Origin of the sequence: Qipengyuania pacifica (assembly GCF_019711555.1) — a bacterium.
Taxonomy (GTDB): domain Bacteria; phylum Pseudomonadota; class Alphaproteobacteria; order Sphingomonadales; family Sphingomonadaceae; genus Qipengyuania; species Qipengyuania pacifica.
In genome coordinates this window covers 563,633-1,019,587 of the sequence record NZ_JAIGNQ010000001.1, presented here as the reverse complement: position 1 = coordinate 1,019,587, position 455,955 = coordinate 563,633, and the positions used below count along the sequence as shown (strand labels likewise).

Below are 455,955 nucleotides of genomic sequence, written 5' to 3'. Positions count from 1 at the left end.
CGGCAGAGCCCGAGCAGGAAGTGAAGGTCGGCTACGAAATCCTCAAGAGCCTGGGCCTGCGCACCCGCGGCGTGCGGGTCGTTTCCTGCCCCAGTTGTTCCCGCCAGGGCTTCGATGTGATCCGTACGGTCGAAACGCTGGAGAAGCGGCTCGAGCATATCAAGACGCCGATGAGCCTGTCGGTGCTCGGCTGTGTCGTGAACGGCCCGGGCGAGGCTCGGGAAACGGATATCGGCATCACCGGCGGCGGTAATGGCAAGCACATGGTCTATCTGTCGGGCGTCACCGATCATCATGTGAAAAGCGACGACATGCTCGACCACATCGTCCGCCTCGTCGAAACCAAAGCCGCCCAGATCGAGGCAGGCGAAGCCGTAGCCTTCGATCCGCATGCCAAGGAAGCGGCGGAGTAACCCGCTTTACCCGAAATTAAGCTTGATCGGCCATCCTTGCGTTTATGCGTGAGGCCGCCCTTCTTGCCGTTGCAGTACTGGCTTTCGTCGGCAGTGCCTTCGTTCCCGGAGGTGCGTTCGATGCGGCGACGCACAGCGCGAACCCCGAACCCGCTGACAAAACCGCGACCGGGAATTTCGCGGGTGAGCAGCCGATGCCCGAAACGCTCGACTACGCATCATGGGTGGCTGGCACGACGGAACTCGCCCGCGCAGGCGATGGACATTTCTATGCCGATGCCATGGTCAACAATTCGCGGATCCATTTCCTGATCGATACTGGGGCCAGTGTCGTGGCACTGACTGGCGCCGATGCGCGCGCGGCAGGATTGCACTGGTCGGCTGCCGATGTCCGGCCCATCGCACGCGGCGCATCCGGTCCGGTTTTCGGGGTCGCACTCACGCTCGATCATATTTCGCTGAACGGGCACGAGGCGAATAATGTCAGTGCGATCATTGTGCCCGAAGGCCTGGACACATCGCTCTTGGGTCAAAGTTACCTTTCCACCATTCAGCCGGTTCGGATAGAACACGACAAAATGGTGCTTGGCGAATAGGTCTTTCGTTCCGGCGCAATGTTCATGGCGCGGCCAGAACCGTGCTGATAGGGTGACCGACATGAAACGACGGGACCTTCTCAAAGGATCGCTGGCCGCCGGCGCAGCCGTAGCCCTGCCGAGCCGACTGTTTGCACAGTGGAATCCCACTGCCACGCGCGATGCCAAGCTCATGGACATCGCCCGCGAAGAACTGGCCAGGGTCGGCGGAAATATCTGGCGCAAGGATATCGTCGCCATCGCAGATTTCGGACTGCATTCGGCCCGGCGACGCTTCCATTTCGTAGACCTCGAGAACGAACGGGTGGCAAGCTATCACGTCAGCCATGGCACGGGTTCGGATAGCGAACACGACGGCTGGCTGAAACGGTATTCCAACATAGAAGGCAGCGAAGCATCGAGCCGCGGCGCGTTCATGACACGCAGCTGGTATGTCGGCCGGTATGGCACTTCGATACGGCTGGACGGCCTCGACCCGACCAACTCCAACGCCCTCCCCCGTGCGATCGTCATGCACAAGGCGAATTATGCGACGCCTGAGCATGTCGAACGATACGGCCGCCTCGGGCGGTCCAACGGATGCTTTGCCATGGGGCCGGACCAGTTCGACCGCGCGTTGATCGATCTTGCCGGGGGCCGCCTGCTGGTATGCGGCAGTTACGGTCTGGCGGAAGACGGCACCACCGTTACGCCGCCGATCGCACAATACGATCTGCTGCGTAACGAATATGGCGGAACCTACGAACGGACCAATCCCGGCGCGTTCTAGGCGGCGTCAGCTGGTCTGCAGGTCGTCGACGATTTCGACCACTTCTTCACTTGTCTGACGTGCACGATCGCTCTGGCGCGGAGCGTCCAGTGCCGCGAGAACCGGCGCGTCACGATCATATATGTCGGCAAACTTGGTCAGGTTTCCGTTCACGTCCACCCCGTAGGTGAAATAGGTGATGTAGACTGGCCACTGCTTCGCCATCGGATAGCGCGTGTATTCCCTGCCGGCGGTGATTTCAGACACTTCCTGCTGGATGGCCGGCAATTCGTCACGGTTGGCGGCATTGCCGAGCATCGACATGGTCATCGCCAGTTCGCGAGCGCCCTGCACCCGGATACAGCCGTGACTGAGGGCGCGGCTGTCCTGATTGAACAACGCCTTGGCCGGTGTATCATGCAGGAAGATCGCGTGTTCGTTGGGCATATCGAGCTTCATCAGACCGAGCGAATTGCCCGGCCCCGGCTGCTGAACGACGGTTACCCAGCCGTTGGCGCCCTTGGTCGCTTTGTATCCGTTGGCGCGCGCCCATCCGGGATTGTTGAGCACCTTCGCACCCAGACCTTCACCCTTCACGATGGACTGCGGAACCGTCCAGGTGGGATTGAAGATCACGGCCTCGACCATTTCGGCCAGCTGAGGCGTCGAGGTACGTCCGGGCTTGCCCACTACCACGCGGTAGTTCTTGATGATCTTGTTATTTACCGTGAGGCGAAGCTGATATTCGGGCACGTTGGTCAGCAGATATTGCTTGCCAAGATCGCGCCCCAGCCAGCGCCAGCGATCCATGTTGGCGCGGATCAGCTTGCGCTTCGCCGGATCGGTCGTTCTGGCGAGTTCTTCCTTCAGCCGCGCATAGTCGGGCGATACCGGGTTGAGTGCGGTCAGCGTCCCGGCAATGTCCCCCGTCTCAACAGCCGTCAGGAGCAAGCGATCCGAAGGCAGGACGTCGGGATCGGGATCCACGACAAACCACTGGCGGCGAGCGTCCATAGGTGTGCGTCCGTCGCGCAGGTCTTCCACGAGCCATACGAAAATCTCGCTGGCTGTTTCATCGAGCGTGGTGCCGGGACCGTTTGCAATCGCTGCGGAAAGCTCGTCGGCACGATAATCGGCGGGCGACAGGCCTTCGGCCTCCACCGTGGGGATGAACGCGAGCAGTTTTTTCGCCTGTGGAACGGACCATTCGCGAACATAGACAGGAAGCTGCTGGACGATTTCGCGCGACGATGTGCGGATATCGTCGAAGCTTTCATCGACGCTTGGCGTAGCAGGCTGCTGCGGGGCTTTATTGCGGTAATCGGGAAGCTTTTCCGTCACCTTGGCCGGTTCGGGAGGGACGAGGTTTTCCGGCGCGTTGTCCTGAGCCAGGACAGAAGTCGCGCAAAGGGCCGCCCCCATTGCAGTGCCGAAAATCAAACGAAAACGTGTCATAAGTCCTACCAGATGCGCCCCGCGCCGTTCAGCGCGTGTGGCCGGATAATAGCCCAATGCACAGGGCTAATCCAATATCCCTTCTTTCGCAGGCCTGAATTGTCGGTGACTATAGCAGAAAGGGCGCATAGGGCGTGGCGATGAACCGGGACCATGCCTTGCTGCCAGTCTTTGCGGCTGCGTTCGCGGTTGCCTGTCTGTCCCTGATGGACGCCTTCATGAAAAGCGCCGCTCTGGCGGTGGGTGCGCTGACGGCGGCATGGCTGCGTTCGGTCATTGCAACCGGCATTGCGCTTCCGCTGTGGCTTGTGCGCGGCCGCGCCCGCTGGCCGCGTCCCGAGGTGCTCAAACTTCATCTGCAGCGCTCGATCATAGCGACGTTCATGGCGCTGACGTTCTTCTACGCGATTACCAACCTGCCGCTGGCCGAAGCGATTGCGATCAGTTTCGTGGCGCCGCTGCTTGCGCTCTATCTTGCGCGCGTAATGCTGGGCGAGGCGATCCGGCGAGAGGCAATCTATGCCTCTATCCTTGGCTTTATCGGCACACTGATCATTATCGGCGGCAAGATCGGCCAGGCGGATTTCGATGCCGACACGGCGCTGGGGCTCACGTCGATCTTGGCGTCCGCTTTGCTCTACGCCTACAGTTTCATACTGATCCGGCGGCAATCGCAGGTTGCCGGGCCCGCCGAAATCGCGACCTTCCATTCCGGGGTATCGGTGATCATCCTGGGGCTGGCGGCGCCGTTCCTGTTCGAAATGCCAAACCTGAAAATACTCGGCGATCTGGCCGCGGCTGCCTTCCTGACCGTGGCCGGGGCGATGGGTCTTGCCTGGGCTTATGCGCGCGCCGAAGCGCAGGTACTGGTGCCGCTGGAATATTCGGGCTTCTTGTGGGCATCGCTGTTCGGCTGGCTGTTCTTCGCCGAACCGCTGACCATGCCGACGACCATCGGCACCGCAATCATCATCACATCATGTTGGGTAGCGACCCGGAAACGTCGCGTCGCGATCGTGCCGGAGGTTCCCTAACGGCCTGATCGCTGTTCGGTAGATCGCTCGGTCTCGCCAGCCTGGGCGGGCCCGTCTGCAAAAGTGAAAGCAGCTGCAAAGCAACCGACAATGCCAAGCGCGGCAGCGATTACTGCAAAACGAAGCGGACCACGTGAGCGTTCGCCCGCATCCGATAGCGGAGACATGTGAAACTCCCTCATTCAGCCTTTTGGCCAATACGGCCTTATTGCCATGATTTAGCCTTAATAACCAGAGAAAGCTGCGCGAAGTTCCGTCAAAGCCGCACGCCACCCTGCCGCGCACTTGATTTTTGCGCAGGTTCAGCGCAGGTGCGCGGCACATTCTGCCGCTCTGTCCATTGGTCAGATGACGGCTCTCAACTGAAAGGACAGACGCGCGCATGACTCAGGTCGGCAAGGACACGCTCGGAACCCGCTCAACCCTCACCGTGAACGGCAAGGATTACGCCTATTACTCCTTCGCCAAGGCGGAGAAGACAATCGGCGACGTGTCGAAGCTGCCCTTCAGCCTGAAGGTCCTGCTCGAAAACATGCTCCGCTTCGAGGATGGCGGCTTCACCGTATCCACCGACGATGCACAAGCGATCGCGGACTGGCAGAAGAACCCGGCCACCGGCAAGGAAATCCAGTATCGCCCGGCACGCGTGCTGCTGCAGGATTTCACCGGCGTGCCCTGCGTGGTGGACCTTGCCGCAATGCGTGACGCCATCAGCAAGCTGGGCGGCGAAACGTCCAAGATCAATCCGCAGGTTCCGGTCAATCTCGTGATCGACCACTCGGTCATGGTCGACGAATTCGGCCACCCCAAGGCGTTCGAAAAGAACGTCGAACTCGAATACGCCCGTAACGCGGAACGCTACGACTTCCTCAAATGGGGTTCGAAGAGCTTCCGGAACTTTACCGCGGTGCCCCCGGGTACCGGCATCTGCCACCAGGTGAACCTGGAATATCTGGGCAAGGGCGTGTGGTCGTCCGAAGGCGATGATGGCAAGCTGGTCGCCTATCCCGACACCTGTGTCGGCACCGACAGCCACACCACCATGATCAACGGTCTCGGTGTGCTCGGCTGGGGCGTCGGCGGTATCGAAGCCGAAGCCGGCATGCTCGGCCAGCCGGTATCCATGCTCATCCCCGAAGTCGTCGGCTTCAAGCTGACCGGCGCCATGGCGGAAGGCGTGACCGCCACCGACCTGGTGCTGACCTGTGTTCAGATGCTGCGCGAAGTCGGCGTGGTCGGCCGGTTCGTGGAATTCTACGGCGAAGGCGTCGCCAACCTCACGCTCGCCGATCGCGCGACGATCGCCAACATGGCGCCCGAATACGGCGCAACCTGCGGCTTCTTCGGCATCGACGAGAAGACCCTCGAATACATGCGCCTGACCGGCCGCGACGAAGAAACGATCGCGCTGGTCGAAGCCTATTCGAAAGAACAGGGCATGTGGTTCACCCCCGAGAACGAGCCGGTCTTCACCAAGACGCTCGAACTCGACATCGCGAAGGTCGTGCCCAGCCTTGCCGGGCCCAAGCGCCCGCAGGACCGCGTGGCGCTGCCGCAGGTGGACGAGCTGTTCAACAGCGATCTCGCCACGGTGTACAAGAAGGACAAGCCTGCGCGTGTCGAGGTCGACGGCAAGGACCATGACATCGGCGACGGCGACGTCGTGATTGCCGCCATCACCAGCTGCACCAACACGTCGAACCCCGATGTGCTGATCGCAGCCGGCCTCGTGGCCAAGAAGGCTAATGAAAAGGGCCTGAAGCCGAAGCCCTGGGTCAAGACGTCGCTGGCACCCGGGTCGCAGGTCGTCACCGACTATCTCGAGAAGAGCGGCCTGCAGACCGATCTCGACGCGCTCGGGTTCGATCTCGTCGGTTATGGCTGCACCACCTGCATCGGCAATTCGGGCCCGCTCGCTCCGCCGATCTCCAAGGCGATCAACGGCAACGACATCGTCGCGGCGTCGGTCCTTTCGGGCAACCGCAATTTCGAAGGCCGCGTATCGCCCGACGTGCGCGCGAACTTCCTTGCCAGCCCGCCGCTCGTCGTCGCTTACGCCCTCAAGGGAACGGTGACGGAAGACATCACCGACACGCCGATCGGCCAGGATCAGAACGGCAATGACGTGATGCTGGCCGACATCTGGCCGACCAACGAAGAGGTGCGCGAGCATCGCGCGGCCAATATCGACCGCGAAATGTTCGTCACCCGCTATGCCGACGTCTACAAGGGCGACGAACACTGGCAGGCGATCAATGTCGAGGCGTCGGATACCTACAGCTGGAACCCGACCAGCACCTATGTAGCGAGCCCGCCGTACTTCGAAGGCATGGGCATGGAGCCTGCGCCGGTCACGGATATCGCCGGTGCGAAGCCGCTGGCGATCCTCGGGGATTCGGTAACGACCGATCACATCTCGCCTGCTGGTTCGATCAAGGAAGACAGCCCGGCCGGCGAATATCTGAAGAGCCATCAGGTCTCGAAGCAGGACTTCAACTCCTACGGTTCGCGTCGCGGCAATCACGACGTGATGATGCGCGGCACCTTTGCCAACATCCGTATCAAAAACGAAATGGTTCCAGGCGTCGAAGGTGGTTACACCACCTACAATGGCGAGCAGATGGCGATCTACGACGCCGCCATGAAGCACAAGGCCGATGGAACGCCTCTCGTGGTCATCGCCGGCAAGGAATACGGCACTGGCTCAAGCCGCGACTGGGCGGCCAAGGGCACCATCCTGCTGGGCGTTCGCGCGGTTATCGTCGAAAGTTTCGAGCGCATCCACCGTTCGAACCTCGTCGGCATGGGCGTGCTTCCGGTGCAGTTCAAGGATGGCGAAACCCGCGCTTCGCTCGGCCTGACTGCGACGGACAGCTTCTCGATCAAGGGGCTGGCCGATCTGAAGCCGGGCCAGGATATCGAGGTCGATGTGACCCGTGAAGACGGATCGACATTCACCTTCACCGCGCTGTGCCGCATCGATACGGCGAACGAGATGGAATATTACCGCAACGGCGGTATCCTCCAGTACGTCCTGCGCAACCTGGCAGCGGCTTGATCACACGGTCGCTCCTCGCAGTAACGGCGGCGGGCTTGCTCGCCGCCTGCTCTGCGGGCGCACCAACCGATGCGGACGCCGGATCGAGCCAAGATCAGGCCGGCGTTCTCCTTATCGAGCCCAAGGCGCTTGCCCTGCGGCTTGATGCCGGCGACGCCATCCAGCTTATCGACGTGCGCACGCCGGAAGAGTTTGCGGATGGCCACATCGAAGGTGCGATCAATATTCCGGTCGATCAATTCGATCCAGCCACCCTGCCCGATCCGCGAGGTGCCGAGCGCATCCTCTACTGCCAGTCCGACCGTCGTTCCGGTATCGCGGCAGAGAAGCTGGCGGCAAATGGCGATTCGGCCGTGCACATGAAGGGTGGCATCCGGGCCTGGGAAGGCAACCACCTGCCGGTAACGCGTGACTGAGCGGCCAAGTATCTGACATGGCGATCCTTGGCCGCCTGTCCCGGCTATTGAGGCGCGAGCCTGTTGATGAAAGGGCCGATCCGACGATCCTTGCTGCGATCGGAACCGAGGTTCGCGAGAGGGTACAGGCCCATCCGAAAATCCAAGCCATAGGCGGCGACAAGGCCGATCTGTTCCTGCTTCCGGAGCTGTTGTCTCCCAGGCAATGCCGCAAACTCATCGCAATCATCGACAGTCGCATCCAGCCGTCGGTTCTCTTTTCGGAAACATTCGCGCCGAGGGGACGCACCAGTTCCACGCATTTCTTCTCGCAGGATCTGCCGGAAACGAGGGCACTTGCCACCAAAATCAGTGAAATAACGGGTATCGGTTCGCACCATGCCGAGCCGCTGCAGGGGCAGCGATATCGCGTGGGCGAGGAGTATCGCCATCATCGCGATCACTTCCGGATCGATAAGCCGCATTGGCAGATCGAGCGGCGGCGCGGTGGGCAGCGCACATGGACCGCCATGATCTACCTCAACGCAGTCGAGGAAGGTGGCGAAACCGACTTTTCCGAACTGGATTTGAAGATCGTACCCGAGCCCGGCTTACTGGTGTTATGGGACAATATGGACCGTCAGGGCATGCCCAATCCTGCAACGCGGCATGCCGCCCTGCCCGTTCTGGCGGGACGCAAGCATGTGGTGACGCAGTGGTATCGTCAGGGCGAATGGAGCATGCAACAGCGCGGATGACACTGCCGCTGGGCGAGCTCAGACCCCGCGCTTGATGCGAAATCTGCGACGGCCGAGAACGGCAACTGCAGCCATACCGAAAAGAGCCATCATCGGCGGTGCCGGAACATCGGTGCCGCTCGAACTTGGCGGTGGCGGTGGCGGAGGCGGCGGTGGCGGAGGCGGTGGAGGCGGTGGCGGTGGCGGTGGCGGCTGGTCGCCTCCACTCGTTGAGGTCGAAGAGCTAGTCGAAGACGACGTGCTGGAAGAACTCGAACTTGAGCTGCTGGTCGAGCTTGAGGAGCTGGTGCTCGAGGTCACGTTTCCTGAACTAGACGTGCTAGTTGAAACATCACCCGAACTACTGCTGCTCGTTGTCGTGCTTACTTCGCCGGTAGACGATGAAGTGGAACTGCCCCCAGTGGATGTGGAAGTCGATGTCCCGCCACTGGAAGTGGTGGAGGTAATCGTAATTGGTGGCAACTCGCCGCCAGTAGTAGTGGTCGAGTTCACGACGACGCTGCCGCCGCCGCTGGAGCCGCTGAAGAAGCCGCCGAAGAACCCGCCGCCAAAACCGCCGCCGAATCCGCCACCACCATAGCCACCGCCTGGGATGGAGCGCGCGGAGCCGCCGCCGCCGATCGGTGCCGCTGCAGGCAACGGCGGTACCGGTACAGGTACCATCGCCTGACGATAGACGGGCGGACAGATGTTATTGGGATCGTAGGCCGCCTGCGGAGAATCTGCGGGCACGCATTCAGCCTGCCGCGGAGGAATGGTGCGAGCGCGCGGCACGGTCGGCCGGGGGACGGCGCGCGGCTTCTGCTTCACATATTTGGCCTGCTTGACCGACTTGGTCTTGTATTGCGGACTGTCGGAAATCGGCTTCTCGGCAACGTGGACCGCGCCGCCTGCAAGCAGGGCGCCGCCCGCTGCAGTGGCCGATAGTTTGGCAAGAGCTGACTTGACCGACATCGCTTCGAATTCCTTTTACGACCGGGCCAGGATGTTTGGGAAGCCCCCATCCCCGCCGCGATCCTATAATGTTTTCGCGAATCCCCCCGGGTCTTCACGCATAATTACTGATCGCTATTGCGCCCAGAAAGTGAATTTTCTCGACAAATGCGAGGCTTGAAGACGACCCGTCCCGTTTCGGGACCAAATCCACCCCTTGGTTAAAATCGCCGATGTGCTCACTTGTCGAACATGTCGGACTGCGGTTTCGATGGTGCTGAGAGGCCCAGATGCAACCATCCTCCATCGTTGAGGCAGCGCCCCCGCGCGGTGCGAGCAATGAGGCCGAGCTGAATGAGATAGGGTTCGATCACCTCCTCTACCGTATCGCGCGGTTCGGAGAGGCCCGCCGCCAGCGTTTCGACGCCGACCGGCCCGCCCTTGTAGGTCGTTGCGATCATGGTGAGATAGCGCCGGTCCATCGCGTCGAGGCCGAGACTGTCTACCTCGAGCCTGGTCAGTGCCTCGTCGGCCACTCTGGTGGTTACGACCGGCTCTTTAAGAACCGAAGCGAAGTCACGCACGCGCCGCATCAGGCGGCCTGCCACGCGCGGCGTGCCGCGCGATCGGCGGGCGATTTCCCGGGCGCCGCCTTCGTCGATAGCCATGCCCAGCAATCCTGCCCCGCGGCTGACGACCTTGAGCAGTTCGTCTTCAGTATAAAAATTGAGCCTGACGGGAATGCCGAACCGGTCGCGCAAGGGAGTGGTCAGCAAGCCCTGACGCGTGGTCGCCCCCACGAGCGTGAACGGGGGCAAGTCGATCCGCACGCTGCGCGCGCTCGGCCCTTCGCCGATGATGATATCGAGCGCGCGGTCTTCCATCGCCGGATAGAGCACCTCCTCGACCACCGGATTGAGCCGGTGAATTTCGTCGATGAACAACACATCGTTGGGTTCGAGATTGGTCAGCAGAGCCGCAAGATCACCCGCCTTGGCAATCACCGGGCCGCTGGTGGCGCGAAAGCCCACGCCGAGTTCCTTGGAGACGATCTGCGCCAGCGTGGTTTTGCCCAGTCCCGGCGGCCCGAAGAAGAGCACATGGTCCATCGCCTCGCCGCGCCCGCGGGCGGCCTCGATGAACACCCGAAGGTTTTCGCGCGCCGCTTTCTGACCGACGAACTCGCTGAGCGACTTGGGCCGCAGCGCCGCGTCCGGATCTTCCGGCTGCCGCTCGGGCGAATGCAGGGGGACGGGTTCAGTCAAAATGTTCGGTACCCTCGCTGGTGATCGTTACCCAGCCGTGCTTGCGTTCTTCGTAAACGGAATATTCCGGCGGCGGAAATGAAGGATCGGCAAAGCGCCCGATCGGAATCGCCATCATGTCGGTAAAGGGCTGCGCGATATACCAAAGTTCCGACCCGCAGACCGGGCAGAAATGATGTTCGCTGGTTTGGCCGCTTTCGGCTTTCCGGGTGAATATCTGAGCCTTGCCGGACGTCGTCACCCTGTCCGCCGGAAACCGGGCCTGAGCGGCAAAGGACGATCCGCTTCGCTTCTGGCAATCGAGGCAATGGCATACGGAAATGCGGAACGGCTCACCATCGCAGGTCGCGGTAAGCTGACCACACATGCAAGTGGCGGTGCGGACGCTCATCCGGCTGCCTTTTTCAAAGCGACGCGGATCAATTCGCCCTCGCCAGCGCCCTCGCCCAGCTCGCCCTGAGCTGCGGCGACTGCACGGGCAGCTACGGCCGGTTTGAAGCCGAGGTTTTCCAGCGCGCTCACCGCGTCGGCGCTGGCGCCGCCAGCAGGGGTTGGCGCCAGGGCGGCGCTTCCCATGCCGCCGCCGGGCAAGGCCCCCGCTTTGTCCTTGAGTTCGTTCACGATGCGGCCCGCCAGCTTGGGCCCAACCCCCTGGGCCCTTGCGACCATGGCAGCATCGCCATTGGCGCAGGCCTGCTGCACCTCGCCCGTGGAGAGTGCGGAAAGGATCGCCAGTGCGACCTTGCTGCCGACCCCCTGCACCTGCGTGAGAAGGCGGAACCAGTCCCGCTCTGCCGCCTCGGCAAAGCCGAGCAAGCGCATGTCGTTTTCCGACACCTGAAGATCGGTATAGACCGTGCACGCTTCGCCCACATTGCCGAGTGCGTTCAGGGTCCTGGCCGAGCAATGGACAAGATAGCCGACGCCGGAGACGTCGATCACCGCCCAGTCGACACCGGTTTCGTCCAGCAGGCCCTTCAGCTTAGCAATCATGTTTTGTTCCTGCCGAATCGCCACCAATTTGGCTAGCCCTGCCGCGCATTTGTACGCGGCATAGTGTCTGGCGATTTTTCAGATATCTGCACGTGGAGCCGAGACATGGACCACGTGTTACACTGTACAAGACGAAAAAACTCCGCTGGCGTGAAGGCTCCTTCTCGCGGTGATACCGAAGGACGAATGATGCGACGAAGAAGGCATGGCGGCATCATGCCAGGTTGACGGGATGTAGGAAAATCTTCGCTGCTCCACCGCTCGACAGCGGCCACACTTGCGCTAAGACAACCGCATGAGCTGGAACACCTTCGGACGCGTGCTGCGCTTCACCACCTGGGGCGAAAGTCACGGCCCCGCCATCGGAGCGGTGGTCGACGGGTGCCCCCCCGGCATCGCGCTGGCCGAAAGCGACATCCAGCCCTTCCTCGATGCGCGCAAACCCGGGCAGAACAAGTTTACGACCCAGCGTCAGGAACCCGATGCGGTCAGAATCCTGTCGGGCGTCTTCGAAGGCCAGACGACGGGCACACCGATCAGCCTGATGATCGAGAACACCGATCAGCGGTCGAAAGACTATTCGGAGATCGCCAACACCTATCGCCCGGGCCATGCCGATTATGCCTATGACGCGAAATACGGTTTTCGCGACTATCGCGGCGGCGGACGCAGCAGCGCGCGCGAAACCGCAATGCGCGTGGCGGCGGGCGCGGTGGCGCGCAAAGTCATCGGCGAAGTTTCGATCATTGCCTATGTCGCGGAGATCGGCGGCGACGCGATCGATCCGGCCAATTTCGATGCGCAGGAAATCCAGCGCAATCCCTTCTGGTGCCCTGATGCGGACGCCGCCAAGCGCTGGGAAGCGCTGGTGGCCAATGCGCGCAAGGCCGGGTCATCGCTTGGCGCGGTAGTGGAATGCGTGGCAACGGGTGTCCCGGCAGGATGGGGCGCGCCGATCTATGCCAAGCTCGATGCCGATCTTGCTGCTGGCATGATGAGCATCAACGCCGTCAAGGGCGTGGAGATCGGCGACGGCTTCACCGCTGCGCGCCTGACCGGCGAACAGAATGCCGATCCCATGCGGCCCGGTAACGACGGGCCGCGGTTTGAAGCCAATCACGCCGGCGGCATTGCAGGAGGCATCTCCACCGGACAGCCCGTGACCTGCCGCGTAGCATTCAAGCCAACCAGTTCCATATTGACGCCCTTGGAAAGCGTGACACGCGAGGGCGAGGCGACCGAGGTTCGAACCAAGGGCCGTCACGATCCCTGCGTCGGCATCCGCGGCACGCCCGTAGTGGAAGCCATGATGGCGCTGGTACTGGCGGATCACAAAATCCTGCATCGCGCGCAATGCGGGTGACCAACGCCTAAGCCATGAAGCGAGAGAGACGGTAAAAAGCGCGATAAAAGACCGCAGAAACCGCACGGTTGATTGCGCTAGGCGCAACTGAATATCGGAAAGCTTGCGCTTTATGAAAGTTCCATCGGATTGATCGATTATTCCGATGCTCGCAATCGCAACATATCGCTTTTGTGCATCGCAACACACCCTATCTGTGGTTCGAGAGTTTCAACCCGAACACACGGAGAATCAGATACTATGGGTATTATCGGAAGCCAGATTAAACCGTTCACCGCCACCGCGTTCAAGGCCGGCGAAGACTTCTACGACGTCACCGACGAAGACGTGAAGGGCAAGTGGGCGGTATTCTTCTTCTATCCCGCCGACTTCACCTTCGTCTGCCCGACCGAACTTGAAAATCTTGGCGAGCAGTACAGCATGCTCCAGAAGATGGACGTCGAGGTCTATGCCGTGTCGACCGACACGCATTTCAGCCACAAGGCATGGCACGATACGTCGGAAAAGATCGGCAAGCTCAACTTCCCGTTCCTGGGCGACCAGAACCACGTTCTTGCCCGCAACTTCGACGTGCTGCGTGAAGGCGTGGGCCTTGCCGACCGTGCGACCTTCGTGGTCGATCCCGATGGCGTGATCCAGATCATGGAGCAGACCTGCGAAGGCGTTGGCCGTAATGCCAATGAACTGGCCCGCAAGATCAAGGCTGCACAGTATGTCCGCGCCAACCCTGGCCAGGTCTGCCCGGCAGCGTGGGAAGAAGGCAGCGACACGCTTGCTCCTTCGCTCGACCTCGTCGGCAAGATCTAAGCGTTAATTCGCCAGACAGATCGGAAGGCCTAGCGGCCTTCCGTACAAAAACCCGAGCCTGACTCGGGTCGCTGGAAGGCCCGGGGCATCCCCCTCCCCCCCCGCCCCGGGCCTTTTCACTCTCCCCAATTTTCAAATCCATTGTCCATCCGACACCCGGAGTCCGCCCATGCTCGATGCAACCATGACCCAGCAGCTCAAGACCTATCTGGCCAATTTGCGCGAGCCGGTCGAACTGGTCGCCTCGCTCGGCGAAGACGCCAAGAGCGTTCAGACGCGCGAACTGCTCGAGGAAATTGCGGAACTGCACGACCTCGTCAGTGCCAGCTTCGACGGGACCGATGCACGCAAGCCCAGTTTCGTGATCCGCCGCGCAAGCGATGCGGAAAAATGGGTGCGCTTTGCCGGTCTGCCGATGGGCCATGAATTCACCAGCCTGGTGCTTGCACTGCTGTGGGCCGGCGGACATCCGCCGAAAGTCGATGCCGATCTGCTCGAACAGGTCCGCGGGCTGGAAGGCGATTTCAATTTCGAGATGTATTTCTCGCTCAGCTGCCACAACTGCCCGGACGTGGTGCAGGCCCTGACGCTGATGGCGCTGGAAAATCCGCGCATAACGGCGACGCTGATCGAAGGCGGCACGTTCCAGGAAGAGGTCGACGAGCGCGAGGTGATGGCCGTGCCTGCCACGTTCCTGAATGGCGAGCCCTTTTACAACGGCAAGATGGAACTGGCCGAGATCCTCGCCAAGATCGACACCGGAAGCGAAGAGAAAGCGGCAGAGAAGCTTTCGGCCAAGGCGCCGTTCGAAGTTCTCGTCGTCGGCGGCGGCCCTGCGGGCGCAGCGACGGCTATCTACACCGCGCGCAAGGGCTTCAGCACGGGTATCGCGGCGGAACGGTTCGGCGGGCAGCTGCACGACACGCTCGGCATCGAAAACCTTCCGGGTACTCCTTACACCGAAGGCCCGAAGCTTGCGGGCGAATTGAAGCGTCATGTCGGCGAATACGACATCGATCTGATGGATCTCGCCAAGGCGGTGAAGCTCGTTCCTGCGAAGGAAGAAGGCGGGCTGCACACGGTCGAATTCGGCAATGGTGCCAGCCTGAAAGCCCGCAGCCTGATCCTTGCGACCGGTGCGCGGTGGCGCAATCTGGGTGTTCCGGGCGAAGCGGAATACCGCAACAAGGGGGTTGCCTATTGCCCTCACTGCGACGGACCATTGTTCAAGGGCAAGCGCATCGCAGTGGTTGGCGGCGGTAACTCCGGGGTTGAAGCGGCGATCGACCTGGCGAAGATCGTCGGCCACGTCACGCTGATCGAATATGACGAGAAGCTGCGTGCCGACGAAGTGCTGCAGAAAAAGCTTCGCAGCATGAGCAATGTCGATATCGTCACCAGCGGGCAGACCACGGAAATCACTGGCAAGGACGGCAAGGTGAACGGCCTTGTCCTGAAGGACCGCAAGAGCGGCGAAGAACGCCGGGTCGAGCTGGAAGGCGTGTTCATCCAGATCGGACTGGTCCCGAACACCGAATGGCTGAAGGATTCCGGCCTCGAGCTGACCAAATTCGGCGAGATCGCAACGGACGAGGAAGGGCGCACCAGCCTGCCGGGCGTATTCGGCGCCGGCGATGTGACCGATGTGCCTTACAAGCAGATCGTCGTCGCCATGGGCGAAGGGTCGAAAGCGGGCCTGTCGGCGTTCGACTATCTCATCCGCACCGAACCGGTCGAGGATATCGCGCAAGCCGCGTGACCCGTCATCCAACGGCCATGAAAGCGTCGCCAATCCATGTGGATGGCGGCGCTTTTCGCATGTGGAGCACTACTGGCCGCTTCATCGCTTAAGGCTATCAATTCGACGCATTTAATCGATTGGACGCATTAGCACCGAGGGCGCATCCTTTCTCCACAATATCACCCTGAGTCTTGTAGAGTGGAGAGACGAACGATGGATGCGAAGACAGGCGAAATGAGCGGTTGCCCGATGCATGGCGACGGCGGGATGCGGGCGCTTCTGGGACGTACCAACAAGGATTGGTGGCCCGAGATGCTGGCAACCGAAATCCTCAACCCCAATGGTCCGTCGAACCCGATGGGCGACGACTTCGATTATGCCGAGGCCTTCAATGCACTCGATTACAAGGCGCTGAAAGAGGATCTCCACGCGCTGATGACCGACAGCCAGCCATGGTGGCCGGCAGATTACGGCCATTACGGCCCGTTCTTCATTCGCATGGCGTGGCATGCGGCAGGCACCTATCGCACGGCCGACGGACGCGGCGGCGCCAATAGCGGGCAGCAGCGCTTCGCGCCGCTCGACAGCTGGCCGGATAATGGCAATCTCGACAAGGCGCGCCGCCTGTTGTGGCCGGTGAAGCAGAAGTACGGCCAGCACATCAGTTGGGCCGACCTGTTCATCATGGCAGGCAATGTCGCGATCGAAAGCATGGGCGGACCGATCTTCGGCTTTGGCGGTGGCCGTGCCGACGTGTTCGAACCGGAACGCGACATCTACTGGGGAAGCGAAGACAAATGGGTCAACGAAGGCGTGCAGACCCGCATTGCCCCTGAACACGGATACGAACAGATAGAAGGGCCGCTCGCCGCGATCCAGATGGGTCTCATCTATGTCAATCCCGAAGGCCCCGGCGGCAACCCGCATGACGATGAAGGCGCTGCGCGCGACCTGCGCGAAACCTTCAAGCGCATGGCCATGAACGACGAGGAAATTGTCGCCCTGACTGCTGGCGGACACACATTCGGTAAGGCCCACGGCAATGGCGATGCATCGACGCTGGGTGCGGCACCAGCGGGCGGAGATCTTGCAGCGCAGGGCTTCGGCTGGGTTTCGGGCGAAAAACACGGCGGTATTGGCGAGCATACGGTGACCAGCGGTATCGAGGGCGCCTGGACGAACACTCCCGACAAGTGGAGCGAGAATTACTTCCGCCTGCTGCTCGACTACGATTACGAGCTGGTGCAATCGCCTGCCGGCGCGAACCAGTGGCAGCCGATCGACCAGAAGGAAGAGGACATGGCCCCCGCGGCCTGGGATTCTTCCAAGAAGGTCCCCACCATGATGACCACTGCCGACATGCAGATGAAGCGCGATCCGGGCTTCCGCAAGATCAGCGAGAAGTTCCGCAACGATCACGAAGCATTCCGGGACGCCTTTGCCCGCGCGTGGTTCAAGCTGACCCACCGCGATATGGGCCCCAAGATCCGCTATCTCGGCCCGGAAGTGCCGCAGGAAGACCTGATCTGGCAGGATCCCGTGCCCGAGGGCACCATGCCATCGGACAGCCTCATCTCCGAAGTGAAGGCCAAGATCGCCGATAGCGGCCTGACCGTGAGCCAGTTGATCAAGACGGCCTGGGCGTCTGCAAGCACATACCGCAAGTCCGATCATCGCGGCGGCGCCAATGGCGCGCGGATCGCTCTCAGCCCGCAGAAGGACTGGGACGTGAACGAGCCTGCGAACCTGCAAAAGGTTCTCAGTACGCTCGATAGACTGCGCGGCGACATGAGCCTTGCCGATGCGATCGTTCTGGGCGGTGTGGTTGCGCTGGAAAAGGCTGGCGCCACGGATGTGCCTTTCACCGGCGGGCGCGGCGATGCAACGCAGGAACAGACCGACGTCGAAAGCTTCGACTGGATGGAGCCGGAAGCCGATGCCTTCCGCAATTACCGTCCGAAGAAGATGGGCGTGAAGACCGAGGAAATGATGCTCGATCGCGCCAGCCTGCTGGGTCTTTCAGTACCTGAGATGACGGTATTGATCGGCGGCCTTCGCGTGCTTGGTGCCAACCACGGCGAACGCGGCCATGGGCACCTCACCGAACGTTCCGGTCAACTTACCAACGACTTCTTCGTCCATCTCTACGACATGACGAATGTCTGGAAATCGACCGACGACAGCGACGAGGAATATGTCGCAACCGACCGGGCTGAAGGCCGCGAAAAGTGGCACGCGACCCGTGCCGATCTGGTCTTCGGTTCGAACGCCGAACTCCGTGCGGTGGGCGAAGTATATGCCCAGAAGGGCGGCGAAGAGAAATTCAAGAAGGATTTCGTCAAAGCCTGGACCAAGGTGATGGATGCCGACCGTTTTGACATTTCCTACCGGAAATATCATAGTTAATTCCTAGACGGCCTGATTGGTCGACCACCGAGGGGCCCCCGACACCGCGTCGGGGGCTTTTCTGTTTCAGGAAGCACTCGTAAGCCGATCCGACCCGGGTCAGCGTTCGCGTTTGAGGACGATGTAAAGGGCCCCGTCACCGCCATGGCGCTGATGCGCGCGCCGGACTGCCGCGATCGCGGAATGATGACTGGAGGCGGCCAGCCAGTCCAAGACCTTGGCACGAATTGCGCCGCGCTTCGCCCCCCTATCGGCAGCTTCGACAGGGCGCGGCTTGCCCGTCACCACCAGGATGGTTCGCGCCCCGATCGCGCGTGCCTGCGCGACGCCGCTCATCAGGCGGTCGTATGCTGCATCGAGATTGTGGCCATGAAGATCAAGCGTGACCTCCGGCTGCAACTGGCCTGCCTTGAGGCGGCGATCCCAATGCGAGTCCAGCCCACGATCCTGCACGGGGACGGCCTTGGGAGGTGATGGCTTCGCGGCACGCGGCACGCGCGGTGGTGTGGCGATTTTCGCTGGTGAAGAACGGACCGGCGGTTGGGGTCGATGATCGGGTTTCGGCTGGATAGGCTTGAGCGGGTGCAGGCGCTTCACCGTTGCGGCGAGCTTGTCCCATGCCTCGACTTCATCGGCAGACAGGCCCCGCGGCGCGTTCACCTGCCCGTTTCATGACGCTGGACGGTGCCCTTGGGGACGAGAATGAGAGCCGACCCGCGCGAACTCATGCCTCCAGCGATCCGGCGTGCATCCTCACCATTGCCCCAGAAGGTGTCGAACCGATTGGCCCCCTTGATTGCCCCGCCAGTATCCTGCGCGATCCACAGGCCATCTGCCACATCATGTTCGAGATCCAGATAGACAGGCGCACCGTAGGGTACATAATTGGGATCGACCGCGACCGAGGATTCCCGGCGAACCGGTACACCGAGCGACCCGAGCGGACCGTCGGTGTCCAGGGGGCGGAAGAAAATCCAGCTCTTGTTGAGGCGCATCACTTCCTGTCCCTGGACGGGATTATCGCGAATATACGCCATGATGCCCTGCATCGAAGTGGCGTAGGGGGTGCCGGGACCGATCATTCCGCGTTCCCGCATGACGCTCCCGATCCCGACATATTCACGCCCGTTCTGCCCGGCATAACCGATCCGCATCAGCGAATTGTCTGGTAGCCGGAGCAAGCCGGACCCCTGAATCTGCAGGAAGAAGAATTCCACCGGATCCGCCGCCCAGGCGATTTCCAGTCCGCGATTGGCGAGCGCCCCCTGTTCGATCTCCGCCCGCTCGTAAAACATTACGAATTTGCCGCTCGCGTCACGACGCCCGAGCGGAGGACGGCCCGTGCGTTCACTCTGGGCCATGTCGTCCGGCCAGTCGCGCACGAGTTCGGGAGGCATTGCATAAACGGGAACGTCGTAACCCGGTGCGCGCGTGCGGCTGCCACGGATTTCCGGCTCGAAGTAGCCAGTAGCGAAGGCCGCTCCATCGCCGACCCGCGCCGTTTCGAAATAGCTCGTGAAAAAGCGCCGCGCGTCTGAAACGGGCCAGGAAGTCACGGCCTGACATGCTGGGCGCCAATCATCGGTGCGGGTCAGACCGCTCTGATCTTCGCGCTTCAGGATGGCAGGGCAGGATTCGCGAAACGATGCAAGCGCCGTGGTGGCATCATTGGCGCCGATCCCGAGCGAGCCGATTTCCGGCCCGCGCGAAAGCCGCGCCAACGAGGCGCTCGGCACGGTCGTCGTGGGGGGAGGAACGGGAACCGTGCTTTGTGGTGGGCGGGCATCGGGCACGACCCGGCCACATGCGGCAAGAGCGATCGTTGCCGCAACCACGAGCAGATAACGCATATTCCCTCCCGGAATGCGAAAGGCGTCAGCCTTCGTCGGTTTCGTCGAGTATCCAGTTGGGATCGGAAGAACCGACATTACGGGTGAATGTCCACACGTCGCGGCTTTCGATCGCATCGTCGAGCGATCCGGCAATGACATTGCCTTCCGCATCGCGAGTAACCGCTGCGATATCGGCGACAAACAGCACTGCGATGCGCGCGGTCCGTCCATCGAGTTCCGCCGAACGAACGGTCGCATCTTCGATCCGGATCAAACGATTTTCAAGCGTTTCGCCCGCTTTGTCGCGTGCGTCGATCGCCCCTGCAAAGCTCTGATACACATCGTCATCGGCCAATTCGCGCAGCGTTTCCCGGTCGCCTTTCCAGAAAGCTTCGAGAACCATGGCATACGCGCCCTTGGCCCCTTCGAGGAAGCCAAGCAGATCGAAGCCCTGGTCCGCCGCAGCGATGGCGCGAATACCGGTTTCGTTAGCGGGCGCGCGATCGTCACCCGAACGCAGGACCACCGGCTGCCGTACAGCCTGCGGTGCATTGTCCGACTGCGGCGGTGTCTCGCTACGTTCGAAACGGCGCGGCACGATTTCTTCCTCGTGCTCCGAACGACGCCCGAGCACAGAATAGAGGCGCAGCCCCAGAAAGGCTGCGATCATGGCAAGGATGACGATCTCGGTGATCACTTAAATAACCTGCTTCCCGACTTGATTTGCAGAGGGGCAATCCGCCCCGACAGTCCAATCTGCGTCCTGCCCTAGATAGGGAAGAATTACAAACCGACAATGTTCCTGCGATGAACGATGTCGATGACGCGGGCGCGATGCACGGCGCATTGATACGCGTGCCCGACAGTGCTAGGCGCGCGCCGCACTGGTCCCGCGCTTCATCAATAACGCGCAGGCCCATCGAATTCGGAAATTTGGAAAGCGACTGCACATGGCCGACGAAGGCGACGTTCTCACCGACATCAACCCCGATCCCGCAGCCGGAGCCAATGGCGCCGACAATCTGCCGAGCGCCGGTGTGATTTCGCAATACATCAAGGATCTCTCGGTCGAGAATCCCAACGCACCGCAGTGCTTCCAGTGGAACGAGCAGCCGCAGCTCGATGTGCAGGTCAATATCGCTTCGGAAAAGGTTTCGGACGAAGTGCATGAAGTGACCCTGAAGGTCACCTGCGCCGCCAAGACCAGCCAGGGCAGCCTTTATCTCATCGATCTGGACTATTGCGGCCTGATGGGTATGCGCAACCTGCCCGACGAGCACGCACACGCGTTTCTGTTCGCCGAAGCGCCGCGCATCCTCTTTCCTTTCGCGCGCCGCGTAATCGCCGATGCCAGCCGCGATGCAGGCTTCCCCCCGCTTATGCTCGACCCGATGGATTTCGGCGCTCTCTACCAGCAACAGCTGGCCGCCCGCGCTCAGGAACGGCAGCAAGGCGAGGGTTCGCCCCCCGCTGGCGAAGCCTGAGTTAACGACATGCAGCAAAGGCTCTGACAGATGAGCCTGGTCAAGAATGTCGGCACCATCGGCGGACTGACTGCAGTCAGCCGCGTGTTCGGCTTCGTTCGCGACATGCTGCTGGCCCGCGTCCTCGGCGCAGGTCTGGCGGCCGACGCCTGGCAATTGGCCTTTACCCTGCCGAACACGTTTCGCCGCCTGTTCGCAGAAGGCGCATTCAGCGTTGCCTTCGTGCCGATGTACACGCGGAGGCTGCATGCCGAGGAAGATGGCGGCGACGAAGCCGCCGACCGGTTTGCCAGCGATGTACTCTCGGTATTCGTATGGGTCCTGCTGGGCTTTTCGGCGCTGTGCATGATCGCCATGCCCGGAATCGTCTGGCTCCTTGCGCGCGAGTACCAGGATGTCCCGGGCAAGTTCGAATTGTCGGTCATGCTCAGCAGGGTGACTTTCCCCTATCTTGCACTGGTAAGCCTGGTGGCCATGCTGTCGGGCGTGCTCAACGCCCGCTCGAAGTTTGCTCCGGGCGCAGTGGTGCCGGTGCTGCTCAACATCGTAATGATCGGCGGCATCCTGACCGGATGGTATTTGCGCGGAGATAGCGCAGACGACCTGCCTGTGGCCTGGGCGCTGGCGATATCGCTGGCGTTCGCTGGCGTGGCTCAATTGATCTACATGTGGTGGGCGACCCGGCGCGCAGGCGTAAAGCTGCAGATCAAGATGCCGAAGATCACGCCCGACGTAAAACGCTTGATGATGCTGATGCTGCCGGCGACCTTCGGAGCCGGAATTTACCAGATCAGCCAGCTGGTCGACACCTTCTTCGCCACGAGTCTGCCGCAAGGATCGCTCACGCTGCTGAAGCTTGCCGACCGCCTGAACCAGATGCCGCTCGGTATCTTCGGCATTGCACTGGGCACCGCGATCCTGCCCATGCTGGCGCGTCATATCCAGTCGGACAACCACCGCGAAGCGCAGCGCCTGCAGGGCAATGCGGTTGAGATAGCCATGCTGCTTTGCCTCCCCTGTGCCGTGGCACTTTCGATCTGCGCAGAAGCATTCACCGCCGGCATATTCCAGGGGGGACGCATGGCGCCCGAAGACACCGCGATCATGGGCAATATCGTAATTGCGCTGGTTTGCGGCCTGCCTGCCTATGTGCTTGTCAAAGTGTTCCAGCCGGCATTTTTCAGCCGTGAAGATACTCGCACTCCGGTGTTCGTTGCGGCCGGCGCACTGGCGATCAACATCGCGCTGAATTTCTATGTCGTGCCTCGTTATGGCATCGTGGGCCTGGCGGCAGCGACAGCGATCACAGCAACGCTCAACGTGCTGACCCTTTACGCTATTCTACAAATCCGCGGCTGGTTTCATGTGACCGGCAAGCTGGCGGGAAGGATCGTGCGCCAGATAATCGCAACGGCGGTGATGGGCGCTCTGCTGTGGTGGATGACGCCAGCGTTGGAACCATACTGGCGGGGCAGCACATTCGACCGTATCTGGTCGCTTGCAGCCCTCGTTATTGCCGGTGCGGCGGTATTCTTCGCCACGGCGTATCTGGTTGGCGCCCTCGACAAGGACCTCATTGCGCAGCTACGGCGCAAACGCGCGGTGCCGGCGAGCGACGGACCGCCAAATCTTTCGGAATAAGTGAGTAAACATGCGCGTAGTGTCCGGCATTCAGCCCACCGGCAACCTTCACCTCGGTAATTATCTCGGTGCAATCCGAAACTGGGTGCGCATGCAGGATGAGATGGCCGAGGGGCAGGAATGCCTGTTCTTCCTTGCCGATCTCCATGCGATTTCCATGCCGCACGATCCGGCCGAACTAAAGCGGGCAACGCTGGAAATGACCGCGGCGCTGGTCGCTTGCGGAATCGATGCGCAGAAAAGCGTGCTGTTCAATCAGGCACAGGTTCCCCACCACGCAGAGCTGCAATGGCTGCTGAACGGCACGGCGCGGATGGGCTGGCTGAACCGCATGACGCAGTTCAAGGACAAGAGCGGTAAAAACCGCGAGGGCGCCAGCGTGGGACTGTTTACCTACCCGGTTCTTCAGGCTGCCGACGTGCTGCTGTATCAGACCACGCATGTGCCAGTGGGTGAAGACCAGAAGCAGCATCTAGAGCTTGCCCGCGATATCGCTCAGAAGTTCAATAACGACTTCGCATCCGATGACGCTCCCGTCTTTACCCTGCCCGAACCGATCAGCCCGCCGCAGGCGGCGCGCATCATGAGCCTGCGCGACGGATCGAAGAAGATGAGCAAATCGGATCCGTCCGAAATGAGCCGGATCGAGCTGGTAGATGATGCCGACACGGTAATGAGGAAGGTCAAGAAGGCGAAGACCGACCCCGAACCTCTCCCCAGCGAGAGTGCTGGACTGGTTGGCCGACCCGAAGCCCTGAACCTCGTCACCATCTACGCCGCCGTTTCCAATATCACCGTCGAGGACGTGCTACGCGAATATGGCGGCGAAGGATTCGGCAAATTCAAACCGGCGCTGGCCGAATTGCTCGCGGAAACGCTTCGACCGATATCATCCCGTTTCAATGAGTTGCTGACCGATCGCGAAGCACTCGACGCAATCCTTGCCCGCGGTGCTTCGCGGGCGCGCGAACTCGGCCGACCTACTCTCGACGCCACCTACGCGGCGCTCGGGTTTGTCAGATAACCCTTTCCGAACTTGCAACAAATGTGAATCGGGATATTCAATCCGGGTTCATCCCCGTTCGTCTAGAAAAGCGCACAGTAACTGGCAGTGTGCCTCAGGGGGGCGGTAGGCTGCATGATTCGGTGTAAGCATGATATGCACGCCGATGTTCGGAAAAGGACTGAGCATGACCGACCGCAAAAAAGGTTGGGGGCGCAAACTTAAGCTCGCCTCCGTACCGATAGTACTAGCTAGCCTCGCTGCCTGCGCGACACCTTTCAACGCTGATGTGTCGCGTTTCCAGACGCAGCTTCCGGCACCGCAGGGCGAAAGCTATTTCGTCGTCGCAGACGATCCAGCCTTGGCTGGTGGGCTCGAATTCGCGCAATATGCGGATCTTGTGGAAGCACAAATGTCGCGTCTCGGCTATGCGCAAGCTGCATCAGCTGATAGCGCATCGCTGCTGGTCCGTTTCGATTACGGCGTCAGCACTGGGCGCGAACGGGTACGGACCACCGGTTTCCGCGATCCTTTCTACGATCCTTGGTTCGGATCGCGCTGGGGACGGTCGCGCTTCGGCTATGGACGCCCTTTCTACGGTAGTCGCTGGGGCTTCGGTTTCTACGATCCATGGTTCGGCGGTCCGGACGTTCGCAGCTATACGGTTTATACCAGTGGGATCGACATGAAAATAGATCGCGCGGCAACCGGAGAGCGACTGTTCGAAGGCAAGGCACAGGCCATTTCCACCTCGAACCGTCTGCAATATCTGGTGCCCAATCTCGTCGAGGCGATGTTTACCGATTTCCCTGGTAATTCGGGTGAAACGCTTCGCATTTCGATCGCACCAGAAAAGACGACGGTACGCCGCGTCGATTAATCGACGCGCTTTCGAGCGGTATGATGTTGAAGGGCGGCTCCGGATCGGGCCGCCCTTTTCATGTCTAGCAGAGTCCAATCCCGGTTAAAACCAGTCCCTGCTGATGCGCTGCCTTTGCATCGCGTCTTTAGCTGTCCGTGCCGGAAACGCCGGTAGAGCCGAAACCGCCCTCGCCGCGTTCGGTATCCGCTGAAAACTCGGAGACGACATCAAATGTCGGTCGCAGGATCGGCACGAAGACCAGTTGCGCGATCCGGTCTCCCGGGTTGATCGTCAAGCTGTCACTTCCCGGCGGGGTTCTGAGCCACGCGCTGATGAAAATTTCGTTTGTATAATCGGCATCGATCGTGCCCACCGATTGCCCGAGAACCAAGCCCTTCTTATGACCCAGCCCCGACCGTGCGAGTAAGAAACCGACCATGTGAGGGTCGTTCATCAACAGCGCAATACCGGATCGCACCAGCACGGCCGGCGCCTGCGGTTCGAGAACCAGTGGTTCGTCCAGGCAAGCGTAGAGATCGATGCCGGCGGACATTTCCGTCTGATAACGAGGCAGCCCCCAGTCATGCAGTCGCTCATCGAGTATTTTAAGTTCGATTTTGTCGGTGGGCAAACGATGGGTCCTTCTTAAGCTTGATATAAAATTTTAACAGCGTTGTTTAGTAAAATCTAACAGCGAACAAACCGTTTCCAAGCCCGAGTTGCGATAGCTAACGATCGACCTGATCAGAAAGCCTCGCGATTACTCCGTAATCCGCGCGAACCAGTTATCAGACGAATTACTTCGCAAAAATAAGCAAGATACTCAATGAACTTTAATAGCTGCTGGCGGTATAGGGACATGCAGTAAGTCCGGATTCGATTCAAATTTAACTTAAGAGCGTCGAATTGTCTTCGGTTTGTCGATAAGAGAATTTCCGGGCTGCCACGTCCGACCGGCCTTCACGCCTTCACAAAGTTCGCTGAGAGTTTCCACGCGAACAGATGAAAGACCGCCCACTAGGTGGACCGGTGCATTGCCCGGAGAGTGCGTTCACTCGAACGACGTGCAGCGCCGCCTTAAAGTAAATGGGCAAGCGGACATCGAAGGGCGCGCTTGGATTTTCACTTGCCAATTATGTTATATACAGTTTCGGGCGCCACCTCGCACTATCAGGAGAAAGCGGCGAGGATTCTGCACTGCACGCAGACGCGCGAAGTCGTGGAGTACCAGTATGAATAAAGCGCAGTCGTTTGAGTGTGAGCGCGTCAAGTGCTATCGACGAAAGCTGTAGTTTGCATTGCCCCACTAAACGCACGCCAACATTCGTTGGAACTGAGCGCCGAGATGCGCCACGTCCACTTCAAGTGTAATTGGCTCGTGCCGCTATTCTTATCCATCATGCTACAAATGGTAATTGGAGACGACGGCTAAGTCGGTGACCGTATGTCAAGAAATTGAACAGTATTCACCTATCGAACAGACCAACGCTCAATGTCTGAAGAAGTTTTAGAGGTTTGTCCTGACAGCGGCCGAACCGATCACACATCCGCAAGGTGCCAAGCGCAGTCCAGACCTTTCTGCCAATTTTAACAAGTTTTTTCGATCCGCAACTTCTGCCCTGGCCGTTCCCGCGCTGAAATTGATATTATGAGAATCGAGAACCTGCGTGATCAAAGCTTTGCTTCGCATAAAGATGGGGCCATATCGTTCTGCCGAATGAACGCAGTTGAATTAGTGCAAAGATCTGCTTTCACGTCAACATCTATCACTCAAATTATCGGCTCGTTTGTTATGGAAATTATTTAGCAAAGGATCGCCAAAGATCCGGAAATCCCACCTAATTGGCATTGGTTAGCAATCAAAAACGATTAGATTTAAACGTCGCTCAGTACCCCGCGCAGATACATGCCGTAGTCAGACTTACCCAACTTGGCAATGGCCTGCTCTAACCCCTCTACATCGACGAAACCTTGGCGAAAGGCGACCTCCTCTGGACTGGCGATCTTGAAGCCCTGCCTCTTTTCCAGAACGCGAACGAATTCTGCCGCATCTAGCAGGCTGTCGGGGGTGCCGGTGTCGAGCCAAGCGTACCCGCGCCCCATGATCTCCACTGACAGTTCACCACGTTCCAGATAAACTCGATTTACGTCGGTAATCTCTAGCTCTCCGCGTGGGGACGGCTGTAGATTTGCAGCGATGTCCACCACTTGCGCATCGTAGAAGTACAGACCGGTGACCGCCCAGTTGGACAGCGGGTTTTCCGGCTTCTCCTCGATCGAGACGGCTTTCATCGCTTGATCGAAGTCAACCACTCCATAGCGTTCAGGGTCGTGGACATGGTATGCGAATACGCTGGCGCCGGTCTTGCGAGACGAGGCGTTTGCCAGCAGTTCGGGCAGCCCGTGACCGTGGTAAATATTGTCGCCCAAGATCAGCGCCGAAGGCTCTCGCCCAATGAAGTCCGCGCCGATGATGTAAGCCTGCGCCAGCCCGTCGGGGCTCGGCTGCTCGGCATACTCAAACGTCATGCCCCATTGCGAGCCATCGCCTAGCAGGTCACGAAACGCTGGAAGGTCGCGAGGAGTGGAGACGATCAGCACTTCGCGAATGCCCGCCAGCATAAGCGTCGTAAGCGGGTAATAGATCATCGGCTTGTCATACACCGGCATAAGCTGCTTTGAAGTCGACAGCGTCATCGGATAAAGCCGCGTGCCGCTCCCGCCGGCCAGAATAATGCCCTTCATAATTTTTATGATCCTTCTTGGATTAGACGAGCTACGACGGCGCCGTACGAGGTTCGCCAGTCAGGCAGCGTCACATCGTGAACTTTCGCAATGTGCGCGCAATTGAGCCGCGAGTTCGCGGGCCGGGTGGCAAGGGTGGGGTACTCAGCGGTCGAGATCGGCCTCACGTTCGCGCCCGGACCCCCTCTGGCGGCGGATTCGGCCAAGATAGCTTTGGCAAAGTTCGCCCAACTGGCCTCCCCGCTCGCGGTCATGTGAAACACGCCGCGCAGATCCGGATCGTCACTGGAAAGGAGGTTTTCAGCTACCAGAAGGATACCATCGGCGATGTCGAGTGCGTTGGTGGGGTTGCCCACCTGGTCGGCTACGATCGATACTTTATCCTGGCCCCCAGCGAGGCGAAGCATGGTCTTGACGAAGTTGGCGCCGAAGGGGCTGTAAACCCACGCAACGCGCAAAATCGCGACATTGTCCCCATGCTCGGACAGTACCGCCTCCTCACCCGCCAGCTTGGATGCGCCATAGACACCGGTAGGGCTGGTAGGATCTGCTTCAACGTACGGCCGGTCCAGCATGCCGTCGAATACGTAATCGGTAGAGACGTGAATCATCGGCACGCCCAAAGCCTTCGCTGCGCGCGCCACTGCACCCGCACCCGCGCCGTTGACGACATAAGCCATGTCGGGCTCGCTCTCGGCCTTGTCGACCGCAGTATAGGCAGCGGCAGAAACCACGACGTCCGGTGTTGCCAACTCGAAAGCGCGGGCGACCGATGCTGGGTCGGACAAGTCCATCTCAGGTCTACCTAGCGCGACGACATCGTGCCCGGCAGCGCCACCGCGTTCGATCAATGCGGTAACCACTTGGCCTGACTTGCCAGTGACGGCAACCCTCATGCAGACTCCTTCACTGTGGAAAGACCCAGCCTCTCACCGTCGTAACGGTCGCGCAAAGCACGCCACCACCATTCGTTGTCCAGATACCAGCGCACCGTCTTCTCAATGCCCGTGTCGAAATTCTCAGTAGCTCGCCAGCCAAGCTCGTTCTCAAGCTTGGTGGCGTCAATTGCATAGCGCGCATCGTGCCCCGGCCGGTCCGTGACGAATTCGATAAGGTTCTCCCGTGGGGCATCTGTCGGCACGAGTTCGTCGAGCACGGCGCAGATACGACGTACCACGTCGATGTTTCGGCGTTCGTTGCGACCACCCACGTTGTAGGTTTCGCCAACCCGACCATTCTCAATTATGATGTCAAGCGCGCGGGCATGATCATCCACAAACAACCAGTCACGCACGTTGTCGCCCGTGCCATAGACGGGCAGCGTCTTTCCAGCGAGCGCATTGAGGATCGTTAGTGGGATAAGCTTTTCAGGAAAGTGGTAAGGTCCATAGTTGTTCGAACAATTCGACACCACAATCGGTAGCCCGTAAGTGCGCTCCCAAGCCTTTGCCAAATGGTCCGACGCTGCCTTTGACGCCGAATAGGGCGAACTGGGATCGTAGGGAGTGGTTTCCTCGAACAGCCCTTCATCGCCAAGCGATCCATACACCTCGTCCGTGGAAACGTGAAGGAAGCGAAAGGCCGCCTTTGCGTCGGCATCAAGCCCGTTCCAGTAGCCGCGCGTCACCTCAAGCAAGGTGAAGGTGCCAACCACGTTGGTGTAGATGAAGTCAGCAGCGCCAGTGATTGAACGGTCGACATGACTTTCGGCGGCCAGATGCATGATGCGGTCGGGCTGAAAATCCGCAATTGCCGCATTCATCGCAACGCGATCGCAGATGTTGGCTTTTAGAAAGCGATGGTTGTCGCAATTCCCCACAGCCTTTAGTGAATCCTCACAACCGGCATAGGTCAGGGCGTCGATGGTCAGGACCTCATAGCCCTTATCAAGCACCAGATATCTGACGAGGGCCGATCCGATGAAGCCGGCCCCGCCTGTTACGATGACGCGCATTACTATTCGCTCCAGCTGAAATAGGCAGGGAGATCTGCCAGCCGCGGCTGCGCGCAGTCTTTGGCGGAAAGCGTGTCGGGATCGGCGACATCAGGCCATTCAATCCCGATCGCCGGATCATTCCAGGCAAGACCTTTGTCGCATCCGGCATTGTAATAGTCGGTGACTTTATAGCAAATCACCGTATGAGGCTCGAGCGAACAGAAACCGTGGGCAAAACCCGGCGGAACCCACAGTTGCTTGCCGTTGGCAGGTGTCAGTGTTGCGCCAACCCACTGCCCGTAAGTGGACGAACCGAAGCGGATGTCCACCGCCACATCGAACAGCGCGCCCGCAGTGCAACGCACCAGCTTGCCTTGTGCGTGCGGTGCGCTCTGGAAATGAAGACCGCGGATGGTTCCGGCTTGGACACTCAGGGACTCGTTGTCCTGTACGAAGGTCCAGTCACCTGCAACGTTTGTGAACCGGTCTTCACGGAAAGTTTCAGAGAAATAACCGCGCTCGTCCCCTAACCGCCGGGGGACTATTAGGTTCAATCCAAAAAGGCTCAGAGATTGGATCTGCATGATTCTACTCTAACGACTGGGAAAAGCGATAACCCGCTGCACGACCGTCATGACGGAAACCATACGAGTTGAAATAGCAGCAGCACCTTGAGAGCTGACACCCATTTCACCAAGCGCTTTCCTGAGCGGCGGTCGCAGGAAGACAGGGCCATCAGAATAGATAGACCACTCGAAGGACCTGCAAATAAAAACACTGCTGCACTTTCCCCGTTGCTTGTACACCGAAATCGCTCCATCCGATTGGGCCCCTAGCATCGCGTGTTATCGATGCACAACCGCGACTGTTGCTTAAGCGCTAATGATTTCAACATTTCTTCTCGACACGAACAGACCTGCACAGCTACGAGCGGCTTAGATGAAGCAACTCTTCTAGATTGTCACGGACGGCCGACCGACATTTCGTGCTGGACTTGCGCGCTTAGGCCTGTTCGCCTAGCGAAGCGCGAAATGATCGCACCGCCCCGGACGATCCCACATTTTGTATCACGAAAGTATTATGAACGCCGAACAATCATTTCCGATTGAAACAAAGAAAATAGCCGTTCGATCCGCCATCTCAGTTTGGCTGAGGAAGCGGCGTTGGTTTGTGCTAATCGTCGTCGTTCCTACACTGTTTGTAGCGGTCTATTATGGGCTATTCGCCTCAGACATTTATGTGTCTGAGGCCCGCTTCGTCATAAAAAGTCCTGACGAGAAACGGCCACAGATCTCTTCGCTAGCCAATCTCGTCCAGACCACTGGTTTGTCGAGTGGCCAAGAGCAAGCAAAAGAAATTCTCGAATTTGTGCGCTCTCGCGATGCCCTGCGCGATTTGCAGAAGGAGGCTGGAATTCGCGAGAAATACGCCGAGAAAGGCGACTTTCTCTCTCGCTTCCCGGGGCCATTCAACAACAAATCCTTTGAAGATTTATATAAATATTACAGTAAGATGGTCGACGCGCATCTGGACACTGAGAACGGAACGGCTGTTCTTACGGTGAAGGCATTCACTCCGGAAGATGCCTTTGTAATCAATCGCACTCTTCTGGACCTCAGCGAAGCCTTGGTCAACAAATTGAACGAGCGTGCGCAGAATAAGGTGGTGTCCGAAGCGGAAAGACAAGTTCTCTTAGCCGTTGAACGTGCTAGGCGTGCCCGGGTTGCGCTGGCAACGTATCGCAACACGCAGGAACTGATCGATCCAGAACAGCAGGCAGTGGGGGTGCTGGAAATTTCCAATAGCATGGTAGCTAGACGCGCTACACTTCAGGCACAACTCGACGAGATGCAACGTGTGGCGCCTGCTAACCCGTCCATCTCCGCTTTGCGCAATCAAATTGCCGCCATGTCGGTCCAGATTGCTGCTCAAGATACCCGCGTTGTCGGATCACAAGGGGGCATCGCCTCAAAAATGGGTGGCTATGAGGACCTTTTTGTCGAACAAGAATTCGCAACTGAAAACCTTACTGCTGCCAATGCAGCGCTCGCACAGGCCCGCAACGAAGCGCAGCGTCAGCAATTCTACCTAGTAAGGATCGTCGAAGCCAACAAGCCCGACACCCCATTGCTGCCGCGCAGGCTTTTGAACATCATTGTGTGCGCTGCGGTTCTTACGTGTTTGTATTTCATCGGATGGATGCTCGTCGTTGGCATTCTCGAGCACGCACCGGAAGATTGACGATGCCCAGCAGTGTTTTGCGCAGGCTGCACAAAGGATGGCGCATCCAAACCCGAGTGATATACGCTCTAATGATCCGCGAACTGCACACCCGGTTCGGGCGAGAAAACATAGGCTTTCTTTGGATCATGGTCGAACCGCTGGTATTTGCCGGTCTAGTAGCTATCATCTGGCGGTTTTTAAAAGGGCCGGAGGAGCATGGAATTGGCATCATTGCGTTTGTCGTAACCGGCTACATTCCTATCACGTTGTTCCGTCACGGCGTTTCGCGCAGCGTGAGCATATTTGTTGCAAACAGTAGCCTTATGTACCATCGCCAAGTCAAGATTGTAGACTTTGTGCTAGCGCGCTTCGTCATTGAACTGCTCGGCAGCATGATGGCCTACGTCTTTATCGCCAGCATTCTCATGCTATTCAGCGAGTTTCCCATACCCTCCCAACCCGGCATGCTCGTAGCTGGGTGGGCACTTTACTCACTCTTTGTATTATCACTGTGCCTCATGATAGCGCCGCTTTCCGAAATGTCGGAAGTGCTGGAAAAGTTCATGCCGGTGGTGACGTACATAATGATCCCTTTTTCTGGGCTCTTCACAATGGCGAGTTGGCTTACCCCGTCATTGCGTGAATATCTTCTCTGGTCGCCATTCGTAAACGCCATGGAGATGATGCGAAAAGGCATATGGGGGGATCAGGTTACAGCATACTACAACATTTGGAATCCGCTTGCTTGCTCGCTGGTAGCAGGAGCATTGGGCCTTGCCCTATGCCGCCATGTACGCCGGATACTGACTGTAGAATGATCGTTTGCGAAAACATTTTTAAGTCGTACAAGCATGGGGCTGCTCGAAAGCAGGTGCTGAGCAACGTGAATCTTGTCATCGAGCGAGGCGACCGCATCGCTCTTCTTGGGCGGAACGGCGCGGGAAAAAGTACGCTGATCAAACTAATTGGCGGTGTCGAAATGCCAACATCTGGTCGCATCAACCGCAGGATGTCCCTATCTTGGCCGTTGGGCTTTGCTGGTGGTTTCCAAGGGAGCTTAACCGGGTATGACAACGCTCGCTTCATCTCTCGTATCTATGAGCGAGACTATAAAGATGTAAAAGCCTTTGTAGAGGATTTCACCGAGCTGGGCCGGCAACTTGCGATGCCTGTCAAGACGTATTCGTCGGGCATGCGGGCGCGTTTGGCCTTCGCGCTGTCATTGGCGATCGAATTCGAATGTTATCTGATTGATGAGATCATTCTCGTGGGCGACCAGAATTTCCAACGCAAATGTCATTATGAGCTATTCGAAAAACGAAGAGACCGTACGATGATATTAGCTTCACATAGTAACGAGGTGGTGCGCGATTATTGCAGCAGAGCAGTTATTATAAATGATGGCCACGCAACTATGCACCATGATGTTAATGCAGCGCTCGAAATTTACAATGCCCTTTAGAATTCCAATCGCGAATCGCACGATTATACAGTGCAAACTGATTTCGCACTGTACGCGCCCTATTTTTATCTCACCTTCATCTAGGCTGTGATCTCATAAGCGGTGGTGACCAACATCATCACGTGAGTCAGCAGATGTTCATACGACGTAGCAATCCTCGTCGATAAAAGCGACGAGGGTTCTGTCAATATTCCGCTTGAAACCAACTTTTGCGGCGTTGCCTGGGCCACATAGGCAAGGTCATCAGCAAAGTTACCGCGCTCGGATGCATCGACCGGCCCATCATTCTCCGCAGGAGCTATCGCGTGCGGTTGCGACAATCTCCTACAGTCGGTTAGTAGGGGAATTCGGCTAGCAAGCCGATGCGACCAAAGCATTCGCTATAAGACTGCAGACGCGCTTCATGGCCCTACGATGCAGCATGCAATCGCTGCACGCAATCTCTACTACCTTTGTTAAAAGCTGCCTATTCCATTGGCACTGGGGTTTCATTCAGCCTTGTCATGAGCCGCTATGTCCTGACCGACTTCGAATGGCGAGCGATCGAGTCGCTTCTGCGCAACAATCCCAGAGGCATGCCCCGAGTCGATGATCGCCGCGTGTGGGCCAGTATCTTCTGAGTGCTGCGATCAGGTGTGTTGTGGCGTGGCTTATCTGAACGATATGGCCCGCGAACCACATGCTACAATCACTTCGTGCGATGCCGAAAGGCGGAGTGTTTGGGACCGGATGGACGCCATCACCGCCGCTCGTGAAGGCGGTATCCAGATGGTAAATAGCACTTCCGTTCGGACCTCTCGCAGGCCGCGACGGCAAAAAAAGAAAAAGATCGTTGTCTCGGTCATTCCCGAGGCGGACCCACGACAAAAGTCCATACGCTTGTCGACGGGCAAGGCCATAACGGCCAAGGTGCTGACGATCTGCTTGACCAAGTTAGTGCGGGAACAAACGTGTCGGCTGATAAGGCTCATGACGCCGATCATCACGTAGCAAGAGGTGTGCGTTCGTCAATATCCCGCAACTTCAGCACGTGGCTCAACGCGAGCGGAACCTGATCGAGCGCTTCTTTTCCGAACTGAAGCTTCCGCCGGGTCGCTATCCGCTACGAAAGCTAGACGCAAACTTCTTCGCCATGATCCAACTCGCCTCAACACGGCTCAGGCTCCGCACTCATGAGCCTATAGCTCATTCATGAGTCTATAGCCTAGTGACAATGCGCCCGTAATTTTTAGGGAAAGATTATGCCTTTTCCCTCATGCTGGAAGAGTGGGGTCAAGTCGGCGTCGGCTGTAATTGGTTAGCAGGATGATTGACCTCAGCATTGCGACAGCGACCGACGACCCGCGGCAATTTCATTGATTTTGTTCGGCTATCTCTGAGCCATAAATCGATATCGCAGCGACACACCACCAGTACTGGTCTGGATAATATCAGCGCTGACTTTCTTTGTCGCGTCCAAGACCAAAATGTTACCAACGCCGTACAAGCAGAATTGTCATCGCGCGAGCCAGCTAGCCTTCATCCACGCCACTGCATTTAATCACGTCGGGAGCCTACTTTACTGTATGGTCGGAACCAACGTAGTAGTTTATGAGCTGACGCATTTTTTAGAGATTTCTTTCACATACGTATTGCAAGTCGAGTACGTCGTTCGAACTCCGCGTAGCAGCAGCGGAAATTAGCGAGACAAGCTGTTCGCTTCTAACTCCCGTCGCGCCGTTTCTCTAGCAACAAGATAGATAGCAAGCGTGATCTGTCAGGTCGCTCCACGTTCGCCGACGGGCGCGGAGGTAAAGGTACGCTTGAAAGGCCTCCCGGCCAGCCCTTCACGTGGGCTTCACAGACACCAATGAGAGGTAGGCCACAGAAGTTTCGCAATCCCAATGTGTTAATTATTAACGCACCCCCCTGCCGAGCCCTCCTGATGCCCAAAATTAGATTGGATTTCGGGTCTTCCGGTCTCAATTGACTACGATCCCACGGCCACAATAGAGATCGTCCAGAGCCAAGTTAGAGAAAATGTCTTTTTCGACTGGCGAAAGGCCCGTTACAAAGCGAGAGAACAAGGCCTCACACTGCGCGCGGTCAAAGCGCAAACTAACGCCCATTTCGTCACGGAACCGCGCGGCATCCGCGACGAAGTCCATCGCTCCCTCCTGCATCTCGCGACGGGTAGATTGTCCAGCCTCCAAATAATCACCACGCTCACGGAATTCTGCAGTGCCAGACGATAAGTAACGCAGCACCTGCTCGTCGTCCGCACTCAGCATCTTTTCGAGAATGAAGCTGTTCACAAACATAGGCGAGGACGAAGCCTTTTGTTCAGCTCCCTGAACGAAACAGCCTTTAGCGGTTACATCAGCACTTTCCTCAAGAGCACTGCCACGACGATCCGTCATCATATACAGACCATGTATCTTGAGACCCAGTAGCTTGATCAGATGCCTTTGGATCGTGCCACCGTAACCAACATCGACCACCGCGCCGCCCTCATCCTTGCACAAGTCCATTGCCTTGTAATATTGTAACGCATTTCCCCGCTCGATAGCCGCTTGTTTAAAAATGTATGGAGCGACAAAGCGCAGGAACTGCTCAATATGGGCAATTCCGCCGTCCAAAATGATTAATGGCGCTTCTCGCGACCACAGCCCATCACGCTTTGCTTGGGCCCAGATGGCATCGTCTAACGTCGTGCCGAAACGCTCATTTAGAAACATCGTCATCGATGCACCATGAAAATCGTTAGCCGCGGCAATGTAAAAGATGTCGTCCAGTGTCTGAATACATGGAACAGTAACAGCACGACGGGAGATAAGAAGGTACTCGCTACGCACTAGATTGCGCTGCCCCGCTTGCCAACGGTCGAACACCGCTTTTAGAAACTTACCTTCACGCGCCAGAAAATAGTATCTATCGACCCCATTCTCGCCTGCTTGTTCCAACAGCCACTGAGAGAACGCCACTGTAATCGGGCCGAGCAAGCCATACCCGATGGATTTAGGCGTAGAACCAAACATATTATTGGGCGAGAAACTCGGGTAAGTGATTGCCGAAAAATTTTTCGATGCAATTGCACCGAACAGAAACTGATCCTCAACGGACGCCGCCCCTACGTCGGGCACAAGGCCTGCAAACCGCGGTATGGCGCGAAGAATGTTAGTTGCTTTCACCAGATGGATCGTACGGAAACCCATGTCGGAAGGAATTTGAAAGTCGGACCGCTCATTATCGCCTATCATTAAAATTTGATTGGGACTGACCTGCTCTTCAGCCAAGATATGCTCGTACAATTCGCCGCTGTCCTTGCGCACTCCGACCTCGCAGGAAAGATAAAGCGTGTCCCACCCTCTAATGCCGCAACCATCGAGCATTGCTTCAATGGCAGACCGAGGTAAGAACATATCACTAGCCAACACTACCTTCTTGCCACTTTCGACTGCAAACTGAAGTAGATCCACTACTTGGCTACGCGGGCGAACCGATTTCACCTCAAGCTCTATCTCGCGGTCAGGCGTCAACGCGTCGTCCTTGACTCCCATCGATTTGACAAGGTGATGATAAATTTCATAAATATCGACATCACGCCCTTTATTCTCGCGCGCAGCGCCTTCGCTTCGCATCCGCCTTTCGTCGAAACCCTGCACCCCAGCTTTTTCGTGTTCGGCGTTGAGTAGCCGTTTGACATAGTCGGCATCGAGGAGTGGCCGTGTTAAGAGAGTGTCAAAAATGTCGAATGCAACAACTTTAATTTCCGGGTCAGTAATCGTAGCGTGGAGATGTTCCAACGGCCGATCAATGAACTGGTTTAGCCGCCAGCGAGACCAGCTTGGCGTACGGACATCACGGATAACCCCGTGTTGAAAATGACGGGATGTCGGCACCACGCCTAGCATGCGCTCAATGCAATGCGCGAGCGTACCGTCGGTCTGCCCTTGTTCTGGCGGAAAATTTTCCCAATCAAGATCAGCCTCAAGCAACGGCCGCAATGCCTCCACATTAGCCCAGAACATTGAGCCCGCAGGAAAGTCGAAATAGCCATCAGGCAATGCTTCGACACCAAAGCGAGAGGCCCAAGCTCGGGCTATGCCAGAGTTCGCTAGCCACGTATTCGCCATATACGGCAAATTATGAAAACATTGCGGGTAAATGATGCCGTACCGTCCCGATTGCAACGTTTTTAAATACAGCGCGATCCGCGCAGGATCTTCGAACAGAGACTGGAGAATATATTCGCGCCAACCATCCGTCGTACCATTGTTATAAAGCGATTTTTTGGTTTGAACGTGGGATATGACATCGTAATTTAACAGTTCCTTGCCAAATTCGACCACGAATGGCGCAATATCCCTACCAATATTCGGTACAACGCGTACGTCAACTCGGCGAACATTTGGGATACTCGAAAAAGCCGATACTACTTTCCGGCGGGCTTCATCGTTTGCCGTGGATGCGTAAAGATCAAACGCGCATGGGATGCAACTCAGGTGTCTAACGAACTCCTCGGCAAGATCCGCATAGTACATATGAGCATGCACAGCCACGCGGATGCCTTGTATCGCTGCGGCATCCATGCCGCCGGGGCCAACAAACTCGGCAGGTTGGCTGTACAAGTGAGATCCTTGGAATACTTCCTCGAAAACCGTTTGCCCGTGGGCGTCACCACGCTCAATCTCGCGAACAATGTCATTCACGTTGAGGGATCGACTTGGAAATCGATTGAATCCCGCCGAAGGTTTGCGCCCGATTTGTGCTCCAATCCATAAGTAGTGATAGGCTGGGTCAAGGCCGAGCATGCCAACGTCGGAATATTCGTTCAAATACCAATTGGCATCAAAATGCTTCCATTTGCGAACAGCAGAGATATGGCTGTCGGTGATAATCTCAGCCATGGTTATGTCCTTGGCCCTGTAAGGCGGCCTTCTTGCATACCATGATTGATGTAATGCCGGAGAGGATGAATTTTACTCTTCGTCACGTCCGGGTAAATGGTTGTGTATTCCTCGATATCGAACAATCCCTCTCGGCGCAGCCAGGCTTCCTGACGCTTATGACTGAAGTATGTTGGTAACATTCTAGCCAAACGTCCCCGTAGAGCGCGCGAATAGCCTTTGGTTAACACTGAAACTACGTCGCGCAGCCATTCAGCACGGGTTTGTTCGGCAGCGATCACATGGTCGCGTTCTTGAATAAGCCGTGTAAGGCCGGCAATTTCGCGGAAGCGCTCCTGCAAGCGGTGCTCGGCGTTCGCCTTTTGCCCAGCAAGCCGGTCGACCTCCTCCTTCAGAGTCTTAGCTTCATCGGCCAGCTGGCGAATATTTTTCTCCCGGTTTTCGATTTCCAGCTTATGAGTGCCGCTCTGCCGCTCCGCCTTCGCCGTACTCGTCTCAAGTAATTCACGAAGCGATAGCATTTCGATACGCAACGCAGCGGCATCTTCTTCCGCCTTACGAACCGCCACATGTAAAGCCGCGCCCTCATCGCGTAGTGTGTCCGCCTCAACACGTAACCTGTCAGCCTCCCGATGCGCGGAATGCACCTCTTCCCTCAGAGCATCGGCTTCCTCGCGCGCGGCGCGCAGAAGACGCGTGTCCTGCGTGTCGTCTAAAGGGTTCATTGTCAACGAAGACCGCCAACTCAGCGCGTTGGTCGATGCAACCTTATTGTACACAAAGTCTCGATTTAATTCATCGTTGCATGGATTGAGCCGGAAGACCGCACAGAAATCATTCCAATTGTCGGCCGCCTTTTCCGCAACGAAGCTCTCTATCATCGTTAGATCAAAGCCTTGACTGCATGCCCAATCCTCAAGCGCCAACCCAGCATCAGGATAGAAGCGCCAACAATCTCTAGGATAACGGTGAACGGTGCCATTCGACGGTGCGTTAACATAGATATGACCGCCCGGCTTCGCCTTCCGGCACATTTCGAGAAATGTCTGCCAGAAAGCACTATCGTGCTCGAATACAGATGAGGCTATCACAAGATCGAAATAACCGTCCGGAACGCTCCAATCACTATTTCCCTTGACGACTAAATCAACGCTCGCACCAGCTTCAAAATCCAATCCCACGTATTCGGCATTGCGCGGAGAATGATCGCGCAGCGAACCGTTGACGTTCATTGATCCAACTTCAAGGATCTTAGCAGCAGACGAAGGGAGATAAGTTTCTAGGACCAAGCCGCCGATGTGATAAGCCGTATCATGCATGGCTGGCGCTCCTCGCCGAAAAATGGAAAATCTCAGCTGTCAAAACAAGGAAGCCTGTGCGAATGGGCTTTCGGTCGCGCATTAGGTTTACAGTCATGCTTTGAGTTTAAACTTTCCATTTTAAGTAGCTTTAATGTGCTTTATACGGCACCCAGGTTGGAAAAGTCTACGCCCAATGCCGAAACTGTGCCTCCGCCCGGGCCACATATCCGGTCGCCAGAACACTACTAGCTCCTGCACCTTAACCTGCGCACAAACCACGTAGTTCACTTCGCCTGCTCGCGCTTAAATGAGGGGCTCAAAAGCATATTAGCTAATTTAATGTCAGACTAGGCTGCGCGTCATTGACTGCTTAAATTATCGTTGGCCGAGGCTTTACCGCTCGCGCAAAGGTCTGCGCGCCAATAGTAAATCAATCTTTTGGATCAAGAGTGTGAAGGACGGCCTATTCTCCCTCGATAAGTTGGTGGTATTCAGATACAATCCTTATCTTCCAACAGGTGCATCGGGCCGCATTATGCGGCGCACAAGAAAATCGATCTAGCTGATCTAGCGGACACGAGCCGTCACGGTGGAGACATCGATTTCTTGCATGCAATGCGAGTTAGTAAGGCCCTATCCTCAGTATCTGTCGCCGATCATCCGAGCCGCACGTAACATGCCGCGCGGACCGCGCAGGACATCTCCCAACAAACTGGCGAAGTCCCGCTTCAGTGCTTCGCGTTCATCCAGTTGGCGATATATCTGCCAAAATGCGCCAACCCCTATTGCTCGGGGCATATTCCACACGCCGTGATAGCCGAAGGTCTGCAGTGGATCGCCGATTCGCTCGGCCGCAAATGCATCCGCCATGTCGCTAGGCGCGAAGCGCATACCCCGCCTTTCCAGCCAATCTCGGTTTGTGCGACCTATCGCGACATCTTCAGGGTGATGCCTAACGAAAGCGGGATTTCGACACAGTTCCATCAACCTAAGCGTCCGAAGCGAAAATCCACCATTGCCGACGTTGTGCCCGTCGTCGAACTGCGGCCAGCTCGCGCCAATGTAGTCGTAGTCGAGGAACTCCGGTTGCCAGCGTCCGGCGTTAAGCAAATGCCCATCCCATTGCACGACAAGGCAGTGCGTGGTTGAAATATGATCAGAAAGGCTCGTCAGGAGGAAGTCAGAATAGGCAATTGCAGTACGTAGCGGCTCGATCGGCACGACTTCTACTTCTGGTGGCGCAGAACGGACCTCGGCATCGGTCAGTAGCTTGCATGCCCCGAAGCGGATCTGGTCCAACGAAAATTCCAAGGCGTGCAAGGTCGCCGCGATATTGACCGAGGTCACCGCGCACAACGTGACTTGTGGGAGGTAAAGGCGTCCTTCGTCGAGCGAGATAGGTTTGTTCGTAGTCATTGCCTTATCCGATTAGGCGGATCGCAAAGCGCTCGCTATATCGGCTGAGCTGTGGGTGATGAAATGGATCTACTTGCCTATCCATGTCCCCTGTTCCCCACCGCGCCTTGAGTGCCTCCAGTTCGCCAGCGAGTCGTGCCGCGCCTACCGGATCGCGATCAAAGCCGCGCGATACGGATTCGTGATGGATAAGTGTTGCGCGTGGTTCATAGAGCGACTGCCAACCCCGCCGGTTCATTTGCATACACAAATCGACGTCATTAAAAGAAACAGCGAAGTTCTCCTCATCAAGTCCGCCAACCGCCTCGAATTTTTCGCGGCGCACAACAAGGCAGGCTGCGGTGACGGCCGAAACGAACTGCGGCAGGGCATGGCGACAGAAATAACCCGCCTCTTCCGGCCGCAGGAGTTTGTGCGCATGCGCAGCTCCGCCGCAAATACCCAGAACCACGCCAGCGTGCTGGATGCGTCCGTCCGGATAAAGCAGGCGTGCGCCAACCGCCCCCACTTCGGGCCTCATAGCTTGGCGCGCCATGATGTCGAGCCAATCGGGAGAAATCACTTCGATGTCATTATTGAGCAGGCACAGAAGCTCTCCGGTCGCAATTTGAGCGGCGCGGTTGTTCAAACGCGAGAAATTGAACGGCCCATCGTCGCGCACGACCTGAAACCGATTTGGATCGAGCGTAGCAAGGTATTCCAACGCGGCCGGGTCGTCACTGCCGTTATCGACGACTATCACTTCCATGGATGGGCAATGAGTACGGTTAAGGCCATCGATGCAGGTCCGTAGGAGATCCAGTCGGTTGCGCGTTGGCACGATGACACTGATCCGGGGCATCTCACCTTTCATCATTTGACTGCCCAAGGAGTTAGGGGAAGCAGGAACCCGAGGTTCGGGGCGTGTCCTACGGTGATGAAAAACGTGGGGCAACCGTATCACTTCGTCCGGAACGGTGTCGACAACTGCCTTCGCCGCAAGGTCTGCGACAGTGCCGTGCGCTAGCGCCGCCCAAAGCTCAACCCGATCGACCTGTACAATGGCTGCACCCGTCACGTAATCGTGATAGCGCAGCAGTTCGGCATTCCATTCGGGTTTAAAATGTGGCCGATTACGGCGCCCCCTTGCGTTCATGATATCGTCGTCGGCATAGATAACGCGCGCGTGCGCAACACCGAGCGCGGCGCGATAGGCTGCCCCTGCTCCCGTTGCCAGCGTGTCCCCGGCCTCTAGCCACATGAGCCACAACGGTGCATCGCCCCCTAGTTCCAGGTAACAGGCCCCTAGCTCTGTTCCGACGACTGGGATCCCTTCAACCTCTGCGCTTCGAACTGTCTCATCCCGCCCTTCCCCTTGCCCAACCACAGCTACAATCGCCCTTTCGTGCTCGAAATCGGCACTCACCGGCGCAGGTTCGTCGCGCAACCACAACCGATAGGCGTACGAAGATGCACCAAGCAAAGGGGCAAACTGCGCGCGAGAACGCACTCGCTTGCCTAACAACCGCCACCATAGCGCGATCAGCCAAGCACGTGGAGAAAGCCGCGCAGCGTCCAAGTGAACAGCTAGCCTGAGCAACTCCTCTTTCACGGCCCGGCCCACTGGGCGCACGTATGGCCCGAACTCCCCGATTCATTAGCTCGCATCACGCCACAAGCGATAGCGGATTATTGGGCTGCAACAAAGGGGGGAAACGACATTAAGCCCCATTCCCCCTCCACACACACCCCCCCGGACACGGCAGCGCTGGAAGCGCCTCTTCCGAGCGATTGCGTGCGCAGCATGATTGAGCGCGACTTCCATGAACCAATCTCAACCTACCGGTCACGCTGATGAATAAGCAAAAGCATCAAACCCAGACTATACCTTACACCCGCTTTTTTCGCCCCGCTCAACTAGTTTCTCTAAGGTCGATCGCAACAGGCTATGCCTGACCCTGCTTATTGGTTAGGGGGTGGGCCTCATACTCAAATCTCATACGAACTCACTATGAAACTGAAACCGTTTTTATCGATTTTTGTGCTTGTTTTGCTGGGCGCTTGCTCCACATTGCCATCCAGCGGGCCTACCGGCAGCCAGATCACTGACACCGCGTTGCAAGCGCAGGTCGACGGGGCGACGATTGAAATCGTTCCTGTCGAGTCGGTTGTCGATGTGCCACCGGCCGCAGCTCCAGCGGCGTGGGAATTACCCGATTACGATCCCCCACCCTCCGATATGATCGGACCGGGTGACGTGCTTTCCGTCACAATATTTGAAGCTGGCGTCGCGCTGTTTGGTGGCAGCGGCCAGTTGGCAGCCAATGGAGCCGGAGGGTTTGATCCTTCAGTACGTGCTCAAACGCTTCCTCCACGTCGGGTTGATGATAATGGAATGATCGACATCCCTTATGTCGGTGCGATCCAAGTAGTGGGCAACACTGTGGCCGATGTCCAAACGAAGATACGAGATGGGCTTCGAAGCCTTTCGCAAGATCCCCAAGTTTTAGTGGGCCGCGAGGAAGTGATCGGTAATTCTATTATAATTGCTGGTGAAGTGGCTCGGCCGGGACGTCTGGTTTTGCAAACCAACCGAGAAACTATGTCTGATGTTATCGCTCTTGCTGGTGGGTATAGGGGAGAGGCAAAAGACCTCACCCTTCTCATTGAACGGGGAGACGACCTCGCTCGATTGCGACTTTCCGATGTCTTGGCGGGCTCTTACGAACGCGTGCGCGCCTATCCTGGAGATCGCATCACTATTCTTGACGAACCGATGCTCTATTCGGTGCTGGGAGCATCCGGCCGCGTTCAACAAATGCCCTTTGTACGCGAGCGGATGAATATCATTGAAGCAATTGCTGCCGCAGGCGGACCGAATGGCGATACTGGGGATCCAAAAGCGGTCTTCCTTTTCCGCTATACCGGGCCCAATCAAACCCAGCCGACAGTCTATCATTTCAATCTGATGCAAGCGCCGACCATTTTTCTAGCGCAGAGGTTTGCGTTGCGTGATGACGATATCCTCTACTTCGGTAATTCCGAAAGCAATCAACCCCGTAAGCTTATCCAGACGATCGGTCAGCTGTTCTCGCCGATTGTCACTGCGACCGCGGTCGCGAATAACGTGAATAATTAAGGAATAATTAGGGACCACAGGGAGGCTTGCGCATCGAATTCGCCGAACACACATTGGTAGCGCTCGCGATACAAATCATCGTCGGGCTCTTGACCCGGAACTGGTGGGCCGGAGCGTTGCTTGCGTGTGGATATTTCATCGGGCGGGAATTGGCGCAGGCGGAATACCGATGGATCGAGCAATTCGGGCATGGCCTCCGGGCCAACGCCCCTTGGTGGGCCGCTTTCGATCTGAAGGTTTGGACTAAAGCCGACCAGTTCGCCGATGTTATAGGCCCGATCATTGCAACGTCGGCGCTGACCTGGGTCATGCTGAGACGTGATAGACGCCCGCGCACCTAGTGCGAATTCATTCAGCCGGTAGCACTATCGTCCATAGGTCTACGCCTGCCGACGTCCTGCCACGGCTGTCCGATGGTCTTTTCGAAGCGGTCGCGGAAGGACCAGAGCCAACCTACGCGCTTCTCGGCGATTCCGGGAATGCTCAGGGGATCCCCGCCCAGCCAAGGCAAGAACGGGTTGCGACGCGCATAAGACCAGATCTCAACCCGCTCCCTTGCCTTCTCTGCTGCGCCGCGAGCGTGGAAACCGCTGGTATCTGCTACGACGAGCGTGTTCTCCGGCAGTGCCAGAGCCTCTGCCGGGGGCAATCCCATTTGCGTCAGGCCTGACGCATCGACGCGTGGCGAACCGCGGGCAGACAAGCGATCAATTGACCGAGGATCAACGAGGCTCCTTTCGTGCTCCCACTCCATGCGTTTCGGCGTAAAGCGGTGCGAACCACGGACGTAGGTGAAGGGTCCGTCTTCTTTCGCGACCGGATTGAGGAATAGCCAAGCCTTCATGGACGCGTGAAAGCTGTCGGCATGAAGAACCTGCTGCGGATCGGTGCCCCCGCCGACGAGGTTGGAAACGATCGTTTGAACATAATGGAGCGGCGTAATGCGAAAGCTCGCCACGTAGTGGAATAGCGCATTGATATCTTTTCGTGCCAAGAACCGCCTAAGGTCCGGGGTTACCTGGAGCATTTCGGTATCGATTGCGATGCGACGCGTGATGGCATCGCCCTGGCGCATCTCCCGGGCGGGCCACTCGGAGTGCAGGATGGCCTCGCGGAGCTTTCTGAATTCCGCCGCTGGAACCACGTTTTCGATAACGACGAAACCGTCACGATCGAATGCTTCGCGCCAGTCGCTACGCACATGTTTTGCAAGACGGCGCCTGCGCCACCTGCACATTGCATCCGCAAAGCGTACGCGAGCGCGGTGAAGGCCCATCTGATTGAGGCGCTGCGACCCGATCAGGGGATGGTCGAGAAAGCTCTTCGCCGAGGTCCCCAATTGAAGAACGTGGATCGGCGCCAGCGCGATGGCCTTGGCTTTGTTGATCAAACTCATGCGGAGAAGGCCCTTACACCTCGGCCCGCAGCGAATCCTTGGCGATCTCGTCGATGGCCATGAGTTGAGACACGAGGGATTCGAATCGATCGAGCGGCAGCGCATTCGGGCCGTCCGAGAGCGCCGAAGCCGGATCAGGGTGCGTCTCCATGAATACACCGGCGACGCCGGCCGCAACGGCAGCGCGGGCCAGGAGGGGCACATACTGGCTTTGCCCCCCAGAGCGCGAACCCAGCCCACCCGGCTGCTGAACCGAATGGGTCGCATCGAAAATCACCGGGCAGCCTGTTTCCGCCATGATCGAGAGGCCGCGCATGTCGGATACAAGCGTGTTGTATCCGAACGACGTGCCTCGGTCGCAAAGCATGAAATTGTCGGTTTCTTTCCCCGCTGCAGCCGCCGCCTGGCGGGCTTTTGTTACGACATTCTGCATGTCGCCTGGCGCCATGAACTGTGCCTTCTTGATGTTGACCGGCTTTCCGCTGGCGGCAACGGCGACGATGAAGTCGGTCTGTCTAGCGAGAAAGGCAGGAGTCTGCAGAACATCAACGACTTCGGCCACGGGGTTGGTCTGATTCGCTTCATGTACATCGGTGAGGACCGGCAGCCCCGTTTCAGCACGAACTTTTTCGAGAATGCGAAGCCCCTCGTCCAAGCCAGGCCCGCGAAACGAGTCGCCCGACGTACGGTTGGCCTTGTCGAAGGAACTTTTAAAAATCAGCTGCACATCAAGGCGCCGGGCAATGGCGGCCAAGGTATCCGCAACATGAAGAGAATGTTGTTCGCTTTCGATCACGCACGGCCCGGCAATCACGAATAGCGGGGTTTCTGCCGTTATCTTGCGACCACACAGTATCATTTGTTCAAATCCATTCTCATCGACCGCTCTTTGAGGTGTTTTTACAACGCCCTACCGTAAATCTTGTAGAGTCCGCCCCAAAAATACATTCTGCTAGAAGTGACCGCTTGACATCACCAGCACCAAGAGGTGAACGAGCCGTTACGGGCGCCAAAGCGATTTCAAGATACGCGCCCCCTACATCGTTTTCCAGAGTTGCGCAGAAATTCCTTTCTATGATCAACGATACAATAGCCTCCGACCACATGGTCTCCGCCCTCAAAACGCTCGAGATCGAAATCGGTGGCCTGGAAGATCTGAAAAGTGCTTTCAAGCAGACCGGCCTTGGCGATGCTTTCGAACAGGCAGTGAACGCTTTCGCATCTGCCAAAGGGCGGATCATTGTCACCGGGATCGGGAAAAGCGGCCACATCGCCCGCAAGATTGCGGCAACTTTCTGTTCGACCGGTACCTCCGCGCTCTACCTGCATCCGGGAGAAGCCAGCCACGGCGATCTCGGCGCGATTTCGCGCGATGACGTAGTCTTCGCGATTACTTGGTCGGGCACGACACGCGAACTTGGCGACATCGTCAATTATTGCAGCATGCATCGACTGCCGTTGATCGTGGCGACCGCGAACGGGTCGAGCTGGGTCGGTGAAGCGGCCGATATCTGTCTGACCCTACCCGTCGTGCGGGAAGCGTGTCCGAACGAGCTTGCGCCGACATCATCGACGACCATGCAACTGGTTCTTGGCGATGCGCTTGCTGTCGCCCTGATCGAAGCTCGTGGTTTTTCGTCACACAGTTTCGGCCTGTTTCATCCCGGCGGTCGCCTGGGTGCGCAGTTGACGACGCTCGAGAAGGTCATGGGTGCGGACGAGGCTTTGCCGCGAGTCACTCTCGATGCCACTCTGCGCAGCGCAACGATCGAGATGAGCCGCAAACGCTATGGCTGCACTGCCGTGATCGATGCCGACGAGAAGCTTGTGGGCGCATTTACCGATGGCGATCTGCGCCGCTGTATCGCAATCCACGATCTCGACGATCCCATCGGAAGCCATATGTCGCCGCGTCCGGTGACCGCCGAGCCGTCCATGCCGGCAGCACAGGCTCTGACCTTGATGAACGATAACGCCGTTTCGGTCCTGTTCGTAACGGACAGCGAAAAGCTGGTCGGCATCGTTCACATGCACGATCTGGTTCGACTGGGAATCGGTTGAATTTTCCGCCAGCCGGAGCCGCGGTGCTGGCTGAAAGGATGAGGATGGAAAGCCGCGATCTCATAGTCATACCGGCGCGGTACGGATCAACCCGGCTGCCCGGTAAGCCGTTGTTGGCATTGGCCGGGCGCACTCTGCTAGAGCGAGTGATTGCCAATGCCCGCGAAGCCGCCGACCTTTGCGGCAATTGCGATTTTGTCGTGGCGACCGACGATGAACGAATTGCAGAACACGCCAATGCGCTGGACGCGAGATCCGTCCTGACCGATGGAGCGCTGGATTCCGGAACGGCCCGGGCACACGCCGCGGCGCTGAAATCGGGTAAGCCGGAACGCGTGATTTGCCTGCAGGGTGATGCTCCTTTCATTGCGCCGCAGACGATTGCATCGTTGGTAAAGATATTACGCGAAGGCAACGCGTCGGTTGCGACGCCGGTATATCAACTGGACTGGGCTAGGCTCGATCGGCTGAGGGCACATAAGCAGACCGCTCCCTTCAGCGGTACTACCTGTGTGAGGGATTCAGAGGGTCATGCTCTCTGGTTTTCCAAATCCATTCTGCCAGCAATGCGCAACGAGGCAGATCTCCGCAAGATGGATACATCGCCCGTCTGGCAGCACATGGGTCTATATGCGTACACGATCGAGGCGCTGGACTGGTTTGTCGGAAATTCGCCCGGAACTTACGAGATCCTGGAAGGGCTCGAACAATTGCGATTTCTCGAACATGGTTGGGAAATTGCGACTGTGCCCGTTGCACCGCCCGAGCACGCGCTGTCGGGTATCGACACTGCAGCGGACCTTGCCCTCGCGGAAGAAGCGATTGCAAAACTGGGCGACCCTTTCCCCGCGTAAGCGGGATGGTTGCGGCACCGGCGGCAAGCGCTAGAAGCCAGCAACATGTTCGTCATCGTTCGCCACGGCAACACATTTGAAACCGGCGATCAGCCGCGCAGGATCGGGGCCCCCACCGATCTGCCCCTAACAGGGCAGGGCATCGAGCAGGCCCGGGCGCTGGGCAGTCATTTCGCCGACATGGGATGGCAGTTTTCGCGCGTACTCGTTTCTCCGCTCAAGCGGACCCGGCAGACGGCTGGCGAAATCCTCTCGACGCAGGCGAATGCGCCCGAGCAAGAGTCAGCCGCATTCCTGCGTGAAATCGATCATGGTCCGGACGAGGACCAGCCCGAAGAGGTAGTCCTTGCCAGAATTGGAGAGGACGCACTCAGAGCATGGGAAACTGGCGCGGTGCCGCCCACGGGATGGAGCGTTGATCGCGAAGGGCGAATTGCCGCTTGGCGCGACCTTTTCGAAGACGCCGATCCCGGCGAGGCGACATTGCTCGTGACCAGCAATGGTGCGGCGCGGTTTGCATTGATGGCGGCGCAAGGTCTTAGCGATGCAGCCAGCACACGACCTTCCCTCAAACTTCCGACGGGCGGCTATGGCGTCATTGGCTACAGCGATTTGGGGCAATTACAGCTCGTAGCCTGGGGAGTGCGCCCATGACGCCCCTTCCCACCCCTGCCGCGTCCAGGTTGCTGCGTGCCCCCCCCTTCCCCGGCCTGGCGAATGCCATGTACATGTTTTCACCACCGCCCGAGGTGGATGCTCCGACCGGCGACACGCGGACGGCCTTGTTCAGATCCGTCAGCAACGCGCGTGTCGGGGGATCTTACTGGAGTGAGCCAATCGCTCCACTTGCTATCGACATGGCCATCCGGCCTCGTTCCGCGTCCGAGGCAGCGGAACTGCGCGCGCGTTTCGGGGCAGAGAAGACGATCTGCATCGGACACCCGCATGCATCCCCGCTGAGAACCGCCGCGCTCGATTACGGCGCAGATATCGATCCCTGGGCTGTCCTGTCGCAGACGGGGAAATTGGTTGCTCATGGTGATGATGAATGGGTCGCACTGGCCACCATCGCCGGTATTCACGTTCAAGTCTTATCGCCAGGCCGTTACGGCGAGCCGGGCGACGATGAGGAGACTCTGAAGAATAGGGCTGCGATGGCGTTGGCAGAGCCGATGCGCGATCCGTTTTCAGATGGCTGGCTCGAACCGGCAAAGGCTATCGAACTGCTGGCAGACTGGCGCAGAGTGATCGATGCCAATCGCGGCACCGCGGGGCAGACCATAGTCGCGGCATGCGGGATCAGCTGGTGGAAGCGCGAAGAAATCCGCCGGTTCCTTTGGGTGCCAGGCGAACCTTTGAAAATAGCGCGCACTTCAGCGGGCGCCCTGGCCGTTGCCGAGGCGCGTGGCGGCGCATTGGCTGTCTGGCCATCGCGCATCTCAAAATCCCTCCTCGCAAATGCAGAAAAACGAGGGGTACCGATCGTGCGCGTCGAGGATGGCTTCGTGCGATCGGTTGGCCTTGGCAGCAATCTGGTGCCTCCATCGTCCGTGATTGTGGACCGGCGTGGTATCCATTTCGATCCCGGCCATCCGAGCGATCTCGAGACGATTTTGCAGAATGAGGAATTCTCGCACGACCTGATCGAGCGTGCGCGCCTGCTGCGGAAGACGATCGTGGACACGGGCATCAGCAAATATGCGCGAGCAGCGAAGCGAATGGCCGCGCAGGTCATCGGGACGCGCGAAGGAAGGATCGTTCTGGTACCCGGACAGGTGGAAGACGACATGTCGGTGCTGGCCGGCGGCGGCGGGCTGACATCCAACCTCGAACTGCTGCGCCGCGTCCGCGCCGAAGAACCCGAAGCACAGATCTGGTGGCGCCCTCACCCCGATGTCGATGCAGGCCACCGCAATGGCGAGGTCGTGGATGCGGATGCCCTGCAATATGCCGACCGCATCGTGCGTGAAGAAGCGATGGTTGACCTACTCGATGCGGTAGACGCGGTTCATGTACTTACCTCGCTTTCCGGTTTCGAAGCGCTGCTGCGTGGCAGGGAAGTCATCTGCCATGGCATCCCGTTTTATGCGGGTTGGGGGCTCACACGAGATATGGCGACCACGCCGCCGCGCAGGTCGCGCATGCTCTCCCTGGACGAGCTCGTTGCTGGTGTGCTGCTGCTCTATCCCCGTTATCTCGACCCGGTGACAGGCATACCGTGCCCGCCCGAAGTGCTCGTGAAACGCATGGGTCAACAACAGATGCCCAACCGTCTTGGATGGATCGAACCGGTTCGCCGGTTCCAAGGACGCGTCATGGCGCGCCACCGCTCACGCGGGCAGAAGAAGGTTCACCGATGACCCGTGTTGTTCTGGATATATCGCGGCTGATTTCGCGTGTGCGGCATTCCGGCCCTTCCGGCGTTGACCGCGTAGAGATGTCCTATGCGCGTGGACTGCTTCGCCTGTACGGGCCCAAGCTTGCTTTTGCCGCCGTCCATCCGACCGGCCTTTATGGGAGGATTCCTCGCGAAACGGCCATCGCTTATCTGGACGAACTCGACAGGCGCTGGACAGCGACCGATCGATCTTCAGGGCAGCGAACTATCGCATCGGTCCTCCCATGGATGGCACAGCTGCTTCCGCGGCGTGCGGGAATCGGGTCCGCCGGCGTTCTGGTGCAAGTTTCGCCGCACCACCTCACGCACGCCGCCAAGATGCGGCGCATCCTGCAACGCGAAGAAGCCAGGTTCGTCTGCATGGTGCATGACCTGATACCGATCGAGTATCCGGAATATGCCCGGCCCGGTGGATCGGCGCTTCACGAAAAGCGGATGAGCACGGTGGCAGAGCTGGCTGATGCGGTGATCGTCAATTCGGCCGCTACGGGTGCTTCCTTAACGAGATGGGTCGAAAGCAAAGGCGGGATCCCGCCGCCGATCCACGTGGCGCTTCTTGGCACAGAGCCAATCGCGAAAGCGGCACCGCGCGTTTATGCCGATGGGAAGCCCTATTTCGTGTGTCTCGGCACCATCGAACCACGCAAGAACCATCTACTGCTGCTTCACCTGTGGCGCAAAATGGCTGAAACGCTGCCTTTGAACGATGTGCCGCGGTTGCTAGTGATCGGGCGCCGCGGGTGGGAGAATGAGCAGATCGTCGACATGCTCGAACGCTGCCCATCGCTCGGCCCGGTGCTGGAGGAGGTGAATGGTTGCGGCGACAGCGACCTGGCTGCGGCCGTCCGCGGTGCCCGCGCGCTGCTGATGCCGTCTTTTACCGAAGGGTTCGGCATGCCGATTGCCGAGGCCCTGTCGGTCAACACGCCGGTCATCGCGAGCGATATCGAAGCCCATCGCGAAATCGGCGGAAATGCTCCCGACTATCTGGATCCTCTCGACGGGCCGGGTTGGAAGCGGACGGTACTGGACCATACCCAGAATGGCCCGATGCGACGTGCGCAACTAACGCGCGTTGCCGCCTGGCAAGAGCCGGACTGGGATTCGCATATGGAGATCGCCGCGAAGGTGATCGAGGACGCCGCGCTTCTACCGAAGAATCATTCTGCGGAATGAACGGGCAACTCGCGCATGGCTTTGGCCGAAACTCGACCGGCGGAGCTAATTCGCGTGTCGAGCACATGGTCCCACAGCGGTGTCGTAACACCGAAGTTGCCGTCTTCACCCATGAAGTGATGACGCATGTGATGCTTCTTGATGACTTTCCCGATGCGCCCGCGCATGGACCATTGATGGCAGGCGTAATGGGTCAGATCGTACAGGACGTAGCCGACCAGGAATCCGAAGACGAACCAGGTGCCGGCATTCCCCGCCAGAGCGTAGCTGAGCGCCCATATGACCCCGGCGACGGGAAGGCTGACGATCGGCGGCATGAGATTGCGCAGATGATCGGTCGGCTGGGCATGGTGGTTGCCGTGGATCGCGAAGACCAACTGGCGCGCGGGAAGCCATTGCGGCTCCCAATGAAACAGATGTCGATGGGCGATATATTCGAACAGGCTCCACACGAGCAGACCGCCAAGGCTCAGGCCAACGGCCGTCGAAACGGATACCGTGCCCCAGCCGACGAAGGCGATAAGCGGCAGGACGACGATCCAGACTGCTGCAAACAGCCAAATGGACGCGAGCGTCAGCATCTCGAGAAACGGATTCTCGAAAAGAACGAGGCGCTTTTCTTTGGTAGTCGGACCCTTCATCACACGAATATCCCGATAGAAAAGGCACCCGATTGTCAACAAACAAGCGGTGAAACGCAGCTAATTGAGGATTTGAGGATACTCCAATGTGGCACAAGGGTCACGAAATGACGAAAGATGCATCCGTGACCAGAATTTTGTGCACCGGCGCCTCGGGAGCGCTCGGTGGAGCGCTCGCATCACTGCATGCAGCGCCGGGGGTACACCTTAGCCTTTGGGGACGTGACCGGACGAGACTCGGCCTGATAGCCGAAAAGGTCCGCAACGCAGGGGCAGAAGCGCAGGCGTTCTGCCTGGATCTCACGGATGGACAGGCGGCCATCGATTCCGTGCTGAGCCAAGACAAGGACGCACCATTCGATCTGGCCTATCTTGTCGCTGGCATCGGCGATACGCGCGCCAAGGGCGATCTGGTCGAAAATCCCGAGCTGGTCCTTCGCGCAGCCCAGATTAATTTTGCCACGCCAGCTGCAATGGCGGCAGCCATCGCGGGAAGGATGGCCGAGCGCGGTCATGGCCGGATAGTGGTGATCGGCTCCGCGGCGGGTCATCACTCTCTGCCATTTGCTGCGGGCTATTCCGGATCGAAGGCGGGATTGGCACGCTTTACGGACGCGTTGCGCATTGCCGTCGAGCCGTACGGCGTGAGCGTGACCCTAGCAGCCCCCGGGTTCATCGACACCCCCTCCACCCGCAATGCCTCATCAAGCCGGCCGATTGAATTAAGCGTGGAAGAGGCCGCGCGGCGCATCATCGAAGCGGGCAGACAGGGTAAGCGCCATTACGTGACGCCTTGGCAATTCTCGGCTCTGCGGATGGTGGACGCATTGTTGCCCGCCCGCCTTCGCGATCGGCTTTTATCCAAGCTCAAACCCTGAGTTGGCCTAACCCTTTTTCCGCCATTGGTTGCTCAGTGACAGGACCGCATGATGCAATTGCGCAGGCGTGAGGTCTTTGCGTTGGTTGCCACCAGAAATGACCCTTCCAGCGGCATCGAAGCGCAGAACCGCATATGGGGTATGTCGATCGCCGCCCGGCATGCTTGCCTCCGGAATGCTCGGACGGTGATCTCCAAAAAAGGCCAGCAGCGCTGGCTTTCCCAGCGCAGCGATGCCGTCGCGCAATTGGCCGAGCATGGAATCCCCGGCTTGAACCAGCCGATTATAGTGGGCGACGAGTGGCTCTCCCTCGCTGGACCATGGACCATGGTTTTCGATCGTCACCGCGTAAATGAAAGTCCGCTTGGTCGCGATCCGAGCAACCTCCAGTATTTTTGCCGCGAGCGCTGCATCCGAAATGTAGCGACCGTCGCCAGATGAAGGCCGATCGAACTCGCTGTCATCGATCAATTGGGAAAACCCAGCCTCGGGCAGTATCCGGTGGCGGCTGTAGAAACGCATGTCATGAGGGTGCACGAACACGCTCCGCCACCGATCGCCCCCCAATCTGTTTGGAAGCGCCAGCGCGCCATCCTTCAATGCCGTCAAATACGGATCGTAGCGGCGAAAGCCTAATTCATCTTCCTCGCGCCCGAATAGAACCCCATATTCGGTTCGCATGGTATAAGCTCCGAACCCGCTAACCAACAGGTTCCCCCAAAGGACCGCATCCTTCTTTGCAGCTTTGAGGTTTGACAGTTCGACACCCCGTTTTCCAAACAGTTCGACCGGATCGGCGAAGGATTCGCACTGGATCACGATGATGATCTCGGGTTCGGCGTTGGATGAGTATCCCGAGGCATCTGCCGAGTCCGGATCGTATGGGTCCGTTGCCGACGAGGTGCCCTTTTCGGCATCGCCTCGCCACCGAATCCAATACAACAACAAGGTACTCGCAAGCCCAAGTTTGGCAACATCTGCCTCCGCATCGGGCTCTGATGCCAGCGATTTAAAGGTCTTCGTCTCCAAAGAGATGCGCATGAGAATGAAGGTAATCAGACTGATACCCAAGCCAATCAGTCGAGTGACCAGATTTGCTTCGAACAGCCAACCGAACGCCGCAACGAGCACGGCCAGAGCGACAAGGCCGAGTAGTTTTTGAGATCGCTCCAAAGCAGAAAGATAGAACTGCGGATGCCTGAACACCGCACCGATCAAGGCCAGATCGGAAAATAACAATGGCTCGCCCAGCATGTCGTTCTTTGCGTTGGAAGCGACAACGAACAGAAGATTTAGTGCCAGAACGAGGACTGCAGCTAAAACAGCATTACCGCTTAAAAAAAGCAGAACGCCGAAGATGAACAAAGCAATTTGGACGAGCAGCAAGGAGCCTTGAACAGAACGAAGGGATGTTACGCTTCTTGGACGCGCAAAAATATCGACCAGCAGTGCAACAGGTGCGATTACTAACAGAGAAACCACGAGATGCATCATGTCAAACTCATGCCTTCCGGCTAGGGCGAAGAAACGCAAGTCGCAATTCATGAGATGTCAGTTTCAAGACTCTAGCCTCTTCATGTTCATAACAAGTCCGATAAGCGTCGCGTTTCACGCCAAGTGTCCTATGAAGGGGCGCAAGGATTGACGGTAGTGGTTGTTCAGAATTTCAAACATTTCAATGGTGATGCCCACCATGCAAGCGGCTCAGGCAATGAGCCCGAACCAATGACGGCGCGCGAACCGGATGAGGACCGAAAGCCGGATTCTCCGCGAACGGTGCTTTTGCTGCAAGGCTTGATGGGCCGGGTATTTCGCCGCCTCGGTCAAGAACTCATCAAATCCGGCCACAAAGTCTTCAAGGTCAATTTCAACGGTGGCGACCGGCTATTCTGGCGCCTTCCCGGTGGTATCGAATATCGCAAGTCGCTTGACGAATGGCCAGATACGCTACGGACCATCATCGCTGAGAAAGGGGTCACCGACGTTGTCCTGTTCGGCGATTGCCGCCCCCACCATCTGGTTGCCACCGCGGTATGCCGGGAACTGGACGTTCCGGTTCACGTGTTTGAAGAAGGTTACATCCGTCCGGACTGGGTCACTCTAGAACTTGGTGGTGTGAACGGGCATTCATCCCTGCCGCGCGATCCGGCTTGGTACCGGCAGTTTGCTGCAGAGTTGCCTCTTGTCCCCGAACATCGCCAGGTACCGTCTTCCTTTCGCCGTCGCGCCACGGAAGGACTTCTATTCAACGTCGCGGACATTTTCAGCCGCTGGTATTACCCGCATTGGGCCAATCATCGCCCCTGGCACCCCGTTATCGAAGGTATGGGATGGGCTCGCAAGCTCACTCGCGGGAAAGATCGCCGCAAAGAGGCTGTAGCGCTGACGGAAAGATTGCTGACTTCCGAGGAGCCGTACTTCCTGTTTCCGTTGCAGCTTGCTTCCGATGCCCAGATTCGTCTGCATTCACCGTTTGCGAGCATGACCGATGCACTGATGTTGGTCATCAGATCCTTTGCCGAGCATGCACCCGAGGACGCGCGCCTCGTAGTCAAGGAACATCCGCTGGATAACGGGGTGTATGACTGGCTTGAAGAGACCAGTTCGATCGCTGACTTGCTCGGCGTGTCCGACCGCGTGGATTATATGGCTTGGGGCGACATCGTGCCGGTGGCCGAGCGAGCGAAGGGGATGGTCACCATCAACAGCACGAGCGGTACGCTGGCGCTGGCCAAGGGAGTCCCGGTCATTGCCCTGGGACATGCCGTTTACGACATTCCCGATATCACGTTTCAGGATGGGATCGACCGGTTCTGGAGCGAAGCGAGCGCGCCCGACATGGAAACATTTGGTGCCTTTCGCCGTGTCCTGATCGAGCGGTGCCTGATTCCGGGCGGCTTCTTCTCCGAAGAGGCGTTGGACAAGGTCGTACGCCATGCCGTTGCCCGGTTCGAGGGCAAGGGATTGCTGCCCGAATAGCAGGCCAACGGCCTGAGAATCTTTGGGTCAGTCAGCGTCGTCCTCTACGGGGAAAAGTGCGGCTGCCGCGCGGCGCACAAGCTCCCGCGCCACATCCTCCTTCGGCATCTCCGGCAAGCTTTCGACCCCGTTAGACGTGACTATGTGCACCTGATTAAGGTCACCGCCCATCACGCTATCGCCTTCTGCACCTGAAACATTGTTTGCGATAATCCAGTCGGCGCCCTTGCGTTTGCGCTTGGACTTGGCGTTTTCGACTACATTTTCTGTTTCGGCGGCGAACCCAATCAAAAGTGCGGGTCGTTTACGACCGGCCGCTGTGCTGGCCAGAATATCCGGGTTTTCTGCTAGGATCAGCGCAGGCGGGGCAGAGCCGCGCTTTTTCATTTTTTCTCCTGCCACATGCCGACTTTTCCAGTCGGCAACTGCGGCCACCATGAAAGCCACATCTACCGGAAGTGCGCGGCGCACTTCTTCTGCCATGTCGTCCGCAGTTTCCACGTCGATGCGATCGACCCCGACCGGCGTGGGCAAATGTACCGGGCCGGCGACCAACGTGACACGCGCACCGGCCGCGGCAGCCATTGCAGCGATGGCAAATCCCTGTTTACCGCTGGACCGATTGGCAATGTAACGGACCGGATCGATAGGTTCGCGCGTGGGACCGGCAGTCACCAGAACGTGCTTACCAAACAGAGGTCGGTGGTCGGGATCGGGGTCGAACTCTGCCTGACCAGCAAGCGGCGAATCTTCGAAAGCAATACCCGACGTCTGTGCTTCCTCAACGCCCGGTTGCGGCATGGCACGCATGTCCTGCCGTGCCATTTCGTGATTGAGCGCAGCAGGATCAGTCGGTGGTGCGGAAGATGCCTTCCCTTTGCTCGCCAGAAGCGGGCCGCCATCCGCGATCGGCTCTTTAACTTCACCAAGACTTTCAGCTCCGAGCATGTCGGGCTCGGGCAGATCGTCCAATTCCGCTTCGATCTGGTCATGGCTGCGCTGCATAGTCGAACGGGGAATTATCATAGACAAGAGGCCCCCAAGGCCACCGCCACTTTTTACGACTTCCTCTTCGTCCTCTGGCTCGAGCGGTTCGTCCAGATCGTATTCGGTTTCTTCCCTGACCGCGGGAGCTGAAAGCTGTGCTTGCTTGAATACAGCCAGTTCGGGCACCTCTATATCGAGGTCGAGTTCCTGACCGATGCGCGCAAGGATCGCGGGCGGCTCGGGCATGCGCCCGGGGCCGAATTCGCCGCAAGCCATTGGCCCCTCGTCCGGATCCATAACTGCAACGCCGGCCTGGCGTAACCAATCTGCGTTTCGCTGCGTTGCCGAATGCTCCCACATCTTCACGTTCATGGCCGGAACGGCAAGCACCGGTTTATCGGTGGCGAGGATGAGTGTGGTCGCAAGATCATCGGCAATGCCGGCCGCCATCTTGGCAAGCAGGTCCGCTGTGGCCGGGCAAACGACCACGAGATCGGCTTCGCGACTGAGTTGGATATGACCCATTTCAACCTCGTCTTTGAGGTCGAAAAGCGATGTATAAACCTTGCTCTCACTAAGAGCGGCCAGCGCCATGGGCGTAACGAACTGCTGGCCGCCTTGCGTCAATACACAGGTGACGGAGCCGCCAGCCTTGCGAATCAGGCGGACGAGCTCGCAGGCTTTGTAAGCTGCAATGCCGCCACCGATGACGAGCAGGATTCGCGGCCCGCTCATACGAGGCGTTCCTGCGCTTGCATCATGTCCGTGCGTTGCCACTCGAACCGGCGAATGCATTCCCATAAAGCCATTGATGCGCTTGCTAGCGCCCCCCGTACATCAATGCCAGCGTTCAGCACTGGCGTTTTTCAATATTCACCCTAACGTCACATGGTGAAAAAAGAGGAAACGGGGAGGTCTTCATGCATGTCATCCTGAGCGCGATCCTGCTTGCACTGGCAATACTCGATCTGGTGATTGGTACCGGGTTTCTGATCGACCCTGGCAGTTCGGGCGCCGATTTCGGCCTTGCCATCGTCTCGATGCATGGAGAATCCACCCTCAGGGGCGATATGACCGCATTCTTCTACGTGACGGCACTGTCACTTGCATGGGGTGGCTGGAAGCGGCGGGGCGATGTCCTATTACCTGCTCTCGGACTGTTCGGCATCGCTCTGATTGGGCGCATAATCAATCTGGTCGTTGAGGGACCCTACCAAGGTTGGATGGTCCCGATGAGCGTCGAGGCGCTTCACTGCATTGTCATCATAATCGCTATGCGTGCGTGGGGGTGGCCGCGACGCGGACCTGATGGCAAGAAATAGATCGGTCACTGCACGCGGCGCGAAGGCCAGGCCTACCCCGTATGCGGGGACGAAAAGTCCCATCCAGTAAAAGTTTTCCTGCCGCGCAAAGATGGCAATGGCAGCGATGAAACCGGCAAACCAGGCGCTGGCGAAAACCCCCAGCCTTCCGCCTACGGCCAACCAGCCCAGCAGCGGCAGCACACCGAGCGGACCTGCCAGCCAGACTGGTAATGTTTGCAGCAATGTTGTGACATGTATGCCGTACAAAGCGAGCGCCGGCCCGACCATTCCGCTCCATCCCGGAGAGGTCAGGTCCCCGGGTTCACGTACACCGGCAACAGCGAACGCATGAAGCGCAAGGCCCAAGGCAATTATCATCAGCGTTCCGCAGATAGAGAGGACTTTCGCGCGTTCGCCAGCCAGGAATCCAGCGCTGCCCCACGCAAGGAGAAACGGCAACGCCAGTTCGCGCAGCGCAATGGCGCATGCTGCCAGGATTAGACTGCCGGTCCACAAACGGCCCACCGATAGGGCAAGTGCGAGCGATAACATCAGGCCAGCAAGGAGTTCGTGACTGAAAGGGATGTCCGGGATGAATGCGACCATTCCGAACAATGCTGCCAATCCGGCGCCGACAGCTGCTTCCACGCGGCCCCTGCCGCGCAAAGCCGCATACCAGGCAAGAACGTTGGCACCCCACATAAATGCTGCGATTGCACGCCACCCGTCGCTACCCCACAGCGCACTTGTCCAAGCCAAGACAGGAGTTCTTATCGTAACGAAAGGGCTGGTCGGCATGCCGAACTCACGGTGTTCTTTAGCCGCCGCTTCGTAATAATTCTCCCCCGCCGCGACCCGAGCATCGATAGCGCGATAGAGGTCCATATCGACCCGCTCTCCAAGCGCGAGCCTATGCTCTATATCTGCCTCATGCACAGAATTGCGCGCTTCCAGCGCGCGCACGTTCCATACGCACGCAAGGACCGTCGCAATCAGAAGCGCTGCTGCGCCCCAGCGTGGTAAAGCCGCGAGGGGACGGTCGGGCAAATTCATGCCTTCCCTCGCGCCGCACGGACCAGTGAGGGTAGCGCCATAGGCAGGAAAGCCAGGCCGATGAACATCGCCGGTGCGACGACTGCGCCCCAGTAGAAGTTGTTTGCCCTGCCCGCGAGCATGAATGCGAGACCATAGCCCAGATACAAAAAGGTACCCGTCGTGCCAGCGGACGATTTCCATCCGGCCCAACCCAACGCCATCAGTATCACTACAGGACTGGCCAGTTCATGTGGAAGCAAACGCAGGTTTGAACTCAGAACGATATTCCCGAGCCATCCGGAAAGGCCGCGCAGGACAAGCCAGTCCGGCCCTACTGGATCGGAAGGCACCTCCTGCACAGCTATCAACGACAGATGCCAAGCCATGATCGCTGCGAATACAGCAACCATCATGATCCAAGCCGTTGCTTCGCGCCAATCCTTGCGCCACGCCGCCATCGCCGCCATCAACAATACGAAGGGCAAAACCAGTTCGCGCAATGCCAGCGCCAGCGCAGCGACAAAGAGCGCCGCCCCCCAACGCCCCGGTCGATGAAGACCGAACGCCAAGGCGATCAGCATCCCCGCCCAAAGCTCATGCAGCACGAAGAAAGACCGATTGAGGCCGAGCGAACCGCCCATTGCCATCAGCGCCGTGCCGAGCAGGCGGAAGCGCGCACCGCCAGGCTCCTCGCCCAACCGTTTCCACCACGCCCAGATGCATGCGAAGAGTAGAGCGACCGCAAGGGCGATCATTGCAGGCTCGCCCAGCGAGGCATGAATCCAGGCGAGCGTCGGCAGACGCACGGCGAGACCCGGTCGCACCGGGTAATCGCGCGCGCGTTGCTCTTCCACGATGAAGTCGTAATAGTTTTCGCCGTGGCCGATCCGCTCGATCACACGGTCGTAGAACGCAAGATCCTCGTCCCGCTCGGATTCAGTCTGCCCGTTCGGCGCCCCATCGCCAATGAGCGATGGAACTTCCGATGGCTTTCCATCCAAAGTCGCGCTGAGAGGTGCGATAGCGGCAAGAACAAGAAGCGCTGCCACGACCAACAGCAGTATACGTGCGGGCCACCTGTCCCAGCCGGCGAAGCGATCCCACGGTGCCGCTTTTAGTTGATCCAGCCCTGCATTATCGCTGCCCATACTGCGAGACCCCCTGCCACCGCTGCTATCGTATAGCCCATCCAGCCGCGACCTGGTTCGGTGCGGCGCCGTCTTTCCCACATCAATTCGACATCGGGCAGGGGCGGTAGCTCCGGCGCGCCGCCCTTGGGCGGGAATCTATCCTCGATCCTGCGCACGAGTTCGGGGATGCGCAGCAAAGTCTGGGTGTCTTCGCGGATGCGATCGGCAATGGCTGCTTCCGGACCCAGTTCATCGCGAATCCAACTGCGAACGTATGGCGCGCTGACATCCCACATGTTGATTTTGGGATTGAGTTGCGTGGCGATGCCTTCGACCATCACCATGGTCTTTTGCAAGAGCAGAAGATGTGGCTGCGTCTGCATGTCGAAATCGCGCGTAATCGCGAACAGCCCGTCGAGCATCTGGCCAACGGAAAGCTCACTAACCGGTTTACCGCGCATCGGCTCGCCAACAGCCCTCAACGCGGTCGCGAACTCGTCCACGTTGTGATAGCTTGGGACATACTGCGCCTCGAAGTGAATCTCCGCAACGCGGCGATAGTTGCCCGTGGTCAGCCCATAGAGAATTTCCGCGAGCCACATGCGCGCGCGTCGATCGATCCGGCCCATGATGCCGAAATCAATGGCAGCGATGGTCCCATCCGCTTTCACGAACAGATTCCCTTGGTGCATGTCGGCATGAAAGAACCCGGCGGCAATGGCCTGCTTCAGGAAAGCGAGGACAAGCCTGCTGGCTATTTCGTCGGTATCGTGGCCCGCGGCCTTCAGCGCCTCGGTATTGCTGATTTTAATGCCATCGATCCAGTCGACGGTCATCACACGCCCATTGGTACGATCCCAGTCGATACCCGGAATTTCGTATCCTTCGGTCCCGACCATATGCTCGGCGAGTTCAGAAGCGCTGGCTGCTTCGCGCCGCAAATCGAGTTCCCGATTGGTCCAGCGCTTGAAGTTGGCAATGACGAGCCTGGGGCGAAGGCGGGCAGCTTCCACACCGAAACTCTCCAGATGAGCTGCCGCCCATTCATAGGTATCTATGTCACGCGCGAACCGTTCGCGAACGCCGGGCCGCAGGACCTTTACGGCAACCTGCCTGCCGTCGGTGGTCGTTGCGCGGTGGACCTGGGCGATGGAGGCCGCTCCGATCGGCACCGGATCGAATTCCGACCAGAGAGCTTCGAGCGGTTGCTCGAAACTGGCTTCGATGCTTGCCCTGATCTTTTCGAAGGGAACTGGCGGCAGATCGTCCTGCAATTTCAGCAAATTGCGCGCCGGCTCTTCGCCAACAAGATCTGGCCGCGTGGCAAGGGTCTGGCCCAGCTTGATGGCGGCAGGCCCGATGTCCCGGAAAGCCCCCGCGTAATCGCGCTCCCCACTGGTGCCTGTGAAAGCTACCCAACGGGCGAGCTTCGCCATGCGGCGCACGGGACCCGGTGCGTTGGGATCGTGTTCGATCCCTACCAACGCACGGTGTCGCGCAAGGGTGATGCCCCACTTGAAGAGCCGCCAGATATGCGTTGCTGGTCGCGTCACCAGGTCAGACTTTCCATCCCGAATGGATGGCGACCAAGCCGCCCATGATCGGTTCCACGCGAGTGTTTTCGAAACCTGCAGAGCGAATCATACGTTCGAAATCGGCCATGTTCGGAAAGCGCCGGATAGATTCGATCAGATAACGATAGCTATCCTCGTCGCCAGCAATGGCCTTGCCGATCTGTGGCACCAGCCTGTGCGAATAAAGATCGTAGGCTTCTTTGAAGCCCGGCCATTCAACGCTGGAAAATTCGAGACAGTAGAACCGCCCGCCATATTTCAGCACACGATGCGCCTCGCTCAGAGCCTTTTCGATATGCGTCACGTTCCGGATACCGAACGCGATAGTGTAGGCATCGAAGATGCGATTGGAAAAGCTCAGCTCTTCGGCATTCTGGCGGCTCCACACCAGACCGTCGATCCCGCGCTCCACGGCACGTTCAAGGCCGACATCGAGCATATCCTGGTTGATGTCCGACACCGTGACGCTGGCGCCATGGTCCGCCATGCGGAAAGCGATGTCGCCAGTCCCCCCAGCCATGTCGAGTATCGTTTCGCCATGCTGAGGCTTCACACGAGCAACGAAGCGGTTCTTCCATAGACGGTGCATGCCGCCTGACATTGCATCGTTCATGATGTCGTATTTTGAGGCGACGTTCGAAAAGACTTCGCCTACGCGGCCGGTTTTTTCGGACGCATCGATGTCTTCGTAGCCGAAGGAAACGGTATCATTCATGGCTGGGTGCCTTAGGGGTAATTGTGTGCCGGGCAAAGAGTGTTAGAGCGCACGACATGCCGGAGCTACCCGAAGTCGAAACCACAGTGCGTGGGCTCGCCCGTTTTCTAGATGGCGAACAGATCGTCAGTGTCCGGGTGAACCGGCCCGATATGCGCCGCCCCTTCCCTCCCGGACTCGTTCAGGCGATGACAGGAGCGACGATTTCTGGCCTCTCGCGGCGGGCCAAATACGGCTTGCTCCACACCGATCGCGACCAAACGCTGGTGTTTCACCTCGGCATGAGCGGTCGCTGGCGGATCGATCCCGAAGAAGCCGACAAGCATGACCACCTCGTTCTGGCGACGCGCGATCACGTGTTTGCCCTCAACGACCCCCGCCGGTTCGGTTCGGTTGACCTCCTGCTGGCGCCAGAGCTCGACCTGTGGCCACCTTTTGCCGCGCTCGGACCTGAACCGCTGGGTGAAATGCTTACACCCGAGCATCTGCGGGAAGCCACGCGCGGACGCAAACAGGCCATTAAGCTGCTTCTACTCGACCAGCGTGTCGTCGCAGGACTCGGTAATATCTATGTTTGCGAAGCTTTATGGCAGGCAGGGATCAACCCCCGCAAAGCGGGGGACAAGGTCACCATGCCGCAATTGCGCCGTCTTGTGCCGGCGATCAAGGATGTGCTGGAACGCTCAATCCGCGACGGCGGCTCGACCTTACGCGATTTTGCGCAACCCGATGGCAATCTAGGCTATTTTGCCACGCGCTTTCATGTTTACGGGCGAGAGAGGCAAGTCTGCCATCATGAAGATGGGGGCACGATCCGGCGTATCGTACAGGGTGGGCGAAGTACGTGGTTCTGCCCGGTCTGCCAAAAGTAGCCGCTCTGCTCGGCGTCAGCCCCGACGGCCGAGTCGCCCCCGTCCTATAAATCCAGCGAAGCGTATTCGCGAGGCGGCGGTATGCCTTCCATCTTTTCACTTAGCAGCGGCCTGAAGCTGGGACGGCTTTTCACGACCATATACCAGCCCTGGGTCTGCTCGTGTCCTTTCCAGTCGATCGCGCCCAGATATTCGACGACCGAAAGATGCGCGGCGCATGTCAGATCGGCCAGACTTAGCTGAGGCCCTGCAAGCCACTGCCGCGTGTCGACCAGCCAATCTATGTAATCAAGATGCCCGTGTAGCATTCGGCCGAGCTGGCGCAAAACCTGCGCATCTGGGGATTGGCGCAAGACTATGCGTTTCTTCATCTTTTCGTGAAGAGCGGGTTCGGTCACATCGGCGTAAAAATTATCATCGAACAACGCGACCAGCCTGCGAATTTCCGCACGCTGCAGAGCCGACCCGTTGATCATCGGATTACGATCTACCGTTTCTTCCAGATATTCGCAGATGGCCTGACTATCCGATAGCGCGGTACCCCGCCCCGCATCATGCAGAACAGGTGTGCGCCCGGCAGGGTTGAGGTGCCAGAATTCGTCTCGCCCTTCCCATGGGTTTTCCCGAACCAGTTCGTATGCAACGTTCTTTTCGCCCATCAGCAAGCGCAGTTTGCGGCTGAAGGGACAAAGAGGAAATTGGTATAGCTGCCACATGGGTTATTTGCCTTGGCACAAGCTTAGGGGGCGCGTCTACTAGCGCAGGAATGCTCGGGTAACTTTTATCAAAGGAAGATCGTGCCGTTCAATTGCCGCAAAATCCCCGACGGATCACGATAATTGACTTAGAATTAAAAAAAGGCCCCCGTTGATTTCAACGGGGGCCTTTCGGGATCGTATCACCAGCCGCTTGGACGGGAGGGGGGGTCTCGGCGGTGACATAGGGAATACGCGCCTTCTCAAGTAGAGTTCCCGGTCGCAACGAATTTTTTTAGCTACCGAAAATGCCAGTCATAAGAACGGCCTGCTCTTTTCACGAGAGCGATCGAACTGTGCGAAATCAGCCGCCTTCGCTAAATCAGGCACATGGATTTTTCGGGATTTCCATTCCACCAGCCCTTCGCGCTGCAACTGGCGCAGTGTTCGGTTGGTATGAACAAGAGATAGACCAAGCATATCCGCAATTTGCGACTGCGTAATCGACAACGCGAGAACGTTGCTTTCATCTGCCAGGCACGTGGATTGCGCCCGATCGATAAGCCAAACCGCAAGGTAAGTGACGCGTTCGCGTGCGTTGCGTTGCCCAAGCGACAGAATATGCCCCTCAAGAGCGGTTTCCTCCTTCGCGGCCAGCCACGTGATGTCGTATGCCAGACCAGGATTCTTCGAAACGAAACCTGCGAAGTCGCCACGCTTGAACCGACACAGGCGGGCGTCGATCAGCGCTTCGATGGTGTGGCTCGACGGCTCGTCGAATGCTCCTTGAAGACCGATCAGATCCCCTGGAAACATGAAGTTCAGTATCTGACGCCGCCCGTCCTCGAGCGATTGCGATCGGATCAGCACCCCTTCGAGAAGCGTGTACAGGCGATCGTAAGAAGCCCCTTCGTCGATCAGCACGTCGCCCCGATCGAGCCTAATCTCGCCGGCCTTGAATTCCTGCATGTAGGAAAGCTGCGTTTCGTCCAGCGGCCGCAGCCCCGGACAGGACTGCAATGGGCATGCAGCACACGGAATGGGATCGGTTACTTCGTGCAAGACAATCGTTTCCCCGTTTAACGATATTTCGGCGTGCGCATGCGCTGGGAAAAGCGCGCTTGTCAAACCGCGGGTTGCGACCCCGCAGCTCGGAACCTAAGCGGTTTCGGGACGTTAGAAGCGCGCACCTTAAGGAAGGGGTCTAAATGTCACTAGGTGATCAGATTGCTCGTAACTTGCCGTATCTGCGCCGCTATGCGCGCGCATTGACCGGCTCACAGGCCACGGGAGACGCGTTCGTCCGTGCCACACTCGAAGCCGCATTGGCCGACAGTGAACTCAAACAATCGCTCGAAGGTGGCCGCGTGCCCCTCTATCGCGCATTCAACAAGGTCTGGTCGAGCGCCTACCTTGATGTGCCTGAAACCGTTGGTGGCGAAGGGCACGAAGATGCGGCCCAGCACCGGCTCAAGTCGGTCACGCCGCTCAATCGCCAGGCGTTGCTTCTGACGACACTCGAAGATTTCTCGTCCGACCAGGCCGGTGAAATCATGGACATGTCGCCCGAGGATATCGAGCAGCTGGCGCAGGAAGCCATCTCGGAGATCGACAAGGAATCTGCGACCAGCGTTCTGATCATCGAAGACGAACCCCTGATCTCGATGCAATTGGAAGATCTCGTGACCTCACTTGGCCACGAAGTCTGTGGCACTGCCGCAACGCGTACGCAGGCGCAGGAAGTTGTAGCGGAAAAGACACCAGGTCTCGTCCTTGCCGACATTCAGTTGGCGGACGGCTCGTCGGGTCTCGACGCAGTCGACGATATCCTTGCGATCAGCAGCGTTCCCGTGATCTTCATCACAGCCTATCCCGAACGCCTCCTGACCGGAGACCGTCCGGAACCGACGTATCTCGTGACCAAGCCGTTCCAGGAACAGACCGTACGGGCTGCCATAAGCCAAGCACTGTTCTTCGGATCGAGCCGCCCGCTCGGCTGACCCGATCGGGAACATTATGAAATGAGAAACCCGGGCTTCGGCCCGGGTTTTTTAATATCTTTTTTTAGTGACCGCGGCCGCGACCGCTAGGACCCTTCTTCCGCAATTCGAACTCACTCGGCTTGCGCACTGGCACCAGCAAGGTGCAGCGTACGCCTTCCGGAGCGAAATCGAGCTCAACCGGATGCCTCAGTTCGTGCGCCACGATCTTCTCGATAAGGTCGGTCCCAAAGCCGCGGCGCATGGGTTTCAACACGGAAGGGCCGCCACTTTCCACCCATTCAATCTTGGCCAGCGTTTCGTTCATCTGGCTCCAGCGCACGGTCACGCAGCCGCCCGGTACGCTAAGCGACCCATACTTTGCCGCATTGGTCGCCAACTCGTGAATAGCCAACCCGAGAGAAAGAGCATCGTTTGGAGCAAGCTCGGTGTGCGGGCCCACCAGTTCCAGCTTCTGCTCTTCGTCGCGGGCATAGGGCGCAAGTTCCACATCGACGACAGAACGGATCGGGGTAGTGCCCCACTCCGATTGCGTCAGAAGATCATGAGTGGCCGACAGAGCCCTGATCCGGCCATCGAGACCTTCGGCAAACTCATCGAGACTTCCCGAACGACGCCTCGTCAAAGAGACGATCGAAAGGACGTTGGCGAGTGTGTTCTTGACCCTGTGGTTGAGTTCGCGGGTCAGCGAGTTCCGAATGGAGTTCTGCTCTTCGAACCAGATGATCGCCCGGCGGTCTTCCAGGGTCTGCTGTGTCAGAAGGCGGGATACCAGCATTAACAGGCTGGCAACGGCAAGACCGAACAGCAAGGTGATCATCGACATCGAAGAAAGGCCTTCAACGCGTGTCGACTGCACCTCGAGCAACATGCGCCGGTTGGCCAGGCTGACTTCGCGCGTCACAGCGGAGCGGCCATCGATCCACCCATCGCTCTGCGCAAGTATCGGCTCACCTTGGGCCTCCCCATCCCTCAACCGGGCACCGACAGATTCGTAGCTGACCAGATTTGCGGCCGATCCCAGGAATTGCGATGCATTGAATGGGCTGAAAATAAAGCCCTTGAGGTTACGCGCCATGCTCAGACCTTCGAAGACCGGCATGTAGATAAGAAAGCCGGCTGCATCGCCCCCGCCTTCCTGCACCAGCACGACGGGTCCGCTGGCCGTGGGACGATCATTGGCAGCTGCCAGATCCATCGCAGTACGGCGTACGGGTTGCGAATACATGTCGTATCCCAACGCCCTGCGATTACGCGCCGTATCGGGCTGCATATAGAGGATCGGCGTGAGGATTTCGCGAGGCTGCTCTTGCAGGGTCGGCCTGACCATCTTGTCGCTGATACGCTCGGCGTTCAGCCGTCCTTCGAAAGACCGCAACTGATTGGCTGCGACTACGGGGGCCCATCCGATGCCTTCCGCACCCCGGTAATTGGAATCCAGCCTGAGTTCGGAAACAAACCGGCGGAATACCGCGGGGGTCACGTCAGCCTGTGTGGAAAACAACGCCGCTCCTGCGCGTAAATATGCAGAGCTGGTGTAGGCACGGCGCTCGATTGCCGACGTCATCGCCTGCGCCTTGCGCGATACGTCAGCCGCATCGCGTTCGACCTCACCGCGTTCAATAGAGAACACGCTTAGGACTGTTATCGCCGTCACGAGAACGAATATCAGCACCGGAATACCGCGCGGATAATCGATCAGCCAACGCCTGCGGCGACCCTTGCGTTGGAGTTCTTCCGTGACCAGCTTCCTGCCCCTGACGATTTACCCGGCGATATAGTATGCTGCGCACGCCATTTGGTTCCGAAATGAAATGGGTGGGAACACTGTGCCGCCATGTGCGTTGTGCGAAGCACGTTCGGGATCGAATTTTTCCGCTGCTGCGTCTGTTCAGAGGCCCTGGCGGGAATTCTAAGAGGGCAATATCTTTTAAGCCATGACATCACACACGCCGAGAAATCCGCAGCGGCAACCCGCCAGCGGTTCACCTGCCGCTTCCAGCGGGTCCGGAAAAGAAAAAGACCCTGACTGGGCCAACGGCCTCAAGCAGCTCTACGACTCCGTAGTCGAAGAGCCGCTGCCTGACAGCTTTCAGGATCTGATCGACAAGCTGGATTCCAACAGCTGATGCCGCCCGAAGAACGGACGGCCTCCGAAAAAGCCGATTTCAAGCGTGAACTGACCGATGTCGTGCCCCACCTTCGTGCGTTTGCACGCGGTCTTTGCGGGCGTGCCGACATGGCGGACGACCTGGTGCAGGAGACGCTACTGAAGGCGTGGGCCGCACAGGAGCGTTTTCAGCCGGGTACAAGCATGCGGGCCTGGACCTTCGTCATTCTGCGCAATGCCTATCTGACCGATATGCGCCGCAACCGTTTTCGCGGGGAGTATGACGAAACCGTTGCAGAGCGCGTGCTGACGGCGCCTGCCGGACAGGAAGAACCCATCCATTTGTCGGATATGCACAGGGCGTTGCTTACCCTTCCACCGGAACGGCGCGAGGCACTGCTGTTGGTTGGCGCCGGCGGTTTTTCCTACGAAGAAGCAGCAACTATCTGCGACTGCGCGGTCGGCACGATCAAGAGCCGCGTCGGACGTGCGCGCGCTGCACTCAACGCCATGCTGGCGGATGGAAACATTCCCAAGCGCTCAATCGGTGACGATGCCGCCCACCGCGCAATTCTCGAAGAATTGGACGATGTGGCCGCAGGGCAGGGTTCCAGCCGCAGCTAGATTATCTTTGCCTTCGGGCCGCTTGTCACATCTTGCAGCGCGAGGCAGATAGTCTGTTATGAACGAGACGGAGTCACCTCAGCAAGGCGATGCGCCGGCGATACCACGCCGGTCGCGTCGTCGTGCTTTTGCCGAGCAGGAACTGCGCCTTATTTCCTCGCTCGTCTTGCTAATCGGGTTAGGTCTTTTCTTTGCCTTGCCATTCGTGCTGTCGATCGGCTCCGTGGTTTTTCTGCCGGTGGTAACCGCGCTGGTCCTCACGGTTATTCTTTCGCCACTGGCGGACAAACTCAACGGCTGGGGCCTTCCCAACGCCCTTGCCTCATTTGCCGCTCTCATCATCTTTTTCGCAATTCTGGTGCTGGCACTGGCAACGATCCTGCAGCCGGCAATCGCGCTGTTCGACGATGTTCCGGCCATGGCCCAGCAGGTAATGGCCCGCTTCGGCGAAGTTCGCGAGCAATTTGCCTGGGTAGCCTCGCTGAATAAACAGCTGGCAACCTTCATGAACACCGACAGCACGCGCGAAGTGGTACTGGCGGCACCCAGCCTGCTGGAGCAGGTGGCGTTCGCCACCCCGAGTGTGGTTCTCGAAGTGGTGCTGACGCTCCTGATGGCGTATTTCATGATAGAGGCGCGGGTGAGACTTCGTCAGCGACTACTGTTCGGTCGTGCGAGTTTCGGTACCAGCATCAAGGCAGCGCGCGTCATTCGCGAAGTGCAGGACCGCGTCGCCGCGTACATCCTGACGGTCGGCTGGATCAACGCTGTGGTCGGAATCATAGTAGCCTTGGGCGCCTGGGCCCTGGGCATAGACGCGCCGATCATGTGGGGCGGCCTTGCGGCGCTCCTTAATTTCCTCCCCTATGTCGGCCCCATTGTGATGATTGCATTGCTGGGGCTCTTCGGGATCGGGACTTCAGATACAATCTTGCTGGGCCTTGTGCCGGCTCTTGCTTACCTTGCGCTACACACCGTTGAAGCAAATCTGGTAACTCCTTCCATACTTGGTGCTCGCTTCACGATGAATCCGGTCATGATCCTCATTGCGCTATCCTACTTCACATGGATCTGGGGCGTATTCGGGGCGCTGCTGTCCGTTCCGATCCTGTTGATGCTGACCGCGTTATTCGACCATATCGGCAGGCCCAATCTGGTTGGCTTCATTTTTGGCGAACCGTTGTTCACTGCCAATCTTTTCGACGAAGAAGACACCGCGGAACAGGGCGCCGAATAGAAAACCCGCCGCCATTTCTGGCGACGGGCTTTGGAAACTTCACATGAAGCCTTGATCAGCCGGGATATTTCCAGGTTGTTCCGCGCGCAAGGTTTTCACTTGCGAACTTCCAGTTCAGCTTGCCGTTAACCGCATCAAGATAGGCCGGACGCGCATTTTGGTGGTCCAGATAATATGCGTGTTCCCACAGGTCGATCACAAGAAGCGGATTGAATTCACCCTGATCTGCGAGCGTATCGCCATCATGGGTTTCTTCGATGCTCAGCTTGCCGCCCTTCACGGCGAGCCACACCCAGCCACTAGCGAAATGTCCGGCTCCGCGCTCGGCAAGCTTTTCCTTCAAACCGTCCGTCGACCCGAAGGCATCATCGATCATGCTCTTCAGCTCGTCGGAAGCGCCGGTTTCGTCGGCTGCCATCGAATGCCAGTAGAAACCGTGGTTCCAGCTTTGTGCCGAGTTGTTGAAGAGGCCTGCATTGCTGCCACGAGCGGCAGCAATGACGTCTTCCAGGCTCTTGTCTGCCAGATCGCCGCCTTCGATCGCCGCGTTAGTCTTGTCGATATACGCCTTGTGATGCTTACCATGATGGAACGACAGGGTCTTTGCCGATACGGCAGGCTCCAGCGCGGTGTCTTCGTAAGGCAGGTCGATCAGCTCAAAAGCCATTGATTTTCCCCTCTTGGGTTGGTGTGAAAGAATTTCGTACTCGCGTCCCTAACGTATTGGCGCGCGCGTGGTTGCACATAGCCACGATATTACGCGCGAAAAGGGGGACGGTCGGTCTTTTATTCATGCTCCAATCGGGCCATGGGTCAATCGGCAAAAGGGGATCGCGGATAGATGGCACGCAAATTTTTCGGTACCGACGGCATTCGCGGTCGCACGAACGAAGGCGCAATGACGGCCGCTACTGTCATGCGCGTCGGGCAGGCTGCCGGCACCCATTTCCTACGCGGCGAACATCGCCACCGTGTGGTCATTGGCAAGGACACACGCTTGTCGGGTTACATGATGGAAAGCGCCCTGGTCGCAGGTTTCACCAGCGTGGGAATGGACGTCATCATGACAGGACCATTACCCACACCTGCGATCGCGCTGCTGACGCGCGAAATGCGCGCCGACCTGGGCGTGATGATTTCCGCCAGCCACAATCCCTTCGAGGATAATGGCATCAAGTTGTTCGGACCAGACGGATACAAACTCTCGGACGACGCCGAAGCAGCAATCGAACTCCTGTTGGAACAGCAACCGCTGCTGGTTCAACCTGACCGCATCGGTCGTGCCCGCCGGATCGACGACGCAAGCGGGCGGTATATTCATGCCGTAAAGCAATCCATATCCTCGGAGATACGTTTCGATGGGCTCAAGGTCGTCGTCGATTGCGCTCACGGCGCGGCATACGAAGTAGCCCCTAGCGCCATATGGGAACTGGGCGCGAACGTGATCGCAATCGGCGTTTCCCCTAATGGCACCAACATCAACGATGGGGTCGGCTCGACCTCCCTCGCCGCCATGCGTGAGCGCGTTGTCGAAGAAGGTGCCGATATCGGCATCGCACTGGATGGGGACGCGGACAGGCTGATAGTTATCGACGAGAAAGGCAACACCGTCGATGGCGATCAGATTATGGGTCTGATCGCTACCCGCCTTCACGAGCAAGGCGCACTAAGGGGTGGCGGTGTCGTCGCCACCGTCATGTCGAACCTTGGTCTCGAACGATATTTGCAAAGCATGGGCCTGACGCTTGAGCGCACCAAGGTAGGCGATCGTTACGTACTTGAACGCATGCGTGCTGGAGGTTTCAACCTTGGCGGCGAGCAATCGGGACATATGATCCTGACCGACCATGCCACGACTGGCGATGGGACCATGGCCGCGCTCAGCGTACTGGCAAGTTTGGTGCGCACGGGCAAACCAGCCAGCGAATTGCTTCATGTCTTCGATCCGGTACCACAGCTTCTCAAGAACGTCCGCTACTCTGGCAGCACACCTCTGGAGAATGCAGTGGTCAAACAGACGATGTCCGATGCCGAGAACGAACTGGCGGGCAAGGGCCGCCTTGTCATTCGTGCGTCCGGTACCGAGCCGGTCATCCGTGTCATGGCCGAAGGTGACGATGCGGCTCAGGTCGAGGCGGTAGTCGACCGGATTTGCGAAGCCGTAAAGGCTGCCGCCTGATGCTGGAGATGCGACCCGAATGCGACCGGTGTGGCGCCGGACTGCCTGCCGAAGCCGCCGGAGCCTTCATCTGCAGTTTAGAATGCACCTTTTGCGCGACATGTGCTGACGAACTCGATGACATCTGCCCCAATTGCAAGGGCGAGCTGATGGACCGCCCGACACGCCCCAAAAGGCTTCACGAGAAATACCCCCCAACAAGCCTGCGCGCTCAGGGCACTTCGACAGGCGCCGGATGAGCGAGAACGCTCCCCCTCCCCCCCGCATATTGTCCATAGCCGGCTCGGACAGCTCAGGCGGCGCCGGCATTCAGGCAGACATCAAGACGATCACGATGCTGGGCGGTTATGCCATGACCGCCATTACCGCCGTAACGTCGCAAAACACTTGCGGTGTCGTTGGGGTGGAAGCGCTGTCGCCCCAGTTTGTTCTCGATCAGGTCGAAAGCTGCCTGTCCGACATCGGTGCGGATGCAATCAAGATCGGTATGCTTGGTTCGCCCGAGACAGCAACCTTGCTTGCTGAGCGGCTCGACACCTTTGCGGGGCCTATCGTGTTCGATCCGGTCATGGTTGCTACAAGCGGGTCGATCCTGGCCGATGAAGACACGATCGCCAGCTTCGCGGCGCTGATGGACATCGCCACTGTCGTCACCCCCAACCTGCCCGAACTGGGCGTGTTGGCCGGGCGGGAAGCGATCGCCGATGACGAGGTGTTCGATGCGGCAGCAGCGCTCGCCAGCCGTTTCGGGGTACAAGTGCTGGCCAAGGGCGGCCATGCGGGCGACGAAACGCAGGTCATCGACCGGATCGTGTCGCCCACCGGCAAGTTAGCCAGCTTCGCCCATGCGCGGATCCAGACGCGGCATACGCATGGGACGGGGTGTACGCTGTCTTCGGCGCTGGCGACCATGCTTGGATATCGCCAGCCGCTGGTCAACGCCGTGCGCATTGCGCGTGCCTTCACCTATGCCGCGATAGAGAATGCGCCCGGCTTCGGAGAGGGATCGGGCCCGATGGGACATCAGGCGGTTCGCAAGTTGGAACCGCCCGAAGAAATCCCTCGCTAGAGTTCGTAGAAAGCGCTGATGTGATCCCAGGCTTCCTGGGCATCTTCGCACCAGCGGAACAGATCGAGATCTTTCCTGGATATCGTTCCTTCGTCGGCCAGCGCCTCGAAATCGATGACGCGCGTCCAGAAATCCTTGCCGAACAGGAGGATCGGCATCGGCTTCATCTTGCCGGTCTGGATAAGCGTGAGAAGTTCGAAGAATTCATCGAACGTGCCGAAGCCGCCGGGGAAGACCGCAACCGCCTTGGCGCGCAGGAGGAAATGCATCTTGCGCAGCGCAAAGTAGTGGAAGTTCAGCGATAGATACGGCGTCACATACTGGTTCGGCGCCTGTTCGTGCGGCAGGATGATGTTGAGCCCGACGCTTTCGGCACCCGCATCGCTGGCGCCCTTGTTGGCCGCTTCCATGATCGACGGACCGCCGCCAGAGCACACTACGAACTGGCGCTTCCCATTTTCGATGATCGAGCGTTCGGAAGCGATCCGCGCCAGCTTGTACGCTTCGGTGTAATATTTGCTCTTCTTCACGAGGTTTTCGACGACCCGCCGTTCGTCTTCGGGCAGATCCTTGGCCCCTTCGAGCGCCGCTTCGCAGGCATCTTCGGGAGGAATGCGCGCGCTGCCGTACATCACCAGCGTGGAGCCCACGCCCGCTTCGTCGAGCAGCATTTCCGGCTTCAGCAGTTCGAGTTGGAACCGCACCGGGCGCAATTCGTCGCGCAGGAGAAAGTCCGTATCCTGAAATGCCAGTTTATAGGCAGGATGGGCTGTCTGCGGCGTTTGCAGCTGCGTTTTTTCGAATTCGGCTTCTTTGTCGGCCGGATAGAACTTGCGATCAGACAGATCGCGTTCGCTTTTCTTGTCGGTCATGGGCAGCGCGATAGGGCGCAGGCAAGCCGCGCACAAGCGCTGAAGGACAAGGAAATGGCAGGGGTGACAGGATTCGAACCCGTGGCCCTCGGTTTTGGAGACCGATGCTCTACCAGCTGAGCTACACCCCTGCAGGAAGGGCGCGCATTAGTATGGCCACCGACACTTGGCAAGGCGCATATCGCTTGTTGAGATGAAGTGCTATTATTCCAGCCTATGCATGCTCCCGTTTCGCCCCCAATTCCGATCGAACTTCTGCTGCGCGCCTATCGTGGCGGCGTTTTCCCCATGGCCGACCACCGTAGCGATCCCGAAGTCTACTGGGTGGAGCCGCGCGAGCGAGCGATCATTCCGCTCGACGGGTTTCGTCTTTCGAAAAGCCTGAAGAAAGTGCTGCGGCAAGATCGTTTTCACGTCACTTGCGACACCCGTTTCGCCGATGTGATTGGCGAATGCGCCGCCCCGCGCGAGGAACATGCCGAAAGCTGGATCAGCCACAGGATCGAGGCGAGCTACCGCGCGCTGCATGCGGCCGGACACGCCCATTCCATCGAATGCTGGCAGGACGGCGAGCTAGTCGGCGGGCTCTACGGCGTCAGCTTCGAGCGGGTATTTTGCGGCGAAAGCATGTTCAGCCGCACCGCCGATGCCAGCAAAGTCGCGCTGGCATGGCTTGTCGCGGCGATGCGTCAGGCAGGTTTTGCCCTGCTCGACTGCCAGTTCATGACTGATCATCTGGCCACCATGGGGGCCGTCGCCGTACCGCAATCGCGGTATATGGACATGCTGATCGCCGCAGACGGCTATCCCGCAGCGTCGCTACCCGACGCCGTCGCGCGATTCGCAGCATCTTCTTCGCCCGGGAAATCCATCGCACAGTCCTTGACCCAGACGTCGTAGATCGGGTGTTCCACGACATTCAGGCTGGGCGAGTTCTTGAACAGCCAGCCCGAAAAGACTTTCGCGAACTGGTCTTCGGTGCCGCGTTGCCGGACGAGCAGCTGCACGAATGCGCCCGTTTCCTTCGGCATTTCCCAGGGAGCCGTACGCTCGCACGCTTGAAGGCGGACTATGACGTCGCCGATACGCTGTTCTTCGCCGGGACGCATTTCGAGATCCTGGCTGACATTGTTGCGTTTGTTGAGGAGGCCGAGCGTCGCGACCCGTTCCGCCATGGGTGTGCCGATATTCGCTTCGTCGGCAGGCTGCACAGGCGTTTCCGCCTGCTGCACGCTTTCCGGGATCGTCGTCCGGATGGCATCTTCGGGTTCGGCAGTTTCCTGCCCGCAGGCCGCAACAGCCGCCGTCGCAGCGACAAGGGCGAATGCCCTGCGCATGGTCACGCCTCTGGCGACCAGGCTTCGTAGTCGCCTGTAGCCTTGGCCCGCTTGCCACCCATTTCCAGCGCACCGGCAGGGCGGTAGGCGCCTACCGTGCCAGTGGCATTCGGTGTATAATCGGCTTCCCAGATACGAGCAGGCGGAAGATTGCTTTCCGGTATGTCATCGAACGCCCCGTGGAGCCAGCCGTGCCATTCACTCGGAACGCGGCTCGCGTCATTGGTGCCTTCGTAAATGACCCAGCGACGTTCCCGGCCGTCACCGGTCTTCTTCTTCGAACGATAATAGCGGTTGCCCTGCACATCTGTGCCGACATGCTCCCCATTGCGTGAGGACCACAGGAGAGTGCCGATCGTGGCGCCGTCCCACCAGGTGAAAATCTTGCCGAGGAAGTTCATGGTCGCGCGGTTAGCGGATTCGCGCGCAGTGGCCAAGCCATTCGATGATCACCATTCCACCAAATCGCCCGGCTCTATGCCAAGTTCCTGTGCCCGACCGCCACGCAATTCGAGCACACCGAGCACCGGACCGACGGAATAGACCGATTCGAGCGAATAAGGCTCTGCCATCGCGGCGATGTTGGAAATCCGCCGATCCGGACCGATGAAGATGATATCGAGCGGCAGCGGCGTGTTCTTCATCCAGAAACTCTGCGCCGTCACCCCGCCATAGGGGAAGATCATGCCTTCGAAATCACCGAGTTCGGTGCGAAACATCAGTCCTCGCGCCTGAGATTCGGGCGTGTCGGCGACTTCGACCTTGAAGCCGATTCGTTCGTCCCCACTCGTCACGGTCAGCGGCACCACCCGCAAACCGGATATCGGATGATTGGCAGCCGCCGCGGTGCCAGCGGCAGTCGGCCCCTTGTCCGCCGACGCTTCGGCCTGGGTCTGGGGCGAGCAGGCGGCCAGCGCCGCCAGCATGGCGAGAGCGCAGCCCGATCCCCTCAGCCGAGTTCGTCCGAAGCTTCCGTGACCCATTCTTCCAGTTCCTCGACCGTGGACGCTTCTATGACGCGCCGTGCCATGTCGAAATCATGGCCCGCCCTGACCACTGCGGCAAGCTGCTTTTCACGAAGTTTGCGGGCGTCTTCGGCGCCCGCTTCGCCTAATCGCCCGAACGGCCCGAACCGGCGTTTGCGGGCGAGAACCACAACCGCCTGTCGCATGTGGGCTTCATCCGGTTGCAGGACTTCGCGAAGATCCTCCGCGATGCCGGCGGACCGCAAGGTCTGTTCGACACGCCGCCCGCCATAGCCGCGGGCGACCAGATCGTTGGCCTTGGCGCGGCCATAGGCTTCGTCGTCGACATAACCCTTGTCCACGAAGCTGGAGATCAGCGTTTCGATGTCGGGTTCTTCGCCATCGACAAATCCGCGCTCGTGCAATTTACGCCTGAGGTAGGTCCGCAGCTTGCCCGCGCTCGTCGCAAATCGCGCCACATAGGCGAGCGCCAATTCTTCCAGTCGATTGCGATCAAGCGGTTTTGCGCGGCGGCGAGTGTGACCAGATGTTGCGCGTTCATCATTCATCGGCCATATTCCTGCCACAGTCCTTTAAGAATGGGAAACGTGGGAGAGTGCGCAGCCGCCGGTTTGCGCATTAACAGCGCAATGAGGTAAGCCGTAAGGCACCAGCTATTCACGGGTATCGCCGAAAATTATGACCGACGCCGAAATTTCGCCGACGCCGAACGATTGCGACCTGCCGCGTCGCCGTTCGGATTTCGCGACCTTCAACGAAGCCATCGACTACGCTGCGCGGAGTGCGAAGGGTCTCAACTTCCATGACATGCGTGGCACGCTGGAATGCAGTTACCCCTATGTGCAGATGCGCGAGGATGCGATCCAGGGTGCATACCGCCTGGTTGCGATGGGCATCGAAAAGGAAGACCGCGTCGCAATCGTCGCGGAGACCAGCCCGGAATTCGCGGCGCTTTTCTGCGCCTGTACCCTGATGGGGGCATGGCCGGTTCCGCTGCCGCTGCCGACCACCTTCGGCGGCAAGGAAAGCTATATCGACCAGCTTTCCGTTCAGTTGCAGAGTTCCGATCCCAAAATCCTGATCTATCCGGGTGAGATCTCGGACATGGCCAAGGCCGCGGCCGATCGCCAGGGCTGCGCGGGCGAAAGCTGGGAAGATTTCAACCAGCGCCCTGCGCCCGAGGCCGAGCTTCCCGAAGCGAAGCCGGAAGACATCTGCTATCTGCAATATTCATCCGGATCGACCCGCTTTCCCACAGGCGTTGCGGTAACCCACGAAGCGCTGCTGCACAATCTGCGCGGCCATGCGGAATCGATGGAAATCGGCACGAACGACCGCGTGGTCAGCTGGCTGCCGTGGTATCACGACATGGGCCTGGTGGGCTGTTTCCTGTCGCTGATCGCCAACCAGGTTTCGGTCGATTATCTCAAGACCGAACATTTTGCGCGCCGCCCGCTTGCTTGGCTCGATCTGATCAGCCGCAACAAGGGCACCACGCTGAGTTATTCGCCGACATTCGGTTACGACATCTGCGCACGCCGCATTTCGAGCCAGACGCATGTCGAGGATCGGTTCGACCTGTCGCGCTGGCGGGTCGCAGGCAACGGGGCCGACATGATCCGCCCCGACGTGATGCAGAACTTCGTCAACGCCTTTGCCGATGCAGGCTTTCAGGCGAGCAGTTTCAATCCCAGCTATGGCCTGGCCGAGGCGACGCTTGCCGTTACCGTCATGCCCCCGGGCGAAGGCATCCGGGTCGAACTGGTCGAGGAAGAGCGCCTGTCGGGGCGCCCGCGCGACCTGTCCAAGCCCGCACGGTATCGCGCCATCGTGAACTGCGGCAAGCCGATCCCGGGCATGGAAGTCGAAATTCGCGGGGAGAACGACCAGATCCGCGGCGATCACCAGATCGGCAAGGTCTGGTGCCGCGGCAAAAGCGTCATGCATTCCTATTTCCGTAACGAGGAAGCCACCAACGACTGCCTGGTCGATGGCTGGCTGGACACGGGCGACATGGGATACATGGCCGACAATTACCTGTTCATCGTGGGCCGTGCGAAGGACATGATCATCATTAACGGCAAGAACCTGTGGCCGCAGGACATCGAATGGGCGGTCGAGCAATTGCCGGGCTTCAACCACGGCGACATCGCGGCCTTTTCCATCGATACCGAAGGCGGTGAAGAAGCGCCTGCCGTGCTGGTCCACTGCCGGGTGTCCGACCCCGAGGAACGGATCAAGCTGCGCGACCAGATCGCGGACAAGGTGCGCGGCGTGACCGGCATGAGCTGCGTCGTCGAACTGGTCCCCCCGCGCACCCTGCCCCGCACCAGTTCCGGCAAGCTGAGCCGGGCGAAAGCGAAGAAGCAGTACCTGTCGGGAGAGATCACCCCGCTCGACCTGGCTGCCTGAGGATTTTCCGGCAGCAGAATTGCCTTGCGCTTGCCCGCCAGGGCGCGGCACTATCGCCGCGCCGGGTGACAGTGCGCTTGAAGATCGTGTATTGCCACCCTAATACAGGATCATAGCCGCTTGGAGAGACCTGCGCCCATGAGCGATACGAAAACGCAGACTGCCACCGAAACCGCGTTCGACCTGACGCCCCCCGATCCGGTGCCCGAGGTCAAGCCGGAGAAGGCTGCCGGGCTGGTACCGGTTTCGGACGAGGTGAAGAGCAAGCTGGAAACCAAGGTCGACGGGTTTGTCGAAGACCTGATTTCGCAGGATGCGAATTCGCCGGAGTTCGGCAAGAAGGTCGACCAGCTCACCAATATGGGCCGCAAGGAAATCATGGCCGCGGCCGGCATGTCCAACCGTTTCCTGGACCGCCCGGTGCGGGCCATGGACAAGGACGAAGGCGTCGGCGCCAATCTGGCCGAATTGCGGCGTGTCGTCGAAGAGCTCGATCCGGGCAAGCGCGGCAAGCTGGCCGGCCCGCGCAAGATCCTGGGCATCATTCCGTTCGGCAACAAGCTGACCAATTATTTCCGCAGCTACCAGAGCGCGCAGACGCATATCCAGTCGATCCTCAACAACCTTGCCAGCGGCAAGGACGAGCTGATCATGGACAATGCCGCGATCGACGTGGAGCGGCAGAAGCTGTGGGAGGCGATGGGCAATCTGGAACAGATGATCCACATTTCCAACACGCTGGACCAGAAGCTGGAAGACAAGGCCGCCGAACTCGACGCGACCGATCCGGCCAAAGCCAAGGCGGTTCGCGAAACCGCGCTGTTCTATGTCCGCCAGCGTACGCAGGACCTGCTCACGCAGATGGCGGTCAGCGTGCAGGGCTACCTCGCGCTCGACCTGGTGAAGAAGAACAATGTCGAGCTGGTCAAAGGGGTGGACCGTGCCAGCACCACGACCGTGGGTGCGCTGCGCACCGCGGTAACCGTGGCCGAAGCGATGACGAACCAGCGCCTGGTGCTGGGACAGATCACGGCCCTGAACGAAACGACTGCGGGCATCATCGATTCCACCAGCACTCTGCTGCGCGACCAGACCGGCAAGATCCACGAACAGGCCGCCGCGAGCACGATCCCGCTGGAAACGCTGCAGCGCGCGTTCCAGAACATCTACGACACGATGGACGAGGTCGATAGCTTCAAGCTGCGCGCGCTCGACAGCATGAAGCAGACGGTTACGCTGCTGACCGACGAGGTCGAGAAGTCGAAGGGCTATATCGCACGCGCCGAAGGCCAGGCGCAGGCCCAGAAGCAGGTTGCCGAAAGCGGCCTGCTGAGCATCGAGGGCTGAGGGCGGCATCGTGAACGACCTCACCCGCGACAGCGACCGGATATTGTCCGAAAGCAAGGCGCTGGTGCGCGACAACCGCGAAGGCGGCCGCCACCGGCGCGCGCCCTCGATCGGGCAGGGCTCGGCCAAGGCGAAGCGCGATCATCTGCTGAAGAAGGTCCGCAACGTCGTGATCGCGGTATTTGCAATCTGGCTGGCAAGCGGTGTCGCCGGAGCGATCTTCAGCGGCATCGGTTTCTGGGGCGTGATGGGTGTGCTGGTGGCCAGCATCATCGCGATTGCGGTGTTTTCCAGCTATCCGAAAATGGGCACGCCCAAGCGGGCGGACATCAACAAGGGCAACGTCCGGCAGATGGTCGGCCGCACCGAATTGTGGCTCGAAGCGCAGCGCCCCGCCCTCCCTGCGCCAGCCGCGCGGATAATCGACGATATGGGCGTGCAGCTCGATGCGCTGGGCCTGCAGCTCGAAGGGCTCGACCAGAACCACCCCAAGGCACGCGAAGTGCGCAGTCTGGTGGGAGAACAGCTGCCCGAGATGATCGACAGCTACCGCCGCATCCCTGCCCATCTGCGCAACGAACAGCGCGCCGGTTCTACGCCGGACGAGCAATTGACCGACAGCCTCGGCAAGATCAGCGGCGAAATCGATTCCATCACCCGGCAGCTTGCGGAAGGCTCGCTCGACGATCTCGCGATCAAGCACCGCTATCTGGATTACAAATTCGGCGAAGGGGCCCAGACGAGCCCGCAATTGGAGAACAAGAGCTGATGCGCGTTCCTATTCCCCACGACATCGGCAAGGAAGAGGTGCGGCGACGCCTTCACGCACGCAGCCATGAAATCGGCCAGTTCGTTCCCGGGGGCGTGGCGGATGTGCAGACGGCTTGGCCGAACGAGGACCGGATGGACTTGTCGGTCAAGGCCATGGGTCAGGGCATCGACGGCAGCGTCATCATCGAGGATGCGCAGGTTATCTTCGAAGTAAACCTGCCCCCTGCGCTTTCGTTCGTCGAACCCATGGTGGCGAGTGCTATCCGCCAGCAAGGACAAAAGCTGATCGCGCCGAAGTAACCAGGCGCGCTGCACAGTCCAAATTTCGCTTCTCAGGAACCATTTGCAATCCCGTTCGCTTTGCGTCGAGGAAGGGCGTGCATTCGGCCATCGATTGTTTATGCATCCGCTTCCGTGGGCGCAGCGGTAGGGAAAGCGAGGCCGAGCGAATGCCGATATCTAAGGCAGTGGGTCGCACCACTAGGGATTATCTCAGGGAAGCCACCGCGGACAGCCATGAACGGCTGGATCTGCTAATGGGCGAGCTCGTCGTCGATGACGAGGCAGCTTATGCAAAGTTTCTTCAAATCCAATGGCATGCCCGGGTCGGTGTCGAGAACTGGCTTCAGGAAAGCCATGTCGAGGCAATGCCTCCGCACCAGACGGACCTGATCGCGCGCGATCTGGCGGCGCTGCGCTGCGCGCTGCCGGACAACCCGCCTGCCTTCGTTCCGTCGGCAGACGCCGATCCCATGGGCACGGTCTGGGTGCTGGCCGGTTCTTCGCTAGGTAATCGTGCGCTTTTGAAGCGGTTGAAGAAGACAGGCACTGCGCTTCCGACCTCGTTCCTCTCCGATCCCCGGATGGTGCAGTTCTGGCAAGATCTGCGACCCGCACTAGAGAGGCCACATAGTTTGACGGACGACCAGGCGGTCCTAATGGCAGCGCAAGCGACATTCGCCCATTTTCAGCAAGTAGCCATGAATACTCGGGTAATTGAGCCAGCATGACGAACCCATCCAATGTCACGCTGTCCAATTGCGATCGTGAACCAATCCATCAGCTGGGCCAGATTCAGGCTTTCGGCGCATTGATCGCCGTCAACTCGGATTGGTTTGTCGCGCATCGATCAACCAATCTGGAAGACATCTTCGGGCGTGGACGCACGGTCGAGATAGGGGCCAGCCTGACGCGATTGATGACGCCAGGCGCGATGGACCTGCTGCGCAGCGCGGCGGCGAACCTGGCCATTCCCGATCAGGTCGAACGACTTTTCGGGGTAGCCTTGTTCGGTACGGACGATCTGTTCGACTGTGCGCTGCATTCGTCAGGTGCGAACACGATAATCGAAATCGAGCCTCACGCGGCGGGCGATCTCAACCGCCAGCTTGCCGTCCTGCGGCCAATCATGAGCCGCCTCGAGAAGCACGCGGACTTGCTGCCACTCGTCGAGGAAGCTGCCCGGCAGCTTCGTCACACGCTGCAAATCGACCGGGTCATGGTCTATCGCTTCCGCGACGATCTTTCAGGAGAGGTCATCGCCGAAGCAGCCCGGGAAGATCTCGAGAAATTCCGCGGTCTGCGCTATCCCAAATCGGATATTCCGACGCAGGCCCGCGCCCTTTATGTGCGTAATCGCTTTCGGATCATCGCCGATGTCGAAGCTGAACCCGTGCCGATCGAGCCCGGCATTTCGCTCGAAGGGGAACCGCTCGATCTCAGCATGAGCGCACTACGTGCGGTCTCACCGATCCATATCGAATATCTGCACAATATGGGCGTGGGAGCCTCGCTCTCCATCTCGATCATAGTCGGTGGCAAGCTTTGGGGGCTCTTCGCCTGTCATCATTATGGCCCCAAACTGCTGCCTTACACGCAGCGAACGGCGGCGGAGCTTTTCTCCGAACTGTTCTCACTGGTACTGGACCGCACCTTATCGCGCCAGATCGCCAACCGGCGCGATCTGGGGCGCGATATCCACACGCGTCTGATGCGTGACGTGGCAGCAGGGACGCCCCTGTCTTCCAGTCTTCCCATGATCGAACCGGTCATCCAGCAGGTCATTCCCCATGACGGCGTGAGTATCTTCGTCGAGGATATTTACGATTCACGTGGGTCTGCCCCGAACGAGGAAGAATTCCGCGCCATCGTACCCGGTCTCAATGCCGCTGCGACGAGCCGGCTGCTGGCAAGCGAACAGATCGCGGAAAGAATGCCGCGGGCGACGCGGTTTGCCGATCGCGCGGCGGGGGCATTGATTATTCCCGTATCGCGCACCCCGCGCGATTATCTGGTCCTCTGGCGCAAGCCGCTTACGCAAACGGTCGTATGGGCGGGCAATCCGGAAAAACCGGTCGAAACAGGTCCGAATGGCGATCGCCTCACGCCACGAAAGAGCTTCGAAGCATGGCAGGAAACCGTAGAGGGCCGTGCGGAGAAATGGTCGGAAGCAGAACTGGACATCGCTGAAGGCCTGCGCGTCACCCTGCTCGAAATCATTCTGCGTTTAACCGACGAGGCAGTCGCAGAGCGGGCCAAGGCTCAGCAACAGCAGGAACTGCTCATTGCGGAGCTGAACCACCGAGTTCGCAATATCCTCAATCTTATCCGTGGCCTGATCAACCAATCGAAACACGATGCGCCCGATATCGACACCTTCGCTCAGATCGTTGGAGGCCGGATCAGTTCACTCGCATCGGCCCATGACAATATCACCAAGGGCAACTGGTCTCACGCCCCGTTTTCGGAACTCATCGAAACCGAAGCCAATGCCTATCTGACCGGCAAGAAGGACCGCCTGGATGTGCAGGGGCCCGAGGCCATGATCGCGCCGGAAGCCTATACGGTGATGGCGCTCGTCATTCACGAGATGATGACAAACTCCGCCAAATACGGCTCACTCAGCGATCAGTCCGGTCAGCTGGAAGTGATCGTCAGCCGCGACGACGACGACAATTTCTGTGCAACCTGGCGCGAGAGCGCGGGACCACCGGTAAAGCCGCCCAAGCGGCGCGGGTTTGGCAGCACCATCATCGAGCGCTCCATCCCTTATGAACTCAAGGGCACTGCAGAAATCGATTACCGGCTGGAAGGGGTAGAAGCGCGCTTCTGCATCCCTGCCCGCTTCGTCGAATGGCGTGCGCGCGAAACCGCCGGCGCGGCTGCCCAGGCAAAGCAACGAAAGGCAACAGCGTTGGATAATCTTCCAGAAAGCGTCCTGCTGGTTGAAGACAGCATGATTATCGCTCTCGATGCGGAAGACTGTCTGAAGGAGATGGGCATCACGAAGGTCCGTATAGAAAGCTCCGTCGCCGGCGCTCTGGATGCGCTGGCGAAGTCTCCTCCCGCCATGGCCATTCTCGACTATAATCTCGGTCGGGAGAACAGCGAGCCGGTGGCCCGCAAGCTACAGGAACTGGGTATACCTTTCTGGCTAGCAACCGGGTACGGCGAAATGCAGGACCGTGTGGAAGAGCTTGGAGCCTCGGGCCTCCTTACCAAACCCTACGGCAAGGATGAGCTTGTCGAAATGGTCGGCAGTCTGTCCTGATCCAAAGGTCTAGCTTCTTAATTGAAGAAGCGTTGCTGGTAGAAGAAAGTCGCACTGACCGCATTCCCGGCAAAATCTCTCGCTGGTTCGAACCGGAGCTGATCCAATGCCAACCGGCATACGGTTGCGTCGGTTTCCGGAAAGGGGCTTGGACGGTAGATGCTACACTGCGTCGCGCGCCCTTCCGCCGAGACGGTCAGGCGGACAATGACCGATTGACCAATGCGGGCTTGCCTCCCCCCGGGAGGGACTGGAAAGGCACTGGCGTTGGTAATCGCCCGGGTTAGCACTGGCTTGGTTGCGATCCCGCCGCCCTGACCGTTACCGCCCGTATCGCTCCCCGTGCCGTCTCCTTCACCCGCGCGACCAGTGCCTGCCCCGTCGTCTGTAGCTCCCGATGTTTCCGCTGTGCCGGTCGACGACGCGCGGGGTGCAGGCAGGGCATCAGGTCTGCGAATGGGCGGTTCGGGTGCAGTAACGGGTTGCGGCACCGCTTCGCGACCCGGGTCACCCTGCGCGCCCGCAGGTTCGGGCTCATCGGGTTCTGGCTCCGGCTCGGGAGTCGTGACCGTCACGGTAAACGCAGATACGACCTTCTGTTCGACCTGCGAGACCGCGGACGGCGCAAAGCTGCGTATCAGGAGATAGAAAATGGCGACATGAAGGAGCACGATCAGCGCGATCACCCATGGGTTGGGTTTTCGCCGGATCTGGGAGTAGCGAGTGATTTGCTCGTTCATTTCTGAACAACCGCATAGCTCCAGTGCCCGTTCCGGTCACCATCGATGATCCACACGAAAAAGGGCGGCCCTCCAAGCAGGAGAGCCGCCCTACATACTTTATGCGAACTGGAAGCTTAGAAGCCCCAGATCAACGATGCCGTGAACGCACGTGGGCTGCCGATATTCACGAATTCGCCTGAGGTCGTCAGACCGGTCGGAGCCGAGCCGATATAGACTTCGTCGAGGAGATTGACGACGTTGATCTGGATGAACGCCTTGTCGAAGTCCTCGTTGAAGTAGCCAAGCGACAGGCGGGCATCGAGATCGGCCACCGTATATCCCGGTAGTTCGATGGTGTTGATGTCGTTTAAGAAGCGCGAACCGGTGCGCTTGACCTGCACGCCCAGTTCGAGCGGTCCAAGATCAGCCTGTGCGCGAGCGCCCAGCGTGTAACGCGGAGCACCTGCTTCACGCTTCCCAGCAGTCGGAGCAAAGGTAGTCTCGCCCGTCTGCACGTCTTCATCTATTTCGGATTTCAGATAGGAACCGAATACATACAGCAGGAACGGATCGGACGGCTTCCAGGCAATGCTGCCATCGACGCCGTACTTTTCGACCTTCCCAAGGTTACGCGTGATCGAACGGTCCAAGATCGGATCGTATGCAGTTGCAAGACGGTTGTTGTACTGGTTGTACCAGCCCGTGATCTGCGCCTGAATGTTACCAGTCTGATAGCGAACACCAAGATCGAAAGAGTCCGACGTTTCCGGAACTGGCGATACGCCGACAAACAGCGATCCATAGAGCGGGTCCGTGCTTGGTACCGAGAGGTTCTTGGCGTAACTTGCGAAAATACTGGCCGACGGAGTGATGTCGTAGTTCAGCCCGATGTTCGGCAGCAGCTTGTCATATTTATAGGTAGCCGACGTAGGCGCCACGAACGTGGGGTTCGCTGCAAGATAGTCAGCAATCGCTTCAGCGCCATTGATGCAGTTGACGTTGCCCGAGGCGTCGGTCGTCACGCAGTACTGGTTGAGCTCACGTTCGAAGAACGGTGCGCGCACACCCAGCGTAGCAGTCAGATCGCCGAACTGTCCGCGATATTCGCCAGAAATCTGGTTGAGGATCGCAAACGATTTCCGGTTGCGCTTCTGCGGAGCGATGCCGTCCGCATCGAGAAGCGGATCGTTGGCAGGGAAGACGTCGAACGGCTCTGCATTCTGACGCAGCAGTCCAGCTGTACCCGTCTGGCGGTGACGCGCGTGGTCGAGCGTATAAGCGAGACGTACCCGGTGATCCGGATTGATATCGTAGATGAGGTTGGCGATCACACCGTAACGGTTGGTACGAGTGTGGCTCGGCGAAAGTATCGTGACATAGTCGAGAGTGTCACCATCGCCGTTGAGATCGACTCCGCCGAAGTAATAGTACTGCGTGGAGCGAGTAGGGCGAGCAGCGTTTCGTGCATCGGTTGTAAACAGGCCGCCTGTAAAGCCATCTACGGAAGCCCCCTCAAAACCCACCGAGGTACCACCGCCGTTCGCCTTGACGTATTGGAAGCTAGGATCCACGGTCAGCGTTAGCTTGTCGCTCAGCGTGAAGAGCGAATTGATGCGAACATTGCCTGTATTCGAAGGATTGTAACGACGCTCAAACGGCGTACCGCAGGTATTATACGTATCCGGCGCGCCTGTTACGCCGGTCACAACCGTGCAAGGCGTACCGTCAGAAAGGTCGTAAAAGCGATCCTCAGGCTCTGCGATCGGATTAGAAGTGCCGTCGAAACGGAAGGGCGAACCGTTGAAGTTGTTGCGGTTCACATTGTAGTGGGCAGCGATCGAGATGAAGTCGCCGTTGTCGCCCAGCGGTTGGAAGATCTTGCCGTTATACTGCTGCTTGTTGACGCCGCCATAGTTCGAGAAGGTGGATTCATTCTCGGTGGTCGAAGCGCTGAAGAAGGCTTTGAGGCCGCCCGTGGTAAGCTCGCCGGTTTCGACCTTGCCGAAGAAGCGGTACATCATGCGATCGCCCGGATTACCGCGCGAAATGATGTTGCCGTAGGTGGTGGCAGTGTAAACGCCGAACTCATCGTCCGGAACCTTCGTACGAATATTGATCGTGCCACCGGCGGCCGCAGCGGTCGGGCTGTCAACATCGGTCGAGCCGAGCGTAACAGTGGCCGCTTCGATGATTTCAGGATCAACCATCTGGTTGGTGTAAAGAGCGTAGTTGCCCGAATCGTTCAGCGGAATGCCGTCGAACGTCTGCGAAATACGATCCGAGTTAAAGCCGCGGATGGTGAAGCTGCCACCGAGCGAACCGAAGGGATCGTTGTTGGTGAAGCTGACGCCGGGGACGAGGTTCAACGTGTCGTTGATCGTCTGGCCGGGTGCCTGGCGCAGGATCAGTTCGGAATCGAGCTGAACCTTGGCCTTCGGCGAATCGGGTATATCGACCCCGCCAACATCGGTGCTGCGCGCACCCGACACGACGATGACATCGTCGTCGAAGTTGAGCGAGCCGGTCGACTGCGCGGCGGCAGGAACGGCGACCATGGCGCTGGCGGTGCTGACCACCGATGCGGCCAGGAGAAACTTGAATTTCATCAGAGTAGACCCCTTCAGTCTCTTGATGCGGGATTGCAATGCGAGAGGTGAGCCCCCGCTAGGCGGGACACGTTTCCGCAAAGCGATGGAAATATGACAGAGTCAAGACAACCGTGATACTTCTGCCGAGGGTTCAGGTGTCCGATCAAAATTGCACTTACAGAACAACACGTTGATGGTGTTGCAATCAGGCAACGAGTCCGGAATTTTCCTGATTATGGTTTTCTTGCAACGCACAAATTGGTGCGCCGCACCAGATCACGCGAGATTGATCTCGCGCAGGCGTTGCATGAGGAATTCGTGACTGGAGATTGCATCGGGTCGATTCTCCGGATGCTCCGGATCGATGCACGAAGGCAGCGTCTCGATAACATAATCAGGGCGGAAATGCAGGAAAAACGGCATCGAATACCGCGCGCGATAAGCCGCTTCGCCTCGCGGATTGACCACCCGATGCTTGGTCGAGCGCAATCGGCCATTGGTCAATCTTTCCAGCATATCGCCGATATTGACCACCAGCGCACCCTCCGGCGGGGCGACGGCTTTCCATTCGCCTTGCGCGGTGAGGAGTTCCAGACCGGCCTCTTCAGCACCGAGCAGCAATGTGATCGTGTTGATATCGCCATGCGCGGCTCCGCGGATCGCACCTTCCGCTTCTGCGCCTTCGAGGGGAGGATACCGCAAAAGGCGCATGACGGAATTGCCGTCCTCTACCGTAGGAGCAAAGAACTGGCGCGGTAGCCCCAGATGAAGCGCGATGCCCTCCAGCACCCTGCCGCCGGCCTCTTCGAATGCTGCGTAAAGTTCGAGGAAGGTTTCGCGAAATCCGTCGATCTCGGCCGGCCAGATATTGGCTGGCATATATTCCGCCAGATCATGGCCCTCCGGCAGCTGGCGACCGACGTGCCAGAATTCCTTCAGGTCATGGACCTTGGCATCCTTGGCTTTTTCGGTCCCGAACGGCGTATACCCGCGAGCCCCGCCGCCACCAGGCGTGTGATACGCCTTCTTTATATCATCGGGGAGCGCAAAGAATTCTTTGGACAGAGCCTCGGCGCGATCGATCAGGTCCTGCGGGATGCCGTGATCGCGGATGACGGCGAAACCGTATTGCTCGAAGCTACGGCCCAGCTCATCGGCTATGCTGTCCAGCGGCTGTGCCAGCGACACTACCGCGATATCGATGTTCGAATCGGTCATGGCGAAGCCCTTTAATACGGTAGGAAAAGACCCGCCAGCGCGGCGCTCATAAGGTTGGCGAGAGAACCGGCGGCAAGCGCTCGCAAACCAAGCCTGGCGATGACCGGCCGCTGGTTGGGAGCGAGCCCGCCGGTCACTGCCATCTGAATGGCTATCGAACTGAAATTGGCGAAACCGCACAAGGCGAACGTAATAATAGCGCGACTGCGTTCCGTCAGGACCTCGGGGCCGATCGTCCCGAGCTCGATGAATGCGACAAACTCGTTCAGCACGATCTTCGTCCCGAACAGTCCGCCCGCAGCGCCAGCCTGATCCCACGGAATGCCGATCAGATACATCATGGGAGCGAAGACGAAGCCGAGCAGCTTCTGGAAGCTGAGGTCCGAATAGCCAAACCATCCGCCGACGCCCGCCAGAAGACCATTGGCCAGGGCTACCAGCGCGACGAATGCCAGGACCATCGCGCCAACGGCGACCGCAAGTTTAACCCCGGTTTGCGCGCCCTGTGCGGCCGCTTCGATGACATTGGCGGGACGCTCGCCCTCCTCGAAGGCCTCTGCGATCTCCACTTCCCTCTCGCTCTCGGTGAGCGCGGCAGGTCCCTCGCCGCTGATCCGGCCACGCGGCAACGGCAACTCGCCCTCCGCTTCGGGAGACGGCTCGCCGTCATCGGGCATGATTATCTTCGCCATCAATATGCCGCCAGGGGCCGACATGAATGCGGCAGCCAGGAGAAAGGGCAGATAGGCATTGCCGAGCAGCCCGGCATAAGCGGCAAGGATCGTGCCGGCAACGCCGGCCATCCCCACCGCCATGAGCGTAAACAGCCGAGAGGGCGCAAGTGCAGCGAGGTACGGGCGTACGACAAGCGGGCTTTCGGATTGGCCGACAAAAATGTTCGCCGCGGCCCCTAGCGATTCGACCTTCGATATCCCCGTCACCCAGCCGATTGCACCGCCGACCCAACGCACGACACGCTGCATGATGCCGAGATAATAGAGGATCGAGACCAAGGCTGCGAAAAAGATGATCACCGGCAACGCGCCCAGTGCAAAGGTGTTCGCCAACGGGTTCGTCTCGTTCGGGCCGAAAAGAAACTGCGTTCCCTGGTCCGCATAGGAAAGGAGGGCGGCCACCCCATTAGCCATGCCTTGGATCACGGCACGCCCGCCGCTCGTGGCCAGTACAAGAAAAGCCATCAGAGTCTGCAGCGCGAAGGCTGCACCGACGACCCTGAGTTTGATCCTCCGTTTGCCGGTCGACAGCAAGAATGCGACCAGCAAAATCGCCAGAATGCCGATAATATTGATAAGGATGGGCGACATCGGCTTCCCTTCGGACGCTACAAGTTGCGGATGAAATTAGCCGCTGTCTTGCTTGCACCGTCCCATTAGTCAATTTTCACTGCTCACCGATGGCCAAGCCGTCCCCGAATTCCACGAGATCCATCCATGACAGAACCCGCCAACGAAATCCGGCCTGCCGCTGCCGCCATGCCGCTCGGCCTGTTCGTTTACACTCTAATCTACGGGGGAATGACAGTCTTGGCAGGCGTTCTCGCGTATAAGCAGGTTCAGCTATGGCCGACCGAACTGGCCGTGGAATCCGGCATCTTCGCCTTTCTGCTTCTGGTCGTGATATCGAGCACCATCGCACAGCTGTACGGCGAAAAGCTTGCCAATAGGATCGTTTGGTGGGGTTTCATTCCGCTGCTCATCGCTTCGCTACTGATGCAACTTGTACTGAATCTTCCTGCTTCAGTAGAGATGGTCGAGTTTCGCGGTGAGGACCTCGCAGCTTTCGAGCGCGTCCATGCTACACTGTGGCGCGTGTGGATGGCCGGGCCCGCGGCTTACATCGTATCGCTGCTACTCAATGTCTGGATTTTTTCGCGTCTACGCGGCTCATCGCAGAGTACCTCAGCCGTCTCGCTAATGATGCGCGGCGCAATTGCTTCCGCACTCAGCCAAGCTATCGATTCGGTCATCTTCATCACGCTCGCCTTTTACGGGCAATTCGAGATAACCAATCTGCTCATCGGGCAAGTCATCGCCAAGGTGGCACTCAGCTTCGTGCTGGTTCCGTTTCTGATTACGGGCGGCGTGGCTTTCGCACGCTGGCTGGACAGGCGCTAAAGACGCCGGACATCCCCGATCAGGGTTTCATCCAGAGCGTCACCGTGCAGTACGGAAACGTCGCCCGTGGTTTCCAGAACCACGGCCCGTACGCACGAGAGGTCGCGCGCGTTCGCCTCGCGCAGTTTTGCGATCAGATCGCTTTTCGACACCCGGGTTTTGCGTAACGCGTCCTCCAGGAATTTGCCGTTGCGCATCAGAAAGACCGGCTCGTTCTGCATGATCGCTTCTGCGACATCCGACGTCTTGCGGATATAAGCAGCGATAAACTGGACTACAAACAGGCCGAGCATCCCGGCCGATGCTTGAGCGAACCCGCTCCAGCTGCTGGCTTGTGCCGCCCCAGCCACCAAGCTGCCCAAGGCCACGGTCATGACGAAATCGAAATTCGTCATCTTGGACAAGGATCGCAAACCGTTGATGCGGATCAGGATGACGACCCAAACAATGGCTCCCGCAGACAGAATGATGCCGCGCGCAGCGATATCCAGCACCGTGTCTTCCAGTATCATGCCCGTTCAACGCCTGAAGCGGGATAGGTAAGCTGGGCCGCACTGAAGTCGACATCGAGGGGGTCGACGACCAGAGAGGGCAAATCGGTTGCGGTGCTGTAAGCCGGGATATCTTCGCCAGCCTCTTGTGCACGAGACGGCGACGCACAGGCGAACAGTGCCAGGGCAGCCGCGCCGCCAAACGTTCCGATGATGCCTCCCACAGATCCTATCGCGCCATGTCTAGCAGGGAAATCCCGCAAAGCCACAGTCATCGGGCGCGGCAGAGTTTTTACGCCGTGGGGAGTGCTACTCGACGCCGATCTGTTTCAGATGTCGCGCATGCCAGGCCACGTGTTCGGCCATGAATGTCGAAATGAAGTAGTACGAATGGTCGTATCCATCCTGGAACCGGATGTTTGCGGGCATGTCGGCTTTGTCGCAGATTTCAATCAGCAGTTCGGTCTTGAGCTGCTCTTCGAGAAAGCCATCGGCCGTGCCCTGATCCACCAGTAGCGCAGGCAATCTTGCACCGTCTTCTATCAGTGCGCAGGCGTCATATTCCCGCCAAGTCTGGCGATCCGCCCCAAGATATCCGCCGAGCGCCTTTTCTCCCCACGGACATGCAAGCGGACTTGCGATAGGAGAAAATGCACTGACCGAACGAAAGCGGTCCGCGTTACGGAGTGCGACAGTCAGCGCGCCGTGACCACCCATCGAATGGCCGGTAATGCTCTGACGTTCCATATCGATGGGGAAGTGCTCGCCAAGCAGCTCCGGCAATTCCTGTTCGATATAGCTGCGCATGCGGAAATGCTCTGCCCAGGGGTCCTGCGTAGCGTCGACATAAAATCCAGCGCCTTGGCCGAAATCGTATGCTTCATCATCGGGCACGTTCTCGCCGCGCGGTGACGTGTCAGGCGCAATAAAAACGATCCCATGTTCGGCGCATGCAGCACGAAACTCGCCCTTGTCGGTGACGTTGGCGTGGGTGCACGTAAGTCCGGAAAGGAACCACAGGACCGGCAGCTTCGTGCCTTCTTCGTGTTCGGGTACAAACACGGAGAACGTCATATCGGTGCCGGTACTAGAAGAGGCGTGGCGATAGACGCCTTGAATGCCGCCGTGGCTACGTTGCTCCTCGACTGTTTCCAATGCGGTAGCCATCCCTAGAGAGCGACTTCGTACTGCGCGGTCGTTTTTTCGGCTACTTCTTCGGCGGTCACGCCCGGCGCCAGTTCGATCAAACGAAATGCGCTGTCATGGTCGGGCCGCTGGAATACGGCGAGATCCGTCACGATCATGTCGACCACGTTCTGCCCTGTCAGAGGCAGCGTGCATTCGGAGATGAACTTCGGGCTTCCGTCCTTGGCGGTGTGCTCCATAACAACGATGATCTTCTTGACGCCGGCCACAAGATCCATCGCGCCGCCCATGCCCTTGATCATCTTGCCGGGGATCATCCAGTTCGCGATATCGCCATTTTGAGCGACTTCCATCGCACCGAGCACAGTCAGATCGATGTGCCCGCCGCGGATCATGGCAAAACTGGCAGCACTATCGAAATAGGCACTATGTGGAAGTTCGCTGATGGTCTGCTTACCAGCATTGATCAGATCGGCATCTTCCTCACCGGCGTAAGGGAATGGTCCGATGCCGAGCATGCCGTTCTCGCTCTGCAGCGTTACATGCATGCCGTCAGGAATGTGGTTGGCCACCAGCGTCGGGATACCGATGCCGAGGTTGACGTAATATCCGTCTTCCAGTTCCTTGGCCGCGCGGGCGGCCATCTGGTTGCGATCCCAGCCCATTATGCGGCCTCCCTTTCGCGGGTCGTCACAAATTCGATCTTCTTGTCATAAGGTGACCCAACGATCATGCGCTGGACGTAGACCCCGGGCAAATGAATACAGTCGGGATCGAGGCTACCGGTCTGCACGATTTCCTCGACTTCGACGACACAGACCTTGCCGCACGTTGCGGCGGGGAGATTGAAGTTACGAGCGGTCTTTCGGAAAACGAGATTGCCCGTCTCGTCGGCCTTCCACGCCTTTACGATTGCGAGGTCGGCGAAAATCCCATGTTCGAGGATATAGGTTTCGCCGTCGAAATCCTTGTGTTCCTTGCCTTCGGCGACCTGCGTGCCGACGCCGGTCTTGGTGTAGAAGCCGGGAATGCCCGCTCCACCTGCCCGCATGCGTTCGGCCAGCGTGCCCTGCGGGCAGAACTCGACCTCCAGCTCGCCGGAAAGGAATTGCCGCTCGAATTCCTTGTTCTCGCCAACATAGGAAGAAATCATCTTCTTCACCTGCTGGGTGCGCAAAAGCATGCCGATGCCTTCATTATCGATGCCGGCGTTGTTGCTGCAGAAAGTGAGTCCCTTGACCCCGCTGTCACGAATAGCGGTGAGCAGGCGCTCCGGAATTCCGCAGAGGCCAAAGCCGCCGCTTGCGATAAGCATGTCGTCGCGCAGCACCCCGTCGAGCGCCGCGGCGGCGTCAGAATAGATCTTGCCGGCCATCAGAACACCACCACGCTGCGGATGCTTTCACCTGCATGCATAAGGTCAAACCCCTTGTTGATGTCCTCTAGGCTGAGAACGTGAGTGATCATCGGGTCGATCTCGATCTTCCCGTCCATGTACCAATCGACGATTTTCGGAACATCGGTGCGCCCCTTGGCTCCGCCGAACGCCGTGCCGCGCCAGTTGCGACCGGTCACCAGTTGGAAGGGCCTGGTGGAGATTTCCTTGCCCGCTTCGGCAACGCCAATGACGATGGATGTACCCCAGCCGCGATGGCAAGCCTCCAGGGCCGTGCGCATCACCTCCGTATTACCCGTACAGTCGAAGGTGTAATCGGCTCCTCCGTCCGTCATCTCGACGACCTTGGCCACCACTTCGTCCCGGCTCATACCCTTGGTATTGAGGAAATGGGTCATTCCGAACTTGCGGCCCCATTCTTCGCGATCAGAGTTGATGTCGATGCCGACGATCATGCCGGCGCCGGCGAGCCGTGCACCCTGAATGACATTGAGACCGATCCCGCCCAGGCCGAAGACCACGACATTGTCACCAACCTGGACCTTGGCGGTATTGGTGACTGCGCCAACGCCCGTTGTGACACCGCAGCCGATATAGCAGCTCGTCTTGAAGGGGGCGTCCTCACGAATCTTGGCGACCGCGATTTCGGGCAGGACAGTGAAGTTCGAGAAGGTCGAGCAGCCCATATAATGGAAAATCGGCTCGCCCTTGTAGGAAAAGCGCGTCGTACCATCGGGCATCAGGCCCTTACCCTGAGTGGCCCTGATCGCGGTGCAAAGGTTCGTCTTCCCGCTCAGGCACGATTTGCACTGGCGGCATTCGGGGGTGTAAAGCGGAATGACGTGGTCGCCGGGCGAGACGCTCGTGACGCCGGCGCCGACTTCACGCACGATTCCTGCGCCCTCATGACCCAGGACACTGGGAAAGATCCCCTCGCTGTCCAATCCATCGAGCGTATACGCATCCGTGTGGCAGAGACCGGTAGCCATGATCTCGACCAGCACTTCGCCCGCCTTTGGTCCCTCCAGGTCTAACTCGACGATTTCGAGTGGTTGCTTGGGGGCGAAAGCGACGGCGGCGCGGGTTTTCATGGGAATGTCGGCTCCGGTAGTTAGTGCCGGCACTCCGGCCTCGGTGCGGATAGTGGTGGTGAGCCGTGCTGGGTTCGAACCAGCGACCTACTGATTAAAAGTCAGTTGCTCTACCGACTGAGCTAACGGCCCGACCACGGCGTGCCACCTAGGGGCGCCTTTGCGGGCGGTCAAGCGGGTCATGCGAGATTTGGCGCAGGTCAGCGGAAACTTCGTCTGGCGAGCTGACGCAGGGTGTGGCCCGAGACAGGGTCTCGCCAATCCGCTGCAATTTCGGCCGCCGGGCGCAACACAAATTCACGTTCTCGAAACAGGGGATGCGGGATCGAAAGAGTTGTCGAATGCCAAGCCCCGCCACTCCAAAGAACGATGTCGAGATCGAGTGTGCGCGCTCGCCACCTCTGCCCGCGCCGCTCGCGTCCGAACTTTTCCTCGATTGATTGAAGGTGTTCCAGCGTCTCGGTGGGATCGAGATCGCCACTGATCACGACAGCGCCATTGGCATATTGCCGCTGCGAAGGGCCGATGGGCGCGCTGTCCACCCAAGACGAGACGGCTTCGACCTCCCAGCCTTCCTCGGCCAGTTCTGCCACCGCCGCATCAAGCACAGCGCGAGGGGCACCGATCTGGGGTGCGCGCCGGTTCGACCCCAGTGCAATCAGGTAGCGATGCTTGCTTGCCTCCATGAAGGCTCCGTCCTAGCGTCCCGTCGCGTGATAGCCAACTGGAGGGGCAGGCGATGAGGGTAAAGGCATTTCTTCTGGCGGGCGCGCTGGCTTCGGCGGGCCCAATTGCGGCTCAGGATACCGAAACGCGTCAACTGACCGATCACCAGCAGATGGTCCATGACATCTATCGCGACATAATAGGCTTTCGTACGGCGCGCGGTCATCAGCAGGTGGATGACATGGTCGCGTACCTCACGAAGCGTCTGTCCGATGCTGGCTTCGCGCAGGAAGACCTGATGGTCACTGACTACGACAGCGACGGCGAGCCGACGCAGGGGCTTATCGTGCGATATCGAGGCGACGGTTCCTCCGGCGACAAGCCCATCGTGATGCTGGCTCACATGGACGTGGTGGATGCTCTGCCGGAGGATTGGGATCGCGATCCCTTCACTCTGACCGAAGAAGACGGTTATTTCTTCGGACGCGGAACGATGGACAATAAGTACGGCGTCGCCAATCTCGTAGGCACTTTCATACGGCTGAAAGATGAAGGCTGGACGCCCAACCGGGATCTCTATCTGGCTTTCTCTGGTGATGAGGAAACCGGCATGGTTTCCACCCGCGCACAGGCGAAGTGGATCGCAGAGAACGTCGACCCTGCTTTCGTGCTGAATTCCGATGCCGGCGGAACGGCGCTGGACGACGAGTTCAAGCCGCTGGCCATGCGTGTTCAGGCTGCGGAAAAAACGTTTGCGACGTTCGAGCTTACCGTGAGCAATCCAGGCGGCCACTCTTCGCGGCCGCGATCCGACAATGCCATCTATGAACTGTCGGCAGCGCTTCTGAAATTGGCCGATCACAAATTCGCAGTTCAGGCGACACCGCTGACCCGAAGCTATTTTGCAGCCCTTGGCCAGAGCGTGCCGGGCGAACTGGGCGATGCCATGCGTGCCTTTGCGGAAAACCCAGAAGATCCGGCAGCCGTCGCCACGCTTCAGTCGAACCCCGAGACGGTGGGCACGCTCGGCACGACTTGCGTAGCGACGATGCTCCGCGCCGGGCATGCGGAAAACGCCTTGCCGCAGAGCGCGACGGCGACCGTGAACTGCCGCATTTTCCCCGGCATCGGGGTGGAGAAGACCCAGGCCGAACTGGCCCGCGTCATCGGCAACGACAATGTTTCGTTCAAGCTGATGGCAGAGGTGACGGAAAGCCCCGTCTCTGTTCTCCGGGACGATGTCCGGGCAGCGGTGGCGAAAAGCCTCGCCGCACGATACGGCAAGGACATACCCATCATTCCCTATATGGAATCGGGCGGTACCGACGGGATGCATTACCGCACGTTAGGCTACGATACGGTCGCCGTAAGCGGAGGCGCCAGCCGTTCGCAGGACATGTATGCACATGGTCTCAACGAACGGGCGAATGTCGATGCGTTCTATTCGGGCCTCGATCACTGGACGATCATACTCAAGGAATTGGCAGGCGGATAGCGCGGGGGCGTACAGCCCCGCCTTTAGATATCCTCGCAGATGCGCCCGTAGAGTTGGGGACGTCGGTCGCGAAAGAAGCCCATGCCCGCACGATGTTTTCGTGCGCGGTCGAGGTCGAGCGTTGCGACGAGGACGCCCTGTGACGAACCGCCGAATTCCTCGACCAGATCGCCCCATTCATCGCTGATGAAACTGTGGCCGTAGAAGCTCTGCCGACGATCCGCGGGACCTTCGTGTCCGATACGATTGGCCGCACAGACGGGCATGCAATTGGACACCGCATGACCGATCATCGCACGACGCCACATGCGGCTGGTATCGAGATCGGCATCGTAAGGTTCGGAGCCGATGGCAGTCGGGTAAAACAGTACTTCGGCGCCCTTAAGCGCCATGACGCGAGCACATTCGGGATACCATTGATCCCAGCAGATGCCGATGCCGATACGCGCGCCGAACACATCCCATACCTTGAACCCGTCGTTGCCGGGGCGGAAGTAGTATTTCTCTTCGTAGCCCGGTCCATCGGGAATATGGCTTTTGCGGTATGTCCCCATGATTTCGCCATCCGGGCCGATCATGGCGAGCGTGTTGTAGTAATGCTGGCCGTCACGTTCGAAGAAGCTTGTCGGAATGGCCACCTGTAATCTGGCGGCGAGTTCCTGCATGGCGGTAACGCTGGGGCTTTCGCCGGTCGGGTGAGCAAGAGCAAAGAGGTTCTCCTCCTCCTCCCGGCAGAAATATTCCCCCGCGAACAGTTCGGGCGGCAGGATGATCTGAGCGCCCTTGGCCGCCGCGTCTTCCACCAGCTTCGAGACGGCGGCGATATTGTCTGCCGCGTCGGGGCGGGCGAGCGGCAATTGCAGGACGGCGACGGTCAGTTCTCTCATGGGCGCCAGATAAGCAACCGTCGCGCGTCAGGCAATGATCAGTCCCGCTTGCGGAACAGCAGAGTCATGCGATCGCTTTCACCCAGATCGCGGGTTTGCGCGTCCATCGCATCATCGCCCCCGAGGCTTGGCGGCATCATCCATACGCCGTCTTCCCAATTGGCCGGATCGCGCGGATTGGCGTTCACCTCGCTGCTGCCGACGAATTCGAAGCCCAGGGCCTCCACGAAGCCCACGACATCGTCCTGTCGCAGATAGCCTTTCGAGCCGTTGGCATAGTCGGCGCTGGCATCTTCGGGCGCGCGATGCTGGACGATGCCAAGCATCCCGCCCGGCTTGAGCAGGCCGCGCATGGTCTTGATTTCGCTGTCGGCATTGTTCCAGCGCATCATGTTGTGGAGCATGCGAATGACGAGGATGCGATCGAACGTGCCCGCTTCGCCTCCCGGCACGGCATCAAGCGTCATGGCCGAGAAATGTTCGGCCGGAAGCCCGGTGAATTCGGCGGCTTCGGCAGGAAAACCGGCGGCCCCGGCGCGGATGCGCTGCTGCGCTTCGGCGTCGAAGGGACCGCTGGTGGGATCGCAATATAATCCGACGAGCTGCCCCTCACCGCCCAGATAATGCCCGAGCACACGCGTGTACCAGCCGCCGCCGGGCGCATATTCACCGACTTTCATGTCCGGGGCGACGCGGAAGAATGCGAGGGTTTCGGAAGGGTGACGATACTGATCACGCGCGCGATCTTCGGCGCGGCTGGGATGATTGATCGCGCCGGATATGGCTTCGGCATGAGTCGCTGCGAAGGCCGCGGGATCGGGCAATTTCTGATCGTCGGCAACGGCAGGAACGCCGAATGCCAGCGCTGTGGCGGCGAGCAGGTAACGCATCTGATCTCTCCCTCGAATGGATCGGTGATGTCCTGCACGTGCAACTGCACGATGACAAGCGCGGGACGGATTCCTATCTTGGTATCCAACAAGGAGTTTGATGACATGGCAGAACAGCAGGCGATCATTGCCGGCGGGTGCTTCTGGTGCACCGAAGCGGTTATGAAGGACGTGATCGGCGTCAGCGAAGTAGAGAGCGGCTATATCGGCGGGCACCAGGCGAACCCGACTTACAAGGAGGTCTGCACGGGCAATACCGGCCATGCCGAAGGCGTGCGGGTCACATTCGATGACGAGCAGATCACGCTGGCCCAGCTTTACGACGTCTTTCTGGGCACGCATGATCCGACCCAGCTGAACCGGCAGGGCAACGATGTCGGCACCCAGTATCGCAGTGCGATCTTCCCGCTCGAAGGGCAGGAAGAGGAAGCAAGGGCCGCCATTGCGCGTTGGAACGACGAACACGAGGGGCAGGAGGCCGTCACCACCATCGAGAGCGGCGAATGGTACCCGGCGGAAGATTACCATCAGGAATACTGGGATGGCGAAGGCCAGCGGAACCCGTACTGCCTTGCAGTTATCCCGCCCAAGTTGATGAAACTGCGCAAAAGCTTCCAGAAGTATCTGAAGGAAGACGCCTGATTCGAACGCCCGGCTGCTCAGCTTTGCAGCCGTAAAGCTGAGACATGGACCGGGTGTTACACAGTCCAAGAGCAAAAAAACCACCGCCGGATAATCCTCGTCCGGCGGTGGTTTTTTGCGATTCTGGCAGGGCGGGATAGGCATGGAGAATACGCTGACACGCGGGGCAGCGAGTAGGAAAGCCGGTAATGATGCGAGCTCTGTACCGGCCTACCTTGCGCGCCGGATGGGTCGCTGCTAGCCAACCACCGTCATCTGGGGAGTAGCCCGCCGCATTCAGTGCGGTTCCCTCGCGTCAACATACTCGGCCGAGAGGTCGTGGCGCAGGGGTTCGAGCATCCGTTCGGGCAAGACCAATGGCACCTGACTTTCGTCCGGCCGGGCGGAAGGTCCGGTGTCGTTGAAGTCTTGAAGCCCGGCCCGGAGATATCCTGTGGAAGCCATTATCACTTCGACCGCCGTGGTTGCGCTCGCCGAAATCGGCGACAAGACCATGCTCCTTGCCATCGTGCTTGCAACGCGATTTCGCAAACCCCTGCCGATCGTCTTCGGCATCCTGGTCGCCACCCTGGCAAACCATGGCATTGCCGCTTTCGTGGGCCAATCCGTCGCCAGCCTGCTGGAAGGTCCGTGGTTTCGCTATGCCGTCGGAGCAAGCTTCATCGCCATGGCCCTGTGGACGCTTGTGCCAGACAAGCTGGACGACGATGAACAACCCAAGGCCCCGCGGTTCGGGGCCTTCCTGACAACCACCATCGCGTTCTTCATTGTCGAAATCGGAGACAAGACGCAGGTTGCCACCATTGCCCTGGGGGCGCAGTTCCAGAGCGTCCTTCTGGTGACGCTGGGCACGACGCTCGGCATGATGCTGGCCAATGTGCCGGCGGTCTATTTCGGCAATGCCATCGTAGAGCGCGTTTCGCTGAAAGCGGTACGGATTATTGCGGCGCTGCTATTCCTTGCGATAGGCCTGTGGGTCATCGCGGCCGCGGCGCTGCCGGGCATCTCCTGATTGGAGGTTGCGATTGCGGATAATTTTTGGGTGGCAACGCCCAGGAAACACCCGCGCAGCCTTAACCGGTTTCCCGTGCCATCCTATTCGGCGGGCACCAAATCGCCGAGCGCGACCGTCTGGTCGACGTCTTCGGCGATGGTGAAGGCAAAGGTCGTCTGGTCGGCATCGTTCAGTACGATCGTCCAGCGGCCGGGAGCGAGGCCGGTCGCACCAAAACGGCCGGCCGAGTTGGTGAATAGCGCAACGGGTTCCCGTTCGGGATGGGCATCCTCGATCGCGACGCCAGACAGAAGCGAAATCGGTTCGCCATCGCCGTTAAGCAAACGCCCGACCACGCTCGCCATATAGTCCGAGCCGACAGTCAGGCGATATCCCCCGCGATAGGGCGGAAGGAGCCGGAAGGAACCTTCACCCAGATCCGTATTCAGGGGCGCATCGGGAGCAGTTATCAGCAGGTTACGTTCGCTATAGCTGCTCAGGCTGGGCTGCAGGGCGGTACCCAATGCGCCGCTGTTTGCCGCGGCCGAGCGCCCGGTCGGTTCTATCAGTATGTCGGTTCCACGCAGCGAGGCGTGTGGACTGACGATGGCGAAACTGTCCTGGATGGGCCGTCCGACCGAAAATGCACCGTCTGCGACAGCCAGGGCAGTGCCGAACCGAAGGGATGTCCTCTGGCTCGTCGATCCGCCGAGATCGCCTTCGAACGCGCCAAAATGACTGAAGCCAAGCTCGGCCCGGTTGCTGAACAGCGTGCCATTGGCACCAGTCACTATGCCAACGTCACTGTGTTCGATATCGGCGCTGAAATTATAGGCCCCGGTCCCCGTCCCGTGATACGTCTGGTAGGTCAGGCGTTTGCGGTCGCCGCGGCTGTCGTAATCGGCGCGCAGGCTTGAACTGCGATCGAAACGGAAGACGAGCGAGAAGAACGCGCTGAGCCGGTTTTGCCCGCCCACCCGGTCATAACCGAAATCGCCAGTCAGGTTCAGCCGGGGCGAGATCTGCCAACCACCGGTGGCGCGCAGACTGCCGACATCGGGTTCGTCATCCCGGCCGCGCGAATAGCGTGCATCCAAGCCGGCATAGACCGTGTCGCTGATCGTGGCGCTGTAGCTTGCCCCGGCGATGTAGCGATAGGGATTGAACGGCAAGCCGGTCCCGATCGGGGAGAAGTCTCGGCTTCGTGTTTCGATGGAAGCTGACAAAACGTCAGCGCCGCCAGCAGTATTGCGCGCGATAGTCCGCTGAAACGTGAGGATCGATGCCCAACCCGAGCCGACGCCTTCGCTGTGCGAAGCGGAGGCGAACCCGCCGAGAGACCCGATTGGAGTTGCGACAACCGCTTCGACACCGCCCATCCAACCGTCGGGATCTGCCTGCGCATTCGCGCCAAGTGTCAACCGGTCATTGATACCGCGCCGATAGAAGCCGCTGAAGGCGAGGTCGTCGCTATACACGGGACCGCGCCCACCCAATGGTGCGAGCACGCCGGCATAAAGCCCGAATTCGCTAAGACCTTCGGCAAGCTGCGCCTGATCGAGGAAAATGTCGAAATCGACGGTTTCGCTGCGCCCGGTATCATCGGTTATGGTCAGCTCGACGTCATTGGACCCTTGGGCAAAAGGGAAATCGGTCAGGTCGAACGTGCCCGGATCGAGTTCCAGCCGCCGAACGAGCTGTCCGTTGACCCGCACTTCCACCTGTGAACGACGATCCAGACGAAAACTGCGGCTGCCGCGCGGACGGATGATCCGTTGCGGATCGAGGAGGGAGTAAAAGCGCGACACCGAAAGACCGCTGATCTCCGGTGCGGCCTGAAATCCGCGGGCCAATGTGCGCAGGTCCCCGGCCGATGCGCGCAGAAGATTGCGTCGATCATCGTAGACCAGCCGCGTTCCGCGGCGCTGAAAATCCGGCCCTGGCGCGCTGGCCTGCCAATTGGCCTCACTTTCCAGGACTACACCGCCCAGCCTCGCTGCCCCGTCGAGAAAGGTGATGGGCGGCGCCAGCCCTTCGTCGCTACCCTGCTGAACCCAGTCCAGCGAACCGCGTATGTTGAGATAGGCACTGAAATCGGCTGGCGCGACATAGTTGACCACCCCGCGCTCGTCTTCGTTGCCCAACGTCAGCGACCGGCTCGCCCGGCTTGCAGGGGCGATATCAAGGATCAGTTGCAGCGATTGCGGATCATAGCGGATCGCGATGCCGACAGCTTCGAGATCGGATCGCCCTATCTGACCCTGCTGGGCCAACCGGGAGCGCAACCGTTCGACGAGCTGCGGTGCGATGCGCGGCTCCAGCAGCGCCAGCAGGCGTTCTGCCGCGAAGCTTGCCTGCCCGTTCGGCTCGAGCGTTAGGGTCGTGTCGCCAATATAGGTTTCGCCATCGAGCAGGGGTACCGTCAGGACGAACGTTCGCCCGGTAGGATTGACCTGATCGCCATCGGGGCCCGGATCGATCACCACGCGAGCGCGCACCGGGGCAGCGGGCTGCGCATTCCCCACATGGGGAACGAGGCAACCAGCAAGCAGGACAGCAGCGAGTATCTGGCGGTTCATACGAACCTGGGGCCCTTAATTGTCGGGCGTGAACTGCACTTCGACACGTCCATCCGTTTGCGGCAGGACCACAGGCAGCGTCAGGCGCCGCGTCTGGCCCCCGCCAATCAGACCATAGCCCAGCGTCTGCTGCAGCTCCGGGCCTGAAATTTCCTTGCGGAACACCTCGCGGCCGTCGGCGCCGGTCTGGACGACCCGCAGCCGTCCGCGCGACAGATAGCCGTGCGCAGCCGAATCATTGGTTACGGTAATGACAGGGGCTGGCCGCCCCTCGGCATCGGTGCCGATCTGTGCAGAGGCGAGCGACAAGGAAGGTTTCACGCCATCGGGCGAGACGCTGACGAGAATCTGGAAATTGTACAGGAGCTGCACGTTCGACGTCGTATCGCTGGTTTCAACCGGCAGCTGTGCGGCCGTGACGAAATAGTGCTTGCTGCGCGCAAGGTCGGGATCGCCGACATACTGTACGCGGAAGCTCTGCCGCTGGCCGGGAGGGATCAGCGCCTGAGGTGGAAAGGCCACCAGTTCGCCGGGATCGACCCCGGTCGGGGTCACGCCGTCGCTGTTCAGTTCCAGCGCCTCGATCCGCATTTCGACCGGCAGCGGTTTGTCGAAGGTATTCTCGACAGTCACGACATCGCTCATACCGCGGCCGGCTGTCGTCAAGTCGATGACTACGGGCTGGACGATCATCGCATAGGCGGCGACAGAGCCGACCACCCCAAGAACCGTAACCAGCAGCGCGACCGCAATTTTTCTAAGTGACTGCAATGGAAACTCCTTGCGAGACAGTCTTATCGGGCGACCATGGACCGACCCACCCCGGTTCGCCAAGGACGAATTGCCGCGAACCGCCGGATAGGCCCATGGGTGTTTCCCTGCGGCAGCACTTACTTCGGAATGGCAACTCCGCGCCATTCGGGGCGCGCTGCCAGACCGGTTTCCTGCGCCATGCGTTCATATTCAATCGCGAGGTATAGCAGCTCGTTACGCTCGTCGCCCTCGGCATCCTGCGCCCTTAAGCGCAGTTCGGTCGCGAGATCAGCCGGATTATGTGTGACCATGAAGAATTCCAAAAATTTCCGGCAGGCTGCCCCCGCGCCTGCCGGAAACCCCCCTGTCAGGCGGTCGGTGCGATGGTGACTTCCACCTTACCGGCATAGGTGCCGGCATCGAGGATCGCAGCCGGATCCGCAGTAAGCCCGCTGCCGATCGTCAGCGTGATATTGTTGGAGGTGGCGGCCAGACGGTCACCGACCTGGGCCGAGGTGGCGCCTGCGGTCAGAGACTGGTCGGCAACCGGAGTGGTTCCGCCCTTGGCACCGGTGGCAACCAGCGTCGCGGTGTAGTGGACGGTGTTGGTGTAGCCGGCGGGTACGTTCGTTGCGGCGGCATTGATCAGCGGCTTGGCATCGACCGAGATCTTCGGGTTGGAGCCATTGCACTTCACGGTGAAGTTGCGGGTAAGGCCGCCGGTGTTGCCGGCAAAGCTCGGGTCGACGGTGCCGTCGGTCTTAGCAAGTTCGCCAAGGGTGATGTTGCCGCTGATGGGCGAAACGGCGAGGCAGCGTGCTGCAACCGAGCCCGTGACGTCAACCGATCCGGTTGCCTGCGCCAAAGCAGGGGTAGCGCCGAGTGCCGAACCGAGAACCAGGACGGAAAGAACCAGCTTTTTCATTTCGTGTCTCCAATCAGAATTTCAGAGGGGCTCGTCACCCCGATGAGTTGGAAATAGCCGGGAATCGCCGGTCGCCCCATTTAGCGGGTGGCGAAAACGGCGCTAACTTTGAGCGTTATTCGCTATACCCTTGGGTATAGGTTGCGGGCGGTCAGAGCCCGGCGCAATTGCTGGCGGACGCAGCCGTGACCACCGGCGTGAAGGTGATGCTGATCACGTCACTGTAGTTGGGGGCCGGCGTCTTGGCCGCCCCGCCTTCCTTCAATGTGGCGCGCAGCGGCAGAACCCCTGCGCTTCCGTCCATGCCCGCACGTGCACAGGTCCGCGTTCCGAAAGAGGCATTGGAGGTGACCTCCTGCCCCAGAAAGCGCGCACTGTAGCGGATCGCCTGCGACGCGTCGCCGAGGTTGCCGCCCGGATAGGTAAGGCGGAAATCGTTCTGCGAGCGCATCCTTACCTCGAACGGGCCGGAGCTGCGCACGCGCAGCGAATTTCCTGCAGGCGTCGTATAACGTTCGGGCGCGGCCAGTACCGCCGTGGTGCTGGCATCACCGACTTCGCCGAAGTCGAGCGGGGAACCGGCATAATAAGCCTGAAGCGCGCTGACCGTGTTGACGTTGATCCGAATGGTGCCCGGTTCGCGAACGGGAACGGGTAAGCTCGCCAGTCCGCCGATGCCGGAACAGATGTAAAGCAGGTCGAGGACAATAGGTTCGCCGGCCGACAGATCGGTACCAGGCGGCACGGTCACGCGCAGGTTGAGCGGATTGGACAAATCCGAGCTCAGAATGCCGCCGAAATTGTATCGTATTTCACCTGCCGAACCAGCGCCGTTGTCGCGTGAATCCAGCGACCGGGGACGACCCGCCGTCGATCCTTCGGGATAAATCACCCGGAAACCGCGATAGGTCACGTCGAGCGGCGGCGAGCCCGTAGGGGCGACGATGACGAGACTGACCTCATCCGTGCGGCCGAGGAGGATACCGCGATTGCGCCGCAGGATCAGCGGGATGGTCACTTCCGAAAGGCCGCCGGGCGAGAATGGATCATAAGTGATGCTGGCCGGTGCGGTAGCCGTACCGGTAACGCCGCAAACCGACGAAATCTGCGATTGAGCCTGTACCGGCGATGTTATCGCGAAAGCCGCGGCGGCGGCTGCAAAACCTACTGTCCAACGCCTCATACCTGAGGCGATACGACGATCTCCAGTGCAGCGCGAGAAGAGAATTCTGCCGATTGAACCGGTATCGGCCTGAGCGGGCTGCGCGGCTGCCTCTGCAGCTTCGCCATGACGGTCCAGTTTTCCGACACCGATCGAGCGACGGAATGATTGCAGACCGCCCGGCGAGCGTTGGCCGCCGGGGTGGACATCACGACCACAGCCTTCGGATCGGAGACCCAGCAGCGCGGCGCCACATGACCGGTAATGTCCACTTCTGCCGCGCTTTGCGCCGCCGATGGAACTGAACAGAACAGAGCTGCAATACATGTCGACTGCGCGGCAATCGCGCGAATTCTGGCCAGACGGATTATATGCAGTTTCGTCACACCGTCGGAGGTATAGGCGAGTTTCTAACAAAGGGCGAATCTTGTTCGTTACCATGGCGTTAGGGACTCACGCTGACAGTGACCGAAAGCGTGTCGGCGTACCGGCCCGATACGAGCGTGTCGCTTCCGGTATAGGCCGGTGCGCTGACACGAAGATACGATCCGTTTACCTTCGTCGAGGCTCCGGCAAGGCGCAGACCCTGGGCTGCGGTCGCGGTCCCTGCAAAGCTGCACGAGCCACCCGCCGACAGCGTGGCCGCATCGCAGGTGGCCGAAGCATTCGTACCGTTGTCGGCCACCATATAGAGGGCCACTCGGTAAGGTGCCTTGGTCTGATATCCAGAGCCGCCCGCTGCCTGGCTGGCCATCCCGCCATTGAGCGAGGACACGGCAATGCGCGAGGCGCCCGTGCAGTTGAGCTGGATTGCGAAATCGCGGCTGAAGCCGTTCAAATCGAAATCGGCCTGATCGATCGTGCCAGAAGGTGCGCCCGACGTTGCAAAACCGCAGCGGCCGGTGACCGAGGCGCGAACCTCTACGCCCACTTCGATGCTGTTTACCGCACCCTGGCCGGCCGCATAGGCGGTGGTCTGCGCGCGCACGGGCTGGCCGGCGATCGCGAAGATCGCAACCAGCATCGCCATTCCGAGCGCGTGAAGAGTTTTCATTATCCGCCTGTTGCAGCCGGCGACCCCATGTCGCCGATATGCCAGACAGATGCGTCATTGGTTGATTACGAGCCATTCACCCGACGGAGACAAACGCCCTCACCTTCGGCGAAAAGCGCCTATTACTTTCGATATAACCTCAGTCGCCACGCTCTTGCGCGAGGAGGATCAATTCGGTTCGTCCGCGGATGCCGAGCTTGTCGAAAACCTTGTGGAGATGGACCTTCACCGTCCCTTCGGTGAGGCCCAGTTCGCTGGCGACTTCCTTGTTGCGTAGCCCGCGCTGGACCAGCGATGCGACAGCGCGTTCCCGCGCGCTCAGCGCGTCGAAGGGATCGCGCGGCGCATCGGGCGACATGGCCTGTTCCATCACCCGCTGCATGACTTCCTGATCGATCCACCGACGCCCCTGGACGACGCTTTCGAGGCAGACCAGCAGGTCGCGTGGCGCCGTGGACTTGATGACGATGCCGTTGACCGACAATTTCACCGCCTCTCGGGCAAGCTCGTCATTGAGCCGGCTAGTGAGCAGAACCACCGGGCGATCGTCGCCCTTGCTGCGTAAAGTGCGCAGAACATCCAGCCCGCTTCTTTCGGGCATATCGTTGTCGAGGATCAGAAGTTCGGGCCGCGCGCCGGGAAGTGCATCCAGCACCGCGGCGCCTGTGTTTACCGTCGCAACCACGGTGAAATTGGTCTTGTCGAGCAGTGTCGTGATGCCCGCCATTGTCAACGGATCGTCGTCGGCTACGAGTACCTTGGTCATTCTGTTGCACCGGTCAAATCATGGGGGCCGACAGGCCTAACACCCTCATCGAGCGCAGGTCCACCCCACTTCAACTCCGCTGCGTTACGGGTGCGCTCGTGCATGGACCACCCTGAGCTGGGCCGTCAGCCCGTCGATTGCAGCGGACAGGCTTTGTGGCGACTGTCCTGCTTCCAGCGCTTGCTCGATACGGCTAGCAGTTTCGCCCAACGCCGCTTCGCCGAACATGCCCGCGCGCCCCGCCAGACTGTGACACAATTGCTGGAGCCTCTGCACGTCGCCCGTGTTCGACGCATTTTCGATCGCTTCGGCACTGGCGCCGGCCTGCTCCGCGAACAGCCTGGAAAAGGCCGCGAGGCGTTCGTCGATGTCATCCATCGAGAAAGCTCCGCACTTGTTCGGCCAGTGTCATGGGATCGAATGGCTTGGCGATAACGCCCCGCGCACCGAGTTGCTTCAGGTGGGCGATCTCCTGCTCCTGCGTGCGGGCGGTGATGAAAACAACGGGAACGGATGCGGTAACCGGATCCTCTTGCAACAGGCTCAACACGCCTGGTCCATCCAATCCGGGCATCATGACATCAAGCAACATCAGGTCTGGCGGAGACTGCCGGGCCTGCTCGAAACCTTCCTGGCCTGATCCGCAGGTTCGCACGATCAACGATGGGTCCAGGCCAATGGCCATTTCTGCAATCTCGCGGATATCGGCCTCGTCATCGACGTAGAGGATTTCGCTGGTCACGGGCCTATTCCCTTATTTTTGCGCGCCTCGATCAAGTCGATGGTTTGATCGACCAGCGTATCCAGGCTGGCGCGAGATTTTACCAAGACGAGATCGATACCATTACGTGCTGCCGGTTCGACTTCCTGTGCGGTGAACAGCATGATCGGCACGGTGGGTGAACGCTCGCGCAGTGGAGCGACCAGGTCCGTGCCACATCCATCGAGCATGCCGACATCGAGAATTGCTGCATCATATTTACTGCGACGGATAAACGCTCGCGCCTGAGACATGCTCTGCGTGGAATGAAGAAGCGCCTTGCCTTCGAAGGCGCTTTCCACGACGGCGAGCATGTCCGGATCATCGTCGACATGGAGAATCGTCGGCAGCGATGGTTCGGGTTCGCGGCGCTCCAGCGGCCGTGCTTCGATCGCAACCGGCTCATGGAGCTCGGCCGCGGGCAGGTCGACGTGGAACACGGTTCCCCTGCCTTCCACAGTATCGAAGCTGATCGAACCGCCGAGGCGTGTAACGATTTCCTTCACGATGCTGAGCCCAAGCCCGGTACCGCCCTTCTGCCGGGAATCCGATGCATCGGCCTGGGCAAATTTCTGGAAAATGCGCGCGCGAAAGACTTCCGAAATCCCCTCACCGCAATCGGTCACGCTGATCCGATATCGACGATCGAGCGGCCGTACGGTCACGGTAACCGTTTCTCCGCGCCGCGAAAACTTGATCGCGTTCGACAGCAGGTTCGTCATCACCTGCATCAAGCGGTCCTCGTCGGCCAGCACTCCGGCATTGGGCGGGAACGGCTCTATACGGAGCGCTATATCGTATTGACCCGCGAAGCCGGCCGCCTGATGCACAGCCGCATCGAGCAATGGTGCGAGTGCGAGCGGCCGAATATCGAATTGCATCCGCCCCGCCTCGATCTTTTCGATATCGAGAATGTCGTTGATCAGCCTGACAAGCCGGGCTGCGTTACTATGCGCAATTTCGATCAGTCGCCCGACTTTGGGCGACACCTCGCCCGCTGCGCCACCATTTATCAGGCCGAGCGAGCCGGCAATCGACGTAAGCGGTGTACGAAGCTCGTGGCTGACGGTGGCGACAAATTCGCTCTTCATCTGCTCGACTTCGCGGCGTTCGCTGACGTCGCGCAAGACCGCTACAAAGCTGGTCCGGTCGGCGAGATCGACCGGGCTGACCGAGACTTCCAGCGGGAAAATCGTCCCATCGCTGCGTCGGCCGAAAAATTCCTGAATGCGGCCCTTGTTCTCGCTACGCTTGGCCTTGAGCCTGGAGAGGAAAGTCTCGATCTGTCCACGATCTGGCGCGACTTCGAACAGGATGCCGATATCGCGCCGCAGGAGAGAACTCGCGCTAGCGCCGAACATGGATGCCGCAGCGGGATTTATGCTTTCGATACTGCCGCTGGGGTTGAGCACGATCATGCCATCCATCGAGCTGTCGAAGATCGCTTCCTGACGCGCCGCCATATCGCTGGCCCGGCGCAGAGCCGATTGCCTGCTCAACTGGCTGCGCAAGACCAGCAGACCGGCCAGTGTCAGCAGGAGGATCAGCCCGATTTCAAGCCCCAGCGTCCGCCCTTGGAGCTTCTGCCGATCGGTTTCGGCGTTGGCGGTGCTCCGATCCAGCATCAGCCGTTCGACTTCGGATAGTTCTTCGACCAATCCGCGAACGCGGTCCATCAGCACTTTGCCGGCTCCGGTCGCTATCAGTCGCTGGGCTTCCCCGCGCCGACCGTCGGCGACCAGGGCAATCGTGCGTTTGGCAAAATCTCGCTTGTCACGGGACGCCTGCCTGAGCTGCGCAACCAGCTGCGTCGAGCCGATCTTGCTCGTTCGTGCGGCGACTGCATTCAGCTGGCGTTCGACTTGCGCTTCGGCAACCCGATATGGTGCGAGGAACGCGGTATCACCGGTGATGGCATAACCTCGCTGACCTATCTCGATATCCTGATGCAGGGTCATCAACTCCTGCAGCGCCGACCTTGCGTCATATGAGTCGGTTACGAGATGCCGAAGCCGGTCGTTTTCCTCGAAACCACGATTTGTCGAGATCGCCAGAAAGGCGAGAATGATCAGCGTACCGATACATGAGGCGACCAGGACCCACCCGACGAGCCCGATGCGCAATCTTTGCGCTGAAAGTTTCAAGAAAAGGACATTCTAGTAGCTGAGTAGCCGCCGCTTCTTCACGATGCTTCGAGCCCCGTTCGCTAGGAAATCGAGGTTAACAAAACGTAAAGAAAGCAGGCTCCGGCGTGCCTGCTGGAACGGGAACCGAGCAAGACACAGCTTCCGTCAGCGGTACTAAAATGCAGCAGGCACCGGCACCATTTTTCCCACGAGGGGTTAGCGTTGAGGAGTGCATGACAATCGGAGGAAATCTACATGGCTGAAACGCTTGCTCGAACCAGGTCATTCACCAACCCGATACATGCGATCCTGCTTGCTTTTCCCGTTGCGCTGTACCCCGCCGCACTCTTGTCCGACATCACCTATCTCAACACGGCGGTCATCCAGTGGACCAATTTTTCCTCCTGGCTGATTGCCGGTGCCGATGTATTTGCAGGACTTGTTCTTGCGTGGGCCCTTGTCAGCCAGTTTCTTGGCCGCACGAGGCAGCGCGGGTGGGCATATGTGATCGTGGTCGCGCTGATGTTCATTGCCGGCGTCCTCAACGCTTTCCAGCATGCGCGTGACGGCTGGCATTCGGTCGGCACCTTCGGTCTTGTCCTCTCGATCCTCTGTACGATCCTGGCCTTTGTCTCAGCCTTTCTCGCCTTCGGCCAAACCCAGGTTAAGGAGTATCGGGCATGAAACGGATCGTCCTTCTCGCTCTCGCAGCTTCGCTCGCCGCGTGCCAATCGCAAAGCGATCCCGACCTGGATCAGACAGGCGAACGGCCCGATCTTCCTCAGCAAAGCGACACGCTCTTGCCCGCCATGAAAATTCCCACGCCCAAAGGCTGGGGCGGCGAACTTCCGACCGTGCCCGAAGGTTTTACGGTAACTGCGATTGCGAAAGACCTGAAAATCCCGCGGCAGATGCTGCTTCTGCCCAACGGCGACATACTGGTTGCCGAAGGATCGGGTGGACACGCCCCGGCTGTCCGTCCGAAGGATGTCATCGCCGGAATGATCAAGAAGCGCGGCAAAAGCTCGGTCGAAGGCGGCAACCGCATCACCCTGCTGCGCGACCGTGACGGCGATGGGCAGACCGATCTGCAGACCACCTTCATCGACGGGCTCGATGCTCCGTACGGATTGGCTTTCGTCGACGGGAAGATCTACGTCGCCAATCAGGGAAATCTGGTCAGCTTCGATTACACCGAAGGCGCTACGCGTATCGATGGCCCGGGCACCGAGGTGACCAAGCTCCCATCGGTGATCAACCATCACTGGACCAAGGCCATGACCGCCAGCCCGGATGGCTCGAAGCTGTATGTCGGCATAGGCTCGAACAGCAATGTCGGTGAGCGCGGCATGGATGTGGAGGAAGACCGCGCGGTGATCTGGGAAATCGACCGCCAGACCGGTGCCAGCCGCATCTTCGCCTCCGGCATCCGCAACCCGACGGCCCTGTCCATCAATCCCTGGACCGAGCAATTGTGGGCGGTGGTCAATGAGCGGGACGAACTCGGGCCGCAACTGGTCCCCGACTATCTGACATCCGTTCGCCAGGGCGCCTTCTATGGCTGGCCCTATAGCTATTACGGTCAACACGTTGATCCCCGCGTTCGCCCGCAGCGTCCTGATCTGGTGCGCAAGGCGATAGCGCCCGATTATGCTCTTGGTTCGCATGTCGCCGCGTTGGGACTGGACTTCACCACGAACGGGGGCCTTGGGGGCCCCTTCTCCGAAGGCGCATTCGTGGGTGAACACGGCAGTTGGAACCGCAACGATCCGTCGGGTTACAAGGTTACTTTCGTGCCGTTCCGAAACGGGCGCCCCTCGGGCAAGCCTATCGACCTTGCTACCGGCTTCCTGAAGGATGGGCACGCCCGCGGACGCCCTGTCGGTGTCCTTTTCGACGAACAGCGCCGGGCATTGCTGATAGCGGATGACGTTTCCAACACCGTTTGGCGTGTCGCTTTGCAAGGCGGTTCGGCTGTACCGGCTGGCGAAGCGCGCCAGTCGACGCGCTAAGAGCGTACGTCAGTAGCAAGTCGATATTGCCAGGATCGGCAGCCCCGTTATCACGGTAGCGCCGAGGCCGATCCACCCGATCGCTATGCCGATGCGCTCCATCTGCGTATCGCGCCGTCGCATCAGCCAAAGCAGCAGCACCACCTGTGAGGCGATCAGCCCCGCCCAGACCGCAAGCAGAACCGCCTTTGTCTGCGTAAGGCCGAATACGGCCGGTTCGGTCCAGCCTCGTGCACAGCCCAGTCCTTGCAGTGCGTAAAGCACTGCGAAAGCCATGCTCCACAATACAAGGCCGGAGATCATGCGGATCAGCGCCGTCATAGCGATGCACTCGAAAGCGACAGTATCCAGGCGACAGCCAGTGCGACGGCGGCCCCGTAATCACTCCATACCGCAGCGATGCGCAATTCATGGGGGCGGTCGGGGGTCGTATGCCCGTTCGCGATCCGCCGGGTCATGAATACCTGCGCGAGCAGCCCGACAATTGCCGAGAAGACCGCGTAGCTTGTCAGTGTCCAGCCCACGGCGGCGAACGAATGCTCGCCGGGGCCCGGCAAATGGCGAATTGCACCGATGAGAAGACCGGCAATGGCCAATGCGAGACCACAAGCAGATATCATGGCGCCATTTCTCGATCGTGCAAAATCGCGCGCGCCGATGCGCGCTGCGGCCAGAGCAAGGAGTGCACCTGCTGTCACGAGCAAGGGTTCGAGGAAATATGCGCCGAAGTCGCCGGGCGGAGGCCAGTTGGGGGCAACGACCCAAAGGAAGAAATGGCCGAACACCAGCGAGGCGAACAGCGTTGCGCTCGCCGCGATTGCCAGCACACTGCCCCAGTAACCCACGCTGCCGCGCACCGCGAAACTGGTGGGTAATCGATCACCATGTCCGGTATCGACAGGCCCGTCGTCTTCGGTTGTTCCAGTTGTCGCAGTCCAGCGCCAGACCATGACCGCCGTACCGAGAATGAAAACCGGCGCCAGCCAATACAGGCTCAACAGCATCGACAGGAAGAAGCCGCCGATTACCAGAGCGGTCTGGAAAGGAACGATGCTCGGCCCGGGCAGGATGGCGACATGCTCCGGCGCGCCAGTAACCATGTCCACGGCAAGCGTCTCTCGGCGGTGGCCGATCGTACGGCCCAGCAACCCCCTGCCGGCAGCGAGGCCCGCGCCCAGCAGGCGATCGCGGGTAAGCGGTTCGCGGCAGTCGACCGTGGGCAGGCTGGCAAAATTATACTGCGGCGGCGGGGTGGGCATCGCCCACTCCAGGGTTTCGGCATTCCACGGGTCACGCCGCGAACGATTGCCGACCCGGCGCTGCAATGCGATGTCGATTGCGAAGAGGCCGAAACCAAAGGCCTGCATGAAACTGCCGACGGAGGATATCAGGTTGAGCCAGGTCCATCCCGCTTCCGCAGGATAGGTGTACATGCGACGCGGCATGCCCAGCAGACCCGTCAGATGCATGTGCAGAAACGTCAGATTGAAACCGATGAAGATCAGCCAGAAGGCGGCGATGCCCAATCGCATCACGCGCGTCCGCCCTGTGGCGTGCGGCATCCAGTAGTAAGCCGCTGCCAGCATCGGGAATACGAACCCACCGACAAGCACGTAATGCAGGTGAGCGGTTACGAAGGCAGTATCGTGTGCCTGCTGGTCGAAGGGCACGATCGCAAGCATCACGCCCGTCAGGCCGCCCAGCACGAAGACGATGAAAAAACCGACTATGTAATACATCGGCAGCGTGAATTTCGGTCGCCCTGCCCAGATCGTACCGATCCAGGCGAATATCTGGACGGCAGTCGGTATCGCCACCAGCACCGATGCGGCAGAGAAGAAGCCCAGCGCCATGTGCGGAATGCCGGTGGTGAACATGTGGTGGACCCACAAGCCAAAGCTGAGAAAGGCGAGCGCCATGACCGCGGTCACGATCGCGCCGTACCCGATGAGCGGTGTGCGTGCCATGACCGGAATGATGGTGGACAGCGCACCGGCCGCCGGCAGGAAGATGATATAGACTTCCGGATGGCCGAACAGCCAGAACAGGTGCTGCCAGAGCAGCGGCGACCCGCCGAGTTCGGGCTGGAAGAACGGCCAGCCGAACGCGCGTTCGAGTTCCAGCAGGATCGACCCGAGGATCAGCGGCGGAAAGCCGAAGATCATCATTCCTGCCGTCGCCAACAGATACCACGCCATGATCGGCATTCTGGTCAACGACATGTTCGCAGCGCGAAACTTCAGGATAGTCACCACGATTTCGATCGCGGCGCACATCGCCGAAATCTCGACGAAGGTAATGCCCAATAGCCAGACATCCGAATTGACGCCGGGCGTAAACTCCTTGCCTGACAGCGGCGGATAGAGGAACCAGCCCGCATCGGGCGCCACGCCGCCCAGCAGCGCCAGGATCATGATCGAACCGCCGAACAGGTAACACCACCAGCCAAGAGCAGTCAGCCGCGGATAGGCGAGATCGCGCGCGCCAAGAATCTTGGGCAGCAGATAGATGGCCAGCCCTTCCAGCATGGGAATGGCGAACAGGAACATCATGATACTGCCATGCATCGTGAATATCTGTCCGTAGACCTCCGGCCCGGCGAAAGCGCTCTCGGGCGTCGCAAGTTGAGCCCGGATAAGCATGGCGAGCACGCCCCCGATCCCAAAGAAAACAGCTGCTGCAATGATGAAGCGCTTGCCCAGATCGGTGTGGCTGACGCTGGTGAGAACGCCGCGCCAGCCCGGCTCGCCTTCCCAGATGCGCGTCAGATCGCGGTGGAGCTGGATTGCTTTCATCGTGCCGCCTCTAGTCCGTCCGGCCTATCGCCAATGTCGTACGCCTGGACCACAAAACGATGATCGGCGTGGCCTATGCCGCAATATTCTGCGCAGACGGCCTCGTAACGCCCCGGCGCTTCGGCTTCGATCCTGAGGCGGTTAACCTGGCCGGGGATCGCATCCATCTTGCCTGCCAGTCGGGGTATCCAGAGGCTGTGGATCACGTCGGTGGCCGTTATATCGATGTCCACCGGGCGTGCGGCTGGAATGCGCATCACCCCTTCCGAACAGCTTCCGTCTTCGTAACAGAATGTCCAACCGTAATTGTAGGCGGTAGCCTCGACCCGCAGTGCTGCGGTGCCGGTGGGCAGGCTGCGCTCGCCCACCCAAAGGGCGTAGACGAGCAGAACCGAAAGAACGCCGATCGGCATGGCCAGGCCAAGCCAACCGATCCACACACCCTTTCGATCCGGCTTCTGGCGGTCCGCGATACCGCGCCTGAACAGAGCCATGAATAGAAGCGTAAAGACCAGGGCCGACAACAACAGGGACCCGCCAAGCATCCACCACCACAGGTCTGCCACCCGCAAGGCGGACGGTCCGGCAGGATCGATTGTGGACAATGACCCGTTGCAGGCCGCAAGAGGGGCGAGAGCGAACATCGCGCTCGCCGCACGCACCCGATTACGCAGAGGATGAAACCATTGACCGACACGTTGCACGAAGAGGTTGCCGAAAAGGAACTGGTCGAGGGGAACCCCGACGAGCTGGTCGATCCGGTCGAACAGCAGCCCAATTTTCATCGCCTTGAATCGCGCATCGCTCTGGCCGGTCATCCCATTCATGCGATGCTGGTTGCTTTCCCGATTGCGCTGACCGCCTGCGTTCTTGGTGCGGACATATTCTATTGGTGGACCGGCGACATTTTCTGGGCGCGGGCCGGGTTGTGGGCGGCCGGCATGGCGTTTCTGTTCGGCGTTCTCGCCGGGGTGACCGGCACGATCGAGCTGCTCAGTGTGCCCGGTATCCGCCAGCGCGCCGCCAGCTGGACGCATTTCATCATCGCCGTGATGCTGCTGTCCATTCTGGGAATGAACTGGGGTTTCAGACTGCTCGGGTACGAACAGGCCGTGCTGCCATTTGGCATCATGATCTCCGCCTTCGCCGTCGCCTTCACCGGGTTTACCGGATGGCACGGGGGCAAGCTTGTTTTCGAATATCAAATCGGGGTCTCGTCGACCGGGAGTTCATGACCGAGCGGGTGGTCCAGCCAGGCCGGGGCGAAGCTGTCCAGTGTCGGTTTTCCAAGTACCAGAAACAGGATCGCCACCATCGCGACGACGATCGGCAGGAGCGTGGGCAGCGCACTTCGCGGAACGAAGCTGCCCCGCCGCTCGCTCATCAGGATCACCAGATGCCCGATCCAAGCGTGTAGCGAGACCAGAACACCGACGACCAGCAGCTTCACGAACATCCACAGGGTGAAGGCGCCAGCCAGGAAAATCAGTGCGGTGCCTGCGGTAATGGCAATGATGGCGGCGGGGGTGACGAAATAGGAATACGCGCGATGGGTCAGCAGGCGCAGCTGGGCATAGCTGCCCTGACCCTCCCCGATTTCGTGCTTGCTGAGCATGAGCGGCAGACCCACCAGCCCTGCACACCATATGATGAGAGCGGCGATGTGAACCGCCTTGACGAGCGAAAGGATCATCTCAGGCCGGGTTCCGGACAATGCCGGCGACGGGCATGATGTCGTCCTGAAGCAGCCACGCCTTGCGAGCGATCACGGCTGCGCCGATCGCGAAAGGCGCCATCCCGCCGACCCACATGATGAGCCCGGACAATTGCTGGTCGGCCAGCGCCGAAATACCCCACGATGGCGCAGCGACGATATGGACCAGATAAAACGGCCGCGCTGCAAATGTCAGCAGTGCGCCCAGAAAACCCATCTGCACCAGGCCGCCCAGCAGCCCTCCAACTGCCCCCACCGCGCTCGCCCGGCGAACCGCATGCCAGAACGCGAAGGACGTCGCGAGGATCGAAAGCTGCATCACCCAGTACACCAGCATGTTGGAGAGAGCAGCATCGTAGAGCGCCGGCACGTGCCAGCCCCACAACACGGCAGTCATGGCGATCGTTGCAGGGCCGACCGGGAAGTGAAGGCCGGATAGCGTACGCACGATACGGTTCGACGCGCCGCTGTCACGGACCGCCATCACAAAGGCCAGCGAAGCCGCGATCAGAAAAAGATGATGGACCGAGCGGGCCGAAAACAGCGTAACACTCGCAGCACAGAGCGGCGAAACGAAAGCGACCGCAAGCAGCGCGACCCCGGAGGCTGCCAACCGGTTGCGTGCCCGCAACGCCAAGGCTAGCCCGCATGCCAGGACAGCGATCAGTGCCGGGTCGAAATTCCACCGCATGGCGATTTCGTGGAGGCCCGGTGGGCTTCCGCAATAACTGCCGGCAAACATTCGCATCACTCCCGGATAAATGGATCGACCCCGCCGAGGCAGCCTGAAACTGGATAATTCCCTGCGTGTACGAGGGAACATAGCGGTCGGAATTGCGGTTTGGAAACGGTCAATTGCAACAATTTATCCCGGCAAACGGGATGCGGGAGTATCGAATTTGAGCCAGAAACGGATTGCAGTGTTCGGCGCCAGCGGCGCAACCGGTCGCGAAGTTGTCAGACATGACTTGCGCGCCGGGCTCGAGGTCGTGGCTATCGACCGCTCCCAGCCGGATGAGGAGGACCGCCTCGAAGGTGTGACATATCGCCAGGCAGACGTGCTCGAAGACGATCTCGCCGATGCAATGAAAGGCTGCGATGCGGTAATTTCGACGCTGGGTGTCGCCTTCTCGCCAAGCAATGCCATGTCGCCTCCCCCGCTCTACACCAAGGGCACCGGCAATATTCTGGACGGCATGCAGCGTGCTGGCATCGACCGGATTGTGGTAATCTCTGCGGCCTTCGTCGCCGATCAGCCCAGCTTGCCGAAGTGGTTCAAGCTCACGGTCGTCCCGGCGCTGCACAACATTTTGGACCAGATGAAGGAAATGGAGGCGTCTCTGGAAGAGGCGACAAATCTCGAATGGACCGCCGTGCGTCCCGCCTGGCTCATCGAAAAGCCGGCCAACGGCGAATTGCTGGTCGATGAAGAACACCTGCCCCAGGAAGCCTTCCGCTGCCGCATAGGAGATCTCGGCGCCTTCATGGTCGATTGCGTGAAGAACGAGAAACACGTGCGCGCCAAACCGGCCGTCGGCGCCCCCGAGGACGAAAAGTTTGAAAGCCCCCTCGCCCTGGGCGAAGAATTCGTCGGATTGTAGGGAGCCTCGGCGCCCCGCCTACATGTCGGCATAAGACAGGAAAGTGGCGGAGCAGGAGGGATTCGAACCCTCGATACGGGGTTACCGTATACACACTTTCCAGGCGTGCGCCTTCGACCACTCGGCCACTGCTCCGCATTCCCCGCCCGGACATGCCAAGCAAGGAAGGCGCGCCTCTAGCGGCGAGGCGATGATTCCGCAAGCCGGGACGGGATGCGTGTTATTGGCATTTGCATAAATGGGAGTAATATCCGGGCTGCGACGGAGCTGCGCGGATCAGGCATACCCTGCGAACTCCGTCTCGAAGCCCCCTCCTGCCCCTACAATGCGCAGGTGGGGGCTTTTGTTTTCCCGCGCACGGTGGCACGCCATGCGCGATGACGAGACCGCTGATTTCCCTCGCCGCGCTGCTTGCGCTCGCCGCCCCCTCCTTCGCGCAGGAAGCTGCGCCTGCGCCGCCCTCGCCTGCGGAGATCGTCGATCAGGCCCCCGAGGACGAATGGGTCGCCATCCCGCCCGAAGATCTGCTGGTGATGACCCTAGCGCCTGCCGCGGACGGATCGGAACGCAAGGTGGTGATTCAGCTCATGCCGGCGCCTTTCAGCCAGGACTGGGTTGCAAACATTCGTACGTTCGCGCGTGCCGGCTGGTTCGACGACATCACCGTCAACCGCGTGCAGGACAATTATGTCGCCCAGTGGGGCGATGCCAATTACGACAATCCCGAAAGCACGGGCGAGGCCAAGGCTCTGCCCGATGGCCTGATCGCGACCGACGAGCGGAACTACACGGCGCCTGGCGAGGCGATCGGCCTGTCCACCCTCCTGGCGGATTCGACCCGCGACCTTGCGCTGAAAACCGGCCATGTGCTTTCGACGAGCGACGAAACGGCTGGCGTGATCATCGCCAACGGCCTCGTCGATTCCTACGCGCAGCTTTCGCTGTTCGATCGCGGGTGGCCGCTGGCATCCAATATCGGCGCCGACGACGAAAGCGAGCCTGCAGCCGTCTGGCCGATCCATTGCTACGGCATGGTGGGCGTGGGACGGAACATGTCCCCGGATGCGGGGACGGGGGCGGAACTCTACACGGTCATCGGGCACGCGCCGCGTCATCTCGACCGCAATATCGCGCTCGTCGGCAGGGTGGTCGAAGGGATCGAGCATCTGTCCAGCCTGCCGCGCGGCAAAGGCCAGCTCGGCTTCTACGAAGACGAAGCGATGCGCACACCGATCCTCACCGTCCGGGTGGCTGCCGATCTTCCCGCATCCGAGCGCCCCTCGTTCGAATATCTCGCGACAGACGGCGCCAGTTTCGCCCGCTATGCCGAAGCGCGCGCCAATCGCCGCGACCCCTTCTTCATCGTGCCGGCGGGCGGCGCGGATATCTGCAATATTCCGGTGCCGGTCCGGCGCACGGGCAGTCAATGACGCCGCATCGATGGCGGGAGACATGAGCTGATTGGCAAGCACCCGCCGTCCGATCGGATGCGCGGCCTCGTCCCGCGTCAGACCTTCTGCATCAATTCGATGCGATTGCCGAAGGGATCGGCGATATCGCCGCGCCGATAGCCTTCCAGATCCTTGCCCGGCTTGTAGCGGATACCCGCCTTGCCCAGCTTCGCCACCAGGCCAGCCAGATCATCGACCAGCAATGCCGGATGCGCCCGGCGCGACGGGAGGAAACCTTCCTCCACCCCGCAGTGGATCGCAATACTGGCGCCTTCGAACCAGCAGCCGCCGTTGACGGCAAGATGTGCGGGCTTTGCCACCTCGGCAAGTCCCATGACATCGACCCAGAAACGCCGTGCGTGCGGCTCGCCACCATGGGGCATGGCCAGCTGGACGTGGTCGATGCCGATGACGGCGGTCATACCCGCTCCGCCTGAGCGATGGAATCGCTGGCGCGCAGGGCACTGAGAATACGGTTGAGGTGGGGTACGTCCTGTACTTCCAGATCGATTTCGTAGGTGGTGAACGGATGGTCGAGCTGGGTCTGGTCGAGGCTCGTCACATTGACGTGGTTCTGTGCGAAGATACCCGCCATCTCGGCCAGCGTACCCGGCCGGTCGTACAGCGTCACCCGCAGGCGCCCCGTTGCGCCGCGCGACCGCTTGCCCCAGGACAGGTCGAGCCAGTCGCTGTCGATACCGCTGGCGAGGTGATGGCAGTCGATCGTGTGCACTTCGACGCCTTCGTTGGGCTTGCGCAGCCCGACGATCCGATCGCCGGGCACCGGGTGGCAGCATTCCGCCAGCTTAAAGCCGACGCCCGGCGTCAGCCCGCGGATCGACAGGGCCTTGCCGCTCTTCGCCCAGTCGGGCTCGTCCTCCAGTTCTGCCGTGCTTCCCGGAACCAGAGCCTCCATCACCTCGCGATCGGAAATCTTGGCCGATCCGATGGCGTAATAGAGGTCCTCTTCCTCGTCCATTTCCAGTCGCCGCAACGCCTCGCGCTGGGCTTTCTTGCCGATCTTTGCCGGCACCCGCAAAGCGATCTCGTCGAACAGCTTCTTGCCGATTTCGGCCACTTCGGCGCGCTCCTTCAGGCGCACTGCGCGGCGGATGGAAGCACGGGCCTTGCCGGTGACGACAAAGCCCAGCCAGCTCATCTGCGGATCGGCCTGCGCGCTCTTGATGATCTCGACCACGTCGCCATTGTTCAGCTGGGTGCGCAGCGGCATGTGCCGCCCGTTGATCTTGGCGCCCACCGTCTGCGCGCCCAGATCGGTGTGCACGGCGAAAGCGAAATCGACCGGCGTCGCCCCCTTGGGCAGCTGGAACAGCGCGCCCTTGGGCGTGAAAGCGAAGATGCGATCCTGGTAAATCGCCAGCCGCGTGTGCTCCAGCAGCTCTTCGGGATCGTGGCTCGCATCCACGATCTCGATCAGATCGCGCAGCCAGGCAACCTGCCCGTCGGGGCGATTGCCCTGCTTGTAGGCCCAGTGCGCGGCAAAGCCGAATTCGTTGATCCGGTGCATTTCGCGGGTGCGCAGCTGCACCTCGACCCGCATGGATTTGCCATAGATCAGCGAGGTATGGAGCGAACGATACCCGTTGTTCTTCGGGGTCGAGATGTAGTCCTTGAACTTGCCGGGCAGGAACTGCCACGTCGTATGCAGCACACCCAAAGCGCGGTAGCAGTCCGACACTTCCTCGCAGATGATGCGGAAGGCCATGATGTCCGTAACCTGTTCGAAGCTCACATGGCGCTCGGCCATCTTGCGCCAGATCGAATAGGGGTGCTTTTCGCGGCCCGATACTTCGGTGGTTATCCCGGCTTCCGCCAGCGCGTGTTTCATGTCGAGCGCGATGGCATCGACTTGGCCCCCATCCTCGCTGCGGATCTGGTCCAGCCGCTGGGTGATGGTCCGGAAGGCTTCGGGTTCCAGCTGTTCGAAAGCGAGCATCTGCATCTCGCGCATATATTCGTACAGCCCGATCCGCTCTGCCAGCGGGGCATAGATGTCCATCGTCTCGCGCGAGATGCGCTGGCGCTTTTCCGGGTTCTTGATGAAATGCAGCGTGCGCATGTTGTGCAGCCGGTCGCCCAGCTTCACCAGCAGCACGCGGATATCCTCGCTCATGGCCAGCAGGAACTTGCGCAGGTTTTCCGCCGCGCGCTCGTTCTCGGGCATCTGCTCGATCTTGGACAGCTTGGTCACGCCGTCGACCAGCCGCGCGACATCGGTGCCGAAATTCGCCTCGATGTCGTCGATCGTCGCCAGCGTATCTTCCACCGTGTCGTGGAGCAGCGCGGTGGCGATGGTTTCCTGGTCGAGCTTCAGATCGGTCATCAGCCCGGCGACTTCGACCGGATGGCTGAAATAGGGATCGCCGCTGGCCCGGGTCTGCGTGCCGTGCTTTTGCACCGTATAGACATAGGCGCGGTTGAGCATCGCCTCATCGGCGTCGGGGTCGTATTCCTTGACCCGCTCTACGAGTTCGTATTGGCGCAGCATTCTGTTCTGACGATGTGGGCAAACGCTACCGCAATGCAACGCAAAAGTGCCTCGGGTCCGACTAAATACGTTCGCGCAGCGCGGTGAGGAACAGCTCTGGCTCGTCGACCCGGAATGCCACCCGCTCGACCGTCCGTGTTTTACCAAAAAGCCCGCGATGCCGGATTGGCTTCTTCAGCCGCAAGATAATGTTCGGATGCGCCAGAATGGCGGCATGTAGAACGTCGCTGCGTTTGGTGTCTTCCATTGAAATGGCCGCATCGACGCCTGCAATCTCGCAATGGGGCACCGCGAAGTCGGTCAGCGTTCCTGCCCGCACACGCACCAGGTTTTCGTCCATCAGCACGGGATAAATCCGGAACGCCTTCATCAGTGCAATGGTGAAAAGCAAACCCCAGACGCCCAGCGCAAGTAGTATCCATGCTGCCGTGGTGCTCCAGTGGCTGACCAGCAGATGCATCACTCCAATCTCGATCAGCTGAAGTACCAGCAAAGTGGCAATCATCGGATTGACTATCCGGTGACAGCTGAAGCTCTGCGTTTTCCCAGGGACATCGGGCTGCGCGCCCCAGCTGAACAGCGCCAGGCGAAGCATGGCGAATTCATACGCTGCCATGCGTACAAGCAGTTCAGGCAGCACCTGCTGCGCGGCCTGCGCGATAGACCCGGTCCGTTCAAAAACCCGTATGGCCCGCCACAGGCTCCACCCGGCATAAGTGGCCACGGTCAGAGCCATCGCCAGAACTACGGCGTGCATGTCGAGCAGCGCAGCGCGGACCGGATCGGCAGCGCCCGCTGTCGCGACCAGAAAACCCGTCGCGATTGCGCCCAGCACGGCGCGCAGTTGCGGCCGGTTGCGCGGCGCCTTTGCGATGAGCGCCAGCGTTAGGCTGTCGGCGGCAATCCACAGAAAGCACAAGGCGGCAGTGCGCGGATAGCGAGCGGCAATTTCACTGTGAGTTGCCATGCGCGCGCCAAAGATTGCCAAGAGCGGCGCAAGAAGCAGAAGTATCGGGCGAAGCCGGTTCGGGAGTAAATACAGCACAGGCCATCTCCTTCGTTTGCGTCCTAACCTGCCCCCGCGAACACAACAATTGTCCGCGGCGCAACGACATATGCAAGAAATGGAAGGTGGGTCGGCGGCCCACGGGTGGCCAGCGCCATCTTAGCACCCTAATCGGGTCGACGTCTGCGCGAGTATCAGGAGCGACACCATGACCGACACGAGAACCGAAACCGACTCCATAGGACCGATCGATGTGGCGAGCAGCGCCTATTGGGGTGCGCAGACGCAGCGCAGTCTGGAAAACTTCCCTTTCCCCGCTCACCAGCGCATGCCGATCCAGATCGTCCATGCACAGGCTGCGGTGAAACAGGCCGCCGCGCGCATCAATCGCAAGCACGGGCTGGACGGGAAGCTGGCCGACGCCATCGAAGCCGCCGCAACGGCAATCCGCAAGGGCGACTATGACGAAGAGTTCCCGCTGACCATCTTCCAGACCGGCAGCGGCACCCAGACGAACATGAACGTCAACGAGGTGATCGCCGGGATTGCGAACGAGCAGCTCGCCGGTACGCGCGGCGGGAAGGAGCCGGTCCATCCCAACGACCACGTCAACAAATCGCAAAGTTCGAACGACAGCTTCCCGACCGCGCTTCATGTAGCAACGGCGCTCGCCACCCGCGATGCGCTGCTCCCCGCGCTCGACCGGCTGACCTCCTCGCTCAATGCCAAGGTCGAAGCCTTCGCCGATATCGTGAAGATCGGGCGCACGCATACGCAGGATGCCACCCCGCTTACCCTGGGGCAGGAATTCTCCGGCTATGTCGCACAGCTCGTAAGCTGCAAGGCACGTATAGAGGGCGCTCTCAGTGGCAATATCCGCAAGCTGGCCATTGGCGGGACCGCCGTCGGCACCGGGCTGAATGCGCCCGACGGCTGGGCCGAGGACATGAGCGGCGCGATCAGCGAGATCACCGGCTTCGAATTCGAACCCGCGCCGAACAAGTTCGAACAACTGGCGGCAAAGGATGGGCTCGTCTTTTTCTCCGGCGCGCTCAACACGCTGGCGGTGGCGCTCAACAAGATCGCGAACGACATCCGCTTTCTCGGCTCCGGCCCGCGCTCGGGCCTTGGCGAACTGTCGCTGCCCGCCAACGAGCCGGGCAGCTCGATCATGCCGGGCAAGGTCAATCCGACGCAGTGCGAAATGCTGACCATGGTCGCAGCGCAGGTGATCGGCAACAACCAGTCCGTGACCGTCGGCGGCATGCAGGGGCAGTTCGAACTCAATGTCTTCATGCCGCTGATCGGCTCGAACGTGATCCGCTCCATCGAACTGCTGGCGATCGGGATGGAGAGCTTCGCCGAACGCTGCGTGGACGGGATCGAAGCGAACAGGGACCAGATCGCCGCCCTGGTCGACAGGTCGCTCATGCTGGTCACCGCGCTCGCCCCCGAAATCGGTTACGACAACGCCGCGACGATCGCGAAACACGCGCACAAGAACGGCCAGACCCTCAAGGAAGCCGCGCTCGAACTGGAACTGGTCGACGCGGAAACATTCGACCGCCTGGTCCGTCCAGAGGACATGGTCTGAGTTTCTGCGGGCCGGTCACGAACAGACGGAGGGACAGCACAATGGCATCGGGCAGCAAAAAGAGGGCATGGCACTTCGCTGTCGATCGCGGGGGCACCTTTACCGATGTCGTTGCCGTAACGCCCGATGGGGCGCTGGTGACCGACAAGCTGCTCTCGGAAAATCCCGGCCATTATGCGGATGCGGCGAGCGAAGCCGTGCGGCGCCTCATGGAGCGGCATGGGAATGGCGCCATCGCGGAACTGCGGATCGGGACAACGGTCGCGACGAATGCGCTGCTCGAACGCAAGGGCGAGCGGCTTGCGCTCGCCATCACCCGCGGCTTCGGGGATGCGCTCCGTATCGGCAACCAGGCACGGCCGGATATCTTCGCGCGGCATATCGTCCTGCCTGAACAGCTGGCCTCGCAGGTGGTGGAAATCGACGAGCGGGTTTCCGCCGATGGCGAGGTACTGACTGCCCTTGACGAGCAAGAGGCGCGTCGGGCTTTCGAAGGGCTGCGTGCCGACGGCGTCGATGCGCTCGCCATCGTGCTGATGCACGGCTGGAAATATCGCGATCACGAGGAACGGCTGGCCGCCATCGCGCGCGACATGGGCTTTGCGCAGATCAGCGTCAGTCACGAGGTTGCGCCGCTCATTCGTCTGATCCCGCGCGGCGACACGACTGTCGTCGATGCCTATCTCTCGCCGGTCCTGCGACGCTATACCGACACGCTTCAGGCCGGTCTGCCCGAAACCGACAGCCTGCGTTTCATGCAATCGAACGGCGGGCTGGCAGAAGTCGGCGCATTTCGCGGCAAGGATGCCATTCTGTCCGGTCCGGCAGGCGGCGTTGTCGGCATGGTCGCTGCGGGCAAGCCACTGGGCCATGACAAGCTCATCGGCTTCGACATGGGCGGGACCAGCACCGATGTCGCGCATTATGCGGGCGAATACGAACTGACCGGCGATAGCGTGGTGGCCGGCGTGCGCGTCGCCGCCCCGATGATGCAGATCCACACCGTTGCCGCAGGGGGCGGATCGATCTGCCAGTTCGACGGCGGGCGGTTCACGGTCGGTCCGGAAAGCGCGGGCGCGGATCCGGGCCCCGCCTGCTATCGCAAGGGCGGCCCGCTGACAGTGACTGACTGCAACCTGTTTCTTGGCCGAATTGACCCTGCATTCTTCCCGAACGTCTTTGGTTCGGACGGCAATCAAACGCTTGATCCGCATGCATCCCACAACCGTCTGAAGGAAATCGCCGAAGCGCTTCCACACCCCAGATCGCTGGAGGAAATCGCGGAAGGCTTCCTCGATATCGCGGTCGACAACATGGCGAATGCGATCCGCAAGATCAGTGTGGCGCGCGGGCACGATGTGACGACCTATGCCCTCGCCTGCTTCGGCGGAGCGGGCGGACAGCATGCCTGCAGGGTCGCCGAAGCTCTCGGCATGGAAACAGTTCTCGTCCACCCGCTCGCCGGCATTCTCTCCGCCTACGGTATTGGCCTGGCGCCGGTGAAAGCCATCCGCGAAGTCAGTCTCGTCAGAAAGCTCGGCGAGAGTTTCGCCGCAGAACTAGCGGATCTCGAGGCTCAGGCACGCCGGGCCTTGCTGGACCAAGGTATCGAAAACAGCGAGATCGTGCTCGAAAGCCACGCCCGCCTGCGGTTCGAAGGCAGTGACAGCTTGCTGCCGATCGATTGCGGCGATGTCCCTACGATGGACCGGACGTTCCGCACCCTTCACCGCCAGCGGTTCGGCTATTCCGATGACCACGCGCCGATCGTGGTCGAGGCTCTGAGCGTCGAGGCCAGCGGGATGAGTGGCGGCCTCGGCAGTGCAGTGGCCCAGCCGGTTGCCGCCAGCGGCAAGCCCTCGGGCACATGGCAGACCGTAGAACGCGCGGCGATGAGCCGGGGCGACGTCGTGCATGGTCCGGTTCTGGTGATCGATCCGGCATCGACGACAGTCGTCGAAGGCGGATGGCAGGCCCGGCTCGCGGAAGAAGGCAGCCTCGTACTCACACGCAGCGAACCGCTTCAGCGCGACCGTGCGGCGGGGACCGAGGTGGACCCGGTCCGGCTCGAAATTTTCAACAATCTCTTCATGGCGATCGCAGAAGAGATGGGCGTCGTTCTCCAGTCGACGGCGACTTCGGTAAACATCAAGGAACGGCTCGATTTCTCCTGCGCCCTGTTCGACGGATCGGGCGAACTGATCGCCAATGCGCCGCACATTCCCGTCCATTTAGGGTCGATGGGCGACAGTATCGCCCGCGTTATCGAGGCGCGGGGCAACGCTCGCGACGGGCGCGGCTTCAGGCGGGGTGATGCCTATGTGCTCAACGATCCCTATCGCGGCGGGACCCACCTTCCCGACATCACCGTGATCGTGCCCGTCTTCTTCGAAGACAATGCTTCCGAACCCGGCGCGTTCGTGGCCGCGCGCGGGCATCATTCGGATATCGGCGGGATTGCACCGGGATCGATGCCACCCGAAAGCCGGACCATCGAGGAAGAAGGCGTACTTATCGACAATGCCCTGCTGGTCGATGCCGGGCATTTCCGCGAGGCGGAAATGCGCGAGGTCCTCGCTGCGGCAACGCATCCTGCGCGCAATCCGGATCGCAACATCTCCGATCTGCGCGCGCAGCTTGCCGCATGCACCCGCGGGGAGTCACTGCTTCAGTCAGCTGCGCGCGATCAGGGAGCGGATGTGGTGGCCGCCTATATGAACCACGTTCTCGCCAATGCGGAGGAAAGCGTCAGGCGGCTGCTCGACCGGCTGGACGACGGCACATTCGCCTATCCGATGGACAACGGTGCGGTGGTAAAGGTGGCCATCCGGATCAACCGGGATGAGCGATCGGCCGTCTTCGATTTCACCGGCACCGGCGGACAATTGCCCGATAATTTCAACGCGCCCAAATCCATAACGCGCGCAGCGGCACTCTATGTCGTGCGCACGCTGATCGACGATGCCATTCCCATGAACGATGGCTGCCTGCGTCCTGTCGAACTGGTCGTCCCGGAAGGGTCGATGCTCAATCCGCGCCCGGGGGCTGCCGTGGTGGCAGGTAATGTCGAGACAAGTCAGGTCGTGACCGACACGCTCTTCGCAGCGACAGGCAGGCTGGCACCGAGCCAGGGCACGATGAACAATTTTACCTTCGGCGACGGCGCAGATCAATATTACGAAACGATCTCCGGCGGATCGGGCGCCGGCCTCGACCATGATGGGACCAGCGCCGTGCAGACCCATATGACCAATTCGCGGCTGACCGATCCGGAAATCCTGGAAAGTCGGCTTCCGGTCCGTCTCGACACCTTCTCCATTCGGCGGGGGTCTGGCGGGGATGGCGAATATCGCGGCGGAGATGGCGTAGAACGCCGCATTACTTTCCTCCACCCGATGCGCGCCAATATGCTGGCGAACCGGCGGGAGATCGCGCCGCGCGGCATCTGCGGCGGCACTGATGCAGCGCCGGGCCGCAACTGGATCGAGCGTGCAGACGGCTCACGAGAAAATCTCGGCGCCACGGGCTCGGGCGACATGCAGCCCGGCGACACATTCGTCATCCTCACCCCCGGCGGTGGAGGCTTCGGCCCTCCCCGCCAGAAGTGAAGATCGCGATCAGACGGCCGCGTCGCGTTTGACCGTGATGACCTGAGGATAGGTGAATTCCTTCAAGCCATCGACGCCATATTCGGCGCCGAAGCCCGACTGCTTGTGCCCACCGAACGGAGCGAACGGCGAGAGGTGCATGAATTCATTGATCCAGACCGTACCCGTTTCGAGCTGTTCCGCGATTTCGACGCCCTTGTCGGTATCTTTGGTCCAGACTGCGCCGGCGAGGCCGTAATCCGAATTGTTCGCGCGTTCGATGACTTCGTCGATCGTGTCGAATTTCAAAAGCGGCATGACGGGGCCAAACTGTTCTTCGGCCACGATCCGCGCATCTTCCGGTGGGTTGTCGAGTATCGTGATCGGCACGTAATATCCGGTGCCGGACGGGTCCTTGTCGCCTCCGGTCAGGAATTTGTAGCCATTGTCCTTCGCATCCTGGATCAGTTCGAGCACGCGCTCATACTGCTTCTTGTTCTGGATCGGGCCGACGCCGGTACCCTGCTGCGAACCATCTCCGACCACCACGGTGTTTGCATAAGCAGCGATCGCCTTGGACAGGTCGTCGTAAATATCCTTGTGAATGTAGACGCGCTTGGCCGCGATGCAGACTTGCCCAGCATTGGAAAAGCTCGACCAGAATAGCTGCTCTGCGACTTTTTCGACATCGGCATCCGGCAGTACGATCGACGCGTCATTACCGCCAAGCTCGAGCGTGATACGCTTCAGGTCGCCGCTCGCGCCTGCCATGATTTTCTTGCCCGTGGCAGTCGACCCGGTGAAGGTTATCTTGTCGATGTCCGGGTGTTCGGTAATCAGCGGGCCCAAGGTGTCTTCTCCGGTGATGATGTTCACCGTACCGGCCGGCACCACGTCCTTGATCAGTTCCGCAATGCGCAGCGTAGTCAGCGGCGTGAACGGCGACGGCTTGAGCACGATCGTGCAGCCTGCGACCAGCGCTGGCACGATTTTCTGAATGGCCATCATGATCGGGAAGTTCCAGGGCACGATACCGCCGACCACGCCCACAGGCACACGGCGGGTACGCGACAGACGCGTATCGTCGTCCTGGCTTATCACGTCATCCAATGTCAGCGTCGATTGCGCAGCAGCAAGGCCGGCTGCGCCGTAAATTTCCTGTTGCGCCTGCGTATGGGGCTTGCCCTGCTCGCTGGTCAGCAGGCGATAGAGTTCGTCGGCATTTCCCTTGATCGCTGCCGCGATTCCCTGGACCGCTTTTTGACGTTCTTCCTGGGGGGTTTTCTTCCATTCCTTGAACGCGCGTCGCGCGGCAGCGACGGCACGGTCCAGTTCATCCTTGCCGCAGGCTGGTACGCGCCCGACCACCTGCTCGTTGGCAGGGTTCAGAACCTCCAGCCACTCGCCATTGTCGACCATTTCGCCGTCGATCAGGTTCTTATAGTCTGTCATCGCTTTTCTCTCCTTGCCGGAATCCAGGAATTTTCTCTCCGCAATATCCTGTCGGGATTCGTTGCATGATGCAACGGGTCTTGCGGCGCGGCCAGAAATTGGAGACAGAAGCACCGGAGAGGAGAGCGATGCAGACCTTCGCAACCGAAGCGATCGACTGGCCGGACACAGCGACGCGCCTGCGCGACCAGGTCCGTGATCTGGTTGCGCAGCACGGCGAGCGAGATCCTGTTCGCCGGGCAAACAGCTGGACCAAGCCGAACCCCGCCTTCAGCCGCAAATTGGGTGATGCGGGCCTGCTCGGCATGACCTGGCCCAAGGAGTACGGGGGGCACGAGCGCAGCCAGCTTGAACGCTATGTAGTGATCGAAGAACTGCTGGCGGCTGGTGCCCCGGTCGGGGCGCACTGGATCGCGGACCGGCAGAGCGGGCCGCTGCTGCTGCGTCTCGGCAACGACAGGTTGAAACGGCGCTGGGTACCCGCGATTGCCCGCGGCGAGGCATTTGCCTGCATCGGCCTTAGCGAACCGGGCTCGGGTTCGGACCTTGCCTCGGTCCGCACGTCGGCACGCCGTGATGGCGACGAGTGGATCATCAACGGCCAGAAAGTGTGGACCACCGGCGCGCATATCAGCCATTTCATGATTGCCCTTGTCCGCAGCGAAGCAGGCAGCGAGCGACAGGCCGGATTGTCGCAATTCGTCATTCCGATGGATGCGCCGGGCGTCACGGTCAAACCTATCATAGACCTGACGGGTGCGCATGAATTCAACGAGGTGTTTTTCGAGGACGTCCGCTTGCCAGGCGATGCACTTCTGGGGGTCGAAGGCGAAGGCTGGAAGCAGGCCACTGCCGAGCTCTCGCTCGAACGGTCGGGGCCGGAGCGATACCTGTCGTCCATGGCGCTTTTTCTGGAACTGGTGCGATATGCCGGAACGCAGACAGATCCCGCGCTCCAGCAACTGGTCGGCCGCCTTGCCGCAGAGGCGTGGACCTTGCGATTGATGAGCGCATCGGTCGCGGCCAAGCTTGCACGAGGCGAGGACCCGGCGCTGGAAGCGACCATCGTCAAGGATCTTGGCAATTCGTACGAGCAGGCGATCCCACAATTGGTCCAGGCTGTTGTCGATTTCGGCGACGCAGATGCCGAGGTGCTACGAGCCGTCTGCTTCTACCTGCTGCAGGTAAGCCCGAGCTTCTCGCTGCGTGGCGGCACGCGGGAAATCGTCCGGGGAATTATCGCACGCGGATTGGGCCTCAGATGAGTGACACGCGCCGCATGCTGGCTGAAATGGTCGATCCTCTTTTCGCGGGAATGGGTGCGGCAGCCATTGTCGAGCGTGACATTGCGCGCCTTGAAGAGCTCGGACTGCCAAACCTTCTGGTGCCCGAAGCGGAGGGCGGCTTCGGCGGCAGCTGGCTCGATGCGCTGACGGTCTTTCGCCTAGCCGGCTATCACGCCCTTGGCATCGACCTGCCGAAGCTCATCGTTAAGCGAGCAGCAGTGGCAGACACCGAGCTGGCAATGGCCTTTGCCCGCGCCTGTCAGATTGCGGGCGCTCTGGACGCGGCGCTGGCCTTGTCGATCGCCTATGCCAATGAGCGCCAGCAATTCGGCAGGCCGCTCGGAAAATTCCAGGCCGTACAGCAGTCTCTCGCGAGCTTTGCCTGCGAAGCGGCAGCGGCCAATTGCGCTGCGATGGGTGCGGCACAGGCGCTCGATCGCGGTAACGCCGAATTCGAAGTCGCCGCTGCCAAGCTGCGCGCGAACCGGGCAGTCGAAATGGGCACCAGTGTTGCTCATCAGGTTCACGGCGCGATCGGCTTCACGGACGAATACGCATTAGCCCCCCTCACCCGGCGGTTGTGGCAATGGCGTTCCGAATACGGCAACGATGCCTGTTGGAGCGCTCGGCTCGGCAGTAAGGTAATCGCGCAAGGGGCAGACCGGTTCTGGCCGGACCTTTCCGCGCGAACCGACCATTCCTAGCCGCGCTGTGCAATCCCGGCGCAGCAAATCGCCGGCTTTATGCCAGCGCGAGCACTCCCGTAAGAATGTTGCGAACTAGGTCGACCTGCCCTCGAGCGCCCGTCTTCGCATAGATTTTCTTTGAGTAGTACCGGGCGGTTTCAACGGTAAGGGCGTGCGCTTCTGCCGCTTCGACAATCGACAATCCTTGCGCCAGCGACCAGGCAAGGCGCGCTTCCGCAGGCGTCAGATCGAATAGATCGACTAATTGCTCATGGCGGTCGGCGGAGGATGAGCGGTCGCCGCGCAGGTAGACAACCGCGACCGCCTTGTCCTTTCCCGCCAGCAAGTTGATGCGCGTGGGCGCAACAAGAATATCGATCCATGGGTCCTTGCTGATGTTGATCGCCTGAGGGCGATGTCGGCGGTCGGCCGCCATCGCCTTGGCAAGTGCTGTCAGTTCACGATCCACATGGGGCGAAGATGGCACGAGGCGATCATAGGGACCCCGCCTGAGTGCGCCCGATCGGCGCAGGAAGCTGTCTGCCTGACTGTCCAGATCGACTATCCGGCAACGCTCGTCCAATGCAATCCAGCCAAAGTTCATACGCCGGAACGCCTCCTCGCTCACGGATGCACGGCTACGTTCGCGCTCGATCGTTTCGAGGACCCTCAGGGCCACACGTAAATGCGGGACCAGAGCCGTCAGCAGGCTGGCGATCTTTGCCGTTGGCGACGCTTGCGCCAGAACCGCCAGCGTCAGAACGATGCCGGCCCCTTCCACGCGCACTGCGCGCAGGCCAGCATCATCATAGCCGATCTCCTCACCTGAATAGACGCGCCCGTTGCGCATTTCCTCCGCCACGAACCCGATCAATTCGCCGTCATGTAGGGCCACGCCGTCTGTATCGCCCGTACCGGTCAGCCACATGGCCACGCCCTCGGCTTCGCAGACCCGGCGCATCAGTCGCAGGAAGGTTAGCCACATGGGCTGCTCGAATACGCCCGAATGGAGCGGGATGAGCAATTCCGTCTCGCCAAGGTTAGGGATGCGCATGCAAGCATTTCTATCACCTCCCATTTGGGAGGTCCATTGGCTATGCAGCTTCCTATTTCTCACCAGAGAAACGCGGAGCCGATCCATGACCGACGCCAAATCCCTGACCCATCTCCAACGGCTCGAAGCCGAGAGCATCCATATCATGCGCGAAGTCGTCGCAGAGGCGGAAAAGCCCGTGATGCTTTATTCGATCGGCAAGGACAGTGCCGTCATGCTGCACCTTGCGAAGAAAGCATTCTATCCGTCACCCCCGCCCTTCCCGCTCATGCATGTCGACACGACATGGAAGTTCAAGGACATGTATGCGCTGCGGGAAAAGGCCGCCGAAGAAGCGGGGATGGAACTGATCGTCCATCAGAACCCAGACGCCGCGGCGCGAGGGATCAACCCTTTCGATCATGGCCCGCTACACACCGATATGTGGAAGACGGAAGGGTTGAAGCAAGCGCTCGATAAATACGGTTTCGACGCGGCATTCGGCGGCGCCCGACGCGACGAGGAGAAGAGCCGCGCCAAGGAGCGCATTTTCTCGTTCCGCACCGCCACGCATGGTTGGGACCCGAAAAACCAGCGGCCCGAGCTTTGGAACCTCTACAACGCACGCAAGAAAAAGGGCGAGAGCATCCGCATCTTCCCTCTCTCCAACTGGACCGAGCTCGACATCTGGCAATACATCATGGCCGAAAATATCGAGATCGTTCCGCTCTATTTCAGCGCTAAGCGGCCAACCTACGAACATGATGGCGGGCTGTTCATGGCCGACGACATCGAAAGGTTGGAGCGGGTGATCGGACACCGTCCGGAGATAATCGAACGTTCGATCCGCTTCCGCACCCTTGGATGCTTCCCCCTTACCGGGGCCGTGGAAAGCGAAGCTGCGACACTGCAGGAAGTGGTGCAGGAGATGTTACTGACGACCACCAGCGAACGGCAGGGGCGCGTGATCGACAAGGACGCAGGGGATGCGTCAATGGAGAAGAAAAAGCAGGAGGGTTACTTCTGATGACCGATCCGATTTATCAGACCGATGCCCTGATCGCCGAAGATATCGAAGCCTATCTGGAGCAGCATCAGAACAAATCGATGCTGCGCTTCATCACTTGCGGCAGCGTGGATGACGGTAAATCCACCTTGATCGGCCGCCTGCTGTACGATTCCAAGATGATCTTCGAAGACCAGCTCGCCGCTCTGGAAAACGACAGCCGGCGGGTCGGGACCCAGGGTCAGGACATCGACTTCGCACTGCTGGTCGACGGGCTCGCTGCCGAGCGCGAACAAGGCATTACGATCGATGTCGCCTATCGCTTTTTCGCAACGGAGAAACGCAAGTTCATCGTCGCAGATTGCCCGGGTCACGAGCAATACACGCGCAACATGGTCACCGGCGCATCGACAGCCGATTGTGCCGTCATCCTGATCGACGCTCGCAAGGGCGTGCTGGTGCAGACCCGTCGCCACAGCTTCCTGTGCCAACAGCTTGGCATCAGGAACCTCGTGCTGGCAGTGAATAAGATGGATTTGATCGATTACGATGAGACCAAGTTCAACGCCATCGTTTCCGATTACGCAAAGTTTGCAGAAAGTATCGGCATCGAAAGCTTCCACGCCGTTCCGATATCGGGCCTAGCGGGCGACAATATCACCTCGCGGTCGGACAACACGGATTGGTATGGCGGTCCGGTTCTCATCGACCTTCTGGAAACGATGCAGATCAGCAATACTGCCAGCCAGGAGATGCCCTTCCGCATGCCCGTCCAATGGGTAAATCGTCCCAATCTCGACTTTCGCGGCTTCTCGGGACTGATCGCTAGCGGCACCGTGAAGCCGGGCGACGAATTACGCTCTCTCCCTTCGGGCAAGACCAGCACGGTAAAATCGGTGGTCACCATGGACGGGGAACTCGACGAAGCGGTTGCGGGCCAATCCATCACGATCACTCTGGAAGAGGAAATCGATTGTTCCCGCGGCGATGTGCTTGCCACTGCCGACGACCCTCCCGAAGTCGCCGACCAGTTCGAAACCACCATAGTTTGGATGGACGACGAGCCGCTCGTCGTCGGCCGCGGCTACTGGCTCAAACTGGGCACGCAGATGGTCAGCGTAACAATCGCCGAACCAAAATACGAAATCGACGTCAATACGATGGAACATCTCGCATCGCAGACGCTGAATCTGAACCAGATCGGAGTCTGCGAGATTACGACCGACAGGCGCATCGTCTTTGATCCCTATACAGAAAATCGCGCGCTGGGCGGCTTTATCCTGATCGACAAGATCACCAACCACACCGTGGGCGCAGGGATGCTGCATTTCAGCCTGCGCCGTAGCCAGAACGTCCATTGGCAACCTACCGATATTACACGCGACCACCACGCTTCCATGAAAAACCAGACGCCGCGGGTGCTCTGGTTCACCGGGCTGTCGGGTTCGGGGAAATCGACTATCGCGAACGAAGTCGAGAAGAAGCTGGCCCTCATGAACCGGCATACCTTCCTTCTCGATGGCGACAATGTTCGCCACGGGCTTAACAAGGATCTCGGCTTTACCGAAAGCGACCGGATCGAGAATATCCGCCGCATAGGCGAAGTTGCGAAACTCATGACCGATGCCGGCCTGATCGTGCTGACAGCCTTCATCAGCCCATTTCGGGCCGACCGGCAGTTGGTGCGGGACATGATCGATGGAGGCGAATTCATCGAGATCCATGTCGATACGCCGCTGGAAGTTGCCGAGGCGCGCGATGTGAAGGGGCTTTACAAGAAGGCGCGCGAGGGGAAGCTGAAGAACTTCACCGGTATCGACAGCCCCTACGAACCACCGGAAAGTCCGGAAATTCGCGTCAACACGGTGGAGATGACACCCGAAGAGGCGGCGGACCATATCATCGCGAAGATCTTGCCATTGAAGTAGGTGCGTCGACGGATGTAAAGGATGCATGCTCGCACCAGATGGTCGTGGGCTGGCCGTCCGCGCCATTTCGGTAACCTGAGAAATCGATGCAAATCAGCGAACGTACTTACCAGATCGCACTAGTCGAAGATGACGGCGCTCTGCGTACTTTGCTGACCCGCTATCTCCGACAGAGCGGGTTTCCCGTTCGCGGGTACGCGACGGCTGCAGAATTTCGGGCATCTGCCGACCAATTCGATCTGGTCATTCTGGATGTCATGCTCCCTGCCACCAGCGGTCTCGACCTGTGCCGATGGTTGCGCGAGAGGAGTAAGGTTCCGATCATTTTCATCAGTGCACGGTCGAGCCATACCGATCGGATCGTGGGGCTGGAGCTTGGTGCGGACGACTATCTGATCAAGCCGGTCGACCCAGGCGAACTGGTTGCGCGGATCCGATCCGTATTGCGCCGCTCGGAAGAAGCCGGACAACGTGACATGGCAGATTATGCATCAATCGTTCGGTTCGAAGGCTGGCAAATGGACCGTCGCCGGCGTGAGCTGTTTGCCCCGGAAGGTTCACGCGTATCCATTTCGGAAGCTGAATTCGACCTCCTCAACGTGTTCATCGACATGCCACAGCGCGTTATTGGCCGGGACACTCTGCTTGAGCATTCCAGAAGCCGCTTGCCGGGCCGCGACCATAGCGATCGCAGCGTGGACGTTCTTGTCAGCCGCCTGCGCCGCAAGCTCGGGTCTGTCGATGGCGGGCGCGACTTGATCCGCACCGTGCGCGGCGTGGGATACGTCTTTACTTCGTCAGTAGACGCGTGATGACACGACACAGTCTCTGGCCCAAGGGTCTGACCGGAAGGGTAATCCTCGTTCTGGTGCTGGCCGTACTATTCCAGTTCCTAGCTGGCAGCGTGCTAATTCGCACCGGAGAGATGCACATACAGCGTCAGGATCTAGGGCGACGGGTTGCCGAACAGGTACTGATCGCGGAACGTATCATTACTGCCGCCGATCGATCGGACCGCAGTCGCCTGCTCAAAAGCCTGTCTACAATCCATACAAAACTGGAACTCGTCGAAGGCAGCCCAGAAATCGGTCCGGGCATAGATGCGGAAGCCAGGGAAATTGCGAATGCAATTTTCGAGTTCGAGCCTGCCCTGGCCAATTACGAATTACGCCTCTCTCTCGCCTCAGGTTCATTCCTCAACCTTGAGCGACAAGTCATTGGCGCTATCGAGATAGACGAAGACACATGGATTGGCTTCACGACGCAGGAAAGGGTCGCCGACTGGCGGCTCCTGCTGGAAACCTCGATCCGGGTTGGACTGATAGCCGCACTGATCCTTGGATCCGCCGCCGTGCTTGTCCGTACGCTGAGCGCGCCCCTTCGCCGGCTGTCGGAAAATGCGCAGTTGATCGGAACGTCCGGGCGGATCTTTTTCGATGATACCACCGGTCCGGAAGAACTGCGCGAGGTTTCGCGGGCTCTGAACGCAATGCAGGAACGGCTGGAAGGCGTGATCGATCAGCGAACGCAGGCGCTGCTTGCGGTCGGCCATGATCTGCGCACGCCGCTGGCCCGGTTACGTCTGCGAGTGGATGGAATCGAAGATCGGGCGGATCGAAGCGCGGCACGTGAGGACATCGATCAGATGACCCGCATGCTGCAGGAGCTCTTAGAGTTCTTCGAGACTGGCGAGAGCCAATTGGATCGCGAACCGACGGAACTGTCCAGTCTGTGCCAGATGATCGCGGAGGCCTTCGACGACTTGGGAGCAGACGTTCGTTTCGAGGGCCCTGACCGCCTGGTAATCGACGCCGTGCACGATCATCTGGCAAGGGCCATCGAGAATCTGGTCGATAACGCCATCAAATATGGCGGCGACGCGACGATCACGCTCGCCACCGATCCAGACTGGGCCAGTGTGTCGGTAGAAGATAACGGCCCCGGCATCCCTGCATCGCAATTCGCTCGGGTGATGCACCCATTTGAGCGATCCGACGCAGCGCGCTCTGGCAGGCATCCCGGGATGGGCCTTGGGCTGAGCATCGCTCGCAACGTCGCGGAGGCCCATGGCGGCCGTCTCGAACTCGCGAACCGCAGCGGCGGAGGACTTCGGGCGACGCTCACGTTCCCTAAAAAATAGCACCTGCAACACTTTGTTACATTCGGGGCGATGCACAGCAATGTTCGAGCGCCATTGTGCACTGCGAAAGATTTCGTCCCCCCCCCAAAGCAGGAGCCAGAAATGGAACAGCTGATGAAAGGCGTGTCGCGGTTTCGCGATGCGGTCTATCCCGAACACAAGCAACGCCTCGAGACCCTCGGGCGCGACGGGCAAAGCCCCACGACTTTGATGATAAGCTGTTCCGACAGCCGTGTGGTACCTGAACTCATCACCCAGTCCCAACCCGGCGAATTGTTCGTGATCCGCAATGCGGGCAACATCGTACCGCCCTGGCAGCGCGTAAACGGCGGCGTGACCTCCACGATCGAATATGCCGTCATGGGCCTCGGCGTTACAGACATCGTCATTTGCGGCCACGCCGACTGCGGCGCGATGAAGGCGCACTTCGCGCCCGAAGGCGCTCTCGACGCCATGCCGTCGGTCAAGGAATGGATTGGTCATTCCACCGCTGCACACTCGGTGATCGAAGCTTGCTGCGGCTCGGCGGACGACGGCGAAAAGCTTGACCGTCTCGTGGAAGAGAATGTCATCCTACAGCTGACGCATCTGCGCAGCCACCCCTGTGTAGCCGCTGCACTGGCTAAGGGCGAACTCCGCTTGCATGGCTGGGTGTTCGACATCTCCGAAGGCGCAATCCGCGCGCTCGACGGTGAAAGTGGCAAATTCCGCCGCATGGAAGATCCCCAGCACCCGGTCCCGGTTGCCGATTTCGGCGGTAATCGCCAGCAGGCTCGGGAAGCGGCCTGACCTCCCAGTCCCTTCCCAGGGCCGGTGCCCGTTCGCAGGAGTTCGAGCGCACCGGCCCACCCTCCCGTCAGATCTGCTGACCCGAGACTTTTACACTAAGGAGCCGTCGTGGCCGACAAATCGTCGTTATTCTCGTCCTTGGGCAAGGACATTCCCGCTTCAATCGTGGTGGCGCTGGTTGCCCTGCCGTTGTGTCTGGGTATCGCGCTCGCTTCGGGCGCGCCCTTGTTCTCCGGACTGATCGCGGGGATCGTCGGCGGCATCGTCGTCGGTGTCCTCTCCAAATCGCAACTTTCGGTCAGCGGCCCCGCAGCGGGCCTGACCGTGATCGTCCTCGACGCATTGGCGGTCCTGCCTACCTGGGAAATCTTCCTCCTGGCAGTTCTGCTCTCCGGTTTGCTTCAGGTTGGGCTTTACTTCACCCGTTCAGGAACTCTGTCGGAATTCGTGCCCAGTTCGGTCATCACCGGCATGCTGGCGGCGATCGGCCTGATCCTGATCCTCAAGCAAATCCCTTATGCCATGGGCTATGACGGAGATTTCGAAGGCAGCCTCAGCTTCCTCCAGCCTGATGGTCTCAACACGATTTCCGCCTTGTTCTACTCCGTTTGGGATTTCTTCCTGCTGGGGCCGATCATCATCGCAGTGGTTTCGCTTATCTTCCTCTTCTGGTGGGATGCAAACCGGCCCAAAGACGGCCTGCTGAAGCTCCTGCCCGGACCACTGGTTGTCGTTCTGTTTGGCGTGCTTGCAAACGAAGCGTTCAAGCTCTTCGCACCCGGGCTCGTCATCGACCCAAGCCAGCTCGTACAGGTGCCCGTATCGGAATCGCTGGGCGAATTCGTCGGACAGTTCCGTACTCCCGACTTCTCGGCCATCACCATGCCCGACGTATGGATCGTGGCAGTGACACTAGCGATCGTGGCCAGTCTGGAATCGCTGCTGTGCGTTAAAGCCGTCGACGAAATCGACCCACGGCGCCGTACGACCGACAAGAACCACGAACTACTCGCACAGGGCGGTGGTAACTTCGTTTCCGGCCTGATCGGCGGCCTGCCGCTCACGTCCGTTATCGTCCGGTCCTCGGCCAACGTTGCCGCTGGGGGCGAAACCAAGACTTCGGCCATCCTCCACGGCTTCTGGTTGCTCCTGAGCGTTCTGCTGATCCCGGTCGTACTCAACCTCATCCCGCTTGCTGCGCTCGCTGCGATCCTAATTCAGGTCGGCTACAAGCTCAACACGCCTGAACTCTACAAGCGCCGCTGGGCGCAGGGCTGGCATCAGTTTGTGCCCTTCATGGCCACTATCGCAGCAATCCTCTTCACCGATCTGCTTCGCGGCATCATCATCGGACTGGTCATCGGCTTCGTATTCGTCGTCGCCCGCAACTTCCGCACTGCAGTCAGCGTAGCCAATGACGGTGATTTCTGGATGGTACGCGCTCGCCGCAACCTCTACTTCATTCACAAGTACGAGTTGCAGAATTCGCTCAACAAGGTGCCGGAAGGCGCGAGCGTGGTGATTGATCTCGAACGGGCGGAATTTGTCGATCCGGACAACATCGACATCATCAACAGCTTTGCCCGCAACGCCAAGTTCCGCGACGTATCGGTCACCATCCGCGGCGATGTCGACCACCTCGAAGACACTCCGCTGGAAGCCCCTGCCAAGAAGGTAGCTTACACATGAAGACCATTCGAGAACTGAAGCTGTCCAACAAGGCCTGGTCGGACGAGATGCGTGAGCGCAAGAAGGACTATTTTGCGCGGCAGACGGTCGGCCAGAATCCGGAAGTGATGTGGATTGGCGGATCCGACAGTCGGGTATTTCCGCACCAGATCACGCAGACCCGACCGGGCGAATTGTTCATCCATCGCAATCTCGCCAACCTGGTCTACTCGGATGATGACAATCTGATGGCCGACTTGCAGCATGCGGTCGACGATCTGAAGGTCGCGCACATCATCCTGTGCGGCATATACGGGTGCAACGGCATGGGTGCCGTATTGAATGGCGACGCGACGGGCCACATGCATTCCTGGCTACGCGCTTTGCGGGAGGTCTACGAAGAAAACCGTCTGGAAATCGATTCGATTGAAGACCCCTTGGATCGGCAGAACCGCTTGGCCGAACTCAACGTCCGTGAACAGCTTCGCCGACTTTCGCAGCTCGACATTGTGCGCGCTGCCTTGGAACGCGGGCAGGACCTGACCTTGCATGGCTGGATCTACGATTTGAGCAACGGCAGGCTGACCGAACTGTTCGAAGTCGAACCCGTCAGCGAAACGTCGGGCTTTGCTATGCCTCTGCAGGATGTTCCGCAGATGGAAGACCATCTCGCCGTTGCAGAGTAATCGAATGCATGGTGTGGTAGTGAGGAGGCCCCGCGTGCCTCTCGCTACCACACCTAACCTCTCGTTCAGGCAATCGCACCCAGTAGCTTCTGAAGCTCGGACAACCACGGTGCATAGGGCTTCCATGCCCCTTGCCCGGACCGGTTGAGCGGACGTCGAACCTGTTCAGAACTTGCCGTCCGTACCGCCCGCTCGGTTCGGTGGAAATCGAGGCAGGCTTCTTCGAACGGAAGGCCGATATGATCCAGCATGCGCCGGGTCTGGCCTTCCAGATCATCGAGCACATCCTCGTGGTTCACTCGGAGGACCCGGCCGGGAAGCACACTATCCCAATGGTCCATCAGACCGACATAATCGCGGTAGTAGCGACCGATTTCCGTCAGCCCATACGTGAAGTCCTGCCCCTCGGCAAAAAGCTGTTTGAAGCCCGAGAAACAGCAATCCATCGCATCGCGCCGGGCATCGATAATGGTCGCGTTGGGCAGGATTAGGTGGATCAATCCGATGTGGCGGAAATTGTTCGGCATCTTGTCGATGAAGAACGGCGCACCCTGTCGGTGAATGCGAGTATCCTCGATGAAGCGATCACCCATTTCAGCGAATTGATCCGCGTCCAGATCGTGGAGCACCTGAGGATAACGGCTCTTGCCGGCCTTTCGCCCCCGCAATTTGTGCGCGAGCGCGAGGATGTTCGGCAGTTCCAGCGTCCCATCGATCTGTGAGTGACTGGCAAGGATCTGTTCGAGCAGTGTCGATCCGGCGCGCGGCAGACCGAGGATGAAGATCGGGTCCGACACACGGCTACCCACAGTCGCCTTGCTCTCGAATAATTCAGATGTGCAGACTTTCTTCTGCGCGTCCATTTCAGCAGTCATCCGGTCGGCATCATAACCGGTTTGACGGCGCTTCAGATCATTGCCGAGTTCATAAAAGCGGAATGACTGGGCATGTTCGGCGCGGTCTTCGAAGGCCTTGCCGAGCGCGAAAGCAAGGTGAACCCGGTCCATGAAGCCGATGTCCGTGCGCGCTGCCTGCACTTGCATGGCGGAAAGCTCTGCTTCGGTAAAATGATAGGTCTTGAGATTGGCCAGCGCGTAATACGCATCCCCATGTCCGGGCCGCGCAGCGATCGCCGCGCGATAGGACGCCACAGCGCGTTCCTGATCCCCGACCGTCTTCAGCGCATGACCGCGTGACGTCAGCGTCGCCGGATCGCCGGGCAGGCGCGCCAGTACACTATCGAAAAGTTCGAAGGCCCGGTCGTAATTGCCGGTCTGCATGCTTTCGATCGCCAAGTGGGACTGAAACAGCGGGCTGTCAGGATCTCGCTTATACAGCGCCTCTGCTTCTTCGCATGAGTGAGCGAACTTTTGTCGCTTGCGAAGCACGTCGATATAATCGAGCCGAACCTGAATATTATCGGGTTCGAATGCCGCGGCGCTCTCCAGCAGGAATTCCGCATCATCAAGTATGCCCAGCCTGAGGCCGATCTGGGCCAGCAACCGCATCGCTTCGACATTCTTGGGATTGCGGCGAAGAAAGTGTCGGCAGATTTCTTCTGCCCGCAGTGGACGGCCTTCATGGAGATGATGCGTCACCGCAATCAGTTCTTTAGGCAAGGCCAGGAGACGCCGTTCCTGACTGCGCGCAGTTGTCGCTTCGCCCATTCGACCAGCCGCTTCGAGTAATTCCGCCTGTGCACGCCAGCTTGCCGCGAGCGCGGGATTGAACCGGACTGCGCGGCCATAAGCTTCAATTGCTTGCTCCGTGTCGCCCGTCGCACGCGCGAGGTGGCCGGCCTCCTGCCAAGCGCGCCCATATTCGGGGATCTGGGCGTGCAGGCGGTCCAGATAATCCTGCGAATCCTGATGGCGTGCCAGATAACGGTTTGCGACCGCCGCGATATAGAGCGCCTCGGCATCATTCGGGACATCGGCCAGGATGGCCTCGGCAAGTGCCAGCCCCCGCTCGAAGGCGTTGGCCTGCAGCGCTTCCTGCGCGTCCTTCAGCGTTTGGTCACGCCGATCCATCCTGTCTCCTCGTTACTTCTTGTACAAATGGCGGAGGCGAGCCTCAAGCTGCGCCCCCGCCATAAATACGACCGTTGTTCTGGGTCAGTAGCTGAAGGTGGCTTTCGCGCCCACCGTCAGCGGCCGATTGGTTACGATGCGCGCGCGATCGTAATAAAAATCGCCCGCAATTTGAGCCCGCTCGTCGAAGAGGTTCGCCCCGTAAACCTCGAACCGCCACTGATCGTAGGATACGCCCGCCGACAGATCGACCACGGTGTAGCTGTCGAGCTCCAACCGATTGATGGAGATAATGTCGGTGAACTTTGAGGCTGAATGCGAAATGGACGGCTGGATAAACGCGCCTAGTTCGTCGGTCAGATCCCACTCATAGCGCACCCGCAGATTACCCTGAAAGGATGGGGCATAGGCAAGATCGGATCCAACCTGCACGTCGTCCGTCGGGGTCAGGACCTCGGTAATCTCGGTATCGAGCAATGACACCGCACCCGAAAGCGTCAGACCGGGCGCTGCATAAGGCGCGAAGGTGAAATCGGCTTCGAAACCCTTGATCTCTGCATTCGCCGCATTGTCCGAAAAGAACAGATTGGTGATGCTGGGATCGAAGATGGTCGTCTGCAGATTGCTGATGTCGACGTAGAACAGGCTGCCGTTGATACGCAGCTGACGATCAAACAGTTCGGTTTTCGCGCCGATCTCGTAGTTCTTCACCTCGTCCGATTCCAGTTCGAACGGAACCGTGAAGCCGTCGGGTCCCTGCGCACCACCGGGACGATTGAGCAGGCCGGGACGGAAGCCTTCCGAATAGGTCGCATAGAACAGCAGATCTTCCGTCGGGGTGAAATTGACAGTCCCCTTGAAGATCACGCCCTCGGTCTTCGCCTTGTCGGGCGCTCGGATCGCGTTGAACACCTGTTGTGCCTGAGCAGCAGTAAGTCCTGCCGCCTGTATGTCCTCAAGGCTATCATCGCGTCCGAAGGTCTGACGCAGATCGGCATCGCACGACCCGATGAAGGTATATTGCCCATCGCCATCATAGAGATCCGACAGGTTGGTGCCAAAGGCGTTCGCATCCTGCGCAGCGCCCGCATTGCAGAAGGAACTGTTGGCTGTGCCTTCGAAATCGACCTCGACGTTGTAATACCGAGCACCGCCGGTGATCGACAGCAAATCGGGAACAGGGTCGAAGGTTGCTTCCCCGAAAATGCCGAACTGCTGATCGGTCCGCTTCACGTCGTTACGGAAGATGACGCCATACGGAAACGGCCCGGCATCGCTTGCGTAGGCTCCAGGGAAAGGGAAGTTCGGCGCAAACCCGCCGAACGGCTGGGCCAGTTCGCTACCCGGATAGGTATAGTCGTTGCGCTCCTTGAGCACGAGGTCGGAATAGAACCCCCCTGCGGTCACGCGGAAGCGATTTTCCTCCGGCGTGCTGAGCCGCAATTCCTGCGTAAACACCTGAAGATTGCTATCCGAGGTGACATAGAGGTTGGGCGCCTGGCATGTCCCGCTTGGTGCCGCGTCGCCGGGATAGCTGACCGACCCGTCGCAGATGTAATATGGAAGATACTGGCCGGCGAAAAGATAATCCGAGTAGTCGATCCGCTGCTCGGTTTCGCGTTCCGTGTAAGCACCATTGTAAATCACATCGAGCATGCCCAGACGGCCTTCGACGCTCCAGGCGGTGTTGGAGAAATCGTCCTCCAGCCGGTCGTCTTCAAAGCGCTGGATCTCAAGATCATCGAGATCGAGTTCCGGATCGGCGAAGAATACTCCGTCGCTCTCCAGACTTTGGCGGCTGTGCGCTACGGTGATCCGCCAGTCCGGCGATACCTCGTAGAGGGCCGAGACGCGGAAGCCTGAATATTGGGTGTCGTTGAAGTCATTCTCGACCAGCCCGGCATTATTCGCCTCGATGAAGTTAACGCCCGACAGGTCATCGCCCGATTGAAAGCCGGCGCGATTGGGTGCCACAGGCACACCGTTGTCGCGCACCGTTCCGGCCGGGCGGAAGCGCGCGCTTTCGCTTGCGTCGCGGGTGCCTGCGACATTGTCGATGTAGCCGCCCTGATCATCGAGATATACGACGCCGCGCACGGCGAGATTGTCGGTCACCGGCACGTTGAGCATGGCTTCGGCCTTGTAGCTCGCCTCGCCTCCCTTGGTGAAGGACGTGCCGACACTGACCCTGGTGTCAAAGCCCGACAGATCGGGCTTGTTGGTGATGAGCCGCACGACACCAGCCTGCGAACTCGCTCCGAACAAGGTGCCCTGAGGCCCAGAAAGAACTTCGATCCGTTCGAGGTCGGCGGCATAGACGTCGAGATTACGACCCGGCTGTGCCAGCGGTTGCTCGTCTAGATAAAGCGAAACGTTGGGAGCAAGACCCGCGACGCCCGCCGTTGTGAGGTTTGGCGTGGTCGACGCAAGTCCGCGAATATAGATCGTGCTTTGGCCGGGGCTGCCACCGCCAGCGGTCACGGTGGGCAACTGCTGCAGATAATCGTCGAAGGTCGCGATGTTCAGCTGGTCGAGCTGTTCCTGACCCAGGGCCTGAACCGAAACCGGTACGTCCTGCAGATCTTCGCTGCGACGCTGGGCGGTGACAACGATGGTTGTGACGCCGCCTTGGCGCGGCTGCCTCTGAGCGCCGGTCCGGCTCTCGGGCTGCGTGGCGGTTCCCGAAGTAGTGGAACTCTGCGCGTGCGCATGTGTGGGTGAAAGAAGTGCAATCGCGAGCGCACCGAATGATATGCCTTGTGCGGTTTTAAATAGGATAATGGCCCCCTTGAAGATGTCATGCGTGAAGTCGATCAACCGGCGCGACAAGTCGGCCAGGTATCGACGATGATGGATGTTGTGTGGGGGCGACCTACGGAAGTTGGTCCCGTTCGGCCACCGAAGTGCCCCTATTTCCCGGGATTGGCCGATGGCTGTTGCTGCAATGCAACAATTAATCCCGCCACCCGGCAGTGCCGGTCACTTAGTTGTGCTGTTGATCACTTCTTGTCCGCTGCGACCCCGACCGCCGTCGTGGGCACGCCCCGATGTTTACGGATCAAGTCGTAACAGATCGCCTTCACGATCGAAATCGCCATCAAGGCGACGACGAACGAGAATGGGAGTGCGCCAATGATCATCGTGATCCGGATCGCCTCGATTCCCCCAAGAACCAGCATGCTGCCGACTACTGCGGCGAGAGCGCCCCCCCAGAACAGGATGTGCTTTCGATGTTCGCCTTCCGTGTCGCCTGCTCCGTTGATCGTATTTACGATCAGGATCGCGCTGTCGGTGGAGGTCACCAAATACGTCATCAAAAGCACCACGATCATGCCCGAGACGGCAAACGCCGTTCCAGGATCTAGGATGACGGCTAAGGTCGCATAAAGCTGGTCGGCCATCGTGGCATTCACAATGGTGCCACCTGCACTTCCATTGAGTTCAAGGGCGATCGCGGTGCCGCCAAGCAATGTCATCCAGATGAAGCATACCAAAGATGGGACGAGAACCACGCCGAAGATATACTCGCGGATCGTCCGCCCTCTTGAAATGCGGGCGATGAACATGCCGACAAAAGGGGAGAACGCGATCCACCACGCCCAGTAGAACACCGACCAGTCCAGCTGCCACGCTACCAATTGCTCTCCTATGGGGCTCTCATCGGAAAACAGGGTGAGCGACAGGGGAATGAAATGCCCGATATAATCCGCGATTCCCTGGCCCAGAAGTTTCAGGGCGAATAGGCCGGCGCCCATGATCGCAAACAGCAAGAGCAGCAGAAAGGAAAGGCCAAGATTGAGGTTGGAAAGCCACTTGATACCCTTCCCCACGCCCGACAGCGCACTGAGGGTAGAGGCACCGACCAGAATGGCCAGGGCAAGTGCAATGGCAGGCAGGGAAGAGGACCCATCCGGGTTGAGCAGCCAATCACCCAGGCCGACGCGTGAAAGACCGACAACGAATTGTTCAACGCCGAGGCCCATGGTCACTGCAACGCCGAGTATGGTTGCCACGACCGCGACGACATCGACCACGTGGCCGCCAAATCCGGACATGGTCTTTCCGAATAAAGGAACCAGAGCGGACCGGATCGTCAGCGGAAGATCGCGCCTGTACGCTACGTAGCCGATCGCCAGCCCCACCAGGGCATAGGTTCCCCAGGCTGCGAAACCCCAGTGGAGGAAGGTATAGACAAATGCTGGCCGCACCGCGTCCCAGGATTGCGCCTGGACCGCGCCGCGGATGATGTCCGGATTTTCGGAAAAATGGGAGAGGGGCTCACCTGTCGAATAGGTGAGCAGCCCGATACCGATGCCCGCACCGAATAGCATGGCAAACCACGAGAGACGTGAGAACTCAGGCTTTTCTCCGGCATATCCTATCCTGAGGCCGCCGGTTTGCGGAAAAATTGCGAGGATGGCACAGATCGCTATGAGCGCCGCCACAAGATAGACATACCAGCCGGCGAAGGACGATATGATCGTTGAATTGGCCGCCGACAGGGTCTCGTTGGCGCTGACTGGGAAAAAGATCGCCCACAGGATGATGAGCGTGACGATGATCTTCGCTGGGATTGTCACCTGACGGCTGAAGCCATCGTAAAAGCCGCGATCGGCCGTGCTAATCGGCAGTTCGACCAATGGCGGGGCTATCCCCTTGGGGTCATCGGATGACATGGTTCTCTCGCTGACTTGGCTGTCCCAAGGTTCGGCGAACAGTGGGTAAGGATGCTGGCATCATACGGACGATCGTCAAGAGATCAAATGGCACTGCCATCTTAAGCACGGCGCGATTGTCCCAGCGCACATGGGAACAGGCCCCCGATGTCAGGCCGCGGTACGCGGCGTCTATTGCGGCAGGTAAAACATCGACCGCCTTGCCCAGCCCGCACAAAGCACTCAGCATTCTCACCGGCGCGCACTAGGCAAAGGTTGGATTTTTCAAGCTTTTCTCAATCTTTCCATATTAACGCGATGCTCCAGTCCCACTTAACCACGCCTCGAGAAGCCTCGCCCAAGCAATGGTCGCAATCCTGATCACTCTCGCTGTCGCCGGCATGGTGGGCATAGCGCTGGCCGTTTGGCTCAGGCCGCAACTCATCCAGCTACACGGCTCCATGAAGCGCGCTGAAGGACTGATCGGAGTAAAGCATACCGGCGGATTTCTGACCCGGGCGTCACAAATAATCGTGGCAATGGAGCAGGCGCTCCAAAGCTCAGCGCCGCGTGCGCAATCTCACGCGATTTCGGGTTTGCCGACGCGCGAACCCTTGATTGCGCGGATGAAGAGCGATCGAAAGGGTACACTCGGCATCCTGGCGTTGAAAGACTACGATCGCTTGTGCGCCTTCGACCCGGAATCGGCAGAGCGCTTGTTGCTGATCATGGTCGAGCGTTTGACGGCAATGGTGCCAAGAGACCAGCTCGTCGCACAGCTTGATCGCTCCCATTTGGCTATCTGGATTGGCCCGGACATGGAGTTGGCGGCGGCGACTACCGAGGTGGAAGCACTCGCCTACTCATTGGGCGATCGCTGGTGTGACGGCGAAAGAGAAATTTTTCCCGAAATCGCATTCCGCACCGGAGAGTTCAGGTCCGACAGCGGAGCTCCCGAAGCCTTGCTGTCGCAAACCCTGTCATCATTCTCGGTTCCACTGATCACCGACGTGCGGGAAATCGTATCGAGCATCGATCCTGCGATCCAGTCGCGCGAGCGCTTCCAGATAGAACAGGATCTGCGTCAGGCTGTCGGACGGGACGAACTGCGCATGCAGTTTCAACCTCTGATAGACGCGTCGACAGGGCGGGTGTCGGGGGCAGAGGCACTGCTCCGTTGGCACCATCCCACGCGAGGACTGATCCCGCCGACCCGCTTTATTCCGATCATGGAATCTTCCGATCTGTCGCCTGAAATTGGCCTTTGGGCTCTTAACCGGGCGGCGCGAGAGGTACGCCAATGGCGCGACGGTGGACATGATTTGCGTGTTGCGGTCAACGTGTCCGGTAGACAGTTGGATGGCGCAGACCTGCCGCTCCTGATCGAACGGACACTGGCACGACATAATCTCGGTGGGGAAGCTCTGGAGATCGAACTGACAGAAACTGTTGCCCTTGCCGAAGGCGACTGCGCCGCGCGCCTCAGCGACGCTCTGCGGTCCCGGGGCATCCGAATCGCAATCGACGATTTCGGCACCGGTTACTCCAGTTTCGCGGCGCTCAATGCCATCGCCTTCGACAAGATAAAGATCGACCGGGCATTCGTAACTGACGTTCATGCCCGACGCGAAAGCCAGGCGATCTGTTCCAGCATTCTTACGCTTGGCCGGGGCCTTGGCATTAACGTATTGGCCGAAGGCGTCGAAACAGCCGAAGAATTTCTATGGCTGCGCGATCATGGATGTCGTTTCTTCCAGGGTTTCTATTTCGCCCGGCCGCTTTCGGGCGAGGACTTCCTGACTTTTGTCAAAGACGAACAGACGCTCAACAGATTGTTGCAGCCGGACACACAACTTATTTCTGAGAGGATGCGGGCATGACGACCCTTTTGCGGAGCGTGAACATAGGCATGGGCCTGCTTGGTATTCTGGTGCTGAGCGCATGCTCGTCCGGACCAAAGAGCATAGCGCCTGCTTCGGCCATACAACATGTCGATCCTGATGAGGTCGAAGAAATTGCAGCTTTGCTTGACCGGGGAGAGGTTCGATCCGCGGAGAAACGACTCCGGAAAGGTTTGGACCGGAATCCGATGAACCCTTCCCTGCAAGTCCTTCTACAGGGCATCGAAGGTGACGCCCGAACCGATCTGGGACCGAAAAACTTCAGCTACACCGTCCGATCTGGCGAAACGATGACGGAATTGGCTGAACGCTTCCTTGGCAACCGCCTCAAGTCCTATCAACTGGCGAAATATAACGGCATAGATGTGCCGGACGCATTGGAAGTCGGACGCGAACTTCTGATACCCGGACAGTCACCCAATGCAGCGAGTTCCCCTCGATCGACACCAAAGGCGGAAAAAGCCGCACCTGCCCGCCCAAAAACGGAAGTGGCAAAGCCAGCTAAGCCAGCAGCCGCCCCTGCGCCACGCAAGACTGTCGATCATGCTGCTGTCCGTCGTGCGCGCTCCGCGGGGCTTGTTGCCCTCAATCAGGGCAATGTGAAACAAGCGGTCGCGCTGCTCCGCCGCGCAGCTGCGCTCGACCCAGACAACAAAGCGATTGCAGCTGATCTGCGCCGGGCGGAACAGATTGCCGCAACTGTCAGGGCACGACAGTAATTGGTTGATAAGACTTTTACTTTAATGCCGCGTCACCTGCCGATTAGACTATCGAGCTGGAAGGGACGCGCACAGTATGATCGAACGGCTCGACCGTTACAGGATAGAGGGCAAGCTTGGCGAAGGCGCCATGGCGGACGTTTACCGTGCGCACGATCCGGAAATCGGTCGTACGGTTGCCATCAAGGTTCTCAAACCCGAATTCGCCAGCAATGCAGACATTGGTAGTCGTTTCTTGCGCGAAGCGCGGGCCGCAGGTGCCCTGAGCCACGCCAACATCGCGACAATCTATGACGTGGGCGAGGCCGACGGAATTGCCTACATCGCGATGGAGTTGGTGGACGGACGCCCGCTCGACCGCTGGATTGCGGCCAATGGCAGGATTCCGCACGAACGAACGCTCCACCTAGCACTGCAACTCGCCCAGGCCCTCGGCTATGCGCATAGCATGGGGATCGTGCATCGCGACGTGAAGCCATCCAACATTCTGATCTCCGAAGACGGGAAGACCGTGAAACTGCTCGACTTCGGGGTAGCGAGAATGGGCGACGCTGACCCTTCCGCGCTTGAGAGGACGCAGGTGGGCCAGCTTGTCGGCACACCGCGCTACATGAGCCCCGAACAGGCGCTCGGTCTGCCGGTGGACGCCCGTTCCGACCTCTTTTCGCTCGGGGCGGTTTTCTACGAAATGACGACCGGAAAACCAGCTTTCCCCGGCGGAGAACTGGCAGTGCTCGCAATCCAGATCGCTCAGGGCAAAGTCACGCCGATCGGAGAGGTCACCACTGATTGCCCACCTGGATTTCGCGCGATCATAGACAGACTTCTCGCGAAAAAACCCGAGCAACGTTATGCGGACGGCACTGCCCTCGCCCAAGTGCTCGAACGCGAAGTGAACGACGCACGCGAGGGAGGCGCAGTTTCGCGAGGCCTTTCTTTGCGGTTCAAGGTTCCAATCGCGCTTTTTCTGGTCACGGCCCTCGCCTTGGCGGCTTGCGTCAGCGTCATTCTTCACCGCCAGCAGCAAGCACTCGAAACGATGGCGGCAGCGACCGGCAACAGCATTGCAGCCTTCATTACCGGCAATGCGGCCGTCACGATTGCAGAGAACGCCGGAATGCCGTCTGCGCAACAGGACTGGACGGCTCTTCAGGCGTTCGTCACCACTGCCGCGCAAGACAACGCCATGCGCGGGATTGTCGTTGCCGACGCAGATGGCACCATCCGGGCGTCCAGCAACCCGCAACTCCTCGGCAGGCGCTATCAGAGTCATGACGCGGAGGACGCAATCCTGGAACAGCCGGATCGGCGCGTCACAAATGTGTCCGAAGCGGATGGCGGTGGCATGCGCTTTGTTCATCCAGTGAACTATGCGGGGGTCCGGTTCGGAACGGTAGACCTGGTGCTAAAACGCGACGCGCTTAATGCGGCCCTTTCTACATCCAAAGCTCTGTTCGCAGGGCTTTCGGCCACTGTCATGGCCGTAGTCCTGCTTATTGGATATCTAAGCGGCGCGTTTGTGGCGCGTCCATTGCGTCGCCTGCGAAAGGCGCTGGACGAAATGACGGCGGGCGATCTGACCACTCGCATTTCACATCAGCGCCGGGACGAGGTGGGCGAGGCTTTCGATGCCTTCAACCGCGCAGCATCCACCGCTGAGGTGCGCAGTGCCAGCGCCTCGAAACCGTCCGATACCGCGGTTCTTGCTACCCGGATCGCGGCGTAGGAGCATCGCAATGTACATGCTTCAACTGTTCGATGTCGACGACGCAGTCCAACCGATCGACGCACGGCTGTTTGCTACGGGAAGCCTCACGATCGGACGGGATGCTGCTGCCGACTGGAGCATTGCGGACCCCACTTGCGAAGTGTCACGCAATCATTGCGAACTTCGGATCTCGGACAATGGCCTGTCGCTCCATGTCAGCGGAGCGAACGGCGTTTATGACGACTTCAGCGGCGCCCGTTATCCGGACGAGGCCGAATTCGTGCTCTCTCTGCCGGCAACCTTGAGGCTGGGACGGTTCCGCATAGTCATCGCTCCTGCGCCCCTTGCCGCATCGCCTTCCGGCGCAGCAGATCGCACGATGGTTCTTACTCCTCCGCTTGGCACATCGACCGACGTTCCCAGCGAATGGGACGATCCGACAGATCAATCGACACCTGCCAGCGGAACGCTTCTGGAAGCTTTCTGTCAGGGCGCCCAACTCGATGCCTCGCTATTGTCCAGCGAAGACCCCGATGAGATCATGCGCCGCGCGGGCGCACTTTACCGCCAGATGGTCCTTGGAATTGGCGACCTTATGTCCGAACGCAATGCTGCGCGGCAAAGATACAGCCTCAACCGGACAACCATGTCGGGCCAGGACAACAATCCTTTCAAATGGGCACCGTCCCAAAGGCTCGCCGTCGACCTCCTGCTTGCGGAATCAACCGGCTTCATGTCCGGTCCTACAGCGCTCCAGGCTTCGTTTCGCGACGTCAAACGGCATCTCGTCGCTACCTTTGCAGGCATGCGGGGGAGCCTGCGCGCAGCGATCAACCATTTGAATCCGGATCGACTGAACGGGTCGGGTTCTCGGCGCAAGACGTTGCTTCAGACGCGCTCTCAGTCAGCCTTGGAACAACTACGCGAGCGTCATGCCGAACTTTGTTCCGAGATTGCCGACGGTGTGCCGGGCGCGCTCGACCGCGCCTTCGTTGTGGCCTACGACGAAGCGGAAACGGTTGCTGATAAATGCGACTGAGCAGGTTCTTCCGGCATCGGAAAGAGAGCGATCCGCTGGCTTCGTCGGATATTCAATCCGTAAGCCGCAGCCATGTCGGACGGTTCCGCACTCTTAACGAGGACCGCATCCTCGATCGTCCGGATTCCCGGTTATGGGCAATCGCCGACGGCATGGGCGGTCATGTGAACGGCAGTCTCGCTGCAGAGACCGTCATTGCCCATCTTGGAGGTTTGCCGCAGGTACAGGAACCGGCGGCCATTCGCGCTGCCATCGAAGCGGCGAATGGCTCGATCCTTGAAGAGGCTGGCGGAAAAAGCGGGACGACAATCGTCGCACTGAAAATATTTGATGACTGCGCGCGCATCTGGTGGGCCGGCGACAGTCGCGCCTATCGTTTGAGAGACGGGAAAGTGGAGCTTCTGACCCGAGACCATAGCCTTGTACAGGAACTGGTCGAAGTGGGCGAAATCGCCGCCGACGAAGCGGCAGGACACCCTCGGGCCAATGTCATCACCAGAGCGCTCGGCATTGCCAGCAGTATAGATCTGGACGTGCGGGAGATCGAAGTGCGTGCGGGCGATCTGTTGCTTTTGTGCTCTGACGGCCTTTCCCGCTCGTTTGTCAGTGACGATCTTCGCAACGAGGAGCCGATCGATGCCATGGCTGATCGATTGCTCAGGAATGCACTCGAGCGAGACGGGCGCGACAACATCTCCTTCGTGCTCGTAAAAGCGTAAGCGTTCTCGATACCACCGACATTGTGAGATCAACGGGGGAGTGCGTCATAATCCCCGGACAATTCACAACAGGAACCACATACCTCCCAGCAAAACGACCGAACCGGTTCCCATCAGACTGGCGACCAGCCGCAGGTTCATCCGCCTCAGGGGCTGGACAGAATGAGCGTCCAGCCGCTCGAGAACGCTGCAGGAATTACGCTCCGCGAGGTAGAATATCACCATCCCAGACAGGATGAAGCAGGATGCGATTGCCTTGGGCAACCAAGAGGGTTCCATCTTTCCAAACAAGGCATTGAATCCCAAGCCGATGCCAACCGCTGCAAGACCTGTTCGCATCCAGCCCGCAAATGTTCTTTCATTCGCTAGCACGGTGCGGTCCTCAGCCAGATCGGTACGCTCTCCGGCAAGCTCGGCGGTGTCGCTCGATTTCGTCATATGCCTTCAGTGCCACGTCGGCCGCCGCCTTGCGCACAACATAAGTTGCGCCTCCTTTCGAGACGTATGTCTTGGTGTTCTCATGATAATTCCACATGATCTTTGTTGTGTGAAGGAACTCAATGGAGGCGATATTCGCTCAGTCGCTACGATCGACGCAATCCGTATTTTGGACCGATAAGTGCGGCATCATCCGCCAGGTTCGTAAGAGCCCATGTCGTAACAGCAAAGGGTACTGCTTGAATGTTCACGCAATTGCAGACGCCCCTTCCGGTTCATGTGATCGGCAAAGGCGCGGGGCTGGCTTTCGCAGTGATCGATTATGGCGCGGAGCATAATCTGATATGGGTGACTGCGCTGGATGAGGGCGGCGAAATCTGGTGTGCACCCAACCCGAAGGTGCGGGTCGCGGAGAACTGGTCGCTAGGTCGGAGCAAGGACTCGATAGCTGGCGCCGACAGTCTTGCTGCCCCGGAGGGTGATACCCCTTGAACCAGAAACCGATTGCCTTCTTCGCCCATCATCAGGGCCGGGGCCACGCCAACCGGATAATGGCGATCTCCAAACACATTCCTCCCGAAAGACCTATCACCATTTTGACTGCGAAGCCGGAGCAGTTTGAAAGCCTACCTCGCGAGGCTGAGCTCGTCCGGCTCCCGGACATGATCGGCGCGCCATCGCGATCCAAAGCCTTGCACAATCAGGCGACACCATCCGTTCTGCATTGCGTTCCGCTAGGCGTAGACGAGATGCGCGATCATATGGGCATTGTCGCCCAAACCTTACGGGCCATCGATCCGGCCCTTTTCGTCATCGATGTATCCGCGGAAATCGCGCTTCTTTCGCGCATCATGAGCGTACCAGCCGTCACGATCCGCATGCATGGCGATCGGTCAGACATTGGTCATCTCGCGGGATACAAAGCCTGTGTGGGCATGCTCGCGCCGTTCGACGACGCCATTGAACAGGATAGCTACCCTGACTGGGCTCGCTCGCGCACCTTTTACACTGGCGGCCTCTGTACCACGAAAGATCCAATCCTCACGCGAGACGAAGCCCGCAAACGGCTGGACCTGCCGCTCGACAAGCCCATTACGTTGGTGATCGCAGGCGGTGGTGGATCGGGTACTCCATACGCTCCGTTAACCGTGGCTGCCCGGGCAGAACCCGAGGGTCTGTGGCTCGTTGCAGGCCCCGTCCACCGCGAAGGACATGAAACGGATTTCGGCAACTTGCGCGAACTCGGATGGATCGATAATCTGACGGAGTTTCTGTGTGCGGCAGACCGGGTCGTTGCATCGGCCGGCGATAATACGGTCCATGAGATCGCGAGAGCGGCCAAGCCTTTCCTCTGCATTCCAGAGTGGCGATACTTCGATGAACAACAGGCCAAGGCTGCCGAGTTGGCCCGAGTAGGTGCCGCCATCCACCTCAACACCTGGCCAGCTTCGATACCAGACTGGCAACGTGCGCTCGCAAACACGGACGGGCTGGATGTTTCGAGGCTCGCGACCCTTCACGACGAGGAGGCTGCGCAGAAGGCGGCGCAATGGCTGGAAAGCGAAGCGCGCCGTTTATGGGCTAACTGAAACGGACTTCCGGCCCCTGCGTTGTCTTGGCAATCTCTGACGCCGTTGGCTGGCGGATCACGGTCAGCTTATCCGCATCACGCTCTATCAATCCGCGACGTGCGAAATCGTCCAGCCAGTAATCCATGCACCACTGATGCCAGCACTCGTGAAAAAGCGTCGCATTGCGGACAATGCTCTCGAAATGCTGGAGAGGCGGTTTGTTGATTGTGTGATGCTGGTGGTAACATACCGTACCCCCCAGCCAGTAAAGTTCGGCTCCCGCTCTTTCGAGGCGGCGACCGAAATCCGTTTCTTCCGCGCCATAGCCGACGTATCGTTCATCCATGCCTCCTGCGCTGTCCCAGGTCTTTGCTGTAAGGATAAAGGCAAGACCCCAGATTTCACCAAAGTCATGTATGGCCCTGGTTGCGCACATGGAAAGGTCGGGCTTCGCCGGGTGGCGCTTGCCTGCCCATTCGAGTTTGGTGACATCAGGCGCGCGCTGCGTGTGATCCAGCCAGCCGTCCGGATTGCCTGGAAGGTAGCGGACCTCGGGCAGAAAGACGCCATCGGGAAGTTGGTCGACGGCTTCGATCGCGCGTTTCACAAAATTTCGATCAGGGATGCAATCGACATCTAGAAAGGCCAGAATTTCGCCTTCCGCCAGATCGGCCGCGTGGTTTCGCGCTTTGGCCAGCGGGAGGGCATCGCCTTCGATTTGCACCAGACGAATAGGGAAAGGACAGTCTGGAGGAACTCGAGGTGCTACGTCCTGCATGAAAGCGACGACCAGTTCGTCCGGCATTCTCGCCTGCGCGTGCAGACCGGCAATCAGATGATCCAGATGCACTTGGCGACCCCGCACAAGCGTGAGCACAGATACCGAGCGGTACGTCATTGCCAATGCCCGGCCTCGCTGTAGTGGCGGACCCCCTCGAGCACTCCCCCAGCGTGGGTAGCAGATGCCATATAGGCATGGGAAAGCGCGGGATCATCGCCGAGGCCGTCACTCCAGTTGCCGACGATGATGGGATGAGGACATGCGCGGAGCATGGCCCGGTCGTTCCCGCTGTCGCCTGCCACGACTACTTGCGATTGCGTCATGCCCAGCGCATCCGCAACATGCAGAACGGCGGCGTGCTTTCCCACGCCTCTGGCCAGGATATCCAGATATCGGCCATGACTGGCGACGATCTCGATATCCAAACCGGCGTCGTGCATGGTTCGGCGGATTTCTTCCGGATCGTGATCGTCGAGGAAATAACTCGCCTTGCCGACGCGCTGTTCGAGAGGCGCCTGGGGGCGAAGGCCCAGGTCTCTGGCCAAGCATTCTATTGCTTCACCTCGCCAATCCCGCGCCACGTACTTTGCCCATGCGCTGTCTTCCGCATAGCTTCGCGTCGCGGGATCATACCAATGAATTTGGCTGCCCACGCTGCTGATGATGACGTTCGGCGTGGGAACTCCTTCTGCTGCAAGTATGGCCTGAGCGCTGTGGAAGCTGCGCCCGGTAGCAATCCCCAACGCAATCTTGGATGAGTTCTGAATTTGCCAGTCGAGAAATTCGCGCAGCGCCGCCCGATCGCCCAGCAGGGTATTGTCGATGTCGCAGACAAGAAGCCGTCGATGCTCGCTGCGCGGCTTCTGAGGCTCAACCAGCTCGCGGATCAGCTTGTGATAGATGTCCGTGTGAGCTTCCCAGTCGTAGGCGGCGACTGCATCGCCTCCCGCCGATGCGTATCGAATCCATTCGCGTCGATTGGAGATAATCTCGAGACAGGCACCGGCAATCCCCGCTGGATCTTTGGGACAAACCAGAAGACCGTTCTTGCAGCGCTCCACGATATCGTTGGGCCCTCCACTATCGGTAGCAACTACCGGCAGACGCGCAGCAGCCGCTTCGAGCAGGGTCAGACCAAATGGCTCATTCAGTGCTGGGTTTACGAAAACGCCGCCACTCTCCCGGGCAAGAGCATAATAGGCCGGGATGTCTTCGGGCTCGTGCGATTTGGGATAGGCGACCTTCCCGTACAGATCGTGCGAATCGACCGCGCGGATAAGCTCCTCGCAGATCGACCGACATTCAGGCTCGAGATCGGTAATCCTGCTCCGGCAACCGGCAACGATAACCAAGTTCGCACGGTCTTGAAGAGACGGGTTGGACGCATATGCTTCGACAAGCCCAATCAGATTTTTCTTTCGGACCGGACGGGCGATGGCCAGAATTATGGGCTTTTTCGGATCTCGTAAAAAGCGCTCAACCTCTTGCTGCACCTTCGCGTTTGGTGCCGCTCCTTCGAAGCGTTCCAATTCGCAGCCAGGGGGAATGACCCGGATCCGTCCCGCAGGGATCGAACGGTAATGCGCATACTGGGCTTCAGCCTCGTCGCGCGAACTCGCAATCACGGCGTCGGCGGCTTCCAAGGCCCTTTCTTCAATAGCTATTCGCCGTTCCAGCTCGTCATTGGTTCGGCCGTTGGCCTCTCGTTTGACCGCTCCCAGAGAATGTCCTGTGAAAACATAGGGAATGCCGAACACCTCCTTCGCGCGGCGAGCCAGAATGCCAGCGTCGGCGTAGTGCGCGTGGATGAGATCAGGTTTCCTATGGAGACCGCGAAGATAGGCGATGAAGAAATCGCACAGCTCGCCATGGCGATGGCGCAGGTCTTCCTTGGGAAGGTAAGCTTCCTCGCCATCGGCAATCCGGACGAGACGCACCTTGTGATCACGCTCGCTCTCACCGGGTCGAAATTTTTCGCCAAGTCGTGAATCCACAAACCCTCGCGTCACGAGATCGATGCGGTGAACGTGCGGATCTTTTGCGCTCGCGTCAGCAAGCTCCAGCAGATATTTGATATGACCGCCGGTGTCCGCCGTCAGCCCATAGGGAACATCCTGCAAAGTGAGGCACCCTTGGAGCGCAACATGACAAATGAACATGTGAAGACCCTTTCCAAAGGGTAGGATTCACTTATACATGCTAAGTTCCTGAAATAGCAGGCAATCTATGTTAGTTCTATGCGTATAGCTCATGTCGCACCCGTGATTTATCCCGTCCCGCCGAAGACGTATGGCGGGACAGAGCGTGTCGTCGCCGATCTTGCTACGGCGCAGGCCAAAGCGGGGCATGAGGTCACTGTGTTCGCGCCTTGCGACAGTAGGCTAACGGACGTCGAAATAGTCGGGAGCTATCGCTCAGCCTCCGCATCTTCCGACACATATGGAAAATTGACGCCGGGCTTCCCGGCAGAATTGGAGGCGGAACAACTCGCCGATCTCGTAACGCGCGCTGCGCAGTTCGACGTCGTACACCTCCACGGCTCGGCTCATGCGAGCGGAGTATGTGCTGCGCTAGGGGTTCCGACATTTCGCACGGTTCACTGGCGAGCGGACGAACCAGATCACGTGCGACATTTTAAGAGCTTCCCGAAGGAACGGGTCATTGCAATTTCTCGGCGGCAAGCCTTGGACGTGCCTCGCGCCAACTTGGCGGGAGTGGTGCATCACGGCATACCGCTTGACCGGTACGCCTTCGGAGGCAGCGGCACTGAGTACCTCGCCTTCCTCGGGCGAATGACTGACCAGAAACGTCCCGATCGCGCCATCGCGCTCGCCAGGCAGAGCGGTCTGACCCTAAAACTTGCGGGGCCGGTAGACCCCGGCAATCCAACATACTTCGACGACGTCGTTAAACCGCATCTTGATGCCGCTATTCAGCACGTGGGCAATGTCACGGACGATCAGAAGCAAGGTTTTCTGTCGAACGCACTGGCCCTGATGTTCCCGATCGACTGGCCTGAACCGTTCGGCCTCGTCATGATCGAAGCCATGGCATGCGGAACTCCGGTTATCGGATGGGATGAGGGTAGTGTCCGCGAAATCGTCGATGATGGGGTAACGGGCATTATCGTCAATTCGGTTGAGGAGGCGCTCAATCGTCTTCCCGAAGTTCGCGACCTTGACCCCGCCATCATCCGCAAGACGTTCGAGCAACGGTTTTCGGCCGACAGAATGGCCCGCGAAATAACGGACCTCTACCGCCAGTTTGGTGCCTAACGGTCGTCCAGTGTGTCCAGCGCCAAGTCGCCGTCGCCATACAGATAGTCTCCATCGAACTCGCCCAGCTTGTTCAATGCCGCCTCGTCTTGGATGACAATCCTGCCATCGCCCTGCGGATCGAGAATTCCGCGTTCACGAAGGTTTCTGAAGCTGCGATTGGCGTGGACCGAGGTTATACCGCACGCTTCTGCATAATCGCGCTGCAACAGCGGAACCGGCAGATTGGTGCCATCAAACCGCCCGACGAACTTGAGCCGCTCGATTATCTCCGAAACCAGATGCGCGATCCGCCCCTCGGCATTGAGGCGCCCCAAACGGAATATCCATTCCCGATGCATGGCCGCGTCGAGCAAGGTCGAAAACCACATCGCCCGGGCCAGATGCGGGAAACGCTCGACCAGCCGGGCGATCGCCGTGTGCGGCACTTTAGCCAAGGTTACAGTATCGAGCGATGCGACATTGTGATCGAGCCGTTTCATGGGAAAACCGTGCAGGTCGACGAAATCGCCCGTGACGTTCAAACCGACCAGCTGGCGTTCGCCCCGGCGATCATCGATATGCCGGAGCATCGTCCCTTCGATGATATAATAGGAATTCTCTATCCGCTCGCCCCGCTCAACCAATGTCTTGCGCGGATCGAGTTTGACGACATCGACGACAGCATCCTCGAGAGCGCGCTTCTCATCCGCGCTGAGATCGTGTCGAAGCCTGCCTTTGAGGAATAGTTCGGTGCGCACGGATAGTCCCTGTTTGTTCCACGCTTCGCTATCTGCCCGGCAGGCCGGTGTCAAAGCGGGAGCAACTAACTTAAGTCAGGCAAGGTAGAATTGTGCAGAAGGTCAATCAACACTTCGGATAACCAAGCACGATGCGATTAGCTGAAGCTGATTTCACCGCGCCAGCCTGGCGGGACGTGGCACCGGCGACATGCAGCGCCGAACAACGAGCTTGCTGAAGCCTTCTTCAGATGACCCCGGCCTTAGGTGCCTAAGCTCACATCGCTATTTTGCGTTAGTTTCCGAAAGATGGTGCCAGAAGAGGCATCACATTCGGTCTCATTTTTTACCTTTTTTCAGATGTTTAAGTAATTCGGTTTGTGCGAAGAGCCCGCAAAAGGCCCGCAAATGCCGTCTAATGCATTGGTTCGATGCCTTTTTGGGGACTCTAGAATGCATTTTTGCGCCCGGGAAACCAGCCAAGATTGATGTCCGCTAAGCGCCCTCCTTTCCGCCATTCAACGAGCTGTGCTCTCTCTCCGAGAGCCGTCGTTCGTTAGGCTCACTTTTAATGTTCGGAATTCGCTCCAGCGTCTCTTCTCCCAGCCCGATAGTCTGGGAGAGGAGGATCTGATGTCATTCCCCTGACCTCGACATCTTCGATTTTCTCTCTGACAGGCCCGAGGTCGCGACTGAGTCCGCGAAAGACCGCTTCCCCTTCGATCAGAGAATTTTCGATCGCCGGAATGCCGCTCTTTGCCTGGGAAAGCTTATTCTCAGCGTTCTGTACCCCTTCGCGGAATTGGCGAAGACGTCTTCGCGCGCTGGTGGAAGCGCTTCCGTCGGAAATTCGGCGATCTGCGTCTCGAAGATCATTTCCCCATCCACCGACCCGTTGCCGCAAGTCCGACAGTCTTCCTTTTGTTGAGGCCAAATCTTCGTCCCATCCTTCCGCGTCCGATGCCAGATCGGCCGTCGTGACTCGAAGCCGGGCAAGATCCGAGGTGATCGCCCGCTGCTTTTCTGGTTCCAGTCCTTCGTTCAAAGCGCGGACACTGTTTGCCACGCTCTCGACGGTAGCGGTCGCATTCCCCCCAAAAAGTCCGGTTCCGTCCGAGGCCGGGATGATCTTCCTTCCTGAATTGTCGGCGTATATGCCTTGACGGCCCCTTCGACCCTCGAGCACCAGCGCGGCCTCGCCGGTTATCAGGTTGGTACTGATTGTCGCTTCAAGGCCGTCAACTTTCGCTGCATCAGGATCGAGAGTCAGCACAACGAGAACGTTTCCCGGTCCATTTTCCGCCAGGCGGACCGATGTTACCCGACCCACAGGAACACCCGACAATGTTACGGTCGACCCCGGCTGAAGGCCTTCCACGGAGCGATCAAACCTGACGAGATATGTTTCCTGATTGGGCGTGGGATCGAGAAGCCACACCGCAAAAGCGATGGTGGCAAGCATCAGAATGCCAACGATCCACCCCACTAAGGAAAAGTTTGCGTTAGTTTCCATCTTGCACGCAAACAGGGATTTTTCCGTCCGGCAGAGGTGCCGAAACATTGAAAGTTCGCGCCCCGCGTGCTCCTAGGGTGTCCGCCACAGTACCTGACCGAGGTTGGCCTTGTGGCGCAATCATTAGGGTCACAGTTTTACAGGGTGAGTTTCGACCAGGAAACGCTGTACTGCGTCGCCGAACGCATCGTTCTCGTCGCCCGCGACCATATGCGACGCACCAGCGATATCGCTGAATTTTGCATGGGGAACCAGTTTCCGGAATTCAGCGGCGCCTTCGGGAGAAACAAGGTCGCTAGATCCACCGCGCACGAGATGGACCGGGAGCGACAGCGCCGACGCAGCCTGAACAAGCTCGGTCGACCCGGCGGAAACGTCGTCGGTAATGGTGCGTCGGCGCGTAACGTTCTCGACGAATGCCGGATCCCAGTGCCAATAATACCGCCCGTCCCGTGCCTTTCGAAGATAACTCTTCAATCCCGAGGAACTTTGCCGTCTCTCGCGGTGCGGCAGATATGCTGCGATTGAAGCGGAAGCGTGCTCGGGCGATTCGAACCCTTCTCGGGCGTGCTGCGCCATGAAGCCGAGGACCCGCGCGACCCCGTTCGCTTCCATTTGCGGCGTAATGTCTACGAGGGTTAGCGAGGCGAACGTGCCGGGCGCGATCGTGCCCTCGGCCACAAGGCCCGCCAATCCTCCCAGCGACGCACCGATCAGCGCCGGATTGCGCTCGAAACTCTGCGCAACTGCAACGAGATCCCGGCCGAAATCGTGCACATCATAAGCGCCGGTCGGGGACCATGGACTTTCGCCATGCCCTCTGAGATCGAGGGCAATCGCTCGGTATCCGGCCCGGCCCAGGCGAGTGCCGACCTTTCTCCAGGCGCGCCGTGTCTGTCCGCCTCCATGAGCCAGAAGCACAGGGAAACCGTCAGCCGGTCCGAATGTACTTGCGACAAGCGTCAGGCCGTCGGCACCAGGAAGCAACAGGCGATCCTCGTTCACGAGCGCGGCCTCCGGGCAAGAAAAAAGAATGTCAGCGCCGCCAAGGCACAGCCAATGGCTGCAATTATCGATAGGTCTGCCAGGATAGCTGCCGATACGATGAGCGCTGCCGCAATCAGGTCGCTGGAACGCATGGGCGCCGCACCTGACGGCCTTTCCAGTCGCGCAAGATCCTGAGGATCCAACCGGATCGGCAGCTGTCCGCGGCGAGCGATCGACGCCAGGTTCTCGACGATCTCCGGGGTGCCGAGAAGCGCGCGTATCAGCGTCGATGCTGTCCGCCGGGCATTTCCGCGCAGGTTTGCCAGGCTGGCGCGCTCCATCAGCAGTTGTTTGCCGATCGGAGCAAGTTCGGACGTTATGTCGAAGCGCGGGTCAAGACGGCGTACGAACCCCTCGGCGGTGAGCAGCGTGCGCAGCATCAAGGCGAGGTCGCCGGGTAGGGCCAGTTGGTAAGTCCGCAGAAGATCGAATACATCGGCGAAAATGCCAGACAGGTCGATCTGGTCGAGAAGCGTGTTGCGAAACTTGCCGACCAATTGATTAAGCGATGCCTTCAGCGCCTCACGATCGACCGCCGGATTGCCTGCCCACTGAAGGAGAACATCGACCAGATCGTCGATATCTTCTCCGGCGATCGCCAGTGACAGGCGCACCAGTTCGTCCCGCCGCTCTGGCAGCAGAGTGCCTACCGCGCCAAAGTCGATGAACACCAAGGTCCCGTCGGGGCGGATCAGCACATTGCCCGGATGCGGATCGGCGTGGAAGCGACCGTTGAAGATTATCATGCTCAGCACCGCGCGTGAATAGCCGCGCGCGACGGACGTAAAATCCACGCCGGCGTCCCTCAGTGTGGCCAAGTCGGTCGCCGGGATCGCGTCGACCCGCTCCTGGACATTGAGACTGCGCCCGCTCACCTCGTTGTCGAAGTGGGCTGTCTCGATCCCGAACCGTGCAAGATAGCTGCCGATCTCCGCACTCGCGCGTGCTTCAGCGCCCAGATCCATCTCACGATCGAGGCTTTCGGCGAAGAACCGCAACAGCTCATCGGGCCTCTGTCTTTCGACAAGGGGACTGGCGCGTTGTGCCAATCGGGCAATGCGCCGCAGTAAACGCATGTCGGCATCCACGACACTTTCGATTCCCGGTCGCCGGATCTTGACGATGACCGGTACGCCGTCGCTCCGTATTCCTGCGTGCACCTGCGCTATAGAGCCCGCCGCGATCGGCTCCCGATCCAGCTCACGAAAATACTGGCCGGAGTCTTCCCCGAGAGCATGGGTGAGCGGAGCCTCGACACGCTCGAACGGTACACCCGGAACGCGATCGTGCAGCTGCGATAGCGCTGCCGTCCAATCCGGCCCCAAGAGATCGCTTCGCATCGCGAGGATCTGGCCAAGCTTGGTCGCGACTGGTCCCAGTTCGCGCAGTGCCTCGACCAGGGCTTCCGGGCGCGTCGGATGTGCATTGGTTTGAGATCGGCCGGATCCCAACGCGGACACGATGCCGCCCAGCCCGTGACGGCCGAGAATTGCTATGACCTGCGCAAGCCGCTTCCGGTCACTCATGCGCGAAGGCGGCATGTCTGCCATCAGAGAGCATCCCGCCGTACGTTTTCGCTGACCATCTCCAAAAGCGAATGCAAAGTACTCTTCTGTTGCGGCGTCATTCCGCTCCATATTCGCAGGTGGGTCGCGTCTGCGGCCCGTCTGAGGTCAGGGAGTATTTCCTCAACCCGTCTCGTCAGGCCGAGACTCCAAGACCGCCCGTCCGCCGGGTCACGGCGGCGCTCGATAAAGCCTTTCTGGGTCAAGGCGGTGACCGCCAAGCCAATGGTGGCGGATTCGAGTTCGAGACGCCTAGCGATGTCGGTCTGGTTCAGGGCAGGATCTTTGATGAGCTGCGCCAGCACACGCCACTGCGTACGATTGAGGCCAAGCGGCTGTGCCCGGTCATCGAATGCCTTGCGCGCGGCGCGACTGATCTCGTCCATCATGAAGATCGCTCGATCATCGTCGGTGATGACATTGTCGAGTGCGAGAGTGTCCTCGTCTTCCGTCATGAGTGGGTCCTATCGATCAGGAAAAAATAGTAAAGGACTTTCGTATTTTATTTTGACCGCTATATCGCTCGTGCAACGGGCCAAACGATGGCGAGGAGCGAAATTACCATGGCGGACGAGACAGCAGGCGATAGCGATCAAGGCGAACGTCCGAAGGGGTTGTCCAGTCCGCGGGTCCGGCTTGGTCTGCTGATCGCCGTCATTCTGGTCCTGCTCGCCGGGGGCTACTGGTATTACAATCATCAGACGTACGGCCGATTCCAGCAGTCCACCGACAACGCTTATATCGCCGCCGACAGCGTCATCATCTCCCCCAAAATTGCCGGCTATGTCGAGCGCGTACTGGTGACTGAGAATCAAACGGTTGCGTCGGGCGATGCACTTGTGCAGCTGGACGTGCGGGATTATCGCGCCCAGACCAGCCAGGTCGAAGCCCAGATCGCGGCGTCGCTCGCCGGAGCTGATACGGTTCGCGCACAACAGCGAGAGCAGGATGCGGCTATCGAGCAGGCCCGTGCCCAACTTGCCGCGGCATCTGCGCAGGCCGGTCTGGCTGCGGAGCAGGTTGCGCGTTATCGCCCCCTTGCCGCTTCCGGAGCGGAGCCGCGCGAAAGGCTCGACCAGCTGCAGGCCCAGGCCAGAGAAGCGCAAGCCCAGGTCGCGGCGGCGCGCGCCGCGCTCACGGCTGCACAGCGGCGGCAAGGCACGCTGGGCGAACAGATAGACCAAGCCAATTCGCAAGCCAACGCAGCTCGTGCGCAGCTTGAGGCGGCCCGCCTGAACCTGTCGTCGACCACGCTCAGGGCGAGCATTTCCGGGCGGGTGGGTGACCTCACGGTCCGGCCCGGACAATTTGTCCAGCCCGGCCAGCGCCTGATGAGCGTGGTTCCCACCGACCGTCTTTATGTGACGGCGAATTTTAAGGAAACGCAGCTCGGCCTCGTCCGCCCCGGGCAACCCGTCACCCTGGAAATCGACGCGCTGCCCGATCTCGAGTTATCGGGGAGAGTGGAAAGCATCGCCCCCGGGACCGGGGCGGAATTCTCGATCCTGCCTCCGCAAAACGCGACGGGCAATTTCACCAAGATCGTTCAGCGCGTCCCGGTCCGCATATCCATTCAGGCTTCTTCCGAAGTCCTGCGTCTGCTGGTGCCGGGCATGTCCGTTGTCGCCAGCGTTGATACCCGCGGCGCCAGAGACGAACTCGATTCGATCCGCAACGCGGCCAGAGACTGACCGATGGCAGGTGCCTCTGCTGCGGTTGCTCCGCCGGTCGAGAAGGCCGATGCCACGGCCTGGATCGCCGTAGCCGCCGGTGCACTCGGCGCGATGCTGGCAACGCTCGACATCTCGATCGTCAATTCCGCGCTGCCGACGATACAGGGAGAAATCGGCGCGACCGGAACCGAGGGCACGTGGATTGCGACAGCTTTCCTTGTAGCCGAAATCATCATCATCCCTCTGAGTGCATGGCTGGAAAGACTGCTCGGCCTTCGAACTCTGCTCATCGTCGCCGTTTCCGCCTTTACGGCCTTTTCGGTGTTGTGCGGCATTGCCACCGATTTGACGACCATGATCATCGGCCGCACCGGTCAAGGATTCATGGGAGGCGCGCTGATTCCCACCGCCATGACCATCGTGGCGAAGCGGCTGCCTCCATCGCAGCAACCCATCGGAATGGCGCTGTTCGGGATGACGGTGGTCCTTGGTCCGGTCATGGGGCCGCTCGTCGGGGGCTGGCTTACGGAGAACCTGAGCTGGCACTACGCTTTCTTCGTCAACGTGCCCGTCTGCGCCTTGCTCCTGGCTCTGCTCTTCATCGGGCTGCCCCACGAAAAACCTGACTGGGTCTACCTGCGCGAGGCGGATTGGGCAGGCATCGTGGGTATGATCCTTGGCCTTGGCGGGCTGACCGTCGTTCTGGAAGAAGGTCACCGTGAGGAATGGTTCGAATCCACACTGATCGTGCAGCTCACGTTGATGACGATCGTCGGCTTCGCGCTTCTGACTTACGGACAGCTGTATGCACGCAAGCCAGTGCTCAAATTGCGCCTGATGCTCAGCAGGCAGTTTGCCAGCGTCGTGGTCATGGCGCTGGCACTCGGCATGGTCATGTATGGCTCGACCTACGTGATCCCGCAATTTCTTGCGATAATCTCCGACTACAATGCCTTGCAGACTGGGTTCGTAATCTTCTGGATGGGTGTTCCGGCCTTCCTGCTGATGCCTGTGCTGCCCTTCATGATACGAAAGATTCACATCCGGATTGCGGTCGGCGTGGGCATGTTCATCATGGCGCTAAGCTGCTTCGTCAGCATCAATCTGACAGCGGCATCGGGAGGTGGAGTGTTCACCGAAAGCCAATTCCTGCGAGGCATCGGCATGATCCTCACGATGATGTTCCTCAATCAGGCGACGGTAGCTTCGGTTGCCAAGGAGGATGCCGGCGATGCTTCCGGGATTTTCAACGCTGCGCGAAACCTCGGCGGTTCGTTCGCGCTCGCGGGGCTTGCCTCGTTCCAGGATCAGCGCCTGTGGCATCATAGTCGGCGCATGGAAGAAACCCTCAACGCCAACAGCCCCCGGCTACAGGAATACCTGGACGGCATGACGGCGTCGCTGGGCAGCCCACAGGCCGCGCTGGAGATGCTTTCCGGCATCATTCAGCGCGATGCGTTCGTAATGACCTACAACGATGTGTTTTTCGCCATGGGCGCGATTACCCTGGCCACGGTGCCGCTGGTACTGTTCCTCAAGCCTCTCCCGAAGAACGTATCCCTTTCGATGCACTGAGAACTCTATGCGCAAGACCCTAACTCTCCTCGCTCCCATGGCGCTCCTCACGGGTTGCATGTCCGGTCCCGACTATGCCGGTCCCCCGCAACTTGCGACCGCCGCAAGCGACGCGTTCGCACGGGCCGGCCCCGAAATCGATCCGTCAGCGCCGATTGCCGGCGACTGGTGGACGCTGCTCGGCGATCCGGTCCTCAATGATCTGGAAGCACGCGCGCTGGCCGGCAATCCGGGCGTGGCCGCGGCGCGCGCTCGCATCGAACAGGCAAGGGCTTCTGTCCGCCAGGAGCGCGCCAACCGGCTGCCCGCCGTGGCTGCGCAGGCGACTGCGATCCAGGCGAAGATTCCAGGTCTGGATATCGGCAGCGGCCCGCCCGCGGGATCGCCCGGCGCTCCTGCAGACACCGAAGAGCAGGACAGCCTCAGCGTTTACAACGTCGGGCTCAATGCAAACTGGGAGATCGATTTCGCAGGGGGGCAGGCACGGCGTGTCGAAATGGTCAACGCTCAGGCTGCGGCCTCGGTGGCGAACGCCGAGGATTCGAAAGTTCAGCTCGCCGCTGAAGTCGCGCGGGCTTATGTGAGCCTGCGGGAAGCGCAGGGGCGGCTCGAGCTCGTCCAGCGCGAGCGTGAGTTGCAGCAGCAAACTCTCGAATTGACCTATCAGCGCTATACGCAGGGCGCTCTCGCGCTATTCCCGGTCGGCAACGCGAACGCCGAGCTCGAATTGCTCAACTCGCAGATCGCGGAAGCGCAAGCGGACATCGATGTGTTCAAGGACACGCTCGCGGTGCTTACGGGCGAAGCGCCCGGAGCACTCGACGGGCTCCTGACGGCTCAGGCCGAAATTCCGCTTCCCCCCGAACGGGTCGCGGTGGGTGATCCCGCCGCGCTGATAGCGCGGCGGCCGGATGTTCGTGCCGCGGAACGAACGCTCGCGGCGGCGAATGCGCGCATCGGAGTGGCGGAGGCCGCTCGCTTCCCCAAGCTTTCATTCATGGGCATACTCGGTTTGGGCGGATCGCAGCCGGATGACATCTTTGATCTCGGCAATCTGTCAGCGATCGCCTTGCCGAGGCTACAGTGGAACCTGCTTGATTTCGGCCGCACGGCAGCATCGATCGATCAGGCCGAGAGTGCGCGCGACGAGGCCGAAGCACGCTATGTTGAAGTGGTCCTCGGCGCACTGCGCGATGCCGAACAATCGCTTGCCCGGTTCGGGCAGCAACGAGCCAACGTAGCCGCGCTGGCGCAAATCAGTCGACAGGCCGACACGGCTGCGGAGCTTAACGAGCAACGCCGCGCAGCGGGGGTAATCTCGCAGGGCGAGCTCAACACTTCGATCCGCCAGCGCGAACAGGCCAGAGCAAATCTCGATCGGGCGATCGCCGCCATGACAAATGGCTGGATCGCGATCCAGAAGTCCTTGGGACTGGGATGGGCCAATTTGCCTGCAGGCCAGACCACGGTGGTTGAGTCGGCCACAGTCGATCGAGATAGGGCTGGGCGATCGAACTCAAATTGAGTTCGTCGGTTTGCTTTGGTAGATCTCGGGCGCGCGGTTTCCAAGCCTAGCTGCGGCGAATAGTTATGCTGGTGGTGATGGCGCATTCATCCGATCGTAACGACTGCTATCTGTCTACCTCTTGAGTTGGCTCTCGACCCAAGCAATTATGTCTTCCTCCCCCCATGCGACCGCATAGCCACCCAACTGCACCGGCTTTGGAAACTTACCCTCGCTCATCCAGCGATAGATCGTCGAACGGCCGAGGCCGACACGGTGCTGTACTTCGGGCAGACGAATGAGACGGGTGACCCGGCGGGTTTCGGTCGCTCCCTTGTCGATCTCCTCACCCACGATGGCCTCCTTCGACACCGGCAAAGACATCGCCAAGCAGCGCATCCTTGCGTTCGAGCTCATCGATGTGATCGGAAAGCAGGCGGGCGACACGATGCGCGGTGCCCTTGGCCCAACGCGGCTTCACGTCGTGGACCTGGTTACCCAGGACACGCTCGAGAGCCGAGGGCAGCTCACCGGAAAAGTCCTCGAAGAATTGCGCGAGGTCAGATTGCAGCCACGCGATTGCGTGATCGCCGCTACTGACCAGAAACAGGAGCAAGTGCGCGTGCGGCGCGACGCCGCTTGCGGCGAGAATGCGCAAGGTTTCGCCGAGGCTGGCCGAGCGTTCGCCGGCAAGGACGCGGCGCAGGGCATCCTTATGGATCTGCGCGTCACGCGCGATATCGCAGCGGGCACGGCCGCTGGCTTCGACAGCGGCCAGAAGAAGCCGGGCGAGGTCCGCGCGAACCTGTTGTTCGGCAAAGAGCGCCATGTTGGTCATCGACGAATCCTTATCTCTAGAAGTGATCGACTCACCGGCTAACCGCTAAGGAAGCCTGTAGGAAAACGAAAAGAACATTAAGAGAACATAGAAGAAGGAACGAATCACCTTCCTTCGACGATTCGCGCGAATTCCGGCCGCCGGCGCGCGTATCGAGGCTCGCTTCGCGCAGAAGCCGGCACAGTCGGCGCTACTCCGCGATCAGCCTGCGCGGATCCCGTCCATCACACCTTCCGATGTCGCATTTCGCTTGGTCGGTAGCCCCAAAATCCAATTCCCGATTTCCTACAGCCCGGCTCCGGGGAGAGGAAAGAACATACAGCGAACGCATCGCTGGCTGATGTTCAATCCCTCGGAGTTTCCATCCATGACCACCAAGACTGCCCTTCCGGCCCAGCAGCGCACGCCCAATCGGGCCCGTGGCCGCGACTACATTCTTCCTGCCTGCGTGGCGCTGGCCTGCGCCGGTGCCGCCTTCGCCGGCGCCGACACCACCTTTGATCCCGCGCTCACCAAGTTCACCGACTTCCTCGAAGGCTCGGGCGGCAAGATCATCACCGTGCTCAGCCTTGCAGGCGGTCTGATCGGTCTCGCCTCCGGACGCTTCTCGCTCGGCCAGGTCGCCGTGCCGGTCGGCGTCGGGATCGGTGTCGGCACCGGCGTTCCGATCGTCACCTCGGTCGTGACCGCGGTCATCTGATCAGCGGATCCGGTCACGACAGGAGGGCGGCATCATGGCTGACAGGTACCTCGTTCCACGGCGGCTCGACGACCCGGAGCTCATCGGCTTCTGGACCATCGACGAGTTTGCAGGGATTCTCATTCCCTTCGCCTGGGGCATCCTCTCGCAGCATATCTTTATCGGTATCGGCCTGGCCGCCGGGGCCTGGCTTGCCTTGCGGAAGGCAAAGGCACGCGGCGCCGGTTCGGCACTGGTGCATGCTGCGTACTGGTACCTGCCCGGGAGCTTTCTCGGGCTGAAAGCCACGCCGCCCTCCCACTGCCGCCTGTTGGCGGGCTGAGGGAGGCGACCCATGCGAGCAGAATTCGCGCACGAACAGGCGCAGGCCTATCTCCGGCAACGCAACCGCTTTGCCGTGCTGGCAGGTGTCCTGGGCCTCACCACGCTGGTCAGCCTCGGCGCCGCGGTCACTCGCGACGAGCAGGTTGTGCTGGTGCCGATCACCGCCGAGCGCATCACCGTCTCGAGCGGCGGGATCGACGCCCCCTATCTCGAGCTCGTCACCCGCGACACGGCGCTGATGCTCCTCAACCGGGCGCCCGAAAGCCTCGACTACTGGATGGCGAACATTCTGAAGCTCGCCGATCCCGCCGCGCACGGCCGCCTCAAGGCCGAGCTCGTCAGAATTGTCGAGGAACAGCGCGGCTCGGACATCAGCCAGGCCTTCGTGATCGCGGAAATGCATGTCGATCCCAAGGCCCTGACCTCGACCGTCACCGGCACGCTCAAGACCTTCGTCGGCGCGCAGGTGATCGCGAGCCAGCGCCGCTCCTTCCGTTTCCGCTGGTCGAAGCGTGGTCTCAGCGTCGCGCTCGCCGGCTTCGAACAACTTCCCACCGACAAGGAGGAACCCGGCCAATGAGCCTTCTCCCATCTCCCCTCGCTGCTGCGCTTGCCGGAACCGGCCTTGCCTGTTTCGCGATCGGCGCGACAAGGCGCCCCGATCCCGGACTCAAGCTGACCGGCCTCGCCGTGCTTGCCTTCGCGCTCGCGCCGGTCCCGGCGTATGCCGACCAGTTCGTCGAAGCGGCCGACAACGCGACCATCGACTGCGAACTCGCCCGCGGCGAACTCACCCGGATCGCGCTCATCGATGATGGCTTTGCCAATGTCTCGAAGATCGCGAGCGGCTTTCCCTACAACGACTTCCAGGTGACAAACGAGCCGGTACGCGGAGACATCTATATCTCCGTGCCCCCGCTATTTGCCGCTGCCCGGGTCAGTTTCTTTGCGACCAGTAAGGCGGGCTATGTCTACAAGTTCGCCTGCCGCCTCGGCGGTGAGGAAGCGACCCAGCTCTTCATTACCAATCCGGCGCTGGCTAAAGCCGCGGCTACCGAATGGGAAACCGAGACCGGACCCGAGGACGCTGCGATCCGCCTGATCGAGGCGATGGCGAGCGATGCAGTCCTGCCCGGGTTCACCGCTCGTGCTGAACTGTCTGCTCCGCGCCGCACCGGCGGGATCGAGGTCCAGCTGGTCGCCGAATACCAGGGCGATGAACTCACCGGACAGCGCTTCCTCGTACGCAACCTCAGCCAGGAAAGCCTTGCGCTTGGCTCCGAGCGCGAGGGGCCAGCAGGCGCGCTCGCCTTCGCCTATGGCCGCGATGCACTCGCTCCCGGTGAAGCGACCAGTGCCTTCCTTGTCTTTGCTAAGGGAGGGCTCGACTGATGGCCGAGGCAACACAGAAAGACGCCGAAAAGAGGCCTCTGCCGGGCTCGCCGGAAGCGCGCGAAAGCGGACGGCGCAACCTAAATTCGCAAATCGCGCAGCGCCAGAAGATGCTGCTCGCCGGGATCGGGGCCATCGCGCTCATCGGCGGCGGGATGTTCATCTTCGGCGGCGACGGCGACGAGGGCGGCACCGATGCCAATGGTGCTGCAACGATCGACACCGGCGGCCTCGTCAATCGCAACCTCTCGCAGCGCGAGTTCGTCGCGAGTTACGGTAACCGGCTCGATGCACAGGGCCGCGCGATCAAGGATCTGCAGCAGGCCCAGCTACCGCGACCCGAGATCGAGCAGGAACTCGAAGCGCTGCGCAGCGAGAACGCGCAGATGCGCTCCGACGGCCAGGCAGCGATCGACGCGATCTCGGCTGAGAATGCCAATCTGCGTTCACAGCTCAGCGACGCTGCAAAGGCCCCTGCGACCGCACCGCCCCTACCGCCGCCGCCTGCCTATGGTCCCGGCGTCGGAACCGGCGGGGCTGTCCAGCCACCGCAAGGAGCGCCGGAAACGCAGGGCGGACAGCTCAGCCTGATGAGTTTCAGCACGGAGGCGGGCAAGGACGGCAAGCCTCGCGCGACAGAGACTGCGCCGGCCTTGCTGCTCGAAGCGAGCCGCGATTACCTCCCTCCCAACAGCTATGCACCGGCAACGGTCATCGTGGGTGTCGATGCCTCGACCGGCGTTGCCAGCCAGAGCGATCCGCTTCCCGTGGTGCTCCGGATTACCGGACCGGCCCGCTCGGTCATGCGCGGCAACAAGCTGCTCACAACCGACATCACCGGTTGCCTCGTCAACGGCGCGGCGCGCGGCGATCTCTCGGCCGAGAAGGTCTACGTCAAGCTGGTGCGCATGACCTGCGCGCAGCCTGGCGGCCGCTTCGCGGTCAGCGAGGTCAAGGGGTTCATCTCCTTCGCCGGAAAGTCGGGCGTGCGCGGCCGCGTGGTCAGCCGCGAAGGCAGCCTTGTCAGCCAGGCACTGCTGGCCGGGATCGTTGGCGGCTTCGGTCGCGGATTTTCCGCCAACGCCAACGGCATCTTCACCGGCCAGGTCGGCGCCAACGGTCAGCGCGAGGCGCTGTCGCCGACCGACATCCTCGCCGGTGGCTTTGGCCAGGGTGCCGGCGAAGCCGCCGACACCGTCAGCCGATACCTCATCGAACGCGCCGAACAATACCAACCCGTCGTCGAGATGCCGACCGGCATCGAGGTCGAGATCGTCTTTCTCGACGGCGTCCACGTCAGGAGCTCCTCCAAATGAACTACAATGACCACCGGCCGGGCCTGAAGGCCCGCGCCGCCCACCTTGCCCTTGCCCTTTCGAGCGCCGCCGCCGTGCTGACGCTCGGCGTCTCGGCCGTAACTGCGATGCCTGCGAGCGCTGCCGGCATGGCCAGCGATGTCGCGCAGGCACTGAAGCTGCGGCTGCCCAAGACCCCGATCGATGCGATCAGCTGCGACACGCTTGGCCCCTGGTGCGAAGTCGTCTCGGGCGACACGCTGTTCTACATCGACGAGACCGCCCGCTACCTGTTCGTGGGCCGTCTCTACGACATGGAAGAGCGGCGCGACGTCACCGCCGCCCGCCTGCTCGAACTCAATCCCGACCTACTTGCGGCCGGTGCGGCACGCGTAGCGAGCGATACGCCGGCGGGACGCGACGAAGCGCCTGTGCAGACGGCCGCCAGCCATGTCGACCTCTCGTCGCTTCCAGCTGCCGGCGCGATCCATTGGGGCAACCCCAAGGGCGAACGCCTGGTCGTCTTCTCGGATTTCCAGTGCGGCTACTGCCAACGCCTGACCGCTGAACTCGCCAAGGCCAAGGTCCATGTCGAAGAGCGACCGATCTCGATCTTTGGCGCGGCAAGCCGCAAGATTTCCGAAGCGGTGCTGTGTGCCAAGGATCCGGCAAAGGCGCTCCATGCGGCCTACGCCGGCCAGGCTCCGGCGAGTGCCAAGACCTGCAAGGACGCCAAGGCACTCGATGCCAACGAAGCCTTCGCAAAGGCCAACGGGTTTGCCGGAACTCCAGTCATCGTGCGCGCCCGCGATGGGGCGGTGCTTCATGGTTACCGCGATGCCGCGGCTATCCGCCGCTTCGTCGCCGAGGGCAAGGGAGAGGCGCAATGAGCCGGCTCCCGATCCTTCGCGCCGTGGTGCTTGCTGCGCCGCTCTTTTTGGCCAGTGGCTGCGCCAGCCTTGGCGGCAACGTCAAAGGCAGCTTTGCCTGCCGCGCTCCCGAAGGAACCTGCGCGCCGACTTCCGCGATCGATGCCGGGGCGACCGGCATTGAAAAGGCTGACACGACTGACGCGCATCGGACGGTGAGCCCGACCGGCGAAGCGGTTCGCCGCCTGCAGGTCGTGTTGACGCCCTACCGTGACGCGGCAGGCCGCGACCATGAGGCGCGCGTCGTTCACCTGACGCTGCCCGAACAGGTAGGGACAGGCTGGCGCGCGCCGCAGGGCCGCCGCGAAGTCCTGCGCTCGCTGGCATCGACCATTGCCGCGACCCGCGAGGGCAACCCCGCACCCGATTTCCAACCCACAGACACATTGCCGGAACAGCTGTTCATCCCCTCGCAGCCCGTTCCGGCGATGCCCGGCGCTGACGCGCCGGAACCCGGGGGACCTGGCTCGTTTCCCCCTCCCCGCGAGCCGGTCCCCCACCCTGACATGACCGAAGGAGAGAGCCAGTGACGCTATCCCTTGCTGCCGCGCGCGACGCACTCTCGCGGGGCCTGTTTGCCGACACGGCTCGGCCTGAGAAGCCCCAAGCCCATTTCGGGCTCGACATGCTCTCGGACTGGCTGCCTTACCGGGTCTATGACGAGGGGGCGAAGCTCTACCGCAACGCCCGCTCGAAGGGCTTCGTGCTCGAAGTCACCCCGCTGATCGGGGCCGACGAACGGACCGGCGAGATCCTTGGTCAGTTCTTCTCCGAAGGCCTGCCGCAGGGCGCCTGCCTCCAGATCCTGAACTTCGCATCTCCGCGGATTGGCAGCGTGGTCGGCCCCTGGTTCGCTCCGCGCTATGAGCAGGGCGGCATCTACGAGGCCATCGCCAGGGCGCGCACCAGGCGTCTCTACGATCTCGTCTGGAATTCGGGCTCGGCGCATGCGCCCTTCCATGCCCGCAACGTCCGGCTGATCGTCTCGCTCGGCGTGCCAGTGCCCGGCAGCGTCACCGATGCCGAACTCTCCGAATGCCGCGAAGGGTTGTTGGGCATGCTCCATTCGCTCGGCCTGCACGCGCAAGAGCTGCGTCCGGGCGGGCTGCTGGCGCTGATCGACGAGCTCACCTCGCCGACCACGGCGCACGAGACCGATATCCATGCGTGGAACCCGCACGATACGCTCGATGTCCAGGCCATCCGCCGCGACATCGAGCTCGAGGTTAGCGACGATCGCCTGATCCTCAGGACCGAGCGCTTCCGCGAGACAGGCCGAGACGAGGAGGGCAATCCCGAAGTCGGCGAATGCTATCCCGACCATTTCGACGTGCGGCATTATGCCGTGCGCTCTACCCCTGAGCGCTGGGCGCCCTGGGAATGCGCGCGGCTCATCGGCGACATGTTTACCGACAAGCTGCGCTTCCCCTGTCCAACGGCGACCATGCTGTGCCTCGTCTATCCCGACCAGGAAGCCGCCTCGGCGCGCGCTGGCTTCAAGTTCATGCGCACGACCAGCCTCAGCCAGACCAAGAGCGCGCGCTTTCTCCCGAAGCTCGCCGAACAGTCGGCCGAATGGCGCCACGTCCAGGCCGAACTCCAAGCCGGCAAGAAGCTCGTCAAGCTGTTCTACGGGCTCACTAGCATTTCGCCGCTCGGCCAGGGCGACGCGCACGAACGCATCATCAAGGCGATCTACAAGGCAGCGGGATGGGACCTTGCCGACGAGCGCTTCCTCCAGCTGCAGGGCCTCGTCGCTGCCTTTCCCCTGAGCCTTGCCGATGGCCTCGCCGACGACATGGCGCGGTTGAAGCGCCTCAAGACCATGCTCTCGACGACAGCGGCGCATATCGCGCCAATGCAGGGGGAATATCTCGGCGGCGTGATCCCGCACCTCCTGCTCGTTGGCCGCCGCGGCCAGCCCTTTTGGTGGTCGCCGTTCGAAAACACTGCCGGCAATCACAATATCGCGATCTGCGGCAAGTCGGGCTCAGGCAAGTCGGTGCTGCTGCAGGAGCTCTGCGCCGCCTTGCGCGGTGCGGGCGCCAAGGTCGTGGTGATCGACGACGGGCGCAGCTTCGAGCATTCGGTCAAACTGCAGGGTGGGCGCTTCGTCGAGTTCACGCTCGCCTCGGGCTTTTCCCTAAACCCCTTCTCGATGGTCGACGATGCCCGCGCGCACGAAGACGAAGACTACCGCCTCGACTGCTTCGCCATGATCAAGGCGATCGTCGGCCAGATGGCGCGTCCCGGCACCGCGCCGAGCGACACCGAACGCGGACTGATCGACCGGGCCGTGACTGCGACCTGGGAGGCCCTCGGAAACGGCGCATCGGTCGACGATGTCGCGCATGCACTCCATGGATCGGAAAGCGAGGCGGGCCGCGATCTCGCCACCGCGATCGCGCCCTTCTGCCGCGGCGGCAGCTACGGCGGGTTCTTTGCAGGCAAGGCGAGCTTCGCGCTCGACGATGATTTTACCGTCTTCGAGATGAGCGATCTCGCAAGCCGCGAGGAACTGCGCAGCGTCGTCCTTTCGGCGATCATGTTCATGACGAGCCAGGCGATGACCCGCTCGTCGCGAGCAACCAAGAAGCTGCTGCTGATCGACGAGGCCTGGGCCATGCTCAAGGGCGGGTCGATGGGCGAGTTCGTCGAGACCTATGCCCGCACTGCCCGCAAGTACGGCGGCGCGCTCGCCACCGCGACCCAGTCCCTCAATGATTATTACAAGTCCGACGGCGCGCGCGCCGCGCTCGAGAACAGCGACTGGATGCTGGTACTTCAGCAGAAGGCCGAGACGATCGCCGATTTCAGGGCGAACGCGCGGCTCGACATGGACGACCGCACCGAGACGCTGATCCGCAGCCTCAAGCGTTCGGGGACCGAGTACAGCGAGGTCTTCATCAAAGGCCCCGAGACCGAGGCGGTCGGCCGGCTCGTGCTCGATCCCTTCTCGGCGACGATCTACTCCTCCGATCCCGACACCTATGCGGCGATCCAGGACTGCGAGCGGCGCGGGCACAGCCTCGCCGATGCCATCCGCATCGTGGCGGGAGGCGGACAATGATGGTCTCGCATCTTGCCGACCGGGCCCCTCCGGCCAACCTCCGCAGCCTGCTGCCGTTCCTGCAAGGGAGCTGCTTCGTCCTCATCGAGACCGCACGCTTTGCGGCGACTTCGCTGCTGATCGTGCTGGGATTGCCGCTCGGGCTGTTCCTGTTCGTTGCAGGCTGGGACCTTGGCGGCCTCTTCACCCAGCTCGCCAATCTGTCGGACCGCTACCTTGAGGCCGATGGCCTGCGCCGCAGCCTGTTCAGCCAGGACCTCAAGGGCTGCTTTCTCGTGCTCGCTGGCGCGGTGACGCTGTTTCGCATGCCGCGCTTCCTCAAGCGGCTCGCGGCCGATCTCGACAACCATCCTGCCCGGGAGGCAAACCGTGACTGAGACGCGCAGATTACAATCTTTTAATCGCCCGCTCGTGCTCAAAATTCTTGGCGTGCTCGCGCTTGTCGCCGCGCTGCTCTGGGCGGCGTGGGTCAGCCGCGAGCTGTCCGAGCCGCGCCAGCAGATCGTGACCGTCCGGCTTGCCGAGACCATCGCGGGTTTCGTCGATGCCGAAGCGCGTGGGGCACAGGATCCCGAAGCCAGCCAGGCGCGCGTGCTCGCTTTCCTCCAGGCGTCCGAGCGCGCCGTCGCCGAAATGGGGAGCGATGGCCGCGTGGTGCTGGTCGGCGAAGCGGTGCTCGCGGGCGATGCCCCCGATGCCACCGACGAACTGCGCGTACGGATCGCACGCCAGCTTGGGCAGGGAGGCGGTCAGTGACGCAGTTTGCCTCTCGCCTTGTCCGCACGATCAAACGCCCGCTCGTCCTGACCGGCCTGGTGCTGCTGCCGCTCGGATGGGGCGCGGTCGACGCCTTCGCGAAAGACCACGCCTTCCTCATCAACGCCAGCCCGAGCCTGCCCAACTGGGCCTTTTGGCTCGACAAGCATGCGCGGATCGAGCGCGGCAGCCTGATCTTCTTCGAGCCCCCGGCAAACAGGCTTGTCGAAGTGCATTTCGGAAAAGGCGCGCAGCTCTTCGGCAAGCGGGTGCTGGGTGTGCCGGGCGATGTCGTGAGCCACCGCGGTCACGAGGTCTTCATCAATGGCCGCAAGATCGCCGCGCGGCTCGATGAGACCCGTCTCGGCATTGCGCTTCACAAAGGCCCCGAAGGACCGATCCCACACGGCTGCTTCTACACCGGGACCAGCCATCCCCGCGGCCTCGACAGCCGCTACGCCGAGATCGGCTTCGTCTGCCGCGGCCAGATCCTCGGCAGCGGGAGGGCGATCCTGTGAGCAAGCTCATCCTCCCTGCGGCCCTGCTTGCAGTGCTGCTCTGTCCCTCCCATGCGCTGGCGCGCGATTTTGGCCAGCGCGGCACGGTGTTTCCCGTGATCGAACGCGACCTCCTCGAGCAGATCCATTCGCGCCTGACGCAGATGGAACGTTCGGGCGAGACCGCGCGGCTCAATGAAGACCTGAAGCGCCGCACTATCGCGCGCGTGAACCGGCCCGACCCCGTCGCCGGGATCGTCCGGGCCAGCGAAGCCCGGCGCTGGCACTTCGACCCGACGATCACGCTCGCTGCCGATATCCGCGGGGCCAACGGCGAGCTGATCCATGCCGCTGGCACGAGGGTCAATCCACTCGACAGTGTTGGCCTTCGCGCCGAACTCCTGTTCCTCGACGGCGACGATCCAGACCAACTCGCCTGGGCACTCAAGCAGAATGCCAATGCCAAGCTGATCCTGGTGAAGGGCGCGCCGCTCGAGCTGATGAAGGCCGGCCAGCGGCGCTTCTATTTCGACCAGGGCGGCAAGCTCACGGAGAGGTTCGGGATCAGGTCGGTGCCCGCGCGTGTGCGCCAGCAGGGCCGCCTGCTCGAGATCAGCGAGATCGCGCTGCCGCCGAGAAGGATGACGGCCCAATGACCCGCTTACGAAAGCTGGCGCTCGTGCTGGCCGCCATTCTTGGTCTCGCCACCGCAACGCCTGCCGTGGCCGATGCCGGTCCCGGGCGCTGCACCGGTAGCTTCGTCAACCCGATCACCGACATATGCTGGTCGTGCCTGTTCCCGATCTCGATCGGCGGGCTGGACATCTGGCCGTCGAGCCGGCCCGATCCCGACAACCCCGACCTGCCGGTGTGCCTGTGCGGTCTGAGGCCCGGAATAGCGATGGGCTTCTGGGAGCCAGTGCGGCTTGCCGATGTCAGCATGAAGCCGTGGTGCTTCGTGAACCTCGGCGGCATGAAACTCGATCCGGGTTTCGATATCGGCTTCCGCTCGATCTCGGGTCCATCGGCGGTGGGCGGCGCGAGCCAGTATTATTCAAGCTGGCACGTCCATTGGTATGCCTATCCGCTAATCTACTGGATGGAGATCGTCGCCGATTTTCTGTGCCTGGAATCGGGCTCGATCGACATTCTCTACATCTCCGAGATCGATCCGCTGTGGCAGGATTCCGAGCTCACCGCGATCATCAACCCCGAAGCCGTGCTCTTCGCCAACCCGCTGGCGCTCGCTGCCTGTGCGGCCGACTGCGTCGCCTCGACCGCGAAGCTGCCGATCGACGAGATGTTCTGGTGCGCGGGCTGCCAAGGTTCGATGTATCCGATGAACGGCAACGTCTCGGCCTCGATCGGGCACGTCCAGGCCTCGCGGCTCGTGCTCTCGCGCTTTGCCTACAAGCTCCACCGCGAACTCGTCTCGTGGGGAACGATGGGATCCAAGGGCCTGTGCGGCAAATATCTGATGCCGGTGATGCGCAAGCAGCAATACCGCTTCCAGGCCACCAACCCCAACCCGGCGACCTCGGGCCGTTACGCCTGCCCGCCCATCGGCGCCTCCACCACCTTTCAATCGGCCGGACAGGTCATCCCCGCCATCGGCGAAGACATGGGATATCTCGTCTGGCGCAAGCGGAACTGCTGCGCGCTATGAACAAGCACTTCCTCCTTTTGCCCGTCGGCCTTGCCGTCACACTCGGTGGCCTCGCTCTCGCCCAAAGCGCGCCCGAAGGCATCGACCTCGAAGCGATCCGCGAGCGCGCGGCCGAACATGCTGACGATGCGCAGGCGCTCAGCACCAATGTCCGCCAACGCGCCGAGGCGCTGAGCGAGGACGCACAGGCTATCCAGGCGCAGGCGCAGGCCAATCGCGCAGCCTATGCCGACAGCATCAAGGCAGTCGAGACCGACGCCGTCCTCGACTTCGACGCGATGATCGCGGGACAAGCTGCGGCCGAGAGGGCATCGCTCGGGGGAGGCCCGCGCTTCATTGCCTTTGCCAGCCTGTCGATGCCGCCCGAGGCGCTGAAGGCACTGGTCCATGACATGACCAGGGCTGGTGGCGTCACCGTGCTGCGCGGCTTCCCGCAAGGAAACAGCGAGGCGTTCAAGAAGCGCCTGGCTGCCATCTGGAGCAGCCGCGACGCAGCCGGGTCGCTTGGCATCGATCCGCGGCTGTTCCGCGCGCTCAACATCGAGGCCGCGCCGAGCTTCGTCATGCTGAGCACCGAGTTCAGTCCCTGCGACGGGTTCGATTGCACCAGCGAGGTGCCGCCGCACGACCGCATCGCCGGCAACATCAGCGTGGGCGAAGTCCTCGAGACCTTTGCCTCGGGCAATGGTCCGGGCGCGGAGCTTGCACGCCTCCATCTGCGCCAGCTCTCGAGGGAGGAACGGCCATGACCGGCAGAACCCTCGCCAATCTCCTTGCGGCACTCGTCGCCCTCACCGGCGCGGCTTCCATTCACGCTCAGACCCGCGATGCAGCAAGAGCCGACGGCAAGGACTTTGCCACCGAGCTGCTGGGCGAAGCGCGCGATGCCGCCACGACCAATCCCGACGCGGCGCGCGTTCCCAATTTCGATCCGCAAGCGACGCGCGACCTGCAGGAACTTGCCCGCGATCCCGACCAGATCGAGGCCCGCGGACGCAGCGCCGCGACGACCAGCACGCCAATGCGGACGATCCGTGACAGCATGGCCAATCGCGCAAGGTTCGAGCCGAACGAGATCGAGGACGTGATCGCCCGCAGCCTCGCGATCAATGAGACGCCGCTCGACTACACCAGCGGCATGGCAATTTCGGGCAGCCAGGGGGCCTGCGTTCCGCTGCCACCTGGTTCGGGGGCGGCGGGCACATATACCGCGACCTGCAATACGGGCACACGGATCGATCAGTCGGCAGGCCAATGCACGGTCCCGCTCGTCGCCGCGGTCACCCGGCGCCCCCAGTATCATTACCTTTGCAGCCCATTGGGCAGCTTCAACCTGTCAGGCGAGCCGGATTGCGAAGAGTTTTCGGGCGCTCTTTGCCGGGTGACCGGACACCGCGATGGTCCTTGCTTGCAGTGGGGATGGTCCGGCGGCCGCAAGTGGTGCACCGAGCCCGGTGATCCGCTTACCGAGCTGACCTGCGACGAAGAGGTCGCAGGACAAACGACCTACCGCATCGCCACGGCGACCACGGTCACGACGACCCCTGACGAAAGCCAGTGCACAGGTCTTGCGGACAATAGCGATTGCACGCTGGACGCACAGATCTGCACCGATGCCGATCCGCAGACCCGCGTAGTCGATGGCGTCTCTGTCACACGCCCATGCTGGGAATGGCGACGCAATTACACCTGCATCGCCCGCGAAGCGGCGACCGACTGCTCCGACATCAAAAGCCAGGGCACCTGCCGCTTTGTCCGCGAGGAATGCCTCACCGACGAAGACCCCTGCGAGACCTGGGAGCGCATCTACGAGTGCCCGCTTCCCGGGAACGACAGCTCCACCCAGTATGTCTGCGAAGGTGATGTCTATTGCATCGACGGCAGCTGCGAGACGATCGAGCGCACCGCGAACGATGAGTTCAAGGATGCCGTCACCGCCCTCCATGCGATGAACGAGGCCCGCGGCCAGTTCGATCCCGAGACGCTGACACTGTTCCGGGGCACGCGTAACACCTGCTCCTCCAAGGTCTTCGGCGTGCTCACCTGCTGCAAGGGTAAGGGTTTCCCGCTCATCCCCGGGATCAGCCTCTTGGTCGCGCTCGGCTGCAACCGCGAGGAAGTGCTGCTCCACGAACGCGATGCGCAGGGGCTGTGCGCTTATGTGGGGACCTATTGCTCGGACAAGTTCCTCGGCGTCTGCCTGACCAAGAAGAAGGTTTACTGCTGCTTCGAAAGCAAGCTCTCGCGGATCCTGCAGGAACAGGGCCGGCGCCAGCTGCCCAAGCCTTGGGACAAGCCCAAGGAAGAGCAGTGCGAGGGGTTCACACTCTACGAATTCGGCCGGCTCGACCTCAGCCAGATGGATTTCAGCGAGGTCTATGCCGAGTTCACCGAGGCTGCGCGGCTTCCCGACGAGCTCGAGACCAGCATCCTCATCCAGCAGAAAATCGAAGACTATTACGCAAGGAGTGGCCAATGACGCGCCGCCAATCACTGCCGATGCTGGCGCTCCCAGTATTCGCCATGTGTCTCGCTGCACTGCTTCCCGTTCGGGCAGTTGCCCAGCAAGCGCGCCAGGCAGTGCCAACTGCCTCGGCAGACAGCCTTTACTGCGAGCAGCGGAGGCTCGGCTACTGGTTCTATTGCGTCAGGCCGGAGCCGAAAGCTGAGCCGCAGATGGCGCCGCCACCGGCCCCCGTAACCGCCACGCAGGAGCTCGACGCGGTCACGGGGGAACTGCGCGAGCTCAAGGCGCGCGCGATCCTCTATCCGACGCCGGAAAACGTCACCGCCTATATCCGCTTCCAGCGTGCCCAGCTCGACCGGGCTTCGCTGTTCTCCGATGTCTGGCAGCGCGCGATCTGGCAGGATCCCGAGCTCGACTACACGCTCGAAAGACCGGTCGGCGCGCTCGCCAAGAAGCAATGGCAGGACGCGCGCGCTGCCGACCGCGACGCGGTGATGGCAAGGCTCTCCGAACGCTATGGACTGTTCTACTTCTTCGCCCAGACCTGCGGCGCGTGCGAAGTGATGAGCCCTATCGTGCGCTCGGTGGCGGACCGCTGGCATATCACTGTCCGGGCGATCTCGACCGATGGCGGACCGTCCCGGCACTTCCCCGACTACAAGGTCGAAAGCGGCCAGCGGCCGCGCATGGGGCTCGAACCCGGCATTACCCCGGCGCTCGTGCTGTGGGACAGCGTGGCCAGGCGCCCGATCCCGATCGGATACGGCGTGCTGTCGGCCGACGAGCTGCAGGACCGCATCTACCTCCTCACCTCGAAGGAAGCCGGACATGATTACTAGCATCCGCAATGCGGCGCTCAGCATAGCTGCCGCCAGCATGGTCGCGTCCCCCATCGCCGCAAACGTCGGCGACAGCATGGACCGTTTCATGGACGACATGGGCGCTGCGGCCAATGTCACCGGGCCGAGCGCGTTCGAAGGACAGTCGGCGGGCTATTACAGTCTCGGCAATGTCTGGACGCGCTTTCCGCAGAAGACGACCAACATCGCCAATCTCCAGCTGCCGCGTGCCCGCGCTGGTTGCGGCGGTATCGATATCTTCGCAGGGTCCTTCTCCTTCATCAACGCAAGCGAGATGGTCGCGCTCTTGAAGGCCGTCGCCAACAATGCGGTGGGGTTCGCCTTTAGTCTGGCGATCGATACCGTCTGCCCCGAGTGCTCGAAGATCATGCAGGAGTTCAGCCAGAAGGCGCAGCTCATGAACAATCTTTCGATCAACTCCTGCGAGATGGCGCAGGGGCTGGTCGGCGGCGTCTGGCCCAAGGGCGATCTCGCCGACAAGGCGATCTGCGAAGCAATCGGCAATTCCGAAGGCATCTTCACAGACTATGCCGCTGCCAAGCACGGTTGCGGAACGCGCGGCCAGCGCGCCTCGACCAACGAGAGTGGCGGCGCCGACTATGCTGACGTCAATCCCGGTGTGCCGCGCAATTACACCTGGCATGTCCTCAAGCAGAGCGCCTTCTTCAACCCTGGTGGCACCTTCGACCGCGACCTCGCCGAGTATGCGATGACGCTCATTGGCACGGTGATCTACGTGCCGCCTCGCGACGACGAGCCGGGCAAGTTCGTGCCTTTCGCAGGCGATGCCTCCTCGACGCTGGTGACCGCACTGCTCGACGGGACGCAGGGCCAGTCGGTGCGGGTGTTCCAGTGCGACGAGCCCGACCAGTGCCTCAACCCGACCTTCCAGCAGATGAGCCTGTCGAGCGCAAAGGCCATCCGGCCCCGCGTTGCCCGGCTAATCGGCAGCATGGTCGAGGCCATCCGCAGCGACACAGCGATCGGCGACGAGGAGAAGGAGCTGCTTCAGGTGGCATCGGTGCCGCTCTACAAGATCCTCACCGTTCAGGCGGCCTATGGTCGCGGGATGGCAACCGACGACCGCGACACGCTGGCCGAGATCGCCAGCATCGATCTCCTCTATGCCATCCTCGAACGGATCACCGCAGAGGCCGGACGCTCGATGGCGAGCTTCATTGCGGCCGATGAAGCGAAACTCGCGATCTGGCGCGCTCAGGTCGCCGAGGTCCGGTCAAGCCTCGCCCAGCGGCAAGCGACCGGACAGGCGCGGGTCTCGGCGATCATGCAGATCATCGAGAAGACGGCGATGATCGAGAATATGCTCGCCGCCTCAATGTCACCGTCGATGGCCGCCGCGCTCGACTGGTCGCGCGGGATGCAGTCCCGCTCGATCGTTCCATAAGGGTCAGGCAGCATGGTCGAGATTTTCACGGTCGGCGGCGGCGAGTATATCGTCAATGTCCTCAACGCCGTTGCCGCCTGGACCGGTGCGGGCGGCTACAAGAGCCTCATTCAGGTCGCGCTGGTGATGGGCATGGTGCTCGCGGTCATCGTGGTCGCGTTCAACCAGGACTGGCGTGCCTGGCTCAACTGGTTCCTCGGTGCGACGCTCATCTACATGTGCCTGATGGTGCCGCGCATGGACGTCCATGTGACCGACCGGGTCAATCCCAGCCTTGCACCGGCAACGGTGGCCAATGTCCCGCTCGGGCTCGCCCTGATGGCAAGCTTCACCAGTCAGGCGGGGGACTATCTGACCCGCTCTGCCGAGCTCGTATTCGGCCTGCCGGACGACCTCAACTACTCCAAGAACGGCATGATCTATGGCGCGCGGTTGCTCGAATCGACGCGCAGCTTGCGCATTTCGGATCCGGAGTTTGCTGCGAACTTCGACGAGCATGTCCGGCAATGCGTGTTCTACGATCTGCTGCTCGGCCGCTATTCGATGAAGGAGCTGTCCGAGAGCGATGACATCTGGACGACGATCGCGCCGGGCAGCGCGGCGCGCGCGCAGAAATTCCTGACCCGGCAGGCCGACGATAGTGTGACGGCCTCGATCATCACCTGCCGCGAAGCCTACACCGCGCTGTCTGGGCAATGGGCGAGCCTCATTGACGAGATGACGCTTGTCGCAGGGCGTCAGCTTTATCCGCGCCAGACCGAAGCACTCGCCAAGGCCAAGCTCATGGCCGATCTCCCGATTGCCTATCAGTATCTCACCGGCATCTCGCGCAGCGCGAGCGACATTTTCCGCCAAGTGCTGACGATCAATGCCATGAACCAGGCCATGCATGGCTTTGCAGGGGCGAGCGGCACGGGCAGTATCGACGTCTTCGCGCAGACCCGGGCCGATATTCAGACAGAGCGGACCTATTCCTCGATCGCGCACAACGCGATGAAATGGGTGCCGATCCTCAATGTCGTGCTGACGGTAGTGTTCTACGCGCTGTTTCCTGTCCTGTTTCCGCTGTTCCTGATGCCGCGGACCGGACCCATTGCATTGAGAGGTTACGTCACCGGCTTCTTTTACCTTGCGGCGTGGGGACCGCTCTTCGTCATCCTGCACATGATCCTGATGTTCAAAGGCGCGGGCGATGTCGCCGCCGCTGGCGGCAGCACGGGGCTCAGCCTCGCGACCTTTGCCGGCATGAGCGACGTCAACAGCGATATCGGCATCCTGGCGGGCTATCTTGTCGCCTCGATCCCGTTCCTTGCCGGCGGGGTGGCGCGTGGTGCGCTGGCGATCTCGGGCCAGGCAACGAGCTATCTCAACCCGAGTCAAAACGCGGCCGAGGAAGCCTCGCGCGAAGCGAGCACCGGCAATGTCTCGCTCGGCAATTCGAACATCGACAATTCGACGGTGTTTTCCCGCCAGTTTGCCCAGGGCAATCTTGCACCCAACATCGCCTATGGCGCGGCACAGACGCGTGGTTTCAGCGACAGCGGCACGCAGACCACCAGCTTCCCCGATGGAGAGTTCGCTGCTGTCCCGAATTCAAGCTATCCGTTCACGCCGACACTGGGGCAGGACTTCACCGGCCGCCTCGGAACGATGGCAAGCCAGAGCCGGACGCAGAGGGAGACCTATGCCAACCTCGCCCAGCAATCGACGAGCTCTGCGCTCACCCGCTTCAGCGAGATCCGCAACGCCTACAGCCAGGGTCAGAGCTCCGACACGGTCAGCGGCGTCGGTACGAACGACAGCATCGGTACGGCATTCAGCGAAGTCGACAATGCCTCAAGGACGCTCCAGCAGCAGTTTGGCCTGTCCCGGCGCGCGTCTGATGACATCACGGTTTCATGGTTTCTCAATGGCGAAGCAGGAGCCGGAGCAAAGGTCGAGGGCGGTGTATTGAACGCGCAGGCGGGAGTCCGAGGCGGCCGCAACCAGTCATGGACCGACAGCGATATCGGGATCGCCTCGGAAGATCGCGGCAGGATCATGGGTACGCTGCGGCAGCTTTCGGATAGCCGCAACTGGTCGAATACGCGTGAAGGTTTCCTGCGCGAGACGAGCTCAAGCTCGGTATCACAGGTATCGAGCAGCTCGTGGGGTCTCAGCCGATCGCTGACCGAAGCCGAGAGCTACACGCGGGAGGCGCGTCGGGCCGAAGAGATGGCCAGCCGGCTCGAGAATCAGGCCAGCTGGTACGAGGCCAACAGCGCCGCAGGCACGCTGAACTTGAGCCAGGCCTATCGCGAATGGGGCATGGCCGAGATCGAAGCCAATCGCGACTACTACGGGCCAGTGCGCTTCGATGACGTCGAGTTCCAGATGAGCGCACGCGGCCAGCAGCTGCAATCTCGGTTTGTCGAGAGCTATGCTGATCGGCTGCAGGACGACATCGAAGCCGACCTTTCATTGCCGGACTTCGCTCCTGTCAGCCGCCCCGGGATCGGGAGTGCGGGCCAGGTACGCGCAAGGGGAGCCGTAGGTTCTGCGAGCGGTCCTTCAATGCCCAACGCTCCTGATCGGTCTGGCATCACCGATGAGGTCGAGCGGGTTGGCCAGCAGGGTCGTGGAAGGATTGGTACCGTTCGAGGTTACCTGGACGGCCAAACGCAGGGCGCCACAGGCTCAAGCGAGGAGGCTGCAGACGACGTCAAAGAATGGGGCAATAGATAGTTACAGCACGAAATCCTGCAGAATGACGAATACGGCGAATGCGACGATCACCAGCCCGAGAAGCCAAAGGCCTCGTCGCTCCCATGGATCTGCGAGCGCCTTCTTCCAGCGGTATTCCATACGCCTATTCTCGGAGATCGCACGATCGATCTCCTGCAGACCTTCCCAGTGATGTTCCGAATTCTGCGTGGGGTCGTTGCGCCCTGCCATGACTTTCTCCAATCGAGGCGAGTTTAATGTATGAAAATCGCGACACAAAGCCCGTTTTTGGCTTTAATGCATCGATTTTGAAGCATTATCGCAGCGGCAATCACCGAGGTTCTCGGGGCATCTTACTAGTCGATCCGCTGCACGAAATCCCCGTGAGACTTGGCAACGGCCTCGATGACTTTCGCGACTTCGCTTTGGGGGTCTCGAAGCGTGATCACCAGTGTATCGATCGGCCTAGTCAAGGCAATCATGACCCATTGCCACGCGACGCGGCTAGCCCGCTCATTCGGGTCAAGGAAACCATAACTAGAGGTGTCTTGTCGGAGCGAGGCATCGAACTTGCGATGCCAGAATTCGTCGAGCCCATCGAGCACCGTGACCCAACCCTCTAGACCTCGGCAAGATTCGTACTGGACGATCCTCGCCGTTTCGAGCGAGCGCGGGAAGTCTTTCCTGGCAGCCCGGTTGACCGCGTCCCAGGTAGCCAGACCCTCGAGCTCGAATTGGTTGGCGAGGTTCGACCTTGGCCCATTTTGCGAGCCGACCACTTCCGAGGCTGGCACGCAGTGCAAGAAGTCTACCAGGGAATTCCCGGTTGTCTGGGCTTCTACCAGCAAGGCCTGCCTAGTCGGGCCGAGTGACGTGTACGGCTCGTAAGAGACGAGGACCTTCCCACCAGCGGCTTCGTCGCTCGGCTCGATGGACCAGTTAAGGCCTGCATTCTCGGCCATGGCATTGGCAAATACGCCGAGATTTCGTTTCATGCGCAAGCAACGAGCCAAGCTCTTCTCTGATACATTCTCCTTCCCGCCTGCCGCCGAGTGCCAGTTCGTCCTCTCCCCGCGCACGAGCTGATCAAGCCCGTCGGCGACTAGGATCGTCGAAGGGTCATAAAGGCGGGTAAGAAGGTCTGCCTCTGCTTGTGGCCAGTCCTGGCCCTCGTCCACGAGAACGACGTCGAAATCGAGCAGGGATTGCTCGGCGTCTTTCGCTTTCGAGATGTCAGAGGCAGACACGGTACCCATGTCAATCCATTCAAGGGCGGTCGCGCACTTGCCAACGTACGCATCGAAGTCGTCCTCGGCTTCCTCCTCTTCCAATCCGAGCCGGTTCAGCCACGTGTAAACGAAAGACATGACTGTCTTGACTTCGACACCACCGCCGTCCGAGGCCCCTGGAATGCGCAGGAGTGCGAGTAAGCGGGTAATATCGGCAGCCAAGGCCACGTTGTAGGTGAGGACAATGCATCGTCGGCCATGACCAACGAATGCCTCGTGGGCAGCCTGCAAGAGCATGATGGTCTTGCCTGTGCCACCGTGCCCCTTGAGGCGAACCATGTGCTGGCCCAAAAGTTCGGCCAGGTCCTTCGCCTCGGAGCGGCGCGCTGCAATTCGGTCCATCTTCGCCCGGTCGAGCTTCGAAGGGACGATCGCCCTGAAAATCGATGCCTCGAGAACCTTGCGGGCTTTGGTCATCGGGATCGAAGAAAGGACAAAGTCCCGACCGAACTTTCGGACGCCGTTCACACCCGTGACCGCGGTCAAGAAATCGGACCCGCTAAACCCGAAGGCAACCGCGCCCGCTTCGGGCACCGATTTTCCGTTGGAGATCGGCAGCGCGGGAATGCCTTGCAGCGCGACACAACGGTAAACCCAAGTCGAGAGATGTTGGTGCTCGAAGTACTTGGCTAGCGCGTGGACCTGATCGATGTTCTGGCCGGTGGCGCTCTTCCATCCCTCGGGGTAACGAACCGTGACCTCGTCACCGGCGACGTTGATCCCCCCGGCATCGTGCCCCTTGACCTCGACGGCCACCACTAGGTTCTCGACCTTTACCTTGACACTGCCCAACCGCTTGCCGTCCTGGTCGTGCAAGGCCTTGCGCGGGACGAAGTAGCGCGGCTTGGCGAAAACGCCAGCGACGACGATATCGACATCGCTGACCTTGTAGCCTGCCAGTTTCGCGTTCGGCGCGATCTTTACGTGTTCGAGTTCGGAGGGAGACTCCCTCAAACCCGGCCAGAGCTTTGCAAGCGCATCGGAAATGGCGACTGCCGCGTCGTATTCCTCGGTCCCTTCTTCGCCTATGATCTCGATCACGACTTCAGCGCCAACAAGTACTCGGGAAAGCGTATCGCAAGGTGTCGAACGTCAACGAAGCGGATGTCGGATTCGGTACCATGTGCCGCGCGGAAGCTGTCCTGTGCTTCTAGCTGGACCGGCTGGACCAATCCGAGCGCGGAATGCCAAAGCGGGTGGCCGAGCACCAATGCCCGCGCGTCCTTGTGAATGACCGTCAAGCCAGCGTGCTGCTCGACGCCGACTTCCAGCCGGGACTTGGCGCAGAACGCCGCGAAGGCACTGGCAATACGTACCTCTGCGCCGTCAATCCAACGTCCAGTGCCCAGTGGCAGTCCAAGCGTTAGCTCGGCAAGGTCAAGGGCGAGCCTCCAGTCGAGTAGCCCGTGCGAAAAGCGGTTGGAGTAGCTGCGAAGGCAATCAGGGCAAGAACGGTCGCAGTTCTCGGCATGGATGGGACGCGTCCATTGCTCGCTTGTATCAGCGTAGAAGCGCGAAAGTGCACGGCTGAAGTTTGCTGGATCGGAAGCCCAGCGCGCGTAACCCGCGCCGTTTTCCAGTGCGTCGGCGAGGAAAACTTGCTCGGTCTTGCCCTTGTCCGTGATCGCGATCGGTTGCCTGCCTACCCGGAACTCGTCCGGCGAGATATCGAGCTCCGTGGCGATCGCTAACTTCGCGAACTCCGCGAACGAGGCTAGCGCAGGCGTGGTCGACGGCATTCCCGACTCCAGCAGCCCGTGGTTACCCACGCCCTGTGCATTGTCGAAGTAGAAACTCAGGACATCGGTGGTGAAGATCGCCCCGATTGCCCCGTATGGATCTTCCGAGATCGGGTTGCCTGGAAGGTCTCCAGGGATCCGGTCGTCGCGGTACAGCGCAGTGTCGTTCACCACGACCATGTTCGGTTCCTTGGCATGAAACTCGAAAAGGTGGTTGTCGTTGTCGTTCACGACGGTGACCGGGCCAGTCCCGATCGCCATATCGAGGGGACCGCAGCCACGGTCCCCGTAAACCTGGTCAAAGGCCATGACAGGAGGGGGAAGTGCCGGACCGCGGCTGCGCTGGCCGTCGTAGTCCAACGCACGCCAGTGCGCCATGAAGCCCTTCGGCTGGTAAAGCTTGAAGTCCCTCGACGGGTTTCCGCAAACCTTGCAGGTTTCTGCCGATCCGTGCGTGATCGCGCCACACTCGTCATCGACGCAGCGAGAGTATGGAAGCGGGGCCCCGAGCGGATCTTCCTCGTTCCTGACGCCTTGCGGGGAATCGTACTTCGATACGAAACCACACGCGACGTGCAGTTGCTTGTCCTTGGGCACTTCCGAGCCCGGTGAAAAGGCCCAGACCGCGTGGTCGAGCGGACGGTCGCTTAGGGCTACCTTCTCGACCTTCGTTGCCTTCTTGTCCGAGTAAAGCGTTCGTACCTGTGTCGGGAAGCCGAACATGGGCAGCAACCCGGCAACCGCGAGGCGATGGCTAAGCTCGCGCTGGATGAACCGGGAATCTTGAACCACCTCGTCAATCTTCGTGACGAGGTGCTCCTTCAGATGCGCGGCAATTTCTGTCTTCGTGTCGGGACTAAGCGGAGCGAAGGCGCTGAGCCTCGAGACAACCGCGTCGACGTCCGGCGCACGCGCCAGCCAGTCTGCGATGGCTTCTCGGTAGGTGGGCCATTCCTCCACGCGACCGAAGGCGCCGTGGAGGCTCTCGGGATTACGCTCCGGGCCATCCTCGATAGAACGAAAGGCCCGGCGCAAGAGCTCGGCCGTTGCCACGCGAGACAAGATCTCGCCTCGTGACAAGTCGAGCTCAGGCTGCGGGGGTACGTCCCCGGTCATGCGCTCGGGATGGTTGAAGTAGTAGTCGTCGTGGGCCGCGCCCCTTGAAATCGTCAACGCGTAGGAGAAGGGTTGGCCAGCACGGCCCGCACGACCAACCCGCTGCTGGTAGTTGAAGCGTTGCGGCGGCATGTTGGCCATCATCACGAGCTTCAGTGACCCGATGTCGACACCGACTTCCATGGTCGTCGTAACCGAGAGCACGTCGATCCCGTGCGTAACCGGGTGTTCGTGACCGATGTATGCTTGGCCCTTGAATAGGCGCTGTCGCTCGCGCTGCTTTTCCAAGGGCTTGGTTTGACCGGTAAGTTCCCAGGCAACCAGCCGGTGCGCGGGCTCCCGCGACACCCAACCATAGTAGTCTTCACCGGGCTCGGTGATTTCCTGGAACGTGTTCGAAGAGCAGTAGTCGGTCGTACAGACGAGGCCGGGGTTGTTGAGGGTCGCGGTCGCGCAACCTTCGCAGCGCAAGAGCGGTCGAGCGCCGCGCGGGACGAGCTCGATCTTGAGTTCCAAGAAGTTGCGGGTCTTGAGCAACCAGTTCTCGTTCAGGACGCCGATGCCCGTAAGCCGCTCGCCGATTTTCTCCTCGAGCGCTGCGGGATCCTGCCCCAGTTTCCGACCGAGCTTCTCCAAGTAGCCTTGGACCGCCATGGGAGCGTTGGTCGTGTTGCGCGTCGACCCGCCTTCGTAGAGTTTTCGCTGCCCCAGTATCCGAACGACATTTGAAAGCACGCCCTCGGCAACGTCATCGCCTAGGCCCAGCGCGGCACCATGCTGACCCTTGATGGAGATGTACGCGACCCCCATGGACTCGAGGTCACGACCAGCCCGGTCGAACAAGGCATCTGCCACGTGGCTTGAAAGGTGACCAAGGTAGTTCGCCTGGCCGCGTTGCAGCGTCTCCGGGTCAAGGTCGTCCCAGGTTGCTCCCTTCGGCCTGAGAAAAAAGCGCCACCAATCGACGCCGTCCTTTCCCGGGTACTTGGCAAGGCTGACCTTTGGTCCCGCGGGGTTAACGCCCATGGCCACCATTTCGTCGACCAAGGTTGTTACGAGGGTGGGCCAGGCAACGCGGGACGTCGAAGCGCTGGCATCGAGCTCGGCAAGGACTGCCATCTCGGCCTCCTCGGCCATCCCACCGGAAACGAGCCTTGCTGCTTGCCAAGGATTGCCGGGTAACTTCTTCGCCTTCTCGACGATGGCGGCCTCGCTTTCGGATAGGTCCGTGCCCGACCTTGCCTTGGCAACGAGCTCCCCGAGCAGTTCGGATGTAATCGATTCCCGGGGCTGCAACGCCTTGAAAAGAAGCTGGCGGACGAGGTCGCGGAAATGGTGCACCTCGAGGCCAGCAGCAAGGTCTGCCGCGTCGTCGCGGCTGTCGGTAAATGCGATCATTTGCTCCGCTTTCACCGTGTCGCTCGTCGCGATAGCGGACCTGTCCGCAACCAGCTGGGTGGTCGCGTTGAGACCCGTCCTGAGCCCGCGGATCGGAGTGTTAACGGACGCGCGGTAGAATTTCTCGATCTCCTTGGCGTTGCGCCATTTTTGCTCGCTTCCGCACCTTGGACAGCATTCGGGGAGGCCGGCCACGTTGACTCCCTGCGCTGGGGAGAAGATCACTCCCGTTGCATCGTCACCGCCGGGAACGGCAGGACGCAGGAAGCCGGCCAACGGATCGAGATGGCCAAGCGCGAACGAGAATTGCTTCTGGCCCTTCTTTCCGGGGCCTTGGTGAGTCCAGCTCCGGTTTTCGCGCGGAAGCTGTCCCCCTGGCCAATACCAACGGAATTCCTCGTGCGGGCGCTCGTAGACCATCCCCGGGGGGGCCATTGCCATGCCTGGCTTTGTCGACTCCAGGAACGCCGCGTCCGGTCCCGTTGCGAACCCTTCCGGTTCCTTGACCTTGAACCCGCCGAGGTAGGCTTCTCCGCAGTCGTAGCAGTAGAGGAGCTCGAGAACTTGGCCACCGCAAGCGCATTTCATGGCAGGCGCCTGGAAGAGCTTCCCGATTTTGCGACCCGGCGTGCGGTAGTCCTCGTGGACTTGGTCACAGCCTGGATTGCTGCAAGCCCAAATCCCTTGCACCTGCCGCAAGAACATGTGCGAGCGAAAGGTTGGCAGCGGGCTTTCCCATTTCGTCGCCTCGTCGCCTTGCTCGGCCTTTGCCGCGGCGAGGAAGCCTTCAAAAGCCGCGTCCGAAGCCGCGTTCCCGAGCAAGACCTCTTTCAAGCGATTGAGCCTTGTTGGCCTGACATGTCCTGACACATCCTTGCCCGCGACGTTGCACGCGGCGGCCAAGGTTTCTCGCGGCGAGATACCTTCCAAGGCCGCCTGCAGGCCCTCGACAGTGGCTTCGCCTTGCCGGGTAGTTGTCTCGAGCTTGGTGAGCACTTCGCCAGACAACGGCAACTTGGCTTCGTAGGTTGAGGGAGTGCCTTTCAAGATAGTGAAAGTCTGGCGGGGAACGCCGAAGAACTCCTCGAGGTAAGCTTCGCCGGTATCGCCGTCGAGCGAGGCACTCGTCCCGATGCATCGTAGCTGTGGTGAGCCCGGCTCCAAGCCAAGACGGTCAAGCAAGTTCCTGACCACGAGCGCCACCTCGGTCCCCTGCGTTCCGCGATAACCGTGGAGTTCGTCCACGACCAGGGAGAACACGTTAGACGAGTCTGCCTCCAACCATGCCTTGGTCTGGTCGAAGATGGGGTCCTCGACGTCCCTCATGAGCATGATGTTGAGCATGCTCGTGTTCGTGATCAGGATGTCGGGCGGTGTCGCGATCATGTCCCAGCGAGTCAGCAGCTCGCCGCATTCCGGGTCTTGGAACTGGGATACTGCCTCGACGAGATCGTTTCCGCTCTTCCCCCCGTCAGCCACGACCTTGCGCAGGCTCCGTGCCTCGCGGGCGATCTTCTTGATCTCGGCGGCAACCTCGTTGACTTTGTTCTTACCGTTCGCGTTAAGTGACCCTTGCGGGAAGAAAGTGCCTCCCGGCGTCGCGCCCGTGTAACGGCCGAAGTAAAACAAGGGCAGTTCGTGAATCTCGCGCGCGCGGATTGCTGCTTGCCGCAACCGCGAGACCTGGTCCTCGACCAGCGCGTTGGTCGGGTAAAGCACGAGCGCACGGACCGCGGCATGCGGCCCGCCTGACAAGCCGTCGCGCATAGGTTTCCACGTTGGCTGCTTTCCCTCGAGGCCTTTCTCCCACCAGCGGTGCAAAGCGCCGTTGCCCGCTCCTTGCCGTCGTTCCTCTAGCAAACCCGCGAGCAGTGGTAGCAGGAAGCTCTCGGTTTTGCCCGAGCCCGTGCCCGAGGTCACGATGACGTTCCGGTGCCCCTCGGTGGTTCCCTTGTGGGCCATCACGAGCGATCTTGCCTGGTGGTCGCGGAGCTTGATCGACTCGTTGCCGAAAACCACCGGCCCGAGATGCCTAGCAGTGAAATCCGAAAGCCCGGCTTCTCGGCAAGCGTCTTCGATGGCCTTGACCGAGGGATAGACGGGCACCGCTTCCAGCAGCGCTTCCTGCGCCATGACACCTGGTAGCGCGAGGATTTCGTCTCGTTCGCGCATAATGCCCGGATCGCGCATCCAGAACGCGCTATCGTAGTATCGCTTGTACGCATCGCGCACGTAGGCAAGGACATGCGGGGGATTAGCTACTCTCATCGGGAACCTCGGTGGAATACAGGACGTCCAGGACGGCCGCGGCGACATCGATCGGCACCTGGGAATACTTGAGCACGCCCCCTTCTTGGGTCGGCAGCCGCCGGGAACATGCGCACAACGCCCTTGCCAAGAGCCCGGCCGGATCTGCACCAAGGCGCGAGACGAACTCCTCGTTTGCTTGCGAGTAGGCGTGCAAATTGATCCCGGCATCACGCGCGGCGAGCACTTTGACTATCTCGTGGGGGCCTTGGAAGAGATTTCCCCTCCCGTCGCGATAGGCGTAGGCTTGGCCTCGCCATGCGAGGCGGTAAGCGCCCGGCTCCAACACGTCGTGGCAATGGCTCCAGCGGCCATGGTCCAAATCGTAGCGTTCGGATGCAACGTCATCGGCCACGGACAAAGGGACGAGCATGCTCCTTGTCGATCCAAGGATTGCCATCCGGCGAGCAATTGCGCGCGGCGGATCGAGGACCAACGCGATCGATCTTCCGTGGGGATCCTTGATTGATTGCGCGAGCAGCGCAGCAAGATCCGGTTCGACCCCGTCGAAAGCGATGTTCAAGGGGTGACCGTTCAACGCTTCCGATACGTCTCGTGCACCGCGGCTGACGAGCAATTCGCGAACTGCGTTCGTCATGGTGACGTTGCGAAAACCGCGCAGGTGCGCCCGTCCGTCTCCGGACAGGTAAAGCGTTGGAGCGGCGATAGACCATCGCGTGATCCTGCCGGCCCCGGGTTTACGCACTAGGTCGATATGACCGAGAGCCTCGAAGGACCGGGCGATGGCATGGGCCTGCCAGGGTTCCGAGACGTTGGTCGATAGGAGCGCCTCGAACGCAGCCCAGCTACCCTCGCCCAAGAAGGACAAGGCATCGAGCAATAAATCGTGGTCGACCTGCTCGACCGGTTCGGGGGAGCGCGACGCAGAGGGTACCGGCTGGCGCTTCTTCTCTTGAACTTGCTTGGGCGATTTGCCCCTGTTCTCTGTCAAGACGGAGAGGCGACAATCCCTACATTCCATGTTGAGCGGCATGTCTTGCTTGCCACCTTGCGGGACTGTTTCGCAGATCCAGTAATGGCTTCCGCGTTCGCCGCACGACATCGCGAGGATGTCCTTCGTATCCACCGACTTCCCGTACTTCACGGGGTCAAGGCTAGTCGGGAGCGGAATTGCAAAGCCCCGTTCCGCTTCGCCGCCTGCGCCCAAGGTCTCGAAGCCTTGCGGCATCATCAAGGAAAGTGTGCCCGCCGCGTTCGCCCAATTTTCTGCGCGGTCTCCTTCAGCGATGTCGGTCCTCGGCTTTGCAGAGATTGGCGAGACATACTGTAAGCCCAGAAGACTATCGATCTCGAGAGGCCTAGGACGCCGCGCTGTGCGGCAGAGGAAGCCGAGGTAACCCGTTTCTTTCCCTGCCTCGTTCGCGAGAGCCACCATGTCCCCGCTTTCGGGTACATGGCCCGAAACCCCGAGCTCGCAAGCCTCGCCGTCGGCCTCGGCCTTTGCCAAGACGGGCCCATCGGTATCGATACCCTCGAAAAGCTCGATGCGCGTTGGCCCCTTGCTTCCCTCGAAGTGCAAGACCGGGGGAGCTTGCCTGTGCCAAACACTGCGCGAAAGACGCATGCCTCCAAACGATTGAAGTCCAGCCGCCCGCGAAACGGGAACAAGCGAACGCAAATCGTTGTCTGGCAAAACGGCTGGCATGCGCATCAAGCGCACGTTCTCGTACAGCACCCAGCCCGCCGGAAGCCCCGGCAAGTCGGCCGACGTTGCCACCGTGAATCCCGGCGCGGCCAACTCAGTGAGCAAGTCCTCGACCGCAGACCGGGTCCGTTGTCTATTGCGAACGAGTATCACGTGGGGCGAACCGAGGGCAGTCTTGTTCGTCTCTATCCAGAAAGGCCCGGTCTCGGCCCGCACGAACGGGATGACGGCCTTGTATCGCCAACGAAACGTGCGGTTCTGGCTTGGCGCGACGTACTCGGCTCCCTTGAGCAAGATCTCGGAAAGCGGAACCGAGGCTGGAGGCGACAAGGTCGCGAAGGACCCGAAAACGTCGTTATCAAGGGTAAGCTGGTGCCCCTGTCGATCAAACAACACCTGCACGTCACCTTGTTCGCCGTGCAGACCAAGGGAAAGCGCCGCGACGCGATCGGGGAAACCGGGCACCAAGGAGAGGGCAAGGGCAAGCGCGGCAAGTTGCTCGCGATCACCAACGTTCGAAGCGCTCGACGCCTCCGACCAATCCTCCAGTTCCGCGATGACAATCTCGCAGATCCTAGGGCGCAACTTGGGGTCCGCCCAGGCTTGGCGCAGTCGCCTATTGGCCGCGGATGACCGGATCCACGTATCGATGTACCGGCCAATCTCGGCTTCGGTCACGGTGTAGCCGCCGGCGAAACCGTAGCGCTCGAACATGTCGTGGAAACAGGCCCGGTCACCCGCGCGGATGATCGCCTGTGAAATCGCGATGCTGATGTACTTGAACTGGTTTACCGGGCGAGCCGTGGGACGACCATAGCGGTAATCCGTGCTCACCAACCAGCGTGCTAGCCAATGCCAGAACTTTTCGGTGTCGATTCCACGCAAGCTGAGCTGGTCCTTGGGCAAGCCGGTTAGCTCGCTCAGCCGAACGTAGTAGTTGCCCTGCGTGTGCTTGCCGTCCGACGCCATGAGTTCCGCCGCATGCGACAAGCAGAAGAGCAAGGCCGTGAACGGCGGCTTGGTCGCCATCCCTTCCTTGCACCAGAACTTGAGCTGGGTTTCGTGGCGTGCGTAAGGGTTACCCGTCCGTGAAAGGCTCTTGCCTACTTCCTTGCAGATGAAGGCCTCGACCTCCTCCTCGTTTTGGCCAAGCCGCTTCGCCGCGGAAGACAGCGCGACGGGATCGAGAACCATGAAGACGGGGCGAGATTCGAAGCGTCCCGAGAAGATTACTTCGTTCAGGACCTCGTTTACTTCCCCGTACACTCAAATGCCCCCCTGGCTCGCCGCAAAATGCCGAGGGACAGGCTAAGTGTCCAGTTCGAACAACATGTTAATGCGTGGACGAAATGAAAAGTCGAAAACGGGGAGAAACACCTGGACCGCCGCCAGGCCCCGTGCTAGCAAACGCGGCATGACTCTTGACACCAAGACCCTCGACAAGGACGGGACGACCGCGGTCCCACTGACTTCCGCCGAAGAGCCAACGGCGACTCGTTCGATCTATTCCGCGGTCGACTTGTTCGCCGGGTGCGGCGGGCTCGGCACCGGGCTCGAGAACGCCGGCTTCACGACGGTCTTCGTCAACGAGCTCGATAAGGACGCGATGGCAACCTACCTGCGCAATCGCGGGCACGAGCTCGGCAGCATGCGTTTCTCTGACAATGCCGAGCTTCGCTGCCACGACGCGCACGAGCTCAAGGGCAAGCGGCTCGAGAAGCTGGTCAGCGATCTTGGATCGATGAGCGAGGTCGACTTGCGCTTCGAGCAAGCTAGCCTCGGCAAGCTCAGCAACCTCGACCTCGTCGCCGGCGGCCCTCCTTGCCAAGGGTACTCGGGCATCGGGATAAGGCGTTCTTACGCGGTCGACAAGGAAGCCCTGCCTTCCAACCGACTTTACGCGAGGATGACCAAGATCATTGACCGGCTTCGTCCGCGCATGTTCCTGTTCGAGAATGTGCGCGGGCTCTTGACCTCCCGCTGGACGCGCGAGGGTTCAAGGAAAATCTTCCCGGATGTCTTGGAAGAATTTCGCAAGATTCCGGGCTACGAGGTCCGGTGGTCGCTGGTATACGCCAAGGATTACGGCGTTCCGCAGAACCGGCCGCGCGTGCTTCTCGTCGGAATACGCAAGGACGTTCTCGAGGCCTGTAGCTTCCTCGACAAGGGCGCCGACGCGGAAGACGCTGTCGCATGCGGGTTCTTGCCGCCGCCGAACCCGGGAGCGTTTCCCGATCTCGTAGACCTGCTTGGCGACCTCATCGATCCAAAGATCACGAAGATCCTGCGAAGCGGCGACTTCCCATCCGGCTCGTTCGAGACCACAGCCTACCCGCGCAAGCCGATGAACGAGTTGCAGGAGGGTTTTCGCACCACACCGGCCTGGGCCGCCTCTCGGGCAGGCAAGCTGACGGAGCAGGAGTACAGCAAGCACAAGCGCGAGATCGTCGAGAAGTTCGACTACATGCTGGCGAATGGCGGCGAGATTCCCGCCCACGCGCAAACCAAGAAGTTTTCGCAGCGCGTCTTGAAGCCGCGTTGGGGCAATGCCGAACCGAACATGACCGCGACCTCGCTTCCTGACGATTACGTCCATTTTAGCCAGCCGCGCATCCTCACCGTGAGGGAATGGGCAAGGCTCCAGATGTTCCCCGATTGGTACGAGTTCTCGGGCAAGCGGACGACGGGTGGTATCCGCCGGGCCGGGAACCCGCTCGAAGGCAACTTCGACCGCGAGGTTCCCAAGTACACGCAGATCGGCAATGCCGTTCCCGTTGGCCTCGCCGAGGCCGTCGGCAAGCATTTCCGCAAGGTTCTGGACGAGGCCGTGGGAACCCGTGCTTGAGAAGAGTGACACGGACGTCGGCGATGTCCTCGCCGCGTTCACGCGCCACGAGATCGACGTAGCACTCTTGGTCCCCACCGAAACGGGGTTGAAGAAGTCGATCATGGACGCGACCGCCAACGTGCGGGATTACCTCCTGTCGACCGGCATCCACGATTTCGACGACCAGGCGCAAGGCCCGGAGAACAAGGTGGTCCGCAGGGCCTACTTCGTCGAGCCTGATCGCCTCGTGGAATCTTCGGTGTCTCTGTATCGTCCCCAGACGAAGTCCGGTGACCCTCGCATCTGGTTCGCCCTGCTCGGGCGCTATGCCGATCCCTACAACTTGCTTGCCGTCTTCGAGCACGAAGGCGACCTCTACGTGGTCAACGCGAGCCGGACCGAGGTCTTGGCCTCGCTCGACAATGCCGGCAGCCCCCTTGGGCATATCGCGGCAAAGTACCGGCGAGGCGAGGACCCTGTCGTCGGCGAATTGCTCGATGCGCTAAGGGAGATTGCCGCGCAGGGGTTCGTTCGCACGCTGCGTCCGGGCGACACCGGCGTCGGCATGACGCTGGAAACCTTGCTCGGCATCGCGGCCAATGCCGAGAAGACGCCTGACTTCAAGGGGATCGAGCTCAAGGCGAAGCGGATCAAGCGGGCTCCCACAAGGTCCACGCTATTTTCGCAGTCGCCCGATTGGTCGGTCAGCCCTGTCGGCTCGGCGTGGAACCTCCTCAGCACCTTTGGGTACCATCGCAACGGCAAGCTTCGCTTGAATTGCGAGATCAACGCCAAAGCTCCAAACTCCCTCGGGTTCATGCTGAGCGTCGACGCCGAAAAGGACTGGCTGAAGCAGGACCACGTCCGAGCCGAGGAGGAACGGCGCGCGCATGTAGTCACTTGGCCCCTCGAGGTCTTGAGAGGCAGGCTGCGCGAGAAGCATCCCCAAACATTCTGGGTCGGTGCGCGCTGCCGCGGCAAAGGCGCAGACGAGCATTTCCACTACATGCAGGTCGAACACACCCGAGCGCCGAACGTGCGTAATTTCCAAGCGCTCTTGGAAAGCGGCGTGATCTCGGTCGATTACCTCATGAGCCAGAGAGGCGAGAGGCAACTGGTCAGGGACCACGGCTACCTCTTCAAGATCAAGCAGAAAGACTTCCCGGCACTGTTCCCGCCATCCAATGTCCATGTCCTCGCCTGACACGGCCCTCGGGACCGGCGAAAAGCGTAAGCTGACGCTCCTCGCGGCCGATCTCGCGGACTGGTACCGGCAGGGTGGTGGCCGATCCTTCCCATGGCGCGAGCCGGGTACACCACTCTACCAGCTCGTTTGCGTGGAAGTCTTGCTCCAGCGGACCCGGGCCGAGACGGTCGCAAGCTTCTACAACCGGTTTTTCACCCGATTCCCGGGTTGGCAGGACCTCGCGGAAGCCCCCGTCGAAGTGCTCGAGGAGTTTCTCAGGCCGCTCGGCCTATGGAAACGCAGGGCCGCCTCGTTGCGTGCACTCGCGGCGTATGCTGCCGAGCACGACGGCATGTTTCCTAACCGCTACGAGGAGCTCCTGCAGGTACCTGCCGTTGGCCAGTACGTTGCCCACGCGATCTTGATGTTCCAGCATGGAGAGAGGTTTCCGCTCATCGACGTGAACATGGCACGCGTGGTGGAACGCTTCGTGCGTCCGCGCAAACTTGCCGACATCCGGCACGATCCTTGGCTTCAGCAAGCTTGCAAGTGGCTCGTGAGGCGAGGTGATCCGAAAACGGTCAATTGGTCAGTACTCGACCATGCCGCGTTGACCTGTCGCGCGCGGAACCCCGACTGCCAATCGTGTCTCGTTTCCAGCAGGTGTGCCTTCAAGGCTGTCTAGGATCTTCGCGAGGCACGGTCGGCTTCGCATATGACGCCAAGTAGGTTTCAACTTTCTCGATCGTGCGGCGCCTCGGTCGCCTTCCGAGCCGAAGGTCAAGAACGAACCGGGGGTCGCCGACTGCCCGCCTCCCGAAGCGCGTCGCGGACATCCGCGATTCCCGCAGGTGGCACTCGATCCTATCCAGCAGTTTCATGTCGTCCTCGACTCGCTTTGCCCTTGTGTTCTTGTTTTGTTCTTAGTAGGAAGACTCCATTGAGTCTAGGAAATTTCCTTCACCCCGGCATCGACCGGAAGGATGCAAGCGATGGAACAAGTACGGGAAGAACTCGACAGGCTGATCCAGCAAAGGCGGCTCGGTTACTCCTCGATTTCCCGCCTGATCGGGCGCAACTCGTCGTATATCCAGCAGTTTATAAAGCGCGGGTCTCCGCGTCGGCTCGACGATAACGACCGGCGAACGCTGGCGAGCTTCTTCGGTGTCGACGAGCAGGTCCTGGGTGGCCCACCGTTGCCGGTCCGCGACGGCTTGGTCGAGATCCCGGTGCTCGATGTCGATGCATCGGCCGGTTTCGGGGCGATTGCCGAGAGCGAAACGGCGCATACTCGCTTCGGCTTCGACGAGCGGTGGCTCAAGCGACTTACCCCGGCCAAGAGCCCCAGCCTCTCGATCATCCATGTCTTGGGCGACTCCATGGAGCCAACGCTCAGCGACGGCGACGAGGTCATGGTCGATGCGTCCGACCACGGTTCCCGCCTGCGTGACGGGATCTACGTCCTGCGGGCCGACGATGCTCTCGTTGTAAAGCGTGTCACCCTCAAGCCCGGTGGACGCAAGATCACGATCAGCAGCGATAACCCGGCCTACCCGAGCTGGGATGACGTCGACCGGTCGGGCATCCAGGTGGTCGGCCGCGTCATTTGGTTCGGCCGCGCGATCTAGCTGTCTGGCAAGCTGTAGCGTGCCTTCACGTGCTGCGCGGTCTCCTGGATGCTGGGATAGACCGTCGTGGCGTTGATGTTGAGGGCGTCGAGTTGACCGAGGATCCGCTGCTTGTCCTTGACGTTGATGCGCGAAACCTCGAGCCCGTCCTGGCCAGATTCGGGCAAGATCGCCTCGTGGCCAAACAGCAAGAATGCACCCGACTGCGACTTGATACGGGTATTCGTTTGCTTTGCCTTCACGCAGACAATCGAACCAAGATCATCGGGCACGATCCTGGCTTCGAAGAAGCCTTTTTCCGATTTGATGTGATGCAGGAGCTTGCCCGTGACCGGCTCGCCGTTGAACGCTTCGAGCTCCAAGGATAGATCGATATCGTTCTTCTGCTCATAGCTCAGCTTGGATAGGTTGGATATGCAACTAACCGTGTCGGAATCGTAGTATTTGACCTGCTCTTCCGGCACGCGGAAGATGATGACCTCCCCTTCCTCTTCCATCAGTTCGGGCTTGCAATAGCAGGCGAAAAACAGCGCCACCAACGGGTTGCCCGAGATGTCGAGAAGCCGCGTCGGTAACCCGTAGTGCTGCATCCTGACCAGCTGGTCAAAGCAGTACTGGTCGCCATCGAACTCGTCGTAGTGGGCGATGAGCAGTTCCTTGCAGAGGCGATCCTCGTTCGGCATGAACTTCCAACTGCCATTCGGCCACTTTCGAAGCAGCGAAGGCGTTAGTTCGAACGTGACATCCTCGTGGCCCCTGTAGAACGTCTGTTCTCCATCCTTGGGCGGATGCGCCTGCAGAACTTCAAGAAACGCTTCGACGCTATCGACCTCATCTATGATGTTCTTGTGCCTCTCGGGAGGCTCTGCACCGGGAGCATCGGCCACTCCACCGAGCAATTCGGCGACCGCATCGGCAAATGCTGGCTTCCGTTCGGCCAGCCCTGCGAGAATCGGACCGTATGTGCCTTCGCGCACGGCCCAGTGCGTGCGGTAGAGCTGGAACCCGTCGGCACCAAACATCTCTGTTGCCTGGTCAACGCTCTCGAACGCGACCTCGCCGAACTCGATGATCGGTTCGAAGTTGGCCGTCATTTCCCTCTTGCCGGCCTCGAGGTTCGAAACGCGCCCGTACCGGACAACCATCGTGGGATTATCCGTCGACCGGTCAATCTCGCTACAGAGGAAGGTCGGCAGCTTGCCGAGGAATTCGAGGGAAGGCGGCCCGAGGTCCTCCAAGCCCTTGGCCAGCTCGGTAGGAGTATACTCGAACATGCGGCCACGGCTCATGCCGATCTCATCAACACCTACGACGTAATCGGGGTTACCGAATGATATGTAGTTGAAGTTGTCTGCCATGGAGCTACGCGCAAAACCTCGCTTGAGACGGCCCAGAATAGATGCCTCTCACGGGTATGCGTTTCACTTAAAGATTCCAACGCCCAATCAGCCAGCAGCTCCACGGGAGACCATTTCTCGACTCCCGGGACCCGTATCGATAGACAGCAGAACCTTGAGAACACGAAGCTTTAAGCCGTTTCAGTGTAAGTGAGCGCCCTTTTTGACCACTTCTTGAAGGTATCATCATGGCTGTAGGCTATCGGCGGATGAAGCTCACCGTTGAGCTGATCGATGAGGCCATGGAACGTGCCGACAGCCTCCCCATCTTCGAGAATTCGCATAGGCAAGAACAGGCAAATCTCGTCGGCTGCATCGGCGAGATTGTCTTCGAGAGATACCTCGCTCACCACCAGCTCACTTTCAGGAACGACACGATTTCTACCCGCCGTGATTACGTTATCGGGAATTCGCTCGCGCTGGACGTGAAGACGAAAGATCGGACGGTTCGCCCGCAACCCCACTTCGACAACTCGGTCCCGCTATACAACCATCCACACCAGCGCCCCGACTATTATTACTTCATTTCGTTGCTCCGCGAAAAGTCGCTCGGCGCGACAGATCCTAGGCGCTTCAAAGTGGCATACTTGATGGGCGGGATCTCGCTCCAAGACCTCGACCGTGTGGCGAAACGTTGGGACGCCGGGCAGACCGATCCTTCGAATGGCAAGACGTTTTGGACAGCCTGCCTCAATGTCCAGATGGATCAATTGACACCGAACGACCAGCTCCTCGAGACCTTCCGGAACGCGTAGGAGCGGTCGGCTTCTATCCAATCCACCTAGATCCCGATCTCGAAGGGCTTTACGCGTTCCTTCACGAGTTCGGGTTTCTCCTTCTCCGAAGGTACAATCTCCTTCTCGTTGTCCCTCGAAAGGCCCTTGGCAGCCGCCGCTTTAAGCCGCTGCGTAAATTCGAGGGCGGATGTTTTCTCGCCGCTGTTTGACTTGATGGCCCGGCCGAGTTTCTGGGCATTATCTGCAATCAGCGTAAGGCCGTCGCGAAGCCGGGTGACCGTGACCAGGAAGGTCTGCCGATTGGCGAGATTGCGCTCGCGGCTGTCCATGACCGCGATCCCGCGATCAGAGGTCAGTCCCTGCGCCATATGCGCATTGAGGGCATAGGCGAGGTCCATGCGTTTGAGCATGGAGTCGCCGCGGCTCAGGCGGAGCTCCTTGCCCGCTGATGTCTCCACCAAGACGCCCTTTGTGTCGATGGCCAAGATCCTCGCCTGGTCGGCGTTGAACAGCCCGCGCTTGTGGTCATTGTCGGTCCAACGAATCTTGTCACCCTCAATGATGGACAGCGATTTGCGGTCAAAGAGCGACAGCCGGCTATCGGCTGCGCCTGGCCGCAATCGCGCGGGATTGAACTTGCGAACCCGCCCCTTCCTGTCCTCAAGCACGAGCTGCTTGCGCGCATGGTCGATGGTCTTGACGGTGTAGTCGCCCTTGGAGAGCTTCTGGGTGCTGTCGCGCGAGCGAAAGTTGAGGACCATGCCCGGCTGATATGTGCGATGATAGCGCAGCTCCTCGTGTGTCACATTCACTCGCGAATGAACGGTCAGGCTGCCCGATCGTGGGCCGAGCTCGCCATTGGCCTTGAGTCCGCGCTGGACAGCCTCGTTGACCGCAGACCGTAAGGCCCGTCCCGACGCGTAGATCGACGTCCGATCCCGATCCGCCGGGCTGAGCGAAAGCCACTTCTCGGCAGCAACAATCGCACTGTCCCCGCGAGTCTCGATGGTTGAAGGAGCAAGCGCCCGGAGCGCATCGTCGATGCGTCCCTCCTGCGCGGCGGCCTGGGCTCGCCGCAGGATGGGATCGCGGCCGCGCAAATTCACATCCATCTTGGCGCGCTCGATCCCGGCCTGCTGTACGAGGTCGAAGGGCTTTCCGGCATCGACGGCGCCTAGCTGTCGCTTGTCGCCGACGAGGACAAGGCGGTGGACCTCGGCCAGGTTTGCCAACCGTACCAGCTTGGCCTTGTCCTCGTTCGACACCATCGACGCCTCGTCGAGCACCAGGACATGGTCTCCGAGCGCGCTCCGAGCCTCACTCAGCAACGTGGCATTTCCCGGCTCGTGCAGAAGCCTGCCCCATTGCGCGAGAAAGCGGGCAATGGTCATCGAACGGATGCCGGTGTCGCGCTCGAGCATCTGGACAAGCGTGTTCTGCACGGCGAGCCCTAGCACTTGCTTGCCTTCCTCGCGGACTAGTTGGGCGACCGGCTTCATCACGCTGCTCTTGCCCGCCCCGGCAATGCCCTGGATCGCTACAATCCTGTCACGCGATGAGAGCACAAGGCCCGCCGCATCCTCCTGCCCTTCGTTGAGCGAAATTCCGTGGTTGATCGCGGCAACTGCCTGAACCCGTTCTGCGGCGTCCGGTCGATCCAGGATGGGCAACACCGCACCTCGTCCCTGGTCGACATTCGCAATAATGGTGCTTTCAAGGTCAAGCGCCTCCCGGCTCGCCAGCCAGCCTTTGTGCTCGCCTTTGCCGGATTCGAGTGCGCCGCTTCTGACCAATGCGTTCACACGGGTTTCGATGTGGTCCACCGTCGTCGGCAGCCCAAAATCGAGCGCCGCCTTCAGCAATCCCTCACGGGGAAAGGCTGCCTCGCGCTGCGAGAGATGGCGCACCGCGGAAGCAACGGCCTGCGCGGCCGCGATGGTCGGTGCATCTTGCTTGAGGACATGGGCAGGGATCAGTGGATCCGCCGGATCGCCCTTGATCCGCTGCGCGAACTCTCTCAGCTTCGCAATTCCACGCTGAAGGAGGTTCCCTTCTTTCGAGCTGGGGATGTCCTTTGTTGCAGCGCGCATCTGCGACGCATCGATCAAACCGGCAAGGTCAATTCCGACTTCCTGGGCTTTCTGCCGCCATGCATCGAGAAGGCCTTCCCGGTCCCTGACGGGCGCCTTGTTTTTCCTTGTATTGAGCACAGCAATGTCGCGGGTTTTCGGAGTGTTCTCACCCAGCTGGCGTACCGCGTCGAGGACTTCTTCGCGCCGCGTCGAAAAGGCCATGACCTGCTCGCGGGCAATGCCCGCTGCTTCGAAGTTGCCATGCTTTCCAACCGGCCCTGCTTCGTAACCCATCTTCTCGACGGCCAGACGAAAGCGCGCCATGGTCATCGAGTTGAGGAGGGTGTTGAAAGACCAAAGCTTGTCGTTGCGAAGCGCGCGCCACTTCCCGTCGCTGCCTTGCGTGACATTCGCCACGACCGCGTGAAAATGCAGGTTTGGTTCCTGGTTGCGATTGGTGTCGTGCTGGAAAAGACCAATCGTCAGATTATCTGTCGCGACCTTCCCGTAGCCAGCCTGACTGCCCATCCGGGTCTGCGCCGCGTTCTTTTCTGCCCAGCGCAAGGTCTCGATGACGGCCTCGCGGTAGGCATCGATAATCCGCTGGTCACCGCCCACCAGCGCGAGCAGCGACCAGCTTTTCGGGAGTGAGAATGTGAGGTCGGTTCCAGGCCTGTGAGCCTGGCCCGCGTTGCCGACCTGGATACCACCGGGCAGTTCTCCCCGCAGCAAGGCATCGAACTGCTCGGTGCCGACGCGCCCCTCAAGACCAAGTCGCTCCGCTCCCTTCCCAACCCAGGTTCCGGAACGATCGGCATCAGCGCCGGTGTAGTAATTGTCTGCCGCGAAATAGCTCGCTGCAGCCGAAGGGGAGCGCACATTGGCGACGGAAAGCATCCTGTCTGATCCTCGTCACGGCTCCCCTCGCGGCCAGGTAATCCCTCCCCATTTGCCTTTCACATGTCGGGCTCGAACTCGCCGAAATCCTTCTCCGGAGGATCTGCGACCGCGCCTTCACGCAGGTCTTTCTCGACCGGCGTGAGAGGTTGGCGGCCGTTGGCAGCCGAACGGCCTCGTGGCGTCGAACCATCCTTGCCACCTGCGTCATCGCCGGCGGTTCCTGGTTCGGACAGATGCTGTTCCGCGCCCATTGCTGGTGTATCCTCACCGGTTTGCACGGCGGCGAGAGGTAGCGTTGGACCTGCATCCAGATGAGTATCGGACCGGGTTTCGGCACCGAGATCACCAGCATCGCGCCCTGCGTTCAGCTTTTCAAGCGGCACAGCCTCCTGCCGATCCTGCGGTTGATCGACGACACGGCGCTGTCCCTCCAGATCGAGTTTGAGCTGCTTTGTATCGACAGGCTTACCGACACCGTCGTCATTCGAGGCGGGATGTTCGTCATTCGGTTTTGAACCCGGTTTTGCTTGGATCGTCACTGCCGCAGGACCCTGGCCAGGCTTTATGAGCGGTTTCTCGCGGGCGATGAATCCCTCGGCAATACGACCACGCGTGCGCGGAATGAGCGATACCGGCGCAGCGGGGAATCCGTCGGGAAACTTGATGTAGGCCGACAACCGCGGAAGGTTCATGAACTGGTCGGGCAGGAGCAACGGCTCGATCTGCCGCCGGGGGGTCAGGCTGACTGCGTCGCGCGCGTTGTTGTACCCGTAGCTGTAGCCTTCTTCCATGTCCCGCACCTGCCGGTGGCCGATGAAATCGGAGCACCAGGTCGCCGTTTCGCGATCGGCTGTCGCCAGGATGAGCTTGGTGCGCGCAAGCGAGGACAATGTCATGGCCATGTTCTCGCCGTAGACTTCCTTGAGCTTGGCAAACGCATGCACCCCGGTGACGATCGCACCGCCAAAATTGCGCGCCGTTTGCAGCCCCTTTTCAAGCGCCGGTAGTCGGTGAAGGGCGCCGAGCTCGTCGATCAGGAACCACATCCGCAGGTCCTGTGTGCGCTCGAGCGTCATCAGCGTATTCATCGCCGTGTCGAGCCACAGCGTGAGCAACTGCGAGGAGATGCTCATGTCGACATAGCGGGCAGAGAGGAACAGGATCGAGCCCGCCTGGCAGTCGCCTTTGACCCAGTCGCGGACCGAAAAGCGCGGTCCGGATGAGGGCAAGAGCTTCAGCACTTTCGCATTCGCATTGAACACAGCGCGGATCGATTCCGCCATGCGGGCCGCTTCCGGAGCGGTCAGCGGATCGGCCATGGTACCGCGCATCAGCTTATGCACTTCGGACAGGTCAGCGGTCATCAGCCGCCGTGCCAAGGCCTCGTTGGTTGCAGTGCCGGTACGGGCAAGATGAAGACACATCTCGACGAACAGCATGCGCGCCGCGAGCACCCAGAACTGTTCTGAACCACCCCCGTCATGGGGCACGAGCGCTTCGGCAGCGGCATGAAACTCAGCTTCCGTCGTGCAGTCGTTGAAGACGCTCCACAGCGGACACCGCACATCGACAGGATTGAGAATGATGTCGCGCGCGGGATCATAGAAGGCTTCGATAAAGGCCCCTGTCAGGTCGAAAATGACCGCGCGCTGGCCGCGTTCACGCGCTTCGGCAACTAGTTCGGTGAGCGCCACGGTCTTGCCGGTTCCGGTCGTACCGATGAGCATGGCGTGGCTCTGCTCGAGCCGCCACGGCCAGCTTACGCCGGCGAGATGTGCGGGTTGGTAGTGGCCCGCTTCGGCGAGCGCCGACGAGCTCGCAAGCCGCCACTTCCAGCCGAACTTGCGTCCCAATTCCTCGGCCCGGAATGCCTTGTTGTGACGCTCGATTTCTTCTTCGAGTTCGTCGAGCGAAACAAGCATAGCACCACGCTCGTGCTTGCGCTCCTTCGACCGCCCGCCAAAGCGCTCGGCGAACCACCAGAAAAACACGAAGGCCGGGATCAGCAGTACCGCCGAGACCAGCAATCCCTGCTTCACTGCCGTACGAAACGCTTCGACCGCCTCGCGCATCGGCGGGAACTCGCGAACGATGCCGAACGGGAGGCCGACCCTTTCGCCGTCAAGCAGTTCAAGGTTGACCAGCTTGGCCGGATCGAACTCCATGAAGGCATAGAGACTGGCGTAGATATGCATCCAGACCAGGTAGATCTGGTGATCACTCAGAGCCGACCGCACTTCCCAATAGCAGGTGCCGACCGCTACCAGGCCGGTGACAATCAAGGGGCCCTTCAGGCCGGCTGCAAACATGAAACCAAAGTGGCCGAGCAACTGGCTCCCGCGGGTGAAATTCAGGAGATTATGCTTCATGGGATTGGCCTCCCATGTTTGCGTTGACGGGGAGGCCAAGACGCTCGAGGCGTCGCCGGTACGCCTCGTGAGTACGGTCGCGCAAACTCGCGTCAGAATGGCTGGCCAGAAGCGCATCGAGCGCCACCGAAATGAAGATTGCCTGGCGCGCGGGATCGAGCCCTGCGGGGCGGTCCTTCGCCTCGTTATCGCGCTGCCACGCTGCGACAATAAGGTCACGGATAAAGACGCTGACACTGACGCCATGGTCCGCGGCACACTGGCGAACCCAGTTACCAACGGAGAGAGATACGAATGTCTGAAGCCGATCTTGTCGGGTCATGAAACAGGTTCCTTGTCGGGCCGACGGAACCTGGCTCACCTTGCGGAAGGTGCCGATGAGAATAAATCGTGAACAACTCGCAGTCAATCGAAAGATTCAGACGATATTTCAGGGTTTTAGATGCATGAGAGTTGTCAGCGGATCAGCGCAAAGCCGCTCTACTCGCAGACGGGTTGATTTCGCCCAAAACCACATTCTTTAGCAATAACAGAAAGATAAATCCCGAAATCGCGGGGTAGGGTGTGCTCCTTTGTTCCCAAGTGCGCGAGGAGGTCCAGGCAATAAGGGGGATTGATCAAGGACGACCTTTCCCGATCTCCATGTTGGAGCGCGAGCAACCAGGTCTGGCACCTCTTCGGATGCAGATCGAGAGCATTCGACGCCTCCAGCCAAAGACAGCACCTGCGAAAGAGGCAGCGGCCAAGGGCGCGTGGGAAGCAAGGCAAGCGGGGCATGTCGCATGCCCTAGCTTCCCGCCGCCCGACCCGTTGCCGGTTCGCAAGTGCGTGCGGGGCCCAGGAGAAAATCAGGCCGCACCCTCAGGAGCGCATCGCAAGATGCGCGGGACAGAGTGCGTCCACAGCCCCGCTCCATTTATCGGGCGCCGCCACATTGCGGTGGGCGGCCGTCAGAGTAACCGACCGAACCGGTTTCTTGCGCTTCGATGGACTACCCGGCGAACAAGAAAAAAGGGCAGGAACCGTTCCCGGTTCCGGCCCTGTCGATAGTCTCAGAACTCGTCGAGCATGCCGCCGTGGACCGTGTGGACCACCCGCGCTGCGAGATGCGCTGGCAATATGTTGTAGTCACCCTCGTCGAGGGCAAAGTACCCGAGTTCGTCATCCTCGATAACGTGCTGATCGAAGAAGCTGTGCAGCGCTCTCTTCTCGGCTGTTTCCAGAGCCTCGAAATAGCTCCGGGACGGAAGGGCGCAATGCATTGAATAAGCCATGATAATCCTCCTGATTTCTGTCGTGAGACGACAGGAGGCGTTCGCGATGGTCTTGTGCATCCCGGGTCAGGGATCGCCCGAATGGGCGACCGCGATAGCGGCGGTGGGGGTAACGATTTTGTTCGCTGCCGGATGCAATCCGGTGGCGGGCAAAATGGTGGGGCCCCGCCATCCTTGAGGCGGGAGGCGCAAGGCCATCATGCTGGGAGAACCGTGAGCAAGAACCCACAACCTCCGCCCAATATCAAACATCTCCTGCATGCGAATTGCCTTTCCTACACCCCGGTGACGCGGGCATGGAAACAACTGGGGAGCGGATCTGAGGGGGACAAAAGGACAAGTAACATGCCCCGAAACAGGAGCGCGATTGCAGCCCTGCAAAAGCTCGAAGCGGACCGCGAGGCGCTCGACGCCAAACAACGCGAACTTGAAGTGCAAGCAGCCAGGGAACTCGGCGAAATCATCCTGGGAAGCGGCCTCGAAAGCTTCTCGAAGAAGGGCCTGAGGAAGGTTGCCGAAGAACTCGGGAAACTCGGCGAGGATGCCGCGATCGAGAAACTGACGGGGCGCGGTGCCACCCGTGCTTCGAATGCAGCGCCGGGAACCCAGTAACCACAGAAGAAGAGGCCCTGCCGCTTGCGGCAGAGCCTCTTCGTAAGGGGACGATCGGGATCGATGTCAGTCGATCTCGGGAGCGTCGGTGTTGTCGCCTTCTTCACCCGAGCCGTTGCCGCGGGAGAGAAAGTCGACCTTGTCGGCGAGGATCTCGGTGCCGTAGCGCGTGACCCCATCCTTGTCCTCCCACTGGGTGTAGTGGATGCGGCCCTGGACACTGACCAGCTGGCCCTTTGAGCAGTACTGCCCGACGGTCTTGGCAAGGCCATTGAAGCAGGTCACCCGGTGGAACTCGCTTTCCTTGGCGGTGTAGCCGTTATCGTCCTTGTAGGTCTTGCCGTCCTTGTCGCGTGCGGGGCGATCGGTGACGACGGTGATCCCGGTGACGTTGGTGCCGCCCTGGGTCTCGCGGATGTCGGGATCGCGGGCGATGCGGCCGGTGAGGATTGCGATATTGGTCATGATGAAATTCCTTCAGTTCCTCAAACCGGAGACCATCTCCGGCTTGCGAACATCCAGAAGAAGCAGGGCATGGGAGGACTGCACCGCAGGCCTGAAGGGCCGAAGGGAAACCTGTTCATGACGGGGGGTGCGGGCAGGCGGCGAAGCCGCCAACACGGCCGGAAAGGAACGGGTTGCGGCTCCTCAGCTGACCTGGTTCAGGACTGTTCGCGAAGAAAGCCGGATGGGTATCGGGTGCGGGTCTGAAGGTGCCAGGACCCTGCTGCAATCAGCTTACCACATCGCCTTCCGATGCCGCCAGGAGATCCATGAAGTTGCGGGCTGCTTCCCGGTCTTCCTCATTCTCGAAGGCCACGTCGAGGTCAGGGGCAGACCCGAGCAGGTAGAGCATGGCCCACAAGGCAAAGCGCTTGCCCCGGTCCTGCTCGAGACCGAGATCGACCTGGCACCGCTCGATCCCCGATGCCAATGCCTCTGCGCCAACCATTCCGAGATCGGCAGTGCGGAAATAGCGGACGAGGAGCGTATCGAGGTCCATCGCAGTCTCTTCAGGTCAACGATCCAGCCGCAGGCAGGAGAGCTAGGGTTCGAGGGCCGGTCATGCGTCAGTCAATCCGTTGAAGGTTCCTCGCGAAACCGTCGAGCGCGCTCCACAAAGTTCTCCATTTGTGTGGCAGCGTGCAAGGTTAGCGGATGCTGCGTCGCGTCGGCGCGTGGGGAGATGAACTCGGCCAGTTGTTCGATCGCAGTGAGCTGATGATCGCTTGCCGTGGACAATAATCCTAGCACCATGTTTTCGAGCGCGATCACCCTTATGCGTAGCTGGATTATTTCGGCATCCGTGAGCGGAGGGATGTCCCATTTCTCGCAATCGGCCGCGAGGGCTTCTTGCGGCCCGCAAGGGAGCGCACCGCCTTCGTCTTCCCAGCGCGACAGCGCACCGGCCGTTCTTTTTTCGGTCATTGGCAGTTCCTTTCCATGTCCCACCACGCGCTTGGCAGCGCAATGCTTGTATAGCACGAAGCCATGCCGGGAAGCGCCTGGCACGACGACAACGAGGACGAAGAGACGGAACCCCGCGCGTTGGGTTGGTCTTCACGCGGGGTTCCAGAACGGCCCCTTGGGCACCTGCGACCCGCAGGGCTTCGGGGGGAGGCGGAGCCGTCCTTTTCTGATGTCCGGATTTTCGTCACGATTGCTTGCAGACGATTTCTCCTGACTATCCTGACTGATGGGCCATGCGCCGGATTACATGCCTTCCATGTCGTGATCGGCCATCGAGGACATGTCATGGCCGGCATGGGGATCGGCGGGCGGGGTCGCCTCGCTCTCGGGTTGCGCGCGCGGTGCCGGCGCGGCGGATGTGGCAGTTGCACGTGGTACCGGAGAGGCGGCTCGCCGAGACGCGGGCGCGGCAGCATCGCCTGTCGAAAGAGCGTCCTGCCGCGCAGCCACTGACTCACTTTCGGAGGTAGAGGTTGTCGGGTCTGCAAGACCACCCTCGGGTGCCATGCCGGGCATCACCGCTGCTTCGCCCATCGGCGACACCTCTGAGGTCGGTGTGCTCTCCTGCGCTTCGTCGCAAGCGGCGAGAGCGGACATCATCGGCGCAATCGCGAAAAATGCGATCGCTGTTTTTGACCTGGAAGTACGCATGCTGTTCAACTCCTTCAGAGCCAGGAAATTCCGAGATGGTTTGGCCCATGCGCGAGTTCGCCGCCAAGGAAGCCCTGCACCAGAATAAGTGCTGCCATCGAGAAGATAGCCGTACGCAACCATGCGCGGCTCTGGCTCGGCCTGCTCGCGAGGTATGCCATTGCCACACCGAGGACCGCGATCAGCATCCCGTTCCATCGATGGACCTGCATGACGGCATCGCCTCCGAACCAAAGGCCGGTGTGAATCCATCCGAACAGAACTGCGACGACTGCGCCGATTGCTCCGCCGTAGACGAGTACGCCCACCGCACTTTCCAGGCCCGCTCCTTTCCGGCGCATCACGAACAATTCGGTGGCCGCAGCCATGAAAAACAAGGCGATCGGGAAGTGGATCGTTGCCGGATGCAGCTTTTTCAGTACGGCCATGACGCCGGTTTCGCTCTCATCCGCATGGCCACCGGCCTCGTCATGGGCTGCGCCCGCTTCATCGTGCGCGCCGGAGGACTCGCCAGCATCCGCAGTCTCGCCCATCTGCGCCATGGCCGCCTGGTCGTGCACATCGCCATTGGTGGCAGCAGGCGCGGCGCTCGCCTCTTCGCCGTGCTTTTCGTCGCCATGAGCCTGAACGGGTCCGACGAAGAGCAGGCTTGCGGCGAGCAGCGCCAGAAATGAGGGGGCTTTCATGTCTCGTATGTCTCCCGACCCTGCAGTTAAAGTGCGACCTATGTGCCTGATACGCACGGCAGCCGCGTGCCCCTCGCATTAATTTGATAGTTCAGCGCGACTGAAGTGCGCCCGGGTGGTCACGCTTGCTGGCGGCATCATCGCGATCGTCGAACGCATTCGGCTCCTGGCCGCGTTCGGCCTGGCGAACGAGGGTAAGGCGTTCGCCCACGCGAATAAGCCCCATGGGCTCAGGCGAGCTTGCTCTTCTTTGCGCGGCGGCGCAGCCTCGGCATCCGGTTCGCCAGCAGGACGAAACCCGACAGGGCTATGATCGTGCCGCCAATGCCGAACAGCAGCAGCCACCAACTGTTGATGCGGTCGCGCTCGGTCCAGTCCATGATGTGGAGGCCCCAGATGAAATCGAACAGGCGCCATGTATCGCTGCGCGCCGCCCCGAGCGTGCCGCTGGCGGCATCGATGTAGATGCGCGTCGAAGCCTCGTCAGCATAGGTGACCTGCCAGGCCGGAAAAGGGCCGCGAAACTCGGTTCCGATGGGGTCATCGACGATCCGTGCGGCCTCGATGGTCGTGCGCGGCCCGGTCCATGCGCGCAAGGCGATGGATTTTGCCGTTGCCGCCGAGATGGGGGAGAGTTTACGCCCAGTCACCGGATCGTGGAGGCTCACGCTACCGTCAACCTTGCGGACCTCGGTCACGGCATCGCCGTCGAGCGAACGTGTCGTTACCGCTGCAAGAGTACCGTCGTTTGCGACCCAGGCCGGGAGCGGGGCATCGGCGGGCAGCGCCTCTTGTTCACGCGAAACGACATGTTCGGAGCGAACTTCTTCCAGGTCGAGAAACGACATGAGGGCGCCGGTTCCCATCCACAAGAGAACCTGGACACCGACGAAAATCGCCAGCCATTTGTGGATCTTGCTGCCGAGCACATGCAGGCGCAGCTTCAGCGACGGCGTTGCCAACCGGTGCTACCTCTTCGAAAGCCGTAATCAGTTGCGCGGCGCGCGCGACGAGGAATGGTACTGGACGATTCTCCACCCGTCCGCATCGTGAGCAAGCACCGATGTCGCCACGCCGTCGCGCTCGATCACCCGGCCATCGCTAAGTTCGATGCGATAGCCATACGTCTCATAGGCATGGGCCATGTGCCCCATCCGGGTGACGGTCAGCGTGGGGTCGGTAAAGGTGAAGCTCACAATCGCGTCGAGCTCGGGGCCCAAATGGTGCTCCATGTAATTGGCAAAGCTTCCTTCGGCCTTGCCATTCTCGAAGATCGCCGAGTCCTCGGCGAAGAGCGCGCGCATTGCCTGCGCGTCGCGCGCTTCAAGAGCGGTGCGATAGGCCTTGAGGGTTTCTTCAGCGCCCGCGACATCGTCCGCCGAAGCGTCCATCGCGTGCATCTGATGGTTCGCATGGGAAGAGTGGTCCATCTGCTGCGCGAAGGCTGGCAGCGGTATCAGCGTGGCAACAAGCGCAGTCGCCGCGATGCGTGTCAAGGTCTTGGTCATGGAAGTTCTATCCTTTTTGAGATTTCAGAACCAGAATCGCACACCGACGACATAATTGGTGACGCTCGGATCCTCTCCGGCGGCCCGCGCAAAATCCGCGCTGTCGCCGATGCGCCATTCCTGGGAAACGCCGACATAGGGCGCGAATTCGCGTGCGAACTCGTAGCGAAGACGCAGACCTGCCTCGATCCGGTCGAGGCCAGCGCCAATGCCGAGTTCGGGAATATCCTGAGCGGAAAGTGCGATTTCGGCACGCGGTTGAAGGATCAGCCGCTGCGTGATGCGCTGATCAAGTTCGCCCTCAAAACGCGCCGTCACATCGCCCTTGGTGGAGACGAAGGCCGCGGCATCGACCTCGAACTGGTAAGGCGCGATCCCTTGGATACCGATAACCGCGTGCGTGCGTTCCGGACCGGTCAGGTCCTGGCGAACACCCGCCTGGAAATCGAAGAAGGGCGCAATGGCGCGGCTCCAGAGCGCCTGGACCTCGGCGCCTTCTATGGGTTCGCCGAAGCTGCCCTCACCCTCGGACTTGAACCAGAATTTGTCGATGTCGCCGCCATAATATCCCTGGATGTCCCACAGATATCCATCCTTCCCCTCGCGGGCGCGGTACTCGAGCCGGTCGCCCTGAAACCAGAAGCGCATTCCTCCGTCGGTCTCGCGGACAAGCTCGCGGCGCGCTTCGTTCATGGCTTCCTCGCCCCAGATGGCGACCGCCGCGCGCGCTGGGCCGCTCCCTGCTTCTGGAGGAGGCGGCAGCAGCGGGATATCATCGTCCGAGCCCATCTGCATCGCCGAATGGTCCATGCCCTGCCTGTCCTGCGAAGGCGTCTCCCCATGGTTCATCTGGCTGTGATCCATCTGCCCATGGTCCATCGACGAACTGGCCTCCGCCTGACCCATCTCGCCGTGATTCATCTGCGAATGATCCATCGCGCCTTCGGCGGGCTTGCCCTGCGGCATCGAGCCGTGATCCATTCCTTCATGACTTTCGGGCGATGCCTGTGGACGGGCAGCGTCCACAGGCATTGTCATGCCAGAATGGCCATCCTGAGCGGTCATCGCACCATGATCCATGGTTGAGTGATCCATCTGCGAGCGGTCCATGGCGGCTTCAGGCTGGGCAGCCGGTTCGCATGCTCCATCTGCAACCGGATGCCCCATCGCGCGATGGCGCTCGGCTTCTTCCTCGCACTTCGTCTTCGCGTCAGCCTGCGCCTCGGCGCTTTGCTGCGGCTCCGCCGGCGAATGACCGGCATGCTGCGCCGCCGCGGGGGAGGCGAGAACTGAGCCGGCTGCGACCGATGCGAGCAGGCTGGCAATACGAATTTTCATGCTTCGCTCCCGTCGGGATTGGCGACCGTGACGATCTGAAACATCCCGGCATGCATGTGGTAGAGAAGGTGACAGTGGAAGGCCCAGTCGCCCGGCTCGTCCGCCGTCAGGTCGAACTGCGCGCTGCCACCCGGCTGCAGGATTACCGTGTGCTTGAGCGGTTGACGATCGGCCGGCGCGCCATTGACCAGCTCGAAGAAATGACCGTGCAAGTGAATGGGGTGCGCCATCATCGTGTCGTTGACGAGCTTCACGCGCACGCGCTCGTTATAGGCGAAACGGATCGGCTCGTCTGAGACGGCGGAGAACTTCTTGCCGTCGAACGACCACATGTAGCGCTCCATATTGCCGGTCAGATGAATTTCCATTCGCCGGGACGGCGTGCGGCCCTCGCGGTGTGGAGTCAGAGCGCGCAGCTTGCGATAGTCGAGCGTACGATGCGGCACATCGGCGAGACCGATGCCGGGATCGCCCATGCGGTCGACCGGGTTCCTCGAGACCATGTCGAGACCGGGCCCGACCTTCACATCGGGCGGCAGAAGCGACGTGTCGCGCATCTGCATCCCCGACATGCCGGCCATGCCTGCCATCTCGGATTGGCCGGACGAACCATGATCCATCCCCGCCATGTCGCCGCCACTTCCGTGGTCCATGCCCGACATGCCGGCATCGCCAGACGAGCCGTGGTCCATGCCGCTCATGCCCATGTCGGCCATGGTCAGAAGCGGCGGATCGCGCAGCGGCGGAATGGCGGCGCGAGCGCCGGGTGCGCTCGCGAGTGTGGCAATACCCATGCCCGAGCGGTCCATCGACTCCGCGACCAGCGTGTAGGCTTGTTGCGCGCCCGGCGTCACGACGACGTCGTATGTCTCGGCCACACCGATCTGGAACTCGTCGACCTCCACCGGCTCGACGTTCTGCCCGTCCGCCTGAACGATGGTCATCGGCAGGCCGGGAATGCGAATATTGAAGAAGGTCATGGCGCCGGCATTGATGAAGCGCAGCCGCACGCGTTCGCCCGGGCGGAAGAGGTATTCCAGATTGTCGAGCGGGCCATGGCCGTTCAGAAGATAGGTATAAGCCGCGCTCGACACGTCGAGGATGTCCGTCGGCATCATGCGCATTTTCGCCCACATCCGGCGATCCTCGCCCGAAAGCGGGTAATCGTCGGTCCAGGTGTTCTGGTTGTAGTTGAAGTAGCCTTCGCCCTTCTTGAGCTTGTCGAAAATCGTGTGGGGCGACATTTCGCTGAATTCGCTCAGCACCACGATATATTCGCGGTCGGCCTGGACCGGATCGGGTCCGGCGGGGTCGACCACGATCGCGCCGTAATGCCCGGCCTGTTCCTGCAGGCCGCTATGCGAGTGCCACCAGTAGGTACCCGACTGGCGAACCGGGAATTCGGCGGTGAAGGTCTCTCCCGGTTTGACGCCGGGAAAGCTCACGCCAGGCACTCCATCGAGCTGAAACGGCACGAGCAGACCGTGCCAGTGGATCGAGGTATCTTCCTCGAGCTGGTTATGGACATTGAGCCGGACGGTCGTGCCTTCCTGCAATCGCAACAGCGGACCGGGGATCGTGCCATTGACGGCGATCGCGCCGCCGCGCCTGTTGCCGGTCGCGAAGGCCGATCGGGCAACGGTGAGGTCGATATTGGGGCCGGATATCTCGTCCAGCCCCTTGCGGGCGTTACCTGCGAGGATGTCCGCGCCCCGTGCCCAGGCAGGCATCGCCCCGGCAAGGCCGAGCAGACCCATTCCTCCTGCTCCGGCTCCGAGAAACTTGCGTCGATTGACGGCGATCATAAAGGGCTCCTGACTTGGCGTTTACCGTTACTTACGCGCGCGCCCAGCCAACCCCTCAAAGTTTTTCGAAGCGCTCCTTCAGCCTGTTGCGCGCGCGATATACGCGGGTTTCGATCGCCTTTTCGGTCGTTCCGAGAAGATCGGCCGCCTCGGCCTGGCTACGCCCCTCGATGGTCACGAGCACAAGCGCTTCGCGCAGCCTTACAGGCATTCGCGCGATCTCGGCCTGAACGAGATTGAGCTCTTCCCTGGAAACGGCCAACGCTTCAGGACCCGGCAAATCGTCGGCGATGGAATGAAGTTCGTCATCACCCGACAGTCCGAAAAAGCCCGCGACCTTGCGCCTGCGCAAACGGTCCCGGCAGCGGTTGAGGACGACGGTTGTCAGATAGGGTCCGATCGGCTTGTCCGGATCAAGCCGATGGCGCGTCAGCCACACCGAAGCGAGGCTGTCCTGAACAACGTCCTCGGCCTGAGAAGGAGAGGAAAGCATGCGTGTCCCGAGCGCGAGAAGCCGACCAGTTTCATGCTCGACGAGTTGGCTGAAAGCCCGCTTGTTTCCAGCCCTCGCCTGCGAAACAAGGGCCTCATCCGGATTGTCGCCCGCCCCCGACATGGCGCTTCAGTCGCGAGGGTCGCGGGTCAAGGCGTCGGAGACCTTGCGGTCGAACTGGCGTTGCTGCTCGGGTTCGAGAATTTCGCGCATGTCGAAGACATGGCGCACCGTTGCTTTCTGCAGATCGCCCATGCGTGCATGCACCTCGTCGATCGCGGCCGAGACCTCGGGACCGTACTCATGCTCGGTTTCCATCGCCTGGGCGAGCCGGGCATTGGCTGCACGCGCCGATCCTTCGAGCCGTGCCCTTTCGACAGCGAAACGAGCCTCGAGCGCATCGAGACGCTGCTCCTGGTCGGCCGTCAGGGTGAGTTCGTCGTGCACGAAATCGTGGAGGCCGGAGCCAGCCTCGTGATTGGCCCAGCGGTCCGCGGCAATCGCGCCGAGGCATCCTGCAAGTGCTGCGAGAAGCACCGCGAGAACGATATGCGTCGTCTTCAAACCCTATTGCTCCACATGGAGGAGCGCCGATGGGGACAGCTGTTCGCCGAGGATAAGACTCTCGCCAAATGACGCGGAAGACGTGCCATAGCCGCCGGGCCAACCGCTCGTTCCGGCGCCAGCTCCAAGCCCGACGACGAACAGACCGACGAACAGAGCCGTCCGGCGGCGTCGGTCGGCGATTTCGCCAAGCTGTCCGGCGCGCTGCCAAACGCCATCCATGAAGTCGGCGGGGACCTCGCTGGTGCCGGTGGCGGAAAGGGTTCCGAGCACCGCATCAAGAGAGTGATTGTCACGCATCCGAAAAACTCCTGTGGGTTGCACGTGTCCTATACGCGCTCGCCTGCACAATCCCTTAAACTTCTTTTTTTGAGGGAATGTCCACCACCATACGTAATCGAGACGGGTCTGTCAGAATCGGGTCGAACCCGGGATGAATGGAAACCAACTCGTGAGCAATATCACCGCACCTGAAGATCACGGCGAATTTACGCCTCTTCTTGGCAAGAGCTTTCTGACGCCGCTTTACGACCGGGCGATCGGTCTGTTCACCCGCGAACATCTCTGGCGCCAAAGGATTGTCGAAGAGCTGCACCTTGTCCCCGGCGACCGGGTGATCGATGTTGGCAGCGGAACCGGCACTCTTCTCAAGGCCTTGATGACGGATTGTTTGGAAGCGGGTCTGATCGGTGTCGAACCCGACCCGGATGCGCTCGCGCTTGCGCGGCGCAAGTTTGGCGCGGGAGCCGATCTCGTGAAATGGCACAATGGCTTTCTCGAAAGCCTCAAGCTACCCGCAGGGTGGCAGCCGAACAAGATCGTCAGCAGCCTCGTCCTGCACCAGGTCCCCTTGCGCAAGAAGCAGACAATCCTGGAAACCATCGAAAGCTTGCTCGTGCCAGGCGGAACCGTGTTGATCTCCGATTATATGAAGCAGGATAGCCCACTCATGCGGAGCCTCTTCCGGGCGACCGTCCAGTCTCTTGACGGCATAAGCGACACGCAGCCCAGCGCCGACGGCGAAGTCGAAAAACTGTTCGCCGAAATCTTCACCGAGCCATGCCTGCTCCAACGGTTCCCGACGGCAACCGGGACGATCTCGCTATGGCGCGGATACAAGAAAGGAATTGCACAATGAATTTGAAAAAGCCTTCGCTGCTCCGGCGATCGATTAGCGGCGCGGCCTTGCTCGTGCTGGCAGCCTGTTCGAACGTGGCTCAGGCAGCGACCTATACGATGTTCCGGGATCCAGGATGTGGGTGCTGTCTCAACTGGGCAGGCCATGTCGAAGACGGGATGAACACGAAGGTGGCATCGGTCGACAGCAACGACATGGCGGCGATCAAGACCGCGCGGGGCGTACCCCAAGAGTTATGGTCATGCCATACGATGGAGGTCGATGGATACATCATCGAAGGTCACGTGCCTGCAGAAGCCGTCGCCAAGCTTTTGCGCGAACGGCCCGCCGGCGTTGCCGGCCTCGCGGTTCCGGGAATGCCTCTGGGATCGCCCGGCATGGAGGCCGGAAACCGGATCCAGCCTTACGACGTCATCGCCTTTGGCCCAACCGGACAGAGCGTCTTCGCGTCCTTTCCGTAAGGGGGTGAAGCCACTCCATGCGTCGGCATGAAAGGTTGCAGGCGATGAGGACTAATTGCGGGAAGCGACACAGAAGCCTGTCGAACTTCTCGCCGGGTCCGGGCTGGCTGCCCCCACAGTCCCGGACCCTTCCAATTTGTATGATTGCAGCACGCACGAAATAGGAGAAATGCGATAGTCAAAAGCTCGGTCAGAAATGCTGGATCTTTTTAAGGGGTGAACCTCTGCCCAACGTACTGCTTGTCGTGATGCTTCTCGGACGGGATGACATAGACAGGGGAAAGACTTGCAGACAGATGGCGACGATCAACATAGCGAGAATGCGGGCTCGATAACGTTGCTGGGCGGTGTCGCGATGGGGACCGGCGTCATGATTGGCGCAGGTATCTTCGCACTGACCGGCCAGATTGCCGAACTGGCTGGACCGTTATTTCCGCTTTCTTTCATAGTCGGCGCGCTGGTTACCTCGCTTGCCGCCTACAGCTACATCAAGATGTCGAACCGCTGGCCCTCCTCTGGCGGCATCGCGATGATCCTTCAGAAGGCTTACGGACCGGGCGTCGTTGCAGCATCGGCATCGCTCCTGATGGCGCTGTCGATGGTCATCAACGAAAGCCTGGTCGCTCGGACCTTCGCGACCTATGCCTTGCGGCCCTTTGGGCTCGAAAGCAGCGGCATTCTGGTCTCCGTCGCGGCACTGGCCCTCATCGTTTTCGCCTATTTCGTGAATGCTGCTGGCAACAAATCGGTCAGCGGGTTTTCGCTCATTATGTCGGCAATCAAGATCGGCGGCATCGCCCTGTTCGCAATTGCGGCGATCTGGGCCACCGGATTTTCAGGCGGTGCCTTCGCAGAGCCGGTCGCGCTTTCGGGCCTCGACGCGTTGCTCGCTTCGGTCGCTTTCTCGATCCTCGCTTTCAAGGGTTTCACCACCATCACCAACAGCGGCGGCGAAATCATCGATCCGCATCGGAATGTCGGCAGAACCATTATCATTTCGATCGCAGTATGCGTGGTCGTCTACCTTCTCGTCGCGGTGGCGGTCGGCGCCAGCCTCAGCACTTCAGAAATAGCCGAGGCGCGCGATTACTCTCTTGCGGCAGCTGCGCGCCCCGCGCTCGGAGAGCTTGGCTTCTATTTCACAGTCGCAATCGCGATCGCAGCCACGACCTCGGGTGTCATCGCCAGTGTTTTCGCCGTTTCGCGAATGCTGACGATGCTGACCGAGATGAAGATGATCCCGCATAGCCATTTCGGCATGAGCGGACCGATCCGCAGTCACATGCTGGTCTATACCGTAGTGATTGCCGGCACGCTCGCGGTCCTGTTCGATCTGTCGCGGATCGCTTCGCTCGGAGCATTTTTCTATCTCGTAATGGACATGCTTGTGCATTGGGGCGTGCTGCGCGGTTTGCGGGAAGAGATCGGTGCGCGTGCCTGGGTGCTATGGTCGGCACTCGTGGCGGACAGCGTAGTCCTGACAGCTTTTGCCTTCGCCAAGCTCAAAACCGACCCTGCGGTCGTCGCCTATGCGGTCGCAGGCATTGCCGCCGTTTTCATCGCCGAATGGTTCTATTTGTCCAGGCGTTCGCAAGCGATGGACTCCGCTTCAGAAAGACCGGCGGAAGAGAGGCGGTGACCCCGTTAGTAGAACACGAGCGCAAAGGCAGCGACCAAAAGCCGACGAGGATCGAGGCGCCAAGTTCGCGGATCAAAAGAAATTCAAGACGGAGCATATCGTGACGACTATTACTGCCACCGTTTACCGAATGGTCATGCCGGACCACGTTTGTCCGTATGGATTGAAAACGGTCGATTTGCTCAAACGCGAAGGTTTCGAGGTGGACGACCACCATTTGAAAACGCGCGAGGAGACCGATGCGTTCAAAGAGCAGCATGGGGTAGAAACCACCCCCCAAACCTTCATCGGCGGGAAGCGCATCGGAGGTTACGACGATGTCCGTGAGCATGTCGGCAAGAAAAGAACGCAAGCCGGTGATGACGAGACCAGCTACCAGCCCGTCATTGCCATTTTCGGCGTCGCTTTCCTCCTGGGTCTGGCAATTAGCTGGTACGTTTTCGACACGATTTTCACGGTGGAAGCGGTCGAATGGTTTGTCAGCCTATCGATGGCCTTGCTCGCGATCCAGAAGTTGCAGGACGTGCGCAGCTTCTCGACCATGTTCCTCAACTACGATCTGCTGGCGCGACGCTGGGTACGATATGGATTTCTATATCCGTTCGGTGAGGGTTTGGCTGGAATATTAATGGTCGCGCACGCGCTTCCGATCGTCTCGGTTCCGGTATCGCTGTTCATAGGGACGGTCGGCGCGGTCAGCGTGTTCAAGGCGGTCTACATCGACAAGCGCGAGTTGAAATGCGCTTGCGTCGGCGGAAGCAGCAACGTGCCGCTCGGCTTCGTATCGTTGACCGAGAACCTGTTCATGATCGGTATGGGTCTTTGGATGGGTGCCAAGGCCCTGGGTTGGGTCTCGCTATGATTTGGGCACTGCTTCTCGGTTTCGCGCTGTTCGCGATCTCTCTCTACTTCCACATGTTGATGCTGCGCGGGGCGAAAGCCGTTTCTCCGCCAGGCAAGGACCCACGCCATTTCCGGCTGCTTGCAGGCTCCAGCCTCGTTCTTCTCAGCCATCTGGTCATCGCCGGCATATTCGCGGGCGGAATGTATCTCGCTTCCGTCTGGGGCCTTGGCGGGCTCGAGAAGGACGTCATCAACAGCTGGATGGATTATTACTACTTCGCGCTGATCACGATCTCGACGGTCGGTCTCGGCGATATTCTGCCCGCCGGGCACATGCGCGCCATTTCCGGCATCGCCGCCCTTACCGGGTTCCTGATGATCAGTTGCACCGCCCAATATGTCTATCAAACCATGAGCGAAAAGGAGAATTGATATGGCTGAAGCTAGGCACGATGCACACGAAAAAGGTGGAGGGGGCGGCAACTACTGGCGGTTCATGGCAATGGTATCGACCTCGACCGTGATCATGTTCTTCCTGATGTATGCCAACAGCTTCGACATGGACGACGTTTTCTGGAGCGAGACGCGCTTCTGGATGATGTTCGTCATGGGCGCGATGATGATGGTGGTCATGCTTCTCTTCATGTGGGGCATGTACAAGGACCGGACCAAGAACTTCATCATCTTGGGTGTCGGAGCCGTCGTCTTCGCGCTCGCGCTATGGCTCGTACGCAGCCAGACCACGGTGGACGATACCGAATACATGGCCGCGATGATCCCGCACCACTCGATCGCGATCATGACTAGCGAGAGGGCGAGCCTGAAGGATCCGCGGGTTCGCGAACTCGCGCAGGCCATCATCGTCGCGCAGCGGCGCGAGATCGCCGAGATGAAATATCTCATCCAGGACATCGAGGAAAACGGTCCGCGCACCGAAGAACGCCTGCCCGAGGAGATGCAGCAATGAACAAGATCGCAATCCTGACGCTTGCAGCCCTCCCTCTGGCGGCCTGCAACACCAATACCGCGGTCGGCAATGATCGCGAAGCACAGCTCGATCCCCCGGCAACTGCGGCGCCGATAGAGAGTGCTGCGAGCGCTCTTGCCAACCTCAGCCCGGGCCTCATGCTGCCCGAGACCATGAGCGACGCGGACCTCGCCACGCTGGGAGCCGAGAACACGTGTCAGTTTCGCCTGACTGAGGTCGCGTTTCCGTCGTTCGTCTACGACAACAGCGGTGGCGGCGCGATCAAGATCAACGGCAAGCTGATCCCTGTCACAGCAAGCGCCCCGGGTGAGTATGCGAATGGTGAGCTTCGTATCCGCACGCGCCTTCTCGATGACGAAGGAGACGCGGGCCTGCAGATGCAGGAACTCATCGTCGCCGGACCTCGGATGAAGGACGAGTTCGGGTTCTGGGGGTACACGACCTGCGGCAACAGCGAGGCGTGAACACGAGCGAGCGGGCGCCAGCGTGCGTCGGCGCCCGCTCCATGATCACGACGGGCCCGGCACGCGCGGCCAGATTCATAATGAGGTACGACAGTGGCAGCTGAGGCTGTGACCGATGCAGCACCCATTGCGGTCTTCGGTGCCGGAGGAAAGACCGGTACGGAAATACTGCGCCATGCGGTTCGCAAGGGCATCGCGGTTCGAGCGTTCGAGCACACCTTGCCCGAACCATCGGACCGGGTCGATAACGTCGAGTACTTCCAATGCGATGTACTCAATGACGACTTCAGCAGCGAGCTCGAAGGTTGCCGTGCTGTTATTTCCGCACTCGGTATAGGGTTTAGTCCATCGACGGCGATCGATCCGCCTCCGCTTTACACGGAGGGAACCCGCAGGCTGGTGGAAGCGATGTCGGCAACCGGCATTTCCCGGATCGTCGTGATATCGGCAGCGTTCGTAGAGGCGCAGCCCAGCGTTCCTGCATGGTTCGAGCTCACAGCAAGACCAGCCTTGCACAAAATTCTCGCACAGATGCGCGCAATGGAAGATCTTCTGGAGCGCGCGAAAGGCCTGGAATGGACGGCTGCGCGACCGGGCTGGCTCCTGGACGAACCCTATACCGGTGAAGCCGTCATTTCCGACGAGCGCCTTGCCGAAGGTTGCTTTCGCTGCCGGCACGCGGATCTTGCGGCAGCGATGCTCGAATTCGTCTGCGAGAACACCTGGGTCAACGCCAAGCCCGCAATAGCCCGCCCAGAAGAAGACCGCTTCGAAAGCATGACAGCGCTGAAAGCCGAACTGGGAATCGACTGAGGAGGAGGCGGCATGTTCGAGACACGTACGGCGACAATCGGGAGGGGTCACGATAATTTTGAGACTCTCCGCAGGCTGCATGACCTTGTCTTAAAAGCGGCAAAGCTCTAGGTGAGTGTGATGCGAGCCTTGCGTACCCTAGGACTGTTATTGATCGCCTGCGGGCTATTCGTCCAGTCGGCCGCGCATGCTTCTGCTCTTCCTCAGGTCGTCGACGCAGGCGATCCGGCCTGCGCAGAGATGGAAACGATGGCGGGCGCGACTTCCACGGAAGATGACGGCAGCGCACCTTGCAAGAACCTTCGGCTGGATTGTCTGGTGGCGCTCGGGTGCATTGCGCCGCTCGCTCCCGGCGCTGATGCGACCCATTCCGAAGACTTACCGGCGCAGGCTGCTCAATTCAGCGGTTTGATCTCCAATTCGCTCGCCGCCCCAAGGCTGGGGCCAGAACCGCCACCTCCGCAATTTCCGGCATGACCCGCGTGCAGGCTTAAGCCTGCGCGCTCCTGCCTCTGGATGAACGGCCTGCGCTCGACGCGGGCCGGTGATCCGGAACGCGTGCCTGACGCGCTCCTTTTGCGGAATGAACAATCATGAAACGAGTATGCTGGACCGCGCTTCCGGTCCTGCTGGCCATTGCGCCGGCAAGTAATGCCCAGTCGGTGGGCTATGAAGAAGCTTTGCGAGCAGCGGCTAGCGACCAGCCGCAGGTTCGAACAAGCGGACTGCGACTGGACGCCCGGCGCGAGATCGCCGACGCTGCCGATGAACTGCCTGACCCGCGCCTTCGCGCGGGCATCCAGAACCTGCCGGTAAGCGGGCCGGCCGCGTTTGATCTGGGTCGCCAGCTTCCCACGCAGATCCAAGTCGGAATCGAACAGGAGATTCCCAATCTCGCAAAGCGCAGGGCCCGGTCTGGAATGGCGGACGCCGACATCGACTTTGCCGCAGCACAGTTGATTCAAACCCGTTACAGGGTGTGCGTCAGCGCAGGAAAGGCATGGATCTCGTTGGCTTACGCCCAACGGGCTCTGACCGTGGCCGACGATGCGCTTGCTGAAATCGGGGGGCTCGTGCCACTCGCGCGCAGTTCTGTAGCCGCCGGTTCGGCCAGACCCGCCGAAAGTCTCGAAATACGCCGTGCCGTGCTCGAGGTCGAAGATATGCGGACCAAGATTGAAGCCGACCGAGAGGCCGCGCAAGCCATGCTGTCGCGCTATACCGCTCTGACGAACGCTATCGCGACCGGAACCACGCCTTCGCCCGATCTCGATCCCGAAGGTTTGCGGGCAAGTTTGCAAAGCAATCCGGAACTTGTCGTGGCGCTTGCGCAGGTTCGTCAAGCGGAAGCGCGAAGTGATCTTGCCCGATCGGAAAGGCGTCCGGATTTCGGCGTCAATGTGAGCTATGGAAGGCGCGATCCCGACTTTGGCGATGTCGTCTCGGTGATGGGTTCGATCACGCTCCCGATTTTCGCCGACCGGCGCCAAAACCCGCGTGTAGCCGCCGCCGACGCCGAGGCGGCGGCGGCGCAGTCGGCCAGAGCAGACCGGCTCCGTGAACTCGAAGCCCAGTTCGAGACCGATCTCGCCGCATGGCGCAGCGCTTATCGACAATGGCAGCGCGCGACGGACGAACTGCTCCCTCTTGCCGAAAGCCGCGTGGACCTCGAACGCGCGAGCTTTGCCGCAGGCCGCGCGGATCTGCTCGACATCATCGACGCCATCAAAACGCTCGCCATGCTGCGGGTGGAAATTCTGCAACGCGAAGAGGCGTCCGTCGAGGCCGCCGCGAACCTGCGACTGACTTATGGGGAGTATGGCCGATGAGACCCGCAATGGGAGCCGCGTGGGACAGGCTGTCGCCGCGCCAGAAATCCTGGATGATGGCAGGCACGGTCGCGCTCATCAGTCTTGCCGCCGGCTATGGTCTCTCGCAGCTCGGCGAAGGCCAGGGTTGTGCAAGCGACGCGGGCGGCAGTGCGACCGAATGCGAGGAGGTCCTTTACTGGTACGACCCGATGGTGCCGGGGCAGCACTTCGACGAGCCGGGCAAGTCGCCCTTCATGGATATGCAGCTGGTGCCCAAGTGCGCGGGCGAGGAGGCCACTGCAGGCGTCAGGATAGATCCCGGCCTGGTGCAGAATTTCGGCATCCGCACCACTGAAGCCGAGTACGGCGTCCTCGAGCCGGAAATAACCGTCACAGGCGTTCTGGCCTACAATGAACGCGACGTCGCGATCGTCCAGCCACGTGCCGGAGGCTATGTACAAAGAACCTACGGCCGCGCGCCCGACGATGTCGTTGGACGGGGCGCGCCGCTCGCGGATATCCTGGTTCCCGAATGGGGCGGAGCGCAGCAGGAGTATCTGGCCGTCCTGAACAGCGGTGATGAAGAACTTGCGCAGGCCATGCGCGAACGCATGCGCCTTTTGGGCATGCCTCCAGGCCTGATCTCATCGGTAGGGCGCAATGGACGTCCGAAGTCCACGATCACCGTTACCGCGCCGATTGGAGGTGCCATCACATCGCTCGGCGTGCGTCCGGGAATGACAGTCATGGCCGGACAGACGCTCGCCGAGATAACCGGTTTCTCACCGATCTGGCTCGAAGCCGCGGTGCCTGAAAGGCAGGCGGCGACTGTCCGCGTCGGGCAACCTGTCAGCGCGACGCTGACCGCATTCCCCGAGGAACGCTTCTCCGGGCCCATCATCGCTATCCTGCCGAGCGCGCAGGATGCAAGCCGTACGATCACCGTTCGTGCGCAACTGCCCAATGCATCCGGGCGCCTCAAGCCGGGCATGTTCGCACAGGTCTCGCTGACCCCGGACACACGCCGCGCGCTGCTGGTACCGTCCGAAGCGGTTATCAGGACCGGACGTCGAACCATCGTGATGGTGAAGCAGGACGAGGGCGGTTTCATGCCCGCCGAGGTCCGGATCGGCCGCGAAGCGGGTGGAAGGACCGAAGTGCTGGCCGGTCTGTCGGCAGGCGACCAGGTCGTGACATCGGGTCAGTTCCTGCTCGATTCCGAAGCAAGCCTCACCGGACTGGACGTCCGTCCGATAGATCAGGCAGATGACGCTTCCACCGGCGGCGAGGACGCACCAGCGACCTTCGGTGCCACCGGCACGATCCAGTCGATCGCCAATGGTTCGGTGACGCTGCGGCATGGTCCTGTGCCCCGGCTCGATTGGCCCGCGATGACCATGACCTTCCGCACGAAGAGCGCGGCGCAAATGCGCGGGCTCGAGACGGGAGACAGGGTGCGCTTCACCTTCACCCAGCAGGATGCCGGCCCCCGGATCGAGTCTATCACGAGGGCCGGACAATGATTGCTCGGATAATCGATGCCTCGATCGCCAACCGCCTGTTTATCGTTCTCGCCGCCGTCGCGGTAACGCTGGCCGGTTTCTGGGCGGTGCGCACGACGCCGGTCGACGCGTTGCCCGATCTGTCCGATGTGCAGGTTGTGGTCCGGTCAAACTATCCGGGTCAGGCCCCCCGGATCGTCGAGGAACAGGTCACCTATCCCCTGGCAACGACCATGCTCTCGGTGCCGGGGGCGAAAACCGTCCGTGGCTATTCGATGTTCGGTGACAGCTATGTCTATATCATCTTCGAGGACGGTACCGACCTCTACTGGGCACGCTCGCGCGTGCTCGAATATCTCAACCAGGTGCAGAACCGCCTGCCCGATGGCGTCACGAGCACGCTTGGGCCCGATGCAACCGGTGTGGGGTGGATCTACGAATATGCGCTCGTCGACCGGACCGGCGGGCACGACCTTGCCGGACTGCGCAGCCTGCAGGACTGGTTCCTGCGCTACGAGCTCAAGACGATTCCCGGCATTGCCGAGGTCGCCAGCGTCGGCGGAATGGTCAAGCAATACCAGGTCGTGCTGGAACCTTACCGGATGGCATCGCTCGGCGTGACTCACGCCGAGATCGTGAGCGCAATCCAGGCCGCCAACCAGGAAGCGGGCGGCTCGATCGTCGAGATGGGCGAAGCCGAATATATGGTGCGTGCCTCGGGCTATCTCGGCGACCTCGACGATTTCAGGGCGATCCCGCTGCGCGCGGTGAGCGGCGGCGTTCCGGTCACGCTGGGCGACGTAGCGACGATCCAGGTCGGCCCCGAACTGCGCCGAGGCATCGCCGAGCTCAATGGCGAAGGCGAGGTTGCCGGCGGCATCATCGTCCTGCGCCAGGGGGCGGATGCGCGAAGCGCAATACAGGCCGTGGAACTCAAACTCGATGAGTTGCAGGCAAGCCTTCCCGAAGGCGTCGAGATCGTCACGACCTACGACCGATCCCAGCTCATCGATGCGTCGATCGAGAACCTCACCACGAAGCTTATCGAAGAGTTTATTGTCGTGGCGCTCGTATGCGCACTGTTCCTCTGGCACGCGCGTTCGGCACTCGTCGCCATTATCACCCTGCCTTTGGGCGTGCTCGCAGCCTTCATCGTGATGCGCTTCCAGGGCGTCAATGCCAACATCATGTCGCTGGGTGGAATAGCCATCGCGATCGGTGCGATGGTAGATGCCGCCGTTGTGATGATCGAGAACGCGCACAAGCATCTCGAGCGATGGGAACACGAGAATCCCGATACCGTGCTCGCGGTGAAGGAACGCTGGCGGATCATCGCCGATGCATCGAAGGAAGTGGGACCGGCGCTGTTCTTCAGCCTGCTGATCATTACGCTGTCGTTCCTACCGGTCTTTACCCTGCAGGCGCAGGAAGGGCGGTTATTTGCACCGCTTGCTTTCACCAAGACCTATGCGATGGCTGCCGCGGCCATTCTTTCGGTAACGCTGGTGCCGGTGATGATGGGTTGGCTGATCCGTGGGAAGATCCCTTCGGAAGATTCCAATTTTCTAAACCGCTGGCTGACGAAAATCTATCGTCCGGGGCTCGACTGGGTCATGCGGCGCCCCAAGGCAACGCTGGCGATCGCGGCGCTGATCTTTCTGACCACCGCGATCCCCTTCACCCGGCTTGGCGGCGAGTTCCTCCCGCCGCTCGATGAAGGCGATTTGCTTTATATGCCGAGTGCATTGCCCGGCCTTTCCCCCGGCGAGGCGTCGGCGCTGCTGCAGCGCACCGATCGCCTGATCAAGTCGGTCCCGGAAGTGGAAACGGTGTTCGGTAAAGCGGGGCGCGCCGATACGGCGACGGATCCGGCTCCCCTGACGATGTTCGAAACGACGATCCGCTTCAAGCCCCGCGAAGAATGGCGCGAGGGAATGACGCCCGATCTGCTGGTCGAGGAACTCGACCGGGTCGTCCAGGTGCCGGGCCTCGCCAATGTCTGGGTGCCGCCGATCCGCAACCGGATCGACATGCTCGCGACCGGAATCAAGAGCCCGATCGGGGTCAAGGTGTCAGGCGACGATCTCGATCAACTGGAACGCGTTGCACTCGATGTGGAGCGTATCGCCAAGACCGTGCCTGGCGTGAGTTCCGCGCTGGCCGAGCGGCTGTCGGGCGGTCGCTATGTCGATGTCGATATCGACCGGATGGCGGCCGCGCGATACGGACTCAACATTGCCGACATCCAGCAGATCGTCTCTGGTGCAATAGGCGGCGCCAATGTCGCACGGACCGTCGAGGGGCTGGCGCGCTATCCGATCAATGTGCGCTATCCCCGCGAAATCAGGGACAGCGTCGATGAACTCAGGGCCCTGCCGGTTCTGACGCCGTCCGGCCAACAGATTACGCTCGGCACTGTCGCCCGTATCGCCGTCAGCGACGGTCCGCCGATGCTCAAGAGCGAGCAGGGTCGTCTGACCAGCTACATCTATGTCGATGTCCGGGGCCGCGATCTTACTTCGGTGGTCGCCGATCTTCAGGAGGCCGTCGCCGCGGGCGTCGATCTGCCTGCCGGCGTCAGTCTGTCCTATGCGGGCCAATTCGAATATCTGACGCGCGCCTATGAGCGACTAAAGATCGTGGTTCCCGCGACGCTCGCGATCATCTTCCTGTTGCTTTATCTCATTTTCCGACGCTGGGACGAAGCTTTGCTGATCATGGGCACGCTGCCCTTTGCGCTGACGGGCGGATACTGGTTGCTCTATCTGATGGGCTACAACCAGTCGGTGGCGACTGCGGTCGGTTTCATCGCGCTCGCCGGCGTCTCCGCCGAATTCGGCGTCGTGATGCTGATCTACCTGAAAGCCGCACTGGAACGGCGACAAGCTGACCTGAGCGCCGAAGAAGTGGACGAGGCCATCCGGGAGGGCGCGCTCCTGCGCGTGCGGCCCAAGGCGATGACCGTCGCAGTCATCCTTGCCGGTCTCTTTCCGATCCTGATCGGCACCGGCGCGGGCTCGGAAGTCATGAGCCGCATCGCCGCGCCGATGGTCGGCGGCATGATTACCGCGCCGCTCCTGTCCATGTTCCTGCTTCCCGCCGCTTATCTGTTGTTGCGGCGCCCCCGTCCGGAAAAATCGGCCAATTCTCAAGGAGAAGAAGAATGCGTACCCCAACCTACATGATCCTGCTCGCGGCACCGCTGGCGCTTGCAGCCTGCGACGCTGCAGACGACAGCTCAGAGACCATGATGTCTGACGACATGGCGAACTCGGACAGCATGCCCATGTCAGGCGAAATGCCGATGGCGGAAGAGACCGGCGGCGAGCAGAGCGCCAGCGCGGAGGGAACGGTAACAGCCATCGATTCCGAGGCGGGCACGGTGACCATCGAGCATGGTCCGGTCGAAAGTATCGGATGGCCCGCGATGACCATGGCCTTCGAAGCCGACGCGCAAATCCTCGAACAGGTCAGTGTCGGTGAGGGAATAGCCTTTGAATTTCGTACTGGAACCGAAGGCAGCGTCGTTACCTCGGTAACGCCGCGATAGGACGGTGGGTGGGAGGCGCTCGGTTGCGCCGGTGCCTCCCACGCAAAAACAGGTGAATATGCCAGGTATCGACAGGCCCGACTTTAAGGATCGCCGCGACTTCATCAAGAGCGCCGGCCTCGCGGCGACGGGTTTCGCCGCGCTGCCGCTGCTGGGTTGCGGTACGCAAAGCAGGATGTCGCTCGATCAGGGAGGCGAAAGCAATCCTCTTGCCATACCTCGGCTACAGGCAGGAACGATCGAACGGGGCGAGCGTGTCTTTCGCCTGTCCCTGACACCGGGCGAGAAAGAATTCGTGCCCGGCACGGCGTCACCGACGATCGGTATCGACGCATCCTATCTCGGCCCGACCCTCGAAATGCGCCGCGGCGAACAGGTTCGCTTTCACATCGACAACAAGCTTGCCGAAGATGCGACCGTCCACTGGCATGGTTTCGAACTTCCCGCCACAGCGGATGGCGGGCCGCACCAGCTCATACGGTCCGGTGAGCGCTGGAGCCCGTCCTTCGAAATACGCCAGCGCGCTTCGTTATACTGGTATCATTCGCATCTGCATCGCCGGGCCGGACCACAGGTCTATGCCGGACTTGCTGCCCCGATCTACGTGCGCGACGAGGAAGAGGATCGCCTCGATCTGCCGAGCCGGTACGGTGTAGATGACATACCGCTCGTCGTGCAGGATCGCGTGATCGACGGCGCGGGCCGCCTTGTTTACCCGCTCGATATGCACTCGCGGATGATGGGGGTGATGGGTGAGCGCATCTATGTGAACGGAACGGCCAATGCCGTTTTCGAGGCCGCCGCCGGTCCGCTGCGCCTGCGGCTTCTCAATGGATCGAATGCGCGGTTCTACACCTTCTCGCTCGAAGGTGATCGTCCGATGCAACTCATCGCAAGCGATGGCGGCCTGCTTGCCGCGCCAAGCGAGGTTCGCAGTCTTACCCTTGCCCCAGGCGAACGCGCACAAGTGATCGTCGATCTTTCCGAAGGGCGCCCGCTCCGGCTGATTGCCAGCAGCCCTGCTAACGCCATGGGCATGATGGGCGGGCAAGGCGGGGGTATGATGGGCGGCGGAATGATGGGAAACCGGGCCGATCGCGAGAGGCAGGGGCGCACGTTTTCGATCCTCGATATGCGCCCCTCAGGCGCGTCAACTCCAGTAATGCTCCCGCCCACTCTGGCCGCGCTTGCTGCGCCAGACCCCTCACTCGCCGTTCGCAGCCGCCGTTTCGTACTCGATATGGGCATGATGGGTCGGGGCATGGCGATCAACGGCGAGACCATGGACATGGATGTCATCAATCAGCGCGTACCGGTGGGTCAGTGGGAAATATGGGAAATCGCCAACGCATCGATGATGGCCCATCCCTTTCATATTCATAACGTGCAGTTCCGCTTGCTCGACCGGGACGGTCGGCCTCCGCAGGCGGAAGAGGCGGGCTTCAAGGACACCGTTATCGTCAAGCCACGTGAACAGGTCAGGCTGCTGTTGCGGTTCGAAGAGAATACCGATCCCGACAATCCCTACATGTATCACTGTCATATCCTCGAGCACGAGGACGCAGGCATGATGGGGCAGTTCGTGGTGATGGCCAATTAGGGGAGAACGACAGATGAGCGATGGGCACAATGCAATCGAGGGTATGGCGACCGACCCCGTTTGCGGAATGAGCGTGAAGATGGACGGCGCCCGCTTCGTCGATCGACACGAGGGTGGCGACCATTACTTCTGCTCCTCGCGCTGCCTCGACAAGTTCCGCGCGGATCCGGAGATGTATCTTTCGAAGGCGCACCTCGATGCTGTCGAGGATGTCCCGGAAGGTACCATATACACCTGTCCGATGCATCCGGAGATCCGGCAGCCGGGGCCGGGCTCTTGCCCGATATGCGGGATGGCCCTCGAACCCGAAACGGTCACTCTGAACGAGGGCCCCGATCCCGAACTCGTCGACATGCGGCGAAGGTTCTGGTGGAGCGCGCTCTTCACGCTGCCGCTCTTCGCCTATGCGATGGGCGACATGATCCCGTCGCGACCGTTCGATCAGGTCATCGAACCCGCTATCGCGCAGTGGCTGCAGCTCCTGCTGGCAACTCCGGTGGTGCTTTGGGGCGGCTGGCCCTTCTTCACCCGCGCGCTGCAATCGGTCCGGACCATGAACCTCAACATGTTCACCCTGATCGGCTTCGGCGTCGCCATCGCCTATCTGTTCAGCCTTGTGGCAACCCTCGCCCCGGACATCTTTCCCGAGGCATTCCGCGATCATGCGGGCCGGGTCGGCGTCTATTACGAGGCCGCAGCGGTTATCACGACCCTCGTGCTGCTCGGGCAGGTGCTCGAGCTCAAGGCGCGCGGATCGACATCGAGCGCCTTGCGAGCGCTTCTCGAACTCGCACCCCCGACCGCGATGAAGATCTTCGGTCGCGGGGACGAGCGCGAAGTACCGCTCGATGAATTGACGTCGGGGGACCTGCTGCGCGTGCGTCCGGGCGACAAGGTCCCCGTCGATGGCACGCTCGAGGATGGAAGCAGTGCCATCGACGAATCCATGATCAGTGGCGAACCCATTCCCGTCAAGAAAAGCGCGGGCGATCCCGTGATCGGGGGCACCGTAAACCAGACCGGCAGCTTCACCATGCGCGCGACGCAGGTCGGCGCGGACACCATGCTCTCGAAGATCGTGCAGATGGTCGCGGAGGCCCAGCGCAGCCGGGCACCGATCCAGCGGCTCGCCGACCAGGTCACCGGATGGTTCGTACCCATCGTCGTCCTTGTCGCTATCGTGAGTTTTGTCGTCTGGGCCATCTGGGGACCGGCACCGGCCCTTGCCTACGCGCTCGTCAACGCGGTCGCCGTTCTGATCATCGCGTGTCCCTGCGCGCTCGGACTGGCGACGCCGATGTCGATCATGACCGGTACCGGCAAGAGTGCGCAGCACGGGATCCTGATCAAGAACGCCGAAGCGCTCGAAACGCTGGAAAAGATCGATACGCTGGTCGTCGACAAGACCGGAACGCTGACCCGGGGCAAGCCTGATCTTGTCGACGTAAAACCGCAGCCAAATTTCGACGAGCAGGAATTGCTGAGCCTTGTCGCTGCCGTTGAGAGAGGAAGCGAGCATCCGCTCGCCCACGCGATCGTGGAAGGGGCTCAAAACAGGGGCGCTGCCATTCTCGACGCTTCCGATATCGAATCCGTGACCGGCGAAGGTATCCAGGCAAATGTCGACAAGCGCCTGGTCGCGATCGGGAATGAAAAGATGATGGAGCGTATAGGGGCGCTCGAAGAAGGCTGGCGGTCAACGGCGGACGAGGGCCGAAGCCTCGGACAGACGGTGATGTTCGTGGCCGTGGACGGGGCACCGGCAGGCCTTATCGCGGTCGCCGATCCGATCAAGGCAACCAGCCGCACCGCTATTGCCGCGTTGCATGAGCGCGGCATCAAGATCGTGATGCTTACCGGCGACAGCGAAGCCACCGCGCGTGCGGTAGCAAGCCAGGTCGGTATCGACGAAGTCGAAGCGAACGTCTCGCCCGAGGACAAACATCGCAAGATCGAGCAGTTGAAGAGCGAGGGTCGCCGGGTCGCTATGGCCGGCGACGGCATAAACGACGCACCCGCGCTTGCCGCTTCGCATGTCGGCATCGCGATGGGAACGGGTACCGATGTCGCGATCGAAAGCGCGGGCGTGACATTGGTGCGCGGCGACCTCGTCGGCGTTGTTCAGGCGCTCGTCCTGTCTCGGGCCACTATGCGCAACATCAGGCAGAACCTGTTCTTTGCCTTTGCGTATAATGCGCTCGGCATACCGGTCGCAGCAGGTGTCCTCTATCCATGGACCGGGTTGCTTTTGAACCCGATGATCGCGGCCGCAGCGATGAGCCTGTCTTCGGTATCGGTGATCGGCAACGCCCTGCGCCTGCGCGGCCTCGCTCTTCCCAAATTCGATACCTGAGCGATGGGGACGGGACGGAGATCGCAGGAGTGACGAATCAGACGATGCAGGATCAGGACCAAATCTCTGAGGAATCGCGCGAATGGCGCGGTGCTCATCCAGCCCTCTGGATCGCGATATTCGGAATTCTCATCGCTTTCGCCTGGGAGATGCTCCAGCTTCCTTTCTACCAGTCGGGAGGTCTGTCGCCTGCCGAGGCAGCACGTCGCTGCGGCCTGGCCTCGTTCGGCGATGCCGGGATCATGGTGGCCGCTTATCTCGGCGCCTCTGTCGGCAGTGGTAAAACGCCGTGGCTCGTAGACTGGCCGATCTCGCGTTTTGTCGTGTTCCTGGGAATCGGCCTGGCCATTACTGCCATGGTCGAAGTGCTGGCTGTCGGTGCCGACTGGGGGTGGTCCTATAGTGCAATCATGCCGCTTGTGCCCGGGACCAAAATCGGCCTGGTACCGATCGTGATGTGGGTCGCGGTTCCCACGGCCACCTTGTGGCTCGCGCGCCGTCTCGGCACCGGACCCCGCTGATCGCAAACCGGGATCTCCTATCCCTCGACAGCTGCCGGCTGCGGTCCCGATGGTGATCGACTTACCCGAAATCCGGCAATCAGGGCCAGCAGCGTGAGCAATTGCGCGCCGATCGTCTCGACAGTCGGGAAGAAGCCGAGTTCGGCGAGGCGCGGCAAGCCGGCAATGAAAGTGGCGGAAAGAACTCCGGCCTCCTGGAAAGCGCCCACGCCCTTGCCCGCGAGAATGACCGCAAGGATCGCAATCAGGATAGCACTGTAGCGGAAGAACTGGGTGATCGGCAGTTTGCGGCTGTAGCGCAGCATGGCCCATGCAATGAGCGCCAGCAGCGCTACTGCGGACAAGGCACCTGCCAGTATGATGCCGCTGCTCTGCGGGTTCCACAGGGCAGCGTAGAACAGGATAGTCTCGAACGCTTCCCGGTAGACGACCACGAATGCAAGACCAAAGAGAAACCATGCCGATCCGCGCGAAAGCGCCTTGCCCATTTTTTCCTGGATATAGCGCCGCCATTCCTCGGCCTGGGATTTGCCATGCATCCAGATCCCGACCGATACGAGAATGACAGCCGCAAGCAGCGCGCCGATCCCTTCGGTCATCTCGCGGCTCGCACCGCTGATGCTCACAAAGTAGGTTGCCAGGACCCAGGTGGCGACACCTGCAAGAAGAGCAGCGATCCACCCGCCATGGACATAGGGCAGTACCTCGAAGCGGTTCGACTTTTTCACAAAGGCAATCATGGCGATCACAACCAGAAGTGCTTCGATCCCCTCGCGCAGCAGGATGGTGAACGCCCCGAGAAAGGTCGAGATTTCGCTGGCCGCCTCAGGAGCCAACGCTCCCTCGGCTCTGGCCAGCAGACTATCGATGCGAGCCCTTAGTTGCTGTAGTTCGGATGGATTCGCACCGGACTCTATTCCGGCCCGGAATTGCCCGAGCGCCTGTTCTACCTCCCGCATCAAACCGCCATCGCGCGTTGCCAGGAGAGCCTCCAGGGGTTCAAACCCGTCGAGATAGGCAGACAGGGCAAGCTGCCGCGCTTCCTCTCGGTTGCCAGCCCGATAAGCTGACAGGCTGCGATCGAGCGTATCGCGAACGAAGGCGAGCGAACCTGCGTCATTTGCCTGTCCCACCGCATCGGGATTGGCGCGAAGATAGGCCATGACGGCGAGCGCACGGTCCTCGCCGATCTGCTCGGCCAGACTTTCCGGTGTGAGCGCGGCGAGCGTCTCGAGATCGGGGACAAGCTGGCGTATGCCATCATCTTCCCGCCAAATACGCTCGCCCTTGGCCACATCTTCAAAAGCAATGCTGCCGGCATGGAATGCAAGCGCCCAGCGATCCTCGTCGGACAGCGATGCGAAGCTGGCCATGGACGTTCCTTCCAGCCCTTGCGTGATGACCTGGTAAAGCCCGAACGCACTGCGCTGCCGCGCCCGGTCACTATCGGTGAAGTCGATCGGCGGGGGATCAAGTGCCTGCATTGCGGCAGGTGGCGCACTTCCGGCGGCGCCGTGACACGAGGCGCAGTTCTGCGCGAAGAGAGTGCGGGCGCGGTCAAGGTCGGGCGCTTGCGAAGGGGCAAGCGGAACCGGGTAGGCTGTCAGCAACGAGGCTGCCAGCGCGCGCGCTAAGCGCCCAACTCGCTCGGCGGGTTCCTTATTGGCGATCAGAGCTCGCAGCTGGTCCGATCGGCGGATGAGTGCTTGATTGTCTTTAGTATCCGGCAATGCAGCGATCTGCCGCGCCACGACATCGGAAAACTCCACCATTTCGCGATATTCGAATTCGTCGGCAACACTTCCCTCGGAAACGGCGGAGGCGTAGTCGACCGCGATATAATCGAGCAGACGCCAGGTGGTTCGCACGTCGGGTTCTTCCGCGTTCGCGGTGACGGACAGACACAGCGCAAGCGCCAGCAGAATGAGCCGCAGTGCCGGATGGACGGTGGCGGAGACGATGCGATGCATGAGGGGTCTCTATATCTGTTGCAATTAATTCGCAATAGCAGGGTGTAGACGGAAATGTATTTCCTCCAACCCCCGATCGCGGGGATATTCTGGAGTTTAGGTAGAGCGCAGTTCGCCACGGGCCTGTTTGGAGACTTCGGCACTTCCCCACACCGCCAGTCCTGCCATGATGCTCGCCACAACCAGATCGGGCCACGCACGGCCGGTGCCGAAAACGCCAATCGCTGCCGCCAGCACGGCGATATTACCGATCGCGTCGTTGCGCGAACAGATCCACACCGAGCGCATGTTCGCGTCGCCCGAGCGATACCGGAACAGCATCGCGGCGACGGCGAGATTTACCGCCAGAGCAAGAGAACCGATGGCGCCCATCGTTCCCGGGTCGGGCGACGCCCCGACAAAGAAACCCCAGATGGCCGAGCCGAGCACCCACAGGCCGAAAGCCAGCATGGTCGCTGCCTTTACGAGAGCCGCACGCGCGCGCCAGACGAGCGCCATCCCCGCTACACCGAGACTGATAGCATAGTTTGCCGCATCACCGAGAAAGTCGAGCGCGTCGGCCTGCAAGGCGCGCGAATCCGCAGCAATGCCTGCCACGATCTCCACGCCGAACATGATTGCATTAAGGCCCAGTGCGATCCACAGAATGCGCCGCCATGTCGGATCGTTGTTGTTTGCACCGGCCTCATCGGGGCCGCAGCAGGTCTTTCCCATTTACTCGACTCCTTGCGTCGATCCGCCCTATGCACCTTGTAGTAACTACAAGGTCAAGCGGCAGGAGCCTTTGTCATGAGAATTGGTCAACTTGCCCGAATAACCGGCGTCAAATCCGAAACAATCCGCTTCTACGAGCGTGAGGGTATCCTCGCTGCCCCTCCACGCACGCGGGCCAATTATCGCGATTATGGACCAGCAGAGGAAGCGCGCCTTAACTTCATACGGCGCGCGCGTGATCTCGGCTTCTCCATGGCACGCATCAGGGAATTGCTCGATCTCTCCGATGATGCCGACCGGTCCTGCGCGGGCATCGACGCTCTGGCCAGAAGCCATCTCGGCGAGGTCGAGCGCAAGATCGCGAGCCTGGAGGCGTTGCGGACGGAACTTGGGCGTATGATCGCTGCCTGCGAGCAAGACACTGTAGGCGATTGCCGCATCATCGATGCACTTGCGGGTACCGCCGAGCCTTGATGTCCGCGCCTCGTGCGCCAGTTCGGTCAGGCTCGCCAATGCACGGCTTTTGTCGGCCGCCCATAAGAGACTTAACTTCGGGAAAGGCCGACGAGTGCGAAGCTGCCCGTGTCGCCATCCCGGGTCTGTCGAACGGGCTATGATGCCGCCGCAGGCCAGTTCCAGACGGCCATTTTTTCAATGCTCATATCCGCCATAGTGTAGGGGATCCCGCCGACGCCAAGCCCGGAGCGGCGCAGCCCTGCAAAAGGCATCCAGTCGACGCGGAATGCCGTATGGTCGTTCACCATCACAGCCGATCCCGCCAGAGACTGTATGCAATGATTGGCGATTGACAGCCGATCGCTGAATACAGCGGCCTGAAAGGCGTAAGGCAGGGCATTGGCCTGCTCGATAGCCAGGTCGATATCGTCATAGCCATACACGCAGATCACGGGGCCGAAGATTTCTTCCTGGGATACCTTGGCACTATCCGGAGGATCGACAATGACGGTCGGGGAGAAAAGAGTGTCACTCAGACGGCTTCCCCCGCACACCAGGGTGCCTCCTGCTGCGATGGCTTCATCGACCCAGCGTTCGACGCGGTCAACTTCCTCCGTTCGGATCAGGGGTCCGCATTGGGTCTCAGCATCGGCGGGATCGCCCACTACCAGCTTTTCGGCAGCTCGCCTTACGTCATGAGCGAAGTCTTTCAATTCTGCAGCAGGGACGTACACGCGCTGCACGGAAACGCAGACCTGACCCGAATGATAGAACCCGCCTTTGAGCAACGAGGCGATCACTGCTGCGCGCTCCACGCCGCTGTCCACGATTACCGGCGCCGCGCCGCCGTGCTCGAGAGCAATGCGGGTTCCCGGCGCCAGCTTCGAGCGAAGCATCCAGCCGATCTTCGCAGAACCGATGAATGAGAAGAACTCCGTGCGCGGATCGGTTACCATTCTTTCGGCAATATCGTTGCCGCAAGGTGCGAACCGGCACCAGGCCTCGGGCAGGCCGGCTTCATGGAGAATGCTCACGAAGCTCTGGCATGACAGAGGCGTTTCCAGCGCAGGCTTGATGAGAACGGGGCACCCGGCTGCTACCGCCGGTCCAACCTGATGGACGATCAGGTTGAGCGGGTGATTGAATGCCGAGATCGCCACGACAGGACCGATCGGCTCGCGGAAGGTATATGCCGTCCTTCCCGCACCCGCTTCTGTCAGGTCCATGGGGATCTCGTGACCGCCGCCATCGCTGAGCGCCTGAACGCATAAGTCGACGCTGTTGATCGCGCGACCGGCTTCCACGCGCGCATCGACCAGCGGTTTGCCGCCCTCCCTGACGATCTGGAGAGCCAGATCCTCGGCTCGTTCGCGCATGATATCCGCAGCCCGCCGGAGGATGGCGACACGCTCGTGCACGGCAAGCCAGCCATGGCGGTCGCGGTGGAGCAACTGCGCTTCATTCAGCCATTCATCGATTTGAGGCCAGTCGATTAGCGGCACTTCTGCAACCGGCTCGCGGTCGAACGGATTGTGAACGATCGTCTTCATAGCTCACACACCTTTGCGCCGAGTTCATCAATCAGCACCTTCTTGTTTTCGGAATAGTCGACGGGCAGATCGACGAGATGCACGCCGCCAGCCTCGAATGCGTCGTTCAGGACCGCCACAAGATCTGCGCTCCGTTCGACCCGGTGACCGGTCGCTCCATAGCTTTGTGCGTAGGTGACGAAGTCGGGATTGGAAAAGGTCAGGCCGTAGTCCGGAAAGCTGAGCTGGTCCTGCTTCCAGCGGATCATGCCGTATGCCGCATCGTTCAGGACGAGTACGACGAGGTTCAGGCCCAGCCTGACGGCCGTTTCCAGTTCCTGCGAGTTCATCATGAACCCGCCATCGCCGCATACCGCGAGCACTCTGCGCCCCGGCGACAGCATCGCCGCCATCATGGCCGATGGAAGGCCTGCGCCCATCGTCGCCAATGCATTGTCGAGCAGGATGGTGCCAGGCTCGTGGGCGATGTAGTTTCTGGCGAACCAGATCTTGTAGATGCCGTTGTCGAGCGCAACGATATCATCGCGCGCCATTACGCTGCGTACGTCGGCAACCACGCGCTGGGGGACCATTGGAAAACGTTCGTCGTCGCTGGTCTCGGAGATGTGCGATGCAATCTCGTGATGCAGGGCGGTATAATAGCTGCGGTCGCACTGCAGCTTGCCATCCAGGCGGTTTCCCAGCCGCTCGACCGATCCGGCGATGTCGCCGATGACCTCGAGCTGCGGGAAGTAGACCTGATCGACTTCGGCTGCCTTGTAATTGATATGGATGACGGTCTGCCCGCCCGGCTCCATGAAGAAGGGCGGCTTCTCCACCACGTCGTGACCGATATTGACGATCAGATCGGCCTTTTCGATTGCGCAGTGAACATAATCGCCCGACGATAGCGCCGCGGTGCCCAGATAGAGCTCGCTATCTTCATCGACCACGCCCTTGCCCATCTGGGTGTCGAAGAATGGAAAGCCGGTATCAGACACGAATTTGCGCAACGCTTTCGAAGCGCGGCGGCGGTTCGCTCCGGCACCGATCAGGAGCAATGGCCGCTCAGCCGCGATGATGCGCTCGGCCGCTTCGTCGAGCGCAGCATCTCCGGCGACCGCATAACGCCTGTAATGCGGAGGTATGACCGGTTCGATCGTTTCCTCTTCAGCGATATCTTCCGGCAGCTCGAGCAGTACAGCGCCCGGCCTTTCTTCCTGCGCCAGACGGAAACCTTCGCGAACGAGCGAGGGAATGCGATTGCCGTTCACGATCTGGGTCGAAGCCTTGCAGAGCGGCGTAAACAGGGAAACGACGTCGACAATCTGGAACTGAGCCTGTTTCGATGTCTTGATCGGTTTCTGCCCAGTAATAATGACGAGCGGAAAGGCCCCGAGCGCGGCATAGGCCGCCGGTGTGGTCAGGTTCGTGGCACCAGGCCCGAGCGTTGCCAGGCACACACCTGCCTTGCCGGTCAGGCGGCCATAGGTCGCCGCCATGAAGCCAGCGCCCTGTTCGTGACGGGCCAGAACCAGCGTGATGGCGGAAGTTCGCAGCGATTCCAGGAGATCCAGGTTCTCTTCGCCTGGAACGGCGAAAACATATTCGACGCCCTCGGCCTCGAGCGCGGCGACCATAAGATCGGAAGCTTTCATTCGTCGGTCCTCTTTTACGAGTTGCAGGGCGGTTCATGCCGTGCGCTACCAAACTGCTTGCTTGCAGCGGCCGACCTGATCGCCGCGCTTGTCAATGGTCGTGATCATGGTCTTGGCATTGGTTCTTTTCGACCTGATGGCCCGGGACCATAACCGGATCACAGTTGGCAGCGAGGCAGGCTTCGAACGTTGCATGGGTGATGGCGTGCCGCGTCTCGAGCATACCGCGAGCCCACGCCTTCACATCCTCGAAAGCCTGCAACGAAGATTCGGCAGGAACGACATGCGCCTCAAGCGCGCGATAATGCTCGCTGATGCTCCAGACTTGGACGTGATGGACGTCGGCCACGCCTTCTGCGTCACGCAGGTCGCTCACAATGCGATCGAACTCGCTTTCGTCCGGCACCGCGCCCATCAAGAGACGCACCGTGCGAGGCAACAAAGTAACGCCCTGCCAGATCACAAAGTCACCAATGACCACCGTGATGGTCAGATCGGCGATATAAAGTTCGTATCGCAGAATGAGCACGCCAGCCACGATCACACCGGCCGAAGCCAGCGCATCGGACACATTGTGCAGGAAGATCGAATAGGGTCAATTCCTCTTCTCGCCGTGTTTGGTTCCCGCATCGTCGTGGCTATCCATGTGAGCGTCGCGCAGAATCTCGATGCCGCCATAGAGAGCGATGCAAGCTACCGCGATGCCCACAACGAGGTCGGGCCAGTTGGTTCCGGTCAGCATCACAATGATGCCGGCGATAATGATCCCGCCATTAGAGATAAAGTCGTTGAAGCTGAAGGTGGTCGCCGCCCGCATATTGACGTCCTTGTTCTCCATCTTCTGCAGCAGGCGCAGGCAATAGAGATTGACCATCCCCGCGATGAACGCCATCGCCATCATCAATATCCCGCCCGGATCGGACCCTTCCACAAACCGTCGGTAAGCATCGAAGATAACCCCAGCAGAGAAGATCAGCAGCATGATGCCGGAGAAACGTGCGGCCCCGCGTTTCCAGGTCCGTGAGCGGGTCAGCGCGAGCAGGCTGAGCGCATAAACGATGGCATCGGATGAATTATCGAGGCCGTTCGCCAACAGCGCATTAGAATCGGCAAAATACCCGACCGCGAAAAAGCCGATCGCGATGGCCACGTTAAGCCACAGGACAACCCACAGGGTCTTGCGCTTTTCAGGCGACCCGACATCGACCTCATGTCCGCCACTCATGCTGCGTCCTCCTCGGTTTGTACCCAGCTTTCCGCATGACTACGCTGTGATGGCCGGAAAAACTTCATTTCGGCGCGGAAGAGTGAGGATGACAATTTCGTGCCCCACTCTTCCCATTCGCTGTCGCCGATTATGGCGATCCGGCCGAAACAATCCTTATGCCGGATGTCGAACTTGAGATCGCGCCAGAGACCTCCGAAGTTCCAACCCGAAAAGTCAGGCGCGAGCTCGATCACCATCGGGACGGTACCGGCCTCGCGCTCTGCGATATGTTCGAATTGGGGAACAAAGCGGTCATAAGCTTCATCCCCCTGCCTGCCTCCGGCACGTATCCAGAGCAGTCCGTTCTTTTCCTTCAGTGCCAGCACCGTATTCTCCTTTCCCGATCGGTCATGTGATGTCCTTCAGCTCGCGCTGCTCATCGCTTGTCACATTGCGCCGCAGCCTGTCCCACCAACGCTGTCGCCAGGTCCGGTCATCTTCTCTGGTCCCGAAAACCAGCTTCAAGATTGCGGGCAAGACGAAAAGGGTCAGCGCGGTGGCGGTGATCAACCCTCCAATGACGACTGTCGCCAAGGGACGTTGCACTTCCGCGCCGGTCCCGGTCGCAATGGCCATCGGCACGAAGCCGAGCGATGCAACGAGCGCGGTCATGAGAACCGGCCTTAGGCGCGCCAATCCACCATCGACGATGGCGTCATCGAGCGCCATGCCCCTGTCGAGCCGCTGACGGATCGCAGTCACCATCACGAGGCCATTCAAGGTCGCCACACCCGACAGGGCGATAAAGCCTACCGCCGCAGATACCGAGAATGGCATCCCGCGTAGAGCCAAGGAGAAAATCCCGCCTGCCAGGGCCAACGGGATCGCGCTGAATACGGCGAGCGCCGGCACCCAGCCCCCAACCGCCATGTAAAGCAGCAAGAGAATGACCGCGAAAGCGATAGGAATGACTATCTGAAGTCTTTCCTGAGCAGCCTGGAGGTTCTGGTATTGACCGCCCCACTCGATAAACGCGGCAGCGGGCAGTTCGACCTGCGCCGCAACCCTTTCCTGGGCCTCTTCTACAAAAGACCCGAGGTCGCGTTCTCGCACGTTGGACGAGACGATCACCAGTCTGCGTCCCTGTTCCCGGCGAACCTCCGCGAGACCATCCACCACACGGAACTCGGCAACCGAGCGTAGCGGTATTGTTGCCCCGTTCGGGAGCAGCACCGGCAAAGCACCCAACTGGTCGAAATCGTCGCGGGTCGCGTCCGACAACCGCACAACCACATCGAAGCGGCGATCGCCTTCGAAAACGAGGCCCGCAGGCCGACCGCCCAGTGCGATCGCCACCGATTGCGCAACGTCTTCGACCTTCAGCCCGTAACGGGCAATCGCTGGCCGATCGAAGGCAATATCGAGGGTGGGGAACCCGGTCACTTGCTGGACCTTGACGTCCGCGGCGCCGTCGACATTGCGCAGCACGCCCGCAACCTCGTTCGCCGCTGAGGTCATGGCGCTGAGATCGTCTCCGTAGATCTTGACGGCAACATCTCCGCGAACGCCTGCGATCAATTCGTTGAACCGCAATTCGATCGGTTGGCTGAACTCGTAAAGGTTGCCGACGAGACTGCTGAGGGCGCTCTCCATTTGCGCGACCAACTCGTCCTTGGCGAGGTCGGGATCGGGCCATTCCTCACGGGGTTTGAGGATCACGTACGCATCGGAAGCGTTCGGCGGCATCGGGTCACTGGCCACTTCCGCCGTGCCCGTCCGCGAAAAGACAAGCTCGACTTGCGGAAATTGCTCGAGCCGGTCCTCTACCCGCCTTTGCATCGCGAGCGAACGTTCGAGCGATGTCGAAGGAATACGCAGCGATTGCACGGCGATGTCGCGCTCGTCCAATTGCGGTGTGAACTCGCTCCCGAGGAAGCTGAACACGAAGGCCGCAAAGGCGAAGATGCCGACGCCGACGCCGATGACCGGCCAGGGGCGGGTGATCGCCCTGCGGACCAGCGGTCCGTATCGCTCCTTGGCGATCCGGATCGGCTTGACCTCCTTTTCGGTCAGCTTTTTGTTGAGCAGGATGGCGATCATTGCCGGGACGAAGGTCAGCGACAACACGAACGCCGAGGCGAGCGCGAGCATGACCGTGATCGCCATGGGTGAAAAGGTTTTGCCTTCGACGCCGGTAAAGGTGAGAAGCGGTGCGAAGACGAGAAGAATGATCGCCTGGCCGTACACGGTTGGCTTGATCATTTCCTGCGCGGCAAGCCGCGTTTCCGTCAACCTCTCACCAAGTGTAAGAAGTCGGCTCTCGTGTTCCTGTCGAGCCGCGAGCCTCGCGACGCTGTTCTCGACGATGATGACGGCACCATCGACGATCAGGCCGAAGTCCAGCGCACCCAGGCTCATGAGATTGCCCGAAACGCCGAGCCGGTTCATTCCGATCGATGCCATCAGCATGGAAAAGGGGATGACCAGCGCCGCGATGATCGCTGCCCGGATGTTGCCCAGCAGCAAGAACAGGATCGCAATGACCAGAAGCGCGCCCTCGACAAGGTTCTTCTCGACGGTCGCGATCGTCGCATCGACCAGGGAAGACCGGTTGTAGACGATCTCCGCGACAATTCCTTCCGGCAGGGAGCTGCGGACTTCCTCAAGCCGTTCGGCCGCCTGGGCCGAAACGGTGCGGCTATTCTCGCCCGCGCGCATGAGCACGGTGCCCACGACCGCTTCATCGCCATTCAGCGACGCCGCGCCAGTTCGAAGGTCACCGCCGATGCTGACCGTGGCGATGTCCCCTACGCGAATAGGCACTCCCTCGCGGGTGGAAACGACCGCCTGCTCGATATCCTCGACGCTGCCGAGGCGCGCATCGACCCGGGCGAGGAGGGCTTCACCGGCCCGTTCGACGAAATTGGCCCCTTCGGCGAGATTGGCCGCTTCCAGCGCGTCGATCACCTCGTCGAACGACAAACCGTAACCGGTCAATCGTGCGGGATCGGGTTGGACGAGATATTGCTTTTCGAAGCCGCCGATGGAGTCGACACCTGCCACACCGTCGACCGACCGCATGAGCGGTGCAACCACCCAGTCCTGAATGGTTCGCAGATAGGCAGCCTTGGCAACATCGCTGTCGAGCCGGTCGCCACGTTCGGTCACGAAGCTCCCGTCGGACTGCCATCCGACCGCTCCGCCCCGCGGCGCTTCCTTGCCGTCAGGATATTCGTACTCGATGGTATACATGAGCACTTCGCCCAAGCCGGTCGAGATGGGTCCCATCACCGGTTCGGCACCCTCGGGCAGCGAAGCGCTTATGGGCGTCAGCCGTTCGTTGACCTGCTGACGCGCGAAATAGATGTCGGTCCCTTCCTCGAAAATCGCGGTCACCTGGCTGAACCCGTTGCGCGATATCGAGCGTGTCATTTCCAGACCCTCGATGCCAGCAAGCCCGGTTTCGACAGGATAGGTGACCTGCGTCTCGACTTGCGAGGGCGAAAGGGCTGGTGCCTCGGTGTTGATCTGCACCTGTACGTTGGTGATATCGGGCACAGCATCGATGGGCAGGCGGAGCAAATTCACCACGCCAAAGATTGCCACACCGAGGGTCAGCACGACCATCGCCCAGCGAAAGCGCACGGCGACGTCGAGGATCATGCCGATCAGGCCATGGCGGTGGGGGCGATCCGCGTCCTGCATGTGATCAGTGTCCATGCTCGGCCTCCTCCTTCTCGAGTTCAGCCTTCAGCAAGAAGGCGTTGGCGGTGGCTATCCGCCAATTTGCTTCGAGACCGGACTCGATGACCACCCGTCCTCCCGAACGCGCACCGGTGACCACTCGACGGGTTTGAAACCCGCGGCGCGTGCGAACGAAGACCACCTCTGCGCCATCGATTGTCTGGACGGCACTTTCCGGCACCGACATGCGGCCGGTATCGACCTCACCCGAGGGGCGGATACGTGCCTGCAAGAACGCACCGGGTTGCAGGCCGGGGATCGGCCTTGCCAGCGACAGGACCGCCGTAGCGCTGCGGCTTTCGGGATCGAGCGAGGGAGTGACGGATCGCACGCGCGCACCCACTTCCCGGTTGTCCGCGATTTCCAGCGTGGCCTCGTCGCCAGGCTGGATGCGGCTTGCTTCAGCCGACGGGAGGGCAACCTCGACCTGCATGCCGCTCGGGTTCACGACCTGGTAGAGTTCTTCTCCGGCCTCGACGAAGGACCCGAGAACGATAGGCGCCGAGGTCACTCGGCCCGCGAGCGGGCTCGTAACCGCGAGGGAGCGCCCGTCGCCGCTAACACCCGCCGCCGAGACTGCCGCTTGGGCACGCGCAAGTTCCGATTGAGCAACCTGCAGATTGGCTCGGGCGGCCTCGAGATCCTGCCGCGCGGTGACATTGGCTTCGAAAAGGCGGCGCTCTCGATCGTAGGCAGCAGACAATTCGTTGACCCGCGCGCCCGCTGCGCTGAGTTGCGCCGCAAGAGCAGCGGCGTCGGCGCTCTCGATGCGGGCAATCGTCTCTCCCTGCCTCACGTAATCACCCAGCGTTTTGCCGACACTGCGGACTACGCCCGCTGCGCGGGCATCGATGCGGGCACTTGCCGTCGGGCTTGCCGCGACGGTGGCCGGAAAGACCAGCTCGACCGCCGATCCCTGACCGACGGTTTCGACCTCTATCTGGGACGCTTCGATTTGTTCGGCGCCAAGCAGGACAAGCCCTTCGGGAAGCTCGGCCTCCTCGCTCGTTTCCTCAATGTGCTGGTCGGCACTGCCACTTGGCCACAGCATAAACACTGCAGCGGCGATTGAAACGATCACGCCGATAAAAACGGCCAGACGTCTACGGTTCATTTGGAAATACCTCATTGTGCGCCGAGCCAGATCAGCGTCGCCGCCAGGCGGCCACGATCTTCCTGGGCTTGAATCAATGCTTCACGGATGGTGTCGCGCGCTTCGGCCGCAGCCAGAACTTCGATCAGCGGAAATCTGCCGTTGCGGTAGCCAATCCGAACGAGGCGCAAGGCTTCCTCGGCTTGGGGCAAGGAGGTCTCCGCGAGGGTCTCGACCCGCGCTTCGGCTGCCAGAAATTGTCCGCGAGCCTGCGTGACTTCGAGTTCGAAATCGGTGCGGGCAATCGCCTCCCGTGCCGTCGCGGCGCGAAGCCGCGCCTCGGCAGCAGCGATGTTTCCTTGGTTGCGATTACTGAACGGAAACGGGATCGAAACGCCTACGAGGAACGCCTGATCTCTGCTTTCCTCGAACCGTCGGACACCGGCGGATATCGCCGGATCCGGAATGCCTAAAGAGCGTTCCCGGGCGATCGCGGCATCTGCAGCCTCGCGTTCGGCACGGGCGATCTGGAGACGTAAGGCCGAAGGCGAGGCGAGCAGCGTTGCCGGAGGTTCGATCTCGGGGAACACCGAAGGCACGTCCGCAGCAGGTGCTGCCTCGCCCCAAAGCGCGGCCAGCGCATTCCTCGCCGCACTGTCGGCAGCCAGGGCCGCTTCAAGCTCCGCGAGCGCCTCCGCAAGTGCCGCTTCGGCACGAAGCGAACGCAAGGGAGGCTCCCGCCCGACATCGACCAGTACCCCTGCGATCCTGGCAAGCTCGCGGTTGCGCTCGACTATGTCCCGCGCGAGTTCCAATCGGGCTGCCGCAGCGACGGCTTCCACATAGCGCTCGCGCACCGATCGCCCGAGCTGAGCAACCGAGAGCGCTCCTGAAAGGGTCGCGACGCGCGCCTCCGCCTGGGCGGCGCGGACGCGCGCTCCTCGTTTGCCGCCCAATTCGAGCCGCTGGCTCAGGGACAAAGTGTACTCGGTGGCCTGCAATCCCGAAAATGCGCCGCTTCCGGCAATGTTTTCGGCTTCGAAAGCAATTTCGGGGTTGGGCCGCAGCCGCGCCTGGTCGACCAGGGCCCGCGCCGCGTCGGCTTCGGCCCGCGGTCCGATCAGGCGCGGATTTTCTGGGGGCTCATCTGCGCTGTCGACGATGCCCGCACGAGCGAGCGCAGCTTCGAGCGTCAGAAGCTCACGCTCCTGCGCCGCCACGGTCGTGGCTTGAGCGGCGAGGAACAGCCCTCCAAGGAGGACCCCTCGCCAATGAATGGCTGACATTTTTCGAAAATTCCTCTGCTGACGATCCGAACTGCGCTGCGGCATGCAGCGCGGTGACGGTCGTCAGGCGCGAGGGGGGCGCTTCAGTCGGTCGGCAATTTCGGAAGCGAGCGCTTCGGCGGGAGGCGCATCGGGAACCACGACCAAGTGAGGGACCGAATTCTTCTGCACGGTGCCGGCAAAGCTCGCCCCGTGATGGCAATGGCCGTGTCCACACACGCCGTGTTGCTCGGCCGGCGCATCCGGATCGCCCGGCACTTCATCGGCGGCTGCGGATGACGCAGACGCGCTATCGAGCGAAGCCAGAACGGGCGTGCTTCCGGGCGCCACTTCGGCACCGCAAGCAGCAGCATCCGCCGCCGTCACGAACACCATCGCGACCAGCATGAGCAGGACGACGAAAGGGTGCAGGACAAGGCGACGATAGCTTGTAGTCATGGATTCCAACGGCTCCTAGCAAACCGCATCAAGATTGCAAGTTCCGTAACACGATGAAGTATAAGTCTTTTGTTACAGTATAACAGTCCTCGAATACTGTTTCGGTCTTTTAGAACGGCGCGATCAGGCCGCGCGAAGCTCGGGATGCGGATGTTCGCAGCGATGAACTTCGATCGTGACGTGCACATATTCTGCATGCTCTGAAAGTCGGCTGGCATAATTGTCGGGCGCGAGCGGATCATCGGCGATGAGCGAGGCGATGACTGCATACTTGCCGGGACCGATCCGCCAGATGTGCAGATCGCCGATCGCGGCGTCCCGGTCTTCGAGCGCCTCGCGCACCTCTGTGTACCGTTCAGAGGCCGCTTCGGCGTCGACAAGCACGGCAGCGGTATCGCGCAGCAGTGACCATGACCAGCGCCCGATCACGAATGCACCCACCAGCCCCATTGCCGCGTCCATCCATGCCCAGCCGAGGTACATGCCGGCGAGAAGGGCCACGATAGCCAGGACGGAGGTCAGGGCATCGGCAAGCACGTGGAAATAGGCGGAGCGCAGATTGTTATCGGCATGCGCATGGTCGTGGTGATGATGATGGTCGTGATCATGCCCATGGTGATGATCGGCACCAAGCAGCCAGGCACTCGCGAGGTTCACCACGAGGCCGAGCACGGCGATCCAGATAGCCTCGGTATAGGCAATCGTGAGCGGACTGACGAACCTTTGAGCCGATTCAACCGCGATCCCGATTGCGAAGATGGCGAGGACAAGCGCGCTCGCGAAGCCGGCGAGGTCGCCCACCTTGCCGGTACCGAATGTGAAACGCGGGTTGTTCGCATGGCGCTTGGCAAACCAGTAGGCGAAGGCCGCGACGCCCAAGGCACCTGCATGGGTCGCCATGTGGATACCATCGGCGAGAAGCGCCATCGATCCGGTCCACAGGCCAGCGACGATTTCGACCACCATCATCGCGGCGGTCAAGGCAACGACATAACGCGTGCGCCGCTCATGGGCGTCGTGCGAGGCGCTCAGGAAGTTGTGATCATGGGCGAGCGGATTGGAGTCGGCGTGATGCATGCGAGGCTGATACCCCGAGATGCCCTTTCCAAGAAATCCCCTCTCCAACCGAAAAGGCAATCGACGACGATTGTCTGTGATGATCGCCGCAGCCAACCGATCATAGAAATGCTGCGGCGACCAACAGACTATTATCCCTTAATCTTGGATCGGAACGTGACGGTCCTGCGATCGACCACGGTGATCCGGCGCGTCTTGGCATCGATCACCAGCCGTTCGGTTACGCCATTGCCCGGAAAGGCGACGACGTAACGCGGATTGAGCGAGAGCATCTGCTCGTTGCGCTTGAACCCGGCGCGGGCACCGAGACGACGATCGAGCGAATAAGTCAGCTGCTGGACTTCGCGGCGCTCGGCCCAACTCGCTGCCAGACGATCGGCACCCTTGCCGTCGCCGCCATGGACCAGGAAGAGATCGGGAACCGCATCGCGAACCTTGTCCAGCGTCGCCCAGATGTTCTCGGCGTAGGCGCGCGCGTCCTCGGCGCTTTCAAAGCTCTGGCGACCACCCGCAAAGACGACTGGAGTTCCTTCAGGGATCAAGGCGTGACGACGGTTCTCAGCGCGTGCGCGTAGAAAATCGCGGGCATCGATCACGGCCGATGTGAAGTGGCGCGAATGGCTCGTGCGCGAGCCCGAAACGGGCTTCCAAGAGGAGCCGGTCTCGTCGCGGTAAAGTGCTGCCGCCGCCTCGCGCATCTGCTCAAAGGCAAGCATGCTGGCTTCGGCAGCCTGCGCGCGCTCAACCTGCTCTTCAAGATTGCTCGAATGCACTTCGGACCCGTCGGCTGATGCGAGGAGGACCCGGATCTCGTCGCTGGCCCGATCAAGTTGAGCCGACTTGCGGCTGGCTGCGCGGTGGAACAGATTGACCATGCCCCAGGCAATATCCTCGGCATCGGCTTCCAGGGCTGTGTCGGAAAACATCGCGAAGAGGTCGGACCATACGGCGCCAAGCGTCTGCTCGATCGCGTCCTCGCAGGGAAAGTCGGTCTCGTTGAAGGGGGCCGGCCTGATGCTCAGGCCTGAGAGATCGAGGCCGCTCAACTGGTCGATGAAGCTGTCGTACATGGGGTGTCTCCTGATCGCGGGGACAAGGAGAGGAGGCACCATTGCCTCGGCCCTGTCCGCCGGAGCCCGATCAGGGCCGGGAAAAGGGGGCGTGACGCACCGCGCAGCGGGAAACCTGCGGCCCTAGGCTGGCGCGGGTAACACGGGCCGACGGGCCGCAGGTTGCGGCGCGCCCCGACCGGCCCAAGGGCCTCTCCCGGCGGAGAGGGATGAGGCAGGATCAGGACCCGGTGTCGCAGGTGGATCGGGAGCGCTCGAAGATTGCTTCGCCATTCGAGAACCGCCCGACCAGGCGCAGTTCACCGAACAGGTCGATGAACCTACCCGATACCTGGCCAAGCCAGTGGCGTGTTCTCCCCGTTCGTGGGTTGTAGAAATCGGCCTCCCAGTACCGGGCATCGTCGCGTTCGGCGAGCCAGATCGCGGCAAGGCCGCAATAGGTCGATATGCCGCAATCGGCGAAAGCGTTGCGCAGGAGAATGCGGTCCTCGCGGCCGCGCCATCCATCGAAGCGCTCGAAAGAAGGAAAGGCCGCCTTCGCGGCATCGATGACCTCGTCGACGAGGCACTCGTAGGCCCAATCGACATCGTCGTCTTCGCCGTCATCAAGCAGGCGAAAGGCGACTACGGAGCCGGTCGGATAGCTGACGGAACGTCCCATCTCATTGCTCCTCAGGCCGCATCGGCGAGATCGACATCGGCCTCGCCTTCCAGGGATTGGTGACCCCCAAGGTCAAGCAACAGGCTGGCCGCTTCCTCGGCCTTGGCAGCAGCGGTCAAGATAGCGCGCTCATCCGATTTGAGGATCTTGAGCCAGGACGCGATGTAGCTGGCGTGATGGTCGAGGTGGGTGACCGGAAGACCCAGTTCGGCCCCGAGGATGGCTGAGGACAGTTCTGCGATCAGTTCTTCCGCAGCATAGGCGTCGCTGCCAAAGCGATTCTTGAGATCGCGGTCGAGCCGCGAAGAATGCCCCGTCCAGTGCGACAGCTCGTGTGCGAGCGTTGCGTAGTAGTGGTCATAGGCTTCGAAGAGTTCGGCTGGCGGCATTGTGACGCGGTCGCGCAGCGGCTCGTAATAGGCCTGCGCACCATGATGCCGCAAGTCGGCGCCGATATGGGCAAAGAAGGCATCAAGGCGGTCTTCGCGTCCTTCGGGCTCAAGCGCGGCAACGAGTGGCTTGGGGTGATAGAACTCAGGGAGGCCGTCGCACTGATCGGCATTGAACACGGCATAGGCCTTGAGCACACGCCGGTTTTCAGTGTCGGCCTCGCCTTCGGCGTTCTCGACCTCCTTGGTATAGCTCTTGTAGAAGATCGCGATGGTCGATTTCTCACCCTTGCGGACCTGGCCGCCGAGCTGCTGACACTGGCGGTACGTCATCCAGTAGGGCGAGGCGTAGCCACAGCCATCGGCCACCATCCACAACCAGAAGGTGTTCATGCCGCGATAAGGCGTCCCGCAGTAGCGCAAGGGCCGGGAGACCGGCACACCTCGCCAAGGCTTGACCCAGGGTTTTGTTCCTTGCTCGAGCTTTTCGATAATGGCGGCGGTAATGCGCTGGGCAGGCGATGTCGAAACAGAGCGGCGGGACTTGGTCATGGGAGATCTCCTGATCGCCGGAACGGAGTTGTCCCGGCTCAGGAAGAGCAAAGCTCCCTCCCCTTTCGTTTAATGGAACGCTAAGCGCCCTCTCGTCGGCCATAGAAGAGATGCCTCTGATCTCCTGAATGCGGTCATCGGATCACTCGGCTCAATCTGTCCAAAATGTTGGACGATCCGGAAAGGCAGGTATTGGGGTGCGACGTGCGAATAGCCGACCTTAGACGCTGCTATCATAAATGGTAGCCACGTGCCCATTCCTGCCGTTCATCACTTTCACCGCAGTTGCTGCTGCGGCCATTGAAACCTGACTTGGGTGCAAGCTCTTAAGGCGAGCCATAATGTATTCGCGAAGCATCTTTTTGTTCTCTTGATGTTCCAGGCATCGTATGGGATGGTCGAAGGTCGAGATTAAGGAGAGTTATGGCGAAGCCATATGCAGCTGAGATGGCGCGGCTTGCGGAGACGTTCGCCTGGGCTGATGACGTGGACATTGGAGCGTTGCGACGCGCCGTGAGAACGGCCGGAGGAATGCCGCTTCGCGCAGTGGGATCTGGTGGTTCTCTTACGGCGGCGCACGCGCTGGCGCAGCTGCATCAATATGTTACACGCCAACTGGGCGTAGTGGCGACCCCGCTAGATGTGACCGAACCAAGCGCAGCGCCGCTCGCGAACTGGTTGTTGAGTGCCGGCGGAAGCAACGTCGACATTTTAGGTGCAGCGCGCCGGCTGGCAAACCAGGAGCCGCGGCAACTCGCCATCCTCTGTGGTCGCTCGGAAAGTCCCTTGTCCGATCTTGCTCGCAGACACCCTTTCGTTGATCTGCTGCTTTTTCCACCGCCAGCGGGTAAGGACGGCTTCCTCGCCACCAATTCCTTGCTGGGCTTTATCGCTGTGCTTGTCCGGGCATATTTGCTTGAACTCGGCACTGCAGAAGAGTGGGAAGCGGTACGTGTCAACATAGCGCCTTTGCTCGACGCTGGGTCCGCTCAGATCGAAAACTGGGCACTAACGACCGAGCATTTGTGGCGGCGTGGCACGACTATTGTCCTTCACGATGCAGACAGCCGGATCGGGGCGATCGACCTCGAGTCCAAGTTCACCGAAGCTGCGGTGGGCAACCTGCAAATCGCGGACTACCGGAACTTCGCACATGGTCGGCATCATTGGCTCGCCAAGCGGGGCGATGCTAGCGCCGTACTCGCGCTTTATTCACCGACTGGAGCTGATCTCGCGGAGCGCACACTTGCACTGCTGCCGCCCGAGATACCCATCGCAAGGCTTGAGCTGCCAGCATCGCCGATGGCGACGATGCTGGCGTCGCTCATCGCGGCGTTGCAGATCACGGGTTGGGCGGGGCGCGCGCGGGGCCTCGATCCGGGACGCCCGGGCGTCCCCGAATTTGGACGCAAGCTCTATCATCTGCCGTTGCCGCGCACCGCGGCGCCCCGCATCGCCAACCTGACCCCCAGGCAAGCCGCGGCAATCCATCGCAAGGCGGGCGCTTCCGCCGCGCAGCTTGCCGATGCGGGCGACCTTGCGCGCTGGCAGGGGGCGTTGGAAGCTTTCCGCCAGCGGCTGTTGGGGCCTGTCTTTCGGGCGATCGCGCTCGACTATGACGGGACGCTGGTCGACACGCGGCATCGGTTCGATGCCGTGTCGCCCGAGGTCAAGAGCCAATTGAGTCGCCTGCTCGGCGCAGGCGTCAAGTTGGCGATCGCCACGGGGCGGGGCGCCTCGGTGCGGCGCGACCTTCAGGCTGCGCTGCCTAAATCATTGTGGGAAAACGTGCTGATCGGCTATTATAATGGCGCCGAAATAGCAGCGTTGGGGGAAGATAATGCGCCGGATGGCAAAGACGAACCGTGCGATGAGCTCGCCGCGTTGGCGCTAGCGCTGCGCGATCAGCCCGAACTGGCGGGCGCCGCGATACAATCGGACCGAAAATACCAGGTCACATTGGAAGCCCGACAAGGACTGTCGGAGTCGCGACTGTGGGATCTGGCGCATGAAGTACTGCTCACGCAGGGAATGCGCAATGTGATCGTCACGCGGTCGAGTCATTCGATCGATATCGTGCCTGAGCATGTGTCCAAGGCCAACGTGCTGGCGGCGATCCGCTCTCGGATCGACGATGGTGCCCTGCTGGCGATTGGCGATCGCGGTCGGTGGCCAGGAAACGACTATGCGCTTTTGCGCGAGCCGTTCGCCCTGAGCGTGGACGAGATCAGCGTCGATCCGAGCACATGCTGGAACCTTGGTCAGCCGGGGCAGCGGGGCCTGCAAGTGACCCTCGAATATCTGGACGCACTTGAGCCGTGTGAAGGCGGTGTCCGCTTCAAGGCGGATGCGCTGCTATGAACCAGGATCTAGGCCTCAAAGTCCTTGCCGAGATCATGCACTGGAGCGACGAGCGCGCCCGGGAGGAATATCGCTGGCTGCGGCTGATGGCGCGGCTGAAATATGACGGCTACCGGGATTTCCAGGCGGGCATGCGGTTTTTCGAGAGTCTCGCCACCTGGCTCCAGCAGTTCGATCGGGCGGAACGCGAGACGGCCTATGCGTTCGTGCGCAGTAGGTTGGTCTATGTCGGGCCCATCGAAATGCAGAAGCTCGTCGAACAGTTCTATCCAAAGACGATGCGGGAACGTCTGGTGTCGACGGTCGCGGCGCAGCGCGGCATTCCCGCCTTTCGGGTGCTAGGCGATGAAGCGGCGCGGAGCGACGTGGATCGCTTGCGCCGCCAGACCCTCGTCATGGGGTTGAGCGACGGCGCACGGATCGACGGCGTTCGCCATAGCAATGTCGGGCTGCTCACCAATGAACAGCTGGTGCTCGCAACACAGCTCGACAAGGAGAAATGGGAAGACCTTCTCGGCAACCTTCGCGAGGATCTGAAGGACGAGCAGGCGCTGTTTCGGCTGGTCTATCTTGTCGACGATTTCGCGGGGACGGGCACATCGTTCTTCCGCTACAACGAGAAGAAGCAGAAGTGGTCGGGGAAGCTCTGGCGCTTCAAGGAATCAATCGAAGGGGCGCGCCAGGTCCTCGGAAGCGACCCGTTCGATCCGAATTGGGAGCTTTGCGTGCATCACTATATCGCCTCTTCGACCGCAGCGCAGGCCATCGGCGAGCGTCAAGAGCTCGCAAAAGATGCGCTGGTCGGCGACGGCTGGGCCAAGGCGGTCCATATTTCGTTCGGCACGGTCCTCCCGACTGACCTGCCCCTGGGCGTCGTTGAAGGGCGTGACGATGCGTTCATCAAACTGACCCAGACATATTACGATCCGATCATTCGCACGAAGCACACGGATGTTGGCGGCGTCGAGCATCTCGGCCTTGGCTATGGCGGCTGTGCGCTCCCGCTCGTGCTGAATCACAATACACCGAATAACGCGGTCGCGTTGCTCTGGGCGGAGACCGCGGGCGGGGACCGTGATGGTGTTGCGGCTCCGGCGATGCGCCCTCTGTTCCGGCGGCGGCAGAGGCATGTTTGAGCGGCGGCCATGATCAATCCCTTCGAGAAGCGCGCCACCGAATATCTTCGCGATGACGAGGCCTTTTTGGCTGTCGTGACGCCCGAACCGCTGTCGACCTTTTTCGAGAAGCCGGCAAAGGATGGGCGGCTCTACGATCGCTTGGCAATGGTGATCGGCACGCCGGGCAGCGGCAAGACGACCCTGGCCCGGCTGTTCCAGTATGCGACGCTGCGCACGCTGCTGCGCAATCGCGGCCTCAACACCTACAAGCCGTTGATCGACACGCTGACGGCGTGCGGGGCGCTGGTCGATGAGCAGCCGGTCCTGCTGGGGGGCAGGCTTCCGCTCGAGGCGGAATATCGCGAATTCTGGGAGTTTCCCTATCCCGACGAGCTCAAGGCAGGGTTGATGATCGCCCTCCTGCAAGCGCGCACGATCCTAGCATGGCTGCGCAACTTGCAGACGGCAGGCGTCGCGCTCGATCAGGTTGAGATCATTCCTCGGGCAGACGCCGATGCGGCGTTGACCGCGATCGGGGGGACGGCCGGTCCCGATCTGCTCCAGCGCGCGCGCGAGGTCGAACTCGCGATCTATCGGATTTCAGCCGCACTCATGCCGCCCGACGTCAAGGATATCGATGACCAGGCGGCGGCGGCCTATCGCCCATTCGACGTCATCGAATCCTTCCGCATTGACGATGGCGAGGATGTGCTGACGCTCCGCCCGTTGATCATCTTCGACGATGCGCACAGCCTCCATCCGGCTCAATTGGCCGCCTTGCAGCGCTGGCTCGCGCGGCGAGAACTTAAAGTTTCGCGCTGGATCCTGACTCGGCTCGACGCGCTCACGCCTGCTGACGTCCTGCTGGATGCCGAACCGCAGGACGGTGAGGAGCCGGGCCTCAAACGTGCCCGGGAAATCACCGATATCTGGATGCAGAGCACCGACGACCGGCTCGGGCAGCGGCGCGCATTCCGCAAGATGGCGCGAGATATGGCTGGCCGCTATTTGAGCCAGATGGAGGTGTTCAATCGCCGCCGGCTGAACAATCTCGGCGATCTGTTGTCGACTACGCCCGAGATCATCGCACAGAGCAAACGGGAACGGTTGGCGGAGCATGTCGACGTGCTTCAGCGCCGTCATAACATCTCTGCCGTCCGCCGGCACGCGCTCGCGCAGGATATTGCCACCTATTTGGAAGGCACGGGCGAGGCCGGCGAGGACATGCAGATGGCAATGCTGTCGGTGCTGTTTGAGCGCTATGCCAAGCGGATACCCCAGCGAGGCCTGTTCGATCAGCCGGAGGAGGATGTCGAGCCGAACCGCCCGCTGACGGTTGATGCCTCGATCGCGGAAGGTGCCCGCATTCATCTCCTCCATCGCTATGATCGGCCTTATTATTTCGGGATCGATGCGCTCTGCGATGCTAGTTCGGAGAATGCCGAGCAGTTTCTGCAACTGGCTGCCCGCCTGGTCTCCCAGTCGGAGACCCAGCTCATTCGCGCCAAGGCGCCGACGCTGCGCAGCGGGATGCAGCACAAGCTGCTGCGCGAACGCGCCAGCGAGATGGTGCGGGAATGGGACTTCCCGCAGCAGCAGTTGGTCAGGCGTCTGTCGGATGGGATCGCTCGGGAATGCGTTACCAAGAGCCTGGAAGGCAATGCGTCGCTGGGGGGTGGGGCGACTGCCTTCGGAATTCCGCAAGACGAGTTCGACTCGATCCCGACGAGCCATCCCGATCTCGCGCGCGTTTTGCAGTTCGGCGTGGCCTATAACGCCTTTGTGCTCGTGCCGGATCATGGCACGAAGAAGCGCAAATGGTGTCTCATCGAGCTGGGCGGCGTGTTGCTGCTCCATCATGGCCTGACTCTCAAGCGGGGCGGGTTTCTCGAGCGGCGCGCCGACGATCTGGTTCGGCTTCTGGATGAGGTCCCCTGATGGCCGGCCGATGGGATCCCTGCGTCTCGCATCGCGGCGCCGAGATTGACGGCTTCGTGGACGATTATTTCGCCCGCCCCGAACGTCGCATCCTGCTGGTGGGCGGAGCTGGCTTTGATCCTCGTTCTACGACCGTGGCGCGGCGGCTCGCCAACACCGAAGGCCAAATCCGGGGGTTGTTTTTTCAGGAAGAGCGCCCGAAGCCGACGCAGACGCTGATCGACCGCGCTACCACGAATGGCGACGTGCTACGGGCGGCAATTCCGGCGCATGAGATGGCATCGGTGAACATCTTCGGGAGCGACGGCGCGGTAGTGGGCGGCCGGAATGCGGTCGCGCTGATCGGTCGGCAGGATTTCGCGGAGACGACCGATGTCGTCGTCGATATCAGCGCGCTTTCGGTCGGCACGGCGTTCCCGATCATCCGCTATCTGGTCGAACGGTCGGTGCGGGCACCGGCCGAGTTCAATCTTCACCTGTTCGTGACACATGACCCGGCCCTCGACGGCGCGATCACGTCGGTATCGAGTGATGCGCCGGGCTTCGTGCATGGCTTTCGCGGCGGATCGACCCTCGACGGCTCGGCCGGCGCCGCGAAGCTCTGGCTGCCGCAACTCGCATCCGGGCGGGCCGGCGCGCTCGGACGGCTGCATTCCTTCGTCGACCCGCACGATACCTGCCCGATCCTGCCGTTTCCGACGATCGATCCGCGGGCCGGCGATCGCTTGGCCGAGGAGTTTCTGACCGAGTTCGAGAGCGGGTGGTCGGTAGATACGCGCAATATTGTCTATGCGGACGAGTCGGATCCGCTCGATCTCTATCGAACGATCCTGCGTCTTGATGACCTGCGAAAGCCGGTCTTTGCGGAGGTCGGAGGATCGCTGATGATCCTTTCACCGCTCGGAAGCAAGGTCATGGCGCTTGGTGCCTTGATGGCGGCACTCGAGCGTGATTTGCCTGTCGCCTATCTGGAGGCGATCGGCTACGCGTTCGATGGGCCGGCCGCCAACGAGGAGGCGGCCGACATGATTCATATTTGGTTGGAAGGGGATGTCTATCCGCAGCCTCGACCGGCACTTCATAATGAGGGGGTAGCGGCGTGAACACAGCCGAAGGCGAAAAGCCGCGCGCATTTGGGACCGGCCTGATCGCACTCGATCTGGTCATGAGCGCGAATCCGAACCTGCCGGTCCAGGCTTGGGCGGGCGGGACTTGCGGGAACGTTCTATCAATCCTCGCCTACCTTGGGTGGGAGAGCTACCCAATCGCCCGCATGAACGGTGACCCTGCCTCCGAGCGGGTCAGGGCTGACATGAGCCGCTGGGGCGTGAAGCTGGATTTTGCCGGTTGTGAGCCAACCAGTCATACGCCCATCATCATCCAGGAGATATGTCGAGGGCGCGATGGATCACCAACACACCGCTTTTCCTGGGCTTGTCCACGCTGCGGCCAGTGGTTGCCGAGTTTCAAGCCGGTCACACGCCAGGCCGTCGATGCCGTCGGCGACGGGGTCAACGGCGCCCAAGTTTTCTTCATGGATCGGCTTTCGCGCGCGGCGCTGACCTTGGCAGCGCGAGCGGCAGACGCGGGCGCGATCGTCATGTTCGAGCCGTCTGGCAAATCCGATCCCAAGCTCTTTGCCGAGGCGTTGCAGCTCGCCCACATCGTGAAATATGCCGATCAGCGCTTGAGCGAGGCTGGCGGCGCGATGACCGGTGATAGTGCCACGATTCTTGAAATCCAGACGATGGGCATTGAAGGGCTGCGTTATCGCCATCGTCTTTCAAATCTGTCCGATTGGACGCATTTGCCGGCGGTCAACGCGCCGCAGTTTTTAGACAGCTGCGGGTCCGGTGATTGGTGTTCGGCCGGTCTATTGTCGAAGATCGCCGGAGCGGGCCTTTCAGGATTGAAATCGACGAGCATCGAGAGTCTGACAAATGCTCTACGCTATGGCCAAGCACTCGCGGCGTGGAACTGCGCCTTTGAAGGCGCGCGGGGCGGAATGTACGCGGTCGAGCGCGACCTTTTCGACGATCTGATTCGGCAGATTCTCGATGGGCGCCTTGGAGGCCCAATCCCGGGACCGAAAGCGATGGTCGAAGAAGCCGTCAGCTGTCCTGCTTGCCCGCCAGCGAAGCGCGATCGTGCCGGAAGGCCCCGCAGTTTGCCATCGCGTAGAAAAATGGTGCGTCGAAATGTAGCTTGAGCGTCTCACGCAGATATCAGTCCATTAGAGATGCGCGTAACCCTGAATTCACTCCGTTCCCAATCATGAACGCCTTTAGGCCGCCCGTCAGCTACGGCCCGTTACCGCTTTTGGCTGGGCATGAACGTTGGGCAGGTTTCGACGGACTAATCTGAGCCAGCGAACGGCAGCAATGTCGGCGACTGCTGACACGCTTCCTCAGCACTAGGAATGTGGCATTCAGAAGTATCGTGTCGGACGCCGCAATGGAAAAACACGAAAAGGCGGCCCGTCCCAAATGGGACGGACCGCCTACCGAGTGACTTGGACCTGTCAGGAGGGGTCAGGCGGCCTGCTCGGCAATTTCGTCAGCTTCTTCGGCGTTGACCGCCTCGTCTCCTTCGGGGCCGGTCAATTGGACTTCCTCGGCACTGGCGAAACGCATGATCGAAGGCACCCAGGCCAGCGCCCGTTCCTTGATATCTGCCTCGCCGATGAAGTTGCCCGAGAAAATGCGCTCAGCAGCGCTCGCCAGCTCTGCTTTCTTCGAGGCGGCATAGCGACTGACCAGTTCTGGACCACCAGCGGCATCGAGCGCTTCAAGCGTGCGGGCCTTGGCCACCCGGTCGAAGTAGTTGTTCGCAGTGGGACGCCACCAATGCGCTGCCTCGATTTCGAGGAGGGAGCCGAGCGCCTCGTGCAGCGGCACCGAGCGTTCGCCTTCGCAGGCGAGACTGGCAACGAGTGTGCGCGAAACGACATGGCCAAGCCACGCAGAGCGCGCCTCGTCGGAAAGCGCCCGGAACCTTGCAAACCGTTCCACGTCGCTTTCGCCAGCGCGCCAGCTTTCATCGAGCGACACGGCAAACTCGGCCAGAGCAGCGCTTGCTGGCGCATCTTTGGCCTCAAACCCTGTGACCGGGCCGGAGGCGACCGATCCGACCAGCGTCGATGCTTTTTTGGCGCGCCAGTCGTGCCCATCGGCATCGGCGAGCGTGAAGACCATGAAGTCAAGCGCCAGTGCGGGATCGTTCGCGAGATGGATGGCCAGGATGTCGCGGCGCTGCATTGCGAGCTCGTCGAGAAGACGCTGCGACAGCGCGCTCCCCTTGGTCTTCACCGCTCCGCTTTCCTCGATGGTCTCGACCACACCTTCGTCGGCGACGACTTCGGTCTCGGTGTAAAACTGCGGGACCAGTGTCGGCTCGCCATTGCGCGAGAGGACGAGGAAGGCACCGGCCTCCTGTTTCAGTTCGTCGGCGAGTACCGGCGGCCGGTCGTTGAGCGCGCGCATGGCGCGGTCGATGACGACGAGTTCCTGTTCGGCCTTGGCGACCTCGTCCTCTGCGCTGTCCTCGTCTTCGAGCACGGCGGCGACGCGGTCGTAGTCGGCCTCGAGCTCGCCGAGCTCCTGCGCTTCCTGCTCGGTCATCGGTGCAGGTTCGCATGGCAGACGGCCGAGACCTTCAACAAGGTCATGGCTGACATAGTTGCCAAGGGTCGGCCGAACCCAGGCAAGGCCATATTCGAGCGCGGCTTTTTCTGCGGCTTCGTCCATGGCCTTGTGTGCGAGGTTTTCGAGCAGGGCGATATCGATCCAGCTCTCGCTGGCATCATCGTCGAACAGTTCGCGCTCGATCCGGCCACCTGCGGCGATATATGCATCGCGTCCCACGAGAACAGCGCGCGGATCGGAACCGCGCACCGTGGCATCGAGCACCATGCGGCGGATCGTGTCAGGCGTGATCTGGTACCAGGCGTCCTGCAGCTCGGCATAGACATGCGCCTGGCGCTCCACGTCGGAAATCGCGCCATAGGCCTTGGCCATGTCGAGCGTGATCGCACCTTCGGCGAGCGCTTCGAAGACGCAAGGCGCGAGAGAGGCCAGGCGCAGACGTCCTTCGACGAAACGGACAGTGAGACCGAAGCGGCGCGCCACGTCTTCGGTCGTAGCCCCCGCATCGATGATAGAAGCGAAGGCCTGCGCCTCGTCGGCGGGGTTCATCGCCAGACGCTGGAAGTTCTCGGCAAGGCTGGCCTCACGCACATCGCTTTCCTCGCCTTCGATGACGAGGCAAGTGACCTCATGGCTTTCGGGCAAGGTGCCCTCTTCGGCCAGCGCCTGCAGCGCGGCGAGACGGCGACCGCCGGCCTCGACCTCGAACTTGCCGCGCTTTCCTTTGCGTACGACGAGGTTTTGCAGCAGGCCTCGCGCAGCAATGTCTGCACGCAGCTGGAGGTCGGCGAGCACATCGCTCGACTTGCGAACGTTGCGCGGGCTCGGAACGAGCTTCTTCAGGGGGATCGACTGAATCATGGGTGTTCTCCTGATGGAATGAAGGCGCAGGTGAGGATCACAAGGCCCACAAGCCCAAAGGGCTCCCTCCACTCTCATTCTGAGAATGAGGTCTGCCCGAGGGATCAGGCGGCAAGCGCGTGGAGGACCGACGAGGCTGCGGAGACTGGCACGAATAGCCGCGTGCGGTAGCGGATGATTTCGGTGAAGCAGCCCTTGTTCTTGTACCAGTCGAGCCGGTCGGGCGAGAACCCGGTCAGTTCAAGGCGCTGTTCGCCTCCGACCAGCGAGCGTTTCACGGTCAGGGCATCGTGGCTTGCGAGGCCCAGCGGCTTGCCGCTGGCGATGACGAGCTCACCGATCTGCTCTGCGGCTGGTCCGGTAACTCCGGAAAGTCCAAAGGTCTCGGCGATTGCAGCGAGATCGATATCGAGCACTTCGCGGCCAATGATCGACTGGCCGTTCTCGGCAACGAGCCGGGTGACCCGAACATGATCGCCGGGCAGTCGCTTCCAGACCGGAAGCAGCAGTCCGGTGGCAAGATGGACGCGCTCGGTCACAGGTGAAGCGGCGGCCTCCTCTTCCTCGGTTCGCCAGGCGCTGGTAAATGCGGTAACGCCAATATCTTCCCAATGGCTTTCACCGAGTGCCTCAAGCGTCCAGTTTGCGGACTTGAGCGGTCGCAGCAGGCGTCGGCGTTCGATCACGGCCCCGTCGTCGGCGATGAGGCGCCGGGCAGGAACCGACAGTGCGACCTTGCCCGAGCGCGCATTGCGCATCGGGATCGCGTGCGGGCTGCCAATCTCGTGCATCCGCACCAGGCGTTGCAAACTTAGAGGCCGAAGGTGCCTCGTCACTTCTAGCGAGACGAGGCGGGTCTCGGCTCCGGTCACGGGGTCGGTGCGCAGGAGCTCATCGGCGAGGACCGTGAAGTGATCGACCCTGACGGTCTCCAGTCCCTGATCGAGCGTGCCAGCTTCGCGCGCCGCTTCGATCCGCGCTTCGACGAGGCCGAGATACTCATCGAAGATCGCGTTCTGAAGCGCGATCGGTAGCGCGAGAATGCGGTTGAGCCAGCGCTGGATGGTGGGGAGATTGTCGGTCAGCCCGCCATCGGGGCTTTCAAGCCGGAGGCCGGTGCGCTCGACGAAGTTACCGAAGCTCGTGGCTTCGAGCTTGCCGTCATAGAGCAGTTGGAACCAGCGGCTGAGCGCATCGCGCGCATAGTCGCTTTCGAGATTGTCGGCCGGGTCGAACAGGTTCTGACCGCCGGTCTGGCGCTGGCCGCGCGTCAGCGCGCCCAATGCGTCGAGCCTGCGGGCAATGGTCGAGATGAACCGACGTTCGCCCTTCACGTCGGTGGTTACCGGGCTGAACAGCGGGGCCGAGGCCTGGTTGGTGCGGTTCGTACGACCAAGCCCCTGGATGGCGTTGTCGGCGCGCCAGCCCGGCTCGAGCAGGAAATGGACCCGGCGTTGCTGATTCCGACAGCCGAGGTCGGCATGATAGGAACGCCCCGTACCGCCGGCATCCGAGAAGACCAGGATGCGCTTGGTCCCTTCCATGAAGCTTTGCGCTTCGGCGACATTCGCACTGGGGCTCCGGCGTTCGAGGCGCTGCTGACCATCGCGGCCCAGGACCAGCCTGCGGGTCCGGCCCGTGACCTCGGCCACCGCCTCGGTCCCGAAGTGCTCGATGATCGCATCGAGCGCTGTGGCGATAGGCGGCAGCGCACAGAGCTGTTCGATCAGTGCATCGCGCGCGGCGATAGCACGCGAGCAGAAAACGGGATTGCCCTCCTCGTCGCTCATTGCCTCGGAGCGAAGATTGCCGTCCTCGTCGGCGAAGACCTGCATCAATCGTACCGGGAAGCTCTTCGTAAGGTAGTCGATGACGTATTCACGCGGTGAGAGATCGATATCGAGCGCTTCGCGTTCTTCCACGGTAAGGTCGGCAAGGCGTCGGTCGAGCATGGCCTCTGCGGTCGAGACCAGCTGCACGACAACCGAATGATCCTCGCCAAGCGCCGCTTCCATTGCAGGGATCAGGCTAGGCAATTTCATCGAGAGCAGGAGCTGGGCAAAGAAGCGCTGCTTGGTACCTTCGAAGATTGAGAGCGCCGCAGCCTTGGCGTTGCGATTGAGTGTATCGCCGCTGTCCTCGTCGACCACGCGGGTTGCTTCGAGCGCAGCTTCGAGGTTGCGGTGAATGATTGCCCAGGCCTCGGCATAGGCATCGTATATCCGCACCTGTGCATCGGTCAGGCTGTGCTCGAGGATTTCGTACTCGACCCCGGCGAAGGACAGCGCACGGGCAACGTAGAGTCCCTGGGCCTTGAGGTCGCGGGCGACGAGCTCCATCGCCGCGACGCCGCCAGCGCGGATCTCGGTCATGAACGCCTCGTGGGTCGGAAAGGCGGTCTCGGGTCCCCAGAGACCAAGCCGTGAGGTGTAACCGAGGTTGGCGATATCCGAAGCGCCAGTGGCAGACGCGTAGAGCACGCGGGCGCGCGGCAGATGGTTCTGCAGCCTCAGACCCGCCATGCCCTGTTCGGAGCCCTTGACCTTGCCGCGGGTTGATGAGCCCCCGAGCGCATTGGCCATGGCGTGGGCTTCGTCGAAAGCGATCACGCCGTCGAAATCCTCGCCCGCCCAGGCAAGGATCTGGTCGAGCCGCGTATCCTCGGCGCGCCCCGAGCGCAGCGTCGGGTAGGTGACGAAGAGGATGCCTTCGGACATCGTTACGGAGTGGCCAAGTTTCCAGCGCGAGAGCGGCTGGAGATCGAGCGGCAGCCCGCCAAGCGCTTCCCAGTCGCGGCGCGCATCTTCGAGCAGCGCCTCGTTCTTTGTGATCCAGATATGGCGACGCTCGCCGGCGAGCCAGCGGTCCATGATGACCGCGGCGATCTGTCGTCCCTTGCCCGCTCCGGTTCCGTCGCCAAGGAAGAAGCCCTGGCGGTATTCGTGACCATCTTCGGACAGTTCCAGCGCGGTGCCTTCCTGGCTGACCTTGAACCGGCCCGGAAGATCGCGCGCGAATGCCTGGGCAGCGTAGACCAGTGTCTCGCACTGCGCTTCGGACAGAAGGCCATCGGCCCGCCAATTTGCGGGAAGGCGCGGGCTAACATCCGGCTGGGGCGCCGCGACCGAACCCATGGCGACCGATTCCACGAGCGGGGTAGGATGGACCGGCGCATCCTCGAACGCGATGCGACTGGGCCGGTAAGGCAGGTAAATTCCGGTCTGTTCAGGCACCGGCGCGGGGTCGGCGAGAACCGAATAGGCAAGGTCAATCGCATTCGCCGTGGCTGCTGGTGTCGCGGCGAACGGCGCCACCGGCCGAACCAGCGCGCTTTGGGTCGAAGTCTTGCAAACGAGGCGCACTGGCTTGCCGAGCGGCAGGCGATGGATGTTGGCGGAGGTCTGTACGCGTGGCGGAAGCGCAGTGATAAGCTCGTGGAGCAAGATGAGGTCGACAGTATCTCCGATGATCGCAGGCGAGGACGCAGTCTGCGTCTTGTCGATGACGACCAAGCGAACGGCGATACCAGTCCCGGTGCGGCGGAACACCTGCTGCAAGCGCACATCGAGCAACAGCGATGCTTCGCCCTGCGCTTTGGCGAACGTGGAAGCATCGAAGCCATCGGGCATGATGCCGACAATCCTCGCGGCTCCGGCAGTGGCCCGGATCGCGCTGCGCAGGTGGCGCTGCGCCGTCTCGCCGTCCTTGCCGCGTTCCCGGCTGCGGGCGAATGGCGGGTTCATCAACACGGCCGATGGAACCGGGCCGCGAAGTAGGTCGGCGATCAGTTCCCCGTCATGCGCGGTGGTCGCGGTCGAAGGAAAGATGTGGCCCAGGTTGTCTCGTCTCGCCGGATCAATCTCGTTGAGGATTAACGAGGCGTTCTGGAGCCAACCCCAGAGAGCAAGGGCACCATTGCCGGCGGAGGGTTCGAGCAGCGTGTCACGCGCGGAGAGAGCCGCAGCCTTCGCCATCAGCCAGGCCAGCATCGGCGGGGTCGAGAACTGCTGGAGCTCGACCTGTGCTTCGCTGCGCACGTGCCGTGGCGGCAAGGCTGCTTTGAGCCAGTCGAACCGCGCTTCGGCTTCGTGCACGTTCGTCGCCAGATCGATCCGTGAGGACTCTCGCAGCCAGAGCAGTGCGCCGATCTCGACCGCGTTGTTGTGGTCATCGATGGTCCAGGCGCTTCCCCAGTCCATGACGCCGGTTTCCTCGGCGAACAGGCCGGCGATATCGGCGCGGGAAAGGTGACGTCCCGAAGCGAGAAACTCGGCAATCCTGGCGCCGACGGCGTAAGCCAATGGCACTGACGACTGTTGCTCGCCGGCGGGAAACAGGTCTGACTGAAACATGGCAATTCGTCCTCCTGATGAGGGCATCGGGACACGCCCTCTGCCGGATCAGGAATTAGAGAAGCTCTCTCTCCTCTACCGCGCCGCTTTGCGGCGCAGCCATGCTGTAAGTTCATCGTTCCAGTCGGTGTCGCGTGAGGATGGTTTGCGAACGTGGATCGTCCGCCCATCGCGGGCATAAGCGGCCAAGCCACGCGACGCGGCCAGCTCGCCGCCAGCATCGTGATCGACGAAGAGGTGAAGCTCGGTCACGCTTTCAGGCACGCTGACGAGACCGAAGCGCTCATTGCCCAGGGTCGCCCAGACGGGAATGCCGGTGAGAGCATAGGCCGACATTGCGCTCTCGATGCCCTCAGCGAGGCCGAGCTTGCCGGAGGCCGGAGCGAAGAGGCGGACAGCAGCTTCACCGAGCGCGCCGAGCGCGCGTTTCGGCTTTTCGAAAGCGGCCTTGCCTGAAGCCTCGGTAGACAGGAACGTGCGGTGGATGGCGATCGGGCACTCGTCGAGGCTGACTGCCGCGATCATGGCGGGCAGAAAGCGGGCCCGTCCTTTCGGGCCAAGCGGCGTTCGTGGATGGAAGCGGAGCGCCGGAGATGCGGCGAGGATGCCGCGGCTTTCAAGATATGCCTTTGCCGGACTAGCACGCAGTGGCTGTGCATCGCGCCAGATCCTCAGCGCTACCGCCGAGGGTTTGCGGGTGCTGGTCGATTCGGGTTCGTTGGTGGTCGCAGAACCTGAAAAAAGCGCCGGTGCCTCGAAACCTTCACGCGCCAGAGCAGCCAGCACGCTCTGCTGATCGCATCCCGCGAAACAGTGGAAGAGGATGGCCTGTCGGCCGAGCGACACACCGAGTGACGGCGTGCGGTCATCATGCGCGGGGCAACAGGCCATGCCCTTTGTGCCGGACCATTTGCCCCCTCGCGATTCGCAAATGCGACGGGCGGTCTCGGCAAGCGACCGGTTGGGATGAGTTTGGACAGACAGGGACATGCGAGCTCCTCAGCATGCAAAGTGGCCCCCCCATCAGCGTTCCTTTCCTCTCCCGAAGGCAGGCATTCACAGGTTTCCTACAGTCATATGTTCTATTTATGTTCCATTGTGATTCGAATCAATGGAGCACCACTCGAGATGACCTCTCTCAATTGTCGGACCGCGATAGCGGTCGCCTGCCTGGGGATGATCGCGACCTCCTCTCAGCAAGTCCGCGCCCAGGATTTCACCTTGTTCGAGCACGCGATCGTTCCGCCGAAGACGGACCAGCAGCCGGCAAGGGAATATCTTCCTGCAATCTACCAGGCCGAGCCAGCAAACGTATCCTACCGGGAAGGCTTGTATATGGCGGCGATAGCCGAGGCTGAACGCCGTTACGGGCTTCCGACCAACCTGCTTCGTGCTCTTATTTGGGCTGAGTCCCGCTTCAATCCGATGGCTGTTAGCCCAGCCGGTGCTGCCGGGCTGGCTCAGCTTATGCCGGCCACGGCGAGAGAACTGGGCGTCCGGAACCGTCATGACCCTCTTGCATCGATCGACGGTGGCGCCAGGTACCTTCGCGATATGTTGGACCGGTTCGACGCAGTCCACCTGGCCTTGGCTGCTTACAATGCTGGCCCAGGTGCCGTCTCCCGATCACGCGGCATTCCCAACAATGGTGAAACGCCGCAATATGTCCGGTCTGTGTTGGGACGTTGGCAAGCAATTGGTACGTACAATTGACGAAACTACCTGATTTCCGGCTATCGTCTGAAATCATGTGCCGGAATGAAGACGGACAACGCCAGTGAATGAGACCCCCGGTGAGCCGTTCGACTTTCGCAAGGCGTTGAAGGCACAGAAGCGCCGGAAGCTGAGAAAGGAGATCTCGTTGGGTTTGGGAGCATTCGCGATCGTATTTGCTGGAGGGATGCTGGCACTCAACTGGCCAGTCCATGATGCCAGCCTTGCTAACGACGATCATCAGCCTCAGGCTTTATTCCAGCAAGCAAGCTCCCCACAATTCGACATCTGCGGATCCATCCGGCGCACATGCGTCGTGGATGGAGATACTTTCTGGCTTGATGGCGTGAAGATCCGGATTGCCGACATCGACACTCCCGAGATCAGCGAGCCTCGTTGCGACTATGAATACCAGCTCGGCATGCGCGCGACGCACCGCCTTGTCGAATTGCTGAATGGCGGGCCCTTTGAACTGAGGACCATCGGTAGCAGAGACGAGGATCAGTACGGTCGCAAATTGCGGGTTGTAACGCGCGGCGGCCGCTCGCTTGGCGATCAGCTGGTCAGCGAAGGCCTGGCGCGAACCTGGACCGGGAGACGTGAACCATGGTGCTGAACCGCGATCAGGAATTGTGGGCCGTCGCGCTCTGGGTCGAAAAGAACCATGGCGAAGAGGGAACCGCGTATATCGCGCAGCAAATCCAGCGGCTATCCAACGAAGGGGACGAGGCAGGCATGGCAACGTGGAAGACTGTTGCTGACCGCTTCGATCAGCTTAGCTGCCAAAGCTCTACGAACTGAGGCTCGGCACGATGCGGAAGTGGCTTAAGGTCTGGGGCATCAGAATTGAGTTCGCCTTGCTCGCGTCAGTGTCCCTGATAGGGCTGGTCCTGAGCCTTCAATCCTGCACTGGCTGAGAAGAAATTCGTTCTTCCGATCAACCCTTCGCAAACTTTCCCACGATGACCTTTCCTCCTGTCCGGAGCTCATCGAGGTAGTCGCTCCACCATTGAGCCATTCGCACACGCTCGTCCCAATGCTTGCCGCGATGGTAAATGCCGCGCACAACATTGCTGTCACCATGTGCTAGGGCACGCTCGATTGCGTCCGGATTCCAAAGTCCCGACTCGTTCAGGAATGTCGATGCCGTCGCCCGGAGTCCGTGCGCGGTGACTTCTTCTTTCGAGTATCCCATGCGACGGAAAGCGGCATTGAGCGTGTTTTCACTCATGGGACGCTTGGAGCTGCGCGCAGATGGGAAAACATATCCTTCGCGGCCGAGCATCTCGGCCAGATCTGTGAGATAGCTTCTAACTTGCTTGGAAAGCGGGACGGCATGCGCTCGGCGCGCTTTCATTTTACCGGCAGGGATCTTCCAGACCCCATCGACAAGGTCGATCTCATGCCATTCGGCGTGCCGGAGTTCGCCGGGGCGTACGAACACATGCGGCGCTATCTGCAAAGCTAACTTCGTCACCATGTAGCCAGTGAAGTCGTCGATTGCGCGCAGTAGCCCGCCTAGCTCGGTGGGCTCGAGGATTGCTGCATAATGCGTGGCTCTCGGCGTTACGAGAGCGCCCTTCAGCATACTGGTCGGATCGGATTTGCAGCGGGTGGTAGCAACACCATAGCGAAACACGCGGCCGGCGAACGAGCGGCATTTCTTCGCAGTCTCGTGCTTACCGGTGGCTTCCAGCCGTTTAAGGGGAGCCAGGACTTCGAACGGCTCGATCTCGTTGATGGGTCGGTTCCCGATGGCAGGCGCAAGCTTATCGAGGAAGTAATTGGCCTTGACGATCGTGCCATCGGCGCGGCCATTCTGGACCATCATCTGTTCAATATACTCACGCGCGACTGCCTCGAACGTCTGTGCAGAAAGGAACTCCGCGCGGATTTTCCGCTTCCGCTTCTCAAAAGCCGGGTCGCCCCCTGAAGCAACAGCTCGTCGCGCCTCGTAGGCCGCGTCTCGCGCTTGCTTGAGGCTGATGTCGGGATAGCTGCCGATGCAGAGCTTCTTTTGCGCACCGCCGATCCGGTATCGGAATCGCCAAAGTTTGCTGCCGGTCGGCGTAACCTCAACATATAGGCCGCGCTCATCGGTTACCTTGTACGGGTTATCCTTGGGCTTGAGTGCGCGGAGACGAGTATCTGTCAGCGGCATGTGGGGGCCTTTTCATCTGGGCCTTTGCGAAACGGCCTCAAAAGGCCCACAAAAGTGTCTGGAACCCCCGAGAACAGGCGGGACGATCCGGAACGATCCAAGGGCCAAATCCCTAGGATTTCTGCGGGTTTTATAGATTATTTGGGAGAACGTGAGAAGAACAAATGGTGCCCAGAAGAGGACTCGAACCTCCACGCCCTTGCGAGCGCCGCCACCTGAAGACGGTGCGTCTACCAATTCCGCCATCTGGGCACACTTGTCGCAAAGCCGGTCTTCGAAGCACGGCTGCGGGTAGGCGCGGGCCACTAGCGAAGGGCGCCCTCCTCTGTCAATGGCTTTCGCACATGTCGGAACGCTTGCGGCACAGCGAAGGTTGGGGCTAGGGGCGCAGCAACGATTCCACCTTCGAGGATACAGGCGAATACCATGGCGAAAAGCGGCGCGTTGAACGGCAAGCTGGTAGTGCTGATGGGTGGCAGCGGTTTTCTCGGCAATTACGTTGCCCAGGCCCTGCTCGAACGTGGCGCGCGCGTCCGCATCGCCAGTCGTAATCCCGACAAGGCTTTCAAGCTGAAGCCCCTCGCCAATCTCGGCCAGATCCAGTTTGCGCGCTGCAATGCGGCAGATCGCACGTCGGTAGAGCGTAGCATCTCCGGGGCCGACGCGGTCGTGAATCTGATCGGTGCGTTCGATGGCAATCTGCGCCGCCTGATGGGCGAAGCGCCGGGCTGGATGGCCGAAGCCGCTGCAAGCACAGGCGCCCGCGCCTTCGTACATGTCAGCGCGATTGCGCCCGAACCGGACGAAGATGCCGAAATCGAGTATGCAGCAGCTAAGCGGCTCGGCGAAAAACAGGTTCTCGCGGCCTTTCCGAAAGCGACCATCCTTCGCCCGAGCATCGTGTTCGGCAAGGACGACAAGTTCATCAACATGTTTGCAGGTCTGATTTCGAACCTGCCGGTGCTGCCCGTTTTCGCTCCGGATGCCAAACTGCAGCCGGTCTATGTCGACGACGTGGCCGAAGCTGCCGTCCGTGCGCTCGAGCAACCCGATGTTTTCGGCGGCAAGATCTACGAACTCGGCGGTCCGGAACAGCTTTCCATGATGGACATCAATCGCGCGATCGCAGAGGCGCAATACCGCGATCGCAGCTTCCTGCCGATGCCCGATGCGATTTCGGCGATCTTCGCGGCCCTGCCCGGCACCCCTATGGGGAGCGATCATTGGGAACTGCTGAAATCCGGCAATGTCGTTTCGGGTGACCACCCCGGTTTCGACAAGTTCGGCATTTCGCCCCGGCCGCTAAGCCTGTTTCTCGACAAATGGATGGTGCAGTACCGCAAGCACGGCCGCTTCAACGAACGCGCGAGCGTCTAGATCAGGCGTCTTTCGCCGCGCTTCCGTCTAGCAAGGCGACCGGCTCCACCAGCAGATCCGAGCCCCTGCTCCCGATGATGCGTACGCGCGTGCCGATATCGGCATCGCTGCCGCGCGCGTTCCATTCGCCGTCTCCCACCTTGACCCGGCCCGAGCCGCTTTCGATCGCTTTCGTCACCAGTGCGGTTTCCCCCACCAGCCTGCCGGTCCGATTGTTCAGCAGCGGGTCGGAGGAGATGATGGGCCGATCGCGCAGCCAGCGCTTGGCGGAAAAGGCAAAGATCAGCGACAGCGATACCCAGGCGATGATCTGCATCGCGAGCGGAGGCCCGGAAACGAAAGCCAGCGCGGCGATCGCCAGTGCTGCCATCGCCATCCAGATCAGATAGACCCCGGGCACGATCATCTCGAGCGCGGCCAGGGCCAGTCCGACGATCAGCCATATCCAGTATGTTTCGATGCCGTCCATGGCCCCGCCCCTATCCATTCCTGGACGGTGGGACGCTGGGCCGGCGTACCGGGGCGCGGTCACGCGGTTCGGCGATGGGTGTGCCCGTGTCGGCCGGTCCCTCCGCCTTGTCGAAGGCGCCCCGCATCAGTTCACCGATCCCGCCGAGCGAGCCGATGAGCTGTGTCGCCTCGACGGGAAACAGGATCGTCTTGGCATTGGGACTATCGGCGAACTTGCCGACCGCCTTGGTATATTCCTGGGCGACGAAGTAATTGATCGCCTGATTGCCCGACGATGCGATCGCGTTCGACACCATCTCGGTTGCGCGCGCTTCGGCTTCGGCTGCGCGTTCGCGGGCCTCGGCATCGCGGAACTGTGCCTCGCGCTTGCCTTCCGCCTCGAGGATAGCCGACTGCTTGCGGCCTTCTGCGCGAAGGATCGAACTGGTCTTGTCGCCTTCCGCCTCGAGGATTTCCGCACGCTTGAGCCGTTCCGCCTTCATCTGGCGCGCCATGGCTTCGGAAATATCCATCGGCGGGCGGATGTCCTTGATCTCGACGCGGGTGATCTTGATGCCCCAGGGCGAGGTGGCATGATCGACTACGCTCAGCAGACGGGCATTGATCTCGTCGCGCTTCGAGAGTGTTTCGTCCAGATCCATCGAACCCATCACCGTGCGCAGATTGGTGGTCGTCAGCGCCAGGATTGCATTGTGCAGGCCCGACACTTCATAGGCGGCCTTCCCCGCGTCCAGCACCTGGAAGAACACCACCGCATCCACGCCGACCATGGCGTTGTCCTTGGTGATGATCTCCTGCCCGGGAATGTCGAGCACCTGCTCCATCATGTTGATCTTGTGCCCCACGCGGTCGATGAAGGGGATGATCAGATGCAGACCGGGATCGGCGGCGAGCGTGTATTTGCCCAACCTCTCGATGGTGTAGACATAACCCTGCTTCACCACGCGCACGCCCATCATCAGGAACAGTATCGCGACCAGAACAATCAGCGCCAGAACGAGCGTACCGCCCATGTTGGAAACCCTCCTCTATTCGGGGGGTATCGTAGCGAACGCAGGACTGGCGGCAAGCGAAAGCGGCGTTGCTACTTCGCCCCGGTGTAGTCGGCACCATAGATGGCGTCGCGAATATCGTGGTGCAGCGTGCCGTCGAAATCGATTTTCTGGGTCGCGAACACCACGGCCATGTCCTGCACTGGATCGACCCAGAACAGCATGGACGGCAGGCCGTCCCAGAAGAATTCGCCGGTCGTGCCGCGGTTTTCCTCGGCATCGAGCGGCGGCCCGGTGCGGACGAAAAAGTCGAAACCGAAACCACCGTTCCCCTTGCCGACCAGCCAGCTCCGGTTCTCGGGCCCGATGCGCGGGTCGAGGTGGTCGGTCGCCATGAGCTGCACCGTGGCAGGCTCGAGGATGCGCACACCATCCAGCTCCCCCTCGCCCAGCAGCATGCGCGCAAACCGCATGTAATCGTCGACCGTGGTGACGATGCCCGATCCGCCCATTGTCATGGGCTTGCCCATGAAATTGGCCTTCAGCCATTCATCGCGCGGCATGGGTTCCAGCGTGCCGTCATCCTGCGCGACATAAATACGGGCGAGGCGGGCCAGGTCCGCCTCGTCGCGCTTCCAGCCGCTGTCGGCCATGCCCAGCGGGTCGAAGATATGCTGCTTCACATAGCTGTCGAACGGCTGTCCGGAGAGGACTTCGACCAGTCGGGCCTGCACATCGACCCCGGCGGAATAACTCCAATGCGTCCCCGGTTCGTAGAGCAGCGGCACCTGCGCCAGCTTCTGCGAAAACTGCGCCAGGGTATTGTCGGCGCTCAGCGGGTCCAGTTCCTGCTATGTGCGATCGGCAGCAGTCTGCGGCTCCCCGCCCGGGCCGTAGCTGAAACCGGCCGTATGCCGCAGCACGTCGCGCACTGTGATGGCGCGTCTGGGCTGCGCCACGATGGCGCTGCCATCTTCGCGCTCGCCCGTCAGCACGCGGGTCGCCTGATACTCAGGCAGGTACCAATGCAGCGGATCGTCGAGGCCGAATGCGCCCTTCTCCCACAATTGCATCAGCGCGACGCCGGTGACGGGCTTCGTCATCGAAAACACCTGCACCAGCGTATCGCGGGAAAACGCCTTCCCCTCTTCGCGGACAGCATCGCCGGAAGCCGCGAAGCAGGCCTCCTCGCTGCCTTGCCATATCAGCACGGATGCACCGACGGTGCGGCCTTGCTCAACGGCTTTGCCGAGAAATTCCTCGGCCGCGGCGCAATCGGGCTCGAACTCCTGCGCTGCCAGCGGTGTCGCGAGCACCAGAGCAGCAAGAGCACCCCAAAGCCGCATCAAAGCGCGGCGGAATACAGGCGAAGCAATCTGGCCCATGCCCGTTCCGCCTGCTCGCGGTCATAGGCGGGGGAATCCGGCACGCACCATCCATGGTCGGCGGGATAGACTTCTATCTCGGCCTCGCACCCGGCAGCAGTCGCCGCATTGCGAAGCGCAGTTTTTGCGCCCGGCGCCTCGGCATCGTCATCCTGCGCTATGGCGATTAGGTAATGCGCATCGGCGCGCAGCATGGTGTGCGGGCTCGGCCCGTCTTCGCGCACCAGTCCGCCCCCATGAAAGCTGGCGCCCGCCTGGATGTGGTCGTCTGCCGACGGTGCGACCACGGCGAAGCTGCCCGTCATGCAATAGCCCTGCGTTCCGATCCCGCGATCGGTATCGACTTCGGGCTGTTCCAGAAGCCACTCGGCGCAGGCGCGCGCATCGGTCTGGATAGTGGCCGGTGTGAACTTGCTGCGCCAGGGTTTGACCTTGTCGAAACCGCCATTGGCGGCAAAGCTCGCGAAATCTTCGAACTGCTGCCCGGCAACGTCGCGATAGTACGGGTTGGCCAGCAGAACCGCGTAACCCTCATCGGCCAGCCGCTGTGCCATCTGCCGCTTGGCCGGGCGAATGCCGGCGATATCGGGCCACAGGATTACGGCAGGGTGCATGCCGCTGGCGGGATGAAAGAATTCGCCATCCATCGTGCCGGCAGGTGTTGCGAAAGTGACCTTGCGTCCGCTCCTGTTCTGCGCGGCCGAACTTTCGGCTGCCCGCTCTACAGGTGCACAGGCCACGGCCCCCGCTGCCATCGCGCCCGCCCCGAAACCGCGCCGCGTCATCGCCTGCCGTCCCCAGCGGGCCAGCATTTCTTGGTCGCACATCGTTCGTCACTCCTCTGTCCCGTCAGTCCGGCACTGTTGCAGCTAGCCAGCGTATGGACAAGCTTTCGCTGGAGAGGCAAGATAGGTTGCATAGAGCGACGCAAATGTCGCCGGGGGAGAGAGCGATGCGAGGGATCGGTTGGGCCGCGCTGGCCGCGCTGGGGTTTGCGGGCGTCTTGTCGGGATGCAGTGTGGGCGCGGCCGAAGAACCGGCAGGCGGCATAGACAATATTAGGCTGATCAATGCAGCCGACGATCCGGCGAACTGGATTACGCATGGCGGCACATACGCCGAACAGCGCTTTTCGCCTCTCGACCAGATAAACCGCGAAAACGTCTCCGGGCTCGGCCTCGCCTGGTTTGCCGACATGGACACGGCCCGGGGGCAGGAAGCGACCCCGTTGGTGATGGACGGCAAACTCTACGTCACCAGTGCATGGAGCAAGGTCTTTGCCTTCGATGCCGCGACCGGGAAGACATTGTGGAGCTACGATCCCGAGGTACCCGGCGAAACCGGCGTGAAGGCTTGCTGCGATGTGGTCAATCGCGGGCTCGCTGCCTGGGGGGACACGCTTTTTCTCGGCACGCTCGACGGGCGGCTTGTCGCACTCGATCGCAACACCGGCAAAGTCGTCTGGGAAAAGGTCACCGTCGATCAGTCCAAAAGCTACACCATAACCGGCGCCCCGCGCGTGATCGATGGCAAGGTGCTGATCGGCAATGGCGGCGCCGAATTCGGCGTACGCGGCTATATTGCGGCCTATGATGCGAAGGACGGTCACGAGCTCTGGCGTTTTTACACTGTGCCGGGCGACGATGGCGATGACGCGCCTGAATATCTGAAGGCAGCTCAGTCCACCTGGAGCGGCGATGCGCTTTCGGGCGAAGACGGGATCGGCGGCGGCGGGACCGTGTGGGATTCCATGGCCTATGATCCGGATCTCGATCTGCTCTATATCGGGGTTGGCAATGGCAGCCCGTGGAACCGCGCCTATCGCAGCCCCGGCGCCGACGGCACCGGCGAAGGCGACAACCTCTATCTGTCCAGTATCGTCGCCATCCGGCCCGATACCGGGGAATATGTCTGGCACTATCAGACGACACCGGGGGAAACGTGGGATTTCACCGCGACCCAGCACATTATCCTGGCCAACATGAAGATCGGCGGGCGGGATCGAAAGGTGCTGATGCAGGCGCCGAAGAACGGCTATTTCTACGTTCTCGATCGCGCCACGGGCGAATTCATTTCCGCCGAACCCTATATCCCGCTCAACTGGTCGACCGGGATGAGCGCCGACGGCCGGCCGCAGATGAACCCGGAAACGCGCATCGACATCACCGGCAAACCGGCGCTGGTCATGCCGGGGCCGCTTGGCGGGCACAACTGGCATCCCATGGCTTACGACCCGGGCGAAAACCTCGTGTACATTCCCGCATTCGAAGCGGCGATGCTCTATTCTCCCGAAGCGAACTGGAAACCCGACAGGGCCCGCGGTTTCAACATCGGCTACGATCTGGGCGCGGGCGATCTGCCGCCCGATCTGGGTATCAGGCGCGAAGTGCAGGGAACGATCAAGGGGCGGCTCGTCGCCTGGGATCCGGTAGCGCAGAAGCCGCGCTGGACGGTCGAACATCCCGGGCCATGGAACGGCGGCGTTCTGGCAACAGGTGGCGGGCTCGTCTTCCAGGGCAATTCGGGCAGCGACTTTGCCGCCTATAATTCCGCGACCGGGGATCGCTTGTGGCGTTTCGCCGCGCAGACGGGCGTTGTCGCCCCGCCCATCACCTATTCGGTTGATGGCGAACAGTATGTCGCAGTCCTCGCCGGATGGGGCGGCGCTTTCGCTCTGTCGGTCGACGGGGAACTGATCGACAACATGCGCCCGGTTCGCAACATAAGCCGGCTTCTCGTGTTCAAGCTCGGGGGCAAAGAGCAATTGCCGGCAGAGCCGGACTTTGCCCTGACCCCGCTCGATCCGCCACCTTCGCGCGCCACTGCAGCTACGATAGAACTCGGCCGCACCAAATATGCGCGTTACTGCGCCGTTTGCCATGCTCCCGGTGCGGTTGGATCGACCGAGCTTCCCGACTTGCGGCGTTCGGGCGCGCTGGACAATCAGAAGGCCTGGGTTCAGATCGTCCATGGCGGGGCACTGGAAGGAAACGGCATGGCCAGCTTCGCCCAATCCCTGTCGGAGAGCGAGGTCGAGGCAATCCGTCAGTATGTGATCAAGCGCGCCAACGAGGACAAGGCCATGGAAGCCCAGCGCGCCAGGACCCGCACCGCCGCGCGGTAGGCATGGGCGATCCGTCCGATATCAGAAACTGGCGCAGGCGTTCGGACGCGATCACCACGTCCGGCAGGTTGGAGGCCGGTGATCCCGCCAGACTGGCGGCCCTGGGCGTGCGTCACGTCGTGAATCTGGCGCTCGACGATCACCCCGAAGCGTTACCCGATGAAGCGGAAAAGCTGGCAGCCGAAAGGATCGGCTATTCGCACATTCCGGTCCCCTTCGATGCGCCCCGGCGCGAACATGTCGCCGAACTGGCACGCGTGCTGGCCGATACGAAGGGCCCGGTTCATGTGCATTGCATCATGAACTGGCGGGTGACGGCCTTTTTCTACTTGCTGGACCTCGAAAACGGCGTTCCAAAGCGCGAAGCGCGCGCACGCATGGCCACGGTATGGGATCCCCTTGCCAGCGATGATCCGCGTTTGGCGCCCTGGAAGGCGCTGCTCAGCTCCTGAAGACGACCGTGCGCTGGCCGTTGAGCAGAACGCGGTCTTCGAGATGCAGACGGACGGCTTCTGCCAGAACCCGGCTTTCGATATCGCGACCCTTGCGCACCAGCTGATCGGGCGTGTCCGCATGGCTGATAGGCTCGACGTCCTGATGGATGATCGGTCCTTCATCGAGGTCGGCAGTGACGTAATGCGCACTTGCCCCGATCATCTTGACCCCCCGCTCGTATGCCTGGTGATAGGGCTTTGCGCCCCTGAAGCCGGGCAGGAAACTGTGATGGATGTTGATGCACCGCCCGCTGAAATGCGCGGCCTGTTCGTCGGACAGGATCTGCATGTACCGCGCCAGCACAACCAGCTCGGCCTCACTCTCTTCGGCGATTGCGCGCACCTTTGCCTCCTGCGCGCTTTTCTCGCCGCTCGCTACGGGGAGGTGGTGGAAGGGGATGTCCCCCGGATGCGTATGCTCGATTGCCGCGCGCGGATGATTGGAGATGATTGCCACGGGCTCCATCGGCAATTCGCCGATCCGCCAGCGGTACAGCAGGTCGGCCAGGCAGTGATCGAACTTGCTGACCATGATGAGCACCCGCCGCGGCCGGTCGCGCAGCGCAAGCTTCCAGTCCATCGCGTGTTCGGCGGCAATCGGTGCGAACTCTGTCCGAATCATTTCGCGCGAAGCCTCGCCCGGATCGAACTCGACCCGCATGAAGAAGGCATCGCTCGACCGGTCGTTGAACTGCTGCGCTTCGAGAATGTTGCCGCCGCGTTCGAACAGGAACGACGTGACGCGCGCGGTGATGCCCGGGCGATCGGCGCAGGACAGGGTCAGGACTAGGGGCTCGGACATCCCGTTTCCATGTCCTGCCATTGTGGGTCGGTGCAAGCGCTATGCGCTTGGGGCGCGACAATCAGGAATTCATCCGTCGAATTCGAACACCACCTTACGCATACCCGCTTCGATCAGCGCGGTCCGCACGACCTCCATGTCGGCCTCGCCCAGCGGGGATTCGCAGCTGACCACCCGCGCGATCGGATCGCGCAGCGAAAAGCCGCCGGTCGCGATGACCTGCCGGATCCCACGCACGATCGTGTCCTCCAGATAGCGCGGGTTGGCGACTACGGAACTGTCCGAAGAGAACGCGTATTCCGCGCGCTGATCGACAAACGTGTCGGTCGGGCGATGCGTCACCTGCACCCGATCGCGATAAATCGCTATATCGAGATCGAGGCGATGAATCGTCATCTCACCGGCGCGCGAGCGCTTCCTCGCTCTGGCTCATCAGCTTTTCGATGATGGCCGCCACCGGCTCTTCTTCCTTCAGCATGCCGACCGACTGGCCTGCCATGAGGCTGCCGTTCTCAACATCGCCATCGATTACCGCGCGGCGCAATGCACCGGCCCAGTAATGTTCGATCTGCAGCTGCGCTTCGGCCATCGCGATTTCCTCACGGTCGAGCACGCCTGCCACCTCGATCTGCTTGCGGGTGAACTCGTCCGTACCCTTGTTCTTGAGCGCGCGCACCGGGATCACCGGCAGCCTCGGGTCGACCTGCACGCTCGTGATGGCATCGCGCGCGCTGGCGCGGAAGAAAGCCTTCTTGAAGTTGGGATGCGCGATGCTTTCGGTGGCGCAGGCGAAGCGCGTGCCGAGCTGGACGCCCGCCGCGCCCATTTCCAGATAGCCGGCGATCGCCTGCCCGCGGCCGATCCCGCCGGCGACGAAGATGAGATGGTCTTCGGCGAGTTCGGGCAGCATTTCCTGCGCCAGGACGCTGGTGGAGACAGGGCCGATATGGCCGCCCGCTTCCATGCCTTCGATCACCAGCGCATCCGCGCCGGAGCGCAGCAGCTTCTTGGCGAGCGCCAGCGTCGGCGCGAAACAGATCACCTTGGCGGGGTTCTGCCCGCCCTTGATCGCTTCGACACTGCCCTTGGGCGGAATGCCCCCGGCCAGCACCACATGGCCCACGGCGTGCTTTTCGCACACGGCGATGAGGTCGAAGAGCTGCGGGTGCATGGTGATGAGGTTCACGCCGAACGGGCGGTCGGTCAGCTTGCGGGTTTCGGCGATTTCGGTGTCGAGCAGATCGGGCGTCATCGCCCCGCAGGCGATCACGCCAAACCCGCCGGCGTTCGAAATGGCAGAGACGAGATTGCGTTCGGACACCCAGCTCATCGCCCCGCACAGAATGGCGGTTTCGCTGCCGAGAAAATCGCAACCGCGCTGCATCAAACGCGAAGTCTTGGAGTAACTGTTCATGATGAGATCGCTTAAGCCCACCCCGCAATCCTAGCAAGCACATGCACTCATTCGATTTAACTAGGCATCCCGTACTTTTACTGTAGCCGACATTTGAATGCCATCGCTTCTACCTGATTCGGTCGCCGCTTATCACCCGCTCATCGGGCTGATACTCCTTTTCCTCCTGTTCGCCGGCTTCGTGGTGGAACGTCTGCCGCCGGTGGTCGTGGCCACGCTCGGCGCGCTGATCATGCTGTTGCTGGGGTTCATTTCCACCGACGAACTGCTCGGCGTGTTCTCGAACCCCGCGCCCATCACCATCGCGGCGATGTTCGTGCTGTCGGGCGCGCTGCTGCGCACGGGCACGCTGGAAGAAGTGTCGGGCTGGATCATCCGCCGCACCCGGCGCAAGCCCCGGCTGGCGCTGGCGGAAATCGGCTTCGGCACCATTGCAGCCTCGGCCTTCATGAACAACACGCCGGTCGTTCTGGTGATGATCCCGGTGGTCAAACGGCTCGCCCGCTCGCTCGGAACCGCGGCCACGCGCCTGCTGATCCCGCTATCCTACCTCTCGATCCTGGGGGGCACGCTCACGCTGATCGGCACCTCGACCAATCTCCTCGTCGATGGCGTCGCGCGCGAACAGGGGCTCGCCCCGTTCGGCATGTTCGAAATCACCGGCGTGGGCCTTGTCGCGGCGCTGGCGGGCACGGCCTATCTCGTGCTCGCCGGGCCCCGGCTCCTGCCCGATCGCCCGCAGCGCGCGCTCGACGATGACACGGAAAGCGATTTCTACCTCTCCCACCTCGTCGTTTCCGAAAACAGCCCGCTCATCGGCCAGGAACTCGGGTCGACCAAGCTGGTGCGCCGCCCCGGCGTGAAGATCATCGGCATCAAGGCCGGGGGCGAGGTGATCCGCAAGGATATCGGCGAACATATCCTCGGCGTGGGCGATCAGCTGGTGGTCGGGGCCAGTCCCGCCGAACTCGCTTCGCTGGCGGAAGCCTTCGATTTCCGCACCGGCCTTACCGGCGTGGGCGGCGGCGTCGATACGGCGGGCAGCGGGCGTCCCGCCGACCTGTCCCTGATCGAAGCGGTCGTTTCCAGCTCCCACCCCATCATCGGGCGGCGGCTTGCGGAAATTCCCATGCTGGCCAAACTCAAGGTGCGCGTGCTGGGCCTGTCGCGTCCGCGCCATATCGCCGGCCCGGAACTTGCCGAGGTGCGCGTGAGGGCCGGCGATCGCCTGCTGATCGCGGCCGGTGCCGATGCCGTGCAGGCGCTGCAGAACAATGTCATGCTCGGCACGGTGACACAGGCCCCGACCCGTGCCTTCCGCCGCGCCCGCGCCCCGATCGCCATCGGCACGCTGGCCGCGGTCGTCCTGCTCGCGGCGATCTTTTCCTGGCCGATCCAGGCGCTGGCCCTGATCGGTGCCGGTCTTGTGCTGGCGACGCGCTGCCTCGAACCGGAAGAAGCCTGGTCGGCGATCGACGGCAATACGCTGGTGCTCATCTTCGGCATGCTCGCCTTCGGCGTCGGGCTGGACAATGCCGGTACGGTCGAACTGATCGTGGCGACCCTCGAACCGGTCTTCGCCAATGCGTCGCCGCTGCTGCTGCTGATCGCGATCTACGGGCTGACCAGCCTGCTGACCGAAAGCGTGACCAACAATGCCGTCGCGGTCATTCTGACACCCATCGCCATCGGCCTCGCCGGGGTGACGGGCGCCGATGCGCGCGAACTGGTGGTCGCGGTCATGCTCGGCGCCAGCGCCAGCTTCGCAACGCCAATCGGATATCAGACCAACACGCTCGTTTACGGCGCGGCGAATTACCGGTTCATGGACTTCGTGAAGATCGGCCTGCCGATGAACGTGGTCGTCGGCATCGCAACCTGCTTCGCCATCGACGCCTTCTTCGGCTGATCAGTCGCCGTAGACGATCCGCACCTTGTGTGCCGCCTCGCGCGCCTTGCGCCGGGCTTCGTCGGTATCGCCAGCCGTCGCCAGGGCCACGCCCATGCGCCGATAGGGGCGGCTGTCTGGCTTGGCGAAAATCCGCAGGTCCGCTCCATCGGCCATAGCTTCCGCCAGCCCTTCATAGGACAGGCTCTTGGAATCGCGCTCGGCCAGGATAACGGCGCTTGCCGCCGGGCGGGCGCGCAGATCGGCCGGAACGGGCAGGCCCAGCACGGCGCGGGCGTGCAGGTCGAATTCGGTCAGGTTCTGGCTCACCAGCGTGACCATGCCGGTATCGTGCGGCCGGGGGGACAGCTCGGAAAAGATGACCTCTTCGCCCTTCACGAAGAACTCGACCCCGAACAGGCCATAACCGCCCAGATCGTCCACCACGGTCCGCGCCATTTCCTGCGCCTTGGCGATGGCCTGATCCGACATCGGCGTCGGCTGCCAGCTTTCCTGGTAATCGCCGCGCTCCTGCCGGTGGCCGATGGGCGGGCAGAAGGTCACGCCGTCCCTGTGGCGGACTGTCAGCAGGGTGATCTCGTAATCGAAATCCACGAACTGTTCCACGATCACGCGCTGCCGGTCGCCGCGCATGTTGGCGTGGGCATAATCCCATGCCGCCTCCAGCCCGGCCTCGTCGCGCACGGTCGACTGGCCCTTGCCGGACGAGGACATGACCGGCTTGATCACGCAGGGAAAGCCGGTGTGCTGCGCCGCCGCCTTCACCTCTTCGAGGTTCTTGGCATAATGATATTTCGACGTGACGAGGCCCAGTTCATGCGCCGCAAGATCGCGGATCGCATCGCGGTTCATCGTCAATTGCGCCGCGCGGGCCGATGGGACGATGGTAAAGCCCTCGTCCTCCAGTTCGGCCAGCACGGATGTGCGGATCGCCTCGATCTCGGGGACGATATAGTCGGGCCGGTGCTTCTCTGCCGCTTCGCGCAGCTTTTCACCGTCGAGCATGGAGAACACCTCGCGCGCATCGGCCAATTGCATGGCCGGCGCATCGTCATAGGCATCGCATGCCACCACATAGGCACCCAGCCTCTTTGCCGAAATGACGAATTCGCGGCCCAGCTCGCCCGAACCGAGCAGCAGGATTTTCGCGGTATGGCTCATGTGCGCGTCGCTCCCAAACCGATGACGACCCCGGCCTCATAGGCCAGATAGACCAGGCCCACCGCCACCAGCACGCTTGCGATCGCGGTTGCGACCCGCCGGATCACGCGACGGCCTCGTCCACCGCGTCCAGCCCGTAGGCGGTGTGCAGGACACGGACCGCCAGTTCGGTCTCGTCCTCGTCGATCATCACGCTGATCTTGATCTCGCTGGTGGAGATCGCCTGAATGTTGATCCCGCGATCCGACAGCGCGCGGAACATGGTGCTGGCGACGCCTGCATGGCTCTTCATCCCCACGCCGACGACGGAAATCTTGGCGATCTTGCTGTCGGTGATCAGGCGGTTGAAGCCGATGTCCTCGCGCTTGTCTTCCAGCAACGCCTGCGCGCGCGCCAGATCGGTCTGCGGCACGGTGAAGGTCACGTCGGTCTCGCCCTTGTCGCGGCCCACGTTCTGGATGATCATGTCCACGTTGATGGACGCAGCCGCCAGCGGTTCGAAGATATGCGCCACTGCCCCCGGCTTGTCGGGCACGCGGGTAAGGATCACCTTGGCCTCATTCTTGTCATGCGCGATGCCGGTCACGTGCTGGCGTTCCATATCGCCCTTCTCCACCAGTTCGTTCATTTCTTCTTCCGACACGATCATCGTGCCCGGAAGGTCGTCGGCAGGGATGGCATCCTCGCCGACGAAGCTGGAAAGGACCTGCACCCGCACGCCCTCTTTCATGGCAAGCCCGACCGAACGCGTCTGGAGGACCTTCGCCCCCACGCTCGCGAGCTCGAGCATTTCTTCGTAAGTGACCGCCTTCTGCTTCCTCGCCTTGGCGACAATGCGCGGGTCGGTCGTATAGACGCCGTCGACGTCGGTATAGATATCGCAGCGATCGGCCTTGATCGCCGCTGCCACGGCCACTGCCGAGGTGTCCGAACCGCCGCGTCCCAGCGTGGTGATGCGGCCATCGTCGCCCACGCCCTGGAATCCCGGGATAACGGCGATTTCGCCCGCTTCCATGCTGGCGATCAGCGCATCGCCATCGATCTCGTCGATGCGCGCCTTGGCGTGGGCCTCGATCGTGCGGATCGGCAACTGCCAGCCGAGCCAGCTTCGCGCCTGGCTGCCCAGCGATTGCAGCGTCAGCGCCAGAAGGCCGCTGGTCACCTGCTCGCCGCTCGCGACCACCACGTCGTATTCGGCCGGATCGTACAGCGCATTCGCCTCGCGGCAGAAATTCACCAGCCGGTCTGTCTCGCCCGCCATGGCCGAAACGACCACTGCGACCTCGTGTCCGCGCGACTGCTGTTTGCGCACGATATTGGCCACGCGCCGGATGCGCTCGGTCCCCGCCATGGAGGTTCCGCCGAATTTCATCACGATACGGGCCAAGCGAGGAGGTCTCCGTGCTGGAATAGCTGGGTTACGGCTGCTAGCCAGAGCGCATGAGTGATGCAACCACGCAACCGCGAAGCAATACTTCGGGCGGCCAAACGATCCGCCCCGATGAAGCTGCCCATTTCGGCAAGCTGGCCAAGGACTGGTGGGATCCGAAGGGGTCTTCCGCCATGCTTCACCGCCTCAACCCGGTCCGGCTCGCCTTCCTGCGCGAATGCGTGGATATGCATTGGGGCGGCGATATTTCGCAGCGTCATCCGCTCGCGGGCAAGACCGCGCTCGATGTGGGTTGCGGTGCGGGCCTCCTGTGCGAACCCATGGCGCGACTCGGGGCAGATGTAACCGGCGTCGATGCCGCGCCGGAAAACACCGCTGCGGCGGCCGTCCACGCTGATGGCGCCGGTCTCGATATCCGCTACATCGCGGGCGAAGTCGGCGCTCTCGACATCGGCACCTTCGATCTGGTCACGGCGATGGAAGTCATCGAACATGTCGCGGACAAACCCGCCTTCATCGCCGCGCTCGCGGGCAGGCTCGCGCCCGATGGGCTGATGGTCCTGTCCACACCGAACCGCACGCCGCAGTCGCGGCTGCTGATGATCGGTGCGGCAGAAGGGCTCGGCATGATCCCCAAAGGCACGCATCACTGGGACGATTTCATCACGCCGGAAGAACTGGGCGCGTTGCTGGACGATGCCGGGCTGGAGATGGGCGAACCGCGCGGCATTTCCTTCCGGCCCGACAAGGGCCTCCACCTTTCGGCCGATCTCTCGCTCAACTATCTAGTCACGGCGCGGTACCGATAGGCTCGGCAAAGTCCCGCGATGCTGGCCTGACGTCGATCAGTCGCCTGCCTTCATGGCCGGAACCACCAGTCCGGGATCGTCGGTGAAAACGCCGTCGAGCCCGGCCGCCCTCAGCAGTGCGACCATCGCCGGCACATCGCCCGCCGCATTCTCCGCACTGCCGCGGCGCAGGGCTGGCGGCAGGAAGGCGTTTTCCTTGCGCAGCGTCCAGCCGTGCAGCTTCAGGCCTGCCCCGTGCACCTTCTCTGCCAGCCCGGTCGGGGTCCCGTCCGCGTTGAATACCAGCCGCAGGTCGGCACCGATGGCATCGGCATATTTGGCCACTTCCGCCAGCCCGGCAGGTGTCAGCATTTCGTCATAGGACAGGGCCGGCTCGTCCGCCGGACCGCTGCCCGGCGTCACCAGCAGCACCAATGGCACCTCGACCATCGTATCGAGGCGGCGCAGCGTGCCCACCTCGAAACTCTGGATGAAAACCGCATCCTCCGCATCGTCGAGATTGGCCTGGCGCAAGGCGGTGACCAGCAGGTCCACCGTGTCGAAACCCTGTTGCAGCAGGAAATCGGGATGCTTGAGTTCGGGATAGATGCCGACGCGCCTGCCCGTCTCGGCTTCCTTGGCCTCCACCAGCTGCAGGATCTCGGCAAAGGTGGGAATGGCATAGAGACTATCGAACTGCGCATTCTTCGTCCGCAGGCTCGGCAGGCGTTCCTTCGCGCGCAGCGTGCGCAGCTCGGCCAGGGTGAAATCTTCGGCGAACCAGCCGCTTACCAATCGCCCGTCGATGGTCTTGGATCGCTTGCGGTCGGCAAATTCCTCATGGGCGGCGACATCGGTCGTGTCCGACAATTCGTTTTCATGGCGCGCGACCAGCACCATGTCCTTGGTCACCACCAGATCGGGTTCGATATAATCCGCCCCCTGATCGATCGCGCGCTCATAAGCGGCCAGCGTATGCTCCGGCCGTTCGCCGCTGGCACCGCGATGCGCGATCACGATGAAGTCGGAAGCCTGCAGCGGCAGCGCCGTGAACAGCACGGCAAGGAGCGCGATCGATCGAAGCGCAGGCCAATTGGCGAAAATCGCACGGATCATGGTCGACAAAGCTCCTGTTCGTGGCCGTTTCGTACTGTTCGGCAGGGATGTTCGGCGCAGATCAAACGCTCGATTAACATGCATATCGCCAACCGTATGGTGCCCGGCCGGTCGTTACTTGAGGGCAGCGGCCCATTCGGTTTCGTCGAACCCGACCAGCAGGCCGCCGGGATATTCGACCACGGGCCGCTTGATCATGCTGGGATTGGCCTCGAGCAAACCTACCGCTTTCGTCTCGTCGACATCGGCCTTCTCCGCGTCCGCCAGCTTGCGCCAGGTCGTCCCCCGGCGGTTCAGGATGGTATCCACGCCCTTGGCCCCGATCCATTCCCGCAGCTTTTCCGGATCGGCACCCTCTTTCTTATAGTCATGAAAAACATAGGGAATTTCTTGCCCATCGAGCCATTTGCGGGCTTTCTTGACCGTATCGCAATTGGGGATGCCGTAAAATTCGATCGTCATAACGTCCTCCTCAAATGGGCGTCCGCAATGGCCACCGCCAGCGCATCGGCCGCGTCCGCTCCCGCGATTTTTACGCCTGGTAACAAGACCTTGACCATCGCCTGCACCTGCGCCTTCTCCGCTGCGCCGGTGCCGACCACCGCCTTCTTCACCAGCCGCGCAGCGTGCTCGTTGACCGCCAGCCCCGCCGTTCCGCACGTCGCCAGCACAGCCCCCCGCGCCTGCGCCAGCTTAAGCGTCGTTTGTGCATTTTTGTTGACGTAGATTTCTTCCGCCGCCGCCCGCCCGGGCTGGTGCACGGCAATCACTTCCGCGAGCGAGGCCTGCAACAGCCCCAGCCGCTGCGCCATGCTGGCTTTCGGATCGGTTGGTACCTGCCCGTTGGCGATATGCGTGATACGCGCACCCTCGGACCGGATCACGCCCCACCCCGTGCAACTGAGCGAGGGATCGAGACCGAGGATGAGCACGGCTGGTTTAATCCAGCTTTTCCATCACTTCATCGGAGATATCGTAATTGCCCCACACGGTCTGCACATCGTCATCGTCGTCGAGGGCGTCGATCAGCTTGAGCAGGGTGGACGCATTCTTCTCGTCCATGTCGACGGTAAGGTTCGGCTTCCACGCCAGCTTGACGGTTTCCGCTTCCCCGAGCGACTTCTCGAGATCGGAGGCAACCTGGTGGAGATCTTCGGCCGCGGTCCAGATTTCGTGGCCGTCATCCGAACTCGCGATGTCTTCCGCCCCGGCTTCCATCGCCGCTTCGAGGATCTTGTCTTCGCTGCCTGCTTCGGCCGGGTAGAAAATCAGGCCAAGACGCTCGAACCCGTGGGCAACGCTGCCTTCGGTGCCGAGATTGCCGCCATTTTTGGAAAAAGCGGTGCGGATGTTGGTCGCGGTGCGGTTGCGGTTATCCGTCAGTGCTTCGACGATGATCGCGCTGCCGCCCGGGCCATAGCCTTCGTAACGCACTTCTTCGTAGTTCTCGCCGTCCTGCGCACTCGCCTTGTCGATCGCGCGCTGGATGTTGTCCTTGGGCATGGACTGCGCCTTCGCCGCGTTGACCGCCAGGCGCAGACGGGGGTTCATGTCCGGATCGGGCATGCCCATCTTCGCCGCGACGGTGATTTCGCGGGACAGCTTGGAAAACATCGCGCTGCGCTTCTTGTCCTGCGCGCCCTTGCGATGCATGATGTTTTTGAATTTGGAATGGCCGGCCATGGTTTCGCTTCGTAGCTCGATTGGTTGGGACGTTTCTCGTCAGAGATTCTCGGGGGTCGCCTTAGCCGCATGAACGCCGGAACGACAAGTCTTGCGCCTGCGATTTCGATGCGCAGCGAATGGGTTCAGTTCGCCCGCTTTCTGAAGCGCCCGACACTGCCCGCCCGCGCGCCCTTGCCAAAAATCAGGAGCCTTACCGCCGTACTTCGGCTGTTCGTCCTCGATCTGATCGTAATGAGCGTGCTTCTGGGAATCGCCGGAGCGGTGATGTCGGCCGGTATCGACGTGCCCGAAACGGCGCTTGCGGGCATGGAAATCGGCCCGGCCATCATCTTTGCGGTAATCGTGATCGCTCCTCTGGTCGAAGAGACGCTATTCCGCGGCTGGTTATCGGGGCGCCCGGGCCACGTTCTTGGAATTCTTCTGGCCGTTCCTGCCGGCTTGCTGGCGGCCGGCATCTTCACAGCCGTCGGCGGCGGGACCTTCGCTAATCCCTGGGCCGGAATGGCTGGGGCCGTGATCGTGGGACTTATTGTGGCCCTCGCATTCGTTTTCCTGCTGCGCCGACGCGATGCCATGCGCTGGTTCAAACGCTTTTTCCCGCTGTTTTTCTGGTTAAGCACGCTGGGTTTCGCCAGCGTCCACCTGTTCAACTTCGAGCCCGGTCAGATGGCCATGGCCTTGCCTCTGGTGCTTCCGCAATTCGCGACGGGCACGATGCTAGGCTACTTGCGGGTCAGATACGGGCTGTGGTCGAGCATCCTTTTGCACATGCTTCACAACGGGGCGTTCATTTCGCTGGTGTTGCTGGCGGGAAGCGCCGCCTAGGTCTTGACGGCCGTCCCGCTAGCACTGACCATCAGCATGGAACCGGTATCGCCGATTACCTCGTAATCGAGATCGATACCGACCACGGCATTGCCGCCCAAGGCTCCGCATTCGGCCTGAAGTTCCTGAATGGCCTGCTCTCGTGCGTCGCGCAGGATGCGTTCGTAACTCCCGGAACGGCCGCCCACGATGTCCCGAATATTGGCAAACAGGTCGCGGAAGAGATTGGCACCGACGATCACTTCACCGGTGACGATGCCGAGATAGTCCTGGATGGGCTTGCCCTCGATAGTCGGCGTCGTTGTGACGATGATGCCGCGAGCATCTTTCCAAGGGCCTGCCATTTCCGGATCTCCTGTTCCTTGCTGTGTTGCAAACATAGGACGGCTGACACACGGATCAACCGTTGACGATGATGCCCCCGTTGGGATGAAGAACCTGTCCTGACATGTAAGAGCTGTCCTGACAGGCAAGAAACAGGAAGGCGGGTGCCACTTCGTTCGGTTCGCCCGGTCGGCCCATTGGCGTGTCTTCGCCGAAACTGTCCATATTTTCGGGCGGCTGCCCGCCCATCGGATTAAGCGGCGTCCAGATCGGACCCGGCGCAACCGCATTGACGCGAATTCCCTCGCCGACCAGATTTTCCGACAACGACCGGGTAAACGCCGTGATCGCCCCCTTCGTGGCGCTGTAATCCAGCAGTCCGCCAGAACCCTGATACATCGTTACGCTGGTACAATTCACTATCGCCGCCCCGTTCTTCAGATGCGGACGCGCGGCCTGCGTCATGTAGAACATCGAAAAGATGTTGGTCTGAAAGGTGCGCTGTAGCTGTTCGGTCGTGATATCGGTTATGTCGTCGTCCGGATGCTGTTCGCCGGCATTGTTGACGAGAATGTCCAGTTGGCCCCATTTCTCGATGACGGCCCGAACCAGTCCCTTGCAATGTTCCGGACTGCCGACGTCGCCAGCGGAAAGGAGCACTTCGGCGCCTTCCTTTTCGCATGCATTCCGCGTAATTTGGGCGTCGTCGTGTTCTTCGAGATAGGCGATCGCGACCTTCGCCCCTTCTCGGGCGAACAGTACCGCGGTTGCTCGCCCTATGCCGCTATCACCACCGGTTACGATGGCGACCTTGCCTTTCAATCTTCCCGATCCGGGGTAGCGCGGCTGCCATTGGGGTTTGCGATCGAGATCGGTTTCTGATCCCGGCATCCGCGGTTCTTCAGATGTTTCTTCGATGAAGGCAGTATCGACGGGCTGAGTGTTGGCCATGGGTGAATTCCTTTCACCCGACCAACAGCTTGAAACGGCGCCGTGTTCCGACAGCCCGCCGCAGCAAAGCGTCAGCCCATGCCAAGCGCGGCCTTGTAGGTATCGAGAATGGTTTCCTGCTCGCTACGCTCGTCCGGCTTCATCTTCCGTAGACGAATGATCTGGCGCATGATCTTCGTATCGTAACCGACCGCCTTGGATTCCGCGTAAACGTCGCGAATGTCGTCGGCGATGCCCTTCTTCTCTTCTTCAAGCCGTTCGATGCGCTCGATCAGAAGGCGCAGGCGGTCGTCGGTGGCTTCTGCCATCTTGTAAAACTCCAGAATTTGAGAATCGGTTGGCGGCTCGATAGCCAGCCTGTCGGCGGTGGTGAAGGCGGCGACTCGTTACTCCACGCGATTTTTCGCAATGCTGGCCTCCATTCGGGCAAGCTGTTCTTCCGTCGCCGGGGCCTGACGGGTCGATTTCCATTCATCCATCGGCATTCCATGGATCAGCTCCCGCGCCGCCAGTTTGTCGCCTTCGAACCCGGCATCGCGGATCCAGTCGGCAAGGCAGTTACGGCAGAATCCGGCGAGGCCCATCAGTTCGATATTCTGCGCATCGTGACGGTGCCGAAGATGGCGTACCAGCCGCCGAAATGCCTCTGCCGCTACGGCATCGTCGAGTTGATCGAGGGCATCGGGCGCATTCGTAGTCATGTCTCTATCGTCCTTGCTTTGTCGCATAGCAGTGCCATAGGCCATTCCCATGGCCAATTCCGCCCCCAAGCTCGATCCTCGCGGCCGCAAGGTCAAGATTCTCGCCACCGTCGGTCCTGCCAGCCGCTCGCCAGAAATGCTCGCCAGGCTGTTCAAGGCCGGGGTCGATGCGTTTCGCGTCAACATGAGCCATGGCGAACATGCCGATCATGCAAAGACGATCGAAGCCATTCGCGCGATGGAAAAGCAGTTCATGCGCCCCATCGCGATCCTCGCAGACCTTCAGGGTCCCAAGCTTCGCGTAGGCAAGTTCAAGGACGGACAAGCGGTCATCCGCCATTCCGGGCATTTCAAGCTCGACCGCAATCCTGAGCCCGGCGACGAGACGCGCGTCGAACTGCCGCATCCAGAACTGTTCGGCCTGCTGGAGAAAGGCCAGCGCCTGCTGATCAATGACGGCAAGATCCGCCTGAAAGTGATCCGGGCCGACGAGAATGAAATTCTCTGTTCTGCAGAAGTCGGCGGAGTCATTTCAGACCGCAAGGGCGTCAATGTACCCGATGCCGAAGTGCCGATCCCGGCCCTTACCGACAAGGACCGGAAGGATCTTGCTTTTGCAGTCAGTCAGGGCGTCGACTGGATCGGCCTCAGCTTCGTGCAGCGCCCGGAAGACCTTGCCGAAGCCCGTAAGCTGATGGGTGGTTACGGCGCGCTGTGCGCCAAGATCGAAAAACCCATGGCCGTTCGCCGGCTCGACGAAATCATCGACATGAGCGACGGCATCATGGTTGCTCGCGGCGATCTTGGGGTCGAACTCGAACCCCAAGAAGTCCCGCCTCTCCAGAAGCGGATCGTGAACGCCACCCGCCTCAAGGGTAAGCCGGTGATCGTGGCGACACAGATGCTGGAGAGCATGATAGAAAGCCCTGCCCCGACCCGGGCAGAAGTCTCCGACGTGGCCAATGCAGTATACGACGGCGCCGACGCCGTCATGCTTTCCGCAGAAACCGCTGCGGGCGACTGGCCCGAAGAAGCGGTCACCATAATGCACAAGATCGCGCGCCAGGTAGAGGGCGATGAAGCCTATCTCGCGCGGGTACGGTTTCTGGACACGCCACCGGACAGGACAACTGCCGACGCACTGGCGCATGCTTGCATGACCGTGGCCGACACGGTAGCGGTTAGTGCGATCACGGTCTTCACAGGTTCGGGATCTACTGCCCGCAGGGTTGCGCGCGAACGCCCCAGCGTACCCATGCTCGTGCTGACACCGAGTATGAAGACGGCGCGCCGCCTGGGTCTGCTATGGGGTGCCCACGCCGTTGCGACCAAGGACATTGGCAGTTTCGAAGAGATGATCGCCAAGGGCAAGCGCATGGCGCTGCGTCATGGCTTCGGGGAAGCGGGCAGCAAGCTGATTGCACTGGCCGGCGTCCCGTTCGGCACCCCCGGTTCGACAAACCTTCTGCATGTCGTGACGATCAGCGGTGACGAACTGGACAAGCACGACGTGCAAAAGGATTGACGGGCGGACACTTTCTTTAAAAGCACCGCCCGTCTGCGGATTATCAGGCGCCGATCGCCACGATTGTAATTCCGCCGAGCAGCAGGATTCCTGCCAAGACGGTCAGAACCATTTCGACCAATCCAAGCCTGTCGATATGGGCGGATCGAAAATCGCTGTACTGCTGCCGCAAGCGCTCCTTGCTGGCCAGGCTGGCGACTTCGAGCGCCGAAGCCTCTTTGTCGAACCAGCGTTTTAGATCGGCCAGCTCCGTACTGTCGATTTCCGGATAACGCAGTAAGGTCGCCTCGATCTGGTCGAAGCGGTCGGTGACGGCACCGCCGTCGATATCGGTTGTCATTGTAAATATGTCCTGTCTGAACAGAATTGGCGCCCCACGGGGGACGCGGCGGCTCAGATCAGGCGGGGTGGTTCCCGTGGGGATGCCAGAGAACGAGGCGGCGGCTTCAGCGGCGGTGCGCGGGGCCCATGCGCCGGCCAGGGCTTTTGTTGCAGTCCCGCGTGCAGGCTCGCCTTAGGTGTCAGTATACTCGTGAATGGAGCTGTTTTGTCCGGACATGGCTGCGCTACCGTGCAGACGATGCCGGAATTGTCCTCCCTCGGAGGAAGCGTGACTTCCGCCGTTGCCGCACTGAATACCGGACCACGTCCGCGATCGAGCGAGATGGGCTGGGAAGGAATCGCGTGCGCGAAAAGAACCGCCAGTAACAGCGCAACCAGCGGGCGCGCCCGGGATCTGTTCAGCACATCGAGCATGGTGCCCCAAGGTAAGGGCCGCCGCGCCATGCCGCAAGTCGGCGGAAATCTAGCTGGTCGCGGCCTTGGTCAATCGCGCGCGGGCTTCCTCCTCGCCGATCAGCGGCAACAGTTCCCCCATGTCCGGCCCGTGATCCATACCCGTCAACGCCTGGCGCAACGGAAGGAACAGCGGTTTGCCCTTGCGACCGGTCGTGTCCTTCAGCGCGCCGGTAAGCGAACGCCACGGATCGTCGCTCCATACGAGCGTGCTCGCTGCTTCGGCGAGATAGGCGCGATCATCCTGCGTAAATTCCGGCTGATCAACCGGGCCGGTGACCAGCGCCCACCACTGACCCGCCTCGTTTACATGCGCGAGGTTCGGCCTGATGGCATGCCAGCCAGCCTCGTCCATACCCTGCGGGAGTCTGTCGGCGACCTGGGAAAATTCCATCTGATGGACAAGCGCTGTGTTGATACGGTCAAGTTCCGCATCGTCGAACTTTGCCGGTGCCCGTCCGAATGTCGAAAGATCGAAGGTTTCGAGAAGCGCCTCGATTTCGGCGATAGGTTCGACGGGAAGCGATGTGCCGAGGCGCGCCAGTAGCGCGATGATCGCTTCCGGCTCGATACCACGTTCGCGAAAGGCATCACAGCCAAGCGATCCGAGCCGTTTGGATAATTTGCCTTCGGTACCCACCAGCAGAGCCTCATGCGCAAAGCTGGGAATTTGCTGCGCTCCGTCTCGTGCAGCAATCAGTGCGGTAAACATTTGAATTTGCACCGCAGTATTGCTTACATGGTCCTCTCCGCGCAGGACGTGGGTAATACCCATATCGAGATCGTCCACCGCACTCGGCAGCATGTAAAGCCAGCTTCCGTCTGCGCGCCTCACGACTGGATCGGACAACTGGGCGGCATCGAATTTCTGTGGCCCTCGCACCCCATCGTTCCAGCCGATCTGCTCGTCATGATCGAGCATGAATCGCCAGTGCGGCACGATACCCTGCGCCTCCTTGGCCGCTCGGTCTTCCTCGCTCAGCTCAAGGGCCCCGCGATCATATATCGGCGGCAGGCCACGCCCGAGCCGGATCTTGCGCTTCAGCTCGAGTTCCTGCTGCGTTTCGTAGCAGGGATAAACGCGGCCGGCCGATTGCAACGAAACGAAGGCTTCTTCGTATTTCGCCAGACGCTCTGACTGACGGGCTTCGTCATCCGGGAGCATTCCGAGCCACGCCAGATCCACTCGGATTGCGTCGACATACTCCTCGCGGCTGCGCTCGGCATCGGTATCGTCGATCCGCAGTATGAATTTGCCGCCAGTCTTTCTCGCCAGCATCCAGTTATGCAGGGCGGTACGGATATTGCCGACATGGAGCCGCCCTGTAGGCGACGGAGCGAAACGGGTGACAGTGGTCATGTTCGCGCCGATAGCGGAGGGCGGCTGGCTTGGCGAGAGGTCAGCTGGCGCGTCGTGGGCTTTGCTTCACGCTTGCCTCGCGCGTACGGCGGTAGGCCAATATCCCACTGACCGCGCCACCGCGCATGGCGGCATCGACGGCATCGGCCGTGGCGAAGTTTTCTCCAGGCACCGGTTCGCAGATTAGATAGCCCTGCGCTTCCTGACAGCCGAGCCTGCGCAGGAGATCGAGCTGGTCGCGCGTTTCGACGCCCTCCGCCGTGGTCGCCATACCCAACGCTTCGGCAAGCTTGGTGATGCTCGAAACGATCGCCTGGTTGTCGGCAGAACTCTCCACTCCGTCGACGAAGTCCTTGTCGATCTTGATCCGGTCGAAGGGAAAACGGCGCAGGTAACTCAGAGAAGAATAGCCGATGCCGAAATCGTCCAGCGCGATGCGGGTGCCCAATTCCCGAAGCTTCTGGAGATTGCCCATGCTGATGGAGCTTTCCTGCATCAGGACGTGCTCGGTGATCTCGAACTCCACCCGTTCCGGCGCGATGCCATGTGCATGCAACGATTGGGCAATCACCTTCACCAGATGCGGGCTGCGCACCTGTGTAGGCGAGAGATTGATGGCAATACGGAAACGGCCTTCCCACTTTGCCGTTTCGGCAAAGGCCTGCCGGATCGACCACTCACCAATCGGAACGATCAAGCCCGTTTCTTCCGCAACTTCGAGAAAATCGGCTGGGCCGATAATTCCGCGCTTGGGATGGTACCAGCGTAGGAGCGCTTCATATCCGACAACCGAACCCGATTGCAGGTCGATCACCGGCTGATAATGGAGGTTGAGCTGACCTCGGGCCACCGCTTCGCGCAAATCGATTTCAATTTCGCGGCGCTCGCGGGCCGCCAGATCGATGGACTGATCGTAGAGTGCGAGAGTGTCGCGCCCTTTGTTCTTGGCAGCAAAGAGGGCAAGATCCGCACGGCGCATCAATTCCTCGGCATCGCAGCTTCCGTCACTGCTTCTGGCGATGCCAACGCTGCCCGACACGCGATAGATCTGACCATCTATTTCGAATGGATCTCGGATAGCGGCAAGGAAACTGTGCGCCCTTTCGATAAGCATGCCGGCCCCGGAACGCGTTTCGACGAGGATGGCAAATTCGTCGCCCCCCAGCCTCGCGACCAAATCCTGTCCGCGGACTTCCTGTTCAAGTCGTTTACCGACCTCGCGGAGCAACCTGTCGCCCATGAGATGTCCGCGCGTGTCGTTGACTGCCTTGAAGTCGTCCAGATCGAGGTAGAACAGGGCAATGTTGCGCACCCTTTCGTTCTGATCCAGCGCAGCACGCAGGCGTTCGTTAAAGAGATAGCGATTAGCGAGCCCGGTCAAATTGTCGTAATGCGCCATGAAGGCGACGCGCTCTTCGATCATCCGATCGCTCGTCACATCCCGTGCGACGCCGCTGATTTGGCCATCGTTACGCGGCCTGGCGGAGAGCTTCCAGTAGCGCATCTCCCCGTTGATCCTCAATTTGAGCACCAGATCGTGGAAGCGGCTGCGTTCAGTGAGATGCCGCGCAAAAATGGCGCGGTTCGCATCCGCCATGAACATGTCGATCAGCGGCTTTCCTTCGAGCGTTTCGGCAGGCTTCTCGGCTGCCATTGCGAACCGCTCGGCCACGTTACGGAGATTGCCGGCTTCGTCGACCGTCCAGAGCCAGTCGGACGAATGCTCTTCGTAATCGTTGAGCAACAAGCGAACCGTGTCGGTCGCTTCACGGCGGTTCATCTCGGCTTCGAGCCACTCGACAATCTGCCGCTCCTGCTCGCGCGTCGAGCCGAGCAGCGCGATGACGAAAAGCGCGAGCAGGATCAGGGCGGGCAAACCCGCCATACCAGTGCCGATCCAGATGGCAGCGGTGATTGAAATTGCCATCACGGCTACGTGGAAGATCGCAGCACTCGGCGCCGTTCTGTGAACCAGCAAAACGCCGCAAAGCACGGCGATTGCCACAACTGCGAGCACAACTGCGTCCAGACCATGTGCGACCGGCGCCAAATACGGAAAGATTCCGGCCCAGGCCAAGGAGCCAAGCCATTGCAACAGAACGAAACGGCGCCAGTGTCTGCGCAACTCCCCTAGGGAGGGACTTTCACGGTCGAGAATGCTGTCGAAGACCACATAGACCGCGATCAGCACCAACTGCACGGTCGCCCAACCTATCAGGACCGCAAGATCAACCTGATCGCGGAAGGTGTAGACAAGCGCCACAATCGACCCGAGCGCTGGAAGCAGGGACAACGTCGCCCCGGTCGTGAAATCTCTCATTCTGCGGGTCAGCAGAAGTTGTCCGACCGCAGCGTGCCCGTCCGGACTTCCGCCGGTTCCATACGCTTCGGTATCGGGCCGTTCTACTGCCACGAAATTCCCCGCATTGCGGTCACTTTCCCCCATGTACCGATAGTTAAGGTGCAACTACTCAAACCTGCCGTCAAGCAAACAAGCGCGGGCGTGCTTTCCGCCGAGTACAACGAAAAGGCCCCGCCGGATCGCTCCAGCGGGGCCCTTTCTGTGCAGTTGCCGTAAGGCGGACTTATTCGCCGTCTTTCGCATCCTCGTTCAGGTAATCGCCTGCATCGGCGTCGGTGCCGTGGGTTTCCCCTTCCATGGTCGCCAGCGGATCGTCGCCGATTGCCGCCTCGGGTCCCTGCGCAAGTTCGGCTTCGTGCTCTTCCGCCGCGGTATTGGCAGCGATGATCGCATCCTGAGCCTTCTTCCACTGGGCCCGCAGAGCAGCATCGCGGCTCGATGCGGTGATGCGCATGCGGTTCATACCGGCACCGGTGCCTGCTGGAATGAGACGGCCAACGATCACGTTTTCCTTCAGACCGACCAGCGTGTCCTTCTTCCCTTCGACCGCGGCCTGCGTCAGCACGCGCGTGGTTTCCTGGAACGAAGCCGCAGAGATGAACGACCGCGTCTGGAGCGAGGCCTTGGTGATGCCGAGCAGGATCGGGGTACCCTTGGCGGGTTCCTTGTTCCTGCCGAGCTTCGCATTGGTCTCGTTCAGTTCTTCCAGATCGACCTGCTCGCCGGGAAGCAGAACGGTGTCGCCACCGTCGGTGATCTCGACCTTCTGCAGCATCTGGCGAACGATCACCTCGATGTGCTTGTCGTTGATCTTCACACCCTGCAGTCGGTAGACTTCCTGGATTTCGTTGACGAGATACTCGGCCAGTGCCTCAACGCCCATGACTTCGAGAATGTCGTGCGGGTTGGGCGAGCCGGAAATCAGGGTATCACCCTTCTTCACGAAGTCGCCTTCCTGCACGTCGATCACCTTGGTCTTGGGGATCAGGTACTCGACCGCATCACCTTCCTCGGGGATGATCGCAATCTTGCGCTTCGCCTTGTATTCGCGAACGAATTCAATCTTGCCCGAGATTTTGGCGATGACCGAATTGTCCTTCGGCAGACGCGCTTCGAACAGTTCGGCGACACGCGGCAGACCGCCGGTGATGTCGCGGGTCTTGGCAGCTTCACGCGAAGCACGGGCCAGGATGTCACCCTCCGAAACCTGCTGATTGTCTTCGACCGAGAGAACGGTACCGGGCGCCAGCATGTAACGCGCGGCTTCGCTTTCGTCGCCGGCATCGTTGAACAACGTCAGACGGGGACGCAGATCATCCTTCTTGCGACCAGCGGTACGCATTTCGGTGACGACGCGCTGAGCAATGCCGGTAGCATCATCGACGCGTTCTTCCATCGTCGTACCATCGACAAGGTCCTGATACTTCACGACACCCGACTGTTCGGTGATGATCGGCAAGCTGAACGGATCCCATTCGGCCAGGCGATCGCCTTCCTTCACCTTACCGCCATCCTTGTGCATCAGCACGGTACCGTATGGCACCTTGTGGATTTCGCGTTCACGGCCTTCGGCGTCGATCACAGCCAGTTCGCCGTTGCGGGCGAGCGAAAGAATCCGACCCTTCTTGTCGACAATCGTCGGCATGTCGCGATACACGACCTTACCGTCCGAGATCGCTTCGAGATGGCTCGTTTCGTTAAGCTGTGCAGCACCGCCGATGTGGAAGGTACGCATGGTCAGCTGCGTGCCGGGTTCACCGATCGACTGCGCGGCGATCACACCGACAGCTTCACCGATGTTGACCGGCGTACCGCGAGCAAGGTCGCGGCCGTAGCAGGTGGCGCAAACGCCCTGGCTTGCTTCACAGACCAGTGGCGAACGGATTTTGGCCACCTGTACTTCGGCAGCTTCGATTTCCTTCACCATCGGCTCGTCGATCAGCGTACCGGCCTTGACGATGACTTCATCGGTTGCCGCGTTGACGATGTCCTCGGCCGTGGTCCGGCCCAGAATACGTTCGCCAAGCGAGGCGATGACCGAGCCGCCCTGCACGATAGCGCGCATTTCCAGCGCGTTCTCGGTTTTGCAGTCTTCCTCGATGATGACGCAGTCCTGCGACACGTCGACGAGGCGGCGGGTCAGGTAACCCGAGTTAGCCGTCTTCAACGCGGTGTCCGCGAGGCCCTTACGGGCGCCATGGGTCGAGTTGAAGTATTCAAGGACGTTCAGGCCTTCCTTGAAGTTCGAGATAATCGGGTTCTCGATGATTTCGCCACTCGGCTTGGCCATCAGGCCGCGCATGCCGGCCAGCTGCTTCATCTGAGCGGGCGAACCACGCGCACCGGAGTGCGCCATCATGTAGATCGAGTTGATCTCGGCCTGAACGCCATCGTCGCCGATCGGTCGAGCCTTGATCTTTTCCATCATCGCATCGGCCACGCGGTCGCCGCACTGGCTCCACGCATCGATCACCTTATTGTACTTTTCCTGCTGGGTGATCAGGCCGTCCTGGTACTGCTGCTCGTAATCGGCAACCAGCGCCTTGGTCGTTTCGACCATGCCTTCCTTTTCTTCGGGGATGATCATGTCATCCTTGCCGAAGGAAATGCCGGCCTTGAACGCGTGGCGGAAACCGAGCGACATGATCGCGTCGGCAAACAGCACGGTGTCCTTCTGGCCGGTGTGACGATAGACTTCGTCGATTACGTCGGCGATGTCCTTCTTGGTCAGCAGGCGGTTCACGATGTCGAACGGAACCTTGTGGTTCTTCGGCAGACATTCGCCGATCAGCATGCGGCCGGCAGTGGTCTCGAACCGCTTCATGGCGATATTGCCATCTTCGTCAGCCTGCGGAACACGGGCGAGGATCTTGGTGTGAAGCGAGACCTGCTTCGTTTCCAGCGCCTGATGAACCTCTGCCATGTCCGAGAACATCTGCAGCTTCTCGACCTGGTTGCCGTCTGAATCCTCGGCGAATTCTGGCGTCTTTTCCTGGCGTTCCATCGACAGGTAATAAAGGCCCAGGACCATGTCCTGCGAAGGCACGATGATCGGCTTGCCGTTGGCGGGCGAGAGGATGTTGTTGGTCGACATCATCAGCACGCGCGCTTCCAGCTGCGCTTCGAGGCTCAGCGGGACGTGCACGGCCATCTGGTCGCCGTCGAAGTCGGCGTTGAAGGCGGCGCAGACCAGCGGGTGAAGCTGGATCGCCTTGCCTTCGATCAGCACGGGTTCGAACGCCTGAATGCCAAGACGGTGGAGCGTGGGTGCACGGTTCAGGAGAACCGGGTGTTCGCGGATGACTTCATCCAGGATGTCCCAGACTTCCTTGCGCTCCTTCTCGACCCACTTCTTCGCCTGCTTCAGCGTCATGCTGAGGCCCTTGGCGTCGAGGCGGGCGTAGATGAACGGCTTGAACAGTTCGAGCGCCATCTTCTTCGGCAGGCCGCACTGATGCAGCTTGAGTTCCGGCCCGGTCACAATGACCGAACGGCCCGAATAGTCGACGCGCTTACCGAGAAGGTTCTGACGGAAGCGGCCCTGCTTGCCCTTGAGCATATCGGAGAGCGACTTCAGCGGACGCTTGTTGGCACCGGTGATGACGCGGCCGCGGCGGCCGTTGTCGAACAGGGCGTCGACCGCTTCCTGCAGCATGCGCTTTTCGTTGCGGACGATAATGTCCGGTGCGCGCAGCTCCATCAGCCGCTTGAGGCGGTTGTTGCGGTTGATCACGCGGCGATAGAGGTCGTTGAGATCCGACGTCGCAAAACGGCCACCATCGAGCGGCACCAGCGGGCGCAGTTCGGGTGGGATGACCGGCACGACTTCGAGGATCATCCACTCGGGGCGGTTGCCCGATTCGATGAAGCTTTCAACAACCTTCAGGCGCTTGATGATCTTGGCAGGCTTGAGCTTCGACTTGGTCGTCGCCAGCTCTTCCAGAAGGTCCTCTTTCTCACGGTCGAGATCGAGATCCATCAGCATGAACTTGACCGCTTCGGCACCGATGCCGGCGCTGAAGCTGTCTTCGCCATACTCGTCCTGCGCTTCGAGCAGCTCGTCTTCAGTCAGCAGCTGGAATTTTTCCAGCGGCGTCAGGCCGGGTTCGGTGACGATGTAGCTTTCGAAGTACAGCACGCGCTCAAGCTGCTTCAGCTGCATGTCGAGCAGCAGGCCGATGCGGCTGGGGAGCGACTTCAGGAACCAGATATGCGCAACCGGCGCGGCCAGTTCGATGTGGCCCATGCGTTCGCGGCGGACCTTGGTCACGGTGACTTCGACGCCGCACTTTTCGCAGACGACGCCCTTGTACTTCATGCGCTTGTACTTGCCGCACAGACATTCGTAATCCTTTACCGGACCGAAGATGCGCGCGCAGAACAGGCCGTCACGTTCAGGCTTGAACGTGCGGTAGTTGATCGTTTCCGGCTTCTTGATTTCGCCGAAGGACCACGAGCGGATGCGCTCGGGGCTGGCGATGCCGATCTGGATCTCGTCGAAGGTTTCGGGCTTCGCGAGCTGGTTGGTGAATTTGGTCAGTTCGTTCATGACTTAATTCCCTAAACGGGTGAATTCTCTGGGACGGAAGCGGTGGGGGCCGAAGCCCCCTATTCCGCCGCTATAGCGAGACCATCGTCGTCTTCGTCGGTCAGAGACTTGAGTTCGACATTGAGGCCCAGGCTGCGCATTTCCTTGACGAGCACGTTGAAGCTCTCCGGAATGCCCGCTTCGAAGGTGTCGTCGCCCTTGACGATGGCTTCGTAGACCTTGGTACGTCCGATCACGTCGTCCGACTTCACGGTGAGGATTTCCTGCAGCGTGTAGGCAGCGCCGTAGGCCTGAAGTGCCCAGACCTCCATTTCCCCGAAGCGCTGGCCACCGAACTGCGCCTTACCGCCCAGCGGCTGCTGGGTGACGAGGCTGTAGGGACCGATCGAACGGGCGTGGATCTTGTCGTCGACGAGGTGGTGCAGCTTGAGCATATAGATGATGCCAACGGTGACCTTGCGGTCGAAGGCTTCACCCGTGCGCCCGTCGAACAGGACCGACTGGCCGGAGCTGTGCAAACCCGCCTTTTCGAGCTCGATCGTCACGTCGCCTTCGCGCGCACCGTCGAACACCGGCGTACCCATCGGAACGCCTGCGGTCAGGTTGCTGGCCAGCTCGACCACTTCGGCGGTCGAACGGCTGTCGATCGCGTCGTGATACTCCTCGCCGTACACTTCCTTCAGACGGTCGATAACGGCTTCGGGCGGCTTCGCCTGGGCATAGTCTTCCGAAGCGTTGGGGTTGGCCTTCTTCCACTCTTCAAGCTGCTCACCGATCTGGTGGCCCAAATTGCGGGCCGCCATGCCGAGATGCGTTTCGAAGATCTGGCCGACGTTCATACGACTGGGAACGCCGAGCGGGTTGAGCACGATATCGACCGGTGTCCCGTCTTCGAGGAACGGCATGTCCTCGATGGGCAGGATGCGGCTGATGACGCCCTTGTTCCCGTGACGGCCGGCCATCTTGTCGCCCGGCTGCAGCTTGCGCTTCACCGCGACGAAGACCTTGACCATCTTGAGCACACCCGGAGCGAGTTCGTCACCGCGCTCGAGCTTTTCCTTACGGTCTTCGAACTTCTCTTCGATGATCTTGACCGCTTCGTCGTACTGCGACTTGACCGCTTCGAGTTGCGCCTGACGGCCATCGTCCGCCACGGCGAACTTGAACCATTCGTGCCGATCGATTTCGTCCAGAAGCTCTTCGGAAATCTCCGTGCCCTTCTTGACGCCTTTCGGCGCTGCCGATGCGGTCTGCCCGGCGAGCATATCGCGCAGGCGGTTGTAGGTCGCACGGTTGAGAATGGCGCGCTCGTCGTTCGAGTCCTTGCGGAGACGTTCGATTTCCTCGTTCTGAATCGCGCGGGTACGGTCGTCGATCTCGATACCGTGACGGTTGAAAACGCGAACCTCGACAACGGTGCCTGCAACGCCCGGGGGCAGGCGGAGCGATGTGTCGCGCACGTCGCTGGCCTTTTCACCGAAGATGGCGCGCAGAAGCTTTTCTTCCGGTGTCATCGGGCTTTCGCCCTTCGGCGTGATCTTGCCGCACAGGATATCGCCCGGATGCACTTCCGCACCAATGTAGACGATGCCCGCTTCGTCGAGGTTGCGCAGGGCTTCCTCGCCGACATTGGGAATGTCGCGGGTGATGTCTTCAGGGCCGAGCTTCGTGTCGCGGGCCATGACTTCGAATTCCTCGATATGGATCGAGGTGAAGACGTCGTCCTTCACGATACGTTCGGAGATGAGGATACTATCCTCATAGTTGTAGCCGTTCCATGGCATGAAGGCGACGAGGCTGTTCCGGCCCAGTGCCAGTTCGCCCAGATCGGTCGAAGGACCGTCAGCGATGATGTCGCCCGGCTCGACCGTTTCGCCCACCTTCACCAGCGGACGCTGGTTGATGCAGGTGTCCTGGTTCGAACGCTGGAACTTCTGCAGCGTGTAGATATCGACGCCCGACTGTCCGGCCTCGACATCGCCGATCGCACGGATAACGATACGCGTGGCATCGACCTGGTCGACGATACCGCCGCGCGTCGCTGCGATGGCAGCGCCGGAATCGCGGGCCACGGTTTCTTCCATACCGGTGCCGACCCAAGGCGCTTCGGCCTTGACCAGCGGAACGGCCTGGCGCTGCATGTTCGATCCCATCAGCGCGCGGTTGGCGTCATCGTTTTCCAGGAACGGAATGAGCGATGCCGCGACCGAAACGAGCTGCTTGGGGCTGACATCCATCAGGGTGATGGATTCGCGCGGCGCCATCAGGTTGTCGCCATCGTGACGGGCCGAAACCAGTTCCTCGACGAACGAACCATCCGTGGTGAGATCGGCCGAAGCCTGCGCCACCGTGTGTTTCTGCTCTTCCATCGCCGAGAGGTAGATGACCTCGTCGGTGACCTTGCCGTCAACGACCTTGCGGTACGGCGTTTCGATAAAGCCGTACTTGTTGACGCGGGCGAAGGTCGACAGCGAGTTGATCAGACCGATGTTCGGGCCTTCCGGCGTTTCGATCGGACAGATACGACCATAGTGCGTCGGGTGAACGTCGCGGACTTCGAAGCCGGCGCGTTCGCGGGTAAGGCCGCCCGGGCCGAGCGCCGACACGCGGCGCTTGTGGGTGACTTCCGACAGCGGGTTCGTTTGGTCCATGAACTGCGAAAGCTGGCTCGAACCGAAGAACTCGCGCACGGCGGCCACGGCAGGCTTCGCATTGATCAGGTCGTTCGGCATGACGGTCGATACATCGACGCTGCTCATGCGCTCCTTGACGGCGCGCTCCATGCGCAACAGGCCGACGCGATACTGGTTTTCCAGCAGCTCGCCCACCGAACGCACGCGGCGGTTGCCGAGATTGTCGATGTCGTCGACGTCGCCCTTGCCGTCCTTGAGGTCGACTAGTTCCTTGACCACGGCCAGGATGTCTTCCTTGCGCAGCGTGGTCACGGTGTCTTCGGCGTCCAGCTCGAGACGCATGTTCAACTTCACGCGGCCAACGGCAGACAGATCGTAACGCTCACTATCGAAGAACAGGCCTTCGAACAGAGCTTCTGCAGTTTCCTTGGTCGGCGGTTCGCCTGGACGCATGACCTTGTAGATCGCCTCCAGACCTTCGTCACGATTTTCGGCCTTGTCGACCTTGAGCGTGTTGCGCATCCACGCGCCGGTGCTGACGTGATCGATGTCCAGCAGATCCATCGCATCGATGCCGGCAGCATCAAGAACTTCGAGGTTTTCTGCCGAAACTTCGTCGCCCGCCTCGATGTAGATGCGACCGGTCTTCTCGTCGATCATGTCACGCGATGCATAATGGCCGAAGATTTCCTCGGTTGGCAGCAGCAGCGTTTCGAGACCGTCCTTGGCAGCCTTGTTGGCCGCACGCGGACTGATCTTCTGACCGGCGGGGAACACTTCTTCGCCAGTCTTCGCATCGATCAGCGGGAAAGCCGGCTTCTGGCCACGCCATTGCTCGGCGACGAAAGGTATGTTCCAGCCTTCGCCCTTCTTGCCCGTAGCCCGCTTCCAGGTAACGGTGCTGTAGAAGTGCGAGAGAATGTCTTCGTCATCCAGCCCGAGCGCGAACAGCAACGACGTGACCGGCAGCTTGCGCTTGCGGTCGATACGCACGTTGACGATGTCCTTGGCGTCGAATTCGAAATCAAGCCACGAACCGCGATACGGAATGATGCGGGCAGCGAAGAGGAGCTTGCCCGAAGAATGGGTCTTGCCGCGATCGTGGTCGAACAGCACACCTGGCGAACGGTGCATCTGCGATACGATCACACGCTCGGTACCGTTGATGATGAAGGTACCATTGCCCGTCATCAGGGGCATGTCGCCCATGTAGACGTCCTGCTCCTTGATATCGAGAACCGAGCGCGTTTCGGTTTCCTGGTCCACCTCGAACACGATCAGGCGCAGCGTGACCTTCATCGGGGCGGCATAGGTGATGCCGCGCTGGCGACATTCCACGATATCGTATTTCGGCTGCTCCAGCTCGTAATGCACGAAGTCGAGTTCGGCTGTCCCGGCGAAGTCGCGAATCGGGAATACGCTGCGAAGAGTCTTCTCGAGGCCGGAAACGTAATCGATTTCCTTGTTCGAACGCAGGAACTGTTCGTAGCTCTCGCGCTGGACCTCGATCAGGTTCGGCATATCGACGACTTCGTGAATGTCGCCGAAGATCTTGCGGATACGACGCTTCGCCGTGCCCTGCGCGTTTGCGCCCCGGGTTTTCTTCGGAGCTTTCGCCATGGTAGCCATAAGGGGTAGTTACCTCTTCTCGTGTGCGCCGGCGCCTGCGCGGACAGGGCCGGAATTCGTTTCTCATGCGCGTGAGATCATAGCCGGGACGCGAAAAGGCCGCAGCGTCCTGCACACCGGTTCCGGTGGCCTGCTGCAGCTTCTCTAGCGTCGCGATTATGGAAACGCCGCTTCCATCCTGTGTCCAATTCCCGCGCATGAATCAGACTCGCTCGAAGCGTGCGGTCGAAGGGGCATATAGGAAGCAAGCCGCGCACGGTCAAGTGACGCGGATTTCGCGCTCCTTATCGAATAACGATATTATTGCTTTACAATAAGGTCGGCTAGATGCATATCGATTTTCGATAAGGGAGGAGTTTTTATGTTTTCCGCGATCACTATCAGCCTGCGCATTGCAAACTGGCTCAACTGGTTCTTCGGTGCCCTGCTAATGGTTACGCTAAGCGCCATAGTCGGCGACTGGGCGGGCCTTGGGACGATGGTCTTCACGCATATCGAACCCGCCAGCACGCACAACGCGATCCGAGGGTATTTGTTTGCGATGGTAGTGATGATGCCTCCTGTTATGGTGGCAGTGCACTGGATACTCACCCGCCTCGCCGCCCTGGTCCGCGACGCGGCCGTGGGTCACGCGCTTACCGATGCCAATGCTGCGCGGCTTCGCGCGATCGCTTGGGCCACGCTGGCGATCGCCATCGTCGACCTTTGCTTCGGCTGGGTATCCGTGGCCACTAGCAAGGCCACCGGGGAATATTTCGGATGGTCCCTCTCACTGACCGGCTGGATCGCGGTGCCTTTGCTTTTCGTACTGGCCCACGTTTTCCGCGAAGGCGCTGCGATGCGCGCCGATCTCGAAGGCACCGTCTGATGCCCACCGATGAAACCAGTGCTATTGCCATTCGCCTCGATGCCTTGCTGCAGGATCGCGGGATGACGCTCACCGAACTCGCCGGCCGCATTGGCATTACTCTCGCCAATCTGTCGATCCTGAAGACCGGCAAGGCCCGGGCGATCCGCTTTTCCACGCTAGAGGCAATCTGCCGCGAACTTCAGTGTCAACCTGGCGATCTGCTACAGTACGAAAGGAATGGGCTATGATCTGGCTTCGGCGCTTCTTCGCGGATATGATCGGCTCCTATCTCGATAGTCTCCGCGCGCTACGCGCTTTGCCTTGGTTGTTCGCCGCTATCGTGCTGTGGGAATTTGCCCAGCATGTTGTCGAAGTGCGGATCGGCATGTTCGAAAGCCGGGACATGGCCCGTTTGACGAACGATAATGGCCTGCGCATGGCTTTCGGCTGGATCAAGATGACTTCGATCTACGTGGGCGCGTTCTTCGTTATCCGCCATTTCGCTAGCCAGCGCGAAGGGCGTGTGCTCGCCCCACTGGGTACCGCAGCGCTGCGCTTCTTTCCCTATGTTCTTTATGCGCTCCTTGTTTTCGCAGCGATCTTTTACGCTCGCACACTTGTGCCCCAGGCGCACGTCACCGCGTTACGCAGCACCTTGGGCCTCGGCCAGTTGCTCATCGAGCCTCTGCTAATGGCCTGGGTGGTTGCCGCAGCGACTGACGGGCGCGTCGCCAACCCACTCGTCTCGGCGCGTCGATTAGGATGGCTTTACGGCCTCGCCTTGCCGCTGTACATCCTGACGCGGCTGCCGTTCGGTCTGCTTCACCAGCAGTTAAATACGCTATCCATTGGGGAAGCGGGGACCCAGCTTTGGGGACTGCTAGCGCTCGATTCGCTGGTAGTTGGCTTGATCGTGGCGATCTCACCATCGGCGATGGTACGCATCGCGCATTGGACCGAACTACGTCAGGCTGGCGCTAAAACGCGAGAAACGGCGGTGGTTTCCCCCTAATCAATAAAAAAGAGCGCGGTTTTGCAGAATGTGTCTTTTCCCGGGCAAAAATATGGCTATTTTAAGGCTACGCCAATCAGGGCGTTACAGGAACATTGTCACATGAAGAAGATCGCTCTCGTCGCCGCACTTCCGTTCGCGCTGACTCTCGCCGCTTGTGGCGAACAGGCCGCTGACGAAACCACCGCAGACGAAATGGCTCCGGCTGAAGCAGTCGACGAAACCGTTGTTGTCGAAGAAACCCCGGTTGCCGATCCGATGGCAACCGAAGGCGCCATGATGGAAGAAACCGTCACCGCCACCGAAACGCCGATGGCTGAAGAAACCACTCCGGCTGAATAATCGGACTTCCGTTTACCGCGCCCTGCGCGAAACGGTACGATTAACGAAAGGCCTGTCCCTCATGGGGGGCGGGCCTTTTTCGCGTCAAAAGGGCTTTTTTGGAACCGATGGCAATTGTGGCGGTTTTATGGCCATGCTCTCGAAAGGAGATTATGACATGAAGAAGTTTGCTATCATCGCCGCCCTCCCCTTCGCCCTTTCGGTTGCCGCCTGCGGCGACTCCGTTGACGGAACCGACACCACGGATCTCGAAGCCAACGCTGTTGAGCCTATGGATCAGGGCATGAGTGATCCGATGGAAACGCCCGCACCGATGATGACGGGCACCGAAACCGGTACCATGGACGATACCATGACTACTCCGCCCACCGGCACCGCGACAGGTGAGCCCATGGAAGCGGATCCGATGGCCGAATAACGCTGGAGTCGATGACTCACGCGGGTTCTGCTTGACAGAATCACCCAAATCCTTAGAGGCCCGCCACCGAACGGCGGGCCTTTTTGGTTTGCCCGTTCATCCGTCCGAGACAGTTGGTGACCGGAATGTGCCGGTCTTAATTTCCAGCCTAGACGGGGAACAGAGATTTCGTGACGATGTTCTGCATCGTCGTTTCGCGCCTGTTGGTGCACCTCCTTCCCCCTCAACGGACTCGCCCGTGTCGCTTCGGCGGCGCGGACAAACGTAGCCGGTCGTTCGCCGCAAGCGAACGGCCATAGTGAAGGAGTATGGCATGGATCGTTCGCAGAAAGCCGATGCGGTCGCCCAGCTCAGCGAAGTCTTCAACCAGGCTGGCGTGGTCGTCGTGACCCGCAACCTGGGCCTTACGGTTGCTCAGTCGACCGAACTGCGCTCGAAGATGCGTGAAGCCGGTGCGACTTACCAGGTTGCGAAGAACCGTCTCGCCAAGCTCGCCCTGAAGGACACCGACTACGCAGGTCTCGACGAGTACCTGTCCGGTCCGACCGCCCTTGGTTATTCCGAGGATCCGGTTGCTGCGGCCAAGGCCGTGGTGGATTTCGCCAAGACCACCGACAAGATTGAAATCGTCGGCGGTTCGATGGGCGCGCAGAAGCTCGACGAAGCAGGGGTCAAGGCACTCGCCTCGATGCCGAGCCTCGACGAACTTCGTGGCACGATCGTGGGCCTCCTCAACGCGCCGGCGACCAAGGTCGTCCGCACGATCAAGGAACCCACCTCGATGCTCGCACGCGTATTCGGTGCCTACGGCGCCAAAGAAGCCGCGTAAGAGCTGGTTCCCGCATAGAACACATATTCATCGGGGCAGACCCAATCGGGCTCCCCGGCCTTATATTTGGAGTGAAACATCATGGCCGATATCGCCAAGCTTGTTGAAGAACTGTCGAAGCTGACTGTCATGGAAGCCGCTGAGCTTGCCAAGGCGCTTGAAGAAGAGTGGGGCGTTAGCGCTGCTGCTGCTGTTGCCGTTGCTGGCCCTGCTGCCGGTGGTGACGCTGGTGCGGCTGCTGAAGAGCAGACCGAATTCGACGTCGTCCTGACCGGCGACGGTGGCAAGAAGATCCAGGTGATCAAGGAAGTCCGCGCCATCACCGGTCTGGGCCTCTCGGAAGCCAAGGCTCTCGTCGAAGGCGCGCCCAAGCCGCTCAAGGAAGGCGTCAACAAGGCAGAAGCCGAAGAAATCAAGGGCAAGATCGAAGCAGCCGGCGGTACCGTCGAACTCAAGTAAGCTTTTCGCTTACGCTTCGATCTCGTTTCGAGATCACGAAAGGGCGGCACCGCAAGGCGCCGCCCTTTTTACGATTTGCACTGCTCGTATTGATATCCCATCGTATCTTGATTAGCCTTGTTCGGTGCCGCTTCTTCGAGCACCAGCCTCTTGCAACATAACAGATAGCAGATTTTTCAGTGACTTGCCGTTTCACGAGACGCTGGTGAAAACGCAGTCGGACGTGCTTGTACCAAATCGGGTCAGTGCTTAACGAAACCTAAATGGGGGTTCTCACCAACAGCGCCCGCGAGTAGCGTGAGTTCCACAACGAGTCGCATAATGAATCAGCTCATCGTCTGACGGACAAATCCGCAGTCGATATTCGATCACGACTTGGGGGTTTTGGGGTGTCTACAGGGAAAATCGGCTTCTTCTTCGGAGCCGTGTTCATGCTTTCTACTGTGCCGCTTTCGGCGCAGGATCTGGTTCACGAACCGATCAGTCCCACATTCGGTGGAAACCCGTTCAACTCTAACCACATTCTCGGGACCGCGAACGCGCAGAACAAGTATCGCGACCCCAATTCTTCGAGCAGTAATTCGCAAGCCGATATCTTTGCACGACAATTGCAGTCACGCCTGTTGTCCGCCCTGTCCTCGCAGGTCGTTGACGCGATCTTCGGCGATAATCCGCAGGAAAGCGGAACCATCAGCTTTGGCGGACAGACGATCGAATTCTTCCGCTCACTCGATTCCGTCACGCTCGTCATCACCAACGATGACACCGGTGAAGAGACGCGGATCGTCGTGCCGTTGTTCGTTGAGGTCGACTGAACATGCGGATCGTGCGCACCCTCGCCGCAGCCGCAGCCTGCATTGCGCTCATGGGCTGTACCACCCTCACCAACAGCGGCCGCGACTTCCTGCCAACCGACACCAGTCTCGCCTATTTCCCGAAAAAGACCCAGACGCAGGTCCTACTGAACGACTTGCCGGCTCCCCAGCGTCAGGTCGCAGTTGCAGTTTATGGTTTCACGGACCAGACCGGGCAATTCAAACCGACCGAGGCGGGTCAAACGCTGTCGCGTGCCGTCACCCAGGGTGCCAGCTCGATGCTGGTGAAGGCGCTACAAGAAGCGGGCAGTCGGCAGTGGTTCACCATTGTGGAGCGCGAGCGGCTGGATAACCTGCTCAAGGAACGACAGATCATTTCCGAGATGCGTAAGCGCTACCTCGGCGAAGAAGGCGTCAATCCGAACGCCTTGCCTGCTCTACTGTTCGCTGGCGTTCTGCTCGAAGGCGGCATCGTGGGCTACGATACCAATACCGTGACCGGCGGCGCCGGTGCAGCCTTCCTGGGTATCGGCGGACGCACCGAATATCGTCAGGATACGGTCACGGTGTATCTGCGCGCGGTATCGGTCCGTACGGGCGAGGTTCTGACTACCGTGACCGCTTCCAAGACGATCGCCTCCCAAGCGGTCGGTGCCAGCGCCTATCGCTTCGTTGCATTCAAGGAATTGCTCGAAGCGGAGTTTGGCTACACCACTAACGAACCCGACCAGATCGCCTTGCAGCAGGCCGTCGAAAAGGCGGTTTTCGGCTTGGTCATGGAAGGGGTCGATCTCGATCTCTGGCAGTTCGCCGACATGGCGAATGCCGAGCCTTTACGTGCGCTTTACCGCAAGGAACGCGACGGTGTCTACGAGGCCCGTGACGTGCAGAAAGCCTTCCAGAAGGCCGGATCCTTCAGCGCACTGACTATTGTCGACAGGGACGACGAGGAGAAGAATTGAGAGCCGCCGGACACTCCGGAGGAGGAACATAATCTATTTCTGACTAAGCATGCGCTTAAGACCCAATGAGCGCATGTGACAAAAGGTCGCAAAAGAAAGCACGAACGAGAGCGGCAACTCTCGCCCGTGCAGTGTGTAGGCTGCGATAACCTGGTGATGCCCGGCGTCTGATGCGCCGCGGTCGACGATGGTTATCGCCTTAATCAAAAGGTGATGCAACCATGAAGAACGTACTACTCCATACCGCTTCGGCCGCCGCGCTTGCGCTGGCCGGTCCTGCTGCTGCGCAGTCGCTGCAGAATTCGGACATCCTGCAGAACGGCGACGACAATGTGGCCGTGGTCAGCCAGACCGGCAATGAAGGCATGTCCGACATTGATCAAAACGGCGATGACAACCTCGCGGAAGTCACGCAGACTGAAGATCCGACGGTCGGTTCGAACCTGTTCAATGTTCCATCGAACGATGCGACTATCAACCAGATCGGGAACAACAGCCGCGCTCGCATCGAGCAGAATAGCACGAACCCCGGCTCCAATCCCGGCAACTCGGCCACGATCAACCAGGAATCGGAATCGCCAGCCGGCAATACCCTGCCCTCGGGATATGCGCTCAACGCCCGGATCATCCAAGACGGCGCAAGCAACCGTTCGCAGATTGATCAGGGTGGCCTGAATATTGCTACCGACCCAGATACCGCAGGATCCGGCGTGACTGCCCGCAACCAGCAGTACGGCACAGGCAACCAGTCGGATATCATTCAGGACATCCGCAACGACACCGCTGACCCGTATTCGGACATCGACGTCATTCAGGACGGCGAACGTAATTCGTCCTTCGTTCAGCAGCGTGGATCGGACAGCGATGTAGACGTAACGCAAACCGGCATGGATAACGACTCGTCTGTAATCCAAGGCGCCGAAGGCGAAATGACTGCATTCGTAACCCAGAGTGGGTCGCTTAACCGTTCGGAGGTCGAGCAGCGCGACTTCGATGTTCTGGCAACTGCGATTCAGGCCGGTACGGCCAGCTACTCGCGCATCTATCAGGACGACGATGCTTTCGGTTCCACCGCGACCCTGATCCAAGGTCCGGATACGGATAACGCCTACTCGCTGATCGAACAGACCAACACATCTTCTACGGCCTTCGTTCAGCAGATTTCTGGCAACGCCAGAAGCATCGTCTATCAGAACGATGGCAGCAGCGCGGTCGCAAATGTGTATCAGGCCGGCCTTGGCCTCAACTCGACGATCACCCAGTCGGGCGACATGCAGGAAGCTGACGTCGACCAGTTCGGTTCGAGCAACACTTCTGAGATCATACAGGAAAACGGCCTTGGAACAGGCGACAACTTGGCCAAGGTCTACCAAAACGGTGCGGGCAACGATTCCGATATCTTCCAGACGGGCACAGGTAACGTAGCGGACGTGAGCCAGTCCGATTCGGGCAATTACTCGAATGTTTATCAGAGCGGCACCGGCAACTCGGCCACCGTGGTTCAGAGCGCACCGGGCTCGATGTAATTGAAATGGAAGGCGGGGGCTTCGTCGGCTCCCGCTACCTTCCGTAAAACTTAACAGGGAATTACCCATGAAGAATCTTCTTGTAACTGGTGCGTCCGCTTTCGCTCTCGCGATTGGCGCGCCTGCCCTCGCACAAAACACGTCCGATATCGAACAGACCGGCACAGACGAAACTGCCGTAGTGACGCAGATCGCCTCGGCTGGATCCAATGATTCCGACATCGATCAGGATGGTGCGAACAATACCGCCAAGGTCACGCAAACCAGCACGACCGGCGATCAGAACATGTCTACCATCCTACAGACTTCGACGGCCTCGGACAACCTAGCCGATGTGCTTCAAAACGGTTCGGGCAACGATTCGGACGTCGAGCAGCAGGGTGACGGCAGCTTCGTGTACGTCGATCAGGACGGCACGGACAACTACTCAACCGTGACCCAGTACGAGCAGACCAGCGGTGCGAGCATTGTCGATGTTGATCAGAAGGGCAACGCCAACAGTTCGTCGGTCGGGCAAGTGGGCTCTAATGCGACAGTCAATGTGATCCAGACAAATGCGGACCTTGGGTCTCAAGGCAACACCTCCTTGGTAGGTCAGGCGGCGATCGACTCGACAGTCGATGTGACTCAGACGGGTCAGGGCAACATGTCGAACGTCTCACAGGTCGCTCTTGGTTCTGATGTCGATATCATTCAGAACGGATCGGATAACGATGCGCTGGTGATTCAGGCCGCAGGCTTCTCGACGATCGATATCGATCAGCTTGGCAACGACAACAACGCAGTGGCTGGGCAGATCGCAATTGGATCGACAGTCGGTATCGATCAGGACGGTGACTACAACACGGCACTTGTAGGCGAACTGAGCCTCGATACCGTCGCAAATGTCACGCAGGATGGTACCGACAATTTCGCGGCTGTCGGTCAGCTTGGATCGTCTACTCAACTGCCGGCCGGCCTTTTCGACGGTGGCGATTCATCGAATTTCGATGCGAATATCTACCAGAGAGGCTCTTACAACACGAGCGCGACGGGCCAGCTTGGCGTCGCGAACCGCGTAGATGTCGATCAGATCGGTAACAATAACGACAATGGCGGCATCGGTCTTGGAGCCGGGATTGTCCAGATTGGCTACAATCAGGAAGCCGTTCTGCTTCAGGAGGGTGAAAACTTGAAGTCGCGCATCCGTCAGGGCACGCTGAGTGCGAGCAGTTCGAACTTCGCGACCGTTTCGCAGACCGGAGAGTTCAACGACTCGCTGATCGAACAAGACGGCGACGACAATCGGGCTCGCGTGGACCAATCCGGATCGGACAACTACTCGTCGATCTTTCAAAACGGCATGGGCAACAATGCCGACGTCGCTCAAGGGGCTTCCGGGAACGAGTCCTTCGTTTCTCAGAACGGTAATGGAAATGCCGCGCTTGTCGGTCAGAACGCTGCTGTACCTACCGGAACGTTCTAAGGCGTACGGGCGGGTTTCAGCCCGTCTGATGCCCAATGCAGGCTGAAGGCATCGTATCGATGCCTTGACAACCCCAGACGGGTCGCCAGCCAGGCGGCCCGTCCCCCCTCAGTCCGGCACACGGTTCCGCAGCGGCCGCATCACGAATTCGAATGGAGTAGAGCCATGATCAGCCCGAACCAGACCACGCGAGCGAGCGCGGCAGCGGCCGCGTTGGTCGCCGCGACCCTATGGGCTGTCGCGGCCTTTGCCCAAGGTGCAGGCAGCGCTCCCCAGTTCGAGCCCGTCGAAGCGCCACTTGATCAGGACAGCGGCATCTTCGTCAGCCAGATCGGCAGCAGCAACGAGGCGAGCGCCCAGCAGGATGGAAACGCCGCCAGCACACAGGTTGCGCAGCAGGGCGAAGGCAACCGTGCAGCCATCCGCCAGAGCTCCGCACCGCATTATGCGGCTGCCGCGCAGAACGGCAACCTCAACGAGGTTGACATCGCCCAGGATGGGAATGGCCAGACTGCTCTCGTCCTTGCACAGCAGGGCAATGGCAACGTCGCTGACATACTTCAGCGCGAAGCCGGCCTTGCCTATTCGGCCGGGGCGATCAGCCAGACCGGCGACTCGAACAGTTTATCCCTCATTCAGGACGGTAGCGACAATCAGGCGCGGCTCACTCAGGCGGGTGACGGCAATGCCATGACAGCATCGCAACTGGGTGCTAACAACAGGCTCGACTGGTCGCAGGTCGGTAGCGGATTATCCGACCTTCAGATCGAACAGACCGGGGGCGCCGGTCTTATCGTGATCCAGACCAATGGCGGGGGCTGAGGCAAAAAGGATGACCCAATGACCTTCCTAGTCACGTTGGGAGTGATCTTGCTTTCTCAGCAGATCGCCGTTGAGCAGGTCGATCCGATCGACGCTCCATCCATAGCGCAGGATATCGAACAGCTTAGCAAGCGCGGCGATGCCGAGATGTCAGATCCGATTGGAGCGCCGGACGGCGACGGCGGCAAGGATGTGCAACAGCTGAGCCGTCCGGATACTACACTTGAACTTACCCGTGTCGAAGGCATGGACCGTTGCAGTGCAGAATTGCTGTCCGATAAGGATGCCGATTTTTGTGCCCGTCGGATCGAAACACGCTCAGGCGATTTCTCGCCTCGTCCAGCGCCCTCGCTGACCGCTGAACAGGTACTGGTCGGAGAGAAGTATGCTTCTGTGGCGGGTGTCGGGGTGGCGAATGCGTCTCGCGATGCGACGCGCCGCGAACTCTCACCTGAGGATCAGGACTTGCAGGCTTTGGCCTCTTTGACTCTCCCCTCAACCACGCCCCCCCCCGCCGCCAAGGAAGAGCCGCAAGCCGGCCTTCCCCCTGCGACGGAGGCATTGATCGAGGCGATCGTCAATCAACTTTCGCAGCCGGGCGGTAATTGATGCGTATCCTTGCTCTGATCTACTTCTTTTTCGGGAGCGCCGCGACCATGGCAACCAGCCAACCACCCCGGGCGATCAGCATGGATGTCGAGGAAACGGCTGATGCGGTCACGGTGGTCCTCAACGGACATTCAGATTCGGACCAGGAGGTCAGCTACGAACTCGTGATCGAAGGCCGCTCCACCAGCCGACATAAGGGCCGAACCAAGCTAATTGCGGGACAGAACGCGATACTTTCCACGATGCGCATGAGCGCCGCCGAACCATGGTGCATCAAGGCATCGGTTACAGAAGCCGACGGCACCAGCTACGAATATGCGAAAGGCTCCTGTACCTGATTTGTAGCTATGTCGGAGGCATTTTGGCCTGTATCGATCAAGATTTCGTCATAGATCGGATCATAGCTTATCCCAAGTCCAGCAGTTGCGAGTCGATCGATCGCGACAAAGCTTTGCGCGGCAGGCGAGTTCGATAGGCGGTCATATTCCTCGGTCGGGAAACGATCTGCCAGAGCCGCCAAGACCGATCCGAGATTGACGCTGACGGTCTGATTGGCATCGCTGAATTCGATCTGCCCAGTCACTAATCCATCTACGCGGGCAGTCAGATGTGTGAGGCCGCCGTGGTTCGCCGAAGGTGACGCCGGCGGTGTCAAAAGTACATCCACCTCGAAGGCAACCGTGTCCTCGGCGGTATCCTCACCTAGCGCACCAGATGGCGGCCGAACGATATCCGCTTCGGTCGGCGCGGTATCCGTTTTCAATGGTAGCAACGCTTCGACGGGGGTGGCCGGCATGTTCAGCGTAGATCGGCGGATCGGAGTCGCCAGCTCGAATGGCGCCGGCGAAGCCTTCGCAATCTCCTGTGCCGCTGGTGCGCGTGACGTTTCGATCTGCGCTCCAGTCGCAACTGGAACAACGCGAGCCGCTGCTGGGACGAGCGCCTCATCATCCCATTCGACCTGCGAAGACGCACCGATCGTAAGGAGGAGGACTGACGCAGATGCGTTCAACCCCGCGATGGTCCATTTGCCTACCAGCGTGCGGGGGTCAGGATCGACGAACGCCAGTGGCGGAAAGCTGGCAATCAACGCATCTAGATCGGAGGCGTACGAATAAACGCGCACACCTTCGCGAGTTTCCGTCAGCTGATAAGTGCCGTGCATCGAATCACCCCCATCCCACCGACGACCGCAGTCCGCCGGTCTTGAAAAGCTGACCCTCGGCAGCCGGTCTCGCAAGGGCAATTGCGAGATGCACCAAAATAAACCGGTTTGAAGACACTAAATTCGGGTGTGCCTTCCCGGACGCGCAGGCAGGTAGAAAGTTCGGCAATCCCGAAAAAACTATGGAGGACCATTGCGGAGGCGCCTAACCGGGCCGGCTTGTCATGGCAGATTTGGCCCCTCTGACACCCCCGCGGACACGCGGCGATGGTTGGCGCGATGAACTTCGCGCGACGCTGCGGCTGAGCTGGCCGCTAGCGACGGCGAACCTGTTGCAGATGCTCACCTACGCCATCGACGTGATTTTCATCGCACGACTGGGCGAGGATCAGCTGGCCGCGTCGGCGCTGGCGGTGGCCGTGTTCGGGCTGGTCATGTGGGCCCTATGTGGCCTGACCGGCGCCGTGGCCCCGGTTGCGGCGGCAGAGCTCGGCGAGCGCGCCCCGGCCTTGCGGCCCGTGCGCCGATCGGTTCGCATGGCGCTGTGGCTGGCCCTGTTTGCCGGTATCGTGGGCATGGGTCTGTGTCTTCTACTCGGCCCATTGATGCGCGTGACAGGGCAGGAACCCCAGATCATCGCGCTGGCTATCGAGTATAATACGCTGCTCGTCCTTTCGATGGTGCCGATGCTGTTCAACAACGTGCTGCGCAGTTTCGTCTCCACTCTCGACCGCCCGATTTTCGCCACGGCGATCACTGCCGGCGGCATCTTCGTCAATGCGGTGGCAAATTACGCCTTTATCTTCGGCAATTTCGGCGCACCGGAGCTTGGACTGCAGGGTGCCGCGGTGGCGACCATCATAACCACTTTCACGACGCTGCTTGCCTATATCGTCGCCATCCGGCTCGATCCGCGGCTGCATCGCTATCATATTTTCGGTCGTTGGTGGTCACCGGACTGGGCGCGCTTCCGGCATATTGCTGCCATTGGCACGCCAATCGCGCTTACAATCACGGCAGAGGCCGGCATCTTCGGAGCTGCCGCCTTCCTGATGGGCAATATCGGCGCGAGCGAGCTCGCCGCCCATACGGTGGCCCTGCAGATCGCGGCGCTGGCTTTCCAGGTGCCGTTCGGCGTGGGACAGGCTGCCACCATCCGCGTGGGTTATTTCTATGGCGCGCGCGACGAGGGCGGCATTCGGCGCGCGGGATGGACCGCAATCGTGGTTGGTACCGGCTTCATGGTTCTGACCGCACTTGCCATGGTGGTCATCCCCAAGCCGCTGATCGCGATCTACGTCGATCCGTGGGATCCGAAAAACGCCGTCCTGGTCGGCTTCGCGCTGCAATATATCGTCATCGCCGCCGCCTTCCAGCTGTTCGACGGGATGCAGGCCGTTGCCGCCGGCGCATTGCGGGGATTGCAGGACACCCGAATTCCCATGTGGATTGCCGCCTTCGCCTATTGGGTACCGGGCATCGGAACCGCTCTGGTTCTGGGCTTTGCCACCCCGCTCGAAGGGACAGGGGTCTGGATCGGCCTTGCAACGGGCCTGACCTTTGCAGCGGCCCTGCTGGGTTGGCGCTGGCATCGACGCGAGGCGCTGGGTCTGACCCTGCGCCCCGCCAGTCGATAGCTCAGGCGCTGCGCTGCCAGATGTCGCGCTGCGGGAACGGGATCGAAATACCGACGTCGTCGAAACGCGCCTTGGTCGCCTCGGTCAGATCCCAGGACAGCGCCAGATAGTCACCTGTGGCGCACCACACGCGCATGCCGATGCCCACCGAACTGTCGTCGAGCGAGCTGACGAAGGTCTGCGGTGCTGGATCCTTCAGCACGCGCTCATCCGCTTCGGCAAGCGCCAGCAATTCCTGGCGCGCCTGCTGCATGCTATCATCATAGGCAATGCCCACGATCAGCTCGAGCCGGCGGGTCGGATGACGATTGAGATTGACGATCGCCTGGTTCCACAGCTCCGAATTCGGGACCATGACGAACAGGCCGTCGAACTGTTTGAGCTCGGTCGTGAACAAGCCGATCTGCTGGACGGTACCGGAAATGGAACCGGCATTGATCGATTCCCCGATCTTGAATGGCTTCTGCACCAGGATCATCACACCCGATGCCACATTGCTGAGCGTGCCCTGTAAAGCCAGGCCAACGGCCAGCGCCATACCGCCCAATGCAGCGAGGATGCTGGTCGTTTCCACGCCGAACTGTGCCAGCACGGTGACCAGCACCAGCGCCCACAGCGCATATTTGACCAAGTTGGAAAGAAAGTTGGCGACCGTGGGATCAATGCGATCCGACCGGTTCAGTGCGCGCGCCACCCAGCCCGACAGGATCCCTGCCAGCAGCAGGCCGATGACCAGCACGGCGAAAGCGCCGGCGATTTCCACCATGTTCAAGCGCAACCACAGCCAGATCTGTTCGGGAATGGTCAGTGCGGCAATGGTTTTGTCGGTCGTCATGACGGGCTGGCCTCTTGCTGGCTAATCTGGAATTGGGGCGCGCGATAGGGAACCGGGCGCGTCTTGGCCACCCCCTGCCCCGGCCTGTCGCGCCGGCCAAATTTTTTCCCTGCGCCCCCGTTGACACCCTTGGCGCCTGACCCCAAATGCCCCTCGCTGGCACTCTCGATGTGGGAGTGCCAACGAACATTCACACTCATTCAAGAGGTCACACACAATGGCATTTCGTCCGCTGCATGACCGCGTACTGGTCCGTCGCATCGAAGCTGATGAGAAGACCGCAGGCGGCATCATCATCCCCGACAGCGCCAAGGAAAAGCCCAGCGAAGGCGAAATCGTCGCCGTCGGTTCGGGCGCCAAGGCTGAAGACGGCACGGTTACCCCGCTCGACGTCAAGGCTGGCGATCGCGTTCTGTTCGGCAAATGGTCCGGCACCGAGGTCAAGCTCGATGGCGAAGACCTGCTGATCATGAAGGAAAGCGACATCATGGGGATCATGGGCTGAGCCCATCTCCTTCGTCATGACACTGTCAACTGTGTCAACTTCAGTAATCTGATCGAATAGAAATCTGAACGGAAAGGACAGCATTATGGCTGCCAAAGACGTAAAATTCAGCCGCGATGCCCGCGAAGGCATTCAGCGCGGCGTCGATATCCTCGCTAACGCCGTCAAGGTTACGCTGGGCCCCAAGGGCCGCAACGTCGTCATCGACAAGAGCTTCGGCGCTCCGCGCATCACCAAGGACGGCGTCACCGTCGCCAAGGAAATCGAACTCAAGGACAAGTTCGAGAACATGGGCGCGCAGATGCTCAAGGAAGTCGCTTCGAAGTCGAACGACGCCGCCGGTGACGGCACCACCACTGCCACCGTGCTTGCCCAGTCGATCGTGACCGAAGGCATGAAGTCGGTCGCAGCGGGTATGAACCCGATGGACCTCAAGCGCGGCATCGACATCGCCGTTACGAAGGTTGTCGAAGACCTCAAGGCCCGTTCGAAGGACGTGTCCGGCTCGAACGAAATCGCGCAGGTCGGCATCATCTCGGCCAATGGCGACCGTGAAGTCGGCGAAAAGATCGCCGAAGCCATGGAAAAGGTCGGCAAGGAAGGCGTGATCACCGTCGACGAGAGCAAGGGTCTCGAGTTCGAGCTCGAAACCGTCGAAGGCATGCAGTTCGATCGCGGCTACCTCAGCCCCTACTTCATCACCAACCCGGACAAGATGACGGTCGAACTCGAAAATCCGTACATCTTGATCCACGAAAAGAAGCTGTCGAACCTGCAGGCGATGCTGCCGGTGCTCGAAGCGGCTGTCCAGTCGGGCCGTCCGCTGCTGATCATCGCGGAAGACATCGAAGGCGAAGCGCTGGCTACCCTCGTGGTCAACAAGCTGCGTGGCGGCCTCAAGGTTGCTGCGGTCAAGGCTCCAGGCTTCGGCGATCGTCGCAAGGCGATGCTGCAGGACATCGCGATCCTGACCAAGGGCGAGATGATCTCCGAAGACCTCGGCATCAAGCTCGAGAACGTCACGCTCGGCATGCTCGGCGAAGCCAAGCGCGTCACCATCGACAAGGACAACACCACCATCGTCGACGGTGCCGGTGACGAAGGCGACATCAAGGCCCGCGTTACGGAAATCCGCACGCAGATCGACAATACCAGCAGCGATTACGACAAGGAAAAGCTGCAGGAACGTCTTGCCAAGCTCGCTGGCGGCGTAGCCGTCATCAAGGTCGGCGGTGCTACCGAAGTCGAAGTGAAAGAACGCAAGGACCGCGTCGACGATGCGCTGCACGCAACCCGCGCAGCTGTCGAAGAAGGCATCGTCCCTGGCGGCGGTACGGCGCTCCTCTACGCTTCGAAGGCTCTCGCAGGCCTGACCGGCGGCAATGACGACCAGACCCGCGGCATCGACATCGTCCGCCGTGCGCTGACCGCTCCGGTTCGCCAGATCGCAGCCAACGCCGGTCACGACGGTGCGGTCGTTTCGGGCAAGCTGACCGACGGCAACGACGAAAACCTTGGCTTCAATGCCGCTACCGACACCTATGAAAACCTCGTGTCGGCTGGCGTGATCGACCCGACCAAGGTGGTGCGTACTGCCCTGCAGAACGCTGCATCGGTTGCCGGTCTGCTTATCACGACCGAAGCTGCGATCGTCGACAAGCCGGAAGACAAGTCGTCTGCCCCCGCCATGCCCGACATGGGCGGCATGGGTGGAATGGGTGGAATGGGCTTCTAAGTCCTATTCGACCAACCCGGAGATTGGGCCCGGCAGGAGCGATCCTGCCGGGCCTTTTCTTTGCAGATTCGCAGGTTTCGCTGACCGTGCTGCACTCAACTCATCGCAGGTGAGCGACATGTCTGGGTATCCGCCTTCCTTTAGACACAATTGAACCCACCAGCTGTTCGCAATGCCAGCCATCATGCGCATATCGGTTGCACAGGGGACACCAGTCCAAAGGAAAACACTATGAAAACCCTCAATATTCTTCTCGCGGGCTCCGCCATGGTTCTTGCTAGCGGTGCTGCCGCTCAGTCCATGGAAGAACAGACCGCGGATCCGGCAACCACTATGCCAGCCCAGGAAGCACCTGCTCAGGATGCGCCGGTAAGCCCGGCAATGGGTGAACAGTCCGCTGATGCAGAATTTACCGATACACAGGTGAAAAGCTTCGCTGCAGCGGTCGTCGAAATTCAGACTCTGTCGGGCGATGAAGCTGCCAAGCAGCAACAGGCTGCGCAGATCGTCGCCAACTCCGGTCTCGATGCCGAAACATTCAACGCCATCGGCACGGCGATGCAAACCGATCCGGCGCTGGCCCAGCGTGTTCAGCTCGCGGCCGCAGAAGTGCAGTCCCAACCCGCCGGCTAGGGTTCCAACCCCTCACATCGAAAGGCCCCCGCTGATCCGATCGGCGGGGGCCTTCTCGTTAGTGCAGTCGAGACGGAGAATTCATCCGCCTTTGCGACTGTCCTCGGCTGCCGCCACCAGCGCGTCGGGCCATGTCACCTGGGTCTGTGTTTGCGGGTTGAAGAGGCCATCGGCGTACACCGCGCCTTCCGCCGCCGCGATCTCCTCGGCCGTCAGGAATTCGCTCGGTTCTAAGGCGAACACATCCAGACCGCGGCTGATTTCCGTCGCGTAGATCCGCCCCTTGTACCAATAGGCCGACCAGTAACCACCCGTAACAAGCTGATCCTTGTCGATCGGCCCGCGGTCGAAATAGGCGATTTCGTGGATGTTCTGATCGTCGGTGAAGTCGATCACGCTGATGCCGCCCTGATACCACGCCTGCACGAAGATATCGCGCCCGGGAACGGGAATGATCGATCCGTTATGGGCAACGCAGTTTTCCTTGTCGCCCTGCGGCGCCGGAAGTTTGTAGGTTCCACGGTAAACCAGTTTGCCGTTCTCGATTCCGTAGAACGCGTCCGCTCCCCAGTTCTTGGGGTCGCCGGCCTGGCAGCGTGGCCGCCCCCCCCCGCCCCATTCGTCGGTGAATAGCACTTTGGTACCATCATTGTTGAAGGTGGCCGAATGCCAATAGGCAAATCCTTTGTCGGTCACATCGTCGATGCGCTGCGGCTTCAAGGGATCGGAGATGTCGAGAATGATGCCATTGCCCGAACACGCCCCGGCCGCCAGCTTCTTTGCCGGGAAAACGGTAATGTCGTGGCACTGGTTCGTCTGACTGGTGTCCTGCGTGCCGTCGCCGTGATCGCCCCCGCCCCACAAACCGGCAATTTCGCCATCGCGGGCAAATACCCGGGGCCGGTCAACGATGCGGGCTTTCGATGGATCGGCGACGGGAATCTCGATCACGTCGATGCTGAAGAGCGCCGTGTTATCACCGCCCGCGCTGAAGCAGCCCGGAACCTCTTCGGAATCGCGCACATAGCTTGTGCCCGAATTATACACGATCAAACGGCGATCGTCGGCGTCGACGATCGAATGGGTATGGCTGCCGCGACAGGTCTGCACCAGACCGACCTGCTTGGGTCGCGTGATGTCGGAGATGTCGAAAATACGCAGCCCGCGGAAACGCTCGTCACTGACCTTGTCATCGACTCCTTCAAGGCCGCAGTCGATCCGGCCCCGGCGATCTTCGACGCTCATAACCAGCAGATTGCCGGCGATAGATACATCGCCCTGTCCGCCCGGGCACACCACCGAGCTGATCAGTTGCGGCACGCCGTCCTGTCCGAGACGATAGGCGTTGAAACCGTGGTAACTACCCGCAACCATCGTATCGCCGCTGAAAGCCATATCGGTGAAGGCAAAGCTCAGCAGCGAACCGCGCTCACCGAATTGAGGCTCGTCTTCCTCCTCGTCGCCGTCCCTGCGAGAGGTATTCTTCGCCTCGTCCTTGCTTTTGTCGCGCTCCTTGATCGGCTGCAACTGAGCCGGGTTTTCAGGGTCGAAGAATCCTGCAGGCTTTTGCAGCGCCACCACGTGGCGCATGTTGGAAATCGCCTCGCCCGCGTCGCGAAAACCGGGCTTCAGCGTTGCGCGCGGATCGGTCGAGAGCGTCGCAAGCGTTGCATTCATTCTGTCGATTTCGGACCGCTGGTCGCTGACGACATCATTGGTGAATTCGTACATCACCGGATCGTAGGCGCTGCCCGACACGCCATGCAGTTCATCCACCATGTCAACCGCCCCGAGGTGGTGGGCGACCATGAGCTCGAGAAACAGGCGGTCGAAGGCGGTGCCGTTCGCGGCGGCCAGTTCGCGCATCTGCTCCGGCGACGCCATTCCTTTCATCGTGTGATGGGCATGGCCCATGCCCTGCATGGCCACGTCAAGATTGCGGTCCTCCAGCCAGGTCCGCATGAATTCCATTTCGTCTTTCTGCCCCGCTTCGATCCGATCGGCCGTCTTTAGCACCGCTTCGTTATTGGTGCGCTGCCGGACCAGTTTCGCCATATCGACAGCTTGCTGATGATGGACGATCATTCCCTGCATGAAAGACACATCGGCTGGCGAAAAGCGTGTATCGGAAAGAGCAATGGCTTCTGCTGCGTCGATGACGCGGGGCTCCGCGCCCGGCGCACCCGGAAGCACGATCGGCGCCCCCTGTGCAGCGAGCGGTGCAGTGGTCACGAGCAGTGCGGCAACCAGCGATATACGTGCGATCATTGATAACTCCCTCAAGTCGCTGCAATGGCTAGCATCCCGGGGGGGCTTGGCAATGTCGTTTGTCGATCACCCGTATTTCCCGCGCTTCGGACCAAGGTAGCCGAACAGGTACGCAGCCACCTTACGCATCTGGATTTCCTCCGCACCTTCGGTGATGCGGTAGCGGCGATGGTGGCGATAGATGTGCTCGAACGGCTTGTGGCGTGAGTAGCCGATGCCGCCGTGCACCTGCATCGCCCGATCCGCGGCTTCGCAAACCAGCCGGTTGGCCCAGTAGTTGCACATCGAAACCTTGTCGGACATCGTCTTCTCGATCTCCTCATGGTCCAGTGCGTCCATTTCCCATGCGGTCTTGTAGATCAGCAGGCGCAGCATTTCGCATTGAGTGGACAGTTCAACCAAAGGGAACTGAATAGCCTGGTTCTTCGCCAATTCTTCCCCAAACGGCTTTCGCTCTCGCGCATAGCGCACGCTCTCTTCGATACAGAACTGGGCTGCGCCCAAGCTGCTTGCCGCCTGGCGGATACGGTTCTGGTGCACGAAGCTTTGCGCCAGTGCCAAACCGCGACCTTCCCTGCCGAGGATGGCGCTGTCCGGGACCCAAACCCCTTTTATCGATAGGCGAGGGTGGTCGGTGGGCATGTTGAAGGTCCACATCCATTCTTCGATCTGCAGCCCTTCGGTGGGATTGGGGACGAGAAAGCAGGTGATCCCCGTGGCGGCGCCATCTTCGCCCGAGGTACGCGCGAACATCGCGCAATGCGTGGCCACGTGCATTCCGGTGATCCACATCTTCTCGCCATCGATCCGCCACCCGTCCACGCCATCGCGAGTCTCGCGCACAGCGGTCGTTTCCATCCAGGTCGCGTCGCTGCCATGATCGGGTTCCGTCAGCCCGAACGCGACGCGCCGCGTCCCTTCGAAACCGCCACTGATGAATTCCCGTTTCTGCTCCTCAGTCCCGAACGTTTCGAACATGGCGACGAAGGGAAAATTTCCGACGATGGAATGCTCGTTCTGCAGATCGTTATGGAGACCAAGGCCGCGCTGCGCGAAGCGATCACGGATGACAGCCATCCAGAGGTTCGAGCCGTCCTTCCCGCCGTATCTCTTCGGAGCAGAAAAACGCCAGTGACCCGCCTCGTCTGCAGCCTTCCGGGCCTGGCCCAGCAATTCCTCCCATAGTTGGGACGGCAGCCCGCCCCGCTCCCAATCCGTGCGTGCGTCTTCCCGACGGTGGTCGAAGAAACGCTGATTGTCGTCTTTCGCCACCATCGGCTCGATGACCGTCCCGATGAAGGTTTCGAGTTCGGCGTAATACTCCTCGAGCGCTTGCGGTATTGCGAAATCCATCAGTCCTCTCCTGTCCACTTTGCGCGAGCACGTTCGAGCATTGGGTATTTGGGCACGTCTGCAGCAAGCTTGTCCAACGCGGCACGGCGAAGGGCAGCAAGCACCCCGGGATTTCTCAAAGAGCATTCCCCACGGAGCAATTGCTGCGCGAGATGTCTGTCTTCGCATTCAGACACAATCTGGTCGCCCCGCGCCAACATGCCCAGCGCATTGCGTGCCACTGCAAGCTGGAACCGGTCATGGCCGTCCATGCGATCTTTTATTGTGGCCAACCATTCCGAAATCGCACTTGCGATTTCGCCCATACTCGCCTCCCCCTGCGGCTCTGGCCGTTTCTCAATCGAAGGCACCGGGCGTGCCCGCTCCTCCTCGGGCGCGTCCTCTTCCAACAGCAGAAGCAGGTCGAGCTCTTGTTCGCTCGTGCGGCGCGAGATCACGACGCGTTCAAGCATGCGGTCATCGCCGCTACGCCAAAAACTCGCCATGCGGAGGCAGCCAAGAGCCCACCAAACCGTGCGATAGATCAGCCAGAAACGGAAGCGATCCGGGTCAACGCCAAAACCGCTCTCCTGCTCATAAGCAACCACATAGTCTTCTAACGAGCCAATCCCCAGCGCGGGGCGATCAACTCGCGAAAACCGCCAGACGGCCATACAGCCAAAGGCGAGATCTTCGTGTCGGTCCCCGAAGTGGCATAATTCCCAGTCCAGTACGCCGGTGAGATGTGAATCTTCGGCGAGCAAATTGCCAAGACGGAAGTCGCCATGGTTGAGCACTGGCTCGAGAGGCTCTGGCAAATGGTCTCGAAGCCACTTGAGGCCAAGGGCAATCACAGGCCGGTCGCCGCCAGCGTCTTCGAATTGCTGGACGAGACCATCGACGGCTTCTGCGTAATCCAGTTCCGGCACATCGTCGGGTAGTGCGGCACGAGGTATGGCATGGATTCGCGCGAGGTCGCGGGCGACTTCCTCAAGAAGCCGCCCCGGCTGCTTCATACCCAAGATAACGCGCGGTTCTGCCGTACCTGGCAAAGCTCGCATGACGAAGCCACTGCCGATCCCATCGGCCGGCTCCAGCCCGACAACCACCTCCGGTGCCTTCACGCCCGCATTGTGAGCGGCACTTATGATCGCAGCTTCGACTTCATGGCCGAAGGGTCGCCCCTCCATGAATGACAAGCTGGGCGCGCGGCGCAGGACGAAGTCCTCGGCGCCGCTGGAGAAAAACCAGCTTTCCATCGTGGCCCCGCCGGTGAGCCGCCGCAATCCTTCGGGTGCAGCCAATCCTGCGCGTGCAAGCGCTTTCGCCAGGCCGGGTTCAAGCGCGCTTGCGCCGTCGATCTCTCCCATGCGGTTAATGTGTGCCGCGAAACGCTCCGACGCTCAAGTCTGGACCTCTTGGCACTCTCGCCCGTTCCATCTCGTGCAAACGAAAACAACAGGAGACAAATTCCATGCGCCTTCCCAACAATGCCCATGTTGCCATCGTCGATGGGGAAAATTTCATCGTGATGCGTAACAGCGGCACAGCTTTGGAACCCAAGCTCGGATCATCCGAAAAACCGGATCTAAGTGTCACGAACTTCAGTGCAGGAGTGAAGCATCAGGATCCCGTCAGCCAACAGCACGGCCGGACCGATCTGAACGAGCTTGCACACGGCGCGGCAGCGGCAGAATGGCTGAACGAGAAATCCATATCCGGAGAGATTTCGGACGTGCTCGTGATCGCCGACCCTAAAACGCTTGGCGAAATGCGGCGCCATTATCATTCGGAGTTGGAAAAACGCCTGGTCGGTGAAATCGACAAGACATTGTCGGGTGAAACCACGGCGAAAATCGAACAGGTTATTGTCAAATCCTAGCGTCTTACGCGGTCAGTTGTAACAACCGGACGGAATGAACTGTCTTCCTGACGACACCTTTCGTCGCCATGCCCTTGTATCGACACATTTTCGAGGCATTAATATTTGCCTAACCATAGAGGGTGTATGGGGTCGATATGGGACAAGGAATTTTCGGACGGTTGCTTGCAATCGGGGCTATGGCCTTTGCCGCCCCGGCGCTCGCACAGGGAAGCGGCTTCGAAGCGCAATTCGACAATACTCTGGGTACCGAATTACGCGTGCCTCAGAGTCAAGGGACGCTCTATTCTTCGCCCCTTGAAAGCCGGATTGCTCAGCTTGCCGATGGATCGAATGGGCGGATCGGTGTCTATGCTGTCGATCTGACGTCTGGCCGGGAAATAGGCGTACTCGCCGATCAGCGGTTTCCCTTGGCAAGCACCAGCAAGGTCGCCATTGCAGCTACCTATCTCGCTGGAGTGGATGAGGGCCGGTGGAGCCTCACCAGCGAATATCGTCTTCCCCGCCCCGGCGGCGCATATATGCCTGCATACCGCCACCTTAGCCTGATGATCAGCAAGAGTTGCAACGACTGCACCGATGCCCTTCTTAACGCAGTTGGTGGACCGTCCGCCGTCAATAAATGGATGCGAGGAGCGGGTATCGAAGGCTTCGAACTCACCCGCAATATCGCCACTCTTATTCGCCAGGATGGTAGCATCGATCCGGCTTGGAGCGTCGATACGAAGGATAGCGCAACCCCGCGCGCGATGGGCCAACTGCTTGCCGGCATCTATCAGGGCAAATGGCTGAGCGAGCATTCCCGCCGCGTCTTGTTGGATGCGATGCTTGAAACGACTACCGGCAAACGGCGCATGCGCTCAGTCTTGCCGGTAAGCGCTAATCTAGCTCATAAAACGGGTACGCTGGCTCGTACCGCTAGCGACATTGGTATCTTTCTGACGCCCGACGGGCGTGCGATTGCCGCCGCGATTTATGTGACTGGCCAGAGCCCGTCCATGGCCGTCGAGAATGGTAGCCGTAGCGAGAAGCTCAATGCACGCGCCAACCGCGATTCACGTATCTCGACGATTACGCAGGCACTTTATAATGGGTTCGGCACAAGAGCGCAGGATGGACGCAACTGGGCGAGTGCCGATTACGGCGGCGAATAAGCTCGCTCTCATCGACCATTAAAAAAGGGCGGCGCCGAAAGGCACCGCCCTTTTCTGTACGTGAACGGGAAACCGTTCGCGAAGCAGGTCGATTAGTCGGCCTGAGCTTCTGCGGTGGTTTCGTCCTGCACGTCTGCTTCGACTTCGGCAGCAGCGTGGTCAGCGTCGGCAGCCATGTCTTCAGCGCCAGCTTCCATCGACTGACCAGCCGATTCCATTGCGTCGCCAGCAGCTTCCATGTTCGCTTCAGCGTCTGCAGCAGCGTTGTCAGCAGTGGTCGCAGCCGAATCTTCGGTAGCTTCCGAACATGCGGCGAGGGTCAGAGCAGCAGCCGAAGCAGCAGCGAAAAGAGCGATCTTGCGCATAGGTATAAATCCTTGAACAGCGGGTTTTGCTTACGGTACGAAAGACTTGCGTCCCCACACCGAGCGAGCGCCCAATTGAGGCGTCACAGTGGCTAAATAGTGGCGGGATTGAGGCATCGCAAGGATAATCGCACTCTCACCGCCACATTTCCGCCTTAATTAGGGCGAGCTCACCTTGATTCCCGCGCGATCTTAATAGGGAGAAAAAGTCGCTCCCCAATAGGTCTGCCCATTGCTAAGCCCCCGCCATGGGTGACAAACCACATCTCTACCTCGTTGACGGCTCGGCCTATATCTTCCGCGCCTACCATCGCCTTCCCCCGTTGACCGACCCTGAAGGCACGCCGGTTGGCGCTGTTTACGGTTACACCACCATGTTGTGGAAGCTGGCCGATGATCTTCATAAAGCCGACGGCCCGACGCATCTCGCGGTGATACTCGACAAGTCGAGCCACAGTTTCCGCAACGATCTTTACGACCAGTACAAGGCCAATCGGCCCGACCCGCCTGAAGATCTGGTGCCACAATTCCCTTTGATTCGAGACGCAACGCGCGCCTTCAGCCTGCCTTGCATTGAAGAACCTGACGTCGAAGCGGACGACATGATCGCATCCTATGCCCGCGCGGCGACGCGAAAGGGCTGGGACGTCACGATTGTCAGTTCTGACAAGGACCTGATGCAGTTGATCGGCCAATGCGCCGACGAAGATCTCGAACCGGGCGTCGAGGCAGGCGGCTGCATCGATATGCTCGATACGATGAAAAATGCCCGCATCGGACGCGACGAAGTCATCGAGAAATTCGGTGTGCCACCGGAACTCGTGGGCGATGTACTCGCGCTGATGGGCGATTCTGTCGACAACATTCCCGGCATCTTCGGCGTCGGGCCGAAAACGGCCAGCAAGCTCATCGCCGAACACGGCACGCTGACCGCCGCGCTCGACGCAGCGGAAGGCATGAAGACGAGCAAGCTGAAGGAACGCCTGCTCGAACATCGCGCAGACGCCGAGCTCAGCCGCGTGCTCGTCACATTGAAAGAGGACTGCGGCCTGCCCGTCTCGCTGGACGACATGAAGCTGGTGGAAGTGCCGCCTGAACCGCTGGCTGCCTTTCTCAGCAAACATGGCTTTACCAGTCTGTTGAAGCGGCTCGACGCTGGCACTGGCAGCCCCGCGCGAACGACCGAACTCGATCCCGCCCGGCAGGATACCAAAGGCGTGACCCCCGGCGAGCAAGGCAATCGCCAGCCTCCGCCGGATTATCCTGCTGTCGATCGTTCCAGCTATGAATGCGTGCAAACGCTGTCCCGGCTCGAAGAATGGATCCAGCGCGCGCATGCCGCCCGGCTCGTTGCCGTGGATACGGAGACCAGTTCACTCGATTGCATGCTGTGCGATCTGGTCGGGATCAGCCTGGCGCTCGGTCCGAACGATGCATGCTACATCCCCCTCGGTCATGGCGGGAATGACATGTTTGCCGAACGGCCGGAGCAGATCGAAAAGACTGCCGCGCTCGCCGCTCTGCGACCATTGCTGACAAGCGATGCCGTTACGAAAGTCTTCCACAACGGCAAATACGACCTCAACGTCCTCGCTCGCAATGGCATTACGGTATCCCCTGTCGAAGATACGATGATCATCAGCTTCGATCTGGACGCCGGCCGTCAGCTCGACGGCATCGGCGGCGGACACGGGATGGACGAGCTTGCGGACCGCCACCTTGGCCACACCTGTCTTACCTTCAAGGAAATATGCGGCACCGGGAAGAAGGCGATTCCCTTCGGTGAAGTGCCGCTCGACAAGGCGACGGAATATGCCGCGGAAGACGCCGACGTAACCTGGCGTCTGTATAAATTGCTCAAGCCCCGGCTCGCCGTTGAAGGCGGCACGAAAATCTATCAGCGCGTCGATCGGCCTCTCGTGCCTGTCGTCGCCAGCATGGAACGTCATGGCATCAAGGTCGATCGCGCCCAGCTGGCGCGGTTGTCGGAAGAATTTGCGAGCGAAACGGCGCGGCTGGAGAAGGAAATCCACGGCATAGCCGAGCGCGAATTCACCGTCGGTAGCCCCAAACAGCTAGGCGAAGTGCTGTTCGAACAGCTGGGCTACAAAGGTGGCAAGAAGGGGAAGAGCGGGCAATACTCCACGGATCAGAGCGTACTGGAGCGCCTGTCCGCCGATGGAGCGGAAATCGCCGACAAGGTGCTGGAATGGCGGCAGCTCGCCAAGTTGAAGAGCACGTATACAGACGCTCTCCAGCAGGCGATCAATCCCGAAACCGGGCGTGTCCATACCAGCTATAGCCTGGTCGGTGCACAGACGGGTCGCCTGTCTTCAACCGATCCGAACCTTCAGAACATTCCCATTCGTACAGAAATAGGGCGCCAGATTCGCGAAGCGTTCGTTGCCCAGGACGGCAACGTACTCCTGGCTGCCGACTATTCGCAGATCGAGCTTCGCCTGGCCGCGCACATGGCTGACGTGCCAAGCCTGAAGGAAGCCTTCGCCAACGGCGAGGACATTCATTCACGCACGGCCAGCGAAATGTTCGGCGAGGTCAATCGCGATACGCGCGCGCGCGCAAAAACGATCAATTTCGCCATCCTCTACGGTATATCGCGCTGGGGTCTTGCAGGTCGCCTCGGCGTGGAAGCCGACGAGGCTCAGGCCATGATCGACACCTATTTCCAGCGTTTTCCCGGCATCCAGAAATACATCGTCCGCACCCTCGAGCAGGTCCGAGAATGCGGTTATTCGGAAACGCTGTTCGGTCGCAAGACCTGGTTCCCGCGGATAGGGTCGAAGAACCAGACGGAACGCCAGGGTAGCGAGCGGGCAGCCATCAATGCTCCGATCCAGGGGACCAGCGCCGATATTATCAAGCGGGCGATGGTTCGCATGATGCCTGCCTTGGAAGCTGCAGGGCTCGCTCATGTGCAGATGCTGCTTCAGGTCCACGACGAATTGGTGTTCGAACTGCCCGAAAGCGATGTCGATGCAGCCCGCAAGGTCATCGAAAGCGTTATGGTCAGTGCCGCCGAACCGTCTGTAAAGCTTGACGTTCCGCTAGGTGTCGATATCGGTACCGGAACCAGTTGGGGGGCAGCACACTGAGCGAGATCGAAGACTTCGTCGCGCGTACGCGAAACCCGCGCTGGATGAATGTGGCGCTGCTGCTTGTCATCGCGGCGGCCATGTTTGCGACCATCGTTCTCGCCTATCAGACCGTAGAGGCCGAACGCGCACAGCGCCGTCAGGTCGAACGTACGGTCGAGGTGCTGGAAGAGCTGCGCCAGATCAACAGCGCCGCGCTTAGTGGCGAGACCGGCCAGCGCGGTTATCTGATCACGCTCGATCGGCGGTATCTTGCACCTTACCAGATGGCCCGCGAACAGCTGGAGCCGTCACTCGATCGGGTACGCGTGCTCCTCGGCGATGATGCGACGGCGCGGCAGGTCGAACTGATCGATCAGATCGACGCCTTGGCGCGTGCCAAGTTCGATGAGATGGCTGAAAGTGTCGAACTGCTCGAAAATGGTCGTCTGCTCGATGCCCGCCGCGCCACGCTGACGGACGAAGGCGTCGAAGCGATGGAACGGCTGGTTCGCGCCATTGCGGAAATGGAAGATATCGAAAGCCGGATTCTTGCGGAACGCGCTGCCGAAGCCGCACGAAGTGAAGCTCGGGTTCTGCCGCTGCTCGGCGCCCTGTTCGTGCTGCTCATCATCGCCATGCTGGCAGGGGCGCGCCTTGTCGGTCGCGCCGCGCGGGCGGAAGCCGAAGCATCGCAGGCAGCCGCAGTCAGCGAAGCGCGTGATCGCGCCGATTTGCTTGCACGCGAACTCAATCACCGGGTGAAGAACCTGTTCGCTGTCATCCTCGCGATCGTCCAGATGAGCGCGCGCGATAAGCCCGAAGCGAAGGAAGTCACCGACAGTATCGCTCAGCGCATTCGCGCGCTGCTGACCGCGCACGAGGTCAGTCAGGGCGAGCTGGAGAGGCCCGTCGCCTCGCTTCGCGCATTGGTCGAAACCTCGCTCGCTCCTTATCGCTCCAGCAAGCATCCGGCCGAGATCGAAGGTCCGGACGTCATGCTGCCGGCCAAGCGTGTTACGCCTTTGGGTCTCGTTCTGCACGAACTGACCACCAATGCCGTCAAATACGGAGCCTGGAAGAACAGGGGCACAGTCCATGTCAGCTGGACGGAAGATGATGGCATGCTCACGCTAACCTGGCGCGAAAGCGGTGCCGATCTGGAGGAATTGCCGGAACGCAAGGGTTTCGGCAGCCTGCTCATGACCAGTGCTGCCCGTCAGTTCGGCGGGACATTCGAACGCAACTTCACCAAGGACGGTTTGCAAGTCTCGATCGTATTGCCTGTGACGGATTGAGGCACCGGCCGCTTGGACTTGCGTTACACAGCGTGCCTCCATACCGATTACACCGATGTTTGACCGCTACGATCCAGCCAATTGGCCGATCTCCGTCGAAGGCCTGATCCATACGTTGATCGCGCTTGCGGCATCCATATTGATCGCCGTCGTGATACACTGGATCGTGTTCGCCATTCTGCGTCGAATTGCGCGGACATCGACCAGTGTCTTCGACGATGTTCTAGTCGAAGCAGTCCGTAAACCGCTGCGCTGGGCCGCCATAGCGTTCGCGGTTGCCATTTCCGCAGAGAACGATGCGCTGACCGGCCGCGGCTGGGATATCCTGACACGCTTTCTGATCCCCGCCGTGGTAGGATGGGTCGCCTATTCTGCCGTACGCGGTCTCGCTCTCGGATTTGAAAGACAGATCGGTTTCTCGGGAGACCCGGTCGCGCACCGTGGTCGCCTCACACGGATTGCGATCCTGTCGCGCACGGTAAAGGTCGGGATCGTCATCATCACGATTTCCCTGATCATGCTCAACATTCCCGGTGTTCGCGATGTCGGGACTACGATGCTGGCATCGGCAGGTCTTGCCGCCCTGGCAGTGGGCGCCGCTGCGCAGCCTGCACTCAAATCGCTTATTGCCGGACTACAGATGGCACTAACGCAGCCTCTACGAATCGGGGATCTGGTCAAGGTCGATGATCAGGCCGGGCGCGTGGAAGAAATCCGGATGAGCTTCGTGACGGTCCGCACTTGGGACGAACGCGTTCTGGTCGTTCCTACGACACGCTTTCTCGACCAGAGTTTCGAAAACTGGTCGCGGGTAAGCGAGCGGCTGACAGGGCCGGTCATGCTGCATCTCGATCCCATCGCCGAGATCGATCCGATCCGCGAGGAATTCGAACGCTTCGTTCAATCCAATCCGTTGTGGGATGGACGCAATCTGGAATTGCTGATGACCGAAGCCTATCCGGAAAGCGTCGAGTTGCGTCTGTCGATGAGCGCAGAGACGATAGGCGACCTATGGACGCTGCGCTGCGAAGTCCGCGAACACATGCTCGGCTGGATCAAACAGAACCAGCCAGACGCGCTGATCCGCCACCGCCTCGAAGTGGAAGCGGCGAACCAGCGCGCAACCGGAGCTTAGTCCCCGGCTGGCGGCGCGTGCTTCTCGTCACGCGTGCTTTCGACCATTCCTTCGTAAACGAAGCCGATCGGTCGCACATCTGCAGCGCGCTTCTTCAGTTCGCCCTGCATCTTCTTGTACTCCGCTTCCATCTGAGACGTCACGGTGGCGCGGCTGTCTCCCAAGGCCTCGGTGAAATCGACATCGGTCACTTCCTGCACATCGCCACCCGCCCGGTGGAGCGCGTTGAGGCCCGCCCGGCGCACCACGTCTTCCAGGTCCGCGCCGGTAAAGCGCTCGGTCTTCGAAGCTACATCGACCAGATTGACGTCGTCAGCCAGCGGCATGTCCTTCGTATGTATCCGCAGGATCTGTTCGCGACCGCCCTTGTCGGGTGTCCCGACATAAACCAGTTCGTCGAAGCGTCCCGGGCGCAGCAGTGCAGGATCGACCAGAGTGGGACGATTGGTCGCACCAATCACCACCACCGACTGCAATTCTTCAAGCCCGTCCATTTCGGCCAGAATGGTATTTACCACCCGCCCGGTCACCTGGGGTTCGCCCTGCCCGCTTCCACGTGCCGGAACCAGACTGTCGATCTCGTCGATGAACACGACGCAGGGTGCGACAGCCCTCGCCCGCTTGAACATCCGTGCGATCTGCTGTTCGCTTTCGCCATACCATTTCGACAGCAAGTCCGAGCTTTTCATCGAAATGAAGTTAGCCTTCGCCTCTTTGGCAACGGCCTTTGCCAGCAAGGTCTTCCCTGTACCGGGAGGTCCATAAAGTAAAAAGCCCTGAGCAGGCCGGATACCGAGACGATGAAACGCCTCGGGGTTTTTCATTGGCAGCTCGATGCCTTCCTTGAGCTTGGCGATGGCATCGCCGACCCCGCCGATATCGGACCATGCGACATTGGGCACCTGAACCATGACTTCGCGCATGGCGCTTGGCTGGATACGCTTCAGCGCAGAGAGGAAATCCTCGCGGCCTACATAGAGGTCATCGAGCACTTCAGGCGGAATGGTGCGTTCGTCCAGATCGATGCGCGGCATGATCCGCCGCACCGCGTCGATCGCTGCTTCTCGCGCAAGCGCCGCGATATCTGCCCCGACGAAGCCATAAGTCGCCTTGGCCAGTTCGTTCAGGTCGACCCTGTCGCCCAGCGGCATGCCCCGTGTGTGAATGCCAAGAATTTCCCGGCGTCCGCTTTCGTCGGGCACGCCGATCACGATCTCGCGGTCGAAGCGTCCAGGCCTGCGCAATGCCTCGTCAATCGCTTCCGGCCGGTTGGTCGCAGCAATCACGACCAGGTTCGAGCGGGCTTCCAGCCCGTCCATCAGGGTCAGAAGCTGCGCAACAAGCCGTTTTTCTGCTTCTCCTGGCACGCGATCTCTCTTCGGCGCAATCGAATCGATCTCGTCTATGAAGATGATGGCCGGCGCTGCCTTCGTCGCCTGCTCGAACACTTCACGCAGTGCTTTTTCGCTGTCGCCATAGCCCGAACCCATGATCTCGGGACCGTTGATGGTGAAGAAGTTGGCATCGCTTTCATTGGCGACGGCCTGAGCAAGCCGGGTCTTGCCCGTTCCCGGCGGGCCGTGCAGCAAAACGCCCTTGGGCGGATCGACACCCAAACGCGTGAACAATTCTGGGTAACGCAAAGGCAACTCGACCATCTCGCGCAATTGCTGGATGGTTTCACCCATGCCGCCGACATCGTCATAATTGACGACCGCACGCGCATCGCGCGGCGGCTCGAACTCGGCGCGCAGCTCAACCTCGGTATTCTCGTCGATATGGACGATGCCCTTGGGTGTCGTCGCGACCACGCTCAGGCGAATCTGCGTGAGGGCATAGGCCGGTGCGTTGAACATGCGGCGCACTTCCGGTGGCATATTCTGAACCGGCTGCTGTCCGGTCGTCGCCACAAGGTCACCCGCGACAAGAGGTTTCCTGAAGAAGTTGCGCTTCAGCGCCTGCGCCGGGCCCTGCAAACGCATTTCCCGCTGCGCCGGCGCAAACACGACCCGGGTCGCAGGGCGCGATTCGGCGACGACCACATTCACATGTTCGCCCGACCCGACCTGCGCATTCCCGCGCTGGAGACCGTCGAGCCGCACCACATCGAGACTTTGATCTTCGTCATAAGCGGCCATGGCGATGGCAGCAGTTGCGCGCTTTCCGGTAATCTCGACGACATCGCCCTCGGTGATCCCCAACGCCTGGAAAGCAGAACGCGGCATGCGCGCGATACCCTGACCACTTTCTTCCTGTCGCGCTGCTGCGACCTGCAATCTCACTGTCTTTTCTTCTACCGCTGTCGCAGCATCCGCATCGGCCATTGGGTCGTATTCCCGTTCCTGTTCGTCTTGCCGGTTCACTTGGGGGTGGCCCCTGTGAGATACAATGAAGGAAGACGCCGCGCGGGTCCGCTCAAGCCAGAAAAAAGCCCGGCTGGAAAACCAACCGGGCTTAAAAGTCTTGGGAGAGGATGCCTAAAAGGCACGAGGAGATATGCGCGCCGGGCGGTTTTTGTGCAAGTGCGAAAAGGACAATTTTGATTGCATAATGCGCAACAAACATCGAAGCCTTGTCATTAACGCAATGATTTCCCGTAATTTGCGTCAGCGGGCTTCGGCGCGCCTTCCTGCTGCGTTGCACAATTATTGTAGTGTTGTGAATGTTATCAATTTTTAGGGGCAAAAGGTCGATTTCGACGCGAGTTTCTGGGTCGCAAGGGCCTGTGGCGCGTACATAGTCAATCGCTTCCGGTCGTTGATACAGTCGATTGCGTTTCCATGGCTTGCTGTGGCAAATCCCGCGACCTGCATTCTCTTGATCGTTCTGGACCTTTTAAATGAAACAAATTTTGACCCTCGCCGCCAGCGCAGTGGCCCTAGCCGGTTGCGCGACCATGAATTCGGGCCCTGTCACTGGCCCCGCGACGGTGGCGAAAGAGAAAGCGGCGCCGGACACCATGCGCTGGCTCTACGGTTCGGGCGAAGCTGCAGCGGCGTCTATCCAGACCTGGCGTCAGATCGCCGATTATTCGATCGCCGTGGTCCACCAGCGAAAGGCTCCGCAATCGGTTCCTATGGGTCTGCCAGACGGGACCACTGGCGGGATCGGAACGGCGTCCTGCATCAAGGCCGACGGCACAGCCAAACCGTTTGCAGCCGTGTTCGACGTCGACGAGACCGTGCTGCTTAATACAGGCTATGAATACTGGCAGGCACTGACGGGTAAGCCGTTCGATGCCGACGAATGGGCACAATGGGCCAATAACGGTGCCGGGATCGCGCAACCGGTTCCTGGTGCAGTGACCGGCCTGCGCCGCCTTCGTGAAGCCGGAATTACGGTCATCTTCAATACCAACCGCGATTCGGACACCGCTGCTGGTGCCGTGGCAGCGATCGAAGCAGCGGGGACCGGGCCGGCTGTACACGGGCAAACCCTCTTTCTGCGCGGCGACGACGATATGGGAAGCCGCAAGGATGGGCGCCGGGCGAAGATAGCCGAGAATTACTGCGTGATCGCCATGGCAGGCGACAATCTCGGCGATTTTGCCGACGTATTCAACGCGGATGAAAGTGCGATTGCTGCGCGGCGGACAATGGTCGCGCGCGGCGAATACGCACAGCTTTGGGGCAATGGCTGGTTTCTCGTACCGAACCCTGTTTACGGGGCCTGGCAAAAGGGTACTCTTGACGAGGTATTTCCGCCTGAAACCCGATGGAAGCCATCCCCGGGCGACGCTCCGGTTACGATGACCCGCCCGTAATGGCGGCTTGCACAGCCGAGTGCGCGGGATAGGGTGTCTCCCAGGAGGACATGCCCATGCCGATGAACCGCATATGTGAGCTGACCGGGGCGGAGTTTCCACTTTTCGCCTTCAGCCACTGTCGCGACGTTGTAGCTGCCGTCAGCAAGGCGGGCGGGCTCGGGGTGCTGGGCGCTACGCGCTTCAGTCCCGAGCAGCTCGAGGAAGAGCTTTCCTGGATCGATTCGCATGTGGACGGGGCCCCTTACGGTGTGGATGTTCTCGTTCCCGAAGTGATCGATCCTCGCGTCAGCGAATTGTCCGACAACAAGAGCCGGGCTGCGGCTATCGATCCCGCCTATCAAGGCTTCGTCAATTCCGTTCTCGGCCAATATGGAATTGCGCCCGAAGCCGAGATGCCGATCCTCCGCGAACGCATGGGCATCACCCCCGAGAACGGTCTTGCCCTGATGGAAGTCGCATTCCGGCATCCCATTCGGCTGATTGCCAACGCGTTGGGCATTGCACCACCCGCGATGATAAAGGAAGGCAAGCAGCGCGGCGTGCCGGTAGCTGCGCTGGTCGGGGCCAAGGAACATGCCATCCGCCAGGCCGAAGCGGGTGTCGACATCATCGTTGCCCAGGGCACGGAAGCGGGCGGCCACTGCGGCGAAGTATCGACGCTGGTGCTCGTCCCCGAGGTCGTGCGCGAACTCGCGCGCCACGATTACGATATCCCGGTGCTCGCCGCCGGGGGCATCATGACCGGAGGTCAGATGGCCGGAATGATGGCGGCGGGTGCACAGGGAGCATGGACCGGATCGGTCTGGCTCGCCACACCCGAAGCGGAAACGAGCGAGGCTTTCCGGGCAAAGATGGTCGCAGCGCGCAGTCGCGATACGGTCCGCTCGCGCAGCCGGACTGGCAAGCCCGCGCGCCAGCTCAAGACAGCATGGCACGATGCTTGGGATGCGCCCGGCGGTCCGGGAACACTCCCCATGCCGCTGATGGGGATGGTCTCCGAACCCGCCTTCGCCCGGATCGAACGGGAGGCTGCGTCGGGCAATAAGGGTGCGAACGAGCTGGTAAGTTATTTCGTGGGTCAAGGCGTGGGGTTGGTCGAACAGGTTCGTTCCAGCCGGCAGGTGGTTCAGGATTTCCGCGAAGAATTTCTCAATGCCATAGGCAGCCTCGCCGCATCCGTTGGCATGGAGTAACTTGACCGGCGCGAAGCTGCCGCGCAAGCCGCACGTCATGTGGCTCGATACCCCTCGCAACCCGAACGCTCCCCTTGCCGGGCTGAAAGTACTCGAACTTGCGCGCGTCCTGGCAGGCCCGTGGGCTGGCCAAATCCTCGCCGACCTCGGCGCCGACGTGATCAAGGTGGAAAGCCCCGATGGCGATGGGACCCGCAAATGGGGCCCACCCTGGATTGAGCGCGACCATGGAGAACGTGAAGCCGCCTATTACCACGCCGCAAATCGGGGGAAGCGTTCGATTATCGCCGATTTCAGGGACGAGGATGATCTGGCTCGTATCCATGATCTGGCATCCTCAGCCGACGTAGTGCTCGAAAACTTCAAAACCGGGACACTGACGAAATTCGGCCTCGACTATAAAAGCCTCGCCCAGGTCAACGCCCAGCTCGTTTATTGCTCGATTACGGGGTTCGGGCAGACGGGACCGCGTGCGCACGAAGCAGGCTACGATTTCGTAATTCAGGCGATGAGCGGTTTCATGGCCCTGACGGGCGAGCCGCAGGGGCAGCCGATGAAGATGGGCATTTCCATATCGGACCTCACCTGCGGACTGTACTCCGTTATCGGCATTCAGGCCGCGCTCGCCATGCGCGCGCGGACAGGTCGCGGACAGCATGTCGATATGGCACTGCTGGACTGTTCGGTAGGTTTGCTTGCCAGCCAGGCGATGCATTTTCTCACTACCGGCGAAAATCCACCCCGAATGGGTAACGAGCACGCACAGGTCAGCGCCTATGGCGTATTCCCCGTCGCCGATGGCAAGGTCGTGCTCGCACCTGCCAACGACGGCCTGTTCCGCCGCCTCCTGACCCTACTCGGTCGTAACGATTTGCTGGCCGACGAACGCTTTGCCACCAACGAGGGACGCCTGGCCAATCGCGAAGAGCTCGATGCGATTATCGCAGGTGAAACGTCCAAGTGGCAGATGGACGAATTGCTTGCCGATTGCGCGGCGGCTGGGATTCCGGCCGGCCGCGTCAACGCCGTGGATGCCGTGTTCGACGACCCTCAGGTGAAGGCCCGCGGCATGCGTCTCGATCTCGATGGCATTCCCGGCGTGCGCACGCCCCTTACCTTCTCCGATGCGGAGCTGGCACTCGATCGCCCCAGCCCGCGCAAGGGAGAACACGGCTGACCGTTAGTTTAGCGCAGCCTTCAGATCGTCGACCAGATCGGTGCGCTCCCAGGGGAAGTGCTCGCCATCGGCCTGACGACCGAAATGGCCATAGGCCGCGCTCTGGCGATAGATCGGCTTGTTCAATCCGAGATGCATGCGGATACCGCGCGGGGTAAGACCACCCAGTTTTTCGATCCCGCGGATCGCGTCCTCGAGTGCTTCATCGGTGACGCCATCGGCACTGGTGCCGTGCGTATCAACATACAGCGAGAGAGGCTTGGACACGCCGATCGCATAGGACAGCTGGATGGTGCAGCGCTTGGCAAGTCCGGCCGCCACGATGTTCTTCGCCAGATAGCGGGTGATATAGGCAGCCGAACGGTCGACCTTGGTCGGGTCTTTTCCGCTGAATGCGCCGCCGCCATGCGGGGCTGCACCGCCATAAGTATCGACAATGATCTTGCGGCCGGTAAGGCCGGCATCACCATCGGGTCCGCCGATTTCGAACGCCCCGGTGGGATTGATATGCCATTCGGTATCGTCGGTCAGCCAGCCTTCGGGCATGATGTCGCCGACCACCTTTTTCACATAGGACTTGAGTTCGGCTTCCTTTTCGCCCTCATGATAGCCTTTGCCATGCTGGGTCGAAACGACCACTGCGGTGCAGGCCACCGGCTTGCCGTTTTCATAGCGCAGCGTAACCTGGCTCTTGGCGTCGGGCTCGAGGAAGGGTGCAGTGCCGCTCTTGCGGTCAGCGGCCAGCTGTTCGAGGATCTTGTGGCTGTAGTCGAGGGTCGCCGGCATGAGATCGGGCGTCTCGTCGCATGCGAATCCGAACATGATGCCCTGATCGCCTGCACCTTCGTCTTTGTTGCCGCTTGCATCCACGCCTTGGGCGATCTCGGATGACTGGCCGTGAAGGTGGTTTTCGAAGGTCAGCGTTTTCCAGTGAAAACCGTCCTGCTCATAGCCGACATCGCGCACGGTCTGGCGAACAGCGCGCTCGATCTCTTCCTTCGCACCGGGGGCCCAACCCCCGTTGACGGCCCAGTCGGAATTCTTGGCGTCGTACATGGGCGCGCAGCGAATTTCGCCCGACAGGATGACACGCTGGGTGGTCGTCATGGTTTCGCAGGCCACGCGCGCTTCCGCATCCTTGGCCAGCATCAGATCGACGATGGCGTCGGAGATTTGATCCGAAACCTTATCGGGGTGCCCTTCCGAAACGCTTTCGGATGTGAACAGGAAACTGGTGCGCATAGAGATCGAAATCCTGATATAAAGAAGTCTTTATGTGTCTTTCCCGCGGTAGCCTTCCATACGCCGTATGGCAACCAGCGAAAGCGCAAGCAGAGCGACGCCCCAAAGCAGCGTGAGCCAGTGGCCAAGTCGGGCGAAGGGCGTGGCAGCATGCGGAGGAGGTACGAGCGTATCGATTCGCCCTGCAACATTGCGCCCGATATGCTCGCGCACAACGCCGCGAGCATCGATCACGGCGCTGATCCCGGTGGTAGTGGATCGCAGCACCGGGAGGCCCTCTTCGGCAGCACGCATTCGCGCCTGCGCAAGGTGCTGTGGCGGCCCCCAGAGGCCGAACCAACCATCATTCGACGGGTTGAAGATATAATCGGGGCGGTTGGCCCGATCCACCACTTCGCCGGAGAACACGATTTCGTAGCAGATCTGCATGCCCGCGCGCCCATAGTCGCTCAGGTCCTGCGTCTGCGGGCCCGGTCCCGGGATGAAATCGATTGTCCCGGCAACGAGCCGCGAAAGGCCCAGTGGCTCGAGCAGGCCGCGCATCGGCAGGTATTCGCCGTACGGCACCAGATGCGCCTTGGCGTATCTCTCGCCCAATTGACCCTGCGGATCTACCGAGGTGACCGTGTTATACGCCCCCACCGCTTTTTCGCGCCCGTCGACCATTCCGATTTCGAGGTCCACGACACCGGTCAGCAACAGGCTGTCCGGACCGATGGCCTGCCCCACGCGTGCGCGGGCGAAGGCGGGATCGCCCGCCGCCGTCATCTGCGTGTAGTACCGCTGCGGATAGCCATCGCGCAGGTAGTCGGGGATGCCGCTTTCCGGCCATAGTACCAAGCGCCGGCTTTGCGGCCCTTCGGCACGGCTCAGCCCGGCGATGCGTTGGAATTGTTCCTCGAACTTCGAAGCGTCGTCGATCTCGTCCTGTCGTAGATTGGGCTGCACCAGCGTCAGCGGCAAACTCCCGTCGCGGCCCTTCCCAGCCGGGAAATAGACCATAGCAACCACGAAACAGACAAGCCCTATGCCGACAAACCGTTTCGCCTGCGCGAACCAGACAAGTGCGACGGCGAGGGCGACCGTTATCCCCGACAGGGCATAACTGCCGGCATAAGGCAGGAGGACGGCAAAGCCCGGTCGATCCCACGGGCCCAGCATCATCATGGAGAACGGCCCCCAGCTGTAACCGCTGAAAACCCAGCTACGCAGCCATTCGGCTGCGATCCACATGGCGCCGAAGGCTAGGGCAAAGGCGAGGAGGTTTGCCCGGCGCGCGATCAGCCAGGCCGCGCAGGTGGCAAAGGCGGGCCACACGGCGAGATATAGCGCCAGCAGCGGAACGGCCGCCCAACCGAGGATCGCGGGCATTTCCGCCTGATAGGTAAAGGCAGTGGCGATCCAGTTGTCGGTGACGGTGAAATGGGCAACGCCGAACAGCCACCCGGCCAGAAGCGCGCGTTTCCAGCTTGGCGAATGAAAGGCCAGCCAGCCGAAAGCCCCCATCGCCGCCAGGCCGAGCGGCCACAGGTGAAGGGGCTGAAAACCGAAAGCGGATGCCGCGCCCAGCAAGAGCGCGGCAATATTCGGGTGCGATCGGGCCAAGCCGGGGATTTTCTCCATCGGCCTGACCCTTAAATCGTCAGGTCAGCACTGCAAGCGCGATCAACCGACAGCGCTTACTTCGCTATCGTCTTCCTGCTTGCGCCGACGGCGGCGCGGTGCGGGCTTTTCATCGGAATCGTTCGCGCCGATCGATGGCGGCAGCACGGTGGCATCGATACCGCCATCGCTTCCCGCAGAGCTATCGCTTGTCTTCGGCTTGCGCGGTGCGCGACGCTTCTTGGGTGCTTCGCCCTCTTCGTCGCGGCGTGTGAACGGATTTTCGGAAGGCTCGAACTCGCTTTCGCCATCACCGCCATCGTCGTTACGCGGTTTGCGACCGCGCGGCTTGCGAGCACCGTCGTCTTCGTTCTCGGAACGGCGAGCGCGCGGCTGGCGCACCTCGTCTTCATCGTCATCCCGATCGTCGCGGCGAGCGCGCGGCTTGCGATTGTCGTCGTCCTGATCGTCGCGGCGGCCGCGCGGGCGACGATTGTTGCGGCGATCATCACCGTCGTCATCGTCGTCGTCATCGTCCGACTGATTATGTCCGCGCTCGTCGTGGCGTTTCGCCTTGGCTTCGTCCTGACGGGCCTTGTTGTCGGCGATCACACGGAAATAATGGTCAGCGAACTGCAGATAATATTCGGCCTGCACGCGGTCGCCATTATGCTGGGCGTCCTGGGCAAGCTTCTTGTACTTGTCGAGCAGTTGCGGGGCATTGCCGCGAGCGCGGCTGTCGATCCGGTTGCCCGAATTGGCGCCGCCCTGATTGCGATTATTCCCGCGTCCGCGACGGCGGTTATTATTGCGATTGTTGTTCAAGGGTAGCTGGTCCTCATTAAATGCGCGGCGTAGACCATAAAACCGGTCCACAACTGGCCGCGTGACCCCTTGCGCGCCTGCGCCTGTCGCAGTTCGCGTGCCCCGGTTTGTGCATGGTATGCGGGGCCGGAGCCTCGCACCAAAACTGCAATGTCGGAGCTGGAACCGGTGGGGAGGCGTTAGCCGCGCACCACTGGCCTGGGGCCAGAGTTAAGCGTTCGAATCGCCTTTGCCAAGTCTTTTATCTCAGGATCAGTGCGCGCGGTCGATCGGCAAGGTCGCGGCGCGTCTCCGCGGCGAAGCCCGATTCGCTCGCGATAGCTCCGACGGCTTCGGCCTGCCCTGCCCCGATTTCTAATATCGCGACGCCGCCGGGCACAAGCAGCTTGCCAAGCTGCGGGACTATGGCCCGATAGTCGTCAAGCCCTTCCGGTCCGGCAAACAGCGCCGTAGCCGGTTCGAATTCGCGCACGTCGGGATCGAGGACGGCATCGCTTTCAACATAGGGGGGATTGCAGAGCACCAGGTCGAAACGGCCCAGATCGTGCGCCCAGCCCGCCTCCAGCCAGTTCGCTTGTACAAATTGCGCGCGTTCCGTCAGCCCCAGCCGCTGGCCATTGGCGCTGGCCACGGCAAGAGCAGCAGCAGAGGCATCGATGCCCAGCCCCTTGGCATCGGGCCGCTCGTGCAGGAAAGCCAGCAGCAGCGCGCCCGACCCTGTCCCCATGTCGAGCACGCAGGCATCGTGCGGGGTACAATCGAGCGCTGCCTGGACGATCGTTTCGCTGTCGCCGCGCGGGATCAGCGTATCGGGGGTCACGGCGAACTCGAGCCCGAAGAATTCCTGTACGCCCAGCAGATGCGCCACAGGCTCGTGAGCCGCGCGTCGCTCAACCAGCCGATCGAAACCGGCCGCATGCGGCGCAGCGTCGTCGCGCATCCGCAACAGCAGCAGTTGGGAACGTGACACGCCCAGCACATGCGCCATCAGCAATTCGGCATCGAGCCGGGCGGTATCGCTGGTGGTGCAAAGTCGCTCCGCTGCCGCGCGGATCGCGTCGGCAATGGTCATGCGGCCATCCATCGGGTCACGCAGACCACGGCCTTATTCGGCCATTGCGGCAAGCCGCTTTGCTTCATCCTCGGCGATCAGTGCATCGACCAGTTCGCCAAGGCCCGGCCCGGCAATGATCTGCGGAAGTTTCTGCAGCGTCAGACCGATCCGGTGGTCGGTCACCCGGCCCTGCGGATAATTGTAGGTGCGGATGCGCTCGGACCGGTCGCCGCTGCCCACCATGGCCTTGCGCGCTTCCGCTTCGGCCCCCTGCGTCGCCTCGCGCTGTGCATCGTAAAGCCGGGTGCGCAGAACCTGCATCGCCTTTTCGCGGTTCTTGTGCTGGCTGCGGCCGTCCTGGCAGGTGACCACCGTGTTCGTCGGCAGGTGCGTGATGCGGATCGCGCTGTCGGTGGTGTTGACGTGCTGCCCGCCCGCGCCGCTGGCGCGATAGGTATCGATCTTGAGGTCGGTCGGATCGATCTGCACGTCGACCTCGTCCGGCTCGGGCAGGACGGCCACGGTCGCGGCAGAGGTGTGGATGCGTCCGCCGCTTTCGGTTTCGGGCACCCGCTGCACGCGGTGCACACCGCTTTCGAACTTCAATTTCGCGAACACGCCGGTGCCGGTCACATTGGCGACGATTTCCTTGAAGCCGCCGACCTCGCTTGCGCTCATGCTGACCGGCTCGACCTTCCAGCCCTGCTCGGCCGCGAAACGCTCGTACATGCGATAAAGATCGCCTGCGAACAGCGCTGCCTCGTCGCCGCCCGTCCCCGCGCGGATTTCGAGCATGGCGGGTTTGGCATCGGCGCTGTCGCGCGGCAGCATGGCGACGGCCAGCGAATGCTCGGCCTCGGGCAGGCGCTTCTTCAGCGCAGCGATTTCCTCTTCGGCCATCGCTTTCATTTCCGGATCGGCGAGCATTTCGTCCAAATCGACAAGCTCCGCCCGCATCGCCTGAACCTCGGCAGCGACCTTTGCCACCGGTTCGAGTTCGGCATAATCACGGCTCGCCTGAACGAATTCGTCGCCTTCAAGCTGGCCAGACGCCATCCGCGCCTCGAGCTCGGCGAAGCGGTGGGTGATCTGGTCGAGGCGTTCGGCTGGGATGGTCATCGTTGCCGCGCGATCGGATCAGCTACTATTTCCAGCACCCGATCCATATCTTCCTTGGATGCGCCACGACCACTTTGTCCGTGGCCTTGCGTGCGAATGGAGAATATTTGGAGGGGATTGAGTTTCACAGCTTTGTCAAAACGCTTTTTCACCGCTCCCGTCGCAACTGAATCTGCCGTGAATCCATTTCGGCGCAAGGCATTCACTGCAGCAAGGACCGCGTTCTCTAGCCCTTCACCCTCAGCAATAACTACGACGTCGATCGGCGGAGCTTCGACTACCCCTACCAGCATCGCCAACCGTTCGATTCCCGCAGCCCAACCGACCGCGGGCGTAGGCGCACCGCCAAGGCTTTCCATCAGCCCGTCATAGCGTCCGCCGCCGAGGATCGTGCTTTGGCTCCCGAGTTTGCCTGCCGCTTCGCTGCCCTCGTCAGGGATGAATTCGAACGCCGTGTGGCGGTAATAGTCGAGCCCGCGCACCAAGCTTTCCGCGCGTGTCCACTTAACGCCCGCGGCATCGAGGCCGCTGGTCACTGCATCGAAGAAGGCTTTCGCTTCGTCCGTCAGGAAATCGTCGATCTTCGGCGCATCGGCAACGAAGCGCTGGTCGCGGCGATCCTTGCTGTCGAGAATGCGCAGCGGGTTCTTCTCCAGCCGCTCCTGCGAATCTTCGGACAGTTCGCCTTTCACTTCGCGGAAGTGCTCGACCAGCGCGGCGCGCCACGCCTCGCGGCTGTCGCCATCGCCCAGCGTGTTGAGGTGCAATGTCACGCCCTCGATGCCCAGTTCCTTCAGCAAATGATCGGCCATGGTCAGCAGCTCGACATCTGCTTGTGGTTCCCCCGCACCGATGATTTCGGCGTCGATCTGGTGGAACTGGCGATAGCGCCCCTTCTGCGGGCGCTCGTAACGGAACAGCGGCCCATGCGTCGCCAGCTTTACCGGGGCATGCTGCTGCCAGCCATTGGAAAGAAAGGCGCGGGCAATACCGGCGGTGAATTCGGGACGCAGGGTCAGGCTCTCGCCGCCGCGATCGTCGAAGCTGTACATTTCCTTCGAGACCACATCGGTCGTCTCGCCGATCGCGCGGCTGAATACCTCGGTCTTCTCGAACACCGGCATTTCGGCACGACGGAAGCGATAGAGCTTGCGCACACGTTCGAAGGTTTCGACCACGAAGGCGAAAGCCTCGGCGTCGGCGCCGAAAATATCCTGGGTGCCACGGATGGCTTGCGGGGTCTTGCTCATGGCGCGCGCTTTAGGTGCGTTGGGCCTCGGCAGCAAGCGGTCGGCATGCCGCCGCCCTTCAGCACGTCGGTGGAGCCGAGCGTGCCGCTGGTCGAGGGCGCCCTTGCCTTCCGCGGGCCACCCAAGCATCTACACCGCCATGAAAATCACCACCGTTCCCGCTACGCTCGTCGCTGCCCTGCTCGTCTCCAGCCCGCTCCAGGCCCAGCCGGATACCAACTCCGCGCCGATCGCACCGCAACTTGGCGATGCGACTCCACTGCCCCAGGATACGCCGTGGCCCGGTGGAACGATCGGACTTGATATCGATGCCACCGATACCCGCCGTGCGGTCTATTCGGTTACCGAGACCATCCCGGTGCCTGCCGGAATGCGCGAACTGGCCCTCCTGCTTCCCGAATGGCTGCCGGGGAAACATTCCGCTCGCGGGCAGATAAACCTGCTGTCGAACATCCGCTTCAGCGCCAACGGCCAGCCGCTCGAATGGAAACGCGATCCGCTCGACGTTTTCCGCTTCGTGGTCGACGTGCCGGAAGGTGTCACGGAAGTAACAGCGCAGTTCATGCACACCTCGCCCGTCACCGGCCGCGAGGGACGGATCACGATGACGCAGGAAATGCTCAACCTCCAATGGGAAGCGATGAGCCTCTACCCCGAAGGCCATTACACCCGGCGCATCGCGTTCAAGCCTACGGTCACCGTTCCGCAGGGGTGGGAAGTGTTCACCGCGCTCGATGGCAAGGCGCGCAGCGGCGACACGGTGACTTGGGAAACGGTCGATTACGAAACGCTGGTCGATTCGCCGATCTTCGCGGGCCTCTATGCCAAGCAATGGTCGCTCGATCCCGAAGTCACGCTAGATGCGGTGGCCGATGCGCCCAAATATCTCGAGCTTGCACCTGAAAACCTGCGCACCTTCGAAAGGCTGATCGACGAGGCGGATGCGGTTTTCGGCGCGCGCCATTTCGATCACTACAATTTCCTGCTGGCGATGACCGATCGCATGGGCGGGATCGGGCTGGAGCATCACCGGTCCAGCGAAAACCAGTACGAGCCGGAAGCGCTGATCGACTGGGAAAAGATGGATTGGGCCCGCAACGTCGTCAGCCACGAACTGGTTCACAGTTGGAACGGCAAGTTCCGCCGGCCAGAGGGCCTGTGGACGCCCGACTATCGCACCCCGATGCAGAACTCGCTGATGTGGGTGTACGAAGGCCAGACCCAGTTCTGGGGTTGGGTGCTGGCGGCTCGTTCGGGTCTGCAGGAAAAGGACACGGTGCTGGGCATGTTCGCCAATGCCGTGGCCAATTATTCCGAAGGCCAGCCCGGCCGCGCCTGGCGCAGTGTCGAGGATACGACCTACGACCCGATCACCAATTCGCGGCGCCCCCTGCCCTACAGCTCCCTCCAGCGTAGCGAGGACTATTATGTCGAAGGCGCGCTCACCTGGCTGGAAGCGGACCAGATCATCCGCGAAGGCACCAGGGGGCGCAAGGGTCTCGACGACTTCGCCAAGGCATTCTTCGGCAAGAGCGATGGCGACTGGGGCGTGTCGACCTATGACTTCGACGAAATCGTCGAGACGCTGAATGCGATCTATCCCTACGACTGGGCCGAATTCCTCGACACGCGGCTGCGCCAGCCCGACCAGCCCGCCCCCGTGCGCGGTCTCGAAAAAGCCGGCTATCGCCTCGTCTGGAAAGACACGCCGAACCCCTATGCCGAAGGGCGCAGTTCCAGCGGCAAGTCGCTGGACCTGTTCTATTCGCTCGGCGTCGTTCTCGATGGCGACGGCAAGGTGTCCTCCACCTTGTGGGATGGGCCTGCATTCGATGCCGGTATCGTCAACGGCGCCACGATCGTCGCCGTCAACGGCGATGCCTATTCCAAGGACGTCATTCGCGATGCAGTGACCGCAGCCAAGGACGGCAGCGAACCGATCACCTTGCTGGTCAAGCGGGGCGAACGCTTCGATACTCTGGAAATCCCCTATCACGGCGGTCTGCGCTATCCGTGGATCGAACCGGTATCGGGCGGCACCCAGGGTCTCGATCGCCTTCTGGCAGCGCGCACGAAATAGGCAGCAAGGCGGGTTGCTAGCCGGACGGACGGACTATAAGGCGCGGCGCGAAGTCTTTCTGGGGAGAGGGGCCGACCACAACGAGAGATTAGCTGCAATGCGCATCGAAATGATTCCGACCGGCGACAATCCGCCCGAAAGCCTCAACGTCATTATCGAGGTCCCGACCGGCGGCGAACCGGTAAAGTACGAATTCGACAAGGAATCGGGCGCCCTGTTCGTCGACCGCATACTGCACACGCCGATGCGCTATCCTGCGAACTACGGCTTCGTGCCGCACACGCTTTCGCCCGATGGCGACCCGCTCGACGCGCTGGTCATTTCGCGCAGCCCCTTCATTCCCGGCTGCGTGGTGCGGGCCCGTCCGATCGGCGTGCTCAATCTCGAGGATGAACATGGCGGCGACGAAAAGCTCGTCTGCGTGCCCATCGACACGACCTTCCCCTATTATTCGGATGTCGCCGAAACCAAGGATCTGCCAAGCATCATCTTCCAGCAGATCGAGCACTTCTTCACCCACTACAAGGACCTGGAAAAGGAAAAGTGGGTGCGGATCGGCAATTGGGGCGATGCGGCCGAAGCCAAGCGCATCATTCTGGAAAGCGTCGAGCGCTACAACAGCTCAAACTAGGCGCTATTCGACGGGGCGCGAGTGGTCGAGCAGGTCCTTTTCCTGCTCGTTCCCGCCGCGCCTTCGTTCCTGTTCCACCATCTCGCCGATTTCGTTTGCGGGCCGGATGTCCTCCGCCTCGGCAATCGTTTCGAGCGAAGGCTTGGAGGGCTTGGCCTCGCTGGTCACGACCTTGGCTGATTCGCCTGCAGGCATCATCGGGATGGTGGCCGAACGCGAATCGAAGCGCAGGCGATAGATCGGTTCCGGCAAGGCAAAGCCCGCTTCTTCCAGCGCCACCTTGAGCGTCGCGATCGCGCGCGTTCGCGCCTTGAAGAAATCCGCCTCGCCCTGGTCGATCCAGCCGAGGAATTTCAGCACGATATTGGAATCGCCGACTTCTTCGATCCGCGCTTCGGGGGGCGGCTCGGCAAGCACGAAGGGCAGGCCCGCCAGCGTATCGCGCCCCAGCTTCAGCGCCGCCGTTGGATCATCGTCCGCATCCACGCCCAGATCGAAATCGAACCGGCGCTGCGGGTTGCGGGTGTAATTGAGGATGACCGCCTTGAAGACCTGCCCGTTGGGAATGCGCAGCTGATTGCCGTCCAGCGTCATCAGCACGGTCGCGCGGCTCGTCAGGCGAATGACCCGCCCTTCGAGGTCGTCGATCACCACATGATCGTTCGCGCGAAAGGGCTGCCGTAGCGACAGCATCAGCGATGCGACGTAGTTCTCGATCGTGTCGCGCATCGCAAATCCCAGCGCGATACCGATCAGCCCTGCTCCGCCCAGAACCGCGCCCAGCAGCGCCGTCGCCCCGATGATGTCGAGCGCGATGACCAGCCCCAGCACTACGAATACGAAGCGGATCGCACTGGAGATCAGTTCTGCCAGGAAGCTGTTGGGAGCGATGCGGTGCCACACGCGCCCCAGCCCCGCCAGGAGATAGCCGAACAGGGCGATGATCGCCCACACGGCCAGCGCGGCGGCAATCAGCGGCAGCATTCTCAGGAAGCCGTTCCAGCGGTCGGCCAGATTGGAAATCCCCGCACTCCCCGCCGACAGCGACAGGTCGCGCTCCAGCCCGTTCTCGACCGTCACTACCCCCGATACCCGGCTGGCGATGGCTTCTGCGCGGCTCACGTCTTCCGGCTTGGGGACCGTGCCGGACAGCGAAACCACGCCTTCCCGCACCATGATGTCCACGCCGCGAAAGGCGGGCAGTTCGGAGAAAATGCCGGAGATCCGCTCTGCGATCCGCTCGTCGTCGCCGGCATCGCGCGTCGCTGCGATCGTCTGCTCGGGGGTCGGCGTTGCAACCGGATCGGACGGCGCCTCGAGCTGGGCCGCTGCCGGCACTGCCAGCAGCAGGGCCAGTAGGGCGAACAGCCGTATCACTGGCCCGCCACGAACATGCCGTCGATGCGGAAGGTCGGCACATCCAGCCCGCGCACCAGTTCCAGATCGCTGGCCGGTACGAGTGCGCGGAACATTTCCGGCAGCGTCCCGGCGATGGTGATCTCGGCCACGGGTTCGGCCAGCTCGCCATGGCGGATGCGCAGCCCGCTCGCACCGCGGCTGTAATCGCCAGTCACCAGATTGACGCCCTGACCGAACAGATCGGTGACGAACAGGCCATCCTCGATATCGGCGATCAGTTCGGCAACGCTCGCTTCGCCCGCGGCCAGATAGATATTGCCCGCCGCCACGCCCGGCGATCCGCCCCCGCCCCTGCTGGCATGGCCGGTCAGGCTGAGGTCGAGCTGGGCGGCACTGGCGACATTGGTCAGCCAGCCGAAGATGCGGCCGTTCGACACCAGATCACGCGGCACGCTGGCCACGCCCTCCCCGTCGTAATTGCGCGACCGCAGGCCCCGCAGGCGCTGCGGATCTTCGGCGATCCGGATCGCGCTGTCGAAAAGCTGCTCGTCTTCCCGCCCGATCAGGAAGCTCGCCTTGCGCGCGATGGAGGGCGCGGACATCGCGCCGAGCAGGTGGCCGATGATGCCGCCACCCACGCGCGGGTCGAACACCACGGGCATCTTGCCCGACGGGATCGACACCGGGCGCACCTTGCGCACCGCGCGCTCGCCCGCTTCCTGTCCGATACCGGCCGGGTCGGGCAGATCGCTGCGGTGGCGCTGCGTGCGATAGGCATAATCGGTCTGCTTGTCGGCGCCTTCGCCTGCCACGACGCTGGCGGAAAACGTGTGCGATCCGCCGGAATATCCGCGGGCAAAACCGTTGGTGGCCGCAAGTGCGAAGACCGACCGGGATGCCGATGCACTGCCACCGTTCGAATTGGTGACCCCGGCAACGCCGCGCGCCGCATCTTCGGCGGCCAGCGCGGCTTCACGCAATTCTTCCGGCGACGGGTCGACCCCGTCGTGCAGATCCAGATCGACGCCATCGCCGCTGAACAGCGCATCGGCCGGGGCCAGCCCGCCATAGGGATCTTCCGGTGCCAGCCGCGCCATTTCAACCGCGCGTTCCGCCAGCAGTTTCAGGCCTTCGGGCGCAAAATCGCTGGTGCTGATCGATGCCGATCGCCGCCCGACGAACACGCGCAGGCCGATCTCTTCGCTTTCCGATCGCTCGACCTCTTCCAGGGCCCCGAGGCGCACGCCGACACTTTCGGAAGCGGATGCGCGGGCGACGGCATCGGCCTCGTCCGCGCCCATCTTGCGGGCCAGTTGGATCAGGTCCTGGCAGCGGGCCAGCGCGGTGTCGGGCCCGATCATGGCATCAGCCGGAAGTGTGCAATCATCCGCGCGAGGTAGGGCGCGCCCTTCCCGCTGACAACCGGTGAATGGATCAGGCGAAGAGCAGCTTGAAGAACATCGTCAGTACGACAGGCAGGCCGATGGCCAGCAGCCAGAGCATGATCTGGTCGCGCCGGAAGGCCGGCTTCATGTCCGGGTCGGCCGCCCTGGCGTCGGACAGTCCCGACCAGCGCCGCTCGAACCAGCGGCAGGCAGGAATGATGCCGCCCACCAGAATGACGAGGGCGAGATAGGGGACGATGGAAGAAACGCCGTCTTTCATCGCGTTGACAGTCATGAATATCTGTAGGCCGGTATAGACCAGCAGTGCGAATGCGACATTGTCGCTCATGGATCGTCGCCAGTCGCGAGCCCTGCTTGTCCGGTGCCCGCTGGCGATGTCCTTTTCATAGAGCGCTTTGCTCATTGCACTGTTCCTCTCTACCCCTTCTCGAATCGCATTGTTTCAAAAATGCCGCACCCTGGCAAGCAATCGTGCGCACGCATGCTCCACTTGTCCATATATGGTGCGGCACATCGTCCATGCACGAATCCTGCCAGTTGGTCGAAAAGGGCCGCATGCGGGGTTCTCATGGCTGGAACGCGTGCTATGTCGCGCCCATGGCGGATGTAGAGATGAGCCCTGACAACGACGCGGTCCACGAAGCCGCCCCTCCCATCCCGCAGGGGGGACTGGAAGTCATTTCCATAGCCAAGAGCTATGACAATCGCGCCGTCCTGACGGATATTTCGCTCTCGGTGGGCAAGGGCGAAGTCCTCGGCCTGCTCGGCCCGAACGGGGCCGGCAAGACCACCTGTTTCTATTCCATCATGGGCCTCGTGCGCCCCGATGCGGGCCGCATCCTGATGGATGGGGAAGATGTGACCAATCTCCCCATGTATCGCCGCGCCATCCTCGGCCTCGGCTATCTGCCGCAGGAAACCAGCATCTTTCGCGGGATGACGGTCGAACAGAACATCAATTGCGTGCTCGAAATGGTCGAACCCGATGCCGACACGCGCACGCAGGAACTGGAACGGCTGCTGGACGAATTCGGCCTTACCCGCCTTCGCTCCAGCCCCGCCATGGCGCTTTCGGGTGGTGAACGGCGCCGCGCCGAAATCGCCCGCGCACTGGCGGCCAAGCCGTCGATCATGCTGCTGGACGAACCGTTCGCCGGGATCGACCCCCTGTCCATCAGCGACATTCGCGACCTGGTCAAAGATCTCAAGACTCGCGGGATCGGCGTTCTGATCACCGATCACAACGTCCGCGAAACGCTGGAGATCGTCGACCGGGCCTGCATCATCTATGGCGGTCAGGTGCTCTTTGCCGGCACGCCGGAAGCCTTGGTGGCGGATGAAAACGTCCGCCGCCTCTATCTGGGCGAGAGCTTCACCCTGTGATGCCCGCTATCGCGAGGATCTAGCTCATGGCGCTGGGGCCGCGCCTCGATATCCGGCAAACCCAGTCGCTGGTGATGACGCCCCAGCTCCAGCAGGCGATCAAGCTGCTGGCGCTGTCCAATCTCGAAATCGAAACCTTCGTTGCCGAAGCGCTCGAATCGAACCCGCTCCTCGAAATGGGCGAAGTCCGGCGCGAAGCGGGCGAGGATTCGCCTGCCGAACCGTCGGAGCATGACAGCGCGCCCGATTTCGGCGGCGAAGGCGCCCTCGATGTCGCCGACCATGCGCTCGATCCGGAGGCTGCACCGGGCGATTTCATTCACGGCGAAGGCGGCGACTGGAGCCGCGGGGACATCGCCAGCGGTGCCGAACTGCCGGATCTGGAAAACCGGTCTTCCGGCAGCCCGACCCTGTCGGACCACCTTGCCAGCCAGATCGGCCTCGTCGCCCATGACGAACGCGAGGCGCTCATCGCCCTGCGGATTATCGGCGAACTCGACGAGGCCGGCTATCTGCTGACCGATCTGCGGCAGGTGGCCGATGAACTGGGCATCCCGCTGGCAGAGGCCGAGCGGGCGCTGGCCACCGTGCAGTCGCTCGATCCCACCGGCGTGGGCGCGCGGTCGCTGGCGGAATGCCTGGCGCTGCAGGCGCGCGAGGCCGATCGCTACGATCCGTGCATGGCGCGGCTGATCGACAATCTCCATCTGGTCGCAGCCGGCGACATCGGGCGGCTCAAACGCATGTGCGAAGTCGACGATGAAGACTTCGCCGACATGCTTGCCGAACTGCGCAGTTACGATCCCAAGCCCGGCCTCGCCCATGCAGGCGGCGATGAAGGCGCGGTGGTGCCCGACGTACTGGTTACGCCCAGCGCCGATGGGTGGGACATCCGCCTCAATGAAGCCAGCCTCCCCCGGCTCGTGGTTAACCGCGAATACTATCTCGAACTGAAAGGCGGGGCGCGCGACAAGGCTTCGCAAAGCTGGCTCAACGAACAGCTCGGTGAAGCCGACTGGCTTATCCGGGCGCTCGACCAGCGGCAGAAGACGATTCTCAAGACGTCGGCCGAAATCGTGAAACGGCAGGAGCGATTCTTCCGCGAGGGGGTGACGGCGATGCGGCCGCTGACCTTGCGCGAAGTGGCCGAGAAGATCGAAATGCACGAATCGACCGTCAGCCGCGTTACCAGCAACAAATATCTGTCCTGCCCGCGCGGCACGTTCGAACTGAAATATTTCTTCTCCAGCGGCGTCGCCGCGGCCGATGGCGAGGGCGCCTCTGCCGAAGCGATCAAGGCGCGCATCCGCGCCCTGTGCGATGCGGAAGACCCAAAGAAAGTCCTCTCGGACGAGGCTCTGGCCGGCCTTCTCAAGCAGGAAGGCTATGATCTCGCACGGCGCACGGTCGCCAAATATCGCGAGGCGATCGGGATCGGGTCCAGCGCGCAACGGCGGCGGCAGAAGAAGCTGGCGGCGCTCTGACACCTGTCTGCCACAGGGAAAAAAGTTAACGCACTTTACTTCGCGTTAACCTTTTTCCTTCAGACCAAATGTGGTTAATACAGGACAACACCTCTATGGGTGTTACCGACGGACACTAGGGAACCAACGGGGGACATCCCAATGCGTGTACTGCTGATCGAAGACGAGCCGACAACGGCCAAGGCCATCGAGCTCATGCTCACGACCGAAGGCTTCAATGTCTACTCGACCGACCTCGGCGAAGAAGGTTTGGATCTCGGCAAGCTGTATGATTACGACATCATCCTGCTCGATCTGAACCTGCCCGACATGCACGGTTACGACGTGCTCAAGAAACTGCGTGTCGCCAAGGTGCAGACGCCGGTCCTGATCCTTTCGGGCATTGCCGAAATGGACAGCAAGATCCGCTCGTTCGGCTTCGGTGCCGACGATTACGTGACCAAGCCCTTCCACCGCGAAGAACTGGTCGCCCGCATTCACGCCGTGGTGCGTCGCTCCAAGGGACACAGCCAGTCGGTCATCCGTACCGGCAAGCTGGCCGTCAACCTCGACGCCAAGACCGTCGAAGTCGATGGCGCCCGCGTTCACCTCACCGGCAAGGAATACGCCATGCTGGAGCTGCTTTCGCTCCGCAAGGGCACCACGCTGACCAAGGAAATGTTCCTCAACCACCTTTACGGCGGCATGGACGAACCCGAACTCAAGATCATCGACGTCTTCATCTGCAAGCTGCGCAAGAAGCTCAGCCATGCCTGCGGCGGCGAAAATTACATCGAAACCGTATGGGGCCGCGGCTATGTGCTGCGCGACCCGAACGAAGAGGCGGAAGCCGCCTGACACTGCATATCCCTTGACGGGATCATGAGCCGCCCCGGACAGCCATTGCGCTTCCGGGGCGTTTCCTATTCGGCCCTGATCGCAAGCTGCGCGAAGTCCTGCCCGCTCGGATGCTGGAAGATGCGCAGGCCGAACTCGGGCAGGATGGCCAGCATATGATCGAAGATGTCGGCCTGGATCGCTTCGTATGGGGGCCACTCCACCGTGTCGGTGAAACAGTAGATTTCCAGCGGCAGGCCCTGCGGCCCAGGCGGTAGCTGGCGCACCATCAGCGTGAACCCTGCCCCCGCAATGCGCGGATGGCTCTTGAGATAGGCGATCACATAGGCGCGCAACGTGCCGATATTGGTGATCCGGCGCGCATTGATCGTGTCGCAATCGCTGGACAGTTCATGCCGGTTCCATTCGGCAATCTCCTCCTGCTTGCTGGCCAGGTAATCGTCCAGCAGCCTGAAGCGCTTGAGATCGTCGGTTTCCTTCTCGTCCAGGAAGCGGATCGAATTCTGATCGACGACCAGCGCGCGCTTGATGCGCCGCCCGCCGCTCTCGTTCATCCCGCGCCAGTTGCGAAAGCTGTCCGCGATGAGCCTGTGCGTCGGGATCGTGGTGATGGTCTTGTCGAAATTGCGGATCTTCACCGTGTGCAGGGCGATATCGACCACGTCGCCATCCGCGTTCATACCGGGCATTTCGATCCAGTCGCCGACCCGCAGCATGTCGTTGCTGCTCAACTGGACGCTCGCCACCAGGCTCAGGATCGTGTCCTTGAACACCAGCAGCAACACCGCCGCCATCGCGCCGAGGCCCGATAGCAACAGCAGCGGCGATTGCTCGATCAGCACCGCGATCATCAGGATCGCCGCCCCGAAGTAGATGGCGATCTTCACGACCTGCACATATCCCTTGATCGGGCGGCTGCGCGATTCCGGGCGGCGGGAATAGAGCTCGTTCGCGTAATCCAGCGCTCCGCCGATCGCCATGGCGATCGACAGGACGATCATCGTGCGCGCGATGTTGACGGTCACGTTCACGACTTCTTCCGGCAGGTGCGGCACCAGGCCGATCCCGCGCGAGACGAGCAGCAGGGGTATCACCGTGGTGAGCCACGCCGCCGACCGGTCCACCGTATCGGACCGTGCATCCAGATAGGGCGCGGCGATGCGCAGCAGGACCTTCTTCAGCAGCCAGTTGACCGTCAGCGCCGCCACCGCCAGCGCGCACAGGGCGATGAGCGACTGGAGCCACAGCGGGAGGCCGGAGTAATCGTCTAGCAGTCTTTGCATGCGCGGCCCCTAGACTGCGGTTGCCCGGCGGTTCAACCCTGCCGAACAGACGGAATTTTCGCCCGATCAAACGTATGATCAACATGCGTACCATCTGGACGCACGGGGGGCGGATCGTTAGTCGCCCGCGCCATGAGCGCATTCAAGGAAGGTGACCCGACCACTCTCAACCGGCTGTACGGGCGCAGTCAGGGCAAGCCCCTGCGCGCATCGCAGCAGGATCTGGTCGACCGCCTGCTACCGCAGATTTCCGTGCCCGACGAAGGGCCGGTGACGTCGGAAACCCTCTTCGGTTTCGACCGCCCGCTGCATTTCGAAATCGGTTTCGGCGGCGGGGAACATCTCGCCGAACGCGCCGATCTGCTGCCCGATCATGGATTCATCGGCGCGGAACCCTTCGTAAACGGCGTCGCCCAGGCCCTCACCCACGTCCGCGACCGCACGCTCGCCAATGTCCGCATCCACCATGGCGATGCGCTGGAAGTGCTGCGCCGCGTGCCCGACGGCGCGCTGACCATGCTCTATCTCCTGCACCCCGATCCATGGCCCAAGAACAAGCATGCCAAGCGCCGCATGATGAACGATGGCCCGGTCCGCATGTTCGCCGACAAGCTGAAACCGGGCGGTGAATTCCGCTTCGGCACCGACCACGCCGTCTACCTGCGCCACGCCCTCATGGTCATGCGGCGCTTCGGCGACGCCTTCGAATGGATCGTCGATGGCCCGGCCAGCTGGCAGGACCGCCCGTCAGGCTGGCCCGAAACGCGCTACGAACACAAGGCCCGCACCGTCTATGGGCATGAGGTCTGGTACTTCAGGTTCAGGCGTAAATAACAGAAGGGGCCGCCCGGTCATCCCGAGCGGCCCCACTGTCTGCTCTGCGAGCCCGGCGTCAGAAGCGCAGGCCGACCCCGGCCACGACCTGATCGGTCGAGACATCGCCGATTTCGGTGCCGGCGATACCCTTGTAGTTGGACCGGCGATATTCGAGCCGTCCCTCCAGAGGTCCGGGCAACTGCACCTGGAGGCCGCCGCCGAAACGCAGACCGTCCGTATTGTCATCGAGGTCGGACAGAGATCCGCTCTGCGTGAACGAGCGGGTATCGAGAGAGGTATACCCGATCTTGCCGTAGGCCGCGATGCCCGGCGTTACTGCGAAACCGGCACGCGCACCGATATAGTACTGGCCGTCTGCATCCAGGCCTTCGCGTGCTGCGCCGAGGCTGCCGGGAAACTCCGTGGTTCCACCGCTCTTGGACAATTCACCCTCGACACCCACGAACGCGCTGCCGAGCGACAGATCGTAACCGGCGGTAATGCCATAAACTGCGGAATCCGCGTCGGCGGAAACGCTGCCATCGTCCGACTCCACATCCAGCCCTTCATAACCGGCGAGAGCGCCGACGTAAAAGCCGCCCGGTGCAACATTCTGGCCCTGCGCCATCGCCGGCGTGGCGACCATACCGGTTGCAATTGCGAGCCCTGCGATTGTCTTTTTCATCATTATTCCTTTCGCGTGCGGTTTTCTGCACGGCGGGCCCCTGCCCACCCCCCGCTTGCGCATGGATGAACCGGCGGATGATGCGAGGTGTCCGGACGACGGATGACGGCATTGATCGACCAATGCCAATGCATGACCCACGGAACGCGTTGCCGCTTTCGGCGCTTTGAATGGAGCAGAGCAAGGAAATTCCAATGGCAGATAAATCGATCTTCATCCTCGGCGCTTCACGCGGCATCGGACTGGGACTGGTAAAGACATTCCTCGACCGAGGCTGGAACGTGGTTGCAAGCGAACGATCCGAGAGCGCCGATCTCCACGCGCTGGAATGCGATGCACTACGCATTGTGACTGCCGATGTGACCGAGCCTGACAGTTATGTCGATCTCGGCTTCGAAGATGGTCAGCTCGATGCCCTGATCATCAATGCCGGAATTACCGGAGCGAGCCATCAGGATGCGTCGAAGGCGTCTGCTGATGAAGTGTCGCACGTGATGATGACGAATGCCTTCGGCCCGGCGCGCGCGGCGAAATCTCTGCTGCCTGCCATAAAGGATGGCGGCACGCTGGGCGTGATGTCCTCGTTGATGGGTTCGATCAGCGACAGTTCGGGAGGCTATGAACTCTATCGCACCAGCAAGACGGCCCTGAACATGCTCGCCAAAGGCATTTCAGAACAAGATGCCAGCCCACGCGAAATCGAGGTTCTGGCGCTTCATCCAGGCTGGGTGCAGACCGACATGGGTGGGTCGAACGCCGCGCTGACCATCGAAGAAAGCGTGAACGGCCTTGCAGACGTTATCGAAAAATCCGGCGAGGGCGGGTTCAGGTTCGTAGATTACAGCGGCAAGGAACTGGCGTTCTAGCCGAGACACTCCCGCAAGGTTGTAATCAGAGCGGTCGCATCCTCGATCGTGTTATAAACGTGCGGCGTAACGCGGAGTGAGGATCCGCGTAGCGATACATGCACCTGGGCAGCGGCCAGCCTGTCCGTAAGCCCGTCCGGCACTTTGTCCGGGAATTCCAGCGCAAGGAAATGGGGGGCGCGAATACCGATGGGCGCAGCAGAGAGGCCGAGTTCGTCTGCAGCGCCAGCAATCGATTGCGTCGCCGCGCCTAGTGTTTCGGCGATCCTTGCGACACCGAATTCGAGCAGGAAATCGAGTGCGGCGCTTGCCCCCATGAGCAGGGGCGGGTTCGATTTTTCGCCAACGTCAAAACGCCGTGCGCCAGGCTGGAAATCATCACGGTAATCAACCAGCCTAGAGAAATCTTCCGATCCTGCGCGATTGATCCAGTTATGTTCGATCGGATTTCCGCCATGATGTTTGGGCGCCACATACATCATGCCGATACCGTAAGGCCCCATGAGCCATTTGTAGCAGGCAGCGACGGCGAAGTCCGGCTGCACCGCGGCAAAGTCTATCGGCATGGCGCCCAGCGACTGGGTCAGGTCCAGCACGAGAGCCGCGCCCATCTCGCGACACTTGGCGCCAACTGAGACCAGATCGACCACGCGGCCATCGGCCCAGTGGTTGTTCGGCAAGGCCACGATGGCGGTATCGTGGCCGATCGCGTCGATCACGGCTTCGGTCCAGCAGTCCTTCCGGGGTCTGCGAACCGCCACAATTTCCCCGCCGCGTTCCTGTGCCAGTTCGCGCCAGCCATAGACATTGGACGGGAACTGGTCGGCCAGAGTCACGATCTTCTGCCCGCGAGCAACGGGTAGATTTCTGGCCGCAACTGCAAGCGCGTAGCTGACGGACGGGACGATCGCGATACTGTCCGCCTCAACGCCGGCAAGCCGCGCCGCGCGACTGCGAAAATCCTCTGCCACCAAGAAGAAATCGGCCGGACGGAAATTCCACGGCTGTTCCTTCAACCGCGAACCTTGCACCATCGCATCGCTGACGCTGCGCGATAACGGCGCCATGTAGGCGCAGTTCAGATAATGCACGCCTTCGGGGATGGCGAACCGGTCGCGCTGCGCTGGAATCATACGATCAGCCCAGCACTCCCGCGCTGGCAAGCACTGCCAGCGTCAGCACGTCGGGGGCGATAGCTGTCATCGGTGCGATCTGAACCGGCTTCTCCATACCGATCATCATCGGGCCGACGGTCGTTTCTCCGCCCAGTTCACGAAGCAGCTTGGCAGAGAGGTTGGCCGATTGGAGGCCCGGCATGATCAGTACATTGGCAGGCCCCGACAGGCGACTGAACGGATAGAGCGACATGACCTTCGGGTTGAGAGCGGCATCCGGCGCCATTTCACCTTCATATTCGAACGCGACCGACTCGTCCGCATCGAGCAGGGCCACGGCTTCGCGGATGTTGTTGAGCCACTGTCCCGAAGGGTTGCCGAAAGTCGAATACGACATGAAGGCAACTCGCGGTTCATGGCCCATACGTCGCGCCACGGCTGCAGTTTCGCGCGCGATGTGCGCAAGTTGTTCGGCGGTCGGACGTTCATTTATTGTCGTGTCGGCAAGGAAGGTAGTGTGGTTCTTGCCGATCATCATGTGGATTCCGAACGGCACCGCGCCCGGCTTTTCATCCAGCACTCGGCCGATTTCACGGGCGGTCTGGCTGAAGGTACGCGTCAGGCCGGTGATCATCGCATCGCCATGTCCCAATGCCACCAGCAATGCGGCGAAGACGTTACGCTCCTGATTGACCATGCGCGCCACGTCGCGTTCGGTGTAGCCACGCCGCTGCAACCGCTTGTAGAGATATTCGACCATGCCCGGTACCTTGTCCGACACGGCGGAATTCTCGATGACCCAGTCGTCCGGGTCGTCGACGGCCAGTTCGACCAGCTTTTCGCGCACCTTCTCGGTCCGACCGACCAGAATCGGTTCGCCATATCCGAATTCGCGGTACTGGATGGCGGCGCGCAGCGCGACATCCTCTTCTGCTTCGGCAAAAACCATCCGTTTCGGGTTGGCCTTGGCCTGCTCGTAAATATTGGTGAGTGCGGCAGTAGTTGGGTTCAGGCGTACCTTGAGCGCAAACCGATAAGCGTCGAAGTCCTCGATCGGGGCCTGCGCAACACCGCTCTCCATCGCGGCCTTGGCCACCGCGCTGGATACGACTTCCATCAACCGTGGGTCGAACGGTGCCGGGATGATATATTCCTCACCGAACTGGTGACTGACGCCATATGCCGCGGCGACCTCGTCCGGAACGCGCTCACGCGCAAGTTCGGCGATGGCACGGGCCGCAGCGATCTTCATCTCTTCGTTGATCGCCGTGGCCTGAACATCCAGCGCACCGCGGAAAATGAAGGGGAAGCCAAGCACATTGTTGACCTGATTTGGGTAGTCGCTGCGCCCGGTGGCGATGATCGCATCCGGGCGCACGGCCTTGGCATCTTCCGGCATGATTTCCGGAATGGGATTGGCCATCGCGAAGATGATCGGCCTGTCGGCCATCTTCTCCACCCATTCCGGCTTCAGCGCACCTGCACCGGACAGGCCAAGGAATATGTCGGCACCTTCCAGCGCTTCTTCGAGATTGGTTGCCGATGTCTCCACCGCATGGGCGCTCTTCCACTGATCGACATTGTCACGTCCCGGAGTGATCGGTCCGGCGCGATCACAGACGATGACGTTTTCATGCCGGACCCCCATGGCCTTGATCAAAGCGGTACAGGCGAGCGCGCTGGCCCCTGCCCCGTTGACGACCATCTTGCAGTCTTTCATTTCCCGCCCGGTCAGGTGGCAGGCGTTGATCAGGCCCGCGGCAGCGATGATCGCGGTGCCGTGCTGGTCGTCATGCATGACAGGGATATTCATGCGTTCGCGCAACGCCTGCTCGATAATAAAGCATTCGGGCGCGGCGATGTCTTCCAGATTGATGCCGCCGAAGGTCGGTTCCATCAGGGCGACCGCCTCGATGAACTTGTCGGGATCTTCGGTATCGAGTTCGATGTCGATCGAATCCACGTCAGCAAAGCGTTTGAACAGCACCGCCTTGCCTTCCATCACCGGCTTCGAGGCCAACGCACCGAGATTGCCGAGGCCCAGGATCGCCGTGCCGTTCGAAATAACGGCAACAAGGTTCGAACGGGCCGTATAGCGAGCCGCATCCTTGGGATTGGCCGCAATCGCTTCCACCGGAGCCGCCACACCGGGCGAATAAGCGAGGCTGAGATCACGCTGGCTTGCCATGGGCTTGCTGGCGACGATCTCGATCTTACCCGGACGAATTGTCTCGTGGTAGAACAGAGCTTCGCGTGTGGTGAATGCGGATTTTTCGTCGGCCATCGGCGTTCCCTTGTCTTGCGCGGTGCTGCCCCTAACCGCTTGCGCCAAGAAGTCATAGGGGAAAGGCCGCATCGCCGACTCCCGAATCGCGGCCACCCTCGCTAGGCCCGCCGCATGGCCGACACGCCCACCCCGATGATGCAGCAATACCTGGCCCTCAAGCAGGAAGCCGGAGACGCGCTCCTGTTCTACCGGATGGGCGATTTCTTCGAACTCTTCTTCGACGATGCACGGGTGGCATCGAGAGTGCTGGACATCGCATTGACGACGCGCGGCGAACACGGCGGCCAGCCGGTTCCGATGTGCGGCGTTCCGGTCCATTCCGCGGAAGGTTATCTAGCCCGGCTGATCAAGGGCGGCTGCCGTGTCGCCATTGCCGAGCAGACGGAGACGCCCGACGAAGCGAGGGAACGGGCGAAGCGCGAAGGATCGCCCGTATCGAAGGCGCTGGTCGCGCGCGATATCGTGCGTTTGGTAACCGCCGGTACATTGACCGAAGAAGCGCTGTTGGAACCGCGACGCGCCAATCTGCTGGTGGCGATCGCTCCGGTTCGTGATGGGGTAGGTCTGGCCTCCTGCGACATCTCTACCGGGCGGATGGAGCTGGAGGAATGTACGGCAGAGGCGCTCGACGCGGCGCTGGCGCGGCTCGGCGCCAGCGAGGTCGTGGCTCCCGACGATTGGGACGGGCCATTCCCGGACATTATCGCCCGCCCCCGCGCGGACTTTCGCAGCGAAGCGGGTGAAGCCCGGCTCAAGGACATTCACAGCATCGCCACGCTCGATGGACTGGGCAGTTTTACCCGACCGATGCTGGCAGCAGCAGCGGGGCTCATTGCCTATCTCGATCATGCCGGGCGCGGGACGCTGCCGTTCCTGCTTCCACCAGTCGCGCGGGGGAGCGGTGCGCATCTGGCCATGGATGCCGCAACCCGCACGAGTCTCGAAATACTGGAGGCGCAGGGCGGAGGCCGTGCCGGCAGCCTGATCGCCTGCGTCGATCGCTGTGCCACCGGGGCAGGAGCGCGGCAGCTGGCGGAGGATCTTTCGGCGCCGCTGGCTGACCGCAACGCGATCGAACAGCGGCTCGCCGGTGTCCATTATTTTCACGCAGATCCCCTGCTGCGCGCCGACCTTCGCGCCATATTGCGGCAGGCGCCCGATATCGGTCGCGCACTCGGGCGGCTCGTCGCCGGGCGCGGCAGCCCGCGTGATCTCGGGCAGATCCGCGACGGACTTTCCGAAGCGCGGCGCATAAGAGACATTCTGGAATCCGGCATCGACCTGCCGCCCCTGCTCGGCCGGATGATCGACGCACTGGGCGGCCACGCTGCCTTGGTCGATCACTTGGCGCGGGCGCTCGTGCCCTCGCCCCCGACGGAACGCGGACAGGGCGGCTTCATCGCCAGCGGGTACGATCATTCTCTCGATGCATTGCGCGAAACCAGCGGCAATGCGCGCAAGGCCATCGCCGCCCTCGAAGCGAAATATCGCGAGGAAACGGACACGGCATCGCTCAAGGTCAAGCATAACAAGGTGCTTGGCTATTTCATCGAAGTCCCCGCAAAGCACGGTGACAAGCTGATGGCGGCAGATAGCGGATTTACCCATCGCCAGACCATGGCCGGTGCGGTCCGCTTCAATTCGCTCGGCCTCCACGAAGAAGCGACCCGCATCGCCGAAGCAGGCGCCCATGCGCTCGCGGCAGAAGATGGCCATTTCGAAGAGCTGGTTGGCGAAGTGGTCGCCGCTCGCGAAGCGATCGCGGCTACCGCAGCGGCTCTGGCACGCATCGATGTCTGCTCCGCCCTGGCCGAACGCGCGGTCGAAGGCGATTGGGCACGGCCCGAAATCCTTGACGAGCCCTGCCTCGAAATTAACGGCGGACGGCATCCAGTGGTCGAACAGGCGCTGGCCAAGACGGGCGAACGCTTTGTCGCCAACGACTGCACGCTGGGTCCGGACGACAGATTGTGGCTGATCGGCGGTCCCAACATGGGCGGTAAATCCACTTTCCTCCGCCAGAATGCGATCATCATGCTGCTGGCGCAGGCGGGTAGTTTCGTGCCAGCGGCATCGGCCCGGATTGGATTGGCCGACAGGCTGTTCAGCCGCGTCGGAGCGAGCGACAATCTTGCGCGGGGCCGGTCTACGTTCATGGTCGAAATGGTGGAAACGGCGGCTATCCTCAGTCAGGCGACGGAGAAGAGCTTCGTCATCCTCGACGAAGTGGGCCGCGGGACCAGCACTTACGACGGGATGGCCCTAGCCTGGGCGGTGGTAGAGGCGGTGCATGAGAACCTGCAGTGCCGCTGCCTGTTTGCGACACATTACCACGAGCTCAGCCGTCTTGCCGATACCTGCGATGCGCTGAGCCTGCATCATGTTCGCGCACGGGAATGGAAGGGCGACCTCGTCCTGCTTCACGAATTGGCCAAGGGGGCAGCCGACCGCAGCTATGGCCTTTCGGTGGCCAAGCTGGCCGGGGTCCCGCCGCCGGTCATCAAGCGCGCTAAGGCCGTGCTGGACAAGCTGGAAAAGGGGCGTGAAAAGACTGGTGGTCTTGCCGCTGGGCTCGGTGAATTACCTCTGTTTGCCGCCAGCGCGCAGGCAGAAGAAAAGGACCGCGACGCGCTGCGCGATGCGCTGCACGCGCTCGATATCGATGTGCTATCGCCGCGCGACGCGCTGGATAAATTGTACGAGTTGAAAGCGACAGCCGGGGAAACCAAGGCTTAACGGGTCTGGGCTATGCCAGCCATCATGGCAGGACATGTAATCGCCGGTCAGGGCAAGAAGCTCATCGTTATCGGGCTGTTTCTGGTGCTCGTGCTCATCCTGGTGGGCGGTGAAGACGATCCGGGTGTAATCGGCGGTCTGGCCGACGCAGATACCCCTGTCGTCGCCGAAGACGAACTAGCAGTCGCGCAGACCAACAGCCCCCCACCCCCAGCGCGGCGCGAGGATCCGGCGTTGTCGTCCTGGTATTCGCAATCGGCCGATAGTGGTGCGGCCATCCCGCAGCCTGTGGTCCCAACGCCTGTAGACGATAGCCACCTGATCAATGATGCCAAACCCATGCTGTCGGTTGGCCCTCCAACTGCTCCTTCGGGGCCGACAATGAATAGCCCTGACACCGCGGTGATCGAATAGGCACGGAACCGTGCAGACGCCCGCCCATTAATTCCGCATGGCGCAGGACGACCCACCCGAGGACCCCGACAAATCGACCGAGTGGGCAGAATTGCGCACCGACCTTGCCGAAGATCGCAACATCATGGCTATGGAGCGGACGTTTGCAGGATGGATGCGGACCGCGTTCGCAGCAATCGGCATCGGGCTGGGATTCAAGGCCGTGTTCGGCGCCTTCGACCCACCGTGGTTGGCCAAGGCAATAGCGACCGTATTCATTTTGGCGGGAGGCTGGCTTGCCATTACCGCACAAAAGCGCGCCTGCCGTACGCTCGAGCGGCTCGACACGCACAAGTTCGAGGCGATCTCCACCCCGAACTTCCGCGTGCTTGCCTATTCGGTTGCTGCCGGATCCATCCTGCTGACCGCAGGACTATGGATCCTGAACAACGGCACTATAACGGACTAGTTGCCGTCTGAAGGAAGGTCGGGATCGACCTTGGCCGACTTGCCGTATTTATCCTCATTATCATCGTGATTGTCCTCGCCGCGAAAGGCACCCATGTCGATCCGGCCCGAACTTTCCATGTCGCGCATGTGATCGACGGTATCCTGAGTCGAATCGTTCATCAGGTCGCTTTTGTTGTCGCTCTTGCGGCTTTCGGTCGGGGAACCGGTTTCCCGGGTCGTTTCTCGCGCTTCTTCGGCGACTTCCTGCGCCTGGTTGCGGTGATCGTCCTGCTCGTCGTTATGGGTTTCCGGCGCGAGGCCGGCCTGGCGGGCTTCCTGGCTTTCGCCCACGGGCGTGTTTGTTTTGGTAGTATCGGTCATGATCGGAAAGTCTCCTTTGTCCGATCAACCGGTGGGCGGGCCCGCAGGTTCCACAAACAAGGAATGCACCGCGCCGCCCTGCCCTTGCTGCCGCGGCCCTAGCGCGTAGGTACGGGCTCTTCGCCCGAATAATCGTAGAAACCGCGCCCGGTCTTGCGGCCGAGCCACCCGGCTTCGACGTATTTCACCAGCAGCGGGGCGGGCCGATATTTGGCGTCGCGGGTGGTCTTGTAAAGCACCATGATGATGTCGAGGCAGGTATCCAGCCCGACGAAATCGGCCAGCTGCAGCGGCCCCATCGGATGGTTGAGACCAAGGCGACAGCCCTTGTCGATATCCTCGATGTCCGCGGTCGACTGGCCGAGCACGAAAATCGCCTCGTTGATCATCGGCAGCAGGATACGGTTCACGACGAAGCCGGGTTCGTCCTGCGACAGGACCACTTCCTTGCCCAGGCTTTGCGCAAAGGCAGTCGTGCGGTCGGTCGTCGTCTGGTCGGTGGCGAGGCCCGGAATGACCTCGATCAGCTTCATCACCGGAACCGGGTTGAAAAAATGCAGCCCGATGAAACGCGCCGGATCGGGCGCGTAATTGGCCATGCGGGTGATCGGAATCGAACTGGTGTTCGAGGCCATGATAGCATCAGGCGAAAGGAATTCCCCGGCCTTCTCGAAGATCGCCTGCTTGATCGCTTCCTTTTCGGTCGCCGCTTCGATGATGAGATCGGCATCCTTCATGTGCGAATAATCGGCAATCGGCGTGATGCGTTTCATCGCCGCTTCGGCATCGGCGATTTCGATCTTGCCCTTGCCGACCAGCTTGCCGAACGCCTTGTCGATCCCGGCATGCGCCTTTTCGGCAACGTCGAGGCTGACATCCGCCAGCAGGACATCCATACCGTGCGCAGCCACGGTCTGCGCGATGCCGGAGCCCATCTGGCCCGCACCGATGATAGCGACCGTCTTGTCCATCGAAACTTCCCTTCGCATGTGCAGCAAAACGCGTGCACTAGCGAAGGGGCGCGGCGCTGGCTAGCGCCGGCTTAGCGGTTGCCGCCGGGAATCCACTTCACGTCGCCGCGCCCGTCGTCGTTCGCCACGCGGGCAAGGACGAAAAGATAGTCCGACAGCCGGTTGATATAGGCCAGTGCCTGCGGATTGGTGGGTACGTGCGACGCCATCGCGGTCATCGCGCGTTCTGCATGACGAACCGCGGCGCGGGCCACATGGAGGCGCGCGGCAGCCTCTGTTCCGCCCGGAAGCACGAAGCTGGTCAGCGGTTCGAGCCGGGTGTTCGCGGCGTCGATCGCCTGTTCCAGCCACAAGACCTGTGCCTCCACGACCCGCAGGACCATTTCCGACGGAGAAAAATCGTCTTCGTCTTCGGCAGGCGTGGCGAGATCGGCACCGAGATCGAACAGATCGTTCTGGATCCGGTAGAGCGGCTCGGCATACTCACCGTTCGCCAGCACGACCGCAGCCAGGCCCAGCGCGCTGTTGGCTTCGTCCACCGCGCCAATCGCGGCCATGCGTGCGTCGTGCTTGGGCAAGCGCGATCCGTCGACGAGACCGGTGGTCCCGTCATCGCCGGTGCGGGTGTAGATCTTGTTGAGCTTGACCACGCTTCTGGGTCAGCTGGCGATCGCTAGGATGACCGCCACGACCACGATCGCCAATGCCTGATACTTGATGCGCGCGAACATCATCTTGTTCTGCAGCAACTGCATTTCGGTAGCATCGGTCTGCTCGCCGCTTTCGAGATCGATCTTCGTGCTTTTCAGAAAAGCCACGACGCCGCGCACAAGGCTTGCGACCACGAGAACCATGAGAATGACGAGCAGGATGGTGAGGAAGGTTGTCATAACTGCCTCTATCTAGGAGTTCGCCAGCGTAATGCCAGCGGGGAATTCGCCGGAACGCAGCGCGTCGGCCAGCGCCTGCCCGTTCTCCCCACTTCTGCGCCGGTCCGCCAAGGACGGCGATCCGCGCCGCTTGGCGAGCTTCTGTCCGCTTTCATCGGTCAGCAGACCGTGGTGATACCAGAGGGGCACCGGCAGGCCGAGTAACTCTTGCAGAAGGCGATGAATATGCGTTGCGTCGAACAGATCCGCACCCCGCGTCACCAGCGTGACTCCGTCAGCCGCATCGTCCAAGGTCGCGGCCAGGTGATAGCTTGCGGGTGAATCTTTTCGCACGATGACGACGTCCCCACCCCCGCGGGGGTCTGCGACCTGCTGCCCGGCCAGCGCATCCTCCCAGAAAAGATGCCCGCTTTCCGCCATCGCCCGGTCGATGTCGAGCCGCAGCGCAGCAGGCTTGCCAGGATCGACCACGCTGCCCTTGCACGTTCCGGGGTAGACGGCGCCCTGCGATCCCAGACGCGGTTTCAACGCCTCTATGTCGGCTCGCGTGCAGGTGCAGGGATAAAGCAAACCACGGTCGAGCAGGTTGCGTGCCGCCGCATCGTATGTCGTCAGCCGGGTCGACTGCGCGGGTACTTCCTCCCATTCCAGTCCCAGCCACTCGAGATCGCGCCGAAATTCGTCAGCCAGTTCAATGCGCGAGCGCGGCCCGTCGATATCTTCGATCCGCAGCAGGAAGCGCCCTCCGGCCTCCCGCGCCAGATCATGGGCCACGATAGCCGAGAACGCATGGCCGAGATGGAGCGGCCCGTTAGGGCTGGGGGCAAAGCGAGTGACGGTCATAGTGGCGAAAAAGATGCTCTTTCACTGGGCAAGCTTGTGGATAGCATGTGTGTAACAGGCTTGACGCTTTTCCTTGCAAGTGCATTTTCACTGCTATCGGGGAGGAACGCACTGGTGTTCAAGGCCGAACTGCTGGAACGGGCCGCAAGGTTCCGAAGTACCGCCGAGGATCCGACTCGCAATCTGCAGTCGTGTCCCAGCCTGGTTCTCAATGCCGACTACACGCCGCTGTCTTATTATCCGCTGAGCCTGTGGCCGTGGCAGACCGCGATCAAGGCCATCTTTCTCGACCGGGTCGACGTGATCGCGACCTACGAGCGCGAGGTTCATTCCCCCTCGCTCGACATGAAGATCCCCAGCGTGATCGCGCTCAAGCAATATGTAAAGCCGAGCGAGTTTCCCGCCTTCACCCGGTTCAACCTGTTCCTGCGCGACCGGTTCAGCTGCCAGTTCTGCGGCGACATGCACAATCTCACCTTCGATCACGTCGTTCCCCGCCGCTTGGGCGGCAAGACCACGTGGGAGAACATTGCCACCGCCTGCGCGCCCTGCAACATGAAGAAAGGTGGCCGTACGCCCAAGCAGGCCGGCATGCAGCTCTACAGCCAGCCGATCCGGCCGACCCACTGGCAGCTGCAGCAGCACGGCAAGATGTTTCCGCCCAACTACCTCCACGAAACCTGGCGCGATTGGCTCTACTGGGACATCGAACTGGAGGCCTGACCCCGCCAACGAAAAAGGCGGCGCCAATCCGACGACGGCGCCGCCCTTCCTTCAACTGCCGTTTGGCTGAGTGTGAACCTTACTGTACTTCGTCTTCGGCCTTGCCGCCCATTTCGCCCATGTCATCTACCACATTGCGGCCACATTTTACGCCTGGATTAAATTTCGTATTTTTTCCAATAATCTATGTGAGACATTCGTATGATGCCATTGCCCCCGCGACGCTTTCCCGCCGCGGCAAACTCGGCACGGTAGGACGGGCTACTGGCTGCAAGACCCGTCCAGCAGGAAAGCCCGATAAGCGAGAACGATGACAACTCTTATTTGGATAGTCCCCGCAATGATCCTCGTGTTCCTGCTCGCTCTGGTATTCCGCCGGGCGTTGCTCACCGTTCTGCGCTTTCCTCATGGATTTGTGCTGATCGTAGCGGTTGTCGCTGCGACAGGGGTCACCATGGCGATGAACGCTGCGTTGTTGCCGGTCGCGCTGGCCGCCGAGCCAAGCGCTGCGATCATGATCGCCGGCCTGATGGTCGGCTTTCTTCTTACCGCGCGGGAAATTCGGAAGCCGAAGGGAGATTGATCATTGTACGCCGGGCAAACCGGATGCTACGACCAGGCCCGAACGATGAGGTAGATCCACCAGAGAAAGAACACCAAGTCCTCCATCGGCAATTTTGCTTTGGAAGTAGCGGGTACACCCGGCGGCAATCCACCACCGCTTTTCCGGACCATTCTTTCCAGTGTATCTTTCCGATCGCTATATCTGCGCCCCATAGGTTGTTCTGGCCGTAGAGCATCGGCACTTCGTGCAGCCTGAGGGCGGTTCTGTATCGACACCGCGTGCCGATGATGACCCTGTTCGCGCTAGTATTCCGCTTTGCCCATTTGCCGACGCAGAGCAGGATCGGTCTGCCGTATCCCGCAATCGATGTAAGGTTCAAACGGCTGGTAGATCGGCGCACCGCAATTGAGGCATTTCTGGCCCATGCAACGCGACTAAGGCGCGCCCATTAAAAAGGATTTACCGGGTCCGAAAGTCGCCGATCAGGTGACCGCCGCCGCCAATAGTCTTGCCCTAGTGGGACGATTCCGGGAAAGGCGCCAGCTTGGCGATGTCGGCAGGTTCGTGCTGGATCACCAGGGTCGCTCCGATCTGTGCGGCAATTTCGCGCAATCGGTCCATCGATGCGAGCGTTTCTGCCCGACTCGTATTGAAGCTGGGCACGCCTTTGCGGCTCCAGTTTTCGCGGAAGTGGACGGCATCGCCTGACAGCAAGATCGGTTCGCGGTCCTTCAGCCGAACCAGAAGCGATCGGTGCCCCGGCGTGTGACCGGGTGCCTTGAGCATGATCACCGAGCCGTCTCCGAACACATCGTGATCATAGGTCAGTGTCTTGAGGGTGCCGTCACCCCCGATCCATGGCCCGAGGCTTGCGGACAGGTCCTCGCGCTCGTTGATCACATCCCAATCCGCACGGTCCACCAGCAATGTGGCGCCCGCAAAATCGGCGGCCTGCCCGGTGTGATCGTAGTGGTAGTGGCTGATCCCGACGAAGGTGACCTGTTCGGGCTCGATGCCCAATTGTGCGAGCTGCCCGACAATGCTCGCCTTAAGGCTCATCCGGTCGGTGCCGCTTTGTTCCTGCTTGCCTTCCAGCGTCCTGGGCAGTCCGGTGTCCCACAGCAAGTACCGGTCGCCGTTCCTGATGAGGTAACAACTGTCGGTGAAGGCCATGCTGCGACCCGGATATGCAAAAGTATCGGCGTATTCGTCTAGATTACCGATCTCGATCATGCCGCAATCCAGCCTCCACAATTCCAGGGCCGGCCGATCCGCGGCATCTGCGCGGTCCGGCATCAACAGACCGGCCAGCAATGGCGCAAAAGCGATGAGTGCACTTGCGATGAGACCTTTACCGTTCCGCTTCGCCATTTCGATCCTCCCCGTTTGCCAAAGACCCCGCGCCATTCGGGCGCAGCATTCTCCATTTCCGGCATTCGTAATTTTCTAACCTGTTTCTGCCAGAATATGTGCGCAGTGGGGAGGGTAACAGAATGCTGGGACTGATCAAAAAGAAGATGGCACCGGATGGGCCCGTCGACTTCACGACGGAAATGCAAATCGAAGCGTCGCCGTTGAAGGTTTACAGTCATCTGGATTGGTCGAGCGAGGATCATACCTATCGGGCCCTGGGCGAATATGTCGAGACGATCGCCAGCGCCCGTGGCTTCTACAGGATGCATGTCGCCGCGATGCCCGGACATCAATTCGACTTCGCCGTGACCGAGGCCGAACCCGGCAAGCGTTATGGCTATGTTTCCGAAACCCGTCCGATCATAGGTCGTCTGGTCGACATGCAGTCACGCTACGAACTGGTGGCGCTGAACGATGGGACTTCCTGTCTCGTGAAATCGCATGGAACTGCACGATTTATCGACGGGCTTACGCAGTACCAGCTCGACGAAGAGATGTCGCGTATGTCCCTTGCCTGCCAAAACAGCCTGGCCAAGCTGAAAATACACGCCGAATACGGCATCGAGGCTGTCCGAAACGCGACCATGGCGAGCGTCCAACGCGTGCGGGTCGAATCGTGATCAGGTAACCACCGCCCGTTCCTGGAATTCGCCGCGCTGCCATTCGCCGGTTTCCAGCACCTCGGCCAGATGCCGCGCGGCTTCGGCCATATCCTCGAACCGCAGATAGGCGGGCGCAAAGCCGAAGCGCAGGATGTCGGGGTCGCGGAAGTCGCCGATGACACCGCGGGCGATCAGCGCCTGGCAAATGGCGTAGGCGTCCTGATGACGGAAGGACAGCTGGCTGCCGCGACGCGCCGGATCGGTCGGGCTGACGAGATCGATCGCCACGTTCCTTTCGGAGAGGCACTGACGGAAGAACTCGGACAGCGCCTGCGACTTGGCATAGAGGCGATCGATGCCGATTTCGGCGATGAGATCGACCCCCACCTCCAGCGCGGCAAGGCCGAGGATCGGGGGCGTGCCGCACAGCAGTTTCTCGATGCCGGGCGCTGCCTCGTAATCGTCGCTGAAGGCGAAGGGCGCGGCGTGGCCCATCCAGCCGGTCAGGGGCTGGCGTACCGCCTCCAGGTGCTTTTTCGCCACGAAGGCGTAGGCCGGGGCACCCGGGCCACCGTTGAAGTATTTATAGCCGCAGCCGACCGCGAAATCCGCCGCGCACCCGTCGAGATCGACCGGCAAAGCGCCGGCCGAATGCGACAGGTCCCACAGCACCAGCGCGCCGGCATCATGCGCGGCGCGGGTCAGTTCGGCCATGTCGAACGTTTCGCCCGTCTTGTAATGCGTATGGGTGAGCATCAGCAGGGCAACGCTGTCGTCCAGCGCCTCGATCAGCTGGCCGCGCTCTGCCAGACGGCGCTCGGCTAGGCCCTGCCGTTCCAGTCCGTCGATCATGTAGAGATCGGTGGGGAAATTGCCTGGTTCGCTCAGCACTACCTTGCGCCCCGGCTGCATCGCCAGCGCGGCGGAGATCAGCTTGAACAGGTTCACGCTGGTGGAATCGCAGGCAATCACCTCGTGCGGGCGGGCGCCGATCAGCGGCGCGATCTTCGCCCCCACACGTGCAGGCAAATCGATCCAGCCGGCGGTGTTCCAGCTGCGGATGAGGTCGCGGCCCCATTCTTCGCGCACGACCTCTTCCAGCCGTGCGGGCGTCGCTTTCGGCAGGCAGCCGAGCGAGTTGCCGTCGAGATAGATGACGCCATCCAGCAGCATGAACCGGTCGCGAAATTCGCGCAGCGGATCGCCGGCGTCGAGGAAACGGGCGCGTTCCAGCATCATGCCAGTTCCCTCAGGATCGCGCGGCACAGGCCTGCATCGCCGCCCCCCACCTTGAGCGGCAGGGCGACAAGTTCGTAGCGCCCTTCGTCCACATCATCGAGCACCAGCCCTTCGAGGATGCGCATGTCATGTTTCAGCACCGCGTGATGCGCGTCCATCGTCTTGCTCTCCTGCGGATCGACGCTGGGCGCATCGGTACCGATCAGCTTGACCCCCTGCAGCGCCAGCCATTCGATCGTCTCGGCTGCGATCGGCAGCCAGTCGCTGCGCCATTCGTCGTGCGGGAAACTGTCCCAGGTGCGGAACAGCACGCGGTCGGCGCTGTCGATATGCGGCAGGTCGGCGATGTCGATCTCGCCGCTTACGCCGCGCGCATCGACCACCAGGCAGGTACCGATATAGGGGTCGATTTCCATGCTGGCGGCATCCAGCGCGCCTTGCGCGTAATGCAGCGGTGCATCGGCATGGGTGCCCGAATGCGTGCTCATCGTCATCCGGCCGACATTGACGGGCGAGCCTTCGTCCATCCGCCATGTCCGCTCGAACCCGAACCTTGTATCGCCCGGCCAGACGGGCAAGTCTGGACGCAGGGTCTGCGAGATGTCCCAGATGCGGCGGGTGCTTTTCCAGCTGCTCATATCGCGGTCCGCACGCTCAGGAGTTCGGGGAAGAAGGCCGCTTTCAGCACGTTGGCGAGATAGGGCACGCCGGGCGTTCCGCCGGTGCCCTTCTTGAAGCCGATGATCCGCTCGACCGTCTTGAGATGGCCGAAGCGCCAGCGCTGGAAGTGGTATTCCAGATCGACCAGCTTTTCAGCGAGTTCGTAGAGGTCCCAGTATTCCTTCGGGTCGCGGTAGATCTGCGCCCAGGCGGCCTCGACCGCGGGCGAATGTTCCCACGGGCTGCCGTGATCGCGCGCGAGGATTTCGTCGGGAATGTCGAACCCGCGCCGCGCCAGCAGCGCGATGACTTCGGCGTAGATCGACTTGCGGTCGAGTTCCTCGCGCAGTTCGCGCGCCACCTCGGGCGTCGCCTCGTGCATGGTGACCATGTCGGGATTGCGCCCGCCAAGCAGGAATTCCATCATCCGGTACTGCGCGCTCTGGAACCCGCTCGACCCGCCGAGATGCGGGCGGATGGTGGAATAATCGTGCGGGGTCATGGTGCTGAGCACGTCCCAGCTCTGGATCAGTTGCCCTTGGGCGCGCGCCACCCGGGCGAGCATCTTGAACGACGGACGCAGCCGGTCTTCCTGGATGCACATCCGCGCTTCGAACAGTTCATGCAGGCACAGCTTGAGCCACAGCTCGCTCGCCTGGTGGACGATGATGAACAGCATCTCGTCATGCGCATCGGACGCAGGGTGCTGCGCCGACAGGATGCGGTCGAGATCGAGATAGCCGGAATAGGTGACGTCGGATGCCATGCGCGCAGCCCTAGCGCGCAATCGCCACCAGCGAAACTACTGGTCGATCACCATGGTGTGCGGGTGATGCTTGTCGAGATGCTTGCGCACGATGCGCAGGTTCTTCGTGTTCGATCGATAGACCACGTCGAAGGCATCGCCGACGAGCGGAACCGCACCGATAGCGCCGTCGATCGCTATGTTGCCCGCCATGCGCCACAGTTTCCATTTCGGCAGACCGAGGTTCTTGGCTTCCCACACGATATAGGCGCCCATGGCAGCCGCCACGAGATCGCCGATGATCGGCACGAGACCGATTATCGCATCGAGCCCGATGGGAAACTTGGTCCCGGGAATGACCAGGCTGCGTTCGAGGAGATGCTCCATCGCCTCGATCCGTTTGCGGATCGACACGGGGTCGCTGCCGATCGGCAATTCAAACCCCATGGGGCGCGGCGGATCCTGATTGTCCATCAAACCCTAGATGGGAGCGCGGGACAGCGGGAACAAGGGATGCACGTTCCACGGGTTCTCGCTGAACCCCTCCAGCCCGGCGCGAACCATCGACCAGCGGATCGGCGCGCCGATCGGAATGTAAAGATTGGCCGCGAGCAGCGTATTTTCCGCTTCCAGCAGATAGGATGCTTCTTCCGCAGGATCGCGCGCATCGAGCGCGAGGGACACGAGGTAATCCGCGTCTTCGCTGCATTGCGTTTTGTCGATCGTGCAATTGAACTGGTTGAGGAACCAGCGCGGAGAGGGATAGCGCGCCACCCGGTCGCGCAATGCGAGATCGGCATTGCCCACCGTCTCGCTGCGCGTGGTCGACACGCCGATAGCGGCGAAATCCTCTGCCAGACCATCGAACAGGAGGTCCGAGCCGGGCCCCGGTGGCAGATAGATGCGCACCCTCGGTTCCTGCCCGCTGGCAGCCCGCCATTGAGCCACCCGCTGACGGGCTTCGCTCCGGCGTTCTTCGATCGACTGGATGACCCAGCGTTCCACCGGCAGGCCGCCCGAACTGGACAGTTCGACCGGAACGATCCGGGTTGAAGGGAACCAGCCGCCGATATTGAACGGCTGCATCAGTCCCTGCCGGTCCAGCGCCATCGCAAGCGCTTCGCGGTTGGCCGTGACACCGAGGAAACCGGCGGGCTTCAGAACATCGAGACCGAACAGGCCGATCGCCGCGTCGAGACGCACATTGCCGCGCGACAGCGGCCCCGTGCTGGCCAGCGGGAGATTAGCCAGCCGCCCACCGAGCACGGCATCGAAATCGCCCTGAGAGAATCCTTCGGTCGCCTGTTCGGCATTGACTGCACGAATGCGCACTTCGCCCACCGTATCTTCCCATCCCGGCTGTTCAGGCAAGCCGCGCAGCTGCGGCGGCAGCGGTGCCAGCATCACTCCATCATCCCCCACGCCGCGCGCCATCAAGGCGGCGCTCTGATCGCCGATGTCGATCCCAAGTTCAGGCTGAGCCAGCAGACGCAGAAAGTCGGGCATCGGACTGGTTAGACGGATTTCGACGACCCGCCCGGTCATGGCGCGAATATCCCGCACCTTCGCCAGATCGAGGCCAAGGGAAGTGCCGCGCAATTGGCGCAACCGTTGCTGAAGCGCGTTGCGCACTGCCTGCGCGGTCAGCGGTGTCCCATCGCGCAAGTCGAATTCATTGATCCGGAAAATATAGCTGGCACCGTCATCGGTGACGATCCAGCGTTCGGCCACGCCGGGAACCACCTCGCCGCGGGGATCGATCCGGACCAGGCCCATCGAAATCGCGGCGCGAACATGTTGTCCGGCAGGGTCGAGCCTGACCCCGTCGGCATCCAGTTCGCCAGGGTCTGCAATAAAGGCGACTTCGACCACGCCATCGTCAGTTCCCGAGCCACACGCAGCCAACAGGACGAGGAAAAAAGCGAGAAAGGAAAGACGCATGGCTGACGGTTAGCAGCGCATGTGCGCGGCGTCAGCAAGCCATTTGTCAGATACTTCGAACCGGGTGGTCGCTGCTGTAAAGAGGAGCCGAAGTCACCGAGCGGGCATAGCGCCGGGGGGCCGCGTCTGCGGCGGTCGGTCCGCGAACTTCCTTCGGATCGATTGTGCAGTCAAAAGCGATCCCTATCCGCGCGCCCTGCACCCAGGCAACGCTGCCCTTCACGCTACCCACCGCGCGTAGCTCCACTGAAACGCGATCGCCGCGGGACATCTCCAGCCCGCCTGCATCCGCCATCATCCCGCCGGCGGAAAGGTTGCGCACCTTCACCCGCACGGCGTCCAGCTGGCCTTCCAGCGTCAGTTCCGCAAATAGAAACAGGCTGTCGCGCGCAACATCGCGTGTATCGAGCGAGGACATGGCGTGCATGGTACCCTTTGTGTTCGTCTTCGCGAGAGCGGACAGAAACCGGTCCGCCAGGCGAATGACGCTAAGGCCCAGACGTTAAGAATTTGGAAAGCGGGCGGTCAGTCGTCGCGCGAAATCTTCTCTTTTCGCTCGTGCGCTTCCTGCGCTTCCACTGTCATTGTGGCGACCGGGCGGGCTATGAGGCGTTTCAGCCCGATCGGGTCCCCGGAAACTTCGCACCAGCCATATTCCCCCTGATCGATACGGCGCAGAGCGGCGTCGATCTTGGAGATCAATTTACGCTGGCGATCGCGCGTGCGCAGTTCGATCCCCCAATCGGTTTCGGACGATGCGCGGTCGTTGAGATCGGGTTCGCGCATGGGCCCGTCCTGAAGAGACTGAAGCGTCTGGCCGGCAGCGTCGTGAATCGATTTTTTCCAGTCGAGCAGAAGCATGCGGAAGTATTCCTGCTGCCGCTCGTTCATATATTCTTCGCTGTCGTCGGGGACGTAATCAGCACCGACCGCAGCGCGTGCTCTGGCCAGTTTCTCATTGTCGCTTGCCATAGAGGCCATTGAGGACCCTCTCATCCTGCAAATTCGATCGTGCCGGTCACCACCGTCCCGCGGACCCGAATTTTTTCCGGCACCCCGATGACCCGATGGGCGCGCCTATAGGCAAGCCTCCCGAGGCGCACAAGCGGCAATCCGACGAGCCGTTGATTTGCCCGCCATGGTCCCGGAAGGCGCTGAAATCGTTTGGTCGGCGATAAATCGCGCTACGCGTTAACCCTTTCTTGACCATAATCTTGGCATTCCCGACTCGTCCGGCAGGGGGTGCCGGTCCTTTATGGGGGAATGACCATGCAGCTTTCAGGTATCGAAGGTGGCTACGGCAAGATCATCCAGAGCGAGCAGGCCGATGCACTCATCGCTTCCTGCCTCGGCAGGTACGAACAGGGCAGCCTCGACGCGCTATACGACCTGGGCGTAGCTTTTTCGACCGGCAGCCATGGAACGGTCTGCGACATGATCGAAGCGCATAAATGGTTCAATATCGCTGCCTCGAAGGGGCATGAAGAAGCCAGTTGGTGTCGGGCCGATGTGGCGGACGAAATGACTGCGCGGGAAATCGCCGAAGCGCAGCGACGGGCCCGTGAGTGGCTGGCCGAAGGACAGCGCCACGCCGCCTGACGATCACGCCTGCCTGAAGGGCGTCCGCGTAGCCAAGTAATTGCGATCTGACGCGACGCCGGCGCGCTCGCGTTCGAGAAAATCCTCGATAGCCTCGCGAAATCCGGGATCGGCGATCCAATGTGCGGAGACCGTTTCAACCGGTTCATATCCGCGGGCCAGCTTGTGCCCGCCCTGCGCACCGGCTTCGACCCGAGACAAGCCGAGCTCGATCGCCGCATCGATAGCCTGATAGTAACACAGCTCGAAATGCAGGAAGCGAATGTCGCGCGTGCAGCCCCAATAGCGGCCGTAGAGCGCGTCCCCGCCGATGAAATTCAATGCGCCCGCGACAGGCTCTTCATCCTGAAATGCCAAAACCAAGACTATCTTTTCGCCCATTCGCTGGCCAAACAGGTCGAACGCATCGCGCGTGAGATAGGGTGTTCCCCATTTGCGTGCGCCGGTATCCTGGTAGAATCGCCAGAAAGCGTCCCAGTGTTCGGATTGGATATCATCGCCGCTTAGCCGACGAATTTCGACCTCCGCCTGCGCCGCAGCGCGTTCCTTGCGTAAATCCTTGCGTTTGCGCGAGGCAAGGGTTTCGAGAAACTCGTCGAAACTGGCAAATCCGTGATTGTGCCAATGGAACTGGATATCGGCCCGCAGCATCCATCCCGCAGCTTCGAACAAGGGCTGCTGCGCAGGTTCGATGAAAGTCGCATGCGCGCCGGAAAAACGGTTCTGGAGGCATAACTGCTCGGCAGCCGCCAGCAGTGGAGGCGCAAAGGCATCGTCCGACAGCAACAGGCGCGGCCCGGTTGCAGGAGTGAACGGCGCCGCGATCTGAAGCTTCGGGTAGTAATTGCCGCCAGCCCGCTCGTACGCATCGGCCCAGTTATGGTCGAAAACATATTCGCCCTGGCTATGGCCCTTGAGATAGGCAGGCATGGCCGCGACCAGCGGGCCATCATCTTCGCTGATCACGAGCGGTGCGGGCTGCCAGCCGGTCCCCGCTCCGACACTTCCCGAATCTTCGAGCGCGGTCAGGAATTCGTGGGATACGAAGGGGTTGTCCGTTCCCGCCAGCGCATTCCACTGGTCACGATCGAAGGCGCCGACCGACCCGCCGACCCGTGCGGCAAGGCCGCCATCGCTCATGGTACACCGGGCCCTTCGGCGATTGGAGCATCGGCGTGTATCTGCGCGCGTGCCAGCAGTTCCGCAGAGTCCACCGTCCAGGTGAGAATAGGCATTCCGGCTTTGCGAAGGCCGCAAGTCATCGGATTTGGCAGGGCCACGACGTGATAAGCGACGAAATCGGGCCTCGCGAGCCACAGCGTGAAATGGCGCTGCCAGGCCCTTTGGGTCATCCCTTTCTCGTCCTCTCTGATGACAAGGCCGTGTAAGGTTTGCGGCGAATTCCTGCGAAACCACCGCGATACCCGCGGATCGAAGCTCATCACCGCATGAGCGCCGCGATAGTTCTTCAGCGCATCGCGAACAGCAATGCAGCTCTCTTCGACATCGTAGCGGCGCCGCGACTTGATTTCGATCAGGAGCGGAACCTTGCCGTCCACTAGGGCAAGAAGGTCGGCCAGTTGCGCCAGCTTGTGTTCGCTGTCGAGAAAGGCGATCTGCGCCAGCTCGTCCGCCGAATAGGAAGCTGTGGGTCCGGTTACCCCGGTCAGCCTGTCCAGCTCCCAGTCGTGTACCAGCATGGCGGCATTGTCGCGGCTGCGCTGGATATCGCATTCGATACCCATGCCGCGTTCTACCGCGCCTGCGTATGCAGCGAGCGAGTTTTCCGGAACGCCATTCCCATGCAATCCGCGATGGGCATAGGTCCACTCGCTCAGCCAGCCGACCCGCCCGGGGGCGGGTGGCGGGGCGAAGAAGCGATCAAGCCTTGAGAGCAACGATCGCATCGACCTCGACCGCTGCATCCAGCGGCAGGACAGGAACGCCGACCGCGCTGCGGGCATGCTTGCCAGCATCGCCAAAGACTTCGGCCATCAGGTCGCTGCAACCGTTCACCACCTTTGGCTGGTCCGAGAAGGATGGCGCACTCGCGACGAAGCCGCCAAGCTTGACCACGCGTTCGACGCGTTCGAGCAGACCTGCCGCCTTAAGCTGGGCAAGAATCATCATACCGCAGGCTCGTGCCGCTTCCTGCCCCTTCTCGAGGCTGACACCGTCGCCGAGCTTGCCGGTTACGAGATTGCCCTCGACGAACGGAAGCTGTCCCGACACATACGCGGTATTCCCGCTGACGACGAGCGGCTGATAGCTGGCCACGGGTGCCGCCGCCTCAGGCAGTTCTATGCCGAGTTCGGCGAGTTTTGCTTCGATCATCATGCAGTTTCCCTTTCGATTTCGTTCATCAGCCACGGTAGCGCGTCATCCCAGCTGTCGATCCGCGCATCGGCATGACCGGAGGTATGCGCGCAGTCGATATGGGGGGCGAGCAGCGGTTCGCCGCACAGATGCAGCGTGGCAATGGGTGTGCCCGACGCGGCCAGAGTTTCGCGGGCGGAGCGATGATGTTGCGCCAGATCGTCGATGAAGATCGCCTTCGACGGCTGATATTCCTTCAGGATCGCTTCCAACGCCGGGCCCTTGGGCCCCTGATTGGTGAAAACGCGGGCGTCGAGGCCGTGTCCGAGCAATTGCTCGGTGCGCATGGCCTGTCGCTTGTCCACGAGATTGGTGAGGATCACGACGTCGGCGTGATCGCGCAATGATGCGATCCCCTCGAGAGCACCGGGGATGGGCGTCTGGCGGTGCATTTCGGTATCGAAAAATCCGCCCAGCTTCTTCCAGATTTCTTCTGGGGCGAGGATCTCGCCACTGTCCTGCCAGCGCAGGGCTTGGGAAAAATCATTCCCTTCCATGCGGAATTCGACGCCCTGCGTTTCGGCCAGCCAGTCGCGGAACGGCGAGACCATGTAGAGCAGGACTTCATCGCAATCGGAGATGATGAGCGGACGATTCATGCAGACAGCTTTCCGGCAGCCGCCACGAGCGCTTCGGGCGTGGTGTTGAGCGCATCGGCGGCGAGAACGAGATCGGGTTCGTGATTGGCGAGGAATTCGAGCACTGCTGCCTGAACGCCGCGATCGCCCAGCCCGTTCCGCAACCGATCCGGAGTAAGCCCGGTCAGCGACAGCAGCCGCTCGGCGCGCCGGTCATCTGCCAGCGCCCAGCCGAGCGCTTCGAGCGCGAGCACTTCGGGGGCCCGTTCCTCGCCTCTATCTGTCGATCCGTCGCGAATAATTGTCAGCGCTCCCGCTTTTGCATAAGGCCCTCGCGCATTCGCGAAGGAGCCGCCAAGTGGCAAAGAGAATCCTCGTTGTCGAGGACAACGATCTCAATCGTAAGCTGTTCTGTGACGTGCTGAAGGCAAACGGATACGAAGTCGTGCCCGTGGCCGACGGACAGAACGTGCTGGGCACGGCCAAGCGCTTCCAGCCGCATCTCGTGATCATGGACATCCAGTTGCCCAATGTCAGCGGCATCGACCTGATCGCCGAACTCAAGGGGGAAGGAGACCTGGCGAAGGTGCCGGTGCTGGCCGTTACCGCCTATGCCGGCAAGGGTGACGAAGAACGGATTCGCGATGCCGGCGCGGCCGATTATCTCGCCAAGCCGGTATCGATCGGCCCCTTCATGGCCGCCGTGCGCGCCCTGCTTCCCGAATAGCTGCGCTTGACAAGCGGCCCAACAAACCGCTTTGCCGGGCGTTTGACACAGGCCCGCATCATGCGAGCCACACCACGATACAGGACTGGACCCCGAAATGGACCGTAGCGCCGTCGACACCAAGATCCGCGAACTGGCCGAGCCCTTCAACAAGAAGGGTGTGACGATCACCGAAGACACCACCTTCGCCAACGACCTCGAATTCGATAGCCTTACGGTCATGGACTTCGTCGCCGAGATCGAAGACGAATTCGACATCATCATTTCGATGAACCAGCAGGCCGAAATCGAGAATTACGGTCAGTTGGTCGATGCCGTCACCAAGCTGCAGGCCGACTGATGAGCGAAGGCATCATCCAGTCGGACCAGCCGCAGGACATCGAAGGAGAAGGCAAGGACCTGTTCTCCAAATTCGATGACATCATCGCCCTGCGCGAAGGATTGCTGTCGAGCGGCCAGGAAGATCCGTTCAACCTGGTGATGGAGAAGGTCCTGTCGCCGACCCGTGCGATCTGCAACGGGCGCGACACGATCCTGCTCGGCACCTACAATTACATGGGCATGACCTTCGATCCCGACGTGGTCGAGGCCGGCCGGCAGGCATTGTCCGATTTCGGAGCGGGGACCACCGGTAGCCGCGTGCTGAACGGCACATATCAGGGCCACAAGGAAGTCGAGCAGGCGCTCATGGACTTCTATGCCATGGACCATGCCATGGTCTTCTCGACCGGATACCAGGCCAATCTCGGGATTATTTCGACGATTGCCGGCAAAGGCGATTACATCGTCCTCGACATCGACAGCCATGCCAGCATCTGGGACGGCTGCGCTCTGGGCAATGCCGAAGTCGTGCCGTTCAAGCACAATGATATCGAAGCGATGGAAAAGCGCCTGAAGCGCATTCCCGAAGGCGCCGGCAAGCTGGTGGTGCTGGAAGGCGTCTATTCGATGCTGGGCGATATCGCTCCGCTGAAGGAAATGGTCTCCGTCGCCAAGAAATACGGCGCCATGGTGCTGGTCGACGAAGCGCATTCGATGGGCTTCATCGGCGAGAACGGTCGCGGCGTGGTGGAACAGGCGGGCGTGATCGACGATGTCGATTTCATTATCGGCACCTTTTCCAAAAGCGTGGGCACGGTCGGCGGCTTCTGCGTCTCCAACCATCCCAAATTCGAAATCATGCGGCTGGTCTGCCGCCCCTATGTGTTCACTGCCAGCCTGCCGCCCAGCGTGGTGGCAACAGCCTGCACGTCCATTCGCAAGCTTATGCAGGGATCGAACAAGCGCGCGCATCTCTGGGAAAATTCCAAGATGCTGCACAAGGGGCTGAAGGACCTCGGCTTTCAGCTCGGCACCGAGGAACCGCAGAGCGCCATCATCGCCGTGATCATGCCCGATCTGGAAAAGGGCGCGGCCATGTGGGAAGCGCTGATCAAGGGCGGCCTCTATGTCAATCTAGCGCGCCCCCCGGCAACGCCTGCCAATATGACCCTGCTGCGCTGCTCGCTTTGCGCGGAGCATAGCGAGGAAGAGGTCGGCGAAATCCTGTCGATATTCGAAACCGCGGGCAAGGACGTCGGGATCATCTGATCGTGCGATAGCGTGTCGCACGGCTGTCTTGAGGGCGTAACATGGGATCGCGAACGAACGGCGATCCCGTGACCGCCGCCAAGAGAGACTTCATGCGTTCTGCCCTCGCCGCCCTGACCTCCGCTCTGCTACTGTCTGCCTTCGCGCTCGTGCCTCAGGCCGCAGCCGCGCAAGGCGGTGATCCGGCGAAGACTCACGAGATTTCCTTCGTGGCGCTTGGCGATACCGGGTACATTCCCGCTTACGATACGCCAGACGACGATGATCCCCGTTTTCGCACGCTGGGGGAGTATCTGGGCAATGAAGCGACCGACTGGCTGGAGCACAATCGCAACCTGTCCGGTTTTCGCGCCACTCCCTGGCAATTCGAACCCGCCATCGGCGGTTTCGTCCCTGCCAGCGGAATGTACCCGGTCGCCATGGCTGCAGCGGAGGTGTGCAAGCGCGAAGATTGCGATTTCGGCGCGCTGATGGGCGATAATATCTATCCCGACGGGGCGACGCTGGGCGCGGACGGAATCTCGGACGAGCGCCGCTTCCGCGAGATGCTGGATCAGCCCTTCGGCACCTTCGGTGAGGGCAAGGCGGGCTTCACGCTTTACGCCATGATGGGCAATCACGACTGGCACATCTCGCGCGAGGCGACCGAGGCGCAGCTCGAATATCTGAAAGCCCATCCAGCGTTCACCATGCCCGACCTGTTTTACCGTGCGGTGCCGCAGGGTATGGAAGGCAAGCTCGAAATCTTCGTAGTCGATACCGAAATGCTGCTTGCCGGTACGCAGGTCCACGAGGACGACCTGGATGCCGAAGGTAACGAGATCCGGAACACGCCGCTGGAGGAATGGCCCCATTACGTCCGTGCGTCGAACGCGCGTGAGCGCGGCATGATCGAGTGGCTGACTGCAGCGCTGCAATCCTCCACTGCCAAGTGGAAGATCGTGATGGGCCACCACGCGCTGTGGTCCAGCGGAGGCAGCAAGTATGAAAAGGCCCGCGCACTGCGCAAGCTGATGCTCGATCCGATCTGCCGTTACGCCGACGCCTATATTGCCGGAGACGACCATCTGATCGAAGCCTATACCGACGATTGTTCCACCGTATCCGGCGCGCCCGCCGAGCCTGTGCCGATGTTCGTTTCCGGCGCGGGATCGAAATACCGGCAACAGCATGTCCCGTTTGCGGAAAAGCAGATCGCGGCCAATCCGCAGATGACCAATCTGTTCTCACGGGGCTCGACCTGGGGGTTCCTGCATGTCGGGATTGGCGCAGATACTCTCGACGCGACGCTCTATTCGACGCCGGCCGACCAGTCGGGTCGCCCGGTCGAAGAAGCGCGCTTCACCTTTCCCCACCGCAGTAAATAGCACCTTTGGACGGCTCGGTCGGCAGATGAACGGTGGCTGACCAATAATTCAGAGCGAGTTCAATGGCCTATCCCTAGACCTGCTTCCAACGAACAGGAGAACCCGGGATGGGACTTACGAAACGAACAGCATTTGCCCTTGCCGCCACAACCACTCTGCTGGGCGCGTGCAGCACCGGCTATGGCGGCGGATATGGCATGGCGAGCGCCGGATATTACGGCGACTCCTATTACGACGACGGATATTACGGCTGGTACGACAACTTCTATTATCCCGGCACCGGATATTACGTTTACGACCGCCAGCGCCGTGCGCACCGCTGGAACGACCGACAGCGTCAATACTGGCAGGCTCGCCGCGCTGCGATCCGCGACCAGCGCAATATCCGCGCCAACTGGAACAGGTGGGAACGCCGGGCGGAACGTCGCCGCGATGCTCGTCAGCATCAGCGCGCTGAACGACGCCGCGACTATCGCCAGCGCCAGCGCGCCGAAAGGCGCCGCGAGGTGCGGCAGGAACGCCGTGCGGCTCAACGCCGCGAAGTACGCCGCGACCGCCGTGGAGACGCCCGCCGCGAAGCCCGCAGGGATCGTCGTCAGGATGCGCGCCGCGATGCCCGCAGGGACCGGCGCCAGGATGCCCGGCGCGACGCTCGCCGCGACCGGCGGCAGGAAGCGCGGCGCGAAATTCGCCGCGACCGCCGACAGGATGCGCGTCGCGACCAGCGACGGGACAGGCGGGGCGAACGGCGCCGTACTCGGCCCAACTGATCGACGCCTTCGCTGATCACAGGAACATTTGCTCCTTTCGGGACGTCTCAATCCCGAAAGGAGTTTTTTTATGGCAATCGTAAAATCAGGCAGCGCGCGTTACGAGGGATTGGGCAAGGACGGCAAAGGCCACGTCAGCACTCAGTCGGGCGCGCTCGACAATCAACCCTACGGCTTTCAGACCCGGTTCGAGGACAAGGCCGGGACCAATCCCGAAGAACTGATCGCCGCGGCGCATGCCAGCTGCTTCACCATGGCCCTGAGCTTCAAGCTGGCCGAAGCGGGACATACTGACGGATCCATTGAAACCGACGCCAAGGTATCGCTCGAGAAAGACGATGGCGGGTTCACCGTGACCAAGTCCGCCCTGTCGACCAAGGCCAAGGTGCCGGGCCTCGACAAGGCGAAGTTCGAGGAACTGGCCGCCGATGCCAAGGCGACCTGCCCGATTTCGAAACTTCTCGACACGGAAATCACGCTGGAAACCAGCTTCGAAGGCTGATCCCGCGCTTAGCAGGAATGCTTACACGGCGCTCCGGACCGTCGCTTCGGCGACCGGTTCGGGCGCCGTTTCTTCGCGCGGGATCCGCCCGAAGATCGGCCAGGCCAGCTGTTCGCCCAGCGACGTTGCCGGCAGATTCTCCACCCCGTAGCTGGTGGGGTACGTTCGCGTAATCCGCGCGGTGCCGAACAGGACATCCCAGAAGAACAGCAGATTGCCGTAATTGCCCTTGTAGTGGACGGCGGGATCGCTGGCGTGGCGGCCGTGATGGGCATGGTGCGTGGCGGGCGTGGATATGGTCCGTTCGACCAGCCACATGATGGGCGACAGCCACGCGATGCGATAAAGCGGTCGGTCCCAGGCAAGATCCGAATGGGCCCCGGTGATCACCGCAAGCTTGACCACGATATAGCCCGCATAGACCCAGCCCAGACCGAGATAGATCAGCACGCCCGACAGCCAGATGCCGGGCATCATGGCGTAATAGAACAAATTGTTCCGGTAGACGAGCCGCACGCTCATGTAGCGCGCGTTGTGGTGCGGGCGGTGCAGATTGTAGAGCCACGGGAAGGTGTGCGCCGCGCGGTGCCACCAGTATTGCATCAGATCGTCGAATATCAGGAACAGCGCGATGGCGGCAAAGACGTTCAGCCCGGCCAGCGCCCCTGCATATTGCGGCGCAACCAGCTTTGCGAGGGCGGCGGAAGCGAAGAGGATCGCCGGCTGGGTCAGGCCGAGCAGCGCGACGATGCTGACCGCTTCGACGATCCCGTCGTCGCGGGTCTGTTCGGGCTTTGCAAACAGGTTCGAGCGCCACAGTTCGAGCAGCGCGAAGCCGAGATAGATGGCCAGGATGGCAAGGGTCGATGCGGACATGGGCTCTCTCCCGAGTTTTTTCGCTTTCTTGTCGATTCCCTCTCTAGCGTTTACCGGGATGCAAGAATGTCCAGATCTTTACATTTGGATGCGACTCGCCGGTCGTTGGTCACGCCGATGCTGTTTTCGGCGCTCGACCGCGGGTTGCAGGCGCATCTCGTGCGCATCTCGCAGCTGCGCGAATTTGCCGACGGGCAGATCATCCAGCAGCGCGGCGATGCCGCCGATGGCTTCTGGCTGATCGACGAGGGCGCGGTGCGCGTGGGGCAATTCATGCCCGATGGCGAGTTTCGCGCCGTGGCGCTGCTGGGGCCGGGCGATTCCTATGGCGAGCTGGCGGTGTTCGCCGACAAGCCGCGGATCGTCGATGCCGTATCGCGGGGGGAGAGCAGGCTGCGGCTGATCGGGGCGCGGCCCTTTCTCGATGCACTGGGGAATTATCCCGCGTCGAGCCGGGCGCTGCTGGGCGCGCTGTCGCAGCAGTTGCAGGATACGCTGTCGATCCTGGCGGGGCTGCGCCGCGGGACCAATCCGCAGCGGCTGGCGGGCATGCTCGCCACGATGGCGGGCGAAGCGGCCGGGCCGGCCAGCGTCACGATCACGCAGCAGGAACTGGCCGATCTTCTGGGCGTGACCCGCGCGACCGCCAACGCCGCGCTCGGCGATCTGCAGAAACGCCGGTTGATCGAACGCGGTTACGGTACCATCCGCATTCCGGACCGCGATGCGCTGGCGGCCCATGCCGTGCGCTAGTCCCCTGCCCCCGGCACAAGTTCGAAGAGGCGATCCACCGGCTGGCCGAGCGCAGCGGCGAATTTCAGGGCCACGATCACGGACGGCGAGAAGATGCCGTTCTCGACCGTGTTCACGGTCTTGCGGCTGACGCCCATTTCCTGGGCCAGCTGGGCCTGCGTCCAGCCACGCTCTTCGCGGAACCGGCGCACGTGGTTCTCAAGCGTCTCCGGCATTGGTCACCATTTCCGCCACGCCGTAGGAGACGAAGGCGCAGCCCAGCCCCATGCTGACGATGATGTTCGCCGCGCGCTGGGCGTGGAGCGGTTCGAAGGGCGAGACTGCCCAGACCAGGAAGCCGGTGATCATCGCGGCGACGAAGCCGACGGTGATGCCGCGCTGGCGATTGGCCTTCGTGACCTCGTCATTGGCGAGGGTACGGGCTCGTTTCGGGAGGAACCAGCCGCCGCCGGTGAGGAGCAGGCCGAGCATGATCAGCGCGAAGGCGAGCCAGACGAAAATCTGCACCAGGGAATCGCTACCCCAGTCCCAGGAGAAGAAAATGCCCTGCTGCATCAGCAGTACCAGCAGCCCCAGGAAGGGGGCCATGATGGCGCGGGTCTGCGCGAAATTTTCGGCGGTTTCGTAATCGTCAGCCATGCAAAATTCCTCGATTCGCTTGTAACTCATGGGTTACATGTAACCTGTGGGTTACTTAGCTGTCAAGGCAGGCTCAGCGGGCCGGCTTCACCTCGGTCGCACTGGCGCAGACGCCGCCGTCTTCCCTGCTGCCGCCGAGCTGGGTGAGGACAAGAACGCCGCCGACCACCAGGAACACGAAGGCGGTGGTCACTATGCCGAGATACTTGTCGATCATACGTTTGATCGGGGCGCCGAACACGCGGAACAGTATGCCGACGGTCATGAAGATCAGCGCGCGGGCGAACAGGCTGGAGAGCACGAAGGTGACGAGGTTCATCCCGACGAAGCCGGCGGTGATGGTCAGCAGCTTGAACGGCACGGGCGTGGCGCCCGCGATCAGGATCGCTTCGAAATCATATTCGCGCAAATGGCAGGCCGCGACGGGAAAGGCATCGGTGAGGCCGAGAGCGCCGATGAGCCAGACGCCCACACTGTCGTAAAGGCCCCAGCCGATCGCATAGCCGAGCAGCGCGCCTGCAACCGAAGCAAGCGTGCAGACGAGGGCGAACTTCACCGCCTTTTTCGGTTCGGCGAGGCACATCAGGCCCAGCAGCGGATGGGGCGGAATCGGGAAGAAGGAGGATTCGACGAAGGCGAACAGCGCCAGCCACCACACCGCATGCGGATGCGAGGCCTTGTCCATCGTCCAGTTGTAGAGCCCGCGCAGCATCGCTTCCCCATCCCGTCCTTGCGAGCGGCGCAGCCGCCCCCTCCACGATGGAGGAGGCCAAGCTCTAAGCGAGCCACCCCCTGTTGGCAATCGTCTGCGTAAGAACCTATTTGGTACTTTGTTATTGACATCGTAACGCTGTTTGGGTACATATACAGAACATCGCGATAGTGTGATTCGAACGGGCGGGGCCGGGTCTTGAACCAACCGGGCCACCGCCCTTTGTCGTGCCCGCTATCGCCGCAGACGGAGGGACAGATGAGCAAGGCGATGGACAGTATGGAAGGCCCGGCGTGGGCGGCCCGTTTCCTCGAGGCGCTGAAGGACGGCAATGGTGTGCGCGCCGCAGCCCGCGAAGCCGGTGTAACGGGGTCCACCCCCTATGACAGGAGGCGCAAGAACCAGGCATTCCGCGAGGCATGGGATGCGATCCAGCCGGTCGACGGGCGGCAGGCAAAAGCGCGCACGGCCCGCCCGATCGCCCCGCGCGATGCACAGCGGATCGAGCAATTCCTGCACGAACTGGCGGAAACGTCGAATGTGGCGGCCGCCGCGGCAGTGGCGGGTCTTCCCGTAAACCGCATCTATCGCCTGCGCCGCACCGACCCGGACTTTGCCCGCCAGTGGTATGCCGCGCTGGCGGAAGGATACGACAATCTGGAAATGGAACTGCTGCATCACCTGCGCAGCGGGGAAACCCCCGGCGACGGCACGCCGCCGCGCAAATTCGACACCGCCATTGCCCTGCGCTGCCTGACCGCGCACCGCGAGAGCGTGGCACGGGAAAAGGGCCGCCGCACGCTGGCCGACGAGGTCGCCACCATCGCATCGATCAATGCCAAGATCGACGATATGCGCGCCCGCAGCAAGGCAGGCGATGCCGCGGTGCGCAAGGCACGCCGGGATGCGGCGAAGGCCCGCGGCAATGGCTAACCGGCGCAATCTGTCTCGCGGAGGGTGGCTGCGGCGCCCGGGCGATGAGGCCGATGGCGAACGCGAGGAGCTGGCCCGCCGGCTGAAGCCGCACGAGCTGGCCGCGCTGGGCAGCTATTACTGGGAAGGCTGGGCACGCGATGCGCAGCTGCCGCCGAGCGAGGCCTGGCGTACCTGGCTGATCTGCGCCGGACGCGGTTTCGGCAAGACGCGGGCGGGCGCCGAATGGGTGCGCGACGTGGCCCGGCACGACGGTTCGGCACGCATCGCGCTGGTGGGCGCCAATCTGGCGGAAATCCGCAATGTCATGGTGGAAGGCGACAGCGGCGTACTGGCGGCATCGCCGGGTGCGCTGGCCCCGGAGTTCGAGCCGAGCCTGCGCCGGTTGACGTGGGAGAACGGCGCGATCGCCTGGCTCTATTCCGCCGGGGAGCCGGAAACGCTGCGCGGGCCGCAGCATAGCCATGCCTGGTGCGACGAAATAGCCAAATGGGATAATTCAAGCGAGCGGGCCATGTCTGCCTGGAACAATCTGCAACTGACGATGCGGCTGGGGGACGGCCCGCGCGTGGTCGCCACCACCACCCCGCGCCAGACCGCGCTGATGCGCCGGATCATGGCGGATGCTAAGGCAGGCAGGGTCGCCGTGGCGCGCGGCGGCACGCTGGACAATCGGGAAGTACTGCCCGCCGATTACCTCGCCGCGATGGTCGAACAGTTCGAACAGAGCAATTTCGGGCGGCAGGAACTGGACGGGGAGATGATCGCCGCAGTCGAAGGCGCGCTGTGGAGCCGCGCACTGATCGAAGGATACCGGCACATGGACGCGGTACCGCAGGCCAGGCGCGTCATCGTGGCGGTCGACCCGCCGGCCAGTTCTTCCGGCGACGCCTGCGGGATCGTGGTGGCGATGCTGGGCGTGGACGGCATCGCCTATATAAGGGCCGACTGTTCCGTGACGAATGCGACACCCGAACGCTGGGCCCGCGCCGTGGCCGATGCGGCCCATGCCTGGCAGGCCGACCGCGTGGTGGCCGAAGCCAACCAGGGCGGGCAGATGGTCGCCAGCGTGCTGCGCGCGGCCGATATCGCACTGCCGGTCAAGCTGGTCCACGCCAGCCGCGGCAAGACGGCGCGCGCCGAGCCGATCGCCGCGCTGTATGAAGCGGGACGCGTGCGCCACACCGGCCTGTTCGCCGCGCTGGAAGACGAGATGTGCGGACTGGTGGCGGGCGGCGGTTACGAAGGGCCGGGACGTTCGCCGGACCGGGCCGATGCGCTGGTGTGGGCGCTGACGGAACTGATGCTGGTGAAGCGCGCCGCGCCGCGGGTGCGGTGGATTTAGGGTGGGTGAGAGCTGCGGGAGTTGGTCCTGCGGATATCACGGCGCCGCTGGATTCCCGCCTTCGCGGGAATGACGAGCTTGGAGATGGGCGGTTGAAATACGCGTTCCGTCATTCCCGCGAAGGCGGGAATCCAGTCAGCGCAGAGGTTCGAAGCCGAAGTCCAGTGCAAGATCGCGCCAAGTTGGATTGTCAGCCTCTATCAGACGCAGTTTCCATGCGCGGTTCCATTTCTTGATCCGTTTTTCGCGGACGATGGCATGTTCCATCGTTCCGGCCGGTTCGAACCACACCAAGGTCTTCACGCCGTATTTCGCCGTAAAGCCATCGGTCGTTCCCGCGCGATGCGCTGGACGAGATTGGAGGTCACACCGACATAAAGCATACCGTTTCGCCCCGATGCCATCATGTAAACCAAGGGAACGAATTCGCTCTGCATGCCAGCCGAGCTACTGGATTCCCGCCTTCGCGGGAATGACGATGTTTGCCCCGCCCTTACCCGCGTCCGCGGAGGGTGCGCAGGAGGGCTTTGAGGCCGGCGCCGAGGCGGCTTTCGTCTCTGGTGCGGTCTTCCTGGCGTTTGAGCTGGCGGGCCATGTGTTCGTGGCGGACCGCGCTTTCGCGCAGGCGGCGGGCGACGTCGGGATCGGTGTGTTCGGCGGCGAGGCGGCGGGCCTGCCGGGCGAGCTGGAGATAGTAGATTGCATCGCGCGGAGCGCCCGCGGCGCGGTCTTCCCCGCATTTGTCGGCGCGCACGAAAGCCAGGCCCGGACCGGGCTGGTGTGTGCCATCGAATCGAGATCGGTGCGCCATAGCCGTACCTTGTGACCCATTGCGGGGCCGCCCTCCATCGCGGACCCGTCACCGTACCAATTCCGCACAATTGTGCGCTGCGCTCGTGCTGCGCGGCCCCTGCATCCGGAGAACTACCATGAGCTTTCTCACCAGCCTCGTCTCCGCCTTCAAGGGCGGGGGCGGCGCCCGCGTGCCTGTATCGCGCGGGTTCGTTTCGCCCTGGTCGCACTGGGGCGCGACCGCTTTCGATGGCGGGCCGCCGGGACGCAGCCCCTTCGATTATGCCCGCGAGGTGGCCGAGGCCTATCTTGCCAACCCCGTGGCGCAGCGCGCCGTGCGGATCGTGGCGGAAGGGGTCGGCAGCGCGCCGATCGCTTGCGCGGACGAACAGCTGGCGGCGCTGATCCGCTGTTCCTGCGGCGCGCAGCCGCTGCTGGAGGTGCTGGCCGCGCAATTGAGCCTGCATGGCAATGCCTATGTTCAGATCGTGAAGGACGGGAGCGGCGTGCCGGTGGACCTGTTTCCCCTGCGGCCCGAGCGGGTGCAGGTGGTGGCGGGCGAGGAGGGGTGGCCGGCCGCCTACCGCTATATTCTGGCCGATCGGACGATCACCCTGCCGCTGGAGGACGAGGACGGGTGGCCCTGTGTCATCCATCTCAGGGGCTTTCACCCCACCGACGATCATTACGGCGCGGGATGCCTGGCCGCCGCCGCGCCCGCCGTGGCGATCCACAATGCAGCGAGCGAGTGGAACCGCGCGCTGCTGGCCAATGCCGCGCGGCCGAGCGGTGCGCTGGTTTACGACGCCGGCGATACGGGCGGGCTGACGGGCGAGCAGTTCGACCGGCTGAAGGCCGAGCTGCTGGCCGCCTATCAGGGCCACGGCAATGCCGGGCGGCCGATGCTGCTGGAAGGCGGGCTGGACTGGAAGGCGATGAGCCTGAGCCCTGCGGACATGGATTTCGCCACGCTGAAGGCGGCGGCGGCGCGCGACATTGCGCTGGCGTTTGGCGTGCCGCCCATGCTGCTCGGCCTGCCGGGCGACAATACCTATGCCAATTACCGCGAGGCCAACCGGGCGCTGTGGCGGCTGACCCTGTTGCCGCTGGCAGGCAAGATCCTGGCCGGTCTGCATAGCGGGCTGGCGGACTGGTTTGGCGAGGCGCCGAGTGTCGATCTCGACCGTGTGCCCGCGCTGGCGGAGGATCGCGAGCGGCTGTGGACGCAGGTGAGCGGGGCGAGTTTTCTGACCGATCTGGAAAAACGCGAGCTGTTGGGGCTGGCGACAATGGAGAGTGGCCGATGACGCGGGAAGACATGCTGGCGCGGCTGATTGCGCAGGCGGGCCACGAGGGCGGCGAACTGATCACCCTGCGCGCCATCGTCGAGGAAGCGAGCGAACTGGGCGCGAACCGCGTGCTCGACCGGCTGGGCCTGGGCGATCCGTCGGCGCAGGAGGACATCGACGAATTGCGCGAATTGCTGGGCGCCTGGCGCGATGCCAAGGCCAGCGCGTGGAAGGCGGCCGTGGACTGGCTGGTCAAGGGCGTGCTGGCGCTGCTGCTGGTCGGCATCGCCGTGCGGCTGGGCGTGGGGGACATGCTGTCGTGACCCCGGAACAGGTCCGGGGTGACATTCCGGAACAGGTCCGGGGTGACATTCCGGAACAGGTCCGGGGTGACAGGGCGGCACCGGTTCTGCGCATTGCCGGTTATGCGGCGCTGTTCGACCGGCCCGATGGCGCGCACGACACGATCCGGCCCGGGGCCTTCACGCGCACGCTGGCCGAACGCGAAGGGCGCTTTCCCCTATACTGGCAGCACCGGCCCGAGCGCCGCATCGGCTGGGTCGAGATGGCGGGCGAGGATGGGCGCGGGCTGCGGATCATTGCCAGCATCGACAATCCGGACGGGCGCGCGGCCGTGCTGTTGCGCCGGCGTGCGGTGAGCGGCCTGAGCTTCGGCTATCGTGCGCGGGCCTATCGCCACACGGCGCAAGGCCGCGAACTGGCCGAGATCGATCTGTTCGAGGTGAGCGTGGTGACGCATCCGCTGCAACACGGGGCGCGCGTGCATTTTTTATCTGCGCCCTCAAACGCCGGGCGCGAGCCGTCCGGCTCGCTTGGCTTCGCGGCATAAGCCGCGGCGGCCAGTCGGCCTTGCCTCGCCGGGACTCGGAACTTTCTCCATTTTGCCACCTCGCGATTGATCCGGGCCGGAGGAGGTCCGGCAAGCACGGAAGTGCACCTTTGGTGCGCTGCCAAAGGCCACCCGCACGTGCGGCCGCAGCGGGTGCAGCTGGCTGCACGTCCAGCGAGGACGATCCCGGATGCGGGTTCGAAACACCAAGAATTTACCCTGAGAAAAGGAACATCTGATGGACGTAAATACGCCTGACCAACCCACCGCTACCGCCACGCCCATCGACCCCGCCGAAGCGAGTTTCGACATCGTTGCACGACAGGAGAGCACCGAAGCCGCGGTGGCGGATCTGCGATCCGACCTCGACCGGGTGAAGGCGCGGATCGGGCGGGCGGCACGCCCTGCCCTTGGCACCGGCGACGAGGCGGCGCCCGAAGTGAAGGGCTTTGTCGATGGCTATCTGCGCCGCGGTGCGACGCAGGAAATCAAGTCGATCACGGCGGGCGTGCCGGGCGATGGCGGCTATGCCGTGCCGCGCCAGATCGATGCGGCGATCGCCCGTCAGCTGACCGAAATCAGCCCGATCCGCCTTGCCGGGCTTAAATATCACGAACAAAACGAAGTTAAAGAGCCCTTGCCCACATCCATCGCAGCCCTGCGGCACCCGTTCCGGCTGGTGCGACTGTAACTTTCGCGCCGCAACACTGGCACAGCAGGTCGGCATGTCTAGCGGCCCCGTTCTGACCTGCTGTGCAGCGGATGGCGGGACTGCGTTTGTGGCGACGCACTGCAGCAGGCGACATTCCGATCATAGCAGAGGCTCGATCCGGCCGTTTTACACGCTCGATTTCTGCGACTGATGATTGCGAGTGTTGTCACTACCGCGGCTGACGCTGCGCCCCATTTCTCCAGCAAGTATACCTGAAAGGAAGATGCCATGACCACGCCCGTTTCTTTCGATGCGACCACTCCCCGCCATGCGCTCGCCATGCTGGTTCCCGGCCAGGCGCAGAAAGAATTATCCGTCAACGAGACCTTCGCGCAAATCGATGCGCTGCTGCATCCCGCCGTGGAGGGTGAGGCGACAACACCGCCACAAGATCCCGTCGCGGGCGAATGCTGGATCGTGGCGCAAAAAGCCGGCGGCGCATGGCAGGGGTATGAGGGAGAGCTCGCCTGCTGGGATGGCACCCAATGGACACTCTGCACGCCGATCGACGGTATGCAGGTATTCGATCGATCGGAAAGTAGCCGGATCGTTTATGCAGGCGGATGGAACCGGGTCGAGCGGCCGTCGCCTCCCTCGGGAGGGGCAGTCGTCGATGTCGAGGCGCGGGCTGCGATCGAGGCAATTATCGACATCTTTGCAACACTATCGATCTTTCCACGAGACTGATGGGAACCCGATCCGCGCATCGCCGTTCGGCACAATACGGAAGGGGTCCAAATTCCCGGAACTCATTCTTACAATAAGGGAAAGCGGCAATATTGTCACAGTTCCCACCTATTGTTTACTTGCCACCTAGGGGCCTGAAAGATAGATATGTTCCACTCGGTGGCTCCAATTTCGCAAAAAGGGGAAATTATAATGCGCAAACTCGTCATAGGAATGGCGATGGCCTCTACGGCCTTTGCATCGCCAGCCCTGGCAAAAGATGATAGCTGGTACGTTGAACTCAACGCCGGTGGTATGATCGTCGAAGATATTGACAACCTTTCGGGTTCGAACGAAGTCGGCACGCTCAACACCGACATCGGTTACGACGTCGGCGGCATCGTCGGTTATGACTTCGGTCCGTTCCGTCTGGAAGCTGAAGCCAGCTTCCGTCGTTCGGAAGAAGACAGCTACACCGATAACTTCGTTTCGCTCGACGACCCGCAGGTCGGCGGCGGTGCTGAAGCTCTGAGCTTCATGATCAACGGCTTGGTCGACTTTGGCCCCGATGATGGCCTGCAGGGCTTCGTCGGCGGTGGCGCCGGTGTTGGCCGCGTCAAGGTTGGCGTTCTCACCCCGTTCCCGTCGATCGACATCGTCGACAGCGACACGGGCTTCGCATGGCAGGCACTCGCCGGCGTGCGCGCACCGATCAACGACAACGTCGACATCGGTCTGAAGTATCGCTTCTACAACCAGTTCGGCAACGACCTGGTGGCATTCGACGGCCGCGACGCACGCGTCGGTTTCCGTTCGCACTCGCTGATGGCAACGCTGGCTTACAACTTCGGCGAACCGGCAGCTCCGCCGCCGCCGCCGCCGCCGCCGCCGCCGCCGCCTCCCCCGCCGCCTCCGCCCCCGCCGCCGCCGGCGCCGGTCTGCGAGACGGGTCCGTACATCGTCTTCTTCAACTGGGACAAGTCGGACATCACTCCGGAAGCAGCGACCATCCTCGACAACGCCGTGTCGGCTTACGCAGACTGCGGTACGGCAGCAATCATGCTCGCCGGCTACACCGACCGTTCGGGTTCGGCGACCTACAACATGGGTCTCGCAGAACGTCGTAACGCTTCGGTCCGTGGTTACCTGACCTCGCGCGGTGTGCCTGATGGCCGCATCACCAGCGAAGCGTTCGGTGAAGCCAACCCGCGCGTCCCGACTGCTGACGGTGTCCGCGAGCTGCAGAACCGCCGCGTCGAAATCACTTACGGTCCGGGTTCGGGCATGTAAGCGACTGGCATTAGCCAAATTCGAGAAGGGCCCGGAGCAATCCGGGCCCTTTTTCGTTGCATGGTAAGATCCCTGTTCGAACCGAGAGGACTTCCATGAATAAACTGTTCCTGCTGCCGCCCATCACAGCCATCGCCCTTGCCGGTTGCACGACGATGGACGACCTTCCCACTGAACGTGTTGGAGAGACGACACTGCTGTTCGCCAACGGTACGCCTGCAGGAACCGTTCAACTGCTGAGCAGCGGCCAGACCGTGACGGTCGCCGTCGCTGCCGTGGGCATGTCACCCGGTGAACATGGCTTTCACCTTCACACCACCGGCAAATGCACGGCGCCCGATTTCACGAGCGCAGGCGGCCATCTCAACCCCGGCAATAACACGCACGGGTCAATGTCCCCCGGCGGTCAGCATCTTGGCGATATGCCCAATCTGACAATTGCAGCGAACGGCACCGGACGCGCCGAAGTGCAACTTGAAGGTAACGCCACTGATGTTCTGGCTGACATCTTCGATGCCGATGGTACTGCCGTTGTCATCCATGAAGGACCCGATGACTACCGCACCGACCCAGCGGGCGACGCGGGATCGCGGATAGCCTGCGGCGTTATGAAAAGGGCCTAAACCTCTTCGCCAGCGTCACGTGCACGTTCGACCACGGTGGCTGCAGCCTGAGGGACAAGCTTCAGCGCAGCCACCAGCAGGATGAACCCGAATGGCGCGGCGACAAAGGTGGATAGCACCCCTAGAGAAAGATCGTCTCCATTGGTGGCCGATACATAGCCAGCCATGAAGGGGCCGAGGCCTAGGCCGATTAGCGTCGTCGCAAGGAAGAACGTCGCTGTGGCAAGGCCGCGCATGCGCGGAAGCACGAGAGCCTGGCTTGAGGCGGCCGCAGCGCCGAGCGCGGAAGCGCTGAGCAATTGCGCAAGAAAAGCGCCCACGTAGAAGACAGCCACATCCGATGTCGTGTATGCAACCCACATGGCTGGCAGGGGCATCACGAGCCCGAACAAGATCACCCAAACGCGTCCTTCGGGGCGCCGTTCCAGGAGATAGTCCGCCATGCGTCCGCCAAGGATGACCCCGAGAAATCCGGCAACGGCCCCAGGGGCCCCGAGAAACCAGCCCAATTCCGTCTTGTCGGCCCCAAGTGCCCGTTCAGCATAAGGCGCGCCCCAATAGGACGCCGCATAGGCCATGAAGGCGACCGTGCCGTATCCCAGAATTACGCAGAGAAATGCCGGTGAACCCCAGGTCAGGCGATAGGTGGGAAGGTCGCGCGCGCGCAGCCCCATCGTCCAGCTGAATACAGCATAATACCCCACGCCGAGGAACAGCCACTGCTCGAAGACGCCGGTCCAAAGCCACAGGGCCCAAGCCACCGCCGCAAAAAAGGCAGCGCCGCATAAATTGACGACCAGCGCACCGGTCCCGCGTGCCGCCGCCCCGAATACGGTGAATGGCGGGATGACCTGAAAAAGTTCACGTACGAAGCCGCGAAAGGGTTCGGGATCTTCCGGAGTCGGGAGGCCATCAATCGCGCCGCGGACCGGCTCTCGCAAGGTCAGAACCCATAGTGCCAGCACCAGACCGGGAATGCCGACCGCGAGAAACGCGGCCTGCCATCCGACCAGGCCAAGCGGACCGCCGCCCGGATAGGCTGCATTCCAGTTTTCGACGATCAGCCCGCCGATGAGAAGCGAAATGCCTCCGCCGATGTAAAGGCCCGAGGAATATATCGCCAGGGCAGTCGCGCGCAGGCGAGCGGGAAACCAGTCGGAAATCAGCGAATAGGCCGACGGGCTGGCTGTCGCTTCGCCCACCCCGACACCGATACGCGCCACGGTGAGCGTGGTCGCATTTTTCGCAAATCCGGACAGCGCCGTCATGGTGGACCACAGCGCAAGGCCCAAGCTCATCAGGCGCACGCGTTTCCAGCTATCGGCCAGCTTGCCTAGCGGGATGCCGAACAGGGCGTAGAATACCGCAAACGCCGTGCCATACAGAAAGCCGAGATAATCATCCTCGACCCCGAGATCGGCCTTGATATCGTTGGCAAGGATCGAAAGGATCTGCCGGTCGATGAAGTTCAGAACATAGATGAGAACGAGGACGCCCAGGGCATACCAGCTATAGGCAGGTACCTTGTCCGGGGCGCTGCCTGCCGCCTCTCCCTTGATCGGGGCGGCGTCCTTTAGTTCTGTCAAATCCTCACTCCGTCAAAGCCGGTGCATCCCTCGAATAGGTGGTGGTATCGGCTAGTCCCGCTTCGGCAAAGCCTTTTCGGCGCAGCCGGCACGAATCGCATGCGCCGCATGCCTCGCCCTCTGCCGTCGGATCGTAGCACGACCAGCTCCATGAAGGATCGAGACCGAGCCGATCGCATTCCCGTGCAATATCCGCTTTCGACATATGCTGGAGCGGCGCATGGATCGTAAACGGCCGACCCGCGACACCCTGCTTCGTGCCGAGCCGGGCCGTTTCGGCAAAGCTGGCAATGAATTCGGGCCGGCAATCCGGGTAACCCGAATAATCGAGCGCATTGACGCCGATGAATATGTTGCGAGAGTTCGACGTTTCGGCGAACGCCGTCGTCAGTGCCAGGAAGACGAGATTGCGCGCCGGCACATAGGTGACGGGTATATCCTCCCCCTCGCCGATACCGCCCTTGGGTACATCGATGTCGTCAGTCAGAGCCGATCCGCCGAATTGCCGCAGATCCAGCGGCAATTCGACGTGACGTTTCACGCCAAGCTTTTCTGCAATCGAGCGCGCCGATTGCAGTTCGCGGATGTGCCGCTGACCGTAATCGATCGTCAGCGCGTGCACCGCCATCCCGCGTTCTCGCGCGATTGCAGCGGTGACCATGGAATCGAGCCCGCCGGAAAGCAGGACCACGGCGGGGCCGGATGTGTCTGTTTCATTCATAGGGCTCCGCTATGCGCGAAGCAGGAGACCTGCAAGTGGGCCGCTCAGTTACATCTGCCCGTCTGTCGCGCTTCGGCCGTGAACTGGAACGGCTTTCCGTCGGCAATTCCCTGGCTATCGATCTGCACCAGGCTTGGCGATTCCTTACGGATATGTGTGCGGCCATAACCATTGCCGCGGCACGTATACTGTACCGTCACATTACGATCTGCATCTTCAACCACGAAGCGGTTGCAATTGCCGCCGCTGTGGCGAAGCCGGATGAATTCGCGCCCCGAGCGGATGCAGACCTTGCGCATGCTGTTATCGTCGCGGAAACGGACTTCCCATCCGCCGCGATCCAGCGTGTCGAGCATGGCAAGCGATGCCTGCGCCAGTGCAGGCGATGCCAGCCCCGCAAACGGGACCAGTAAAGCAGCCATCAGGACAGCCCGGGTACGAGCCATATCATTCCACCTTTCGTCAGACGACGCGTGTTGTCTCTGATCTTTCGTACATCAAGATAGCGATGAACCGTTGTATAGCAACGACACGCCGATCAAATTTCGATGCCGAACTGTTTCGAACAGAATGCACAGTCTACGAGGACGATCCCGTTTTCATCGCGCATCTCGGCGCGCTGGTCTTCGGGAAAGCGCTCCAGAACATCCTTGTAATGTTCGACCGAGCACCTGCATCCACGACCGATGGCGGCCCCGGGTTGAACGAGAACTTGATCTTCTTCGTGGAACAACCGCCAGGCGATCGCTTCAAGCGAAAGTTCGGGATCGAGCAGTTCTTCGTGCCGTAGCGATCCAGCGAGAATTGCAACATGTTCCCATTCGGGATGATCCAGCTTGGCATGAAGCCGCTCGCGCCCTTCTTCGCCCTCGGGGAGATGCTGCACGAGCAGTCCTGCCGCCTTTACCCCGGCGCCATCTGAGCGCACGGCGCATCTGATCAGCGTCGGCACCTGTTCTGATTGGTAGAAATAGCGCTCGCACGCTTCCGCAAGACTATCGCCTTCGAGGGGAACGATACCCTGATATCGCCCCTGCCCCCCGACGAGATCGAAGGTTATGGCAAGATATCCTTTGCCGAATAGCGCGAAAAGCGAAGGGTTGGCACCGAGTTCCGCAAGTTTACCCTCGTCGAACTCGACATAGCCTCGCAGTTCGCCGCCTTTGTAATCGCAGACCAGCAGGCTTACGGCGCCCGCTTCGGTCTGGGCCTGCATCGTAACTTGCGACCCGTCATCCTTCACCAGCCCGCCGATCAGCACGGCTAGCACAAGCGCTTCGGCGAGAAGATGAGTAACGGGCGCCGGATAGTCATGCGCGGCAAGGATGTCGTCGAGCACATCATCGAGCCGCACCAGACGGCCCCGCGCGTGGCGCGAAGGGATCGTGAAGGCCAGCAGACGACCAGTGTAGGTTTCTTCGTTTTTGGAGGAGGTAGCGTTCATGCCCGCCATATGGGGCGGGCTGTGGAAAATGGTAGGGTTCGGAAAATTCGCGTCAGATACGGTCGAAACACCAGAGGAGGACCGACTTTTGCGCGTGAATGCGATTTTCGGCCTCGTCGAAAACGACGGATTGCTCGCCCTCGAATACCTCTTCACTCACTTCTTCGCCGACGTGGGCCGGCAGGCAATGCAGGAATTTCGCATCGGGCTTGGCCGCCCCCATCAGGCTTTGCGAAACCTGAAACGGCGCCATCGCCGCCAGCTTGTTGTGGACGTGCTCCTGCCCCATGGAAATCCACGTATCCGTGACCACGATATCGGCCCCGGCTACCGCTTCTTGAGCATCCTGCGTCAATGTTACCGTGGCACCGCCGCTGCGCGCCATTTCGACGAATTCGGTTTCCGGCTCATACCCCTGCGGAATGCCGACGCGGACGTTGAACTTCATCAGTCCCGCAGCTTCGAGAATGGAGTGAAGCACATTGTTGCCGTCGCCCAGCCAGGCCAATTCCAACCCGGGCAATGCCTTGCCATGTTCGACCACGGTCAGGAGATCGGCGACGATCTGGCACGGGTGCGAGCGGTCCGTCAGGCCGTTGATCACCGGAACGGTCGCATGGCGCGCCATTTCCAGAGCCTTTGCGTGATCGTCTGTCCGGATCATGATCGCATCGACCATCCGGCTGAGCACGCGCGCCGTGTCGGCGATGCTTTCACCCCGGCCCAGCTGGCTCGTACCGGAATCCAGGATAAGCGCCGATCCGCCCAGTTGGCGCATGGCGATATCGAAACTCACCCGCGTACGGGTGGAGCTCTTCTCAAAGATCATCCCCAGCACATGGCCGGCAAGCGGCGCATCGGCATCGGGCCTGCCCTTGGCCCAGCCCAATCGCGCCGCCTTGCGGTCCTGCGCATCGTTGATCATGGCGGCAATCGCGTCCCCGCCTGCATCGGAAAGATCGAGGAAGTACCGCATTGCCATAACCTTATCAGCCTGCCGGATCGTAACTTGCGGCACCAGCCGAAAGTTTGTCGAAGAATTCGTCGAATTCGGCATCACCGGCTACCAGCGGCGGAAGAACGCGCAGCGTGTTGTCGCCTGCGGCCACCGTCAGAAGCTGGTGATTGTCGCGCAGGTGCACGAAGAACGGACGGCTCTCGACCTTCATCTTGAGCCCCAGCATCAGCCCCTTGCCGCGAACCAGTTCGAACAGGTCGGGATAGTTGCCAATGAACTGCTCAAGGCGCGAACGCAGCCGTTCGCCCTTCTCGGTGACTTCGGCGAGGAATTCATCATTCGCTACAGCGTCCATCACCGCGGTACCTGCGGCCATGGCGAGCGGATTACCGCCATAGGTCGATCCGTGCGTGCCGAAACCCATGCCCCGAGCGGCCTTTTCGGTCGCAAGGCAGGCCCCAAGTGGGAACCCGCCGCCGATACCCTTGGCGGTCGCCATGATATCCGGCTCTATCCCGTAGTGCTCGTAAGCGTACAGCTTGCCGGTGCGCGCCACGCCGCACTGAACCTCGTCGAAGATGAGCATCAGATCGTTGTCATCGGCGAGCGCGCGCAGGCCGCGCATGAATTCATCGCTGGCAGGGCGGATACCGCCTTCGCCCTGGATCGGTTCGACGAGGAAGCCGGCCGTCTTGTCGCTCATCAGCGACTTGGCATGTTCGAGATTGTCGAACTCGGCATACTGGAAGCCTGCGAGCAGGGGCATGAAACCCTTATGCATCTTTTCCTGATTGGACGCGCTGATGGTCGCCATGGTGCGGCCATGGAAAGCATTCGTGAAAGTGATCAGTTCTGTACGATTGCCATCGCCATCTTCATGCTGATGGTAGGCACGTGCCGTCTTGATCGCGGCCTCGACCGCTTCGGCGCCGGAATTGGTGAAAAAGACCGTGTCGGCAAACGTCTTGTCGACCAGACGCTGGGCCAGCGCCTCGCCCTGCGGGCTGCCGTAAAGGTTGGAGACGTGCATCAGCGTCTCTGCCTGCTGCTGGATTGCGCCGATCAGGCCCGCATGGCTGTGACCGAGCAGATTGACCGCAATGCCGCTGGCGAAATCGAGGTAACGCGTGCCGTCTTCGTCGATCAGATGGCAATGCTCACCCTTGACCGGGCGAACGCCGCAGCGGGGATAGACGGGCATCAGCGGTGAAATCGACATAGGGCCTCCTGCTGCGCCTCTTGGCGGGCGCGTTTCAACTTCAAAGACAAATGGCGGTCCCTTGAGGAACCGCCATCTGCGTGTTTGCCAGCGATCTATTGCGTCGCGCCTTGCGGGTCAAACCCCCAAGACGGTCTGCTCTTCTCAGTCCTGTGCAGGGACGAGGTTGACCGCCGAATATTTGCCGCGTCGGTCGACTTCGAGATCGAATTCGAACCGTTCGCCTTCGTTGATGCCGGCGAGGCCCGAACGTTCGACTGCGCTGATGTGAACAAACGCATCCGGCTGGCCATCGTCACGGGTCAGGAAGCCGAAGCCCTTCATCGAATTGAAGAACTTGACCGTGCCCGTTGCCTTTTCGCCAGTCAGTTCGCGCCGGGGTGCCGCCTCGCGTTCACCGCCACGCTCGCCGCGATCTCCGCCGCGCGACTGCACGGGGATGACGTCGCCAACGACCTGAAGATCCTGTGCGGAAACCTTCCCGCCGCGATCCACGAGGTTGAACTCCAGTTCCTGCCCTTCGGCCAGGCCTTCGAGCCCTGCACGTTCGACTGCGCTGATGTGCACGAACACATCTTCGCCGCCGCTATCTTGCTGGATGAAGCCAAAACCCTTCTGGCCGTTGAAGAATTTCACCGTACCCTTGCCGGTGCCGACGACCTGTGCCGGCATGCGGTTGAAGCCGCCGCCGCCGCCACGATCGCCACCGCCGCCGCGATTGCCGCCACCGAAACCGCCACCGCGGTTCCCGCCGCCAAAGCCGCCGCGATCACCGCCGCCGAACCGATCGCCCTGGAACGCCTCATGCGGAGTGAAATCGCCCGGGGGGCCACCGAAACTATCGAAATTGTCTTCCCCGAAACCGTCGCGTTTGTCCTTTCCGCGGCGGCGTCCTCTGTCGTAACCCATAACTCGAACAATACCTTGTCGTGCAGCCGCAAATCAGAAGCTACCGATACGAGGACTGCATGCCGTATCGACGCGGGCGGGCACGTAACCCTCCCTTTATGGGGCCATCATAGCGCGAAAGATCGTCAGGTGCGAATGATTTACGTGCAACAGTGAGCAAACCCTACAATTGTGACATTTTCGCATAGGAGATATTGCGCAAAACACATCTTGAACGAAGCGAAGGGCGCAGGCAGAGGCGGCTCGATGGAATTTTTGACCCTTCTTTCGGACCCGTCAGCATGGCTGGCGCTCCTCACCCTGATTGCGCTCGAGGTCGTGCTGGGCGTCGACAACCTGATCTTCATCGCGATCCTTTCGAACAAGTTGCCCGAGCACCAGCAGCAGCGCGCTCGCCGGATCGGGCTGACACTTGCGCTCGTCATGCGGATCGGCCTGCTGATGCTCATCGGCTGGCTCGTCACATTGCAGACGCCGATCTTCGATCTCGGGCTGGTCGGTGCGCCGAACGAATACGGCAAGCCGAGTTTCGAAACCGCCTTTACCGGGCGCGACCTTATCCTGCTGGTGGGCGGGCTTTTCCTGTTGTGGAAGGCGACCAAGGAAATCCATCACGCGATGGAACCGGAAGACAATTCGGGCGAGCTGCTGGACAAGACCCCCGGCGCGGGCGACGCGGCCAAGGCGACGTTCGGCACCGTCATCGCGCAGATCGTCGCTATCGATATCGTATTCTCGGTCGATTCGATCCTCACGGCCGTCGGCATGACGGACCAGATTCCGATCATGGTCACCGCGGTCGTCATCACGGTCGGCATAATGCTGGTGGCAGCCGACCCGCTGGCCAAATTCATCGAGAAGAACCCGACGCTGGTCATGCTCGCCCTTGCATTCCTGGTCATGATCGGGCTCGTGCTGATCGCCGATGGCTTCGGCTTCCATGTGCCCAAGGGTTATATCTATGCCGCCATGGGCTTTTCGGTCGGAGTCGAAATTCTCAACATCGTTCAGCGCAAGCGCCGGGCGGCGAAATCAAATCCTGTCTAGGAACCCCTTCATGAGCGAATTCCGCAAACTGTCCGACAGCTTCTATGCCAGCCCCCAGGTAACGCCGCAGGAAATCTCCGAAGCGGCAGCGATGGGCATCACGCTGGTGGTGAACAATCGTCCCGACGGCGAAGCGCCGGACCAGCCCGAGGGCGCGACTATCGAGGCGGCAACCCGTGCGGCCGGGATGGATTACCTCGCCATCCCGATCGGTAGCGCCGGCTTCAGCGAACCGCAGGTCGAGCAGTTGCAGGATGCACTTGCCGCTGCGAGCGGGCCGGTGCTCGGCTTTTGCCGTTCGGGCACACGCTCGACCCTGCTCTGGTCGCTCGCACGCGCACGCACGGGCGAGGACCCGGAAGAAATCAGCGAAGCTGCAGCCTCGGCTGGTTACGACGTCAGCCCGGTTCGCCCGGCCATGGACATGTTCGCCGCCCGCGCCCGCAGCTGATCATTTGCGATAATCGAGCGGCGGGGCGCGATCGCCGAGCAGCGATTCGTAGACGTAATCCTCGCCGCGTGCCGCGATGAATTCCGCCTTGGCGGTCTCACGCAATTGCGGGTTGGTATAAAGTTCGACCGCAGCGAGCATCATCGCCTTCGCCGCATGCTGGGTGCCTTTGGCACCATAGCTGTGGCCGCTTGCGGCGACTGCCTGCCAGCTATGCGCCGCCGTTCCCGGAACCCAGGTGGCGGTGCGCACGCTGACGGTCGGCACGGCCCGGCTGACATCGCCGACGTCGGTCGATCCGTATCCCGTAAGTACCGCGTAATCTTCGATCTGCGCCGCTTCCGCCAGCTCTGGCGCGTCGTCGCCCAGGCTTTCGCGAATCGTGGCGGCCCAGGCCAATTCATCTGCAGTGTATTTGAGCGGCTCGAGCTGACGCAGCTTGGCATCCATCATTTTCTGCAGCGATTCGACCGGGAGCGTTGGGTTGTTGCCGTGGATGATCTCCCAGTCCACTTCGGTCCCCGTCCCCATCGCGGCACCCTTGGCCGCCGCTTCCAGGCGTGGCCACAAGGCCCGCACTTCGTCCGCATCGGAGTGGCGCACGTAATAGAACACTTCGGCGAAATCGGGGACGACGTTGGGCGCCTTGCCGCCATCGGTAATGACATAGTGGATGCGCGTATCCATCGACGTGTGTTCGCGCATCATATTGACCATCATGTTCATCGCCTCGACCCCGTCGAGTGCGCTTCGCCCACGCTCCGGTGCACCGGCAGCATGGGCCGAAACACCGCGGAACCGGAACTTGCCCGACCGGTTGGCGAGGCTCATCCGCGATGCGGCGGAATTGCGGTCCGCCGGATGCCAGTCGATCACGAAATCGGCATCGTCGAACAGGCCGGCCCGCGCCATATAGACCTTGCCCGATCCACCTTCTTCGGCAGGCGTCCCATACAGGCGTACGCGTCCCGGTGTGCCGGTCGCCTCCAGCCAGTTGCGGATAGCGATTGCCGCGCTGAGAGAGCCGGCGCCGAACAGATTGTGCCCGCAGGCATGGCCGGCATGCTTGTCCGCAACCGGATCACGCGTCGGCTCGGCGGACTGGGTGATTCCGGGCAGGGCGTCGAATTCCGCCAGCAGCCCGATGACAGGACCGCCTTCGCCCCATTCCGCGATAAAGGCGGTCGGAATGTCGGCAACGCCCGGCCGGATCGTGAATCCTTCCTTCTGCAGTTCGTCGACCAGCAACCCGCTGGAGCGCGTTTCGAGATAACCCAGTTCCGCAAATTGCCATATCTGCTGGGCCACGCGCTCGGTGCGCTCTGCCTCCGCTTCCACCTGCGCGATGGGGTCGGCGGTTTGCGCGCATACGGGCGCTGCGATGAGCGCCGCGCCGGCAGCGAGGATGGCGATCGGTTTCATGTCTTTCTCCCTGTTGCGGCCTGCTTGCCGCAAAGCGCGGCGCGTGCCAACGTCTGCCGCATGGAATTGCCACCGGCCCTGCTCCAGTTCCTCGGATCCCTGGCGGCGATCTTCGCGCTGGCCGGCATGGCCGTGTGGCTGAAACTGGGCCCCGCCCCCCGCCTCGCCGATGAAACGGAAGCCCGGATTGCTGCCGAAGAGGCCGTCAGCGGTTTCGAACCGGTGGCGATCGGGCTGGATCGCGATGGCCGCGGCGCATTGCTGCGCGACGCTGCCGGGCGCGTACTGCTCCTGCGCCCGCATGGCGTGCATTTCGCGGGCCGGATCCTGTCGGGCGCCGCCAGTGTTCGGCGCGATGGCGACATGCTCGTCATCGACACTGCGGAAAGGCGTTACGGCGCGGCGCGGTTGGCGCTCGATGACGCTTCCGCTTGGGTCGAGACAATAGAAGCGGTAAAGAGCTGATCGCCATGCCCGATTTCTCGCCTACCGAACTGGCAGTTCCCGGCTTCATCGCTCTCGTGCTGATGGAGATGGTCTGGGCCTGGCGCAAACGCCCCGACGCCTATGAACCAAGGGATACGCTCACCAGCCTTGCCTTCGGTCTCGGCAGTACGGTCGCTGGCCTGCTGTCCGGCGGGGTGTTTCTCGCGCTGTTCATCTGGCTTTGGCAGTTTCGCCTGTTCGATGTGCCGTGGACCTGGTGGGCCTTTGTCCTGTGCTTCGTGCTCGACGACCTGAAATATTACTGGGTACACCGTTTCGGCCACCGCGTCCGCTGGTTCTGGGCGAGCCATGTGAACCACCACTCGAGCCAGCACTACAATCTCTCAACCGCACTGCGGCAGACGTGGACCGGCTTCCTCACGCTAGGCTTCGCCTTCGCGCTCCCGCTGGTCCTTCTCGGCTTTCATCCCGTCATGATAGCCATCTGCGGCGGGTTCAACCTGATCTACCAGTTCTGGATTCACACCGAAGCGATCGATCGCATGCCACGCTGGTTCGAAGCAGTGATGAACACGCCCAGCCATCACCGCGTCCACCATGCGACCAATCCGCGCTATCTCGATCGCAACTATGCCGGCGTCTTCATCGTCTGGGACAAGATGTTCGGCACCTTCGAGCCGGAGGTGAAGGGCGAAAAGATCCGGTACGGCATCGTCAAACAACTCGGCAGCTTCAACCTGGTCTGGGCGGTGTTCCATGAATGGGTGGGCATTGCGCAGGATATGTGGCGAGCGCCGTGGAAGCACAAATTGTCCTATCTCTTGCGCGAACCCGGCTGGACCCATGACGCAAGCCGCGAAACGTCCGACCAGATAAGGGCGCGCTGGCTGGAACGGCAGGGCATGCAGGAAAATTCCGTTTCATCGGAAAACCCGATTGCGGGCGAGGCGGAGCCTGCCTAACCTCTCCGGTGGAGAGGAGTACCCATGGACGAATTCGATGTCATCGTGATTGGCGGCGGCAGCGGCGGGAGCGCCGTTGCGGGGCGGTTGGCGCAAGCCGGCAAGAACGTCTGCCTGCTGGAGGCAGGAGGCCGGAACAACGGCATGCTGGTCAAGACGCCCGGCTTCATGCCCTTCCTGCGCGACGCGCAGAATTACCGGTTCGAAACCGTTCCGCAGAAGGGCCTGAACGGACGGGTCGGCTACCAGCCGCGCGGGCGGGGCCTGGGCGGATCCTCGGCGATCAATGCCATGATCTATATCCGCGGCAATCGCTGGGATTACGACAATTGGGCCGCGCTCGGCTGCCGCGGCTGGGCTTATGACGACGTGCTCCCCTATTTCAAACAGGCCGAACACAATGTGCGCGGCGCTGATGAATTTCACGGCGCCTCGGGCCCCTTGTGGGTGAGCGACCAGAAATGGGCCAATCCGGGCAGCCTTGCCTTTGTCGAGGCAGCGGCCGAACTGCAATTGCCCCGCAACGCCGATTTCAACGATGACCGGCAGGAAGGTTTCGGCCTTTATCAGGTCACCCAGAAGGACGGGGAACGCTGGTCGGCCGCGCGAGCCTATGTGGAGCCGTTAAGGGGCTCGCGGAATCTGGACGTCCGCATCGGCGTCAGCGTGCAGAAGCTTGATATCGAGGAAGGTCGTGTCACCGGCGTGACCTATACGGTCGGCGACAGGCAGCGACAGGTGAAGGCCCGCGGCGCCGTGGTGCTGTCGGCTGGCGCCTTCAATTCGCCGCAGATCTTGATGCTTTCCGGGATCGGGCCCGCCGCCCATCTGAAAGATCACGGCATCGACGTGGTGATCGACAAGCCGGCCGTGGGCAGCGACCTGCAGGATCATGTCGACTACGTCTCCAGCTGGCAGACCGAAAGCCGGGACTTCATCGGTGACAGTCTGGCCGGCACCATCCGCATGGCCAAGGCCATTCTCGAACATCGGCGCAAGCGGACGGGCATCATGACCACGCCCTATGCCGAGGCAGGTGGTTTCTGGAAGGTCATGCCCGATGCCCCAGCCCCGGACGTGCAGTGGCACTTCGTCCCTGCCATGCTGGAAGACCATGGCCGAACCAAGGTGAAGGGGCACGGCTTCTCGCTGCACGCCTGTGTGCTGCGTCCCGAAAGTCGCGGGACCGTTCGCCTTGCCGGGCGAGATGCGCAGCACGCTCCGCTGATCGATCCCAATTTCCTCGACGATGATCGCGACATGGCCATTCTGCGCGAAGGTGTGCGGCTGTCCCATCGGATCGTCGCTTCGCCCAGCATGGCGCAATACGCGCCGCAGGACCGCTACCCCATCGATCTCGACGATGATGCGCAGCTCGACGATCTCATCCGCAATCGTGCCGATACGGTCTATCACCCGGTCGGCACCTGCCGGATGGGGCCGGATGAAGATGCCGTGGTCGATCCGACCCTGAAGGCTCGCGGGGTGGATGGGCTTTATGTGGCCGATGCCAGCGTCATGCCGCGGCTGGTCAGTGGAAACACGAATGCGCCCAGCATCATGATCGGGGAACGCTGCGCCGAATTTGTGAAGACAGCCCTCGCCGCTTAGGACGCCACCGCCCTCCTCTATCGGAAAGCCCGGCAGATACGAAAAAAGGGGCCGGAGACTAATCTCCGGCCCGGTAAAGTCGGTGTTCGCAGGAGGAACACGGTTAGACGGGGGCACCCGAGGAGAGGAGAGAGAGTAGGCGCCCCCGCCAAGCTTCGAATTCAGTTGTAGGCACGTTCCCCATGCTCGCCGATGTCGAGGCCGTCGCTTTCGACTTCCGGGGTGACCCGCAGACCGGTGATGACCTTGGTGATGAGCGTCGCGATCACGGTTCCGACCGTTGCCCAAACGATGGCGACGACCACGGCAACGATCTGCGTCGTTACCTGAGCCCCCATCGCATATTCTGCTGCATCACCGGGTCCGCCAAGCGCGGGCGAATAGACGATACCCGTGCCGATCGCGCCGACGATGCCCGCAATGCCGTGGATCCCGAACACGTCCAGCGCATCGTCGTATCCCAGCTTCGGCTTGAGCTTGGCGACTGCGAAATACGCGATCACCGAAGCCACGATACCAAGGACCAGCGCTCCGAACGGGCCGCTGTTACCGGCCGCGGGCGTGACGGCGACGAGACCTGCAATGATGCCCGAGGCAAAGCCCAGGGCCGATCCCTTGTGCCCGGCGAAGCGTTCCATCAGCATCCAGGCCAGGGCACCTGCGGCGGTGGCGACGAAGGTGTTGATCATGGCGAGGCCGGCGGTTCCGTCCGCTTCGAGTTCCGAGCCGGCATTGAAACCGAACCAGCCGACCCACAGCAGGCCTGCGCCTACCAGCGTCAGCGTCAGGCTGTGCGGCGGCATCGGCTCTCCGGGATAGCCCTTGCGCTTGCCAAGGAACATGGCGAGCACCAGTGCCGAGACACCGGCATTGATATGCACCACTGTACCGCCGGCGAAGTCGAGCGCGCCCATTTCGAACAACAGGCCGCCGCCCGCCCACACCATGTGCGCGATCGGGAAATAGACGATCGTCAGCCAGATGGCGGTAAACAGCATGGCGGCAGAGAACTTCAGTCGCTCCACCGTCGCGCCCAGCACCAGCGCAGCGGTAATCGCGGCGAAAGTCATCTGGAAGCTGACGAAGACATATTCGCTGATGACTTCATCGCTGAATGTCGCTGCAGTGCTGTCGGTCGTCACCTGGCTCAGGAACAGATTGCCCCAGCTGAAGAAGGCATTGCCTTCCGGCCCGAAGGCGGTCGAATAGCCCCACATCACCCAGATCAGCATCGCAAGGCACGCTGCCCCTCCGACCTGCGTAATGGTGGAAAGCATGTTCTTGGAGCGGGTGAGACCGCCATAGAACAGCGCAAGCCCCGGCAGGATCATCAGCAGCACCAGGATTGTGGCCGTCATCATCCAGGCATTGTTGCCGGGATTGGGCACGGCAGCGGCGGCTTCGGCAGCCTCCTGCGCGAAAGCCGCGACCGGCGTAAGCAGCGCGATGCCGGTGGCAACGCTGCGAGAAAGTGTTCGAAACATCATGGGTCCCATCCTGTCCGTCAGAGCGCGGTGTCGCCGGTTTCGCCGGTGCGAATGCGGGTGGCGCTGGCGAGGTCGAAAACAAAGATCTTGCCGTCGCCGATCGCATCGGTGGTGGCAGTCTGCTGGATCGTTTCGACCACTTGCGGGGCAAGGTCGTCGCTCGCGGCGATCTCGAGTTTTACCTTCGGCAGCATATTGGTCGAATATTCCGCGCCGCGGTAAATCTCGGTCTGGCCCTTCTGGCGGCCGAAGCCCTTGACCTCGGTAACGGTCATTCCAGCCACCCCGATGCCTCCCAGGGCCTCGCGGACCTCGTCGAGCTTGAACGGCTTGATGACGGCGATGATGAATTTCACGCGCTCACCCCCTCGTGTGATTTACCGGCCCAAGCACCGGCATTCGCAGACGCAGCAAAGTGCGTGCCAAACACGTTTTCGGTAAGATTTGGACGCTTGGCGCGGGGCCGACGCAACATTCGTTGCCCGATAATTAGGCGTGTGCCTATTTTTTGATCAGGGAAAGTACGGCCTTCACCGGCAAATGGTCGGACGCAACCGTCGAAAGCGCCGTGTGATGAACGTCCGAAGAAACGACGTTCCAATGGGTGCTGGCCACGATCCGGTCGAGCGTCGCGACCGGCTGCCTGCTCGGATAGCTGCGCCCCGGCGTGACGATGTGCCAGCCATGCGCAAATTCACGCATGGCGCCTGTCTGGCGGCCCCATTGGTTGAAATCGCCCATGATCACCGTCGGCAAATTGCGGTCGCAGGCATTGCAGAACCCCAGCAACGAACGGATCTGGTCGCGTCGCCGAAGACCCGACAGGTCGAGATGCGTTCCGATCACCCGCAGGCTGCGCCCCTCGACGACGATTTCTCCGCAGGCCGCGCCGCGCGGTTCAATGGTCGGCAGATCCAGCGCCTCGCCCGATACGATGTCGATCCCGCGGCGGACGAGCAGGGCATTGCCATGCCAGCCGATGCTGCGCGGCCGCCGCGCCACCTCGATCACGCGCCAGCGCGTATCGTCGATATCGGCACGCGGCAGCACGCTGGCGCGCTCGCCGATCCGCCGGTCCGCTTCCTGCAATGCGATGATGTCGGCATCGATCTCGTGGAGGACGGAGAGGATGCGTTCGGGGTCGCGCCGGCGGTCGAGCCCAACGCCCTTGTGAATGTTGTAGCTGGCGAAAGTAAGCTGCACCGTATCAGAGGAACTCGCGGATCGTCTTCATGAAACGGTCGAACTGATCGTGATGCAGCCAGTGGCCCGCATTCTCGAATTCGATGACCTCGGCATTGTTGAAATGGTCCAGCCGGCCATCCCCTTCCGGGTTCGAAGCCCAGCTGTCGGCACCATACAGCAGCAATGTCGGCGCCGTGATCGCGGCCCAGGTCTGGTGCTGGAATTCGTCCGCCACATCTTCCACGCCCCATACGTTCAGATGCGGGTCGAACTTCCAGCTATAGGTGCCGTCCTCGTTCTTGTTCACGCCGTGCAGCGTCAGATGGCGCGCCTGGTCTTCGGTGAGGAACTTGTTCTCCTCGATCATCCGGCGAAAGGCCGCCTCGATGCTTTCGTATTTGCGCGGGATGCGGCCCGATGCGGCGCGTTTCTTGCCGATCCATTCGGCCATCCGTTCAGGGTATGGCGTTTCGCGCTGCTCGGCCTGCCGCGCCGGGCTCGGGCCGAGCCCTTCGATCGCCACGATCTTGCGTACCATGTCCGGAAAGGTCCCGGCATAACGCAGGGCGACGTTTCCGCCCATCGAATGGCTCACGATCGTCACCGGCCCCCGGTCGAGCTGGTGGATGAACTGGGCAAGGTCATAGACCATGTCGTTGGCCATGTAATTGCCGTCGCTGACCCAGTCGGAATCGCCGTGCCCGCGGTGATCGAAAGCGGTGACGTGCCAGTCCCTGCACAGGTCTTCCGCCACCCAGTCCCAGCTGCGCGCATGATCGCGCCCGCCATGCACCAGCACCAGCGGCGGCGCGTCGCGATTGCCCCAATCGACATAATTGAGGCGCAGGCGCTGCGATATGAAGGTCTGCGATGTCGGTCCGGCGTGTAACGTCATGCCATGGCTTTGCCGCGAAGGCGCCTGCCGTGCAACCTCAACGCTCCTTCGTGGCGGAGAAGGTAAGGTCCGGGTTCTTTTCCTGCTGATAGTTCACGTCCCACGGGCTCTTGGCCATGAAGACGAGGTCTCCGTCGCGATCCTTGGCGAGGTTGGACAGGTTGAACTTCTCGAAGTCATTCATCGCCTTGTCCTCGCCCCTGATCCAGCGCGCAGTGGCAAAGGGCGATGCTTCCAGCCTGGCCTCCACCTTGTATTCGGCCGACAGCCGGCTGATCAGCACGTCGAGCTGCAACTGGCCGACCACGCCGACGATCCACTGCCCGCCCAGCTCGGGATAGAACACCTGGATCACCCCTTCTTCGGAAAGATCGTCGAGCGCTTTGCGCAACTGCTTGGTCTTGGTCGGATCGACCAGCGCGACACGGCGCAGGATTTCCGGCGCGAAATTGGGCAGGCCGGTAAAGCGGATCGCATTCTTCTCGCTCAGCGTATCACCCACGCGCAGCGTGCCGTGGTTCGGGATCCCGATGATGTCGCCCGGCTCCGCCGTGTCGGCCACCTCACGGTCCTGCGCAAAGAACAGGATCGGCGAATGGATCGCCACCGGCTTGCCGAGGCCCGAGGGCGTCAGCTTCATGCCGCGTTTGAACGTGCCCGATACCTGCCGCATGAAGGCGATGCGGTCGCGGTGGTTGGGGTCCATATTGGCCTGCACCTTGAAGATGAAGCCGGTCACCTCGTCGCGTTCCGGGCTTACCTGTTCTTCGCCCGCGGGCTGCGGACGCGGCGGCGGGGCGTATTTCGCGATTGCCTCGATCAGCTCGGTCACGCCGAAATTCTTCAGCGCCGATCCGAAATAGACCGGCGTCAGATCGCCATTGCGATAGGCTTCCAGATCGAATTCGGGATAGCCGATCTGCGCCAGTTCGATGTTCTCGGCAAAGCGTTCGGGGATTTCGGCGTCGCAATCGCGCGTGCCCTTGAACTCCTTGCTGGGCCCCTCGGGCCGCGCGATGCAGCCGGTCTCGAAATCGAGCACGCCTTCGAACTCGCCGCCCATGCCCACCGGATAGGCCTGCGGGCTGACGTCCAGCGCCAGCATGTCGGCGATCTCGTCCAGCAGTTCGAAGACGGGCCGCCCTTCACGGTCGACCTTGTTGACGAAGGTGATGATCGGCACGCTGCGCAAGCGGCAGACCTCGAACAGCTTGCGCGTCTGCGGTTCGATGCCCTTGGCCGCGTCGATCACCATGATGGCGCTGTCGACCGCGGTGAGCGTGCGATAGGTGTCTTCGGAAAAATCCTCGTGTCCCGGCGTGTCGAGCAGGTTGAAGGTGATCCCCTCGCGCTCGAACGTCATGACCGAGCTGGTTACCGAAATGCCGCGCTGCTGTTCGATCTTCATCCAGTCGGACCGCGCCCGCCGCGCCTGCCCGCGCGCCTTGACCTCGCCGGCCAGATGGATGGCGCCGCCGGTCAGCAGCAGCTTCTCGGTCAGCGTGGTCTTACCCGCGTCGGGGTGGGAAATGATGGCGAAGGTACGGCGATTGGAAGTCATGTCATGTCTCTGCTGTCGTCATCCCCGCGCAGGCGGGGATCCAGGGTCGGGCAAGCGCGGCGCTTGACGGGATTCCCGCCTTCGCGGGACCGACGCGCTCGCTAGGGCTCCCTGGCCACCCGGAACCCTGCGAAATCCTGGTTCACCGGCATCAGTTCCAGGCGGTTGATGTTGAGATGCGGGGGCAATTGCGCGATCCACAGGATCGTGTCTGCGATGTCCTGCCCGGTCATCGGATTGGCACCGCGATACAGATCGTCGCTCGCTTCCTGGCTGCCGGTGCGCACCAGCGTGAATTCGGTTTCGACCATGCCCGGCTCGATGCTGGTCACACGCACGCCGGTGCCGTGCAGATCGGCCCGCAGCGCCAGGGTGAAATGGTTCGCGAAGGCCTTCGACCCGGCATAGACGTTGCCGCCCGGATAGATGTAACTGCCCGCAACCGAACCGATGGCGATGATCGCGCCCCTGCGCTCGATCAGCACGGGCAGCAGCTTGCGGGTCAGCACCACCATGGCCGTCACATTGGTGTCGATCATGGTCTGCCAGTCGTCCAGATTGGCTTCCTGCGCGGGCGACAGGCCCTGCGCCAGCCCGGCATTGTTGACCAGCAGGTCGATTCCGGCGAAATCTTCGGGCAGCGCGGCGATCGCGGCATCCATCGCATCTGCATCGCGCACGTCGAAACAGGCCGGGTGGACCTTGTCCGCGCCCAGATCCGCCACCAGCGCATCGAGCCGTTCCTGCCGCCGCCCGGTCGCGACACAGCGCCAGCCGTTCGCCACCAGCGTACGGACGGTGGCTTCGCCGATTCCGGCGGTGGCGCCGGTTACGAATGCGGTACGTGTCTGTGTCATCTTCGAACTCCTGTAGCGGCTGCCAGCAGCGCCTCGGCCCGCCACTGCGGATCCCGGAAAGCGCGCGTCTGCCAGTTCGGCAGCAACCGGTCGACCAGCAGCATCAGCGCCAGTCCTTCATCCTGCGACCACTGGCTACCGTCGCGGCGCACTTCCCGCAGCGCCGTTTCCGCATCCAGCGATCCGCCGCGCGCACTCATATAGTGACGATAGGCGAGCCATTGACCCATGCCTTCCATCGTCAGGAAAATGTCGTCGAACGCGCGATAGAACCGCCGCTTGCCGGTGAAGAAGCGCGCCCGCCGGTCGCGCATCGCCGCCAGCGCTTCGCGCCCGATACGGCGTGCTTCCGCATCGCTGGGCGCAGCAGCGGCAGCGAACAGAAGATCGCGCTCGCGCTCATAGGCCGCGCGATAGGCTGCATCATCGCCGAACCGGTTCTGCACCATGTCGTCGTTGAGGTCGTCTTCCGAAACGCCGTTCGCCCGTCCCAGCCGGTCGAGCAGCGGTCCGGCCAGTCCGCCCTGCCGCGTATGCATGATCTCGTGCAACAGGACCCCATCCATCAGCCCTTCCACGCCAAGGCCGCTCTGCACATTGGCGGCGCGCCATACGCTGGGCAGGCTCATCACGAAATAATCCGTCGCACTGCCGGTCGCAAAGGATACGGGCCCCAGCGGCAGCTCGCGCCCATCGGGCAGGCTGGGGTGGCCCTCATGCGGCGTGCCGACCATGCGATCGAACCGCCCCGCCGGCATGATGTAAAGGCAGCGGTCGTCCAGCGTCACCACGTCGGGCAGCGGGTCCGGATCGATGCCCAGATCGCGCTGCGCCGACACCTGCCAATTGTCCAGCGCGCCTTTCAGCCACGTCCGGTCGCCCTGCGTCATGACGCAGCCATCCTCTTGCGCCGCGGCGCCGGTGCAGGCCGTGGAAAGCAGCAGGCCAAGCGCAAGGATCGGGCTGCGCGTGCGTGTCACCCCCGCAGCTCCGCGCCCTGCTTCGCAGCAGCAGCCACGATCTTGTCGGAAATCGCCTTGATCTCCGCATCGGTGAAGCTCTTCTCGCCGGGTTTCAGCAGCACTTCCACCGCTACCGACTTTTTGCCTTCCGGCACGCCCTGTCCCGCGAACACGTCGAACACGCGCGCGGAAACGATCGCCTGCTTGTCCGCGCCCTTTACCGCGCGGACCAGATCGGCGGCGGCCAGTTCGCCCGGTACGAGGAAGGCGAAGTCGCGGCTGATCGTCTGCAAGGCGGGCGGTGCATAGGCAGCGCGCGCAAAACTCCCGCCGCCTTTCTTCGCGGGCAGCGCGTCGAGGAATATCTCGACCGCCATCACCGGACCGTCCGCGTCGAATTCCTTCAGCGTGCGAGGATGCAGCGCGCCGAACCGGGCCAGCACGTTCTTGGGGCCCAGCCGCAGCGTGGCGGACTGGCCAGGATGAAACTGGTCGCCCGCTTCACCCATCACCATCAGATTGTCGATCGGCGCGCCGGCCGCTTCGAGCAGCGCCATGGCTTCGGCCTTGGCGTCATAGGCGTCGAACGGCACGGCTTTACCCGTGCTCCAGCCGCGCGCGGTCTTTTCGCCCGCCAGCACCACGCCAAGCGTCGGCTTCTCGTCGCTCGCGCCGTCTTTCCCGACAAAATACCGTCGCCCGATTTCGAACAGGCGCGCACCGGCAGCGCCGCGGTCGGCATTACGCTTGGCGGCAGACAGCAACCCTGGGATGAGCGAGGGACGCATGGCTTTCATGTCCTCGCTGATCGGGTTGTCCAACACCCACAATTGCGCTCCGTCGGCGAAATATTCCGCGTCGGCAGTCGGCAGGAAGGACCAGGTCACCGCTTCGTTCAGCCCGCGCGCGGCAGCGGCGCGGCGCAGCTTGCGCTCGACCTGCTGCAGCGGCGTGGCGGTTGGCCGGGCCACGCCCTCGACGCGCGGCAGCGCGACGCTCTCGACCTTGTCGAGCCCGTAAATGCGAACCACTTCCTCGACCAGATCGGCCGGGCCTTCGATATCGTGGCGACGCAGCGGGCAGGTCACCTGCCAGTCGCCTGCCACTTGGAAGTCCAGCGCTTCCAGGATCGCGCGCTGCTCGTCCTGCGGCACATCCACCCCGCCGAGCCGTGCCGTCAGGCCGGGATCGAACGCAACGACCTTCGGCTGGTTCGGCGCTTCGCCGGCGCGCACTACCTGTGTCGGTACACCGCCGCATGTCTGCACGATCAGGTCGGTAAGCAGCGCGAGCCCGTCGTCGAGGAACGCCGGATCGACCCCGCGTTCGAAGCGCGTGCGCGCATCGGATGCCAGACCCAGCTTGCGCCCCGTCACGCCGATACGCGTGGGATCGAAATAGGCAATCTCCAGCAGCACGTCGCTGGTATCCTCGCCCGCGCCCGAATGTTCACCGCCCATGATCCCGGCGATGTCATGCACCCCGGCTTCGTCGGCGATCACGGTCATCGTGTCGTCGAGCGTATAGGTCTTCTCGTTCAGCGCCTCGACCGTCTCGCCGTTCTTGGCGCGGCGCGCTGTCACGGCCCCGCTCAGCTTGGCAAGGTCGTAGACATGGGCCGGACGGCCGGTCGAAAGCATCAGGTAATTGGTGCAGTCCACCAGTGCGCTGATCGGGCGCTGGCCCGCAGCTTTGAGGCGGCGCTGCATCCAGTCGGGCGACGCGCCATTGGTCACACCCTTGATGACGCGTCCGTAAAATGCGGGGCAGCCTTCGGGATCGTCGATCCGGATTTCGGTCGGGCATGCGCCCTCGCCCTCGATCGCGGGCACTTCGGGCGCCTTGAATGTGCCGAGCCCCGCTGCGGCCAGATCGCGCGCGATGCCCATCACGCCCATGCAGTCGGGCCGGTTCGGCGTGATCGCCACATCGAACACCGGCGATGCATTGCTATATTCGGCAAAACTGGTGCCCGTCGGCGCATCCTCGGGCAGTTCGATGATGCCGTCGTGTTCGTCGCCCAGTTCCAGTTCGCGAACCGAACACATCATGCCATTCGATTCGACGCCGCGGATCGCGCTCTTGCGCAGTTCCATTCCGTTCGCGGGGACCACCGCGCCCGGCAGGCCGAGCACGCCTTTCATCCCCGCGCGCGCATTGGGCGCACCGCAGACGACCTGCAGCGGGTCACCCTCGCCGGTATCGACACTCAGCACCTGCAGCTTGTCGGCATCGGGGTGCGGCCCCGCCGTCAGCACATGCGCGACGCGGAAGCCCGCCAGCTTGTCGGCCGGGTCCTCGATACCTTCGACCTCGTGGCCGATCCGGTTGAGCGCGGACGCAATGTCGGCGACCGAAGCGTCGGTCTCGAGGTAATCCTTCAGCCATTCGAGCGAGAACTTCATGCCTTCGCTCCCACGCCTGCGGAAAGGGTCGGCTGGTCGAAGGCCGAAAAGCCGTAATGATCCAGCCAGCGCTGGTCGCCGTCGAAGAAGGCGCGCAAATCGTCCATCCCGTATTTGAGCATGGCGAGCCGGTCGACGCCGAGCCCCCATGCGAAACCCTGCCATTCGTCGGGGTCGAGCCCCGCAGATTCGATCACGCGGCGATTGACCATGCCGCTGCCGAGCAATTCCATCCAGCCGTGACCCGGCGCATCGCCGTCGCCGCCCAGAACCTTGCGGCCGTTCACGTCTTCCCAGCCCACATCGACCTCGACCGATGGTTCGGTGAAGGGGAAATAGCTGGGGCGCAGGCGCAGCACGATATCGTCGCGCTCGAAAAACGCCTTGAGGAAGGTCTCCAGCGTCCATTTCAGATGGCCCAGGTGGATGCCCTTGTCGATCACCAGACCTTCGACCTGATGGAACATCGGCGTGTGGGTCGCATCGCTGTCGCTGCGATAGACGCGGCCCGGCGCGATGATGCGGATCGGTGCGCCGCGCTCGACCAACGATCTGATCTGCACCGGAGATGTATGTGTTCGCAGCAGCATGCGTGTGTTCGGCGCATTATCAAACGTATGATCGACATGCTTTTGCGGGAAGTAGAACGTGTCGTGCATGGCCCGCGCGGGGTGCGTTTCGGCCATGTTGAGCGCAGTGAAATTGTGCCAGTCGTCCTCGACTTCCGGCCCTGTCGCGACGGAAAAGCCAAGGTCTGCAAAGATTTCCGCCAGTTCGTCCATCACCTGGCTGACCGGGTGGACCGAACCCCTGGGCGCTTCCGGCGCTGGCAGCGTCAGGTCGATGCTCTCGCCCGCAAGCCGCGCTTCAAGCTCTGCATTTTCAAGCACTTCCTTGCGCGCCGCGATCGCATCGGCAGCCTCCGTGCGCAGTCCGTTGAGCAGCGGCCCCTGCACCTGCCGCTCCTCCGGCGACATCCCGCCCAGCGTCTTCATCAGGCCCGAAATCGACCCCTGCTTGCCGAGAAATTCGATCCGCAGTGCTTCGAGCGCCGCTGCATCGGGAGCGTTTTCGATCCGCGTCAGCGCATCGGTCTTGAGTTGGTCGAGGTCGGTCATCGGATCCGCTTGGAACTGTAGGAATTGTCTCTGCGCAGCCCCTAGCCGCATGTGCACAAATGCTAAAGCCCCGTTTCCCGCCGACCGGCGGCACGTTCCCGCATCACGCCTTGGGACCGTTCGCCTTCACCTGCCCCGCGGGGCTGTGCAGCACCTGCATCGCTTCGCCCGCGACCGCCATACGCGCATGCGCCGCCGCGGCCAGGATCGGGTGCGGCAACCGGGCGTATTCGCTCGGCGACATAGTCATGAAGCGCTTGAAATCGCGCACGAAATGCGCCTGATCGTGATAGTGCGTGTCGAGCGTGTCGATCCATTTGAGCGAAGGGTCGAGCATGAATTTCGCCAGACTGCGGATGAAGCGCTGACGGCGCAGCAACAGCTGCGGGCTGAAGCCGAACACGCGGCCGCAGAACCGCTCCATCGTGCGCATTCCCATCCCCAGCGCCCCCGCAAGTTCTGTCACGCTGTGCATGCGCGGATCGACCAGAGCCTGCTCGCAGCGCAGTATTTTCGCCTCCTGCGCCGCCGGCTTCGCGAAAATTCCCGCGAGGTGGCGCAGGAGGGTGTCCCGCTCCGCCACCAGATCGCGGCCTTGCTCCGGGATACAATCGCACAGGGCCCGCAGCCGGGACAGAGCCGGGTCGGTGTCGACATCGGCATGGCGGTCGGCATAGTCGCTTGCAGGGGCAGATGTCAGCCGCGCCCAACCGAGCGGCATCAGACCGATTCCCCATGATCTGCCATTGGCGGCGCGGAACCGCGTGGTGACACTCGTCGGTCCGGTCAGCAGGGCGCGCGGCATTCGCTCGAGCGGACCGCCGCCCAGTGCCGCTTCGATGTTGCGATCGGGAATGATGCGCAGATTGGCCCATTCGGGATGCAGCCAGTCCTCGACAGGTTCCTGCCCGCATCCGGATACCTCCAGATGGTACAGCGTGGTGACATAGGGGCTCAGTCCTCGCGGCGGCAGGAAGAACCGCAAGGAAATCGCATCGAGCGCGCCCCCTTTACTCATCGCCATTCTGCCCGGCCAATAGCCCGTATCACTTGCGCCCCCGCACACATTCTAGTTGTCCCCTTGGCAATTCCAGACCCGCAGCCAAAGCTATCGGGGCTTGTCGAGCGTCTGCACCGGCGACCCCCAGACCTTCTTTCGTTCCGCCATGAAGGCACTTAGCACAGGGTGCGGCTTTGCGGCATATTCGCTCGGCGCGCACTGCATGAAAGCATGAAACTCGTGCACGAAATGTGACTGGTCGTGATAATGCCGGTCGATCACGCGCGACCAGTTCGCCCGCGGCTCCAGCATGAAGGCGGCGAGGCTGCGCATCAGTCTTTGCCGCCGTAGCAGCAGGCGCGGCGAAAAGCCGAAATGCCGCAGGCAGATTCTTTCCAGTGTCCGCTTCGAAAGGCCGCATTTCTGGGCCAGTTCTTCGACCTGAACGATATACGGATCCACCATAGCTTCGTGTATGCGCTGAATACGGGCGCAGTCCCGCGGTGGATCGGCCAGATTGCGAAAGAAGTCGGTCAGCCATTCGAACTGTTCTTCGTCCGAATGGTCCGGCGTACACAGCTTTTCGCATAAGGGAACGAACGGGGCGAAGGCCGGGCTGCGTTCACCATCGACGACGGTATTGGCATGTTCGCTTGCGTCGAGCCCGACAAAGCGCGCCCAGCCGAGAGGAAACAATCCGATGCCCCACATGCGGGTACGACCGATGGTAAAGTGCGTCGGGCACGAACTCGGGCCGGTTGCCTGAAAGCGCATGCCTTCCACCCGCGAACCATCGGTAAAATCGGCCGCCGGGGCATTACCGGCAAAGAAGCGCAAATTAGCCCATTCCGGCTGCAGCCAATCTTCCAGGATCTCGCCCTCGGGTAAATCGACCTCGACGCGATAGAAGCTGGTGAAGCACGGAGCGAGGTCGGCAGGCGGCGCAAAAAAACGCACGTCGATGGCTTTATGTGCAGTCAATCTCCCCCTCCCCTCCACACCAGAAGTATAGCCGGTTGTAGGCGAGCGACAAGGCGCACACGAAAAAGGGCGCCCCTTGCGGAGCGCCCTTTCGAAAAGTCGTTTGAGGCAAGGACCTTAGGCGGGAAGCGCCTTCTTGGCCTGCTCGATGATCGCCTTGAAGGCCGCGCCTTCGTTCATGGCGAGGTCTGCCATTACCTTGCGATCCAGCTCGATGCCGGCCAGCTTGGTACCGTGCATGAACTGCGAATAGGTCAGGCCTTCGGCGCGCACTGCCGCGTTGATACGCTGGATCCACAGAGCGCGGAAATTCCGCTTCTTGATCTTGCGGTCGCGGTAAGCGTACTGGCCGGCCTTTTCGACCGCCTGACGGGCGATGCGGATGGTGTTCTTGCGACGGCCGCGATAGCCCTTCGCCTGATCGAGGATCCGCTTGTGCTTCTGGCGCGTGGTGACGCCGCGTTTAATGCGAGGCATTTCGTATTCTCCTTAAATCGCGCTCAGTCGAGGCCGTAGGGGGCCCACTTTTTCACCGTACGGCTGTCGGCTTCCGACAGGACGGTGGTGCCGCGGTTCTGGCGAATATACTTCGCATTGTGGCTGATCAGGCGGTGGCGCTTGCCGGCGACACCATGCTTGACCTTGCCGGTTGCGGTGATCTTGAAGCGCTTCTTCACACCGCTTTTGGTCTTCAGCTTGGGCATTTTCATCTCCTTTACAGAGACACGTCGCGCCAGCCCTGGCAGCCCTTACGGCCAGACCGGCGGTGAATCACGTGTCGGTGAAGGGCGCGCGTCTAGCGATTCTGCGGGCAAAAGCAAGTCAGAAGTGGGTCAGGTAGCCTCCGTCGACCGCCAATGTGTGCCCGGTGATGTAACTCGCTTCGGGGGAGGCGAGGAACGCCACTGCCCCGCCGATCTCGCCCGGATCGCCCCACCGGCCCAGCGATGTCCGCCGCTCCAGATGCTGCGCAATGCCCGGATCGGTGGACATTTCCTCGTTCGCCTCGGTCGCGAAATAGCCCGGCGCCACTGCGTTGACGGTAATGCCGGTGCCGCCAAGTTCTGCCGCGAAGGCTCTCGTCAGGGCGGCAAGCCCGCCCTTGCTGGCCGTGTAGAGAATATCGCCGCGGGCTATTTCGGCAGCGATGGAGGTTATGTTGACAATACGCCCATAGCCGCGCGCTTCCATCAACGGGACAGCCCGCCGCGCGAGATCGAAGGGAGCGACAAGGTTGGTCGCCAGCATGGCCGCCATGTCCTCCCGCCGCAGCTGCGCAAGCGAACGCCGATCACGCTGGCCGACATTGTTTACGAGGATGTCGAGCCCGTCTTCGGCCAGCGCTTCGAAGGCCGCTGCGGTCGCGTCGTCATCGCCGATGTCGAATGCCAGCACGCGCGCATCGCTGCCGATCCGGTCGGCCGCATCGTCGAGCGCGGCCCTGTCACGACCATTCAGCCAGACGCTCGCCCCGGCACGCGCCAGGCGGTGCGCGATCGCAAACCCCAGCCCGCGCGCAGCCCCGGTGACAAGCGCTATGCGTCCTTCCAGTGAACCCTCCACACTCATGTCAGTGCTCGTAGATCATCTTGACCGTCATGCCACCGTCGATGTTGAGATGCTGCCCCGTCACGAAGCCGGCTTCATGCAGATAGGCGACCGCCTGGGCAATGTCTTCGGGACGTCCGATCCGCCCTGCGGGATGCTGATCGCGATCTTTTGCACGGTGATCCGGATTGCTGCGCTGGCCCGTCTTCTGCCACGGCCCCGTTTCGATCCAGCCCGGACGTATCGCATTGACGCGTATCTTGGGGCCCAGGGACACGGCAAGCGAATGGGTCAGTGCATCGAGACCGCCCTTTGCCGCAGCATAGGCAAAGGTGTCTGGTTCGCTCATCACCGCACGGGTAGAGGACATGTTCACAATGCTGGCGGTTTGCGCGCGTCGCAGAAGCGGGAGGGCCGATCGGGTCACGAGAAACGTGGCCGTCAGGCTGGCATCTACCCACGCCTGCCAGTCCTTCAGCGCCAGCTTTTCCAGCGGCCCTGCATAGGGATCGGCAATGCCCGAATTGTTCACCACGCAGTCTAGCGGATCGCCGTCCAACCAGTCTTCCACGCGCTCGAAAGCGCCCGCGACGGCGCCTTCCCTGCCGACATCGGCGGTCAGGAACAACGCCGTTTCGCGCGGCAGCGCATCGCGCAGTTCCGCCAGCGCCTCCGCGTCCCGGTCCAGCCCGATGACGCGCCAGTCGAGGCCGTGAAAATGCATGGCGATGGCGCGGCCAATGCCATTGCCTGCGCCGGTTATCAGTATCGTTCGCATGCAGCGCAAACGAGAACGGGGTCGATCAGTGCCCGTGATCGTGCGCCGAAGAACCGCCCATCGCTTCCAGCACATCGTCGAGGCGGGCCGCATCGCCGAGCGCGATCACGCGGCCGTCGCTTCCCGCGTCAAGCGGGTTGCCCTGCCAGTCGCTCATCACCCCTCCGGCGCCTTCCACCACGGGGACGAGCGCGGCGAAATCATACAGCTTGAGCCCGGCTTCGATGACGACGTCGACATGGCCGCTCGCGACCAATCCGTAATTGTAGCAATCGCCGCCATATATAATCTTCCGCTCGGCCACCGCCTTGGCGACGCCCATGAATGCATCGACGTCGTCGCCGGAAAACTGATGCGGGCTGGTGGTCCCCAGCACTGCGTCGGAAAGGTCCTTGCATGGCGCGGCGCGCGCGGGCTTCCCGTTGAAGGTCGTCCCTTCGCCGATTTGCCCGACCCAGCGTTCCCGCGCGATAGGTTGATCGATAACGCCCAGCACCGGCCAGCCATCCTGCACCAGGGCAATCAGCGTGCCGAAGATCGGGCGCCCGGCGATGAAGCTGGTCGTTCCATCGATCGGATCGAGAACCCACTGCCGTGCGGCACCTTCGTTGCGTGTGCCATATTCCTCGCCGATGATCCCATCGTCTGAACGCTCGCTTTCGAGGATCGATCGCATCGCCGCTTCGGCTGCACGGTCGGCTTCGGTCACAAAGCTCTTGTCTGGTTTACGCTCCTGCGACCATTCGCCGCGAAAGAGGGGCCGGATGGCTTCCCCTGCGGCATCGGCGAGACGATTGGCGAGCGCGAGATCGGAATTTCTTTGCATTTGAACCCATTTGGCTCAATGCTCGGCCCGGTCAAGACGACACATAGTGACAATGTCATGCCCTTCGGGTCGCATCGAAGGGGGAAATGATCCGCATTGTCAGAAGAAAAACCACAACGATCCGGCAAGGATCGGGGCGACCAGACATGGCAGGGCATGACGTCCACGACCGGCTCGACCCCCGGCGGGATGCCGCTCGCCTATAATCGCGCGCCTTGCGATACACTCAAGCCCTGGATCACCCGATTGGGCGTCACTTCGGTAAACCTGCCGGAGGGAAAGACGATCGAATGCGGCACGTTCGGCGAACAGCCGATCCTGAGAATGATCTTCGGCTCCCAGTGGTCTGCGCACACAGCCGAAGGCTTGCAGACATTCAGTCCGGGCGAACGGGGCCTGGCACTCTATTTCGGGCCCTGCACAAAGATGATGCGGCTTACCGCGCATGGGTCCTTCAAGGTAGTCACCGTCAATTTCGCGCCCGGTGGCACGCTCGGGCTCGACCTGCCGTCCGTCGAAGAGACGATCGACCGCATCCTTCCTTTCGACCCCTTCGATCGTGCCGCCCGCCCGCACGAAGCCTACATACCCCGCGACGATGCCAAGGCGTGGCTGGAGGCAGCCGAAACGCAATTATTGACGTCCTTCTCAGCGGCTTCCCCGAAACGACCCCACGATCTTCTCGCGGAATTCGAACGGCTGTGCCTGACCGATCCGGGCGCATCGATCGCCGAATTTGCGCATGACAGGGGTATCGCGAGACGGACGCTCGAACGCGTGATCCGCAAGAGTTGGGGGGTCACCCCGCATTTCGCCATGCGCCGGGCGCGGGCGCTCGACATGGCGGCGGCGCTGCTCGAAGTTGCGCTTGAAGAGGACGAGCCGGAAATGCGCCTGCGCTATTTCGACCAGTCCCATGTGACGCGCGAATTGCGCAGCCTGCTGGATACCACGCCCGGTCGCCTCCAGAGGGGAAGCCATCCGCTGCTGCGGATTACCATGGAAATCCGTCAGTCGCGCAGGGTCGAAGTTCTGGCTGGAGGGACCAGCGAAAATCCCCGGCCCTGGCGCGATCCGAATGCCGAACCGCGCAGCGTCAATCGAACAGAGAGCTGACCGAACTTTCGTCTGCGATGCGGCGAACGGCCTCGCCGATCAGCGGGGCGATGGTCAGGATGCGGATGCGCTGCGAATCCTTGGCATCATCCGTCGGACGGATCGAATCGGTAATGACCAGTTCTTCCAGCGCCGACCCGTCGACGCGGGCAACCGCACCGCCGGACAGCACCCCATGGGTGATGTAGGCAGTCACGCTCTTCGCGCCCTGATCGAGCAGAGCCTGCGCGGCGTTGCAGAGTGTCCCGCCCGAATCGATGATGTCGTCGATAAGGATACAGTGGCGGCCAGACACGTCGCCGATGATGTTCATCACCTCGCTCTCGCCCGGACGGTCACGGCGCTTGTCGACGATGGCCAGCGGCGCGTTGTCGAGCCGCTTGGCCAGCGCACGGGCCCGCACCACACCGCCCACGTCGGGCGACACGACCATCAGGTCCTGATCGCCATACCGCGCTTGAATGTCCGCAGCCATGACGGGCGCGGCGAACAGATTGTCGGTCGGGATGTCGAAGAAACCCTGGATCTGGCCCGCATGCAGATCGACTGCAAGAACGCGGTCGGCGCCAGCCTCGGTGATCAGGTTCGCAACCAGCTTGGCTGAAATCGGGGTTCGTGGCCCCGGTTTCCGGTCCTGCCGGGCGTAGCCGAAATAGGGCACGACCGCCGTGATACGCCGCGCGGATGCGCGCTTTAGCGCATCGATGCAGATCAGCAGTTCCATGAGGTTGTCGTTTGCCGGATAGCTCGTCGACTGGACGACGAACACATCTTCCCCGCGCACGTTCTCGTGGATTTCGACGAAGATTTCCTCGTCGGCGAAGCGGCGCACCTGTGCATCGACAAGCGGCATTTCGAGATAGGCTGCGATCGCACGGGCGAGCGGCAGGTTCGAATTGGCGGCCATGATCTTCATGCGGCGAATCCTTGGGAAAGCTGGCTGAGCGCCCCGCCTAGCCGAGCGTCATGGATATGCAACATGTCAGACGGGCATTTCCCCGCCCGGCGCAGCTTATTTTGCCCGGTGCTCGCCCTTGATCCAGCGCACCGTGCCGGAACTGGCCCGCATCACGACGCTTTCGGTCGTCATTCGTCCGTCACGCAGATATTTCACGCCTTCCAGCAGCGAACCGGAGGTGACGCCGGTAGCGGCAAAGATGCAATCGCCCTTCACCAGCTCGTCACGAGTGTAGATCCGGTCGAGATCGTCGATCCCCCACTTGGCGGCGCGTGCCTTCTCGTCGTCGTTGCGGAAAACGAGGCGACCGTTGAACTGGCCACCCACGCAGCGCAGAGCCGCAGCGGCCAGCACGCCTTCCGGCGCGCCGCCCTGACCCATGTACATATCGATGGTCGTATCTTCGTCCGTAACCGCGATCACGCCGGCGACGTCGCCATCGCCGATCAGCACCACGCCGCAGCCGAGGTCGCGCAGTTCCGCGATGAGATCGGAATGGCGCGGACGATCGAGCACGCAGACGATGATGTCGCCGGGCTCGACACCCTTGGCAGCGGCAACGGCCTTCACGTTTTCGGTCGGCGATTTTGCCAGGTCGATGATCCCCTCGGGATAGCCGGGACCGACGGCCAGCTTGTCCATGTAAACGTCGGGCGCATTGAGCAGGCACCCTTCCTCCGCCGCTGCCAGCACCGCCAGCGCGTTGGGACCGGCCTTGGCGGTTATCGTCGTGCCTTCGAGCGGGTCGAGCGCGATATCGATCTTGGGACCCTTGCCCTGCGCCCCGCCGACCTTTTCGCCGATGAAGAGCATGGGGGCCTCGTCGCGCTCGCCTTCGCCGATGACGACCGTGCCGTCCATGTAAAGCGTGTCGAAGGCCTTGCGCATTGCTTCCACGGCGGCGGCATCGGCAGCCTTCTCGTCCCCGCGGCCGATGAGCCTCGAGGCGGCCACCGCCGCAGCTTCGGTCACGCGGACCATTTCGAGGACGAGGACGCGATCGAGCGGGTTGTCGGCAGGCGAGTTCATAATGGGTTCAGTCCTCGGAAAGCTGGTAGGGCTATGGATGGGCAATCCACCCGCTGGCAAGAATTCGTATGCGCGGCCGGATAGACAGGGAGCTTTGCATTGTCGAGACACTGGCGCGTCGGGCCGTTTATCGTGCTGGGCCTTTTACTGCCCGCCCCGCTTGCCGCGCAGGATGAATCCGGAGAGACGATCGACATTCTCGTCCCACCCGAAGATTACCTTCCCCCGTCCGAAGATTGCAGTGCCGAGGAGGAGGCCGCGTCGATCTCGGGCGAGATCATCGTGTGCCGCAGGCGCTCGGATGGCGGCGAATACGGCTACGACAAGGAACGGGCCGAACGCGAATATGCTGCCAAGACCATGAACAAGGGTGACCTGCGTACACCCAATGTCGATGGGCCAGGCATCTTCCAGGGGCCCGCGACGATTGGCGGTGTCTGCGGCATCGGCCTCAACCCCTGTCCGCCCCCGCCTGCCTATCTCATCGACTTCTCGACGCTGCCCGAAGCCCCGCCGGGATCGGATGCAGACCGGATTTCGCGCGGATTGCCGCCCCTGGGCCGCGGTGCCGCAACCACCGAAGCGGAAAGCGCCGCGCGGGCAAAGCAGCTCGGCCTACCCCCCGTGCCAGGCAGCAGTATCAGTCCTTCAGAATCGGCATCACCAGAGGCGGAGCCGTCAGACTAGGCGATCCCTCCAGCAGTTCGAGCGCCTTGGTGACGCAACGCTCGGGTCCTTCGTGCGTGACCATCGCCACCAGCACTTCGCCGCCTTCGTGGTCGCGCCCGCGCTGGATCAGGCTCTCGATCGAAACTTCCGCATCGCGCATCGCCGCGGTAATCTCGGCCAGCACGCCAGGCCGGTCGGTGACGGTAAAGCGGATATAGTCGCGCCCGATGCGATTGCCCGGATCGGCGGGCGGGAAGGTCTCCAGCTCCTCCACCGGGACGGAAAACGGCGCGCCCAGATCTCCCCGCGCAATGTCGATCAGATCGGCGACGACCGCGCTGGCGGTCGGCCCGGCCCCAGCACCGGCCCCCTGAAACAGCAGCCGGCCCGAGAAATTGCCTTCCGCCACCACCGCATTGGTCGGGCCCGTCACGGCGGCAAGCGGATGGCCCCGGGCCACCAGGCACGGGCGAACCCGTTGCAGCAAGGCCGACGTGCCGTCGCTATCGTCGATGGAGGCGATGCCGACCAGCCGGACGACATAGCCCAGCGTCCCGGCCTGCGTGATGTCCGCCGCGCGCACTTCGCCGATACCGGTCGCATCGACATTGGCGAAATCGACCCGCGCGCCAAAGCCGATGGCCGACAGGATGGCCAGCTTGTGCGCCGCATCCACACCTTCAATGTCGAATGTGGGGTCGGCCTCGGCAAAACCCTTCGCCTGCGCTTCCGCCAGCATGGCGTCGAAGTCGGCGCCCGTCCGCTCCATTTCCGACAGGATGTAATTGCAGGTGCCGTTGAGAATACCGTAGATCCGCTCGATACGGTTGGCCGCCGCTCCTTCGCGCAGGCCCTTCACCACCGGTATGCCACCCGCAACCGCGGCCTCGAACTTCAGCGGCACGCCGCGCAGGGCGGCCTGTTCCGCCAGCGACAGGCCGTGATGCGCGATCATCGCCTTGTTCGCCGTCACGAAGGCCTTGCCCTCGTCCAGCGCCGCCCGCGCCAGCGTCAGCGCGGGTCCGTCCGAGCCACCGACCAGTTCGAGCACGACATCCACATCCGCCCGGGCGGCCATCGCCTGCATGTCATCGACCCAGGCGAAAGGCGACAGGTCCACGCCGCGGTCGCGCGTGCGGTCGCGGGCGTTGACCGCAACGATCTGAAGCGCACGCCCCGCGCGGCGTTCGATCGTCGAACGATTGGTTTCGAGCAGCTCGATCACGCCGGTGCCGACAGTGCCGAGCCCGGCGAGGGCTATGCGTAAAGGATCAGACATGCCCGACCGCCTAGCGCAGCATTCCGGTCAGTTGGAACCAGTTTGTCTTGGAAAGGGTGAAGCCGGGCCTGTTCAGCCGCGGGTCCGCTCACATTTCCCGAGCGCCTGGCGCACCAGGGCATAATCCGCCGCCGCAATTTCCCGCGACCGCGGGTCCTGCGACAGATTGGCATTGGTCGGCAGGGTCTCCGGCAGTGCGCAGGCCAGCTGGTACCATTCCAGCGTATTGCGCTGCGGGGCGGTGGCGGACTGATCGACGATCTCGGTCCACGACACGCCCCAGCGCGGCTCCTGACCCGGGCGGCGCACGATCGTCACCGATACCGGACCGTCATTCTCCGTATCGAGGAACAGCTGCGTTTCCGATTCCCCCACCAGCGTGCCCTGCACCGCCAGCGCGTCGCGGATCCCCGTTACTTTCGGCGGCGCATCCTGCGACAGCAGGGACGAGAGCACCGGCCGTAGCCGGGTCTCGAACGCCTCGCTGTAAGGGAACTGGGCCTGCGGATCGATCAGCTGGATCTGATCGGCATGTCCCGGCACGGGCCGCGCGAACAGAATGACATCCTGCTTCTTCAGCTTGGGCGCCTTGCCTTTAGCCGTCATGGGCACGTCGACGAGATAGCGCAGGGACTCGCCTACCGGAGTCGTGCCCGCGATCAGCGCAGACGTGCGCGCCTCGACATAAAGCCTTACGAAACCCGGGGCGAGACCCGGGGAGCGTTCCCGCTCGACAGTAGCCTGATTGCGGATCTCCGCGCGCACCACCAGGGGGGCCGTGTCGGCCAGATCGACCAGATCGGCATAGGTCAGCGCAGGCGCGGTCCCTGCCACCTGCTGAGCACCCGCTGCGGATGGCGCCATCGCCAGCGCCGCACAGGCGAGGAGAAGGCGTGAAGGCACTCGGGAATTCGACATGGGCAAGAATCTTTCTTTTGATGCGTCGGTGCTCGCGATTCGGAAAACCACCGGGGCCATTCAGGGTTCCTTCCCGGGAAGCACTGAATCCGCGGTTAACCGATAAAGCGTTTGCGGAGGGGGGGCTCCTTGGGTAAGGATCGCCCCGGACCCGAGTAAATGATACATTGTTGCTTGGGGGGAGGCGTCCGGGTTCTTATCGGGAACTTCGGTGCGTCTTTGCCGCTTGGCATTTCGTGCCCAGGTGGCGCAAACGCCTTAACGGCACCCATTTCTTGCCATTCAGGCGGGTCGCAATGGGTGTCAATCTGCCCCGGGTTACCGGGGCGCCGATGGAGTGATGCAACCGAATGGCTTATGCTGACCAACAGATGAGCGGCAATCGCGTCGTCGCGATCATCATTGTTGCCCTCATCCATATCGCTCTCGGTTACGCCCTCATCACCGGCCTCGCATATAATGCGGTCCAGCAGGTGGTCGAGCGTGTGACTACGATCGATATCGAGGAACCCCCGCCGCCCGAAGAAGAACCGCCGCCGCCGCCGCCGGAAGATATTCCGGATACGCCGCCGCCGCCGGTCGCACCGCCGCCGCCGATCAATATCGCGCCGGCTCCGCCTCCGATCCGGACGCAACAGACGATTCCGCCGCCGGCACCCCCGCGGCTCGTCATTCCGCCGCCGGCACCCCCGGCACCGCCGCCACCGCCGGCCGTTGACCGGACTTCCGGTGCTACCCCACGGGGTCAGTCTGGTTGGGCGCGCCGCATTCAGAGCAACTACCCTCGTCGTGCCGAACGTGAAGGCACCGAAGGCTCTGTGGGCGTAACAGTGACCATCAGCCCTGATGGCCGCGTATCATCCTGCAGTGTTTCGCGTTCGAGCGGATCGAGTGATCTCGATGCGGCAGCGTGTGACGGGATGACGCGTTATGCTCGTTACAACCCCGCCACCAATGCGGCAGGCGATCCCGTGCAGGACACGGTATCGACCACCATCGTCTATCAGCTGAATTAATTATCCCGCGCCTGCTGCGGCGGGCGGATATCGGAATTTTCAAAAGGATTATTCGTTATGACCTTCGAACTTCTTGCAGCTGCGGGTGAAGCAGCGCCGCAGAACTCCTTTGGCTTCATGGAAGCCATGGAACAGGGCGGCATCATTGCCTGGTCGATCCTCGCCGTTCTGGTGATCATGTCGGTCGGCTCGTTCTACATTCTCTTCACCAAGCTGCTCGAACAGCGCAAGGTGATGAGCCAGTACAAGGCCGTGCGCACCAACTTCTGGAAGGCCAACAGCCTTCGTGACGGCGCTACCAAGCTCGACAAGAACAGCGCATGGCGCCAGCTCGTAGACGATGCGATCCTCGCAGAAGATCAGCACGCCAAGATGACCGATAAGCTCGAAGCACACGACTGGATGCACGGCTCGCTCGCGCGTTCGGAAGACACCATCAACTCCAAGCTTGCTGGCGGCCTGCCGTTCCTCGCAACGGTCGGTGCAACCGCACCGTTCGTCGGACTGCTCGGTACGGTTATCGGTATCTACCGCGCCCTGATCAACATCGGCATCGCCGGTTCGGCTTCGATCGACAAGGTCGCGGGCCCGGTTGGTGAAGCACTGATCATGACCGCCATCGGTCTTCTGGTCGCGGTTCCGGCCGTGTTCGCCTACAACTGGCTCCAGGGTCGTAACAAGCGCATCGCTGAAATGCTCGGCGCCTTCACGACCGACCTGCTCGCCTACATCAATTCGAACGGCACGGTGAAGCCGGCTGCCATGACCGCTACGTCGACGCAGCAGGCCGCCAAGGCTGCTCGTACGGCACCGGCAGGCGCGACCACCACGACCACGACTACGGTCAAGAAGTAATCGATCGGAACCCGGGGGCGGCTTCGGCCGTCCCCGACACCCTCGCATCGAACCCAAGAATTTCGAACGTTAGGAACTGAACCATGGCGATTTCGACAGGAGGTGGCGGCAATGCGCCCATGTCGGACATCAACACCACGCCACTCGTGGACGTGATGCTGGTGCTTCTGATCATCTTCCTCATCGCGGTTCCGGTCGCGATCCAGACCATCGAGAAGCTGGAAATTCCGGTTTTCGAATCGGTCGAATCTCAGGACAAGGTCGAAAACCTTCTCCTGACCGTCAGCACCAGTGACGATAACGGTGTTAGCGCCGGCGAACCCGGCTTCCAGGGCGCATCGCGCAATGGCGAATGCCGGGTATATTTCAACAACACCACCGCGGTGACGTCGGAAGAACTGTACGATCGGGCCTTTGAACGCCTCGACAACATCGTGCAGCGCGCCGGCGGTCCCGAAGTGATCATGAACGACCCGGAAAAGATTCCGCAGGTCCATATTCGTGGTGACGTCAATGCTCCGTGGTCGTGCGTTGCAGGTGCCATCTACAACGTCCAGGCGGCGGGTTATCCCACCGTCGGCTTCATCTCGAACCCGGTCGACCCCAACGGTTGATCGTGCGTTTCGCCAAGCAGATTAGGGAGTAATCCACTATGGCAATGTCAGGCGGCAGCGATGATGGCGCCCCGATGATGGAAATGAACATGACGCCGTTGATCGACGTCCTGCTCGTTCTCCTCATCATGTTCATCATCACCATCCCGGTCGCAACCCACTCGGTTGACATCGACCTTCCGGCACCCAGCCAAACCCCGCCCGACGTCACTGTCGAGCCGGACAAGAACAAGCTGGTGCTGACGGCAACCGACGAAATCCTGTGGAACGGCAATTCCATCGATCAGGGCCAGCTGCGTACGCTGCTCGATCAGTCGACACAGATGGCTGTCGAACCGGAACTGCAGTTCGAACCCGAACCGCTCGCCAGCTATGACCTTTCCGCAAAGGTCCTGCAGCTGATCAAGGTGAGCGGCGTGACCAAGTTCGGCTTCGTCGGCAACGAACGTTACAGGACATTCGGCAAGGCCGGTTGATCTTGCGGAACGTCGATAGAATACTGGGAAAGGGGCGGAGCGATCCGCCCCTTTCTTTTTATGCGGTGCCGAACATTGGCTGGCATTCACCCAATGCCGCTCAGTCGGCAGGCAAATCCACCTCGTCCACCCGCATGGCTGCACCGGCAAGGCTTTCCGCCTCCAGTAAAAGCTCGTCGTCGACCGAACCCTGCGGCGTCGCCTCGCGGCCGATCATGACCATGACCGGCACTGCAAGCGGGCTCACCCGGTCGAGCTCGACATGCACGAGCTGTTCGGCGGAACGGTCCAGCAGATCACCCAGTCGCCCGACATCTGTCAGCCGGGTTCGCGCATCCGCCCACGCCGCTTCGAGAAGAACGTGGTCCGGCTCGTATTTGCGTAGGACGTCGTAGATCAGGTCGGTCGAGAAGGTGACCTGCTTGCCGGTCTTGCGCTTTCCCGGATGCTGGCGCTCAACCAGCCCGCCGATAACGGCAACCTCACGAAACGCGCGGCGCAGCAGGTGCGAATTCTGCACCCATTCGATGAATTCATCCTGCAGGATGTCGGGCGACAGCAAGGGGGCCGGATCCTTCACCGGTTTCAGGCCCCATACGGCGAGCGAATAATCGTTTGCCACAAACCCGCCCGGCATCAGGCCCCGGTCTTCCATCCGCCGCGTGATCAGCATGCCCAGGCTCTGGTTCGCGTTCCAGCCCTCGAAAGTGTAATAGACGCTGTAATGGCGCTTTGCGTGGGGGAAGCTTTCCACGAGCAACTGCCCCGGCCCGGGCATCTGCGAGCGCCAGTCCTGCACTTCCAGCCATTCGCGTACGTCGTCGGGAAAGCGCGCCCAGCCGGCGCGATCGACAAGCATCGTGCGTACCCGGTCGGCAAGGTGCGTCGTCAGCGGCAGCCGCGCGCCGCCGTAGCTGGGGATCATGGCGCTGGCCTTGGCTGCCTTCACGACGACTTCCATGTCCTGCACCTTGATCACCTCGAGGCTCATCCCCGCAAATGCGAAGGTATCGCCGGGACTTAGCGAGGCGGCAAAGCGCTCCTCGACCTTGCCAAGCGACCGTCCTCCGCGCCCTCGCCCCGCGCTAATGCGTACATCGAGCATTTCCGCATCGATAATGATCCCGGCGTTCATGCGGTGGCGCTGTGCCTGCTCGGGATGGCTCAGGCGCCAGACGCCGTCTGCGTCGCGCACGATGCGTTTGAACTTGTCGTAGGCCTTCAGGGCATATCCGCCGGTTTCCACGAAAGAGAGGACACGCTCCCAGATCTCTTCGTCCAGCCAGGCATAGGACAGGCTCGAGCGGACTTCCGCCAGCAGCTCGGCTTCCTGGAACGGTGCTGCGCAGGCGCAGGCCATCACGTGCTGGGCCAGCACGTCGAGCCCGCCGGGCCTGAATTCCTCGCCGTCACGCTTGCCCTCGTCGACCGCCTCCTTCGCGGCCGTTGCCTCGAGGAATTCGAACCGGTTGCCCGGCACGAGCAAGGCGCGACTGGGCTGATCGAGCCTGTGGTTGGCCCGCCCGATGCGTTGCAGCAGGCGCGACGATCCCTTCGGTGCCCCCATCTGCACCACCAGATCGATATCACCCCAGTCGACCCCCAGATCGAGGCTGGCGGTCGCCACCAGCGCGCGCAGCTCGCCGCGCGCCATCGCTCCCTCCACCTTTCGCCGCGCTTCCTTGCTCAGCGAACCGTGATGGACGCCGATCGGTAGGTTTTCCTCATTCACATCCCACAAATTCTGGAAGATGTACTCGGCGAGGAACCGCGTGTTGGTGAAGATCAGCGTTGTTCTGTTGGCCCTGATCTGCTCGTATAGCTGCGGTATGGCCCACGTCGCCGCATGCCCGCCCCAAGGCACGCGCTCCTCGTCCGGCAGCAGGATCTCGACCTCCGCCCGCGCCCCGGCCTCGCCTTCGACCAACCGGACACTGTCGATATCCCCCCACGGCGCCAGCCATTCGCGAAATCCTTCCGGATTGGCCAACGTTGCCGACAGCGCCGCTCGCCGCATGCCCGGCGCAATCGCCTGCAGCCGCGCCAGCGCCAAGGCGAGCAGATCGCCCCGCTTGCCCGTCGCGAACGCATGTACTTCATCAATCACCACCCGCTTCAGCCCCCGGAACAGTTCGAAACTGTCGGGATAGGAAAGCAACAGCGACAGGCTTTCCGGTGTCGTCAACAGGACATGCGGTGGCCGTGTCCGCTGGCGCTTCTTGCGGTCGGAAGGCGTATCTCCGCTACGGGTTTCGACCCGGATCGGCAGGTCGAGCTCTTCGATCGGCGTCAGGAGATTGCGCTGCACGTCATGTGCCAATGCCTTGAGCGGAGACACATAAAGGGTGTGCAGACCCTCGGGCGGCTTACCACCATCGAGGCGCGAGGGCGTGAAATCGGCCAGCGTCGGGAGAAAGCCCGCGAGCGTCTTCCCAGCCCCGGTGTCGGCCACGAGCAAGGCGTGCCGGTCGGCATCGCTGGCGCCCAGCATATCAATCTGATGGCGCCTGACACGCCAGCCGCGTCCGGCAAACCAACCCTCCAGTTCTGGTGGCACAACGGACTGCATCAGGACAGAAGCGATGGAGCCGTGGTTTCGGTTCCGCCCCCGCGCGTTTGCCGCGTGTCCACTCTACATTTCTGGGTCGAGGGCCGTTTCATCCATACGTTTGGGCGGCTTTACGAGTTCGCCCAAGCTATCCGCATCCACATCCAGAAGATCGGCCAGCCGGCTCCGTTCGGCGGGGGTAAGATCCGCATACGCACGTTCGGCGGGGAGCGAACCCATCGCTTCTTTCATCGATGATTCCATGCCTCCGAACCCGCTCATCATGGAAGGCAATGCCTGAATGCTGGCCTGCATCACCTGAGGATCGGAGAACAACGCCATCGATTCTCTTGCATAAACGCCGCCGGTAGGTGTGGCGAAAAACGCAGCAATGTCGTTCAGCTGGTTCTCGTCGAACCGCACGGCATAGGCTTTGGAAAGGCCGTCCCGCATGGGACCCTCCATTGCCGAGAACATGCTTCCCACCTCGCCGGTGAGGACGTCCGAGATGACATCGACGCGCTGATCATACGCAGGGTCGAGCATGGACAGTATCTCGACCTGCTCGGCTTCACCAAGCTGCGCGATCGCCTCCTGTTCGACCTCGAGCCGTGAGGCCAGGATGAATTCCGGTGTCGCGAACATGGAGACCACCGGACGTACCATCTTGTCGATCATGTCGCCCATCATCTTGCCATAGAAGCCTTCGGGTATCATCTGGCCAACGACTGCCTCGGCCATGGGCAGCCGCGATTGCTGCTCTGAAGTTAGCGGCTCGGTTTGAAAGAGGCCGGCCATCAGGCCCGCGAATTCTTCCATCCTCTCTGGCGTTGAACTTGCGGACTCCTCGCCGTCCACATCTTGTGCAAGTAGCGGGTTCGCAGCAGCAAGCGCTGCGATCGCTATCGTTGTCCTGACCAACTTTCGCATTACTTCCCTCCCTGATATTACCGCTGGATCAATGGCCGGCCTGCGGCCCGCGCTGAAGACCGGACGCTTCAAGCTGCGCATCGATCTGTGCAACAAGTCGGTCCAGGCCTTCCTGGCTTTCGCTTTCGGCGCGAGCGACAAGGACATCCTGCGTGTTCGAAGCCCGTAGCAACCACCAGCCATCGTCGGTCGTTACCCGCACACCATCGGTGGTGTCGGCAACCGCATCGCTCGCAGCGATCCTGCCAGCGATCTCTTCGATCGCAGCGAACTTGCGGCTCTCATCGACCTGAAACCGCATTTCAGGTGTATTGACCATGGGCGGCATCGCTCCGCGCAACTGGGTAACCGATCGGCCAAGCCGCGCTGCCGCGGTCATCAGTCGGACACCCGCATAGAGTGCATCGTCATACCCATAATACTCGTCCGCGAAGAAGACATGCCCGCTCATTTCGCCTGCGAGCGGCGAACCTGTTTCCTTCATCTTGGATTTTATCAGCGAATGGCCGGTCTTCCACATCACGGGATTGCCGCCATGCGTTGCCACGTGATCGAACAGCGCTCGGCTGGCCTTCACATCGGCAATGATCGTCGCGCCCTTCGTCCGTGCCAGCAGGTCTTCCGCGTAGATCATGAGCAACTGATCGCCCCAGATTACGCGCCCTTCGCCGTCGATTGCACCGATGCGATCTCCATCCCCGTCGAACGCCACACCAAAATCGAGCGACTTGTCGGCGACAAGCTTTCGCAGGTCCTCGAGATTTTCCTCTACCGTCGGGTCGGGGTGGTGATTGGGGAAATTCCCATCGACCTCGGTAAACAAGAGGTGATGTTCGCCCGGAAGCCGCTCCGTCAGTTTTTCAAGAGCGGGGCCGGCAGCGCCATTGCCTGCGTCCCACCCGACCTTGAGACTGTCCAGCACACCTGGTTCAACGCCGTTGAGTGCCTCGATCATACGTTCGATATACGCGTCGATTACGTCGCGACTTTCAACTTCGCCCGATCCGTCGGCCCATTCGCCTTCTGCGCCGCGGCGGCCCAGCTCCTGGATATCTGCGCCGAAGAACGGCCGACCCTGGAACACCATTTTGAAACCGTTGTAATTTGCCGGGTTGTGGCTGCCGGTGATCTGGATGCCGCCATCGACATCATCGGCGGAAGCTTCCGCATAATATAGCATCGGTGTCGGCCCCATGCCGATCCGGACGACGTCCATGCCCGATGCGGTCAGTCCCTCGATCAAAGCGTGTTCGAGCAAAGGCGAACTGACCCGACCATCATATCCGACGGCAACCTTGCTCCCTCCGGCCTCAGCAAGCATGGTTGCAAACCCGCGGCCGATTGCCCGCGCATCGTCCGGGCCCAAGGTCTCCCCGATAATGCCGCGAATGTCATACTCGCGCAGAACGGTGGGATCGAAAGCATGGCTCATTCTGGACGCTCCGGTTTTTCGTGATTTGTGTCACTTAGCAATAAGTCGCGGGCAGCGTTGAGTTCCTGCATTGCCGCGTTCGAACCGCCTCTGTCGGGATGTATCATGGCAGTTCTGCGACGATGCGCCTCGCGTATTTCGCGGCGATCGGCCCCCACACCGACGCCCAGGAGCGAACGCGCTTTTTCTATGCCGATCTGATTGGCTGGCTTTGCCTGGAGGTATTCCCATGGCCATTTTCCGAATATCCAGCGACATGCAACCGAAAGCAGCACCAAAAGCGCTATGAGCCGGATCACTGCGTGCCGCCTTCGGAATTTTCGTTGCCGCTACCCGGTAAACGCAGACTCGCGACAAGGCCGCGTAGCTCTTGCCGTGCAACAAGGTGGCTGGTGCCAAGATCGCCCAGTTGTCCCTTGTCCAGCAAGGTCAATCCAGAGGGGAAGAGCTCACGATAAACGACGCGTTCTGACAGTCCCTTGGCCACGCGAAAACCAACACGTTTCGCCATTTCGCCCAGGGCCTGCTCGATCCGGGCCATATTGCGCGCTTCGGTATAACCCGTGCGGTTGCGGACAACGACCCAGTCCATTTGCGCGCGCTGCTGTTCGATCGAGGTCCTGCTGCGCTTCAGCCGCGCTTCCCAGATCAGTTCGGCATAGAAGGACAGCTTCTTTACCTTGAAACTCTCCCCTTCGACCTGACCTATGAGATCGAAATCGACGAAACTGTCGTTCATTGGGGTGACGAGCGTGTCGGCAGTGGTCGCGGAATGCCGAGCGAGCGGGTCGTCACGCCCCGGCGTATCGATGACGATAAAGTCCGCACCGACCGCCTGCTTTTCGATCAAGGCTTCCATGGCGCCTTCGTCCATATCTTCGACGACATGACAGCGAGCCGTCGGCAGAGTGATCGAACGACGCCGCATCGTTTCTGCGCGGTTTTCGAGATAGCGATGCATCGTCCGCTGTCGATGATCGAGATCGAAAGTGACGACATTGGCACCCTGGAACGCGAGGGCGACGGCGACATGCACTGCTGTCGTCGATTTGCCCGTTCCGCCCTTTTCATTGGCGAAGACAATGCGGTGAGGTTGCGAAACCATCAGGAAAAAGCTGGAAAAATCATGCTGCGCAATTCCCTATCCGCCCCTTCACGCGGCGGCAACGCGCCTAGTGCCCGGAAGGCGTTTTTTTCCAGAATGACGCATCCCTACTAGCGCGATGCCGATCATTTGATAATCTTCGCCGATCCGGGTCGCGTGCGACGGGCGAGACACGACAGCAAGTCGGCAGCCGTGAACTGTTTTCACAATGGGGGACCCCGGATTATGAAAAAGGCATTTCTCGCGGCACTAGCCGTACTGTCGATGACCGGCCTCGTGTGCCAGCCCGTTCTGGCACAAGGCAAATCGTCCGGTCGGAAGGCACAGGATCGTGCGACGACGGAAATTCCACGGTGCACCCGAAATCTCGGTACGATTGCGGTCGTCGAGCCGGACGACAAATGGTGGCGTGAACTCAATCTCGGCAGCCCAGAACAGATCATCCGCGTCTTCGTTCAGCGTTCGGGTTGTTTCACCATGGTCAGCCGAGGTCGTGCGATGCAGAGCCGTGCGATGGAACGGGCATTGCAGGAACAGGGGGAGCTTCAGGACGGACAGAATGTCGGGCTGGGCCAAGTGGTGACTGCCGATTACTTCCTGCAACCCGATATTGTCAGTGCGAATAGCAATTCCGGCGGTGGGGGCGGCGCCTTGGGCGGTGTCGTCGGAGGCCTGTTCGGCCGCGCTGCAGGGGCACTTGCGGGCGGCATTCGGGTGAAAAAAGGCGAAGCGAACGTCGTGCTGTCGCTCGTCAATGCGCGCACTACTGTCGAAGAGGCGCTGGTCGAAGGGTATTTCCAGAAAAAGGATCTTGGCTGGGCCGCTGGGGGCGGCCTGTTCGGCGGGGGAGGAGGGGCTGCCGGGGGTTTCGGCGGCTACGAAAATACCGCTATCGGCCAGATCATCGTGCTCGCCTATCTCAACGCTTATACCGATATGGTAACCCAATTGGGCGGCCTGCCGCTCGATGCGGCGGCGGCAGCACCCGAGGCGCGCTGAGAAGCACCGGCTTGCAAGTTATGGGGCGGGACGGCACAGGACGCCCGCCCTTTATCGTAACCGGGAGCAGGCTCCTTGCAAACCGTCACCCAATTATCCGAACTGCGCCGAGAAACTGATGCCTTGCAGGCCACCGGTACACTCGCACTTGTGCCGACGATGGGGGCACTGCACGAAGGCCATCTGACGCTGGTACGAGAGGCTAGCCGGGTGGCCGACCACGTCGCAGTATCGATATTCGTAAACCCTCGTCAATTCGGCGCGAACGAAGACCTAGACGCCTACCCGCGACAGCTTGCGCGCGATGCCGCTTTGCTGGAGGCAGAGGGGGTTTCCTTGCTCTGGGCCCCTCCCCCGGGAGAAGTTTACCCCGAAGGTTATGCGACCAACGTGTCGGTCTCAGGTATTAGCGAAGGCCTCTGTGGGGCCAATCGCCCCGGCCATTTCGATGGTGTCGCGACGGTTGTCTGCAAGCTGTTCAATCAGGTCCGTCCCGACATGGCTTTCTTCGGTGAGAAAGACTGGCAACAGCTGGCCGTAATACGCCGGATGGCGAGAGACCTGGATCTTACCCGGCCCCATGTCGATGCGATCCACGGCGTCGCAATCGTGCGAGAAGACGATGGGCTCGCGATGAGCAGTCGCAACGCCTATCTCACAGTTGAAAATCGCGCCATCGCCGCAACTCTGCCGCGAGAGATGCGATTGGCAATCGAGCGCATCGGCGCAGGTGATGCGACCGGGTCTGTTCTCGAGACCTTTCGTGACCGGCTGCTCGATGCAGGGTTCGATTCAATCGATTACGCCGAAATTCGTGATGGCCGCGACCTTGCCCCTGCGAGTGAGCCTAGTCCGGGCGACCGATTTTTCGTAGCCGCACGAATCGGAGGGACGCGGCTGATCGACAATATGCCGCTCGCACAGAGACCGCCTGCCTAGGCTTATCTACCTTGCGAAGCGACCTTTGGAGATCATCGGCAATTGAGAGTTGGAGCGGGTAAGGGGAATCGAACCCCTCTAGCCAGCTTGGAAGGCTGGAGCATTACCACTATGCTATACCCGCTCGGGTCAGGCGCCATTGCCACCGAAGCCGCGCCTGCGTCAACACGCTATTGCGTTTCTTCGCTTGCTTCGCCGTCCTCATCTTCTGTTTCCGTCGCCAAGCTTTCAGCCAGGGTAGGTTTTTCGACCTCCGCCGGCTGTTCTGCGGTGTACACCTCTATCTCGACGCGGCGATTTGCCAGCCTTCCCTCTTCATTGGGCGAACCGTCGGGCAGCGCATTGGGCGCTGCCGGATTCTGTTCACCGAAGGCGATGACGGAAATACGGCTTGCTTCCACACCGTTTTCGACAAGCCAGTCTCGAACGGCTTCGGCGCGGGCACGAGAGGCTCGCATGTTCACATCGTCGCTACCGCCACTGTCGCTGTGTCCACGAAGCACGATCGCCCCTCCGCCGGTCACCTGCGGCGAGGCAAGTACGGTCGCCAGCTCAGCCCGGGCTTCCTGAGAAAGTTCGGCGCCATCCGGAAAGATGATCCGGGTTTCCAGGGATTCCGGCGGGCTGAGGCTATCGATTGGCTCGACCTGAAATTCCGGACGGAAGATCGATCGTTTACCTTCAGCGGGTTCTTCCGGGGCGGTTGGCGGCTGTTCGCTGTTGCACGCCGCCAAGAGTAACGTCGAAACAACGATTGCGACGTGGTGTCCATGCCGGTTCATCAAATCATGTTCCTTGCTCGGCGGTCTTGCTGCGCTTTCGCTCGCGTTTCGCGGCCGCGTCCTGTGCGGTACGTTCTTGTGGTGGAGCGAAACTGACTATGACATCGCCAGCCCGCGGTTCGGGTCTTGCCGCATGGGTGAAGAAGCGGATCGTCCCATTCTCTCGCAGAAGCAATAGCATTGCTGCTGCATCCGGCAAACGCTCGCGAGCTGCTTCGAAATCGAATTCGTCCGAGAGCTTGGTCTTGCGGAAGACCCAGCCGCGCGAGAGGCGCTCGTTGACGTCTTCGACGCCGAACCCGCTTTCGAAGAGCGCGCGGCCACGAATGCTGCTGGGAAGCGAATGCCGATCATCTTCATCCACAGCGTCGCCGAGCTGGAAGACGGTGTCTCTGCCTATTTCGTATGCAAACTCGTTGCAAACCAAGGCGTTATAAGCCTCGTTCTCCGTCGCTGCGACCAGGACGGCGTAGGGGGTTAGATCCAGATTATGCTCGGTCGCTTCGTTGAGGATTTCGCCGTGATAGAACGGCAGGCCATTCTGCCGGGCTAGTGCGAGACGTTGCCAGCTCGCATCGACCACCATGACCGGCGCCTTGAGCTCTTTCATCATCATCGCCAGCGATATGGTCCACGGCGTGCTGCCGACTATGATGATACCCGGCCGATTGCTGCCCTTCAGATTGAGCAGCTTGGCGACCAGATCGATCGTGAAACCATGGGCGACGATCGTTACGACGACCACGGCAAAGCTGAGGCCGATCAGGGCAGTCCCGTCATAGCCGATTTCTTCCAGGCGAAGGGCGAACAGGCCGGAGATTGCGACGAGCACGATCCCGCGAGGGGCAATCCACGCAAGAAAGAGCCGCTCGTTCCATGGGACCGAACTGCCCAGCAGGCTGAGCAGTATCGTGGCCGGGCGGACCAGGAAGAGCAGCGCGAGGAGGAAGAGACCGAAATTCCAATTGAGGTATGCCAGTTCCTCGAATTTCAGGCTCGACGACAGGAGGATAAAGATACCGGAGATCAGGAGAACGGCCACGTTCTGTTTGAACGGATGGATGCTCCGCAGGGACGTCACGTTCATGTTGGCCAGCGCCACACCCATGACGGTGACAGCAACAAGGCCTGCCTCATGCTCGATCTGATTGGACAGGACGAAGACCACGATCACCGCCGTCAGCAGCACCGGGACCTTGAGGAATTCAGGGACGGTACCGCGCGGGAAGGCCCACGCGATCGCTGCTGCAGCCACATAACCGATTACGCCGGCAAGGATTGCTGCGAAGATCAGCGGCGGGACGACTTCGAACAGGCCCGAACCCGGCGACGCGGTGACTGCACGGAAATATTCATACGCGACAACCGCGAACAGGGCGCCGATCGGATCGTTGACGATAGCTTCCCACTTGAGGATCGCCGCCGGTCGCGATTTCACCGATGATTGCCGCAACAAGGGCATGACCACGGTCGGGCCGGTGACCACAAGAATACCCGCAAACAGGATCGCCACAGGCCATTCGAGCCCGCCGATCGAATGTGCGGCAAAGGCCCCAAAGACCCAGGCGATCGGACCGCCCAGGATCACAAGGCGCCAGACAGCTTCGCCTGCGTGCCGCAATTCGCGGAGGTCGAGGCTCAGGCCGCCCTCGAAGAGGATAAGCGCAACGCCGATCGCCACCATCGGATCGAGCAGTTCGCCGAAGGCATGTTCGGGATCAAAGAGCCCGAAGACCGGACCCGCCAGAAATCCAGCGGCCAGCATGAGGACGATTGCTGGCCACCCGGTACGCCAGGCAAGCCATTGAGCGCCTATGCCCAACATGCCCACCATCGCGATGACTAATGACTGTTCCATGCCCCCCTCTGGCTGCGCGACTATATCGCTAGTCCGGGCGCCCACACGGCGCCAGCCCTACCAATGCCCGACCCTGGCATTATTTCCATCGCTATGCGCGATTCATGCGCCGGCGAAATTCATCAATGCGCTTACGTCGACCGAGCGTTCGGCGAGCTTTTCCCGACCACCAAGTTCGGGCAGATCAATAACGAATGCGGCGCGAGTGACCAACCCGCCCGCATTTCGCAACAATTCCGTCGCCGCTGCAGCGGTGCCGCCTGTAGCAAGAAGATCGTCGACGATCGCTACCGCTTGGCCCTGTGCAATGGACTGCGGGTCCATTTCCAAACGGTCGACTCCATATTCGAGTTCGTAATCTACGCCTATAACGCAGCAAGGCAACTTTCCGGGCTTGCGTATCGGAATGAACGGTAATTCCAGCCGCGCGGCGACGGCCGCACCAAAGATGAAACCGCGCGCCTCCATGCCGGCGATTGCCTCAGCGCCCGAAATTTCCCTGGCAAGCCATTCTATGGTCGCGGCAAAGCCAGGCCCATGACCGATGAGGGTGGTAATGTCGCGGAACTGGATTCCTGCCTTGGGAAAGTCCGGGATTGTCCGGACAAGGGCTTTGAGCTCGGCAGGCGTCATGGCGTCGACCCTCTAAACAAAGCAGCCCCTTGCATCCTGACGATGCAAGGGGCGCATATCATTTTGAGATCAGAGATAATCTAGGCGTCTTTGCGCTTGGTCGCTGCCCAGATCTGCTTCTTGGAGAAATACGCAAGCACAGTCGCGAAAAGCAGGAAGATCAACACCGGCCAACCTGTCTGCTTGCGCTTCACCAGCGTGGGTTCGGCTGTCCATGTCAGGAATGCGGCTACGTCGGTGGCCATCTGCTCGATGGTGGCTTCGGTGCCATCATCGAAGGTCACCTGACCGGCAGTCGTCAGCGGAGGAGCCATCGCAAGGTTGAGGTTCGGGAAATAGGGGTTGTGATGCAGGCCCGGAGCCGGCGCGGCTTCGGGATGTTCTGCCAACAGTTCCGCGGACGGTTCCTGATAGCCCATCAGCAGCGAGGCGACATAATTCGTGCCATCATGGCGCGCCTTGGTCATCAACGAGAGATCGGGCGGAATGGCATTGTTGTTGGCTGCAGCCGCTGCGACATTGTTGGGATAAGGCGACGGGAAATAGTCCGTAGGCAGGCCAGGACGCGTGGTCGCTTCGCCGGTGTTCGGGTCGATACCGGGCACCTGCTTGGATGCCGCGAAAGCCTTCACCTGACCTTCGTCATAGCCGATCTGTTCGAGATCGCGGAACGCGACGAACTTGAGGCTGTGACAGGCCGAGCAGACTTCGTTGTAGACCTTGAAGCCACGCTGAAGCTGCTGAACGTCCCATTTTCCGAAAGGCCCATCGAACGAATAGGCGATATCCCGCGGCTCTTCATAAGGAAGGTGAGCAGGTGCCTCTTCCGTAATCGCGGCGTAGGCGCCAACCACGAAGGAATACAACGCTACGACCGCGAAGCCGAGGCCGACGAGAATTGCGACAAGGCGGATGCTGAGAAGCTTGGTCATTTCTTTTCTCGTACTCGCTTAGGCAGCCGTCTTGGCGTTTTT

424 protein-coding genes, 5 tRNA genes, 3 pseudogenes and 1 riboswitch (2 of these 433 only partly in view) are annotated in these 455,955 nt (G+C 61.1%); of the genes and pseudogenes, 202 read left to right on the top strand and 230 right to left on the bottom strand.

Annotated elements, in window-relative coordinates:
- The 3 genes from ispG to K3177_RS04960 form a co-directional block, all read left to right on the top strand.
- On the top strand, window positions 1-413 hold the 3' end of the coding sequence (gene ispG, locus K3177_RS04970; protein WP_196847723.1) for a flavodoxin-dependent (E)-4-hydroxy-3-methylbut-2-enyl-diphosphate synthase. It extends 730 nt beyond the left edge of the window; only the last 413 of its 1,143 coding nucleotides appear in the window; its start codon lies off the left edge, out of view; it ends in the stop codon at window positions 411-413.
- Window positions 414-457: 44 nt separating this feature from the next.
- Window positions 458-1,009 (top strand): retropepsin-like aspartic protease family protein, encoded by a 552-nt coding sequence (locus K3177_RS04965; protein WP_247714225.1) that lies wholly within the window; start codon window positions 458-460, stop codon window positions 1,007-1,009.
- A 61-nt stretch (window positions 1,010-1,070) separates the two neighbouring features.
- Window positions 1,071-1,778: a murein L,D-transpeptidase catalytic domain-containing protein gene (locus tag K3177_RS04960; protein ID WP_103024600.1), complete on the top strand. Its 708-nt coding sequence runs from the start codon at window positions 1,071-1,073 to the stop codon at window positions 1,776-1,778.
- Window positions 1,779-1,784: 6 nt separating this feature from the next.
- On the opposite strand, the gene K3177_RS04955 is transcribed toward K3177_RS04960, so the two are convergent.
- Entirely contained in the window at window positions 1,785-3,212 is a 1,428-nt protein-coding gene (locus K3177_RS04955) for a L,D-transpeptidase family protein (protein ID WP_221597354.1), read from the bottom strand.
- Between the two features lie 140 nt (window positions 3,213-3,352).
- Here K3177_RS04955 and K3177_RS04950 point away from each other — a divergent pair, with 140 nt between their 5' ends.
- The 5 genes from K3177_RS04950 (at window position 3,353) to K3177_RS15305 (ending at window position 9,037) form a co-directional block, all read left to right on the top strand.
- A complete protein-coding gene (locus tag K3177_RS04950) occupies window positions 3,353-4,246 on the top strand; it encodes a DMT family transporter (RefSeq protein ID WP_221597353.1) in 894 nt (297 codons plus the stop codon).
- A gap of 382 nt (window positions 4,247-4,628) precedes the next feature.
- Window positions 4,629-7,304, top strand: a complete 2,676-nt coding sequence (gene acnA / locus K3177_RS04945; RefSeq protein WP_221597352.1) for an aconitate hydratase AcnA — start codon at window positions 4,629-4,631, stop codon at window positions 7,302-7,304.
- Window positions 7,301-7,720 carry a rhodanese-like domain-containing protein gene (locus K3177_RS04940; RefSeq protein WP_221597351.1) on the top strand — a complete coding sequence of 140 codons (420 nt, stop codon included), beginning with the start codon at window positions 7,301-7,303 and terminating at the stop codon, window positions 7,718-7,720. The genes acnA and K3177_RS04940 overlap by 4 nt, the downstream gene beginning before the upstream one ends.
- 17 nt (window positions 7,721-7,737) lie before the next feature.
- Window positions 7,738-8,457, top strand: a complete 720-nt coding sequence (locus K3177_RS04935) for a prolyl hydroxylase family protein (protein ID WP_221597350.1) — start codon at window positions 7,738-7,740, stop codon at window positions 8,455-8,457.
- A gap of 112 nt (window positions 8,458-8,569) precedes the next feature.
- Window positions 8,570-9,037, top strand: coding sequence for a hypothetical protein (locus K3177_RS15305; RefSeq protein WP_247714309.1), 468 nt, complete (start codon window positions 8,570-8,572; stop codon window positions 9,035-9,037).
- A 592-nt stretch (window positions 9,038-9,629) separates the two neighbouring features.
- On the opposite strand, the gene ruvB is transcribed toward K3177_RS15305, so the two are convergent.
- From ruvB to ruvA, 3 genes are read right to left on the bottom strand one after another with little or no spacing between them, the layout of a single operon-like run.
- Window positions 9,630-10,655: a Holliday junction branch migration DNA helicase RuvB gene (gene ruvB / locus K3177_RS04925; RefSeq protein WP_221597348.1), complete on the bottom strand. Its 1,026-nt coding sequence runs from the start codon at window positions 10,653-10,655 to the stop codon at window positions 9,630-9,632.
- On the bottom strand, window positions 10,648-11,046 hold the full coding sequence (locus K3177_RS04920) for a GFA family protein (RefSeq protein WP_221597347.1): 399 nt from the start codon (window positions 11,044-11,046) through the stop codon (window positions 10,648-10,650). The genes ruvB and K3177_RS04920 overlap by 8 nt, the downstream gene beginning before the upstream one ends.
- On the bottom strand, window positions 11,043-11,648 hold the full coding sequence (ruvA, locus tag K3177_RS04915; RefSeq protein ID WP_103024529.1) for a Holliday junction branch migration protein RuvA: 606 nt from the start codon (window positions 11,646-11,648) through the stop codon (window positions 11,043-11,045). Before ruvA ends, K3177_RS04920 begins: the two co-directional genes overlap by 4 nt.
- Window positions 11,649-11,943: 295 nt before the next feature.
- Between ruvA and aroC the strand changes: the two genes are divergently transcribed.
- From aroC to katG, 4 genes are all read left to right on the top strand, one after another.
- Window positions 11,944-13,011 carry a chorismate synthase gene (gene aroC, locus K3177_RS04910; RefSeq protein ID WP_221597346.1) on the top strand — a complete coding sequence of 356 codons (1,068 nt, stop codon included), beginning with the start codon at window positions 11,944-11,946 and terminating at the stop codon, window positions 13,009-13,011.
- Window positions 13,012-13,251: 240 nt separating this feature from the next.
- A complete protein-coding gene (ahpC, locus tag K3177_RS04905) occupies window positions 13,252-13,818 on the top strand; it encodes an alkyl hydroperoxide reductase subunit C (protein ID WP_103024527.1) in 567 nt (188 codons plus the stop codon).
- A gap of 169 nt (window positions 13,819-13,987) precedes the next feature.
- Window positions 13,988-15,577 carry an alkyl hydroperoxide reductase subunit F gene (ahpF, locus tag K3177_RS04900; RefSeq protein WP_221597345.1) on the top strand — a complete coding sequence of 530 codons (1,590 nt, stop codon included), beginning with the start codon at window positions 13,988-13,990 and terminating at the stop codon, window positions 15,575-15,577.
- Between the two features lie 195 nt (window positions 15,578-15,772).
- The gene (gene katG, locus K3177_RS04895) at window positions 15,773-17,965 is read left to right on the top strand and encodes a catalase/peroxidase HPI (protein ID WP_221597343.1); all 2,193 of its coding nucleotides are present in this window, start codon (window positions 15,773-15,775) and stop codon (window positions 17,963-17,965) included.
- A gap of 99 nt (window positions 17,966-18,064) precedes the next feature.
- Here katG and K3177_RS04890 read toward each other — a convergent pair whose 3' ends face one another.
- Genes K3177_RS04890 through K3177_RS04880 form a run of 3 tightly spaced genes read right to left on the bottom strand, consistent with a single transcriptional unit; the run spans window position 18,065 to window position 20,494 of the window.
- Window positions 18,065-18,625, bottom strand: coding sequence for a Smr/MutS family protein (locus tag K3177_RS04890; protein WP_103024524.1), 561 nt, complete (start codon window positions 18,623-18,625; stop codon window positions 18,065-18,067).
- Entirely contained in the window at window positions 18,622-19,815 is a 1,194-nt protein-coding gene (gene mltA / locus K3177_RS04885; protein WP_196847706.1) for a murein transglycosylase A, read from the bottom strand. The genes K3177_RS04890 and mltA overlap by 4 nt, the downstream gene beginning before the upstream one ends.
- A 25-nt stretch (window positions 19,816-19,840) precedes the next feature.
- Window positions 19,841-20,494 (bottom strand): Tim44/TimA family putative adaptor protein, encoded by a 654-nt coding sequence (locus K3177_RS04880; RefSeq protein WP_103024522.1) that lies wholly within the window; start codon window positions 20,492-20,494, stop codon window positions 19,841-19,843.
- Between the two features lie 253 nt (window positions 20,495-20,747).
- On the opposite strand from K3177_RS04880, the gene secB reads away from it, so the two are divergent.
- The 4 genes from secB (at window position 20,748) to K3177_RS04860 (ending at window position 24,805) form a co-directional block, all read left to right on the top strand.
- Window positions 20,748-21,281, top strand: coding sequence for a protein-export chaperone SecB (secB, locus tag K3177_RS04875; RefSeq protein ID WP_103024521.1), 534 nt, complete (start codon window positions 20,748-20,750; stop codon window positions 21,279-21,281).
- A 30-nt stretch (window positions 21,282-21,311) separates the two neighbouring features.
- Entirely contained in the window at window positions 21,312-22,922 is a 1,611-nt protein-coding gene (gene murJ, locus K3177_RS04870; protein WP_221597341.1) for a murein biosynthesis integral membrane protein MurJ, read from the top strand.
- 10 nt (window positions 22,923-22,932) lie between these two features.
- Window positions 22,933-23,946: a tryptophan--tRNA ligase gene (trpS, locus tag K3177_RS04865; protein WP_221597339.1), complete on the top strand. Its 1,014-nt coding sequence runs from the start codon at window positions 22,933-22,935 to the stop codon at window positions 23,944-23,946.
- A gap of 166 nt (window positions 23,947-24,112) precedes the next feature.
- Window positions 24,113-24,805 carry a DUF4136 domain-containing protein gene (locus K3177_RS04860; protein ID WP_221597337.1) on the top strand — a complete coding sequence of 231 codons (693 nt, stop codon included), beginning with the start codon at window positions 24,113-24,115 and terminating at the stop codon, window positions 24,803-24,805.
- 127 nt (window positions 24,806-24,932) lie between these two features.
- Here K3177_RS04860 and dut read toward each other — a convergent pair whose 3' ends face one another.
- From dut to rfbC, 5 genes are all read right to left on the bottom strand, one after another.
- A complete protein-coding gene (dut, locus tag K3177_RS04855) occupies window positions 24,933-25,418 on the bottom strand; it encodes a dUTP diphosphatase (RefSeq protein ID WP_221597335.1) in 486 nt (161 codons plus the stop codon).
- Window positions 25,419-26,662: 1,244 nt separating this feature from the next.
- On the bottom strand, window positions 26,663-27,532 hold the full coding sequence (rfbA, locus tag K3177_RS04850) for a glucose-1-phosphate thymidylyltransferase RfbA (RefSeq protein ID WP_221597334.1): 870 nt from the start codon (window positions 27,530-27,532) through the stop codon (window positions 26,663-26,665).
- 5 nt (window positions 27,533-27,537) lie between these two features.
- Window positions 27,538-28,428: a dTDP-4-dehydrorhamnose reductase gene (gene rfbD / locus K3177_RS04845; RefSeq protein WP_221597332.1), complete on the bottom strand. Its 891-nt coding sequence runs from the start codon at window positions 28,426-28,428 to the stop codon at window positions 27,538-27,540.
- Window positions 28,425-29,486, bottom strand: coding sequence for a dTDP-glucose 4,6-dehydratase (gene rfbB / locus K3177_RS04840; RefSeq protein ID WP_221597330.1), 1,062 nt, complete (start codon window positions 29,484-29,486; stop codon window positions 28,425-28,427). Before rfbB ends, rfbD begins: the two co-directional genes overlap by 4 nt.
- A gap of 2 nt (window positions 29,487-29,488) precedes the next feature.
- Window positions 29,489-30,052: a dTDP-4-dehydrorhamnose 3,5-epimerase gene (gene rfbC / locus K3177_RS04835; RefSeq protein WP_221597328.1), complete on the bottom strand. Its 564-nt coding sequence runs from the start codon at window positions 30,050-30,052 to the stop codon at window positions 29,489-29,491.
- A gap of 496 nt (window positions 30,053-30,548) precedes the next feature.
- On the opposite strand from rfbC, the gene K3177_RS04830 reads away from it, so the two are divergent.
- The 4 genes and pseudogenes from K3177_RS04830 to K3177_RS04815 all read left to right on the top strand — a co-directional run bounded on the left by K3177_RS04830 (window position 30,549) and on the right by K3177_RS04815 (window position 34,348).
- A complete protein-coding gene (locus K3177_RS04830) occupies window positions 30,549-31,709 on the top strand; it encodes a KpsE/RkpR family capsule polysaccharide export protein (RefSeq protein WP_221597326.1) in 1,161 nt (386 codons plus the stop codon).
- Window positions 31,710-31,780: 71 nt separating this feature from the next.
- Window positions 31,781-32,509: an ABC transporter permease gene (locus K3177_RS04825; RefSeq protein WP_247714224.1), complete on the top strand. Its 729-nt coding sequence runs from the start codon at window positions 31,781-31,783 to the stop codon at window positions 32,507-32,509.
- Window positions 32,506-33,153 (top strand): ABC transporter ATP-binding protein, encoded by a 648-nt coding sequence (locus tag K3177_RS04820; protein WP_221597324.1) that lies wholly within the window; start codon window positions 32,506-32,508, stop codon window positions 33,151-33,153. Before K3177_RS04825 ends, K3177_RS04820 begins: the two co-directional genes overlap by 4 nt.
- A 503-nt stretch (window positions 33,154-33,656) precedes the next feature.
- Window positions 33,657-34,348: pseudogene (locus K3177_RS04815) on the top strand (IS5 family transposase).
- A 766-nt stretch (window positions 34,349-35,114) separates the two neighbouring features.
- Here the strand turns inward: K3177_RS04815 and K3177_RS04810 are convergent.
- The 4 genes from K3177_RS04810 to K3177_RS04795 all read right to left on the bottom strand — a co-directional run bounded on the left by K3177_RS04810 (window position 35,115) and on the right by K3177_RS04795 (window position 41,999).
- Window positions 35,115-38,042 carry a rhamnan synthesis F family protein gene (locus K3177_RS04810; RefSeq protein WP_221597323.1) on the bottom strand — a complete coding sequence of 976 codons (2,928 nt, stop codon included), beginning with the start codon at window positions 38,040-38,042 and terminating at the stop codon, window positions 35,115-35,117.
- Between the two features lie 2 nt (window positions 38,043-38,044).
- The gene (locus K3177_RS04805; protein WP_221597322.1) at window positions 38,045-39,361 is read right to left on the bottom strand and encodes a class I SAM-dependent methyltransferase; all 1,317 of its coding nucleotides are present in this window, start codon (window positions 39,359-39,361) and stop codon (window positions 38,045-38,047) included.
- 621 nt (window positions 39,362-39,982) lie between these two features.
- Window positions 39,983-40,690 carry a DUF5672 family protein gene (locus K3177_RS04800; protein WP_345725353.1) on the bottom strand — a complete coding sequence of 236 codons (708 nt, stop codon included), beginning with the start codon at window positions 40,688-40,690 and terminating at the stop codon, window positions 39,983-39,985.
- A gap of 73 nt (window positions 40,691-40,763) precedes the next feature.
- On the bottom strand, window positions 40,764-41,999 hold the full coding sequence (locus K3177_RS04795) for a glycosyltransferase family 2 protein (RefSeq protein ID WP_247714223.1): 1,236 nt from the start codon (window positions 41,997-41,999) through the stop codon (window positions 40,764-40,766).
- Between the two features lie 750 nt (window positions 42,000-42,749).
- On the opposite strand from K3177_RS04795, the gene K3177_RS04790 reads away from it, so the two are divergent.
- Both K3177_RS04790 and K3177_RS04785 read left to right on the top strand, forming a co-directional pair.
- A complete protein-coding gene (locus K3177_RS04790; RefSeq protein WP_221597319.1) occupies window positions 42,750-43,877 on the top strand; it encodes a polysaccharide biosynthesis/export family protein in 1,128 nt (375 codons plus the stop codon).
- Between the two features lie 26 nt (window positions 43,878-43,903).
- A complete protein-coding gene (locus tag K3177_RS04785) occupies window positions 43,904-44,218 on the top strand; it encodes a hypothetical protein (RefSeq protein ID WP_247714222.1) in 315 nt (104 codons plus the stop codon).
- 11 nt (window positions 44,219-44,229) lie between these two features.
- On the opposite strand, the gene K3177_RS04780 is transcribed toward K3177_RS04785, so the two are convergent.
- Together K3177_RS04780 and kdsA are read right to left on the bottom strand one after the other, a co-directional pair.
- On the bottom strand, window positions 44,230-45,273 hold the full coding sequence (locus K3177_RS04780) for a phytanoyl-CoA dioxygenase family protein (protein ID WP_221597318.1): 1,044 nt from the start codon (window positions 45,271-45,273) through the stop codon (window positions 44,230-44,232).
- 13 nt (window positions 45,274-45,286) lie between these two features.
- Complete coding sequence (gene kdsA / locus K3177_RS04775) at window positions 45,287-46,132, bottom strand: 3-deoxy-8-phosphooctulonate synthase (RefSeq protein ID WP_221597316.1); 846 nt, start codon at window positions 46,130-46,132, stop codon at window positions 45,287-45,289.
- Window positions 46,133-46,347: 215 nt separating this feature from the next.
- On the opposite strand from kdsA, the gene K3177_RS04770 reads away from it, so the two are divergent.
- The 5 genes from K3177_RS04770 to K3177_RS04750 are packed head-to-tail and all read left to right on the top strand — an operon-like array spanning window position 46,348 to window position 51,762.
- Window positions 46,348-47,334, top strand: coding sequence for a KpsF/GutQ family sugar-phosphate isomerase (locus K3177_RS04770; RefSeq protein WP_221597314.1), 987 nt, complete (start codon window positions 46,348-46,350; stop codon window positions 47,332-47,334).
- A gap of 44 nt (window positions 47,335-47,378) precedes the next feature.
- Window positions 47,379-48,188 (top strand): 3-deoxy-manno-octulosonate cytidylyltransferase, encoded by an 810-nt coding sequence (locus tag K3177_RS04765; RefSeq protein WP_221597312.1) that lies wholly within the window; start codon window positions 47,379-47,381, stop codon window positions 48,186-48,188.
- A gap of 45 nt (window positions 48,189-48,233) precedes the next feature.
- Window positions 48,234-48,842 (top strand): histidine phosphatase family protein, encoded by a 609-nt coding sequence (locus tag K3177_RS04760; RefSeq protein WP_221597308.1) that lies wholly within the window; start codon window positions 48,234-48,236, stop codon window positions 48,840-48,842.
- Window positions 48,839-50,548, top strand: coding sequence for a capsular polysaccharide export protein, LipB/KpsS family (locus K3177_RS04755; protein ID WP_221597306.1), 1,710 nt, complete (start codon window positions 48,839-48,841; stop codon window positions 50,546-50,548). Before K3177_RS04760 ends, K3177_RS04755 begins: the two co-directional genes overlap by 4 nt.
- A complete protein-coding gene (locus tag K3177_RS04750; protein ID WP_221597304.1) occupies window positions 50,545-51,762 on the top strand; it encodes a glycosyltransferase family 4 protein in 1,218 nt (405 codons plus the stop codon). Before K3177_RS04755 ends, K3177_RS04750 begins: the two co-directional genes overlap by 4 nt.
- Here K3177_RS04750 and K3177_RS04745 read toward each other — a convergent pair.
- Window positions 51,747-52,403 (bottom strand): sterol desaturase family protein, encoded by a 657-nt coding sequence (locus K3177_RS04745; RefSeq protein WP_221597303.1) that lies wholly within the window; start codon window positions 52,401-52,403, stop codon window positions 51,747-51,749. The two genes, K3177_RS04750 and K3177_RS04745, sit on opposite strands and share 16 nt — an antisense overlap.
- 125 nt (window positions 52,404-52,528) lie before the next feature.
- Between K3177_RS04745 and K3177_RS04740 the strand changes: the two genes are divergently transcribed.
- Complete coding sequence (locus tag K3177_RS04740; protein ID WP_345725352.1) at window positions 52,529-53,281, top strand: SDR family NAD(P)-dependent oxidoreductase; 753 nt, start codon at window positions 52,529-52,531, stop codon at window positions 53,279-53,281.
- Window positions 53,282-53,287: 6 nt separating this feature from the next.
- On the opposite strand, the gene K3177_RS04735 is transcribed toward K3177_RS04740, so the two are convergent.
- Window positions 53,288-54,775, bottom strand: coding sequence for an LTA synthase family protein (locus tag K3177_RS04735; RefSeq protein WP_247714221.1), 1,488 nt, complete (start codon window positions 54,773-54,775; stop codon window positions 53,288-53,290).
- Window positions 54,776-55,006: 231 nt separating this feature from the next.
- Between K3177_RS04735 and K3177_RS04730 the strand changes: the two genes are divergently transcribed.
- Window positions 55,007-56,260: a capsule biosynthesis protein gene (locus K3177_RS04730; RefSeq protein WP_221597299.1), complete on the top strand. Its 1,254-nt coding sequence runs from the start codon at window positions 55,007-55,009 to the stop codon at window positions 56,258-56,260.
- A gap of 27 nt (window positions 56,261-56,287) precedes the next feature.
- Here K3177_RS04730 and K3177_RS04725 read toward each other — a convergent pair whose 3' ends face one another.
- From K3177_RS04725 to K3177_RS04700, 6 genes are all read right to left on the bottom strand, one after another.
- On the bottom strand, window positions 56,288-57,982 hold the full coding sequence (locus tag K3177_RS04725; protein ID WP_221597297.1) for a bifunctional phosphopantothenoylcysteine decarboxylase/phosphopantothenate synthase: 1,695 nt from the start codon (window positions 57,980-57,982) through the stop codon (window positions 56,288-56,290).
- A gap of 149 nt (window positions 57,983-58,131) precedes the next feature.
- Window positions 58,132-58,293 (bottom strand): hypothetical protein, encoded by a 162-nt coding sequence (locus tag K3177_RS04720; protein ID WP_221597295.1) that lies wholly within the window; start codon window positions 58,291-58,293, stop codon window positions 58,132-58,134.
- A gap of 96 nt (window positions 58,294-58,389) precedes the next feature.
- Window positions 58,390-59,604, bottom strand: a complete 1,215-nt coding sequence (locus K3177_RS04715) for a hypothetical protein (protein WP_221597293.1) — start codon at window positions 59,602-59,604, stop codon at window positions 58,390-58,392.
- A complete protein-coding gene (locus tag K3177_RS04710) occupies window positions 59,601-60,734 on the bottom strand; it encodes a hypothetical protein (RefSeq protein WP_247714220.1) in 1,134 nt (377 codons plus the stop codon). The genes K3177_RS04715 and K3177_RS04710 overlap by 4 nt, the downstream gene beginning before the upstream one ends.
- Window positions 60,701-62,269: a 2-polyprenylphenol 6-hydroxylase gene (gene ubiB, locus K3177_RS04705; protein ID WP_196847674.1), complete on the bottom strand. Its 1,569-nt coding sequence runs from the start codon at window positions 62,267-62,269 to the stop codon at window positions 60,701-60,703. Before ubiB ends, K3177_RS04710 begins: the two co-directional genes overlap by 34 nt.
- Before the next feature lie 4 nt (window positions 62,270-62,273).
- Window positions 62,274-63,005 carry a class I SAM-dependent methyltransferase gene (locus tag K3177_RS04700; RefSeq protein WP_221597292.1) on the bottom strand — a complete coding sequence of 244 codons (732 nt, stop codon included), beginning with the start codon at window positions 63,003-63,005 and terminating at the stop codon, window positions 62,274-62,276.
- 56 nt (window positions 63,006-63,061) lie between these two features.
- Between K3177_RS04700 and mutM the strand changes: the two genes are divergently transcribed.
- Window positions 63,062-63,877, top strand: a complete 816-nt coding sequence (gene mutM / locus K3177_RS04695; RefSeq protein ID WP_221597290.1) for a bifunctional DNA-formamidopyrimidine glycosylase/DNA-(apurinic or apyrimidinic site) lyase — start codon at window positions 63,062-63,064, stop codon at window positions 63,875-63,877.
- A gap of 44 nt (window positions 63,878-63,921) precedes the next feature.
- Here mutM and K3177_RS04690 read toward each other — a convergent pair whose 3' ends face one another.
- Window positions 63,922-64,593, bottom strand: a complete 672-nt coding sequence (locus K3177_RS04690; RefSeq protein WP_103024504.1) for a glutathione S-transferase family protein — start codon at window positions 64,591-64,593, stop codon at window positions 63,922-63,924.
- Window positions 64,594-64,887: 294 nt separating this feature from the next.
- Window positions 64,888-65,541 (bottom strand): Crp/Fnr family transcriptional regulator, encoded by a 654-nt coding sequence (locus K3177_RS04685; RefSeq protein WP_221597288.1) that lies wholly within the window; start codon window positions 65,539-65,541, stop codon window positions 64,888-64,890.
- Window positions 65,542-65,780: 239 nt separating this feature from the next.
- On the opposite strand from K3177_RS04685, the gene K3177_RS04680 reads away from it, so the two are divergent.
- Window positions 65,781-66,572 carry a response regulator gene (locus K3177_RS04680; protein WP_221597285.1) on the top strand — a complete coding sequence of 264 codons (792 nt, stop codon included), beginning with the start codon at window positions 65,781-65,783 and terminating at the stop codon, window positions 66,570-66,572.
- Window positions 66,573-66,636: 64 nt separating this feature from the next.
- On the opposite strand, the gene K3177_RS04675 is transcribed toward K3177_RS04680, so the two are convergent.
- Window positions 66,637-68,247 carry a CHASE domain-containing protein gene (locus tag K3177_RS04675; protein WP_345725351.1) on the bottom strand — a complete coding sequence of 537 codons (1,611 nt, stop codon included), beginning with the start codon at window positions 68,245-68,247 and terminating at the stop codon, window positions 66,637-66,639.
- A 262-nt stretch (window positions 68,248-68,509) separates the two neighbouring features.
- Here K3177_RS04675 and K3177_RS04670 point away from each other — a divergent pair, with 262 nt between their 5' ends.
- The 3 genes from K3177_RS04670 to K3177_RS04660 are packed head-to-tail and all read left to right on the top strand — an operon-like array spanning window position 68,510 to window position 70,543.
- Window positions 68,510-68,701: a NepR family anti-sigma factor gene (locus K3177_RS04670; RefSeq protein ID WP_103024500.1), complete on the top strand. Its 192-nt coding sequence runs from the start codon at window positions 68,510-68,512 to the stop codon at window positions 68,699-68,701.
- Window positions 68,701-69,306 (top strand): sigma-70 family RNA polymerase sigma factor, encoded by a 606-nt coding sequence (locus K3177_RS04665; protein ID WP_103024499.1) that lies wholly within the window; start codon window positions 68,701-68,703, stop codon window positions 69,304-69,306. The genes K3177_RS04670 and K3177_RS04665 overlap by 1 nt, the downstream gene beginning before the upstream one ends.
- Window positions 69,307-69,364: 58 nt before the next feature.
- A complete protein-coding gene (locus K3177_RS04660) occupies window positions 69,365-70,543 on the top strand; it encodes an AI-2E family transporter (protein WP_221597284.1) in 1,179 nt (392 codons plus the stop codon).
- 55 nt (window positions 70,544-70,598) lie between these two features.
- Here the strand turns inward: K3177_RS04660 and K3177_RS04655 are convergent, their stop codons facing one another.
- Window positions 70,599-71,210, bottom strand: a complete 612-nt coding sequence (locus tag K3177_RS04655; RefSeq protein WP_221597282.1) for a superoxide dismutase — start codon at window positions 71,208-71,210, stop codon at window positions 70,599-70,601.
- A 174-nt stretch (window positions 71,211-71,384) separates the two neighbouring features.
- On the opposite strand from K3177_RS04655, the gene glmM reads away from it, so the two are divergent.
- Genes glmM through thiD form a run of 3 tightly spaced genes read left to right on the top strand, consistent with a single transcriptional unit; the run spans window position 71,385 to window position 73,791 of the window.
- The gene (gene glmM, locus K3177_RS04650; RefSeq protein WP_221597280.1) at window positions 71,385-72,722 is read left to right on the top strand and encodes a phosphoglucosamine mutase; all 1,338 of its coding nucleotides are present in this window, start codon (window positions 71,385-71,387) and stop codon (window positions 72,720-72,722) included.
- The gene (locus tag K3177_RS04645) at window positions 72,722-72,961 is read left to right on the top strand and encodes a DUF1272 domain-containing protein (RefSeq protein ID WP_221597278.1); all 240 of its coding nucleotides are present in this window, start codon (window positions 72,722-72,724) and stop codon (window positions 72,959-72,961) included. The genes glmM and K3177_RS04645 overlap by 1 nt, the downstream gene beginning before the upstream one ends.
- Window positions 72,958-73,791 carry a bifunctional hydroxymethylpyrimidine kinase/phosphomethylpyrimidine kinase gene (gene thiD / locus K3177_RS04640; protein ID WP_221597276.1) on the top strand — a complete coding sequence of 278 codons (834 nt, stop codon included), beginning with the start codon at window positions 72,958-72,960 and terminating at the stop codon, window positions 73,789-73,791. Before K3177_RS04645 ends, thiD begins: the two co-directional genes overlap by 4 nt.
- On the opposite strand, the gene K3177_RS04635 is transcribed toward thiD, so the two are convergent.
- The gene (locus K3177_RS04635; protein WP_103024493.1) at window positions 73,788-74,663 is read right to left on the bottom strand and encodes an LOG family protein; all 876 of its coding nucleotides are present in this window, start codon (window positions 74,661-74,663) and stop codon (window positions 73,788-73,790) included. The two genes, thiD and K3177_RS04635, sit on opposite strands and share 4 nt — an antisense overlap.
- Before the next feature lie 55 nt (window positions 74,664-74,718).
- Window positions 74,719-74,794: transfer RNA gene (locus tag K3177_RS04630), tRNA-Trp, on the bottom strand.
- 85 nt (window positions 74,795-74,879) lie between these two features.
- Between K3177_RS04630 and aat the strand changes: the two genes are divergently transcribed.
- Complete coding sequence (gene aat / locus K3177_RS04625; RefSeq protein WP_221597274.1) at window positions 74,880-75,563, top strand: leucyl/phenylalanyl-tRNA--protein transferase; 684 nt, start codon at window positions 74,880-74,882, stop codon at window positions 75,561-75,563.
- Here aat and K3177_RS04620 read toward each other — a convergent pair.
- The 4 genes from K3177_RS04620 to K3177_RS04605 are packed head-to-tail and all read right to left on the bottom strand — an operon-like array spanning window position 75,467 to window position 77,534.
- Window positions 75,467-76,000 (bottom strand): DUF2155 domain-containing protein, encoded by a 534-nt coding sequence (locus K3177_RS04620; protein ID WP_221597272.1) that lies wholly within the window; start codon window positions 75,998-76,000, stop codon window positions 75,467-75,469. The two genes, aat and K3177_RS04620, sit on opposite strands and share 97 nt — an antisense overlap.
- A 2-nt stretch (window positions 76,001-76,002) precedes the next feature.
- A complete protein-coding gene (locus K3177_RS04615) occupies window positions 76,003-76,401 on the bottom strand; it encodes an NADH:ubiquinone oxidoreductase subunit NDUFA12 (RefSeq protein WP_103024491.1) in 399 nt (132 codons plus the stop codon).
- A gap of 48 nt (window positions 76,402-76,449) precedes the next feature.
- Window positions 76,450-76,983, bottom strand: a complete 534-nt coding sequence (locus tag K3177_RS04610) for a DUF192 domain-containing protein (protein WP_247714219.1) — start codon at window positions 76,981-76,983, stop codon at window positions 76,450-76,452.
- The gene (locus K3177_RS04605) at window positions 76,950-77,534 is read right to left on the bottom strand and encodes a regulatory protein RecX (RefSeq protein ID WP_221597270.1); all 585 of its coding nucleotides are present in this window, start codon (window positions 77,532-77,534) and stop codon (window positions 76,950-76,952) included. The genes K3177_RS04610 and K3177_RS04605 overlap by 34 nt, the downstream gene beginning before the upstream one ends.
- A 130-nt stretch (window positions 77,535-77,664) precedes the next feature.
- On the opposite strand from K3177_RS04605, the gene K3177_RS04600 reads away from it, so the two are divergent.
- The 6 genes from K3177_RS04600 (at window position 77,665) to K3177_RS04575 (ending at window position 85,066) form a co-directional block, all read left to right on the top strand.
- The gene (locus tag K3177_RS04600) at window positions 77,665-79,398 is read left to right on the top strand and encodes a fatty acyl-AMP ligase (RefSeq protein WP_221597268.1); all 1,734 of its coding nucleotides are present in this window, start codon (window positions 77,665-77,667) and stop codon (window positions 79,396-79,398) included.
- A 138-nt stretch (window positions 79,399-79,536) separates the two neighbouring features.
- Window positions 79,537-80,745, top strand: a complete 1,209-nt coding sequence (locus K3177_RS04595; RefSeq protein WP_221597266.1) for a toxic anion resistance protein — start codon at window positions 79,537-79,539, stop codon at window positions 80,743-80,745.
- A gap of 10 nt (window positions 80,746-80,755) precedes the next feature.
- Window positions 80,756-81,514, top strand: coding sequence for a conjugal transfer protein TraF (locus tag K3177_RS04590; RefSeq protein ID WP_221597264.1), 759 nt, complete (start codon window positions 80,756-80,758; stop codon window positions 81,512-81,514).
- Window positions 81,514-81,816, top strand: coding sequence for a polyhydroxyalkanoic acid system family protein (locus tag K3177_RS04585; protein WP_196847659.1), 303 nt, complete (start codon window positions 81,514-81,516; stop codon window positions 81,814-81,816). The genes K3177_RS04590 and K3177_RS04585 overlap by 1 nt, the downstream gene beginning before the upstream one ends.
- Before the next feature lie 77 nt (window positions 81,817-81,893).
- A complete protein-coding gene (locus K3177_RS04580) occupies window positions 81,894-82,526 on the top strand; it encodes a biliverdin-producing heme oxygenase (RefSeq protein WP_221597262.1) in 633 nt (210 codons plus the stop codon).
- Complete coding sequence (locus tag K3177_RS04575) at window positions 82,523-85,066, top strand: HWE histidine kinase domain-containing protein (protein ID WP_221597260.1); 2,544 nt, start codon at window positions 82,523-82,525, stop codon at window positions 85,064-85,066. The genes K3177_RS04580 and K3177_RS04575 overlap by 4 nt, the downstream gene beginning before the upstream one ends.
- 17 nt (window positions 85,067-85,083) lie before the next feature.
- On the opposite strand, the gene K3177_RS04570 is transcribed toward K3177_RS04575, so the two are convergent.
- The 4 genes from K3177_RS04570 to K3177_RS04555 all read right to left on the bottom strand — a co-directional run bounded on the left by K3177_RS04570 (window position 85,084) and on the right by K3177_RS04555 (window position 90,919).
- A complete protein-coding gene (locus K3177_RS04570) occupies window positions 85,084-85,806 on the bottom strand; it encodes an energy transducer TonB (protein WP_221597258.1) in 723 nt (240 codons plus the stop codon).
- Window positions 85,807-85,922: 116 nt separating this feature from the next.
- Window positions 85,923-88,394 (bottom strand): TonB-dependent receptor, encoded by a 2,472-nt coding sequence (locus tag K3177_RS04565; protein ID WP_221597256.1) that lies wholly within the window; start codon window positions 88,392-88,394, stop codon window positions 85,923-85,925.
- A 258-nt stretch (window positions 88,395-88,652) separates the two neighbouring features.
- Window positions 88,653-89,594 carry an isopenicillin N synthase family dioxygenase gene (locus tag K3177_RS04560; protein ID WP_221597254.1) on the bottom strand — a complete coding sequence of 314 codons (942 nt, stop codon included), beginning with the start codon at window positions 89,592-89,594 and terminating at the stop codon, window positions 88,653-88,655.
- A gap of 11 nt (window positions 89,595-89,605) precedes the next feature.
- On the bottom strand, window positions 89,606-90,919 hold the full coding sequence (locus K3177_RS04555) for a NupC/NupG family nucleoside CNT transporter (protein WP_221597253.1): 1,314 nt from the start codon (window positions 90,917-90,919) through the stop codon (window positions 89,606-89,608).
- A 126-nt stretch (window positions 90,920-91,045) separates the two neighbouring features.
- Between K3177_RS04555 and K3177_RS04550 the strand changes: the two genes are divergently transcribed.
- Window positions 91,046-91,729, top strand: a complete 684-nt coding sequence (locus tag K3177_RS04550; RefSeq protein WP_221597251.1) for a queuosine precursor transporter — start codon at window positions 91,046-91,048, stop codon at window positions 91,727-91,729.
- Here K3177_RS04550 and K3177_RS04545 read toward each other — a convergent pair.
- The 8 genes from K3177_RS04545 to folK form a co-directional block, all read right to left on the bottom strand.
- Window positions 91,726-92,241, bottom strand: coding sequence for a DUF421 domain-containing protein (locus K3177_RS04545; protein WP_221597249.1), 516 nt, complete (start codon window positions 92,239-92,241; stop codon window positions 91,726-91,728). The genes K3177_RS04550 and K3177_RS04545 overlap by 4 nt on opposite strands.
- On the bottom strand, window positions 92,238-92,444 hold the full coding sequence (locus tag K3177_RS04540; RefSeq protein ID WP_221597247.1) for a hypothetical protein: 207 nt from the start codon (window positions 92,442-92,444) through the stop codon (window positions 92,238-92,240). Before K3177_RS04540 ends, K3177_RS04545 begins: the two co-directional genes overlap by 4 nt.
- Before the next feature lie 85 nt (window positions 92,445-92,529).
- Complete coding sequence (gene fghA / locus K3177_RS04535; RefSeq protein WP_221597245.1) at window positions 92,530-93,387, bottom strand: S-formylglutathione hydrolase; 858 nt, start codon at window positions 93,385-93,387, stop codon at window positions 92,530-92,532.
- A gap of 2 nt (window positions 93,388-93,389) precedes the next feature.
- Window positions 93,390-94,031 (bottom strand): CoA transferase subunit B, encoded by a 642-nt coding sequence (locus K3177_RS04530; protein ID WP_221597243.1) that lies wholly within the window; start codon window positions 94,029-94,031, stop codon window positions 93,390-93,392.
- Window positions 94,031-94,741 carry a CoA transferase subunit A gene (locus tag K3177_RS04525; RefSeq protein ID WP_221597241.1) on the bottom strand — a complete coding sequence of 237 codons (711 nt, stop codon included), beginning with the start codon at window positions 94,739-94,741 and terminating at the stop codon, window positions 94,031-94,033. Before K3177_RS04525 ends, K3177_RS04530 begins: the two co-directional genes overlap by 1 nt.
- Window positions 94,741-95,853 (bottom strand): S-(hydroxymethyl)glutathione dehydrogenase/class III alcohol dehydrogenase, encoded by a 1,113-nt coding sequence (locus tag K3177_RS04520; RefSeq protein ID WP_221597239.1) that lies wholly within the window; start codon window positions 95,851-95,853, stop codon window positions 94,741-94,743. The genes K3177_RS04525 and K3177_RS04520 overlap by 1 nt, the downstream gene beginning before the upstream one ends.
- A 56-nt stretch (window positions 95,854-95,909) precedes the next feature.
- A tRNA-Lys gene (locus tag K3177_RS04515) sits at window positions 95,910-95,985 on the bottom strand.
- A gap of 68 nt (window positions 95,986-96,053) precedes the next feature.
- Window positions 96,054-96,539, bottom strand: coding sequence for a 2-amino-4-hydroxy-6-hydroxymethyldihydropteridine diphosphokinase (gene folK, locus K3177_RS04510; RefSeq protein ID WP_196847645.1), 486 nt, complete (start codon window positions 96,537-96,539; stop codon window positions 96,054-96,056).
- Window positions 96,540-96,592: 53 nt separating this feature from the next.
- Here folK and K3177_RS04505 point away from each other — a divergent pair, with 53 nt between their 5' ends.
- Window positions 96,593-98,014 carry a M20/M25/M40 family metallo-hydrolase gene (locus tag K3177_RS04505; protein WP_221597238.1) on the top strand — a complete coding sequence of 474 codons (1,422 nt, stop codon included), beginning with the start codon at window positions 96,593-96,595 and terminating at the stop codon, window positions 98,012-98,014.
- A gap of 23 nt (window positions 98,015-98,037) precedes the next feature.
- Here the strand turns inward: K3177_RS04505 and aguB are convergent, their stop codons facing one another.
- Window positions 98,038-98,901: an N-carbamoylputrescine amidase gene (gene aguB, locus K3177_RS04500; RefSeq protein WP_221597236.1), complete on the bottom strand. Its 864-nt coding sequence runs from the start codon at window positions 98,899-98,901 to the stop codon at window positions 98,038-98,040.
- Window positions 98,902-98,939: 38 nt separating this feature from the next.
- Window positions 98,940-99,791 (bottom strand): class I SAM-dependent methyltransferase, encoded by an 852-nt coding sequence (locus K3177_RS04495; protein ID WP_221597234.1) that lies wholly within the window; start codon window positions 99,789-99,791, stop codon window positions 98,940-98,942.
- A 105-nt stretch (window positions 99,792-99,896) separates the two neighbouring features.
- On the opposite strand from K3177_RS04495, the gene msrA reads away from it, so the two are divergent.
- Together msrA and K3177_RS04485 are read left to right on the top strand one after the other, a co-directional pair.
- Window positions 99,897-100,433 (top strand): peptide-methionine (S)-S-oxide reductase MsrA, encoded by a 537-nt coding sequence (msrA, locus tag K3177_RS04490; protein WP_103024589.1) that lies wholly within the window; start codon window positions 99,897-99,899, stop codon window positions 100,431-100,433.
- Window positions 100,434-100,677: 244 nt separating this feature from the next.
- Window positions 100,678-100,864: riboswitch (yybP-ykoY riboswitch) on the top strand.
- A 2-nt stretch (window positions 100,865-100,866) separates the two neighbouring features.
- Window positions 100,867-101,445 carry a TMEM165/GDT1 family protein gene (locus K3177_RS04485; protein ID WP_103024465.1) on the top strand — a complete coding sequence of 193 codons (579 nt, stop codon included), beginning with the start codon at window positions 100,867-100,869 and terminating at the stop codon, window positions 101,443-101,445.
- Window positions 101,446-101,528: 83 nt separating this feature from the next.
- On the opposite strand, the gene K3177_RS04480 is transcribed toward K3177_RS04485, so the two are convergent.
- The 11 genes from K3177_RS04480 to K3177_RS04430 form a co-directional block, all read right to left on the bottom strand.
- A complete protein-coding gene (locus K3177_RS04480; RefSeq protein ID WP_221597232.1) occupies window positions 101,529-104,006 on the bottom strand; it encodes a fimbria/pilus outer membrane usher protein in 2,478 nt (825 codons plus the stop codon).
- 15 nt (window positions 104,007-104,021) lie between these two features.
- Window positions 104,022-104,777: a fimbrial biogenesis chaperone gene (locus K3177_RS04475; RefSeq protein WP_247714218.1), complete on the bottom strand. Its 756-nt coding sequence runs from the start codon at window positions 104,775-104,777 to the stop codon at window positions 104,022-104,024.
- A 119-nt stretch (window positions 104,778-104,896) separates the two neighbouring features.
- Window positions 104,897-105,070: a hypothetical protein gene (locus tag K3177_RS04470; protein ID WP_196847639.1), complete on the bottom strand. Its 174-nt coding sequence runs from the start codon at window positions 105,068-105,070 to the stop codon at window positions 104,897-104,899.
- Between the two features lie 56 nt (window positions 105,071-105,126).
- Window positions 105,127-105,684: a hypothetical protein gene (locus K3177_RS04465; protein ID WP_221597230.1), complete on the bottom strand. Its 558-nt coding sequence runs from the start codon at window positions 105,682-105,684 to the stop codon at window positions 105,127-105,129.
- Between the two features lie 151 nt (window positions 105,685-105,835).
- On the bottom strand, window positions 105,836-106,867 hold the full coding sequence (locus K3177_RS04460; protein WP_221597228.1) for a hypothetical protein: 1,032 nt from the start codon (window positions 106,865-106,867) through the stop codon (window positions 105,836-105,838).
- Window positions 106,864-107,232 carry a hypothetical protein gene (locus K3177_RS04455; RefSeq protein ID WP_221597226.1) on the bottom strand — a complete coding sequence of 123 codons (369 nt, stop codon included), beginning with the start codon at window positions 107,230-107,232 and terminating at the stop codon, window positions 106,864-106,866. Before K3177_RS04455 ends, K3177_RS04460 begins: the two co-directional genes overlap by 4 nt.
- Window positions 107,233-107,291: 59 nt before the next feature.
- Window positions 107,292-107,900, bottom strand: a complete 609-nt coding sequence (locus K3177_RS04450; protein WP_221597224.1) for a hypothetical protein — start codon at window positions 107,898-107,900, stop codon at window positions 107,292-107,294.
- Window positions 107,901-108,039: 139 nt separating this feature from the next.
- Window positions 108,040-108,666, bottom strand: coding sequence for a response regulator transcription factor (locus K3177_RS04445; RefSeq protein ID WP_103024459.1), 627 nt, complete (start codon window positions 108,664-108,666; stop codon window positions 108,040-108,042).
- A gap of 84 nt (window positions 108,667-108,750) precedes the next feature.
- Window positions 108,751-109,044: an Hpt domain-containing protein gene (locus K3177_RS04440; RefSeq protein ID WP_221597222.1), complete on the bottom strand. Its 294-nt coding sequence runs from the start codon at window positions 109,042-109,044 to the stop codon at window positions 108,751-108,753.
- Window positions 109,037-109,408: a response regulator gene (locus K3177_RS04435; protein ID WP_103024457.1), complete on the bottom strand. Its 372-nt coding sequence runs from the start codon at window positions 109,406-109,408 to the stop codon at window positions 109,037-109,039. Before K3177_RS04435 ends, K3177_RS04440 begins: the two co-directional genes overlap by 8 nt.
- Window positions 109,405-111,570 (bottom strand): ATP-binding protein, encoded by a 2,166-nt coding sequence (locus tag K3177_RS04430; RefSeq protein ID WP_221597220.1) that lies wholly within the window; start codon window positions 111,568-111,570, stop codon window positions 109,405-109,407. The genes K3177_RS04435 and K3177_RS04430 overlap by 4 nt, the downstream gene beginning before the upstream one ends.
- Window positions 111,571-111,807: 237 nt before the next feature.
- Here K3177_RS04430 and K3177_RS04425 point away from each other — a divergent pair, with 237 nt between their 5' ends.
- Both K3177_RS04425 and K3177_RS04420 read left to right on the top strand, forming a co-directional pair.
- On the top strand, window positions 111,808-112,236 hold the full coding sequence (locus K3177_RS04425; RefSeq protein ID WP_221597218.1) for a DUF2231 domain-containing protein: 429 nt from the start codon (window positions 111,808-111,810) through the stop codon (window positions 112,234-112,236).
- Complete coding sequence (locus K3177_RS04420) at window positions 112,233-113,564, top strand: PQQ-dependent sugar dehydrogenase (protein ID WP_221597216.1); 1,332 nt, start codon at window positions 112,233-112,235, stop codon at window positions 113,562-113,564. Before K3177_RS04425 ends, K3177_RS04420 begins: the two co-directional genes overlap by 4 nt.
- 9 nt (window positions 113,565-113,573) lie before the next feature.
- On the opposite strand, the gene K3177_RS04415 is transcribed toward K3177_RS04420, so the two are convergent.
- From K3177_RS04415 to K3177_RS04405, 3 genes are read right to left on the bottom strand one after another with little or no spacing between them, the layout of a single operon-like run.
- Window positions 113,574-113,885 carry a hypothetical protein gene (locus tag K3177_RS04415; protein ID WP_221597214.1) on the bottom strand — a complete coding sequence of 104 codons (312 nt, stop codon included), beginning with the start codon at window positions 113,883-113,885 and terminating at the stop codon, window positions 113,574-113,576.
- On the bottom strand, window positions 113,882-116,359 hold the full coding sequence (gene ctaD / locus K3177_RS04410) for a cytochrome c oxidase subunit I (protein WP_221597212.1): 2,478 nt from the start codon (window positions 116,357-116,359) through the stop codon (window positions 113,882-113,884). The genes K3177_RS04415 and ctaD overlap by 4 nt, the downstream gene beginning before the upstream one ends.
- Window positions 116,356-117,003 (bottom strand): cytochrome c oxidase subunit II, encoded by a 648-nt coding sequence (locus K3177_RS04405; RefSeq protein WP_221597210.1) that lies wholly within the window; start codon window positions 117,001-117,003, stop codon window positions 116,356-116,358. Before K3177_RS04405 ends, ctaD begins: the two co-directional genes overlap by 4 nt.
- Window positions 117,004-117,045: 42 nt before the next feature.
- Here K3177_RS04405 and K3177_RS04400 point away from each other — a divergent pair, with 42 nt between their 5' ends.
- Window positions 117,046-117,594, top strand: a complete 549-nt coding sequence (locus K3177_RS04400) for a DUF2231 domain-containing protein (protein ID WP_234003226.1) — start codon at window positions 117,046-117,048, stop codon at window positions 117,592-117,594.
- On the opposite strand, the gene K3177_RS04395 is transcribed toward K3177_RS04400, so the two are convergent.
- Together K3177_RS04395 and K3177_RS04390 are read right to left on the bottom strand one after the other, a co-directional pair.
- Window positions 117,561-118,052 carry a CopD family protein gene (locus tag K3177_RS04395; RefSeq protein WP_196847626.1) on the bottom strand — a complete coding sequence of 164 codons (492 nt, stop codon included), beginning with the start codon at window positions 118,050-118,052 and terminating at the stop codon, window positions 117,561-117,563. The two genes, K3177_RS04400 and K3177_RS04395, sit on opposite strands and share 34 nt — an antisense overlap.
- 1 nt (window position 118,053) lies before the next feature.
- On the bottom strand, window positions 118,054-118,815 hold the full coding sequence (locus tag K3177_RS04390) for a cytochrome c oxidase assembly protein (RefSeq protein WP_221597208.1): 762 nt from the start codon (window positions 118,813-118,815) through the stop codon (window positions 118,054-118,056).
- Window positions 118,816-118,972: 157 nt separating this feature from the next.
- On the opposite strand from K3177_RS04390, the gene K3177_RS04385 reads away from it, so the two are divergent.
- Window positions 118,973-119,674, top strand: coding sequence for an NAD(P)-dependent oxidoreductase (locus K3177_RS04385; RefSeq protein WP_247714217.1), 702 nt, complete (start codon window positions 118,973-118,975; stop codon window positions 119,672-119,674).
- Between the two features lie 44 nt (window positions 119,675-119,718).
- On the opposite strand, the gene K3177_RS04380 is transcribed toward K3177_RS04385, so the two are convergent.
- A tRNA-Ser gene (locus tag K3177_RS04380) sits at window positions 119,719-119,809 on the bottom strand.
- Between the two features lie 242 nt (window positions 119,810-120,051).
- Here K3177_RS04380 and K3177_RS04375 point away from each other — a divergent pair.
- Window positions 120,052-121,104, top strand: coding sequence for a peptidylprolyl isomerase (locus K3177_RS04375; protein ID WP_221597205.1), 1,053 nt, complete (start codon window positions 120,052-120,054; stop codon window positions 121,102-121,104).
- A 77-nt stretch (window positions 121,105-121,181) separates the two neighbouring features.
- Here K3177_RS04375 and K3177_RS04370 read toward each other — a convergent pair whose 3' ends face one another.
- The 3 genes from K3177_RS04370 to K3177_RS04360 form a co-directional block, all read right to left on the bottom strand.
- The gene (locus tag K3177_RS04370; RefSeq protein ID WP_221597204.1) at window positions 121,182-121,547 is read right to left on the bottom strand and encodes a VOC family protein; all 366 of its coding nucleotides are present in this window, start codon (window positions 121,545-121,547) and stop codon (window positions 121,182-121,184) included.
- Window positions 121,544-123,634 carry a RelA/SpoT family protein gene (locus K3177_RS04365; RefSeq protein WP_103025131.1) on the bottom strand — a complete coding sequence of 697 codons (2,091 nt, stop codon included), beginning with the start codon at window positions 123,632-123,634 and terminating at the stop codon, window positions 121,544-121,546. The genes K3177_RS04370 and K3177_RS04365 overlap by 4 nt, the downstream gene beginning before the upstream one ends.
- A 61-nt stretch (window positions 123,635-123,695) precedes the next feature.
- Entirely contained in the window at window positions 123,696-124,601 is a 906-nt protein-coding gene (locus K3177_RS04360) for a hypothetical protein (protein WP_221597203.1), read from the bottom strand.
- A gap of 247 nt (window positions 124,602-124,848) precedes the next feature.
- Between K3177_RS04360 and fumC the strand changes: the two genes are divergently transcribed.
- Together fumC and K3177_RS04350 are read left to right on the top strand one after the other, a co-directional pair.
- Complete coding sequence (gene fumC / locus K3177_RS04355; protein WP_221597202.1) at window positions 124,849-126,234, top strand: class II fumarate hydratase; 1,386 nt, start codon at window positions 124,849-124,851, stop codon at window positions 126,232-126,234.
- Between the two features lie 41 nt (window positions 126,235-126,275).
- The gene (locus K3177_RS04350) at window positions 126,276-129,842 is read left to right on the top strand and encodes a hydantoinase B/oxoprolinase family protein (protein WP_221597201.1); all 3,567 of its coding nucleotides are present in this window, start codon (window positions 126,276-126,278) and stop codon (window positions 129,840-129,842) included.
- Between the two features lie 9 nt (window positions 129,843-129,851).
- Here K3177_RS04350 and K3177_RS04345 read toward each other — a convergent pair whose 3' ends face one another.
- Window positions 129,852-131,273, bottom strand: a complete 1,422-nt coding sequence (locus tag K3177_RS04345) for an aldehyde dehydrogenase family protein (protein WP_221597200.1) — start codon at window positions 131,271-131,273, stop codon at window positions 129,852-129,854.
- 128 nt (window positions 131,274-131,401) lie between these two features.
- Here K3177_RS04345 and K3177_RS04340 point away from each other — a divergent pair, with 128 nt between their 5' ends.
- Window positions 131,402-132,538 carry an acyl-CoA dehydrogenase family protein gene (locus tag K3177_RS04340; RefSeq protein WP_247714216.1) on the top strand — a complete coding sequence of 379 codons (1,137 nt, stop codon included), beginning with the start codon at window positions 131,402-131,404 and terminating at the stop codon, window positions 132,536-132,538.
- A complete protein-coding gene (locus tag K3177_RS04335; RefSeq protein WP_221597199.1) occupies window positions 132,535-133,263 on the top strand; it encodes an acyl-CoA dehydrogenase family protein in 729 nt (242 codons plus the stop codon). Before K3177_RS04340 ends, K3177_RS04335 begins: the two co-directional genes overlap by 4 nt.
- A 37-nt stretch (window positions 133,264-133,300) precedes the next feature.
- Here K3177_RS04335 and K3177_RS04330 read toward each other — a convergent pair whose 3' ends face one another.
- Window positions 133,301-134,299 (bottom strand): helix-turn-helix transcriptional regulator, encoded by a 999-nt coding sequence (locus tag K3177_RS04330; RefSeq protein ID WP_221597198.1) that lies wholly within the window; start codon window positions 134,297-134,299, stop codon window positions 133,301-133,303.
- An 85-nt stretch (window positions 134,300-134,384) separates the two neighbouring features.
- Between K3177_RS04330 and cysD the strand changes: the two genes are divergently transcribed.
- From cysD to K3177_RS04295, 7 genes are all read left to right on the top strand, one after another.
- Entirely contained in the window at window positions 134,385-135,305 is a 921-nt protein-coding gene (cysD, locus tag K3177_RS04325) for a sulfate adenylyltransferase subunit CysD (protein ID WP_196847596.1), read from the top strand.
- Window positions 135,305-137,212 carry a sulfate adenylyltransferase subunit CysN gene (cysN, locus tag K3177_RS04320; protein WP_221597196.1) on the top strand — a complete coding sequence of 636 codons (1,908 nt, stop codon included), beginning with the start codon at window positions 135,305-135,307 and terminating at the stop codon, window positions 137,210-137,212. Before cysD ends, cysN begins: the two co-directional genes overlap by 1 nt.
- An 86-nt stretch (window positions 137,213-137,298) precedes the next feature.
- On the top strand, window positions 137,299-138,024 hold the full coding sequence (locus K3177_RS04315; RefSeq protein ID WP_221597194.1) for a response regulator transcription factor: 726 nt from the start codon (window positions 137,299-137,301) through the stop codon (window positions 138,022-138,024).
- Window positions 138,024-139,352, top strand: a complete 1,329-nt coding sequence (locus tag K3177_RS04310) for a sensor histidine kinase (protein ID WP_221597192.1) — start codon at window positions 138,024-138,026, stop codon at window positions 139,350-139,352. The genes K3177_RS04315 and K3177_RS04310 overlap by 1 nt, the downstream gene beginning before the upstream one ends.
- 102 nt (window positions 139,353-139,454) lie before the next feature.
- Window positions 139,455-140,141, top strand: a complete 687-nt coding sequence (locus K3177_RS04305; RefSeq protein ID WP_221597191.1) for a carbonic anhydrase — start codon at window positions 139,455-139,457, stop codon at window positions 140,139-140,141.
- A 108-nt stretch (window positions 140,142-140,249) separates the two neighbouring features.
- Window positions 140,250-141,830: a SulP family inorganic anion transporter gene (locus K3177_RS04300; protein ID WP_196847591.1), complete on the top strand. Its 1,581-nt coding sequence runs from the start codon at window positions 140,250-140,252 to the stop codon at window positions 141,828-141,830.
- Window positions 141,827-142,495: a carbonic anhydrase gene (locus K3177_RS04295; RefSeq protein WP_196847590.1), complete on the top strand. Its 669-nt coding sequence runs from the start codon at window positions 141,827-141,829 to the stop codon at window positions 142,493-142,495. Before K3177_RS04300 ends, K3177_RS04295 begins: the two co-directional genes overlap by 4 nt.
- Window positions 142,496-142,560: 65 nt before the next feature.
- Here the strand turns inward: K3177_RS04295 and K3177_RS04290 are convergent, their stop codons facing one another.
- The 3 genes from K3177_RS04290 to K3177_RS04280 form a co-directional block, all read right to left on the bottom strand.
- Entirely contained in the window at window positions 142,561-144,525 is a 1,965-nt protein-coding gene (locus tag K3177_RS04290) for a tetratricopeptide repeat-containing sulfotransferase family protein (RefSeq protein ID WP_221597190.1), read from the bottom strand.
- 84 nt (window positions 144,526-144,609) lie between these two features.
- Window positions 144,610-147,342, bottom strand: coding sequence for a TonB-dependent receptor (locus tag K3177_RS04285; protein ID WP_247714215.1), 2,733 nt, complete (start codon window positions 147,340-147,342; stop codon window positions 144,610-144,612).
- Window positions 147,343-147,524: 182 nt separating this feature from the next.
- Window positions 147,525-149,201, bottom strand: coding sequence for a BCCT family transporter (locus K3177_RS04280; RefSeq protein ID WP_221597189.1), 1,677 nt, complete (start codon window positions 149,199-149,201; stop codon window positions 147,525-147,527).
- A gap of 344 nt (window positions 149,202-149,545) precedes the next feature.
- Here K3177_RS04280 and K3177_RS04275 point away from each other — a divergent pair, with 344 nt between their 5' ends.
- The 5 genes from K3177_RS04275 to K3177_RS04255 all read left to right on the top strand — a co-directional run bounded on the left by K3177_RS04275 (window position 149,546) and on the right by K3177_RS04255 (window position 155,266).
- Window positions 149,546-151,060, top strand: coding sequence for a putative bifunctional diguanylate cyclase/phosphodiesterase (locus K3177_RS04275; RefSeq protein WP_221597188.1), 1,515 nt, complete (start codon window positions 149,546-149,548; stop codon window positions 151,058-151,060).
- A complete protein-coding gene (locus K3177_RS04270; protein ID WP_221597187.1) occupies window positions 151,057-151,800 on the top strand; it encodes a LysM peptidoglycan-binding domain-containing protein in 744 nt (247 codons plus the stop codon). Before K3177_RS04275 ends, K3177_RS04270 begins: the two co-directional genes overlap by 4 nt.
- A gap of 76 nt (window positions 151,801-151,876) precedes the next feature.
- Entirely contained in the window at window positions 151,877-153,526 is a 1,650-nt protein-coding gene (locus tag K3177_RS04265; RefSeq protein WP_247714214.1) for a protein kinase domain-containing protein, read from the top strand.
- Between the two features lie 10 nt (window positions 153,527-153,536).
- Window positions 153,537-154,547, top strand: coding sequence for a type VI secretion system-associated FHA domain protein TagH (tagH, locus tag K3177_RS04260; protein ID WP_221597186.1), 1,011 nt, complete (start codon window positions 153,537-153,539; stop codon window positions 154,545-154,547).
- Window positions 154,538-155,266: a PP2C family protein-serine/threonine phosphatase gene (locus K3177_RS04255; protein WP_221597185.1), complete on the top strand. Its 729-nt coding sequence runs from the start codon at window positions 154,538-154,540 to the stop codon at window positions 155,264-155,266. Before tagH ends, K3177_RS04255 begins: the two co-directional genes overlap by 10 nt.
- 63 nt (window positions 155,267-155,329) lie before the next feature.
- Here K3177_RS04255 and K3177_RS04250 read toward each other — a convergent pair whose 3' ends face one another.
- Complete coding sequence (locus K3177_RS04250; RefSeq protein ID WP_221597184.1) at window positions 155,330-155,704, bottom strand: YidH family protein; 375 nt, start codon at window positions 155,702-155,704, stop codon at window positions 155,330-155,332.
- A gap of 243 nt (window positions 155,705-155,947) precedes the next feature.
- On the opposite strand from K3177_RS04250, the gene K3177_RS04245 reads away from it, so the two are divergent.
- Window positions 155,948-156,196 (top strand): hypothetical protein, encoded by a 249-nt coding sequence (locus K3177_RS04245; RefSeq protein WP_221597182.1) that lies wholly within the window; start codon window positions 155,948-155,950, stop codon window positions 156,194-156,196.
- Window positions 156,193-157,293 carry a glycosyltransferase gene (locus tag K3177_RS04240; RefSeq protein WP_221597180.1) on the top strand — a complete coding sequence of 367 codons (1,101 nt, stop codon included), beginning with the start codon at window positions 156,193-156,195 and terminating at the stop codon, window positions 157,291-157,293. The genes K3177_RS04245 and K3177_RS04240 overlap by 4 nt, the downstream gene beginning before the upstream one ends.
- On the opposite strand, the gene K3177_RS04235 is transcribed toward K3177_RS04240, so the two are convergent.
- Together K3177_RS04235 and K3177_RS04230 are read right to left on the bottom strand one after the other, a co-directional pair.
- A complete protein-coding gene (locus K3177_RS04235; RefSeq protein ID WP_345725350.1) occupies window positions 157,286-158,125 on the bottom strand; it encodes a glycosyltransferase family 2 protein in 840 nt (279 codons plus the stop codon). The genes K3177_RS04240 and K3177_RS04235 overlap by 8 nt on opposite strands.
- A 44-nt stretch (window positions 158,126-158,169) precedes the next feature.
- On the bottom strand, window positions 158,170-160,215 hold the full coding sequence (locus K3177_RS04230) for an HAD-IIB family hydrolase (protein ID WP_221597176.1): 2,046 nt from the start codon (window positions 160,213-160,215) through the stop codon (window positions 158,170-158,172).
- A 102-nt stretch (window positions 160,216-160,317) separates the two neighbouring features.
- On the opposite strand from K3177_RS04230, the gene K3177_RS04225 reads away from it, so the two are divergent.
- Window positions 160,318-161,331 (top strand): glycosyltransferase family 4 protein, encoded by a 1,014-nt coding sequence (locus K3177_RS04225; RefSeq protein ID WP_345725349.1) that lies wholly within the window; start codon window positions 160,318-160,320, stop codon window positions 161,329-161,331.
- Here K3177_RS04225 and K3177_RS04220 read toward each other — a convergent pair.
- The 5 genes from K3177_RS04220 to K3177_RS04200 all read right to left on the bottom strand — a co-directional run bounded on the left by K3177_RS04220 (window position 161,328) and on the right by K3177_RS04200 (window position 166,630).
- Window positions 161,328-162,071: a Crp/Fnr family transcriptional regulator gene (locus K3177_RS04220; RefSeq protein WP_103025105.1), complete on the bottom strand. Its 744-nt coding sequence runs from the start codon at window positions 162,069-162,071 to the stop codon at window positions 161,328-161,330. The two genes, K3177_RS04225 and K3177_RS04220, sit on opposite strands and share 4 nt — an antisense overlap.
- Window positions 162,072-162,618: 547 nt before the next feature.
- Complete coding sequence (locus tag K3177_RS04215) at window positions 162,619-163,563, bottom strand: MlaD family protein (RefSeq protein WP_187335530.1); 945 nt, start codon at window positions 163,561-163,563, stop codon at window positions 162,619-162,621.
- Window positions 163,564-163,692: 129 nt separating this feature from the next.
- Window positions 163,693-164,568 carry an alpha/beta fold hydrolase gene (locus K3177_RS04210; RefSeq protein WP_187335529.1) on the bottom strand — a complete coding sequence of 292 codons (876 nt, stop codon included), beginning with the start codon at window positions 164,566-164,568 and terminating at the stop codon, window positions 163,693-163,695.
- Window positions 164,565-166,160 carry an ABC1 kinase family protein gene (locus K3177_RS04205; protein WP_187337189.1) on the bottom strand — a complete coding sequence of 532 codons (1,596 nt, stop codon included), beginning with the start codon at window positions 166,158-166,160 and terminating at the stop codon, window positions 164,565-164,567. The genes K3177_RS04210 and K3177_RS04205 overlap by 4 nt, the downstream gene beginning before the upstream one ends.
- On the bottom strand, window positions 166,160-166,630 hold the full coding sequence (locus K3177_RS04200; RefSeq protein ID WP_215227341.1) for a MarR family winged helix-turn-helix transcriptional regulator: 471 nt from the start codon (window positions 166,628-166,630) through the stop codon (window positions 166,160-166,162). The genes K3177_RS04205 and K3177_RS04200 overlap by 1 nt, the downstream gene beginning before the upstream one ends.
- A gap of 87 nt (window positions 166,631-166,717) precedes the next feature.
- On the opposite strand from K3177_RS04200, the gene K3177_RS04195 reads away from it, so the two are divergent.
- Genes K3177_RS04195 through K3177_RS04185 form a run of 3 tightly spaced genes read left to right on the top strand, consistent with a single transcriptional unit; the run spans window position 166,718 to window position 170,948 of the window.
- On the top strand, window positions 166,718-167,866 hold the full coding sequence (locus K3177_RS04195; protein ID WP_187335527.1) for an HlyD family secretion protein: 1,149 nt from the start codon (window positions 166,718-166,720) through the stop codon (window positions 167,864-167,866).
- A 3-nt stretch (window positions 167,867-167,869) separates the two neighbouring features.
- Window positions 167,870-169,423: a DHA2 family efflux MFS transporter permease subunit gene (locus K3177_RS04190; RefSeq protein WP_187335526.1), complete on the top strand. Its 1,554-nt coding sequence runs from the start codon at window positions 167,870-167,872 to the stop codon at window positions 169,421-169,423.
- A 37-nt stretch (window positions 169,424-169,460) separates the two neighbouring features.
- Window positions 169,461-170,948, top strand: a complete 1,488-nt coding sequence (locus tag K3177_RS04185; protein ID WP_246449923.1) for an efflux transporter outer membrane subunit — start codon at window positions 169,461-169,463, stop codon at window positions 170,946-170,948.
- A 114-nt stretch (window positions 170,949-171,062) separates the two neighbouring features.
- On the opposite strand, the gene K3177_RS04180 is transcribed toward K3177_RS04185, so the two are convergent.
- Window positions 171,063-171,281: a helix-turn-helix transcriptional regulator gene (locus K3177_RS04180; RefSeq protein ID WP_259963214.1), complete on the bottom strand. Its 219-nt coding sequence runs from the start codon at window positions 171,279-171,281 to the stop codon at window positions 171,063-171,065.
- Between the two features lies 1 nt (window position 171,282).
- Between K3177_RS04180 and K3177_RS04175 the strand changes: the two genes are divergently transcribed.
- From K3177_RS04175 to K3177_RS04085, 19 genes are all read left to right on the top strand, one after another.
- A complete protein-coding gene (locus K3177_RS04175; protein WP_187337199.1) occupies window positions 171,283-171,807 on the top strand; it encodes a hypothetical protein in 525 nt (174 codons plus the stop codon).
- A 325-nt stretch (window positions 171,808-172,132) separates the two neighbouring features.
- A complete protein-coding gene (locus K3177_RS04170; protein ID WP_187335525.1) occupies window positions 172,133-172,465 on the top strand; it encodes a hypothetical protein in 333 nt (110 codons plus the stop codon).
- A gap of 34 nt (window positions 172,466-172,499) precedes the next feature.
- Window positions 172,500-172,787, top strand: coding sequence for a type IV conjugative transfer system protein TraL (gene traL, locus K3177_RS04165; protein ID WP_006834208.1), 288 nt, complete (start codon window positions 172,500-172,502; stop codon window positions 172,785-172,787).
- Window positions 172,788-172,799: 12 nt separating this feature from the next.
- The gene (locus K3177_RS04160) at window positions 172,800-173,369 is read left to right on the top strand and encodes a type IV conjugative transfer system protein TraE (RefSeq protein ID WP_187335524.1); all 570 of its coding nucleotides are present in this window, start codon (window positions 172,800-172,802) and stop codon (window positions 173,367-173,369) included.
- Window positions 173,366-174,181: a type-F conjugative transfer system secretin TraK gene (locus K3177_RS04155; RefSeq protein WP_187335523.1), complete on the top strand. Its 816-nt coding sequence runs from the start codon at window positions 173,366-173,368 to the stop codon at window positions 174,179-174,181. Before K3177_RS04160 ends, K3177_RS04155 begins: the two co-directional genes overlap by 4 nt.
- Window positions 174,181-175,497, top strand: coding sequence for a TraB/VirB10 family protein (locus tag K3177_RS04150; protein WP_221597170.1), 1,317 nt, complete (start codon window positions 174,181-174,183; stop codon window positions 175,495-175,497). Before K3177_RS04155 ends, K3177_RS04150 begins: the two co-directional genes overlap by 1 nt.
- Window positions 175,494-176,366 carry a DsbC family protein gene (locus K3177_RS04145; protein ID WP_221597168.1) on the top strand — a complete coding sequence of 291 codons (873 nt, stop codon included), beginning with the start codon at window positions 175,494-175,496 and terminating at the stop codon, window positions 176,364-176,366. Before K3177_RS04150 ends, K3177_RS04145 begins: the two co-directional genes overlap by 4 nt.
- A complete protein-coding gene (locus tag K3177_RS04140; protein ID WP_221597166.1) occupies window positions 176,363-176,935 on the top strand; it encodes a hypothetical protein in 573 nt (190 codons plus the stop codon). The genes K3177_RS04145 and K3177_RS04140 overlap by 4 nt, the downstream gene beginning before the upstream one ends.
- Complete coding sequence (gene traC, locus K3177_RS04135; protein ID WP_221597164.1) at window positions 176,932-179,475, top strand: type IV secretion system protein TraC; 2,544 nt, start codon at window positions 176,932-176,934, stop codon at window positions 179,473-179,475. The genes K3177_RS04140 and traC overlap by 4 nt, the downstream gene beginning before the upstream one ends.
- On the top strand, window positions 179,472-179,852 hold the full coding sequence (locus K3177_RS04130; protein WP_221597162.1) for a hypothetical protein: 381 nt from the start codon (window positions 179,472-179,474) through the stop codon (window positions 179,850-179,852). The genes traC and K3177_RS04130 overlap by 4 nt, the downstream gene beginning before the upstream one ends.
- A 34-nt stretch (window positions 179,853-179,886) precedes the next feature.
- Window positions 179,887-180,231, top strand: a complete 345-nt coding sequence (locus K3177_RS04125; RefSeq protein WP_420493663.1) for a TrbI F-type domain-containing protein — start codon at window positions 179,887-179,889, stop codon at window positions 180,229-180,231.
- Window positions 180,228-180,749: a S26 family signal peptidase gene (locus K3177_RS04120; RefSeq protein WP_221597161.1), complete on the top strand. Its 522-nt coding sequence runs from the start codon at window positions 180,228-180,230 to the stop codon at window positions 180,747-180,749. Before K3177_RS04125 ends, K3177_RS04120 begins: the two co-directional genes overlap by 4 nt.
- On the top strand, window positions 180,746-181,384 hold the full coding sequence (gene traW / locus K3177_RS04115) for a type-F conjugative transfer system protein TraW (protein WP_420493662.1): 639 nt from the start codon (window positions 180,746-180,748) through the stop codon (window positions 181,382-181,384). The genes K3177_RS04120 and traW overlap by 4 nt, the downstream gene beginning before the upstream one ends.
- On the top strand, window positions 181,381-182,394 hold the full coding sequence (gene traU / locus K3177_RS04110; protein WP_221597159.1) for a conjugal transfer pilus assembly protein TraU: 1,014 nt from the start codon (window positions 181,381-181,383) through the stop codon (window positions 182,392-182,394). The genes traW and traU overlap by 4 nt, the downstream gene beginning before the upstream one ends.
- Window positions 182,391-183,143 carry a type-F conjugative transfer system pilin assembly protein TrbC gene (trbC, locus tag K3177_RS04105; RefSeq protein ID WP_221597157.1) on the top strand — a complete coding sequence of 251 codons (753 nt, stop codon included), beginning with the start codon at window positions 182,391-182,393 and terminating at the stop codon, window positions 183,141-183,143. Before traU ends, trbC begins: the two co-directional genes overlap by 4 nt.
- Complete coding sequence (locus K3177_RS04100; RefSeq protein ID WP_221597155.1) at window positions 183,140-184,873, top strand: conjugal transfer protein TraN; 1,734 nt, start codon at window positions 183,140-183,142, stop codon at window positions 184,871-184,873. The genes trbC and K3177_RS04100 overlap by 4 nt, the downstream gene beginning before the upstream one ends.
- Window positions 184,870-185,700: a conjugal transfer protein TraF gene (locus K3177_RS04095; RefSeq protein ID WP_247714212.1), complete on the top strand. Its 831-nt coding sequence runs from the start codon at window positions 184,870-184,872 to the stop codon at window positions 185,698-185,700. The genes K3177_RS04100 and K3177_RS04095 overlap by 4 nt, the downstream gene beginning before the upstream one ends.
- A complete protein-coding gene (locus K3177_RS04090; RefSeq protein WP_221597154.1) occupies window positions 185,690-187,126 on the top strand; it encodes a conjugal transfer protein TraH in 1,437 nt (478 codons plus the stop codon). The genes K3177_RS04095 and K3177_RS04090 overlap by 11 nt, the downstream gene beginning before the upstream one ends.
- A gap of 12 nt (window positions 187,127-187,138) precedes the next feature.
- Entirely contained in the window at window positions 187,139-189,850 is a 2,712-nt protein-coding gene (locus tag K3177_RS04085; protein WP_221597153.1) for a conjugal transfer protein TraG N-terminal domain-containing protein, read from the top strand.
- On the opposite strand, the gene K3177_RS04080 is transcribed toward K3177_RS04085, so the two are convergent.
- The 4 genes from K3177_RS04080 to K3177_RS04065 all read right to left on the bottom strand — a co-directional run bounded on the left by K3177_RS04080 (window position 189,851) and on the right by K3177_RS04065 (window position 200,610).
- Window positions 189,851-190,060 carry a hypothetical protein gene (locus K3177_RS04080; protein ID WP_221597152.1) on the bottom strand — a complete coding sequence of 70 codons (210 nt, stop codon included), beginning with the start codon at window positions 190,058-190,060 and terminating at the stop codon, window positions 189,851-189,853.
- Between the two features lie 125 nt (window positions 190,061-190,185).
- Window positions 190,186-192,159: a DEAD/DEAH box helicase gene (locus K3177_RS04075; protein ID WP_221597151.1), complete on the bottom strand. Its 1,974-nt coding sequence runs from the start codon at window positions 192,157-192,159 to the stop codon at window positions 190,186-190,188.
- Window positions 192,156-197,561: a DEAD/DEAH box helicase gene (locus K3177_RS04070; RefSeq protein ID WP_247714211.1), complete on the bottom strand. Its 5,406-nt coding sequence runs from the start codon at window positions 197,559-197,561 to the stop codon at window positions 192,156-192,158. Before K3177_RS04070 ends, K3177_RS04075 begins: the two co-directional genes overlap by 4 nt.
- A 64-nt stretch (window positions 197,562-197,625) precedes the next feature.
- Window positions 197,626-200,610 carry a hypothetical protein gene (locus K3177_RS04065; RefSeq protein ID WP_221597150.1) on the bottom strand — a complete coding sequence of 995 codons (2,985 nt, stop codon included), beginning with the start codon at window positions 200,608-200,610 and terminating at the stop codon, window positions 197,626-197,628.
- Window positions 200,611-200,758: 148 nt separating this feature from the next.
- Between K3177_RS04065 and K3177_RS04060 the strand changes: the two genes are divergently transcribed.
- The 4 genes from K3177_RS04060 (at window position 200,759) to K3177_RS04045 (ending at window position 204,985) form a co-directional block, all read left to right on the top strand.
- Window positions 200,759-202,189, top strand: coding sequence for a DNA cytosine methyltransferase (locus K3177_RS04060; RefSeq protein WP_221597149.1), 1,431 nt, complete (start codon window positions 200,759-200,761; stop codon window positions 202,187-202,189).
- Window positions 202,182-203,375: an MvaI/BcnI family restriction endonuclease gene (locus K3177_RS04055; RefSeq protein ID WP_221597148.1), complete on the top strand. Its 1,194-nt coding sequence runs from the start codon at window positions 202,182-202,184 to the stop codon at window positions 203,373-203,375. Before K3177_RS04060 ends, K3177_RS04055 begins: the two co-directional genes overlap by 8 nt.
- Window positions 203,362-204,042 (top strand): HhH-GPD family protein, encoded by a 681-nt coding sequence (locus tag K3177_RS04050; RefSeq protein WP_221597147.1) that lies wholly within the window; start codon window positions 203,362-203,364, stop codon window positions 204,040-204,042. The genes K3177_RS04055 and K3177_RS04050 overlap by 14 nt, the downstream gene beginning before the upstream one ends.
- A gap of 307 nt (window positions 204,043-204,349) precedes the next feature.
- The gene (locus K3177_RS04045) at window positions 204,350-204,985 is read left to right on the top strand and encodes a S24 family peptidase (RefSeq protein WP_221597146.1); all 636 of its coding nucleotides are present in this window, start codon (window positions 204,350-204,352) and stop codon (window positions 204,983-204,985) included.
- On the opposite strand, the gene K3177_RS04040 is transcribed toward K3177_RS04045, so the two are convergent.
- Entirely contained in the window at window positions 204,982-206,343 is a 1,362-nt protein-coding gene (locus tag K3177_RS04040) for an FRG domain-containing protein (protein WP_221597145.1), read from the bottom strand. The genes K3177_RS04045 and K3177_RS04040 overlap by 4 nt on opposite strands.
- Before the next feature lie 248 nt (window positions 206,344-206,591).
- Between K3177_RS04040 and K3177_RS04035 the strand changes: the two genes are divergently transcribed.
- Window positions 206,592-207,137: a hypothetical protein gene (locus tag K3177_RS04035; protein WP_221597144.1), complete on the top strand. Its 546-nt coding sequence runs from the start codon at window positions 206,592-206,594 to the stop codon at window positions 207,135-207,137.
- 26 nt (window positions 207,138-207,163) lie between these two features.
- Here the strand turns inward: K3177_RS04035 and mobF are convergent, their stop codons facing one another.
- The 4 genes from mobF to K3177_RS04015 form a co-directional block, all read right to left on the bottom strand.
- On the bottom strand, window positions 207,164-210,088 hold the full coding sequence (gene mobF, locus K3177_RS04030; RefSeq protein ID WP_221597143.1) for a MobF family relaxase: 2,925 nt from the start codon (window positions 210,086-210,088) through the stop codon (window positions 207,164-207,166).
- A gap of 59 nt (window positions 210,089-210,147) precedes the next feature.
- Entirely contained in the window at window positions 210,148-212,460 is a 2,313-nt protein-coding gene (locus tag K3177_RS04025) for a type IV secretion system DNA-binding domain-containing protein (RefSeq protein WP_221597142.1), read from the bottom strand.
- Window positions 212,450-212,782 carry a hypothetical protein gene (locus K3177_RS04020; protein WP_089217209.1) on the bottom strand — a complete coding sequence of 111 codons (333 nt, stop codon included), beginning with the start codon at window positions 212,780-212,782 and terminating at the stop codon, window positions 212,450-212,452. The genes K3177_RS04025 and K3177_RS04020 overlap by 11 nt, the downstream gene beginning before the upstream one ends.
- A gap of 730 nt (window positions 212,783-213,512) precedes the next feature.
- Window positions 213,513-213,734 carry a hypothetical protein gene (locus K3177_RS04015; protein WP_050599527.1) on the bottom strand — a complete coding sequence of 74 codons (222 nt, stop codon included), beginning with the start codon at window positions 213,732-213,734 and terminating at the stop codon, window positions 213,513-213,515.
- A 345-nt stretch (window positions 213,735-214,079) separates the two neighbouring features.
- Here K3177_RS04015 and K3177_RS04010 point away from each other — a divergent pair, with 345 nt between their 5' ends.
- Complete coding sequence (locus K3177_RS04010) at window positions 214,080-214,346, top strand: DUF6437 family protein (protein WP_098104483.1); 267 nt, start codon at window positions 214,080-214,082, stop codon at window positions 214,344-214,346.
- A 66-nt stretch (window positions 214,347-214,412) separates the two neighbouring features.
- Here K3177_RS04010 and K3177_RS04005 read toward each other — a convergent pair whose 3' ends face one another.
- The 13 genes from K3177_RS04005 to K3177_RS03950 all read right to left on the bottom strand — a co-directional run bounded on the left by K3177_RS04005 (window position 214,413) and on the right by K3177_RS03950 (window position 223,161).
- The gene (locus tag K3177_RS04005) at window positions 214,413-214,811 is read right to left on the bottom strand and encodes a single-stranded DNA-binding protein (RefSeq protein ID WP_221597141.1); all 399 of its coding nucleotides are present in this window, start codon (window positions 214,809-214,811) and stop codon (window positions 214,413-214,415) included.
- Window positions 214,812-215,079: 268 nt separating this feature from the next.
- Window positions 215,080-215,349 (bottom strand): hypothetical protein, encoded by a 270-nt coding sequence (locus tag K3177_RS04000; RefSeq protein ID WP_221597140.1) that lies wholly within the window; start codon window positions 215,347-215,349, stop codon window positions 215,080-215,082.
- A gap of 71 nt (window positions 215,350-215,420) precedes the next feature.
- Complete coding sequence (locus tag K3177_RS03995; RefSeq protein WP_221597139.1) at window positions 215,421-215,774, bottom strand: hypothetical protein; 354 nt, start codon at window positions 215,772-215,774, stop codon at window positions 215,421-215,423.
- A 285-nt stretch (window positions 215,775-216,059) separates the two neighbouring features.
- Window positions 216,060-216,467: a hypothetical protein gene (locus K3177_RS03990; protein ID WP_221597138.1), complete on the bottom strand. Its 408-nt coding sequence runs from the start codon at window positions 216,465-216,467 to the stop codon at window positions 216,060-216,062.
- Between the two features lie 14 nt (window positions 216,468-216,481).
- Window positions 216,482-217,153 carry a DUF2231 domain-containing protein gene (locus K3177_RS03985; RefSeq protein ID WP_221597137.1) on the bottom strand — a complete coding sequence of 224 codons (672 nt, stop codon included), beginning with the start codon at window positions 217,151-217,153 and terminating at the stop codon, window positions 216,482-216,484.
- A gap of 91 nt (window positions 217,154-217,244) precedes the next feature.
- Entirely contained in the window at window positions 217,245-217,379 is a 135-nt protein-coding gene (locus K3177_RS15430) for a hypothetical protein (RefSeq protein ID WP_267900630.1), read from the bottom strand.
- A 4-nt stretch (window positions 217,380-217,383) separates the two neighbouring features.
- Window positions 217,384-218,115 (bottom strand): PepSY domain-containing protein, encoded by a 732-nt coding sequence (locus K3177_RS03980; protein WP_009823988.1) that lies wholly within the window; start codon window positions 218,113-218,115, stop codon window positions 217,384-217,386.
- A gap of 27 nt (window positions 218,116-218,142) precedes the next feature.
- Complete coding sequence (locus K3177_RS03975; protein WP_009823989.1) at window positions 218,143-218,661, bottom strand: YybH family protein; 519 nt, start codon at window positions 218,659-218,661, stop codon at window positions 218,143-218,145.
- Between the two features lie 24 nt (window positions 218,662-218,685).
- On the bottom strand, window positions 218,686-219,999 hold the full coding sequence (locus K3177_RS03970; protein ID WP_221597135.1) for a copper resistance protein B: 1,314 nt from the start codon (window positions 219,997-219,999) through the stop codon (window positions 218,686-218,688).
- Window positions 219,996-221,804, bottom strand: coding sequence for a copper resistance system multicopper oxidase (locus K3177_RS03965; protein WP_221597133.1), 1,809 nt, complete (start codon window positions 221,802-221,804; stop codon window positions 219,996-219,998). Before K3177_RS03965 ends, K3177_RS03970 begins: the two co-directional genes overlap by 4 nt.
- A gap of 55 nt (window positions 221,805-221,859) precedes the next feature.
- Window positions 221,860-222,420 (bottom strand): RNA polymerase sigma factor, encoded by a 561-nt coding sequence (locus K3177_RS03960; protein ID WP_151884812.1) that lies wholly within the window; start codon window positions 222,418-222,420, stop codon window positions 221,860-221,862.
- 6 nt (window positions 222,421-222,426) lie between these two features.
- A complete protein-coding gene (locus tag K3177_RS03955; RefSeq protein WP_009823993.1) occupies window positions 222,427-222,861 on the bottom strand; it encodes a Spy/CpxP family protein refolding chaperone in 435 nt (144 codons plus the stop codon).
- A gap of 3 nt (window positions 222,862-222,864) precedes the next feature.
- Window positions 222,865-223,161: a hypothetical protein gene (locus tag K3177_RS03950; RefSeq protein WP_009823994.1), complete on the bottom strand. Its 297-nt coding sequence runs from the start codon at window positions 223,159-223,161 to the stop codon at window positions 222,865-222,867.
- 133 nt (window positions 223,162-223,294) lie between these two features.
- On the opposite strand from K3177_RS03950, the gene K3177_RS03945 reads away from it, so the two are divergent.
- From K3177_RS03945 to K3177_RS03870, 16 genes are all read left to right on the top strand, one after another.
- A complete protein-coding gene (locus K3177_RS03945; protein WP_221597132.1) occupies window positions 223,295-223,999 on the top strand; it encodes a class I SAM-dependent methyltransferase in 705 nt (234 codons plus the stop codon).
- Window positions 223,996-224,460 carry a DUF411 domain-containing protein gene (locus tag K3177_RS03940; RefSeq protein WP_008603937.1) on the top strand — a complete coding sequence of 155 codons (465 nt, stop codon included), beginning with the start codon at window positions 223,996-223,998 and terminating at the stop codon, window positions 224,458-224,460. Before K3177_RS03945 ends, K3177_RS03940 begins: the two co-directional genes overlap by 4 nt.
- 286 nt (window positions 224,461-224,746) lie before the next feature.
- On the top strand, window positions 224,747-226,099 hold the full coding sequence (locus K3177_RS03935) for an APC family permease (RefSeq protein ID WP_009823996.1): 1,353 nt from the start codon (window positions 224,747-224,749) through the stop codon (window positions 226,097-226,099).
- Window positions 226,100-226,229: 130 nt separating this feature from the next.
- On the top strand, window positions 226,230-226,961 hold the full coding sequence (locus tag K3177_RS03930) for a glutaredoxin family protein (RefSeq protein ID WP_009823997.1): 732 nt from the start codon (window positions 226,230-226,232) through the stop codon (window positions 226,959-226,961).
- Window positions 226,958-227,374: a potassium channel family protein gene (locus K3177_RS03925; RefSeq protein ID WP_008603934.1), complete on the top strand. Its 417-nt coding sequence runs from the start codon at window positions 226,958-226,960 to the stop codon at window positions 227,372-227,374. Before K3177_RS03930 ends, K3177_RS03925 begins: the two co-directional genes overlap by 4 nt.
- A 70-nt stretch (window positions 227,375-227,444) precedes the next feature.
- Window positions 227,445-227,909 carry a DUF305 domain-containing protein gene (locus K3177_RS03920; RefSeq protein ID WP_008603933.1) on the top strand — a complete coding sequence of 155 codons (465 nt, stop codon included), beginning with the start codon at window positions 227,445-227,447 and terminating at the stop codon, window positions 227,907-227,909.
- Window positions 227,906-228,394 carry a DUF6692 family protein gene (locus K3177_RS03915; RefSeq protein WP_221597131.1) on the top strand — a complete coding sequence of 163 codons (489 nt, stop codon included), beginning with the start codon at window positions 227,906-227,908 and terminating at the stop codon, window positions 228,392-228,394. The genes K3177_RS03920 and K3177_RS03915 overlap by 4 nt, the downstream gene beginning before the upstream one ends.
- 108 nt (window positions 228,395-228,502) lie before the next feature.
- Window positions 228,503-229,207, top strand: a complete 705-nt coding sequence (locus tag K3177_RS03910; protein ID WP_039388617.1) for an NAD(P)-dependent oxidoreductase — start codon at window positions 228,503-228,505, stop codon at window positions 229,205-229,207.
- Window positions 229,208-229,327: 120 nt separating this feature from the next.
- Window positions 229,328-229,684 (top strand): hypothetical protein, encoded by a 357-nt coding sequence (locus tag K3177_RS03905; RefSeq protein ID WP_221597130.1) that lies wholly within the window; start codon window positions 229,328-229,330, stop codon window positions 229,682-229,684.
- Between the two features lie 116 nt (window positions 229,685-229,800).
- Window positions 229,801-231,036, top strand: coding sequence for a TolC family protein (locus K3177_RS03900; protein ID WP_221597129.1), 1,236 nt, complete (start codon window positions 229,801-229,803; stop codon window positions 231,034-231,036).
- An 8-nt stretch (window positions 231,037-231,044) separates the two neighbouring features.
- A complete protein-coding gene (locus K3177_RS03895) occupies window positions 231,045-232,541 on the top strand; it encodes an efflux RND transporter periplasmic adaptor subunit (RefSeq protein ID WP_221597449.1) in 1,497 nt (498 codons plus the stop codon).
- A complete protein-coding gene (locus tag K3177_RS03890; RefSeq protein ID WP_221597128.1) occupies window positions 232,538-235,705 on the top strand; it encodes an efflux RND transporter permease subunit in 3,168 nt (1,055 codons plus the stop codon). Before K3177_RS03895 ends, K3177_RS03890 begins: the two co-directional genes overlap by 4 nt.
- The gene (locus K3177_RS03885; RefSeq protein WP_244982565.1) at window positions 235,684-236,070 is read left to right on the top strand and encodes a copper-binding protein; all 387 of its coding nucleotides are present in this window, start codon (window positions 235,684-235,686) and stop codon (window positions 236,068-236,070) included. Before K3177_RS03890 ends, K3177_RS03885 begins: the two co-directional genes overlap by 22 nt.
- A gap of 58 nt (window positions 236,071-236,128) precedes the next feature.
- Window positions 236,129-237,670, top strand: coding sequence for a multicopper oxidase family protein (locus K3177_RS03880; protein WP_221597127.1), 1,542 nt, complete (start codon window positions 236,129-236,131; stop codon window positions 237,668-237,670).
- A 13-nt stretch (window positions 237,671-237,683) separates the two neighbouring features.
- Entirely contained in the window at window positions 237,684-240,023 is a 2,340-nt protein-coding gene (locus tag K3177_RS03875) for a heavy metal translocating P-type ATPase (protein ID WP_221597126.1), read from the top strand.
- 29 nt (window positions 240,024-240,052) lie between these two features.
- Entirely contained in the window at window positions 240,053-240,544 is a 492-nt protein-coding gene (locus K3177_RS03870) for a hypothetical protein (RefSeq protein ID WP_224801916.1), read from the top strand.
- 17 nt (window positions 240,545-240,561) lie between these two features.
- Here the strand turns inward: K3177_RS03870 and K3177_RS03865 are convergent, their stop codons facing one another.
- Entirely contained in the window at window positions 240,562-242,514 is a 1,953-nt protein-coding gene (locus tag K3177_RS03865; protein ID WP_221597125.1) for a cytochrome c/FTR1 family iron permease, read from the bottom strand.
- 96 nt (window positions 242,515-242,610) lie between these two features.
- On the bottom strand, window positions 242,611-243,228 hold the full coding sequence (locus tag K3177_RS03860) for a cation efflux transmembrane domain-containing protein (RefSeq protein ID WP_010240550.1): 618 nt from the start codon (window positions 243,226-243,228) through the stop codon (window positions 242,611-242,613).
- A gap of 75 nt (window positions 243,229-243,303) precedes the next feature.
- Here K3177_RS03860 and K3177_RS03855 point away from each other — a divergent pair, with 75 nt between their 5' ends.
- Window positions 243,304-243,702: a MerR family transcriptional regulator gene (locus tag K3177_RS03855; RefSeq protein WP_060703638.1), complete on the top strand. Its 399-nt coding sequence runs from the start codon at window positions 243,304-243,306 to the stop codon at window positions 243,700-243,702.
- Between the two features lie 137 nt (window positions 243,703-243,839).
- Here the strand turns inward: K3177_RS03855 and K3177_RS03850 are convergent, their stop codons facing one another.
- The 13 genes from K3177_RS03850 to K3177_RS03790 form a co-directional block, all read right to left on the bottom strand.
- Window positions 243,840-245,234 (bottom strand): aldehyde dehydrogenase family protein, encoded by a 1,395-nt coding sequence (locus tag K3177_RS03850; protein WP_221597124.1) that lies wholly within the window; start codon window positions 245,232-245,234, stop codon window positions 243,840-243,842.
- Complete coding sequence (locus tag K3177_RS03845) at window positions 245,231-246,871, bottom strand: acetolactate synthase large subunit (protein ID WP_221597123.1); 1,641 nt, start codon at window positions 246,869-246,871, stop codon at window positions 245,231-245,233. The genes K3177_RS03850 and K3177_RS03845 overlap by 4 nt, the downstream gene beginning before the upstream one ends.
- 91 nt (window positions 246,872-246,962) lie before the next feature.
- Window positions 246,963-247,451, bottom strand: coding sequence for a cation diffusion facilitator family transporter (locus K3177_RS03840; protein ID WP_267900646.1), 489 nt, complete (start codon window positions 247,449-247,451; stop codon window positions 246,963-246,965).
- A gap of 15 nt (window positions 247,452-247,466) precedes the next feature.
- The gene (locus K3177_RS03835) at window positions 247,467-248,096 is read right to left on the bottom strand and encodes a cation diffusion facilitator family transporter (protein WP_008603820.1); all 630 of its coding nucleotides are present in this window, start codon (window positions 248,094-248,096) and stop codon (window positions 247,467-247,469) included.
- The gene (locus K3177_RS03830; RefSeq protein WP_123880457.1) at window positions 248,093-248,464 is read right to left on the bottom strand and encodes a SpoIIAA family protein; all 372 of its coding nucleotides are present in this window, start codon (window positions 248,462-248,464) and stop codon (window positions 248,093-248,095) included. Before K3177_RS03830 ends, K3177_RS03835 begins: the two co-directional genes overlap by 4 nt.
- 22 nt (window positions 248,465-248,486) lie before the next feature.
- On the bottom strand, window positions 248,487-251,750 hold the full coding sequence (locus K3177_RS03825; protein WP_221597448.1) for an efflux RND transporter permease subunit: 3,264 nt from the start codon (window positions 251,748-251,750) through the stop codon (window positions 248,487-248,489).
- Window positions 251,751-251,787: 37 nt separating this feature from the next.
- Window positions 251,788-252,936, bottom strand: coding sequence for an efflux RND transporter periplasmic adaptor subunit (locus K3177_RS03820; protein ID WP_123880461.1), 1,149 nt, complete (start codon window positions 252,934-252,936; stop codon window positions 251,788-251,790).
- An 11-nt stretch (window positions 252,937-252,947) separates the two neighbouring features.
- Entirely contained in the window at window positions 252,948-254,201 is a 1,254-nt protein-coding gene (locus K3177_RS03815; protein ID WP_119595029.1) for a TolC family protein, read from the bottom strand.
- Between the two features lie 63 nt (window positions 254,202-254,264).
- Entirely contained in the window at window positions 254,265-254,639 is a 375-nt protein-coding gene (locus K3177_RS03810) for a hypothetical protein (RefSeq protein WP_123880465.1), read from the bottom strand.
- Between the two features lie 123 nt (window positions 254,640-254,762).
- On the bottom strand, window positions 254,763-255,716 hold the full coding sequence (gene dmeF / locus K3177_RS03805; RefSeq protein ID WP_221597120.1) for a CDF family Co(II)/Ni(II) efflux transporter DmeF: 954 nt from the start codon (window positions 255,714-255,716) through the stop codon (window positions 254,763-254,765).
- Between the two features lie 131 nt (window positions 255,717-255,847).
- Window positions 255,848-256,786, bottom strand: coding sequence for a DUF2493 domain-containing protein (locus K3177_RS03800; RefSeq protein ID WP_221597118.1), 939 nt, complete (start codon window positions 256,784-256,786; stop codon window positions 255,848-255,850).
- A 220-nt stretch (window positions 256,787-257,006) separates the two neighbouring features.
- Entirely contained in the window at window positions 257,007-257,447 is a 441-nt protein-coding gene (locus K3177_RS03795; RefSeq protein WP_221597116.1) for a hypothetical protein, read from the bottom strand.
- 11 nt (window positions 257,448-257,458) lie between these two features.
- Window positions 257,459-258,388, bottom strand: coding sequence for an ArdC family protein (locus tag K3177_RS03790; protein WP_221597114.1), 930 nt, complete (start codon window positions 258,386-258,388; stop codon window positions 257,459-257,461).
- A 423-nt stretch (window positions 258,389-258,811) separates the two neighbouring features.
- Between K3177_RS03790 and K3177_RS03785 the strand changes: the two genes are divergently transcribed.
- Genes K3177_RS03785 through K3177_RS03765 form a run of 5 tightly spaced genes read left to right on the top strand, consistent with a single transcriptional unit; the run spans window position 258,812 to window position 266,014 of the window.
- Window positions 258,812-260,749, top strand: coding sequence for an HAD hydrolase family protein (locus K3177_RS03785; RefSeq protein ID WP_221597113.1), 1,938 nt, complete (start codon window positions 258,812-258,814; stop codon window positions 260,747-260,749).
- On the top strand, window positions 260,746-261,885 hold the full coding sequence (locus tag K3177_RS03780) for a phosphoribosyltransferase-like protein (RefSeq protein WP_221597111.1): 1,140 nt from the start codon (window positions 260,746-260,748) through the stop codon (window positions 261,883-261,885). The genes K3177_RS03785 and K3177_RS03780 overlap by 4 nt, the downstream gene beginning before the upstream one ends.
- Before the next feature lie 9 nt (window positions 261,886-261,894).
- Window positions 261,895-263,805, top strand: a complete 1,911-nt coding sequence (locus tag K3177_RS03775; protein WP_221597109.1) for an ORC-CDC6 family AAA ATPase — start codon at window positions 261,895-261,897, stop codon at window positions 263,803-263,805.
- Window positions 263,805-264,908, top strand: coding sequence for a hypothetical protein (locus K3177_RS03770; protein WP_221597107.1), 1,104 nt, complete (start codon window positions 263,805-263,807; stop codon window positions 264,906-264,908). Before K3177_RS03775 ends, K3177_RS03770 begins: the two co-directional genes overlap by 1 nt.
- The gene (locus K3177_RS03765) at window positions 264,905-266,014 is read left to right on the top strand and encodes a PfkB family carbohydrate kinase (protein WP_221597106.1); all 1,110 of its coding nucleotides are present in this window, start codon (window positions 264,905-264,907) and stop codon (window positions 266,012-266,014) included. The genes K3177_RS03770 and K3177_RS03765 overlap by 4 nt, the downstream gene beginning before the upstream one ends.
- 322 nt (window positions 266,015-266,336) lie before the next feature.
- Here the strand turns inward: K3177_RS03765 and K3177_RS03760 are convergent, their stop codons facing one another.
- From K3177_RS03760 to K3177_RS03750, 3 genes are all read right to left on the bottom strand, one after another.
- Window positions 266,337-268,310: a ParB/RepB/Spo0J family partition protein gene (locus tag K3177_RS03760; protein ID WP_221597105.1), complete on the bottom strand. Its 1,974-nt coding sequence runs from the start codon at window positions 268,308-268,310 to the stop codon at window positions 266,337-266,339.
- A gap of 104 nt (window positions 268,311-268,414) precedes the next feature.
- A complete protein-coding gene (locus tag K3177_RS03755) occupies window positions 268,415-272,662 on the bottom strand; it encodes a strawberry notch family protein (protein ID WP_221597104.1) in 4,248 nt (1,415 codons plus the stop codon).
- 75 nt (window positions 272,663-272,737) lie between these two features.
- On the bottom strand, window positions 272,738-273,652 hold the full coding sequence (locus K3177_RS03750) for a DUF7146 domain-containing protein (protein WP_221597103.1): 915 nt from the start codon (window positions 273,650-273,652) through the stop codon (window positions 272,738-272,740).
- Window positions 273,653-273,790: 138 nt separating this feature from the next.
- Here K3177_RS03750 and K3177_RS03745 point away from each other — a divergent pair, with 138 nt between their 5' ends.
- From K3177_RS03745 to K3177_RS03735, 3 genes are all read left to right on the top strand, one after another.
- Complete coding sequence (locus K3177_RS03745; protein ID WP_221597447.1) at window positions 273,791-274,375, top strand: lytic transglycosylase domain-containing protein; 585 nt, start codon at window positions 273,791-273,793, stop codon at window positions 274,373-274,375.
- Between the two features lie 64 nt (window positions 274,376-274,439).
- On the top strand, window positions 274,440-274,991 hold the full coding sequence (locus tag K3177_RS03740; RefSeq protein WP_221597102.1) for a thermonuclease family protein: 552 nt from the start codon (window positions 274,440-274,442) through the stop codon (window positions 274,989-274,991).
- Window positions 274,982-275,176, top strand: a complete 195-nt coding sequence (locus tag K3177_RS03735; protein ID WP_221597101.1) for a DUF6961 family protein — start codon at window positions 274,982-274,984, stop codon at window positions 275,174-275,176. The genes K3177_RS03740 and K3177_RS03735 overlap by 10 nt, the downstream gene beginning before the upstream one ends.
- A gap of 136 nt (window positions 275,177-275,312) precedes the next feature.
- On the opposite strand, the gene K3177_RS03730 is transcribed toward K3177_RS03735, so the two are convergent.
- Both K3177_RS03730 and K3177_RS03725 read right to left on the bottom strand, forming a co-directional pair.
- Window positions 275,313-276,536, bottom strand: a complete 1,224-nt coding sequence (locus tag K3177_RS03730) for a tyrosine-type recombinase/integrase (RefSeq protein WP_221597100.1) — start codon at window positions 276,534-276,536, stop codon at window positions 275,313-275,315.
- A 165-nt stretch (window positions 276,537-276,701) separates the two neighbouring features.
- Window positions 276,702-276,788, bottom strand: a tRNA-Leu gene (locus tag K3177_RS03725).
- 174 nt (window positions 276,789-276,962) lie between these two features.
- On the opposite strand from K3177_RS03725, the gene K3177_RS03720 reads away from it, so the two are divergent.
- Window positions 276,963-277,913: a complex I NDUFA9 subunit family protein gene (locus K3177_RS03720; protein WP_221597099.1), complete on the top strand. Its 951-nt coding sequence runs from the start codon at window positions 276,963-276,965 to the stop codon at window positions 277,911-277,913.
- Window position 277,914: 1 nt separating this feature from the next.
- Here the strand turns inward: K3177_RS03720 and K3177_RS03715 are convergent, their stop codons facing one another.
- From K3177_RS03715 to K3177_RS03695, 4 genes and pseudogenes are all read right to left on the bottom strand, one after another.
- Complete coding sequence (locus K3177_RS03715; RefSeq protein WP_196847527.1) at window positions 277,915-278,382, bottom strand: NfeD family protein; 468 nt, start codon at window positions 278,380-278,382, stop codon at window positions 277,915-277,917.
- Between the two features lie 10 nt (window positions 278,383-278,392).
- Window positions 278,393-279,397 (bottom strand): SPFH domain-containing protein, encoded by a 1,005-nt coding sequence (locus K3177_RS03710; RefSeq protein WP_196847526.1) that lies wholly within the window; start codon window positions 279,395-279,397, stop codon window positions 278,393-278,395.
- Between the two features lie 71 nt (window positions 279,398-279,468).
- A pseudogene (locus K3177_RS15300) lies at window positions 279,469-280,722 on the bottom strand (serine hydrolase domain-containing protein).
- A complete protein-coding gene (locus tag K3177_RS03695; RefSeq protein ID WP_221597095.1) occupies window positions 280,722-281,588 on the bottom strand; it encodes a dienelactone hydrolase family protein in 867 nt (288 codons plus the stop codon). Before K3177_RS03695 ends, K3177_RS15300 begins: the two are co-directional and overlap by 1 nt.
- A gap of 125 nt (window positions 281,589-281,713) precedes the next feature.
- Here K3177_RS03695 and K3177_RS03690 point away from each other — a divergent pair, with 125 nt between their 5' ends.
- The gene (locus K3177_RS03690) at window positions 281,714-283,885 is read left to right on the top strand and encodes a PQQ-dependent dehydrogenase, methanol/ethanol family (protein ID WP_221597093.1); all 2,172 of its coding nucleotides are present in this window, start codon (window positions 281,714-281,716) and stop codon (window positions 283,883-283,885) included.
- Window positions 283,886-283,887: 2 nt separating this feature from the next.
- Window positions 283,888-284,337, top strand: coding sequence for a protein tyrosine phosphatase family protein (locus K3177_RS03685; RefSeq protein WP_221597091.1), 450 nt, complete (start codon window positions 283,888-283,890; stop codon window positions 284,335-284,337).
- Here the strand turns inward: K3177_RS03685 and purU are convergent.
- From purU to K3177_RS03670, 3 genes are all read right to left on the bottom strand, one after another.
- Window positions 284,327-285,181: a formyltetrahydrofolate deformylase gene (gene purU / locus K3177_RS03680; RefSeq protein ID WP_221597089.1), complete on the bottom strand. Its 855-nt coding sequence runs from the start codon at window positions 285,179-285,181 to the stop codon at window positions 284,327-284,329. The two genes, K3177_RS03685 and purU, sit on opposite strands and share 11 nt — an antisense overlap.
- Window positions 285,182-285,250: 69 nt before the next feature.
- Window positions 285,251-285,577 (bottom strand): hypothetical protein, encoded by a 327-nt coding sequence (locus K3177_RS03675; protein WP_103023034.1) that lies wholly within the window; start codon window positions 285,575-285,577, stop codon window positions 285,251-285,253.
- A gap of 1 nt (window position 285,578) precedes the next feature.
- Window positions 285,579-286,595 carry an NAD(P)H-dependent flavin oxidoreductase gene (locus K3177_RS03670; protein ID WP_103023097.1) on the bottom strand — a complete coding sequence of 339 codons (1,017 nt, stop codon included), beginning with the start codon at window positions 286,593-286,595 and terminating at the stop codon, window positions 285,579-285,581.
- Window positions 286,596-286,692: 97 nt separating this feature from the next.
- Here K3177_RS03670 and K3177_RS03665 point away from each other — a divergent pair, with 97 nt between their 5' ends.
- Complete coding sequence (locus K3177_RS03665) at window positions 286,693-288,504, top strand: SLC13 family permease (RefSeq protein WP_221597087.1); 1,812 nt, start codon at window positions 286,693-286,695, stop codon at window positions 288,502-288,504.
- On the opposite strand, the gene purT is transcribed toward K3177_RS03665, so the two are convergent.
- Window positions 288,505-289,665 carry a formate-dependent phosphoribosylglycinamide formyltransferase gene (gene purT, locus K3177_RS03660; protein ID WP_221597085.1) on the bottom strand — a complete coding sequence of 387 codons (1,161 nt, stop codon included), beginning with the start codon at window positions 289,663-289,665 and terminating at the stop codon, window positions 288,505-288,507. It lies immediately after the preceding gene.
- Window positions 289,666-289,768: 103 nt separating this feature from the next.
- A complete protein-coding gene (locus tag K3177_RS03655) occupies window positions 289,769-291,052 on the bottom strand; it encodes an aspartate kinase (RefSeq protein ID WP_247714210.1) in 1,284 nt (427 codons plus the stop codon).
- Window positions 291,053-291,105: 53 nt separating this feature from the next.
- Between K3177_RS03655 and ubiG the strand changes: the two genes are divergently transcribed.
- Window positions 291,106-291,864, top strand: a complete 759-nt coding sequence (gene ubiG / locus K3177_RS03650) for a bifunctional 2-polyprenyl-6-hydroxyphenol methylase/3-demethylubiquinol 3-O-methyltransferase UbiG (RefSeq protein WP_221597081.1) — start codon at window positions 291,106-291,108, stop codon at window positions 291,862-291,864.
- A 36-nt stretch (window positions 291,865-291,900) separates the two neighbouring features.
- Here ubiG and K3177_RS03645 read toward each other — a convergent pair whose 3' ends face one another.
- The 4 genes from K3177_RS03645 to K3177_RS03630 all read right to left on the bottom strand — a co-directional run bounded on the left by K3177_RS03645 (window position 291,901) and on the right by K3177_RS03630 (window position 294,642).
- Window positions 291,901-292,959, bottom strand: coding sequence for a glycerophosphodiester phosphodiesterase family protein (locus K3177_RS03645; protein ID WP_221597080.1), 1,059 nt, complete (start codon window positions 292,957-292,959; stop codon window positions 291,901-291,903).
- A gap of 114 nt (window positions 292,960-293,073) precedes the next feature.
- Complete coding sequence (locus tag K3177_RS03640; protein ID WP_221597078.1) at window positions 293,074-293,421, bottom strand: arsenate reductase; 348 nt, start codon at window positions 293,419-293,421, stop codon at window positions 293,074-293,076.
- Window positions 293,418-293,891, bottom strand: coding sequence for a crossover junction endodeoxyribonuclease RuvC (ruvC, locus tag K3177_RS03635; RefSeq protein ID WP_221597076.1), 474 nt, complete (start codon window positions 293,889-293,891; stop codon window positions 293,418-293,420). Before ruvC ends, K3177_RS03640 begins: the two co-directional genes overlap by 4 nt.
- 7 nt (window positions 293,892-293,898) lie before the next feature.
- On the bottom strand, window positions 293,899-294,642 hold the full coding sequence (locus K3177_RS03630; RefSeq protein WP_103023026.1) for a YebC/PmpR family DNA-binding transcriptional regulator: 744 nt from the start codon (window positions 294,640-294,642) through the stop codon (window positions 293,899-293,901).
- A gap of 69 nt (window positions 294,643-294,711) precedes the next feature.
- Between K3177_RS03630 and K3177_RS03625 the strand changes: the two genes are divergently transcribed.
- On the top strand, window positions 294,712-295,470 hold the full coding sequence (locus K3177_RS03625) for a CPBP family glutamic-type intramembrane protease (RefSeq protein ID WP_221597075.1): 759 nt from the start codon (window positions 294,712-294,714) through the stop codon (window positions 295,468-295,470).
- On the opposite strand, the gene K3177_RS03620 is transcribed toward K3177_RS03625, so the two are convergent.
- The 4 genes from K3177_RS03620 to K3177_RS03605 all read right to left on the bottom strand — a co-directional run bounded on the left by K3177_RS03620 (window position 295,467) and on the right by K3177_RS03605 (window position 297,446).
- The gene (locus K3177_RS03620; RefSeq protein WP_247714209.1) at window positions 295,467-295,814 is read right to left on the bottom strand and encodes a heavy metal-binding domain-containing protein; all 348 of its coding nucleotides are present in this window, start codon (window positions 295,812-295,814) and stop codon (window positions 295,467-295,469) included. The two genes, K3177_RS03625 and K3177_RS03620, sit on opposite strands and share 4 nt — an antisense overlap.
- Before the next feature lie 55 nt (window positions 295,815-295,869).
- Window positions 295,870-296,745, bottom strand: a complete 876-nt coding sequence (locus K3177_RS03615) for an SDR family oxidoreductase (protein ID WP_221597073.1) — start codon at window positions 296,743-296,745, stop codon at window positions 295,870-295,872.
- A gap of 71 nt (window positions 296,746-296,816) precedes the next feature.
- Window positions 296,817-297,053 carry a DUF2312 domain-containing protein gene (locus K3177_RS03610; RefSeq protein ID WP_050601763.1) on the bottom strand — a complete coding sequence of 79 codons (237 nt, stop codon included), beginning with the start codon at window positions 297,051-297,053 and terminating at the stop codon, window positions 296,817-296,819.
- A 78-nt stretch (window positions 297,054-297,131) separates the two neighbouring features.
- Window positions 297,132-297,446: a DUF1244 domain-containing protein gene (locus K3177_RS03605; RefSeq protein WP_103023094.1), complete on the bottom strand. Its 315-nt coding sequence runs from the start codon at window positions 297,444-297,446 to the stop codon at window positions 297,132-297,134.
- A gap of 49 nt (window positions 297,447-297,495) precedes the next feature.
- Between K3177_RS03605 and pyk the strand changes: the two genes are divergently transcribed.
- Window positions 297,496-298,971 (top strand): pyruvate kinase, encoded by a 1,476-nt coding sequence (gene pyk, locus K3177_RS03600; protein WP_221597071.1) that lies wholly within the window; start codon window positions 297,496-297,498, stop codon window positions 298,969-298,971.
- A gap of 43 nt (window positions 298,972-299,014) precedes the next feature.
- Here pyk and K3177_RS03595 read toward each other — a convergent pair whose 3' ends face one another.
- From K3177_RS03595 to rpoB, 5 genes are all read right to left on the bottom strand, one after another.
- Window positions 299,015-299,311, bottom strand: coding sequence for a hypothetical protein (locus K3177_RS03595; RefSeq protein WP_221597069.1), 297 nt, complete (start codon window positions 299,309-299,311; stop codon window positions 299,015-299,017).
- Window positions 299,312-299,776: 465 nt separating this feature from the next.
- Window positions 299,777-301,126, bottom strand: coding sequence for a glutamate--tRNA ligase (gene gltX / locus K3177_RS03590; protein WP_221597067.1), 1,350 nt, complete (start codon window positions 301,124-301,126; stop codon window positions 299,777-299,779).
- 40 nt (window positions 301,127-301,166) lie between these two features.
- The gene (locus K3177_RS03585; protein WP_221597065.1) at window positions 301,167-303,572 is read right to left on the bottom strand and encodes a putative bifunctional diguanylate cyclase/phosphodiesterase; all 2,406 of its coding nucleotides are present in this window, start codon (window positions 303,570-303,572) and stop codon (window positions 301,167-301,169) included.
- A 139-nt stretch (window positions 303,573-303,711) separates the two neighbouring features.
- Window positions 303,712-308,037 (bottom strand): DNA-directed RNA polymerase subunit beta', encoded by a 4,326-nt coding sequence (gene rpoC, locus K3177_RS03580; RefSeq protein WP_221597063.1) that lies wholly within the window; start codon window positions 308,035-308,037, stop codon window positions 303,712-303,714.
- 59 nt (window positions 308,038-308,096) lie between these two features.
- Window positions 308,097-312,299: a DNA-directed RNA polymerase subunit beta gene (rpoB, locus tag K3177_RS03575; protein WP_221597062.1), complete on the bottom strand. Its 4,203-nt coding sequence runs from the start codon at window positions 312,297-312,299 to the stop codon at window positions 308,097-308,099.
- A gap of 361 nt (window positions 312,300-312,660) precedes the next feature.
- Here rpoB and K3177_RS03570 point away from each other — a divergent pair, with 361 nt between their 5' ends.
- The 14 genes from K3177_RS03570 (at window position 312,661) to csgH (ending at window position 322,746) form a co-directional block, all read left to right on the top strand.
- Window positions 312,661-313,167 (top strand): DUF2975 domain-containing protein, encoded by a 507-nt coding sequence (locus K3177_RS03570; RefSeq protein WP_196847508.1) that lies wholly within the window; start codon window positions 312,661-312,663, stop codon window positions 313,165-313,167.
- Window positions 313,167-313,397, top strand: coding sequence for a helix-turn-helix domain-containing protein (locus tag K3177_RS03565; protein ID WP_103023017.1), 231 nt, complete (start codon window positions 313,167-313,169; stop codon window positions 313,395-313,397). Before K3177_RS03570 ends, K3177_RS03565 begins: the two co-directional genes overlap by 1 nt.
- Window positions 313,394-314,161, top strand: a complete 768-nt coding sequence (locus tag K3177_RS03560; protein WP_221597060.1) for a hypothetical protein — start codon at window positions 313,394-313,396, stop codon at window positions 314,159-314,161. The genes K3177_RS03565 and K3177_RS03560 overlap by 4 nt, the downstream gene beginning before the upstream one ends.
- A gap of 102 nt (window positions 314,162-314,263) precedes the next feature.
- On the top strand, window positions 314,264-314,503 hold the full coding sequence (locus tag K3177_RS03555) for a hypothetical protein (protein ID WP_103023015.1): 240 nt from the start codon (window positions 314,264-314,266) through the stop codon (window positions 314,501-314,503).
- A 157-nt stretch (window positions 314,504-314,660) separates the two neighbouring features.
- Window positions 314,661-314,921 (top strand): hypothetical protein, encoded by a 261-nt coding sequence (locus K3177_RS03550; RefSeq protein ID WP_196847506.1) that lies wholly within the window; start codon window positions 314,661-314,663, stop codon window positions 314,919-314,921.
- A gap of 313 nt (window positions 314,922-315,234) precedes the next feature.
- The gene (rplJ, locus tag K3177_RS03545; protein WP_103023013.1) at window positions 315,235-315,750 is read left to right on the top strand and encodes a 50S ribosomal protein L10; all 516 of its coding nucleotides are present in this window, start codon (window positions 315,235-315,237) and stop codon (window positions 315,748-315,750) included.
- Window positions 315,751-315,831: 81 nt separating this feature from the next.
- The gene (gene rplL / locus K3177_RS03540) at window positions 315,832-316,209 is read left to right on the top strand and encodes a 50S ribosomal protein L7/L12 (RefSeq protein ID WP_103023012.1); all 378 of its coding nucleotides are present in this window, start codon (window positions 315,832-315,834) and stop codon (window positions 316,207-316,209) included.
- 389 nt (window positions 316,210-316,598) lie between these two features.
- The gene (locus K3177_RS03535) at window positions 316,599-317,024 is read left to right on the top strand and encodes a curli assembly protein CsgF (RefSeq protein ID WP_345725348.1); all 426 of its coding nucleotides are present in this window, start codon (window positions 316,599-316,601) and stop codon (window positions 317,022-317,024) included.
- Between the two features lie 2 nt (window positions 317,025-317,026).
- On the top strand, window positions 317,027-317,986 hold the full coding sequence (locus K3177_RS03530) for a CsgG/HfaB family protein (protein WP_221597058.1): 960 nt from the start codon (window positions 317,027-317,029) through the stop codon (window positions 317,984-317,986).
- Window positions 317,987-318,207: 221 nt separating this feature from the next.
- Complete coding sequence (locus K3177_RS03525; RefSeq protein WP_221597056.1) at window positions 318,208-319,512, top strand: hypothetical protein; 1,305 nt, start codon at window positions 318,208-318,210, stop codon at window positions 319,510-319,512.
- 67 nt (window positions 319,513-319,579) lie between these two features.
- A complete protein-coding gene (locus tag K3177_RS03520; protein ID WP_221597054.1) occupies window positions 319,580-320,977 on the top strand; it encodes a hypothetical protein in 1,398 nt (465 codons plus the stop codon).
- Window positions 320,978-321,142: 165 nt separating this feature from the next.
- Window positions 321,143-321,799, top strand: coding sequence for a hypothetical protein (locus K3177_RS03515; RefSeq protein WP_221597052.1), 657 nt, complete (start codon window positions 321,143-321,145; stop codon window positions 321,797-321,799).
- 18 nt (window positions 321,800-321,817) lie between these two features.
- Entirely contained in the window at window positions 321,818-322,408 is a 591-nt protein-coding gene (locus tag K3177_RS03510) for a hypothetical protein (RefSeq protein ID WP_221597050.1), read from the top strand.
- Window positions 322,408-322,746: a curli-like amyloid fiber formation chaperone CsgH gene (csgH, locus tag K3177_RS03505; RefSeq protein WP_221597048.1), complete on the top strand. Its 339-nt coding sequence runs from the start codon at window positions 322,408-322,410 to the stop codon at window positions 322,744-322,746. The genes K3177_RS03510 and csgH overlap by 1 nt, the downstream gene beginning before the upstream one ends.
- Here the strand turns inward: csgH and K3177_RS03500 are convergent.
- Window positions 322,716-323,573 carry a hypothetical protein gene (locus K3177_RS03500; protein ID WP_221597046.1) on the bottom strand — a complete coding sequence of 286 codons (858 nt, stop codon included), beginning with the start codon at window positions 323,571-323,573 and terminating at the stop codon, window positions 322,716-322,718. The two genes, csgH and K3177_RS03500, sit on opposite strands and share 31 nt — an antisense overlap.
- A 224-nt stretch (window positions 323,574-323,797) precedes the next feature.
- On the opposite strand from K3177_RS03500, the gene K3177_RS03495 reads away from it, so the two are divergent.
- On the top strand, window positions 323,798-325,210 hold the full coding sequence (locus K3177_RS03495) for an MATE family efflux transporter (RefSeq protein WP_221597044.1): 1,413 nt from the start codon (window positions 323,798-323,800) through the stop codon (window positions 325,208-325,210).
- 1 nt (window position 325,211) lies between these two features.
- Here K3177_RS03495 and K3177_RS03490 read toward each other — a convergent pair whose 3' ends face one another.
- Window positions 325,212-326,045, bottom strand: coding sequence for a mechanosensitive ion channel family protein (locus K3177_RS03490; protein WP_103023006.1), 834 nt, complete (start codon window positions 326,043-326,045; stop codon window positions 325,212-325,214).
- 217 nt (window positions 326,046-326,262) lie between these two features.
- Here K3177_RS03490 and groES point away from each other — a divergent pair, with 217 nt between their 5' ends.
- The 3 genes from groES to K3177_RS03475 all read left to right on the top strand — a co-directional run bounded on the left by groES (window position 326,263) and on the right by K3177_RS03475 (window position 328,918).
- Window positions 326,263-326,550, top strand: coding sequence for a co-chaperone GroES (groES, locus tag K3177_RS03485; protein ID WP_103023005.1), 288 nt, complete (start codon window positions 326,263-326,265; stop codon window positions 326,548-326,550).
- Between the two features lie 85 nt (window positions 326,551-326,635).
- Window positions 326,636-328,285: a chaperonin GroEL gene (gene groL / locus K3177_RS03480; protein ID WP_196847499.1), complete on the top strand. Its 1,650-nt coding sequence runs from the start codon at window positions 326,636-326,638 to the stop codon at window positions 328,283-328,285.
- A gap of 231 nt (window positions 328,286-328,516) precedes the next feature.
- Window positions 328,517-328,918, top strand: coding sequence for a DUF4168 domain-containing protein (locus K3177_RS03475; RefSeq protein WP_221597043.1), 402 nt, complete (start codon window positions 328,517-328,519; stop codon window positions 328,916-328,918).
- Between the two features lie 81 nt (window positions 328,919-328,999).
- Here the strand turns inward: K3177_RS03475 and K3177_RS03470 are convergent, their stop codons facing one another.
- The 3 genes from K3177_RS03470 to K3177_RS03460 all read right to left on the bottom strand — a co-directional run bounded on the left by K3177_RS03470 (window position 329,000) and on the right by K3177_RS03460 (window position 333,888).
- Window positions 329,000-331,186, bottom strand: coding sequence for a DUF305 domain-containing protein (locus K3177_RS03470; protein ID WP_221597042.1), 2,187 nt, complete (start codon window positions 331,184-331,186; stop codon window positions 329,000-329,002).
- Window positions 331,187-331,252: 66 nt separating this feature from the next.
- A complete protein-coding gene (locus K3177_RS03465) occupies window positions 331,253-332,539 on the bottom strand; it encodes an acyl-CoA dehydrogenase family protein (RefSeq protein WP_221597041.1) in 1,287 nt (428 codons plus the stop codon).
- On the bottom strand, window positions 332,539-333,888 hold the full coding sequence (locus tag K3177_RS03460) for a phosphotransferase (protein WP_221597040.1): 1,350 nt from the start codon (window positions 333,886-333,888) through the stop codon (window positions 332,539-332,541). Before K3177_RS03460 ends, K3177_RS03465 begins: the two co-directional genes overlap by 1 nt.
- 104 nt (window positions 333,889-333,992) lie before the next feature.
- Here K3177_RS03460 and K3177_RS03455 point away from each other — a divergent pair, with 104 nt between their 5' ends.
- A complete protein-coding gene (locus tag K3177_RS03455; protein ID WP_221597039.1) occupies window positions 333,993-334,400 on the top strand; it encodes a baeRF12 domain-containing protein in 408 nt (135 codons plus the stop codon).
- 179 nt (window positions 334,401-334,579) lie between these two features.
- On the top strand, window positions 334,580-335,554 hold the full coding sequence (locus K3177_RS03450; protein WP_247714208.1) for a serine hydrolase: 975 nt from the start codon (window positions 334,580-334,582) through the stop codon (window positions 335,552-335,554).
- Window positions 335,555-335,646: 92 nt separating this feature from the next.
- On the opposite strand, the gene K3177_RS03445 is transcribed toward K3177_RS03450, so the two are convergent.
- On the bottom strand, window positions 335,647-335,919 hold the full coding sequence (locus tag K3177_RS03445; protein ID WP_103022998.1) for a hypothetical protein: 273 nt from the start codon (window positions 335,917-335,919) through the stop codon (window positions 335,647-335,649).
- Window positions 335,920-336,167: 248 nt separating this feature from the next.
- Here K3177_RS03445 and polA point away from each other — a divergent pair, with 248 nt between their 5' ends.
- From polA to K3177_RS03430, 3 genes are read left to right on the top strand one after another with little or no spacing between them, the layout of a single operon-like run.
- Window positions 336,168-339,032, top strand: a complete 2,865-nt coding sequence (gene polA, locus K3177_RS03440; RefSeq protein WP_221597037.1) for a DNA polymerase I — start codon at window positions 336,168-336,170, stop codon at window positions 339,030-339,032.
- Window positions 339,014-340,309, top strand: a complete 1,296-nt coding sequence (locus K3177_RS03435; RefSeq protein WP_247714207.1) for a sensor histidine kinase — start codon at window positions 339,014-339,016, stop codon at window positions 340,307-340,309. Before polA ends, K3177_RS03435 begins: the two co-directional genes overlap by 19 nt.
- A gap of 55 nt (window positions 340,310-340,364) precedes the next feature.
- Window positions 340,365-341,444: a mechanosensitive ion channel family protein gene (locus K3177_RS03430; protein WP_221597036.1), complete on the top strand. Its 1,080-nt coding sequence runs from the start codon at window positions 340,365-340,367 to the stop codon at window positions 341,442-341,444.
- Here K3177_RS03430 and K3177_RS03425 read toward each other — a convergent pair.
- A complete protein-coding gene (locus tag K3177_RS03425; RefSeq protein WP_221597441.1) occupies window positions 341,441-343,768 on the bottom strand; it encodes a CDC48 family AAA ATPase in 2,328 nt (775 codons plus the stop codon). The genes K3177_RS03430 and K3177_RS03425 overlap by 4 nt on opposite strands.
- A 515-nt stretch (window positions 343,769-344,283) precedes the next feature.
- Between K3177_RS03425 and K3177_RS03420 the strand changes: the two genes are divergently transcribed.
- From K3177_RS03420 to K3177_RS03410, 3 genes are all read left to right on the top strand, one after another.
- The gene (locus tag K3177_RS03420; RefSeq protein WP_221597034.1) at window positions 344,284-345,207 is read left to right on the top strand and encodes a 5'-nucleotidase, lipoprotein e(P4) family; all 924 of its coding nucleotides are present in this window, start codon (window positions 344,284-344,286) and stop codon (window positions 345,205-345,207) included.
- 62 nt (window positions 345,208-345,269) lie between these two features.
- Entirely contained in the window at window positions 345,270-346,403 is a 1,134-nt protein-coding gene (locus K3177_RS03415) for a nitronate monooxygenase (RefSeq protein ID WP_247714206.1), read from the top strand.
- Between the two features lie 37 nt (window positions 346,404-346,440).
- On the top strand, window positions 346,441-347,580 hold the full coding sequence (locus K3177_RS03410; RefSeq protein ID WP_221597440.1) for a CaiB/BaiF CoA transferase family protein: 1,140 nt from the start codon (window positions 346,441-346,443) through the stop codon (window positions 347,578-347,580).
- 3 nt (window positions 347,581-347,583) lie between these two features.
- Here the strand turns inward: K3177_RS03410 and metK are convergent, their stop codons facing one another.
- The 6 genes from metK to hisS all read right to left on the bottom strand — a co-directional run bounded on the left by metK (window position 347,584) and on the right by hisS (window position 354,672).
- On the bottom strand, window positions 347,584-348,822 hold the full coding sequence (metK, locus tag K3177_RS03405) for a methionine adenosyltransferase (RefSeq protein WP_221597030.1): 1,239 nt from the start codon (window positions 348,820-348,822) through the stop codon (window positions 347,584-347,586).
- A 30-nt stretch (window positions 348,823-348,852) separates the two neighbouring features.
- On the bottom strand, window positions 348,853-350,445 hold the full coding sequence (gene lnt / locus K3177_RS03400; RefSeq protein WP_221597028.1) for an apolipoprotein N-acyltransferase: 1,593 nt from the start codon (window positions 350,443-350,445) through the stop codon (window positions 348,853-348,855).
- 42 nt (window positions 350,446-350,487) lie between these two features.
- On the bottom strand, window positions 350,488-351,249 hold the full coding sequence (locus K3177_RS03395; RefSeq protein ID WP_103022992.1) for a DUF4167 domain-containing protein: 762 nt from the start codon (window positions 351,247-351,249) through the stop codon (window positions 350,488-350,490).
- A gap of 241 nt (window positions 351,250-351,490) precedes the next feature.
- Window positions 351,491-352,321, bottom strand: coding sequence for a peptide chain release factor N(5)-glutamine methyltransferase (gene prmC / locus K3177_RS03390; protein WP_221597026.1), 831 nt, complete (start codon window positions 352,319-352,321; stop codon window positions 351,491-351,493).
- 33 nt (window positions 352,322-352,354) lie between these two features.
- Complete coding sequence (gene prfA, locus K3177_RS03385; protein WP_221597024.1) at window positions 352,355-353,422, bottom strand: peptide chain release factor 1; 1,068 nt, start codon at window positions 353,420-353,422, stop codon at window positions 352,355-352,357.
- The gene (gene hisS, locus K3177_RS03380) at window positions 353,419-354,672 is read right to left on the bottom strand and encodes a histidine--tRNA ligase (protein WP_221597022.1); all 1,254 of its coding nucleotides are present in this window, start codon (window positions 354,670-354,672) and stop codon (window positions 353,419-353,421) included. The genes prfA and hisS overlap by 4 nt, the downstream gene beginning before the upstream one ends.
- 139 nt (window positions 354,673-354,811) lie before the next feature.
- Between hisS and K3177_RS03375 the strand changes: the two genes are divergently transcribed.
- Together K3177_RS03375 and ppa are read left to right on the top strand one after the other, a co-directional pair.
- Window positions 354,812-356,752, top strand: coding sequence for a M61 family metallopeptidase (locus tag K3177_RS03375; protein WP_221597020.1), 1,941 nt, complete (start codon window positions 354,812-354,814; stop codon window positions 356,750-356,752).
- Window positions 356,753-356,849: 97 nt separating this feature from the next.
- A complete protein-coding gene (gene ppa / locus K3177_RS03370; RefSeq protein WP_103022989.1) occupies window positions 356,850-357,383 on the top strand; it encodes an inorganic diphosphatase in 534 nt (177 codons plus the stop codon).
- 3 nt (window positions 357,384-357,386) lie between these two features.
- Here the strand turns inward: ppa and K3177_RS03365 are convergent, their stop codons facing one another.
- The 3 genes from K3177_RS03365 to K3177_RS03355 all read right to left on the bottom strand — a co-directional run bounded on the left by K3177_RS03365 (window position 357,387) and on the right by K3177_RS03355 (window position 360,551).
- Window positions 357,387-358,760, bottom strand: coding sequence for a mechanosensitive ion channel domain-containing protein (locus K3177_RS03365; protein ID WP_345725347.1), 1,374 nt, complete (start codon window positions 358,758-358,760; stop codon window positions 357,387-357,389).
- Window positions 358,757-360,103 carry a TldD/PmbA family protein gene (locus K3177_RS03360; protein WP_221597019.1) on the bottom strand — a complete coding sequence of 449 codons (1,347 nt, stop codon included), beginning with the start codon at window positions 360,101-360,103 and terminating at the stop codon, window positions 358,757-358,759. The genes K3177_RS03365 and K3177_RS03360 overlap by 4 nt, the downstream gene beginning before the upstream one ends.
- A gap of 73 nt (window positions 360,104-360,176) precedes the next feature.
- The gene (locus K3177_RS03355; protein WP_221597016.1) at window positions 360,177-360,551 is read right to left on the bottom strand and encodes a hypothetical protein; all 375 of its coding nucleotides are present in this window, start codon (window positions 360,549-360,551) and stop codon (window positions 360,177-360,179) included.
- A 209-nt stretch (window positions 360,552-360,760) separates the two neighbouring features.
- On the opposite strand from K3177_RS03355, the gene lptB reads away from it, so the two are divergent.
- The 3 genes from lptB (at window position 360,761) to ctrA (ending at window position 363,852) form a co-directional block, all read left to right on the top strand.
- Window positions 360,761-361,531: an LPS export ABC transporter ATP-binding protein gene (gene lptB / locus K3177_RS03350; RefSeq protein ID WP_234003092.1), complete on the top strand. Its 771-nt coding sequence runs from the start codon at window positions 360,761-360,763 to the stop codon at window positions 361,529-361,531.
- Between the two features lie 26 nt (window positions 361,532-361,557).
- The gene (gene rpoN / locus K3177_RS03345) at window positions 361,558-363,015 is read left to right on the top strand and encodes an RNA polymerase factor sigma-54 (RefSeq protein WP_103022986.1); all 1,458 of its coding nucleotides are present in this window, start codon (window positions 361,558-361,560) and stop codon (window positions 363,013-363,015) included.
- A gap of 141 nt (window positions 363,016-363,156) precedes the next feature.
- Window positions 363,157-363,852, top strand: coding sequence for a response regulator transcription factor CtrA (gene ctrA, locus K3177_RS03340; protein WP_050601718.1), 696 nt, complete (start codon window positions 363,157-363,159; stop codon window positions 363,850-363,852).
- Window positions 363,853-363,917: 65 nt separating this feature from the next.
- Here ctrA and K3177_RS03335 read toward each other — a convergent pair whose 3' ends face one another.
- Window positions 363,918-365,135, bottom strand: coding sequence for a mechanosensitive ion channel family protein (locus tag K3177_RS03335; protein WP_221597014.1), 1,218 nt, complete (start codon window positions 365,133-365,135; stop codon window positions 363,918-363,920).
- A gap of 132 nt (window positions 365,136-365,267) precedes the next feature.
- On the opposite strand from K3177_RS03335, the gene trmB reads away from it, so the two are divergent.
- The gene (gene trmB, locus K3177_RS03330) at window positions 365,268-365,969 is read left to right on the top strand and encodes a tRNA (guanine(46)-N(7))-methyltransferase TrmB (RefSeq protein WP_221597012.1); all 702 of its coding nucleotides are present in this window, start codon (window positions 365,268-365,270) and stop codon (window positions 365,967-365,969) included.
- 58 nt (window positions 365,970-366,027) lie between these two features.
- Here trmB and K3177_RS03325 read toward each other — a convergent pair whose 3' ends face one another.
- Window positions 366,028-366,636, bottom strand: coding sequence for an outer membrane protein (locus K3177_RS03325; RefSeq protein WP_221597010.1), 609 nt, complete (start codon window positions 366,634-366,636; stop codon window positions 366,028-366,030).
- A 194-nt stretch (window positions 366,637-366,830) separates the two neighbouring features.
- Here K3177_RS03325 and K3177_RS03320 point away from each other — a divergent pair, with 194 nt between their 5' ends.
- The gene (locus K3177_RS03320; RefSeq protein WP_221597008.1) at window positions 366,831-367,502 is read left to right on the top strand and encodes an SDR family NAD(P)-dependent oxidoreductase; all 672 of its coding nucleotides are present in this window, start codon (window positions 366,831-366,833) and stop codon (window positions 367,500-367,502) included.
- Here the strand turns inward: K3177_RS03320 and K3177_RS03315 are convergent.
- Window positions 367,499-368,635 carry an aminotransferase class V-fold PLP-dependent enzyme gene (locus K3177_RS03315; protein WP_221597006.1) on the bottom strand — a complete coding sequence of 379 codons (1,137 nt, stop codon included), beginning with the start codon at window positions 368,633-368,635 and terminating at the stop codon, window positions 367,499-367,501. The two genes, K3177_RS03320 and K3177_RS03315, sit on opposite strands and share 4 nt — an antisense overlap.
- 4 nt (window positions 368,636-368,639) lie before the next feature.
- The gene (locus K3177_RS03310; protein ID WP_103023064.1) at window positions 368,640-370,901 is read right to left on the bottom strand and encodes an NADP-dependent malic enzyme; all 2,262 of its coding nucleotides are present in this window, start codon (window positions 370,899-370,901) and stop codon (window positions 368,640-368,642) included.
- Window positions 370,902-371,015: 114 nt separating this feature from the next.
- On the opposite strand from K3177_RS03310, the gene mutS reads away from it, so the two are divergent.
- Genes mutS through K3177_RS03295 form a run of 3 tightly spaced genes read left to right on the top strand, consistent with a single transcriptional unit; the run spans window position 371,016 to window position 374,502 of the window.
- A complete protein-coding gene (gene mutS, locus K3177_RS03305) occupies window positions 371,016-373,640 on the top strand; it encodes a DNA mismatch repair protein MutS (protein ID WP_221597004.1) in 2,625 nt (874 codons plus the stop codon).
- Window positions 373,641-373,664: 24 nt separating this feature from the next.
- Complete coding sequence (locus K3177_RS03300; protein WP_221597002.1) at window positions 373,665-374,054, top strand: hypothetical protein; 390 nt, start codon at window positions 373,665-373,667, stop codon at window positions 374,052-374,054.
- Between the two features lie 37 nt (window positions 374,055-374,091).
- Window positions 374,092-374,502, top strand: coding sequence for a YidH family protein (locus K3177_RS03295; RefSeq protein ID WP_103022807.1), 411 nt, complete (start codon window positions 374,092-374,094; stop codon window positions 374,500-374,502).
- Here K3177_RS03295 and K3177_RS03290 read toward each other — a convergent pair.
- From K3177_RS03290 to gluQRS, 5 genes are all read right to left on the bottom strand, one after another.
- Window positions 374,499-374,864 carry a hypothetical protein gene (locus K3177_RS03290; protein WP_221597000.1) on the bottom strand — a complete coding sequence of 122 codons (366 nt, stop codon included), beginning with the start codon at window positions 374,862-374,864 and terminating at the stop codon, window positions 374,499-374,501. The two genes, K3177_RS03295 and K3177_RS03290, sit on opposite strands and share 4 nt — an antisense overlap.
- 98 nt (window positions 374,865-374,962) lie before the next feature.
- The gene (locus tag K3177_RS03285) at window positions 374,963-375,835 is read right to left on the bottom strand and encodes a 3-hydroxyacyl-CoA dehydrogenase NAD-binding domain-containing protein (RefSeq protein ID WP_221596998.1); all 873 of its coding nucleotides are present in this window, start codon (window positions 375,833-375,835) and stop codon (window positions 374,963-374,965) included.
- 71 nt (window positions 375,836-375,906) lie between these two features.
- Complete coding sequence (locus K3177_RS03280; protein ID WP_221596997.1) at window positions 375,907-376,485, bottom strand: cob(I)yrinic acid a,c-diamide adenosyltransferase; 579 nt, start codon at window positions 376,483-376,485, stop codon at window positions 375,907-375,909.
- A 9-nt stretch (window positions 376,486-376,494) separates the two neighbouring features.
- Window positions 376,495-376,725: an HIG1 domain-containing protein gene (locus K3177_RS03275; RefSeq protein WP_103022804.1), complete on the bottom strand. Its 231-nt coding sequence runs from the start codon at window positions 376,723-376,725 to the stop codon at window positions 376,495-376,497.
- A gap of 12 nt (window positions 376,726-376,737) precedes the next feature.
- Entirely contained in the window at window positions 376,738-377,568 is an 831-nt protein-coding gene (gluQRS, locus tag K3177_RS03270; protein ID WP_221596995.1) for a tRNA glutamyl-Q(34) synthetase GluQRS, read from the bottom strand.
- 114 nt (window positions 377,569-377,682) lie between these two features.
- Here gluQRS and K3177_RS03265 point away from each other — a divergent pair, with 114 nt between their 5' ends.
- Both K3177_RS03265 and K3177_RS03260 read left to right on the top strand, forming a co-directional pair.
- Window positions 377,683-378,291: an HNH endonuclease gene (locus K3177_RS03265; protein WP_103022802.1), complete on the top strand. Its 609-nt coding sequence runs from the start codon at window positions 377,683-377,685 to the stop codon at window positions 378,289-378,291.
- A gap of 310 nt (window positions 378,292-378,601) precedes the next feature.
- A complete protein-coding gene (locus tag K3177_RS03260; RefSeq protein ID WP_221596993.1) occupies window positions 378,602-378,874 on the top strand; it encodes a hypothetical protein in 273 nt (90 codons plus the stop codon).
- A gap of 495 nt (window positions 378,875-379,369) precedes the next feature.
- Here K3177_RS03260 and K3177_RS03255 read toward each other — a convergent pair whose 3' ends face one another.
- Window positions 379,370-380,227, bottom strand: a complete 858-nt coding sequence (locus tag K3177_RS03255; RefSeq protein WP_247714205.1) for an N-acyl homoserine lactonase family protein — start codon at window positions 380,225-380,227, stop codon at window positions 379,370-379,372.
- 122 nt (window positions 380,228-380,349) lie between these two features.
- Here K3177_RS03255 and K3177_RS03250 point away from each other — a divergent pair, with 122 nt between their 5' ends.
- Window positions 380,350-380,889: an SRPBCC family protein gene (locus tag K3177_RS03250; protein WP_221596991.1), complete on the top strand. Its 540-nt coding sequence runs from the start codon at window positions 380,350-380,352 to the stop codon at window positions 380,887-380,889.
- On the opposite strand, the gene kynU is transcribed toward K3177_RS03250, so the two are convergent.
- The 7 genes from kynU to dksA form a co-directional block, all read right to left on the bottom strand.
- Window positions 380,890-382,107, bottom strand: coding sequence for a kynureninase (gene kynU, locus K3177_RS03245; RefSeq protein ID WP_221597437.1), 1,218 nt, complete (start codon window positions 382,105-382,107; stop codon window positions 380,890-380,892). It lies immediately after the preceding gene.
- Window positions 382,107-382,748, bottom strand: coding sequence for an arylformamidase (kynB, locus tag K3177_RS03240; RefSeq protein ID WP_221596989.1), 642 nt, complete (start codon window positions 382,746-382,748; stop codon window positions 382,107-382,109). Before kynB ends, kynU begins: the two co-directional genes overlap by 1 nt.
- The gene (locus K3177_RS03235; RefSeq protein ID WP_103022800.1) at window positions 382,745-383,536 is read right to left on the bottom strand and encodes a tryptophan 2,3-dioxygenase; all 792 of its coding nucleotides are present in this window, start codon (window positions 383,534-383,536) and stop codon (window positions 382,745-382,747) included. The genes kynB and K3177_RS03235 overlap by 4 nt, the downstream gene beginning before the upstream one ends.
- Window positions 383,537-383,572: 36 nt before the next feature.
- Window positions 383,573-383,989 (bottom strand): DUF4112 domain-containing protein, encoded by a 417-nt coding sequence (locus K3177_RS03230; protein WP_196847401.1) that lies wholly within the window; start codon window positions 383,987-383,989, stop codon window positions 383,573-383,575.
- A gap of 6 nt (window positions 383,990-383,995) precedes the next feature.
- Entirely contained in the window at window positions 383,996-385,456 is a 1,461-nt protein-coding gene (locus K3177_RS03225; protein ID WP_221596988.1) for an ABC transporter substrate-binding protein, read from the bottom strand.
- Window positions 385,457-385,502: 46 nt separating this feature from the next.
- A complete protein-coding gene (locus K3177_RS03220) occupies window positions 385,503-385,874 on the bottom strand; it encodes a PilZ domain-containing protein (protein WP_221596986.1) in 372 nt (123 codons plus the stop codon).
- Between the two features lie 107 nt (window positions 385,875-385,981).
- Window positions 385,982-386,437: an RNA polymerase-binding protein DksA gene (dksA, locus tag K3177_RS03215; RefSeq protein ID WP_103022796.1), complete on the bottom strand. Its 456-nt coding sequence runs from the start codon at window positions 386,435-386,437 to the stop codon at window positions 385,982-385,984.
- A 288-nt stretch (window positions 386,438-386,725) separates the two neighbouring features.
- Here dksA and K3177_RS03210 point away from each other — a divergent pair, with 288 nt between their 5' ends.
- Window positions 386,726-387,055, top strand: a complete 330-nt coding sequence (locus K3177_RS03210) for an SEL1-like repeat protein (RefSeq protein ID WP_221597436.1) — start codon at window positions 386,726-386,728, stop codon at window positions 387,053-387,055.
- A 3-nt stretch (window positions 387,056-387,058) separates the two neighbouring features.
- Here the strand turns inward: K3177_RS03210 and K3177_RS03205 are convergent, their stop codons facing one another.
- From K3177_RS03205 to K3177_RS03185, 5 genes are read right to left on the bottom strand one after another with little or no spacing between them, the layout of a single operon-like run.
- Window positions 387,059-388,195, bottom strand: a complete 1,137-nt coding sequence (locus K3177_RS03205) for a GNAT family N-acetyltransferase (protein ID WP_221596985.1) — start codon at window positions 388,193-388,195, stop codon at window positions 387,059-387,061.
- On the bottom strand, window positions 388,192-388,962 hold the full coding sequence (locus tag K3177_RS03200) for a glycerophosphodiester phosphodiesterase family protein (RefSeq protein WP_221596983.1): 771 nt from the start codon (window positions 388,960-388,962) through the stop codon (window positions 388,192-388,194). The genes K3177_RS03205 and K3177_RS03200 overlap by 4 nt, the downstream gene beginning before the upstream one ends.
- A complete protein-coding gene (locus K3177_RS03195) occupies window positions 388,937-389,392 on the bottom strand; it encodes a RidA family protein (protein WP_221596981.1) in 456 nt (151 codons plus the stop codon). Before K3177_RS03195 ends, K3177_RS03200 begins: the two co-directional genes overlap by 26 nt.
- Entirely contained in the window at window positions 389,389-390,030 is a 642-nt protein-coding gene (locus tag K3177_RS03190; RefSeq protein WP_103022792.1) for an HAD family hydrolase, read from the bottom strand. Before K3177_RS03190 ends, K3177_RS03195 begins: the two co-directional genes overlap by 4 nt.
- The gene (locus tag K3177_RS03185) at window positions 390,027-390,263 is read right to left on the bottom strand and encodes a DUF3572 family protein (protein WP_345725346.1); all 237 of its coding nucleotides are present in this window, start codon (window positions 390,261-390,263) and stop codon (window positions 390,027-390,029) included. The genes K3177_RS03190 and K3177_RS03185 overlap by 4 nt, the downstream gene beginning before the upstream one ends.
- 104 nt (window positions 390,264-390,367) lie before the next feature.
- Here K3177_RS03185 and K3177_RS03180 point away from each other — a divergent pair, with 104 nt between their 5' ends.
- The 6 genes from K3177_RS03180 (at window position 390,368) to K3177_RS03155 (ending at window position 394,965) form a co-directional block, all read left to right on the top strand.
- On the top strand, window positions 390,368-390,736 hold the full coding sequence (locus K3177_RS03180; protein WP_103022791.1) for a response regulator: 369 nt from the start codon (window positions 390,368-390,370) through the stop codon (window positions 390,734-390,736).
- A 97-nt stretch (window positions 390,737-390,833) separates the two neighbouring features.
- Complete coding sequence (locus tag K3177_RS03175; protein WP_196847394.1) at window positions 390,834-391,076, top strand: acyl carrier protein; 243 nt, start codon at window positions 390,834-390,836, stop codon at window positions 391,074-391,076.
- The gene (spt, locus tag K3177_RS03170; RefSeq protein WP_103022789.1) at window positions 391,076-392,326 is read left to right on the top strand and encodes a serine palmitoyltransferase; all 1,251 of its coding nucleotides are present in this window, start codon (window positions 391,076-391,078) and stop codon (window positions 392,324-392,326) included. The genes K3177_RS03175 and spt overlap by 1 nt, the downstream gene beginning before the upstream one ends.
- Window positions 392,327-392,418: 92 nt before the next feature.
- Window positions 392,419-393,693, top strand: coding sequence for a metallophosphoesterase (locus K3177_RS03165; protein WP_221596979.1), 1,275 nt, complete (start codon window positions 392,419-392,421; stop codon window positions 393,691-393,693).
- A 107-nt stretch (window positions 393,694-393,800) separates the two neighbouring features.
- Window positions 393,801-394,463 carry a hypothetical protein gene (locus tag K3177_RS15295; protein WP_247714203.1) on the top strand — a complete coding sequence of 221 codons (663 nt, stop codon included), beginning with the start codon at window positions 393,801-393,803 and terminating at the stop codon, window positions 394,461-394,463.
- 70 nt (window positions 394,464-394,533) lie between these two features.
- The gene (locus K3177_RS03155; protein ID WP_221596977.1) at window positions 394,534-394,965 is read left to right on the top strand and encodes an OsmC family protein; all 432 of its coding nucleotides are present in this window, start codon (window positions 394,534-394,536) and stop codon (window positions 394,963-394,965) included.
- A gap of 21 nt (window positions 394,966-394,986) precedes the next feature.
- Here the strand turns inward: K3177_RS03155 and K3177_RS03150 are convergent, their stop codons facing one another.
- A complete protein-coding gene (locus K3177_RS03150) occupies window positions 394,987-395,841 on the bottom strand; it encodes a sterol desaturase family protein (protein ID WP_221596975.1) in 855 nt (284 codons plus the stop codon).
- A 66-nt stretch (window positions 395,842-395,907) separates the two neighbouring features.
- Between K3177_RS03150 and K3177_RS03145 the strand changes: the two genes are divergently transcribed.
- Window positions 395,908-396,594: a Crp/Fnr family transcriptional regulator gene (locus K3177_RS03145; protein ID WP_221596973.1), complete on the top strand. Its 687-nt coding sequence runs from the start codon at window positions 395,908-395,910 to the stop codon at window positions 396,592-396,594.
- On the opposite strand, the gene K3177_RS03140 is transcribed toward K3177_RS03145, so the two are convergent.
- From K3177_RS03140 to K3177_RS03130, 3 genes are read right to left on the bottom strand one after another with little or no spacing between them, the layout of a single operon-like run.
- A complete protein-coding gene (locus tag K3177_RS03140) occupies window positions 396,591-396,809 on the bottom strand; it encodes a helix-turn-helix transcriptional regulator (protein ID WP_221596972.1) in 219 nt (72 codons plus the stop codon). The genes K3177_RS03145 and K3177_RS03140 overlap by 4 nt on opposite strands.
- Window positions 396,793-397,263, bottom strand: coding sequence for a hypothetical protein (locus tag K3177_RS03135; protein ID WP_221596969.1), 471 nt, complete (start codon window positions 397,261-397,263; stop codon window positions 396,793-396,795). Before K3177_RS03135 ends, K3177_RS03140 begins: the two co-directional genes overlap by 17 nt.
- A 43-nt stretch (window positions 397,264-397,306) precedes the next feature.
- Entirely contained in the window at window positions 397,307-397,945 is a 639-nt protein-coding gene (locus K3177_RS03130; protein ID WP_221596967.1) for a YqaA family protein, read from the bottom strand.
- 258 nt (window positions 397,946-398,203) lie between these two features.
- Here K3177_RS03130 and K3177_RS03125 point away from each other — a divergent pair, with 258 nt between their 5' ends.
- Window positions 398,204-398,878, top strand: coding sequence for a hypothetical protein (locus K3177_RS03125; RefSeq protein WP_247714202.1), 675 nt, complete (start codon window positions 398,204-398,206; stop codon window positions 398,876-398,878).
- The gene (locus tag K3177_RS03120; protein WP_221596965.1) at window positions 398,871-400,223 is read left to right on the top strand and encodes a DNA-packaging protein; all 1,353 of its coding nucleotides are present in this window, start codon (window positions 398,871-398,873) and stop codon (window positions 400,221-400,223) included. Before K3177_RS03125 ends, K3177_RS03120 begins: the two co-directional genes overlap by 8 nt.
- 135 nt (window positions 400,224-400,358) lie before the next feature.
- On the opposite strand, the pseudogene K3177_RS03115 reads toward K3177_RS03120, so the two are convergent.
- Window positions 400,359-400,660 (bottom strand): annotated as a pseudogene (locus tag K3177_RS03115) (GIY-YIG nuclease family protein).
- A gap of 35 nt (window positions 400,661-400,695) precedes the next feature.
- Here K3177_RS03115 and K3177_RS03110 point away from each other — a divergent pair.
- The 8 genes from K3177_RS03110 (at window position 400,696) to K3177_RS03075 (ending at window position 406,445) form a co-directional block, all read left to right on the top strand.
- The gene (locus K3177_RS03110) at window positions 400,696-401,049 is read left to right on the top strand and encodes a hypothetical protein (protein ID WP_221596963.1); all 354 of its coding nucleotides are present in this window, start codon (window positions 400,696-400,698) and stop codon (window positions 401,047-401,049) included.
- Window positions 401,050-401,152: 103 nt separating this feature from the next.
- Entirely contained in the window at window positions 401,153-402,322 is a 1,170-nt protein-coding gene (locus tag K3177_RS03105; protein ID WP_221596961.1) for a phage portal protein, read from the top strand.
- Window positions 402,319-402,627 carry a DUF6127 family protein gene (locus tag K3177_RS03100; protein WP_103022777.1) on the top strand — a complete coding sequence of 103 codons (309 nt, stop codon included), beginning with the start codon at window positions 402,319-402,321 and terminating at the stop codon, window positions 402,625-402,627. The genes K3177_RS03105 and K3177_RS03100 overlap by 4 nt, the downstream gene beginning before the upstream one ends.
- A complete protein-coding gene (locus K3177_RS03095; protein ID WP_345725345.1) occupies window positions 402,624-403,154 on the top strand; it encodes an HK97 family phage prohead protease in 531 nt (176 codons plus the stop codon). The genes K3177_RS03100 and K3177_RS03095 overlap by 4 nt, the downstream gene beginning before the upstream one ends.
- 238 nt (window positions 403,155-403,392) lie before the next feature.
- A complete protein-coding gene (locus K3177_RS03090) occupies window positions 403,393-403,845 on the top strand; it encodes a phage major capsid protein (RefSeq protein WP_221596959.1) in 453 nt (150 codons plus the stop codon).
- A 249-nt stretch (window positions 403,846-404,094) separates the two neighbouring features.
- Window positions 404,095-404,553 (top strand): DUF2793 domain-containing protein, encoded by a 459-nt coding sequence (locus tag K3177_RS03085; protein WP_221596957.1) that lies wholly within the window; start codon window positions 404,095-404,097, stop codon window positions 404,551-404,553.
- Window positions 404,554-404,745: 192 nt separating this feature from the next.
- On the top strand, window positions 404,746-405,822 hold the full coding sequence (locus tag K3177_RS03080) for an OmpA family protein (protein WP_221596955.1): 1,077 nt from the start codon (window positions 404,746-404,748) through the stop codon (window positions 405,820-405,822).
- A gap of 95 nt (window positions 405,823-405,917) precedes the next feature.
- Entirely contained in the window at window positions 405,918-406,445 is a 528-nt protein-coding gene (locus K3177_RS03075; protein ID WP_221596953.1) for a superoxide dismutase family protein, read from the top strand.
- On the opposite strand, the gene K3177_RS03070 is transcribed toward K3177_RS03075, so the two are convergent.
- The 7 genes from K3177_RS03070 to K3177_RS15425 all read right to left on the bottom strand — a co-directional run bounded on the left by K3177_RS03070 (window position 406,442) and on the right by K3177_RS15425 (window position 413,282).
- Window positions 406,442-408,031, bottom strand: coding sequence for an MFS transporter (locus tag K3177_RS03070; protein ID WP_247714201.1), 1,590 nt, complete (start codon window positions 408,029-408,031; stop codon window positions 406,442-406,444). The two genes, K3177_RS03075 and K3177_RS03070, sit on opposite strands and share 4 nt — an antisense overlap.
- 4 nt (window positions 408,032-408,035) lie before the next feature.
- The gene (gene queC, locus K3177_RS03065; protein ID WP_221596951.1) at window positions 408,036-408,752 is read right to left on the bottom strand and encodes a 7-cyano-7-deazaguanine synthase QueC; all 717 of its coding nucleotides are present in this window, start codon (window positions 408,750-408,752) and stop codon (window positions 408,036-408,038) included.
- Window positions 408,753-408,796: 44 nt separating this feature from the next.
- Entirely contained in the window at window positions 408,797-409,198 is a 402-nt protein-coding gene (locus tag K3177_RS03060; RefSeq protein WP_196847373.1) for a hypothetical protein, read from the bottom strand.
- A 92-nt stretch (window positions 409,199-409,290) separates the two neighbouring features.
- On the bottom strand, window positions 409,291-410,196 hold the full coding sequence (gene hslO, locus K3177_RS03055; RefSeq protein WP_221596949.1) for an Hsp33 family molecular chaperone HslO: 906 nt from the start codon (window positions 410,194-410,196) through the stop codon (window positions 409,291-409,293).
- A gap of 52 nt (window positions 410,197-410,248) precedes the next feature.
- Window positions 410,249-411,178, bottom strand: coding sequence for an ornithine carbamoyltransferase (argF, locus tag K3177_RS03050; RefSeq protein WP_221596947.1), 930 nt, complete (start codon window positions 411,176-411,178; stop codon window positions 410,249-410,251).
- Between the two features lie 7 nt (window positions 411,179-411,185).
- On the bottom strand, window positions 411,186-412,373 hold the full coding sequence (locus tag K3177_RS03045; RefSeq protein ID WP_221596946.1) for an aspartate aminotransferase family protein: 1,188 nt from the start codon (window positions 412,371-412,373) through the stop codon (window positions 411,186-411,188).
- Window positions 412,374-412,517: 144 nt separating this feature from the next.
- Entirely contained in the window at window positions 412,518-413,282 is a 765-nt protein-coding gene (locus K3177_RS15425) for a cold-shock protein (RefSeq protein ID WP_221596944.1), read from the bottom strand.
- A 246-nt stretch (window positions 413,283-413,528) separates the two neighbouring features.
- On the opposite strand from K3177_RS15425, the gene K3177_RS03035 reads away from it, so the two are divergent.
- Both K3177_RS03035 and K3177_RS03030 read left to right on the top strand, forming a co-directional pair.
- The gene (locus tag K3177_RS03035) at window positions 413,529-414,329 is read left to right on the top strand and encodes a TerC family protein (protein ID WP_221596942.1); all 801 of its coding nucleotides are present in this window, start codon (window positions 413,529-413,531) and stop codon (window positions 414,327-414,329) included.
- A 10-nt stretch (window positions 414,330-414,339) separates the two neighbouring features.
- Complete coding sequence (locus K3177_RS03030) at window positions 414,340-414,780, top strand: protein tyrosine phosphatase family protein (RefSeq protein ID WP_221596940.1); 441 nt, start codon at window positions 414,340-414,342, stop codon at window positions 414,778-414,780.
- Here the strand turns inward: K3177_RS03030 and K3177_RS03025 are convergent, their stop codons facing one another.
- Window positions 414,781-416,202, bottom strand: coding sequence for an amidohydrolase (locus tag K3177_RS03025; RefSeq protein WP_196847366.1), 1,422 nt, complete (start codon window positions 416,200-416,202; stop codon window positions 414,781-414,783).
- A 60-nt stretch (window positions 416,203-416,262) separates the two neighbouring features.
- On the opposite strand from K3177_RS03025, the gene K3177_RS03020 reads away from it, so the two are divergent.
- Genes K3177_RS03020 through K3177_RS03010 form a run of 3 tightly spaced genes read left to right on the top strand, consistent with a single transcriptional unit; the run spans window position 416,263 to window position 419,222 of the window.
- Complete coding sequence (locus tag K3177_RS03020; RefSeq protein ID WP_247714200.1) at window positions 416,263-416,667, top strand: hypothetical protein; 405 nt, start codon at window positions 416,263-416,265, stop codon at window positions 416,665-416,667.
- A gap of 5 nt (window positions 416,668-416,672) precedes the next feature.
- On the top strand, window positions 416,673-417,611 hold the full coding sequence (locus tag K3177_RS03015; RefSeq protein ID WP_103022757.1) for a sterol desaturase family protein: 939 nt from the start codon (window positions 416,673-416,675) through the stop codon (window positions 417,609-417,611).
- Window positions 417,612-417,635: 24 nt separating this feature from the next.
- The gene (locus K3177_RS03010; protein WP_221596937.1) at window positions 417,636-419,222 is read left to right on the top strand and encodes a GMC family oxidoreductase; all 1,587 of its coding nucleotides are present in this window, start codon (window positions 417,636-417,638) and stop codon (window positions 419,220-419,222) included.
- Window positions 419,223-419,383: 161 nt separating this feature from the next.
- Here K3177_RS03010 and K3177_RS03005 read toward each other — a convergent pair whose 3' ends face one another.
- The 16 genes from K3177_RS03005 to hisN form a co-directional block, all read right to left on the bottom strand.
- Complete coding sequence (locus tag K3177_RS03005; RefSeq protein WP_234003087.1) at window positions 419,384-420,706, bottom strand: ammonium transporter; 1,323 nt, start codon at window positions 420,704-420,706, stop codon at window positions 419,384-419,386.
- Window positions 420,707-420,726: 20 nt separating this feature from the next.
- Window positions 420,727-421,065 carry a P-II family nitrogen regulator gene (locus tag K3177_RS03000; protein ID WP_103022754.1) on the bottom strand — a complete coding sequence of 113 codons (339 nt, stop codon included), beginning with the start codon at window positions 421,063-421,065 and terminating at the stop codon, window positions 420,727-420,729.
- Between the two features lie 145 nt (window positions 421,066-421,210).
- Entirely contained in the window at window positions 421,211-421,912 is a 702-nt protein-coding gene (locus K3177_RS02995) for an endonuclease/exonuclease/phosphatase family protein (protein ID WP_221596935.1), read from the bottom strand.
- A 4-nt stretch (window positions 421,913-421,916) separates the two neighbouring features.
- Entirely contained in the window at window positions 421,917-422,789 is an 873-nt protein-coding gene (locus tag K3177_RS02990; protein WP_103022752.1) for an alpha/beta fold hydrolase, read from the bottom strand.
- Window positions 422,790-422,826: 37 nt separating this feature from the next.
- Window positions 422,827-424,350, bottom strand: a complete 1,524-nt coding sequence (locus tag K3177_RS02985) for a peptide chain release factor 3 (RefSeq protein WP_196847360.1) — start codon at window positions 424,348-424,350, stop codon at window positions 422,827-422,829.
- A 101-nt stretch (window positions 424,351-424,451) separates the two neighbouring features.
- Window positions 424,452-425,207, bottom strand: a complete 756-nt coding sequence (locus tag K3177_RS02980) for an SDR family NAD(P)-dependent oxidoreductase (protein ID WP_103022750.1) — start codon at window positions 425,205-425,207, stop codon at window positions 424,452-424,454.
- Window positions 425,204-426,187, bottom strand: coding sequence for a hypothetical protein (locus K3177_RS02975; RefSeq protein WP_221596933.1), 984 nt, complete (start codon window positions 426,185-426,187; stop codon window positions 425,204-425,206). Before K3177_RS02975 ends, K3177_RS02980 begins: the two co-directional genes overlap by 4 nt.
- Window positions 426,184-428,574 (bottom strand): phenylalanine--tRNA ligase subunit beta, encoded by a 2,391-nt coding sequence (gene pheT, locus K3177_RS02970; protein ID WP_221596931.1) that lies wholly within the window; start codon window positions 428,572-428,574, stop codon window positions 426,184-426,186. The genes K3177_RS02975 and pheT overlap by 4 nt, the downstream gene beginning before the upstream one ends.
- Entirely contained in the window at window positions 428,571-429,692 is a 1,122-nt protein-coding gene (gene pheS / locus K3177_RS02965) for a phenylalanine--tRNA ligase subunit alpha (protein ID WP_221596930.1), read from the bottom strand. The genes pheT and pheS overlap by 4 nt, the downstream gene beginning before the upstream one ends.
- A gap of 103 nt (window positions 429,693-429,795) precedes the next feature.
- Window positions 429,796-430,710 (bottom strand): helix-turn-helix domain-containing protein, encoded by a 915-nt coding sequence (locus K3177_RS02960; protein WP_221596929.1) that lies wholly within the window; start codon window positions 430,708-430,710, stop codon window positions 429,796-429,798.
- Window positions 430,711-430,800: 90 nt separating this feature from the next.
- Window positions 430,801-431,673 (bottom strand): helix-turn-helix domain-containing protein, encoded by an 873-nt coding sequence (locus K3177_RS02955; RefSeq protein WP_247714199.1) that lies wholly within the window; start codon window positions 431,671-431,673, stop codon window positions 430,801-430,803.
- Between the two features lie 117 nt (window positions 431,674-431,790).
- Window positions 431,791-432,150, bottom strand: a complete 360-nt coding sequence (gene rplT, locus K3177_RS02950) for a 50S ribosomal protein L20 (RefSeq protein ID WP_103024611.1) — start codon at window positions 432,148-432,150, stop codon at window positions 431,791-431,793.
- A 23-nt stretch (window positions 432,151-432,173) separates the two neighbouring features.
- On the bottom strand, window positions 432,174-432,377 hold the full coding sequence (gene rpmI / locus K3177_RS02945) for a 50S ribosomal protein L35 (RefSeq protein WP_050601380.1): 204 nt from the start codon (window positions 432,375-432,377) through the stop codon (window positions 432,174-432,176).
- A 118-nt stretch (window positions 432,378-432,495) separates the two neighbouring features.
- Window positions 432,496-433,242: an SDR family oxidoreductase gene (locus K3177_RS02940; protein WP_221596928.1), complete on the bottom strand. Its 747-nt coding sequence runs from the start codon at window positions 433,240-433,242 to the stop codon at window positions 432,496-432,498.
- A 1-nt stretch (window position 433,243) separates the two neighbouring features.
- A complete protein-coding gene (locus K3177_RS02935) occupies window positions 433,244-433,999 on the bottom strand; it encodes an SDR family NAD(P)-dependent oxidoreductase (RefSeq protein ID WP_221596927.1) in 756 nt (251 codons plus the stop codon).
- Window positions 434,000-434,024: 25 nt separating this feature from the next.
- The gene (hisN, locus tag K3177_RS02930; protein ID WP_221596926.1) at window positions 434,025-434,825 is read right to left on the bottom strand and encodes a histidinol-phosphatase; all 801 of its coding nucleotides are present in this window, start codon (window positions 434,823-434,825) and stop codon (window positions 434,025-434,027) included.
- Window positions 434,826-434,981: 156 nt separating this feature from the next.
- On the opposite strand from hisN, the gene K3177_RS02925 reads away from it, so the two are divergent.
- On the top strand, window positions 434,982-435,941 hold the full coding sequence (locus K3177_RS02925) for a helix-turn-helix domain-containing protein (RefSeq protein ID WP_221596925.1): 960 nt from the start codon (window positions 434,982-434,984) through the stop codon (window positions 435,939-435,941).
- On the opposite strand, the gene K3177_RS02920 is transcribed toward K3177_RS02925, so the two are convergent.
- Both K3177_RS02920 and glpX read right to left on the bottom strand, forming a co-directional pair.
- The gene (locus tag K3177_RS02920) at window positions 435,922-436,857 is read right to left on the bottom strand and encodes a ribose-phosphate pyrophosphokinase (protein WP_103024616.1); all 936 of its coding nucleotides are present in this window, start codon (window positions 436,855-436,857) and stop codon (window positions 435,922-435,924) included. The genes K3177_RS02925 and K3177_RS02920 overlap by 20 nt on opposite strands.
- A 96-nt stretch (window positions 436,858-436,953) precedes the next feature.
- On the bottom strand, window positions 436,954-437,928 hold the full coding sequence (gene glpX / locus K3177_RS02915; RefSeq protein WP_103024617.1) for a class II fructose-bisphosphatase: 975 nt from the start codon (window positions 437,926-437,928) through the stop codon (window positions 436,954-436,956).
- A gap of 99 nt (window positions 437,929-438,027) precedes the next feature.
- Here glpX and K3177_RS15280 point away from each other — a divergent pair, with 99 nt between their 5' ends.
- Entirely contained in the window at window positions 438,028-438,615 is a 588-nt protein-coding gene (locus K3177_RS15280; protein WP_247714198.1) for a hypothetical protein, read from the top strand.
- Here the strand turns inward: K3177_RS15280 and K3177_RS02905 are convergent.
- Both K3177_RS02905 and K3177_RS02900 read right to left on the bottom strand, forming a co-directional pair.
- The gene (locus K3177_RS02905) at window positions 438,569-439,876 is read right to left on the bottom strand and encodes a homoserine dehydrogenase (RefSeq protein WP_221596924.1); all 1,308 of its coding nucleotides are present in this window, start codon (window positions 439,874-439,876) and stop codon (window positions 438,569-438,571) included. The two genes, K3177_RS15280 and K3177_RS02905, sit on opposite strands and share 47 nt — an antisense overlap.
- 72 nt (window positions 439,877-439,948) lie before the next feature.
- Window positions 439,949-440,794: a hypothetical protein gene (locus K3177_RS02900; protein ID WP_221596923.1), complete on the bottom strand. Its 846-nt coding sequence runs from the start codon at window positions 440,792-440,794 to the stop codon at window positions 439,949-439,951.
- Between the two features lie 350 nt (window positions 440,795-441,144).
- Between K3177_RS02900 and K3177_RS02895 the strand changes: the two genes are divergently transcribed.
- From K3177_RS02895 to K3177_RS02880, 4 genes are all read left to right on the top strand, one after another.
- Complete coding sequence (locus tag K3177_RS02895) at window positions 441,145-441,810, top strand: TonB family protein (RefSeq protein ID WP_103024620.1); 666 nt, start codon at window positions 441,145-441,147, stop codon at window positions 441,808-441,810.
- A 57-nt stretch (window positions 441,811-441,867) separates the two neighbouring features.
- Entirely contained in the window at window positions 441,868-442,665 is a 798-nt protein-coding gene (locus tag K3177_RS02890; RefSeq protein WP_196847346.1) for a MotA/TolQ/ExbB proton channel family protein, read from the top strand.
- Between the two features lie 83 nt (window positions 442,666-442,748).
- A complete protein-coding gene (locus tag K3177_RS02885; RefSeq protein WP_173830083.1) occupies window positions 442,749-443,279 on the top strand; it encodes an ExbD/TolR family protein in 531 nt (176 codons plus the stop codon).
- Window positions 443,280-443,317: 38 nt separating this feature from the next.
- A complete protein-coding gene (locus K3177_RS02880; RefSeq protein WP_103024622.1) occupies window positions 443,318-443,755 on the top strand; it encodes an ExbD/TolR family protein in 438 nt (145 codons plus the stop codon).
- Between the two features lie 100 nt (window positions 443,756-443,855).
- Here K3177_RS02880 and K3177_RS02875 read toward each other — a convergent pair whose 3' ends face one another.
- The 5 genes from K3177_RS02875 to K3177_RS02855 all read right to left on the bottom strand — a co-directional run bounded on the left by K3177_RS02875 (window position 443,856) and on the right by K3177_RS02855 (window position 449,770).
- Complete coding sequence (locus K3177_RS02875) at window positions 443,856-446,324, bottom strand: ligase-associated DNA damage response DEXH box helicase (protein WP_221596922.1); 2,469 nt, start codon at window positions 446,322-446,324, stop codon at window positions 443,856-443,858.
- 63 nt (window positions 446,325-446,387) lie between these two features.
- Window positions 446,388-447,233 (bottom strand): DUF2059 domain-containing protein, encoded by an 846-nt coding sequence (locus K3177_RS02870; RefSeq protein ID WP_221596920.1) that lies wholly within the window; start codon window positions 447,231-447,233, stop codon window positions 446,388-446,390.
- 28 nt (window positions 447,234-447,261) lie between these two features.
- Window positions 447,262-448,665 carry a phosphoglucomutase/phosphomannomutase PgmG gene (gene pgmG / locus K3177_RS02865; protein WP_221596918.1) on the bottom strand — a complete coding sequence of 468 codons (1,404 nt, stop codon included), beginning with the start codon at window positions 448,663-448,665 and terminating at the stop codon, window positions 447,262-447,264.
- Complete coding sequence (locus K3177_RS02860; RefSeq protein WP_221596917.1) at window positions 448,662-448,964, bottom strand: J domain-containing protein; 303 nt, start codon at window positions 448,962-448,964, stop codon at window positions 448,662-448,664. Before K3177_RS02860 ends, pgmG begins: the two co-directional genes overlap by 4 nt.
- A complete protein-coding gene (locus K3177_RS02855; RefSeq protein WP_221596916.1) occupies window positions 448,961-449,770 on the bottom strand; it encodes a division plane positioning ATPase MipZ in 810 nt (269 codons plus the stop codon). The genes K3177_RS02860 and K3177_RS02855 overlap by 4 nt, the downstream gene beginning before the upstream one ends.
- A 225-nt stretch (window positions 449,771-449,995) precedes the next feature.
- Between K3177_RS02855 and K3177_RS02850 the strand changes: the two genes are divergently transcribed.
- Complete coding sequence (locus K3177_RS02850) at window positions 449,996-450,769, top strand: CsgG/HfaB family protein (protein WP_221596915.1); 774 nt, start codon at window positions 449,996-449,998, stop codon at window positions 450,767-450,769.
- Window positions 450,770-450,844: 75 nt separating this feature from the next.
- Entirely contained in the window at window positions 450,845-451,708 is an 864-nt protein-coding gene (panC, locus tag K3177_RS02845; RefSeq protein WP_221596914.1) for a pantoate--beta-alanine ligase, read from the top strand.
- A gap of 50 nt (window positions 451,709-451,758) precedes the next feature.
- Here the strand turns inward: panC and K3177_RS02840 are convergent.
- From K3177_RS02840 to K3177_RS02815, 6 genes are all read right to left on the bottom strand, one after another.
- Window positions 451,759-451,832, bottom strand: a tRNA-Gly gene (locus K3177_RS02840).
- A 46-nt stretch (window positions 451,833-451,878) separates the two neighbouring features.
- Window positions 451,879-452,490, bottom strand: a complete 612-nt coding sequence (locus tag K3177_RS02835; protein ID WP_221596913.1) for an OmpA family protein — start codon at window positions 452,488-452,490, stop codon at window positions 451,879-451,881.
- A gap of 4 nt (window positions 452,491-452,494) precedes the next feature.
- On the bottom strand, window positions 452,495-454,348 hold the full coding sequence (locus K3177_RS02830) for a cation:proton antiporter (RefSeq protein WP_196847340.1): 1,854 nt from the start codon (window positions 454,346-454,348) through the stop codon (window positions 452,495-452,497).
- 102 nt (window positions 454,349-454,450) lie between these two features.
- The gene (locus K3177_RS02825; RefSeq protein WP_221596912.1) at window positions 454,451-454,981 is read right to left on the bottom strand and encodes an adenine phosphoribosyltransferase; all 531 of its coding nucleotides are present in this window, start codon (window positions 454,979-454,981) and stop codon (window positions 454,451-454,453) included.
- Between the two features lie 80 nt (window positions 454,982-455,061).
- Window positions 455,062-455,913 carry a cytochrome c1 gene (locus K3177_RS02820; protein WP_221596911.1) on the bottom strand — a complete coding sequence of 284 codons (852 nt, stop codon included), beginning with the start codon at window positions 455,911-455,913 and terminating at the stop codon, window positions 455,062-455,064.
- Between the two features lie 18 nt (window positions 455,914-455,931).
- A protein-coding gene (locus K3177_RS02815; protein WP_221596910.1) for a cytochrome b crosses the window boundary here: on the bottom strand, window positions 455,932-455,955 show its 3' portion. It continues 1,269 nt past the right edge of the window; only the last 24 of its 1,293 coding nucleotides appear in the window; its start codon lies beyond the right edge, outside the window; it ends in the stop codon at window positions 455,932-455,934.

What these genes read in the sequence shown, in the direction of transcription:
- K3177_RS04570 (WP_221597258.1), bottom strand. Translation starts at nt 85,806, where the DNA reads ATGAACGAGCAAATCACTCGCTACTCCCAGATCCGGCGAAAACCCAAC.
- K3177_RS03715 (WP_196847527.1), bottom strand. Translation starts at nt 278,382, where the DNA reads ATGGACGGCATCGAAACATACTGGATATGGCTGATCGTCGGACTGGCC.
- K3177_RS02820 (WP_221596911.1), bottom strand. Translation starts at nt 455,913, where the DNA reads ATGACCAAGCTTCTCAGCATCCGCCTTGTCGCAATTCTCGTCGGCCTC.
- K3177_RS04565 (WP_221597256.1), bottom strand. Translation starts at nt 88,394, where the DNA reads ATGAAATTCAAGTTTCTCCTGGCCGCATCGGTGGTCAGCACCGCCAGC.
- K3177_RS02960 (WP_221596929.1), bottom strand. Translation starts at nt 430,710, where the DNA reads ATGAGTAAAGGGGGCGCGCTCGATGCGATTTCCTTGCGGTTCTTCCTG.
- K3177_RS03105 (WP_221596961.1), top strand. Translation starts at nt 401,153, where the DNA reads ATGAGCTTTCTCACCAGCCTCGTCTCCGCCTTCAAGGGCGGGGGCGGC.
- K3177_RS03120 (WP_221596965.1), top strand. Translation starts at nt 398,871, where the DNA reads ATGGCTAACCGGCGCAATCTGTCTCGCGGAGGGTGGCTGCGGCGCCCG.
- K3177_RS04230 (WP_221597176.1), bottom strand. Translation starts at nt 160,215, where the DNA reads ATGTTCATTTGTCATGTTGCGCTCCAAGGGTGCCTCACTTTGCAGGAT.
- K3177_RS03820 (WP_123880461.1), bottom strand. Translation starts at nt 252,936, where the DNA reads ATGAACCGTAGACGTCTGGCCGTTTTTATCGGCGTGATCGTTTCAATC.
- aroC (WP_221597346.1), top strand. Translation starts at nt 11,944, where the DNA reads ATGAGCTGGAACACCTTCGGACGCGTGCTGCGCTTCACCACCTGGGGC.
- K3177_RS04275 (WP_221597188.1), top strand. Translation starts at nt 149,546, where the DNA reads ATGGTCGCAATCCTGATCACTCTCGCTGTCGCCGGCATGGTGGGCATA.
- K3177_RS03175 (WP_196847394.1), top strand. Translation starts at nt 390,834, where the DNA reads ATGGACCGTAGCGCCGTCGACACCAAGATCCGCGAACTGGCCGAGCCC.
- glpX (WP_103024617.1), bottom strand. Translation starts at nt 437,928, where the DNA reads ATGAACTCGCCTGCCGACAACCCGCTCGATCGCGTCCTCGTCCTCGAA.
- K3177_RS04550 (WP_221597251.1), top strand. Translation starts at nt 91,046, where the DNA reads ATGACAGAACCCGCCAACGAAATCCGGCCTGCCGCTGCCGCCATGCCG.
- aguB (WP_221597236.1), bottom strand. Translation starts at nt 98,901, where the DNA reads ATGAGAGAACTGACCGTCGCCGTCCTGCAATTGCCGCTCGCCCGCCCC.
- thiD (WP_221597276.1), top strand. Translation starts at nt 72,958, where the DNA reads ATGAGCGAGAACGCTCCCCCTCCCCCCCGCATATTGTCCATAGCCGGC.
- K3177_RS04745 (WP_221597303.1), bottom strand. Translation starts at nt 52,403, where the DNA reads ATGAAGGGTCCGACTACCAAAGAAAAGCGCCTCGTTCTTTTCGAGAAT.
- K3177_RS03420 (WP_221597034.1), top strand. Translation starts at nt 344,284, where the DNA reads ATGAAACAAATTTTGACCCTCGCCGCCAGCGCAGTGGCCCTAGCCGGT.
- K3177_RS03865 (WP_221597125.1), bottom strand. Translation starts at nt 242,514, where the DNA reads ATGCATCGCATCGTCTCCGCCACCGTCCATCCGGCACTGCGGCTCATT.
- K3177_RS04365 (WP_103025131.1), bottom strand. Translation starts at nt 123,634, where the DNA reads ATGCTGCGCCAATACGAACTCGTAGAGCGGGTCAAGGAATACGACCCC.
- K3177_RS02835 (WP_221596913.1), bottom strand. Translation starts at nt 452,490, where the DNA reads ATGAACCGGCATGGACACCACGTCGCAATCGTTGTTTCGACGTTACTC.
- K3177_RS03895 (WP_221597449.1), top strand. Translation starts at nt 231,045, where the DNA reads ATGGGAGCCGCGTGGGACAGGCTGTCGCCGCGCCAGAAATCCTGGATG.
- K3177_RS02895 (WP_103024620.1), top strand. Translation starts at nt 441,145, where the DNA reads ATGGCTTATGCTGACCAACAGATGAGCGGCAATCGCGTCGTCGCGATC.
- K3177_RS04010 (WP_098104483.1), top strand. Translation starts at nt 214,080, where the DNA reads ATGCCCCGAAACAGGAGCGCGATTGCAGCCCTGCAAAAGCTCGAAGCG.
- K3177_RS03585 (WP_221597065.1), bottom strand. Translation starts at nt 303,572, where the DNA reads ATGGGGGAAAGTGACCGCAATGCGGGGAATTTCGTGGCAGTAGAACGG.
- K3177_RS04795 (WP_247714223.1), bottom strand. Translation starts at nt 41,999, where the DNA reads ATGTGGCTAGAGGCCGGGGACACGCTGGCAACGGGAGCAGGGGCAGCC.
- K3177_RS03445 (WP_103022998.1), bottom strand. Translation starts at nt 335,919, where the DNA reads ATGCGCAAGATCGCTCTTTTCGCTGCTGCTTCGGCTGCTGCTCTGACC.
- rpoN (WP_103022986.1), top strand. Translation starts at nt 361,558, where the DNA reads ATGGCGCTGGGGCCGCGCCTCGATATCCGGCAAACCCAGTCGCTGGTG.
- K3177_RS04155 (WP_187335523.1), top strand. Translation starts at nt 173,366, where the DNA reads ATGAGCCTTCTCCCATCTCCCCTCGCTGCTGCGCTTGCCGGAACCGGC.
- K3177_RS03325 (WP_221597010.1), bottom strand. Translation starts at nt 366,636, where the DNA reads ATGAAAAAGACAATCGCAGGGCTCGCAATTGCAACCGGTATGGTCGCC.
- K3177_RS03310 (WP_103023064.1), bottom strand. Translation starts at nt 370,901, where the DNA reads ATGGCCGACGAAAAATCCGCATTCACCACACGCGAAGCTCTGTTCTAC.
- K3177_RS04185 (WP_246449923.1), top strand. Translation starts at nt 169,461, where the DNA reads ATGGCGCTCCTCACGGGTTGCATGTCCGGTCCCGACTATGCCGGTCCC.
- K3177_RS03845 (WP_221597123.1), bottom strand. Translation starts at nt 246,871, where the DNA reads ATGAAAGCTTCCGATCTTATGGTCGCCGCGCTCGAGGCCGAGGGCGTC.
- K3177_RS03605 (WP_103023094.1), bottom strand. Translation starts at nt 297,446, where the DNA reads ATGACTACGAATGCGCCCGATGCCCTCGATCAACTCGACGATGCCGTA.
- K3177_RS03110 (WP_221596963.1), top strand. Translation starts at nt 400,696, where the DNA reads ATGACGATGTTTGCCCCGCCCTTACCCGCGTCCGCGGAGGGTGCGCAG.
- K3177_RS04690 (WP_103024504.1), bottom strand. Translation starts at nt 64,593, where the DNA reads ATGTGGCAGCTATACCAATTTCCTCTTTGTCCCTTCAGCCGCAAACTG.
- ubiG (WP_221597081.1), top strand. Translation starts at nt 291,106, where the DNA reads ATGAGTGATGCAACCACGCAACCGCGAAGCAATACTTCGGGCGGCCAA.
- K3177_RS03595 (WP_221597069.1), bottom strand. Translation starts at nt 299,311, where the DNA reads ATGACAACCGATATCGACGGCGGTGCCGTCACCGACCGCTTCGACCAG.
- K3177_RS04000 (WP_221597140.1), bottom strand. Translation starts at nt 215,349, where the DNA reads ATGGACCTCGATACGCTCCTCGTCCGCTATTTCCGCACTGCCGATCTC.
- K3177_RS03210 (WP_221597436.1), top strand. Translation starts at nt 386,726, where the DNA reads ATGCAGCTTTCAGGTATCGAAGGTGGCTACGGCAAGATCATCCAGAGC.
- K3177_RS04600 (WP_221597268.1), top strand. Translation starts at nt 77,665, where the DNA reads ATGACCGACGCCGAAATTTCGCCGACGCCGAACGATTGCGACCTGCCG.
- lptB (WP_234003092.1), top strand. Translation starts at nt 360,761, where the DNA reads ATGAGCCCTGACAACGACGCGGTCCACGAAGCCGCCCCTCCCATCCCG.
- K3177_RS03800 (WP_221597118.1), bottom strand. Translation starts at nt 256,786, where the DNA reads ATGTACGACAGCTTCATCGACCAGTTGAGCGGCCTCGATCTCTCAGGC.
- K3177_RS04665 (WP_103024499.1), top strand. Translation starts at nt 68,701, where the DNA reads ATGCCGCCCGAAGAACGGACGGCCTCCGAAAAAGCCGATTTCAAGCGT.
- K3177_RS03425 (WP_221597441.1), bottom strand. Translation starts at nt 343,768, where the DNA reads ATGGCCGATGCGGATGCTGCGACAGCGGTAGAAGAAAAGACAGTGAGA.
- K3177_RS03640 (WP_221597078.1), bottom strand. Translation starts at nt 293,421, where the DNA reads ATGACGATCGAATTTTACGGCATCCCCAATTGCGATACGGTCAAGAAA.
- K3177_RS02900 (WP_221596923.1), bottom strand. Translation starts at nt 440,794, where the DNA reads ATGTCGAATTCCCGAGTGCCTTCACGCCTTCTCCTCGCCTGTGCGGCG.
- mutS (WP_221597004.1), top strand. Translation starts at nt 371,016, where the DNA reads ATGGCCGACACGCCCACCCCGATGATGCAGCAATACCTGGCCCTCAAG.
- cysN (WP_221597196.1), top strand. Translation starts at nt 135,305, where the DNA reads ATGACCGATCCGATTTATCAGACCGATGCCCTGATCGCCGAAGATATC.
- K3177_RS03165 (WP_221596979.1), top strand. Translation starts at nt 392,419, where the DNA reads ATGCGTTCTGCCCTCGCCGCCCTGACCTCCGCTCTGCTACTGTCTGCC.
- K3177_RS04680 (WP_221597285.1), top strand. Translation starts at nt 65,781, where the DNA reads ATGTCACTAGGTGATCAGATTGCTCGTAACTTGCCGTATCTGCGCCGC.
- K3177_RS03500 (WP_221597046.1), bottom strand. Translation starts at nt 323,573, where the DNA reads ATGCACGGCACTTATCAGCTGACGGAAACTCGCGAAGGTGTGCGCGTT.
- K3177_RS03970 (WP_221597135.1), bottom strand. Translation starts at nt 219,999, where the DNA reads ATGAAAATTCGTATTGCCAGCCTGCTCGCATCGGTCGCAGCCGGCTCA.
- K3177_RS04195 (WP_187335527.1), top strand. Translation starts at nt 166,718, where the DNA reads ATGGCGAGGAGCGAAATTACCATGGCGGACGAGACAGCAGGCGATAGC.
- K3177_RS04200 (WP_215227341.1), bottom strand. Translation starts at nt 166,630, where the DNA reads ATGACGGAAGACGAGGACACTCTCGCACTCGACAATGTCATCACCGAC.
- K3177_RS03295 (WP_103022807.1), top strand. Translation starts at nt 374,092, where the DNA reads ATGGCGCAGGACGACCCACCCGAGGACCCCGACAAATCGACCGAGTGG.
- K3177_RS03015 (WP_103022757.1), top strand. Translation starts at nt 416,673, where the DNA reads ATGCCCGATTTCTCGCCTACCGAACTGGCAGTTCCCGGCTTCATCGCT.
- K3177_RS03355 (WP_221597016.1), bottom strand. Translation starts at nt 360,551, where the DNA reads ATGAGCAAAGCGCTCTATGAAAAGGACATCGCCAGCGGGCACCGGACA.
- K3177_RS03695 (WP_221597095.1), bottom strand. Translation starts at nt 281,588, where the DNA reads ATGTGCGACCAAGAAATGCTGGCCCGCTGGGGACGGCAGGCGATGACG.
- csgH (WP_221597048.1), top strand. Translation starts at nt 322,408, where the DNA reads ATGCGTATCCTTGCTCTGATCTACTTCTTTTTCGGGAGCGCCGCGACC.
- gluQRS (WP_221596995.1), bottom strand. Translation starts at nt 377,568, where the DNA reads ATGACCGTCACTCGCTTTGCCCCCAGCCCTAACGGGCCGCTCCATCTC.
- K3177_RS04770 (WP_221597314.1), top strand. Translation starts at nt 46,348, where the DNA reads ATGATCAACGATACAATAGCCTCCGACCACATGGTCTCCGCCCTCAAA.
- K3177_RS04615 (WP_103024491.1), bottom strand. Translation starts at nt 76,401, where the DNA reads ATGAACTTCCTCGGCAAGATTTTCACCTGGTGGGACGGCGCCACGATC.
- K3177_RS03790 (WP_221597114.1), bottom strand. Translation starts at nt 258,388, where the DNA reads ATGACCAAGTCCCGCCGCTCTGTTTCGACATCGCCTGCCCAGCGCATT.
- K3177_RS03490 (WP_103023006.1), bottom strand. Translation starts at nt 326,045, where the DNA reads ATGACGACCGACAAAACCATTGCCGCACTGACCATTCCCGAACAGATC.
- K3177_RS02935 (WP_221596927.1), bottom strand. Translation starts at nt 433,999, where the DNA reads ATGCGAACGATACTGATAACCGGCGCAGGCAATGGCATTGGCCGCGCC.
- K3177_RS04715 (WP_221597293.1), bottom strand. Translation starts at nt 59,604, where the DNA reads ATGAATTTGCCCGACCGTCCCCTCGCGGCTTTACCACGCTGGGGCGCA.
- trbC (WP_221597157.1), top strand. Translation starts at nt 182,391, where the DNA reads ATGAACAAGCACTTCCTCCTTTTGCCCGTCGGCCTTGCCGTCACACTC.
- K3177_RS04095 (WP_247714212.1), top strand. Translation starts at nt 184,870, where the DNA reads ATGACGCGCCGCCAATCACTGCCGATGCTGGCGCTCCCAGTATTCGCC.
- pheT (WP_221596931.1), bottom strand. Translation starts at nt 428,574, where the DNA reads ATGAAGTTCTCGCTCGAATGGCTGAAGGATTACCTCGAGACCGACGCT.
- K3177_RS02830 (WP_196847340.1), bottom strand. Translation starts at nt 454,348, where the DNA reads ATGGAACAGTCATTAGTCATCGCGATGGTGGGCATGTTGGGCATAGGC.
- K3177_RS03965 (WP_221597133.1), bottom strand. Translation starts at nt 221,804, where the DNA reads ATGATCGCCGTCAATCGACGCAAGTTTCTCGGAGCCGGAGCAGGAGGA.
- K3177_RS04015 (WP_050599527.1), bottom strand. Translation starts at nt 213,734, where the DNA reads ATGGCTTATTCAATGCATTGCGCCCTTCCGTCCCGGAGCTATTTCGAG.
- K3177_RS03300 (WP_221597002.1), top strand. Translation starts at nt 373,665, where the DNA reads ATGGCAGGACATGTAATCGCCGGTCAGGGCAAGAAGCTCATCGTTATC.
- K3177_RS04950 (WP_221597353.1), top strand. Translation starts at nt 3,353, where the DNA reads ATGAACCGGGACCATGCCTTGCTGCCAGTCTTTGCGGCTGCGTTCGCG.
- K3177_RS04750 (WP_221597304.1), top strand. Translation starts at nt 50,545, where the DNA reads ATGACCCGTGTTGTTCTGGATATATCGCGGCTGATTTCGCGTGTGCGG.
- K3177_RS02850 (WP_221596915.1), top strand. Translation starts at nt 449,996, where the DNA reads ATGAAAAAGGCATTTCTCGCGGCACTAGCCGTACTGTCGATGACCGGC.
- kynB (WP_221596989.1), bottom strand. Translation starts at nt 382,748, where the DNA reads ATGAGCAGCTGGAAAAGCACCCGCCGCATCTGGGACATCTCGCAGACC.
- K3177_RS03250 (WP_221596991.1), top strand. Translation starts at nt 380,350, where the DNA reads ATGCTGGGACTGATCAAAAAGAAGATGGCACCGGATGGGCCCGTCGAC.
- K3177_RS04190 (WP_187335526.1), top strand. Translation starts at nt 167,870, where the DNA reads ATGGCAGGTGCCTCTGCTGCGGTTGCTCCGCCGGTCGAGAAGGCCGAT.
- K3177_RS04395 (WP_196847626.1), bottom strand. Translation starts at nt 118,052, where the DNA reads ATGATCCTTTCGCTCGTCAAGGCGGTTCACATCGCCGCTCTCATCATA.
- kdsA (WP_221597316.1), bottom strand. Translation starts at nt 46,132, where the DNA reads ATGATACTGTGTGGTCGCAAGATAACGGCAGAAACCCCGCTATTCGTG.
- K3177_RS02890 (WP_196847346.1), top strand. Translation starts at nt 441,868, where the DNA reads ATGACCTTCGAACTTCTTGCAGCTGCGGGTGAAGCAGCGCCGCAGAAC.
- K3177_RS03230 (WP_196847401.1), bottom strand. Translation starts at nt 383,989, where the DNA reads ATGGACAATCAGGATCCGCCGCGCCCCATGGGGTTTGAATTGCCGATC.
- K3177_RS03205 (WP_221596985.1), bottom strand. Translation starts at nt 388,195, where the DNA reads ATGAGCGATGGCGGCCTTGCCGCACGGGTCGGCGGGTCGGTCGGCGCC.
- polA (WP_221597037.1), top strand. Translation starts at nt 336,168, where the DNA reads ATGGGTGACAAACCACATCTCTACCTCGTTGACGGCTCGGCCTATATC.
- K3177_RS03520 (WP_221597054.1), top strand. Translation starts at nt 319,580, where the DNA reads ATGAAGAATCTTCTTGTAACTGGTGCGTCCGCTTTCGCTCTCGCGATT.
- K3177_RS04660 (WP_221597284.1), top strand. Translation starts at nt 69,365, where the DNA reads ATGAACGAGACGGAGTCACCTCAGCAAGGCGATGCGCCGGCGATACCA.
- K3177_RS03675 (WP_103023034.1), bottom strand. Translation starts at nt 285,577, where the DNA reads ATGACGATTCATCGCCTCGATCTCGATATAGCGATTTATCGCGATCGG.
- K3177_RS15295 (WP_247714203.1), top strand. Translation starts at nt 393,801, where the DNA reads ATGGGACTTACGAAACGAACAGCATTTGCCCTTGCCGCCACAACCACT.
- K3177_RS04825 (WP_247714224.1), top strand. Translation starts at nt 31,781, where the DNA reads ATGATCCGCGAACTGCACACCCGGTTCGGGCGAGAAAACATAGGCTTT.
- K3177_RS04315 (WP_221597194.1), top strand. Translation starts at nt 137,299, where the DNA reads ATGCAAATCAGCGAACGTACTTACCAGATCGCACTAGTCGAAGATGAC.
- K3177_RS03885 (WP_244982565.1), top strand. Translation starts at nt 235,684, where the DNA reads ATGCGTACCCCAACCTACATGATCCTGCTCGCGGCACCGCTGGCGCTT.
- metK (WP_221597030.1), bottom strand. Translation starts at nt 348,822, where the DNA reads ATGCGCACCAGTTTCCTGTTCACATCCGAAAGCGTTTCGGAAGGGCAC.
- K3177_RS04390 (WP_221597208.1), bottom strand. Translation starts at nt 118,815, where the DNA reads ATGTTTGCCGGCAGTTATTGCGGAAGCCCACCGGGCCTCCACGAAATC.
- K3177_RS04765 (WP_221597312.1), top strand. Translation starts at nt 47,379, where the DNA reads ATGGAAAGCCGCGATCTCATAGTCATACCGGCGCGGTACGGATCAACC.
- K3177_RS04170 (WP_187335525.1), top strand. Translation starts at nt 172,133, where the DNA reads ATGACCACCAAGACTGCCCTTCCGGCCCAGCAGCGCACGCCCAATCGG.
- K3177_RS02920 (WP_103024616.1), bottom strand. Translation starts at nt 436,857, where the DNA reads ATGAAGATCATGGCCGCCAATTCGAACCTGCCGCTCGCCCGTGCGATC.
- K3177_RS03835 (WP_008603820.1), bottom strand. Translation starts at nt 248,096, where the DNA reads ATGAGTGGCGGACATGAGGTCGATGTCGGGTCGCCTGAAAAGCGCAAG.
- K3177_RS03890 (WP_221597128.1), top strand. Translation starts at nt 232,538, where the DNA reads ATGATTGCTCGGATAATCGATGCCTCGATCGCCAACCGCCTGTTTATC.
- K3177_RS04545 (WP_221597249.1), bottom strand. Translation starts at nt 92,241, where the DNA reads ATGATACTGGAAGACACGGTGCTGGATATCGCTGCGCGCGGCATCATT.
- K3177_RS04520 (WP_221597239.1), bottom strand. Translation starts at nt 95,853, where the DNA reads ATGAAAACCCGCGCCGCCGTCGCTTTCGCCCCCAAGCAACCACTCGAA.
- K3177_RS03010 (WP_221596937.1), top strand. Translation starts at nt 417,636, where the DNA reads ATGGACGAATTCGATGTCATCGTGATTGGCGGCGGCAGCGGCGGGAGC.
- secB (WP_103024521.1), top strand. Translation starts at nt 20,748, where the DNA reads ATGGCCGACGAAGGCGACGTTCTCACCGACATCAACCCCGATCCCGCA.
- K3177_RS03530 (WP_221597058.1), top strand. Translation starts at nt 317,027, where the DNA reads ATGCGGATCGTGCGCACCCTCGCCGCAGCCGCAGCCTGCATTGCGCTC.
- K3177_RS04265 (WP_247714214.1), top strand. Translation starts at nt 151,877, where the DNA reads ATGATCGAACGGCTCGACCGTTACAGGATAGAGGGCAAGCTTGGCGAA.
- K3177_RS03515 (WP_221597052.1), top strand. Translation starts at nt 321,143, where the DNA reads ATGATCAGCCCGAACCAGACCACGCGAGCGAGCGCGGCAGCGGCCGCG.
- K3177_RS02875 (WP_221596922.1), bottom strand. Translation starts at nt 446,324, where the DNA reads ATGCAGTCCGTTGTGCCACCAGAACTGGAGGGTTGGTTTGCCGGACGC.
- K3177_RS04505 (WP_221597238.1), top strand. Translation starts at nt 96,593, where the DNA reads ATGAGGGTAAAGGCATTTCTTCTGGCGGGCGCGCTGGCTTCGGCGGGC.
- pyk (WP_221597071.1), top strand. Translation starts at nt 297,496, where the DNA reads ATGGCCAATTCCGCCCCCAAGCTCGATCCTCGCGGCCGCAAGGTCAAG.
- purT (WP_221597085.1), bottom strand. Translation starts at nt 289,665, where the DNA reads ATGAGCCATACCGCGAAAATCCTGCTGCTCGGTTCGGGCGAGCTGGGC.
- rpoC (WP_221597063.1), bottom strand. Translation starts at nt 308,037, where the DNA reads ATGAACGAACTGACCAAATTCACCAACCAGCTCGCGAAGCCCGAAACC.
- K3177_RS04575 (WP_221597260.1), top strand. Translation starts at nt 82,523, where the DNA reads ATGACGAACCCATCCAATGTCACGCTGTCCAATTGCGATCGTGAACCA.
- ctrA (WP_050601718.1), top strand. Translation starts at nt 363,157, where the DNA reads ATGCGTGTACTGCTGATCGAAGACGAGCCGACAACGGCCAAGGCCATC.
- katG (WP_221597343.1), top strand. Translation starts at nt 15,773, where the DNA reads ATGGATGCGAAGACAGGCGAAATGAGCGGTTGCCCGATGCATGGCGAC.
- K3177_RS03850 (WP_221597124.1), bottom strand. Translation starts at nt 245,234, where the DNA reads ATGAAGACGATCGTTCACAATCCGTTCGACCGCGAGCCGGTTGCAGAA.
- K3177_RS04080 (WP_221597152.1), bottom strand. Translation starts at nt 190,060, where the DNA reads ATGGCAGGGCGCAACGACCCCACGCAGAATTCGGAACATCACTGGGAA.
- K3177_RS04760 (WP_221597308.1), top strand. Translation starts at nt 48,234, where the DNA reads ATGTTCGTCATCGTTCGCCACGGCAACACATTTGAAACCGGCGATCAG.
- K3177_RS03745 (WP_221597447.1), top strand. Translation starts at nt 273,791, where the DNA reads ATGACCTCTCTCAATTGTCGGACCGCGATAGCGGTCGCCTGCCTGGGG.
- K3177_RS04270 (WP_221597187.1), top strand. Translation starts at nt 151,057, where the DNA reads ATGACGACCCTTTTGCGGAGCGTGAACATAGGCATGGGCCTGCTTGGT.
- lnt (WP_221597028.1), bottom strand. Translation starts at nt 350,445, where the DNA reads ATGGAGAAAATCCCCGGCTTGGCCCGATCGCACCCGAATATTGCCGCG.
- K3177_RS03770 (WP_221597107.1), top strand. Translation starts at nt 263,805, where the DNA reads ATGGCCGGCCGATGGGATCCCTGCGTCTCGCATCGCGGCGCCGAGATT.
- K3177_RS04290 (WP_221597190.1), bottom strand. Translation starts at nt 144,525, where the DNA reads ATGGATCGGCGTGACCAAACGCTGAAGGACGCGCAGGAAGCGCTGCAG.
- K3177_RS03320 (WP_221597008.1), top strand. Translation starts at nt 366,831, where the DNA reads ATGGCAGATAAATCGATCTTCATCCTCGGCGCTTCACGCGGCATCGGA.
- K3177_RS03615 (WP_221597073.1), bottom strand. Translation starts at nt 296,745, where the DNA reads ATGGCCAACACTCAGCCCGTCGATACTGCCTTCATCGAAGAAACATCT.
- K3177_RS03905 (WP_221597130.1), top strand. Translation starts at nt 229,328, where the DNA reads ATGCGAGCCTTGCGTACCCTAGGACTGTTATTGATCGCCTGCGGGCTA.
- K3177_RS03860 (WP_010240550.1), bottom strand. Translation starts at nt 243,228, where the DNA reads ATGGGAAAGACCTGCTGCGGCCCCGATGAGGCCGGTGCAAACAACAAC.
- K3177_RS03235 (WP_103022800.1), bottom strand. Translation starts at nt 383,536, where the DNA reads ATGGCATCCGACGTCACCTATTCCGGCTATCTCGATCTCGACCGCATC.
- K3177_RS04295 (WP_196847590.1), top strand. Translation starts at nt 141,827, where the DNA reads ATGAAGACCATTCGAGAACTGAAGCTGTCCAACAAGGCCTGGTCGGAC.
- K3177_RS03550 (WP_196847506.1), top strand. Translation starts at nt 314,661, where the DNA reads ATGAAGAAGTTTGCTATCATCGCCGCCCTCCCCTTCGCCCTTTCGGTT.
- K3177_RS04780 (WP_221597318.1), bottom strand. Translation starts at nt 45,273, where the DNA reads ATGAGTTTGATCAACAAAGCCAAGGCCATCGCGCTGGCGCCGATCCAC.
- fumC (WP_221597202.1), top strand. Translation starts at nt 124,849, where the DNA reads ATGACCGACACGAGAACCGAAACCGACTCCATAGGACCGATCGATGTG.
- murJ (WP_221597341.1), top strand. Translation starts at nt 21,312, where the DNA reads ATGAGCCTGGTCAAGAATGTCGGCACCATCGGCGGACTGACTGCAGTC.
- K3177_RS04440 (WP_221597222.1), bottom strand. Translation starts at nt 109,044, where the DNA reads ATGGATGACATCGACGAACGCCTCGCGGCCTTTTCCAGGCTGTTCGCG.
- K3177_RS03940 (WP_008603937.1), top strand. Translation starts at nt 223,996, where the DNA reads ATGAATTTGAAAAAGCCTTCGCTGCTCCGGCGATCGATTAGCGGCGCG.
- K3177_RS03995 (WP_221597139.1), bottom strand. Translation starts at nt 215,774, where the DNA reads ATGACCGAAAAAAGAACGGCCGGTGCGCTGTCGCGCTGGGAAGACGAA.
- K3177_RS03560 (WP_221597060.1), top strand. Translation starts at nt 313,394, where the DNA reads ATGATCTGGCTTCGGCGCTTCTTCGCGGATATGATCGGCTCCTATCTC.
- K3177_RS02885 (WP_173830083.1), top strand. Translation starts at nt 442,749, where the DNA reads ATGGCGATTTCGACAGGAGGTGGCGGCAATGCGCCCATGTCGGACATC.
- K3177_RS04655 (WP_221597282.1), bottom strand. Translation starts at nt 71,210, where the DNA reads ATGGCTTTTGAGCTGATCGACCTGCCTTACGAAGACACCGCGCTGGAG.
- K3177_RS04085 (WP_221597153.1), top strand. Translation starts at nt 187,139, where the DNA reads ATGGTCGAGATTTTCACGGTCGGCGGCGGCGAGTATATCGTCAATGTC.
- K3177_RS04060 (WP_221597149.1), top strand. Translation starts at nt 200,759, where the DNA reads ATGACTCTTGACACCAAGACCCTCGACAAGGACGGGACGACCGCGGTC.
- traU (WP_221597159.1), top strand. Translation starts at nt 181,381, where the DNA reads ATGACCCGCTTACGAAAGCTGGCGCTCGTGCTGGCCGCCATTCTTGGT.
- rplL (WP_103023012.1), top strand. Translation starts at nt 315,832, where the DNA reads ATGGCCGATATCGCCAAGCTTGTTGAAGAACTGTCGAAGCTGACTGTC.
- K3177_RS03260 (WP_221596993.1), top strand. Translation starts at nt 378,602, where the DNA reads ATGACAACTCTTATTTGGATAGTCCCCGCAATGATCCTCGTGTTCCTG.
- K3177_RS04730 (WP_221597299.1), top strand. Translation starts at nt 55,007, where the DNA reads ATGACGGCGCGCGAACCGGATGAGGACCGAAAGCCGGATTCTCCGCGA.
- K3177_RS04345 (WP_221597200.1), bottom strand. Translation starts at nt 131,273, where the DNA reads ATGACAGACTATAAGAACCTGATCGACGGCGAAATGGTCGACAATGGC.
- K3177_RS04175 (WP_187337199.1), top strand. Translation starts at nt 171,283, where the DNA reads ATGGCCTCCTTCGACACCGGCAAAGACATCGCCAAGCAGCGCATCCTT.
- K3177_RS03810 (WP_123880465.1), bottom strand. Translation starts at nt 254,639, where the DNA reads ATGACTACAAGCTATCGTCGCCTTGTCCTGCACCCTTTCGTCGTCCTG.
- K3177_RS03415 (WP_247714206.1), top strand. Translation starts at nt 345,270, where the DNA reads ATGAACCGCATATGTGAGCTGACCGGGGCGGAGTTTCCACTTTTCGCC.
- rfbC (WP_221597328.1), bottom strand. Translation starts at nt 30,052, where the DNA reads ATGCAGATCCAATCTCTGAGCCTTTTTGGATTGAACCTAATAGTCCCC.
- K3177_RS03685 (WP_221597091.1), top strand. Translation starts at nt 283,888, where the DNA reads ATGGGCGATCCGTCCGATATCAGAAACTGGCGCAGGCGTTCGGACGCG.
- hisS (WP_221597022.1), bottom strand. Translation starts at nt 354,672, where the DNA reads ATGAGCAAGACCCCGCAAGCCATCCGTGGCACCCAGGATATTTTCGGC.
- K3177_RS03190 (WP_103022792.1), bottom strand. Translation starts at nt 390,030, where the DNA reads ATGAATCGTCCGCTCATCATCTCCGATTGCGATGAAGTCCTGCTCTAC.
- K3177_RS04280 (WP_221597189.1), bottom strand. Translation starts at nt 149,201, where the DNA reads ATGTCATCCGATGACCCCAAGGGGATAGCCCCGCCATTGGTCGAACTG.
- prfA (WP_221597024.1), bottom strand. Translation starts at nt 353,422, where the DNA reads ATGACCATCCCAGCCGAACGCCTCGACCAGATCACCCACCGCTTCGCC.
- fghA (WP_221597245.1), bottom strand. Translation starts at nt 93,387, where the DNA reads ATGGCTACCGCATTGGAAACAGTCGAGGAGCAACGTAGCCACGGCGGC.
- K3177_RS03130 (WP_221596967.1), bottom strand. Translation starts at nt 397,945, where the DNA reads ATGCTGCGCGGGCTCTACAACTGGACGATGGACAAGGCCTCGCATCCG.
- groES (WP_103023005.1), top strand. Translation starts at nt 326,263, where the DNA reads ATGGCATTTCGTCCGCTGCATGACCGCGTACTGGTCCGTCGCATCGAA.
- K3177_RS04145 (WP_221597168.1), top strand. Translation starts at nt 175,494, where the DNA reads ATGAACTACAATGACCACCGGCCGGGCCTGAAGGCCCGCGCCGCCCAC.
- K3177_RS04605 (WP_221597270.1), bottom strand. Translation starts at nt 77,534, where the DNA reads ATGAATGATGAACGCGCAACATCTGGTCACACTCGCCGCCGCGCAAAA.
- rpmI (WP_050601380.1), bottom strand. Translation starts at nt 432,377, where the DNA reads ATGCCCAAGCTGAAGACCAAAAGCGGTGTGAAGAAGCGCTTCAAGATC.
- argF (WP_221596947.1), bottom strand. Translation starts at nt 411,178, where the DNA reads ATGGCAATGCGGTACTTCCTCGATCTTTCCGATGCAGGCGGGGACGCG.
- K3177_RS03925 (WP_008603934.1), top strand. Translation starts at nt 226,958, where the DNA reads ATGATTTGGGCACTGCTTCTCGGTTTCGCGCTGTTCGCGATCTCTCTC.
- mobF (WP_221597143.1), bottom strand. Translation starts at nt 210,088, where the DNA reads ATGCTTTCCGTCGCCAATGTGCGCTCCCCTTCGGCTGCAGCGAGCTAT.
- K3177_RS04805 (WP_221597322.1), bottom strand. Translation starts at nt 39,361, where the DNA reads ATGCATGATACGGCTTATCACATCGGCGGCTTGGTCCTAGAAACTTAT.
- K3177_RS03565 (WP_103023017.1), top strand. Translation starts at nt 313,167, where the DNA reads ATGCCCACCGATGAAACCAGTGCTATTGCCATTCGCCTCGATGCCTTG.
- K3177_RS03195 (WP_221596981.1), bottom strand. Translation starts at nt 389,392, where the DNA reads ATGATGATCGAAGCAAAACTCGCCGAACTCGGCATAGAACTGCCTGAG.
- K3177_RS03020 (WP_247714200.1), top strand. Translation starts at nt 416,263, where the DNA reads ATGGAATTGCCACCGGCCCTGCTCCAGTTCCTCGGATCCCTGGCGGCG.
- K3177_RS04375 (WP_221597205.1), top strand. Translation starts at nt 120,052, where the DNA reads ATGACGAGACCGCTGATTTCCCTCGCCGCGCTGCTTGCGCTCGCCGCC.
- K3177_RS04820 (WP_221597324.1), top strand. Translation starts at nt 32,506, where the DNA reads ATGATCGTTTGCGAAAACATTTTTAAGTCGTACAAGCATGGGGCTGCT.
- K3177_RS04020 (WP_089217209.1), bottom strand. Translation starts at nt 212,782, where the DNA reads ATGACCCGACAAGATCGGCTTCAGACATTCGTATCTCTCTCCGTTGGT.
- rfbB (WP_221597330.1), bottom strand. Translation starts at nt 29,486, where the DNA reads ATGCGCGTCATCGTAACAGGCGGGGCCGGCTTCATCGGATCGGCCCTC.
- K3177_RS03975 (WP_009823989.1), bottom strand. Translation starts at nt 218,661, where the DNA reads ATGACCAAGACCTTGACACGCATCGCGGCGACTGCGCTTGTTGCCACG.
- K3177_RS04965 (WP_247714225.1), top strand. Translation starts at nt 458, where the DNA reads ATGCGTGAGGCCGCCCTTCTTGCCGTTGCAGTACTGGCTTTCGTCGGC.
- K3177_RS03730 (WP_221597100.1), bottom strand. Translation starts at nt 276,536, where the DNA reads ATGCCGCTGACAGATACTCGTCTCCGCGCACTCAAGCCCAAGGATAAC.
- K3177_RS03880 (WP_221597127.1), top strand. Translation starts at nt 236,129, where the DNA reads ATGCCAGGTATCGACAGGCCCGACTTTAAGGATCGCCGCGACTTCATC.
- K3177_RS04755 (WP_221597306.1), top strand. Translation starts at nt 48,839, where the DNA reads ATGACGCCCCTTCCCACCCCTGCCGCGTCCAGGTTGCTGCGTGCCCCC.
- queC (WP_221596951.1), bottom strand. Translation starts at nt 408,752, where the DNA reads ATGAATGAAACAGACACATCCGGCCCCGCCGTGGTCCTGCTTTCCGGC.
- K3177_RS03510 (WP_221597050.1), top strand. Translation starts at nt 321,818, where the DNA reads ATGACCTTCCTAGTCACGTTGGGAGTGATCTTGCTTTCTCAGCAGATC.
- K3177_RS03430 (WP_221597036.1), top strand. Translation starts at nt 340,365, where the DNA reads ATGTTTGACCGCTACGATCCAGCCAATTGGCCGATCTCCGTCGAAGGC.
- K3177_RS04935 (WP_221597350.1), top strand. Translation starts at nt 7,738, where the DNA reads ATGGCGATCCTTGGCCGCCTGTCCCGGCTATTGAGGCGCGAGCCTGTT.
- rpoB (WP_221597062.1), bottom strand. Translation starts at nt 312,299, where the DNA reads ATGGCTACCATGGCGAAAGCTCCGAAGAAAACCCGGGGCGCAAACGCG.
- K3177_RS04045 (WP_221597146.1), top strand. Translation starts at nt 204,350, where the DNA reads ATGGAACAAGTACGGGAAGAACTCGACAGGCTGATCCAGCAAAGGCGG.
- prmC (WP_221597026.1), bottom strand. Translation starts at nt 352,321, where the DNA reads ATGACCATTGCCGACGCGATCCGCGCGGCAGCGGAGCGACTTTGCACC.
- K3177_RS04070 (WP_247714211.1), bottom strand. Translation starts at nt 197,561, where the DNA reads ATGCGCGATCCGGGCATTATGCGCGAACGAGACGAAATCCTCGCGCTA.
- K3177_RS03475 (WP_221597043.1), top strand. Translation starts at nt 328,517, where the DNA reads ATGAAAACCCTCAATATTCTTCTCGCGGGCTCCGCCATGGTTCTTGCT.
- K3177_RS04255 (WP_221597185.1), top strand. Translation starts at nt 154,538, where the DNA reads ATGCGACTGAGCAGGTTCTTCCGGCATCGGAAAGAGAGCGATCCGCTG.
- K3177_RS04725 (WP_221597297.1), bottom strand. Translation starts at nt 57,982, where the DNA reads ATGAGCGGGCCGCGAATCCTGCTCGTCATCGGTGGCGGCATTGCAGCT.
- K3177_RS04025 (WP_221597142.1), bottom strand. Translation starts at nt 212,460, where the DNA reads ATGAAGCATAATCTCCTGAATTTCACCCGCGGGAGCCAGTTGCTCGGC.
- K3177_RS04645 (WP_221597278.1), top strand. Translation starts at nt 72,722, where the DNA reads ATGCTGGAGATGCGACCCGAATGCGACCGGTGTGGCGCCGGACTGCCT.
- K3177_RS03665 (WP_221597087.1), top strand. Translation starts at nt 286,693, where the DNA reads ATGCCATCGCTTCTACCTGATTCGGTCGCCGCTTATCACCCGCTCATC.
- K3177_RS04090 (WP_221597154.1), top strand. Translation starts at nt 185,690, where the DNA reads ATGATTACTAGCATCCGCAATGCGGCGCTCAGCATAGCTGCCGCCAGC.
- pheS (WP_221596930.1), bottom strand. Translation starts at nt 429,692, where the DNA reads ATGACCGACCTCGACCAACTCAAGACCGATGCGCTGACGCGGATCGAA.
- K3177_RS02990 (WP_103022752.1), bottom strand. Translation starts at nt 422,789, where the DNA reads ATGACGTTACACGCCGGACCGACATCGCAGACCTTCATATCGCAGCGC.
- ctaD (WP_221597212.1), bottom strand. Translation starts at nt 116,359, where the DNA reads ATGAAAGCAATCCAGCTCCACCGCGATCTGACGCGCATCTGGGAAGGC.
- K3177_RS04160 (WP_187335524.1), top strand. Translation starts at nt 172,800, where the DNA reads ATGCGAGCAGAATTCGCGCACGAACAGGCGCAGGCCTATCTCCGGCAA.
- K3177_RS04305 (WP_221597191.1), top strand. Translation starts at nt 139,455, where the DNA reads ATGGAACAGCTGATGAAAGGCGTGTCGCGGTTTCGCGATGCGGTCTAT.
- K3177_RS04350 (WP_221597201.1), top strand. Translation starts at nt 126,276, where the DNA reads ATGGCATCGGGCAGCAAAAAGAGGGCATGGCACTTCGCTGTCGATCGC.
- K3177_RS03140 (WP_221596972.1), bottom strand. Translation starts at nt 396,809, where the DNA reads ATGCCGGAGACGCTTGAGAACCACGTGCGCCGGTTCCGCGAAGAGCGT.
- K3177_RS04035 (WP_221597144.1), top strand. Translation starts at nt 206,592, where the DNA reads ATGAAGCTCACCGTTGAGCTGATCGATGAGGCCATGGAACGTGCCGAC.
- acnA (WP_221597352.1), top strand. Translation starts at nt 4,629, where the DNA reads ATGACTCAGGTCGGCAAGGACACGCTCGGAACCCGCTCAACCCTCACC.
- gltX (WP_221597067.1), bottom strand. Translation starts at nt 301,126, where the DNA reads ATGACCACTGTCACCCGTTTCGCTCCGTCGCCTACAGGGCGGCTCCAT.
- K3177_RS03785 (WP_221597113.1), top strand. Translation starts at nt 258,812, where the DNA reads ATGGCGAAGCCATATGCAGCTGAGATGGCGCGGCTTGCGGAGACGTTC.
- K3177_RS03035 (WP_221596942.1), top strand. Translation starts at nt 413,529, where the DNA reads ATGGAATTTTTGACCCTTCTTTCGGACCCGTCAGCATGGCTGGCGCTC.
- K3177_RS03155 (WP_221596977.1), top strand. Translation starts at nt 394,534, where the DNA reads ATGGCAATCGTAAAATCAGGCAGCGCGCGTTACGAGGGATTGGGCAAG.
- K3177_RS03775 (WP_221597109.1), top strand. Translation starts at nt 261,895, where the DNA reads ATGATCAATCCCTTCGAGAAGCGCGCCACCGAATATCTTCGCGATGAC.
- K3177_RS02855 (WP_221596916.1), bottom strand. Translation starts at nt 449,770, where the DNA reads ATGGTTTCGCAACCTCACCGCATTGTCTTCGCCAATGAAAAGGGCGGA.
- K3177_RS04370 (WP_221597204.1), bottom strand. Translation starts at nt 121,547, where the DNA reads ATGACCGCCGTCATCGGCATCGACCACGTCCAGCTGGCCATGCCCCAT.
- K3177_RS04335 (WP_221597199.1), top strand. Translation starts at nt 132,535, where the DNA reads ATGAGTGACACGCGCCGCATGCTGGCTGAAATGGTCGATCCTCTTTTC.
- K3177_RS02880 (WP_103024622.1), top strand. Translation starts at nt 443,318, where the DNA reads ATGGCAATGTCAGGCGGCAGCGATGATGGCGCCCCGATGATGGAAATG.
- pgmG (WP_221596918.1), bottom strand. Translation starts at nt 448,665, where the DNA reads ATGAGCCATGCTTTCGATCCCACCGTTCTGCGCGAGTATGACATTCGC.
- K3177_RS03670 (WP_103023097.1), bottom strand. Translation starts at nt 286,595, where the DNA reads ATGAACAGTTACTCCAAGACTTCGCGTTTGATGCAGCGCGGTTGCGAT.
- K3177_RS04340 (WP_247714216.1), top strand. Translation starts at nt 131,402, where the DNA reads ATGCAGACCTTCGCAACCGAAGCGATCGACTGGCCGGACACAGCGACG.
- glmM (WP_221597280.1), top strand. Translation starts at nt 71,385, where the DNA reads ATGGCACGCAAATTTTTCGGTACCGACGGCATTCGCGGTCGCACGAAC.
- K3177_RS03060 (WP_196847373.1), bottom strand. Translation starts at nt 409,198, where the DNA reads ATGGCTCGTACCCGGGCTGTCCTGATGGCTGCTTTACTGGTCCCGTTT.
- K3177_RS03945 (WP_221597132.1), top strand. Translation starts at nt 223,295, where the DNA reads ATGAATGGAAACCAACTCGTGAGCAATATCACCGCACCTGAAGATCAC.
- K3177_RS04140 (WP_221597166.1), top strand. Translation starts at nt 176,363, where the DNA reads ATGAGCCGGCTCCCGATCCTTCGCGCCGTGGTGCTTGCTGCGCCGCTC.
- K3177_RS04790 (WP_221597319.1), top strand. Translation starts at nt 42,750, where the DNA reads ATGAAACTGAAACCGTTTTTATCGATTTTTGTGCTTGTTTTGCTGGGC.
- K3177_RS03920 (WP_008603933.1), top strand. Translation starts at nt 227,445, where the DNA reads ATGGTATCGACCTCGACCGTGATCATGTTCTTCCTGATGTATGCCAAC.
- K3177_RS03455 (WP_221597039.1), top strand. Translation starts at nt 333,993, where the DNA reads ATGCGCCTTCCCAACAATGCCCATGTTGCCATCGTCGATGGGGAAAAT.
- K3177_RS04955 (WP_221597354.1), bottom strand. Translation starts at nt 3,212, where the DNA reads ATGACACGTTTTCGTTTGATTTTCGGCACTGCAATGGGGGCGGCCCTT.
- K3177_RS03410 (WP_221597440.1), top strand. Translation starts at nt 346,441, where the DNA reads ATGTGGCTCGATACCCCTCGCAACCCGAACGCTCCCCTTGCCGGGCTG.
- K3177_RS04460 (WP_221597228.1), bottom strand. Translation starts at nt 106,867, where the DNA reads ATGAGGCGTTGGACAGTAGGTTTTGCAGCCGCCGCCGCGGCTTTCGCG.
- K3177_RS03755 (WP_221597104.1), bottom strand. Translation starts at nt 272,662, where the DNA reads ATGTTTCAGTCAGACCTGTTTCCCGCCGGCGAGCAACAGTCGTCAGTG.
- trpS (WP_221597339.1), top strand. Translation starts at nt 22,933, where the DNA reads ATGCGCGTAGTGTCCGGCATTCAGCCCACCGGCAACCTTCACCTCGGT.
- K3177_RS04465 (WP_221597230.1), bottom strand. Translation starts at nt 105,684, where the DNA reads ATGAAAAAGCTGGTTCTTTCCGTCCTGGTTCTCGGTTCGGCACTCGGC.
- K3177_RS03360 (WP_221597019.1), bottom strand. Translation starts at nt 360,103, where the DNA reads ATGATCGGGCCCGACACCGCGCTGGCCCGCTGCCAGGACCTGATCCAA.
- rfbA (WP_221597334.1), bottom strand. Translation starts at nt 27,532, where the DNA reads ATGAAGGGCATTATTCTGGCCGGCGGGAGCGGCACGCGGCTTTATCCG.
- hisN (WP_221596926.1), bottom strand. Translation starts at nt 434,825, where the DNA reads ATGCAAAGAAATTCCGATCTCGCGCTCGCCAATCGTCTCGCCGATGCC.
- K3177_RS03275 (WP_103022804.1), bottom strand. Translation starts at nt 376,725, where the DNA reads ATGACAACCTTCCTCACCATCCTGCTCGTCATTCTCATGGTTCTCGTG.
- K3177_RS04735 (WP_247714221.1), bottom strand. Translation starts at nt 54,775, where the DNA reads ATGATGCATCTCGTGGTTTCTCTGTTAGTAATCGCACCTGTTGCACTG.
- K3177_RS04700 (WP_221597292.1), bottom strand. Translation starts at nt 63,005, where the DNA reads ATGAATGATACCGTTTCCTTCGGCTACGAAGACATCGATGCGTCCGAA.
- groL (WP_196847499.1), top strand. Translation starts at nt 326,636, where the DNA reads ATGGCTGCCAAAGACGTAAAATTCAGCCGCGATGCCCGCGAAGGCATT.
- K3177_RS03075 (WP_221596953.1), top strand. Translation starts at nt 405,918, where the DNA reads ATGAATAAACTGTTCCTGCTGCCGCCCATCACAGCCATCGCCCTTGCC.
- K3177_RS04250 (WP_221597184.1), bottom strand. Translation starts at nt 155,704, where the DNA reads ATGACGAAATCGAGCGACACCGCCGAGCTTGCCGGAGAGCGTACCGAT.
- K3177_RS03750 (WP_221597103.1), bottom strand. Translation starts at nt 273,652, where the DNA reads ATGTCCCTGTCTGTCCAAACTCATCCCAACCGGTCGCTTGCCGAGACC.
- rplT (WP_103024611.1), bottom strand. Translation starts at nt 432,150, where the DNA reads ATGCCTCGCATTAAACGCGGCGTCACCACGCGCCAGAAGCACAAGCGG.
- K3177_RS04610 (WP_247714219.1), bottom strand. Translation starts at nt 76,983, where the DNA reads ATGGGTCACGGAAGCTTCGGACGAACTCGGCTGAGGGGATCGGGCTGC.
- K3177_RS03760 (WP_221597105.1), bottom strand. Translation starts at nt 268,310, where the DNA reads ATGATTCAGTCGATCCCCCTGAAGAAGCTCGTTCCGAGCCCGCGCAAC.
- ahpC (WP_103024527.1), top strand. Translation starts at nt 13,252, where the DNA reads ATGGGTATTATCGGAAGCCAGATTAAACCGTTCACCGCCACCGCGTTC.
- K3177_RS03080 (WP_221596955.1), top strand. Translation starts at nt 404,746, where the DNA reads ATGCGCAAACTCGTCATAGGAATGGCGATGGCCTCTACGGCCTTTGCA.
- K3177_RS03875 (WP_221597126.1), top strand. Translation starts at nt 237,684, where the DNA reads ATGAGCGATGGGCACAATGCAATCGAGGGTATGGCGACCGACCCCGTT.
- K3177_RS04205 (WP_187337189.1), bottom strand. Translation starts at nt 166,160, where the DNA reads ATGGCAGACATGCCGCCTTCGCGCATGAGTGACCGGAAGCGGCTTGCG.
- K3177_RS03125 (WP_247714202.1), top strand. Translation starts at nt 398,204, where the DNA reads ATGAGCAAGGCGATGGACAGTATGGAAGGCCCGGCGTGGGCGGCCCGT.
- K3177_RS04560 (WP_221597254.1), bottom strand. Translation starts at nt 89,594, where the DNA reads ATGACCGATTCGAACATCGATATCGCGGTAGTGTCGCTGGCACAGCCG.
- K3177_RS04420 (WP_221597216.1), top strand. Translation starts at nt 112,233, where the DNA reads ATGAAACGGATCGTCCTTCTCGCTCTCGCAGCTTCGCTCGCCGCGTGC.
- ruvA (WP_103024529.1), bottom strand. Translation starts at nt 11,648, where the DNA reads ATGATTGCTAAGCTGAAGGGCCTGCTGGACGAAACCGGTGTCGACTGG.
- K3177_RS02870 (WP_221596920.1), bottom strand. Translation starts at nt 447,233, where the DNA reads ATGCGAAAGTTGGTCAGGACAACGATAGCGATCGCAGCGCTTGCTGCT.
- K3177_RS04920 (WP_221597347.1), bottom strand. Translation starts at nt 11,046, where the DNA reads ATGAGCGTCCGCACCGCCACTTGCATGTGTGGTCAGCTTACCGCGACC.
- K3177_RS03150 (WP_221596975.1), bottom strand. Translation starts at nt 395,841, where the DNA reads ATGTCCGCATCGACCCTTGCCATCCTGGCCATCTATCTCGGCTTCGCG.
- K3177_RS03090 (WP_221596959.1), top strand. Translation starts at nt 403,393, where the DNA reads ATGGACGTAAATACGCCTGACCAACCCACCGCTACCGCCACGCCCATC.
- tagH (WP_221597186.1), top strand. Translation starts at nt 153,537, where the DNA reads ATGTACATGCTTCAACTGTTCGATGTCGACGACGCAGTCCAACCGATC.
- K3177_RS03990 (WP_221597138.1), bottom strand. Translation starts at nt 216,467, where the DNA reads ATGCGTACTTCCAGGTCAAAAACAGCGATCGCATTTTTCGCGATTGCG.
- K3177_RS04480 (WP_221597232.1), bottom strand. Translation starts at nt 104,006, where the DNA reads ATGAACCGCCAGATACTCGCTGCTGTCCTGCTTGCTGGTTGCCTCGTT.
- K3177_RS03085 (WP_221596957.1), top strand. Translation starts at nt 404,095, where the DNA reads ATGACCACGCCCGTTTCTTTCGATGCGACCACTCCCCGCCATGCGCTC.
- K3177_RS03525 (WP_221597056.1), top strand. Translation starts at nt 318,208, where the DNA reads ATGAAGAACGTACTACTCCATACCGCTTCGGCCGCCGCGCTTGCGCTG.
- rplJ (WP_103023013.1), top strand. Translation starts at nt 315,235, where the DNA reads ATGGATCGTTCGCAGAAAGCCGATGCGGTCGCCCAGCTCAGCGAAGTC.
- K3177_RS03735 (WP_221597101.1), top strand. Translation starts at nt 274,982, where the DNA reads ATGGTGCTGAACCGCGATCAGGAATTGTGGGCCGTCGCGCTCTGGGTC.
- folK (WP_196847645.1), bottom strand. Translation starts at nt 96,539, where the DNA reads ATGGAGGCAAGCAAGCATCGCTACCTGATTGCACTGGGGTCGAACCGG.
- K3177_RS03985 (WP_221597137.1), bottom strand. Translation starts at nt 217,153, where the DNA reads ATGAAAGCCCCCTCATTTCTGGCGCTGCTCGCCGCAAGCCTGCTCTTC.
- K3177_RS03470 (WP_221597042.1), bottom strand. Translation starts at nt 331,186, where the DNA reads ATGATCGCACGTATATCGCTGGTTGCCGCACTGCTCGTGACCACTGCA.
- K3177_RS03960 (WP_151884812.1), bottom strand. Translation starts at nt 222,420, where the DNA reads ATGTCGGGGGCGGGCGACAATCCGGATGAGGCCCTTGTTTCGCAGGCG.
- K3177_RS03460 (WP_221597040.1), bottom strand. Translation starts at nt 333,888, where the DNA reads ATGGGAGAGATCGACGGCGCAAGCGCGCTTGAACCCGGCCTGGCGAAA.
- K3177_RS03285 (WP_221596998.1), bottom strand. Translation starts at nt 375,835, where the DNA reads ATGGACAAGACGGTCGCTATCATCGGTGCGGGCCAGATGGGCTCCGGC.
- aat (WP_221597274.1), top strand. Translation starts at nt 74,880, where the DNA reads ATGCATGCTCCCGTTTCGCCCCCAATTCCGATCGAACTTCTGCTGCGC.
- K3177_RS03900 (WP_221597129.1), top strand. Translation starts at nt 229,801, where the DNA reads ATGAAACGAGTATGCTGGACCGCGCTTCCGGTCCTGCTGGCCATTGCG.
- K3177_RS03450 (WP_247714208.1), top strand. Translation starts at nt 334,580, where the DNA reads ATGGCCTTTGCCGCCCCGGCGCTCGCACAGGGAAGCGGCTTCGAAGCG.
- K3177_RS03025 (WP_196847366.1), bottom strand. Translation starts at nt 416,202, where the DNA reads ATGAAACCGATCGCCATCCTCGCTGCCGGCGCGGCGCTCATCGCAGCG.
- K3177_RS15430 (WP_267900630.1), bottom strand. Translation starts at nt 217,379, where the DNA reads ATGGGGCTTATTCGCGTGGGCGAACGCCTTACCCTCGTTCGCCAGGCC.
- K3177_RS04450 (WP_221597224.1), bottom strand. Translation starts at nt 107,900, where the DNA reads ATGAAAACTCTTCACGCGCTCGGAATGGCGATGCTGGTTGCGATCTTC.
- K3177_RS04670 (WP_103024500.1), top strand. Translation starts at nt 68,510, where the DNA reads ATGACATCACACACGCCGAGAAATCCGCAGCGGCAACCCGCCAGCGGT.
- K3177_RS04710 (WP_247714220.1), bottom strand. Translation starts at nt 60,734, where the DNA reads ATGGGCAGCGATAATGCAGGGCTGGATCAACTAAAAGCGGCACCGTGG.
- K3177_RS03795 (WP_221597116.1), bottom strand. Translation starts at nt 257,447, where the DNA reads ATGGGACGTTCCGTCAGCTATCCGACCGGCTCCGTAGTCGCCTTTCGC.
- trmB (WP_221597012.1), top strand. Translation starts at nt 365,268, where the DNA reads ATGAGCGCATTCAAGGAAGGTGACCCGACCACTCTCAACCGGCTGTAC.
- K3177_RS04100 (WP_221597155.1), top strand. Translation starts at nt 183,140, where the DNA reads ATGACCGGCAGAACCCTCGCCAATCTCCTTGCGGCACTCGTCGCCCTC.
- K3177_RS04150 (WP_221597170.1), top strand. Translation starts at nt 174,181, where the DNA reads ATGGCCGAGGCAACACAGAAAGACGCCGAAAAGAGGCCTCTGCCGGGC.
- K3177_RS04360 (WP_221597203.1), bottom strand. Translation starts at nt 124,601, where the DNA reads ATGGCAACTCACAGTGAAATTGCCGCTCGCTATCCGCGCACTGCCGCC.
- K3177_RS03495 (WP_221597044.1), top strand. Translation starts at nt 323,798, where the DNA reads ATGGCAGATTTGGCCCCTCTGACACCCCCGCGGACACGCGGCGATGGT.
- K3177_RS03570 (WP_196847508.1), top strand. Translation starts at nt 312,661, where the DNA reads ATGTTTTCCGCGATCACTATCAGCCTGCGCATTGCAAACTGGCTCAAC.
- K3177_RS03045 (WP_221596946.1), bottom strand. Translation starts at nt 412,373, where the DNA reads ATGTCGATTTCACCGCTGATGCCCGTCTATCCCCGCTGCGGCGTTCGC.
- K3177_RS03690 (WP_221597093.1), top strand. Translation starts at nt 281,714, where the DNA reads ATGCGAGGGATCGGTTGGGCCGCGCTGGCCGCGCTGGGGTTTGCGGGC.
- K3177_RS03030 (WP_221596940.1), top strand. Translation starts at nt 414,340, where the DNA reads ATGAGCGAATTCCGCAAACTGTCCGACAGCTTCTATGCCAGCCCCCAG.
- K3177_RS03225 (WP_221596988.1), bottom strand. Translation starts at nt 385,456, where the DNA reads ATGCGTCTTTCCTTTCTCGCTTTTTTCCTCGTCCTGTTGGCTGCGTGT.
- K3177_RS04555 (WP_221597253.1), bottom strand. Translation starts at nt 90,919, where the DNA reads ATGTCGCCCATCCTTATCAATATTATCGGCATTCTGGCGATTTTGCTG.
- K3177_RS03710 (WP_196847526.1), bottom strand. Translation starts at nt 279,397, where the DNA reads ATGGGCGGTACGCTCGTTCTGGCGCTGATTGTTCTGGTCGCGATACTG.
- K3177_RS03375 (WP_221597020.1), top strand. Translation starts at nt 354,812, where the DNA reads ATGAAAATCACCACCGTTCCCGCTACGCTCGTCGCTGCCCTGCTCGTC.
- K3177_RS04330 (WP_221597198.1), bottom strand. Translation starts at nt 134,299, where the DNA reads ATGCGCATCCCTAACCTTGGCGAGACGGAATTGCTCATCCCGCTCCAT.
- K3177_RS04960 (WP_103024600.1), top strand. Translation starts at nt 1,071, where the DNA reads ATGAAACGACGGGACCTTCTCAAAGGATCGCTGGCCGCCGGCGCAGCC.
- K3177_RS04215 (WP_187335530.1), bottom strand. Translation starts at nt 163,563, where the DNA reads ATGGAAACTAACGCAAACTTTTCCTTAGTGGGGTGGATCGTTGGCATT.
- K3177_RS03255 (WP_247714205.1), bottom strand. Translation starts at nt 380,227, where the DNA reads ATGGCGAAGCGGAACGGTAAAGGTCTCATCGCAAGTGCACTCATCGCT.
- K3177_RS03780 (WP_221597111.1), top strand. Translation starts at nt 260,746, where the DNA reads ATGAACCAGGATCTAGGCCTCAAAGTCCTTGCCGAGATCATGCACTGG.
- K3177_RS03625 (WP_221597075.1), top strand. Translation starts at nt 294,712, where the DNA reads ATGAACGCCGGAACGACAAGTCTTGCGCCTGCGATTTCGATGCGCAGC.
- K3177_RS03335 (WP_221597014.1), bottom strand. Translation starts at nt 365,135, where the DNA reads ATGCAAAGACTGCTAGACGATTACTCCGGCCTCCCGCTGTGGCTCCAG.
- K3177_RS04470 (WP_196847639.1), bottom strand. Translation starts at nt 105,070, where the DNA reads ATGGTCACACATAATCCGGCTGATCTCGCGACCGAACTGCGCTTAAGG.
- K3177_RS04495 (WP_221597234.1), bottom strand. Translation starts at nt 99,791, where the DNA reads ATGCGTTACCTGCTCGCCGCCACAGCGCTGGCATTCGGCGTTCCTGCC.
- K3177_RS04595 (WP_221597266.1), top strand. Translation starts at nt 79,537, where the DNA reads ATGAGCGATACGAAAACGCAGACTGCCACCGAAACCGCGTTCGACCTG.
- K3177_RS04635 (WP_103024493.1), bottom strand. Translation starts at nt 74,663, where the DNA reads ATGACCGACAAGAAAAGCGAACGCGATCTGTCTGATCGCAAGTTCTAT.
- K3177_RS03465 (WP_221597041.1), bottom strand. Translation starts at nt 332,539, where the DNA reads ATGGATTTCGCAATACCGCAAGCGCTCGAGGAGTATTACGCCGAACTC.
- K3177_RS03855 (WP_060703638.1), top strand. Translation starts at nt 243,304, where the DNA reads ATGAGAATTGGTCAACTTGCCCGAATAACCGGCGTCAAATCCGAAACA.
- K3177_RS03220 (WP_221596986.1), bottom strand. Translation starts at nt 385,874, where the DNA reads ATGTCCTCGCTCGATACACGCGATGTTGCGCGCGACAGCCTGTTTCTA.
- K3177_RS04405 (WP_221597210.1), bottom strand. Translation starts at nt 117,003, where the DNA reads ATGTTCGCTCTCGCCCCTCTTGCGGCCTGCAACGGGTCATTGTCCACA.
- K3177_RS04130 (WP_221597162.1), top strand. Translation starts at nt 179,472, where the DNA reads ATGATGGTCTCGCATCTTGCCGACCGGGCCCCTCCGGCCAACCTCCGC.
- K3177_RS04685 (WP_221597288.1), bottom strand. Translation starts at nt 65,541, where the DNA reads ATGCAGGAATTCAAGGCCGGCGAGATTAGGCTCGATCGGGGCGACGTG.
- K3177_RS04525 (WP_221597241.1), bottom strand. Translation starts at nt 94,741, where the DNA reads ATGGCCGGCAAGATCTATTCTGACGCCGCCGCGGCGCTCGACGGGGTG.
- dmeF (WP_221597120.1), bottom strand. Translation starts at nt 255,716, where the DNA reads ATGCATCACGCCGACTCCAATCCGCTCGCCCATGATCACAACTTCCTG.
- K3177_RS03720 (WP_221597099.1), top strand. Translation starts at nt 276,963, where the DNA reads ATGGCGAAAAGCGGCGCGTTGAACGGCAAGCTGGTAGTGCTGATGGGT.
- K3177_RS04810 (WP_221597323.1), bottom strand. Translation starts at nt 38,042, where the DNA reads ATGGCTGAGATTATCACCGACAGCCATATCTCTGCTGTTCGCAAATGG.
- K3177_RS04425 (WP_221597218.1), top strand. Translation starts at nt 111,808, where the DNA reads ATGGCTGAAACGCTTGCTCGAACCAGGTCATTCACCAACCCGATACAT.
- ppa (WP_103022989.1), top strand. Translation starts at nt 356,850, where the DNA reads ATGCGCATCGAAATGATTCCGACCGGCGACAATCCGCCCGAAAGCCTC.
- K3177_RS03930 (WP_009823997.1), top strand. Translation starts at nt 226,230, where the DNA reads ATGGTCATGCCGGACCACGTTTGTCCGTATGGATTGAAAACGGTCGAT.
- ahpF (WP_221597345.1), top strand. Translation starts at nt 13,988, where the DNA reads ATGCTCGATGCAACCATGACCCAGCAGCTCAAGACCTATCTGGCCAAT.
- K3177_RS02985 (WP_196847360.1), bottom strand. Translation starts at nt 424,350, where the DNA reads ATGACTTCCAATCGCCGTACCTTCGCCATCATTTCCCACCCCGACGCG.
- spt (WP_103022789.1), top strand. Translation starts at nt 391,076, where the DNA reads ATGAGCGAAGGCATCATCCAGTCGGACCAGCCGCAGGACATCGAAGGA.
- rfbD (WP_221597332.1), bottom strand. Translation starts at nt 28,428, where the DNA reads ATGAGGGTTGCCGTCACTGGCAAGTCAGGCCAAGTGGTTACCGCATTG.
- K3177_RS03645 (WP_221597080.1), bottom strand. Translation starts at nt 292,959, where the DNA reads ATGATCCGTGCGATTTTCGCCAATTGGCCTGCGCTTCGATCGATCGCG.
- K3177_RS03145 (WP_221596973.1), top strand. Translation starts at nt 395,908, where the DNA reads ATGTCCAGATCTTTACATTTGGATGCGACTCGCCGGTCGTTGGTCACG.
- K3177_RS04585 (WP_196847659.1), top strand. Translation starts at nt 81,514, where the DNA reads ATGCGCGTTCCTATTCCCCACGACATCGGCAAGGAAGAGGTGCGGCGA.
- traL (WP_006834208.1), top strand. Translation starts at nt 172,500, where the DNA reads ATGGCTGACAGGTACCTCGTTCCACGGCGGCTCGACGACCCGGAGCTC.
- K3177_RS04830 (WP_221597326.1), top strand. Translation starts at nt 30,549, where the DNA reads ATGAACGCCGAACAATCATTTCCGATTGAAACAAAGAAAATAGCCGTT.
- mltA (WP_196847706.1), bottom strand. Translation starts at nt 19,815, where the DNA reads ATGCGTTATCTGCTCGTGGTTGCGGCAACGATCGCTCTTGCCGCATGT.
- K3177_RS04415 (WP_221597214.1), bottom strand. Translation starts at nt 113,885, where the DNA reads ATGACGGCGCTGATCCGCATGATCTCCGGCCTTGTATTGTGGAGCATG.
- K3177_RS04245 (WP_221597182.1), top strand. Translation starts at nt 155,948, where the DNA reads ATGTTCACGCAATTGCAGACGCCCCTTCCGGTTCATGTGATCGGCAAA.
- K3177_RS03290 (WP_221597000.1), bottom strand. Translation starts at nt 374,864, where the DNA reads ATGACCGATACTACCAAAACAAACACGCCCGTGGGCGAAAGCCAGGAA.
- K3177_RS04860 (WP_221597337.1), top strand. Translation starts at nt 24,113, where the DNA reads ATGACCGACCGCAAAAAAGGTTGGGGGCGCAAACTTAAGCTCGCCTCC.
- K3177_RS04720 (WP_221597295.1), bottom strand. Translation starts at nt 58,293, where the DNA reads ATGCATCGAGACGATGGCAAGGCCGAAATCGGCGCCCGAACTGCCAGG.
- K3177_RS03620 (WP_247714209.1), bottom strand. Translation starts at nt 295,814, where the DNA reads ATGGCAGGCCCTTGGAAAGATGCTCGCGGCATCATCGTCACAACGACG.
- K3177_RS04005 (WP_221597141.1), bottom strand. Translation starts at nt 214,811, where the DNA reads ATGACCAATATCGCAATCCTCACCGGCCGCATCGCCCGCGATCCCGAC.
- K3177_RS03610 (WP_050601763.1), bottom strand. Translation starts at nt 297,053, where the DNA reads ATGGCAGAAGCCACCGACGACCGCCTGCGCCTTCTGATCGAGCGCATC.
- K3177_RS02980 (WP_103022750.1), bottom strand. Translation starts at nt 425,207, where the DNA reads ATGACACAGACACGTACCGCATTCGTAACCGGCGCCACCGCCGGAATC.
- K3177_RS03005 (WP_234003087.1), bottom strand. Translation starts at nt 420,706, where the DNA reads ATGTTTCGAACACTTTCTCGCAGCGTTGCCACCGGCATCGCGCTGCTT.
- K3177_RS03135 (WP_221596969.1), bottom strand. Translation starts at nt 397,263, where the DNA reads ATGAGTTACAAGCGAATCGAGGAATTTTGCATGGCTGACGATTACGAA.
- K3177_RS03915 (WP_221597131.1), top strand. Translation starts at nt 227,906, where the DNA reads ATGAACAAGATCGCAATCCTGACGCTTGCAGCCCTCCCTCTGGCGGCC.
- K3177_RS03950 (WP_009823994.1), bottom strand. Translation starts at nt 223,161, where the DNA reads ATGCGTGACAATCACTCTCTTGATGCGGTGCTCGGAACCCTTTCCGCC.
- kynU (WP_221597437.1), bottom strand. Translation starts at nt 382,107, where the DNA reads ATGCTGGAACGCGCCCGTTTCCTCGACGCCGGCGATCCGCTGCGCGAA.
- K3177_RS15425 (WP_221596944.1), bottom strand. Translation starts at nt 413,282, where the DNA reads ATGGGTTACGACAGAGGACGCCGCCGCGGAAAGGACAAACGCGACGGT.
- K3177_RS04530 (WP_221597243.1), bottom strand. Translation starts at nt 94,031, where the DNA reads ATGGGCTGGGATCGCAACCAGATGGCCGCCCGCGCGGCCAAGGAACTG.
- K3177_RS03200 (WP_221596983.1), bottom strand. Translation starts at nt 388,962, where the DNA reads ATGCGATCGTTGCTCTCAAGGCTTGATCGCTTCTTCGCCCCGCCACCC.
- K3177_RS04040 (WP_221597145.1), bottom strand. Translation starts at nt 206,343, where the DNA reads ATGGCAGACAACTTCAACTACATATCATTCGGTAACCCCGATTACGTC.
- K3177_RS04445 (WP_103024459.1), bottom strand. Translation starts at nt 108,666, where the DNA reads ATGACCAAGGTACTCGTAGCCGACGACGATCCGTTGACAATGGCGGGC.
- K3177_RS03815 (WP_119595029.1), bottom strand. Translation starts at nt 254,201, where the DNA reads ATGTCAGCCATTCATTGGCGAGGGGTCCTCCTTGGAGGGCTGTTCCTC.
- K3177_RS04050 (WP_221597147.1), top strand. Translation starts at nt 203,362, where the DNA reads ATGTCCTCGCCTGACACGGCCCTCGGGACCGGCGAAAAGCGTAAGCTG.
- msrA (WP_103024589.1), top strand. Translation starts at nt 99,897, where the DNA reads ATGGCAGAACAGCAGGCGATCATTGCCGGCGGGTGCTTCTGGTGCACC.
- purU (WP_221597089.1), bottom strand. Translation starts at nt 285,181, where the DNA reads ATGTCCGAGCCCCTAGTCCTGACCCTGTCCTGCGCCGATCGCCCGGGC.
- K3177_RS03100 (WP_103022777.1), top strand. Translation starts at nt 402,319, where the DNA reads ATGACGCGGGAAGACATGCTGGCGCGGCTGATTGCGCAGGCGGGCCAC.
- K3177_RS02825 (WP_221596912.1), bottom strand. Translation starts at nt 454,981, where the DNA reads ATGACGCCTGCCGAGCTCAAAGCCCTTGTCCGGACAATCCCGGACTTT.
- K3177_RS02925 (WP_221596925.1), top strand. Translation starts at nt 434,982, where the DNA reads ATGACGTCCACGACCGGCTCGACCCCCGGCGGGATGCCGCTCGCCTAT.
- mutM (WP_221597290.1), top strand. Translation starts at nt 63,062, where the DNA reads ATGCCGGAGCTACCCGAAGTCGAAACCACAGTGCGTGGGCTCGCCCGT.
- K3177_RS03315 (WP_221597006.1), bottom strand. Translation starts at nt 368,635, where the DNA reads ATGATTCCAGCGCAGCGCGACCGGTTCGCCATCCCCGAAGGCGTGCAT.
- hslO (WP_221596949.1), bottom strand. Translation starts at nt 410,196, where the DNA reads ATGAACGCTACCTCCTCCAAAAACGAAGAAACCTACACTGGTCGTCTG.
- K3177_RS02940 (WP_221596928.1), bottom strand. Translation starts at nt 433,242, where the DNA reads ATGAGTGTGGAGGGTTCACTGGAAGGACGCATAGCGCTTGTCACCGGG.
- K3177_RS02905 (WP_221596924.1), bottom strand. Translation starts at nt 439,876, where the DNA reads ATGTCTGATCCTTTACGCATAGCCCTCGCCGGGCTCGGCACTGTCGGC.
- K3177_RS04620 (WP_221597272.1), bottom strand. Translation starts at nt 76,000, where the DNA reads ATGCGCAGGGCATTCGCCCTTGTCGCTGCGACGGCGGCTGTTGCGGCC.
- cysD (WP_196847596.1), top strand. Translation starts at nt 134,385, where the DNA reads ATGACCGACGCCAAATCCCTGACCCATCTCCAACGGCTCGAAGCCGAG.
- K3177_RS03555 (WP_103023015.1), top strand. Translation starts at nt 314,264, where the DNA reads ATGAAGAAGATCGCTCTCGTCGCCGCACTTCCGTTCGCGCTGACTCTC.
- dksA (WP_103022796.1), bottom strand. Translation starts at nt 386,437, where the DNA reads ATGGCCTCTATGGCAAGCGACAATGAGAAACTGGCCAGAGCACGCGCT.
- K3177_RS03630 (WP_103023026.1), bottom strand. Translation starts at nt 294,642, where the DNA reads ATGGCCGGCCATTCCAAATTCAAAAACATCATGCATCGCAAGGGCGCG.
- K3177_RS04310 (WP_221597192.1), top strand. Translation starts at nt 138,024, where the DNA reads ATGACACGACACAGTCTCTGGCCCAAGGGTCTGACCGGAAGGGTAATC.